This is a genomic window from Citrobacter sp. CFNIH10 (genome assembly GCF_002934585.1).
Classification (GTDB): Bacteria; Pseudomonadota; Gammaproteobacteria; order Enterobacterales; family Enterobacteriaceae; genus Citrobacter_A; species Citrobacter_A amalonaticus.
The window spans coordinates 4,812,260-5,246,201 of record NZ_CP026216.1 but is presented as its reverse complement, the minus strand read 5'-3'; the positions used below and the strand labels follow the sequence as shown (position 1 = coordinate 5,246,201).

The window sequence follows — 433,942 nt, the reverse complement described above, 5'->3', positions numbered from 1 at the left end:
TAAAGTAAATGTATTATTAAATTAAAATGATTTTTCCAACCTATAAAACCGCCAACATTTTCCACGCTAATCCATAGGCCAGAGCACTTAATAGCGTAGGAATGATGATACTGCGCGTTTTATAAAAACTAGCACCCAGTACAGCAAAGCCCACGAGCGTCGGCACGAAGCGACTGGCATCGTGCATGACCTCAGGGGCCGTTGACACAACCAGCAGGGCGCAAATTGATGCAATGCCGATGGTGTCGAGTAAAACGCCGGTTGCACCACGCTTGCCTGGACGGGTATTTCCCATCTTCAGACGCAGCGGTAAATAGCGAAACCCATAATTTACACAGCCGACCAGCAATCCGAGCAGCAGCACCTCATAGCGCATCGGGAACTCCTTGCCAGAAAGCCTGAATTAGCGCGGTCAGACAACCACACACAATCCCCGCCAGAATCGCGGCGGGGATGGAAAACAGCGTCACGCCCGCCAGTGCGCCCGCTAAGGCGGCGGTCACGCACAGGGACTGTTTACGCTGGAATGACGCCAGCAGAAAACTCATAAACAGCGCGGGGAGCATAAAACCGAGCGCCGCTTCGACCGCCGGGAATCCTTTCAATAAACCGCTGCCGGAAAAGGCGCCGAGTACGGTTCCCAGCACCCAGGAGGCCCAGGAGCAAAACGCGATGCCAATCATCCAGTTCTCGCTCCAGCGACGGTTATCCCGCACCAGCTTTGCAGTGGCAGCGGCAAAGACTTCGTCGGTGAGACCAAACGCCCACAGGGCGGTTTTCGGTTTACTGAGTTTCTGGGCGATACGACTGCGCAGGGAAGGACCGTATAAAACATGGCGTACATCCATCGCCATAACGGTCAGGGCGGCAACCCATAATGTGCTGCCTGCGGCGAGCATGGTTGTGATAACGAACTGGCTGGCACCGGCATAAATAATGCAGGAGAAAAACACGCTCTCAACCGGGCTAAACCCGAGACGGGTGGCATTGAGACCAAATGCAAAGGCAACAGGAATATAGCTGATGACGATGGGTAAGCTGTCTTTGAATCCTTCCGCACAGGTAGCCGGAGGGGTATTGGGCAGAGATGCGGGCCTTTCCATAGAGTTTTGCGCGTTATCACCAATGTTAAAATTATCAGGGTTAATAATCTCTATCACCTTAACAGACTGGGGGGCTCCTTAACACCCTCAGGAGCCCAAACGCTTGCCGGGCGCTTAAATTGCAGCGTCTTGTCGGTGAAATCCTCGCCACCAGACCAGCAGGTTCAGTACGGCAACGGTCGTCCCTGCCAGACAAACGCCCAGCCATCCGGCATGCTGCCAGGCCGAGGCGGAGATCAATGACCCTGCTGCCCCGCCGATAAAGTAACTGGTCATATACCCGGCGGTCAGACGGTTTCGGGCCTCCGGATACAAACGGTAAATCACCGTCTGATTAGTGATGTGAACCCCCTGAACGGTAAGATCCAGAACCAGAATCCCCACAATCAGCACCAGTACTGAGGTGTGTCCCAACCAGATAGCGAGCCAGGAAAGCAGCAATAGCAGCAGGCCATAGGTCGTGGTGAGGTGAGAATGTCCTTTATCCGCAAAACCGCCAGCCGGACGCGCGCCGAGTGCACCAGCGGCACCCGCCAGCCCAAACAGGCCAATCATCCCTTCAGAATAGTTAAACGGCGGGGCGGCCAGTAAAAAGGCCATTGACGTCCAGAGAATGCTGAAATTGGCGAAGGTCAGACAGCCCAGCAGTGCACGCGTGCGCAGCAGTTTATCGCGGGTAAACAAACTGAATACCGAACCCAGCAACTGTGGGTAGTTCAGGTGGGTGTCTGACTTCACCTTTGGCAAGCCGCGCCACAGCGCGATAGCCATCAGTGCCATCAATACGGAGGCGACCCAGAAGACAGTGCGCCAACCGCCGAGATTCGCCAGCAGTCCCGCCACGGTTCGCGCCAGCAAAATGCCCAGCAGCAGGCCGCTCATGATGGTCCCGACCACTTTGCCGCGTTTATCCGGCGTGGCAAGCGTCGCCGCCAACGGCACCAGAATCTGTGCAACCACGGAAAAAAGTCCGGTCAGCGCGGTGCCGAGGATCATCATCGACAGCGACTGACTGCTGGCGGTAATAAGCATCCCACCCGCCGCCAACAGCGTCATGGAGACGATCAGCGTCCGGCGTTCAAACATATCGCCAAGCGGAACCAGAAACAGTAAACCGGCGGCGTAGCCAAGCTGAGCGGCGGTGACGATAAACCCCGCTGAACTGGCAGAAAGTGAGAAGTGGCGTGCGATGGTTTCGAGCAGTGGCTGTGCATAATAGTTGCTGGCGACGGCCAGACCGGTAGCCACTGACATGAGAACGATCAGTGCCGGGCTCAGCCCGTGAGAGGTTTTTGTCATTATGTTCGCAATCGTGAGTCAGGTGATGATTTCTTTGGGAATCAATCATAGCGGACATTTATGAATGTTGGGGATTTGTTGCGTGCCGGATTGTGCGATCAGGGGAGGGAACGGAGGGAGCAGGCCGGGAACCGCGTTCCCGGCTATCGTATGCCAGATAAGCGCATCGCGCGCCATCCGGCATTCAGGAGGCAATTACTTCTGCGCCGCCAGCGCGTCGTTCACCCAGCCGTCAAACTGCTGCTGGTGGGCTTTGATCCAGCCGTCAACATGACCCTGAACGTCAGCTTCCGACGCTTTGCCCTCATGCATCATCGCGTTTTGCGCGTTAATGTCCGCCAGCGGCAGTTTCATGATGGCAAACAGTTTCGCCGCCGCCGGGTTTTTCTCTGCCCAGGCCTTGTTGGCAACGATGTGCATGGTGTTTACCGGGAAGCCATAGTTCGCGCCATTCGGCAGTTTAGTATCGATATCTTTCTGTTCGCCCGGCAGTGAGGAGAACGGCACCTGTAACCAGACCACATCTTTACCTGGCTTCATCACGTCGCTCACCCAGTAAGGCGTCCAGGTGTAATACAGAATTGGTTTACCTTCTTTAAAGCGGGTGATGGTATCGGCCATCATCGCTGCATAGTTACCGTGGCTGACGTCGACGGTTTTTTCCAGATCAAACGCTTTGTTCTGGTGGTTAATCACGGCTTCACAGCCCCAGCCTGGTGAGCAGCCCATCATGTCCGCTTTACCGTCGCCGTTGGTGTCGAAGATTTTAGCGATGTTGGGGTCTTTTAACTGGGCGATATTAGTGATTTTGTACTGCTCAGCGGTTTTCTTATCGATCAGGTAACCCTGCGCAGCCCCGGTGACGAATGTGCCTTCGCGGTAAAACTTCTTGTCCCCGCCTGCCGCAGAAAACATATCGTCGTGCAGCGGCTGCCAGTTGACGGCGGTAAAGGTAGCGTCGCCGGAGGCAATAGAGGTGTAACCCACGTTATAGTCGACTTCGCTCGGTTTATTGACGGTGTAACCCAATTTCTCCAGCGCGCGGCTCACCAGCAGCGTCTGAAAGGTTTCTTCGGTGATGGTGCTCTGTACCGGTTGGACGGTAATGCCTTTGCCTGGCAGGTCGGCAGCGAAAGCGCTGGTAGAGACAAGGGTGGCAAACGCTGTGGCAATCATGATTTTCTGTCGCATCGTTGTTCCTTAATTATTGGAGGGACGTGTAGGCCCGGTAAGCGCAGCGCCACCGGGCAACAGGTGAATTACTTAATGAAAGGGCGCGTAACGAGCCCGACAGGACCGGTGGTGTACCAACGACGGTTACCGCGGCTGCGTGAGTCGCGACCCACGGCCTGAGTCAGACGATCCAGAATGATGGCGAGGATCACAATGCCGACCCCGCCGACGGTGGCCAGTCCCATATCGAGACGACCGATACCGCGCAGTACCATCTGGCCCAGACCACCGACGGCAATCATGGAGGCGATCACGACCATCGAGAGCGCAAGCATGAGCGTCTGGTTGACCCCTGCCATAATGGTGGGCATCGCCAGCGGTAACTGAACTTTGAACAGCATCTGACGCGGACTGGCTCCAAATGAACGTGACGCTTCGATCAAATCAGCCGGAACCTGGTTAATCCCAAGGATCGTCAGACGCACAATCGGCGGCAACGCAAAGATGATCGTCACGACCACCCCCGGCACGTTGCCAATACCGAACAGCATCACAATCGGCACCAGATAGACGAACGCTGGTGTTGTCTGCATGGCGTCGAGCAGCGGACGAACGATCTTCGCCGCCCGTGGGCTGCGCGCCAGCCAGATCCCCATTGGCAGGCCGATCAGCACGCAGAACAGCAGGGCGGTCAGCACCAGCGCCAACGTAATCATCGCCTGCGACCAGGCGCCGATAGCGCCAATGGCAATCAGGGAAACAAGTGTTGCAACGCCCATCCCGACGCCGGAAATCTGCCAGGCGATCAGGGCGAAAACGACGAGCGCCACCGGAGCCGGCATCCCCAGCAGCAACTGCTGAAAACCGTTAAGGATGTAATCCACCGGAACACGAATGCCCTGGAAGACGGGACGAAAATGGGTAACCACCCAGTCGATCCCTTCAGTGACCCAACTGTCGAGCGGGATCAGCGTCTTATGGAACGGATCCATAATGTTGAAATGTTCAGGTGCTGGCGCAGGTGCGCTGGTCAGCCAGTCTGCGCTGCCGCTATCGGCAGGCGTCCCGGACGGCGTGCTCCAGGCGTCAGCGGATGGTGCGGCGCTCTCAGCCGCTGGTGCGGTATCCCACGGATTAGATTGATCAGCCATTGTTTGTCCCCTCGCGATCTAAAGCCTGTAGCAGCATGCGTTTTGAAATAATGCCTACATACTGTTGTTCCTCATCGACAACCGGCACCGCGCACGGCGCTTGTCCGACATGAGAGAGCAGCTCGCTAAGTGGGGTTTGTGCATCTACGGCCAGCGGCTCGTCGATTAACGCCCCTTCAATTCCCTGAGCCTGACCTAATGCCGCTTTTAATGAGTCGATGGAGACCACGCCAACAAACTTATTGCCGCGTTCGATGACGTAACCGTATTCCCGATCTTCGTCCTGTAATAATTTCAGGGCTGAACGGGGGCCAAAGCCCGGCGTTTTACGAATCAGTCCCACCGGGCTACGGCGGGCAATATCTTTCGCGCTAAAGACCTGGCTAATATCGACGCCACGGAAGAAGGTACGCACATAATCGTTCGCCGGATTATTCAGAATTTCATCCGGTGTACCGACCTGAACTACTTCGCCATTTTGCATAATGGCAATTCGGTCGCCAATACGCATCGCTTCATCAAGGTCGTGGGAAATAAAGACGACGGTGCGCTGATGTTTCGCCTGCAGTTTCACCAGTTCATCCTGCATCTCGGTACGAATTAAGGGATCGAGCGCAGAGAAGGCTTCATCCATTAATAAGATGTCAGGGTTAATGGCTAATGCTCTGGCGAGACCGACACGCTGACGCATGCCGCCGGAAAGTTCATCCGGGTAGCCGTGCGCATAATTTTCAAGTCCCACCTGGCGCAGGGCATCCAGCGCTTTTTCGCGACGTTCCTCAGCACTTACACCGGCTAATTCCATGCCGAATGCGGTATTGTCCAGAACGGTCATGTGCGGCATCAGCGCAAATGACTGGAAGACCATCGCAATCTTTTTTCTGCGCACCTCGCGGAGTTCGGCATCCGATATTTTGGCGATATCGACGCCGTCGATCAGTACCTGTCCGCGGGTGGGTTCAATCAGGCGATTGAGAAGGCGTACCATTGTGGATTTACCCGAACCGGATAATCCCATGATGACAAATATCTCGCCTTCTTCAATGGCCAGACTGGCGTCTTTAACGCCAAGCGATAGCCCTGTTTTTTCCAGAATTTGTTCTTTCGAAAGTCCTTTTTCAATATATTTGAAGGCGCGCTGTGGATGCTCTCCAAATACTTTATATAGATTTTTCACTTCTAATTTAATTGCCATGCAATAGAAAGATTCCCGTTATTTATATATATCGATATGTTACCTGATAGAAATAGTCACCTTTTTCTACCCTAACATACTGAGAATCTGAGACAACCCTGAATGTGGCATGAGGGGAAATAGTGTGGAAGGCAAATTGCCGGGATTTCCCATGATATAAGGGTTGAGAGCAAACCACGGCCGGTGAATATTTTTTGTAAGGACCACTGGAAAGGCGCCTGAATTTCGAAAATTCAGGCGAATATGACAACAGCTATTGAGTGTAGAACACCCTGAAATAGTTGGGTGAGAAAAACGTGATCTGCTTAAAATATTAACGTAAATATTGTAATGATATTCCCTATATTAATTTGTGTTAAAAATTCCAGTCTTCATCTTCTGTTTCGACGGCTTTACCCATTACGTATGACGATCCTGAGCCAGAGAAAAAGTCGTGGTTTTCGTCGGCATTGGGCGACAGCGCAGCCAGGATTGCTGGATTCACCTCCGCCATTTCCGCCGGGAACAGCGCCTCATAGCCCAGGTTCATCAACGCCTTGTTGGCGTTGTAGCAAAGGAACGCATTGACATCCTCTGCCCAGGCGGTGTCGGCATACAGTTCTTCGGTATAACGGACTTCGTTATCGTACAGTTCCGTCAGCAGCTCGAGGGCAAAATCCTTCAGCTCGTCACGCTCGGATTGAGAGCGTTTTTCCAGTCCTTTCTGGTATTTATAGCCGATGTAATAGCCATGAACCGCTTCGTCACGAATGATTAGCCGGATCAGATCGGCGGTGTTGGTGAGCTTACCGCGGCTGGAGAAATACATCGGCAACCAGAAGCCGGAATAGAACAGGAAGGATTCCAGAAACACACTGGCAATCTTCTTCTTTAAAGGGTCGTCGCTGGCGTAATGCGCGAGGATAATCTGCGCCTTTTGTTGTAACGGCGCATTTTCTTCGCTCCAGGCATAAGCGGCATCGACATCTTTCGTCTGGCACAGCGTAGAGAAGATGGAACTGTAGGAGCGGGCGTGCACCGCTTCCATAAAACTGATGTTCGACAGCACCGCCTCCTCATGCGGTGTCAGGGAATCTGCCATCAGCGACGGGGCTCCGGCGATATTCTGGATGGTGTCGAGCAGCGTCAGGCCGGTAAAGACGCGGATGGTCAGCTGCTGCTCGGCGGCGCTCAGGTTTTGCCACGCTGGAATATCGTTAGACAACGGTACTTTTTCCGGCAACCAGAAGTTGCTGGTCAGGCGGTTCCACACTTCGAGATCTTTGTCGTCCTGAATCTTATTCCAGTTGATGGCGCTCACGCGTGATAATGTCATACCGGTCTCCTTACAATGCGCACGAAACGCAGCCTTCTATTTCTGTACCTTCCAGCGCCAGCTGTCGCAAGCGAATGTAATATAACGACTTAATGCCTTTTCGCCAGGCGTAGATCTGCGCTTTGTTGATATCGCGGGTGGTGGCGGTATCAGGGAAAAACAGCGTCAGCGACAGGCCCTGATCGACGTGTTTAGTGGCTTCGGCGTAGGTATCAATGATTTTCTGTGCGCCGATTTCATACGCGTCCTGATACATATCCAGATTCTCATTGGTCATGAACGGGGCCGGATAGTAGACGCGCCCGGTTTTGCCCTCTTTGCGAATCTCCACTTTCGAGACAATCGGATGAATGCTCGACGTCGCATGATTGATGTAGGAGATCGAGCCGGTCGGTGGCACCGCCTGTAAATTCTGGTTGTAGATGCCATAGCGCATCACTTCGTCGCGCAGATACAGCCACATTTCACGCGTCGGCAGCGTGATGCCGCTACGGGCAAACAGCGTCCGGACTTTCTCGGTTTTCGGCGTCCAGTTCTGCTCCAGATACTGCGTGAAGAACTCGCCGCTGGCGTAGCGCGACTGCGCAAATCCGGCAAAGGTCTGCCCACGCTCGCGTGCCAGCAGCATCGACGTATGCAGTGCATGCCAGGTGATGGTGTAAAAGTAGAGATTGGTGAAATCCAGTCCTTCTGGCGAACCATAGGCGATGCCTTCGCGCGCCAGATAGCCGTGCAGGTTCATCTGTCCCAGTCCGATGGCGTGGGAGGCGGCATTACCGGCGACAATCGACGGGACGCTGTGGATATGGCTCATATCTGACACCGCCGTCAGCCCGCGAATCGCTGTTTCGACCGTCCGGCCAATGTCCGGAGAATCCATGGTGTGGGCAATATTCAGCGAGCCGAGGTTGCAGGAGATGTCATGCCCGGTCTGGGCGTAGTCAAGATTCTCCTCGTAGGTAGAGGCGCTGTTGACCTGCAAAATTTCCGAGCACAGGTTGCTCATATTAATGCGACCCGCAATCGGGTTGGCGCGATTCACCGTATCCTCATACATAATGTAGGGGTAGCCGGATTCAAACTGAATTTCTGCCAGTGTCTGGAAAAAGTCGCGGGCGTTAATGTATTTTTTGCGCACGCGCTCGTCGGCGACCAGTTCGTCGTATCGTTCGCTTATGGCGATATCGCCGAAGGGCTTACCGTAAAGACGCTCGACGTCATACGGTGAAAACAGCGCCATCTGCGCATTCTGTTTGGCCAGGCGGAAAGTGACGTCCGGGATCACTACCCCTAGTGAGAGCGTTTTAATGCGGATCTTTTCGTCGGCGTTTTCGCGTTTAGTATCGAGGAAACGCAGAATATCCGGATGATGCGCATGCAGATAGACCGCCCCCGCCCCCTGACGCGCGCCTAGCTGGTTGGCATAGGAAAAGGCGTCTTCCAGCATCTTCATCACCGGGATCACCCCGGAGGACTGGTTTTCGATGCGCTTGATGGGCGCACCGGCTTCGCGCAGGTTAGAGAGTAAAAACGCCACGCCGCCGCCGCGTTTGGAGAGCTGAAGCGCGGAGTTCACCGCCCGACCGATCGACTCCATGTTATCTTCAATCCGCAGCAGGAAGCAGGAGACCAGTTCGCCGCGCTGCTGTTTACCGCAGTTTAAGAAGGTGGGCGTGGCGGGCTGGAAACGCCCTGAGAGCATCTCATCGGTGAGTTGTGACGCCAGCGCTTCATCCCCCTGCGCAAGTGTGAGCGCAACCATCACCACCCGGTCTTCAAAGTGTTCCAGATAGCGTTTGCCATCAAAGGTTTTCAGCGTGTAGCTGGTGTAAAACTTCCAGGCACCGAGGAAGGTCTGGAAACGAAAACCGCTGGCGTGAGCGCGGGCAAACAGCGACACCACGAAAGCGCGATCGTAGCGTGCCAGAACGCTTTCGTCGTAATACCCTTCGCGTACCAGCGTTTGCAGACGTTCCTCCTGACTGCTAAACGTGACAGAGTAGGGGCCAACATGGGCGGCAAAAAAGGCGTCGACCGCCTGCCGGTCCTTATCGAACTGAATACGGCCTGCTTTATCGTACAGATTCAGCATGGCGTTCAGTGCATGGTAATCCAGCGATTCCTGCGTTACGCGTTCTGCGGTTGTCGTTGCCAAAATTCGCTTACTCCTTTTCGAACGTTGTCGATGTCGGCGGGGGTTCCCATCAGTTCAAAACGATAGAGCCAGGGTACGGCACATTTCTGGGCAATCACTTCCCCTGCGCGACCATACGCCTCGCCGAAGTTACGATTGCCAGAGGCAATGACACCGCGAATTAACGCCCGGTTGTGAGCATCATTTAAAAAGCGGATCACCTGTCGTGGTACTGCGCCGGCCGTGCCGCCTCCACCGTAGGAAGGCACCACCAGAATGTAGGGATCGTCTACCCGGATCCGTTCGCGTTCATTCAGCGGAATGCGAATGGCGGGCAGCCCCAGACGCTGCATAAAACGGTGCGTATTTTCGGAGCTGCTGGAGAAGTAGACGAGCGGGTTCATGCGCTGGCTACCCGAGGCTCTGGATGCAGACGGTTGATCATATCCGGACGAAATCCTGACCAACGGGTTTCGCCGGCAATGACCACCGGCAACTGGCGAAAACCTTGCGCACGCAGGGTCTCGGCCGCGTCGGGCACCAGATCGACGTTCACCATCTCAAATTCAAATCCACGGCTTTCCATCGCCCGTTTAGTGGCGTGGCACTGAACACAGTCATTTCGAGTGTAAATAGTAATGCGCATGATTCGTATTTCCATTTAAAATGAAAGAACGGCGCGATAAGACGCGTCGGTTTGGGTGTGTACTGATAGAGGGAATACTAGATGTAGTTGAAATAAGTTTCAACCATACAAGATATGGGAGTTATCGATTAATTACTCCCCACCGATGAGCCTGGCGGGGAGCGGGAGTTTGTGCTGAAAAATCACCGGATTACATCCGCATGCTAACGGCCAGGCGGTTGAAGCAGTTCATCAGACCGATCGCAAAGGTCAGGTCGCTGATTTCGCGAGCGCTAAAATGCGTAAGCAGCGGCAGATAAACGTCATCTTCAGCATGGGTTCTGGCGATATCGGTCACCGATTCAGCCCACGCCAGCGCCGCTTGTTCCTGCGCGCTGAAATGATGACTCACTCGCCAGCCGGCCAGCGCGTCCAGTTTACTTTGCGTGACACCCGATTTACGCAGCGCCTTGCTGTGCATTTCCAGGCAAAATGCGCAGCCGTTGATCTGCGAAATACGCAGGTAAATCAATTCCATCAGCGTGGTATCCAGCGCGCTGTTTTCCAGTGCCGTTTTCGCTTGTACCAGGGCGTTATAGACTTCAGGGCTGAGTTCATAGTAGGGCTGGCGTAACGTCGTCATGGTGCTTCTCCTCATGTTGATGGCAGGCAATGTAGCACTATAATGGACTGCAAAAGAGAGCCATATTTTTACGAAAAAAGCAGACCATATGCCGCGCTATCAGCAAATTGCCCGTCAGTTAAAAACGGTCATTGAACGTGGGGAACTCCAGCCCGGAGCCAGACTACCGTCCAGTCGTACCTGGTCACAGGAGCTGGGTATTTCGCGCTCGACGGTGGAAAACGCTTATGCGGAGCTGGTGGCACAGGGCTGGCTGGAGCGGCGAGGGCAGGCGGGAACGTTTGTCAGCGCACAGTTGCATCCGGAACAGACGTACAGCGAACCGGTGGTCTTTGCCGGAGAAAGTACCGTTCCTCAGCCCTTCCAGATGGGGCTTCCTGCGTTGGATCTCTTCCCGCGAGACATCTGGGCGCGGGTGATGGGGCGACGACTGCGCACGCAGACGCGTTTTGATCTGGCTCTCGGCGACGTCTGCGGTGAAGCCGTGTTACGCCAGGCAATCGTGGACTATCTGCGCGTGTCGCGCAGTATTGACTGTCTGCCCGAGCAGATTTTTATCACCTCAGGCTATGCGGCGTCGATGACCCTCATCCTGCGCGCGCTGGCCACGCCGGGCGATGGCATGTGGATTGAAGATCCCGGCTTTCCGATGATCCGTCCGGTGATTGAGCAGGAAAATGTCGCGCTGCTGCCGGTTCCGATCGATGACGACGGGTTGAATGTGGCGACCGGGATCCGCGATTATCCGGATGCGCGTTTTGCACTACTCACTCCGGCCCATCAAAGCCCGCTTGGCGTCGCGCTGTCGCTAGCCCGGCGTCATCAACTGCTGGAGTGGGCATCACATACCCAGGCGTGGATTATTGAAGATGATTACGACAGCGAGTTTCGTTATCACGGTAAACCGCTGCCGCCGCTGAAAAGTCTGGATGCGCCACAGCGGGTAATTTACGCCGGTACGTTCAGCAAATCGCTGTTTCCCGCCTTGCGCTGTGCATGGCTGGTGGTGCCAGTAAACCAGGTGAGTCGTTTTCGTCAGCAGGCGGTACGGATGGCCTGTAGCGTGCCGCTGCTCTGGCAGCAAACGCTGGCGGATTTTATCCGTGATGGGCATTTCTGGCGGCATCTGAAAAAAATGCGTCAGCACTATGCGCAGCGAAGGCAATGGACGGAAAGGGCGCTCGGCGAACAGGGATTTCACGTTGTGCCCCAACAGGGCGGGATACAGCTGGTGATTACTGTTGACGGTGACGATATCGCGCCGGTACGCAAAGCCAATGAGGCGGGCCTGGCGGTCCAGGCCCTGAGTCGCTGGCGGTTGAATACATCGGGGATGGGAGGGATTTTGCTGTCGTTCACTAACATCGCTTCGCCTGAAATCGCAAGACAGGTGGCAAAGCGGTTGCGACAGGCCATTCAGTCAGCGCTTTAGTCGAGTTTATGCCAGGCCGGATATACGTAAACGCTATCCGGCACCGGCCTCATCCTTAGCGACGAAGACTCAGCAACGCACCGACGAAGATCCCCACCGCCGCCGCCGTACCGATGCTACACCAGGGTTTATCACGCACAAACGTATCGGCGCAGCCTACGGCGTCACGGGCGGCTTGCTGCACGCGCGTCCGGCCATGCATTTTCGCACGCGTCTCTTTCAGTAGCGCCTGTGCTTTACGCCGTGCGGTATCTGCTTCATCCTTCGCATCGCTGCCCAATGACTTCAGTACGGCTTCCAGACTATCGGCTAATTGATTGACGTCATTATGAATATCCTGCACGCCATCATCTACGTCGTTTCGGTTTGGTCGGTTAAACATATGATCCTCCAGTGATTTCGATGTGACTTTCAGTTTAGTCGATATTTTTAACTTCTGAGACGCCTCACGGCGTTATTGCGCGTTTATGGACTTTTCTGAAAGCGTTGCCAATGCTGAATCAGGTAAGGTAAGCCCGCAGTAAAAGATAACGAGGAAAAAATATGTATTTACGACCTGACGAGGTGGCGCGCGTACTTGAAAAAGTGGGGTTTACCGTTGATGTGGTAACACAGAAAACGTACGGTTATCGACGTGGCGAGAATTATGTCTATGTTAATCGCGAAGCGCGTATGGGACGCACTGCGCTGGTGATTCATCCGACATTAAAAGAGCGCAGTTCTTCGCTGGCTGAACCGGCATCTGAAATTAAAACCTGCGACCATTATCAGCATTTTCCGCTTTATTTAGCCGGGGACACCCACGAACACTACGGCATTCCTCACGGCTTTAGTTCGCGTATTGCGCTTGAGCGTTATTTGAATGGACTGTTTGGCGAGGCGAGTTAATTAAGCGACTGGCACAGCCAGTCGCAAAGTCGTTTCAGGCTTTAACCTGTTGGTAGCGACTCACCTTAAACAGGCGGCGGCAATAATCGAGGAAATAGCCATATACCGCCCCCATCATCATCGATATTACGATATTAGAACTGACTGCGGCGGTAATTTGATGCCAGTCAGCGCCCACCGTCAGCAGAATAGCGACATAAACCGGGGACTGGAAGGTGACATAAGCCAGTACATCCGCCAGGTTTTTCAGCCACCCCGCAGAACCCACTTTACGCGACGCCTTCATAAAGAGATCACGATACATTCCATAGGGCCAGGCGATCAGAATGTTGACCGGAATGGCGACCAGTCGGGACGAAAGTGATTGTTCAAAGGTCATTCCGGAGAGGAAGATCTCGATCAACATGTTCACGACAGAGCAATAAACAACCATCGCGAACGTGTCTGCTACAGCATGACGCAAGCGTGACTGTGGTGAGAACATGCTGATGCTCCTTGTAAAAAAGGGGTAAAATTGCCGTTAAATAAGTTAGTTTTAGTGGTTTGTTGTGGTGTTTTTGCTTGACGCTAGAGTATATTGCTGCATTGTAACTATCAACTAGCGAAATATTTTTATTTTGACGCTTTTTGTCGATAAAATACTCTGTAATCGCCTGATTTTTGTACCGGATAGAGTTTTTGTTGTTTGTGTATTTTAAATCATTAAAAATCAATATGTTATGTTGGTGTTCTGATTGAGGGATTTCCCTGTAAGGCAAAAACCGCATTCTATGTTCGATGAGCCGATATGGAGGTTATTCGTTAGAGAATGAGAAAATGAGCCGGAATATTATTTAGCGTATATTAACGGGAGGTGGTATTTCCTCTGTTATATTCCAGGGGCTGGAAAATGTTCTAACAATATAATAGACTGTGCAGTGTAATAATTTGTTTTTGCGTTAAAGGGTTTTAATTATTATGAATTTGATGTTACAGAACTTAAATAATATTCGTAAATTACGCGCCATGGCTCGCGAATTCTCCATTGACGTTCTTGAAGAAATGCTGGAGAAATTCAGGGTCGTCACTAAAGAAAGACGTGAAGAAGAAGAACAGTTACAGCGTCAGCGCGCTGAACAGCAGCAGAAAATTAATACTTTGCTGGAAATGATGAAGGCCGACGGAATTAGCCCGGAAGAGTTATTCAGCAATGACGCCGCGGCCATACGAGTGGGTAAAAAACGCCAGCCGCGTCCGGCGAAATATCGCTATACCGATCTTAACGGGGAAAGTAAAACCTGGACCGGTCAGGGGCGTACGCCAAAACCGATTGCCCAGGCACTGGCGGCAGGTAAATCGCTGGACGATTTTCTGATCTAATTCTGTAAGCGGTGAGGTGTTCCTCACCGCTTATTTCCCGTGATTATTGAGGACGGCGATTCCACGGCATTTTGTCGAGCAATCGCGCCATGCCGCAAAAACCAGTCAGTCCGGCGAACAGTAACCCCGCGCCTACAAAACCGCTGAGCAGGAAAAAGCCGCTGTTGACGCTATATCCCAACACTACGCCCAGTAAGGCCAGCCCGCCTGCGGCAATTTGTACCTGACGCATCAGCGGAAGCGGCTGTGATTTATCTTCTGCCGTGGGGAAACCCGCCGCTTTCCAGCCGTCAATGCCCCCTTCCAGCAACAAGGCTTCAGCCGGTGCGGCAAGAGCCTGCAAGGTAGCCGCATTGTTTTGCGTTCGTTTTCCGGACTGACAATGGAAAATGACGCATTCACCTCGCAGCCTGGCAGGAAAGCCCCCCTGTTCGAGCGTACTCAGCGGTGCGAGATGGGCCTGCGGAATATGTTCACGCAGATATTCGTCGGCATCGCGAATATCAATCAGTCTGGCGCCTTGCTCAATACGGGCCTTTGCGTCGCGCGGGGAAATCGTCCCGATGGTCATATTCACTCCTTATGGACAATAGACGTTTTTCAATGTGGCAATGAGTGAATTCACCGCTGCATTTTTAATGAAATAGAGGATGCGCTGAGCATCGCGCTGGCTGCCAATCAGCCCTTCTTCGCGCATTTTTGCCAGATGCTGTGAAGTGGCCGAGGGACTTAACCCGGTGGCGCGTGCCAGATCGCCCGCGCTGGTGCCCGGTGAGCCGCAAAGCATACACAGGATCAGCAGTCGCTTAGGGTTGCTCATCGCTTTCAGCAGAGCCGCCGCCTGTTCCGCGCTGGCCTGGAGTTGTTCGAGTTCGCTCATATTTATTTTAGTGTTTTCTAAATTAAGTAAAGTCTAAAATAAAAATGAAGCGACTGCCAGTGTAAAAATCGTAAAAGAGGGTAAAAGCGAGAGTGATAACTGGCGATCTCCGCTAAGCTCGCTACGCTTAGGGATAAAATCCCTTTTTAAACAATGAGTAATTTTTCTTTTTGGAGTGTATATGGGTTTCTGGAGAATTGTATTTACGATCATTCTGCCGCCGCTGGGGGTCCTGTTGGGTAAAGGATTCGGCTGGGCGTTCATTCTTAATATCGTTCTGACCTTACTGGGCTATATTCCGGGTTTAATTCACGCGTTCTGGGTGCAAACCCGTCCTTCATCTCTTTCTTAACCGCCATGATACCGCCCGATAGCGTGACGTTATCGGGCCACACCGGTCGCCGCGCCGTCAGAATTTTAAGCGAAACTTTCTGCTACACTTCCTGAGTGTTTATTGTCAACGATCGAGGTGGATATGGGACTTTTCAACTTTGTAAAAGACGCCGGGGAAAAACTGTGGGATGCAGTAACCGGTAATCACGATAAAGACGATTTAGCAAAAAAGGTGCAGGACCATCTGCATAAAACCGGTATTCCGGATGCTGACAAGGTGAATGTACAAATTGCTGATGGCAAGGCGACGGTGACGGGTGACGGATTAAGTCAGGAAGCGAAAGAAAAAATCCTGATTGCGGTCGGGAATATTTCCGGGATTGCCAGCGTGGAGGATCAGGTTAAAACCGACGCGCCTGCCGCCGAGAGTCAGTTCTACACGGTGAAATCCGGCGATACCCTGAGCGCTATTTCGAAACAGGTTTACGGCAATGCCAACCTGTATAACAAAATTTTTGAGGCGAATAAGCCGATGCTTAAAAGCCCGGATAAAATATATCCCGGCCAGGTGTTGCGTATTCCGGAAGAATAAGCGCCGTCAGGATTTTTGCGCCAGTAGTTTACCGGTCATGGCCTGCTGGATAATAGGTATCGGCGTCAGTAAATGTTGGCGCATGAGTTCACTGGCGCGCGTCGCATCGCGCGCCAGAATTGCCTCCGTTAGCGTCTGATGCTGAATGTGTTTATCCTCCAGCATTTCAACCGACAAGACCGTTTTTCGCAGCCAGATAAACCGATAGCGCGCCGCGAGATCAAACAACCGTTCACGCATTTGCAGCAGATACTGCGAACCGCATCCGGCAACAATAGCGGTATGGTATGCCTGATGGCGTAAATCCCACTCATCCAGCAGGTGTTCGCTGGCGTCGCTGGCCTCTAGCTTGCTGAGCATGTGGGCGCGGGCGAGGATCTCAGCTTCCCATTCGTCACCGCCGCGTTCAATCGCCAGACTTACCAGCATGGCTTCCATATTGGCCCGGGCGTCGAAAATATCGAGCAGTTCCTGCTCTGACATGGACGCCACCCGATACCCTTTTTGATTCACCACCGTGACCAGCCGTTCCGCCACCAGATGAGAAAGCGCCTCCCTGAGCGGCCCAACGCCAAGAGAATAGCGTGAAGTTAATAAACTCATGCGCAGTTTTTCATCAGGTTGATAAACACCACGGATAATATCGTTCTTCAGCCAGCGGTATCCATCTATGGCCGTCGGATGGGAAATGGCGGTCATGGTCTTACTCCTGAATCGTGTTCCCGGCCTGCGCCGGGAAATCATTTAACGGGTATTTTGCAGCGGTGTCTTTTGCCACAATACCAGTTTTTTCCAGCGCGACATAATCGGCACGGTGCAAATAATCCCCAGCCCCAGCAACCCTGTGGAAATCACTTCCAGCTGTTGCGCCGGGCGGAAGAGCATCACAACCAGCACAAAGATGATAAAGCCAATCACCAGCCAGGTCAGCCATGGATAGAGCCACATTTTCAGTTTGATCTCGCCGCCTTCCGCCAGCAGGATTTTGCGCATCCTCAGCTGAGAAACGGCGATAACCAGATATACCAGTAGGGCGATGGCGCCGGAGCTGTCAATCAGGAACTTAAACACTTTTGCCGGGGCATAATAGTTCACGACTACGGTTAAAAACGCCGCGCCTGTCGAGAGTAACACCGCCACCCAGGGGGTTTTGCTGCGATTGATTTTACCCATCATGGCTGGCGCGTCGCCACGGCGGCTCAGGGAGTAGAGCATTCGCGACGCGGTATACAGCGCAGAGTTCAGGCAACTGGTTACCGACAGCAGGATCACACAGTCCATGATCAGTTTGGCATGCGGAATATGCAGCAGTTCCAGCACCGACTGATAGGAACCTACCTCTTTCAGACCCGGCATGTTCCACGGAATCAGGGAGACGACGACAAAGATCGAACACAGATAAAAGATCGAAATACGCCAGATGACCGAGTTAGTGGCGCGGACGATGTGCTTATCCGGCGTGTCGGATTCGGCAGCGGCGATGGTAACAATCTCAGCGCCCATAAAGGAGAACATGGTGATCAGCATGGCGCTTAGCACCGCGCCAAAGCCATTCGGCATAAAGCCGCCGTGATCCCACAAGCGCGAAATACCGCTGACTTCAGCGTAAGGGTAAAAACCGCTGATCGCCGCGGCACCCAGCGCGATAAAGGCGAGGATGGCAATCACTTTGCACAGCGCCAGCCAGAACTCAAATTCACCGTAGTTTTTGACGCTCAGCAAATTACTGCCGGTCAACGCCAGCGTGATGACCAGCGAGAACAGCCAGATCGGGATGCCGGGGACCCAGGAATTGAGGATGATGGCGGCGATATTCGCTTCAAGCGGGATCACCAGCACCCAGAACCACCAGTACAACCAGCCGATGGTGTAGCCTGCCCAGCGTCCGATGGCTTTATCGGCGTACGTGGAAAAGGAACCGGTGTCCGGCGTGGCGACGGCCATTTCGGCCAGCATCCGCATAATCATCACCACCAGTAACCCGGCGAACAGATAGGCCAGCAGGACCGCGGGCCCGGCCTGGGCTATCGCCACACTGGAACCCACAAACAGACTTGCGCCGATAACCCCGGCAATAGACAGCATGGTGACGTGGCGTGATTTCAGCCCGCCCCCTAAATCATGTGATTGCGACAGTTGCCCCATCTTATGACCTCTTTATTGTTATTGAACCGTTTGCCGGATGGCGGCTCCGCCTTATCCGGCCTTCAGAGGAGAGGTTTTCCAGGCCGGACAAGACGCCGAGGCATCTTGTCCGGCAGCGCTACAGGCGTGTTAACCGTGTTTCACCTCATCAAAACACTGGGCGATAATGTCCAGCCCTTGGCGGATTTGCGCCTCTTCAATGGTGAGCGGAACGAGGATGCGCAGCACGTTGTAGTACGGCCCACAGGAGAGCAGGATCAGACCTTTATCGCGGGCGCGCGCGACGATCTCTGCCGTCAGTTTTGCATCCGGCTTGTTGTGGTCGCCGTCTTCAAACAGTTCGATGGCGATCATCGCCCCCAGCCCACGGACATCGCCGATTTCACGATGCGTTTCGGCAATCGCCAGCAGACCGTTGCGCAGGGTTTTGCCGAGTTCGTTGGCTTTTTGCAGCAGATTTTCCTGCTCGAAAATGTTCAGGACCGCCAGCGCGGCGGCGCAGGCAATCGGGTTACCGGCATAGGTGCCGCCCAGTCCACCCGGCGGGATGGCGTCCATGACGTCGGCGCGTCCGGTGACACCCGCCAGCGGGAAGCCCCCGGCAATGGATTTGGCGAAGGTGGTGATGTCCGGTGCCACGCCCATCTGCTCCATCGCAAACAGCGTACCGGTACGCCCCGCACCGCTCTGTACTTCATCGGCAATCAGCATGATCCCGTGTTCGTCGCAAATCGCGCGCAGGCGCTGCATAAAGGCCGGAGAGGCGGCGTAAAAACCGCCTTCGCCCTGTACTGGTTCAATCACGATGGCGGCGATATCTTCCGGCGCGGCATCATTTTTAAAGATGCGGTGAATGCTGGCGATGGCGTCATCATCGCTAATGCCATGCAGGGCGCACGGAAAGAGCGCGCGATAGACGTGACCCGGCATCAGCCCCATTCCGGCAGAGTACGGGTTCACTTTCCCGGTCAGCGACAGGGTGTAGTGAGTGCGACCGTGGTATGCACCGCTAAAGGCGATCGTCCCCGTCCGTTTCGTTGCCGCGCGGGCGATCTTCACCGCGTTTTCTACCGCTTCGGAACCGGTGGTGACCAGCAGGGTCTTCTTGGCGAAGTCGCCCGGCACTTTCTGGTTCATGATTTCGCACAGTTGCAGATACGGCTCATAGGCCAACACCTGGAAGCAGGTGTGGGACAGTTTTTTCAGTTGCGCTTCGACTGCCGAGACGATCTGCGGGTGCAGGTGTCCGGTGTTCAGCACCGCGATGCCGCCAGCAAAATCCAGGAATTCACGGCCTTCCACATCCCAGACCCGGCAGTTTTCCGCGCGCGCGGCAAAGATCGGATGAATTTGTCCTACGCCACGCGGGACGGCATGAGCGCGACGCTGCATTAATTCGTTATTGGTGCTCATCAGGTGTTCTCCAGTTGATTTATTATGAAAGGCCAATGCACAGGTATTTGATTTCTAAGTAATCTTCGATGCCGTATTTGGAACCTTCACGGCCAAGACCGGAGGCTTTGATCCCGCCAAACGGCGCGACTTCGTTCGAGATAATGCCGGTATTAATGCCGACGATGCCGTACTCCAGCGCCTCGCCAACGCGAAAGACGCGGCTCAAATCGCGGGCGTAGAAATAGGCCGCCAGACCAAACTCGGTGTCGTTGGCCTGTCTGATAACGTCGGCTTCATCACTAAAGCGGAACAGCGGAGCCAATGGACCGAAGGTCTCTTCTTTGGCGACCTTTGCGTTGTCTGGCACGTCCACCAGAATGGTGGGCTGGAAGAAATTACCGCCCAGCGCGTGCGGTTTTCCGCCGGTGATGATGCGCGCCCCTTTTTCCAGCGCATCGGCAATATGCTCCTGCACTTTGGCGACCGCTTTCTCATCAATCAGTGGGCCGGTAGTGACGTCGGGTGCCAGACCGTCACCGAGATGCAGTTTTTCCACCGCCTGTTGCAGCTTCTCCGCAAAGCGCTCATAAACGCCGTCCTGCACATACAGACGGTTGGCGCAGACGCAGGTCTGTCCGGCGTTGCGGAACTTGGACGCCAGCGCGCCTTCAACCGCTTTATCGAGGCAGGCATCGTCAAAGACGATAAACGGCGCATTACCGCCCAACTCCAGAGAGACTTTTTTGATGTCTTTGGCGCACTGTTCCATCAACTGACGACCAATCTCCGTCGAACCGGTGAACGACAGTTTGCGCACCAGCGGATTGTGGGTCAGTTCGTTACCGACCGCGCCCGCCGAACCGGTGACAACACTGAATACGCCCGGCGGGATCCCGGCGCGGTTTGCCAGTTCCGCCAGCGCCAGCGCGGAGAACGGCGTCTGGCTGGCGGGTTTAAGCACCATCGTGCAGCCAGCCGCCAGTGCCGGACCGGCTTTGCGGGTGATCATCGCTGACGGGAAGTTCCACGGCGTAATGGCGGCAGTAACGCCAATCGGTTGCTTAATGACGATCAGGCGTTTGTCGGCCTGGTGTCCGGGAATGGTGTCGCCATAAATGCGTTTGCCCTCTTCGGCAAACCACTCAATAAAGGAGGCGGCATAGCTGATTTCCCCTTTGGCTTCTGCCAGCGGCTTGCCCTGTTCCAGGGTCATCAGGCGGGCGAGATCGTCCTGATGCTCCAGCATCAGATTGAACCAGCGACGCAGAATATTCGCCCGCTCTTTGGCGGTGAGGTCGCGCCAGGCGGGCAGCGCGCGGTTAGCGGCCTCAATGGCGTCGCGGGTTTCCGCGCTGCCCATTTTCGGCACGCTGCCCAGCGTCTTGCCGTTGGCCGGGTTGGTCACCGCAATGACTTCGCCGCTATCGGCATCGCGCCACTGGCCGTCGATCAAGGCCTGCTGACGGAACAACGTCGGATCGTTTAGTTGCATGATGGCTTCCTGTCTGAAAAAAGGTTAACGGGTGAAAGCGGCGTGTAAGGTGTCCACGCTACGTGCCGCACGCAGCGTGCGTCCGGGGTTGCTCTGGTTTGCCAGCAGCGTTTGTACCTGGCTGACGATGTGTGCGCCGATAGGCAGCGCTGACGTCGCCGCCGGGGAGGGGGCATTGCAGGTGTGGATCGATCGCGGTGTGGTGACAAACAGAAAATCGTCAATCAGCTTGCCGTCCGGCGAAACGGCCTGAGCGCGGACGCCTGCAGGCCACGGTTGCAGATCGTTTAGCGTCAGGCTCGGGCAGTACTTTTGCACCAGTCGCAGATAGCCACTCTTGCACAGCGAGTTTTTCATTTCGCTTAAACCGGCGCGCAGGTTGTTTTGCAGAACCCGACGAATGCCGGAAGAACCGAGGATCTCCAGCGTATCGCTGAGCGAAAAGTCGCGTTTGCGATAGCCCTCGCGCTTAAACGCCAGCACCGCATTCGGCCCAACCGTGACGCTGCCGTCGATCATGCGGGTGAGATGGACGCCGAGAAACGGCATCGCCGGATCGGGGATCGGGTAGATCAGATGGTTGACGATATGGTTGTGTTCCGCCGCCAGGCGGAAGTACTCGCCACGGAACGGGCAGATGATAAAACCTGGCTCGACGCCGAGCATTTTCACCAGCCGATCGGCCATCAGTCCGGAGCAGGTAATTAGCGTCGACCCTTCACATTCCTGTCCCTGGCGGGTACGCACGACCACGCCCGAGGCGTGCTCTTTCAGAGCGCTGACGTCGGCGTTGTAGATAATTTCGCCGCCTCTGGCCTGGAAGATTTTCGCCATCGCCGCCGTGACCTCCCGGTAGCTGACGATCCCGCTGGACGGCACAAAAATGCCGCCGAGTCCGGTGATGTTTGGTTCGCGCTCGCGCAATTCCTGCGCATTCAGCCACTCGCGTTCTAAGCCATTCGCGGCGGTGCGATCCCACAGGGCGCGCATCCGTTCCATTTCCTGTTCAGAGGTGGCGACCAACATCTTGCCGCAGGTGTCGTAGCGGATGCTGTTTTGATCGCAAAAGGCTTTGGTCGCACGGTTACCGGCGAGACAAAACTGCGCTTTCAGACTGCCGGGAGTGTAATAGACCCCGGCATGGATCACGCCGCTGTTGTGGCCCGTCTGATGACAGGCCGGGCCGGACTCTTTTTCCAGCAGCGCGATGCGAGCGTCCGGATAGACCTCACTTAACTGCATGGCGGTCGACATGCCAATAATGCCGCCGCCAATAATCACAAAATCATACATCCGCTTGTTCCTTCACGCTTACTGATGCGTCTGGTAGTGGTGGGTGGAATAAGCGAAGTAGCCGCGCTGACGCATGAGTTCGCGGCGCAGGTCCGGGTGCGAGGTAAAACGATCGCGTCCGTGTAGCCAGAACAGGTTGTTGATCAACAGGAATTTACCCACCGAAACCGGAACGGACAGGATGCTTTTGCTGGTTTCCAGCGCATCAGACAGCTCGCTCAGCCAGACACCTTCTTCAAAATCTTTTGGCTGCACAAACTGGTCGATGTAGCGCATAACCGGGCGGCCCTGTTGGTCGACGTCAAATACCGGGTGGTACACATCATGACTGACGTTCTTGCTGGGCGGCGCAGCGAAGCGCATCGGACGGCGCGCCAGTGGGTGGCTGAAGTACTCGTCAAGATGTTCCCAGTCGTCAAGATGAAGCAGCAGCGAGTTGCCGCCGGTCATGTTCTGTTCGTCGATTTTCATCATCAGCACGTAATCGGTGATCTCTTCGACGTAGGTGCCGTCGTTATGCAACTCCATTACGCGGTGTGGCTGACGCAGATAGCTGTCTGAGTTATCGACGTTTTTTACCACAAAGCGCGCATAATACTGACCGCTCATGGCATCAAAGTTGGAGCGTCCAACCAGATGGGCCACCGCGGTTGCCAGTTTGACCATATCGTCAGCCTGCGCCACGTTATCGATGCCTTCTGCGTTGATCAGCAACGCGCCCTTTGCGCGATCCAGCAGCGTTTTCAGCAGCAGCGGCTGCAGCTGGTTGTCGCACAGATCGTCAAGGATCTTGCCCACTTTGAAGCGCAGGAACGATTTGTATTCCAGTGCCTGCACCGGCCATTGCGCGACCTGCCGAAGAAAGTGTTCTGTTGTCCGGGCGGAAAAGGTCAGCTCCAGCAGACGTGGGGATTGGGCTGACGGTTTCAGCGTAAATCCGTTGCCAGGCTGGCCTGGATCTTCAACGTTTGGTTTAACGGCAGTCAGTGCATTCATCAGAATCGATCCTCTCAGTAGATGGTCAGGGAGACATGGTGAGGCTCATTTCGTAGCCATAAATTAAAAATATCTACATTTTTAGAAAACGCGCACAAAATGAACTTTTTGTTTCTTTTTTGTGATCAAAAACAACAAATATTTAACATTATTAAATGCAGGGGTAAATGCATGCGTATCGGGAGAAAAGGGCGGAAAAGGTTGAGGAAACCGCCGGTTAGCCTACACTAACGCCGGTTGCGGTGTGTCTGATGAGCGAGGTTCGGGATAAACATGTTGCTTAAAAACCTCTTCCGTCGGGTGAAGTGGGTCAGTTCCGGCCTGTTGGCGCTGATCAAACACGTGGTGCTGACGCTGCTGGTGGTACTGATTATTTTCCTCGGCGTGCGGGTGTATCAGACCGAGAGTGGTCCTGACCTTCATCCCTGGCACACCTGGCACGGGAATGAAATGAGCGCGGCGGCGCTGGATAACACCACCTTTGCGCAGTATCAGGTACGGGAAGCGGCGCTGTTTGCCGATCTACAAAAAAGGGTGGGCGATACGCTGAGCCCGGATGAGCAGACGCCGATCAACCGTTTCTGGTCGGGCAGTCGGGTTGCTCCGGCGCAATTTACCCCCAACTGGAACCGCTCATTCGTGTTGATGCCGCAAGGCAAACCGCGCGGCGTTGCCGTGATGCTCCACGGCCTGACCGACTCGCCCTACAGCCTGAAAGATATCGCCCGGATCTACCAGCAGCAGGGATTTATCGCCGTGGTGCCACGCCTGCCCGGACACGGCACCGCGCCAGGCGCGTTAACGGCGGTCGACTGGGAAGCGTGGCTGGCCGCGACACGTCTGGCGGTGCGTGAAGCAACGAGACTGGCGGGTAACGAGGTGCCGCTGCATCTGGTGGGGTACTCTAACGGCGGCGCGCTGGCGCTGAAATACACGCTGGACAGTCTGGACGACGCCACGCTGCGACGTCCGCGTCAGGTGGTGTTGCTGTCGCCGATGATTGGCGTCACGTCATTCGCCCGTTTTGCCGGGCTGGCGGGGTTACCGGCGCTGTTTCCCGCGTTTGCCAAAGCCGCGTGGCTCAACGTCACGCCAGAATTTAACCCCTTCAAATACAATTCGTTTCCGGTCAATGCGGCGCGGCAGTCTTATCTGTTGACCAAAGCGCTACAGCAGCAAATTGTGCAGGATGCGCAGACTATGCGACTTCACGATCTGCCGCCGGTGCTGACCTTCCAGTCGGTAATGGATTCCACCGTCAGCACCCAGGCGGTAGTGGAGTCGTTGTATCGCTATCTGGGACCAAACGGCAGCGAACTGGTGCTGTTTGATATCAATCAGGCGGCTAACCTGCGCCCTCTGCTGCGGACATCTTCTTATACCGCCGCCGCGACGTTGCTGCCCTCCGTACCGCGAGCTTACCGCACAACGGTGGTCACTAATGCCACGGCAGAAACGCTGGCCGTGGTGGCGCGTGACACCCTCGCCGGAACGCGTGATGTGCAGGTTCAGCCGTTACAGGAGGCCTGGCCGCAGGAGATGTATTCGTTGTCGCATGTGGCGGTGCCCTTTCCACTGACCGATTCGTTGTATGGGGTGAAGCCGGATGTGTTGAATCGCTATGGGCTGAGCATTGGCACGATTGCGCTGCGCGGAGAGACCTCCACGCTGCTGGTGGGGCTGGATACGTTAATGCGTGTCACCTCGAATCCGTTCTTTCCCTATATGAAGGAACGGATTGAGGCGGTTATCGGAAGGAATGTTAAGAATTGAGACTGTTGCCGGATGACAACGCGGCGTGTTTTATGCGGCCTGGGTTGAGGGTAGGCCGGATAAGCGAAGCGCCATCCGGCGAGGCATTACCCGACATCCACCTGCGGTTTGGTGTGGCGCTTACGGAGGATCCGTAACAGCGGCGGGATCACAATGACTGCCACCGCCATCACCAGCAGCACTTTGGTGACGCTACTTTCCCACAGAATCGCCATATTGCCGTTGCTGATCGACAGCGCACGGCGCAGGTTTTGTTCGAGCATTTCGCCCAGCACAAAGCCTAAGATCAGCGGCGACATCGGGAAGTGCATTTTGCGCAGAACGTAGCCCAGCACGCCGAGCGCGACCATCAGCACCAGATCGAAGGTTGTACTGTGTACGGCGTACACCCCGACAGCGGAAACCGCCGCGATAGCCGGTACCAGGAACCACAGTGGGATGGTCAGCATCCGGGTGAACAGGCCGATCAGCGGAATGTTCATCACCAGCAGCATCACGTTGGCAATCAGCAGAGCCGCAATCAATCCCCAGACGATATCCGGTTGTTCGGTAAACATCGCCGGTCCCGGCGTGATGTTGTACAGGGTTAGGGCACCCATCATCACCGCCGTGGTGCCGGAACCCGGCACGCCCAGTGTCAGCATCGGAATAAACGAGCCACAGGCCGACGCGTTATTCGCCGCTTCTGGTGCGGCAACCCCACGAATATCGCCTTTGCCGAAGCTGTCGCTGTTGCCGCTGATTTTTTTCTCGGTCATGTAGGTGATGGCGCTGGCGATGGTGGCACCCGCGCCCGGCAGCACGCCGACGAAGAAGCCAATCACCGACGAGCGCAGCGTCGCGCCGACGCACTGCGCGCCTTCTTTGGCGTTGAACAGCATGCGCCCTGTTTTGCGTACCAGTTTCTGCCCGCTGCTGGTATGTTCCAGCATCAGCAGGATTTCAGAAACCGAGAACAGGCCGATCACCACGACGATAAACTGCACGCCGTCAGAAAGATGCACGCTGTCAAAGGTAAAGCGATACACCCCGGTGTTGGCGTCAACGCCGACGGTCGCCAGTCCCAGACCAATCAGCGCCGCCAGAAACGATTTCAGCGGATTTTGCGCCATCATGCTGCCAAGACAGGCAATCGCAAAAACCATGAGCGCGAAGTACTCTGCCGGACCAAACGCCAGCGACCATTGCGCCAGTAAGGGGGCGAACAGAATGATTCCGCCGATGGCGATCAGTGAGCCAAAGAAGGAACTGACCGCTGAAATAGAGAGCGCGACGCCGCCGCGCCCCTGTTGCGCCATCGGGTAGCCGTCCAGCGCGGTCATAATTGCCGCCGCATCGCCGGGCACGTTGAGCAAAATCGACGAAATGCGTCCGCCGTATTCGCAACCAATGTAAACCGTTGCCAGCAGGATTAGCGCCGATTCCGCTGGCAGATGCAAAGCAAAGGCCAGTGGCAACAGGATCGCCACGCCGTTGATCGGCCCCAGACCCGGCAGCAGACCGACAATGGTGCCGACGAAGCAGCCGATCAGCGCGATCACCAGGTTTTCCGGCGTCATCGCCACCGCAAAACCCTGAGAAAGATATATCCAGGTATCCATCGTTTCTCCGTTAACTCAGCCAGGCGCCGAGCGGTAAGGTGACATCAAGCAGGCGGTCGAAGGCATACCACAGGGCGACGCCGAGGATCGCGCCGGAAATGCCCGCGGCGGGTAATGTGGCGCCAAACAGAATGCCAATCACCAGCGTCAGAATGGCGGTGGCGACAGGGAAGCCCAGCCACTCAAAGCCCCAGGCGTACATCAACAGGACGATCACCATAGTTAACAGTTTTTGCAGGACGTGCCGGCGCGGCCAGTCCACAACATCCGGATGGCGTAACAGGAGTGCCAGCGCGCACAGCGCCATCAGGGCGATAATCCCCAGCGGAAACGGACGCGGGCCGACCGGTTCGTAACTGTATTCACTCTGAATTTGCCAGGCGATAAACAGCCCGGCGATACACAGCAACAGCCAGATACCGGCGAAAATACGATCGCTCATCGGAGCCTCCATCTTTATTTCGCCAGGCCAAAGGCTTTCGCCTGCTCGCGGTAACCGGTCACCTGTTTTTTGACATACTCATCAAGCTGTTGACCCGTCATATTGAATTCGAACAGGCCACGCAGGTCGCGCTGCTTTTTGAACGCGTCGGTCTGCTGGAGTTTTTCAAATGCCTGCACCCACCATTGATACTCGGCATCACTGACTTTCGGGCCGACATAAAAGCCGCGAATGATGGGCCAGACCAGGTCGTAACCCTGCTCTTTGGCGGTAGGCACATTGGCGAGTTGTCCGGGCAGACGGTTTTCAGAGAAGACGGCGAGGACGCGGATTTTATCGCCGCTCAGATAGGGCACCATCTCACTGAGATCGCCGGAAACCACCTGTACATGATTGCCCATCAGTGCGGTGACTGGTTCGCCGCCGCCTTCAAAGGCGACATAGCGCATCTTGTGCGGATCGACGTGAGCCTGTTGCGCCAGTAGCGCCGACTTCATCCAGTCCTGGCTGCCAATAGAGGCCCCGGCGCCAATCACCACGCTGTTGGGATCTTTTTCCATCGCGGTGAGCAGATCTTTCAGTGACTTCCACGGTGAGTCGGCGCGCACGGCGATCATGCCGTAGTCCGTACCGACGCTCGCCAGCCAGCGCACATCATCCACGCCGTAACGACCAAATTTACCCTGCGACAGGTTCAACAGCGAACCGCCGGAGAACGCCACGACCGTCCCCGCTTCGGCGGGCCGTTGCGCGACGATCGCGTTATAGGCGACTGCGCCCACGCCGCCTGGCATGTAGGTCACGCGCATCGGTTTCTCGATAGCGCCGGTTTCCATCATGCTTACCTGAATCAGTTTGCAGGTAAGGTCAAAGCCGCCGCCCGGTTTCGCCGGGGCGATACATTCGGTACGCGACGGCGCTTCTTGCGCCAGGACAGAGGTGCTCATCAGTAAAACGCTTGCAGCAAGGGTACGAACGAACTGTTTTTTCATTATTTATCCTCACGCCGGAGAACCGGATGGTAGGGTTCGGAAGATTATTTTTTGATTATGTGAACCAACATGTAGCGGTTCAGTTGCGTGATTGTTAAAACATTAACCTTTCATTTCCCTTTCAATGCGGCAGAAACTTTACAGGATGTGATATGCGTCTCTTATTGGCGGAAGATAACCGTGAGCTGGCTCACTGGCTGGAAAAAGCGCTGGTGCAGAACGGATTCGCCGTGGACTGTGTGTTCGACGGACTGGCTGCCGACCATCTTCTGCATAGCGAAACCTATGCGCTGGCAGTTCTGGATATCAACATGCCTGGGATCGACGGACTGGAAGTGGTGCAGCGTCTGCGTAAGCGTGCGCAGACGCTGCCGGTGCTGCTGCTGACAGCGCGTAGCGCGGTGGCGGATCGGGTAAAAGGACTCAATGCCGGAGCGGATGATTATCTGCCCAAGCCCTTCGAACTTGAGGAACTGGACGCCCGGCTGCGGGCTTTGCTCCGGCGCAGTGCGGGACAGGTACAGGAGCTTCAGCAACTGGGCGATCTGGCATTCCATGATGAAGGGTATTTCTTGCTTCAGCAGCAACCGCTGGCGCTCACCCCGCGTGAACTGGCGCTATTGACGGTGCTGATGTATCGCAGAACCCGTCCGGTATCGCGCCAGCAGTTGTTCGAACAGGTCTTCAGCCTGAACGATGAGGTCAGCCCCGAAAGTATCGAACTGTACATTCATCGTCTGCGGAAAAAATTACAGGGCAGCAATGTGCGGATCACCACGCTGCGCGGGCTGGGATACGTGCTGGAGTGCGGCAATGAGATGGGTTAAACCCCAGTCGTTATACCTGCAATTGATGCTGTTTCTTGGTCTACCGTTGATTCTGCTGTGGGGACTGTCGGCGTTTAACAGCTACGTCAGCGCCCTGCAGGCGGCAACGCAGGCCTATGACCGCACGCTGCTGTCGTCTGCCCGCACGGTGGCGGAGCGGCTGGTGGTCCGCAATACAACGCTGGAGGTCAATGTTCCGTGGGTGGTGCTGGACAGCTTTGAACTGAACATGAACGACCGGCTGTACTATAAAGTGGTGGATCCGTCGGGGAAGGTGATTTCGGGTTACGACGACCTGCCGGCAATGCCGCCTTCCACCTCTCGCACGCAACTCTACCCTGCGCTGGCCTGGTTTTATCATACGCAATATCAGGGGCAGGCCATTCGCGTGGCGCGCCTGTTGCAGCCGGTAAACGAGGGCGGCATTGTCGGGATGGCGGAGATCTACGTCGCAGAGACGCTACAATCGCGGCGTTACCTGGCAGGACAACTGCTGTTTTCGTCATCGGTAACGCAGGGTTTGTTGGTGCTGCTGACGCTGGTGCTGGTCGGCTGGCTGCTGCGCCGCGTGCTGCGGCCGATGCGTCAGCTCTCCTCACTGATGGTGCGACGTGAACCGGAACTCCTGACACCGTTACCTGAACTGCTGCCCTGGTCGGAGACGCGGTTGCTGATCGTCGCGTTTAACCGCTATCTCGATCGCCTGCGCGCGCTGATCTCCCGGCAGGAACGGTTTAGCGCCGATGCCTCTCATCAACTGAAAACCCCGCTGGCCGTGTTGAAAACGCAGGCCGCCGTAGCGCTTGCCAGCGAACAGCCTCAGCAGTGGCACGAGAGTTTACGGGCGATGAGTACGACGCTGGACAACACCATCCTGCTGACGGAAAGGTTGTTACAGCTTTCGGCGGTGAAGCGAAAAGAGCAGGGGGAGCGGCAGTTTTCACCGGTCAATCTGTTCGAGGTGGTGCAGACGAGCTGTTTCACGCGACTGGCGCAGGCGCGCAGTAAAGGCATCGACCTGGGTTATGAAGGCGTGCTGGAGGCGATATGGATAGACGGTGATGATGTCCTGCTGGGGGAATTGTGCGGTAATTTGCTGGATAACGCCCTGAAATATACCCCGGCGCAAGGGACGGTGACCGCCAGGTTACGTCGGGAAGGTGAGGCCGTGGTGCTGGAGGTCGAAGATAGTGGTCCTGGCATCGAAGATGAACAGATTCATCAGGCAATGCTGCCGTTCCATCGTCTTGAAAATGCCGGAACGGAAGCCGGAGCAGGCATTGGCCTGGCGCTGGTTTCTGATATTGCCCGTTTGCATCGCACCCATCCTCATCTTTCACGCAGCAATACGTTAGGCGGTTTACATGTTCGGGTTCGCTTTTTAGTGGTCGCTCACATCCCGATGAAAACATAAATATTCTTTATAGACAATCAGATAGCCGGAATTACCACATTGAGCCATAAAAGCTTTTAGCAAAAAGTGCTTTTCAAAGGCAGTTTTTACACGCTGGCAAAATGTTAAAAATCTTATTACGCAATATAAAAATCCTGGGTTCCTCTCTATTTCCCCTTTCATGATACGGAAAAATAGAATTTCGTCATCTGTCCTTCCCAGGAATTTATGCTCACTAATTATTATTTTCTGATATTAATGTTCAGGCTAATAGTCCGGGGGCGTATTGACAGCTTTTTAGGCGAGTGTAAAACTGAGCGCAAGAATTACATAAACATTATTAACCAAACAGCAAGCCGCAATGGCTGCCGCCGAACCGATCCCGGGTCGTCACCAGAAGGTCTGAATTTATCGTGTGTTGTCAGTCACCAACTGGCATGAGTGGATGTTTTGTACAGGGACACGCGTTATATATTTGCATAATATTGTTTTTTATTTCTGACGATGGTCTGTGATTCATTAACGCCCTCTCCGGAGAGTAAATCGTGGATCCTGGATGTTCGTTATTTACTCATGCATGGATACTATTGTCGGAGACAATATGTGAAATCATTATAACACCATCAATAGATTATTTAATTTAAGACTGTTCAGAATTCATTTCTGAATAGCCCTCTATTTCCCATTTCCAGGTGAGGGAAGCTTATCGATTCTATGTTGCGTATTAAAAACAATTACACCGCATATAAACATTTTATCAGATTATGAGCATTTTTTATGAACACAAATTATCGCGTTATATGGAATGAAGTTCTGAAGGTATTTCAGGTTTGTTCCGAGTTGGTGAGAGGGAAAAGCCAGTCATCAACCCATTCATCTTTGAAAACAACGTCCTCTTCCGCGCAACAACATCATGCTTTGCAACCGCTTTTTAAACGTAGTGCCCTGTCACTGCTGCTGCTGGCCTCTCTGCCCGCCTATTCGGCCATTATTGATAATGGCGAGGTGGTCAACGTGGCGACGGGATATTCACTGGATTACTACACTTTCATCGGCATGAACGGCGTGGGCACACTGAATATTCTCGCGGGCGGTGTGGTGGCAGGATCGGATGTCTACAAGCTCATTATCGGCGATAACACCCAGGCGAACGGTACGGTGAACGTCGATGGTTCCGGCTCTTCGTTACGTTCAGGAGCGATGACCATTGCCGAGTACGGTGTCGGCACCATGACCATCTCCAACGCTGCGGTGGTGAATACTTCAGGGTTGGGCGTGTTGGGCGGATCAAATGGCAGTCACGGGTCCGCTACGATCCGTTCGGGTGGACTGTGGAATTTAGTGAATCCTTCGGGGGCGCTCCAGGACCTGAATATTGGTTATGGCGGCACAGGAGTGATTAACATTGAAGAGGGCGGTGCGCTGAACGCCGGTATGACAACGATTGGCAGTTTTGAGGCTGGAGTCGGAACCGTCAGCGTTAGCGGTCAGAATTCAACAATGAGCACCGGCGCGCTGCGGGTCGGGGATTATGGTTCGGGAACGCTGAATATCTCTGACTCTGCCATTGTACGCAGTAGCGCCGACAGTATGCTGGGACGTTCGCCTGCGGGTTACGGGCGAGTGAATATCAGTAACGGCGGGGAATGGCGGATCGCCGACGCCAGTGACGTCACCAAAAAACTCAACGTGGGTCATTCCGCGACAGGGATACTGGATATTCAGTCGGGTGGGAAAGTGGTTGCCAGCGCGGTGAGCCTGGCGGCAAATGGCGGCGAGGGGACGGTGAATATCAATGGCGCCGGATCGCGTCTGGATGCGACGTCAGCCACCGTCGGCGCCGTGGGCGACGGTACTCTCAACCTGAGTAACAGCGGCGCGCTTAACCTGAATGGCAAACTGTTCATTGCGCAGAATGCCTCAAGCACCGGCGTAGTGAACATTGGCGCGGCTCAGGGACAGGCCGCCGCCGGAGCGGGCGTGATTTCCGGCGTGACCGGCGTGACGTTTGGCTCGGGTACCGGTTCTCTTGTGCTCAATCACACCACCAACGATCCCTCCACCGCGGGAGGATATCAGCTCGCTATGCCGATTACCGGCCAGGGAACGATTGTTCATCAGGCCGGGCATACCGTACTGACGGGGGATAATACCTACAGCGGGAAGACCCTGGTCAATGGCGGCACGCTCACCTCGGCTCAGCAATCTAGCGCTAACAGAACCGGTCTTGGCAGCAGTGAAGTAACGATTGGCAGCGATGGCACGCTCGAAATTGTCGGTGCCACCGACACCAGCACTAATGACTTTGCCTTCAGCAATGTGTTGAACGGCACGGGGTTGATGTCTGTCAATCTGTACGCTGGGGATGATGTCTTTTCCTTTACGCCTGCTGTCGGCAACAGTTTTCGCGGAGCGGTTGAGTTGCGAAATAGCACATTTGCGCTTTCCGGGAATAACGCTTCGTCATTGGCACAATCGCTGTTAATCAGCAGTGCGGGGAACACCACAACCGTCAGCGGTACGCAGGATCTTACGGGGCTACTTTTTAATGGGGGCACGCTGGCTTTTGACGTTACGCTTCCGGGGTCAACGATCTCCGACAGTCTGGTGTCGGTCAATACCCTGGTTGCCGGCGCAGCGGGGGTAATGTACAACGGACGCGAACACCAGGCAGACGGTACCGGCACGGTGAAAGTAAACCTTGCCGATCCCTGGAACGATACTGGCGCGGCGGCGAATCCAGATACTACCGCAAACCTGCTCCAGCAGGATGACACCGGGATTGGCGTACAGCTGGTGAAAGCGTCGATTGTGCTTGGGTCGGGTGGTTCGCTGACGCTTGCCGATCAAAACGGTGCGCCGATTGCGGGAGATAAAACCCTTCAGATAGCGCAGAACGGGACGACCGTGGCGAACGGGCAGTATGGTTTTCGCCTGACCACCGCACCGGGTAATGGCCTGTATGTAAACTACGGTCTGAAGGCGTTGGATATTCTCTCCGGACAAACGTTGGTGCTGTCGCCGTATGCGGGGGCGACGGGTGCTGGCGCTGATATGTCGGCGACGATCTCCGGCAGCGGCAATCTGGCGGTGAATACGGCTGATGTCGTGTCGCTCTCCAACGGCCTGAACGACTACAGTGGTGCCACGCAGGTACAGGCAGGGACGTTGCGCACCGACGCCGATGGCGCGTTGGGCGAGACCAGCGAATTGCACATCAGTAGTGGAGCGACCGCCGATCTCAATGGTACAACCCAGACGGCGGGTACGTTGACAGGACAGTCAAACTCTACCTTAGCACTAAATGGCGGCTCGCTGACCCTGTCGAACGGCGGGCTTAGCGAGGGAAGTCTGACCGGCAGCGGTGCGCTGAATGTTAACGGCGGCCTGTTAACGATTGATGGTGCTAACGCCGCCCTGACGGCCAAAACGACCATCAGCAGCGGGGCGGAAGTGAGCGTAAATGATGTGCTGGGTGCAGGCAGCGGCGATATCGTCGACGGCGGGACATTGACCCTGAATGGCGTTGTAGGCATGCTGACGAACACCCTCAGCGGAGCGGGCGGCATTGATGTGGCAAACATGTCAGATGTGGTCGTCAGCGGGGATAACAGCGGTTTTAGCGGCCTGTTCAATATCGACGCAGACAACAAACTGACCGTCAGTGAACAGCAGAACCTTGGCACTGCTTCTGTGACGGATAACGGCCTGTTGACGGTAGCGACGGATACGAACTGGACGCTGGACAATGCCATTAGCGGCACAGGCAATCTGACCAAGACCGGTAGCGGCGTGTTGACACTGAAACAGGATTTGACCTCCTGGACGGGCACCACCGATATTCTCGACGGTGAGATTGCGCTGGGTAGCGATGCCGATTCTGCCGTCGATATGGCTAACCAGCAGGTAAATATTCACGATGGCGCTACCCTGTCGGGGTATGGTCGCACCGCCGGGGATGTGGATGTGATGAGCGGCGGGACGATGCAGGTGTCCGGCTTTACAGTCGGCGGCAATCTGACTCACAGCGGCACTGTGATCCTGGGGCGTTCGGGCATGCAGCCGGGTAATCACCTGGATGTGAACGGTAACTACCACGGTAATGACGGTCTGATGGTATTTAACACAGCCCTCGGCGGTGATGATTCCGCCACGGACAAACTGACCGTACATGGCGATACCTCCGGTAACACGCGGGTGGACGTCAATAATGTCGGCGGTATTGGCGCGCAGACCCGCAACGGCATTGAACTGGTGCAAGTGGAGGGCAATTCAGCCGGTCAATTCGCCCTGACCCGTGGCTCCGTGGAGGCCGGTGCGTATGTCTACACGCTGGCGAAGGGAACCGGCGAGGCGGCGAAAAACTGGTATCTGACCAGCAAATGGAATGGTGTGATTGATTCGGACAACCCGCCGGTTGTTGATCCGCGGACGGTGGATGTTCTGCGACCGGAAGCGGGTAGCTATACCAGCAATATTTCTGCTGCGAACACGCTGTTTGCTCACCGTCTGCACGATCGTCTCGGCGAGCCGCAGTACAGCAATGCGCTCCAGGATGAAGGGCTGGCTGGTAGCATGTGGATGCGCCACGTCGGCGGGCATGAACGTTCCACGGCGGGGGACGGCCAACTGAAAACACAGAGCAATCGCTACGTGCTGCAACTGGGTGGCGACATTGCACAGTGGAGTATGGATGGGCTGGACCGCTGGCATCTCGGCGTGATGGGCGGTTACGCCAATGAGCACAGCAACACCCAGAGTAACCGTGCAGGATACGGTTCAGACGGACGTACCAGCGGCTACAGCGCCGGTCTGTACGGAACCTGGTATCAGAATGCCGTGGATAACACCGGGGCGTATGTTGATAGCTGGTTGCTGTACAACTGGTTCGACAACACGGTGGATGCGGACGAGCGTGAGAGCGACAGCTATGACTCTAAAGGGCTGACGGCCTCGCTGGAAGCGGGTTACACCCTGAAAGCCGGTACGTTCAGCGGCAGCCAGGGTTCTCTGAACACCTGGTACATCCAGCCGCAGGCACAGTTCACCTGGATGGGCGTGAAGTCGGATTCGCATACCCGGCATGATGGTACGCGCATTGAAACAGAAGGTGATGGCAACATTCAGACGCGTCTTGGGGTGAAAACGTACCTCAACAGTCATCACAAAATGGATGACGGACAGCAGCGCGAGTTCCAGCCCTATGTCGAAGTGAACTGGATCCACAATACCGAATCCTTCGGCGTGAAGATGGATGGCGTGAAAATCAGCCGTGACGGCGCGCGCAATCTGGGTGAAGTGCGTACCGGGGTGGAAGGTAAACTGAATAACCGTTTAAGCGTCTGGGGGAATGTCGGTGTGCAACTGGGTGATAAAGGCTACAGCGATACCCAGGGCATGCTGGGAGTGAAATACAGCTGGTAAGTTCAGACGGGGAAAAGCAGAAATAAAAAAGCCGCGTAAGCGGCTTTTTTATTGTCATCCCTAAACCACCTCCTAGGGAGGTGGTGATTGCTCCTGTAAGGCTATAGCCTGAAGAATGCCCATGTCGGAATATCTTTGCTTACTCACCACAAGTAAAAGGAAACAAACCGACATGGGACTTTACAGGAGTTCATCACATGTATATTGGCGTTGCAAATACCACATAGTCTGGACGCCCAAGTACCGATTCAGGATCCTGAAAGATAAGTTGGGTAAGGAGCTGTACAGGACGATCTATATCCTCTGTGGAATAAAGGATTGTGAGGTTCTGGAGCTAAATGTTCAGCCCGATCATGTGCATCTGGTCGTCATCATCCCACTGAAGATCTCGATATCAACTCTCATGGGCCATCTAAAAGGACGCAGTGCAATCAGGCTTTATAATCGTTTTCCACATATCAGGAAGAAGCTGTGGGGAAACCATTTTTGGTCCCGAGGCTACTTTGTCGATACGGTGGGAGTGAATGAAGAAATTATCAGACGATATGTGAGGCATCAGGAGAAAACGGAACAAACGCATGAACAGCAAATGGAATTGCTAGGGTAGTCATCGAAAGTTGACAGTAGCCCCCTTTACAGGGGGCATTCTCAAAAGCCACCTTCTCAGAAGGTGGTCTTTTACTCTTTAATGATCAGGGCGAAAGATTTATTCGCTGATTTTCTTCTCTACGCTGGCTGCGCCTTCTTTGGTTTTATTCCAGCCCTGCTCAGCACTTTCTTTCGTGGCGTTCCAGCCTTTTTCAGTACCTTCTTTGGTTTTATGCCAGGTTTCTTGCGAGCCTTCGCTAACTTTGCTGCTGATATTATCCTGTTTACCTTCGGCGCGGTGTTCTGCTTTCAGTTTTTGCTCTTCACCCTGATTCTGCGCCTGGTGTAATTTCTCTTTCGCTGTATTTGCGTTTTCATGTGCGGCAGCGACATCATTATCGGTTGCGTGTGTCGTAGCGGCAAAAACAGGAGAAGCCAGCAGAAGTGCAGATAATGCGATTAGAGTCTTTTTCATCATGTCCTCGCTTTACGTTATAAGTTATTAGCGTGATTAAGCATGGCATCTAAACGAAGCGCTGGCTTTAGGAAAAAACTGTAAGCGGGAAATATCGTTTTTTTTCTATGTGTTACGTCAGGAGCGCGTCATGCTGATTGGCGTTGACGGCGACAAATAAATATCGACATGACTATGGTTATTTATCGTTCTTTCTACCATGCTTTTTAGATTCGTGGCGTTAAGCGAGTCAACGACAAAATAATAACTTTTCTTTCGCCCGGGGCTGACAATGCGTAACACTCTTCTCCCTATTATTGTTTCTGTGTTGCTCTTTATTTTCGGTGTTTCTGTTTTAAATGTGCAGCTCTGGTATTCGGCGAGAGCAGGCAGTCTTTCGGGGGCCCGGTATGTTGCGAGTGATATTGATGTCATTCTTGATGAGGCTACTCACGCGACGTCAACGGCCAGTGATATCACGAGAAAGGGTTGCGATCAGGAAGGGCAGTATCGGTTAGGGACGGAAGCCGCGCTACAGCCTCATCTTCGGACCATTTTAATCTACCGCGAAGGCAAAATATGGTGCTCCTCGCTGCCGGGTAATCGCATGCTACTTTCTTATCTTTCTGAAATACCGGATACAACGCTGCAACTCGCGCCAGCAAATAATGCGGTTAACAGACGACCGGTTTTGTTATATCAGAATCAACTTGCCGGGAGCCGAATTGTCATCACCATCAGCGATCAGCATATTCGTGATTCACTGCGCACGCCGCTGAAAGAGGCGAATTATTCATTAATGGTAGGGAAGGCGATCCTGGGGCTGTCCGGTGATGTGGCGACCGTCAACGATACAGGCCAGGAGTTCGGACAGGTAGGATCCAAACGTTACCCCTTCACAATACGTTATAATTTACCGCCCGTGTTTAGCCTGCAAAGACTCATCAGTCAGGGGATGGGGATGCTGATCTTCATTTTTCTCATGTCTTGTTTTGCCGCGTATGCCCTGATTAAGTATTTAAATAAAAGCACCACACCGGAAGAAGCGCTGCGCAGAGCAATTCTCAAGGGAGAAATCGTGCCTTTTTATCAGCCCGTGGTGAATGGCCGGGAAGGGACGTTACGGGGCGTTGAAGTGCTGGCGAGGTGGAAACATCCGAAAGCCGGATATATTTCCCCGGCGTCATTTATTCCGCTAGCGGAAAAGTCAGGTTTGATTATTCCTCTGACGCAAAGTTTGATGGAACAAGTGGTTACCCATATGAATGCTATCGCCACGAAGTTGCCAGAAGGTTTTCATGTCGGTATTAACTTCAGCGCCTCTCATATTACCGCTCCGACCTTTGTCGACGAGTGTCTGAACTTTAAGGCGCGGTTCAGCCGAAAAGATTTGAATCTGGTGCTCGAAGTGACCGAGCGTGAACCTTTGCATGTCGATGAGCACCTGGTACAGACGCTCAACGTTCTGCACGAAAATGGTTTTGTCATCGCTCTGGATGATTTTGGCACCGGTTATTCCGGACTTTCTTATCTTCATGATCTACACATTGATTACATTAAGATCGATCAAAGCTTTGTGGCGCGAGTCAGCATGGAAGAAGATTCCACCCGGATTCTGGACTGTGTACTGGATCTTGCTCGAAAACTGTCGCTAAGCATTGTGGCGGAGGGCGTGGAAACAAAGGCGCAGGTTGACTATCTGAACCGTAACGATATTACCTTCCAGCAGGGGTACTATTTCTTTAAACCGGTTAACTTCACCGAACTGATAAAAATTATTTTGTCGAAGCCGAAAGTCAAAGTGGTTGTTGAATAAGTGGATTATTTTTTGTGTAAACGTTGCGTGTTTATATTATCCACTTCCAGCATGCCTTTTTGCGGGTCAATAAAATAGCATTTTGTCTTTGACGAATAGGCCAGTGATGCCGTCTCGCATTGCGCCAGATCGCTAAACGCGCCAATCACTTCACTTTTCGTTGTGTTATTGGAAAGGGCGAAAATCAGTGCCAGAACGTACATATTCATTCCTTGAATAAATGGCTCGCGTAGAGCCAATGTTTTATTGACAGGAAGATACTACGTAGGACATGGCGCAAAACAAGTTGAACATGCCTGCAAGTCTGAATCTGGACCAGATCTCGTTTTTTATAAACCAAAGAATTGGCGTGGCTTGTCTGGTGTTCAGGAGGACTCCAGCATATCTCAATGGTGTTAAAGAAAGGCTAAACGCCAGACTATGAAGCCGCCGTAGAACGGTTCAATAAGTGTGTTGCGTCTATCAGTTGAACTCACAGCTCACAGCAGACGCTCACATCAGCTATGGCTAAAAAGACGTATGAGGGGAAGGTGACAGGCTGCGATGAAAGAAAAGCGGGCTGTTGTTTGCGGCCGCATTGAGAGTGGCGAATGAGGCCAGAGAGCAGCAATAAAAAAGCCCGCATCAACGGGCTTTCATGTCACTCTGGAGCCGCGGCTCCTTTGCGTATCCTTTTTTGTCCCCTCACCGTCAGTTACACCCTCAACTGTTCACCCTTTATCTTACTGTATTACTAATCTTTTTCTTTTCAGTGAACAGTAGTGAATAGTTATAAGTAAAAAAACAAACAGTGAGTAAGGTTTTCCTGAGACTTTTCTCTGGCCAGCCGGGTTTTAAGGTCTGTTTATGTCATTTTTGCCACAACGGCAATGAATCGTGTTGTTGTGTCTGGCGCGGCAGAATCTCATCAGATTGAAACGAAGAGGAGACCCGACATGACTCAGACTGCTGTTATTCCCGACTACCTTAAACCCGCAATGGAGTGTCTTGAGACGGCCAGAGAAGCGCATCTCGCCAGTGCCCGATGCATGGATGAAACCACGACGGCCATCAGCCAAGTGAAAGTACAAAAAAAGGAACTGGAGCAGGAAAACGGCAATGATTCCGGCGCATGGCGTAGCGCCTTTCGTGCCGGTGGCGCTGTCATTACCGACGACCTGAAACAGCGCCATATTGCGCGAGTGGCACGGCGGGAACTGGCGCAGGAATGTGACAATATGGCTGAGGTGCTGTCTTTCGAGCTGGACAGCCTTAAAGGCGCGTGTGACCGGACGGCCAGAGCGTATCGTCAGGCACATCACAGCGTCCTCAGCCAGTATGCAGAGCATGAACTTGATGCTGCCCTGCGTGACACCTGTAGCGCGCTGGTCAGGGCAATGAAACTCAACATACTGGTTCTGAATAACCCGCTTGCCAATACCACCGGGCATCAGGGCTATATCAAGCCAGAACAGGCCGTTATGCAGCAGGTGAAAGCGTGGCTTGAACAAGCCGTGAAAGGCTGCAATATCCGTCTGACCGATGAACCGGTGCTGTTTAAAACAGGGCTGTCGGCCTCCACGCTGCAGCATATGGAGCATGACGTTGCGGCCACTCCTGTTCAGCGGAAAGTCTGGCAGGAAAAAATGCGGGAACGTGAAGCCGACCTGAAAGCACGGAGGCTACTGTCATGATGCGCTGCCCTTTCTGCCGCACGGCGGCTCACGTTCGCACCAGCCGCTATATGTCTGAGAGTGTCAAAGAGAGTTACCTGCAGTGCCAGAATGTGCACTGCTCGGCGACATTCAAAACGCATGAGTCCATATTTGAAGTGATACGTTTGCCGGTCGTCGATGAGAAACCCGCGCCGGTGCCGACAGCCCCCGTGGCACCCCGTCGGGTAAAAGGCTGCTACAGCTCGCCGTTCCGCCATTAATCAGGAGAGACAATCCGTGACCACCCTGACCTTACAGCAGGCCTATGACGCCTGCCAGACGAACAAACCGCGTGGCTGAACCGTAAAGCCGAACTGACCGCCGCAGAGCAGGAATATCAGGAATTATTGCTGGATGACAATGCATCAGGCTCCCGCAGACTACAGACGCTGCGTGACCTGATTGACGTAAAAAAATGGGAAGTTAATCAGGCCGCCGGTCGCTACATCTTCTCGCATGAGGAGGTGCAGCGTATCAGCATCCGTAACCGGCTGCATGATTTTATGCAGCAGAACGGCGCAGAGCTGACCGCCGTTCTGGCACCGGAGCTGATGGGGATTAAAAACCAGCCCGCGATGATAAAAAATCGCGCGCTTGACCGTTCAGTCTCTTTCCTGAGAGAAGCTCTTTCCGTCTGGCTGACCGCTGGAAATGACATTAATTATTCTGCACAGGATAAAGATATTTTAACGGCCATCGGATACAGGCCTGACGCGCCTTCGCGGGATGATAATCGTGAAAAATTCACCCCTGTACAGAACATGATTTATACCCGCCGGCGTGCAGAACTGGCCGCACGGTAGCACGCAAAAAAATCCCCGGAAATTCCGCTATTTTTCCCGAAAAAAGCCATGCATCCATAAGGTGCATGGTTTTGCATGCGTTTTCCCACCCCTGTACTCCCTGCCAGCGCCAGTCGCGGCGCGGCCTGAATCTACCTTTGCACCTGCATTAAAAGCGGCCCCTTAAGCAGGCAGGCGTGGCGGGGAGAGCATTGCGCGCCGTGAACAAAACAATAATTATTATCTAGGCATTCAAGTAACAAGTGAAAATCACAAATATCTCTCTCGCTGAGTGTTAAAATCGAAGCAGGGTGTTAAAATTCTTTTGAAGGAATTGGTAAGAATCTAGCCGATACTCTGGGGATAGGGATTTATGCTTGCATCAAAAATTGCACTTTATTTCATGAGAAAAAAGAAAACGTGGCAATATTATTATACTATTAAAAGTTTAGTGTTTGAGGTTTATAAATATCTATATAAACTCAAAAACACAATAACCGAAAAGAGAGAAAATGCGGGCGCAGGGTTTGCATTGCTCAAGTTATCTTTTTTTTCATTGGTAATGCCTATCTTAATTAGCCTGTTTCTCTATTTCTCTCAATCGTTTTTCTCTAATTTCTTTAAGGGGTTATCCTTTAAGGTTGACGGAGGTGGGAACTATGGGACTCTACTTGGAGTTGTAACAAGTATAAGTGGTGTTTTTATTGGTTTGTATTTCTCTGCTATGGTTGCAATAGCTGGTGTAATTTACGCAAACACGGATGATAAGATAAGACGAGTTCTGATAAATGATAGGCTTAGTAATTTCTATTTAAGGTTTTTATCATTATTTACTGTGTTCGGTGTTATACAGCTCTGTCTAAATTGTTTAGGGGTGGCGACTAATCCGTTATCAATAGTATTGATTTTTATAGGTTCGGCAGTAGCTGCTATGTCTTTTATCCCTCTAGGTAAAAGGATGTTTGAATTATTTGATCCGTCAAGGTTGAGTTTATTGGTGATGGAAAAAGTCAATAAATCAATAAATAACGTTGTAGCTGGGAATTCTCTTTGGTATGAGAAAAGTTTTCAAGCGCACGAATATAAACTTGCAAAAGCAAATTTATTAACATTAGTACGCTTAACCGAACTAATAGGGCGTAATCAAATAACTAATGGACATAGGTTTGTTGGTGTGGCTACAGAGTTAGTGGTTTTTTTATATAATTACCGTAAATTGAAAAATAAGATACCTACAAATAGTATTTGGTTTGAGGATATATATGAGTATGAAAAGTTGTACTTTACGCCTGGATTTAAACTTGACGTGAATTTTGCGACGGCGACTCTTGCATCACCTCAAAGTATAAAAAATCATAACTGGTTAGAAAAAACTTGTTTTTCAATTATTGTTGAATGCCTTAATACGAATGTTAAAAATAAGAGGTATGATGAGATCAATGGTACGATGATTGCGATTCAGAATTATTTTGAACAATCATCACTTGATGGAGATATAGAGCTATCGATTGAATTACTGAATGATGTCTATAGGGTTTTCAACGACGCGGAAAATATTAAGCTATTGACCTTAGGTGATGGCGGCTTATCCAAAACGATTGGAGTGTGGGAGTATTTATCTTTATTGCCCATAATGCTATTCTTATCTTATGTTAGATTCGTTGAAAAAATAGACTTGTCCGCGATGAATGATTTAGTGGAGTCAATAAATTGGTTTGATAAAAGAAACATCTACCTACATAAATTCTCGCGTGAATCATTAAAATATTTGGAAGTGGTTAAAGATAAGATAATATTAGAAAAGAAAATAGAAGGTAAGGTAGTAACTTCGTCTCGTCAAATAGCAGAGGATATAATTAATATCGAGTCCTTAAGAGTTCAGGGGGGAATTGAACGGATAATTAACACTCTTACAGGTTTTTATGATGAATCGTTTTGGTTTGTGAATGAAATTAATTTGAATGAAGTAGGGCACGTTGTTTTTTCTAAGAGAGATGAGTTTGTATCAAAAGTTATAAGTAATACTCATGATATTAGCTTGATCAGCAAAAATAATGAAGGTTATTTGGATGGTTGGTTTAATAAGCAGTTAGTTAGTAAAGTTAAAATGTTATCAGTAATGCACGGTAGAGGTAATTTAAAAATAAATAGCAGCATGCCAGACTATAATGGATACAGGTGCTATTGGATAACAAATGAATTAGTCAATGGATTCATCAAAAATGACAATGAGATTGTGAAGTTATTATACCCTTGTGCATTAAAAGAGAGCCTGTCTCAATTTTTATTATTATATGGCTCTGAAGATATTGTAGATCTTGCAGAAACACAAAAGATTATTTTTTCAATTCCTCCCTTCGCAAATTTTATGTTTGTAACAGGAATGGGTATTGTTTTAGCAGAGTTTTTTGAGAACAATGAAATTCTAGAGATAATTAAAAATGAATGGACTTACTACCTTGGTGACGACTCCAAAAAAATCGAGTTTATATATGGGTTAGGGCTAACTCTTGATGATGACACTAACATTAATATGTATGGTTTGAGATTCAACTGGGGAAGGAAATTATATGATTTGTTAGCCAGCATTCCATTGGAATACTCCAGTTCTGGATGTAGTCACTACGCAATACCAGAAGAAATATATATGCATCCTAGTGCATTGGTCAGATTGTATGCAGAGAAAAATAACATGCCATCTTACAATTTATGGGATGTATTCTTCGCAACATTCATGATGACTTCTGCGTATTCTGATAAAACAAAGTTTTCTAGAAATGTTAACACTCTGCTCTCTGACATAGAGGAGCAAGAGAAAAAATACATAGAATATTTTAAAAGTAAGGAGATGTCATGATTTATAATAAAAAGAGATTTATATATGTGAGGAAATTACTATCGGCCATATATAAAAAACATTCAGTGAATGTGAATGAAAATCATTGCCATATGTTTATAAGTGATCTTAAAAGTTTTGTTGCGCCTTACTCTAACTATACTAACTATGGATATTTAGCTATAGAGTTTGTAGGGAGTGAGGAAGATATAACAAAGACAGTAAAACTCTTAGAGGTAATAACCGGCAAAAAATATCGTGAAAGTGCTGGTTTAGTTGGTGATGTAATGCGGAAATTCACATCTGACCTGCTTTATAATAATGGGGTGAAATATTATAAATATTCATTTGATGATGAGTTTTTTTTTCAGAGTATCGATGGGATTAATATTTTTGAGTTTCTGAATGTAGCCGTGATGATTGTTCCTGTTTATAGTAATTTAATTAAAAGGAAGCATGGAAAACACAAGGCTTATGAAAGCATTGAACATGTTCTCAAGTTATCAATACCAAAAGAGTGTGGTGGTGGGATGTCGGTCAGGGACTTTATTGTTAATTTAAGTGCGTGTAAGGATATGCCTCATCATGTAATGGATTTATTTGGTGGGAACTATATACAATATTCAAATGTAAAGAATTTAGAAATATTGAAAATTACTAAGGGTTGGGGGTGGAATATGCGAGGGTTAGGGAGTGATAATTTAAGTGATACATATAAATACTATAGAAAAATAAATTTCATATTGAGTCTTATAAAGCTGAGGGCGTATTTATTGCAGGAGTTGAATTTATTTATTGCATCAATGAATTTAGATGCTGAAATAAAATTAAAGGAACGGTATGAAAGTTCCTTTCTCCAAGATTTAAAACATAAAATTGATAAAGGAACTATATTGAATAGTGAACTTAAAACAATTTTAGGCCCTAATTAGGGCTATTGTTCAGTGATGGGCTATTATATTACCCCACCATTCCATTAGCTCAACGCGTTGCTGAATGTATGTGCTTCGGTTATATGCTCTTCTTATTTCATTTTTATCTATATGTGCAAGAGCAGCTTCTATGACATCTGGATTCATCCCTGCTTCGTTCATTGCAGTACTTGCTATAGAGCGTAGGCCATGTGCAACCAATTTCCCACCATAACCTATTCGCTTAAGTGCAGCATTGGCAGTTTGACTATTCATAGGCTGTTTTGGATTATTTCTGCTGGGAAAAACATGTTCTCGATGTGCACTAATAGGTTTCATCACATTCAGAATTTCTATTGCTTGTGGTGATAAAGGAACAATGTGCTCACGCTTAGCCTTCATCCGCTCTGCAGGAATTGTCCAGAGCTTTGTATCGAGATCGATCTCTGTCCATCGAGCGCCAGATGCCTCCGATGGACGAACTAGGGTCAGGAGCTGCCATTCAATAAGACAACGAGTCGAAACAGAGAGATTCGACATCACTAAAGAGCGCATAAGCATCGGCAATTCTTCTGGCCGTAGCGTGGGCATGTTCTGCTTTTTGGGTTTCTCAAATGCCATTCCAACACCTGATGCCGGATTCGCATCAATCAGTCCTGTATTGACTGCGTAAATCATGATCTCGTTAATGCGCTGGACTAAGCGACGAACCGTCTCTAATGCGCCACGTGCTTTGATTGGCTCCAATGCTTCAACTATCGTTCTGGCCTTAATCTCCTGAACAGGTATTGCACCTATTGCTGGGAATACGTCTTTATCTAGAGAACGCCAAATATCTTTCGCGTAGTTCTCAGTGACGCTTTTGCTCTTAATTTTGAACCAGTTGGCGGCCACAGTTGAGAAAATGCTATCCAGCTCAATCTGACGTTGCTCTGATGCTTGCTCTTGCTGCTGTTGTGGATCCATCCCCTGCGCGAGTGTAGCCAAATGTTGGTCGCGTATCTGGCGAGCTGCTGCAAGTGTAAGGGCAGGGTATGATCCGAGACTCAGATTCGTTCGGATATTACTTACCGGGCGTTGGTATCGGAAGCGCCAGAGCTTTTTACCAGATGTTTTCACGAGTAAGAACAGGCCGTCCCCATCATGCAGGGTGTAGTCTTTTTCGCGGGGTTTCGCTTTGAGAATTTCATTGTTAGTGAGGGGGCGTGTGATGCGCGCCATGTCTGGATCCCTTCCATAATTGGTACACGTTTAATGGGCCATAGTATAGCGTGTACCTAAACGTGTACCAATTTTCTCTGGATTTAGCCGGATGCCCTCGGACAACAACAGACACAAAAAAGCCCGCAGGGCTTGCGCCGTGCGGGCTCTTAGGACTTCATCGGATGACTCTGGTAATCACCGATGGAGAATTTTGGTGGAGCTGGCGGGAGTTGAACCCGCGTCCGAAATTCCTACATCCTCGGTACTACATGCTTAGTCAGTCTTTACATTCGCCTGGCACCTGCGGATTGACACGCCACTACCAGACTAGCCTGATTAGTTTTAACGCTTCAACCCCAGGCAGGGCATCCACGCGATCTCTTTTGGGTTTGACCTCTCTTTGATCCCCGTCTTAAGAGCGGAAGCTAGGGAGAGAGGGCTCAGAGCAGGTTATTAAGCTGCTAAAGCGTAGTTTTCGTCGTTTGCGACTATTTTTTGCGGCTTTTTACGAGGCCAACCGCCCCTCGGCATGCACCTTGGGTTTCGCAAATCCCGTCGAATCCAGAATCAGCCCCAATGTGTTAAGACAAGTATAACAGACTTGTGACAGCCCTTGCCACCCCCAATCATCAGGCATTTACCGCTCGCGCAGCGCTTCTTTGGCTCGGTTGAACGGTTTGATTAAATAGTCGACGATGCTTTTTTCACCTGTTTTTATATCCACTGTCGCGATCATGCCCGGTACGATGGAAAAACGGCGTCCCAGCTTGTTTTGCAGATAGTCCTGATGGGTACGAATGAAAACGCGGTAGTAGAAGATTTCCGGCTTCACTTTGTCCTGAATGGTATCCGGCGAAATGGTTTCGACAACACCTTCCAGTCCGCCGTAAATGGCGTAATCGTAGGCGGTGATTTTCACCAGCGCGCGCTGGCCGGGGTGGACAAAAGCGATGTCGCGCGGCGACAGACGCGTTTCAATCAGCAGATGATCGTCAACCGGTACGATCTCCATCATCTCGCCGTTTGGCGGGATCACGCCGCCGATGGTCGTGACCTGAATGTTCTTCACAATGCCGCGAACCGGTGAGCGAACGGTCAGGCGGGTCACCGAATCTTCGCGTCCCTTAATGATGGCGGAGAGCATTGCCACTTCGGCGTTGGCTTTAGACAGCGCCTCGCGCGCCTGGACGTAATATTGCGAGCGCAAATCCGTGAGCTTCAGACCAATATCGCTTTTTTGCCGTTGCAAACGTAGCACCTCGACGTGGCTGGCGGCGCCGCTTTTTGCCAGCCGCTCGGTGATCGCCAGCTCTTTATTCACCAGCGTCAGCGCCTCTTTGAGCTCAGACTGCGCGTCGGCGAGTTGTGCGCGGCGACTGGTGTAAAGTCGCGTTTCCGAGGCGAGCAGATCCGGCCAGGCGTTCAGTTCGTCAGAGAAAACCAGCGGCTTGTCGCTAACCTCAGCCGTCAGGCGCTGACTGGATGCCAGCGAGGCACGATAGCGGGCGGCGCTTTCGCCGACGTTAGACTCCGAGCGCGTCGGGTCCATTCGCGCCAGTACCTGTCCCGCCTGGACCTGATCGCCTTCATGCACCATCAGTTCGGCGAGGATCCCCCCGTCGAGCGACTGCAATACCTGCTCGCGCGAACTGGGGATTACCTTGCCGGTGCCCGTCGAGACCTCATCAAGAATGCCGAACCACGCCCACACCGCGAGAAGCAGACACAAGATCGCGGTGAGCCAGATGATGCGGCTGGCACCTGAGAATTCTCGCTCGCGGCTGTCGTCGAGCGCGTCGTGGGTCGCGTCAGGCTGACTGGTTTTCATTTTTCCACTCCCGCGTGTTGACCTGCGCGGCCATTCGACTTTGCCCCAGCGCCTGTGCTTTCGGCGCGTCCATCACCAGTTGCCCCTCTTTAAGCACCACCACCCGTTCGACCAGCTCCAGTACCGGTACGCGATGGGTGGCGACGATCAGAGTGCGGTTGCCGAGCCATTGTCCCAGTCGTTGAATAAACTCGCGTTCGGAATGCTCATCCAGCGAGGCGGTGGGCTCATCGAGCAGGACGATATTGGGGGCGCGCAGCAGCATGCGGGCGAGCATGATGGACTGTCGCTGACCGCCGGATAACCCGCTGCCGCCTTCCATAATCGGATGATCGAGCCCTTTCGGCAGCCGTTTCACGAAGTTGGCTGCACCGCAAATCTCCAGCACGGTAAATATCTCGTCGTCGCTGGCGTGCGGGGCGCCGAGCGTCAGGTTCTCGCGCAGGGTGCCAAAAAACAGGCGCGCGTTCTGGCTCAGTAGCCCGACGTTGCGGCGCAAATCGGCCATATCGATGTGCGGCAGGCTGAGGTTATCGAGACGGGCGTCGCCCTCGACCAGATCCACGCCGCCTGCCAGCGCCTGCAAAAGCGTGGATTTGCCCGCGCCGTTGCGCCCGAGCACCGCGATGCGCTCGCCGGCGGCGATCTCCAGTCGGTTAATGCGCAGTGGCACTCGCTGGTCTTCACTGTGATAGCGAAACTGTGCGTTCTCGAACAGATAATGACCGCGAAAGATCTCCTGATGCACCCGCGTTTCGTCACGCTGGGTCTCAGTGGGAAATTCCATAATGCTGTCCAGCCCCTTTTTAGCGGCTTTCACCTGCTGCCAGCGTGCCAGCACGCCGCACAGATTACCCATCGGGGCGATCATTCTTGAGCCAAGCATGGAGGCAGCAACCACCGAGCCGGTCGTCAGCGTGCCTTCAATCACCAGCGGAGCGCCAAACATCACCATTGCCGCATAAACCAGCCCCTGGATGGTCACCCCCCAGTTGATTAGCCCTTGCGACAGTTCGCGGGTGCGCAGTCCGGACTCGGCGGTGATGCGGATATAGCTGTTCCACTGTTGCAGAAACCGGTTCTCCGCCTGCATCAGCTTGATGTCCTCCAGCCCCTGAACGCTTTCGACCAGCACGGCGTTACGCAGCGTGGCCTCGTGCGCTGACTGATTCGCCAGCTCCGCGAGCTTTTTTTGCAACAGTAGACCGGGAAGGATCATCAGCAGCGCGGCGACCGGGGCGATCCAGGCGAGCGGCGGGGCGATGATCGCCAGCACCACGATGAACAGGAAAAAGAAGGGCAGATCCACAATGGTGGAGATCGTGGAAGATGTCACCATCTCGCGGATCTGTTCCAGCTCGCGTAGCTGCGAAATAAAGCTGCCGGTGGAGCGCGGGATCGCGCTATTACGCAGGCGTAGAGCGTGGCTGAACACGCGATCCGACACCCGCATATCGGCGCGCTTACCCAACAGATCCATCACATGACCACGGGCGAGTCGCAGCAGAAAACCAAACAACATGGCGATCAAAACGCCGACGGCAAGGACATACAACGACGGCCACGATTGCGCGGGGATCACCCGGTCATACACCTGCATCGAGAAGACGATCCCGGAAAGCGACAGGATGTTGATCAGCAATGCTGCCAGCATCACCGGGCCGTAAGGACGTAGATCTTTCAGCACCAGGCTTTTCAGCCAGTCGGGTTTGAAACGCGAGATATAGGTATCCACCCGGCGGTCTTTCACGGCGGAAAGCGGACGTAACGCGATAATGAAACGGACCGTCGGCAGCAGGTCGCGCAGGGCGATCCGGTTGCGCTGGAGTTCGCCGTTGATAAAACAGACGTCAAGCTGGTCTTCGCCGTCGAACTGTTCAACCAGTACCAGTTCACCCTCCTGGAGCTGGATCACCACCGGCAGACGCCAGCGGGTGAGCGACTGTTCGCTGGGAGCCAGCGGCTGAAAAGAGAGTCCGGCCTGGCGGGCCAGTTGGCTGAGCGCCTGCGGCATCGGTTTATCCTGGAACCACGGGGCGCTGGCCTGCAACGCGCCGGGAGAACAGGCAATACGATAATGGGTGGCGATATGGCTCATTGCCCGCGCCCAGTTGGCCAGCGCCGGTGCGGTGATGCGCTCGTCGCCAGGAATGTCGGCGTGAGTCATGGCTGAATCTCCACTGACTGAATGGTGCGGTTTTCCAGACCAAAGGCCTGGCGCATCTGACCGGTGTTGTACAGGCAGTTAAGCTGCAGTTGATGCAACTGACTCTCTGTCTGTAACTGTGCGAAGCGCGCCTGATAGACCTCCTGTTCAGCGTTAAGCACATCGAGAAGCGGTCGGGAACCAAGGTCGAGATACTGTTGCTGGTACAGCTCGCGCGTCCGTTCACTCAACGTCTCCTGACGCTTCTGGATCTGCAAGGAGGTCACCAGGTTCATCGCTTCACTGCGATCCGCAAGCAGCTTCTTGCGAACGTCCAGCCGGGTGCGCTGGATGGCTGACTGGGCGGATTCCACCGCGTGGCTGGCGGCGTTGCGCCGGGCGGTTAAGCCGCCGCCCTGATAAATGGGCATCTCCACTTTGACCCACGCCGAATACTGAGTGCGGTCAACGGACTCATGCCCGGCATAATTATCATTGAGATAGTGGCGAACCTCCGGCTCCAGCGAAACCGTCGGCGTCATCTGCGCGTTGGCGTAGTCGAGATTAGCCTGGGCGACGTTGGCCTGCGCCCAGGCGGCAAGAACGGCGGGTACCAGCTTGTCATCCGGCTTTGCCCGTTCGCAACTGCGGCCCAGCTTTTGCGGGAAGTCGTTGCTGATGGTGTTAAGGTTTTTCCAGCCCAGCCAGGTCATGAGCGTCGCCTGCGAGCTCTCAAGATTGGCCTGATACTGTACGAGTTGGGAGCGGGCGCCCTCAATGCGCGCATCGGTCTGCACCACGTCCGACAGCGAGCTGGCGCCTTCATCGTTGCGCTGATTCGCCAGCCTGCCAATGGCGCTCAGGGCATCCAGTTGCTCCTTTGCCACCGCCACCATCTGCTGCCAGGTCTGCACCTGTACAATAGCGGTTGCCGTTTCATGGCTGACGGTATCAATGCTGAGCAGCACGTTGGCCTGCTCCTGCGCCACGCCGGCGTTTTCTGCCCGCACCTGGCTTGCGACTTTTCCAAAGTCATAGAGCATTTGCGACAGTGACAGTACCAGCGACGGGCTGAATCCGCTGTCGGAATAGCTGTTGGTATAGCCGTTATTCATCCCGGCGTTAACCTGCGGATAGTATTTGGCTTTTGCAACATCGACCTGCTGAATTTGGGCATACAGTTTACCGACCACTTCCGCGATCGATGGATGCCAGGTGACGGCGCGATTGACCGCCTGAGAGAGGGTCAGTTCGCCGGGCGCGGCGCTGTCGCCGCTTTGCGGCATCGGGCCATCAAGCGCGGGCAGTTCCTGCCGTTCAACCCACTGCTGCGGGGCGATGCGGGGCATTTCCACGGCAGCGATAGCGGGCGCAGCGCACAGATTGCCCGCCAGCCACCAGAAAGTAAGCTGTCGTTTTCCCATTTTCTTCCCTAATTGAGCGTTGTTTTTTGCCCCGGGCGAGCGTGCGCCCGGGGTCGTTGTGTTGTCGTGCTACTGGCCTTTATCAGGTCACAATATGGTTTTGTTCGATAAGCTCCGTCAGCGTGGTTTGTACATTCTCCAGGGTTACCAGTTGCGTGGAGTGGTAAGTGCTGCCCGCCCCGTCACGGTCAATAGAGAGAGTGGTATTGCCGCCGCTGGTGCTGACGCTGAGATAGTTGCCCAGCGAGGCGGTTTGCCCGTTCCAGCCCACCAGCAAATCGCCGATGTCAATTTTGTCGCCCTGCGCCAGCGAGAAGTTTCTCCATGTGTCAGTCCCGTTGCCGCCCGTGGCATCGCTGGCGTTGAGCAGGTTGTAGATCAGCGTGTCGCCATATACCGATCCCACCAGCATGTCGCTTTGCACGGTACTGCTTACCTGCGGGGCGATATCCACCGTCAGCGTGGCGGTATCGGTATGACCGTGGGTGTCATTGAGCGTGTAAGTGAATGTCTCCTTCGTGGTGATGGACGAGAGCGCCACACCGTTGTTGAGCGTGTAGGTGTACGAACCGTCGGTGCGAATTTGCAGAGAACCGTAGTGGCCCTGAATGGTTGTAGTGGCGCTGGAGTAAGGATCCAGCGTGGCGGTACTGCCGTTGTAACCGGTAATGGTCAGGCGCGTATCGACGGTATTCAATTGGTCCATCGCACCGCCGGAGTCGCTGCCGTCAAAGATATTGCCGCTGACGGTGTGCGTGCCGGAGGTTTCGAAGTTATCCAGATCGACCGTCGTCCCGGTGATTTTCGGCGTAATGGTCGCTGCGCCCGCCAGGGTGTTATTGCCGGTGAAGTTCAGCGTGTAGGTGCCGCCATCCAGCTCCAGCCCGCTCAGATTGACGGTCACGGTGGCGCCGCCGAGCGTGATATTGGCGACCGGCACGGTACCGGAGCGAACGACCACGCCGTTTTCCAGTATTGACCAGCTAATGGTCAGATTGCCCAGCGTCACTAGCGTCGAGACATCAAAGACGATGGACGCGCCTTTCAGAATGGTGCCTGCCGCGACGTCAAAGGTTCCGCTGCCGCTACCGGTTCTGCCAAGTACTCCCCAACTGGCACTCCCGACGGTGGAATCCAGATAACTCGTGGTGTCCTGTACGGACGGGGCCAACAGGGTATCGCTGACATCGTTCACGGCATCCAGCGGACGGGCAGTCGGCTGGATATTGAGCGAGGCGGTATCGGTATCCCCGTTTGGCGCTTTCACCGTGTAGATGAAGCTGTCCGGTGTTTTGGTGCCGTCCGCGCCTACGCCGCTTTTCAGGGTGTAGGTGTAGTTCCCTTTCGCATCAATGGTTAACGTGCCGTAGGTGCCGACAATAGTCGTCGGGCCGGTAGCGGCAACCGCCACACCGTTTACCTGGGTGACCAGCGTGCCGGCGGGGGCGATATCATCGCTCAACACATTGCCCTGGGTGCTGGTGGTCAGGCTGTCAACGCTGTAAACATGATCCTCCAGCACGTTCAGGGTATAGCCGGTTAACGCCGTGACGCCAAATGCCGGGTTCAGCAGGAACAGGTATTCGCCGCCCGGCAGATTCAGCGTCAGCTTGTCGGACTGACCGCCCAGCAGCGGTGCGTTCAGCCAGTTTTTCTCCACTCGCCACTGTTCAAACTTCTGGGTGACGTCGTTGAAGCGATAGATGTACAGATCGAAGCTGGACGCCACCGCCACGCCGCCAATGGAGGATTGCAGCGTCATGGTGCGCGTAGAACCCTGCTCAACGTCGAAAATAATTGGGTTGCTCAGTTTGTCCAGTACGCCCAGATCCAGCACGTTGCCCAGACTGACGTTCACCACCGTAAAGCCGCCCTGCGAGGACGCCCCGTTGTTGATCGCCTCCACATGCGTGTCATAGGGCAGGGTGGCGACGTTATCGACGGCGGTCACGCTGCTGACCGGAGCGTCATTGCCCAGAGTAATCACCAGCTTCGCCGAGGCGCTGTTGCCGCCGCCGTTGATGGTGTAGGTGAAGCTCTCCGTGCGGCCAATCACTGAGGCCGGACTGTTCGGGTTCAGCGCATAGCTGTAGCTACCGTCCTGATTAATCGTCAGCGTGCCGTAGACGCCCTGAATGACGTTACTGCCAGCGTTAAGCGTAAAGACTTGTCCGTTGGCGTTAGTGACTGTGGTGACAAGGGTATCCTGCGGCGCGCTGTCGTTATTCAGCACGTTGCCGGTCTGCGGCGTGGTGGTAGTGATGGTACCGGCACTGGTCTCTTCGACGCTGACGTTCAGTGCGGTGTAAGAGCCGGTTGCCAGCAGCGCGGTGTTATAGGTCAGAACCCGATAAGTACCGCCCTCCAGTCCGGACACGTTCACCGTGACGCCGCTGCTGCCGAGCGTCAGTAAATTGGCAAACTGTGCCTGCGCGGTGTCGATGACCGTGGTCCACGAGTTAGTCGCGGCATCATATTTCTGGATCGCCACCTCCTGCGTATTCAGCAACGAGAGCACAACCCCGGTAGCGCTGGCGTCTATCACCAGACTGGCGCTGCCGCCGTCCTGAATGGTGAACTCCACGGCTGCCGTATCGTTACCTAACACGTTCGCCACGTTGCCCAGCGCGCCAACCAGCAGCAAACCATAGTCGCTCAGTTGCTCGGTTGTGACGGTGGCACTGGAGGTTAACTCCAGATTTTCAACGTTATCGCTGGCCGAGATGGGCAGCGTTGGCGCGGTGACCTGCGTCGGGGTCGAGGCGTTGCCGACGGCGTCCGTGGCGCTGACGCTGATGTTCTCGCCGCTGGTCTGTTTGCGATCGAAGGTATAGGTGTAATTGCCGCTGCTGTTGGCGGTTGTGGTCACCGTTAAGCCCGTGCTAAGCGTGATGCTCACCGTACTGCCCGCTTCAGCGGTGCCGCTGATGCTGGCACCGTCGGCGCTCACGGTGCCCGTTGGCGCGGCCGTGACCGTATCCACCGTGACGGTATAACCGGATGACAGCGTACTGGTGCCGTTGGTGTTAGTGGCTGTGGCGGTGAGGATGTGCGTTCCGTCGGCGATGTTGGCCTGCGGGGTCAGTGACCAGTTACCTTGCGCATCCACGCTGGTGCTGCCAATAGAGACGCCGTCGCTGTACACCGTGATGGTGGAGAACGGCTGACCCGTCCCGTTTAACAACGGTCTGGCGTCATTGGTGGCCTGACCGTTGGCCACCAGGCCGGTGATAGAGCCCACATCGTCCGTCAACGAGGCGATCACCGGGGCACCAGGCAGACCACTGAACGGCGCAATGACGCTGCCGGAGGTCCCGGTATTACCCGCTTTGTCCTGGGCGACTACCTGCAACGTCTCTCCACCGACCTGCGCAGGGGTAATCAGAATGTTAAAGCTGCCAGTGGTGCCGTCCGCAACGCCGGTACCCAGCACCGTGCCATTGCTGCTGGCGATAGTGACCGTGCTGCCGGCCTCTGCCGTACCGGTGACGTGACTGCCGTTGGTGACCACCGCCAGATTGGTCGGCGTGCCGGGCGGCGTGGTATCCACCACGATGGTCGATGTCGCCGACGATGCGCTGACATTGCCCGCGGCGTCGGTGGCTTTGGCGGTAAAGGTATGCGCACCCTCCGTCAGTGCGGTGGTAGGCGTAAAGCTCCACGCGCCGTTGGCATCCGCCTGAATCGGGGTTGGCGTGAGTAACGTTGCGCCGTCATAGAGTGTGATGAATGCGCCCGGCTCGCTGGTGCCACGCAGCTCTGGCAGGGTGTCATTGGTGCTTTGTCCGCTGCCGACGGGACCGATGATATTGCTGACATCATCAAGAATGGTGGTAATCACCGGCGCGGTTGGCGCCAGCGTATCCACCGTGACGGCGAAACTGGCCGCCGGACCGACGTTGCCCGCGGCGTCAGTCGCGGTCACAGCAAGGGTATGCGCGCCGTTAGTCAGGGCGGTGGTTGGTGTGAAGGTCCAGTTGCCGTCCGTACCGACAACGAGGCTGCCAATGACCGTGCCGTTATCGGTAAAGGTTAGCGTGGTGCCAGGCTCTGCCGTGCCGTTAAGCGTTGGGCGAGTGTCATTGGTGCTCTGATTGGGCGACAGATTGCCGGTTTGCGGCGCGCTGTCATCGACCACAGAAGTGATTACCGGTGCCAGCGGTGCGGCGGTATCTATCGTGACGGTGAAACTGGCAGAAGGACCGACGTTACCGGCGGCATCCGTTGCGGTGAAGGTTAACGGATGATTCCCCTGACCCAGATCGCTGGTGGGGGTAAAGGTCCAGCTCCCGTTCGCCTCAACCGTCACGCTGGCGAGGGGAACGCCGTTGTCCGCGATGCTGATTGTGGTCCCCGGTTCACCGGTGCCGGTGAAAACAGGACGCGCATCGTTGGTGGTTTGACCGCTGCTCAGACTGCCGGTGACTGGGCCAACGTCATCCTGCACATTACTGATTATTGGCGCGCCGGGCGAAACGGTATCGACCGTCAGCGTAAAATTCGCTGATGCCGGGCCGGTATTGCCCGCGCTGTCGGTGGCGGTGACCCTCAGCGAGTGGCCCCCCTGGGACAATCCGTCCGGTCGGTAGCTCCAGCTCCCGCCTTCGGTCACGGTGGCGGTGCCAAGCAGAACGTTGCCATCGTAGACGTTAATGGTGCTACCGGGTTCACCGGTTCCGGTCATGATCGGGCGGGTATCATTGGTGCTTTGCCCGCTGGTGAGCGCACCGGTTCCTGGCGTCACGTTATCGGTGACGCTGACGATGGTGGGAGCCGGAGGGGCAACCGTATCGACGACCACAGTAAAGGTAGCGCCAGGGCTGACGTTACCGGCCGCGTCTGTGGCGGTTACGTTGAACGTGTGTGAGCCATTGCCCAGCGCGGTGGTGGGCGTAAAGGTCCATGCGCCTGTACCGTTGGCCTGCACGGTGCCTAGCAGCGTGGTGCCGTCAAAAATGCTGACGGTGCTGTTCGCTTCGGCGGTTCCGGTCAGCGTTGGCCGCGTGTCGTTGGTGCTTTGTCCGTTGTTCAGCGAACCACTATTCGGGGCGACATCATCACTGACGGAACTGATGACAGGAGCCGATGGCGCCTGTGTGTCCACGGTCAGAGTGAACGCGGCGGACGGGCCTTCGTTGCCTGCCGCGTCCGTGGCCGTGACGGTCAGATTGTGTGGGCCGCTGCCTAATGGGGTATCCGGTGAGAGCGACCAGCTTCCATCGGTGCCCACCACCACGCTGCCCACGGCGAGTCCGCCGTCATACAGCGTAACAGTGGCACCCGGCTCCGCCGTTCCCTGGAAGGTTGGCTGAGTATCATTGGTGCTTTGTCCGTTCGCCAGTACGCCGGTTGACGGAGTGGTGTCATCGGTGACGCTTTGAATCACCGGTACCCGTGGCGCGGTGGTATCGACGTTCACCGTGTACGCGGTGGAAGGCGCGCTGACGTTACCCATCGCATCGGTGGCGGTGACGGTAATCGCATGTGAGCCTGTGGCAAGTGTCGGAGAGGTAAAACTCCAGCTACCGTTGGTGACCTGCGTGGTGCCGATTTTCACGCCATTGTCATAGAGGGTAATCGTACTGCCTTCTTCACCGCTGCCGGTAAAGGCGGGTGTGGTGTCATTGGTGCTGCCACCGTTACTGATGACGCCTGTGTGCGGCTCGCTGTTATCCGTGGCGCTGGTAAGGGTTGGCGCTACTGGTGGCGTGGTATCCACCACCACGACAAATGCTTCCGACGCGACGCTGGTATTCCCTGCCGCATCGGTGGCAGTGATGGTCAGATTGTGGCTGCCTTCCCCCAGACCGGTGGGAGGCGTAAAACTCCACGTGCCGTTGACGACCTGTACCTGACCGATTGGCGTATTGCCATCGTAAATCGTGATGGTTTCGCCGTTGGTGCCGCTGCCGCTCAGGGTGGGACGGGTATCGTTGGTCGTCTGCCCGCTGGTCAGTGTTCCCGTACCCGGGGCGACATCATCTGTCACGCTGCCAATCGACGGTTGTGCCGCTGGAGTGAGATCGACGGTGATGTTGACCACGGCTGACGCTTTGCTGCCATCCACAGTATCGATAACCTCGAAGGTGTGCAGGCCATCGGCTAACGTGGCGGTGGATGTCCAGTTCCAGTTGCCGTTCTCGTCAACCGGGACGTTTGACGCGACAACGATGCCGTCGACCAGAATATCGACGGTTGAGTTCGGTGTGGAAACGCCGCGCAGTCCCGGTTGCGTATCGTCAGTGGTTTGTCCGCTCTTCAGATCGCCCTGAATGGTGCCGGTGTCATCGACTATCGCGCTGATGACCGGCAGCCCGGTGCCGGAGCCGGTAAAGTTAGTGGGATCGCTGGTGTTACCGGCGGCATCCTGCGCCGTAGCGGTCAGCGAATTGACGCCTGTTTGCGCTGGCGTGACCTGAATCTGGAACGTGCCGTCCGTTGCCACGCCCGTACCAATCACATTGCCGTCGGTATCGCGGATCGTCACCGTGCTGCCGGTTTCCGCCGTGCCGCTGACCGTCGCGCCATCGGCTGTGATCGTTACCTCCTCCGGGGACGCCGGTTTAGTCAGATCGACGTTCAGCGAGATGGAGGCAGAAGGTGTGCTGACGTTACCCGCCGGATCGGTGGCCGTTGCCGTCAACGTGTAATTGCCTTCGGTGAGCGGCGAATCCGGGGTGATCGTCCAGTTCCCTGCGGCATCGACTTCAGCCGTGCCAATCGCCGTGCTGCCATTCGACAGGGTGATGGTGCTGCCGGGTTCGCCGGTACCGCTAATGGGTAACCCGGGCTGATTGGTGATTGCCGGACTGCCCAGCGAGGTGATAAACGGCGCGTCGGGTGCCTGGGTATCAATGATGATGCCAGTCGCCTCCGACGGCTGACTGGTGTTACCTGCGGCATCTTTTGCCGTCACGCTAAAGTTGTAATGGCCTTCGACCAGGGCGCTATCCGGGGTAAAGCTCCAGACGCCATCAATGACCTCGGCAGTGCCAATCTCCACGCCGTTATTCAGAATGGTGACAATGCTACCCGTCTCGCCCGTCCCACTCAGCGTTGGGGTGGTATCGTTGGTTTGCGCTCCGGCGTTCAACGCCCCGTCATCATCGCTCACAGCCAGCGTTGGCGTGCCAGGCGCCTGGGTATCCACGCGAACAATGCGATCCGGCGAGGTGCTGCTGTTACCGGCGGGATCGGTCGCGGTGATCTTGATGATATGGTCGCCCTGCGCCAGCAGTGGCGACGGGATGCTCCAGTTCCCGGAATTATCAATCACCAGCGATGGCAGCGCGACGCCATCCAGCGTGATAGTGATCGTGTCGCCTGGCGTACCACTTCCGCTCAGCAGCGGTCGCGTATCATCGGTGTACTGACCGTTATCGAGAGTGCCGGTCTGATTGCCGACGCGGTCAGTGACGGTCAGGTTGGGCACGGCGGGTGGGGTGGTATCTACCAGAATGCCGATCGGCGCGGAGGGTTCACTGATATTACCCGCCGGATCGGTGCTGGTGAGGGTAAAAACATGGTCGCCCTCATCAAGGGCATCCGACGTGTAGCTCCAGACGCCGTTAGTCACCGTGACGGTGGTAACCAGATCGCCATTGTCGTAAATGCTGATGATATCGCCATCTGTTCCCGTACCGCTCAGAACCGGCTGGGTTTCCCGGGTCGCCTGACCGTCGGTGAGTGGGCCATTTGCGCCATCCGTCAGCGTCAGCGCCGGAGTGTCGGGGGCGGTGGTATCCACCGTAATGGTTATCGGGGAGGATTTCTCGCTGGTGTTGCCCAGAGGATCGCTGGCGGTGACGCGCAGCGTATGGTCGCCTTCGCCCAGCGCGGGAGTCGGGGTAAAGCTCCAGCTCCCGTTTTCCGCAACTTTTGTCGTGCCAATGATCGCCGTTCCGTCATACACCGTAATGGTGTCTCCGGCGGTGCCGCTTCCACTTAACACCGGTTGCGTGGCGTCGGTCACGTCGTTGTCCGTCAGTTCACCTACGTTGCTGCCAGTGTTGTCAGTCAGGGTCACGATCGGAACGACTGGCGGCGTGGTATCGACGGTAATCGTGATGGGTGCAGAAGGTGTGCTGGTCTGGTTTTCCGCATCGGTCGCGGTGACGGTGAAGGTATGGTCGCCGTCGCCCAGCACCGGTGTGGTGAGCGTCCAGTTGCCGTTGCTGTCCACGGTGGCGGTTCCCGCAAGCGGGGTCCCTCCGTCCAGAATGGTGATGGTTGCGCCGGGTTCACCGGTACCGTTGAAGGTCAACGTGTTGTCGTCCGTGCGCTGGCTATCACTCAGATTGCCTTTCTGCGCGCCGGCATCATCGATAATCGCACTGACGACGGGGGCGTCTGGCGCTGTGATATCCGGGGCCGTAACGTCAGTTGGCTGGCTGGTATTGCTCGCGGCATCGGTGGCGGTGACGCTCAGCGTTTCACCGTTGGCCTGCGGCGGGTTAAGGGGGATCACCAGCGTTCCGCTCTCCGGTACCGGACCGGTTTCCGCCAGCGTATTGCCGTCACTGTCTTTAATCGTAATCGTACTGCCGGGTTCGGCGGTGGCGGTCAGGGTGGTGCCGTCTGTTGAAATAACCGCCGTAGGTGGCTGCGGCGCGGTGGTATCCGGCGCGGTAACGTTGGCTGGCGTGCTGTTCTGATTTGCCGGATCGGTCACTGTGGCAGTAAGCGTTTCACCATTGGTTTGTGGCGTGTCCAGCGTGACGGTGAAATTCCCCTCGCCGTCGGTTTGACCCTGGCCAATCGGGTTACCGTCCGGATCGCGAATCGTCACCGTGCTGCCGGGTTCTGCTGTCCCCGTCACGGTGGTACCATCATCCGAGACGTCCAGGTTTCCGGCGGGCTGCGGCGGGGTCGTGTCCGGGGCGAGGGCGGTCGCCGGAGGACTGGTCAGATTCGCCGGATCCTTGACGATGGCAGTTAAAATTTCTCCGTTGGTTTGTGGTGGGTTCAGTGTGACGGTAAATGAGCCGTCGGGTTGAACCTGTTCAGATCCCAGCGGGGTGTTGTCGCTGCCGTAAATGGTCACCGTTGTGCCTGGCTCGGCGGTACCGGTTACGGTTGTCCCATCGTCAGAAACATCCAGATCACCGGCCGCCTGCGGAGGCGTGATATCAGGAGCGGTTGCGTTGGCTGGCGAGCTGTCATTTCCCGCTTTATCCGTGGCGATGGCGGTCAGAACTTCCCCGTTTACCCGTGGCGGATTGAGCGGGAAGCTGAATTTCCCTTCGCTGTCTGCGGTTACGGTGCCGAGCGTGGTGCCGCTGGCGTCAGCAATGGTGACTTTACTTCCCGCCTCGGCGTTGCCGGTCAGCACGGTTCCGTTTTGCGAGACGAGCAGATCGTCGGGTGCCGCCGGTGGGGTAGTATCCACGGTGACCGCAAATTCTATCGTATTGCCGCTGATGCCGTCCTCTGTGGTCTGCGTGGCCGTGTAGTTGTGCAACCCTTCAGGCACATCTGTCAGATCGAACGTCCACGTGCCATCGTTGGCACTCGCCGTGCCGATCGCGATACCATTTTCATAAATGGTCACGACTGCGCCAGGCAACGCGGTACCTGTAAGGGTGGGGGTGGTGTCCTTGGTAAACTGACCGCTGCCTAACGTCACCGCGATGGGTTGCGTGTCATCAATGATGCCGGTAATGGTGGGGGCATCAGGAAAACCTGAGTCGGAACCGAGAAAGGCGGCTTCGTCACCTTCGTTACCCGCAGCGTCAGAAATATCGGCATACAGCTGTTCGGAATCGGTTTGCGCTGAAGTGAGGCGAACGGTAAACCGGCCAGTGTCATCGACCTGAACCGCGGCCAGGACATTGTGCTGGTTGTCGAAAATCGTGACGACACAACCCGCTTCTGCGATCCCTGAAACCCAGAGCCCATCTTCAGAAATCGCTAACCCGGAGACCTCATCAGGGGCAATCGTGTCGACGGTAAAGGTGAAATCACCGGAGATGGCGCTGGTATTACCGTTTTCGTCCGTCGCGGTCGCGGTCAGTACGTGTTCGCCTTCGGAAAGCGGGAGGTCGGGTTTATAGCTCCAGTTTCCTTGTTCATCGACGATAACGATCCCCATGACCTGCCCATTGTCATAGAGGGTGATGACGGAGCCAGCTTCACCTGTACCGGCAATCATCGGCTGGCTGTCGTTGGTGCTCTGGTTTTCCTGAATCGCCCCCGTAATGGCGGAGACGGCATCTGTTGCGCTGGTAATCACAGGGGCCGTCGGTGGTGTGGAATTTTCCCCGCCCGGAAGGTTCGTGTTGTTATCGCCGCCGCTGTTATTTCCACTTCCGTTATTTCCGCCCGCATCCCCCGGCGTGCCGCCGTTCCCGGAACCATCATCAGGATTACCATTGTCGTTATCATGATGATGACTGCTGCCACCTCCCGAGGATGCGATGGCCACGATTCCACCGGCAGCAACCGCGCCCCCCAGAAGCCATGGCCAGAGTGCTCCGCCTTCGTGAGATTCGCCGGCAGTAATCAGTAAATCGTCAATGGTTGAAATTTGTTCAAAATGCAGACCGTTTTCCGGGTTTTCCACCCACCACAGAGCACCGTGACTGTCTTCCAGCACCAGTTGGCTGGCCCCCTGGTCGTTCGCCACATAGAAATTTTTAACGGTCAGTTTTTCACCGGACGTAAAGGTGATCACCAGATCCTGATTCACACGAGCCAGTTGGCTGATGTCGCTACGCTCTGCGGATAATTTCACAATGGAAGGGGCATTAAGTGTGACTTCAGAGGCTTCAACATTGGTGGAAACGCCCGTCAACCTGGATATAACGGCGAGATGACGCATATGATCACTCCTGATGGCTAGCTCTGTGCATAAATTCGTTAAAACTACCGGGCAGGGAAAAGTACAGACGAGCGATCCCGTTCATCATGTGGATGAATTCTTGCCGGTGATGACAATGTTATGGCCGTGCAGATGATGGTTTCTGTTGCGTTGAATAACCCTTTGTTTTTTTGATCCACTGATACTTTCGTATTAGATGATATAGTCAGAAAGAACTCATTCTGCAAATTAACGTATATTTGCGATTTGTTTAGTGGCGGTAAAATATATACAGTTTTGCACCGATTGGCGACGTGAAACGGTACGGTGCGGAAAGCGAGTGTGATTTATCTCATTGTATTGAAATTAATTTTATGATTTCTGCTAGCCGGATAGGTATTGATTTCTTACATAAATTGTATTGGTATTTTTGACTATTAAAATGTCAAAAAAAATTATTTGAAGTATTAGATTATTGGACTATGTACGTAATATGAATAGGGTTGAAGATATATTCTTATCAGTTTTACGTTTCGGGGAAATAGAAATAATAAAGGAGAGAATATATTTTTGGAGATTCAACAGGTAAATAATGATGACCTACCTCAAATGCGAGGCAGGTCACATAATAACATCGTTAGCGTCCGGCATTTTTCATAATGCGCGCTTTATCCAGTTGCCATTCACGTTCTTTCAGGTCGGAACGTTTGTCGTGCTGTTTCTTACCCTTCGCTACGCCAATTTTGACCTTGCACCAGGCATTCTTCCAGTACAGAGAAAGGGCGACAACAGTGTAGCCTTCACGATTCACGCGACCATACAGGGAATCAAGTTCACGCTGATTCAACAGCAGTTTACGGGTGCGAGTGGGATCGCACACCACGTGCGTGGAGGCCACCGCCATCGGCGTAAAGTTAGCGCCGAACAGGTACGCTTCGCCGTCTTTCAGGATCACATAGCTGTCGCCGATGTTGGCTTTACCGGCGCGCAGGGATTTCACTTCCCACCCTTGCAGAGCGAGTCCCGCTTCGAACTCTTCTTCGATAAAGTATTCGTGTCGCGCGCGCTTGTTGAGCGCGATGGTGGCTGAGCCAGGTTTGTGTGCTTTTTTCTTCGTCATAGTGCCGCTCAGTATAGGTAATCTGGAATCGAAAAACACCCCATTTCATCCTTTGGGGCGCAAGGAGATATCTTAACATGAACGAGGTTGTACCCTGTTGTGGGATAGCGTTTTTTTTACCTTGTGATAAATGGTATTATTTGTTCGATTTTTGTTGATGGAAAGAGCTATGCCGCAGATTAGTCGAACCGCGTTAGTCCCTTACAGTGCGGAACAGATGTATCAGTTAGTGAATGATGTTCAGTCCTATCCCCAGTTTTTACCGGGTTGTACCGGCAGCCGTGTTCTCGAGTCTACGCCAGGACAGATGACGGCCGCAGTGGATGTCTCTAAGGCGGGGATCAGCAAGACGTTCACCACGCGAAATCAGTTAACCAGTAACCAGAGTATCTTGATGCATCTGGTCGACGGTCCGTTCAAAAAATTGATTGGTGGCTGGAAATTTACGCCGCTGAGTACGGATGCCTGCCGCATTGAGTTTCATCTCGATTTCGAGTTTACCAATAAGCTGATCGAGCTGGCGTTTGGCCGTATCTTCAAAGAGCTGGCATCCAATATGGTGCAGGCTTTTACGGTTCGAGCCAAAGAGGTCTACCGTGTCGCCTAAGATTGTCGTTGAGGTGGCCTATGCGCTGCCTGAGAAACAGTACCTGCAACCGGTGACGTTGCAGCCGGGGGCAACGGTCGAAGAGGCTATCCGCGCGTCGGGGCTGCTGGAACTGCGAACCGATATCGACCTGACGAAAAACAAAGTCGGTATTTACAGCCGTCCGGTCAAGCTGGCGGATGTATTACAGGATGGCGATCGGGTAGAAATTTACCGACCACTGATTGCCGATCCGAAAGAGTTGCGCAGACAGCGGGCAGAGAAATCGGCAAAAAAATAGCAGATAACAAAAAAGGTGCTCTGAGAGCACCTTTTTTGTTATCTGAAGACAAGCTTACGGGTTGTTGGTCAACGAAGGCTTGTTATCGATATTGGTCAATACACCGCTGCTGTTGAAGGTTAACGTCAGCGTTTGCTGCGTAACACCTTCATGGCCCGGCTGTTGACGGAACACATAGAACCAGGTGTTGGTGCCAAACGGATCGGACATCATCGGCGTACCCAGCGCATAGGCAACCTGTTGTTGCGTCATGCCCACACGAATTTTGGCTACATCGTTCGCGGTCAGATAGTTCCCCTGGTTGATATCAGGGCGGTAAACCACTCGCTCCAGAGTGGAACAGCCTGCGGTCAACATCAATAATACTGCTGCGGCAGCAGTCAGCGTTTTACAGCGCATAGTGATTTGATTCCTTTTCGGGCCCGAGCAGTACGTGGCTCATATGTAATATGCCGATGATAATAGACCTTTCACCACTTTAAAACCTTTTGCTTACGGGTCCGACGGCGTTTTTGTTGTCTACTCTGACCGTTAAGGTGCAAAAAAGTTTACGCTGCCAGCAGTTCTTTCGCATTTGCTAGGGTGTTGCGCGTTACTTCGCTGCCGCCCAGCAGGCGCGCCAGCTCCTGCAACCGTGCGCGTTTATCCAGTGGTTGCATGTGCGTTTCGGTCATTTCGCCGTCGGTCTCTTTACTGACAAAAAAGTGCTGATGACCGCATCCCGCCACTTGTGGAAGGTGCGTGACGCACATCACTTGTGTTGACTCACCGAGCTGACGCAGCAATTTCCCGACCACTGCGGCTGTTGGACCACTGATGCCGACATCGACTTCATCGAAAATCAGCGCTGGGGTTTCCATCTTACGTGCGGTAATCACCTGAATGGCGAGAGCAATACGCGACAGTTCCCCACCGGAGGCCACTTTGGCAATCGGCTGCATCGGCTGGCCTGGGTTAGTTGTCACTTTAAACTCGACGCGGTCTGCGCCGTCCTGGCTCAGATGGTGCTCATCAAACGCCACGTCGATAGTGAAACGGCCGTGTGGCATAGAGAGTGAGTGCATACTCTCGGTAATGAGGGTACTCAGTTCCTGGGCATAGTGCTGACGTTGCTCATGCAGCGCTTTCGCTGCTTCCAGCGCCTGCTGGCGGTGTTTGTTCACGGCCAGAGTCAACGTTTCCAGCGAGTCGGCCTGATCGTCTAGCTGCTGTTGTTCCTCCAGTAACGACTGGTAATACTGTGGCAGCGCTTCCGGACTGACGTGGTGTTTACGGGCCAGCGAAATTTGCTTCGAGATACGCTGTTCCAGTTCGAACAGGCGATTAGGGTCTAAATCCAGGCGATCGCAATAGTGGCGTAGTTCGTCACTGGCTTCCGTGAGTTGAATCGTTGCCTCTTCCAGCATATCAAGAATGCCCGAGAGCTTACTGTCCATACCGACCAGTTCACTAACCAGTTGCTTTGCGGTATAGAGCTGACTTTGTAAGTTAACGTCTTCACCGTCTGCCATCAGCGACAGCGCATTCTGGCTGGTGGAGAGAAGCTGGCCGCTGTTGGCCAGGCGCTTGTACTCTTCATCAATCTGTTCAAATTCACCCGGCTGCGGGTTAAATTCATTCAGCTCTTTAAGCTGATACTGCAGCAGTTCCGCACGAGCGGCACGTTCCTGACTCAGCTGCTGGTGATGTGCTAAATCACGGCAGCTCTGGTGCCAGAGTTGGTAACGCGCAGCCATATCCTGCACCCGCACGGATTCATTCGCGTAGCCATCAAGCAAGGATTTTTGGTGTTCAGCTTTGGTCAGCAACTGATGCGCGTGCTGGCCATGAATTTGAATGAGCAGTTGTCCCAGTTCGCGAAGCTGAGAGAGGGGAACCGCAGTCCCGTTGATAAAACCACGGGAGCGCCCGTCGCTGCTGATCACGCGGCGAAGTAAACACTCACGTCCTTCTTCAAGCTGGTTTTCTTCCAGCCAGCGCAGGGCGGCAGGGGTATCCTTCAGCGAAAAACGGGCGCACAGGTCAGCACGGCTGGCGCCGGCCCGGACCATGTCGGCTTCAGCACGGCCACCAAGGCACAAGCCGAGCGCATCAATTGCAATAGATTTACCCGCCCCGGTTTCACCGGTGATGACGGTCATTCCGCTCTGAAAATCGATCTCAAGTTCACGAACGATAGCAAAATTGCTGATGGTCAGTTGTGCCAACATAATCGTTTTCCTGTATGAAAAACCATAACTGTAATTACATACAGTATAAACTGGTTTTTTATACAGTAAAGAGGTTGGTGTTAAATTAGAATAATTTTTTTGACCAGCCTAATTTGGTACTTAATGTATTGAAATAACTATAATCTTTAGGGTGGATGAGATTCAGGTGATAGTCACAGCGGCGGATCAGTACATCTTCACCTTCCTGGATCGGCAACGCGATCTGACTGTCACAACTGATTTCGAGATCGTTACGGCGGTGCGAGAAGCGCAACCGAATAGTGCTGCTGCTGTTGATGACCAGCGGGCGCGCAGAAAGGGTGTGCGGGAACATCGGCACCAGCGTGATGGCATCAAGCGACGGGGTCAGAATCGGCCCGCCGGCGGAGAGGGAATAGGCGGTGGAACCGGTAGGCGTTGAGATGATCAGGCCATCGGAACGCTGAGAGAAGGCAAAGCTTTCGTCAATATAGACTTCAAACTCAATCATATGCGCGACTTTGCCGGGATGCAGCACCACTTCGTTAATGGCGGTACTGATACGCTTCTGGCAGTCCTTCTGACACACCTGTGCTTCCAGCAGAAAGCGTTTTTCCGCGACGTAATGACCTTCCAGCACGTCGGCGAGCTGTTGCTGCGCGTTATCGGGGTCAAGGTCAGTCAGAAAGCCGAGATTGCCACGGTTGATACCGATCACTTTGATATCGTATCGCGCCAGCGTTCGCGCCGCACCCAGCATATTGCCATCACCGCCGACAACCACCGCGAGGTCTGCCTGCTGGCCAATCTCCGCCAGGGTGCCAATTTTCACATTCTTCAACTGCAACTCGTGAGCGATTTGTTGCTCAACAATGACCTCATACCCTTTCGTGCATAACCAGCGGTAGAGCATTTCATGTGTCGTGAGTGCCGTGGGGTGACGAGGGTGTCCCACAATGCCGATACACTTGAAATGATTATTCATTTTTTCGAGGTCCTTGTGACGAAGATTGATGACAATGTGAGTGCTTCCCTTGAAACCCTGAATCTGATCCCCATAATAAGCGAAGTTAGCGAGATGAATGCGAAAAAAACGCGGAGAAATTCATGAGTAGTAAAGAACAGAAAACGCCTGAGGGGCAAGCCCCGGAAGAAATTATCATGGATCAGCACGAAGAAGTTGAGGCGGTTGAATCAGACGCTTCTGCTGAGCAGGTGGATCCGCGCGATGAAAAAATTGCGAATCTGGAAGCGCAGCTTACTGAAGCTCAGACCCGTGAACGTGATGCGGTGTTGCGCATAAAAGCGGAAATGGAAAACCTGCGTCGCCGTACCGAACTGGACGTTGAGAAGGCACACAAGTTCGCGCTGGAGAAATTCGTCAATGAACTGCTGCCGGTGATTGATAGCCTGGATCGCGCGCTGGAAGTGGCGGACAAAGCCAATCCGGATATGAAGCCTATGGTGGAAGGGATCGAACTGACCCTGAAATCGATGCTGGATGTGGTGCGCAAGTTTGGCGTTGAAGTGATTGCTGAGACGAACGTTGCGCTGGATCCGAACGTGCATCAGGCGATTGCGATGGTCGAGTCTGAAGACATCGCGCCGGGCAACGTGCTGGGTATTATGCAGAAAGGCTATACGCTAAACGGTCGTACGATCCGCGCGGCGATGGTGACCGTTGCGAAAGCGAAAGGTTAATCTTTCGGCTATTTATATTGCCGGATGGCGCTGATGTTTATCCGGCCTACGGCCCACTGGAAAACCGGCGGGCCGTTTTCATTACTCCGCGACACTCTCCCGCAGCGGTTTCACGGGCAACACTTTGACCTGTTTAATCATATTCTCCTGGACGTCGAGAATATCGATATCATATTGACCGATGCGCACGCGAGTGCCCGCAATCGGGATCTCTTCCAGTGCTTCCAGAATCACGCCATTTACCGTACGCGCGTCGTCTTCCGGCAGATGCCAGTTAAACGCTTTGTTAATTTCCCGCACGTTGGCGCTGCCATCGATAATCACCGAACCGTCATTTTGCGGCGTCACTTCCTCAGCCAGCGTAGGTGACATCGAGGTGGTAAAGTCGCCGACAATCTCTTCAAGAATATCTTCCACCGTGACCAGCCCCTGAATATCGCCATATTCATTGACCACCAGGCCGACTTTCTTTTTATTACGCTGAAATTTGATGAGCTGTGTGCTGAGTGGCGTGCCCTCCGGGACGAAGTAAATCTCATCGGCGGCGCGCAGCATGGTCTCTTTGGTGAACTCTTTCTTTTCCGACATTAACCGCCAGGCTTCGCGAACGCGCAGCATGCTGATAGCGTCATCCAGCGAGTCACGGTACAACACAATACGCCCGTGCGGCGAGTGCGATAGCTGACGCACGATGGACTTCCAGTCGTCATTGATATCAATTCCCATAATTTCACTGCGCGGCACCATGATGTCATCCACGCTGACCTTTTCCAGATCGAGCACTGACAGCAGCATGTCCTGGTTGCGCCGGGAAATTTGCGAGCGGGATTCATTCACGAGGGTTCGTAACTCATCTTTACTCAACGAACCGCTGATGACGATATCGGTTTTAATGCCCATCATGCGCATCAGTAATCGGGTGATGGTGTTGAGCAACCAGACCAACGGCATCATCAGAATCTGTAACGGCGCTAACAGGAAGCTGCTGGGATAGGCCACCTTTTCCGGGTACAGCGCCGCAATGGTTTTTGGCAGAACTTCGGCAAACACCAGCACGACGAAGGTCAGCACGCCGGTGGCGATGGCAACGCCCGCATCGCCATACAAACGCATACCGACAATGGTGCCGATGGCCGAAGCAAGAATATTGACCAGGTTATTACCAATTAGTACCAGGCTTATCAGGCGATCGGGCTTACGCAGCAGCTTTTCAACACGCTTTGCCGGACGGTTCCCTTGTTTGGCAAGGTGGCGTAAGCGATAGCGATTCAGGGTCATCATTCCGGTTTCGGAACCGGAAAAATAAGCGGAGATAACCACCATGACGATCAATGTGACGATCAGCGTGGTGGTGGAGATGTGTTCCAGGGGGCGCCTCCTTTAAGGCTTAGCTGACAAACTGCTGCAATATCCGGCTACCAAAATAAGCCAGCGTCAGGATCCCGGCGCCTGCGACGTTAAACCACACAACACGACGACCGCGCCAGCCTTCATGATAATGTCCCCACAACAGAACAATATAGACAAACCATGCGATGATCGAGAGCACCGCTTTGTCGATATTTTCCATGCTGAACAGATTGTGCATGTAAAACAGGCCGGTACACAGGGTGAGCGTCAGCAGAACCACGCCAATCTGCGTGATGTGGAACATCTTGCGTTCGATGCTCATCAGCGGCGGCATTTCATTATTGAACGCCAGCTTTTTGTTTTTAAGCTGATAGTCGATCCACGCCAGTTGCAGCGCGTACAGTGCGGCGATAATGAGTGTCGCATAAGAGAACAGCGACAACCCGATGTGGACCATCATTCCCGGCGTGGCTTCAAGGTGGGTGATGAACTCGTTCGGCATAAAGGTCGCGAAGGCCAGATTGATCAGCGCGAAGGCATACACCACCGGCAACAGCAGCCAGCCACGGTTGCGCGAGGCGACAATCGTCATCACCGTACAGATCATCAGGCTGACCAGCGAACCGACGTTCAGCAGGCTCAGGTTTTGTCCGCTATCACCACCTGGCAGAATGCGGGCTTCAAGCGCAATGGCGTGACACACCAGCGCGACAACCGCAGAAAGAATGGCCATACGCCGCCAGCCGCTGTTTTTTTGCAGCAGAGCGGGGACGATCAGCGCGAGGCTGACGGAATAGGCGACAAGGGCGAGCAAAGCAAAAACGGGCATAGTGGTGTCGACAGTTGGCCAGTGAGAAAGAGAAGCAGTATAGCGTTACGTGACCGCGGCTCCAACCGTTGCATAACAACAAAGACGGCTTCATGTTATACTGCGACAAAATTCTGTTCATGTGTCGCTTGAGCGACCAACCGTTTCCACCCCAGGCGAGAGACAATGTTTGATAATTTAACCGATCGTTTGTCGCGCACGCTGCGCAATATCAGTGGCCGCGGACGCCTTACTGAAGACAACGTTAAAGAGACGCTGCGCGAAGTGCGCATGGCGCTGCTGGAGGCTGACGTTGCGCTGCCGGTAGTGCGAGAGTTTATCAATCGCGTAAAAGAGAAAGCGGTTGGGCATGAAGTTAACAAGAGCCTGACGCCAGGGCAGGAGTTCGTCAAGATTGTCCGTAACGAACTCGTGGCGGCGATGGGCGAAGAGAACCAGAGCCTGAATCTGGCTGCGCAGCCGCCAGCCGTGGTGCTGATGGCGGGCTTGCAGGGTGCGGGTAAAACCACCAGCGTCGGTAAGCTGGGTAAGTTCCTGCGCGAAAAGCACAAGAAGAAAGTGCTGGTCGTCTCCGCTGACGTATATCGCCCTGCGGCGATCAAACAGCTGGAAACGCTGGCCGAGCAGGTTGGCGTTGATTTCTTCCCGTCGGATGTCGGCCAGAAGCCGGTCGATATCGTTAACGCGGCGCTGAAAGAAGCCAAACTCAAATTCTACGACGTGCTGCTGGTGGATACCGCCGGTCGTCTGCACGTTGATGAAGCGATGATGGACGAAATCAAGCAGGTTCATGCTTCTATCAATCCAGTAGAAACCCTGTTTGTGGTCGATGCGATGACCGGTCAGGATGCGGCGAATACCGCGAAGGCGTTCAATGAAGCGCTGCCGCTGACCGGCGTGGTGCTGACTAAAGTTGATGGTGACGCCCGTGGCGGTGCTGCGCTCTCTATTCGTCACATCACCGGCAAGCCGATCAAATTCCTCGGCGTTGGCGAGAAAACCGAGGCGCTGGAGCCGTTCCATCCGGATCGTATCGCGTCACGTATTCTCGGCATGGGCGACGTGCTGTCGCTGATCGAAGATATCGAAAGCAAAGTTGACCGCGCGCAGGCTGAGAAGCTGGCGACGAAACTGAAAAAGGGCGACGGTTTTGATCTGACCGACTTTCTGGAACAGCTGCGCCAGATGAAAAACATGGGCGGCATGGCGAGCCTGATGGGCAAGCTGCCGGGCATGGGGCAGATCCCGGACAACGTGAAGTCACAGATGGATGACAAAGTGCTGGTGCGCATGGAGGCGATCATCAACTCGATGACCCTGAAAGAGCGCGCGAAGCCGGAAATCATCAAAGGGTCCCGTAAACGCCGTATCGCACAAGGCTGCGGTATGCAGGTGCAGGACGTTAACCGCCTTCTGAAACAGTTCGACGACATGCAGCGCATGATGAAGAAGATGAAGAAGGGCGGAATGGCCAAAATGATGCGCAGTATGAAAGGGATGATGCCGCCAGGATTCCCTGGTCGCTAAAAACAAGGGTATAAGGCTATCTTGTTTGCCATTTTAGTTCCGGGGTGTGCTCGAAATGCTCACGTACTACGTGTACGCTCCGCTTTTTGCGCACACGCCGAAACGAAACTGGCTTCACCGATATACGCCTTCTATCCCTTGCTTACTGTCCAGCATCAAGATGCTGATTGCAATTTCCCCAGAAATCAGTAAAATTTTCGGGCTTTTAATATGACACCGGGCTCCGTTCCTCGATGGGGCCCGGTTGTTTTATTCACACAAGAGGATGTTATGGTAACTATTCGTTTAGCTCGTCACGGCGCTAAAAAGCGTCCGTTCTACCAGGTTGTTGTTACTGACAGCCGTAACGCACGTAACGGTCGCTTCATTGAGCGCGTTGGCTTCTTTAACCCAATCGCTAGCGAAAAAGAAGAAGGCACTCGCCTGGATCTGGATCGCATCGCTCACTGGGTTGGCCAGGGCGCGACCATTTCTGATCGCGTTGCTACGCTGATCAAAGAAGTAAGCAAAGCAGCTTAATCTGTCACGGTGGTCATGATGAGCAAGCAACTCACTGCGCAAGCACCCGTGGACCCGATTGTCTTAGGGAAAATGGGATCGTCTTACGGTATTCGTGGTTGGCTCAGAGTGTTTTCTTCCACTGAAGACGCCGAAAGCATTTTTGACTATCAGCCCTGGTTTATCCAGAAGGCGGGTCAGTGGCAGCAAGTACAGCTGGAAAGCTGGAAGCACCACAATCAGGATCTGATCATCAAGCTGAAAGGCGTTGAAGATCGGGATGCTGCGAATCTGTTGACCAATTGCGAAATTGTCGTGGATTCTACGCAACTGCCAAAACTGGAAGAAGGTGACTACTACTGGAAAGACCTGATGGGCTGCCAGGTAGTGACCACTGAAGGCTACGATCTCGGTAAAGTCGTCGACATGATGGAAACCGGATCGAATGACGTCATCGTCATTAAGGCAAACCTGAAAGATGCGTTTGGTATCAAGGAACGCCTCGTGCCGTTCCTCGATGGGCAGGTTATCAAGAAAGTCGATCTCACTACGCGGACTATCGAAGTAGATTGGGATCCTGGTTTTTAAACCACCGGATAAGCGGTAAATGACGGCGTGATGGGGATTGGCTTGTGTTTATAGGTATCGTTAGCCTGTTTCCAGAAATGTTTCGTGCAATTACCGATTACGGGGTAACTGGCCGGGCTGTTAAAAATGGCCTGCTGAACATCCAGAGCTGGAGTCCTCGTGACTTCACGCATGACCGGCACCGTACCGTGGACGATCGTCCTTACGGCGGCGGACCGGGGATGTTAATGATGGTACAACCCTTACGGGATGCCATTCATGCAGCAAAAAGCGCGGCGGGTGAAGGCGCTAAGGTGATTTATCTGTCACCTCAGGGACGCAAGCTTGATCAAGCAGGCGTCAGCGAACTGGCTACGAATCAAAAGCTGATTCTGGTCTGTGGTCGCTACGAAGGCATAGATGAGCGCGTGATCCAAACCGAAATTGACGAAGAATGGTCAATCGGCGATTACGTTCTCAGCGGTGGCGAGTTACCGGCAATGGTACTGATTGACTCCGTTTCCCGGTTTATTCCGGGGGTTCTGGGCCATGAGGCATCGGCAACGGAAGATTCCTTTGCGGATGGATTGCTGGACTGCCCGCACTATACCCGACCTGAAGTGTTAGAAGAGATGGACGTCCCGGCAGTGTTACTGTCAGGAAACCATGCTGAGATACGTCGCTGGCGCTTGAAACAGTCGCTGGGTCGCACCTGGCTTAGAAGACCTGAACTTCTGGAAAACCTGGCTCTGACTGAAGAGCAAGCAAGGTTGCTGGCGGAGTTCAAAACGGAACACGCGCAACAGCAACATAAACATGATGGGATGGCGTAAGCCCCCGATTATCAGTTTACCCAGGATAAGAGATTAAATTATGAGCAACATTATTAAGCAACTTGAACAAGAGCAGATGAAGCAGGACGTACCTTCCTTCCGTCCGGGTGATACCGTGGAAGTGAAAGTATGGGTTGTTGAAGGTTCCAAAAAACGTCTGCAGGCATTCGAGGGCGTGGTTATCGCTATTCGTAACCGCGGTCTGCACTCTGCATTCACTGTTCGTAAAATTTCCAACGGCGAAGGCGTTGAGCGTGTCTTCCAGACTCACTCTCCGGTTGTTGACAGCATTGCTGTTAAACGTCGTGGTGCCGTTCGTAAAGCTAAACTGTACTACCTGCGTGAGCGTACTGGTAAGGCAGCTCGTATCAAAGAGCGTCTTAACTAAGATATCGCTCAGGCGACATCCTGTTAGAGGGGCTGGCCAGTTGGCTGGCCCTTTTTTATCTCCGTAACACTCACAACGTTAACCTTCAGTTCATAAATCATTTACAATGCCCCTCGTTCTCTGCGGGAGGGACAGTGAATAACGGTAAATTTCGTCAGTCAGGTTTTCAGCGGCACGCGGCATGTCTCGCGTTGTTTGCGATCCTGCTGATTGTCATTGCCCCGCTAATCTCCGTTGCACTGCAAAAAGATCCAATGAGCGCGATGCCGGGTATGCATCATGAGATGAGTTCGATGGCGAAGCACACCGGGCATCACGGTGATTCTCCTTCCATTCCGATACCTGTCGATCACGGCGAAGCCTGTGGCTATTGTGTATTACTGGCTCATGTTCCAGGGCTTATCCTGGCGATGATGATTCTGCTCTGCGGCGTTCTGCTCAGAGTGCAATGTCAACCCACTCGTCCGACGGTAAAACACTGGTATTTCTTCCCCTGGCTGTATCCTGATACGCGCGCGCCGCCGCGCAGGTCCTCACTTTCCTGTTACTGAAAATAAGATTGACGCATAAGCGTCACGATACTCTTTTGCTTTTTCTGAGGAAAAGTATGACAACCTGCACACCGCGCGCGGCATGGATAACCCTGCTGCGACGCCTTCATTTCTATATCGGCCTGTTTGTCGGGCCATTTATCTTTGTTGCCGCACTGACCGGCACGTTGTATGTGGCGACGCCGCAACTGGAAGAGGCCATTTACGCTCAGGCACTTAACGGGACGACGCAGGGAGAGCCGCAATTGCTGGCGGCACAGGTTGCGATCGCGCAGCAGGTGACCGGTGGGCACCTGCGCCTGCACGCCGTCCGCCCTGGACTGGAGCCGGGCGATACAACGCGCGTCATGTTTGCCGACCCTGCGCTGGCGGCTTCTGAACATCGGGCCATTTTTATCGATCCGGTAACCCTGGCCGTGAAAGGCGATATGCCGGTGTACGGCACCAGCGGTATCCTGCCGCTGCGGCAGTGGATTGATTATGCCCACCGTTCGCTATTGTTGGGGGAGGTCGGGCGTCTCTACAGTGAACTGGCGGCATCCTGGATGTGGGTGGCGGCGCTGGGCGGTATTACACTCTGGTCAGTAACGCGACCCCGGCGCCGGTTGAACAATCCGGTTCAAAACCACCGTCGCTTGCACGTTACGCTGGGATGGCTGTTGTTAGTCGGAATGCTGCTGTTTTCAGCAACCGGACTGACCTGGTCGCAGTGGGCAGGCGGCAATGTGGATAAAATGCGCGCCGCGTTTGGCTGGCTGACGCCACAGCTTAACGCTCAACTTCATGGTGCTCGCCCGCTTCATGATGAGCACGCAGGCCACCATGGCGGCAGGGAGATGCCTGCGGCTCAGGTGAATATCCGTCAGTTCGATACCGTATTACAAACTGCGCAGACGGCTGGCCTCAATGCGCTTCGGCTGGAGATTCGCCCGCCGAAGGATGCGCAGCACGGGTGGACGGTAACGGAAATCGATCGCCGCTGGCCTACGCAGGTTGATGCCGTTGCCGTTGACCCGACGACGCTTCAGGTGACTGACCATACCCGATTTGCCGACTTCCCGCTGATGGCGAAGTTGACGCGCTGGGGCGTCGATTTTCATATGGGCATTCTGCTGGGATTGCCGAACCAATTACTGCTCATCGGTTTTGGCGTTGGCCTTTGCCTGATGATCGTGATTGGTTATCGGCTGTGGTGGATTCGCCGTCCTGTGGGCCCATCAGCCAGTCCGGCGCAGACGCTGGTTCAAAGCTGGCTCATGTTGAGCGTTTGGTGGCGTACAGGTGTTGGGTTACTGGCGATGACGCTCGGACTGGCAATGCCGGTGCTGGGGGGGAGTCTGCTGCTGTTTATGCTGGTCGACTGGCTGCGCTGGGTTCACGCGTCACGCGCGGTAATCGTGCAGCCAGCCGACTGAGGACTAAGGCGTGCTGATGACCACGGCGACACGGCGGTTTTCAGCGCGACCTTTCGCCGACTGGTTGCTGGCGATGGGGTATTTTTTCCCTAATCCCTGAGTGGTCAGATTGGTGCGCGGAATCTTCGCACCTTCTGACCACGCGTCCGCCACGACATTGGCGCGCTTGAGTGATAACGCCTTATTGTAGCTGTCCTCGCCATAGTTATCGGTATGCCCATCCATACGCGCATGATTCAGACCGACTGAAGCCAGACGAGCGGCCATCGACTGAATCTGCTGCTGGCTTTCCGCACGCAGTTTGTAGTCATTCTTATCAAACAGGATAGTGTCGGAAAGCCCCAGGGACCAGTCTCCCGCGGATTCAGTAAATCCGTACGATTGCATGGCTGCTATCTGCTCAGGGGTGAATTTGCCCTGTGGAGCCTGACAGCCTGCCAGCAGTAGCGTGGCAAGAATGAATGGGGATAAAAGACGCTTAAGCATGTGTGCATTCCTTTTTTATTTTATCGAGCGCACAGCGCGCTGATGTTTAGCCTGATACATATTACGATCGGCCAGTTCTTGTAATTTCTCGGCGGAAGCGTGCTCCCAGGTCAGCGCGTAACCCATACTCAGTGTCATACTGACTAAATGTCCGTTATGCAGGTCAAAAGGACGATTAAACTCTTGTGACAGCGCGGCGCTGATTCGCTGGACTTCATAGTCTGAATGGACGCCGTAAAGCACGACGGCAAACTCATCTCCGCCGAGGCGATAAGGAATATGGCGGTTGCCGCCAAATTCAGCCAGTCGTCTGGCGACTTCAATCAGCACGCGATCGCCTGCGGCATGTCCCCAGGTATCATTTATAAATTTGAAGTTATCGCCATCAAGAAACAGAAGCGCTGAGCTGCTACGGGCTGAATTGTCGTTCATCAGGGCGCTGATGCTGCTCCGGAACGCCGCCCGGTTTGCCAGCCCGGTCAGCGGATCGTGCAGCGCCGTTCGCAATAATTGTGCATTTTTGGCCTGCAAACGCAGCTGCCACTCTTCCATTTCATCCAGCAGGCTGTTGAAGTCCTGGGCAAAATTGTGGAACTCTTCAATCCGCTCTTCAGAGACGCGGCGGGAGAAGTTACGGTTGGTACGCACATCGTGCACCACCTCGGTGATATTTTGCAGCGCCTCAACCACACCACGGTGCAGGTGACGCGTCAGCAAAATGGCAATACCGGAGGCCAGCAGAATCGACCCGGTAAGTACCGCCAGAGAAAGCCAGATGAAGTGGCTGATTAAGCTGTCGCGTGCGGTAAGTCGAACTTCACCGATAATTTCACCACTGTGCCAGACGGGCTGGGCGACGGGAAAGGGAAAGAGCCAGTGACTAATAAAATCCCCTAGCTTATCGTCGTTCTCCAGCGCGTTGTAGCGCCAGGAGGCAATGACATTCTGATTATTGTCGCGAACCTCAGCGGCGGAAAATTGCCCCTGTTGGCCGAGCGCGGCCAGCGTTTCTGCAGCGGCGGCATCATCGGCGAATACCAGCGCAGCTTCCAGACTATGGGTCATTGTCGCCGCCGTGAGCTCGAGGTTCCTTTGCGCATACTGTTTTAACGTCAGCACCGAGGCCACACATAGCAGCAGCCAGATCAACGTCATGGTCACGATCACGCTGGTGATGTTGATGCGTCGCAACGCTCGCTTAAATGTGGGACGGGGGGTTGGGGAAAGATCCTTATCCATTTTTATTATTCCGTGCGAGCATCAATACATCCGGATTGACTCTTACGCCACTGCGTGACAAGGAATCCAGATTAACGGCGAATCTGACATCATTATTGTTAATAATCAGACAAAAGGTGCTGCCAATAATGCATTCGGCATTCTGTTCTGCAATTAATAACAACGCCTTAGACGGATATTTATTCGCTAATTCAACCTGAGCAGTGGGAGATTCGCTGCCGAAATAAACACCATCACAACGCGCAGTTAATGCTTCTTGTTCGGTGTAAATAATAACAGGTTGATAAGGCAGCGACGTATCACTGCTGTCTCCCAGGACGTTGACGAACCGGGAAGACGAGAAAATACACAGTCTGGGTGGCCCTGAGAGGGCAGGCCAGCGCGTATAGCTGACAATGCCAGAGACCATGGTGCGAACGTTCTTCGCCGCATCAGGGATGTCATTTGCAAAAACTGGCGATCCTGCCAGTAAGAGCACCAGCAGCATCAGGCATCGGTGAGAAGCGGACATAACGATTTCCTCACCAGCATCTTTTATCAGTCATCAAAATACATCCATGTTTTGTTTAAAGCAAAATAACATTATTTTTGCGGAGCGTCATTATACCTTGTAGATTAACGTATACGCCTTAAGCTAAATCTGACTAAATATTAATTCAGACGTATTGAGCCAGCATTTTCATCGGCACCTTGTTGCCATGCTTCACGCAACTGGCTGGCATTTTCTACGGTATCGCAACTGGCAGGGAAGGTTTTCCCCGTTACGCCTCTGGCATAGACAAAATTTTGCTGACAGGTTTTACGCTGACCTTCTGCATAACCGTTGAGGTATTGCGAACGATCCACCTCCGGGTCGTTAAAGCTATCGGCCAGCGTTTCATTATCTTTAACCGCAACGCCGGAAATTGCATCTTCGATACCGGCGTCATACCAGTTGGTACTGGTCCATGTTGGCGCGTGGGTGTAAGGATCGATCTGGCAGCCACTAAGCAGAAAAATGACTGCGATACTGACTCTTCTCGTCATTGCTCGTTCTCCTGTTTTTCAAAGCATAGCGGACCGTACAATAACTGTGTGTAAATTATTATGTACGATATGATGGGCTTTAAATCGAACATATGTCGACTCTGTAACGCAATGTTTACGTATTTTGGATTGATATCTTTACTCGTTGTGTTATCGTTACGTCATCCTCACTGAGGAAAACTATCGCAAACGAGCTAAAACAGGATCGCCATCATGCAAAAAGACGCGCTTAACAACGTACATATTACCGACGAACAGGTTCTGATGACCCCGGAACAACTTAAAGCGGAATTCCCGCTGAGCCTGGCGCAAGAGGCGCAAATCGCCCAGTCCCGCAAAACCATTTCTAACATCATTGCCGGTCGCGATCCGCGTCTGTTAGTGGTGTGCGGTCCGTGCTCCATTCACGATCCTGAAACGGCCCTGGAATATGCTCGTCGATTTAAAGCCCTTGCCGCAGAGGTCAGCGATAGCCTCTATCTGGTGATGCGCGTCTATTTTGAAAAACCCCGTACTACCGTTGGCTGGAAAGGGTTAATTAACGATCCTCATATGGATGGCTCTTTTGACGTTGAAGCAGGTCTGAAAATTGCGCGTCAACTGCTGCTTGAACTGGTCAACATGGGACTGCCGCTGGCGACGGAAGCGCTGGATCCGAACAGCCCGCAGTACCTGGGCGATCTGTTTAGCTGGTCTGCGATTGGCGCGCGAACCACGGAATCGCAAACGCACCGTGAAATGGCATCGGGTCTGTCGATGCCGGTGGGCTTCAAAAACGGCACCGACGGCAGCCTGGCGACGGCGATCAACGCCATGCGCGCGGCGGCGCAATCGCACCGTTTTGTCGGTATTAACCAGGCAGGTCAGGTTGCGCTGTTGCAAACCCAGGGCAACCCGGACGGGCATGTGATCCTGCGCGGCGGCAAAGCGCCTAACTACAGCCCGGCAGATGTCGCCCAGTGCGAAAAAGAGATAGAGCAGGCGGGACTGCGGCCGTCACTGATGGTAGATTGCAGTCATGGTAACTCCAATAAAGATTACCGTCGTCAGCCTGCCGTGGCGGAGTCGGTGGTTGCGCAAATTAAAGATGGCAACCGCTCAATCATCGGCCTGATGATTGAAAGTAATATTCACGAAGGCAACCAGTCCTCCGAGCAACCGCGCAGCGAAATGAAGTACGGCGTGTCCGTTACCGATGCCTGCATTAGTTGGGAAATGACGGACGCGTTACTGCGTGAAATTAACAAAGACTTGAACGGCCAGTTGGCGGCGCGCCAGGCTTAAGAGGTTCGTTATGGTTGCTGAATTGACCGCGTTACGCGATCAAATTGATGAAGTAGACAAGGCGCTGCTGGATTTGCTGGCGCGCCGTCTGGAACTGGTGGCAGAGGTCGGGGAAGTCAAAAGCCGCTTTGGCCTGCCGATTTATGTACCGGAACGCGAAGCCTCAATGCTGGCTTCGCGCCGAGCCGAAGCGGAAGCGCTCGGCGTACCGCCAGATCTGATTGAAGACGTATTGCGTCGAGTGATGCGTGAATCCTATTCCAGTGAGAACGATAAAGGGTTTAAGACGCTGTGTCCTTCGCTGCGCCCGGTGGTGATTGTCGGCGGTGGCGGTCAGATGGGACGGTTGTTCGAGAAAATGCTCACCCTGTCGGGTTATCAGGTGCGGATCCTCGAACAGCATGACTGGGAGCGCGCGCAGGCGATCGTCGCGGATGCCGGCATGGTGATCGTGAGTGTCCCGATCCATCTGACGGAACAGGTGATCGCAAAATTACCGCCGTTGCCCGCCGACTGTATCCTGGTCGATCTGGCGTCGGTGAAAAACGGTCCTTTACAGGCAATGCTGGCGGCGCACGACGGGCCGGTACTCGGTCTGCACCCGATGTTTGGCCCGGACAGCGGCAGCCTGGCAAAGCAGGTGGTGGTCTGGTGCGATGGACGTCATCCGGAAGCTTATCAGTGGTTCCTGGAGCAGATTCAGGTCTGGGGCGCGCGGCTGCACCGTATTAGCGCCGTCGAGCACGATCAGAACATGGCGTTCATTCAGGCGCTTCGTCACTTTGCGACCTTTGCTTATGGTCTACATCTGGCAGAAGAAAACGTGCAGCTTGAACAGTTGCTGGCGCTCTCTTCTCCGATTTATCGCCTTGAACTGGCGATGGTGGGGCGGCTGTTTGCTCAGGACCCACAGCTTTACGCCGATATCATTATGGCGTCGGAGAGCAATCTGGCACTGATTAAGCGCTATTACAAACGTTTTGGCGAAGCGATCAGTTTGCTGGAGCAGGGAGATAAACAGGCGTTTATCGACAGCTTCCGCAAAGTGGAGCACTGGTTCGGTGACTACGCGAAGCGCTTCCAGAGCGAAAGTCGTACGCTGTTACGCCAGGCGAATGACAGTCGACAGTAATGGCAGGATTATGCCGGATAGCGCCGCTAAAGTGCCTTATCCAGCCTATGCAACATAAACAACAGGCCGGACAGGCATACGCCCTCCGGCCTTGTTGCACGTTAGCTCGGATCGACTGGCACCACGTTCTCACTGGGATAGCAACCCAACACCTTCATGGAGCGAGTAATCTCGCCCAACTCCTTGAGCGCCTTCTGCATCTGTGGGGATTCCAGATTGGCCTGGATGTCGAGATAAAACATCTCTTCCCACGGATTGCCGTGTATGGGGCGGGATTCCAGTTTGGTCATGATCAGATTGTGGTTACGCATCACCAGTAGCGCTTCCACCAGCGCGCCCGCCTGTTGTCCTGTCGCCATCAGCAGCGTTGTTTTGGCTGGCACCTGGTCAGAAACATTGATTGCTTTACGCGCCAGCACGATGAAACGCGTGATATTTTGCGTCTGATTCGCCTCGATACGTTCAAGAACCTGTAAGCCATGCAGCACGCCACCGGCTTCGCTTCCGAGCGCAGCAACGTGCGGAGAGTTCGCCTGAGCGACCTTTTCCATTGCGGCGGATGTGCTTTCGGTGTACTCAATTTTCCAGTGCGGATAACGACTGAGGAACTTGCTGCACTGCTGGAACGGCTGCGGGTGGCTGTATACCGTCTCAATGGTGTCGAGGTCCGTGGTACCGGAAACCAGCACGCAGTGATCGATAGTCACCGTCATCTCACCCACAATGGAGAGACTGGTGTGCTGGAGCAGATCGTAGACATCGTTAATTCCACCCGAGCTGGTGTTTTCAATCGGTACAACTGCGTAATCGGCCTGGCCGGTTTCAACCTGATTAAAGATATCGGCAAACTTTGTACAACCGCTCTCAATAAACTGCTCAAAGTGACGGGCAGCGTACTGGCGTGCCGCAAGATGCGAGTAAGAGCCTTTTGGTCCCAGGAACGCCACGCGCGCAGAATGCGGGTTGATCTTATTAAGATGTTGCTGGAGCAGCGCCTGCTGGGTGAGAACGGAGTCTTCGATGATGAGTTGAAAAAGGCGGGTGATGTAGTGCGCATCCAGATGATGGGCTTTGCCAAGCGTAATCAATCTGTCCAGGAGATCGCGTTCGCGGTCGATATCCCGTACCGGGCGATGGGATTCAAGCTTGGCTTTGCCGACTTCAACTGCCAGCCCACGTCGCTCGGCCAGTAACGCCAGTAATTTTGCATCCAGCGCGCTGATTTTATCGCGCAGCGCCAGTAATGGGTTTTCCGATGTCATAGTGTTGCCTTTATTGTTATCAATAAAAAAGGCCCCCCGGTGTGGGAGGCCTTATTGTTCGTCTTCGCATTCTTTTTCACACGACGAAAGCCTCCCATTCAGGGGAAGGTAAAAAAGAATGCGAAGAAGAACGGAGTGTGTTTCATATCAGTTTCCTTAAGTGATGTCAGTAAAGTACCCGTACTGTTTTCACCCTGTCAACAAAAAACGCGCCCGAAGGCGCGTTGGCGATACACTCAATGTAAGGGACTACTCTTCTTCTGCTTCGACGAAGTTGGCGTCTTTTACTGAAGTTGTTGCACGACGGGCTTCGCCTTTGTGCTGCACTTTATTGAGCTGCCGTTCCAGCTTGTTGATCAAATCGTTAATAGCGGTATACATATCTTCGTGTTTTGCGCTGGCGACCAGATGTCCGTTCGGTGTATTGATGGTGGCATCAGCAATGAAACCCTGTGGCTCCTTGGACAGAATGATATGTGGATTAATGAGATGGGTTTGCCATTTTTCAAGTTTGGCGAGACGGTCTGCGACATGTTGGCGAATTGCCGGAGTAATTTCCATTTGTTTACTGGTAATGTTCATTGTCATAAATTTTACCTCTTGTCTTTCCCGTCTTGGTGATTCCAGCATACCGTTCCTAATGTCAAAATGTGTGATTTAAATCACATTATTTTGTCACTTTTTGTCAAGGGTACCTTTTTGTGAGTTATCGCAGGAAGAGGTGATTTTTAACTTGAGGAAAGCCAGAAAGCAGGCCATATTTGATGAGTTGCGTCACGCAAAAGTCATCAGCGCCACGACGCGAAACGGATAAAAAAACGGCAGCTCAGCGCTGCCGTTTTTGCATCTGAAAATCGATCAGGTGTTGCTGCTGTTAGCGGCGATAATCTTCGCCACTTTGTCAGCCTGCGCCGTCATCTGCATTTCGCGATAGGCATTTTCCATCAACGGCAGGGCATCACGCGTTGCCTGCGTATCCGGGAAATCGCGCAGCATACCTTCTACACGGTTAACCACGGCAACCCATGCACCGCGCTGAGTGTAATAATCCGCAACGGAGTACTCATATTTCGCCAGACGATCTTTCAGGAACACCAGACGTTTGGTGGCGTCGGTGGTGTACTGGCTGTTCGGATAACCGCGAACCAGTTTCGAAAAGTCATTGAACGCAGCTCGCGCATGCTGAGGGTCACGGTCGCTACGATCAACACCAAAGAACCCTTGTAACGCGCTGTCATCTAACGCCATATTGGTCAGGCCACGCATATACATGACATAATCAATGTTAGGATGAGTTGGATTCAGGCGGATAAAGCGATCGATGGCAGCCTGAGCAAGCGGCAGATCGGCGTTTTTGTAGTAGGCGTAGATGAGATCTAACTGCACCTGCTGAGAATAAGGACCAAATGGATAGCGGTTATCCAACGCTTCCAATTGCGTTATTGCCTGTTTCCAGTTACCGTCCTGCAGCTTTTGCTGAGCAGTCGCGTAGATTTCATTAGGCGGATTATCGGGCACCTCTTCCTTTGAACCAGAGCAACCCGCCAAAAACAGGCTCAACGTGGCTGCTGCCACCAGATATTTCATGCGCGTCATGACGTTTTGACTTTCCTCAAAATGTTTTACGGGAGATTCTCTGTTCCTGCTCCCGGTTAAGACCAGCTACAATAGCACACTATATTAAACGGCAAAGCCGTAAAACCCAACGTTAAACGAAGAAGCTGTATATGGCACAACGAGTACAACTCACCGCAACGGTATCCGAAAATCAACTCGGTCAACGCTTAGATCAAGCTTTGGCCGAAATGTTCCCTGATTATTCGCGATCGCGCATAAAAGATTGGATTCTTGAACGGCGCGTGCTGGTCAACGGTAAACTTTGCGACAAACCAAAAGAAAAAGTGTTAGGCGGAGAACGGGTAGCCATCGATGCTGAAATCGATGAAGAAATCCGCTTCGAGCCTCAGGATATCCCACTGGATATCGTTTATGAAGATGATGACATCATTGTTATCAACAAGCCACGCGATCTGGTTGTTCATCCTGGCGCGGGCAACCCGGACGGCACGGTTCTGAATGCATTACTGCATTATTATCCGCCAATTGCTGATGTTCCACGCGCAGGTATTGTCCATCGCCTGGATAAAGACACCACCGGGCTGATGGTGGTTGCGAAAACCGTTCCGGCGCAAACGCGGCTGGTGGAAGCGCTGCAACTGCGTGAGATTACCCGTGAATACGAAGCGGTAGCGATCGGTCATATGACGGCTGGCGGCACGGTGGAAGAACCTATCAGCCGTCACCCGACGAAGCGTACTCATATGGCGGTGCATCCGATGGGTAAACCAGCGGTCACGCACTATCGCATCATGGAACACTTCCGTGTGCACACGCGTCTGCGCTTGCGTCTGGAGACCGGACGTACGCACCAGATCCGCGTGCATATGGCGCATATTACCCATCCGCTGGTGGGCGATCAGGTATACGGTGGCCGTCCGCGTCCGCCGAAAGGCGCGTCGGAGGCATTTATCTCGACATTGCGTAAATTCGACCGTCAAGCGCTACATGCCACCATGCTGCGTCTGTATCACCCGATTTCCGGTATCGAAATGGAATGGCATGCGCCGATCCCACAGGATATGGTGGAACTGATTGAGGCGATGCGTGCGGATTTCGAAGAACATAAGGATGACGTGGCCTGGCTATGAGTGAGCTTATTGTCCCGCAGTGGCCTCTGCCGAACGGTGTGGCGGCCTGCAGTTCGACCCGTACCGGTGGTGTGAGTTTGCCGCCGTATGATGCCTTAAACCTGGGCGCCCACTGTGGCGATAACCCGGAGCATGTCGAAGAGAACCGCAGACGCCTGTTTGCTGCGGGCAATCTGCCTTCAAAACCGGTCTGGCTGGAACAGGTGCATGGAAAAGACGTCCTGAAGCTGACCGGCGAGCCTTACGCCTCTAAACGGGCGGATGCGTCATACAGTAATACGCCGGGTACCGTTTGTGCGGTAATGACGGCAGACTGTCTGCCCGTACTCTTTTGTAATCGGGCAGGAACGGAGGTGGCGGCAGCCCATGCGGGCTGGCGTGGATTATGTGAAGGTGTACTGGAAGAGACGGTGGCCTGCTTTGCTGATAAGCCTGAAAATATTCTTGCCTGGTTAGGCCCGGCGATTGGTCCTGCAGCGTTCGAAGTCGGACCTGAGGTGCACGAGGCGTTTATCGCCAAAGAGGCTAATGCGCATGAAGCCTTTGAGCCTCACGGCGAAAAATATCTGGCGAATATTTATCAGCTTGCCCGTCAGCGCCTGGCAAATGTCGGCGTTGAGCAAATTTATGGCGGCGACCGCTGTACTTTTAGTGAAAATGAGACTTTCTTCTCTTATCGTCGCGACAAGACCACGGGGCGTATGGCAAGTTTTATTTGGCTGATATAACCTAAAGAATCAAGACGATCCGGTACGTGTAATTTTCTTTTCACATAATTCAGGTCAATAACCTTGAATAATTGAGGGATGACCTCATTTAATCTCCAGTAGCAAATTTGACCTGTTATGGGAGGAGTTATGCGTCTGGATCGTCTTACTAACAAATTCCAGCTTGCTCTTGCCGATGCCCAGTCGCTCGCACTGGGGCACGACAACCAATTCATCGAACCTCTTCATTTAATGAGCGCCTTGCTGAATCAGGAAGGGGGATCGGTACGTCCTTTATTAACCTCTGCCGGTATTAATGCCGGACAGTTACGCACCGCCATCGATCAGGCGCTGAGTCGTTTACCGCAGGTGGAAGGCACTGGCGGCGACGTCCAGCCCTCTCAGGATCTGATGCGTGTTCTGAATCTTTGCGACAAGCTGGCGCAAAAGCGAGGGGACAACTTTATTTCGTCAGAACTGTTCGTTCTGGCGGCGCTTGAGTCGCGTGGCACACTGCCCGATTTACTGAAATCGGCTGGCGCAACGACCGCGAATATTACTCAGGCAATTGAACAAATGCGTGGAGGTGAAAGCGTGAACGACCAGGGGGCTGAAGACCAACGTCAGGCCTTGAAAAAATACACTGTCGATCTGACTGAGCGTGCCGAGCAGGGCAAACTTGACCCGGTTATCGGCCGTGATGAAGAGATCCGCCGGACCATTCAGGTTCTGCAGCGTCGTACAAAAAACAACCCGGTGTTAATCGGTGAGCCTGGTGTCGGTAAAACGGCGATTGTTGAAGGACTGGCACAGCGAATCATTAATGGTGAAGTCCCTGAAGGGTTAAAAGGCCGTCGCGTACTGGCGCTGGATATGGGCGCGCTGGTGGCAGGGGCAAAATACCGCGGTGAATTTGAAGAACGCTTAAAAGGCGTACTCAACGATCTTGCCAAACAGGAAGGGAATGTCATCCTGTTTATCGACGAATTGCACACCATGGTGGGCGCAGGTAAAGCGGATGGCGCAATGGATGCCGGGAACATGCTGAAACCGGCGCTGGCGCGTGGGGAACTGCACTGCGTAGGGGCGACTACGCTCGACGAGTATCGGCAGTACATCGAAAAAGATGCGGCGCTGGAACGTCGTTTCCAGAAAGTGTTCGTGGCTGAGCCGTCAGTGGAAGATACCATTGCGATACTGCGTGGTCTGAAAGAACGTTATGAACTGCATCACCATGTGCAGATTACTGACCCGGCAATCGTCGCGGCCGCCACGCTGTCTCATCGTTACATTGCCGATCGCCAGTTGCCGGATAAAGCCATCGACCTGATCGATGAAGCGGCATCCAGCATCCGTATGCAGATTGACTCTAAGCCGGAAGAACTGGACAGACTCGACCGCCGCATTATCCAGCTCAAGCTGGAGCAGCAGGCATTAATGAAAGAGTCTGATGAGGCGAGTAAAAAACGCCTCGATATGCTTAACGAAGAGCTGGATGATAAAGAGCGTCAGTACTCTGAATTAGAAGAAGAGTGGAAAGCGGAAAAAGCGTCGCTCTCCGGAACACAAACGATCAAAGCCGAGCTGGAACAGGCGAAGATTGCTATTGAACAGGCGCGTCGTGTTGGCGATCTGGCGCGGATGTCAGAACTGCAATACGGTAAAATTCCTGAGCTGGAAAAACAGCTGGAAGCCGCGACGCAGTCAGAAGGTAAAACCATGCGTCTGTTGCGTAATAAAGTGACGGATGCGGAAATTGCCGAAGTGCTGGCGCGCTGGACCGGTATTCCGGTCGCGAGAATGCTGGAAGGCGAGCGCGAAAAACTGTTGCGTATGGAGCAAGAGTTACATAGCCGTGTGATCGGTCAGAATGAAGCGGTCGAAGCCGTATCGAATGCGATTCGTCGTAGCCGTGCCGGTCTTGCCGATCCAAACCGCCCGATTGGCTCGTTCCTGTTCCTCGGCCCAACCGGGGTCGGTAAAACCGAGCTGTGTAAGGCGCTGGCAAACTTTATGTTTGACAGTGATGATGCGATGGTGCGGATCGACATGTCCGAGTTTATGGAGAAACACTCCGTATCACGTCTGGTGGGTGCGCCTCCGGGATATGTCGGTTATGAAGAGGGTGGCTACCTGACAGAAGCGGTTCGTCGTCGTCCTTATTCCGTTATTCTGCTTGATGAAGTTGAGAAAGCGCATCCTGATGTGTTCAACATTCTTCTGCAGGTACTGGATGATGGTCGTCTGACCGATGGACAGGGGAGAACGGTCGACTTCCGTAATACGGTGGTCATTATGACCTCTAACCTGGGTTCCGATTTGATTCAGGAACGCTTTGGCGATCTCGACTACAGCCATATGAAAGATCTGGTGTTAGGTGTGGTGAGTCACAACTTCCGCCCGGAATTCATCAACCGTATAGATGAGGTTGTGGTATTCCATCCGTTGGGTGAACAACACATCGCGTCTATTGCGCAGATCCAACTGCAGCGTCTGTACAAACGTCTGGAAGAGCGTGGCTATGAAATCCACATCTCTGATGAAGCGCTGAAACTGCTGAGCGCAAATGGTTATGATCCGGTGTATGGGGCGCGTCCGTTGAAACGTGCAATCCAGCAGCAGATCGAAAACCCGCTGGCGCAGCAAATCCTGTCTGGAGAGTTAATTCCAGGCAAAACGATTCGTCTTGAGGTAAACGACGATCGGATTGTCGCAGTACAGTAATTCTTGATGAAATAATTAATGGGCTCTTCGGAGCCCATTTTTGTTTAAAAAACAGGCTAAAATGATGGTTTATAGAGTGGTTTGCCTGGAAAGTGAGCAGTCGATAAGTTTTTTGTATTTTTGACTTGTCAGCCCGAAATAACTCCCTATAATGCGCCTCCACTGACACGGAACAACGGCACACAAGCCGCCGGGTCAGCAGGGTTCTCCGGTGAAAACCAGTGATGAACACCGACAGAGAAAAGCGAAATAAATGCTTGACTCTGAATGAGGAAAACGTAATATACGTGACCTCGCGACAGAGCGCTAAAGCGCGTCGCAACTGCTCTTTAACAATTTATCAGACAATCTGTGTGGGCACTCAGAGTGACATGGATTCTTAACGTCGCAAGACGAAAAATGAATACCAAGTCTCAAAGAGTGAACACGTAATTCATTACGACGTTTAATTCTAGGAGCATCAAACTTAAATTGAAGAGTTTGATCATGGCTCAGATTGAACGCTGGCGGCAGGCCTAACACATGCAAGTCGAACGGTAACAGGAAGCAGCTTGCTGCTTTGCTGACGAGTGGCGGACGGGTGAGTAATGTCTGGGAAACTGCCCGATGGAGGGGGATAACTACTGGAAACGGTAGCTAATACCGCATAATGTCGCAAGACCAAAGAGGGGGACCTTAGGGCCTCTTGCCATCGGATGTGCCCAGATGGGATTAGCTTGTTGGTGAGGTAACGGCTCACCAAGGCGACGATCCCTAGCTGGTCTGAGAGGATGACCAGCCACACTGGAACTGAGACACGGTCCAGACTCCTACGGGAGGCAGCAGTGGGGAATATTGCACAATGGGCGCAAGCCTGATGCAGCCATGCCGCGTGTATGAAGAAGGCCTTCGGGTTGTAAAGTACTTTCAGCGGGGAGGAAGGGGTTAAGGTTAATAACCTTAGCCATTGACGTTACCCGCAGAAGAAGCACCGGCTAACTCCGTGCCAGCAGCCGCGGTAATACGGAGGGTGCAAGCGTTAATCGGAATTACTGGGCGTAAAGCGCACGCAGGCGGTCTGTCAAGTCGGATGTGAAATCCCCGGGCTCAACCTGGGAACTGCATTCGAAACTGGCAGGCTTGAGTCTCGTAGAGGGGGGTAGAATTCCAGGTGTAGCGGTGAAATGCGTAGAGATCTGGAGGAATACCGGTGGCGAAGGCGGCCCCCTGGACGAAGACTGACGCTCAGGTGCGAAAGCGTGGGGAGCAAACAGGATTAGATACCCTGGTAGTCCACGCCGTAAACGATGTCTATTTGGAGGTTGTGCCCTTGAGGTGTGGCTTCCGGAGCTAACGCGTTAAATAGACCGCCTGGGGAGTACGGCCGCAAGGTTAAAACTCAAATGAATTGACGGGGGCCCGCACAAGCGGTGGAGCATGTGGTTTAATTCGATGCAACGCGAAGAACCTTACCTGGTCTTGACATCCACAGAACTTGGCAGAGATGCCTTGGTGCCTTCGGGAACTGTGAGACAGGTGCTGCATGGCTGTCGTCAGCTCGTGTTGTGAAATGTTGGGTTAAGTCCCGCAACGAGCGCAACCCTTATCCTTTGTTGCCAGCGGTCCGGCCGGGAACTCAAAGGAGACTGCCAGTGATAAACTGGAGGAAGGTGGGGATGACGTCAAGTCATCATGGCCCTTACGACCAGGGCTACACACGTGCTACAATGGCATATACAAAGAGAAGCGACCTCGCGAGAGCAAGCGGACCTCATAAAGTATGTCGTAGTCCGGATTGGAGTCTGCAACTCGACTCCATGAAGTCGGAATCGCTAGTAATCGTGGATCAGAATGCCACGGTGAATACGTTCCCGGGCCTTGTACACACCGCCCGTCACACCATGGGAGTGGGTTGCAAAAGAAGTAGGTAGCTTAACCTTCGGGAGGGCGCTTACCACTTTGTGATTCATGACTGGGGTGAAGTCGTAACAAGGTAACCGTAGGGGAACCTGCGGTTGGATCACCTCCTTACCTTAAAGAACCTGCCTTTGTAGTGCCCACACAGATTGTCTGATGAAAAGTAAAAAGCAAGGCGTCTTGCCGAAGCAGACTTCAGTGTCCCCTTCGTCTAGAGGCCCAGGACACCGCCCTTTCACGGCGGTAACAGGGGTTCGAATCCCCTAGGGGACGCCACTTGCTGGTTTGTGTGAGTGAAAGTCGCCGACCTTTGTATCTCAAAACTGACTCAGCGAGTCATGTTTGAGATATTTGCTCTTTAAAAATCTGGATCAAGCTGAAAATTGAAACGACACACATGTTATGTGTGTTCGAGTCTCTCAAATTTTCGCAACACGATGATGAATCGAAAGAAACATCTTCGGGTTGTGAGGTTAAGCGACTAAGCGTACACGGTGGATGCCCTGGCAGTCAGAGGCGATGAAGGACGTGCTAATCTGCGAAAAGCGTCGGTAAGGTGATATGAACCGTTATAACCGGCGATGTCCGAATGGGGAAACCCAGTGCAATTCGTTGCACTATCGTTAACTGAATCCATAGGTTAACGAGGCGAACCGGGGGAACTGAAACATCTAAGTACCCCGAGGAAAAGAAATCAACCGAGATTCCCCCAGTAGCGGCGAGCGAACGGGGAGCAGCCCAGAGCCTGAATCAGCATGTGTGGTAGTGGAACGGTCTGGAAAGGCCGGCGATACAGGGTGACAGCCCCGTACACAAAATTGCATGTGCTGTGAGCTCGATGAGTAGGGCGGGACACGTGGTATCCTGTCTGAATATGGGGGGACCATCCTCCAAGGCTAAATACTCCTGACTGACCGATAGTGAACCAGTACCGTGAGGGAAAGGCGAAAAGAACCCCGGTGAGGGGAGTGAAAAAGAACCTGAAACCGTGTACGTACAAGCAGTGGGAGCCTCTTTAATGGGGTGACTGCGTACCTTTTGTATAATGGGTCAGCGACTTATATTCTGTAGCAAGGTTAACCGAATAGGGGAGCCGAAGGGAAACCGAGTCTTAACTGGGCGTTAAGTTGCAGGGTATAGACCCGAAACCCGGTGATCTAGCCATGGGCAGGTTGAAGGTTGGGTAACACTAACTGGAGGACCGAACCGACTAATGTTGAAAAATTAGCGGATGACTTGTGGCTGGGGGTGAAAGGCCAATCAAACCGGGAGATAGCTGGTTCTCCCCGAAAGCTATTTAGGTAGCGCCTCGTGAATTCATCTCCGGGGGTAGAGCACTGTTTCGGCTAGGGGGCCATCCCGGCTTACCAACCCGATGCAAACTGCGAATACCGGAGAATGTTATCACGGGAGACACACGGCGGGTGCTAACGTCCGTCGTGAAGAGGGAAACAACCCAGACCGCCAGCTAAGGTCCCAAAGTCATGGTTAAGTGGGAAACGATGTGGGAAGGCTCAGACAGCCAGGATGTTGGCTTAGAAGCAGCCATCATTTAAAGAAAGCGTAATAGCTCACTGGTCGAGTCGGCCTGCGCGGAAGATGTAACGGGGCTAAACCATGCACCGAAGCTGCGGCAGCGACACTAAGTGTTGTTGGGTAGGGGAGCGTTCTGTAAGCCTGTGAAGGTGTGCTGTGAGGCATGCTGGAGGTATCAGAAGTGCGAATGCTGACATAAGTAACGATAAAGCGGGTGAAAAGCCCGCTCGCCGGAAGACCAAGGGTTCCTGTCCAACGTTAATCGGGGCAGGGTGAGTCGACCCCTAAGGCGAGGCCGAAAGGCGTAGTCGATGGGAAACAGGTTAATATTCCTGTACCAGGTGTTACTGCGAAGGGGGGACGGAGAAGGCTATGTTGGCCGGGCGACGGTTGTCCCGGTTTAAGCGTGTAGGTGTGTGTTCCAGGTAAATCCGGTTCACTTTAACACTGAGGCGTGATGACGAGGCACTACGGTGCTGAAGCAACAAATGCCCTGCTTCCAGGAAAAGCCTCTAAGCATCAGGTAACATCAGATCGTACCCCAAACCGACACAGGTGGTCAGGTAGAGAATACCAAGGCGCTTGAGAGAACTCGGGTGAAGGAACTAGGCAAAATGGTGCCGTAACTTCGGGAGAAGGCACGCTGATATGTAGGTGAAGCGATTTACTCGTGGAGCTGAAATCAGTCGAAGATACCAGCTGGCTGCAACTGTTTATTAAAAACACAGCACTGTGCAAACACGAAAGTGGACGTATACGGTGTGACGCCTGCCCGGTGCCGGAAGGTTAATTGATGGGGTTATCCGTAAGGAGAAGCTCTTGATCGAAGCCCCGGTAAACGGCGGCCGTAACTATAACGGTCCTAAGGTAGCGAAATTCCTTGTCGGGTAAGTTCCGACCTGCACGAATGGCGTAATGATGGCCAGGCTGTCTCCACCCGAGACTCAGTGAAATTGAACTCGCTGTGAAGATGCAGTGTACCCGCGGCAAGACGGAAAGACCCCGTGAACCTTTACTATAGCTTGACACTGAACACTGGTCCTTGATGTGTAGGATAGGTGGGAGGCTTTGAAGCGCGGACGCCAGTTCGTGTGGAGCCGCCCTTGAAATACCACCCTTTAATGGCTGGTGTTCTAACGTGGGCCCGTAATCCGGGTTGCGGACAGTGTCTGGTGGGTAGTTTGACTGGGGCGGTCTCCTCCTAAAGAGTAACGGAGGAGCACGAAGGTTAGCTAATCCTGGTCGGACATCAGGAGGTTAGTGCAAAGGCATAAGCTAGCTTGACTGCGAGCGTGACGGCGCGAGCAGGTGCGAAAGCAGGTCTTAGTGATCCGGTGGTTCTGAATGGAAGGGCCATCGCTCAACGGATAAAAGGTACTCCGGGGATAACAGGCTGATACCGCCCAAGAGTTCATATCGACGGCGGTGTTTGGCACCTCGATGTCGGCTCATCACATCCTGGGGCTGAAGTAGGTCCCAAGGGTATGGCTGTTCGCCATTTAAAGTGGTACGCGAGCTGGGTTTAGAACGTCGTGAGACAGTTCGGTCCCTATCTGCCGTGGGCGCTGGAGAATTGAGGGGGGCTGCTCCTAGTACGAGAGGACCGGAGTGGACGCATCACTGGTGTTCGGGTTGTCATGCCAATGGCACTGCCCGGTAGCTAAATGCGGAAGAGATAAGTGCTGAAAGCATCTAAGCACGAAACTTGCCCCGAGATGAGTTCTCCCTGACCCTTTAAGGGTCCTGAAGGAACGTTGAAGACGACGACGTTGATAGGCCGGGTGTGTAAGCGCAGCGATGCGTTGAGCTAACCGGTACTAATGAACCGTGAGGCTTAACCTTACAACGCCGAAGCTGTTTTGGCGGATTGAGAAAATTTTCAGCCTGATTACAGATTAGATTAACCGGCGAAAGGCGGGTTAATAAACAGAATTTGCCTGGCGGCTGTAGCGCGGTGGTCCCACCTGACCCCATGCCGAACTCAGAAGTGAAACGCCGTAGCGCCGATGGTAGTGTGGGGTCTCCCCATGCGAGAGTAGGGAACTGCCAGGCATCAATTAAGTGAAGAGCCCATCCTGACGGATGGGCTTTTTTGCGTTTCTGCGCTGCAAATTTGGAGTGTGGCTTTGCCTTATCCGGCCTGCTGTCAGGGCGAGGCTCCGTGGTTAACGGACACGACCGTCCAGAATAGTCGAACCTCTGCGCGCGCCGTCACGATGAATCTCATCAACTGATCCCTGCGCTTACTCCTAAATTCTTTCCCTGCTAATTAAAACCGCGATCGCTGTCACACAATAATATATAACAATTATATAACATTTCTTTTACTAAAAAAGACAGAAAACGCAACCGGATCTTTGGCAGGAGTACAACTTTAATGACTGAAAGCAGTGTAACTGCGAACGGGTCACTGACTGATAGTGATACCCGTCGTCGCATATGGGCAATTGTAGGCGCGTCATCCGGAAATCTGGTTGAATGGTTTGATTTCTATGTCTACTCGTTTTGCTCGCTCTATTTTGCCCACATCTTCTTTCCTTCCGGAAACACGACAACGCAGCTACTACAAACCGCAGGCGTTTTTGCGGCCGGGTTTTTAATGCGTCCGATTGGTGGTTGGCTATTCGGTCGTATAGCCGATAAACATGGTCGTAAAAAATCCATGCTTTTGTCCGTTTGTATGATGTGTCTGGGATCGCTGGTGATCGCTTGCCTGCCAGGTTATGAAACCATTGGAACCTGGGCTCCGGCGCTGTTACTGCTGGCGCGTTTGTTCCAGGGATTATCTGTTGGTGGGGAGTATGGCACCAGCGCAACCTACATGAGTGAAGTTGCTGTCGAGGGCCGTAAGGGGTTTTACGCCTCTTTCCAGTACGTCACACTTATCGGTGGTCAACTGTTGGCGCTGCTGGTTGTGGTTGTCTTACAGCAGACTATGGAAGATTCAGCCCTCAGAGAGTGGGGCTGGCGTATTCCTTTCGCATTAGGCGCAGTACTGGCGATTGTGGCGCTCTGGTTACGTCGTCAACTGGATGAAACATCAAAGCAGGAAACGCGTGCGCTGAAAGAGGCGGGCTCGCTGAAAGGGTTAAGGCGTAACCGTAGAGCGTTCATCATGGTGCTCGGGTTCACCGCGGCGGGATCGCTGTGCTTCTATACCTTCACTACCTATATGCAAAAGTATCTGGTAAACACCGCAGGTATGCATGCCAATGTGGCAAGCGGCATTATGACGGCGGCGCTATTTGTTTATATGCTTGTGCAGCCGCTGTTTGGTGCGTTGTCAGATAAAATTGGCCGACGTACCTCCATGCTGTGTTTCGGCGCGCTGGCAACCCTGTTTACTGTCCCCATTTTGACCGCGCTTCAGAATGTGACTTCGCCGTATGCAGCATTTGGTCTGGTAATGTGCGCGCTGCTGATCGTCAGTTTCTACACCTCGATCAGCGGTATATTGAAAGCTGAAATGTTCCCGGCACAGGTTCGCGCATTAGGAGTGGGGCTTTCTTATGCCGTGGCGAATGCTCTGTTTGGTGGTTCGGCGGAATATGTGGCGCTGTCGCTGAAGTCTGTCGGTATGGAGACGTCGTTCTTCTGGTATGTCACCGTTATGTCGATCGTCGCATTTTTGGTTTCGTTGACGTTGCATCGCAAAGGGAAAGGTCTGCGCCTCTAGTGATGCGCCATTTGCCAGAGGGTATAGCCGGTCGTTGCACCGGCGACATCCCAGGCAAAGTCTTTCCAGCTCCAGCCGCTCCCTGCGGGGCGGCTATCCCAAAGCTCCTTTGACGCCCCCAGACTGACCGAGAACATAAACCCTATCATCGCACTGTGATCGCGGCTGATTCCCTGATGTTGCGCGTACTCATTACCTGCGGCTGAGAGCATCGCGGAAGCAATAAAGTGCTGTGCTTTGTCCTGCCCACTCCAGCTATCCTGCGCCATATGGCTACAGCCTGACAGAATAAAGGCGCTCAGAAGAAAAATAACGCGCACCATGCCCCCATAGAAAAAACCCCGTTCAGGACGGGGTTTCACTTTTACAGAATACGGCTTATCAGCCTGTCGATTCGAATACGACGTAATCGACGGATCAGTTTGCGAACTTTTACCGGGTAATCGGCAATGCTCTGCAAGTCACGATAGTGTTTAACGACCGTGGTATGCGTACGAATTAGCGCCAGCTCTTTCTCGCGCTGTGCAGCCAGCTCTTGCTTAGGATCGTGGATCAGGATTGCATTTTCCAGATCCAGACGCCAGGCGCGCGGGTTGAGGTTGTTCCCGGTCAGCAGCATCCACTTGTCATCGATCCACATCCCTTTGAGATGGTAGGTATTGTCGTCATCTTTCCACAAGCGAACGACCAGTTGATCGGTATTGACGTAATACTGCAAACGACTCAGGAAACGACGCAGGTTAATCTCATAGAGATAGGGCAATGCGCCAATTATCTTAAATGGTTCATTTTCCGGGATATAAAAATCGTTGGCGGTTTTATCCCCCACAATGATCTCAACCTTCTTCCCTTCGCGCAGCAGTTGAATGATGTTGCGAACAAGAATTGCTGGCAGGTTGAAATAGGGGGTGCAAATCGTGAGCTTATGCTCCGCACAGGGCATAAGGTGGAAAATGGTTTTGTTCAGCAGGCTGGATTTCCCCAGACCGACCAATGGCGTCACGGACAGCTGTTCATTATCGGCATCGCCCTGGAAGTGATAAGCCGCGTCACGAAGCTCCTGGCGGTATAAACGAATGTCGTTTTTAATCTCCGGGCTTTTCGGACGCTGGGTATTATCCAGACGATTTACGCCACGACCGTTCATCAGGTTCTGGGTCACCCACTCGAACATGATGTCTGCCATTCTGGCGTTGCGGATTAGCTGATAGCGGTCATAGCGATATTTATCGTGCTGATGCAGATAGACATCGTTAAGACTGGCGCCGCTGTACAGGACGCTATCATCAATGATAAAGCCTTTAAAGTGCAGCACGCCAAGGGCTTCGCGGGTATTGATCGGCACACCGTATACCGGCACATCGACACCCGGATTTTCATGCGCCATTCGGCAATACCAGTCGGCGTTGGTATTGGATGCTGCCGCGCCAATACGTCCACGCTGCGCACGATGCCAGTCGACGAGTACCCGAACATCCAACTCAGGACGCTGCCGTTTCGCCTCGTAAAGCGCGCTAAGAATGCCTTTGCCACCGTCATCCTGTTCCAGATACAGGGCAATAATGCAAATGCGCTGCTTCGCGCTGGCTATCTTTTCCAGCAGGGTCTCCCTGAACCTGGCGGGAGCATAAAAGAAATCGACATCATCAACTGATTGAGAAATCTTAGGTAGTTGGGCAAGGTGTTGTTGATGTTTATTACGCTTAAATTTTGACAACATCACAGTGCATTTCTTCTCTGTTCATTGAAGGGTCCTCTGTGCTATGCAGACGACATAAGCGGGCAATGATAACACCGTCCCCGTTAAAGTGGTCAACATTTCCAGTACCTTACTCACGATTCCTCGGGCGGAGCCAGATCCAGCGACAGCCCGACGATTCCCTCTTCGAGCTGGATATCCACGCTAAACCCAAGCTTACGCGCCAGCGCGACCATGCCACGATTATTTGGCATCGTAATACCATTCAGCCTTCTCAGTCCGTGATCTCGTGTATAGGTAATCAATTTTTCCAGCAATCGACGACCCAATCCTAACCCTTTGAGATCGGAACGAACCAGTACGGCAAATTCCGCATCAACATTATCCGGATCGGAGATCGCTCGCGTCACTCCCAGGATCTCTTCCGTTCGTTCTACGCGCCTCACCGCAACAAACGCCATTTCCCGATCGTAGTCGATTTGCGTCATGTTGGCTAAATCTTCATGAGTAAATTCATTGATCTCGCTGAAATAGCGGTAATAAAGATCTTCTTTGGTGACCTGGGAAATAAACTGCTGAAGCTGGGGTTCATCTTCTGGCAGGATAGGACGGAACAGACATTGCTCGCCATTTTTCATCTCCACCCACTCTTCCAGTTGATGCGGATAGGGGCGAATGGCAAGACGACTTTCGTTATCGCCCTCGAATGGGGCGATATCCAGCGTGACATCCAGGGCGGTAAACTCACCGGCGGAGGCCAGCAGCGGGTGAATATCCAGACGCTGGATCTCCGGGCAGTCGACAATCAGGTTTGAGACCTGAACCAGCAACTGACTTAACCCCGCGACATCCAACGGGCGCAGCGCACTGCGGCCACGGATCTTTTTATTCTTGATCGCCTGAATCACTAAATAACGCGCCAGATTCATGTTTAGCGGCGGTAATGCCACCACGGCCTGCTCTTCAGGCCGCCACTCAACGCCGCCTTCACCCAACATAATCAATGGGCCAAATACGGGATCGTGCTCAACCACCACGCGCAGTTCCTGCGCTCCCGCACGGTTCGCCATACTTTGCACCAGCAGACCGTGGATCCGCGCCTGGGGCCAGGTCATTTTCACACGATCAATAATTGCATTGGCTGCCTGTTGAACTTCGTTTGCCGTACGCAGGTAGAGCATTACGCCCTGAACTTCAGATTTGTGCGGGATGTCCGGTGAACGCAGCTTCAGCGCGACCGGGTAGCCAATCTGTTCTGCAATATGGACGGCCTCGATGCTGTCGCCGGCAATCCAGGTCGGGAGCGTATGTAAGCCATAAGCCTGCAGGATCGGCTGAACCTCATGGGTATCGAGTGAAGTTGCTCCATCGGCAATCGCCTGCTGAAGCAGATCATGCGCCTGGGCCGTGTTGGAGGTCAGATTGCTGGGCAGGGCCGGCGTTTCACGCAGCTGTTTCTGGTTGCGCCGGTATTCGACCATATGCATAAACGCAGTGATCGTCCCTTCCGGAGTACGATAGGTAGGGAGTCCGGCTTCACTGAACAGTCTACGGGCTTCCTGAGAGGAAAACTCGCCACACCAGTTGGTCAATAGCGAGACAAATTTTCCACGCGGGTGGTGCTTAACGGTTCCAATCAGCGTTTGTGCACACTCAGTGGCGGGGGCGGCGGCACTGGGGGAGTGAATCACCATCAGTGCGTCAAAGTCCTGGCTGGCGAGCAGAATGTCCAGCGTTCGGGTGTAATGTTCAATGCTGGCATCATCACGCAGGTCCAGCGGGTTGGCGATCTCGACATGGGCAGGCAGAGCATCGCGCAGTTTCTGGCTGGTCTCTTCACTCAGCATGGCGAGCTTGCCGTTGCGGGACCAAAGTTGATCAAGCGCCAGCGCCGCAGGCGCGGCACCGTTACTGATGATCATCAGCCTGTCACCGCGCAGAGGACGCATATGGCTGAGCGTTTCCACTGCGGAAAAGAGCTCATGGGTATCTTTCACGCGCAGCAGACCGGCGCGTTGAATGGCGGCATCCCAGGCCGGATCCATTCCGGCGCTGGTATGCAATAACCGCTGCGCTGCCGGGCTGCGACCGCTCTTAATCACCAGAATGGGTTTGTTGCGCGCGGCGCTACGGGCGGCGGATACAAAGTGCCGGGCATCGCTGAGATGTTCGAGATAAAGCAAAATAGCGCTGGTTTTGCTGTCACGCGCCAGATAATCCAGCAGCTCATCGACATCAATATCCAGGCTGTCGCCGAGGGCAATGAAATAGGAAAAGCCCATTTCCCGCTGCTGTGCCCAGTCGAGAATGGTATTGGAAACCGCAGCGGACTGAGAAATAAAGGCCAGTTTGCCGCGCTTAATCGGGACCGGCGAGAAGCTGGCATTCAACCCCTGCCAGGGTGCCAGCAGGCCAAGACTGTTAGGGCCGAGCAGACGCATGTTGTAGCGTTGCGCACAGGTCAGCAGTTCTGCATGTTGCGCGCCAGGGGCCGAGAGAATAATGCAGGTTTTACAGCCTTTTTCCCCAAGCGCTTCCAGCAAGGCCAGATTACGGCTGGCATTGGTACACAGCACGGCAAGGTCGGGGGTGAAGGGCAGACTGGCAATATCGGGCCAGGCCAGGACGCCCAGAACGGCTTTCCAGGCTGGGGTTACCGGCAAAACGGGACCGTTAAATCCTCCTGCCAGCAGATTGCGCATCATCAGATATCCCGCCCGATTGGGCTTCATCGATGCCCCGATCACCGCGATCGATTTTGGTCGCAGAAGTGCTTCCAGTCCTCGCTGACTCATACCGGTTTCCCTTACACAGAAGTGACCGAATGATTCTAAACGCTTTCTGCTGATTCTGCTGTGATGCTTCCCTGATGTTGGGTTTTTCCCGCGAGGTAGCGCGTTTTAAAACGGGTAAAGTGCTCGCCGAGGCTGCTTGCTGCATCGGTATCACCGGCCAGATCCAACAGCGCAATGGCGACTTCAGCGGTACAATACTGCCCTTCGGCATGGACTTCACGCAGGTGATAGGCCGACAACCGCGACAGATCCACCGAGATCACGGGGAGAGAGTCGAGATACGGGCTTTTACGGAACATCTTACGCGCTTCCGGCCAGGTGCCGTCGAGCATAATAAACAGCGGAGGCTTACCTGTCGGTGGAGTGGAAATCACCACACGTTCAGCATCGGCATAGGAGGCGGGGAACACTACCATCGGCTGATACGTCGGGTTTTTCACCAGATCCAGCAAGGCCTGCGGTGGTTCTGTCCGCGACCACTGAAACGCGGCAGTATCCGGTAAAATATCGGCGATCAGACGCCCGGTATTGCTCGGTTTCATCGGTTCAGTATCAAACATCACCAGACAAAAACGGCTCGTTGCCTGAGAAGGCGACAGCGTCGCGCACAGGCAAAGTTTCAGCGGCAGCAAGCAGCGCTGGCAGCGACGAATGCGATTGCCTCGGGCGAGAAAAGGGCGAGTGGCGCGCGCCAGACGTTCAGCGCGAAGCGTGAGAACAGCGTTTTCAGTCATAGAGAATACGTTGAAAAACGTCATTGTCGCAGAGGTGAAAACGGGGCACAAGATGCGCCCCGCAGAGTTTACAGTGACTCGTTCAGCCAACTATCAAATGGCGCTTTGGGAACCGCGCCGTTCAGCATGTCGACAACCTGACCGTTTTTGAAGATCATAATGGTGGGAATACTACGGATACCAAAGCGTGCACTGAGCTCTCGTTCCGCTTCCGTGTTGATCTTCACGAAGCGAACTTTGCCGCTGCGTTCTTCGGCAACATCTTCAAAGATCGGGGCGAAGTTACGGCATGGGCCGCACCACGGTGCCCAGAAATCGATTACGACGGGCAGATCGTCTTTGAGCAGTTTATCCAGTGTTTCACCGGTCGCATTGATCACCTCCCCGTCGAACAGGTCGTGACCACAGCGTCCGCATTTTGCCGCATCCTCAACCCGATCGTCGGGAATGCGGTTGATGGCCTGGCAGCTGGTACAAACGGTATTCATAACTAACCTCTGGATGCGTCGGGGTATTGAACGGCAGAGACGCCGGTATGTTTCTAATATGTTACATATTATCGATGAGACTGTTTTAAACGACAATCTGTTTTATTCAATGAGTACAATAGTCATAAGCTTTTAAATGAAATAATGGCTAACCTGGCGCACATCGGGTAATCTGCGCGCTTCGCGCAGCGCTGGTGGAGAAAAGCATGAACGATGAATTGAAAAACAAAAGCGGCAAGGTCAAAGTGATGTATGTCCGCAGTGATGATGATTCTGATAAACGTACCCATAACCCGCGTACCGGGAAAGGTGGCGGGCGTCCAGGAAAATCTCGTGCCGACGGTGGCCGTCGCCCCGCCCGCGATGAAAGAACCCCTCAGAACCGCGATCGCAAGCGTGAAGACTCACCGTGGCGGACCGTGTCCCGCGCGCCGGGTGATGAAACGCCTGAAAAAGCCTATCACGGTGGTATCAGCGGTAAAAGCTTTATCGATCCTGAAGTCTTACGTCGTCAACGTGCAGAAGAGACCCGCGTTTACGGTGAAAATGCCTGTCAGGCCCTGTTCCAGAGTCGTCCGGACGCGATTGTCCGCGCCTGGTTCATTCAGAGCGTCACGCCGCGCTTCAAAGAAGCATTACGCTGGATGGCGGCAAACCGCAAAGCGTACCATGTGGTTGATGAAGCGGAACTGGCGAAAGCTTCAGGTACCGAACATCACGGCGGTGTCTGCTTCCTGATTAAAAAACGTAACGGCACGACGGTGAAACAGTGGGTAAGCCAGGCGGGCGCGCAGGACTGTGTGTTAGCGCTGGAAGCTATTTCTAACCCGCACAACCTCGGTGGCATGATGCGTAGCTGCGCGCACTTCGGTGTGAAAGGCGTAGTGGTGCAGGATGCGGCGCTGCTGGAGTCCGGTGCGGCGATTCGTACCGCAGAAGGCGGTGCCGAACACGTTCAGCCGATTACCGGCGACAGCATCGTTGATGTGTTGGATGATTTCCGTCAGGCGGGTTACACCGTGGTGACAACGTCCAGTGAACGCGGTAAGCCGCTGTTTAAAACTGAACTGCCAGAGAAAATCGTCCTGGTGTTAGGTCAGGACGTTGACGGTTTGCCGGATGCGGCGCGCGATGCCAGCGATCTGTGCGTTAAAATCGACGGTACGGGGAATGTTGAAAGCCTGAACGTCTCGGTGGCAACCGGTGTGCTGCTTGCCGAATGGTGGCGTCAGAACAAAGCCTGATGGAAAAATGCCAGCGATTCGCTGGCATTTTTTTTATTCGCTCTCCGCCGGTAAAACGGGCATCCAGTCAATCGGCTTCTCGCCGCGTTGTTCCAACCACTGATTCGCCAACACAAAATGGTTACAACCAAAAAATCCACGATGCGCCGAGAGCGGTGAAGGATGAGGCGCTTTCAGGACATGATGACGTTTTTGATCAATGATCGCGCCTTTCTTCTGCGCATGAGAGCCCCAGAGCAGAAAAACCACCCCTTCACGATGTTGATTAATCAGGCCGATCACTTTATCGGTGAACGTTTCCCATCCCAGACTGGCATGAGAGTGCGCCTGACCCGCCCGCACGGTTAATACCGTATTAAGCAGCAGAACGCCCTGATGCGCCCAGCTTTCCAGATAACCGTGGGCAGGACGAGTGAAACCGGGGATCGACCCCTCCAGTTCCTTATACATGTTCAGCAGCGAAGGGGGCGTAGCAATACCGGGGCGGACAGAAAACGCCAGACCATGCGCCTGCCCGGGACCGTGGTAGGGATCCTGTCCAAGGATCACGACCTTGACATCACCCAGCTCGGTGAAGCGAAACGCATTGAACACATCTTTTTGCGGCGGATAAACCGTGATCCCGGACTGACGCTCTCCGGCGACGGTATGCAGCGTATTGATAAAGTAGGGCTGCTGTTTCTCTTCAGCCAGCACATCGTGCCAGGTTAATTCAGTGGCCATCTCGCTCTCCTGCGAATTCTCGATCGTCATAGCTTAACTGCTTCTTTCAACGGCGCAAAATTCTCTCCGCGATGATGTGCGCTACGCACTTAATAAAGTTGAAAATTTGTGTAAAAAGTTTATGTCTTCACATGGCGTAAGTTGATGTAAAACAATAAAATCATCTCATCTCCCTATTCTGCATGTGGATTTTATTGATTTAAATCAATGAATCGAGGGTGTTAGGGGGGTATATATACACTCAAGCAACAATGGTTTTACCAATTGGCCGCGAGCCGGCCAACCCTAATCAAATACTTTGCCGGGGAGGCATCACAATGATTACAGGTATCCAGATTACTAAAGCCGCTAATGACGATCTGCTGAATTCCTTCTGGCTGCTGGACAGCGAAAAAGGCGAAGCGCGTTGCATCGCAGCGAAAGCCGGTTTTGCCGAAGATGAAGTGGTAGCGGTCAGCAAACTGGGTGAAATTGAGTACCGCGAAATTCCGATGGAAGTGAAACCGGAAGTTCGTGTGGAAGGTGGCCAGCACCTGAACGTTAACGTTTTGCGTCGTGAAACGCTGGAAGATGCGGTTAAGCATCCGGAAAAATACCCGCAGCTGACTATCCGTGTTTCGGGTTATGCCGTGCGCTTTAACTCACTGACGCCGGAACAGCAGCGCGACGTTATCGCTCGTACCTTTACTGAAAGCCTGTAAGGCTTAACGTTTAAATAAAAACGCCGGGAAATCCCGGCGTTTTTTTACTCTTCATTTGACTCCTGCGGCGTCGTTGCCGCACTCGGCTTACGACGTTTACCAATGTTCCTGGTATCGCGATGGCGTTTCTTCACGCGTGGTTTCTCTTTGTCTTTCTCTTTTTTCTTCTCTTCACGTTTCGCGAGTGCTTTTTTCGACGGTTTGCCCGTCATCTTTTCGCTCGGAGCGCGTGAGGTTGGGCGCAACTCATCAATCACCCTGGATTTCAGCGGTTCTTCAATGTAGCGACCAATTTTCAGCAGCAGCAGGTGATCGTGCGCTTCGACCAGCGAGATTGCGGTGCCCTTGCGACCGGCGCGGCCGGTACGGCCAATGCGGTGCAGATAGGTGTCTCCGCTACGCGGCATGTCGAAGTTAATCACGTGGCTGACGTCAGGAATATCGATCCCGCGTGCGGCAACATCGGTGGCGACCAGCACGTTAACGCGACCGTCAGTAAGACGCTTAATGCCTTCGTTACGCTTGATCTGCGCCATCTCACCTTCGAGATAGCAGTTGTTGATCCCCGCCAGACGCAGCTTTTCAGCCAGTTCGTGCACGCGCTCGCGCTTGCGGACAAACACAATGGTACGGGTGGCGTCGTCTTGCTTCAGCAGGTGCTTCAGCAGTTCGAATTTATGTTCGACGTTATCCGCGCGGTAATACCACTGGTGGATCTTCTTACGTTCGCGGGTGGATGGCGTAGCGGAGACTTCGACTGGCTCTTCCAGCAGACGTTCGGCAAAATCTTTAATCGCATCGCCTTCCAGCGTGGCGGAGAACAGCATCGTCTGTTTGCGCCAGCGCGTTTCCCCGGCGATGTGCTCGATGTCCTGGGCAAAGCCCATATCCAGCATTCGGTCGGCTTCGTCGAGGATCAGCGTTTCGACGGCGCGGCAGTCAAAATTCTCTTCTTTAATATACTGCAGCAGACGCCCGGTGGTGGCGACCACGATATCCTGGTTTTCGCTGAACACTTCGGCGTGGTTCATGTAGGCTACGCCGCCGGTAATTGTCGCGATATCCAGATGGGTGTTTTTGGCCAGTTCACGGGCATGATCGGCGACCTGCATCGCCAGTTCGCGAGTCGGAGTCAGGATCAAAATACGTGGCGGACCGGATTTTTTACGCGGGAAGTCGAGCAGGTGCTGCAACGCTGGCAGCAAATACGCCGCCGTTTTACCGGTGCCTGTCGGCGCAGAACCGAGTACGTCACGGCCTTCGAGTGCAGGCGGAATGGCGGCAGCCTGAATGGCGGTCGGGCGAGTGAAACCTTTTTCCTGGAGGGCATCCAGCAGGCTTTCATCGAGTTCAAGTTCGGAAAAAGTCGTTACAGTCATGTTCTACCTCTGTGTGGGGCGCTGATTATAGACGTTACGGCTGCAATCTTCATCTGTTTGTATGGATATCGCTTCTCAGGTATTGTTTTCACCAGGTGCTGTTGCCGTTTTTCCTGCAAGGTTTTTAATTCATGCCTCAGTCTACATCCGTCCTTCGTCGTAATGGATTTACTTTTAAACAGTTTTTTGTCGCGCACGATCGTTGTGCGATGAAAGTCGGAACAGATGGGATTCTGTTAGGGGCATGGGCACCGGTGGCGGGCGTAAAGCGGATCCTCGATATCGGTACCGGCAGCGGACTGTTGGCGCTGATGCTGGCGCAGCGTACTGATGAAAGCGTCACCGTTGATGCCGTTGAACTGGATAGCGATGCCGCCGCGCAGGCGCAAGAAAACGTTACCCAGTCGCCGTGGGCGGATCGGGTAACGGTGCAGGCGGAAGATGTCCAACATTGGGCGGCACGGCAGACCGTTAAATATGACCTTATCATCAGTAACCCGCCGTATTACGAGCAGGGCGTCGAGTGTGCTACACCGCAGCGGGAACAGGCGCGTTATACCACGATGCTGGATCATTCTGCGCTGTTAGCGACGGCGACGGGGCTGATCACGGAAGAGGGATTCTTGTGTGTTGTGTTGCCGGAAAATATCGGCAATACCTTCACGCAGCAGGCGTTAAATATGGGCTGGCATTTACGGCTACGCACCGACGTTGCTGAAACGGAGGCGCGGTTGCCGCATCGGGTGCTGCTGGCATTCTCCCCTAAGAAGGGGGAATGCTTTAGCGACAGGCTGGTGATTCGCGGGCCGGATCAGCGTTACTCCGAAGGTTATACGGCGCTGACCCAGGCATTTTATCTGTTCATGTGAGCCGTTAACGGCGAGAGCACAGACGGGCCAGATTCCTCCAGCAGTGCCGGATAATCGAGCGTGTAGTGCAGACCGCGGCTCTCTTTGCGCATCATCGCACAGCGCACAATCAGCTCGGCGACCTGAACCAGGTTGCGTAACTCCAGCAAATTATTCGAGACGCGGAAATGGGCGTAATACTCGTCGATCTCCTGTTGTAACATAGTGATACGACGCAGGGCCCGCTCCAGACGTTTGGTGGTGCGCACAATCCCCACGTAGTCCCACATAAACAGCCGCAGCTCATGCCAGTTATGCTGAATCACCACCAGTTCGTCAGGGTTGTCCACGCGACTTTCATCCCAGGCGGGCAGGGCGCTTACGCCACGGGCGTAAGGCATTCGTCTGTCGATATCTTCCGCTGCGGACCAGCCGTACACCAGACACTCCAGCAGCGAGTTTGAGGCCATCCGGTTCGCGCCGTGCAGGCCGGTGTAGCTCACTTCCCCGATCGCATACAGGCCGTCCACATCGGTACGACCAAAGTCGTCAACCATCACGCCGCCGCAGGTGTAGTGTGCTGCTGGCACGATGGGCACTGGTTCTTTGGTCAGGTCGATACCCAGCCCCAGCAGCTTTTCGTAAATCATCGGGAAATGCTGACGCACAAAGGCTTCTGGCTTATGGCTGATATCAAGGAACATACAGTCCGCACCGAGACGCTTCATTTCATGGTCGATAGCGCGGGCGACGATATCGCGCGGCGCCAGTTCCCCTCGCGCGTCAAAGTCTGGCATAAACCGCGTGCCGTCCGGGCGTTTGAGATGAGCACCTTCTCCGCGCAGCGCTTCGGTAAGCAGGAAATTACGTGCCTGGGGATGATACAGCGCGGTAGGGTGGAACTGATTAAATTCGAGATTCGCAACCCGGCATCCCGCACGCCAGGCCATCGCAATACCGTCGCCGGAGGAAATGTCCGGATTCGTTGTATATTGATACACCTTTGATGCGCCGCCGGTCGCCAGCACGACAGACTTCGCGTGACAGGTTTCCACCGCCTCTTTATTCCGGTTCCAGACCCATGCCCCCACGACGCGTCGTGTGCCGGGCAGGCCAATTTTGTCGGAGATGATTAAATCGACGGCATTACTGCGTTCCAGTACCCGGATGTTTGGATGGCTTTGCGCCTTGCTGACCAGCGTGGTTTCCACCTCTTTACCGGTGGCATCAGCGGCATGCAAAATGCGACGATGGCTATGACCACCTTCACGCGTCAGATGGTAACTCTCTTCACCGTTAGGCTGCACCTGGGTATCAAATAGCACCCCCTGATCAATCAACCACTGTACGCAGGGACGGGCGTTGCTGGCGACAAACTCCACCGCATGGCGATCGCAAATACCAGCGCCGGCAATGAGCGTATCTTCCACATGTGAATCAATGCTGTCGGTTTCATCGAAAACGGCGGCAATCCCGCCCTGCGCATAGAAAGTGGAGCCTTCGCTGACGGGACCTTTACTCAGCACGATAACCTGGTGCTTTTCAGCCAGGCGCAGCGCCAGCGAGAGTCCGGCAGCGCCGCTACCAATAATTAACACGTCACAAGAAAGTTCAGGCGTAGTTTTCATGATATTTTGTTTAATGTACTAAACAGTGTTTGGCCAGCATAGCACCAGAATCTGCGATTCAGCACGTTTTATTTTCAGTGTTGTTGTAATGACTAAACAAAACGGTGCGATGTAAAAGGATGTCAGGTGGGGAAACCATTTTGCGCGGCGGGCCGTAAGCATCAGATTAGAGGATGAAATAAAGTGGCCGTTGGGTTACTCTGCAACCGGTTTATGGGCATTTTTAAAGATAGTGCGTTGTTCAGACTCGGTAGACTTATAATGAGAGATAATGACCGTCTACAACATGACAAACAAAAAACAGATGCGTAACGGAACTTTACAAAAACGAGACACTCTAACCTGTTGCTTGCTCATAGTGCAGCTAATGGAGTGGCGTTTCGCGAACGCGTGGAAATTTGGTTTGGGGAGACTTTACCTCGGATGAGCGAGCAGTTAACGGACCAGGTCCTGGTTGAACGGGTCCAGAAGGGAGATCAGAAAGCCTTCAATTTACTGGTAGTACGCTACCAGCATAAAGTGGCGAGTCTGGTTTCCCGTTATGTCCCGTCGGGCGATGTTCCCGATGTGGTGCAAGAATCATTTATTAAAGCCTACCGTGCGCTGGACTCGTTCCGGGGAGATAGTGCTTTTTATACCTGGCTGTATCGCATTGCGGTGAATACAGCGAAGAATTACCTGGTGGCTCAGGGGCGTCGTCCGCCATCAAGCGATGTTGATGCGATTGAAGCAGAAAACTTCGAAAGTGGCGGTGCGCTGAAAGAAATTTCGAACCCTGAGAACTTAATGTTGTCAGAAGAACTGAGACAGATAGTTTTCCGAACTATTGAGTCCCTCCCGGAAGATTTACGTATGGCAATAACCTTGCGGGAGCTGGATGGCCTGAGCTATGAAGAGATAGCCGCTATCATGGATTGTCCGGTGGGTACGGTGCGTTCACGTATCTTCCGAGCGCGGGAAGCTATTGATAATAAAGTTCAACCGCTTATCAGGCGTTGACGATAGCGGATACTGGAAAAGGTATTAGGCATGCAGAAAGAAAAACTTTCCGCTTTAATGGATGGCGAGACGCTGGATAGTGAGTTGCTCAACGAACTGGCTCACGATTCGGATATGCAAAAAACCTGGGAAAGCTATCACCTGATCCGTGATTCAATGCGGGGTGATACACCTGAGGTGCTTCATTTCGATATTTCCGCTCGCGTAATGGCCGCTATTGAAGATGAGCCGGTACGCAATACGGTGCCATTCATTCCAGAGGCCCAGCCTGCGCCGCAGCAATGGCAGAAAATGCCATTCTGGAAAAAAATGCGTCCGTGGGCCGCGCAACTTACCCAAATGGGCGTTGCCGCGTGCGTATCGCTTGCAGTTATCGTTGGTGTCCAGCACTATAATGGACAATCTGAAACGTCCCAGCAGCCTGAAACGCCGGTCTTCAATACTTTGCCGATGATGGGTAAAGCCAGCCCGGTAAGCCTGGGAGTACCTTCTGATGCGACCGCGAATGGTGGGCAGCAGCAGCAGGTACAGGAGCAGCGTCGTCGGATCAACGCCATGTTGCAGGATTACGAACTGCAACGCCGACTGCACTCCGAACAGCTTCAGTTTGAGCAGGCACAGACACAGCAAGCCGCTGTTCAGGTGCCAGGAATTCAAACTTTAGGAACGCAATCGCAGTAATGAAGCAACTTTGGTTTGCCATGTCACTTGTGACGGGTAGCCTGTTCTTCTCTGTCAACGCCTCGGCCAACACTGCGTCCGGGGCGTTGTTGCAGCAGATGAATGTGGCGAGCCAGTCACTCAATTACGAGCTGTCATTCGTCAGCATCACGAAACAAGGCGTTGAGTCTCTGCGTTATCGCCATGCTCGCCTGGAAAATCGTCCGCTTGCGCAGCTGCTGCAAATGGATGGTCCGCGTCGTGAAGTGGTCCAGCGCGGAAATGAAATTAGCTACTTCGAGCCTGGACTCGAACCGTTCACTCTGAACGGTGACTATATCGTCGACTCCCTGCCGTCGCTTATCTATACCGATTTCAAACGTCTTGCTCCCTACTATGATTTTATTGCTGTGGGTCGTACCCGAATTGCCGATCGCCTGTGCGAAGTGATTCGCGTGGTCGCGCGTGATGGCACGCGTTACAGCTATATTGTCTGGATGGATACGGAAACGAAGCTGCCGATGCGGGTCGATCTCCTCGATCGCGATGGCGAAACGTTAGAGCAATTCCGGGTGATTGCCTTCACCGTGAATCAGGATGCCGGTAGCGGCATGCAGACGCTGGCGAAAGCCAGTTTGCCGCCGCTGCTCTCTGTTCCGGCGGGTGAAAAAGCCAAATTCAGCTGGAATCCGACCTGGCTTCCGAAAGGGTTTAGCGAAGTGTCCAGCGGGCGCAGACCGTTGCCAACGATGGACAACATGCCGATTGAATCGCGTCTCTACTCCGACGGTCTGTTTAGCTTCTCTATTAACGTCAATCGGGCGACTCAGGCCAGCACCGACCAGATGCTGCGCACCGGGCGCAGAACGGTCAGCACCAGCGTACGCGACAACGCGGAAATTACCATCGTGGGTGAATTGCCGCCGCAGACAGCGAAGCGCATTGCCGACACCATTAAGTTCGGAGCCGCGCAATGATCAAAGAGTGGGCTACCGTGGTGTCATGGCAAAACGGTGAGGCATTGGTGAGCTGTGATGTGAAAGCGTCCTGCAGCAGCTGCGCTTCACGTTCAGGATGTGGCACCCGCGTGCTGAATAAACTCGGGCCGCAGACCACGCATACCATTGTGGTGGCGAGCGATGTGCCGTTAGAACCTGGGCAGAAAGTGGAGCTGGGGATTGCCGAAGGCAGTCTGTTAGGTTCCGCCATGCTGGTTTATCTGTCGCCGCTGGTGGGGTTATTCCTCATCGCCTCCCTGTTTCAGGTGCTGTTTGGCTCAGATCTCGCGGCGTTAAGCGGCGCGATACTGGGCGGCGTCGGCGGATTCCTGATTGCCCGTGGCTATTCCCGCAAGCTGGCTGAACGCGAAGCCTGGCAACCCGTTATTCTTAATGTTGCTCTCCCATCCAGTACGATTCGCGTTGAAACGCCCTCCACCGAAACGGCACCATGATATTCTTGCCGGATGGCGGTTTCGCCTTATCCGACTTACAAACGGTCAGCAAGTCCAGTAGACCCGATAAGCTTGCGCCATCGGGCATCATGCTTCTCTTACGATGTTTTACATCAGAAAAGCGATGCCGTTTCCAGTTCCCGCTATCCTGACTTTATGAACATTTCCTCGCCTCAGCGTTGTAGTGTAGAATGCGGCGTTTCAGTTAAACAGACGTTAAGCTCAGAACAGCGACTTCTCAAAGCCTGTCCAACCAGGCGTAAGGCACAATAATTACACTATATGAAGAACATACGTAACTTTTCGATCATTGCTCACATCGACCACGGTAAATCGACGCTGTCTGACCGTATTATTCAGATCTGCGGTGGCCTGTCTGACCGTGAAATGGAAGCGCAGGTTCTCGACTCGATGGATCTTGAGCGTGAGCGCGGTATTACTATCAAAGCGCAGAGCGTAACGCTCGATTTCAAATCCGCTGATGGTGAAACATACCAGCTTAACTTCATCGACACCCCAGGCCACGTTGACTTCTCGTATGAAGTTTCTCGTTCGCTTGCCGCTTGTGAAGGCGCACTGCTGGTGGTGGATGCCGGGCAGGGCGTCGAAGCGCAAACCCTGGCAAACTGCTACACCGCGATGGAAATGGATCTCGAAGTGGTGCCGGTCCTCAATAAAATTGACCTGCCAGCCGCCGATCCCGAGCGTGTCGCCGAAGAGATTGAAGACATCGTTGGTATTGATGCGACTGATGCCGTGCGCTGCTCGGCGAAAACTGGCGTGGGCGTGACCGACGTTCTGGAACGTCTGGTGCGTGATATTCCGCCGCCGCAGGGCGATCCGGATGGACCGTTACAGGCGCTGATCATCGACTCCTGGTTCGATAACTATCTCGGCGTTGTCTCGCTGGTGCGTATTAAAAACGGTACCCTGCGTAAAGGCGACAAAATCAAAGTGATGAGTACCGGTCAGACCTATAACGCTGACCGTCTGGGGATCTTCACGCCTAAACAGGTTGATCGTACCGAGCTGAAGTGCGGCGAGGTAGGTTGGCTGGTGTGTGCGATTAAAGACATCCTCGGCGCACCGGTTGGCGATACCCTGACTCAGGCACGTAACCCGGCAGAAAAAGCGCTGCCAGGCTTCAAAAAGGTAAAACCGCAGGTTTATGCGGGCCTGTTCCCGGTCAGCTCTGATGATTACGAGAACTTCCGCGACGCGCTGGGCAAGCTTAGCCTCAACGACGCCTCTCTGTTCTATGAGCCGGAAAGTTCTACTGCGCTGGGCTTCGGCTTCCGCTGTGGCTTCCTTGGTCTGTTACACATGGAGATCATTCAGGAGCGTCTGGAACGTGAATACGATCTCGACCTGATCACCACCGCGCCGACGGTTGTGTATGAAGTCGAAACCACCGCGAAAGAGACGATTTACGTCGACAGCCCGTCCAAGCTGCCACCGCTGAATAACATCTATGAGTTGCGCGAGCCGATCGCGGAATGTCACATGCTGTTGCCTCAGGCATACCTCGGTAACGTGATTACCCTGTGTATTGAGAAGCGTGGCGTGCAGACCAACATGGTTTACCACGGTAACCAGGTGGCGCTGACTTATGAAATCCCGATGGCTGAAGTGGTACTCGACTTCTTTGACCGCCTGAAGTCCACCTCACGCGGTTATGCGTCTCTGGATTACAACTTTAAACGCTTCCAGGCCTCCGACATGGTGCGTGTTGATGTCTTGATCAACAACGAACGTGTCGATGCGCTGGCGCTGATCACTCACCGTGATAACTCGCAGAGCCGTGGTCGTGAGCTGGTGGAGAAGATGAAAGATCTGATCCCACGTCAACAGTTCGATATTGCGATCCAGGCGGCGATCGGGACGCATATCATTGCGCGTTCTACTGTGAAACAGTTGCGTAAAAACGTTCTGGCAAAATGCTATGGCGGCGATATCAGCCGTAAGAAAAAGCTGTTGCAGAAGCAGAAAGAAGGTAAGAAGCGGATGAAGCAGATCGGTAACGTTGAGCTGCCTCAGGAAGCGTTCCTCGCCATTCTGCATGTCGGCAAAGACAGCAAATAATCCTTAAGGAGTTGGCATGGCGAATATGTTTGCCCTGATTCTGGTGATTGCCACATTGGTCACGGGCATTTTATGGTGCGTGGATAAATTTATCTTCGCACCAAAACGTCGGGAGCGTCAGGCGGCGGCACAGGCTGCAGCCGGAGATTCACTGGATAAGGCAACGCTGAAAAAAGTCTCGCCGAAGCCTGGCTGGCTGGAAACTGGCGCTTCGGTTTTCCCGGTGCTGGCTATCGTGCTGGTTGTGCGTTCGTTCATCTATGAACCTTTCCAGATCCCATCAGGTTCGATGATGCCGACGCTGTTGATCGGTGACTTTATTCTGGTGGAGAAATTTGCCTACGGTATTAAAGATCCGATTTACCAGAAAACCCTGATCGAAACGGGTCATCCCAAACGCGGTGATATCGTGGTCTTTAAATACCCGGAAGATCCACGGCTGGATTACATCAAGCGAGCGGTCGGTTTGCCTGGTGATAAAGTGACCTATGATCCGGTCGCGAAAGAAGTGACTATTCAGCCGGGTTGCCGTTCGGGTCAGGCGTGTGAGAACGCCCTGCCGGTCACCTATAGCGATGTTCAGCCGAGCGATTTTGTGCAGACGTTTGCACGTCGTAACGGTGGTGAAGCCACCAGTGGTTTCTTTGAGATCCCGCTGAGTGAAACGAAAGAGAACGGTATTCGTCTGTCCGAGCGTAAAGAGACGCTGGGCGACGTGACGCACCGTATTCTGACCGTGCCGATTGCTCAGGATCAGGTGGGGATGTATTACCAGCAGTCCGGGCAGCCGCTGGCGACCTGGATTGTGCCGCCGGGCCAGTATTTCATGATGGGCGACAACCGCGATAACAGCGCGGACAGCCGTTACTGGGGCTTTGTCCCGGAAGCGAATCTGGTCGGTAAAGCCACTGCCATCTGGATGAGTTTCGACAAACAAGAAGGCGAATGGCCGACTGGCGTTCGTTTAAGCCGCATTGGTGGTATCCACTAATTGCCGCGAATCGTTCACGTTGTCGTCGTTATGACGGCAACGTGAATTATTTCTTCGATAAATCTGCCCAGGCTAACGACATCCCTCGTCGTTGTGTATAGAATATTCCCCCGAAGTTTCAGGTTGGCGCCTCCAGGTCGCCACGGCACACGAAACAGCGTTGGTCCCCCTATATGAGCGTACATAAGCTGCTTAACGCGGCCGGAAGGATGCTACATATATCAGGTCTGTTTCGTGTGCTGAATTGTTGACGCATTTATTTATTGGTATCGCATGAACCCCATCGTAATTAATCGGCTTCAACGGAAGCTGGGCTACACTTTTACTCATCAGGAGTTGTTGCAGCAGGCATTAACCCATCGCAGTGCCAGCAGCAAACATAACGAGCGTTTAGAATTTCTTGGCGACTCAATTTTAAGTTTTGTGATTGCAAATGCGCTGTATCACCGTTTCCCGCGGGTGGACGAGGGTGATATGAGCCGTATGCGCGCGACGCTGGTGCGCGGGAATACGCTGGCTGAATTAGCCCGCGAGTTTGATCTGGGCGAATGTCTGCGCTTAGGGCCTGGCGAACTGAAAAGCGGTGGCTTCCGTCGCGAATCGATTCTGGCCGATACCGTCGAAGCGTTGATTGGCGGGGTTTTCCTTGACAGTGACATTCAGACCGTCGAAAAGCTGATCCTCAACTGGTATCAGACTCGTCTGGACGAAATCAGTCCTGGCGATAAGCAAAAAGATCCGAAAACGCGTTTGCAGGAGTATTTGCAGGGTCGCCATCTGCCGCTGCCGTCTTATCTGGTGGTACAGGTGCGTGGTGAAGCGCACGATCAGGAATTTACTATCCACTGCCAGGTCAGCGGCCTGAGTGAACCGGTGGTTGGCACAGGTTCGAGCCGTCGCAAGGCGGAACAGGCTGCCGCCGAACAGGCGTTGAAAAAACTGGAGCTGGAATGAGCGACGAAAAAACCTATTGCGGATTTATTGCCATCGTCGGTCGTCCGAATGTTGGCAAATCCACGCTGTTGAACAACCTGCTCGGGCAGAAGATTTCGATCACCTCCCGTAAAGCGCAGACCACGCGTCACCGTATTGTCGGGATCCATACCGAAGGGCCCTGGCAGGCGATTTACGTCGATACCCCCGGTCTGCACATGGAAGAAAAACGCGCGATTAACCGTCTGATGAACAAAGCGGCCAGCAGTTCCATTGGTGATGTTGAACTGGTGATCTTTGTGGTGGAAGGCACCCGCTGGACGCCGGATGACGAGATGGTGCTCAATAAACTGCGTGACGGTAAAGCGCCGGTGATTCTGGCCGTCAACAAAGTAGATAACGTGCAGGAAAAAGCCGATCTGCTGCCGCATTTGCAGTTCCTGGCAAGTCAGATGGACTTCCTCGACATCGTACCGATCTCTGCGGAAACCGGGATGAATGTCGACACCGTCGCAGGCATCGTGCGCAAGCATCTGCCTGAAGCGGAGCATCACTTCCCGGAAGATTACATCACCGATCGCTCACAGCGTTTTATGGCTTCTGAAATCATCCGTGAAAAGCTGATGCGTTTCCTTGGCGCTGAACTGCCGTACTCCGTGACTGTGGAAATCGAACGCTTCGTGTCAAACGAGCGCGGCGGTTATGACATCAACGGGCTGATCCTCGTTGAGCGCGAAGGGCAAAAGAAGATGGTTATTGGCAACAAAGGGGCCAAAATCAAGACCATCGGTATTGAAGCGCGTAAAGACATGCAGGAAATGTTCGAAGCTCCGGTTCATCTTGAACTGTGGGTGAAAGTGAAATCCGGCTGGGCCGATGACGAACGCGCGCTGCGCAGTCTCGGTTACGTCGACGATCTCTAAACCTGCGCTCCGAACAGGCGACGAGTATGATGGAGGGCTGGCAGCGCGCATTTGTCCTGCATAGTCGCCCCTGGAGCGAAACCAGCCTGATGCTGGACGTCTTCACGGAAGAGTCGGGTCGCGTGCGTCTTGTTGCTAAAGGCGCACGTTCTAAACGCTCTAATCTGAAAGGTGCCCTTCAACCTTTTACCCCCCTGTTAGTCCGCTTTGGCGGACGTGGCGACGTCAAAACGCTGCGTAGCGCGGAAGCGGTTTCTCTGGCGCTCCCTCTGAGCGGTATCACGCTGTACAGCGGCCTGTACGTCAACGAACTGCTCGCCCGCGTGCTGGAGCACGAAACCCGCTTTTCTGAACTCTTTTTCGATTATCTGCATTGCATTCAGGCACTGGCGGGGGCTACGGGAACGCCGGAACCCGTGCTGCGTCGTTTTGAACTGGCGCTGCTCGGCCACCTCGGGTATGGAGTCGATTTCCTGCACTGTGCGGGCAGCGGTGAGCCGGTGGATGACACCATGACCTACCGCTATCGCGAAGAAAAAGGCTTTATCGCCAGCGTTGTGATTGATAACAGCACCTTTACCGGACGCCATCTGCGGGCGCTGGCAGAACGCGAATTTCCGGATGTTGATACGCTACGTGCGGCGAAACGCTTTACCCGCATAGCGCTGAAGCCGTATCTTGGTGGTAAACCCTTAAAGAGCCGCGAATTATTCCGGCAGTTCATGCCGAAGCGAACATAAAATCACGAGGATTGTCATGGCTGAATTACTGTTAGGCGTCAACATTGACCACATTGCCACGTTACGTAATGCACGCGGTACTGCATATCCGGATCCGGTTCAGGCGGCATTCATTGCCGAGCAGGCGGGTGCTGATGGCATTACCGTCCATTTACGTGAAGATCGCCGTCACATTACCGACCGCGATGTCCGCATTCTGCGCCAGACGCTGGACACGCGTATGAACCTGGAAATGGCGGTGACGGAAGAGATGCTGGCGATTGCCGTGGAAACCAAACCGCATTTTTGCTGCCTGGTGCCGGAAAAGCGCCAGGAAGTGACCACCGAAGGCGGTCTGGATGTGGCCGGACAGCGCGACAAAATGCGTGATGCCTGTAAACGTCTGGCTGACGCCGGGATCCTTGTGTCGCTGTTTATTGACGCCGATGACGCGCAAATCAAAGCGGCTGCTGACGTCGGCGCACCGTACATTGAAATTCATACCGGCTGCTATGCGGATGCGAAAACCGATGCGGAACAGGCGCAGGAACTGGCGCGCATCGCGAAAGCCGCCACCTTCGCCGCAAGCCTGGGGCTGAAAGTCAATGCGGGACACGGCCTGACCTATCACAACGTCAAAGCCATTGCCGCACTGCCGGAAATGCACGAGCTGAATATCGGTCATGCGATTATCGGTCGTGCGGTGATGAGCGGGCTGAAAGACGCCGTCGCGGAAATGAAACGTTTGATGCTGGAAGCGCGCGGCTAATGGCCATTCTTGGATTAGGCACTGATATCGTGGAGATTGCGCGCATTGAAGCGGTGATCTCCCGTTCCGGTGACCGGCTTGCCCGACGAGTGCTCAGCGCTAACGAGTGGGCAATCTGGGAAACGCACCAGCAGCCGGTGCGTTTTCTGGCAAAACGCTTTGCCGTCAAAGAGGCGGCGGCGAAAGCTTTTGGTACCGGTATTCGCAATGGGCTGGCATTTAATCAGTTTGAAGTGTTTAACGACGAACTTGGTAAACCGCGCTTGCGGTTGTGGGGAGAGGCGGTAGCGCTGGCGGAAAAACTAGGCGTTGCGCATATGCACGTAACGCTGGCCGACGAACGTCACTATGCCTGCGCCACGGTCATTATCGAAAGTTAGATTTTATCGGCGTGGTGCATCTGGACAAATTTGTCCCACAGTTGTTCTTCCGTTTCGACATGTGCCGGGTCTTTGAGGATCGTATTGGGGATCGGGCACACCTTCTGGCAGGTGGGCGTGTCGTAATGCCCGACGCACTCGGTGCATTTGTCGCTGTTAATCTCATAGATGCTGTCACCCATCGAAATGGCCTCATTCGGACATTCGGGTTCGCACATATCGCAATTGATGCATTTTTTCGTGATTAACAGGGCCATCAGGAAACTCTCAAAACAACACAAACCGGGCGGGCATTATACGCGCATTCCTTGCTCAGACCAGTTTTTTTACCAGCGCCTCGCTGTGGCGAATACGTTCAGGTGCGTGCTCCAGATCCTGCTGTACCAGCGCCATAAAAAGCAGATCGGTGAGCATCATCTGCGCGTGGGTTGAAGAGATCGCCGCACTGCGGGTGGCCTGTTCTTCCGCGATGGTATACAGGCAGTGGCTGGCGCGCTGTTGAAGCCCATTAGGGGTGAAACCCGTGATCGCCAGGATCTGCCCGCCGACGCGTAAAGTCTCTTCTGCCGCCAGGTTCAGTTCCCGACGTTCGCCGCTGTAGGAAATCGCTAACAGCAGATCGTCCGGCGTCAGCGCTTGAACCGTGGCCAACAGCGCATGCATATCGCGCTCAACAATAGCGTTCAGGCCGATTTTCATCAGCTTCCAGGCAAAATTCTGCGCTACCAGGCCGGAGGCACCAATCCCGGTTAACACGATCCGACGGGCGTTACGCAGCATCGTCACGCTTTCGCTCAGCTTCTCTTCCGTGTTGACATCCAGCGTGGCATGCATCGCCGCCACATTCTCTTTGATCAATTTCTCGCCGACCAGACGCAGGGGATCGTCGCCACGGATCTGGTTATGCACTGGCACCGAATGCGGGTTCGGATTGCTGACCAGCGCTTCGCTGATCGCCAGTTTCAACGCCGGAAATCCCTTATAGCCGAGCTTTTGTGCGAACTTCACCACGCTCGACTGACTGACGCCCGCTTCGGCGGCCAGTTGCTGAGAGCTAAGGTGGCGGGCAGTGTCGGGTTGTATCAGAAGATAGTCCGCGAGTTTTTTATCGCTCTGCGCAAATCCCGGGTAGCGCTGGCGGATGCGAATTAAACAGTTCATGGTCTCTCCTGACGAAAACGTGATGGCGGCGACAAAATGAAATTTCACTCGCCTGCACGAATATTATATTCCATTATTGGTCGTTAATATGAATTAAAAATTCCTGAGGAGCAAACATGAATCTCGGCGCTTTAGTATCAGAAACCCGTAATCCGCAAACAATGGACCTCGACGCGTTATCAACGCTGGATCTGGTTCACCGTTTTAATCAACAGGATACGCTGGTAGCGGAAGCAGTAAAAGCAACATTGCCCGATGTTGCGAGCGCCGTCGATGCCGCGGCTGAAGCGTTAAAATCCGGTGGTCGGATTATCTATATGGGCGCAGGGACCAGTGGGCGACTCGGCGTGCTGGATGCGTCTGAATGCCCACCGACGTTTGGCGTTCCTCATGGTCTGGTGGTGGGGCTAATCGCCGGTGGTCCGGGAGCGTTGCTGAAAGCCGTTGAAGGGGCAGAAGACAACGCGCAGCTCGGTGAAGACGATCTTATTGCCCTGAACCTCGTGCCGCAGGATCTGGTGGTTGGGCTGGCGGCATCAGGGCGTACGCCGTATGTCATCGGTGGACTGAAATATGCCCGCAAAACGGGTTGTACCACGGTTGCTATCTCCTGTAATCCGGACTCGCCGATTGCGCAGGAAGCGGATATTGCGATTTCACCCGTAGTAGGGCCTGAGGCGCTGACAGGCTCAACGCGTCTGAAATCCGGTACCGCGCAAAAGCTGGTGCTCAATATGATCTCCACCGGGGCGATGGTGAAGTTTGGCAAGGTGTACCAGAACCTGATGGTGGATATGAAAGCCACCAATATCAAACTGATGGACCGCGCGTGTCGAATGGTGGTTGAAGCCACAGGCATTGCCCGCGCTGAGGCGGAAACGCTGCTCAGACAGACCGATTTTGACGTGAAACCGGCCATTCTTATGGCGCTGAGTGGTCTCAATGCTGATGCGGCGCGCGAAAAACTGGCCACCCATCAGGGATTCTTACGCGCTGCGTTAGCTGATTCATCGAGGTAACTATGGATAAGATGGCGACCCTTGCCAGCGATATTCTGCTGGGAATAGGCGGAGAACAAAATATTCTGCGTCTGGAAAATTGTATGACGCGCGTCCGGGTGGAAGTGAAAGACGATACGCTGTTGGATATCCCGCATCTGAAACAGCTACCGGGCGTCAGTGGCTACGTGAAGCAGGGGGCGCAGCATCAGATCATCGTCGGACCCGGAAAGGCGGCAAAGGTCGTTGATGCCATGCGAGCGCTGTTGGCGCAGGGGAGTGCGCGCCCGGCAGTCGATGACATTGAGCGCACGAAATCGCAGGCCAAAGCAAAGTACAAAGCGCCGATGAGCGATGCGCTACGCAAGCTGGCGAACGTTTTTATTCCCCTGATCCCGGCGTTTATCGCCTCCGGTTTAATCACCGGCATCATTAACATTCTCAAACGCCCGGATATCGTCGGCGATTTCGCCACCCATTACCCCAACATGCTGGGGCTGATGGGGATATTCGGCAGCGCAGTTTTCGCCATCATGAACATTCTGGTGGGGGTGAATACCGCCAAAGTCTTCGGTGGTTCGCTGGCGATGGGCGGCGTGATGGCGGGCATTCTGTCGAGTCCGCAACTGGCGCAAATTACGCTGTTTGGTGAAGCGCTCCAGCCAGGCCGTGGTGGGGTGATTGCCGTGCTGCTGGTGGTGGCGCTGATGTGCTGGATCGAGCGTAAATTCCGCGATGTGTTACCCGGCTCGCTGGAGCTTATCCTCAATCCGCTACTGACGACCATCATCACCGGCTCGATTGCTATTGTGGCGCTGCAACCGCTGGGCGGCTGGATTTCGGAGTCTATTGCTCACGGCGCGTCCTGGGCTATCGATCGCGGCGGCTTTCTGGTCGGCGCGGTTCTGGCGGGAACCTTCCTGCCACTGGTGCTGACGGGGCTGCATCAGGGGCTGGTGCCGATTCACGTTGAGCTGGTGCAGGCGCATGGCTATAACGCGCTCTTTCCCATTCTGGCGATGGCGGGCGTCGGGCAAGTGGGCGCGGCAATTGCCGTGCTAATGAAAACCCGTAACGCGCGGTTGAAAAAAGTGATTAAGGGGGCGTTACCGGTGGGATTACTCGGTATTGGCGAACCGCTGATTTTTGGCGTCACGCTTCCTCTGGGCAAACCGTTTATTGGTGCCTGTCTTGGTGGCGCAGTAGGCGGAGCGCTGATCAGCTACTGGAAGGTCGCCACCGTCATCACCTTCGGTATTTCCGGATTACCGCTGGCGTTAACGATTGTTGCCGGAAAAGTGATGTTCTATCTGTTAGGCTATTTAGTAGCAGTGATAGCCGGGTTCCTGTTTACCTGGCTGTTAGGATTCAACGATCCCGAGGAGTAAGGTTTGACCAATCACGCGCGTCGTGTCGTTTTTTTTGATTTGGATGGTACGCTACATCAGCAGGATATGTTTGGCAGTTTCCTGCGCTATCTGTTGCGTCGCCAGCCGCTGAATGCGCTGCTCGTGCTGCCGTTGTTGCCCGTGATTGTCGGTGCGTTACTGATTAAAGGACGCGCTGCGCGCTGGCCGATGAGTCTGCTGCTGTGGGGATGTACCTTCGGCCACAGCGAGACCAGTCTACAGGCCAGGCAGGCCGATTTTGTTCGATGGTTCCGACAGAACGTTACGGCGTTTCCTCAGGTCCAGGAGCGTCTGACCACCTATCTGCTCAGCTCCGATGCCGATATCTGGCTCATCACCGGTTCGCCGCAGTCGCTGGTGGAACAGGTCTATGTTGATACGCCGTGGCTGCCGCGCGTGAATTTGATCGCCAGCCAGATGAAGCGGGGGTACGGCGGTTGGGTGCTGACCCTGCGCTGTCTGGGGCATGAAAAAGTCGCACAGCTGGAGCGTAAAATCGGCACGCCGCTGCGCCTTTACAGCGGCTACAGCGACAGCAATCAGGACAACCCGCTGCTCTATTTTTGCCAGCACCGCTGGCGCGTCACGCCTCGTGGAGAACTCCAGCAACTGGAATAGTTGAAAGACGAAGGGTATCGCGACCCTGTATAATGCGCCCGCAATGATTACCGGAGTAACCCCTTTGTCAGATGTTGAATTTAGTCACGAATACTGGATGCGTCATGCGTTAACGCTGGCGAAGCGCGCCTGGGATGAACGTGAAGTCCCGGTCGGTGCCGTATTAGTGCACAACAATCGCGTGATCGGTGAAGGCTGGAACCGCCCGATTGGCCATCACGATCCCACCGCGCACGCAGAGATCATGGCGCTACGTCAGGGCGGCCTCGTCCTGCAAAATTATCGTCTGATTGACGCGACGCTGTATGTGACCCTTGAGCCGTGCGTCATGTGCGCTGGTGCGATGGTACACAGCCGTATCCGCCATGTGGTGTTCGGCGCGCGCGATGCAAAAACCGGCGCTGCCGGTTCGCTGATGGATGTTCTGCATCATCCGGGAATGAACCATCGCGTTGAGGTCACTGAAGGAATATTGCGTGAGGAGTGTGCGACGCTGCTCAGCGATTTCTTCCGCATGCGCCGTCAGGAGATCAAAGCGTTGAAGAAAGCCGCAAGCCAGTAGGCATTGCGGTTCTGTTTACTCTTTGTCCTCTTTCTTCTGCGGTAAACGCAGCAGCGACGGCGAGTGCGTCAGATAACTGGATGACGATTGCGACAGGAAGGCGGCGAGTGGTCGCCGCTGTTTGCCAAATTCCGTTGGTGAGACGACCGGATACTCTTGTGCCAGTTTCATCTCTTCAGCCAGTTGCTTTTCTTTCTCCTGCAAATAGCCCTGCAGGCTTATCTGATATTTACGGATGTTTTCAACGTAGGCGTAGGCCTCATGTCCGCGCGCATAGCCGTAGGTCAGCTTGCTGTAATACTGTTTTTGACTGAGCAACGGCAGACGCTGTTTGACGTCAGCCCAACTGTCCGGGTTTCCCTTCGTTTTGGCTGTCAGCGCACGCGCATCAAGCATATGCGCATAACCCATGTTATAGGCCGCCAGCGCAAACCAGATACGCTCATTCTCGGGTACGGTGTCCGGCACTTTACTCATCATGTCCTGTAAGTAGCGTGCTCCACCGCTGATGCTCTGCTCAGGATCGGTTCTGTCGGTCAGACCGAGACTTTGTGCGGTGTTTTTTGTGAGCATCATCATGCCGCGCACGCCGGTTGGTGATGTGGCCTGCGGATCCCAATGCGATTCCTGCCAGGAGATCGCCGCAAGCAGCTGCCAGCCAATCTCCTGGGCGTGTTTTTCAAACAGCGGTTTCAGGTCGGGGAGCATGGCATCAACCGCGCGCAGAAAGGTGCGGGTATCGACATAGTCAAAATCATCGCCATGCCCCAGATATTTTTCTTCGAGACGCGCCAGGGAGCCGTCCTCATTCATGCCGTTGAAGAAATCGAGCAGGGCGGCAGACAGCGTGTTGTCATCATCCAGCTGACTAAACCAGGTCACCGGCTGTTCGTCGGTGATATCCAGCGCAACAGCAAGTTCGGGATGAACGCGTTGGTAGAGGCTGATGGCGACAGAGTCGGCAATGGTGTAATCCAGCTGTCCGGCAATCACCGCATCCAGCAGTTCCGTTGAGCCTTTTTTCTCATCGATCCGCCAGCTCAGCTCAGGGTATTTTGTCTGTTTCAGCGTTTGCAGATCGTTTGCCACCACGTGTCCCGGCGTGATAGTGAGTTGACTTTCCGTCACGCTGCCCAACGTACGGGGACGATACTGACCCACTTTGTAGACCAGTTGCTGGGATACCGAATAGTAAGTCGGCCCCGGCTGATAGTTTTTCACTCGTTCACTGTTGTAGACCAGCCCGGCCGCCAGCAGGTCGGCGTCACCATTATCCAGATCGTCAAACAGCTGGCTGATGTTCTGGCGGACGGTAATCTTCAGTTTTACACCCAGATAGCTGGCGAACTGCTGCGCCAGCTCGTAATCGAGCCCGTACGGCTTACCGTCGAGTTTCGCCCAGGTGAGTGGCGACTCAATTGTGCTCACGCGCAACTCTCCCCGCGACTGGATCGCGGCGATACGATTATCGGCTTTACCGAACCAGGGGATAGAGGGCCAGAGGGCCGCCGCCAGCAGCAGCGTCAGTATGCCGATGAACAGATAATTAATCTTTAATTTTTTCAATTAGTTAATTCTCTGAACCGTGCGTTGCCTCAGGATGGGAAAAAGAATAGAAAGGCCAGGAGTATTCATCAATGAGCGGCATTTTGCTTAAACTTGCGCCAGTTGGCAACTAATTACAGCCATTGGCAGCATCGTATGACAATAACGGCGGTGGATTTTATTTCGACGCAAACGGTTTCGTCGGCGGCTCAGATTCTTTATAATGACGCCCGTTTCCCCACTTGGGCACACCGAAAGCTTAGCTTAGAAGACGAGAGACTTATGATGGAAATTCTGCGTGGTTCGCCTGCACTGTCCGCATTCCGTATTAACAAACTGCTGGCACGTTTTCAGGCTGCCAACCTCCAGGTAAGCAATATTTACGCCGAGTACGTCCATTTCGCTGACCTGAACGCTCCGTTGAACGAGGATGAGCACGCGCAGCTTGCCCGTCTGCTGAAATACGGTCCCAGCCTGAGCAGCCACACCCCGGAAGGGAAACTGCTGCTGGTGACGCCGCGCCCTGGCACCATCTCCCCCTGGTCTTCCAAAGCGACAGATATCGCCCATAACTGCGGTCTGCAACAAATTGACCGTCTGGAACGCGGCGTCGCTTATTACGTTGAGGCCTCCACGCTAAGCGCTGAGCAGTGGCAGTGGGTTGCCGCTGAACTGCACGATCGAATGATGGAGACGGTGTTCTCTTCGTTAACCGATGCGGAAAAACTGTTTGCTCACCATCAGCCGGCGCCGGTTGCAAGTGTTGATCTGCTGGGTGAAGGCCGTCAGGCGCTGATTGATGCTAACCTGCGTCTCGGTCTGGCGCTGGCGGATGACGAAATTGATTACCTGCAGGACGCGTTTACCCGACTGGGGCGCAACCCGAACGACATCGAACTCTACATGTTTGCGCAGGCGAACTCTGAGCACTGCCGTCACAAGATTTTCAACGCCGACTGGATCATCGATGGCAAGCAACAACCGAAGTCGCTGTTCAAGATGATCAAAAACACCTTTGAAACCACACCGGACCACGTGCTTTCCGCGTATAAAGATAACGCGGCGGTGATGGAAGGGTCTGAAGTGGGGCGTTACTTTGCCGACCACGCGACCGGTCGCTATGACTTCCACCAGGAGCCGGCGCATATCCTGATGAAGGTGGAAACCCATAACCACCCGACGGCGATCTCTCCGTGGCCGGGGGCGGCGACTGGTTCCGGCGGTGAAATCCGTGATGAAGGGGCAACCGGACGCGGCGCGAAGCCAAAAGCGGGTCTGGTAGGCTTCTCCGTTTCTAACCTGCGCATTCCGGGCTTTGAGCAGCCGTGGGAAGAAGACTTCGGCAAGCCAGAGCGTATTGTGACCGCGCTGGATATCATGACTGAAGGCCCGCTGGGCGGCGCGGCGTTTAACAATGAATTTGGTCGTCCTGCGCTGAACGGCTATTTCCGTACTTACGAAGAAAAAGTGAACAGCCACAATGGCGAAGAGCTGCGCGGTTATCACAAGCCGATCATGCTGGCGGGCGGGATTGGTAACATCCGTGCCGATCACGTACAGAAAGGCGAGATCGTCGTCGGGGCGAAGCTGATCGTTCTCGGCGGTCCGGCGATGAATATCGGCCTGGGCGGCGGCGCGGCTTCCTCGATGGCCTCCGGCCAGTCTGACGCGGATCTTGATTTTGCCTCGGTACAGCGTGATAACCCGGAGATGGAACGCCGCTGCCAGGAAGTGATCGACCGCTGCTGGCAGTTGGGTGACGCCAACCCGATCCTGTTTATCCACGACGTTGGCGCCGGCGGTCTGTCGAACGCGATGCCTGAACTGGTTAGTGACGGTGGACGCGGCGGTAAATTCGAACTGCGTGACATCCTCAGCGATGAGCCGGGTATGAGCCCGCTGGAGATCTGGTGTAACGAGTCCCAGGAACGTTACGTGCTGGCTGTGGCGGCGGACCAACTGCCGCTGTTCGACGAGCTGTGTAAGCGCGAGCGCGCGCCGTATGCGGTAATTGGTGAGGCGACCGAAGAACAGCATCTGTCGCTAAACGATCGTCACTTCAACAACCAGCCTATCGATCTGCCGCTTGACGTACTGCTCGGCAAAACGCCGAAGATGACCCGCGACGTTCAGACGCTGAAGGCGAAAGGTGAGGCACTGGATCGTGCTGACATCACCATTGCGGATGCAGTTAAACGCGTTCTGCATCTGCCGACGGTGGCGGAAAAAACCTTCCTGGTCACCATTGGCGACCGTACTGTGACCGGGATGGTGTCTCGCGATCAGATGGTCGGTCCGTGGCAGGTGCCGGTGGCGAACTGCGCGGTGACCACCGCCAGCCTCGACAGCTACTACGGTGAAGCGATGTCGATCGGCGAACGTGCGCCAGTGGCGCTGCTCGACTTCTCCGCTTCTGCCCGTCTGGCGGTCGGGGAAGCATTGACCAATATCGCGGCAACGCAGATTGGCGATATCAAACGCATTAAGCTTTCCGCTAACTGGATGGCCGCAGCCGGTCACCCGGGCGAAGATGCCGGTTTATACGAAGCGGTGAAAGCGGTCGGTGAAGAACTCTGTCCGGCGCTGGGTCTGACGATTCCGGTGGGTAAAGACTCGATGTCGATGAAAACCCGCTGGCAGGAAGGCAACGAACAGCGCGAAATGACCTCGCCGCTGTCGCTGGTGATTTCCGCTTTTGCTCGCGTGGAAGATGTGCGTCATACCATCACCCCGCAGCTTTCTACTGAAGACAACGCGCTGCTGCTGATCGACCTGGGCCGTGGCCACAACGCGCTGGGCGCGACGGCGCTGGCGCAGGTATACCGCCAGCTTGGCGATACGCCGGCAGATGTGCGTGACGTCGCGCAACTGAAGGGCTTCTACGACGCGATGCAGGCGCTGGTGGTGCAACGTAAACTGCTCGCTTATCACGACCGTTCCGATGGCGGCCTGCTGGTGACGCTGGCGGAAATGGCCTTTACCGGTCACTGTGGGGTGCAGGCGGATATCGCCGCACTGGGCGACGATCGTCTGGCGGCGTTGTTCAACGAAGAACTTGGCGCGGTGATTCAGGTTCGCGCAGCGGATCGCGAGGCGGTGGAAGCACTGCTGGCGCAACACGGTCTGGGCGATTGCGTACATTACCTGGGTCAGGCCGTCACGGGCGATCGTTTTGTTATCGAAGCCAACGGTCAGACCGTCTTCAGCGAAAGTCGCACGACGCTTCGCATCTGGTGGGCCGAAACCACCTGGCAAATGCAGCGTCTGCGTGATAACCCGGAGTGTGCCGATCAGGAGCACGATGCGAAAACCAACGATGCCGATCCGGGCCTTAGCGCGAAGCTGACCTTTGATATTAATGACGATATCGCCGCACCGTATATTGCGACCGGTGCGCGTCCGAAAGTGGCGGTACTGCGTGAGCAAGGGGTGAACTCTCACGTCGAAATGGCTGCGGCGTTCCAGCGTGCAGGCTTTGACGCGATTGACGTGCACATGAGCGATCTGCTCGGTGGCCGCACGGGTCTGGGTAACTTCCAGGCGCTGGTGGCCTGCGGCGGCTTCTCTTACGGCGACGTACTGGGCGCGGGTGAGGGCTGGGCGAAATCAATTCTGTTCAACAACCGCGTGCGCGATGAGTTCGAAACCTTCTTCCATCGTCCACAAACGCTGGCGCTGGGTGTGTGTAACGGCTGTCAGATGATGTCGAATCTGCGTGAACTGATCCCGGGCAGTGACCTGTGGCCGCGCTTTGTGCGTAACCATTCGGATCGCTTTGAAGCCCGCTTCAGCCTGGTTGAGGTGACCCAGAGCCCGTCTCTGTTGCTGCAGGGCATGGTCGGGTCAATGATGCCTATCGCCGTCTCGCACGGAGAAGGGCGCGTTGAAGTTCGCGACGCAGCCCATCTGGCGGCGCTGGAAAGCAAAGGTCTGGTCGCACTGCGCTTTGTCGATAACTTTGGCAACGTAACGGAAACCTACCCGGCTAACCCGAACGGCTCGCCGAATGGGATTACCGCTGTCACCACGGAAAGTGGTCGTGTGACGGTGATGATGCCGCATCCGGAACGTGTGTACCGTACCGTCAGCAACTCATGGCACCCGGAAAACTGGGGTGAGGACGGTCCGTGGATGCGTATCTTCCGTAACGCCCGCAAGCAGTTGGGATAAACCTTCTGAAACAGAAAAACCCGGTGAAATAAACACCGGGTTTTTTTACTGAACGGTATCAGTTGTTCGCGGTATCAAACCCAACGTTGATCAGAGCGGTGAGTTCATTGCTGGCAAATAGCCTTGCCCGGTAGCATTCTCCAGGAAACTCCGGATAGCCATCCAGTGAACAGATAAGATCGTAAATCGTTGCAATGAAATTCCCGCTGGCGTCGCTGATAAAGAAAGAACGCGCGTGGTTGGTATAGATAGTGTAGTTGTCATTGTGATCAAAAACCGCCCCCATGAAGTCCGTTACTTGTGGGACACGGGCTGATGCCAATGAAATAGGTTCTGCTGCTTTCGTGATGGTTCTGGCCGTTAAATCAACGGCGTAAAACAGAACACGAGCTTCCAGGGTTTGATACTGCTTTGCAGCGTCTGCATCCGCGTCGATAGGGCGGATAACAGGCTGACCATCAGACGTTATGCAAGAGCGGTTATCAAAGACAGAAAGGACAAACTTCCCTGCGTTGTAATCTGTGAGACTGGAAAATGCGCTATTACTGGTGACTAAAACGGTATGGCCGCCGTTTTCATTATCGCCAATTCCGGTTGTACTGATATTTATAACCGATTGATCTTCAGGGAATTGTGGGTTGAAACCGCCAGTATCGATTGTCCAGAGAATCCGGCCATCTTCTGGCGATACGCCAAAAGTTATCCCGGCTGAACGGGTGTGGACAATAATAGCCTCACTGTTTTCAGAGCCTGCTGGGATCCAGGAGAGTGAGTTAAGATGCGCATCATTGGTTGGGCTATTATTCAGAATCGAGGCGTTATCGAAGGCGCGAGTGTAATTTTTGGCCCAGATCATTTTCCCCGACTGTTCATTGAATTTTAAGATCCAGGCATCCTGTCTCATTGTAGATGTCGAACGATCCGGTATATCGTTACCGATCATATAAAGGTTATTTGCCGAATCCCAGGCTAGATCGTGCGTATTTGCGTAAAGATTGCCATCACTATCGCGTAAATCATATTCAAGGATTTCATTGCCAAGAATATCAATTTTAAAGAAGCGACGGCCATACCAATGTTCGTCCTCGTCGCTACCTATGTAAAAATACCCATCGTGCGTTCTTAACATTTGGTTGCGATAAGGTTGCGCGAAATAACAGCGGAGGTCACCGTTTTGGTCATAACCATCGCAATTGGTTGTCATTAACCAACTGTTTCCCCACACACTGGCAAATTTTGCGGGATCGTTTTGCTCAATGTTAAGATGAAAAATGGTCGCTTCACGATAAATTTGATCGCGTGTGCTAACCTGGATCGTACTGTTGAAAATTTCATTCCCCGCCTGATTTTTGAAAATGACCTGAACCTGGTTGTTATAATTAGCGTAAAGGCCAATCACCGGGATTTTAATTTCTGTCGTGGTATCGTCAATCAACTCGCTTGACGTGAAAGAAAAGTCTACGCTTGTCTGACTTGTCGTCCTTTTTAACACGGTATATGAAAATGTGGCAGGTATGTCCAGTTGAAACTTGAGCCAGGCAGCAAGCTGATTGTTTGCCGGAGCGAGCACTGTTCCAGTATAAATAATTGCCATAGTATCCACCTGATAAAATAAGATTAGTGTTTGACTTCACTTACGCGCATTTCATTGACTTGCTGAGGGTCGATGACGTTGCCTTTTTTCAGGTAATCAATCACCGCATCGGAGAGGTTATATCCGCCGCGGACCTGCTTATTTTTACCGTCGGTAAAAGCCATAAAACCATCACCGCCCGGCGCGAGGAAACTGTTGGTTGCCACGCGATAGGTTTGCGTATCGACAATGTTTTTGCCGTTAAGTGTAAATGTCGTCACGCGCTGGCCGACCGGTTTACGCGGGTCGTAGCGCATTTCAGCGCCTTTCGACATCTGTAATACGCCGTTGCTCAGCGACGCCCCATGCTCCATCAGATTGCGTAATGATTTACCCGTTAAATCCATCACGGTCAGTTCATTAGGGAACGGGAAGGCGCTAATAATATCGCCAAGCGTGAGGGGGCCAGGATTGAGATCGGCGCGTAAACCGCCCGAATTGGTCAGCGCAAGTTGCGCATCAGGCGCGGCGAACAGCATGGCATCGGTAAACAGGTTACCCAGCGATGAGGACTCCCCATAGGCCCGGGTCAGCGCAATCGGCGTTTCACCCACTTTTTGGCTCACGGTTTCCGCGAGCTTTTTGTTCCAGCCATCAATCACCTTCTGCGTGACCGGATCGGGTTTCCATTCATCCGCATAAATTGTTTTCAGTTCAAAGCTTTTAACCGTGTGACGATGGTTTTTTGTGTTGACATCCAGCACCAGTTTACCGATATCAATGCCACCGCTGTCGGTCGAGAGGATGAGGGTATTGCCCACTTTAATTGGTTCTGGCGTGCCAACATGCGCATGGCCAGTAATGAGAAGATCGAGGCCTTTGACCTGTTTTGCGGTCTGAATATCCTTATCCAGCGCACGTCTGACGTCCGCATTGCCGATGCTGGACTGGCGCGCCGGTGTGCCTTCGTGCATTAACGCGACGGTGATATCCACTTTTCCACGCAGCTCATCCAGATAGCGCTGTAGATACTTGACTTCATCACGCGCTTCAATTCCCTGGCGCATGGCTGACGACACCGTATCGTCGAAGGCAAACACACCGTGCAAACCGATGACACCGATTTTGACGCCGTCTTTTTCCACAATAGTGTACGGTTTATTCCAGAAGGGCAGAGTGCTGTTCTTAAAAAAGACGTTACCCAATAAAATAGGGAACGTCGCCTGGCTGAACTGCAAAAGGGTATTATCCCAGCCATGGTCAAATTCATGATTCCCGACAGAGGCCGCATCCACCGACATTGTATTCATTATATCGATAATTGCTTTTCCTTTAGTCAAGCTGCTTATATATGGACCGGTAAAATAATCACCGGCATCAAAATAAAACGTCGCCTTATTTTTAGCTTTTTCCTGTTTAACCAGTGTGGAAATATTAGCAAAACCGCCAATCTCCCGTTTACCTTCAGCAATATACGGCAGTTTATACGGTTCAACGTGGGCGTGGAGATCATTGGTATAGATGACGGTAACATCCTGCGCACAGGCATATCCCGCATATCCAGCGATGAGTAACGAGGCAATCAAGCGTTTTTTCATTGTTTATCCTTAACGTATAAATGAGAGTGCTATTGTCGTTTCCGCTTGCCTGGATTTTGTGAGGCTCCTCACGACAGTAAATCTGAATAACCGCCAGAGTTATTCGACTGACAAAATCAGTTGGTCGAGTGAAATGGAAATCCAGGACAAAATACATCTCAATGTTTGTAAAAGTTGGTCGTGCCCCAATCTCGGCGTGGCGGAAGCGGCTGACTATCTTTATCCCGTTTATCGTCTGGGGTATGCGGCGCTGGAATGCCAGAAATGTGGCAGTCTGCCCCCCTTATTTAATGAGCGTGAATTTAACCACTGGTTTGCACGGTTAATAAAAAATAAACCGGACGCAACCGGAACAGAATGCCCGCACTGCTCTGCCAGCGACGTGATTCGCTATGGGCGAACGCAGGCAGGTCATAGTCGATTCCAGTGTCGTCTTTGTCGGACGGTTTTCACTCCCCGACAGACGAAGCGCTGTTTCGAACGCACCATCGAGCCGTTTCTCTTGCGACTTCAGCAGGGTGATTACGCGGCAGAAACCACGCAATATCGACTGCTGGCGAAAGCGGTTAACTGGTGTGAGCAGCAAGCGCATCATGCTAACCGTGATGTGAAACGCGTTGCGACAAAGGTTCTGGCGTTGCCTTTCCAGGGACAGGCGGCAGAACAGCGGCTGTATGTGGTGATCAGCGCTGATGCCTGTTCTGGTCATATTCTCCAGGTCACAACTAACTACTGTGATGAGGCGGTAGGTGACTCTTTGCTTTATACCGGTTCGGCGAGTCCTGTGCCGCAAATGGCGCATGAGTGCTCGGTGGAGTCCCTTCGCTGGCAGGAAATGCAGTTCATGCAAAGATGTCAGTTTGATGAAATTCACTATGGCAGTGCGCGACTGAAAGGCAACGATCGCGGGTGTATCCTTCGCCCTGCGATCGCGATTCACGGTCATTTCCAGCGGTTGAAACGGCGGTTTCCTACTATCACCGATCACTACCTGGCGCACGAGTGTGTGCTGCGTGGCGCAGCGATTACGGCCTGGTCAGCGGAAGTACAGCGTGGTACGACGAATCTGTGGTTTGTGCTGGAAGATGCCAACCCGCCATCCGGGACAGAGGCGGAGTACAGGCTGACAGGCAGGTGGAACATTGGGTGGTGGAACAATGTCTGGCAGCGGTGGAGTTGCGGCGGAGCGGATAAGATCGTCTGCTCATTAACCGGGCAAAAGCAGGCCGGGAACATTGCTCCGGTTTCTCTGCGCGCCAGCGATGCCTTTGTTCGCTGGCTGTATACGCACCCGTGGTCCTCGGGTCAGTCAGGATTAGGGCCGAAGGTGTTGAGCCGGCATGTCGTGTGCCTTGCGTATCTTTATAATCACTATCGTTAATTTGGTCTGTCGGGAATTCACGACAAATGCGCGCAAGGGGTGTCTCCAAAAAGAGACATATAAATTGTTGATTTTTATGAGGCTAAATCCATTGCGTTTAAGGTGTTGCTAAATGGCGACAGTTTGTATGAAAGTCGTTCACTGCATTAATCGATTAATTATCAATAAAAACCAATTAAATTCAGGGTGTTAATAATTTGTTTTGAATATTGGCATAGTTACTGCATAATAGTAACCAGTGGCTCATTCACCTTCTTATGTCAGCCCCTTCGGGACGTGCTACATAAACTTCGAATGACGCACAACAAGGTGCCTGCCGTCCAACTTCTGATAATAGCGCTGCTTTATCAACCATCGGGCGAAACGTCGAGTTAGGCACCGCCTTATTCCATAACAAAGCCGGGTTCAGCCCGGCTTTGTTGTATCTGGCGTTTCCCTCAGTTAGCATCGTTCTATTCATCTCCTGTGAGAGTAATGCCTTGAAGCGCTGGTCTGTTTTTCCCCGGTCACTACGCCAACTGGTGACGCTGGCATTCCTGCTGATCCTGTTACCGCTGCTGGTCCTCGCCTGGCAGGCGTGGCAAAGCCTGAACGCGCTTAGCGCCCAGGCGGCGCAGACTAACCGTACTACCCTTATCGATGCGCGTCGCAGTGAGGCGATGACCAATGCCGCCCTGGAGATGGAGCGTAGCTATCGTCAGTATTGCGTGCTTGACGATCCGACGCTGGCAAAGGTGTATCAGAGCCAGCGCAAACGCTACAGTGAAATGCTGGACGCCCATGCGGGTGTTCTGCCTGACGATAAGCTGTATCAGGCGTTACGTCAGGATCTGAACGACCTGGCGCAACTGCAATGCCGGAACAGTGGGCCTGAAACCGCCGCGGCCGCGCGACTGGAAGCATTTGCCAACGCCAATACCGAAATGGTGCAAGCGACGCGTACCGTGGTTTTTTCACGCGGGCAGCAGCTACAACAAGAGATTGCCGAGCGTGGACAGTTCTTCGGCTGGCAGGCGCTGGTATTGTTTCTGGTGAGTCTGGCGATGGTGCTGTTGTTCACGCGGATGATTATCGGGCCGGTAAAGGGCATTGAGCGGATGATCAATCGTCTGGGGGAAGGGCGATCGCTGGGCAATACCGTCACCTTTACCGGACCGCGCGAACTGCGTTCCGTTGGGCAGCGGATCATCTGGTTGAGCGAGCGCCTCTCCTGGCTGGAGTCTCAACGCCATCAATTTTTGCGCCATCTCTCCCATGAGCTGAAAACCCCGCTGGCCAGCATGCGTGAAGGCACCGAACTGCTGGCGGACCAGGTGGTGGGGCCACTGACGCCGGAACAAAAAGAGGTGGTTGGCATTCTCGATGACAGTAGCCGTAACCTGCAAAAATTGATTGAACAACTGCTTGATTACAACCGCAAACTGGCGGATAGCGCCATTGAAATGGAAAGCGTGGAGATTGAACCGCTGGTAGATATGGTGGTTTCCGCTCATAGTCTACCGGCTCGCGCTAAAATGATGCATACCGACATTGCGCTGGCGGCCGATCGCTGCCTGGCCGAGCCGATGTTACTGATGAGCGTACTGGATAATCTTTATTCCAATGCGGTGCACTATGGGGCTGAATCCGGTAACATCCGTATTCGCAGCCGCTTACAGGGATCAACCGTGTATATCGATGTTATCAACACCGGAACTCCTATTCCTGAAGCGGAAAGAACTATGATTTTCGAACCTTTTTTCCAGGGAAGTCATCAACGGAAAGGGGCAGTGAAAGGGAGCGGACTGGGGCTAAGTATCGCCAGAGATTGTATCCGCCGTATGCAGGGTGAGCTCTATCTTGTCGATGAACAGGCGCAAGAGGTTTGCTTCCGCATAGAACTGCCGTTATCTGCAACGAAAAACGACTAAATAATGCTAAGCCTGGTGAATATGCCACACGTTTTTTCTCACATTTTCCAACGTCTATTCTCCCGCCAGTTCATCCTGGCGGGAATGCCGTGCCTTGCGCTGATGGGGTGTACGCCGCATGCGGTGAAGCACATCACCGGGGATGCGCCGCAGGATGCCCTCCCGACGTATCAACTGGCGGATTATCTGTCTGTTGAGTGTACTGATATCTGGGCATTGCAGGGGCAATCGACGGATACCAACCCTCTTTACTGGCTGCGCGCCATTGACTGCGCAGATCGCCTGCTACCGGTGCAGTCGCGCAGCGAGGCCCGCTCGCTGAGTGACGACAGCTGGCAAAACGCTTTTAAGCGCGGCATCTTGCTGGCGAATGCCAAAATTACGCCGCTGGAGCGTCGCGAAAACGTCTCGCGACTGGATGCGTTCAGCCCGCAGATCCCGGCGCAGGTGCGCCCGCTTTATCAGGTCTGGCGCGACGGACAGTCGTTACAGCTCCAGCTCGCCGAAGAACGCCAGCGTTACAGCAAACTGCAGCAAACGACCGATGGCGATCTGGATACGCTGCGTCAGCAGCATCAGCACCTTCAGGCACAGCTCGATCTCACCACGCGTAAACTGGAGAACCTGACCGATATTGAGCGCCAGCTTTCCACCCGTAAACCGGCGGGAAATTACAATCCGGATGCGACGCATGGCGGCGACAAGTCTGAGGGACAAGCCCCGGAATCATTACAAGATGAGGTGACCCCATAATGAGTCGTAAACCGGCGCATTTACTGCTCGTGGATGATGATCCAGGCCTGTTAAAACTGCTGGGCATGCGTCTGACCAGTGAAGGCTATAGCGTGGTGACCGCAGAGAGCGGGGCAGAAGGGCTGCGTGTTTTGAACCGTGAAAAAGTGGATCTGGTGATAAGCGATCTGCGGATGGATGAGATGGACGGCATGCAGCTGTTCAGCGAGATCCAGAAGGTGCAGCCGGGAATGCCGGTCATCATTCTTACCGCCCACGGTTCGATTCCGGATGCGGTCGCGGCAACGCAAAAGGGCGTGTTCAGCTTCCTGACTAAACCCGTGGATAAAGATGCGCTGTATCAGGCGATTGACGAGGCGCTTGAGCAGTCGGCACCCGCCACGGATGATAGCTGGCGTGAATCGATTGTTACCCGTAGCCCGCTGATGCTGCGTCTGCTGGAGCAGGCGCGGATGGTGGCACAGTCCGACGTCAGTGTATTGATCAATGGTCAGAGCGGTACCGGGAAAGAGATCTTCGCCCAGGCTATTCACAATGCCAGCCCGCGCAGCAGTAAACCGTTTATTGCCATCAATTGTGGGGCGCTACCGGAACAATTGCTGGAGTCGGAGTTATTCGGCCACTCGCGCGGCGCGTTTACCGGCGCGGTGAGTAACCGCGAGGGGCTGTTTCAGGCGGCGGAAGGCGGGACGCTGTTCCTGGACGAGATTGGCGACATGCCCGCGCCGCTACAGGTCAAACTGCTGCGCGTCTTGCAGGAACGCAAAGTCAGACCGCTTGGCAGCAACCGCGACATCGATATTGATGTGCGTATTATCTCGGCAACCCACCGTGACTTGCCGAAAGCCATGGCGCGCGGCGAGTTTCGTGAAGATTTATACTACCGCCTCAACGTGGTAAGTCTGAAGATCCCGGCGCTGGCGGAGCGGACCGAAGATATTCCGCTGCTGGCAAATCATCTGCTGCGCCAGTCGGCGGAGCGGCATAAGCCTTTTGTGCGGGCGTTTTCGACGGATGCAATGAAGCGGCTAATGACCGCCAGTTGGCCGGGCAACGTGCGTCAACTGGTGAACGTGATTGAACAGTGTGTGGCGCTGACCTCTTCGCCGGTTATCAGCGATGCGCTGGTGGAACAGGCGCTGGAAGGGGAAAATACCGCGCTGCCGACTTTTGTTGAAGCGCGTAACCAGTTTGAACTGAACTATCTGCGCAAGTTGCTGCAAATCACCAAAGGCAATGTGACGCATGCGGCAAGAATGGCGGGCCGTAACCGGACGGAGTTCTACAAACTCCTGTCGCGCCATGAGCTGGATGCAAACGATTTCAAAGAATAACGTTGCGTAATATGTTACGTTTACCCGATTAAAAGACAGGCGACCTTTTCAAGGACTAGCATGAAAAAGATTGATGCGATTATTAAACCCTTCAAGCTCGATGATGTGCGTGAAGCGCTGGCTGAAGTCGGTATTACCGGGATGACCGTCACCGAAGTGAAAGGCTTTGGGCGTCAGAAAGGGCATACCGAGCTGTACCGCGGCGCGGAATACATGGTGGATTTTCTGCCGAAGGTGAAAATTGAAATCGTCGTACCAGACGATATCGTTGAAACCTGCGTGGATACCATTATTCGCACAGCGCAGACGGGCAAAATCGGCGATGGTAAGATCTTCGTCTTTGATGTGGCGCGCGTGGTGCGTATCCGTACCGGTGAAGAAGACGACGCGGCAATTTAAGCCGCGCCGTGCGCATGCCGGATGGTGGCGTAAACGCCTTATCCGGCCCTGCATCCTATAGGCCGGATAAGCACAGCGCCATCAGGCATGACGTCATTACAAGACCTTATGCGGGCCGAAGCATTCGTAATGAATGTTTTCGTTTTTCACACCCAGCTCAACAAGCTGCTTCGCGGCAAACTGCATAAAGCCCACCGGACCGCACAGATAAAACTGCATCGCCGGATCGCTGATTGCGCCTTCCAGTTTGTTCAAATCCATCAGCCCAACGCTATCAAACGTCCCTTTCGCGCGATCGGCTTCGGTTGGCTCACGATACCAGGTATGGGCGCTAAAGCGTGGCAGCGTTTTACCCAGTTCACTCACTTCATCGGCAAACGCATGGACGTCGCCGTTTTCTGCGGCGTGGAACCAGTTGACCTGCGCGGTGTGGTTTGCTTTTGCCAGCGTATCCAGCATTGCCAGCATGGGCGTTTGACCGACGCCAGCAGAGATCAGGGAAACCGGCGTATTCGGGGTGACTGCCATAAAGAAATCGCCAGCCGGTGCGGCCAAATGCACGACATCGCCGATGTTCGCATGGTTATGCAGCCAGTTTGATACCTGACCGCCTTCTTCACGTTTCACGGCAATACGGTAGCTTTTACCATCCGCTTTACGGGTCAGAGAATACTGACGAATCTCCTGATGCGGGAAGCCTTCCGGTTTCAGCCAGACACCAAGATACTGGCCAGGCTGGTATTCGGCCACGGTGCCGCCGTCTACCGGTTCAAGTTCAAAGCTGGTAATCAGTGCGCTGCGCGGGGTTTTCGCTACGATCCGGAACGGACGCGTGCCTTCCCAGCCACCGTTTTTACGGGCGTTTTCACTGTAGATTTGCGCTTCGCGGTTGATAAAGACATTCGCCAACACGCCGTAGGCTTTGCCCCACGCATCCAGCACGTCCTGGCCTGGACTGAACATTTCGTCGAGGGTTGCCAGCAGGTGTGTACCGACAATGTTGTACTGCTCAGGTTTTATCTGAAAGCTGGTGTGCTTTTGGGCGATTTTCTCAACCGCGGGCAGCAGGGCGGGCAGATTCTCAATATTGCTGGCATAAGCGGCAATGGCATTAAACAGGGCTTCACGCTGATCGCCATTACGCTGGTTGCTCATGTTAAAAATTTCTTTGAGTTCAGGGTTATGAGCGAACATGCGATCGTAAAAATGGGCGGTCAGTTTGGGGCCGGTTTCTACCAGCAGGGGAATGGTGGCTTTTACAGTGGCGATGGTTTGGGCGTCAAGCATACGGTCTTCCTTTATGTGAATCTTTAATGATGTATGTCAAATGCATCTTATAAAAAATATCCCTGCTTTGTAAATGGTTCTTTGACGCTTTACGTGTTAAACGTTACAACGTGAAAAATCTGCATCACAAACCTGAAAAGAAATCCGTTGAAATTCGTAAGGTCTTCATTCCGCAAAGCCTTGTGTCCTGTGAAGGTAATCGTTTGCGTAAATTCCTTTGTCAAGACCTGTTATCACAGAATGATTCAGTTATACTGTTGCCCGTTGTCCAACAGGACCGCCTTTTAAGGCCAAAAATTCTATCGTTAGCTGAGTCAGGAGATGCGGATGTTAAAGCGTGAAATGAACATTGCCGATTATGATGCCGAACTGTGGCAGGCTATGGAGCAGGAAAAAGTACGTCAGGAAGAGCACATCGAACTGATCGCCTCCGAAAACTACACCAGTCCGCGTGTCATGCAGGCGCAGGGCTCTCAGCTGACTAACAAATACGCTGAAGGATATCCGGGCAAGCGCTACTACGGCGGCTGCGAATACGTCGATATCGTTGAGCAACTGGCGATTGATCGCGCCAAAGAACTGTTTGGCGCAGACTACGCTAACGTACAGCCGCACTCCGGCTCTCAGGCTAACTTCGCGGTCTACACCGCGCTGCTGCAACCCGGTGATACCGTTCTGGGTATGAACCTGGCGCAAGGCGGCCACCTGACTCACGGCTCTCCGGTGAACTTCTCTGGCAAACTGTACAACATCGTACCTTACGGTATCGATGAGTCCGGTAAAATTGACTACGAAGAGATGGCGCAGCTGGCGCAGACGCACAAACCGAAAATGATCATCGGTGGCTTCTCAGCTTATTCCGGCGTGGTTGACTGGGCAAAAATGCGTGAAATCGCTGACAGCATCGGTGCGTACCTGTTCGTTGATATGGCCCACGTTGCGGGTCTGATTGCCGCAGGCGTTTACCCGAACCCGGTTCCGCATGCACACGTTGTGACCACCACCACCCACAAAACCCTGGCGGGTCCGCGCGGCGGCCTGATCCTGGCGAAAGGCGGTGATGAAGAGCTGTACAAAAAACTGAACTCTGCCGTTTTCCCAAGCGCGCAGGGCGGCCCGTTGATGCACGTGATTGCCGGTAAAGCGGTTGCACTGAAAGAAGCGATGGAGCCAGAGTTCAAAGTCTACCAGCAGCAGGTTGCGAAAAACGCCAAAGCGATGGTGGAAGTGTTCCTGAACCGTGGCTACAAAGTGGTGTCCGGCGGTACTGAAAACCACCTGTTCTTGCTGGATCTGGTGGACAAAAACCTGACCGGTAAAGAAGCTGACGCCGCGCTGGGTCGTGCCAATATCACCGTGAACAAAAACAGCGTGCCGAACGATCCGAAGAGCCCGTTCGTCACTTCCGGTATCCGTATCGGTTCTCCGGCCATTACGCGTCGCGGCTTTAAAGAAGCGGAAGCGAAAGAGCTGGCGGGCTGGATGTGTGATGTGCTTGACAACATCAATGATGAAGCGGTGATTGAGCGCATCAAAGGGAAAGTTCTGGATATCTGCGCACGCTTCCCGGTTTACGCATAATTCCGTTTTGCTGCAAGCAAAAGGCCGCCGATGCGGCCTTTTTCCTTTTTAGCGCCGGTCAATGGAAATCGCGCCCGGCCCCGTCAGCGCCAGCAGCAGAAAACCGCCTGCGATACTGACATTCTTATAGAAGTTAATCATATTCGGTCCCACCGCATCACCGGTCATATTCCAGAAGTGATGACCGATCACGGCGGTACCCAGCGTATAGAAAACGAAAATAACCGCCAGTGGACGCGTGAAAAAGCCCAGCACAATCAGTATCGCTGCCGGAACCTCCATAACAACGGCAATGATCGCAGCAAGCATCGGCGCAGGGGTACCGAGAGACGTCATATATTGTACGGTACCGTCGAACCCTGTCAGTTTAGGAAAGCCAAAAATAATAAACAGAATTGCCAGCGCAATACGGGCAATCAATAAAAACAGATGGCGTGATTCTCCAAAATCAAAATAACGTAACGTGTTCATAGCAGGCTCATTAGCATGAGTAATGTACTTTAAAACTACTACACAACCCCGAGCCTCGCCATTCGCGCCATAAGCTTATATTTCGTTCAGTTGCGACTCCACGTACAGATAGCCAATGCCCATCAGTTGCTGGGCGCGGGTCAGCGTGCCAACGCTAATTTGCGTCGCTTTCGCCCGCGGGTTATCGCCGTGATCGAAAGGGTTAAATCCCGTCTGTTGCCGTAGCGTATTGAGCCAGGATTCACCGAAGGCGCAACTGCGTCCGTACAGCCAGATCTGATTGATATTCAGGATATTAAGAAAGTTATACAGGCTTAAACCAATCGCGCTGGCGGCATGTTCCACCCATGCCTGAATGCGTACATCACCCTTGCGCCAGGCGTCGATCAGTAAATCCGTGGTCAGCGTTTCCGGATCCCTTCCCGGCACTGGCTGCGCCTTCATCCAGACTCTGGCCTGCTTTTTCAGCGCGCTCAGGGAGGCGACGGTTTCCAGACAACCATAACGACCGCAGTCGCAGGCGATCCCGTCGGGGTTAACAATGGTATGCCCAATCTGACCGCTGCCGTACAGGCTGCCGCGCCAGATATTGTCGTGAATGACGAACGATGAGCCAATGCCGTAATCGACGTTAATCACGCAGAAGTCCTCGTTGGCCGCCGGGTTTTGCCACTTTTCCGCCAGCGCCAGCATCACGCAGTCGTTGTCGAGGCGGACCTGTATACCGAGTCGTTCCTCCAGCAGATACTTGATTTCCACCGGCGTTTTCCACGGTGCCTGCGGCATCGTTTTCGACGCACCGGTGATCGGATCCACCTGACCGTGGACGCCCAGCGCGAGGTTGATCGTGGTGTCGGGATAGCGCTGACGCCAGCGCCGCCAGTGGTTGGCTATTGCGGCAAGCAGCGCGTCAGGCGTCGCGGCGTTAATCACCTCATGCTGCCAGTCGCCAACCGCCACCAGACGCGCATCGGCCAGCTGGCTGGTCAGACTGGTCGGGGTGACGTTGATACACAGCGTCCACGCGCCCTGTACCGGCAGATGAAAACTCCCGTTGCTGAGTCCGCGCTGGCTCAGCGTTTCACGGGAGTGGCACAGCCGCCCTTCGTCCAGCAATTCTTCAAGAATGTTACTCACCGCCGGAATCGACAGGCCGGTGAGCTGCGCCAGTTGCGATTTACTGAGCTGCTTTTCGCGCCACAAATGCGACAGGAAGATCTGTTTATTCGCCTGTCTGACCCGGGCGTTATTGAATCCCGAACGCTGCATACACTTAACTCCCTTAACTATATTGCGTGAGCATTGCGCATTTTACCGCCAGTTAACTGCCACACAATAGCCACAAGATGACATTTTACTTTTGTTTATTGAGTGGAGGCAGCATGTACGGTTCTGTTAAGGTCTGGCAGGAAACCCTCTCACTACCGACCTGGACGGTGGGTGAGGAAGATCCGAACCCGATGTTTCTGGAAAAACGGGTTTATCAGGGCTCTTCAGGTGCGGTTTACCCCTACGGCGTGATCGACACCCTGACCGGCAAGCGCGAAATGCGCGATTACCAGGCCGTGTGGATGGAAAACGATTTTATCCGCGTCATGCTGCTGCCCGAACTGGGGGGGCGTATTCACCGTGCGTATGACAAAGTGCAGCAGCGCGATTTTGTCTATTACAACGAAGTGGTGAAGCCTGCGCTGGTTGGCCTGCTGGGGCCGTGGATCTCCGGCGGGATCGAATTTAACTGGCCGCAGCACCATCGCCCCACCACTTTTATGCCGGTAGATTTTACACAGCGGGCAGGGGAACACGGCGAACAAACCGTCTGGATGGGTGAAGTGGAGCCGATGCGCGGTCTGCAGGTGATGACTGGATTCACCCTCTACCCGGATCGCGCGTTGATAGAAATCACCGGTAAAGTCTTCAACGGCAACGCCACGCCACGTCATTTTTTATGGTGGGCGAACCCGGCGGTGAAGGGCGGCGACGATCATCAAAGCGTGTTCCCGCCTGATGTCACGGCGGTGTTCGATCACGGCAAGCGCGATGTCTCCGCTTTTCCGATCGCCACGGGCACCTATTACAAAGTTGACTACTCGGCAGGGGTGGATATCTCCCGCTATAAGAATGTGCCGGTGCCGACTTCGTACATGGCGGAAAAATCGGACTATGATTTTGTCGGTGCCTGGCATCACGGTGAGCGCGGCGGGTTGCTCCATGTTGCCGATCATCACATCTCGCCGGGGAAAAAGCAGTGGAGCTGGGGCTACGGGGATTTTGGCGTGGCCTGGGATCGTAACCTGACCGATGAGAATGGCCCGTACATCGAATTAATGACCGGGGTGTTTACCGACAATCAGCCGGATTTCACCTGGCTTGCACCTTATGAAGAGAAGGTATTCGTCCAGAACTTCCTGCCATACAGTGAATTAGGAATGGTGCAAAACGCCAGTACCGACCTGGCGTTGCGACTGGTGCGTGATGAAAGCCAGCTGTCCGTTGGTGTCTATGCGGTTGCGCCATTGCAGGATGTGCAAGTGACGCTCAGTGCAGACGGCGCGCCTTTCTTCGAAACCACGCTGACGCTGGCACCGGGGAAAAGCTGGCTAACGACGCTTGTCGATTCGGGCTATGCGCGGATCACCATGACGGTCACCCGTCACGACGGTCAGACATTGCTGCAATACGAAGAGCATATTGCTGACGATTTGCCGCTGCCCTCGGCGGCAACGGCCCCGGCACAGCCGGAGGCATTATCTAACACTGATGAACTTTACTTTATCGGTCAGCATCTGGAGCAGTACAACCACGCCAGTCGTTACGCCGGGGATTACTATCGCCGGGCGCTGGAAATAGATCCGCTGGATTACCGCAACAACGTTGCACTGGGGACGCTGGCATTGAACCAGGCTGACTGGGCGCAAGCTGAACGCTGCGCGAAAGCGGCATTAGCGCGGGCGCATCACCTGAACAAAAACCCGCGCGATGGCGAAGCCAGTATGCTGTTAGCCGCTGCGCGGGAGCGCCAGGGCGATTGCCAGCAGGCCTGGGATCATTACTACAAGGCGAGCTGGAGCGGAAACTGTCGCGACGCGGCCTTCTGGGCACTGGCCCGGCTTGCGATGGCGCGTGGCGATCATGCAGATGCACTGGCAAAAGTAACGCAGAGTTTGCGCTTTAACGGCAGCAACAATCTGGCGATGGGACTGAAAGCGCTGGTACTGGCAGAACTGGGGCGCACGTCTGAGGCGCTGAAGTACATCGAGCAGCAGCGTAATGACTATCCGCTTAGCTACGTGCTGCACTATGCCCGCTGGGCGATATGCCGGGATGAACCGTCGAAAACGGCGCTTATCACCATTACCGGTCGCCGAGGTACTAACGCCTGCGAACTGGCAGGATGGCTACTCTCTTTCGGTCAAAAAGCTGCAGCCCGCGAACTGCTGGAACTGCTGGACAGTCAGGAAACGCTGCCGTTGCTGTGGCGGGCGTCGCTGAGCGACCATCCGCAGCCGTTCATCGCCCAGGCGCGTGCTTGCCTGCCTAACCGGGTACGTTTCCCGAATACCCTCGACGAAGTACAGATGCTGCAAACGCTGGAGCATAGTGCTTACGCCCGCTATCTGTTGGGCTGCTTCTGGTACAGCAAACGCCGCTACGAAGAGGCGCTTACCTGCTGGCAATTTACCCTGCAACAGGAGCCTGAATTTGCGCCTGTGCACCGTCTGCTGGGGATTTATGCGTGGAACAAACAGCACGATGCCGCCAGGGCACACCAGTATTTGTCACAGGCCGTGGCGCTGGAACCTGATAACGCCCGCTTCCTGTTTGAACTGGATTACCTCAATAAACTCCTGGCGACGCCTGCTGAACAGCGTCTGCAACAGCTGGAATCGCGTAAGGCGGTGGTGTTCCAGCGTGACGATTTAACCGTGGAGTTGCTCAGCCTGTGGAACGGACTGGGCCACTACGATGATGCCGCGAAGGTGCTTAGCGAGCGCGTATTCCACCCCTGGGAAGGGGGCGAAGGGAAAGCGACCGGGCAGTACCTGCTGAACCAGATGCACCGGGCGCTGGCGGCGATTGGCAAAGAGGAATTCTCCGACGCAGTCAGTCTGCTACAACAGGCGCTGATCTATCCGCATAACCTGGGGGAAGGGCGCTTACCCGGACAAACCGATAACGATATCTGGTATCTGTTGGGCTATTGCGCTCAGCGTCAGGGATATCATGACGAAGCGCATCGTTACTTTGCCCGCGCCACCCGTGGTGGAAGCACGCTGGATGCCGGACGCTACTACAACGATCAGCCCGTGGACTATCTCTTCTGGCAGGGCATGGCGCTGAAACAGTTGGGTGAACGTGACGATGCAGAGCAGCTTTTCCACAGCTTCCTGCAATGGGTGACATCACAACGCGACCACGTGCCGGAGGTGGATTTCTTCGCCGTCTCATTACCGGATCTGGTGGTGCTCGATACGCCGGCGGAGGCAAAGCACCAGCAGCACTGCCTGTTTATTACCGCGTTGGGGCATCTGGGGCTTGGGGATTTATCCGCCTGCCAGCAGGCGCTTGACGTACTTCTGCAACAGAACCCGGCGCATGACAAAGCTCTGCTTGTGCGCCATGTCATCAGACTGGAGTTATTGCACTAACCCTGAACCGGTGGCGGTAACGCCACCGGAAACCTACTGTTCCCTGCGTTTCCCTGAAAGAGGAATCATAATGAATAACGCGCAGACACATTTGAAAATCGGCTACGTCTGGACTATCTGTCTGGTCGCAGCCTGTGGTGGTTTGCTGTTTGGCTACGACTGGGTGGTGATTGGTGGGGCAAAGCCTTTTTATGAAGCGTACTTCTCGATAACCGATCCGGCGCAGTCCGGCTGGGCGATGAGCTCCGCGCTGGTGGGCTGTATTTTTGGCGCGTTGATTTCGGGCTGGTGCGCCGATAAATTTGGCCGAAAAATGCCGCTCATCCTCTCTGCTATTCTGTTCAGCGCCTCGGCATGGGGAACCGCCGTTGCCAGCAACTTCGACATGTTCGTGATTTACCGCATCGTTGGCGGCGTCGGGATTGGCCTTGCGTCAGCGCTCAGTCCGCTGTACATCGCTGAAGTCAGTCCGGCGGAAAAACGCGGACGTTTTGTGGCGGTGAACCAGTTGACCATTGTCATTGGCGTTCTGGCGGCGCAACTGATCAACCTGATGATCGCTGAACCCGTTGCCACAGGGGCGACACAGCAGGCGATTGTTGAGAGCTGGAACGGGCAGATGGGCTGGCGCTGGATGTTTGGCGCAGAACTGGTTCCCGCGTTGGCGTTTTTGGTGCTGATGTTTTTCGTCCCGGAATCCCCACGCTGGCTGGTGAAGGCGGGTAAACCGGAGCGTGCGCGTGCCATGCTGCAACGCATTGGCTCTGCGGAGTACGCAGGACAGACGCTAAAAGAGATCGAACACACGCTGCTCAAAGATAATCACAGAGTCGCATGGTCAACGCTGCTGCAACCGCAGATCAAACCGATCGTGATCATCGGCATGGTGCTGGCGGTCTTCCAGCAGTGGTGCGGGATCAACGTGATCTTTAACTACGCGCAGGAAATTTTCGCCTCTGCCGGTTTCGACATCAACGGTACGCTGAAATCTATCGTTGCCACCGGCATTATCAACCTGGTCTTTACCCTCGCCGCACTGCCGCTGGTGGACAAAATTGGCCGGCGCAAGCTGATGCTGTTCGGCGCATCCGGCCTGACGGTGATTTATGTGTTGATTGCCGGTGCCCACGGGATGGGGATTATGGGCTGGCCGGTGCTGGTTCTGGTGCTGGCGGCCATTGCCATTTATGCCCTGACGCTGGCACCGGTCACCTGGGTGCTGCTGTCTGAAATCTTTCCTAACCGCGTGCGCGGGCTGGCGATGTCGCTGGGTACGCTGGCGCTGTGGATTGCCTGTTTCCTGTTGACCTATACCTTCCCGCTGCTCAATGCCGGGCTGGGTGCCGCCGGGAGTTTCCTGCTCTACGGCGTGATTTGCGCAATGGGATATGTGTATGTGCTGCGTAATGTACCGGAAACCAAAGGCGTAACGCTGGAAGCGCTGGAAGAACAACTGGCGGCGAGACATTTGAAAGCCAGTCCGTCGGCACAGCCAAAAAGCGTGCGCTGATGACCACGCCGCTGACGCTGCATAACGCGCATCTGCGGATGCGCGTGGATCCTCAGGGCGGCGCGCTGTTGTCGCTGTTTTCGTTACAACATCAACAACCGGTTCTACGCGAAAGCGAGGGAAAAACCGCCGGTGATGGCGGGCTGTTTCCGATGCTGCCGGTTGCCAATCGCGTGGCCGGTAACCGCTTCAGCCAGCGCGGAACCGAGGTGCAATTGCCGTTATATGAGGTCGACGACGCGTTTTTCCTGCACGGTGACGGCTGGCTTAAACGCTGGGAAGTGACGGCGGCGACCGATGATAGCTGTTCGCTGCGTCTGCGCAGTCAACTGGCATGTGGCTATGATTATCAGGCGGAACTGCAGTATGTGCTTGACGCGTCAGTATTCAGGGCGTCGCTGACGATCGCTCATCTGGGCAAGCGCCCCATGCTGTACGGCTGCGGTTTCCACCCGTTTTTTGTCTTTGATGCGCGAAGCACCGTGCAGTTTTCTGCCAGCGGTTACTGGCCGGAAGGCGAGCACCATTTGCCGCTGGCCTGGCAGAGTGAACTGCCGACGGAGGCTGATTTTACCAGGGCGCAGTATGGCGCGGATCGCTGGTTAAATGTGGGGTATTCCGGCTGGAGTGGGCAGGCGATCGTTCAACGCAATGTGATGCGCGTCACGATTTCTGCGCAAACTCCCTGGCTTATGCTTTTCAGAATGCCGGGTGAGTCATTTCTTTGTCTGGAACCGCAGACGCATCCGGTGAATGCCCACCACATGCCGGGGCAGCCGGGATTACGGATGTTAGGCTCTGGAGAACAGTGCCGTTTCGCGATGGAGATTCGCGTTGATTAGCGGCAAAACGTTGTTATGTTGCTGTTAATGTTCACTTGCGCCAGCCTGCGTTTATCGCCAGACTATCGCCTCCACACGGGAGGGGATCATGTCTTTGCACTCCACGCGCTGGCTGGCGCTCGGTTACTTCACCTATTTTTTTAGCTACGGGATTTTTCTTCCCTTCTGGAGCGTCTGGCTTAAAGGGCTTGGCCTCACGCCGGAGACCATCGGCCTCTTATTGGGCGCTGGTCTGGTCGCCCGTTTTCTTGGCAGTTTGATCATTGCCCCGCGGGTCAGCGATCCATCACGGCTGATCTCCGCGTTACGCATTCTGGCGCTACTGACGCTGATCTTTGCGCTGGCCTTCTGGGCCGGAACCCATGTCGCCTGGCTGATGGTGGTGATGGTCGGCTTTAACCTCTTCTTCTCGCCGCTGGTGCCGCTCACGGACGCGCTGGCGAATACCTGGCAAAAGCAGATCACCATGGATTATGGACGGGTGCGTCTGTGGGGATCGGTCGCGTTTGTGATTGGTTCGGCGCTAACCGGCAAACTGGTCAGCCTGTTTGATTACCGGGCGATTCTGGCGCTGCTTACGCTGGGTGTCGCCTCAATGTTGCTGGGAATGCTGATTCGACCCAGCGTGTTGCCCAAAGGGGAAAACCGTCACCAGGAGAGCGCTGGCTGGCCCGCCTGGCGTTCGCTGGTCACACAAAGCTGGCGCTTTCTGGCCTGCGTCTGTCTGTTGCAGGGGGCGCATGCCGCCTACTACGGTTTTAGCGCTATTTACTGGCAGGGGGCGGGGTATTCCGCGTCGGCGGTCGGCTATCTCTGGTCGCTCGGCGTGGTGGCAGAAGTGATTATCTTCGCCCTGAGCAATAAGCTGTTCCGCCGCTTTAGCGCCCGCGATCTGTTACTGCTCTCCGCCATCTGTGGTGTGATTCGCTGGGGACTGATGGGCTGGACGACGGCGCTGCCGTGGCTGATTGTGGTGCAGATCCTCCATTGTGGCACCTTTACCGTCTGCCACCTGGCGGCGATGCGTTATATTGCGGCGCGTCAGGGAAGCGAAGTCATTCGTCTGCAGGCGGTCTATTCTGCTGTGGCGATGGGCGGCAGCATTGCCATCATGACCGTGTTTGCTGGCTTCCTGTACCAGAATCTGGGCAACGGCGTCTTCTGGGTGATGGCGCTGGTGGCGTTGCCGGCTATGGTACTGCGGCCAAAAGTGGCCGCTTCAGCCTGATTCCAGCATCTTGCGGATCTGCTGCTGCTGATGTGGCGTTAGCGCCTGATCCGCATGAATCAACGGGGGTGAAAAGAGCGGCAGCAGCGTGGCGTAAGGGGTAACAATCAGCGCCACGCCGCGCGGTGAGCCTTCCTGCTGGAAAGTTCGCATCGGCAATGGCTTGATGTTCAGCGGCAGTAGCGTCAGTTCACGCAGTTGTTGTTCTATCTGCTGCTCCAGTTGCGGATTATCACCGGTCAGTAAGACGACCTGTTTCTCATGCAGGTCATTATCCTGCATCAGCCATGCGCCAAAAATCACCGCCACCAGTCCCGTCTCTTCTTCAGAAAACTCAACGGCATACTCTTCTTCAAACCCGCGTAACGCATCGCGGGTGGTACGCATCAGACGCGGATAGAGGCGGGCGAACTCTTCCGGCAAGGTGTTATCGATGCCAATCGAAAACAGGCAGCGGTTCAGCGCCTGGGACAGATGGATATAGAGCTGATCGTTTAGCCCCTGCTCGTCGTTAAAACGCACCGCGCCCATTTCGCGAAAACGCAGGATCAGGCGGGCGATCGCCAGACGCAACCGCCGGTTCTGCTGATGGTTATCGCGAATCGGGTCCGGGATGCGGACCATCGAAAACAGCAGCGCCATAAACAGCGATTCCGTTAATGGCGCATCCTGCCGGACACGACGCTGCCAGTGACGGCCAATCTCCTGCGCTAACGCGTATTCGGCGCAGGACTGCGCCCAGCGCTGCTGGACGGGATTGAATTCCGGCGAGATCCCCGCATGATGTTGCAACAGACAATATTGCAGATAGAGGCGCAGGAACTGGATGTCCCGGCACTCGAACGGCTTTTGCAGACGACGCGCACAAAGGTTAATCAGCGCATGCAGATTGGTATCGTCATACAGCGTGCGCAGGATCCCCCGCTGTTTTAGCTCAATTTTGAGGGCGGGGGCAAAGTGTTGATTAATGAACGCCGGACACAAACGCAGGCCGCGTCTGAGCCAGTGTAAGAGGCAGAGGCGTTGGTTAAGCGCGGTACCTTCGATCCGGTAGCACCCATTCGGACCAGTGCTAATGCTAAGTCGATGATAGCGTTGGATCTCCAGTCCCGTTTCGACAATATCCTCACGGGCAACAGTATCATCGACACCATTTAGCGCACTGAACATTTCCGCGGTGGCAATCTGCCCCGGCTGGAAAAGCGTCAGCAAAACCTGGCAACGGCGCTGGGGAGCAGAAAGTACAGATGGCGGAGCAAGCGTTGTCATCATCTGTCGGATCTCCCTTAGGTATGTTAGATAAGAATAGCTAAAGTTTTTCCATAGCCATTACGAATGAAATGTTTTGCGTCAGGAATGCAGGGAGAGGTCACAGAATTTTTCACGTGTGTAACCGCGTAAGAGAGTTTAACGCAGCGCTTTATTAGGATTTTCCGCGTTTTTATCTTCAGATTGTGCAGTAAAAAGCCTCGCCAGGGGAGACGAGGCTGAAAGGTTATTAATGGATTAACGATCCTGTCGCAGGGTTAACCCGACATCCCCACCCGGATGCACGGCCAGCAGCGTTTCTCTGGTATAGCCGCTTTCACTCATCAGGCAGGCGCAGGCAGCATCAAAGATCGCAATCACCAGCATGATGGAGGTGGTCGCCAGCATGTTCAGCGGATCCGCCTCGCGCTGGACGCCGGTGGAAATCACCAGCCGGGCGGCCTTTGCAATGGCGGAATTCGCGTTTTCCGTAACGCTGATAATCGGCACGTTGCGCGCCGCAAGGCCTGGCAATAAGCGCGTGAGCTCGTCAGAGTTACCGCCGCGCGAGAGTAAAATCATCCGATCGTCAGCGCGTAAAAAACCGAGATCGCCGTGCGCGGCATCGGTGGCGTTGAGGTAGATCGCCGGGCGCTCAACGCAGGAGAGCATGTGGGCGATTTTACGCGCCGCAATGCCAGAGGTGCCGACGCCGGTGACCACGATTTTTCCCCGACATTCGCGCAATTCCGTCATTAATGCATTCCAGACCGGTTCGCTCAAATGCTGACCCAGACCGGCCAGCGCCTCACTGTAGAGGGTCCAGGTATCGGCGGCCTGTTGCCATGGGCTACTCATGCATCCCCCTGCATCAACTGACGGTACTTCATGTGATCCTGATACATCTCGTGGAACACCTGATATTTACGGTCGTAATACTGCTTAATGCGATTGGTCTGCGGGGTGACCGTTTTACCTATCCGGCTCATGGCCGACATTGCTTCCGGGAAGGTCTCGAACACGCCGGCGGCGATGGTGCCCATCATTGCGCCACCAAGCAGCATCGCTTCGCTCTCTTCCGGAAGTAGCATGGCGCAACCAGTGGCATTGGCATGTTCCTGCACAAAGATAGGGTTCTTGGTGCCGCCGCCGCTGGCCATGATAGTGTCGATGCTGTACCCACTCTGGTTCATGGTTTCAATGATGTGACGCGTACCCAACGCGATGGCCTGAATGGTTGCCAGATAGTGCAGCGCCATGTCTTCCGGCGTGCGGGAAAGCTTCAGCCCACTGATCGCCCCGGTCAGCGTCGGATTGGCGCGCGGTGAACGGTTGCCGTGGAAGTAGGGCAGGATATGAATATCACGGGTCAGGAAGGCGATATTCTCCGGCTCGCCTGCCATTTTACGCAGCAGAGCGTTCAGCACTTCATAAATGGTTTGCCCCTGCGCTTTGGCTTGCGCCAGCAGCGTATCGTAACAAGGGTGCGACTGAATAATGTGGTCGATCAGCGCGCCGGTCGCGGACTGTCCGCCTTCATTGAGCCAGTATTCCGGCAACACGGCGGAATAGTAAGGACCCCAGACGCCGCCAATAAAGCGAGGCTCTTTTGAGATCGCCATGTGCCCGGTAGAGGTTCCACCAATCAGGGCAACGCGACGGTCAAAGTCAGCGACTTCGCCAGAGACACCGCAGGCGCCAAGCGTGCCGAGGGTACCCGCATGGGCATCAATGATCGACACGCTGACGGCAGTGCCTGGAATCAACCCCATTTCACTGGCGGCGCGCTGAGTCAGCCCGTGACCAAGCGGTTCGCCCATCGTTTTCACATAGCGACCAATTTTTGCCGCATCGTGTTCCAGCAGATCTTCCAGTCCGATCTCCCGGAAGTAGCTGGCATCCCACTTGTCTTCATGGCCCATGTAGGTCCATTTGCACACCGTGGAACACAGTGAACGCGTGTCGTCGCCGGTGGCGCGCCAGGTCAGGAAGTCGGGTAAATCAAAATAGTAGCCCGCGTTGGCCCAGGTGTTAGGCATATGTTGTTTCAGCCACAGCAGTTTCGGCGTTTGCATTTCCGGGGAGATGATCCCGCCTACGTAGTCCAGCACCCGATGGTGCATCGCGTTGATGCGCTCGGCCTGGGTGATGGCGCGGTGATCCATCCACACGATGATGTTTTGCTCGCTGCGCCCGGAAGGGCTGATGGTCAGCGGTTTGCCCTCCTTATCCAGCACCACCAGCGAACAGGTGGCGTCAAATCCCAACCCTTTCACCTGAATGGGGTTGATATCGGACTGATTAATGGCATCACGAACCGCGTTGCAGACAGCCTGCCAGATGTTATCGGACGACTGCTCGACGAAATCGGCCTGCGGGCGGTAAATTTCAATCGCGCGAGTGGCCTGGCCGACCATTCTGCCGTTGAGATCAAACACCCCTGCGCGAGCGCTGCCGGTTCCTACATCCACACCAATAAAGTAACTCGCCATAATTTTTCTCCTGAAATCAGGCTCTACGATTCTGTAATGCGATAAAGAGGATGAGTACCGCGCCCCAAAGCGCCATCGTCAGATAGCTACTGATCCCCAGCAAGTTAAAGCCGCTTTCCAGCATTTGCAGCACAATCAGCGCCAGCACCAGGCCGATGATACGGCCAAATCCGCCGTCCGGATTGATGCCGCCCAGCACCGAGGCGAGAATAGTGACCAGCAGATAAGACTCACCGTATCCGGCCTTCGCCGAGTTGAATTTCGCCATCATTAAGATTGCGGCCACCCAGCCGAGCAGGGCGGAAATGACGTAGACGGAAATCTGCACCCGAACGGTATTCACGCCGCTGTAGCGGGTCGCCTGTTCGTTGGACCCCATCAGATAAAGACTACGCCCGAGCGTGGTGTGTTCCAGCAATACCCACAGCAGCACCGCAACCACGATGAACAGCAGCAGAGCCACGGGAATACCTGCGAGGGTGGCGTTGCCGAGGTACTGAATTGCTGCCGGGAAGCCAGAAATCACCGTGCCGTTAGAGAGCAAAATGTTCAGCCCAGAGATCAGCGTCATGGTGCCGAGCGTGGCGAGGATCGGTGACACGCCAACCCAGGCGATCAGCGCGCCGTTCAGTGTCCCTATCGCCACGGCGACCGCTGCACCGGCCAGCAGCGCCAGTGCGAGGAACAACGGGTTGTCCGGATGGCTGACGATGACCGCCGCCATCACCAGCGAACAGGCGTTGGCACCGGCAATAATCGACAGGTTAATGCCGCCCGTCAGCATGGTCATCCCCATTCCCAGCGCCAGCATGCCGAGGATCGGTAACTGTGAGCCGATGGACTGGAAGTTTGCGACGCTGAAAAAGCGAGTGCCCAACAGCGCTGAGAAGACGACGGCGACGACGATAATAATCACGCACTGCAGGCGGATGATGGCATCACCGGGTAATACTCTTGCGAACGCTTTCATCTCAAAGCTCCCTTGCCAGTTTGCGTTTTTCGTTCCACGCGGTGGTGCTGATGCTGACCAGGATAATGATGCCGCTGAAAACGGTGTGCCAGTACGAGGAGACGCTGAGTAGCGTCAGACCGTTTTGCAAAAAGGCCAGCAGAATCACCCCCAGCAGCGTTCCGGTCAATGTGCCCCGACCGCCGCTCATGCTGGTGCCGCCGAGCACCACCGCCGCCAGCACCGTCAGCTCAAAACCGAGCAGCGAGTTTGGCGCTACGGACTGGGTGATCTGCGCCTGCACGACGGCGGCGACGCCGGCCAGAATACCCATGTAGCCGTAGACATAGAAATGCAGTTTCAACAGATTCAGCCCGAGGCGGGAGGCGGCGTCACGGTTACCGCCCATCGCGTAAATCTGGCGACCGAGACGGGTGTAGTTCATCAGGATAGCGGTGAAGACGATCACTGCCGCCAGACACAGTAACGGCAGGGTAATACCGTAGTCATAGCCATCTGCCGCGGTGAACGAGAACCAGTTGATACCGTTCATGAACCAGTCCGGGAAGCCGTACAGCCAGGTGCCTTTGGTGGCGTAAACCAGCAGACCGTAATAGACGTTAAGCGTGGCGATGGTGATGATGATAGCGGGCACGCGCAGCCAGTAGACCAGGAAGCCGTTAATCAGCCCGAGCAATAACCCGACGGCGATGGCGATGGTCAGCGCCAGCAGAAAGTTGCCGCCGTGGGCGATCACCCAGCTTGCCATCGCGTACTGCGCTATCGCCGTCATCGCCGGGAACGAAATATCGATTCCGCCGGAGATCAGCACGACAAACAGCCCGCAGGCGAGAATACCGAGAATGGCGTAGCTGGTGGCGACGTCCGTCAGATTACCGAGTGACAGGAACTCGTCAGTGCTGATGCTCAGCCCAACGGCAAGCGCAATCACCAGCAGGCCCAGCCAGAATTCATGGTGCCCGATTAAACGGGAGAGATGAAAGTTATTCATGGATGACCTCGACCACCTCTGCAATGTCTTCTTCACGACAGCGATGCGGATTAAACTCGGCAACCAGCTTTCCGCGACGCATGACCAGTACGCGGTGGCTGTTGTAATACGCTTCCGGGATCTCATCGCAAATCATCAGCACCGCCATGCCTTGTTCCGCTAGATTGCGGGCGATCTGGTAGATCCCCTCTTTGTTGGCGATATCAACCCCCACCGTTGGGGAGTCCAGGATCAGGATATGCGGTTGGGTCGCCACCCATTTGGCGATGGCGATACGCTGGGCGTTGCCGCCGGAGAGCGTTTTGACCGGCAACTGCGGATCGGAAACCTTAATGTTCAGTTCACGGATCAGATCGGCGACCAGCGTTTTGGCTTTACCGTGATCGAGCAGGCCGCTGCGGGTATGCAGTTTGTCAAAGACCGTGACAATCGTGTTGTCGTAGATCGACTGTTCCATGATCAGCCCCTGGGTCAGGCGATCTTCCGAGACATAGCCGATCCCGTGTCTGATTGCGTCATGGTTGTTGCGCAGTTGAACCGGTTTCCCGTTAATGCGAATTTGCCCGCTGTCCGGATGCGTCATGCCAAACAGACTCAGGCAGAGCTCGGTGCGCCCTGCACCAAGCAGGCCGACAATTGACACGATCTCACCGCTGCGCAGCGACAGGTTGATGTCCTGATATTTTCCTTTGCGGCTCAGGTTGCGCAGTTCCAGCATTGGCTCCTGCTCAACCGGCGGTTTTTCCGGCAGCGGACTGTAGTGGAAGCGTTGACCGGTCATCAGGAATGCCAGTTCATGGCTGTCGAGTTCGCTGGCGGGATACGTCCCCACCAGTTTGCCGTCGCGCATTACGCTGATGCGGTCCGCCACTTCCATCACCTCATCGAGACGGTGGCTGACGAACACCACGCAAATCCCGTCGGCTTTCAGTTCGTTGACCACGCGCAGCAGGCCGTTGACCTCCTGGCGCGTCAGGGAAGCGGTGGGTTCGTCCATAATCACCAGACGCGCGTCGGCGGCAATGGCGCGACAAATCGCGACGAGCTGACGGTCGGCAATGGAGAGTTTTTCCACTTTTTTATCGGGATCGATGCTGACGCCAATCCGCTTCATTGCCGCCAGCGCCTGTTGCTTCATCGTACCGCGCCGCACCCAGATGTCGCCGCCGGGCAGGTAGCGGTTGACGGCAATATTCTCCGCCACGCTGAAGTTAGGAAAGAGGGATAAATCCTGATAGATAACCTGGATGCCGTAATGCGAAGAGAGCTGTGGTGACAACTGGTGAAACAGTTTGCCATCCAGCAGGATCTGCGCTCCTTTTTCCGGCTGATAGACTCCGGAAATCACTTTAATAATGGTGCTTTTACCGCAACCGTTCTGTCCTGCCAGACAGTGAACTTCGCCTTTTTTCAGCGTCAGATTCACATTATCCAGCGCCAGCACGCCCGGGAATTGCTTGCTGATATTCTCAAGAGTGATAAATGCGGTGGTGTCTGTCATGGACAATACCCCTGCGAGCGCCCTGACGGGCGCAGAGTGTTAAGCCTGTTGATAGCGCCGACCAGACGGTCGGCGTTAGGTTTCCCTGGTGGTGGCTGGAGCCTTAGAAACCGAGTGATTGCGCGTTGTCTTTGGTGACTTCGAGGATCTTGTTAAAGCGGATCACTTTCTTCTCCATGTCGACATCGGCTTTCCCTAATCCTTCAATGGTGAGATCTGGCGTGACCTCTTTGCCCTGCAGCAACTGATCTGCCACGGTCACCAGCGCGTAGCCGGCATCTTTTGGATCCCACAGCATCGCTTTTTTGATGTCGCCACGCATCAGATAAGGCGCTGCCTGTGCGGGCATTGCAATCCCCACCACGGCAATTTTATCTTTCGCGCGTTTTTTCTGTACTGCCTGACCGGCACCAATCGGACCCAGCGAACCGAAGCCAATGATGCCCTTCATCTGCGGATAGGTTTTCATCAGGTCCAGCGTCGTGGAGTAGGATTTGTCGATGCTCTCAGCCACCGGCAGACGAGTGGTGACTTCAAACATCTCCGGGTATTTTTCTTTCTGGTACTTGATGGCGTAATCGGCCCAGGCGTTGTGCAACGGCACGGTCAGCGAGCCGACGTAAATGGCATAGCCGCCTTTACCGCCCATATCCTTCGCCAGCTCGTCAACGTTAGCCTGCGCGTACTTCTCGCTGTCGATCGTTTCGATATCCCACTGGCCGATTTGCTGATCTGGCGATTCGTGAGTCAGGACGACAATACCCTTATCGCGCGCTTTTTTAAGCACGGGCTCAAGCACCTTGGCGTCATTAGGTACCACAATGATCGCGTTAACGTTCTTGGCAATGAGATCTTCAATCACTTTTACCTGCTGAGCCGGATCCGGTGTGGAAGGGCCAGTCTGGTAAGCATTCACATCCAGTTTCTTCGCGGCTTCATTCACGCCGGTTTCCATACGGTTAAACCACGGAATACCGGTGACTTTAGCAACCACAGCGATTTCATATTTTTCTGCCGCAAAGGACGGGCCGGACAACATGCATGCAGAAACCAGGGTTGCACTGAGTAATGCGAGTTTGAATTTCATAGTTGTACCTTTTGTAGGGACCGGGGCATGTCACGAACAGGAGGTTATCAACGAAGGGAAGAGGTAATGAATCTCAAGTTTCATAAATGTGATAAATGCCCATTTTTGTTAATTTATGGGTGTTTTATGGTTAAATTATAGTTAATTTGAACGATTGAAATGCTTTTTTGGTTAATTTAGTTGTTAATAATTATCGAAAAATGCTTATTTATTTTTACAATTAATTATCAAATTGGCTATTGCACACAGAAAATAACCGCAGCAGGCGTACCGCCCTCAGCGACGAAATCGCAAATCTGAGAACTGAATCGAGTCCAGAAATCAGCGCCCAACATTCCTCATTTCAATGTTATTCTCACGGACAATCCTGCCACGACGATCGTGACTCGCGTGGCCCGTCCTGTTTTTGTGGGGAGTTGATACCATTCATGATACGCGGCGCTTTGCTGGTATTACTCGCATTTTTGACGTCTACGGTGAGTGCACATCCTCACAGTTTTATTCGTCTGAAAACGGAAGTGATCGGCGATAACGGGACTTTTGTGGCGCTGAAGATGCGCTGGACAATGGATGAACTGACCTCTGCCGATCTGCTTTATGATGCGGGCGACGCTCAACCGGGTTCTGAAATCTGGAAGAAGCTGGCGGCGGAAGTGATGGCGAATGTGCTGGGACAGCATTACTTTACCGAAATGTGGCACAACGGGCGGCGCGTTAAATTTAAGAACCGCCCCACGGAATATAGCATGGAGCGTGTTGAGCATCAGGCCGTGCTCACCTTTGTGCTGCCGCTTGCCGAACCGCAACCATTGAGCGGGCAGCGTTACACCTTCTCGACCTTTGATCCCTCTTATTATGTCGATATGAGCTACGAAGAAGATAACGATGCAACGCTATCGTCGGCGTTGCGTGAGCAATGTGAAATCGCCGTGAACACACCGACGCCGAGCGAAGAATCGCTCAGCTTTGCCCAGTCGCTGGATAAAGAAGACGCGCCTCCGGAGGATATGGAACTGGGGAAACAATTTGCACAGACGGTGACGGTCTCATGTCAGTAATATCCACAACCCGCATTCGCGCACGGCGTTGGCTGTCGCTGTGGCCGCTGGCGCTGTTTTTGCTGATTGCAGCGATCGGTGGTGTCTGGCTGTGGTACGCCTGGCCGCAGGTGATGATCAAAAGTATTGTCTGGCAACGGGAGGTGAATCAGCAGATGAGCGTATTGCTGAAGGCCGTTGCCGCCAGTCCAGCCCAGGCGGGTGGGTCATTGCTGCTGTTTAGCTTTTTATATGGTGTGCTGCACGCACTGGGACCGGGGCATGGAAAGGTCGTGATCACCACCTGGCTGGCGACCCATCCTTCAAAGCTTAAGTCGAGCATCGGGCTGACGCTGGCTTCTTCGTTATTGCAGGGGCTGGTGGCAATCGGGCTGGTCGTGGTCGTGCTCAGCATCCTGCAACTGCCGGCGAGACAGTTACATCTGAGCGGTTTCTGGCTGGAGAAGGGGAGCTATGCGCTGGTGGGGATTCTGGGCGTTTTGCTCTGCTGGCGGGCGCTGAAGAAACTGCATGCGCTGCTGCGCAAACCCAGGTTTATCGCCTTCACGCCACACCATGTGCACCATGAAAACTGTGGTTGCGGGCATCAGCACATGCCGAATCCGGAGCAGATCCACCGCGATGATGACTGGCGCGCGCGGCTAATGATTATTCTGTCGATGGGGATGCGTCCCTGTTCCGGGGCGATCATGGTACTGCTGTTCAGCAAAGTCATCGGCGTCTTTGGCTGGGGAATAGTCTCGGCGCTGGCAATGGCGGCGGGAACGTCGCTGACGATTACCTCTCTGGCGCTGCTGGTGCACAGTTTTCGTACGCTGGCAGTCAGGTTGAGCAGCAATCATGCACCGGTACTATGGCGGCAGGTCGGTTGGTTAACGCTGGCGTTAGCCGGTGGCGCGATATTAGTGGTGGCAGCAGGAGTGATGTGGGTGAGTGCAGTGCCAGTGGGAAGGGGATTAAGACCGTTTTGATTTTGCCGGATGGCGTTAGCGCTTATTTGGCCTACTGTTCGTGTAGGCCCGGTAAGCGTTAGCGCCACCGGGCAGTACTGAGATTAACGCTTCAGCGCGTCGCTCAGTTCGTCACGCATATTCGCCAGCATCGCTTTAACCACGCGCGGGTTACCCGCCACGATGTTGCCGGTCGTTATGTAGTTGTGACCACCGGTAAAGTCGCAGACCAGGGCGCCAGCTTCACGGGCGATCAGTTCACCCGCGGCGAAATCCCACGGACGCAGACCAATTTCGAAATAACCGTCAACGCGCGCAGCGGCAACATAGGCCAGATCCAGCGCAGCAGAACCGGTGCGACGGAAGTCAGCACACTCGGTAAACATTTTGCCGAGGATATTCATGTAAGAGGTGGCGTGCTGTTTGGCTTTGAACGGGAAGCCGGTCGCGATAATAGTGCCGTCCAGGTCACGCGCATTGCTGCCGCGCAGACGGTAACCATTCAGCTGTGCGCCCTGACCGCGGGTTGCGGTGAACAGTTCATTACGCATCGGATCGTAAACCACAGCGACTTCAGTGCGGCCTTTAATACGTACGGCGATGGAAACCGCGAAGTGCGGCAGACGTTTTACGAAGTTGGTGGTGCCATCCAGTGGATCGATAACCCATTGAACATCCTGATCGGTACCTTCATGTTCACCGCTTTCTTCGGTGATGATGGTGTGCTGCGGGTAAGATTTGCGGATCGTTTCGATAATAATCGCTTCAGCGGCTTTATCGACGTTGGTCACGAAATCATTGCTGCCTTTCTGGCTGGTTTCTACTGAGTCAGGCGTTTCGTAGTGTTTGGCAATTACATTACCCGCCTTGCGCGCTGCGCGCACGGCGATGGTCAGCATCGGATGCATCGGTCTCTCTCACTGGATGTTAAAGAACGGGAAAACGGCGCAGAGTATAGCAGCGAGATCGGAATATGTCTTCGATTTATGATAATATGGCTGAATAATCTTTAGCTGAAGAAAGACAATGCTGCAAAATATTCGAATCGTGCTGGTGGAAACGTCTCACACCGGCAATATGGGCTCTGTTGCCCGCGCCATGAAAACAATGGGGTTAACCAACCTGTGGCTGGTTAACCCGCTCGTGAAACCTGACTCCCAGGCCATCGCTCTGGCGGCAGGGGCCAGTGACGTGATCGGCAACGCGCAGATCGTCGATACCCTCGATGAAGCGCTGGCCGGATGCAGCCTGGTGGTCGGGACCAGTGCACGTTCGCGTACGCTGCCGTGGCCGATGCTTGACCCGCGTGAATGCGGTTTAAAAAGCGTAGCGGAAGCGGCAAATACCCCCGTGGCGCTGGTGTTTGGTCGTGAACGCGTTGGGCTGACCAATGACGAACTGCAAAAATGCCATTACCATGTCGCGATTGCGGCGAACCCGGAATACAGTTCGCTGAACCTGGCAATGGCGGTACAGGTCATCGCGTATGAAGTGCGCATGGCCTGGCTGGCGACGCAGCAAAATCCTGATGCGGTCGTGCATGAAGAAGCACCGTACCCGCTGGTAGACGATCTGGAGCGGTTTTACGGTCACCTTGAGCAGACGTTGCTGTCGACGGGGTTTATCCGTGAAAACCATCCGGGACAAGTGATGAACAAGTTGCGCCGTCTGTTTACGCGTGCGCGTCCGGAGAGCCAGGAGCTGAATATTCTGCGTGGAATGCTTGCTTCTATTGAGCAGCAGAATAAAGACAAGTAAGTGCAAGCCATCCGGCAAAGCAAAATGGCACTGAAGGTTAAATACCTGACTAAAACAGTCAAGTAAATAGTTGACTGATTTAGTCGGGAATGTCAGACTTGGCCCTGCTATGCAATACCCCCATTTTACAATAAAAAACCCCGGGCAGGGGCGAGTTTGAGGCTAAGTAAGACATGAGACTGACATCTAAAGGGCGTTATGCCGTGACCGCAATGTTGGACGTTGCGCTCAACTCCGAAGCGGGCCCGGTACCGTTGGCTGATATTTCTGAACGTCAGGGAATTTCCCTTTCTTATCTGGAACAGCTGTTCTCCCGTTTGCGTAAAAATGGTCTGGTGTCCAGTGTACGTGGGCCAGGCGGTGGTTATCTGCTGGGTAAAGATGCCGGCAGTATTGCAGTCGGTGAAGTGATTAGCGCTGTTGACGAGTCGGTAGATGCGACACGTTGTCAGGGCAAAGGCGGTTGTCAGGGCGGCGATAAATGCCTGACCCACGCGCTGTGGCGCGATCTGAGCGACCGTCTGACCGGTTTCCTCAACAACATTACGTTAGGTGAACTGGTGAATAACCAGGAAGTCCTGGATGTGTCTGGTCGCCAGCACAGCCACGACGCTCCACGCACAAATCGTGCACAAGACGCGATTGACGTTAAGTTACGCGCTTAATTTAACCGTCCTGTTTCGGGTTGCATCTGCGTTGGCTGCACATGTTCACCCCGCTTACTTTTGTAAGCTCTCGGGGATTTGCATGTTTACCGCCTTGCTGAAACGCGAAACAGTTAGGTTAACGATAAGAAGATTTTCGAGTCAGGCCGGAGCGTTTGCGCTCCGTTAACACGGTCGTACATCCAGCCGGTTGCCTGACTCCTTGCATTGAAGCGATGTACGGAGTTTATAGAGCAATGAAATTACCGATTTATCTCGACTACTCCGCAACCACGCCGGTGGACCCGCGTGTTGCCGAGAAAATGATGCAGTTCCTGACACTGGACGGAACCTTTGGTAACCCGGCCTCCCGTTCACACCGTTTCGGCTGGCAGGCTGAAGAGGCGGTTGATATCGCCCGTAATCAGATTGCCGATCTGGTGGGTGCCGATCCGCGTGAAATCGTCTTTACTTCCGGTGCGACTGAATCCGACAACCTGGCGATCAAAGGTGCAGCCAACTTTTATCAGAAAAAAGGCAAGCACATTATCACCAGTAAAACCGAGCACAAAGCGGTACTGGATACCTGCCGTCAGTTGGAGCGTGAAGGGTTTGAAGTGACCTACCTGGCGCCGCAGAGCAACGGGATTATCGATCTCAAAGAACTGGAAGCGGCGATGCGTGACGACACCATCCTGGTTTCCATCATGCACGTGAATAACGAAATCGGCGTGGTACAGGATATCGCGACTATCGGCGAAATGTGCCGTGCTCGCGGCATCATCTATCATGTTGACGCCACCCAGAGCGTGGGCAAACTGCCTATCGATCTGAGCCAGTTGAAAGTTGACCTGATGTCCTTCTCCGGTCACAAAATTTATGGCCCGAAAGGGATCGGCGCGCTGTACGTTCGTCGTAAACCGCGTATTCGCATTGAGGCACAGATGCACGGCGGCGGTCACGAGCGTGGCATGCGTTCCGGTACGCTGCCTGTCCACCAGATCGTCGGTATGGGCGAAGCCTATCGCATCGCGAAAGAAGAGATGGAAACCGAGATGGCGCGTCTGCGCGGTCTGCGTAACCGTCTGTGGAACGGCGTGAAAGATATGGAAGAAGTCTACCTGAACGGTGACCTTGAGCAGGGCGCACCAAACATCCTCAACGTCAGCTTTAACTACGTTGAAGGCGAGTCGCTGATCATGGCGCTGAAAGACCTCGCGGTCTCTTCCGGTTCTGCCTGTACCTCTGCGAGCCTCGAGCCTTCCTACGTGCTGCGCGCACTGGGAATGACCGACGAGCTGGCACATAGCTCTATTCGTTTCTCTTTAGGTCGTTTTACTACCGAAGAAGAGATTGATTACACCATCGAACTGGTTCGTAAATCTATCGGCCGTCTGCGTGACCTTTCTCCGCTGTGGGAAATGCACAAGCAGGGCGTGGATCTGAACAGCATCGAATGGTCACATCATTAATCGGTATCGATAAGGAGAATTCATCATGGCTTACAGCGAAAAAGTAATCGATCATTACGAGAATCCACGTAACGTGGGCTCTTTTGACAACAGCGACGAGAACGTGGGTAGCGGCATGGTGGGTGCACCAGCCTGTGGCGACGTGATGAAGTTGCAGATCAAAGTTAACAATGAAGGTATCATTGAAGACGCGCGTTTCAAGACTTACGGCTGCGGTTCCGCTATCGCCTCCAGCTCCCTGGTTACCGAATGGGTGAAAGGGAAATCACTGGACGAAGCACAGGCGATCAAAAATACCGATATTGCCGATGAGCTTGAGCTGCCGCCAGTGAAAATTCACTGTTCTATTCTGGCAGAAGACGCGATCAAAGCCGCCATTGCGGACTACAAAAGCAAACGTGAAGCAAAATAAGAAGAGTTGAGGTTTTATTATGTCGATTACACTTAGCGACAGTGCAGCAGCGCGAGTAAATACCTTCCTGGCGAACCGTGGTAAAGGGTTTGGCCTGCGTCTGGGCGTGAGAACCTCCGGCTGCTCAGGTATGGCGTATGTACTGGAATTTGTTGATGAACCGGCGGCAGAAGACACCGTGTTTGAAGACAAAGGCGTTAAGGTTGTGGTCGACGGAAAAAGCCTGCAATTTCTGGACGGAACGCAGTTAGACTTCGTGAAAGAAGGTCTGAACGAAGGGTTCAAGTTCACAAACCCGAACGTGAAAGACGAGTGTGGTTGCGGCGAAAGCTTCCACGTGTAACGCGCGTCATCCGAAAACCCCGCCGTGGCCTTGCTACGTGTGGGGTTTGTTCTAACAGGCTACCCCTGAGAATGTTATGGACTACTTCACCCTCTTTGGCTTACCGGCCCGTTATCCGCTCGATATTCAGGCGCTGAGCCTTCGTTTTCAGGATCTGCAACGCCAGTATCACCCTGATAAATTTGCCAGCGGTACCCAGGCGGAACAGCTTGCTGCCGTCCAGCAATCCGCCACTATCAACCAGGCCTGGCAAACGCTGCGCCATCCCCTGATGCGCGCAGAATATCTGCTGTCGCTACACGGTTTTGATCTCAGCAACGAGCAGCACACGGTGCGCGATACCGCGTTCCTGATGGAACAACTGGAACTGCGTGAAGAACTCGATGAGATCGAACAGACGAAAGACGAGGCGCGGCTGGAACAGTTTATTCAGCGCGTGAAAAAGATGTTTGATAGCCGCCATCAGTTGATGGTGGAACAACTGGATAGCGAGACGTGGGACGCCGCGGCCGATACCGTGCGTAAACTGCGTTTTCTCGATAAACTGCGAAGCAGTGCAGAACAACTCGAAGAAAAACTGCTCGATTTTTAAACTTCGGAAGCAATTATGGCCTTATTACAAATTAGTGAGCCTGGTCTGAGCGCAGCGCCACACCAGCGTCGTCTGGCTGCGGGTATCGATCTCGGGACCACCAACTCTCTGGTCGCAACCGTGCGTAGCGGTCAGGCGGAAACGCTGGCCGATCACGACGGTCGTCATCTGCTGCCGTCCGTCGTTCACTATCAGCCGCAGGGCCACACGGTCGGCTATGATGCGCGCGCTAATGCCGCGCTGGATACTGCCAATACTATCAGTTCAGTGAAACGCATGATGGGACGTTCACTGGCGGATATTCAGACTCGCTACCCGCATCTGCCATACCGTTTCCAGGCAAGTGAAAATGGCTTGCCGATGATTGAAACGGCGGCGGGTTTGCTAAATCCGGTCCGTGTTTCAGCCGATATCCTGAAAGCGTTGGCGGCGAGAGCCTCTGAGTCGCTTTCCGGCGATTTGGATGGCGTGGTGATTACCGTACCGGCGTACTTTGACGATGCACAGCGTCAGGGGACCAAAGATGCCGCACGCCTGGCGGGCCTCCATGTGCTGCGCCTGCTCAATGAACCGACCGCTGCGGCGATTGCCTACGGTCTGGATTCCGGCAAAGAGGGCGTCATTGCAGTGTATGACCTCGGTGGCGGAACGTTTGATATTTCTATTCTGCGCCTGAGTCGCGGGGTGTTCGAAGTGTTGGCGACAGGCGGGGATTCCGCGCTTGGCGGCGATGACTTCGACCACCTGCTGGCGGATTACATCCGTGAACAGGCGGGAATTGCCGATCGCAGCGATAACCGCGTGCAGCGCGAACTGCTGGATGCCGCCATCGCGGCGAAAATCGCGCTCAGCGATACCGAGTCAGTCACGATTAACGTGGCGGGCTGGCAGGGCGAGATTACCCGCGAACAGTTTAATGAACTCATTTCCGCGCTGGTTAAGCGTACGCTGCTGGCCTGTCGTCGTGCCCTGAAAGATGCCGGCGTTGAGGCGCAAGAGGTGCTGGAAGTGGTGATGGTTGGCGGTTCCACGCGCGTACCGCTGGTGCGTGAACGTGTGGGCGAATTCTTCGGTCGCCCGCCGCTGACGTCAATCGACCCGGATAAAGTGGTGGCGATTGGCGCGGCAATCCAGGCGGATATTCTGGTTGGTAATAAACCGGACAGTGAAATGCTGCTGCTCGACGTGATCCCGCTGTCGCTGGGACTGGAAACGATGGGCGGCCTGGTGGAGAAGGTGATTCCGCGTAACACTACGATTCCGGTGGCGCGCGCGCAGGACTTTACTACCTTCAAAGACGGCCAGACCGCGATGTCTATCCACGTCATGCAGGGTGAACGTGAACTGGTGCAGGACTGCCGTTCGCTGGCGCGCTTTGCCCTGCGTGGTATTCCAGCGCTCCCGGCAGGCGGCGCGCATATTCGCGTGACCTTCCAGGTGGATGCTGACGGTCTGCTGAGCGTCACTGCGATGGAAAAATCCACCGGCGTTGAGGCTTCTATTCAGGTGAAACCGTCCTACGGTCTGACCGACAGCGAAATTGCCTCAATGATTCAGGATTCGATGAGCTTTGCCGAGCAGGACGTAAAAGCCCGTATGCTGGCAGAGCAGAAAGTCGAAGCGGCGCGCGTGCTGGAGAGTTTAACCGGCGCGCTGACCGCTGATGCCGCGCTGCTAAGCGCCGCAGAACGTCAATTGATCGACGATGCCGCCGCGCACCTGAGCGAAGTGGCGCTGGGCGATGATGTTGACGCTATCGAACAAGCCATTAAAAACGTAGACAAACAAACCCAGGAATTTGCCGCTCGCCGTATGGATCAGTCGGTCCGTAGCGCGCTGAAAGGCCATTCCGTGGACGAGGTTTAATATGCCAAAGATTGTTATTTTGCCTCATCAGGATCTCTGTCCGGATGGCGCAGTTCTGGAAGCTAAGACCGGTGAAACCATTCTTGACGTTGCGCTGCGCAACGGTATCGAGATTGAGCACGCCTGCGAAAAATCCTGTGCCTGTACGACCTGCCACTGCATTGTGCGTGAAGGTTTTGACTCCCTGCCGGAAAGCACGGAAGAAGAAGACGACATGCTGGATAAAGCCTGGGGACTGGAGCCGGAGAGCCGTTTAAGCTGTCAGGCTCGCGTAACCGGGGATGATTTGGTAGTCGAAATCCCACGTTACACAATCAATCATGCTCGTGAGCATTAACAGAGGGTAGTATGGGACTGAAGTGGACCGATAGCCGCGAAATCGGTGAAGCGCTGTACGATGCGTTCCCCGATCTCGATCCAAAGACCGTTCGTTTCACCGATCTTCATCAGTGGATCTGCGATCTTGAGGAATTTGATGACGACCCTGACGCATCCAATGAAAAAATTCTGGAGGCGATTCTGCTAGTCTGGTTAGATGAAGCAGAGTAAGTCACATAACGGGCTGCCATGAGGCGGCCCGTTTGCTAATAAGGATAAATAACATGACAGAAGCCATGAAAATTACGCTTTCCACACAACCTGCTGACGCACGCTGGGGTGAAAAAGCCACATACAGTATCAATAACGATGGTATTGCCCTGCACCTTAATGGGAAAGATGACCTGGGTCTTATTCAGCGCGCGGCACGTAAAATCGACGGCCTTGGCATCAAGCATGTGCAACTGGCAGGCGAGGGCTGGAATGCAGACCGCTGCTGGTCATTCTGGCAGGGCTACAAAGCGCCGAAAGGCAGCCGAAAAGTAGAATGGCCAGAGCTGGACGACGTACAGCGTCAGGAGCTGGATAACCGTCTGACCATTATTGACTGGGTGCGTGACACCATTAACGCACCGGCGGAAGAGCTGGGGCCAGAGCAACTGGCGCAGCGTGCCGTTGACCTGCTGTGCAGCGTGGCGTGCGATCACGTCTCTTACCGTATTACCAAAGGCGAAGATCTGCGTGAGCAGAACTATATGGGGCTGCATACTGTGGGGCGCGGCTCTGAACGTCCTCCGGTCCTGCTGGCGCTCGACTACAACCCGACAGGAGATAAAGAAGCCCCGGTTTTTGCTTGCCTGGTCGGGAAAGGGATCACCTTTGATTCCGGCGGTTACAGCATCAAGCAGAGTGCCTTTATGGACTCCATGAAGTCCGACATGGGCGGTGCCGCAACGGTAACCGGCGCGCTGGCGTTTGCGATCACGCGCGGTCTGAACAAACGCGTGAAGCTGTACCTGTGCTGTGCGGATAACCTGATCAGCGGTAACGCGTTCAAGCTGGGCGATATCATCCACTATCGCAACGGTAAAAACGTCGAAGTGATGAATACCGACGCGGAAGGGCGTCTGGTGCTGGCGGATGGCCTGATTGACGCCAGCGCGCAGAAGCCAGAGCTGATCATTGATGCTGCGACGCTGACCGGAGCCGCGAAAACCGCGCTGGGTAACGACTACCACGCGCTGTTCAGCTTCGATGACCAACTGGCGAACCGCCTGCTGGCAAGCGCAGCCGAAGAAAACGAGGCGTTCTGGCGTCTGCCGCTGGCGGAATTCCACCGCAACCAGTTGCCGTCTAATTTTGCCGAGTTGAACAATACCGGCAGCGCGGCGTATCCGGCAGGGGCGAGCACAGCCGCAGGATTCCTGTCGCACTTTGTGGAAAACTACCAGCAGGGTTGGCTGCATATCGACTGCTCGGCGACCTACCGCAAAGCGCCGGTTGAGCAGTGGTCTGCCGGCGCGACCGGTCTGGGTGTGCGCACTATTGCAAATCTACTGACTGCCTGAAAGGTGTTTTTGTAGGCCGGGTAAGCGAAGCGCCACCCGGCATTTTGCCTGGTAGCGACGCAGTGCGTCTTATCAGGCCTGCAACCCATAGATAATTTGTGATCTCTATGTCCGAAACAAAAAATGAATTAGAAACCCTGCTGGAGCAGGCGGCGACTGAACCCGCACACCGTCCGGCATTTTTCCGCACCCTGTTGGAATCCACTGTCTGGGTACCTGGTACTGCGGCAGACGGCGAAGCGATTGTCGAAGACAGCGCGCTCGATCTTCAGCACTGGGAAAAAGAAGATGGCACCACCGTTATCCCTTTTTTCACCTCGCTGGCAGCGTTGCAGCAGGCCGTCGAAGATGAGCAGGCGTTTGTGGTGATGCCAGTACGGACGCTGTTTGAAATGACGCTCGGCGAAACGCTGTTCCTCAACGCCAAATTGCCGACGGGTAAAGAGTTTATGCCTCGCGAAATCAGCCTGCTGATGGGGGAAGAGGGCAATCCACTGAGCACGCAGGAAGTGCTGGAAGGTGGGGAATCGCTGATTCTCTCCGAAGTTGCCGAACCGCCAGCACAGATGATCGATTCGCTCACGACGCTGTTTAAGACCATCAAGCCGGTGAAGCGTGCGTTTCTCTGCTCAATTAAAGAGCGCGCGGACGCTGAGGCTAATCTGCTGATTGGTATTGAGGCCGATGGCGATATTGAGGAGATTATTCAGGCTGCGGGCAGTGTGGCAACTGATACGCTACCGGGCGATGAACCGATCGATATCTGTCAGGTGAAAAAAGGGGAGAAAGGGATCAGCCACTTTATCACCGAACACATCGCGCCGTTCTACGAACGCCGCTGGGGCGGGTTCCTGCGTGATTTCAAACAGAACCGTATTATTTAAGTGAAGGAAAGCCGCCCCGAAAGGCGGCATCCTCGTTTACCTGCCCTGGTCGCTGGTCTTTACGAGAACAGAATTACTGGGGTAACTCTGGTCTGCGTGAAGGCACAACACACCAGAAACAAGAAGCACGATACAGACGTACCGTATCGTCATTGTGCGGTCCATGCAAAGACCGCTTCACGACAGCACCACTGGCGATAATGCCTTGACAGCAAGCACTACGACATGCCTGCGCTAACGGCCATGGGACATCCTTTTCTGAAGCCAGTGCCCGCTTGCGAGGCGGCGAAAAGGGCCGGGAAGAATGATACATCAACTTCCTAATAGTTTCCTGGCTAACTAACTTGACATTATTTTCCTTAAAAGAGAGTATTACCCCACTACGGCATGCCTGCGTTGCTATGGCAACACAGCCAGCTGGAAAGGCCGCGAACCGGACCAGCACAAAAAAACCGCTCAAATGTTTGAGCGGTTTTTTTGTGGGCGAAGCTGACTAAGACATCAGAATTTATTTAGCGTCAGCCGGTTCTACCGGTAAATCGGTACGCGATCCCCATTCACTCCACGCGCCGTCGTACAACGTGACGTCTGGCACGTCCAGCGTCGCAAGCGCCAGCACGACGACGGCTGCCGTCACGCCAGAACCACAACTGGCGATAATCGGACGATCAAAACTGACGCCGTGGCGAAAGAAGATGGCATCCAGTTCGTCGGTTGTTTTCAATTCGCCTTCCTGAACCAGTTCTGTCCACGGCACGTTTAAGGCGCCGGGTATATGACCGCGTCTGAGACCTGGACGCGGCTCGTCGACTTCAGCATTAAAACGTGCTGCCGGGCGGGCATCGACAATCTGTGCGCTTTTCTCATGGCTGGCGAGCAGGACGTCGGTGACGCGCACGACGGCTTCAGAGGTAAACGCTGCATCAAACTCACCTTCCGGGAGTTCGACGTTACCTTCCTGTAGCGGCAACTCATCACGTTGCCAGCCCGCCAGACCACCACCCAGAATGGACACGTTCTCCACGCCAAAGGTGCGCAGCATCCACCACGCGCGCGGGGCGGAGAACAGACTACCCTCGTCATACACGATCAGATGTTTATCCTGATGTACCCCCAGTTCACGCATCGCCACGGCGAAGCTTTCCGGGCGTGGCATCATATGCGGCAGAGGTGAAGTGTGGTCGGAGAGCGCTTCGATATCGAAAAACACCGCACCCGGGATATGTCCCGAGCGATACTCTTGCGCAACGTCGCGGTCTTCCTGTCCTGGCGGCGCCATGCGGGCGTCGATAATTTGAATCTGCGGATCGTCAATATGCTCGGCAAGCCAGTCGGCGGCGACAAAAAAGGCGGTAGTCATGGGGATCTCCATGTTTATCAGGTGTCCGGTAAATTGTCAGGCCTTTGCCGACAGGGGACAAGTAAAAGAGGCTGATTTGTCCGGTGATCCCACATTTCTTAATTAAATTCAGACAAGATGGGAGGGGAAAGAGACTTACACAAAGTGAAATCTCACGCATAATAACGATTCTACGTTGCTAACGGGCCATACTGGCCAGGGATGAAAAATGAAACACATACGCGTAGTCGCCTGCATGCTCATGCTGGCGCTGGCTGGGTGCGACAACAACGATAAAGCTCCGATAGCGGCAAAAAACGACGCTCCCGCCGCACAACCCGCGGCGGAAAAGAAAGCAGAAAAAGATACCGCGCAGTTGCAGAAACTGGCCCGACAAAGCGAGGGCAAAGCGCTGACGCTGCTGGATGTCTCAGAGGTGCAGCTGGACGGCGCATCGACGCTGGTGTTGACCTTTTCCATCCCGTTAGATCCTGAACAGGATTTTGCCCGTCTCGTCCACGTGGTGGATAAAAAAAGCGGCAAAGTCGATGGCGCATGGGAACTGTCGCCGAATCTGAAAGAGCTGCGTTTACGCCACCTGGAACCGAATCGTGACCTGCTGGTGACCATTGAGCGCGATCTCAGGGCGCTGAACAACGCGACCTTCGAAATCAACTATGAGAAAAGCCTCACCACGCGTGATATTCAACCCAGCGTGGGTTTTGCCAGCCGTGGTTCACTGCTGCCGGGGAAAGTGGTGGAAGGGCTGCCCGTGATGGCGCTCAACGTGAACAACGTAGACGTTAACTTTTTCCGCGTGAAACCTGAATCGCTGGCGGCCTTTGTCAGTCAGTGGGAGTACCGGAATTCGATGTCCAACTGGGAGTCCGACAATCTGCTGAAAATGGCGGATTTGGTCTATACCGGTCGCTTTGATCTCAATCCTGCGCGTAACACCCGCGAAAAACTTCTTCTGCCGCTGAGCGAGATTAAGCCGTTGCAGCAGGCGGGTGTCTACGTCGCGGTGATGACCAAAGCCGGGCAGTACGAGTACAGCAACGCCGCAACGTTGTTCACGCTCAGCGACGTCGGCGTATCGGCACATCGCTATCAGAACCGGCTCGATGTGTTTACGCAAAGTCTGGAGAATGGTGCCGCGCAGCAGGGGGTAGATGTCGCTTTGCTGGATGAAAAAGGACAGACCCTGGCGAAAGCGACCAGCGATGCGAAAGGCCATGTACAGCTTGAAAATCACCAGAATGCCGCGCTGTTGCTGGCGCGTAAAGAGGGGCAAACCACGCTGCTGGATCTGAAACTCCCGGCGCTGGATTTAGCAGAGTTCGACATCGCGGGGGATCCCGGCTACAGCAAACAGTTCTTTATGTTTGGCCCGCGCGATCTCTACCGTCCTGGCGAGACGGTGATCCTCAACGGTCTGCTGCGTGACAGCGACGGCAAGACGCTGCCCGATCAGCCAGTGAAACTGGAGGTCGTTAAACCGGACGGCCAGGTGATTCGTACTGTCGTCAGTCAACCGGATAACGGGTTGTATCACTTTACTTATCCGCTGGACAGCGGTGCGCCAACCGGAATGTGGCACATTCGCGCCAACACGGGCGATAACCAAAGCCAGATGTGGGATTTCCACGTTGAAGATTTCATGCCGGAGCGAATGGCGTTAAATCTCACCAGTCAGGAAACGCCTTTGTCGCCGTCTGATAAGGTGACGTTCTCGGTGGCGGGCTACTACCTCTACGGCGCCCCGGCGAATGGCAATGCGCTGCAAGGGCAGCTGTACCTGCGCCCACTGCGTGATGCCGTGCCGTCACTGCCCGGCTTCCAGTTTGGCAATATTGCCGAGGAGAACCTGTCGCGCAGTCTCGATGAAGTCCAACTGACGCTGGATGAAACCGGGCGTGGTGACATCAGCACCAATAGCGAGTGGCGTGAGACCCACTCACCGTTGCAGGTGATATTGCAGGCCAGCCTGCTGGAGTCCGGTGGTCGTCCGGTAACGCGTCGCGCTGAGCAGGCTATCTGGCCGGCCGACACATTACCGGGTATCCGCCCGCAATTTGCGGTGAAAGCGGTGTATGACTACCGCACCGATACCACAGTGAATCAGCCGATTGTCGATGAAGACAGCAACGCCGCTTTTGACATTGTCTATGTCGATGCCCAGGGAGAGAAGAAAGCGGTCTCCGGGTTACAGGTGCGTTTGATTCGTGAGCGTCGCGACTACTACTGGGACTGGCTGGAAAGCGAAGGCTGGCAGTCGCGCTTTGATCAAAAAGATCTGGTGGAAGGTGAGCAGACGCTGGATCTGAAAGCCGATGAAACCGGCAAAGTGACATTCCCGGTCGAATGGGGGGCCTACCGACTGGAAGTGAAAGCGCCAAACGATGCGATCAGTAGCGTCCGTTTTTGGGCAGGTTACAGTTGGCAGGATAACAGTGATGGCAGCGGGGCGGCTCGGCCGGATCGCGTGACATTGAAGCTGGACAAACCGGCCTATCGTCCGGGCGACACCATAAAGCTGCATATTGCAGCACCGGCGGCGGGGAAAGGCTATGCGATGGTAGAATCCAGTGAAGGTCCGCTGTGGTGGCAGGAAATTGATGTCCCGGCGCAGGGGCTGGATCTCTCCATTCCGGTCGATAAATCGTGGAATCGCCACGATCTCTACCTGAGCACGCTGGTGGTGCGTCCGGGAGATAAATCTCGTTCTGCAACGCCGAAACGTGCCGTAGGCTTGCTGCATTTACCGCTGGGAGACGAAAACCGACGTCTGGAGCTGGCGCTGGAAAGTCCGGCTAAAATGCGTCCGAACCAGCCGCTGACCGTGAAGATCAAGGCCAGCAGTAAAAACGGCGAGACGCCAAAACAGGTTAACGTCCTGGTGTCGGCAGTGGATAGCGGCGTGTTGAACATTACCGATTACGTTACGCCGGATCCGTGGCAGGCCTTCTTTGGACAAAAACGCTACGGCGCGGATATTTATGACATTTATGGTCAGGTGATTGAGGGCCAGGGGCGTCTGGCCGCACTGCGCTTTGGCGGTGATGGCGATGAACTGAAGCGCGGCGGTAAACCGCCGGTCAACCATGTAAATATCGTGGCGCAGCAGGCGCAACCGGTCACGCTCAATGAGCAGGGTGAAGGCAGTGTGACGCTACCGATTGGCGATTTTAACGGCGAACTGCGCGTGATGGCGCAGGCGTGGACGGCGGATGACTTTGGCAGCAATGAAAGCAAAACTATTGTCGCCGCCCCGGTCATTGCTGAGCTGAATATGCCGCGCTTTATGGCCGGTGGCGATACCTCGCGACTGGTGCTGGACGTGACCAACCTTACCGATCGACCACAGTCACTGAACGTGACGCTGGCCGCCAGCGGACTGATCGAACTGGTCAGCGACCAGCCAGCGCAGGTCAATCTGGAGCCGGGCGTGCGCACGACCTTGTTTGTTCCTGTTCGTGCAAAAGAAGGATTTGGTGATGGTGAGCTGCAGGCGACGTTAAGTGGATTGAACGTGCCGGGAGAAGACATCGGACCGCAGCAAAAGCAGTGGAAGATTGGCGTACGTCCGGCATTCCCGGCGCAAACGGTCAATAACGGCGTGATGCTGCAACCGGGGGAAAGCTGGACCCTTCCTGAAGAAGAGGTGATGAACTTCTCGCCGGTGACGGTACAGGGCCAACTGTTGTTCAGTGGTAAACCGCCGTTAAATCTGGCGCGCTATATTCGCGAACTGAAGGCGTATCCATACGGCTGTCTGGAACAAACCACCAGTGGCCTGTTCCCGTCGCTTTATACCAATGCCGCGCAGCTACAAGCGCTGGGCATCGCGGGTGATACCGACGAGAAGCGTCGTGCGGCAATCGAAACCGGGATTGCCCGCCTGTTACAAATGCAGCGTGATAACGGTGGTTTCGCGCTGTGGGACAAAAATGGTCCGGAAGAGTACTGGCTGACTGCCTATGCGATGGATTTCCTGGTTCGGGCGGGTGAGCAGGGCTATAGCGTTCCAGCGGCGAGGATCAATCTGGGCAATGCGCGCCTGCTGCGATACCTGCAGGATCCGGGAATGATGTCGATTCGCTACTCCAGCGATACGCAGGCAAGCAAATTTGCCGTGCAGGCTTATGCCGCGCTGGTCCTTGCGCGGCAGCAAAAAGCCCCACTTGGCGCGCTGCGCGAGATCTGGGAACGGCGCAGTCAGGCGGCATCCGGCTTACCGCTGCTGCAATTAGGTATAGCGTTGAAAACGATGGGGGACGCGAAACGGAGTGACGATGCGGTTGCGCTGGCGCTCTCCACCCCGCGTCACGATGAACGTCAGTGGCTGGCTGATTATGGTAGTCCGCTTCGCGATAACGCCCTGATGCTGGCGTTGCTGGAAGAGAATAACCTTAAGCCGGACGTCCAGAACTCGCTGCTGAACACGCTCTCTGAACAAGCGTTTAGTCAGCGCTGGCTGTCAACGCAGGAGAATAATGCGCTGTTCCTGGCAGCCCGTTCGCTGCAGGATCTACCCGGTACCTGGCAGGCGCAGACTTCTCTTGCGGAGCAACCGCTGACGGGCGATAAAGCGCAAACCCGTAATCTGGATGCCGATCAACTTGCGGCGTTGCAGGTGACGAATAACGGTGCTCAACCGATGTGGTTGCGCCTGGACGTAAGCGGCTATCCACAATCGGCTCCGGCACCTGCCAGCAATGTGCTGCAGATTGAGCGTCATATTCTGGGCAGTGACGGGCAGAGCAAATCGCTGGATTCCCTGCGTAGTGGTGAACTTGTTCTGGTCTGGCTGGAAGTGAAAGCCAGTCAGGATGTACCGGATGCGTTGGTGGTGGATCTGCTGCCAGCCGGACTGGAACTGGAAAACCAGAATCTGGCAAACGGTAGCGCCAGCTTGCAGGACAGCGGCAGCGAGGTGCAAAACCTGCTCAATCAAATGCAGCAGGCAGATATTCAGCACGTTGAGTTTCGGGATGACCGCTTTGTTGCCGCCGTGGCAGTGAATAGTGGACAGCCGGTGACGCTGGTCTATCTGGCGCGAGCGGTGACGCCGGGAACCTATCAGGTGCCGATGCCCATGGTAGAATCGATGTATGTTCCACAATGGCGGGCGACCGGTGTAGCCGGGGACATTCTGATTGTTAAGCCGTAAATGGGGCGATTAACCGGCAAACGCGGCGGTTGGCTTTGGCTGACCGCCGCGTCTGTTTTACTCGTTTGCGCCGTCTGGGTGGCAGATAAAATCTGGCCGCTGCCTTTACGTGAGGTCAATCCGGCGCGGGTGGTCGTGGCCCATGACGGAACGCCACTGTGGCGGTTTGCCGACGCGGACGGCATCTGGCGCTATCCGGTAACGCCTGAAGAGGTCTCTCCGCGTTATCTTGAGGCGCTCATTAATTACGAAGACCGCTGGTTCTGGAAACATCCGGGGGTAAACCCTCTCTCCATTCTTCGTGCCGCCTGGCAGGATCTCTCCTCCGGACGGGTGATTTCTGGCGGCAGTACGCTGACCATGCAGGTAGCGCGATTACTCGATCCACATCCCCGCACTTTTGGCGGTAAGTTTCGCCAGCTCTGGCGCGCTCTGCAGCTCGAATGGCATCTCTCAAAACGCGACATCCTGACGCTGTACCTCAATCGTGCGCCGTTTGGCGGCACGTTGCAGGGAATTGGCGCGGCCAGTTGGGCCTATCTCGGAAAACCTCCGTCACAGCTCAATTACTCTGAAGCCGCGTTACTGGCGGTATTACCACAGGCGCCGAGTCGACTGCGCCCTGATCGCTGGCCGGATCGGGCAGAAGCTGCGCGCAACAAAGTGCTTGAGCGGATGGCAATGCAGGGGATTTGGTCGCCGCACCAGGTGGAGGAATCACGTGAAGAGCCGGTCTGGCTGACGCCTCGCCAGATGCCGCAACTGGCACCGCTGTTCTCGCGGATGATGTTGGGTAAAAATCAAGGCGACAAAATTGTCACCACCCTGGATGCCGGGCTGCAACGACAGCTGGAAGAGCTGGCACAAAACTGGAAGGGCAGGCTGCCAGCGCGAAGTTCGCTGGCGATGATCGTCGTCGATCACACTGACATGAGCGTGCGTGGCTGGGTCGGTTCGGTCGATCTGAATGATGCCACGCGTTTCGGTCATGTGGATATGGTCAAGGCGATTCGATCGCCCGGTTCCGTGCTTAAGCCTTTTGTCTATGGGCTGGCGCTGGATGATGGATTAATCCACCCGGCGTCTTTATTGCAGGATGTACCGCGCCGTAGTGGGGATTATCGTCCAGGTAATTTTGACAGCGGTTTTCATGGCCCTGTCAGTATGAGCGAAGCGCTGGTGCGCTCGCTGAATTTACCTGCGGTACAGGTGCTTGAGGCCTACGGTCCGAAGCGTTTTGCCGCACAATTACGCAATAGTGGACTGCTGCTGTACTTGCCTGCGGGCGCGACTCCTAATTTGTCGCTTATCTTGGGGGGCGCAGGCGCGCGGCTTGAGGATATGGTCGCGGCGTACAGCGCTTTTGCTCGCCACGGCAAAGCGGGAAAACTGCGTTTGCAGCCGGGCGATCCCCTTGTCGAACGCAGACTGATGTCGCCCGGTGCGGCGTGGATCATCCGGCGTATTTTGGCCGATGAAGCGCAGCCGCTGCCGGATAGCGCGCTTCCCCGGGTGGCCCCGCTGGCGTGGAAAACGGGCACCAGCTATGGTTATCGCGATGCGTGGGCGATTGGCCTCAATGCTCGCTATGTCATCGGTATCTGGACGGGCAGACCGGACGGTACGCCCGTTGCCGGACAGTTCGGTTATGCCAGTGCAATCCCGCTGCTCAATCAGGTAAACAACCTGCTCTTAGCCCGTGGCGCCTCGCTGCCGGAAGATCCGCGCCCGCAGTCGGTCACCCGTAGCGTTGTGTGCTGGCCTGGCGGGCAGTCTCTTCCCCCTGGTGACAGCAATTGTCGGCGTCGTCTGGCCACCTGGCTGCTGGAAGACGTGCAGCCGCCCACGCTGTTGCTGCCGGAGCAGGAAGGGGTGAGCGGTATTCGTTTCCCGATCTGGCTGGATAAGGCAGGCCGACGCGTTGCCGCTGATTGTCCGCAGGCGCAAGAACAAATGCTGATTGTCTGGCCGTTGCCGCTTGAACCGTGGTTGCCCGCCGCTGAGCGTCGCCGTGCGCGCTTGCCGTTATCCTCAACGGTGTGTCCGCCGCACGGGCAGGATCCCGCATTACCACTGTTGCTGTCTGGCGTGCGTGATGGCGCAATCGTCAGACGTTTACCGGGGGCCACAGAGGCGAGCGTAACGCTTCAGAGCAGCGGCGGCACAGGAGAGCGCTGGTGGTTCCTTAATGGCGAACCGCTACAAGAACGTGGGCGCGGTGTCACGTTACGTCTGCGCGAAAAAGGTGACTATCAGCTACTGGCGATGGATGAGAGCGGGCAGGTTGCGACGGTGAGGTTTACGTTGCAGTAGACCAGGTTGACACTTTTTGTTGCTAATGCTCATCTTATTTTAAAAAAATGTTACCTTCATCCATATGCAATAGCCGGGATGCTCTTTATAATCCGCGCCAGGTAAAACACAACAGAACATCTTTCAGAGGTAATCATGGCTATTGAACGTACTTTTTCCATCATCAAGCCAAACGCGGTGGCAAAAAACGTTATTGGTAATATCTTTGCGCGCTTTGAAGCAGCAGGGTTCAAAATCGTCGGTACCAAAATGCTGCACCTGACCGTTGAACAGGCGCGCGGTTTCTATGCTGAGCATGATGGCAAACCGTTCTTTGACGGTCTGGTCGAGTTCATGACCTCTGGTCCTATCGTGGTGTCCGTGCTGGAAGGCGAAAACGCGGTACAGCGTCACCGCGATCTGCTGGGTGCAACCAACCCGGCTAACGCCCTGGCGGGTACGCTGCGTGCCGACTACGCCGACAGCTTCACTGAAAACGGGACTCACGGTTCGGATTCAGTGGAATCCGCCCAGCGCGAAATCGCCTATTTCTTCGGTGAAGGCGAAGTGTGCGCTCGCACTCGCTGATCCCTTCGGGAATAATTTTCGGTAAATGCCGCGTGCAAACGTGGCATCCTTGCGCCAGACTTTGTACAATGCAACGCCCCGGATGAGCACAGCTTACCGGGGCGTTTCTTTTCAACCTCCCATGGGCCATAACGTGTAACAACGAGGCCGGAAAAAATTATGTCTGAATTAGTTAACACTTCCGAAATCATCACCCCTGCGGTTCCTGCGAAAAATGGCAAAATCAACCTGCTGGATCTGAACCGTCAGCAGATGCGCGAATTCTTTAAAGAGATGGGTGAGAAGCCGTTTCGCGCTGACCAGGTGATGAAATGGATGTACCACTATTGCAGCGACAACTTTGATGAGATGACTGACATCAACAAAGTGCTGCGCAACAAGCTCAAAGAGGTGGCGGAAATCCGCGCACCGGAAGTGGTTGAAGAACAGCGCTCCTCCGATGGCACCATCAAATGGGCAATTGCCGTGGGCGATCAGCGCGTCGAAACGGTGTATATCCCGGAAGATGATCGCGCCACGCTGTGCGTCTCTTCGCAGGTGGGTTGTGCGCTGGAATGTAAATTCTGTTCAACCGCACAGCAGGGTTTTAACCGTAACCTGCGCGTTTCTGAAATTATTGGTCAGGTCTGGCGTGCGGCGAAAATTGTTGGCGCGGCGAAAATCACCGGTCAGCGTCCAATCACCAACGTGGTGATGATGGGGATGGGGGAACCGCTGATCAACCTGACTAACGTTGTGCCAGCCATGGAAATCATGCTTGATGATTTCGGCTTCGGTCTGTCCAAGCGTCGCGTCACGCTGTCGACTTCCGGCGTCGTGCCTGCGCTCGACAAATTAGGTGACATGATTGACGTCGCGCTGGCGATTTCGCTGCACGCGCCGAATGACGACATTCGTGACGAAATTGTACCAATCAACAAAAAGTACAATATCGAAACCTTCCTGGGCGCGGTTCGCCGCTATCTGGAGAAATCCAATGCCAACCAGGGACGCGTCACTATTGAATACGTCATGCTGGATCACGTTAACGATGGCACAGAGCATGCGCATCAACTGGCAGAGTTGCTGAAAGACACGCCTTGTAAAATTAACCTGATCCCATGGAACCCGTTCCCGGGGGCGCCTTATGGACGTAGTTCTAATAGCCGTATTGACCGTTTCTCTAAGGTGCTGATGAGCTACGGCTTTACCACCATTGTGCGTAAAACACGCGGTGATGATATTGACGCTGCCTGCGGACAACTGGCGGGGGATGTGATCGACCGGACTAAACGTACACTACGTAAGCGTATGCAGGGTGAGGCTATCGACGTTAAAACCGTCTGATGCACATTGCGCCAAAGCCGGATTTTTGTGCTGTGGCGCAATGTAATTTGCATGAGGGCCAGGGTTGTACTTGTCCGGTCAATAATAACGGTGCGTTTTTGTCGACTTTAAGGCAGTATGTACGGCGCGACAATAGTTTAGCCCTCAGGCTTAAGCTGTTTTTGTTAAGAGTCAGCAGAGAGGTTTATACTGTTTGACTCAGGTTGACTGAACCGATTTTCGCGGTGTGGGTGGGCATTGTGACTCACCGGCGCCTGAACCCTAATTTTCACCAGCAGCTGTAGCGAATGAATACTGAAGCCACTCACGACCAACATGAAGCACAATCCACCGGCGTTCGCCTACGTAATGCCCGTGAACAACTCGGACTCAGCCAGCAGGCTGTCGCTGAGCGACTTTGCCTGAAGGTATCCACCGTACGCGACATTGAAGACGATAAGGCGCCTGCCGACCTGGCTTCAACGTTCCTGCGCGGATACATTCGCTCTTATGCACGCCTGGTCCATATTCCTGAAGAAGAACTGTTACCGGCTCTGGAGAAACAGGCTCCGGTTCGTGCGGCGAAAGTGGCACCGATGCAGAGCTTCTCATTAGGCAAGCGTCGTAGAAAGCGTGATGGCTGGTTGATGACGTTTACCTGGCTGGTGCTGTTTGTGGTGGTCGGCCTGACGGGCGCATGGTGGTGGCAAAACCACAAAGCGCAGCAGGAAGAGATCTCCACGATGGCCGATCAATCCTCTGCTGAGCTGAACGCCAACAGCGAAAACACACAAAGCGTGCCGCTGGACACCAGCGCGACGGCAACTCAGGACAACACGCCAGCGGCAACCGGTCCGGCGGAGACGGTGCAAACGCCTGCGCCGACGACGGCACCTGCGGTTGACCCGCAGCAGAACGCCGTAGTCGCGCCTTCTCAGGCCAACGTTGATACCGCTACAACCTCTCCTGCGACACCGGCAACGCCGGATGGCGCGGCACCGTTGCCGACCAATCAGGCGGGTGTGGAAGCCGCTGCGGATCCAAACGCGCTGGTGATGAACTTTACCGCCGATTGCTGGCTGGAAGTCAGCGATGCGACAGGTAAAAAGCTGTTCAGCGGAATGCAGCGTAAAGATGGTAATTTAAACCTGACCGGTCAGGCACCTTACAAGCTTAAAATTGGCGCGCCGGCTGCGGTGCAGATCCAGTATCAAGGAAAACCTGTCGATCTGAGCCGTTTTATCAGAACTAACCAGGTTGCGCGTCTGACCCTAAATGCCGAACAATCATCGGCGCAGTAATAGACGGGTAACGCGGGAGATTTTTCATGCATAACCAGGCTCCAATTCAACGTAGAAAATCAACGCGAATTTACGTTGGGAATGTGCCGATTGGCGATGGGGCTCCCATCGCCGTCCAGTCGATGACCAACACGCGGACCACGGACGTGGAAGCGACGGTTAATCAGATCAAAGCGCTGGAACGCGTTGGCGCTGACATTGTTCGAGTCTCCGTACCCACGATGGATGCCGCAGAAGCCTTCAAACTGATCAAGCAACAGGTTTCTGTTCCGCTGGTCGCCGACATTCACTTCGACTACCGTATTGCGCTCAAAGTGGCGGAATACGGCGTTGACTGCCTGCGTATTAATCCAGGCAACATCGGCAATGAAGAGCGTATCCGCATGGTGGTGGATTGCGCGCGCGACAAGAATATCCCGATTCGTATCGGTGTTAACGCCGGATCGCTGGAAAAAGATCTACAGGAAAAGTACGGCGAACCCACGCCGCAGGCCTTGCTGGAATCGGCAATGCGCCATGTGGATCATCTCGATCGTCTGAACTTTGATCAGTTCAAGGTCAGCGTAAAAGCGTCTGATGTTTTCCTCGCCGTTGAATCCTATCGCCTGCTGGCGAAGCAAATCGATCAACCACTGCATTTAGGGATCACCGAAGCCGGTGGTGCGCGCAGTGGTGCGGTGAAATCGGCAATCGGTCTTGGTCTGCTGCTGTCCGAAGGGATTGGCGATACGCTGCGCGTTTCGCTGGCTGCCGATCCGGTGGAAGAGATTAAGGTTGGCTTCGATATCCTGAAGTCTCTGCGCATTCGTGCTCGCGGGATAAACTTCATCGCCTGTCCGACCTGCTCGCGTCAGGAGTTTGACGTGATCGGTACGGTCAACGCCCTGGAGCAGCGTCTGGAAGACATCATTACGCCGATGGACGTTTCCATCATTGGCTGTGTCGTTAACGGACCGGGTGAAGCACTGGTTTCGACGCTGGGCGTGACGGGCGGTAACAAAAAAAGCGGCCTCTATGAAGACGGCGTGCGAAAAGATCGCCTGGATAACAGCGATATGATTGACCAGCTTGAAGCCCGTATCCGCGCCAAAGCGACGATGCTCGACGAAGCGCAGCGGATTAACGTGCAGCAGGTTGAAAAATAATAACGTGATGGGAAGCGGCGTGCTTCCCGTGTATGATTGAACCCGCATGGCTCCCGTATCGCTCGGGGAAGCGCTGAGGGTTCATTTTTATATTCAGAAAGAGAATAAACGTGGCAAAAAACATTCAAGCCATTCGCGGCATGAACGATTATCTGCCTGGCGAGACCGCCATCTGGCAGCGCATTGAAGGCACACTCAAAAACGTGCTCGGCAGCTACGGTTACAGTGAAATCCGCTTGCCGATTGTAGAGCAGACCCCGTTATTCAAACGCGCGATCGGCGAAGTGACCGACGTGGTTGAAAAAGAGATGTACACCTTTGAGGACCGCAATGGCGATAGCCTGACGCTGCGTCCGGAAGGCACGGCGGGCTGTGTACGCGCCGGCATCGAGCATGGTCTCCTGTACAATCAGGAACAGCGCCTGTGGTACATCGGGCCGATGTTCCGCCACGAACGTCCGCAGAAAGGGCGCTATCGTCAGTTTCATCAGTTGGGTGTCGAAGCCTTTGGTCTGCAAGGGCCGGATATTGATGCCGAACTGATTATGCTTACCGCGCGCTGGTGGCGTGCGCTGGGTATCGCTGAACATGTCAATCTTGAGCTGAACTCCATCGGATCGCTGGACGCGCGTGCAAACTACCGCGATGCGCTGGTGGCATTCCTGGAGCAGCATGTTGAGAAACTGGACGAAGACTGCAAACGTCGCATGTACTCCAACCCGCTGCGCGTGCTGGATTCAAAAAATCCGGACGTACAGGCGCTGCTCAACGATGCTCCTCAGCTTGGCGACTATCTGGATGACGATTCCCGCGAACACTTTGCTGGCCTGTGCAAACTGCTGGAAGCCGCAGGGATTGCCTACACTGTCAACCAGCGTCTGGTTCGTGGCCTCGACTACTACAACCGCACCGTGTTTGAGTGGGTCACCAGCAGCCTGGGCTCACAGGGCACCGTCTGTGCGGGCGGTCGTTATGACGGACTGGTTGAGCAACTCGGCGGTCGCGCGACGCCGGGAGTGGGCTTTGCAATGGGCCTGGAACGCCTTGTTTTACTGGTTCAGGCAGTTAATCCGGAATTTAAAGCCGATTCTGTTGTCGATATATACCTGGTCGCTTCAGGTGCGGATACGCAGTCTGCGGCAATGACACTGGCTGAGCGCGTGCGTGATGAAATCCCGGGCGTGAAGCTAATGACAAACCACGGCGGCGGCAACTTTAAGAAACAGTTTGCCCGAGCTGATAAATGGGGTGCCCGCGTTGCACTGGTGCTTGGCGAGTCCGAAGTGGCTGCCGGTACTGTTGTAGTGAAGGATTTGCGCTCCGGTGAGCAAACTGAAGTTGCACAGGATAGCGTTGCAACGCATTTGCGCACGTTAATGGCTTAAGGAGAAGGACTGCGTGGAAATTTACGAGAACGAAAACGATCAGGTTGAGGCGATTAAACGCTTCTTTGCCGAGAACGGCAAAGCCCTGGCTGTTGGGGTTATTTTAGGTGTTGGTGCGCTGGTAGGCTGGCGCTACTGGAACAATCATCAGATTGAGTCCGCACGCTCTGCTTCTCTGTCATATCAAACCGTGGTGAGTTCGCTCAGCGCGGGTAAAGCGGAAGACCTGTCAGCCGCAGAGAAATTTGCTGCCGACAATAAGAACACCTACGGCGCGTTAGCGTCGATGGAACTGGCGCAGCAGTTTGTCGATCAGAATCAACTTGAGAAGGCCGCAGCCCAGCTTCAGCAGGGACTGGCCGCCACGAGTGATGAGAATCTTAACGCAGTGATCACGCTGCGTCTTGCTCGCGTTCAGATTCAACTCAAGCAGGCGGATACGGCGCTGAAAACCCTGGAGAGTGTGAAGGGTGAAGGATGGGCGGCGATTGTTGCCGATCTGCGCGGCGAAGCGCTGCTGAGCAAAGGTGATAAACAAGGTGCGCGTAGTGCGTGGGAAGCGGGCGTGAAAAGTAACGCCTCCCCGGCACTGAGCGAAATGATGCAGATGAAAATCAATAATTTGTCCATCTGAGAGGGACCCGATGCAATTGCGTAAATTACTTCTGCCAGGGCTGCTTTCCGTTACCCTGTTGAGCGGCTGTTCACTGTTTAGTGGCGAAGAAGACGTTGTTAAAATGTCCCCATTACCGGTGGTTGAAAATCAGTTTACCCCGTCTACGGCCTGGAGCACGTCTGTAGGCAATGGTATCGGCGATTTCTATTCCAACCTCCACCCGGCGTATGCCGATAACGTGGTCTACGCAGCCGATCGCGCTGGCGTGGTGAAAGCGTTAAATGCTGATGACGGCAAAGAAGTCTGGTCGGTGAACCTGGGTGAGAAAGATGGCTGGTTCTCGCGTTCGTCAGCGCAGTTGTCTGGCGGCGTAACGGTTGCTGGCGGTCACGTCTATATTGGTAGCGAAAAAGCGCAGGTTTATGCGCTGAACGCAGCGGACGGTACGGTTGCATGGCAAACCAAAGTGGCGGGCGAAGCGCTTTCCCGTCCGGTAGTCAGTGACGGCATGGTGCTGATTCATACCAGCAACGGTCAGTTGCAGGCACTGAACGAAGCCGATGGCGCCATTAAGTGGACCGTGAACCTGGATATGCCTTCGCTGTCACTGCGTGGCGAATCTGCGCCGGCAACCGCCTTTGGTGCGGCCATTGTCGGTGGCGATAACGGCCGCGTGAGCGCCGTACTGATGCAGCAAGGCCAGATGATTTGGCAGCAGCGTATTTCTCAGGCGACCGGTTCTACAGAGATTGACCGTCTGAGCGATGTGGACACCACTCCGGTCATCGTCAATGGCGTCGTTTACGCCCTGGCTTATAATGGTAACCTGACCGCGCTGGATCTGCGCAGTGGCCAGATCATGTGGAAACGTGAACTGGGCTCGGTGAATGACTTTATCGTCGACGGCAACCGTATCTATCTGGTGGATCAGAATGACCGCGTACTGGCGTTGACGACCGATGGCGGCGTTACGCTGTGGACGCAAAGCGATCTGCTGCACCGTCTGCTGACTTCCCCGGCGTTGTATAATGGCAACCTGGTGGTGGGTGACAGCGAAGGGTATCTGCACTGGCTTAACGTCGAAGATGGCCGTTTTGTGGCTCAGCAGAAAGTAGACAGCTCCGGCTTCCTGACTGAACCGGTCTCAGCCGATGGCAAGCTGCTGATCCAGGCCAAAGACGGTACCGTGTATTCCATTACACGTTAATCGTCCTGGTCGTACGCTTTAAAAAACGGCTCCTGGTGCAGGGGCCGTTTTCCTGTTTTTAACAACGGCGCAAAAATCGCGTCTGTTGTCTGATGATTTTTAAAATGAGGCTTTAAACATGGTACCTGTGGTCGCGCTTGTCGGGCGCCCTAACGTCGGAAAATCCACGTTATTTAACCGTCTAACTCGCACCCGAGATGCGCTAGTGGCGGATTTCCCGGGTCTGACTCGTGACCGTAAGTACGGTCGTGCGGAGATTGAAGGCCGTGAGTTTATCTGCATCGATACCGGCGGGATTGATGGCACCGAAGATGGCGTAGAAACCCGTATGGCGGAACAGTCGCTACTGGCAATTGAAGAGGCGGATGTGGTGCTGTTCATGGTGGATGCGCGCGCTGGCCTGATGCCTGCCGATGAAGCGATCGCCCAGCATTTACGCTCTCGTGAAAAACCGACGTTCCTGGTCGCCAACAAAACGGACGGACTCGATCCGGATCAGGCTATCGTTGATTTCTACTCGCTGGGCCTGGGTGAAATCCATCCGATCGCCGCGTCTCATGGTCGTGGCGTGCTCAGTCTGCTGGAACACGTTCTGCTGCCGTGGATGGACGATGCCGCGCCGCAGGAAGAGGTGGACGAAGACGCCGAATACTGGGCACAGTTTGAAGCTGACGAGAACGGTGAAGAAGAGCCTGAAGATGACTTCAATCCGCAGGATCTGCCGATTAAGCTGGCGATTGTCGGTCGTCCGAACGTCGGTAAGTCCACACTGACTAACCGTATTCTGGGTGAAGACCGCGTGGTCGTTTATGATATGCCGGGCACCACGCGTGACAGTATTTATATCCCGATGGAACGTGATGAGCGCGAATACGTGCTGATCGATACCGCCGGGGTACGTAAACGCGGGAAAATCACCGATGCGGTAGAAAAATTCTCCGTTATCAAGACGTTGCAGGCGATAGAGGACGCTAACGTGGTGTTGCTGGTGATTGATGCCCGCGAAGGTATCTCTGACCAGGATTTGTCGCTGCTGGGCTTTATCCTCAATAGTGGGCGCTCACTTGTCATCGTAGTGAACAAGTGGGACGGCCTGACGCAGGAAGTGAAAGAGCAGGTGAAAGAGACGCTGGACTTCCGTCTGGGCTTTATCGATTTTGCGCGTGTGCATTTTATCTCTGCGTTGCATGGCAGCGGTGTCGGCAACCTGTTTGAATCCGTCCGCGAAGCCTATGACAGCTCCACCCGTCGCGTTAGCACGGCGATGCTGACCCGAATCATGACGATGGCGGTTGAAGATCATCAGCCACCGCTGGTCCGTGGTCGTCGCGTGAAACTGAAATATGCTCATGCGGGGGGATATAACCCGCCGATTGTGGTGATTCACGGTAACCAGGTCAAAGACCTGCCGGATTCCTATAAGCGCTACCTGATGAACTACTTCCGTAAATCGCTGGAAGTGATGGGGACGCCGATCCGTATTCAGTTTAAAGAGGGCGAGAACCCGTATGCCAACAAGCGCAATACGCTGACCCCGACTCAGATGCGCAAGCGTAAACGTCTGATTAAGCACATCAAAAAAAGCAAATAATTCATTACGCCCTCTCCCGGCGGGGAGGGCGCCATCAACAGGAATATGAGGAGGAAGTGTGGAACTCATTTGTCCCGTTTGTCAGCATCCGCTCGATCGTCATGGCGATAACGCACATTGTGAAACCTGTCAGACAGACTTTAGCGTAGAAGCGCGTTGCCCGGACTGTCATCAGCCGCTCCAGGTTTTAAAAGCCTGCGGCGCAGTCGATTATTTCTGTCACAACGGTCACGGACTGATTTCGAAAAAACGCGTTGAGTTTGTGCTGTCGCAGGATTAATCGCAGATACAGGCTTCGCCCTTTTGCCAAAGATCGACCAGTGAGGCTGGCGCATCGTTTTCCGGTACCAGTACGATGATGTCGGTAACGCCTGCCTGATTATGCTGTGTCCAGATGATCTGTATGCGAAAGTAGCGCTGGTCGCCGCGACCCGGCGATCCCGTCTGTCCCGGAGGCATACCGACGGTCAGGCTCTGCCGGAGAATGTCGGCCACGCGCTGACGCTGAACAGTCGATAAGGTCGACAGCGCAATTTTGCGCTGCCGTGCCAGTTTGGGCATAAACGCGACGCCACCTTCCCGGGCCAGTTCTACCACGGCGTCATCAGTTAATTCTGGGATCTCCATTCACATCACTCCTGTGGCTTTCCAGGCCGCTTCTATCGCCTTCGCCGTTTCCGCGCCGCTGCGCTTGTCGCCGTGATAAACGGTTAAGCGGGCAAAATCAATGAAGTCTGCATCCTGTGCCAGTTGTCGATCGCAGACCGTATCATACCAGGCATAACCTGCTTTTTCCCATGCGTAGCCGCCGAGTGCGGTGGCTGCCAGATAAAACGCCCGGTTCGGGATGCCAGAGTTAAGATGAACACCGCCATTGTCTTCGCGTGTCTTAATAAAGTCCCGCATATGCGCAGGTTGTGGGTCTTTCCCAAGCAACGGGTCGTCATAGGCTGTGCCCGGTGCTGACATGGAGCGCAATCCCTTTCCATTAATGCCGTCCGCCAGCAATCCTTGCCCGATAAGCCAGTCAGCCTGATCGGCGGTTTGTTTGAGATGATACTGTTTAACCAACGCACCAAATACATCGGAAACCGATTCGTTGAGCGCCCCGGCCTGTTCAAAGTAAATCAACCCTGCTTCTGATTCGGTGATCCCGTGTGCCAGCTCATGAGCCACGACATCAATGGCAATCGTAAATCGATTAAATATCTCACCATCGCCGTCGCCAAAGACCATCTGCTGACCGTTCCAGAACGCATTCTGGTATTCATGCCCGTAATGCACGGTCCCGGTGAGAATTAAGCCTTTGTTATCCAGCGAGTCGCGACGCCAGTTTTTCCAGAAAAAGTCATGCGTGACACCGAGGTAATCATAGGCTTCGTCCACTGCAACATCCCCGTTTGAGGGATGGCCTTCATAGCGCACCTGCGTGCCGGGTAATTCCTGCCTGTTTTTCGCATCGTAGATATCACGTTCAAGTTGACCGGGTTGATTCACATGCGGCGCCGCTGGTTTTCCGGGCATGTGCGCCATCAGGGTTTGTACATGAGTCAGCGTCTGGCGTGCGCACTGTTGCTGCATCGCCGAACCGCTTTCAATAATGCGTTGCAGGATATAGGGCGGGATCACACTGTAAGCATGGGACATAAGGCTCTCCTGAGTCTGGCAATGCCGAAAAAGTAAGCATGTTAAGTGTAAATCATAGAAGCAAACCTGCAGGAAAGTCGGACAAATCAGCGCTGCTGAAAGTGGCGCAACTGACTATCAGGGTTTACGTTTTTAACGACGCATAAGGTGAGGGGAACAATGAATAAACATGTCGCGCTGGGGATGACGGGTTTCTCACTGATTGCTGTGACTTACGGAATGGCGCGATTTTCATGGGGAATCATGCTGCCTGATATCCGTCAGGCGATTCCCTTCACGCCAGAAGTTGCCGGGATAATTGCGGCCTGCAGCTATGTTGCCTACTGTTTATCCTTTTTTTGGCCTCCTTTCTGACGGATCGCTTTGGTCCACGACTCCCGGCCGTTCTGGCGGGGATCTCCGCAGCAATTGGATTAGTTATCCTGGCGTTGGCGTATTCCCCCCTTATTCTGGCGACAGGTCTTTTTATCGCCGGGCTCAGCTCCGGGCTGGCCTCACCGTCCCTTGCCGCAGCGGTGAGTAAGCGAATCTCTGCGGAACGGCAAACCCAGGTAAATACCCTTATCAACGCCGGAACGAGTGGGGGGATCATCCTGTCGGTTCTGGTGTTACGGGTTATGTCGGGCAACTGGCGCCTGGCATGCATCGTCTTTGCAGTCATGGCGCTATTTTGCCTGTTTGCAGTACTGCGTACGTTGCCAAGGGAACGTGCGGAACAACTCCGATCGCCGCCGCGCTGGCGCGTTGTCCTTGCGAAATCGGGGATGTTTCGCCTGCTGGTGATAGCCTTTGTTAGCGGTGTCGCCAGCGCGGCATGGTGGAGTTTTGGCCCCGAATTGCTGCAGCGCCATACCGGGCTGGACAGTGCCATCACCCATATGCTGTGGCTGGTCAGCGGTGGTGCAGGAATTGCCGCTGTATTTACCGGAAGTGCGGCAAAGCGTATCGGTATGCGCGGGGTTTACTGTTGCTCGCTGCTGTTTATGGCGGTTTCGCTAGTGTCCCTGGCGCTAAGCCACGGTTTCGCCTGGTGGCTGTTTCCGGTGGCGGCGTTAAACGGGGCGGGATATGTCATTTTATCCGGTGTGCTGTTGGTGCGGGGCGCCGCGCTGGCGGAGCCTTCACCAGCGGCGGGCGTCAGTCTGGCTTTCCTGATGCTGGCCGTTGGGCAAATTGTTGGCTCAGTGGCATTTGGTCAGCTTTATGGCGCGATTGGCGCGGCGGGGGCACTGGTTTTTTTTTCTGGGCTGTCGGGGGGATTGCTGTTCATTTCACCTGAAGGCGAACGCTAGCCTGATGTCAGGCTTTTTTTCGCGCGCGTTTTTTCACCGGCGTTATGCTTTTGACTTCACTTTCTACCCAGCCGTCTTCCAGCCGGGTCGTCATCACATCACCGGCTTTCACTTGTGTCACTTTTTTCAGCACTTTGCCGTCGGTGGCCGTAGAGACGCTGTAACCACGCGCCAGGGTCGAGAGTGGGCTGACCGCTTCCAGGTGGGTAACTGCGTTGCCAAAGCGTTCCCGCGTGGCGCTCAGACGGGAACGCACATTCTCCGCCAGACGATATTCCAGTTGCTGAATGCGGGTTTGCGCACGATGAATGCGTGGCTGCGGATTTTGCTGGTTCAGGCGTTGCAGCAGACGGGATTGCCGCTGGCTGGTGCGCTTCAACTGGCCGTCGATGGCCACGTTCATACGCTGATGCAACCTCTCCAGTGCCGTCTGCTGACGAGCGAGACGCAACTGCGGATGTTGCTGTTGCAGGCGATGATAAATCTGAGTGAATCGACGACTGCGGTTCGCCAGAAAGTAATCCATCGCCATGCCGAGACGCTGCTGTGCAGACAGGATCTGACGCAGCAACTCCTGCTGATTGCGGCTGACCATTTCAGCGGCGGCCGAAGGCGTCGGCGCACGCAGGTCGGCAATAAAATCGGCAATGGTGACGTCCGTTTCATGGCCGACGGCGCTGACTACCGGAATCGCGCTGGCAAAAATAGCCCGTGCGACACGCTCGTCGTTAAAACTCCATAAATCTTCCAGCGAACCGCCGCCGCGACCGACGATCAGGACATCACACTCCTGGCGCGCATTCGCCAGTTCGATTGCACGGACAATCTGTCCCGGTGCGTCGTCACCCTGGACGGCGGTCGGATAGATGATAACCGGTAAAGAGGGATCGCGACGTTTCAGAACATGGAGAATATCGTGCAGTGCGGCCCCGGTTTTCGAGGTAATCACCCCCACGCAGTGGGCGGGAGAGGGAAGTGACTGCTTATGCTGCTGATCAAAAAGCCCTTCAGCCTGCAGTTTAGCTTTTAACTGTTCATACTTTTGCTGGAGCAGACCTTCACCGGCAGGCTGCATGCTTTCGACGATAATCTGATAGTCGCCGCGCGGCTCGTACAGGGTGATATTGGCGCGAACCAAAACCTGCTGGCCGTGCTGGGGGCGAAAGGTCACCCGACGATTACTGTTGCGGAACATGGCACAGCGAACCTGTGCCGTGTCATCTTTTAGCGTGAAGTACCAGTGCCCCGATGACGGCTGTGAGAAATTGGAAATCTCGCCGCTGATCCAGACCTGTCCCATTTCCTGTTCTAACAGCAGACGAACCGTCTGATTAAGGCGGCTAACAGTAAAAATTGCGGAGGTCTGAGAGGATAACATGTGAGCGGGATCAAATTCTAAATCAGCAGGTTATTCAATCGATAGTAACCCGCCTGAGCAGGAGCGCAAGCATTATTTGCAAAAAAGTGTGGATGCAACCGATTACGCTCTGTATAATGCCACGGCAATATTTATCCACCCCCAGGTTAGAGATATTGCCCATGCTACGTATTGCTAAAGAAGCTTTGACGTTTGACGACGTCCTCCTCGTTCCCGCTCATTCCACCGTTCTGCCGAATACTGCTGACCTCAGCACGCAGTTGACGAAAACGATTCGTCTGAACATTCCTATGCTCTCCGCAGCGATGGATACCGTGACTGAAGCGCGCCTCGCGATTGCACTGGCACAGGAAGGTGGCATTGGTTTTATCCACAAAAACATGTCGATTGAGCGTCAGGCAGAAGAAGTCCGCCGCGTGAAAAAACATGAATCTGGCGTAGTAACTGACCCGCAAACCGTTCTGCCGACGACTACCCTGCGTGAAGTGAAAGAACTGACTGAACGCAATGGCTTTGCAGGTTATCCTGTCGTGACCGAAGACAATGAGCTGGTTGGGATCATCACCGGTCGTGACGTGCGTTTTGTCACCGATTTGAGCCAACCGGTCAGCGTTTACATGACGCCGAAAGAGCGTCTGGTCACCGTTCGCGAAGGCGAAGCGCGTGACGTCGTGCTGGCAAAAATGCACGAGAAACGCGTTGAGAAAGCGCTGGTTGTTGATGACAGCTTCCATCTGCTCGGCATGATCACCGTAAAAGATTTCCAGAAAGCTGAACGTAAGCCGAACTCCTGTAAAGATGAGCATGGCCGTCTGCGCGTTGGCGCTGCGGTTGGCGCAGGCGCTGGCAACGAAGAGCGTGTTGATGCGCTGGTCGCGGCAGGTGTTGACGTGCTGCTGATTGATTCTTCTCACGGCCATTCTGAAGGTGTTTTACAGCGCATTCGTGAAACCCGTGCGAAATACCCGGATCTGCAAATCATTGGCGGTAACGTGGCGACCGGCGCGGGGGCTCGTGCCCTGGCGGAAGCGGGCGTGAGCGCGGTGAAAGTGGGTATTGGCCCTGGTTCCATCTGTACCACTCGTATCGTGACTGGCGTGGGTGTTCCGCAGATCACCGCAGTGTCTGATGCTGTTGAAGCGCTGGAAGGGATGGGGATTCCCGTTATCGCTGACGGCGGTATCCGTTTCTCTGGCGATATCGCCAAAGCTATCGCGGCTGGTGCAAGCGCGGTGATGGTGGGTTCCATGCTGGCGGGCACGGAAGAATCCCCGGGTGAAATCGAACTTTACCAGGGCCGTTCCTACAAATCCTACCGCGGCATGGGCTCTCTGGGCGCAATGTCCAAAGGCTCTTCTGACCGTTACTTCCAGAGCGATAACGCCGCAGACAAACTGGTGCCGGAAGGTATCGAAGGCCGCGTTGCCTATAAAGGCCGCCTGAAAGAGATTATTCACCAGCAGATGGGCGGCCTGCGCTCCTGTATGGGGCTGACCGGCTGTGGTACTATCGACGAATTGCGTACTAAAGCGGAATTCGTACGTATCAGTGGTGCGGGTATTCAGGAAAGCCACGTTCACGACGTGACCATCACCAAAGAGTCCCCGAATTACCGTATGGGCTCCTGATAAGTTTCCGCGCCCGGTTTTAACCGGGCGTTTTGTTATTGTTTCACTTGCCTCGGAATTAGCGTCAATGACAGACAATATTCACAAGCATCGCATTCTCATCCTTGATTTCGGATCGCAGTACACACAACTGGTTGCACGTCGCGTACGTGAACTGGGCGTTTACTGTGAACTGTGGGCGTGGGATGTAACTGAAGCACAGATTCGCGAGTTTAATCCTAGCGGTATCATTCTTTCCGGTGGCCCGGAAAGCACCACGGAAGACAACAGCCCACGTGCACCGCAATACGTTTTCGAAGCCGGCGTTCCGGTCTTCGGCGTGTGCTACGGCATGCAGACGATGGCGATGCAGTTGGGCGGTCATGTTGAAGGGTCGACTGAGCGTGAATTCGGCTACGCGCAGGTTGAAGTTGTAACCGACAGCGCGCTGGTTCGCGGTATCGAAGACTCCCTGACCGCTGACGGCAAACCGCTGTTGGATGTGTGGATGAGCCACGGCGATAAAGTGACGGCAATTCCGTCCGACTTCGTCACCGTTGCCAGCACCGAAAGCTGCCCGTTTGCCATTATGGCGAACGAAGAAAAACGCTTCTACGGCGTTCAGTTCCACCCGGAAGTGACCCATACCCGTCAGGGGATGCGTATGCTGGAGCGTTTTGTCCGCGATATCTGCCAGTGTGAAGCGTTGTGGACGCCGGCAAAAATCATCGACGACGCCGTTGAGCGTATCCGCCAGCAGGTTGGCGATGACAAAGTGATCCTCGGCCTTTCCGGTGGCGTGGACTCTTCCGTCACGGCGATGCTGCTGCACCGTGCGATCGGTAAAAACCTGACCTGTGTCTTCGTCGATAATGGTCTGCTGCGTCTGAATGAAGCCGGGCAGGTGATGGATATGTTCGGTGATCACTTTGGTCTGAACATTGTTCATGTTCCGGCTGAAGATCGTTTCCTGACCGCGCTGAAAGGCGAGAACGATCCGGAAGCGAAACGTAAGATCATTGGCCGCGTTTTTGTTGAAGTCTTCGACGAAGAAGCGCTGAAGCTGGAAGATGTGAAATGGCTGGCGCAGGGCACCATCTATCCTGACGTTATCGAATCTGCCGCTTCTGCGACCGGTAAAGCGCATGTCATCAAATCTCACCATAACGTAGGTGGTCTGCCTAAAGAGATGAAGATGGGTCTGGTTGAGCCGCTGAAAGAGCTGTTCAAAGACGAAGTGCGTAAAATTGGTCTGGAACTGGGCCTGCCGTACGATATGCTCTACCGTCACCCGTTCCCGGGACCAGGTCTGGGCGTGCGCGTGCTGGGTGAAGTGAAGAAAGAATATTGCGACCTGCTGCGTCGTGCGGACGCTATCTTCATTGAAGAACTGCACAAAGCCGACCTGTACAACAAAGTGAGTCAGGCGTTCACCGTGTTCCTGCCGGTTCGCTCTGTTGGCGTGATGGGCGATGGCCGTAAATACGACTGGGTGGTTTCTCTGCGTGCGGTTGAAACCATCGACTTCATGACCGCGCATTGGGCACACCTGCCGTATGACTTCCTGGGCCGTGTGTCTAACCGCATCATCAACGAAGTGAACGGCATTTCCCGCGTCGTGTATGACATCAGCGGTAAGCCGCCAGCTACGATCGAGTGGGAATAATATCCCCACACGTCACTGACGGATAATCGACAAAACCCTCTGTTTAGACAGGGGGTTTTTGTTTTATTTGGGCGTATAAAAGACCAAATGGCGTCTGTCTGAAATAACAGGATTAACGTTGAGCAGGCGTTTCGACAGACAGAGTAGACTGTTGCGCGTCTTTTTTGTCCTGATGATGATGCCAGGCGCCGATAGAAGAGTAGACAAAACGTCCAAAAAAGAAGATAAAGCTGATAAGCAATACGATACGGGTCATGCGACTGTTAAATCGATGTCGTTTTCGCATACTGGTTGCCTGACTCACAAAAGGTTCCTTAAGGGATGCCCATACGGGCGATAGATACATTAAGGCACACTGTGTCAGGCGGGTCAATTCTTGATTATGTAAAATTGCGTCAGTTGAACCATATCTCGTTGTTATGAAGAATAATGATATTATTTACATTAATAATATGAGAATGATAACACCGTGAAATAAAGGTAATAATTGATTAATGGGGACGGAATTATTTGATATACGTCAAAAATAACTTCCCGTTGATAACTAAAATCTGTGCGACATGTATGGTGAGTTTTTCATCTTAATTTTGACGTCAGGTGGGATGCCTGTCTGATTCACCCCTTAAGGATCCAGGGGTTCCGCTGAGCGTCTATGCGACTGAATAAAACTTATATTGCAATCAGAGATAAGTGGTGGGGACTGCCTCTGATTTTGCCTTCCCTGTTTTTACCGCTCGTGAGCCATACGAATACCTATGCGCATGTGGCCACCGGGGATGTCATCCTTTTCTACTTACCGTTATCACTCATGATGAGCCTGATGATTTTTTTCGGTTGGGCGGCATTACCCGGTATTGTTCTGGCGGTTTTTATTCGCAAATATCCGCAGGTAGGTCTGGCGGAAACATTGCCTGTTATTGCGCATTTTCTTATTGCTGTCGTGCTCAGCTGGGGCGGTTACCGTGTTTTTACGCCCCGACGTAACAACATCTCGCATGGTGACGCGCAGCTGGTCTTCCCCCGCATTTTTTGGCAAGTTTTTTGCCCCGCAACGCTATTTCTGGTGCTTTTCCAGTTCGCAGCCTTTGTGGGGTTGTATGAAAGCAAGTTGAGCTTAATGGGGGGAACACCATTTAACATCAACGCATTAATAAACTACCAGGGTATTCTGGTGGGCAATTTGATTGGTGTACCGCTCTTCTACTTTATTATTCGCGTTATTCGTAACCCGCTACATTTACGCGGCTATTATTCGCAATTAAAGTTACAGTTTGATGCCAAGGCCTCGCAAAAAGAGATCATTATTTGGTTGCTGGTATTGTCCGCTTTAATGTCTTTGCTTTGTATGCCACTGAATGAAAATAGTTCCATATTCAGCACGAACTATACTATGTCGTTATTACTCCCGGTTATGTTATGGGGAGCGATGCGTTATGGCTATCGATTCATATCACTGCTATGGGCGCCAGTTTTAATTATTGCGATCCATAATTACAGAAGCTATACGCCCTATTATTCAGGTTACGATGTACAACTGGCGATTACCTCTTCCAGTTTCCTGGTTTTTTCTTTTATTGTGAATTACATGGCGGTGCTGGCGACGCGTCAGCGGATTGTGAGCAGTCGTGCCCGACGGCTTGCGTTTCTTGATCCGGTTGTCCATCTTCCCAATCTTCGTGCGCTCAACCGCGCGCTGAGAAATACGCCCTGGTCTGCGTTGTGCTTTCTGCGCGTTCCTGAACTCGAGTTTCTCGTGAAAAATTACGGAATAATGCTGCGTATCCAGTACAAGCAACAGCTCTCCCACTGGATTGCCGAAAAGTTGGGTCCTGATGAGCATGTTTACCAAATGTCCGGGCCTGACCTGCTGCTACGCTTAAATACAGAGTCACATCAGCAACGCATTGACGATCTGGATGAGCATATCAAGATGTTCCGGTTTGTCTGGGATGGCATGACGTTCCAGCCACAGGTGGGGATGAGCTATTGCTATGTGCGTTCCCCGGTAAATCACATTTACCTGTTGCTGGGGGAGTTGAGCACGACGGCTGAGCTGTCCATCATGACCAACACGCCGGAAAATTTAGAGCGTAGTGGTGCGATGAACATGCAGCGTAATCTGCGAGACAAAGTCGCAATGATGAACAGGTTACAGCATGCGCTGGAGCATGACCGTTTTTGTCTGATGGCGCAGCCAATCGAAGGGCTTCGCGGCGATGTTTATCATGAGATTTTACTGCGATTGCTGGATGATGACGGTGGCATGATCAACCCTGATGCCTTCCTGCCCGTCGCGCATGAGTTTGGTCTCTCCTCGAGAATTGATCTCTGGGTTATCGAACACACGTTACGCTTTATGGCGGAGAATCGTGCGCAGATGCCTGCCCGTCGCTTTGCGCTTAACCTGTCGGCGTCCTCGGTCTGTCGGGCCAGGTTTGCGCAGGATATCAGCAAACTGCTGAGCAAATACCAGATCGAAGCCTGGCAATTGATATTTGAAGTGACAGAAAGTCAGGCGCTGATGAATGCCGGACAGGCGGAGGCAACGCTGCAAAATCTGCAACAACTGGGCTGCCAAATCGCTATTGATGACTTCGGTACGGGTTACGCCAGTTATGCAAGGCTGAAAAACGTTAACGCCAATATTCTGAAGATTGACGGTAGTTTCATCCGCAATATCGTTTCGAATAGCCTCGACTATCAGATTGTGGCCTCAATCTGTCATCTGGCGCGTATGAAGAAAATGCAGGTGGTCGCTGAATTTGTCGAAAGCGAGGAGATTCGCCATGCCGCGATCTCTCTGGGGATTGACTATATGCAGGGATATTTAATCGGTGTGCCGCAGCCGTTAAGCGACACGCTGAAAGAGCAGGTGCCAGTGACTGGCACCTGAGTGTGCTTCACGCGGCGATTTCCGGTGAGCGTTCTTCTTCAATTTTCAGACGCCAGCCGGTCACCGCTTCCCAGTATTGCTGTTCTTTTTCCAGATCGAGCAAAACCAGCGCGTTCTGGCTGAACCAGTCGTGAGGGAAACGCAGGGTCCAGTGGTTGTCATCGGTGATGAGCGTCAGCGTAGGCGGTGTGGTCGTGGCCTGGCGCTGGTTGTTCAGCAGTACGCCAAGACGCAATAGCTGAATGAGCGGCAGGAACTGCTTCTTCTTAAACAGCGTAAAACGGGGGAGATCGTCCAGCTTCACCGCCTTACGATGGTAGCGAACCAGCGTGGCCATCATGGTTTGCTGCTCCTGATTAAAACCAGGCAAATCGCTGTTTTGCAGGATATACGCCGAGTGACGGTGCAGGCCGCTGTGATTAATGTTCAGTCCAACCTCATGCAACATCGCTGCCCATTTCAGCAACGCTTCAAGCTGCGGATGCGCCAGCTTCGGCTGCTGCGTTTGCCATTGGTCATACATCTGCATCGTGGTTTCCAGCACGCGTCGCGCCTGTTCGCTGTCGATATTGTACTGATTCGCCAGGCTGCTGGCGGTGCGACTGCGGACATCCTGATGGCGGAAGCGACCTTCCATTTCGTACAGCACGCCTTCGCGCAGCGCACCATCGGAAAGGCGTAACTCGCGGATCGCCAGCGCATCAAAGACACCGCATAAAATCGCCAGACCTGGAACAAAGACCGCTTTTCGCTCTTCAGATAACCCCGGCAGGCTTAGCGACTCGAAACTGCGGTGTTGCAGCAGTTCGGTTACCAGTCGGTCCAGACGTTCTGGGGTGATGAACCCGTCTTTCTCGCCCATTTCTAAGAGCACTTCGTGCGCGGCTTTGATGGTGCCAGAGGCCCCCAGCGCAACGTTCCAGCCCTGAATACGGAATTGCCAGGTCAGGGTTTCAAGCTTCTGCGCCGCCGCCATTCTGGCACGCTGGAAGTTTTCCTTGCTGATGACGCCGCCGGGGAAATAGATCTGGGCAAAACTGACGCAACCCATACGACGGCTTTCAACCAGCTTCGGTTCGAAGTTTTCCCCAATGACCAGCTCCGTCGAGCCGCCGCCAATGTCGATGACCAGCTTGCGGCCTTTTTCCGGTTGCGTATGTTCTACGCCCATAAAGATCAGACGCGCTTCTTCATTGCCGGAAATGATCTCGATCGGATAGGGGATAACCTTTTCCGCTCGTTTGAGAAAATCGGTGGCGTTTTGCGCCTGACGAAGCGTATGGGTACCGACAATACACACGCTGGAGGGGGCGAACCCCTGAAGACGTTCAGCAAACAGTGACAGGCAGCTTAGCCCGCGCTCCATTGCCTCTTCGCTCAGCATGTTGTCTTCGCCGAGACCATCCGCCAGATGCACGCGCTGTTTCAGGCGACCGATAATCTGCATGGCGCCATCCACCACACGGGCAATCACCATGTGAAAACTGTTTGAACCGAGGTCGACCGCCGCAAACTCCTGCGGTCGTGGGGTCTTATCATGTATTGGCATAGCGTTAGTCAGATTGCTCGAGTGATTTGATATAGTCGTAAATAGCCAGTTGCGACTGCACTTTGCGGCGGTTTCCACGCGGCACGTAGCGATTACTCAGTTCTTTATCGATGTAGCGGGCTTTTACCGTATCGCTGAACAGGATGTCAATAATATCCAGCACCCGCTGCTTCAGGCGCGGATCAAGCAGCGGCGTCGCCACCTCAATGCGGTAGTCGATATTACGCGTCATCCAGTCGGCGGAAGAGAGATAGACCTGCTTATCGCCGCCGTTTTCGAAGATATACACCCGGTCATGCTCAAGATAACGGTCCACAATACTGATGACGCGGATATTATCGCTGATACCTTCCAGATTCGGAATAAGCGAGCACATACCACGAATCAACAGATTGACCGGTACACCTGAGCTGGAGGCGGCATACAGCCGATCGACCAGCCCTTTGTCCACCAGGTTATTCAGTTTCAGTGTGATGCCGGAGGGGAGTCCCTGTTGAGCGTTGGCGATTTCACGATCGATCATCTCATACAGCAGGCGGCGCGAGTTTTGCGGCGAGACCAGCAGATAATCAAACGTCACCGGGCGATACGGGTTCTCGATAAAATTGAACACCCGACGGACTTCGTTAGTGATCCGCGCGTCGGCGGTCAACAGCGAATAGTCGGTATACAGACGCGCGGTTTTTTCGTTGAAATTACCGGTGCCGATATGGGCGTAACGCACCACCTCTTCGCCTTCTTTGCGCGAAATCAGGAACAGCTTGGCGTGAATTTTTAAGCCTGGCGCGGAGAAGATGACATGCACGCCCGCTTCCGTCAGGCGTTTCGCCCAGTGAATGTTGGCCTCTTCATCAAATCGTGCCTGTAACTCCACCACAACGGTCACTTTTTTACCGTTATGGGCGGCGTGGATCATTGAGTCGATGATCCGCGAGTCTTTTGCCACGCGGTAGATGTTGATTTTGATTGCCAGCACGCTCGGGTCAAACGAGGCCTGGCGCAGCAGTTCCAGAACGTGCTCAAAGGTGTGATACGGATAGTAAAGCAACACATCGCGTTCACGAATGGCGTCAAATCCGTTACGGAACTTCTCTTTATCAAACCAGATATGGCGTAAGCGCGGCAGCGGCTTATTCACCAGATTGGCTTTGCCGACATTAGGGAAGTTAATGAAATCTTTGAAGTTGTGATAACGCCCGCCGGGAACGATAGAGTCATAGCGTGAAATCGTCAGCTTCTCGCGCAGCACTTCGACCAGTGCATTAGGCATGTCGCGCTGATAAACAAAACGCACCGGCTCGGCGGTCAAACGCTGTTTCAGGCTGGAGGACATCAGCTCCATCAGGCTGGATTCCATCTCGTGCACCAGATCGTACTCGGCGTCACGGGTCATCTTCATGGAATAGGCATTCAGTGCGTCATAATCAAAGAAGCCCTTAAAGATGTCGTCCAGACAGTAGCGCAGAATGTTATCCAGCAGGATCATTGGTTTACGGCGACGCGGGGCTTCCGGCGGCAGATTCACAAAGCGTGGAACCTTGTCAGACGGAATTTCCAGCAGCGCATAGCGAATGGTGTCGCCGCGAATAATTTCGACTGCCAGATAGGTGTAGTCATCCTTCAGGAACTGTACCAGATCCGTTTCGCGGTTAATTAAAATAGGGGTGATGTGCTGGCGCAGATACTGTTTGAAATAGTGGCGCAGCCAGCTTTGCTGATTGACTGACAGTTGACGCTCGTTGATCAGGAAGATCTGATTACGCGCCATCTCCAGCAGCAGTTCGTTATACAGGCCATCGAATTCCTGGTCGGCTTTCAGTACGCGGGACTGGATTTTGCCTAACAGGTGGCGAGAATGTGAATTTGAACCCTGTTCTTCGCTGATGATGATGCGACGTTTGAGCTCTGCGAAGCGAACTTTGTAGAATTCATCCAGGTTATTGGAATAGATGCCTAAGAAACGCATCCGTTCAATTAGCGGGTTTGATTTATCCGCGGCTTCCTGGAGCACACGTTCGTTGAACGCTAACCAGCTGAGCTCTTTCTCGATATAAAGCTTTTCCTGACCCATTAATACTTATACTCCGTTTTATTCACGGGACACTGCCTGATTATTATGGCGAGCATTGCGCTCAGATGTCCAACTGTGCCAGAAAAATATGACAATAAACCGTCTGATCGCAAAGGGGAAGGGGGACTGGAGGTCTGAAGAGAAGCGCTGGCCGGATAAGGGATGACATCCGTTATCCGGCACCGTTTTTACTCGTCGGCAGCGTAGCCCTGTGGCGGCAGGCGAACACCGTCCAGCCAGGCGGCGTTATCGCGCATTTTCAGCCGTCCGTCCACAAACCAACTGACGACCAGCGGGTAAATGGCGTGTTCCTGAACCTGAACGCGGGCGGTGATTTCATCTTCGTCATCGCCCTCAAAAACCGGAACTTTGGACTGCAAAATGACCGGTCCGCCGTCGAGCTCGTCAGTGACAAAGTGGACCGAGGTGCCGTGTTCCTCATCGCCGTTTTCCAGCGCCTGACGGTGGGTGTGCAAACCGGGATATTTGGGCAACAGGGAAGGGTGAATATTCAGCAGTCGACCGTTGTAGTGCGCGACGAACGCCGGGCTCAGAATGCGCATAAAACCGGCCAGCACCACCACGTCAGGCGCATACGCGTCGATCTCAAGGATCAGCTCGCGGTCAAATGCTTCACGGCTGGAAAACTGATCCGCCGTCAGCGTATGGGCCGGGATTGCCGCTTTTCTGGCACGCTCAAGGCCGAACGCGTCGGCCTTGTTGCTGAATACTGCCCGCAGGGTGCCGTTGATTTTCTTCTCTTTGCAGGCATCAATAATCGCCTGCAAATTGCTTCCGTTACCGGAAATAAGCACCACAATATTCATTATTCAATAACCACGCGCTGCGCGGAATCGGAAGCCTTGATGACGCCGAGCTTCCAGGCTTTTTCACCTTTTGCCTTCAGCAGGGTAAGGGCGTTGTCTACTTCTGCCGCCGGAAGAGCAATGACCATGCCGACGCCGCAGTTAAAGGTACGATACATTTCATGCTGGCTGACGTTGCCGGCGCTTTGCAGCCAGTTAAAAACAGCTGGCCACTGCCAGGAGGATTCATCGATCACCGCCTGCGTGTTGTCCGGCAGTACGCGCGGAATGTTTTCCCAGAAGCCGCCGCCGGTCAGGTGCGCGATAGCGTGCACATCAACCTTTTCAATCAATTCCAGAATCGATTTCACGTAGATGCGGGTCGGCGCCAGCAGGTGGTCGGCCAACGGTTTGCCTTCCAGAACCGTCGTTTCTGGATCGCAGCCGCTGACTTCAACAATTTTACGTACCAGTGAGTAACCGTTGGAGTGCGGACCGCTGGAACCCAGTGCAATCAACACATCGCCATCGGCCACTTTGGAACCGTCAATGATGTCTGATTTTTCGACCACGCCGACGCAGAAACCCGCGACGTCATAATCTTCACCGTGATACATCCCCGGCATTTCAGCGGTTTCCCCGCCGACCAGCGCGCAGCCGGATTGCAGGCAGCCTTCGGCGATACCGTTAATCACGCTGGCTGCGGTATCCACATCCAGTTTGCCAGTGGCGTAGTAGTCGAGGAAAAACAGCGGCTCAGCACCCTGAACGACCAGGTCGTTGACGCACATCGCCACGAGATCAATGCCGATGGTATCGTGACGCTTCAGATCCATCGCCAGACGCAGTTTTGTCCCGACGCCATCAGTACCGGAAACCAGCACTGGTTCACGATATTTTTGCGGCAATGCGCACAGCGCACCGAAGCCACCCAAACCACCCATCACTTCCGGGCGGCGAGTTTTCTTCACTACGCCTTTGATTCGATCCACCAGAGCATTACCCGCGTCAATATCAACACCGGCATCTTTATAGCTAAGAGAGGTTTTATCGGTCACTGCCTGGTTCCCCACGTTTTCTTACGGTAAAAGTAAAATTCGGCGCAATTCTAGCAGGGAAAGCAAACGTTTGCGAGCCTGTGTTGCATCCGTTTTTATCTGTCGAGATTTGCTGCATTTTCTCCGCGGCGCGGTGTTTTTATGACCTGAACCACGAAAATGAAACCGGGTTCAGTTTCACCCTTGAAAGCAGTGCCGGGATTGCTCAGTATCATACTGAAACCGGTTTCTGTTTTGTCATAGCAAATTAACGAGGGAAACTATGTCTGGATTTAACGCGAATTTCATGTGGGGCGGGGCGGTCGCCGCTCATCAGCTTGAGGGCGGCTGGCAGGAAGGCGGAAAAGGGATCAGCGTTGCTGACGTCATGACGGCGGGCGCTCATGGCGTGGCGCGAGAAATTACCGATGGCGTGCTGCCCGGCAAAAACTACCCTAACCACGAGGCGATCGATTTTTATCATCGCTACAAAGAAGACATTAAGCTTTTCGCTGAAATGGGCTTTAAATGTTTCCGGACGTCCATTGCCTGGACGCGCATTTTCCCACTTGGGGATGAAACGCAGCCAAACGAGGCGGGACTGCAATTTTACGACGATCTGTTTGATGAATGCCTGAAGTATGGCATTGAACCGGTAATTACCCTGTCGCATTTCGAGATGCCCTACCATCTGGTGACGGAGTATGGCGGCTGGCGCAACCGGAAGCTGATCGACTTTTTTGTCCGCTTTGCGAAGGTCGTCTTTACCCGCTATCAGGGCAAAGTGAAGTATTGGATGACCTTCAATGAGATCAACAACCAGGCCAATTACCATGAGGATTTTGCACCGTTCACGAACTCCGGCCTGAAGTATCAGCCAGGTGAAGATCGTGAACCGGTAATGTACCAGGCGGCGCACTATGAACTGGTGGCCAGTGCGCTGGCGGTGAAGGCGGCACGAGAAATTAACCCGGCATTGCAGATCGGCTGCATGATCGCCATGTGCCCCATCTACCCACTGACCTGTGCGCCAAACGACATGATGATGGCGATGAACGCCATGCACCGTCGCTACTGGTTTACCGATGTGCATGTGCGGGGGAAATATCCGCAGCATATTCTCAACTATTTTACGCGCCGCGAGTTTGACCTCGATATCACGGAAGAAGACCGTGTTGCTCTGTCCGAAGGCTGCGTCGACTACATCGGTTTTAGCTATTACATGTCGTTTGTCACCAAAGCGACAGACGATAACCCGCAACTCGATTATGACGAGAGCAAAAGTCTGGTCTCCAATCCCTACGTACAGAAATCGGACTGGGGCTGGCAGATTGATCCGGTGGGATTGCGCTATTCGCTGAACTGGTTCTGGGATCACTACCAGTTGCCGTTGTTTATCGTTGAGAACGGGTTTGGTGCGATTGATGTTCAGTTGCCTGACGGCACCGTGGATGACAGCTACCGTATCGAGTATATGGCGGCACATCTTCGTGAAATGAAAAAAGCGGTGGAAGAGGATGGCGTGGATCTCATGGGGTACACGCCGTGGGGATGTATCGATCTGGTTTCTGCGGGAACGGGAGAGATGAAAAAACGCTACGGGTTTATCTACGTTGATAAAAATAATGACGGTAGTGGGACGCTGGCGCGCAGTCGTAAGAAATCTTTCGCCTGGTATCAGCAGGTGATAAAAAGTAACGGTGAATCCCTCTGATTTCAGCCACTTGATACTTGGCCCCGCACAGAATGCGGGGCGTGTTTTATACTCATCACCCAAACGTATACTACTTTGCTTGATCCAGGTCATGCATACGTTATGTTGCGCCAGAGAGGAAAAGCGGTATAATCCGGCGATTTTTTTTGTGGTTGCCACTCGTCTGAGGAAAGGAGAAGAGTATGAAGATCGTGGAAGTCAAACACCCACTCGTCAAACACAAGCTGGGTCTGATGCGTGAGAACGATATCAGCACCAAACGCTTTCGTGAACTCGCCTCGGAAGTAGGCAGTCTGCTGACCTACGAAGCGACTGCGGGCCTGGAAACCGAAAAAGTAACCATTGAAGGCTGGAATGGTCCGGTCGAAGTGGATCAAATCAAAGGCAAAAAAATTACCGTTGTACCTATCCTGCGTGCCGGTCTGGGCATGATGGAAGGCGTGCTGGAAAACGTACCCAGCGCACGTATCAGCGTGGTCGGCATGTACCGCAACGAAGAAACGCTTGAGCCGGTCCCGTATTTCCAGAAGCTGGTATCCAATATCGACGAGCGCATGGCGCTGATCGTCGACCCGATGCTGGCAACCGGGGGTTCTGTTATCGCCACTATCGATCTGCTGAAAAAAGCGGGCTGCAGCAGCATCAAAGTGCTGGTGCTGGTGGCGGCCCCGGAAGGGATCGCCGCGCTGGAAAAAGCGCATCCGGATGTGGAACTCTACACCGCGTCGATCGACCAGGGCCTGAACGAGCACGGATACATTATTCCGGGGCTGGGTGATGCCGGCGATAAGATTTTTGGTACGAAGTAAGTGAATAACTGATAAATAGCCGACTTTAAGAGTCGGCTTTTTTTTGAATAAAACAACTCAACGATTCATAACAAACACACTCAGAGGAAAACACTATGACGCGCCGTGCTATCGGGGTGAGTGAAAGACCGCCACTTTTACAGACAATCCCGCTTAGTTTGCAACACCTGTTCGCCATGTTTGGCGCAACCGTGCTGGTGCCAGTTCTGTTTCATATCAACCCGGCTACCGTTCTGTTGTTCAACGGGATCGGGACCTTGCTGTATCTCTTTATCTGTAAAGGAAAAATTCCTGCCTATTTAGGTTCAAGCTTCGCGTTTATCTCACCGGTTCTGCTGCTGTTGCCGTTGGGATACGAAGTGGCGCTGGGCGGCTTCATCATGTGTGGTGTGCTGTTCTGCCTGGTTTCTTTCATTGTCAAGAAAGCGGGAACCGGCTGGCTGGACGTGATGTTTCCTCCTGCGGCAATGGGCGCAATCGTTGCCGTCATCGGTCTTGAACTGGCAGGCGTGGCCGCTGGTATGGCTGGATTGCTGCCTGCGGAAGGACAATCTGCGGATTCGAAGACCATCATTATCTCGATGGTGACGCTGGCGGTGACCGTGTTTGGCTCGGTGCTGTTTCGTGGTTTCCTTGCGATTATCCCGATCCTGATTGGGGTACTGGCAGGTTATGCACTGTCATTTGCGATGGGCGTGGTTGATACCACACCGATTGCCGAGGCGCACTGGTTTGCGCTGCCGACCTTCTACACGCCGTGCTTTGAGTGGTTCGCCATTCTGACTATTCTGCCTGCGGCGCTGGTGGTGATTGCCGAACACGTCGGTCACCTCGTGGTCACGGCGAATATCGTCAAAAAAGATCTGGTTAGCGACCCGGGCCTGCATCGCTCGATGTTTGCCAACGGTTTGTCGACGGTGATTTCTGGCTTCTTTGGCTCCACGCCCAACACCACCTACGGTGAGAACATTGGTGTAATGGCAATCACCCGTGTTTACAGTACCTGGGTAATTGGCGGCGCGGCGATTTTCGCGATTCTGCTGTCCTGCGTCGGTAAACTGGCGGCGGCGATCCAGATCATTCCGCTACCGGTGATGGGTGGGGTGTCATTGCTGCTGTACGGGGTGATCGGGGCATCCGGTATTCGCGTGCTGATTGAATCGAAAGTGGATTACAACAAAGCGCAGAACCTGATCCTGACCTCTGTCATTCTGATCATTGGCGTCAGCGGCGCGAAAGTGCACATTGGCGCGGCGGAGCTGAAAGGAATGGCGCTGGCGACGATCGTTGGGATCGGTCTGAGCCTGATCTTCAAGCTGATTTCTGTCCTGCGCCCGGAAGAAGTGGTGCTGGACGCGGAAGATGCGGATACGCCGAAGCCGTAAAATGGGATCCGGGCAGTGATGCTGCCCGGTTCTAACGCGACGGAATTCTGTGGTAAACTCATCACGATTTTAATGAAATCTGGGTTGAGGTCTCTCTGAACACACCGGCACAGCTCTCTTTGCCACTTTATCTGCCTGACGACGAAACGTTTGCAAGTTTCTGGCCGGGAGATAACGCCTCTTTACTGGCCGCACTGCAAAACGTGCTGCGCCAGGAGCATAGCGGATACATCTATCTCTGGTCGCGTGAAGGCGCCGGCCGCAGCCATTTGCTGCATGCTGCCTGTGCTGAATTATCGCAGCGTGGTGATGCCGTTGGCTATGTGCCGCTGGACAAGCGCACCTGGTTTGTACCGGAAGTGCTCGACGGGATGGAACACCTGTCGTTAGTCTGTATCGACAATATTGAATGTGTCGCGGGTGATGAAGAGTGGGAGATGGCGATTTTTGATCTCTACAACCGCATTCTGGAATCCGGAAAAACGCGGTTACTGATCACCGGCGATCGTCCTCCACGGCAGTTAAAGCTGGGGTTGCCCGATCTGGCCTCGCGTCTGGATTGGGGGCAAATCTACAAGCTGCAACCGCTGTCGGATGAAGATAAGCTGCAGGCGCTACAGCTACGCGCCCGACTGCGCGGATTTGAACTCCCGGAAGACGTGGGGCGCTTCTTGCTCAAACGGCTCGACAGAGAAATGCGCACGCTGTTTATGACGCTCGATCAGCTTGATCACGCCTCCATCTCCGCGCAGCGCAAATTGACCATTCCGTTCGTGAAAGAAATTCTGAAGCTCTAGCCGAAATACAAGATTACGCATCGCAGTCGGTCTGATAAGCGTAGCACCATCGGGCAGAACGGTACGGATGCCGGAGGGCGACGTCGCCTTATCCGGCCTGATTACCCAAACAAACGCCCTCACTCAGAGGGGGAATCCTCAACTGCCAGATCGTTAAGTAAATGCTGCATCAGCAGTGGAATCGGTCTGCCCGATGCCACGCTTCTTCCCCCTTCGCGCCACAACGCCGTACCGCTGACGTCGAGATGCGCCCATGGAATCGTCGCCGGACAAAAATGATGAAGCAACCAGGCCGCCGATGCGCTGATTGCCGCGTTGTTAGTCGGCGTATTGCACAGATCGGCAATCGCGCTCTCCGTTTGTTTTTTCAGGTGAGCGTCCAATGGCAGCGACCAGACTCTATCTCCGCTCTGTTCACCGGCAACGGTTAACGCCGCACGCAGTGCGCTATCCTGAGTCATCAACCCACTCAGCTCATAGCCCAGCGCTTTCACCACGGCGCCGGTCAGCGTTGCTAAATCAATAATATAGCGAGTCTCTTTGTGGCGCTGGCTGGCCCAGGCAATGGCGTCAGCAAGTACCAGTCGTCCTTCGGCGTCGGTGTTGTTGATCTCCACCGTCATCCCGTTACAGGCGCGTGCTACGTTACCCGGTTGCATGGCGTCGGGACCAATGGCGTTTTCCGCCAGCGCCAGTACGCCCATGACTCGAACCGGCAGCGCCAGCCGGGCAATACTCAGCATCAGCCCAAGCACGTTGGCTGCGCCGCACATGTCGTACTTCATGGTGTACATGCCCGCGCCTTCTTTCAGCCACAAACCGCCGGTGTCGAAAGTGATGCCTTTCCCGACATAGCTGCGCACCGGGCCGCTGCTGACGCCGTCGTAATGAATCGCCAGCAGGCGGGGCGGGCGGCTGGAGCCTTTCCCCACGGCGTGCAGCAAGCCAAGGCCTTGCGCTACGATGGCCTGTTCGTCCAGCACTTCGCAGCGCAGGTCAGGGTAAGCCGCGCATAGACGTTGGGCCTCTTCGACAACGAACTGCGGCGTACACTGCTCGGATGGCATATCCGCCAGGCGGCGGGCGGCGACCATGCCGTTGGCAATGGCCTGCTGCCGACGGAAAATTTTCTCTAACGCTTCCTGCTGTTCGGGTAAACAAAGCGCCGTTATGTGGTCGAGTCTTATCGTCGCGTTGTCTGTAGTTTTCAGTTGCAGGTCGTCAAGGCGATGTACCTGATTGAACAGAAAACGCAGAACCTGAAGCAGCACGGTTTCGTGTATTTCGCGAACATCAATGATCACGTGAGAACTGACCGGAGTGGTGAACAGTGGACGTAATGCGTTCAGCAAACCGTCGGTCAGGTTGTCCTGCCACAGTGCTGATGGAATGAGGGTGATGCGTTTGTAAGGGGCGCAGCCAAAACAGGTATCCGCCATGTTACCCGTGGCACGCATTTCGTTTATCAGCGCGGTGTCTGGTAACTGTTGGCTTGTGGGACGGGCAATCAGGTGCGCGTTGGGTTGCGCCTCTGAAAGGGACTGAATCAACTGATATGTCATCATTATTCTTCCTCTATTGGCGCACGGATCCGTGCCGCATAGGCCTGCATCCACGCCTCATCGACTGGCTGGTAATACGTCTTTTCGTGCCGACGTTCCGCGAGATAGACGGTGAGTGGATGACTGGCGGTGGCAACGGTAAACGAGAAGGTTTTGATATTGGTCGCCGCGCCAAATTCTCCCCGGTGATTCATACACACGACGGATAAATCGCCCACCCTGCCAAAGCGGGACATCAGGTTGTCCTCCAGTTCAAAAACCACGGAGTCCGCAGCCTGCTGCGGCGTCATGCCCTGTGCCATACGGCGAACGATTTCGTAGCTGGTGCACCCCTTCATCAGGTCTTCGCCAACGCCAGTGGCGGTCGCGGCGCCGATTTGACTGTCGCAGTAGAAGCCGGAACCAATAATCGGGGAATCTCCCAGACGACCGCGTTTTTTCATAAACAGACCGCTGGTAGAGGTCGCCACGCTCATCGAACCTTGTGTGTCCAGTCCGATAATGCCGACGGTATCATGGCCGTCATAAGGACTCAGTCCCTTATCCAGCGTCTCGCGGCAGCGTTTGCGATAGTGTTGGATGGCACGGTCGGTAAGCATGGTTTTTTCTGCAAACCCCTGGCTTAACGCCCATTCTCGGGCACCCTGGCCGACAAGCAGGCTGTTATACCGTTGACGACTCAGGGCGTGCGCAACGCGTACCGGATTGGCGATATCCACGAGATTGCCCACGGCGCCGAACGCCAGCGTGTCGCCATCCATGAATGCGGCATCCAGTTCCACCTCACCCTTTTCGGTTGGCAGTCCGCCGTAGCCAACGGACTTGTATAATGGGAAGTCCTCAACTGCGGCAACGGCATCGACTACCGCACTGGCCGCTGTTTGGCCTGCAGCCAGCGCGGAAGCGGACTCAGTAACGCCTTCAAGCGCCATTCGCCAGGTGGCGATAATTCCCCACATGTTTTACTCCTGTTTAACGGGTGTACTCTCGTTTTGTGCCAGCGTGGTGACTTCCGCCGCGCGGTACTGTTTATCGACAATGCGCATAAATGGCAGATAGAGCATTGCGCCAATCAGTAAATTGATGATCTGCATGACGCTACCGCTGAGATGGCCTGTGACGATAAAACCACTGATAACCGGCGGCAGCGTCCATGGAATAAACACGCCCGTCGTGACGGCAACAGCGCCAATTTTCATTGCGACGTACTGGATGGTGACTAACACCAGAGGCACCAGGTTGAACGGTATTAGCATGATGGGGTTCATGATGACCGGCAGACCGAACAGAATGGGTTCGTTGATATTGAAAATCGATGCGCCAGCCCCCAGTCGGGCCACTTCCCGCATGTTTTTACTGCGGGCAAAAATCAGCATTGCGATAACCAGCGATAAGGTTGCGCCAGCGCCCCCCATCCAGATCATGTCAAAAAACTGCTCGGTGATAATATGCGGTGGCGTAACGCCCGCCTGAATGGCGGCGATGTTATCCGTCTGGTTCTCCATCCACAGTGGCCGGATAATGCCGTTGATCATTGAGCCAGAGTTAATCCCTACCGACCATAAAATCGTGATGCTGAAAACCGTCATCAGCGCGCCAAAATAGGAGGTGCCATAGTGACGAACCGGCGTCGCAACCACTTCATAGATAAAGCGGTGAATTGTCTGGTAGTGGGTATTTTCAAACAGGATGCGAATAATCAGCACCAGGATCATTACCAACAGGGCGGGGATCAGCGCGGCAAATGATTCCTGCACAGCAGGCGGAACCCCTTCGGGCATCTTGATAACCAGTTTTTTGCGTTTCAGCCAGCAGAACAATTCCGTCCACAGCAACGAGCCAATCATTGCCACAAATAGCCCTTTAGTGCCGATCCATTCTACTGGTATCACGGTGATGCCGCCGTTATCCGCAACTTTGATAAACGGGGTGAGGATCAGGAAGCAGACCAGCGCCAGGATGCCGCAGGAGATACGGTCTTCACCGTAATGTTCCGCCAGACGGTAGGCAACCAGGAAACTGATGAACAGTGACATCGTTGAGAACACCGCGTTAAACGGGATCTCGATAATACTGCTCCAGCTTTCACCAAACGCGCCAGACATAAATTGCTGATAGGTCTGGTTCGGAAAGGAGGAAATAACCAGCAGAATGGAGCCGACGATAATGAACGGCATAAAGGAAACATAGGCGCCGCGGATCGCGCCCAGGTGACGCTGCTGCGCCGTTTTGGCCGCAAGCGGCATCAGTTTTGCTTCAAGAAATCCCAGAACATTGTTCATTGTGAACTCCGTACAAGATCGGATGAGAGTATTTATGGTATGCCAGAGGATTATCAGGGAAGCTCCGCAGTCGAAAGGTGAATCTGGTCACAATGTGTTCGCCTTATAAATATAAATCTCATATCATTAGTTATCTCTTTGGAAAAGGATTTGGCGATGGAAATAAAACTGCATGCCAATGCCACCACGACACCGCGCATCCGTCGTTATCTGCAGCAGTCGGATAAAAGCGACAGAGCGCTGGCCGCTGAGCTGGGGATTTCCGTCACCACGGTCAGGCGCTGGCGACAACGTGAGCAGACTGCCGATCGGCAAACTACGCCGAAAGTGATACACAAAGCGATGAGACAAGAGCAGATTGCGCTGATTAACGGACTGCGGGATGCGACCGGCGCGCCGTTAGATGAGCTTTTGTTACTGGTCAATGAAGGGCTGGGCATTCACGTTTCCCGTGCGACGCTAAATCGTTATCTTAAACCTGCAAGGTTGATGCGTCAGGGGACACCTTTGCAGGGGAAAAAGGCACTGAAGGCCGGGCATTTCCCTCATGTGCTTGAGGTGCATCACCTCCCGCTTTCACTGCATATGGAGGATAGCGGGGAGCATCATGTGCTCTGGGCTCGTGAACCGGTGAGCGGCTGGTGCTACGCGCGACTGTATGCCGGGATTTCGCCGCATCTGGTCATGAAATGGCTGGATGCGCTGCTGACAGCCTGTCCGGCTGATATACAATCTATTGAGACATTCTTTTCTGACACCCATCTTGATGGGCTGGAACAGGGGTTGATAGCTCGAGGGATGACGCACAACATAAACCATAACGTGCAGAATGCGATTCAGGTTAACCTTCCGCTGGTGGCGATTGTGCCGCGGGTAAAGGACGTATCCGCCAGTCAACTGCTGGCAGAGATTTGCGAAAGTTATAATACCGGCAAGGCGCAGAAAAAACTGGGGGAGATGACGCCGCAGGCTTTTCTCGAAGCACTACGGCGGGAGTGATTAGCCGATGATTTCCAGCACGTGTTCCGGTGGACGGCCAATACGCGCCTGGCCGTTCGCCACCACAATTGGACGTTCCATCAGTTTCGGGTGTTCCACCATCGCCTGAATCAATTCATCTTCACTCAGACTGCTGTCAGCCAGGTTGAGCGACGCGTAGAGATCCTCTTTTCGGCGCATCAGTTCCCGGGCGCTTTCCATGCCCAGCATCTTCAACAACTGACGCAGCGTTGCGGCATCGGCAGGCGTTTCCAGGTAAAGCACCACTTCTGGCTCCACACCGTGCGATTGCAGCAGGTTCAGCGTTTCGCGGCTCTTGGAGCAGCGCGGGTTATGGTAGATTTTTACGGCCTTTGACATGGAGAATCCTTTTTACATTTTCGTGTACGGCTTAAAGCGTTCCTGCAACTGGCGCAGTTGGTCGATGCGCGCATCGTAACGAGCCTGTTGTTGGCTGCCCAGCTTCACTTGCGAACTGGCGCTGCTCAGTAACGAGATGGCCTGATCGAGACGGCCCGCCAACGCATACCCTTCCGCACGCGCGGCCAGTTCCTGATCGCGGTTATACAGCGCGGCTTCCGCCTGCGCCAACAGATCCCAGCCGTTGGCGTCGTCCTTGTTATTAAAGGTATAACGGTTAAGGATGGTTGCCGCTTCTTGTGGCTGACCGCCCTGTAGCAGGGCGTTCGCAAGGTTAAGTTGCAAAACCGGGTTGACTCGCAAATCACGCGCTTTTTTCAGTCGGGCAATCGCGTCACTGGTTTTCTTTTGTCCGAGGTCGATGTCGGTGGCCAGATCCAGATACCAGGCGTTATTGGGCTCAGCGGACAGCAGCGGTTGCAGCGCTTTGCGAGCCTCGTCGTATTTATTGGCTTTCATCGCCTGTAACGCACGGCCATACTGCGCTGCGCGCTGCTGTCGGACGTTACCTTTTGCCCACTCGTCGAGCATGTCGCTGGTCAGTTGGTTTCGCCCGGAGTTATACATCCCCAGAGTTCGCACTTTCGCCAGATAGAAATCTTCAGAGGATTGCACCACCACCGGACGCATCTGGTTTGCGCGATTGCGGGTATCTGAAAGACGACTTTCCGGCAGGGGGTGGGTCAGCAAAATTTCAGGCGGACGCGAGGAGTAACGCGCCTGGTCGAGCAGTTTTTCCAGGAAGGTCGGCATCGCCTGCGGATCGAATCCAGAACGTTGTAAAACCTGAATGCCGATACGGTCTGCTTCCTGTTCATTTTGCTGCGTGAAGCTAATCATCCCTTGACGCGATCCCGCCAGCGTGCCGGTGAGCGCGGCCATCCCGGCCTGAGGGCTCGCCATCGCCAATAGAATGGAGCCTAACGCGCCAACCCAGGTCAGCGGCGCGCTGCGTTTCTGATCTTCCATGGCGCGCGCAAGGTGGCGCTGGGTGACGTGCGAGATTTCGTGCGCCATAACTGAGGCGAGCTGACTTTCGTTATCGGAATAGCGAAACAGGGCAGAGTGCAGCACGACGTTACCGCCAAAAAAAGCAAAGGCGTTGATTTCGTCATTGTTAATCAAAAAGAAATGGAAGGGCGTCTTGACCGAATCGGCGTGTGAAACCAGACGCATACCCAACCCATTAATGTACTGAACCAGCAGCGGATCGTTAATCAGCGGCGCGCTGCCACGCAGCTGGCGTACATAATAATCGCCCATCTGCATTTCCTGGCCGATGGAAAGCGTACTTGCCGCCGAGGTTCCCATGTCTGGCAAGCTGTCCGCGGAGTTTGCGAACGCGGGAGCCACCTGACTCAGGGTCAGCGCGGCAATGAGGGTAGCAACCAGGTTCTTCTTAAACTGCCTGAACATAACCTCTGTCCTGTTTTCTTTGAGATAGTCATTTGACCGATGCCGGGTCGTATCGTTCCGTGTCTGCCGACACAGGCAGTGTAACGGCGAAATTTGTCGATGAATACCCTGCACAAATGACTTTTCAGTTTCCAGAATCAGCAATAAAAAGCGAAGTCTTTTTTGTGACATTTCGATACAATTCGGGATCGCAATCCCGCTATTGAGGTTCAGGGAAGGTTTTATGCTCGAAATGTTGATGCAATGGTATCGCCGTCGCTTTAGCGACCCCGAGGCGATTGCCTTGCTGGTTATTCTGGTTGCCGGGTTTGGCATTCTTTTCTTTTTTAGCGGATTACTGGCACCGCTGCTGGTTGCCATTGTGCTGGCGTACCTGCTGGAATGGCCAACGGTGCGCCTCGAAGCCATCGGCTGCTCGCGCCGCTGGGCGACCTCTCTCGTGCTGATCGTATTTGTCGGCATTTTGCTGTTGATGGCCTTTGTGGTGATGCCGGTGGCATGGCAACAGGGGATCTTACTGATTCGCGACATGCCAGGCATGTTGAACAAACTGTCGGATTTTGCCGCCACGCTGCCGCGTCGTTATCCAGCCTTAATGGATGCGGGCATCATCGATGCGATGGCGGAAAATATGCGCACCCGCATGCTGACGATGGGCGATTCGGTAGTGAAATATTCGCTGGCCTCTTTGGTCGGACTGCTGACTCTGGCGGTCTATCTGGTGCTAGTGCCGCTGATGGTGTTCTTCCTCGTCAAAGATAAAGAGCAAATGCTGAACGCCGTGCGTCGTGTGCTGCCGCGTAATCGCGGGCTGGCGGGGCAGGTCTGGAAGGAGATGAACCAGCAAATCACTAACTACATCCGCGGCAAGGTGCTGGAGATGGTGGTGGTGGGCGTGGCGACCTGGCTGGGCTTCCTGATGTTTGGCCTCAACTACTCACTGCTACTGGCCGTGCTGGTGGGGTTCTCGGTACTCATTCCCTATATTGGCGCTTTTGTAGTCACTATTCCTGTGGTAGGCGTTGCGCTGTTCCAGTTCGGTCTGGGGACCGAGTTCTGGAGTTGTTTCGCCGTCTATTTGATTATCCAGGCGCTGGACGGCAACCTGCTGGTGCCGGTGCTGTTTTCTGAAGCAGTCAATTTGCATCCGCTGGTGATTATCCTGTCAGTGGTGATCTTTGGCGGCCTGTGGGGATTCTGGGGCGTGTTCTTCGCCATTCCGCTGGCGACGTTAATCAAGGCCGTTGTCCATGCCTGGCCGGATGCGCAGGTCGTTGACGAGTCCTGATGCGTTTATGTAACAGGGAAGTGGTGAACTGTGTGTTAGTCGATGCGCTCTGAGCGAAAGGCAAAAAGGTAGCGCGAGATAAAAAGGCGAGTGTAAAAAAGGACGCTTAAACAGACAGCCGATTACCCGGCCTACACACGGTAGGCCGGACAGGGCGTCAGCCGTCATCCGGCAGCGTGAAAGTCAGGCGTTTTCTTTCAGCCAGTTCAGCACCACATCGTGGTGATTACTGGTTTTGAAATCATCGAAAACGTGTTCAATCTTACCGTCAGCGTCAATCAAGAAGCTGATGCGATGGATCCCATCATAGGTTTTCCCCATAAAGGATTTCTCGCCCCAGACGCCAAACTGCTCGCAGACCTGATGATCCTCGTCGGACAGCAGGGTAAAGTTAAGCAGCTCTTTTTCGGCAAAACGGGAAAGCTTTTCAGGCTTGTCAGTGCTGATGCCCAGCACGTCTACACCTGCTTTTTTCAGCTCATCCATGTTATCTCGCAGGCCACAGGCCTGAACGGTACAGCCTGGCGTCATGGCTTTCGGATAGAAATAGACCAGCACACGCTGTCCCTGGAAGTCGGTCAAATTTACTTGTTCTCCGTCTTGATCCGGCAAGCTAAATTTCGGTGCGATGTCACCGGCTTTCAGTGGATTCATTACTTAACTCCATCCTGTTCATCATGTTGTGAATAATTAACAACGTTAATACTGCCTTGTGCATTGAGTTCTGTACATAGTGCTTTAAAGGCCTGTTCAATATTTGCGGCATCATCCGATGCCGGACTGTGGGCGGTAATCTGGATGTATAACTGCGCCGCCTTATCATTTTCAGCAGGTTGCGTGCGCGAAACCAGTTCCGCAATGTTCATTCGATGGTTATCAAACAGGGCTGTAAATCGTTCAATTAAATGTGGCGAATCCGGTACATCAACCTGAACCCATACCGTTGCCGGCATTGGCGGACGGGGATGCGCCGTCGTACGCTTCATCACAATCAGTAAATCCAGCTCTGCACCTTTCAACGGCAGGGTCGATTCGATCAGGGTGATGGCATTCCAGGTACCCGACAGCAGCATGATAAACGTAAACTCATCGCCCAACATGGCCAGGCGACTGTCTTCGATATTACAGCCGCAACTGCTGACATGGCGGGTGATCGTGTTCACAATTCCAGGGCGATCGGCACCCAGCGCAGTAATAACCAGGTAATGTTGCGATGAAGGTGTCAAACCTGTTCTTCCTTTGAGAGGTGGGGTAATCATAAGGAAAGCATAAAAAAAACCTGCATACAACAATCAGAAGGGCTCTCGTCGCTTGCTTTTATTGTCGTACCAAACGTAACATTGAGACACTTGTTTGCACAGAGGATGGCCCATGTTCACGGGAAGTATTGTCGCGCTTGTTACACCGATGGATGAAAAAGGTAATGTCTGCCGGTCAAGCCTGAAAAAACTGATTGATTATCATGTCGCCAGTGGCACCTCGGCGATCGTTTCTGTTGGCACTACCGGTGAGTCCGCTACGCTGAGTCATGATGAACATGGCGATGTGGTGATGATGACGCTGGAGCTGGCTGATGGGCGTATCCCGGTGATTGCCGGTACGGGCGCGAACGCGACCGCAGAAGCCATTAGTCTGACGCAGCGTTTCAATGACAGCGGAATTGTCGGCTGCCTGACGGTAACGCCTTACTACAACCGTCCGACTCAGGAAGGTTTGTTCCAGCATTTCAAAGCCATCGCGGAACATACTGACCTGCCCCAAATTCTGTATAATGTGCCATCCCGTACCGGTTGCGATATGCTGCCGGAAACCGTTGGTCGTCTGGCGGAATTAAAAAATATTGTCGCAATTAAAGAGGCGACAGGGAACTTAAGTCGGGTTCACCAGATCAAAGAGCTGGTTTCCGATGATTTTCTGCTGCTCAGCGGCGATGACGCGACCGCGATGGACTTTATGCAGTTAGGCGGTCATGGCGTGATCTCCGTGACGTCTAACGTTGCGGCGCGTGATATGGCGGAAATGTGCAAACTGGCGGCGGAAGGGCGTTTTGCCGAGGCGCGTACCATTAATCAGCGTCTGATGCCGTTACATAACAAACTGTTTGTCGAACCCAACCCAATCCCAGTGAAATGGGCATGTAAGGCGTTGGGCCTTGTGGCGACCGATACGCTGCGCTTGCCGATGACACCCATCACAGACAATGGTCGTGAAATTGTCAAAGCGGCGCTCAAGCATGCCGGTTTGCTGTAAAGTTTAGGGAGATTTGATGGCTTACTCAGTACAAAAGTCGCGCCTGGCCAGGGTTGCGGGTGTTTCGCTTGTTTTGCTGCTCGCGGCCTGTAGTTCTGACTCGCGCTACAAGCGCCAGGTGAGTGGTGATGAATCCTATCTGGAAGCCGCACCGCTTGCTGAACTTCATGCGCCTGCCGGTATGATTCTGCCGGTGACCACGAGCGACTACAACATTCCGGTCACCAACGGCAGCGGTGCCGTTGGGAAAGCGTTGGATATCCGTCCGCCAGCACAGCCGCTGGCGCTGGTTTCCGGTGCCCGGACCCAGTTTGCGGGCGATACCGCCACGCTGCTGGTGGAAAACGGGCGTGGAAATACGCTGTGGCCGCAGGTGGTCAGCGTGATTCAGTCTAAAAACTACACGATTGAAAAACGTGATGATGCCAGCCAGACGCTGACAACCGGTTGGGTTGACTGGAACCGTCTGGACGAAGACGAGCAGTACCGTGGCCGTTATCAAATCTCGGTTAAACCGCAGGGCTATCAGCAGGCGGTGATGGTGAAACTGGTCAACCTTGAGCAGGCCGGTAAGCCTGTGGCGGATGCCGCTTCACTGCAGCGTTATAGCACTGAGATGATGAACGTGATTTCTGCGGGCCTTGATAAGACCGCGACTGACGCCGCGAATGCTGCACAGAACCGTTCTGCCGCCACGATGGATGTGCAGAGCGCCGCGGATGACACCGGTTTACCGATGCTGGTGGTGCGTGGCCCATTCAACGTCGTCTGGCAGCGCCTCCCGGCAGCACTGGAGAAAGTCGGCATGAAAGTGACCGACAGTACCCGTTCGCAGGGGAGTATGGCTGTTACCTACAAACCGCTGTCCGATAGTGGCTGGCAGGAGCTGGGCGCTCGCGATCCAGGGCTCTCTTCCGGTGACTACAAACTGCAGGTCGGTGATTTAGACAACCGCAGCAGCTTGCAGTTTATCGATCCGAAGGGGCATACCCTGACGCAGAGCCAGAACGACGCGCTGGTTGCTATCTTCCAGGCAGCGTTTAGCAAGTAAAAAAACAGGGCTGGAGAAATCCGGCCCTTTTTATTTCCGTGCTACGCAAACGTGTGCGTGGCATAATATTCCCCGTTTTGAATACAAATGATCACACCCAGGAGTAATGAAGATGCAAAAGCAAGCTGAGTTGTATCGTGGTAAAGCGAAGACCGTATACAGCACGGAAAACCCGGACCTGTTGGTGCTCGAATTCCGCAATGATACGTCAGCAGGGGATGGCGCGCGCATTGAGCAGTTTGATCGTAAAGGTATGGTGAATAACAAGTTCAACTATTTCATCATGACCAAACTGGCCGAAGCGGGTATCCCGACGCAGATGGAGCGACTGCTCTCTGATACCGAATGTCTGGTGAAAAAGCTGGATATGGTGCCGGTCGAGTGCGTGGTGCGTAACCGTGCGGCAGGCTCTCTGGTTAAACGTCTGGGTATTGAAGAGGGCATCGAACTGAATCCGCCGTTATTCGACCTGTTCCTGAAAAACGATGCAATGCATGACCCAATGGTCAACGATTCCTACTGCGAAACCTTTGGTTGGGTGAGCAAAGAGAATCTGGCACGAATGAAAGAGCTGACCTATAAAGCGAACGATGTGCTGAAAAAAATGTTCGATGACGCAGGACTGATCCTCGTCGACTTCAAACTGGAGTTCGGTCTGTACAAAGGCGAAGTGGTGCTCGGCGATGAATTCTCTCCGGACGGTAGCCGTCTGTGGGACAAAGAGACCCTCGAGAAAATGGACAAAGACCGTTTCCGTCAGAGCCTGGGTGGTCTGATTGAAGCCTATGAAACCGTGGCGCGTCGTCTGGGTGTGAATCTCGACTAACTTACCTTTCGGGTCGGGGATGCTCTCCGACCCGCTCTTCGCACTTCAATCTTGTTTTCCTGTGGTAATCTTCCGCTGAACCGCCTACGATCATCATCATAACGAATAGAATGTTGAGGTAAGTATGCGCTGGCAAGGGCGTCGTGAAAGTGACAATGTGGAAGACAGGCGCAGCAGCTCAGGCGGTGGTCCCTCTCTGGGCGGGCCAGGATTTCGTCTGCCGAGCGGCAAAGGCGGAATTATTCTGCTCATCGTCGTGCTGGTTGCCGGGTATTACGGCGTCGATTTAACCGGACTGATGACGGGACAACCGGTCTCTCAGCAGCAGTCTCAGCGTTCCATCAGCCCGAATGAAGATGAAGCGGCAAAATTTACCTCGGTGATTCTGGCAACGACAGAAGACTCCTGGGGACAGCAGTTTGAAAAAATGGGGCGTACCTATCAACCGCCAAAGCTCGTGATGTACCGTGGTGCAACGCGAACTGGCTGCGGTACCGGACAATCCATCATGGGGCCGTTTTATTGCCCGGCGGATAGCACGGTCTATATCGATCTCTCCTTCTACGATGACATGAAAGACAAACTGGGCGCGGACGGTGATTTCGCTCAGGGGTATGTGATTGCTCACGAAGTCGGTCATCACGTCCAGAAACTGCTTGGCATCGAGCCGAAAGTGCGTCAGATGCAGCAGAACGCCTCGCAGGCGGAAATCAACCAACTCTCTGTCCGTATGGAACTACAGGCGGACTGCTTTGCCGGTGTCTGGGGCAACAGCATGCAGCAGCAGGGCGTACTGGAGTCCGGCGATCTGGAAGAAGCATTGAATGCCGCCGAAGCGATTGGCGACGATCGTCTCCAGCAGCAAAGTCAGGGGCGCGTCGTTCCGGACAGCTTCACCCACGGGACGTCAGAGCAGCGCTATCGCTGGTTTAAGCGCGGTTTCGATAGTGGCAATCCGGCGCAATGTAATACCTTTGGTAAAGGTTTTTAACTTCTGAGGCAGGGATGTCTGGTTACACCGCGCTGAATGCGTTAACCGCGCAAATGACCCGGGAGGGGATTCGCCGCCTGCTGGTGCTGAGCGGCGAGGCGTCCTGGTGTCATGAACAAGTACAGCACCTGCGCGACACGTTGCCCGGCGACTGGCTATGGGTTTCCCCTGATGCCGCCGCCGAACCCAGTTGCACGCCGCTGGCGCTGCAAACGTTACTGGGACGTGAATTCCACCATGCCGTTTTCGATGCTCTGGCCGGGTTTGATGCGGCGGCTTTTGCTGCCTTAAGCGGAACGCTGCGCGCGGGCAGTTGGCTGGTGTTACTCACGCCGCCACTGGCGCGCTGGCATCTCTGTCCTGATAATGATTCGCTGCGCTGGAGCGACTGCGCGCAACCTATTGCGACTCCCCATTTTATCCACCGCATTCGTCGCCTCATCGCGGCGGATGAACAGACGCTGTGCTGGCAACAGTCGCAGCCGTTTTGCGTACCGTATTTTTCAGAACGTCCTCACTGGCAGTCCGCAACCGGTGCGCCGCTGCCGGAACAGGCCGCTATTCTGACGCAACTGCTCCGGATGCCCGAAGGGATCGCCACGGTGACCGCCGCGCGTGGACGTGGGAAATCGGCGCTGGCCGGTCAGTTGATTTCACGTATTACGGGCAACGCCCTTGTGACGGCACCGGCGAAAGCGGCAACGGACGTGCTGGCGCAATTTGCCGGTGACCGTTTCCGCTTTATGGCGCCAGATGCGCTGCTGAGTGCGGAGGTTGATGCCGACTGGCTGGTGGTGGATGAGGCGGCGGCGATCCCTGCGCCGCTCCTTCAGCGTCTGGTTTCCCGTTTTCCGCGCGCCCTACTGACAACGACCGTACAGGGCTACGAAGGCACCGGACGCGGCTTTTTGTTAAAATTTTGCGCCCGCTTCCCGGAACGACAGCGTTATGAACTTCAGCAACCCGTCCGCTGGGCGCAGGGATGTCCGCTGGAGAAATGGGTTAGCGACGCGCTGGTTTTTGATGATGACGATTTTGCGACTACCCCGCAGGGCTGCATGGTGATTAGGCCTTTCGAACAGGACGCCTGGCAGACGCATCCGGAAATGCCTCTGGCGGTCTATCGGCTGCTTTCCGGGGCGCATTATCGTACCTCTCCGCTGGATCTACGCCGAATGATGGATGCGCCGGGGCAGCATTTTTTCCACGCCACCTGTGACAGGGAAATCGTCGGGGCACTCTGGCTGGTTGAGGAAGGCGGTCTTGCTCCCGAACTCAGCCAGGCGGTCTGGGCGGGATTTCGGCGACCGCGGGGGAATCTCGTCGCGCAGTCGCTGGCGGCACACGGTGGCGATCCGCTGGCGGCTACCCTGACCGGTCGTCGAATCAGTCGCATTGCCGTCCATCCGGGACGTCAGCGTGAGGGGATTGGACAACAGCTGATCGCGCAGGCTCATACGGCACACTGTGACTATCTTTCCGTGAGCTTTGGCTATACGCCGGAGCTGTGGCGCTTCTGGCAGCGCTGTGGTTTTATCCTGGTGCGGGTAGGCAACCACAAGGAGGCCAGTAGCGGCTGCTATACCGCAATGGCGCTCTTACCGCTAAGCGCGGCAGGCAGGCGCCTGACCGAATATGAGCACCACCGTTTGCGTCGCGATGCGGATATTCTTGCGCGGTGGAATGGGGAGGCGATCCCGGTTGAACCGCTGAAAGCGACTACGCTTAATGAAGATGACTGGCAGATGCTGGCAGGGTTTGCTTTCGCGCACCGTCCGTTGTTGACCTCTCTCGGTGGTCTGAACCGCCTGCTGTCGACCAGCGCGTTGCCGCTACCGGCGCTGCGGGGCAGCCTGCAAGCACACCTCAGCGATGCGGAACTCTGTGTGACATTGCGCCTTTCAGGGCGCAAAGCACTGCTGAAGCGTCAGCGGGAAGAGGCGGCGCAGGCGTTAGCCGGGCTGGATCCCGCACGGACTGAGCATGACCGTAATCGCATTCTGCAATGGCAATTTTTTCACTAACTCCTTCAATTTTCTGGCATGGTCATTGCGATTGAGCAGCGTAGAATTAACGACATCAGTTAAGGAGATCGCCATGAAACATGACCATTTTGTTGTTCAAAGTCCGGCCCAACCTGCTCAACAGCTGTTGCTGCTGTTTCATGGCGTGGGTGATAACCCCGTTGCGATGGGAGAGATTGGTTCGTGGTTTGCCCCTCTCTTCCCGGACGCGCTGGTGGTCAGTATCGGCGGCGTTGAGCCGAGCGGACCGGCATCCGGGCGGCAGTGGTTTTCCGTGCAAGGGGTGACGGAAGAGAACCGTCAGGCACGGATTGACGCTATCATGCCGGTGTTTATCGAAACCGTACGTTACTGGCAAAAACAGAGTGGCGTAGTGGCAAATGCCACGGCGCTGATTGGTTTCTCGCAGGGCGCGATTATGGCGCTGGAGAGCATCAAAGCCGAGCCTGGGCTGGCCTCGCGGGTGATTGCGTTTAACGGACGCTACGCCAGCCTGCCGGAAACGGCATCGACCGCCACCACGATTCATCTGATTCACGGTGGGGAAGACCGGGTCATTGAGCTTTCGCATGCGGTAGCCGCCCAGGATGCGCTGTTAAGCGCAGGCGGGGATGTCACGCTGGATATTGTGGAAGACCTCGGTCACGCGATTGACGACCGTAGCATGCAGTTTGCACTCGACCATTTGCGCTATACCGTGCCGAAGCACTACTTTGATGAAGCGCTCAGCGGCGGTACGCCGAACGATGATGACGTAATTGAGATGATCTAAAAGACAAAGCCGGAATGGGGAAACCCCTTCCGGCTCTGGTTTATTTCTTCGGTTGGTCTTTCTTCGGCCAATCGTCGTCGTCATCCCACTTATCGTTAAAATCACGATGCGGGGGAAGTTCCGGTTTATTCGCGAGGAATTTTTTGTGGTCGACGCGTTTGAGATCCTTGATCACATTCAGCAGCACACCTACCAAAAACACCAGCACCAGAATCCACCAATATTTTGCCAGCCAGTCCATGCGCGTTACCTCTTGCAGGAACCTCGTCAGGCGACGAGTTGTTCCATTATACGTTGATACATACGGGCAAGCAGTTGCAGGTCGGCGGCGTTCACACATTCATTAATTTTATGAATCGTGGCATTCACCGGACCGAGCTCTACGACCTGCGCCCCCATACGAGCGATAAACCGTCCATCGGACGTACCGCCCGTGGTCAGTAACTGCGGTTTAATTTCATTATAGTGCTCGATGGCGTTCACGACTGCATCCACCAGTTTCCCGCGATCGGTCAGGAACGGCTGGCCAGAGAGCCACCAGTCAACGGTATAGCGCAACTGATGTTTCTCGAGCAGCGCGTGCACCCGCGCTTTGATCATCTCGTCAGTCAGTTCGGTACTGAAACGGAAGTTGAACTGCACAAACAGTTCACCGGGGATGACGTTATTGCTACCGGTACCCGCCTGGACGTTGGCAATCTGCATGCTGGTGGCCGGGAAAAACTCATTGCCCTGATCCCACTCAATATTCACCAGTTCATTGAGCATCGGCGCGGCGCGATGTACCGGGTTATCCGCCAGGTGTGGATAGGCGACGTGACCCTGCACACCGTGGATAGTCAGGTTACAGGTGAGCGATCCGCGACGGCCGTTTTTCACCACGTCACCCACGACTTCGGTACTTGAGGGTTCGCCGACCAGACAGTAATCCAGGCGCTCATTTCGCGCCATCAGCGCCTCAACCACCTTAACGGTGCCGTTTTTCGCGCTGGCCTCTTCATCGGAGGTGATCAGGAACGCCAGGCGCCCTTTGTGGTTCGGGTGCTGAGCGACAAAACGCTCTGCCGCCACCACCATGGCCGCCAGCGAACCTTTCATATCCGCCGCGCCGCGGCCGAACAACATCCCGTCGCGGATGGTTGGCTCGAAAGGTGGGTTGATCCAGCGATCGGCATCGCCCGCCGGCACGACGTCGGTGTGACCGGCAAACGCCAGCGTCTCACCTTGTCCGCGCCATGCCCAAAAATTCTGTGTATCCGCAAAATCCATGCGCTCAACGGTAAAACCGATCGCGCGCAGGCGTTCAATCATCAACGCCTGACATCCGGCATCATCCGGGCTCAGGGAAGGGCGGCGAATAAGCTGTTGTGTCAGCTCAATAACCGGGCACGACATAGACTACACCTCGTCAAAAAACTGCTGATAACTGGATTCACTAAAACCCAGCAGCATAGGCTTCCCGGGCGCACAGAGCAATGGGCGTTTGATGATTGCCGGCATTTCAGTCATTAATGCGGCGGCGGACGCGGCATCCGTGATGTGACTGCGTGTGGTTTCATCCAGTTTTCGCCACGTCGTCCCACGGGTGTTGAGAAGCGGTTCCCACCCTAATTCATTGATAAATGAAGTGAGAAGTGTGCTGTCCAGACCATCGACACGGTAATCATGAAAACGGTAGTCAATGCCGCGCGCTTCCAACCAGCGGCGGGCCTTTTTAATGGTGTCGCAATTTTTAATACCGTAGAGGGTAATCATGTGCATCCTTATTAACGTAAACTGATTATATAATCATCAATATCGTTACGTCCGATAATACATCTTGTCATTTAATCGTGATCGGTAAATATAACATTGTTGAAGTAATGTGAATAATAATTCCTGAATTTGTTGGAATTTTCTTCTTAATCAAAATTCGGAATTTTCTCCGACGCAGTCACTTGTTTTTAATCGAAATTGAAGAAGTACCAGATAAGGTATGATTGTTGCGAATTATTGCAGTAAGTCACATAAAATTTATGGTGACCGCGCCATAGTAATCACATCAACCACACCCCGGAGGATGTAATCACAGCAATCGGTTAATTTGTCTTCACCAGATGAGAATGTTTTTGTAGAATACCCATAATAAGAAGCAGAGGTTGTTATGATTGAACGCGAACTGGGGAACTGGAAAGATTTTATCGAAGTTATGCTTCGCAAATAAATTTCTGGAAGGATGACCAAATAACAGAACATACCGTGTGAGATTCATCACACAGAAAGGGCGACCCGTTGGCAGGTCGCCTTTTTTTGTCTGTTATTCCGGACGCGGCTTCAGTGGGAAGCGGCGACGCACCAGCACGAAAAACAGCGGCACGAAGTAGATTGCCAGCACCGTTGCCGAGATCATCCCGCCCATGACGCCCGTCCCGACGGCGTGTTGACCGCCGGAGCCTGCGCCGCTGCTGATCGTCATCGGCAGTACGCCAAAGATAAACGCCAGTGAGGTCATCAGGATCGGACGTAAGCGCTGTCGACATGCATGTAGCGTCGCATCCAGTAGATCGTGTCCTTTCTCATTCATCTCATTGGCAAATTCAACGATCAAAATGGCGTTTTTCGCCGAAAGCCCAATGACCGTCAACAGCCCGACCTGGAAATAGACATCGTTTTCCAGGCCACGCATCCAGGTCGCAAGCAGCGCGCCGATGACCCCCAACGGCACCACCAGCATCACTGAGAACGGTACTGACCAGCTTTCATACAGCGCAGCCAGGCACAGGAATACCACCAACAGTGAAATGGCATACAGGGCCGGAGCCTGCGCTCCGGAGAGTCGCTCCTGGTAAGACATGGCGGTCCATTCCAGTCCAAATCCGGTCGGCAACTGACGCACCAGCGACTCCATCACATCCATCGCTGTCCCGGTACTCACTCCTGGTGCGGCTTCACCGACAATTTCGACGGCGGAATAGCCGTTGTAGCGCTCCAGACGTGGAGAACCCGTCTCCCAGCGAGAGGTGGCGAAGGCGGAGAAAGGCACCATACCGCCGCTGTTATTGCGCACGTACCACAGGTTGATGTCGTCTGGCAGCATACGGTATTTCGCTGCCGCCTGGACGTAGACCTTCTTGACGCGGCCACGGTCCATAAAGTCGTTGACGTAGCTCGATCCCCATGCGGTCTGCAACGTATCGTTGATGTCGTCAATGGATACACCCAGCGCCTGCGCTTTGCGTTGGTCGACATCAATTTGCAACTGAGGACTGTCGTCCAGACCGTTGTGTCGTACACGAGTCAGGGCGCTATCCTGCGACGCCAGGCGAAGCAGTTGGTCACGCGCGGCCATTAAGGCGTCATGACCGGCGCCGGCGTGATCTTGTAGTTCCATATCAAAACCTGCGGAACTGCCGAGACCGCTGATGGCAGGCGGACTGCTGGCGAACACGCGCGCCTCTTTGATTTTGTTAAACGCCTTCGTCGCACGTTCGATAATGGCAAACGAGGTGCCAGTCGTCGGGTCGCGTTCGCTCCAGTCTTTCAGGCGTACAAACATACGCGCCACGTTCTGACCGTTGCCCCCTGGGCCGGAACCGACCGTCGCAAAGACGGACTGGACGGTATCCTTTTCCTGGGTGAAATAATATTTCTCGACTTCCTGTACCACTTTTAAGGTTTGTTGCTGCGTCGAGCCGCTTGGCAACTGAACCGAGGTGATAAACATGCCGCGATCTTCCAGTGGCAGGAACGAGGTCGGCAGACGCAGGAACAGAACCACCATCGCGCCAAGCAGCAGCACATAAATCAGGAGCCAGCGCAGGCTGCGATGCAGAATTTTGGCAACGCCTTTTTCGTAGCGTTCGGCGTTACGGTTGAAGGTACGGTTAAACCAGCCGAAGAAACCGGTTTGCCCGTGATGCTCGCCTTTATGCAATGGTTTAAGCAAAGTGGCGCACAGGGCAGGGGTAAGGATCATCGCCACCAGAACGGAAAGCACCATGGCCGCCACAATGGTAATGGAGAACTGACGGTAGATTGCCCCGGTGGTTCCGCCAAAAAAGGCCATCGGTACGAAGACGGCTGACAGCACCATCGCGATACCGACCAGCGCACCCTGAATTTGTCCCATTGATTTTCGCGTCGCCTCGCGCGGCGTGAGGCCTTCCTCACTCATAATACGCTCGACGTTTTCCACAACCACGATGGCGTCATCCACCAGCAGGCCGATTGCCAGTACCATCGCAAACATCGTCAGGGTATTGATGCTGTAGCCGAAGGCATAGAGCACCGAAAACGTCCCCATCAGTACCACCGGTACGGCAATGGTGGGGATCAGCGTGGCGCGGAAATTTTGCAGGAACAGGTACATCACGAGGAACACCAGCGCGATGGCTTCCAGCAGTGTTTTCACCACGTCTTCAATCGAGGCTTTAACGAAGGAGGTGGTTTCATAGGCCACCTTGTACTCAAGACCATGTGGGAAGTATTGCGCCAGTTCATCCAGACGCTTAATGACCTGGGTCGCGGTGGCCATTTCGTTGGCCCCCGACGCCAGTTTCACTCCAAGACCGGATGCCGCATTGCCATTGAAGCGGCTGAGATAGTCATACTTCTCAGCCCCCATTTCGACGGTGGCGACATCGCCCAGGGTTACTTCTGAGCCATCCTGATTGACACGTAACGTAATGGCGCGAAACTGTTCCGGCGTTTGCAGCAGCGACTGGGCGTTAATGGTGGCATTCAGCGCCTGGGTATCAATGGAAGGGGTTCCGCCAAGCTGTCCGACGGCGATCTGCGCGTTCTGCGACTCAATGGCGTCGGTGACATCTTTCGCCGTCATCTGGAAGCTGTTGAGCTTTGCCGGATCCAGCCAGATGCGCATGGAATATTGCGAGCCGTAGGCATCGATGTCGCCGACGCCGCTCACCCGGCTGAGCGGATCCTGAATATTACTGGCTACGTAGTCCGCGATATCCTGCTTATCCATCGACCCGTCGGTGGAGACAAAAGCAATCGTCAGGATGTTGGTATCCCCGGTCTTACGGACCGTGACACCCTGGTTCTGTACCGCCTGCGGCAGTTTACGCATCGCCGACTGTAACTGGTTCTGGACCTGTTGTACGGCTTCATCCGGATCGGTGCCCGCCACGAAGCTCAGCGTAACCGACGCTTGTCCGGTGCCGCTGCTTTGCGATGACATGTACATCAGATTATCGAGGCCGGTCATGTTCTGCTCAATGACCTGGGTGACGGTGTTTTCCAGCGTTTGGGCGGAAGCGCCAGGATAGTTTGCCGTGATGCGCACGTTTGGCGGCGCCAGATCAGGATATTGCTCCACCGGCAAAGAGAAAATCGCCAGGGTACCTGTCAGACACAACAGAATAGCCAGCACCCAGGCAAATATGGGGCGATCGATAAAGAAATTCGCCATCAGAAAGAGGACCTCATTATTCTACATATCTTTATAGGTATGACTTGCTTCACTGTATCGGGAAGGTACGAGCCAAACGTGGAGAAAAAAAGGAGATAATGTAAATTATCATGCCTGATTACAGTGTTTGTCAGCTTCCCACATGCTCACGTCCGGTTTTGTGAGATTTTATGCCAGATGACTCGCATCCTCTTCTGATTCTGTCGAGCGAAAGCTAATGCTCACTAACGTCCCACCGCCGGAAGGCTGCGAAAAACTTAACGTGCCGCCAAGACGTTCCGCGCGCTCGCGCATAATGTTCAGGCCGTAATGCCCCGCCGGTTCTTTAGGTTCGCCAATGCCCACGCCGTTATCGCGAATATACACCGTGTGATTGCCATCCGGCGCTGTCACACAGCTAACGGCAATCTCACTGGCACTGGCGTGCTTCATCGCGTTGAGCACCGCTTCCCGGATAATCTGTAACAGATGGACCTGCATCTGCGCATCGAGCGCCAGCGTCGGCAACCGGCAGTCCAGAGTGAGTTTAGCGGCAGTTTGCCCTTGTAGCGCTTCGAGCATTTCATGCAGTGCGGAAGGTAAATCAGCCTGTTGCAGGGTCAGACGGAAGGTGGTCAGCAGTTCACGCAACTGACGATAGGCGTCGTTCAGCGCCCGCGAGAAGTCATCCATAATGGCCTGCGCCGGGGCGTTATCCTCAGGAATGGCGCGTTTGAGCAGCGTCAACTGAATGCGCAGATACGAGAGCACCTGCGCCAGAGAGTCATGCAGTTCACGGGCAATAGTGGCGCGTTCTTCCATCAGCAACAGTTGCTGGAAGTGTTTCTGCGCATGGTTGAAGTACAGGCCGCGCCCCAGCATTGTCGATACGCTGTTTAACAGCGGGAGCGCGCTGGCGACATGCTGACTTTGCCAGTGCAGCTCGCCGTAGACCGTCTCCTGCATGGTCACCGGCAGGATTTGCATCGGCAGGTCGGCCTGTTTTTCACCTTCACTGATACGCCAGTTTTCGCCGACGGTAAGCTCCAGAAATAGTGCCGCTTCATTATCACGGACAATCTGCAAAATATGGCGGAAGCAGTGCACATCAATCTGACTGGTATTTAGCGCCTGAGAACACTGGTACAGCACTTCCAGACGTCGCTTGGCTTCATGGAGATCGTGGGTCTTTTCTTCGACCTTCGCTTCCAGCGAGCGGTACAGCTTATGCAACTCGCTCGACATCTGATTAAAGGTCTTCGCCAGTAGCCCCAGTTCGTTGGGAAGGTGCGTATCCAGCGGCGGCGAATCAAACTGACCGTGTTCGATGCGCTGGCTGGCCATTACCAGTTGGTTCAGTGGGCGCACAACCTGATGACGAATACGGCGCAGGGTGAAAAAGACGAGGGTAAAAATCCCGATACCGCCCGCCAGCGAGATCCCCACCACCAGCATCACTTTGCGCTCGGCATAGTGCTGCAAGGCCAGCACGAAGAGATCGATCTTATCGACGTAGGCGTTAATGTTGTTCTGATACCACTGCAGATCCCCATCAATCAGGCGGGCATTCATCTCCAGCCAGTTGGCATGCAGTTGCGCGTAGCGACCTTTCACCGCCTGAGGCACATACCAGGCATTCAGATTGCTTAACGCCGATGAGTTGAGGGCTTGCTGAAAGAGCAGACGATGGGCGTTTAATTGCGGGCTGTGGCTTTGCAGATCGTACCCCAGACGATAGCTCTGCATACGTAATGAACCCGCCACGTTAATGGCTTCGGCATCCCGCAGGCTGCTGGCCAGCGTCAGTAACGCAACGCCGGTTGAGAGAATCGAGAGCAGGACAATGTAAAAAAAGGCCCGGGCCAGGCTGGCCGAGACGGGGCGTTTGACGATCACACGCGTAATTTCCTTTAAAAGTGCTTACGGTAAAAATCTCTCGCAGATCTGAAACGTAATTTCACTCTGGCTGAAATAAATTGATCTGCCACAGGTTCTGTAGAAATAGTTGTGCTTCCTGGGCAAATGAACATTGCCGACGTGTGGTCAGTCGGTTAATAACAACACTTATATAAAGAATAAGGTTTTTACAACCAAAAAAGAAGGTCGCCATGAACCGTTTTATTATGGCCAACAGCCAACAGTGCCTGGGATGCCATGCCTGTGAAGTCGCTTGCGTTTTGGCCCACAATGAAGAGCAACACGTCCTTAGCCAACGTCACTACCAGCCCCGGATCACGGTTATCAGGCATCAGCATCAGCGAAGTGCAGTGACCTGCCACCATTGCGAAGATGCGCCCTGCGCCCGCAGTTGTCCGAATGGAGCGATAAGCCACGTCAACGACAGCGTGCAGGTCAATCAGCAAAAGTGTATCGGCTGTAAATCCTGCGTGGTGGCCTGCCCGTTTGGCACCATGCAAATCGTCCTGACCCCCGTCGCCAACGATCAGGTCAAAGCCACAGCACATAAATGCGACCTCTGTCAGGGGCGGGAAAAGGGGCCGGCCTGCGTGGAGAACTGTCCTGCGGACGCACTGCAACTGGTGACGGAAGGGTCGTTAACCCGGCTGGCGAAAGCGCGACGTTTACGTACTGCCCGGCAGGAGAATCAGCCGTGGCATGCCGATGCCACAGCGACCGCTTTCCCCGCAATGAGCAAAATTGAGCAAATGCACGCGACGCCGGCGCGCGGTGAGCCGGATAAACTGGCTATCGACGCGCGAAAAGTCAGCTTTGATGAAATCTATCTGCCGTTTCGCACGGCTCAGGCGGAGCGGGAGGCCTCACGCTGCCTGAAGTGTGGTGAACACAGCATTTGCGAATGGACCTGCCCGCTACATAACCACATCCCTCAGTGGATTGAACTGGTGAAAGCCGGAAATATTGATGCGGCAGTGGAGTTGTCTCACCAGACGAATTGTCTGCCGGAAATCACCGGGCGCGTTTGTCCACAAGACCGACTGTGCGAGGGCGCCTGTACGGTGCGCGACGAGCACGGCGCGGTGACGATCGGCAACATTGAACGCTACATTTCTGACCGTGCGCTGGGTAACGGCTGGCGGCCGGATCTGAGTCATGTCCAGAAGGTCGATAAGCGTGTGGCGATTATTGGCGCCGGTCCGGCAGGGCTTGCCTGCGCCGACGTGCTGGCGCGTCACGGTGTCAGCGCCACGGTTTTTGATCGTCATCCTGAAATCGGCGGACTGCTGACCTTTGGCATCCCGGCCTTCAAACTGGATAAATCACTGCTGGCGCGTCGTCGGGAAATTTTTAGCGCGATGGGGATCCATTTTGAGCTGAACTGCGAAGTGGGCAGGGATGTGAAAATGGAGGCGCTGCTCGAGGATTACGATGCCGTATTTGTCGGCGTGGGAACCTATCGTTCGATGAAGGCCGACCTGCCTAACGAAGAGGCTCCGGGCGTCTATGACGCGCTGCCATTCCTGATCGCCAATACTAAACAGGTGATGGGACTGGACGAATGTCCTGAAGAGCCGTACATCAACACCGCCGGACTTAACGTGGTGGTGTTGGGCGGTGGCGACACGGCGATGGACTGTGTCCGTACCGCGCTGCGTCATGGCGCAAGCCAGGTCACCTGCGCCTATCGCCGTGACGAAGCCAACATGCCGGGTTCGAAGAAAGAAGTGAAAAACGCGCGTGAGGAAGGGGCGAAGTTCGAGTTCAACGTGCAGCCGGTCGATCTGGAACTGAGCGCGGACGGGCGCGTTTGCGGCATTCGTTTTCTGCGTACGCAATTGGGTGAGCCGGATGCCCAGGGACGCCGCCGTCCGGTGCCGATTGCTGGCAGTGAATTTGTGATGCCGGCAGATGCTGTGATCATGGCGTTTGGTTTCCATCCGCACGGGATGCCGTGGCTGGAGAGCCATGGAGTGCAAGTGGACAGCTGGGGGCGCATCGCGGCAAACGTGGAGAGTGCATACCGTTACCAGACCACTAACCCGAAAATTTTTGCCGGCGGCGATGCCGTACGCGGCGCCGATCTGGTGGTCACCGCAATGGCGGAAGGACGCCATGCGGCGCAGGGGATCATCGACTGGCTGGGGCGGTAAACGTTCGATTATCCCGTAGGCCGGATAAGGCGTAGCCGACATCCGGCTTGATAGCGCTGCGCTTATCAGGTCTACAATTCACCTCTGTCCGGCATAAATCAGCCTTATCTTACACAGACAAATCCGGCTTCACGGCGTAGTATAATTTCTCTTCTTACGCTGTGGAGTCGATATGTCGCAAAAAATCACCCTCGTTAAAGACAAAGTCCTTTCTGATAACTATTTCATCCTGCGCAATATTACCTACGATCTGACCCGCTCGAACGGCGATGTCATCCGCCACAAACGTGAAGTGTACGATCGCGGCAATGGGGCAACGATCCTGCTGTATAACGCAGAGAAAAAGACGGTGGTGCTGATTCGTCAGTTCCGCGTAGCGACGTGGGTGAACGGTAACGAAAGCGGGCAGTTGATTGAAACCTGCGCCGGGTTACTGGACAACGACGAGCCGGAAGCCTGCATTCGCAAAGAGGCCATTGAAGAGACAGGCTATGAAGTGGGTGAGGTGCGCAAGCTCTTTGAGCTGTACATGTCTCCCGGCGGTGTGACGGAGCTGATTCACTTTTTTATCGCCGAATACAGCGAAAGCCAGCGTGCTAACGCGGGGGGTGGTGTCGAAGATGAAGACATCGACGTGCTGGAATTACCGTTTACTCAGGCGCTGGAGATGATTAAAACCGGTGAAATACGAGACGGTAAGACCGTGTTATTGCTCAACTATTTGCAATCTTCCCATTTAATGGATTGATAAATAAGGTTTATATTTCTTTACGAATGATTGAATCTATCCGACAAATCCGATTGAGCATGGTTAACAGCACAACGAAGATACGACCTGTGTTGTTCGTTTGACTTCTGGGGTTATTACCGTCCATGCGCTATCGCGTTATTTTCCTTTTCCTGCTCGGCCTGATTCCGGCCCGCTTGCTGTGGGCCGCGCCCGCGCAACAGGCCTTTTCTGACTGGCAGGTAACCTGTAATAACCAGAATTTTTGTGTCGCGCGTAACACCGGTGAACATGGCGGGCTGGTGATGACGCTGAGCCGCAGTGCCGGGGCGCATACCGATGCCGTCTTGCGCCTCGATCTTGGCGGATTGACCGCGCCCACCAACGAAGCGGATATCGCGCCACGCCTGTTGCTGGATGGCAAACCGTTGGCGCTGAGCCCAGATCACTGGAGAATGACGCCGTGGCACCTGATGACAGACGACCCGGCGACTATCGCTGAATTTCTGCTGACGATTCAGGACGGGAAGGCGATTACCCTGCAAAAGGGCAATCAAACCATTTCGCTGGCCGGGCTGAAAGCGGCGCTGTTGTTCATCGACGCGCAGCAGAAGCGGGTGGGCAGCGAAACGGCGTGGATTGAAAAAGGGGACGATCCTCCACTGAGCGTGCCACCGGCACCGGCGCTGAAAGGCGTAGCCGTCGTTAACCCAACACCCACACCGCTCTCCCTCGACGAACGCAACGACCTTCTTGATTACGGCAACTGGCGAATAAACGGCATTAAGTGTTCACTCGATCCTTCACGCCGTGAGGTGCGGGTGACCGCCCTTACCGATGACAAAGCCCTGTTGATGATCGCCTGCGAAGCCGGAGCGTACAACACCATCGATCTGGCGTGGATCGTGTCGCGGAAAAAACCACTGGCCTCACACGCCGTACGCCTACGTTTACCGTTTAACAGCGGCGCGGAAAGTAATGACATGGAGTTAATGAACGCCGTGTTTGATGAGAAGTCGCGTGAACTGGTTACCCTGGCAAAAGGGCGGGGATTAACGGACTGCGGCATCCAGACTCGCTGGCGTTTTGACGGTCAGCGTTTTCGTCTGGTGCGTTATGCCGAAGAGCCGAGCTGTGATGGCTGGCATGGGCCAGATGCCTGGCCCACGCTGTGGATCACGCGTTGATTTTTTATCGGATGACGACGCAGTCGTCATCCGGCGTTGCAGACATCAGGCGTTCAAAACCTTGTGTGCTTTCTCCACAATGTTCTCCACCGTAAAGCCGAAGTAAGGGAACAGCTTCTCTGCTGGCGCGGATTCACCGTAGCCGGTCATCCCGACAATCGCCCCTTTTAAGCCCACATATTTGTACCAGTAATCGGCAATACCGGCTTCGACCGCGACGCGCGCGCTGACGTTCGATGGCAGCACCGACTCGCGGTATGCCTCGTCCTGGGCATCGAAAATATCCGTTGAGGGCAGCGATACCACGCGGACGTTACGCCCTTCGCCGGTCAGTTTCTCCGCGGCCTGCAGGGTAATCTCCATTTCTGACCCGGTGGCAATCAGAATGATATCCGGTTTGCCGCCGCTGTCTTTCAGCACGTAGCCACCGCGGGCGATCGCTTTCACCTGCTCCGGCGTGCGTTCAACCTGTGCCAGGTTTTGTCGTGACAGGATCAGCGCCGTGGGACCATCATGGCGCTCGACCGCCAGCTTCCAGCCCACTGCAGCTTCAACCTGATCGCACGGACGCCAGGTGCTGAAATTGGGCGTCAGACGCAGGCTGGCCAGTTGTTCCACAGCCTGGTGGGTCGGACCATCTTCCCCCAGACCGATGGAGTCATGGGTATACACCATGATTTGTCGCGCTTTCATCAGTGCCGCCATGCGCGCGGCATTACGCGCATATTCAACGAACATCAGGAAGGTGGCGGTATAGGGCACGAATCCGCCGTGATGGGCGATGCCGTTGGCGATGGCGGTCATACCAAATTCACGCACGCCATAGTGAATGTAATTGCCCGCCAGATCCTCTTTCAGTGAGGTGGAACCTTTCCAGATCGTCAGGTTGCTCGGCGCCAGATCCGCCGAACCGCCTAACAGCTCCGGCAGAAGTGGGCCGTAGACGTTGAGAGTATTTTGCGATGCCTTGCGGGTGGCGATTTTGGCGGGGGTCGCCTGTAACTCGTTGATGTATTTCTGTGTGGTTTTTTCCCACGACTCTGGCAGACCGCCGGTCATGCGGCGCGTGAACTCTGCGGCCAGTTGCGGGTGCGCTTTCTGGTAAGCGGCGAATTTTTCGTTCCAGTGCTGTTGCGCTTTCTCGCCTTTTTCGCGGGCGTCCCAGGCGCGATAAATCTCTTTCGGGATCTCAAATGCCGGATGGTGCCAGCCGAGTTTTTGGCGGGTCAGCGCCACTTCTTCTTCGCCCAGCGCCGCGCCGTGGGATTCCTCTTTCCCTGCTTTGTTCGGTGAGCCAAAGCCGATCACCGTGCGGCAGATAATCAGCGACGGTTTGTCCTTCACGCTCTGCGCTTCCTGAATCGCTCTCTTCACCGCTTCCGGGTCGTGGCCATCAATCTCGTGGACGACATGCCAGTGGTAGGCCTCAAAGCGTTTGGCGGTATCATCGGTAAACCAGCCGTCGGTTTCACCATCAATGGAGATACCGTTGTGATCGTAAAAACCGATCAGCTTGCCCAGCCCCAGCGTTCCCGCCAGCGAACAGACCTCATGCGAAATGCCTTCCATCAGGCAGCCGTCACCCATAAACACATACGTGAAGTGATCGACAATCTCGTGGTCCGGCTGGTTAAACTGTGCCGCCAGCGTGCGTTCGGCAATGGCTAAACCGACGGCGTTCGCCAGCCCCTGGCCCAGCGGCCCGGTGGTGGTTTCCACGCCTGGCGTATAGCCGATTTCCGGGTGGCCTGGCGTTCTGGAATGCAACTGGCGGAAGTTTTTCAACTCTTCAAGCGGCAGGTCATAGCCTGACAGATGCAGCAGGCTATAGAGCAGCATAGAAGCGTGACCGTTCGAAAGAATAAAACGATCGCGATCGTACCAGGTTGGATCGGTCGGGTTGTGCTTAAGAAAATCGTTCCACAGCACTTCGGCGATATCCGCCATTCCCATCGGCGCGCCGGGGTGACCGGAATTGGCTTTCTGAACAGCGTCCATACTGAGCGCACGAATGGCATTGGCAAGGTCTTTACGGGACATAGAACACTCCGTGGCAAGGTTTAGAGTTTGGCCGCAAGCAGGTCTTCCAGTTTGCGTTGGTCAACGGCGAACAGACGGATACCGTCAGAGAGTTTCTCTACCGCCATCGCATCCTGGTTATGCTCCCAGCGGAATTCAGCTTCGCTCATGGGGGCGGGACGATGGAAGGTTTGCGAAGACGGCACCAGCTTGCGCACGACCGGTTCTTCTTTTTCCTGTAATTCTTTCAGGAGATTGGGGGCAATCGTCAGGCGATCGCAGCCGGCCAGCGCGAGGATCTGCTCAGTGCGGCGAAAACTGGCGCCCATGACGATGGTGTCATAACGATGCTGTTTGAAGTAATCGTAGATATTGCGCACCGACTTCACGCCGGGATCTTGCTCGACAACGTACGGGTCCATGGGGCTGCGCGCCTGGTACCAGTCGTAAATGCGACCAACGAACGGGGAGATCAAAAAGACGCCCGCTTCGGCGCAGGCGCGGGCCTGAGCAAAGGAAAACAGCAGCGTCAGGTTGCAGTTAATTCCCTCTTTCTCTAACGCTTCTGCCGCGCGAATGCCTTCCCATGTGGAGGCCAGTTTGATCAGTATGCGGGATTTATCGATCCCCTGCTGCTGGTACAAATCCACCAGGTGGCGGGCCTTGTCGATACTCTTTTGTTGATCGAAGGAGAGGCGGGCATCCACTTCGGTCGACACGCGTCCCGGAATGCTTTTAAGAATTTCCGCACCAAAATTGACCGCCAGTTTGTCGCAGGCTTCGGCAACCTGCTGTTCCTGGGTTTTACCCCGCTGCTTTCCCCAGCGGATCGCATCGTCAATCAGATGCGCGTAGTGCGCCAGGCCAGCGGCTTTCAGCAGCAGGGAAGGGTTGGTGGTGGCATCCTGGGGTTGGTAATGACGAATAGACTCAATATCGCCGCTGTCGGCCACGACAGTGGTGAATTGTTTGATGCCGTCTAACTGGTTCATAGGAAATACTCCTTGAAAAGTAACGTGTTAGGTGAGTGCTTAAAATCACACTTCTGAGAAATTCATGATGTGCACCACAAAAAAGCATAGCAGACAGGCATGGTATTGCTGGCTTAAGCAGGTAACATGGTTGTTATGAGTTGATTACGAAATCTTTATTTAAGTCGTGATAGTTTGGGGACCTTCAAAGTTTGCGTCCCGCAGTGCGGTGATAATGTGCGACGCACCTGGCTGCGCGTGACTTTTTTGAACGATACGTGAAAGGAACAACAAGATGGATGACCAGTTAAAGCAAAGCGCCCTTGATTTCCACGAATTCCCGGTACCTGGTAAAATCCAGGTTTCTCCGACCAAGCCCCTTGCCACGCAGCGCGATCTGGCGCTGGCCTACTCGCCGGGCGTCGCGGCACCTTGTCTTGAAATCGAAAAAGACCCGCTGGCTGCGTATAAATACACCGCGCGTGGCAACCTGGTTGCCGTTATCTCTAACGGGACGGCGGTGCTGGGCTTAGGCAATATCGGTGCGCTGGCCGGTAAACCGGTCATGGAAGGCAAAGGCGTTCTGTTTAAGAAATTCGCCGGTATTGATGTGTTCGATATCGAAGTCGATGAGCTCGATCCGGACAAATTTATTAACGTCGTTGCCGCGCTGGAACCGACGTTCGGCGGGATCAACCTGGAAGACATCAAAGCGCCGGAGTGTTTCTACATCGAACAGAAACTGCGCGAACGCATGAATATTCCGGTGTTCCATGACGATCAGCACGGCACCGCGATCATCAGTACCGCCGCCATTCTTAACGGCCTGCGGGTGGTAGAGAAAAATATCTCCGACGTGCGGATGGTGGTATCCGGCGCGGGCGCGGCGGCGATCGCTTGTATGAACCTGCTGGTGGCGCTGGGAATGCAGAAGCACAACATTGTGGTCTGCGACTCCAAGGGCGTTATCTACAAAGGTCGCGAGCCGAATATGGCTGAAACCAAAGCGGCCTACGCGGTAGATGATGACGGCAAACGGACGCTGGATGACGTTATTGACGGCGCGGATATTTTCCTTGGGTGTTCAGGCCCGAAAGTGCTGACCCAGGAGATGGTCAAGAAAATGGCCCGCGCGCCGATGATTCTGGCGCTGGCTAACCCGGAACCAGAAATTCTGCCGCCGTTGGCAAAAGCGGTGCGTCCGGACGCCATCATCTGTACCGGCCGTTCCGACTACCCGAACCAGGTCAACAACGTCCTGTGCTTCCCGTTCATTTTCCGTGGCGCACTGGACGTTGGCGCGACGGCAATCAACGAAGAGATGAAGCTGGCTGCGGTCCATGCCATTGCCGAACTGGCGCATGCCGAGCAAAGCGAAGTCGTGGCCTCGGCCTATGGCGACCAGGATCTGAGCTTCGGCCCGGAATACATCATTCCAAAACCGTTCGACCCGCGTCTGATCGTTAAAATTGCGCCAGCGGTTGCCAAAGCAGCAATGGATTCCGGCGTGGCAATGCGTCCCATTGCCGACTTTGACGCTTATGTCGACAAGCTGACGGAATTTGTCTACAAAACTAACCTGTTCATGAAGCCGATTTTCTCGCAGGCACGCAAAGCACCGAAGCGTGTCGTGTTGCCGGAAGGGGAAGAGGCGCGTGTGCTGCACGCAACGCAAGAACTGATCACGCTGGGTCTGGCGAAGCCGATCCTGATCGGCCGTCCGGGCGTAATCGAAATGCGCATTCAAAAACTGGGGCTGCAGATCAAAGCAGGCGTCGATTTTGAGATCGTCAACAATGAATCCGATCCGCGCTTTAAAGAGTACTGGAGCGAGTACTACCAGATCATGAAGCGTCGAGGCATTACCCAGGAGCAGGCGCAGCGTGCGGTGATCGCCAACACCACGGTGATTGGGGCGATCATGGTACAGCGCGGTGAAGCGGATGCGATGATCTGCGGCACTATCGGTGATTACCATGAACACTTCAGCGTGGTGAAAGCGGTGTTTGGCTACCGTGAAGGCGTCCATACCGCCGGGGCGATGAACGCGTTACTGCTGCCGAGCGGCAACACCTTTATTGCCGATACCTACGTCAATGACGATCCTGAGCCGGAAGAGCTGGCGGAAATCGCCGTGATGGCGGCGGAAACCGTGCGTCGCTTTGGTATCGAACCGAAAGTGGCGCTGCTGTCGCATTCTAACTTTGGTTCGTCCAACTGTCCGTCTGCCGGCAAAATGCGTGCCGCGCTGGAGATTATCAAAGCACGTGCGCCTGACCTGATGATTGACGGTGAAATGCATGGTGATGCCGCGCTGGTGGAAAGCATTCGTAATGACCGGATGCCGGACAGCCCGCTGAAAGGCTCGGCCAATATTCTGGTGATGCCGAATATGGAAGCGGCGCGTATTAGTTACAACCTGCTGCGTGTTTCCAGTTCGGAAGGGGTCACTGTTGGGCCGGTACTGATGGGGGTCTCGAAACCCGTTCACGTATTAACGCCGATCGCCTCTGTTCGTCGAATTGTTAATATGGTCGCGCTGGCGGTGGTTGAAGCACAAACACAGCCGCTGTAATTCATTGTCATGATGATTTAAGTCCCGTCCTTACCCTGACTGACTCAGGGTAAGAACGTTCTTTATGTATCCTGTCCACATTGTTATTAAGCAGATCGTCACCGGTGCGCTATCTGTTCCTTTCTCGTTGCCTCCAGATTAAAACGCCATTAAATTCCTTGCGCTGGATGAATGAAATCGAAATAATGTTCTCTCGCATAAATTCTGGTTGCTGAAAATGTCTTTGAAATCAATTTTAAGAGGGTTTTTTTATCGTTTTTATGATTATCAGTCTTCTTATATTGATAATTCAAATATAAAGCTAGCGGTTATTCATATCCCTGACCAAATCGGGGATGCGATGTCAATTTTTCCGGTAATACGTGCGCTGGAATCGAATAACGTAGAACATGTGTTAATTGTATCGTCAACGATTAATCAGTCAGTATTTGAGGCACTTTCGATGCGACAGACAAAATTGACCGTAATAAGCATGACGATGCAGGACTTTGCCACGTTGAATGAAATAAAAGCGGTCGCCAGAAAAATAAGACGGGAATATGGAGTTCCCGATATCTGCATCGAAGCCATGCGCCGGAAGAACCTGAAAACAATGGTGTTCATCAATGGATTAAGGGCAAAAACGAATCTTCAGGCGGCTGGATTAATGATGAAGTGTTATTCCCCGGTGTGTAAAATTGCTTCAAGAATGGATCAGGTCCTTCGTGCTCCAGTGCCAATGACCTGGGCAATTTTGATGAGGGAAGCGGGATTCCCTGCGGTAAGGGCTGCTTTCGAACTCCCACTCAGCGAAGTGGTGTTAACAGAGGTTCGCCGTGAGACCTCGACGTTAGGGCGGTATATCGCCCTGAATTTAGAAGGCAGTGCGCAGGAACGCTCGTTCTCACACGCAGTTGCCGAAAAGCTCATCGCGATTATCAAACAAGAGATTGAACTGCCGATTATCATTGTCCATGGGCCGAAGGGGATCGATAATGCAGTATCATTAACGCAGTCGTGTGAAAATGTGCATCGACTGTCTTTATCGCCATCCATAATGCGTTCCGCTGCGGTTATCAACGGAGCCTTTCTGGCCATTACGCCAGATACGTCCATATTACATATGACAAGTGCATACAATATTCCTGTCATTGCGGTTTATGCCGACTATAAAACACGTTGGCCGGCAATGCAGGATATTTCAGAAACGATAGTGGTCGGCAAAGAGATTGACCATATCAATCTGGATGAATTTAACGTTGCGATAAAGCGTGTTATCGCGCGGATTCAAAATTGCTCATAAGAGCATAAACTTTGGGATCTATTTTTTGGATTGGCCTTAGAACATCTTCATAAAGATTCTATCCCCCCATCAACCCAATTGGGTCCTGCGTGATATACCTTCCCTGTAACGGGTCGTAGTACCGGTGCCGGTTATAGTACAGCCCTGTCTCCTCGTCATACTGCTGTCCCGGCAGACGAATAAGCTGTTCCAGGTTATACGGGTTATCTTCCCGCAGCACATTTCCCCATTCGTCAAACTCTGCGCGCCACGCAACCCGTCCGTTAATGTCAATCAGCACCAGCGGCAGCCCCCGGTGGTCGCAGTGGTACAGGTGGATTTTTCTCTCCGGTATATATTCCGGTTCTATTCGGGTTAAGAGATACACCCTAGTAAAATATTCGAATATATGCACAGTAGATTATTTTGTGTGTATTACATTTAACACCTGACCATCTTTTTTCGCTATTAGTATTGTAAAATTCCCCCCTAACGTCTCCGGTTTTTTTCCCTCTATCTTCCAATAAGCATTGTCATCTGTGATACTATATGGCTTTTGAAATTCCGCCTTTTCTTTTCCATATATATATTTAACATAAACATATGATAGTTCCAAAGCCATTTCACGGCTATTTACTAAAAAATCCATTGAATTTTCTCTTCCAAATGCTGAGTGTGATATTGCAAACAATATCAAAGCAAGTGATATAAATGAGTTCTTCACGGTTTACACCTACCGAATATCACAAGTTGTGGGTAAAGCATTAGATTCAGAATATATAATATTTTCACCGTCCGAATCCATTTTTCCAAAACGCCCTTCTGGTGTACCTAAATACCCATTAAGGGCATGTTTTTTAGAATAGTTAATGTCCGCAGGAGAAAATTCTTCGTTTTTATAGTGCCGATTATATGCACCATGAGTATGATAGGCTCCCGTGGATGCTGAACCAGCAGGACATTGGCTACTCAGTGAGTTAGAACTGGAATCCGTACCCTCCTTAGGTTTCGTGGAAAAATATTCCCCTTTATTATCCTTACATATCATACCTGCATATTCCCTATTATTTACTATTGATAATCCATTTATTTTCTTTAGTGCTTCAAAAGCAGCGGTTTCTTGATTATCAAATTTCTCTGGCCCGATAAAAGGTGAAAACAACTGACATATTCCTTCTGTACATGCTCCCGACTTTGCTTCACTCCACGCAGATAATCCTAATGGATCTATTTTGGACAAAGGATTCAGCGGATACGTGTAAGGATTCCATCCCCCCATCAACCCAATAGGATCCTGAGTGATATATCTTCCCTGCTCAGGGTCGTAATACCGGTGCCGGTTATAGTACAACCCCGTCTCTTTATCCCACTGCTGCCCCGGCAGACGGATGAGCTGTTCCAGGTTATACGGGTTATCTTCCCGCAGGATATTCCCCCATTCATCAAACTCTGCGCGCCATGCAATGGCCCCGTTAACGTCAATCAGTGCCAGCGGCAGGCCCCGGTGGTCGCAGTGGTACAGGTGGATTTTGCGTTCCGGCGTGTATTCCGGCTCCATCTGATTTTTCATCTGCTCCGGCGTCAGGCCGCACTGTGCCAGCCACGTCCGGCTGGCTTCGCTGAGTTCCCCGCGCCGTAGATCTGCTTCCAGATTATCCACCATCGCCACCAGTTCCGGCGGGAAGGTCACGTTTGCTTCCTGCTGAAATTTCTCCGCCAGCGTGCGGCGGGTGGCTCTGGTCAGCTCTCCGGTTGCCGTTTCAATACGGATGAGCGGCGTGAAGCTTCCCGGCAGGTATACCGTCTGAATGCGGGTTTTGTCTGTCTGCGTGGTCGTCAGCCGGTCGCCATCCTGGCCGTACCACACGGTTTCCTGCAGTGCCGGCTGTGAACACGAGCCATCGTGATATACCGTACATGCCCACACCCGTTTGCTGACGCGGCGCCCGGCGGGTCGTAAAGATAGCGGCTTTCCGTCAGCACGTTGCCCTGTTGCATCCGGCGGTAGTGCGTCAGGCGGTGCTGGTTATCATAGCGGTAATGATGCACGACGCTGCCGTGCGGGCGTATCCGGCGCTCGTCTTTCTCTGTCAGCCTGCCGTGTTCGTCATAATGGTAAAAATTCTCCACATCCTGGCTGATGCGGTTATCCGGGAAGCGTTCCGGCAGCATCGGGTATTTATCCCGCTGCGCTGTCCGGTTGCCCGCCGGGTCGGTGAACGTCCACTGCGCCAGGTCGTGGTGGGGCGACTGAATGTGTGTGCCGAGGAGCCTCCCGGCGTCGCCGTACTGATAATCCCGCTGCTCATGCTGCCCGCTGATGCGGACAAGCTGTCCGCCGCTGTTCCAGGTGTAGTCGCGGTTAAGCTGAAGAATGCTGAGGTGATGGCGCTGTAGCTGACCGCCTGGGGTGTATGCCGTGGTCAGGTCGTATTCGCCGAAGTGGCGCTGTCTCTCCCGGTGCAGGCGGTCGCGGGTAAACTCAACAAGCGGCGTGTCGCCGGGCTTCATGCCGGCCAGATACCCGCTGCCATACGTGAGCCACGCCACCGGGGGAAGGGCGTCCGGTGTCACGCGGTCCGGCAGTCCCTTATCGCTGTAATCGTGCCGGGTGGCGTGCTGCCACAGCAGCTCTCCCGTTTCGGGATGCTGCACCGTCTGGCGTTCAAGGTTCATCCGTCCCTGTTTATCGTACTCATACTGCACGGCGACGCGGTGGCCGTCGCTGAGATGGCTGACTTCGGTCAGCCAGCCGTGCTCGTTGTAGGTCCACTGTTCCGCCGGCTCATCATTGACGGTGCGGTGCGTCAGGCGGTCTGACGCATCGTAATGCCACAGGGTGATGAGGCTTTCGTCCTCACTGCGGATAAGCTGCCCGGTAATACCGTACTGATAACGCTGTGTTCTGCCGTCAAAGCCCGTTTCCTGCACCAGCCTGTCCAGCACATCATAAGTGAAAGTGGTGTGGCTGCCGTTTTCGTTGGTCAGTTGCGTCACACGACCTGCGGCATCGTAGGTCATCTGCCGGGTCAGGCTGCCAGTGGTGGTGCTCACCGGGTGTCCTGCGGCATCATACTGCGTCTCCGTGCGTACGCCGTCCGGGCCAGTGACCGCCATCAGGTCGCCCGCGATGCTGTACTCATAGCGGGTTTCGTGGCCCTGTGCATTTTTCTGGCTGACCAGTCTGCCCCGGTCATCGTAAGCACGGTACTGGCTGAGGCCTTCTTCCTGATGAAGGGCAGTGACCTGCCCGAAGCGGCCGTATTCATAACGGGTCTGGTAGCCTGAGCAGTCGGTGAAGGTGAGCAACTGCCCGTAGCGGCTCAAAGTGAATACTGCGCCCGCCGTTGTCGTTGAGTATCAGTTCTTCATCGCGGATTTGTAAGCGGATATCGAAGGGCGCTTTCCAGCCGGGGCCGAAAATGCCCGACGGTGCAGGCGTTTTCGTCCGGTAGCTGTTGTAAGTCCTCGAGAGCACAAACGGCAACGGGCCGGGCAGGGCGATATCGGTTTCGCCGGGCAGGACTTTGGCACCGAGAAGGGGATTGACCGGCGGGCCGTAGGTGATGCCGCCAGGGCAGACCGAGCAGGCCACGCCTGTTGGCGCACCAATCATCACGCCCGCCGAGCCCTGAACAATGCTACCGCCCGTCTGCGTCATGTCGCCCTGACGCGCCGCTGGTTTTCCGCTCATGCTCAGTCCCTTTTGTTGTCATTCCCGCGATGGATACACAATAAATTTCTGAAGCAGAAAATAAAGTTTCACGTTTAAAGAAAAGATAAAACTAAGAATTTATTTAGATAAGTTAAAGGATCGTTCTTTTTGATTGCGGCGGCCAAAAGAATGTTCTGCCATTTCGGCAGTGAGACTTCCAAAAATACGACCCCATTATTAGTGATCCACTTCACCTTTTAAATCATCTTGCCGAATTTTGTTATTTACCCTGACAAAAAATTGCTACGATAAGCCCAGTCTTAACACAGGCGGTGAGCAATGGATAAAGAACGCATCATTCAGGAATTTGTGCCGGGCAAACAGGTCACGCTGGCGCATCTCATTGCGCATCCAGGTGAAGAACTGGCGAAAAAGATCGGCGTTCCCGAAGCAGGTGCCATTGGCATTATGACCCTGACGCCGGGTGAAACGGCCATGATTGCCGGCGATCTGGCGATGAAGGCGGCTGACGTACACATCGGTTTTCTCGACAGATTCAGCGGCGCGCTGGTGATCTACGGCTCGGTTGGCGCGGTAGAAGAGGCCTTATTGCAAACGGTCAGCGGGCTGGGTCGGTTATTACATTTCACGCTCTGCGACCTGACGAAAAGCTAATTTTGAGGTGCTCATGAAACGTATTGCGTTTGTTGGCACTGTCGGCGCGGGAAAAACAACGCTTTTTAATGCATTACAGGGAAATTATTCCCTCGCCAGAAAAACCCAGGTCGTGGAATTTAATGAAAATGGCGATATCGATACGCCGGGGGAATATTTTAGTCATCCCCGCTGGTATCACGCCTTAATTACCACGCTGCAGGATGTAGATACGTTGATTTATGTCCATGCGGCCAATGACAAAGAAAGTCGCTTACCTGCCGGGCTGTTAGATATCGGTGCCAGTAAACGACACATCGCCGTGATCAGCAAAACGGATATGCCGGATGCCGACGTAACCGCAACGCGGGAATTACTGCGCGGAATTGGGTTTCAGGAGCCGATTTTCGAGCTCAACAGCCATGACCCGCAAAGCGTGCAGCACCTGGTGGACTATCTGACTGAGCTCAGCCAAAAGGAGGAAGGGGCAGGTGAAAACACTTATCACAGCTAACGATATACGTGCGGCGCACGCACGAGGCGAACAAGAGATGTCGGTGGTGCTGCGCGCCAGCATCATCACCCCGGAAGCCCGTGAAGTCGCGGAGTTACTGGGCATCACGATTGTGGAGCGCGAGGGATCCGCGCCAACGGCAGCGTGCAGTGTGGACGAGGCCAAATCTGAAACCCAGCGCATTCGTGAAACTATCATCGCGCAACTACCAGAAGGGCAGTTTACCGAAAGCCTGGTTTCACAGCTGATGGACAAGGTGCTGAAGGAAAAACAGTCGCTGGAGCAGGGTGAGATGCAACCGGGTTTTCACTCGGTGACCGGCAAAGGCGGCATCAAAGTGATCGACGGCAGCAGCGTTAAGTTTGGCCGCTTCGATGGCGCGCAGCCACACTGCGTAGGCCTGACCGATCTCGTCACCGAGCAGGACGGCAGCAGTATGGCCGCCGGGTTCATGCAGTGGGATAACGCATTCTTCCCATGGACGCTGAACTACGACGAAATCGACATGGTGCTCGACGGTGAATTGCATGTGCGCCATGAAGGCGAAACGATGATCGCTAAAGCCGGGGACGTCATGTTCATCCCGAAAGGCTCGAGCATTGAATTTGGCACGCCGACGACCGTGCGCTTCCTGTACGTTGCGTGGCCTGCGAACTGGCAATCGGTATGAAAGATTTCATCACCGAAGCATGGCTCAGAGCGAACCATACGCTCAGCGAAGGGGCGGAAATCCATCTCCCCGCTGACGCTCGCCTGACGCCCTCTGCCCGCGAACTGTTGGAAGGCCGTCATCTGCGCATCAAGTTTCTGGATGAGCAGGGCAGTCTGTTTGTCGACGACGAGCAACAGCAGCCGCAGCCGGTGCACGGGTTAACCAGTAGCGATACGCATCCCCAGGCCTGCTGTGAACTGTGTCGCCAGCCGGTGGCGAAAAAGCCTGACACCTTGACCCACCTGACGGCGGACAAAATGGTCGCCAAAAGCGATCCGCGTCTGGGCTTTCGCGCCGCGCTGGACAGCACCATCGCGCTGGCGGTGTGGCTGCAAATCGAACTGACGGAGCCGTGGCAGCCCTGGCTTGCGGATATTCGTTCGCGGCTGGGCAACATTATGCGCGCCGATGCGATGGATGAACCCCTGGCGGCACAGTCCATCGTTGGGCTGAACGAGGATGACCTGCATCGTCTTTCCCATCAACCGTTGCGTTATCTGGAGCACGATCATCTGGTACCTGAAGCCAGTCATGGTCGTGAGTCCGCGCTGCTGAATCTGCTACGTACCAAAATTCGCGAGACGGAAACGATCGCCGCCCAGGTCTTTATCACCCGCGGATTTGACGTCCTGCGCCCGGATATTTTGCAGGCGCTGAACCGTCTCTCCAGCGCGGTCTACGTGATGATGATTCTGTGTGTCACCAAACACCCACTCACCGTCAACCAGATCCAACAGCGACTGGGAGGTGAACAATGATCATTGAACGCGCCCGTGAACGGGCTCAGCAGTCGCCGGCCCGGGTGGTCTTTCCGGATGCGTTAGACGAACGCGTGCTGAAAGCGGCGCATTACCTGCAACAGCACGGTCTGGCGCACCCCATTCTGGTGGCCAGTCCGTTCGCACTGCGCCAGTTTGCCCTTACGCATCGAGTGGCGCTGGACGGTATTCAGGTTATCGACCCGTACAGCAATCTGGCGATGCGTGAAGCGTTCGCCCAGCGCTGGCTCGCCCGGTCTGGAGAGAAAACGCCGCCGGATGCCCTTGAGAAACTCAATGACCCGCTGATGTTTGCTGCGGCGATGGTAAGCGCAGGCCAGGCGGATGTCTGTATCGCTGGCAACCTTTCATCCACAGCTAACGTGCTGCGTGCGGGCTTACGCATTATTGGCCTGCAGCCGGGATGTAAAACGCTGTCGTCCATTTTCCTGATGCTGCCGCAGTACGTCGGACCCGCGTTAGGGTTTGCCGACTGCAGCGTGGTGCCGCAGCCGACGGCGGCGCAACTGGCAGATATCGCGATCGCCAGCGCCGACACCTGGCGCGCCATCACCGGTGAAGAACCGCGTGTGGCGATGCTGTCATTCTCCAGTCAGGGGAGCGCCCGTCATCCCTGTGTGGCGAACGTGCAGCAGGCTACGGAGATTGTTCGCGAACGTGCGCCCACGCTACTGGTGGATGGCGAATTGCAGTTTGACGCCGCCTTTGTGCCGGAGGTCGCTGCGCAAAAAGCGCCCGCCAGCCCTTTGCGCGGTAACGCCAACGTGATGGTTTTTCCGTCACTGGAGGCCGGCAATATTGGTTACAAAATCGCCCAGCGTCTGGGAGGGTATCGTGCCGTCGGGCCGCTGATTCAGGGGCTTGCCGCACCGCTTCATGACCTTTCGCGAGGCTGTAGCGTACAGGAAATTATCGAACTGGCGTTGGTGGCAGCCATGCCGCGCCAGACTGACGTGAGACGCGAACGTGACTCACAAACCCTGGTTGTATAAATGGTCCCGTTCTGGACCCCATGAGAGGAAAACACAATGGAAGCTTTAGGAATGATTGAAACCCGGGGCCTGGTTGCACTGATTGAGGCCTCTGATGCGATGGTAAAAGCCGCACGCGTGAAGCTGGTTGGTGTGAAACAGATTGGCGGCGGTCTGGTGACTGCGATGGTTCGTGGCGATGTCGCGGCCTGCAAAGCAGCAACAGATGCCGGTGCCGCAGCGGCACAGCGTATCGGCGAACTGGTCTCCGTTCACGTGATTCCGCGTCCGCATGGCGATCTGGAAGAAGTCTTCCCGATCAGCTTCAAAGGCGACAGCAACATCTAAGCAGGACTGGGGGCCGGATGGCGCTGCGCTTATCCGGCCTACAGGATCGCAGCACAACGTAACCCACGGAGGCGGGTATGAAACTGGCAGTCGTCACAGGACAAATCGTTTGTACCGTACGCCATCAGGGACTGGCACACGACAAATTGCTGATGGTGGAGATGATCGATGCCCAGGGAAATCCCGACGGGCAGTGTGCCGTCGCCATTGACAGCATCGGGGCGGGAACCGGGGAGTGGGTGCTGCTGGTTAGCGGCAGTTCTGCTCGCCAGGCGCATCGCAGCGAAGCGTCCCCTGTCGATCTGTGCGTGATTGGTATCGTCGATGAAGTGGTGGCTGGCGGTCAGGTGATATTCCACAAATAGGACTGAACATCATGAATCAACAGGATATTGAACAGGTGGTGAAAGCGGTACTGCTGAAAATGAAAGACAGCAGTCAACCTGCGACCGCCGTTCATGAAATGGGCGTCTTTGCCTCCCTGGATGATGCGGTGGCGGCAGCAAAAGTCGCTCAGCAGGGGCTGAAGAGCGTGGCGATGCGCCAGCTTGCCATTCACGCCATCCGTGAAGCGGGCGAAAAGCATGCCAAAGAATTAGCGGAACTTGCCGTCGCAGAGACCGGCATGGGACGCGTCGACGATAAATTTGCCAAAAATGTGGCACAGGCTCGCGGGACGCCGGGCGTGGAGTGCTTATCGCCGCAGGTACTCACCGGCGATAACGGCCTGACGCTGATCGAAAATGCGCCGTGGGGCGTCGTCGCCTCAGTGACGCCATCTACTAACCCGGCGGCGACGGTGATTAATAACGCCATCAGCCTGATTGCCGCGGGTAACAGCGTCGTGTTCGCTCCCCATCCGGCGGCGAAAGGCGTTTCACAACGCGCTATCACACTACTTAACCAGGCGGTGGTGGCGGCAGGTGGCCCGGAAAACCTGCTGGTGACCGTAGCGAACCCGGATATTGAAACTGCGCAGCGGTTGTTTAAGTACCCAGGCATTGGTCTGCTGGTCGTCACCGGCGGCGAAGCGGTGGTCGACGCTGCCCGCAAACACACCAATAAACGTCTGATTGCCGCCGGTGCCGGTAATCCGCCGGTGGTCGTCGATGAGACGGCGGATCTGGCGCGGGCTGCACAATCCATCGTCAAAGGCGCTTCTTTCGATAACAACATCATTTGCGCGGATGAAAAGGTACTGATTGTCGTCGATAGCGTGGCGGATGAGCTGATGCGCCTGATGGAAGGCCAGCAGGCAGTGAAACTGAGCGCCGCACAGGCCGAACAGCTCCAGCCGGTGCTGCTGAAAAATATCGATGAACGCGGCAAAGGCACTGTCAGTCGTGACTGGGTTGGACGCGACGCGGCAAAAATCGCCGCCGCCATTGGCCTGCAAGTTCCGCCGCAAACCCGTCTGCTGTTTGTTGAAACGTCAGCCACGCATCCTTTTGCCGTCACGGAACTGATGATGCCGGTTCTGCCGGTGGTGCGGGTGGCAAATGTCGACGAGGCGATTGCGCTGGCGGTGCAGCTGGAAGGCGGCTGCCACCATACCGCTGCGATGCACTCACGCAACATCGACAACATGAACCGGATGGCGAACGCCATTGATACCAGCATCTTTGTCAAGAATGGACCGTGCATTGCCGGGCTGGGGCTGGGCGGTGAAGGCTGGACCACCATGACCATCACCACGCCAACCGGGGAAGGGGTGACCAGCGCGCGTACGTTTGTGCGTCTGCGTCGCTGTGTATTGGTGGATGCGTTTCGAATTGTATAAGGGATGAATGATGGCGCACGACGAAGAAAATTGGCTCACGCCAAGACTGCAAAAAGCCGCTGACCTGTGTAATCAGGCGCCTGCGACGAGCGATTCCGCGCTGTGGCTGGGTGTTGATCTTGGCACCTGCGACGTGGTGTCGATGGTTGTCGACGGTGACGGACAGCCGGTCGCGGTGTGTCTTGACTGGGCTGACGTCGTGCGCGACGGCATCGTCTGGGATTTCTTTGGTGCGGTCACTATTGTGCGCCGCCATCTCGATACGCTCGAACAACAGCTCGGTAGCCGGTTTACCCACGCGGCGACGTCGTTCCCGCCGGGCACCGACCCGCGCATTTCCATCAACGTGCTGGAATCTGCCGGGCTGGAGGTCAGCCATGTGCTGGATGAACCAACCGCGGTCGCCGATCTGCTGCAACTGGATAACGCCGGTGTCGTGGATATCGGTGGCGGCACGACCGGGATCGCCATCGTCAAACAGGGCAAAGTGACGTACTCGGCGGATGAAGCGACGGGCGGCCACCACATTTCGCTGACGCTGGCCGGCAACCGGCGCATCGACCTGGAAGAGGCCGAGCAGGTCAAGCGCAGCAACGCGCAGGAGATTTGGCCGGTGGTGAAACCGGTCTACGAAAAAATGGCGGAGATCGTTGCTCGTCATATCGAAGGACAAGAAATAGCCGATTTATGGCTGGCGGGCGGCTCTTGTATGCAACCGGGCGTAGAGGCGTTGTTTCGCCAGCGCTTTCCTGAACTCCAGGTACATCTGCCCCGGCATAGCCTGTTTATGACACCGCTGGCGATCGCCAACAGCGGGAGAGAGAAAGCGGAGGGAATCTATGCAAGCTGAATTGCAGACGGCGCTCTTTCAGGCATTCGATACCCTGAATCTGCAACGCATGAAAACGTTCAGCGTACCGCCGGTCACGCTGTGCGGGCTCGGGGCGCTCAGTTCCTGCGGACAGGAAGCGCAATCGCGAGGCTTAAGCCATCTGTTCGTGATGGTCGACAGTTTCCTGCATCAGGCGGGGATGACCGCGTCGTTAGAGCGCAGTCTGGCGATGAAAGGCGTGGCGATGACGGTCTGGCCGTGTCCGATGGGTGAGCCGTGCATCACCGACGTCTGCGCAGCGGTCGCCCAATTGCGCGAGTCAAAATGCGACGGCGTTGTTGCCTTTGGCGGCGGTTCGGTGCTGGATGCGGCAAAAGCTGTCGCCCTGCTGGTGACGAATCCACATCAGACGCTGGCCCAGATGACGGAATACAGCAGCTTACGCCCGCGACTGCCGTTGATTGCTGTCCCCACCACCGCCGGAACCGGATCGGAAACCACGAACGTAACGGTGATTATCGACGCGGCGACTGGACGCAAGCAGGTGCTGGCACATGCGACGCTGATGCCGGACGTGGCAATCCTTGATGCCGCGCTGACTGAAGGCGTACCGCCTCATGTGACGGCAATGACCGGGATTGATGCGCTGACGCACGCGGTTGAGGCATACAGCGCGCTGAATGCCTCGCCGTTTACCGACAGCCTGGCGATTGGCGCAATTGCAATGATTGGCAAATCGCTGCCGAAAGCGGTGGGCTACGGTCACGACCTCGCCGCACGGGAGAGCATGCTGCTGGCCTCCTGCATGGCAGGAATGGCGTTTTCCAGCGCCGGGCTGGGGCTGTGTCATGCGATGGCGCATCAGCCTGGCGCCACATTGCACATTCCGCACGGCCAGGCGAACGCCATGCTGCTGCCAACGGTGATGGGCTTTAACCGTATGGTGTGTCGCGAACGCTTTAGCCATATCGGACGCGCCTTGACCAATAAGAAAGCAGACGATCGCGACGCTATCGCCGCCGTCAGCGAACTGATTGCGGAGGTGGGCCTGAACAAACGGCTCGCTGATGTCGGCGCAAAACCAGAACACTACAGCGTCTGGGCGCAAGCCGCGCTGGAGGATATTTGTATACGCAGCAACCCACGCACCGCCACGCAGAGCAACATTATCGAGTTGTACGCGGCGGCACAATAAAAGCATACCAGGACGTAGGCCAGATAAGGCGTTCGCGCCGCCATCCGGCAAAACGCGGCATCATTGCCTGATGGCGCTGTGCTTATCCGGTCTACGAAAAACCTGGCAAATGGAGATAAGGGTATGGGAATTAACGAAATCATCATGTACATCATGATGTTCTTTATGCTGATTGCCGCCGTGGACAGGATCCTGTCGCAGTTCGGCGGGTCGGCGCGTTTCCTCGGGAAGTTCGGCAAAAGTATTGAGGGATCCGGCGGTCAGTTCGAAGAAGGGTTTATGGCGATGGGCGCTCTGGGACTGGCGATGGTCGGTATGACCGCGCTGGCGCCGGTGTTAGCCAAACTGCTCGGGCCGGTGATTATTCCGCTGTATGAAATGCTTGGCGCGAACCCATCCATGTTCGCCGGAACGCTGCTGGCGTGCGATATGGGCGGCTTCTTCCTTGCCAAAGAGCTGGCGGGTGGCGACGTCGCGGCGTGGCTCTACTCGGGGTTGATTCTGGGGGCAATGATGGGGCCCACCATCGTGTTCTCTATCCCCGTTGCGCTGGGCATTATTGAGCCGTCTGATCGCCGTTATCTGGCGCTTGGCGTGCTGGCAGGCATTGTCACGATCCCTATCGGCTGTATTGCCGGTGGTCTGGTCGCGATGTATTCGGGCGTTGAGATCAACGGACAACCGGTCGAGTTCACCTTCGCGCTGATCCTGATGAACATGATCCCGGTGATTATCGTCGCCGTGCTGGTGGCGCTGGGATTGAAATTCATCCCGGAAAAAATGATCAACGGCTTCCAGATCTTCGCCAAATTTCTCGTTGCGCTGATCACCATTGGTCTCGCCGCGGCAGTCATCAAGTTCCTGCTGGGCTGGGAGCTGATCCCCGGTCTCGACCCCATCTTTATGGCACCTGGCGACACCCCCGGTGAAGTGATGCGCGCCATTGAAGTGATCGGTTCTATCTCCTGCGTGCTGCTCGGGGCGTATCCGATGGTGCTGTTACTGACCCGTTGGTTTGAGAAACCGCTGATGCGCGTCGGAAGCCTGTTGAAAATCAACAATATGGCAGCTGGCGGCATGGTGGCGACACTGGCGAATAACATCCCGATGTTCGGCATGATGAAGCAGATGGATACCCGCGGCAAAGTGATCAACTGCGCCTTCGCCGTCTCCGCAGCCTTCGCGCTGGGTGACCACTTAGGCTTCGCGGCGGCCAACATGAACGCCATGATCTTCCCGATGATTGTCGGCAAATTGATTGGCGGTGTTACGGCGATTGGCGTGGCCATGATGCTGGTGCCAAAAGATGAAAACGTTCCGGCAGAAACGGAAGTGGAGGCGCAATCGTGAACACGCGCCAGCTATTGAGCGTCGGTATCGATATCGGCACCACGACCACGCAGGTGATCTTCTCGCGCCTGGAACTGGTTAACCGTGCGGCAGTGTCGCAGGTGCCCCGTTACGAATTCATCAAACGCGACATTAGCTGGCAAAGCCCGGTCTTCTTTACCCCCGTCGATAAGCAGGGCGGGTTACGGGAGGACGACCTTAAAGCGCTGATCCTCGCGCAGTATCAGGCGGCGGGGATCGCGCCGGAATCGGTTGATTCAGGAGCCATCATCATCACCGGCGAGAGCGCGAAAACCCGCAACGCGCGCCCGGCGGTGATGACACTCTCCCAGTCGCTCGGTGACTTTGTGGTTGCCAGTGCCGGACCGCATCTGGAATCGGTGATTGCCGGTCACGGCGCCGGGGCGCAAACCCTGTCTGAACAGCGGATGTGCCGGGTGCTGAACATCGACATCGGCGGCGGCACTTCGAACTATGCGCTGTTTGATGCCGGAAAGGTGAGCGGCACCGCCTGTCTGAACGTCGGCGGGCGTCTGCTGGAGACCGACGGTCAAGGGCGCGTCGTACATGCCCATCAACCCGGTCAGAAGATTGTCGATGAGGTATTCGGGGTGGGTACCGATGCCCGTTCACTGACCGTCGCGCAGTTAGGGCAGGTGGCGCAGCGGATGGCGAGTCTGATCGTAGAAGTGATCGACGGCGCGTTGTCGCCGCTGGCGCAAACGCTGATGCAAACCGGGTTACTGCCAGCGGACGCGAAGCCGGAGGTCATCACCCTGTCCGGCGGCGTGGGAGAGTGCTATCGCAATCTGCCTGCCGATCCGTTCTGCTTTTCTGATATTGGGCCGCTGCTGGCGACGGCGCTGCATGAGCATCCGCGTCTGCGTGCGATGAACGTGCAGTTTCCGGCGCAGACCGTGCGCGCTACGGTGATTGGCGCAGGGGCGCACACGCTGTCGCTCTCGGGCAGCACCATCTGGCTGGAAGGGGTTCAGTTGCCGCTGCGCAATCTGCCGGTGGCGATCCCGATGGATGACGCCGATCTGGTTGGCGCGTGGCAACAAGCGCTGACGCAGCTCGATCTGGATCCACAGACTGACGCATACGTACTGGCGCTTCCCGCCTCGCTACCGGTGCGTTACGCCGCATTACTTACGGTCATCGACGCGCTGCTGGCCTTCATCGCGCGTTACCCGAATCCGCATCCCCTGCTGGTGGTGGCCGAGCAGGACTTTGGTAAAGCGCTGGGCATGCTGTTGCGCCCACAGTTACAGCAACTCCCGCTGGCGGTCATTGACGAAGTGATTGTCCGGGCGGGCGACTATATCGACATTGGTACGCCTTTGTTTGGCGGATCGGTTGTGCCGGTGACGGTGAAATCACTCGCATTTCCTTCCTGAGGGAACGACTTATGAAACTAAAGACCACATTGTTCGGCAATGTTTATCAGTTTAAGGATGTAAAAGAGGTGCTGGCAAAAGCCAACGAACTGCGTTCGGGGGATGTGCTGGCCGGCGTCGCGGCGCAAAGCTCGCAGGAGCGTGTCGCGGCGAAACAGGTGTTGTCGGAAATGACGGTGGCGGATATTCGCAATAACCCGGTGATTTCCTATGAAGAGGATTGCGTCACACGCCTGATTCAGGACGATGTCAACGAAACGGCCTACAACCGCATTAAGAACTGGAGCATCAGCGAGCTGCGTGAGCATGTGCTGAGCGATGACACCTCGGTTGATGATATTGCCTTTACGCGTAAAGGACTGACCTCGGAAGTGGTGGCGGCAGTGGCGAAGATCTGCTCTAACGCCGATCTGATCTACGGCGGCAAGAAAATGCCGGTGATCAAAAAGGCCAACACCACGATCGGTATTCCGGGCACCTTCAGCTGTCGTCTGCAGCCGAACGATACCCGTGATGATGTGCAGAGTATTGCCGCGCAAATCTACGAAGGGCTCTCTTTTGGTGCCGGCGATGCGGTGATTGGCGTCAACCCGGTGACCGACGATGTGGAGAACTTAAGCCGCGTACTGGACACGGTTTATGGGGTGATCGACAAGTTCAACATCCCGACCCAGGGTTGTGTGCTGGCGCACGTTACCACGCAGATTGAAGCGATCCGTCGCGGTGCGCCGGGTGGACTGATCTTCCAGAGTATCTGCGGCAGTGAAAAGGGCTTAAAAGAGTTCGGCGTAGAGCTGGCAATGTTGGACGAAGCGCGTGCGGTAGGGGCGGAGTTTAACCGGATCGCCGGAGAAAACTGCCTGTATTTCGAAACCGGACAGGGCTCGGCGCTTTCCGCCGGGGCGAACTTCGGGGCGGACCAGGTAACGATGGAAGCACGTAACTACGGCCTGGCGCGTCACTACGATCCATTCCTGGTGAACACCGTGGTGGGCTTTATCGGGCCGGAGTATCTCTACAATGACCGCCAGATTATTCGTGCCGGTCTGGAAGATCACTTTATGGGCAAGCTGAGCGGCATCTCGATGGGCTGTGACTGCTGCTACACCAACCATGCCGATGCCGATCAGAACCTCAACGAAAACCTGATGATTCTGCTCGCCACCGCGGGCTGTAACTACATCATGGGTATGCCGCTTGGCGACGACATCATGCTCAACTACCAGACCACCGCCTTCCACGATACGGCGACCGTACGCCAGTTGCTGAATCTGCGTCCGTCGCCGGAGTTTGAACGCTGGCTGGAAACGATGGGCATTATGGCAAACGGTCGCCTGACCAAACGGGCGGGCGATCCGTCACTGTTCTTCTGATGACGCGGGGATGACAAACAATGGATCAAAAACAGATTGAAGAAATTGTACGCAGCGTAATGGCGTCAATGGGACAGACACAGCCGCAGACCGCCGCCCCGTCGCAGTCCTGCGACAAACCTCAGTGTGCGGCACCGTCGACTACAGAGAGCTGCGCGCTGGATCTGGGCTCCGCTGAAGCAAAAGCCTGGATTGGCGTGGAGAACCCGCATCGCGCAGAGGTGCTGACCGAACTGCGGCGCAGTACCGCAGCGCGCGTTTGCACCGGGCGTGCCGGTCCGCGTCCACGCACTCAGGCGCTGCTGCGTTTTCTCGCCGACCACTCACGCTCAAAAGACACCGTACTGAAAGAGGTGCCGGAAGAGTGGGTGAAAGCGCAGGGACTGCTGGAAGTGCGTTCGGAAATCAGCGACAAAAATCTCTACCTGACGCGCCCGGATATGGGCCGCCGTTTGAGTCAGGAAGCCATAGAGGCGCTGAAATCGCAGTGCGTCGCAAATCCGGATGTTCAGGTGGTGGTGTCTGACGGCCTGTCTACCGATGCGATCACCGCGAACTATGAAGAGATCCTGCCCCCGCTGCTGTCCGGTCTGAAGCAGGCCGGACTGAAGGTCGGGACACCGTTCTTTGTCCGCTATGGCCGCGTGAAGATTGAAGACCAGATCGGCGAGATCCTCGGAGCGAAAGTGGTGATTCTGCTGGTCGGTGAACGTCCAGGACTGGGGCAGTCGGAGAGTCTCTCCTGCTACGCGGTCTATTCACCGCGCGTGGCGACGACGGTGGAGGCCGACCGTACCTGTATTTCCAACATCCACCAGGGCGGTACGCCGCCGGTAGAAGCCGCTGCTGTCATCGTGGATTTGGCCAAACGCATGCTGGAGCAGAAAGCGTCCGGCATCAACATGACCCGTTAAGGAGGCATCATGCCAGCATTAGATTTGATTCGACCGTCGGTCAGCGCGATGCGCGTGATTGCTTCCGTGAACGACGGGTTTGCACGCGAACTTAAATTACCGTCGCATATACGTAGCCTCGGTCTCATCACGGCAGATTCTGATGACGTGACGTATATTGCCGCAGACGAAGCGACAAAACAGGCGATGGTTGAAGTGGTGTATGGCCGTTCGCTGTACGCCGGGGCGGCCCATGGGCCATCGCCGACAGCCGGTGAAGTGTTGATTATGTTGGGCGGTCCAAACCCGGCGGAAGTGCGCGCCGGGCTGGATGCGATGGTGGCGCATATCGAAGGCGGCGCGGCGTTCCAGTGGGCGAACGATGCGGAAAACACCGCGTTCCTGGCGCATGTGGTATCGCGTACCGGCTCTTATCTGTCGTCAACGGCAGGGATCGCGCTGGGCGATCCGCTGGCTTATCTGGTGGCACCGCCGCTGGAAGCAACGTATGGCATTGATGCGGCAATGAAATCCGCCGATGTTCAACTGGTGACCTACGTGCCGCCTCCATCAGAAACTAACTACTCGGCGGCGTTTTTGACCGGTAGCCAGGCTGCCTGTAAAGCTGCCTGTAATGCCTTTGCCGATGCGGTTCTGGACATCGCCCGTAATCCTGTTCAGCGCGCGTAACGGAGGTCATCAATGATCAATGCACTGGGGTTACTGGAAGTGGAGGGCATGGTTGCCGCCGTGGACGCGTCGGATGCCATGCTGAAGGCGGCTAATGTCAACCTGCTGAGTCATGAAGTGCTTGACCCGGGCAAAGTGACGCTGGTGGTGGAAGGCGATCTGGCGGCGTGTCGTGCGGCGCTGGATGCCGGAAGCGCCGCAGCACAGCGGACAGGCCGCGTCATCAGCCGCAAAGAAATTGGTCGGCCAGAAGACGACACCCAGTGGCTGATCGGCGGATTTAAGCGCGCGTCGAAATCCCCTGAGCAGAAGATAGCGCCGAAGCCTGAAGCACCTGTACGGTCTGAATACGCCGACGCGCTGCTGGCGCAGCTCGCTACAGCGCGTCAGGGAATGACGGCAGGAGAGGTCGCCGCGCACTTTGGCTGGCCGCTTGAAGAGGCCAGAAACGCACTGGAACAGCTCTTCACTGACGGGGCGTTGCGTAAACGCAGTAGTCGCTATCGCTTAAAAAATTAACCTGTCGGAGGGCCGGGCGTCTTACCAGGCGTCCGGCATAAAAGATCATGAAAAAGACCCGTTCAGCCAGTTTGCACCATCTTTATCATGAAGCGTTACCCGAAGACGTTAAACTCACGCCAAAGGTGGAAGTGGACAACGTTCACCAGCGGCGGACCACGGATGTTTATGAGCACGCCCTGACCATCACTGCCTGGCAGCAGATTTACGATCAACTGCATCCGGGGAAGTTTCATGGTGAATTCACGGAAATCTTGCTCGATGACATTCAGGTTTTTCGCGAATACACCGGACTGGCGCTGCGTCAGTCATGCCTGGTGTGGCCGAATTCGTTCTGGTTTGGCATTCCGGCCACGCGGGGCGAGCAGGGATTTATTGGCGCACAGTGTCTCGGCAGCGCCGAGATTGCGACCCGCCCGGGCGGTACGGAGTTCGAGCTGAGCACGCCGGATGATTACACGATTCTCGGGGTAGTGATTTCAGAGGATGTGATTTCCCGTCAGGCACAGTTTTTACATAATCCGGAAAGGGTGCTGCATATGCTGCGCAACCAGTCGGCGCTGGAGGTCAAAGAGCAGCACAAGGCGGCGCTGTGGGGCTTTGTCCAGCAGGCGCTGGCGACTTTTAGCGAGAACCCGGAGAATCTTCATCAACCCGCAGTGCGTAAGGTGCTGGGGGATAATCTGTTGTTGGCGATGGGCATGATGCTGGAGGACGCGCATCCTATCAACTCGGCGGAGAGTATCAGCCACCAGGGCTACCGCAAACTGCTCTCCCGGGCGCGTGAGTATGTGCTGGAAAATATGTCGGAGCCGCTGACGGTACTCGACCTCTGCAACCAGCTTCACGTCAGCCGTCGTACGTTGCAGAATGCATTTCACGCCATTTTGGGGATTGGACCGAATGCGTGGCTGAAAAGGATCCGCCTGAATGCGGTGCGACGGGAATTAATCAGCCCGTGGTCGCAGAGTACCACGGTCAAGGATGCGGCAATGCAGTGGGGGTTCTGGCATTTAGGGCAGTTCGCCACCGACTACCAGCAATTGTTTGCCGAGAAGCCGTCGCTGACGTTGCACCAGCGTATGCGCCAGTGGATGTGATGAACGCAGGCTGCAATGGATTGTAGGCCTGGTAAGGCGTAAGCCGCCATCAGGCAATTACACCCACTCACGCACCTGAATAAAATCGCTGAGAGCGGCCTCCGGGCTGCCAGCGTCCGGCTGCCAGTCGTATTCCCAACGCACCAGCGGCGGCATCGACATCAGGATGGATTCTGTGCGCCCGCCGGTCTGAAGCCCAAACAGGGTGCCACGATCCCACACCAGATTAAACTCCACGTAACGACCGCGACGATAGAGCTGGAAGTTACGCTCACGTTCACCCCAGCTCATCGCCTTGCGGCGCTCAACGATCGGCAGATACGCCTCGGTATAGCCTTCGCCGACGGCCTGCATGAAGGCGAAACAGTGGTCAAAATCCGGTGTGTTCAGATCGTCAAAAAACAGCCCGCCGATGCCACGCTGCTCGTTGCGATGTTTGAGGAAGAAATAGTCATCGCACCACTTTTTGTAACGTGGATAGACATCGTCGCCAAACGGCTGACACAGATCGCGCGCGGTGCGATGCCAGTGAATGGCGTCTTCTTCAAAGCCGTAGTAGGGCGTTAAGTCAAAACCGCCGCCAAACCACCAGACCGGGTCGGCACCCGGCTTTTCGGCAATAAAAAAACGCACGTTGGCATGGCTGGTGGGAATATAAGGGTTAAGCGGGTGCACGACCAGCGACACGCCCATCGCTTCAAAACTGCGTCCTGCCAGTTCCGGGCGATGGGCCGTGGCCGATGCTGGCATGGCGTCACCGTGTACGTGAGAAAAATTGACGCCAGCCTGTTCGAAGATGCCGCCGTTACGCAGCACCCGACTCCGTCCGCCGCCGCCCGCGTCACGCTGCCAGCTATCTTCGACAAACTCCGCGCCGTCAATGGCGGTGAGCTGCTGGCAAATGGCATCCTGCAAGTTCAGCAGGAACTGTTTTACGCGTAGAGCATCGGGTTTCATGATTACCGTTTCTTCGAATGGGCTTTCTGATTATCAAACCAATGGAAATAGCTGATCACACCATTAGCGATGGCGGTGGCGATCTTCTGACGAAATGCCGTGGTGCCCAGCAGTCGCTCCTCTTCCGGATTGGTGATGAACGAGGTTTCAACCAGTACCGACGGGATTGACGGTGATTTTAGCACCACAAACGCCGCCTGTTCCGTATTCCGGCTGTGCAGTTTATGTACCGGTTTGATCTTCCTGAGAATATGTGACCCCAGCGTCAGGCTGTTTTTGATGGTATCCGTCTGTACCAGGTCAAAGAGCACCTGTTGCAACAGGTGATCCTTGTCGGTCGTTTTCTTACCGGCGACTTCGTCGGCGCGGTTTTCGCGGTCGGAAAGGTATTTCGCCATGGCGCTACTGGCCCCGCGATTGGAGAGGGCAAACACCGACGCGCCCGCCGCACTGGGATTGGTAAAGCCGTCCGCGTGGATTGACATAAACAGATCCGCGCCGTGCTTGTGGGCGATTTCGACGCGGTCGTACAGGGGAATAAAGGTATCGCCCGAACGCGTTAGGCGGCAGTCGATCCCCTGGCTGCGCAAAATGGAACGCACATTTTTCGCAATCGCCAGCACAACATGCTTTTCTTTGGAGCCGTTGCGGCCAATGGCACCGGTGTCGATACCGCCGTGGCCCGGGTCCAGCACGACAATGCGCTTGCCACCTGATTTTTTCGTGGCAGGCTGACTGTGACCATTGCTGGTTTTCAGTGGGGCTTCTTTGGCTGTGGCGTTCGCCATCCCTGTTAATGTCAGCGCCGCCAGTCCGGCTTTCAGCACCTGACGGCGCGATGTGAGAGTTTTTAGCGGTTTAAAAGTGCTCATACGGCCTGAGTTGTAAAAAAAAGAGTCCTGATGTTATATCGTATCGCGTAATCCGTTACGACGCTTGATGTTGAGAATTGTTTTACTTTTCATTTCAATACGTGACAATCCGCTATTATGCCATTTTTTCCGCCGTTTCGCGTCAGATATTGGCTAAATGGGGCGTTCGCGCCATAATCGGAGTTTTAACCTTGAAAAGGGCCTCAATACCATGGAGATACGCGTTTTTCGCCAGGAAGATTTCGAAGAGGTGATCACCCTCTGGGAGCGCTGCGATTTGTTGCGTCCGTGGAATGACCCGGAAATGGATATCGAGCGGAAGGTGAACCATGACGTTAGCCTGTTTCTCGTTGCGGAAGTAAACGGGGAAGTGGTGGGGACGGTGATGGGCGGCTACGACGGTCATCGCGGATCGGCCTATTATCTTGGCGTGCACCCGGAATTTCGCGGTCGCGGCATCGCCAATGCGCTGCTTAACCGGCTTGAGAAAAAACTCATTGCGCGCGGTTGCCCGAAGATTCAGATCATGGTGCGTGAAGATAACGATGTGGTGTTGGGGATGTATGAGCGACTCGGCTATGAGCATGCCGACGTGCTGTGTCTCGGAAAACGCCTGATCGAAGATGAAGAATATTGAGTTTCATCCTGCAGATTACGACGGCCACGGCCATTTGCGTCTGCCCTTTTTGTTCTGGCTTGTGCTGCTGCTTCAGGCGCGGACCTGGGTGCTGTTTGTGATCGCCGGTTCTTCTCGCGAGCAGGGTACTGCGCTGCTGAATCTGTTTTATCCCGATCACGACAACTTTTGGCTGGGGCTGCTACCCGGCATTCCTGCCGTGCTTGCATTTTTACTGAGCGGGCGACGTTACACTTTTCCGCGTTTATGGCAGGCATTGCGACTGCTATTGATTGTTGCGCAGGTGGTGCTGCTCTGTTGGCAGCCCGTTCTCTGGTGCAATGGCGATCCTGTCAATGGCGCGGGTCTGGCGCTGGTGATGGCGGATATCGTGGCGCTTTTGTGGCTATTGACCAACCGACGGATGCGCGCCTGTTTTACTCTGGAGAAAGAATAACGGAACTTTTTAGTGAAGCCGGACTCCAGGTAACGTTGATCATTAATGAAAGGAAGTGAGATGAAATCGCTGCGTGTAGTGTTATGTGCTATGCCGCTGGTGCTGACCGGCTGTTCGACGCTGTCGTCGGTAAACTGGTCTGCCGCCAATCCGTGGAACTGGTTTGGTTCATCGACAGAAGTAACCGAACAGGGCGTTGGCGCACTCACGGCATCGACGCCGCTAAATGAACAGGCCATTGCCGATGCGCTGGACGGCGACTATCGCCTGCGCAGTGGCATGAAGACCGAGAATGGCAATGTGGTGCGCTTTTTCGAAGCCATGAACGGCGACAAGGTGGCGATGGTCATTCACGGCGAGCAGGGAAACATCAGCCGCATTGATGTCCTGGATAGCGGGATTCCTTCCAGCGCGGGCGTTGAAATTGGCACACCGTTTAGCGACCTCTACAGCAAAGCGTTCGGCAATTGTCAGCCTGCCAGCCACGCTGAGCAGAGCGCAGTAGAATGTAAAGCCGAAGGCAGTCAACACATCAGCTATCTCTTTACCGGTGAATGGAAGGGGCCTGAAGGGTTAATGCCGCCGGACGATACGCTGAAAGCGTGGAAAGTGAGCAAAATTATCTGGCGTCGTTAATTTGCGTCTGAACAAACCCTCGAACGTAAAAACAGGGTAAAATAACGCCCATCAATGCCACGATTGCGTGGCATTCTCATTTTTCAGGAGGAATGATGTCTCAGGTTCAGAGTGGCATTTTGCCAGAGCATTGCCGTGCGGCGATTTGGATTGAAGCGAATGTAAAAGGCGACGTTGATGCCCTGCGTGGTGCCAGCAAAGCGTTCGCCGATAAACTGGCGACCTTCCAGGCGACATTCCCGGATGCCCATCTGGGTGCGGTCGTGGCCTTCGGCAACAACACCTGGCGCGCCCTGAGCGGCGGAGTGGGGGCTGAAGAGCTGAAAGACTTTATCCCTTACGGTAAAGGGCTGGCCCCGGCGACCCAGTACGATGTGCTGATCCACATTCTTTCTCTGCGTCACGATGTGAACTTCTCTGTCGCTCAGGCGGCGATGGAAGCCTTCGGCGATTGCATTGAGGTCCAGGAAGAGATCCACGGTTTCCGTTGGGTGGAAGAGCGTGATCTCAGCGGCTTTGTCGACGGTACGGAAAACCCGGCAGGGGAAGAGACGCGCCGCGAAGTGGCGGTCATCAAAGACGGCGTGGATGCGGGTGGCAGCTACGTCTTTGTTCAGCGCTGGGAACACAATCTGAAGCAGCTCAACCGCATGAGTATTCACGATCAGGAGATGATGATCGGGCGTACCAAAGAAGCCAACGAAGAGATCGATGGCGACGATCGCCCGGTAACGTCGCACCTGAGCCGTGTAGATCTGAAAGAAGACGGCAAAGGGCTGAAAATTGTTCGCCAGAGCCTGCCATACGGCACCGTCAGCGGTACTCATGGTCTCTATTTCTGCGCCTACTGTGCGCGTCTGCATAACATTGAACAGCAACTGCTGAGCATGTTTGGCGACACCGACGGAAAACGTGACGCCATGCTGCGCTTCACCAAACCGGTGACCGGCGGGTATTACTTTGCGCCGTCGCTGGACCGTTTGCTGGCACTGTAATTTTCCGCTTACGCACGTCGCTACGATCAGCATAAAAATAGTGTCCCCGCCCCGGCGGGGATGATTTTTATCTAAGATTTACCTTAATTAGTGAGCTGTTCCTCAGCACGTATCCTTTTTTCCTGTATTTTCAATGTTAATGGAGTGTGAGACTTCATATTCACAAGGAGAGCATTGAAATGGGTAAACTCACGGGCAAAACAGCATTGATTACGGGCGCATCACAGGGCATTGGCGAAGGCATCGCCAAAGTGTTTGCCCGGCATGGGGCGAACTTAATCTTGCTGGATATCTCCGATGAGATTGAAAAGCTGGCGGATGAACTCGGTGGCCGCGGGCATCGCTGTACGGCTGTGATTGCGGATGTGACCAATCCCGCCTCCGTGGCGGCGGCGTTGAAGAAAGCGAAAGAGGTGGAAGGCCGCATCGACATTCTGGTCAACAATGCAGGCGTCTGCCGTCTGGGCAGCTTCCTCGACATGAGCGACGAAGATCGCGACTTCCACATTGATGTGAATATCAAAGGCGTCTGGAACGTGACCAAAGCGGTCCTGCCGGAGATGATTAAGCGTAAAGACGGACGCATCGTGATGATGTCCTCGGTCACTGGCGATATGGTCGCCGATCCGGGCGAAACGGCCTATGCGTTGTCGAAGGCGGCGATTGTCGGGCTGACCAAATCGCTGGCGGTGGAGTACGCCCAGTCGGGGATTCGCGTGAATGCGATTTGCCCGGGCTACGTGCGTACCCCGATGGCGGAAAGCATTGCGCAGCAGTCTAACCCGGACGATCCGGAAGCAGTGCTGACCGAAATGGCGAAGGCGATCCCGCTGCGTCGACTGGCCTGCCCGCTGGAAGTGGGTGAACTGGCCGCCTTCCTGGCGTCGGATGAGTCCAGCTATCTCACGGGCACGCAAAACGTGATTGACGGCGGCAGCACGTTGCCGGAGACCGTCAGCGTCGGAATCTGACGACCGCACAACCCCTTCTGACCATCAGGAGGGGTTTCTCTTATTCCCTTTTCAACTTTCAAATCAGTAAACGGTATATAAAACCGTTACTCCTTTCACACTCGTTATAAATATTATGGCTATTAGAAAGTCATCAAATTTATAAGGGTGCGCAATGGCCGTTAACTTACTGAAAAAAAGATATCTGACGCTGGTGGCGTCGTTGTTACTGGTCGGTCAGGCGCAGGCGACGGAGCTATTGAACAGCTCGTACGACGTCTCCCGCGAACTGTTTGCTGCCCTTAACCCGCCGTTTGAACAGCAGTGGGCGAAAGATAACGGCGGCGATAAGCTGACGATTAAGCAGTCGCACGCGGGCTCCTCAAAGCAGGCGCTGGCAATTTTACAGGGATTGAAAGCCGACGTGGTGACCTACAACCAGGTGACCGATGTGCAGATCCTGCATGACAAAGGCAAGCTGATTCCGGCTGACTGGCAAAGCCGTCTGCCGAACAACAGCTCACCGTTTTACTCCACGATGGGATTCCTGGTACGTAAAGGCAACCCGAAGAACATTCGCGACTGGAACGACCTTGTCCGTTCTGATGTGAAGCTGATCTTCCCGAACCCGAAAACCTCCGGTAACGCCCGTTACACCTATCTGGCTGCCTGGGGCGCCGCCGATAACGCGGACGGCGGCGATAAAGCCAAAACCGAACAGTTCATGACCCAGTTCCTGAAAAACGTCGAAGTGTTTGATACCGGCGGTCGCGGTGCGACCACGACGTTTGCTGAGCGCGGACTGGGCGATGTGCTGATTAGCTTTGAGTCCGAAGTGAATAACATTCGCAAACAGTATGAAGCGCAGGATTTTGAAGTGGTTATCCCGAAAACCAATATTCTGGCTGAGTTCCCGGTTGCCTGGGTGGATAAAAATGTGCAGGCCAACGGCACCGAGAAAGCGGCGAAAGCCTATCTGAACTGGCTGTACAGCCCGCAGGCGCAAACCATCATCACGGACTACTACTACCGCGTGAACAACCCGGAGGTGATGGACAAGCTGAAAGATAAATTCCCACAGACCGAACTGTTCCGCGTGGAAGAGAAATTTGGCTCCTGGCCTGAGGTGATGAAAACCCATTTCACCAGCGGTGGTGAACTGGACAAACTGCTGGCGGCGGGGCGTAAGTAATGTTTGCAGTCTCCTCCCGACGCGTATTGCCTGGCTTTACTTTAAGCCTGGGCACCAGCCTGCTGTTCGTTTGCCTGATTTTGCTGCTGCCGCTCAGTGCGTTAGTGATGCAACTGGCACAGATGAGCTGGGCGCAATACTGGGATGTGATTACCAATCCGCAGGTGGTTGCTGCCTATAAAGTGACGCTACTGTCGGCGTTTGTGGCGTCGATTTTTAACGGTGTGTTTGGCCTGCTGATGGCGTGGATTTTAACCCGCTATCGTTTCCTGGGGCGCACGTTGCTGGATGCGTTGATGGACCTGCCGTTTGCGCTGCCGACGGCAGTTGCCGGTCTGACGCTGGCTTCGCTGTTTTCCGTTAACGGTTTCTACGGCGAATGGCTGGCAAAATTTGATATCAAGGTGACATACACCTGGCTTGGCATTGCGGTGGCGATGGCGTTCACCAGTATTCCGTTCGTGGTGCGTACCGTGCAACCGGTACTCGAAGAGTTAGGCCCGGAATATGAAGAAGCGGCGGAAACCCTGGGCGCCACGCGGCTGCAAAGCTTTCGCAAGGTGGTCCTGCCGGAACTGTCACCTGCGCTGGTGGCCGGTGTCGCGCTGTCGTTTACCCGCAGCCTTGGCGAGTTCGGCGCAGTGATTTTCATCGCGGGCAACATCGCCTGGAAAACGGAAGTCACCTCGCTGATGATTTTTATTCGTTTGCAGGAGTTTGATTACCCTGCCGCCAGCGCGGTTGCCTCGGTGATCCTCGCGGCATCGTTATTGCTGCTGTTTTCAATTAACACCCTGCAAAGTCGCTTTGGCCGACGTGTGGTAGGTCACTAATGGCGGAAGTTACTCAATTGAAGCGTTATGACGCCCCCCGCATCAACTGGGGAAAATGGTTTCTGATTGGCACCGGCATGCTGGTGTCGGTGTTCATCCTGTTGGTGCCGATGATCACCATTTTCGTCCAGGCGTTCAGCAAAGGGGTGATGCCCGTGCTACAGAATCTGGCCGATCCGGATATGCTGCATGCCATCTGGCTGACGGTGTTGATCGCCCTGATTGCGGTGCCGGTGAACCTGGTGTTTGGCGTTCTGCTGGCCTGGCTGGTGACCCGTTTTAACTTTCCGGGCCGCCAGTTGCTGCTGACGCTGCTGGATATTCCTTTTGCCGTCTCGCCGGTGGTGGCGGGGCTGGTGTATCTGCTGTTTTACGGTTCCAACGGCCCGTTGGGCGGCTGGCTGGACGAGCATAATCTGCAAATTATGTTCTCCTGGCCGGGGATGGTGCTGGTGACCATCTTCGTCACCTGTCCGTTTGTGGTACGTGAACTGGTGCCGGTGATGCTCAGTCAGGGCAGTCAGGAAGATGAGGCGGCGATTTTGCTGGGCGCATCCGGCTGGCAGATGTTCCGTCGCGTGACGCTGCCGAACATTCGCTGGGCGCTGCTGTATGGCATGGTGCTGACTAACGCCCGTGCGATTGGCGAGTTTGGCGCGGTGTCGGTGGTTTCCGGCTCAATTCGCGGCGAAACCCTGTCGCTGCCGTTACAGATTGAATTACTGGAGCAGGACTACAACAGCGTCGGTTCTTTTACCGCTGCGGCGCTATTGACGCTGATGGCGATTATTACCCTGTTTTTGAAGAGCATGTTGCAATGGCGCCTGGAGAATCAGGAAAAACGCGCGCAACAGGAGGAAAATCATGAGCATTGAGATTGCCAATATTAAGAAGTCTTTTGGTCGCACCCAGGTGCTGAACGATATCTCACTGGATATTCCTTCAGGTCAGATGGTTGCCTTGCTGGGGCCGTCCGGTTCCGGTAAAACCACACTGCTGCGCATTATTGCCGGGCTGGAACACCAGTCCAGCGGACATATTCGCTTCCATGGTACCGACGTCAGCCGCCTGCATGCGCGCGATCGTAAGGTGGGATTTGTCTTTCAGCACTACGCGCTGTTCCGCCATATGACGGTGTTCGACAACATCGCCTTTGGCCTGAGCGTCCTGCCGCGTCGTGAGCGTCCCAATGCGGCGGCGATTAAAGCCAAAGTGACAACACTGCTGGAGATGGTGCAACTGGCACACCTGGCGGATCGCTTCCCGGCGCAGCTTTCAGGTGGGCAAAAACAACGTGTCGCGCTGGCCCGCGCGTTAGCGGTTGAACCACAAATTCTGCTGCTGGATGAGCCGTTTGGTGCCCTTGATGCGCAGGTGCGTAAAGAGCTGCGCCGATGGCTGCGTCAACTGCATGAAGAGCTGAAATTCACCAGCGTCTTTGTCACGCACGATCAGGAAGAGGCCACTGAAGTGGCGGACCGCGTGGTGGTAATGAGCCAGGGGAATATTGAACAGGCCGATGCGCCGGATCAGGTCTGGCGTGAACCGGCGACCCGCTTTGTACTGGAATTTATGGGTGAAGTGAACCGCCTGCAAGGCACCATTCGTGGTGGGCAGTTCCACGTTGGCGCACACCGCTGGCCGCTGGGCTATACGCCTGCGTATCAGGGGCCGGTCGATCTGTTCCTGCGTCCATGGGAAGTCGATATCAGCCGCCGTACCAGTCTGGATTCGCCGTTGCCTGTTCAGGTTATTGAAGCCAGCCCGAAAGGTCATTACACCCAATTGGTCGTGCAGCCGCTCGGGTGGTATCACGACCCGTTGACCGTGGTCATGCAAGGGGACGATGCTCCGGTACGCGGCGAGCGTCTGTTTGTAGGCCTGCAAAATGCACGCTTGTATAACGGCAATCAGCGTATTGAACGTCATGATGATGTTGTTTTCGCAGAAATAGCGTAATCTCAGAGCGTTTTTTATGTAGGCCGGATAAGGCAGTTATGCTGCCTCCGGCAATACACATTTGCCTGATGGCGCTGGGTTTATCAGGTCTGGGTTGTGGACTGAAATTGTGAACACATTAGAACAAACTATTGGCAACACGCCGCTGGTGAAGCTGCAGCGGTTGACGCCGGATAATGGCACTGAAATTTGGGTCAAACTGGAAGGCAATAACCCGGCGGGGTCGGTGAAAGATCGTGCTGCGTTATCGATGATTGTTGAAGCGGAAAAACGCGGGGAGATTACGCCTGGTGATGTATTAATTGAGGCTACCAGCGGGAACACTGGCATTGCGCTGGCGATGATTGCGGCCCTGAAAGGCTATCGTATGAAGCTACTGATGCCGGACAACATGAGCCAGGAACGCCGCGCCGCGATGCGCGCCTACGGTGCTGAGCTGATTCTGGTGACCAAAGAGCAGGGGATGGAAGGGGCGCGCGATTTAGCGCTGGAGATGGCTCAGCGCGGCGAAGGCAAGCTGCTGGACCAGTTCAATAACCCTGATAACCCGTACGCGCATTACACCACTACGGGGCCGGAAATCTGGCGGCAAACGTCCGGACGTCTCACCCATTTTGTTTCCAGCATGGGGACGACCGGTACTATCACCGGGGTTTCTCGTTTTCTGCGCGAGCAGGCCCGCGCGGTCACTATTGTGGGTCTGCAACCGGAAGAGGGCAGCAGCATTCCGGGGATTCGCCGTTGGCCAGCGGAATACATGCCGGGCATTTTTAATGCTCAGCTTGTCGATCAGGTCGTCGATATTCACCAGCGAGACGCGGAGAACACTATGCGTGAACTGGCGGTACGTGAAGGGATCTTCTGTGGCGTCAGCTCTGGCGGCGCGGTCGCCGGTGCGATACGGATTGCGAAAGCCAATCCGGGCGCGGTGGTAGTGGCGATTATTTGCGATCGCGGCGATCGTTATCTCTCTACCGGCGTGTTTGGCGAAGAGCACTTCAGCCAGGGCGCGGGGATTTAACCCCATTGCCCGGCGATGACCGGGCATGCGGATTAACCCTGACGTTTTTTCACCAGCAGATCCAGGAACTGCCAGAGTTTTTCATTCATTTCCTTATAATCCCATTCGCGCATTTCCGCCTTCGAGCGAATAAAGCGCTTCCCTTTGGCTTCCGCCAGCTCTTGCTCAGAATGTTGAATCAGTCCTTCCACCGCCTCGGCAGTAAATTCCATATGGCACTGGAAGCCGTAGACAAAGTTGCCGTATTGCACGATCTGTCGTGGACAGCCGATGCTTGTGGCAAGCACCGTGGCCTGATCGGTAAGCCCTGGCATGTCGTTATGCCAGTGGCCGACCGTCAGCGGAGAGCCGAAGTGGACAAGCAACGGATGCTGTTTTCCTGCTTCGGTCAGCGTAATGGGATAGTGACCAATCTCTTTTTCCGGACTCTGGCAGACCCTGGCTCCCAGCGCTTCGCCAATCAACTGTGAACCCAGACAGATCCCGACCACGATCCGACCCGCCGAGATAGCCTGGTTGATCAGGTGTTGTTCAGCCTTAGAGTCAAAATAAGGGCACTCTGCTAGCGTGGTGCGCGGTGACTGCGGGCCGCCAAACACGACCAGCATATCAAAGCCATCGGCGTTGGCCGGAACCGGTTCGCTGTCATAGACGCGGGTCCAGGTGATGTGATGACCGCGCGTTTCAGCCCACGGCAAATAAGCGCCTGCCGATTCAAATGATTCGTGAATAATAAAATGGACGTGCACGGATACTCTCCTGTTATTGGCTCAGCGCCTGATGAAGATGGCCGGCCAGGCGGTTGATGTCGTTGTCATTGAGTGTGGAAAGGGTGATACGCAGACCCTGTGCGGGCGTGTTAACGCCGAAAGCGTCGCCTTCACGCACCAGCCAACCGGATTTCGCCAGCGCGAATGCAACGTTTTGGCTGGCTTCGGCAAGGGATAGCCACAGGTTCAGACCATCGCCGGGGAAAATATTGTTGATGCCTTGTGCGTGCAGCGCCTGCGCCAGTTTGCGCTGCTGATCGGCGTAAAACTGGCGGGATTCGGCGAGCGTTTGCTGCCAGACGGGGTCTGCCAGACAGGTGTAAACCAGATCCTGCAAAATGTGGCTGACCCACTGACTGCCGGCGTTTAGACGCAGGCGTAATTTTGCTGACGTCGCGGGATCGCTGGCGACAATGGCAAGACGCAGGTCTGGCCCCAGCGTTTTCGACATTGAGCGAACGATCGACCAGTGGAGTGTTTCTGCCGCAATCACCGGATGCCACGCGCAGGCGGAAAGCAGGGCAAAGTGGTCGTCAACAATCACCAGTACCTGTGGGTATCGTGCGAGGATGGCCTGTAATGCGCCAGCGCGTGCGGCGCTTAAACTGCATCCCGTCGGGTTGTGCGCCCGAGGTGTAACGATCACTGCCCTGGCGCCTTTACTCAGCGCCTGTTCGAGCCCCTCTGGTCGCATCCCTTCACTGTCGACGCGCACCGGGCTGGCGCTGAATCCGGCGTATCGCAGCATATTGATACTGCTTAAAAAGCAAGGGTCTTCAACCACCACGCTATCGCCGGGCAGCAGATGGGCGCTCAGCAGGCGTTCAATGGCGTCAATTGCGCCGCTGGTGATATCAATTTCACCCGCAGCGGGAACGGCATCCTGCATCCACTGCGTGGCCCAGCGCTTTAGCTCCGGGGAAACCGGCGTGTCACCGTACAGGCGGTGGTCGTGATGACATTTTGCAAAGTAACGGCTCAGGTCCGGCAGGCGAGTCGGGTCAGGATTTCCGCTGGAGAGATCGTGAAGCGGCGTGTGGGGGTCGCCGCCTTCGCGTGCGATGGGCGTCGAGGCGCTTTTAATTACGGTGCCATTGCGGCCACGACTTTGCGCCAGTCCGGATGTCACCAGGCGTTTGTAGGCCGCTGCAACAGTATTGCGATTTACATTGAGTTGCGCAGCCAGTTCCCGTACCGGCGGCAATGTTTCACCTGCAGACAACACGCCGCTGGTGACGTGCTGCCGTATACTGTCAAAGATTTCGCTGGCGGTTTTTCCGTCGATCATTATTGACCTATGACAAAATGAATTTTAGCATATGACGATAATAGTGAGGCACCCGCCCGCTGTCCAGTGAGAGGAGAAGTTAATGGAGCAGGAGAGTGATATTCAGTCAGTGCTCTTCGACGATAAGCATCGGGCGTTGCAGACCGATATTGTCGCCGTTCAGTCACAGGTGGTGTATGGCAGCGTCGGCAATAGCATCGCTGTGCCAGCCATCAAAGCAAAGGGTTTGCGGGTGACGGCGGTGCCTACCGTCCTGTTCAGTAATACTCCGCACTATGACACGTTCTACGGGGGCGTTATTCCGGCCGACTGGTTCCGCGGTTATTTGCTGGCGTTAAGCGAGCGTGATGCGCTGCGCGAGTTAAAGGCTGTGACCACCGGTTATATGGGCAGCGCAGAACAAATCGTGCTGCTGGCGCAATGGTTGCAAAACGTTCGTCAAACGCATCCTGACATTCCTGTTCTGGTCGATCCGGTGATTGGCGATACCGACAGCGGAATGTATGTGAAAGCCGAGATACCGGATGCCTATCGACATCACCTGCTGCCGCTGGCGCAGGGGCTGACGCCGAATGTCTTCGAACTGGAGATGCTCAGCGATATGCCGTGCCGCACCCTGGAGGAGGCTGTTATCGCGGCGAGATCGCTGCTGACCGACACGCTGAAGTGGATTGTCATCACCAGCGCGCCAGGACAGGACAGTGAAACCATCAATGTGGCGGTGGTCACGGCCCAAACGCTGGATGTGATTGAGCACCCGCGGGTAGAAACCGATCTGAAAGGGACCGGCGATCTGTTCTGTGCCGAGTTGATTAGCGGCATTGTGTTGGGGAAATCGTTGACGCAGGCAACGCAACAGGCCGCGGAACGCGTACTGGCGGTGATGACCTGGACGCAGCAATGCGGATGTGACGAACTGATACTGCCTCCGGCAGGGGAGGCGCGATGAAGAGTTATCGGTTAGTGGTTCGTCAGCAGGGACGTATCGTGGGACATTTTGAAACCAGCGGGCTGAATGCGCTGGAAGATATCTGCGTGGCGCGCGCGATGTTTGGCATCACGGGCGGCTATCAATGTGAACTGTTGGTTTCTGATTCAGAAAAGCGGATGCTGGAGAGCGGGCCGGAAGGGATGAAAATCCTGATGCGTGAAAAGTGTTATCGCCCGGTGACCTCACCATTGTAACCGCGAACTGATGCCGGATGGCGGCGTATGCGCCATCAGGCGGGTTTTGCCATCCGGTAGATAAAAAAATGGCGCCAGAAGGCGCCATTTTTCTCTGCGGCAAGAATTATTTCTTGATACGGATAACCGGGGTTTCACCCACAGTCACGCTACCGGACAGTTTGATCAGTTCTTTGATTTCGTCCATGTTGGAGATAACAACCGGAGTCAGGGTTGACTTGGCTTTTTCTTCCAGCAGCGGCAGATCGAATTCAATTACCGGGTCACCCACTTTCACACGCTGGCCTTCTTCAGCGATACGCTTGAAGCCTTCGCCTTTCAGCTCAACGGTGTCGATACCGAAGTGAACAAACAGTTCGATACCGCTATCGGATTCGATAGAGAACGCATGGTTGGTCTCAAAGATTTTGCCGATGGTACCGTCAACCGGTGCAACCATCTTATTACCGGTTGGTTTGATAGCGATGCCATCACCCACGATTTTTTCAGCAAAAACGACATCCGGTACGTCTTCGATGTTGACGATCTCGCCAGAGAGCGGTGCAACAATCTCAATAGTTCCGGTGTCTTTCTTATCATCAGAAACCAGAGACTTCAGTTTATCGAACAAACCCATGATCTTCTCCTAAGCAGTAAATTGGGCCGCATCTCGTGGATTAGCAGATTGTTTTTTCTTCAATGAACTTGTTAACCAGCGTCATTAACTCGTCCGTTGTCGGTTGAGCAAGAGCCTGCTCTGCTAACACCTTCGCATCTTCGAAGTTCGTGTTACGGATAATCTTCTTAATGCGCGGGATAGAAATGGCGCTCATAGAGAATTCGTCCAGACCCATCCCCAGCAACAGAAGTGTAGCACGTTCGTCGCCTGCAAGCTCACCACACATGCCAGTCCATTTACCTTCAGCATGAGAAGCATCAATAACTTGCTTGATCAATGTGAGGACAGATGGCGACATTGGCTGGTAGAGATGTGAAATCATATCATTACCACGGTCAACTGCCAGAGTGTACTGCGTTAAATCATTGGTGCCGATACTAAAGAAATCAACTTCTTTGGCTAAATGACGAGCAATCGTTGCCGCAGCCGGTGTTTCCACCATCACGCCAATCTCAATGGTCTCGTCAAAAGCTTTACCTTCGTCACGCAGTTCCTGTTTGTAGATTTCGATCTCTTTACGCAGTGCGCGAACTTCTTCAACAGAGATGATCATCGGGAACATAATGCGCAGTTTGCCGAAAGCAGACGCGCGCAGGATAGCGCGAACCTGATCGCGCAGGATCTCTTTACGATCCATCGCGATACGCACGGCACGCCAGCCCAGGAACGGGTTTTCTTCTTTCGGGAAGTTCATGTACGGCAGCTCTTTGTCGCCGCCGATGTCCATGGTACGCACGATCACCGCCTGAGAGCCACACGCTTCAGCCACGGCTTTGTAAGCTGCAAACTGTTCTTCTTCAGTTGGCAGCGCGTCGCGATCCATAAACAGGAATTCAGTACGGTACAGACCCACACCTTCCGCACCGTTGCGCTCTGCGCCTTCGACGTCACGCACGGTACCGATGTTGGCGCACACTTCAACCTGATGGCCATCCAGGGTGATGGCAGGCAGATCTTTCAGTTTAGCCAGTTCCGCTTTTTCAGTGGCAACTTGCTCCTGAACGGCGCGCAGTTTTTCAATTTCTTCGTTGGTCGGGTTGACGTAAACCTGGTTGTTTACGGCATCCAGAATCAGATAGTCGTCGTTTTTCACCTGAGAGGTGACGCTACCGGTACCCACGATGGCTGGCAGTTCCAGAGAACGCGCCATGATAGAGGTGTGGGAAGTGCGGCCGCCCACGTCGGTAATGAAACCCAGCACCTTTTTCAGGTTCAACTGTGCGGTTTCTGACGGGGTCAGGTCAGCGGCAACCAGAATGACTTCATCCTGAATTGCGCTCAGGTCAATAATTGCCAGCCCGAGGATGTTGCGCAGCAGGCGCTTACCGATGTCACGTACGTCAGCCGCACGTTCTTTCAGGTATTCATCATCCAGTTCTTCCAGGGCAGTGGCCTGACCTTCGATAACTTCATGCGCAGCCGCGTCAGCCGTCATGTGTTTATCTTTAATCAGGGCTATGATTTCCTGCTCCAGCTCCTCATCTTCGAGCAGCATAATATGCCCTTCGAAAATGGCTTCTTTTTCTTCACCGAACGTTTCACCAGCTTTCGTTTTGATCGCTTCTAACTGTGCAGATGCCTTGGCACGACCGCTCAGAAAACGTTCAACTTCCTGATCAACCTTGTCGGCAGAAATTTTTTTCCGGTCAATGACGATTTCGTCTTCTTTCAGCAAAAGTGCTTTGCCGAAAGCGATACCCGGGGATGCTAAAATGCCTGAAATCATAACCCTACCTTACTTGTGACTGATTTTTAAAAGAACCCGGAAAAACTTATTCCAGTTCCGCCATCAGCTTGACCAGATGTTCTACGGCTTTCTGCTCGTCTTCACCTTCTGCAGAGATGGTCACGACGGTACCCTGAGTCAGACCCAGAGTTTGCAGTTTAAACAGGCTTTTCGCGCTGGCGCTTTTGCCGTTGGAAGTCACAGTAATCTCAGAAGTGAAGCCTTTCGCTTCTTTAACAAACTGAGCAGCAGGGCGGGTGTGCAGACCGTTCGGAGCGGTAATGGTAACTTCTTGCTGGAACATTGTATTTCCCCAACTTATAGGTTTAGTGTTGTGGAACTAAAGTCTAGCCTGGCGGTTTGACTTTAGCCTGTATTGTTAGCGCCGGCGTAAACGGGCGCGACACACCAGGTGTTTTACGCCATCCGTTGCTGTCAACCTCTGGCCGCTGACGTTTCGCTCGTCATTAAACATTATGCCGCTAAATCAATACTTGAACCAAATCATAAAATCGATTCAGCTAGCAGTTTTCCTGTAACGATTAATTTCGCGCTTCAAAATAATTAATCAGGTTAAATACCAGACCTGGCGGGGTGAAGCAATGGCAGGGGGGGTGAAAGTTTGAAGCAGGCCACAAAAAAGCACCTGAAAAGGTGCTTTTTTACGCGTTTTTAACATGCTGGCATTACTGTTGCAATTCTTTCTCTGTGAAGAGATCGGCAAACAGTGCAGTGCTCAAATAACGCTCACCCGATGACGGTAGGATAACCACAATATTCTTATTGGTAAAGGTTTCATCTTCCTGAAGCTTAAGCGCGGCAGCCACTGCGGCTCCGGAGGAGATACCGGCAAGAATGCCTTCCTCTTCCATTAGGCGGCGGGCGGTGGAGATCGCCTCTTCGTTGGTGATGGCGACCACTTTGTCGATCAGTTTCAGATCCAGGTTACCCGGAATGAAACCGGCACCGATACCCTGAATTTTGTGCGGACCTGGCTTCAGCTCTTCGCCTGCCAGCGCCTGAGCGATGACCGGGGAATCCGTTGGCTCAACGGCAACGGTAATCAGGTCGGTTTTGCCTTTGGTGCCTTTAATATAGCGGGTGACGCCGGTTAGCGTCCCGCCAGTCCCCACGCCGGAGATGAAAACGTCAACCTGGCCGTCGGTATCTTCCCAGATTTCCGGACCGGTGGTTTTTTCGTGAATTTCTGGGTTTGCCGGGTTGCTGAACTGCTGAAGCAACAGATATTTCGCCGGATCGCTGGCGACAATCTCTTCTGCTTTCTGAATGGCGCCTTTCATGCCTTTTGCGCCTTCGGTCAGCACCAGGTTGGCACCCAGCGCTTTCAGCAGTTTACGACGTTCGATACTCATGGTTTCCGGCATGGTCAGCGTCAGTTTGTAACCACGTGCCGCCGCGACATAGGCCAGTGCGATACCCGTGTTGCCGCTGGTGGGTTCAACCAGCTCGACGCCCGGTTTCAGCACGCCGCGTTTTTCAGCATCCCAAATCATATTGGCACCGATACGGCATTTCACGCTGAAGCTCGGGTTACGTGATTCCACCTTCGCCAGAATGCGTCCGTTACCGATACGGTTCAGTCGAACCAGCGGCGTATGACCGATAGTCAGCGAGTTGTCTTCAAAAATCTTACTCATGGCCTGTCCTTAACTGTATGAAATTGGGATACCTTCCCAGCATACCCTTCAGACGAATATGGGGAAGTAAGGATTTCGCATATCTATATGCTATGAAGAAATAATGGGTATCAGTATGGAATAAGAGGCGTTATAAACAACCTCTTATTTACACAAACTTTCGTTATTTCCATAACGCGTGCTTAGCACGATAGCAATCCACCCACATCGCCGTGGCGCCACAGACTGCCACTGGCATGATGAAGAGATTAAGAACCGGGATCAGGGTAAACAGGCTGGTGAGCGCACCAAACTGCATATTGGTGACCTTACGGCTGCGCAGAGCAATGCGCATCTCTTTAAACGGCACTTTATGGTTGTCAAAAGGGTAATCGCAATACTGAATGGCCAGCATCCAGGCGCTGAACAGGAACCACAGTACGGGGGCGACGGTTTGCCCGATGCCGGGAATAAAGTAAAGGATCAGCAGTACGATGGCGCGTGGCAGATACCAGGCCAGCTTTTGCCATTCGCGTTTCATAATCCGCGGCACATCTTTCATGATCCCCAGAATGCCCGTGTCCGGCGGCGTTGCGCCGGTGAGCCGCGCTTCCAGTTGCTCCGCCAGCAGCCCGTTAAACGGCGCGGCAATCCAGTTGGCCAGGGTCGAGAAAAAATAGCCAAACACCAGCAGCACAGAGATGACCGCGACAGGCCACAGCAGATAGCTCAGCCATTGCAGCCAGTCCGGGACGTGACTCATAAGCGACGGGATCCAGACATCCAGCTGTGTGAACAGCCACCAGAACGCACTGCCCATTAGCAGGATGTTGACCAGTAGCGGTAAAATGACATAGCGACGGATCCCTGGTTGCGAAACCAGTTTCCATCCCTGAGCAAAGTAGTAAAAACCGCTGCGTGGCGCAGTGACAGATGATGACACCATAGTCAGGACATGCTCCTTTTCGTATAAGTCCTAAGCGAACACGGGTATCTTACCGGGTTATCGCACACAGAACAGTTCGGAAATGTTCGAAAAAACAGCAAAAAGCACGATTTCGTTCATCTTTATGCTGTGAAAGCTAAGAGTACACTTGCACTTGACGTAATCGGCAAATACTCTTAGTGAGTAAATGTTTGCCGTGGTGGCAAGGTGTTAGAACAACAGAGAATATAATGATGCAGGATTTGCGTCTGATATTAATCATTGTTGGCGCGATCGCCATAATCGCTTTACTGGTACATGGTTTCTGGACCAGCCGTAAAGAACGATCTTCTATGTTCCGCGATCGTCCACTGAAACGCATGAAATCAAAACGCGACGACGACTCGTATGACGATGATGTCGAAGCAGACGAAGGCGTGGGTGAAGTTCGTGTTCACCGCGTGAATCATGCCCCTGGCAACCCGCAGGAGCATGAAGCTCCTCGCCAGTCGCCGCAACACCAGTACCAGCCGCCTTATGCGTCGGCACAACCGCGTCAGCCGGTTCAGCCATCGTCTGAAGTGCCGGTACAGCCGCAGCATGCCCAGCGTCCGCCGCAGCAGCCGGTACACCAGCCACAGCCTGCGCCGCAGCAATCCGCTCAGCCGCAGCCAGTGCATCAGCCTGCGCCACAGCAACCTGTGCATCAGCCGCAGCCGGTTCAACAACAGCCCGTCGCGCCGCAGATTCAGCCCGTTCAGCCGACTGCACCGCAGCCGTCGCCACAGGCTTTCCAGCCTGCAGAACCCGTGGTCGAGCCACAGCCTGAGCCCGTCGTTGAAGAAGCGCCAGCCCCGGAAAAGCCTCAGCGTAAAGAAGCGGTGATCATCATGAACGTCGCCGCCCATCATGGCAGCGAGCTTAACGGTGAAGTGCTGCTCAACAGCATTCAGCAGGCCGGATTCAAGTTTGGCGACATGAATATTTTCCATCGTCATCTGAGTCCGGATGGCAGCGGCCCGGCGTTATTCAGCCTGGCGAATATGGTTAACCCGGGTACGTTTGATCCAGAAATGGTCGACTTCACCACGCCGGGCGTGACCATCTTTATGCAGGTGCCGTCTTACGGCGATGAACTGCAGAACTTCAAACTGATGCTGCAATCCGCACAGCATATTGCCGATGAAGTCGGTGGTGTGGTGCTCGACGATCAGCGTCGGATGATGACGCCGCAAAAATTGCGCGAGTATCAGGACCGTATCCGCGAAGTGAAAGACGCGAACGCCTGATACACTCAAGGCACGACAACTTCCTTTCTGAACCCCCGCCTGTCGGGGGTTTTTTATCATTGATGGTGCGATATGGAATCAATCGAACAACAACTGACCGAACTGCGAACCACGCTTCGCCATCATGAGTATCTTTACCATGTGATGGATGCGCCGGAAATCCCCGATGCAGAATATGACCGCCTGATGCGCGAGCTGCGTGAACTGGAAGCGCAACACCCGGAGCTGATTACTCCGGACTCTCCGACCCAGCGCGTGGGTGCTGCGCCGCTGGCGTCTTTCAGCCAGATTCGTCATGAAGTGCCGATGTTGTCGCTGGACAACGTCTTTGATGAGGAGAGTTTCCTGGCGTTTAACAAGCGCGTGCAGGACCGTCTTAAGAGCAGTGACAAGCTGACCTGGTGCTGTGAGCTGAAACTGGACGGTCTGGCGGTCAGCATTCTCTATGAAAACGGGGTGCTGGTGAGTGCCGCAACTCGCGGTGATGGTACGACCGGTGAGGACATTACCTCAAACGTGCGGACTATTCGCGCCATTCCGCTGAAACTCCACGGCGATAACATTCCGACGCGTCTGGAAGTGCGAGGCGAAGTTTTCCTGCCGCAGGCGGGTTTTGAAAAGATCAATGAAGATGCTCGCCGCACGGGCGGAAAGCTGTTTGCTAACCCGCGAAATGCGGCAGCGGGCTCGCTGCGCCAGCTCGATCCGCGTATCACCGCGAAGCGACCACTCACTTTCTTCTGCTATGGCGTTGGCGTGCTGGAAGGCGGCGAACTGCCTGATACTCATCTGGGGCGTCTGCTGCAATTCAAAGCATGGGGGTTGCCGGTCAGCGATCGCGTGACGCTGTGTGACTCGCCGGAAGCGGTGCTGGCGTTTTACCACAAGGTGGAAGAGGATCGTCCGACGCTGGGTTTCGACATCGATGGGGTGGTGATTAAGGTCAACTCGATGGCGCTACAGGAGCAACTGGGTTTCGTCGCACGTGCGCCGCGCTGGGCGGTGGCCTTTAAATTCCCGGCGCAGGAACAGATGACCTTTGTTCGTGACGTGGAGTTCCAGGTCGGACGCACCGGAGCAATTACTCCCGTTGCGCGTCTTGAACCGGTACAGGTCGCGGGTGTGCTGGTGAGTAACGCCACGCTGCATAATGCCGATGAAATCGAACGTCTTGGCCTGCGCATTGGCGATAAGGTGGTAATTCGCCGTGCTGGCGATGTTATTCCGCAGGTGGTCAACGTGGTGCTTTCCGAACGTCCGGACGACACGCGTCCAGTAGCATTTCCGACGCATTGCCCGGTATGCGGTTCAGACGTTGAGCGCGTGGAAGGTGAAGCGGTTGCTCGCTGTACCGGCGGTTTGATTTGCGGCGCGCAGCGTAAAGAATCGCTCAAGCATTTCGTATCTCGTCGGGCGATGGACGTGGATGGGATGGGCGACAAAATTATCGACCAACTGGTCGAGAAAGAGTATGTCCACACGCCGGCGGACCTGTTTCGGCTGACAGCCGGGAAACTGACCGGTCTCGACCGAATGGGGCCGAAGTCGGCGCAAAACGTGGTGGAGGCGCTGGAAAAATCGAAATCGACCACCTTTGCGCGCTTCCTGTATGCACTCGGTATTCGGGAAGTTGGAGAGGCCACGGCCGCTGGTCTGGCCGCTTACTTCGGGACTCTGGAAGCGCTGGAAGCGGCGTCTATTGACGAGCTGCAAAAAGTCCCCGATGTGGGCATTGTGGTCGCCACCCATGTGTTCAATTTCTTTGCTGAAGAGAGCAATCGCGAAGTCATCGGGCAACTGCTGGCGGAAGGCATTCACTGGCCTGCACCGGTGGTGATCAATGCGGAAGAGATTGACAGTCCATTTGCCGGGAAAACGGTAGTGCTGACGGGAAGCCTGAGCCAGATGTCGCGCGATGATGCTAAAGCGCGGCTGGTGGAGCTCGGTGCGAAAGTGGCGGGCAGCGTCTCGAAGAAGACCGATCTGGTTATTGCTGGCGAAGCGGCCGGTTCCAAGCTGGCAAAAGCGCAGGAGCTGGGGATTGCAGTGATTGACGAAGCGGAAATGCTCCGCCTGCTGGGTGTCTGAGATGGAGAAAGAGCAGCTCGTTGAGATTGCCAACACGGTGATGCCGTTTGGTAAATACAAAGGGCGTCGGCTGATCGATGTGCCGGAAGAGTATCTGCTGTGGTTTGCCCGCAAGGATGAGTTTCCGGCGGGTAAACTGGGCGAGCTGATGCAAATTACGCTGCTAATCAAAACCGAAGGGCTGAGCCAGCTGGTTCAGCCCCTGAAGCGCCCGCTTTAAGCTTTGGCGGCGCGGCTGTCCTGCTGCGCCTGTAACTGTTCGGTCTGGCGCTTATAGCGGCGCGCCAGTACCGCACAGACCATCAACTGAATCTGGTGGAAGATCATCAGCGGCAGCACCATCATCCCAATGACGGACGTCGGGAAAAGGATGTTGGCCATGGGGACGCCGTTTGCCAGACTCTTTTTCGACCCGCAGAAAACAATCGTGATTTCGTCGGCTTTGTTGAAGCCGCATTTGCGCGCCACAACGATGTTTACAGCAATCACGATGGCGAGCAACACGATGCTGACCACGACGATAAACAGCAGCGATCCCCAGCCCACTTTGTGCCAGATCCCGTTCACGACGGCTTCGCTGAAAGCGGAATAAACCACCAGCAAAATTGACGTTTGATCGGTCTTCGCAATCCATTTTTTATTTCGTGCGACCCACTTGCCGATCCACGGGCGGGAAAGGTGCCCGAGCACAAACGGCAACAGCAGTTGCAGCATGATTTTCCCGACCTGCTCCAGACTGCCTTCTGCGCCATGAATATTCATCACCAGACCAACCAACAGCGGGGAGAGGAAAATCCCCAGCAGGCTGGAGGCCGAGGCTGAGCAGACCGCCGCCGCAACGTTACCGCCCGCCAGCGAGGTAAAGGCAATCGCCGACTGTACCGTAGCGGGCAAAATGCACAGATACAGAAAGCCGGTGTACAGCATCGGATCAACGTTGACCGGCGCCCACCAGGCAAACAATACGCCGAGCACCGGGAACAGAATGAAGGTGCTGCACATAACCCACAGGTGTAACCGCCAGTGGCTGCCGCCCGCGATAATGGCTTCGCGTGAGAGCTTTGCCCCGTGCATAAAGAACAGGAGCGCGATGGCCGCGGTGGTGATGCCTTCAACAACAGGCACAAAATCTCCCTCAGCGGGGAAAAATGAGGCCAGCAGGACGACCGTAATCAGGGTCAGCGTAAACGGATCGAGGATACGAAAAATATTCATAAATACTCCAAGAATTCGGTGTCCTTATTTTGCGTTTTTCATTTTGAGAAATAAAATTGATTTATTGCATCTATATATGAATCGAATCGATGAATTATTCACTGCGTCAACTTCGGGTGTTTGTCACTGTAGCCCAGGAAAAAAGTTTTAGCCGTGCAGGCGAGTGCATTGGCCTGAGTCAGTCGGCAGTGAGCCACAGTATTAAAGAGCTAGAGCGCCAGACGGGCGTTAAACTGCTGGATCGCACGACGCGAGAAGTGGTGCTGACGGACGCCGGTCAACAACTGGCGGGTCGTCTGGAGCGACTGCTGGATGAGCTACACATCACGCTGCGTGAAGCGGGTAGGGTGGGCACGCAACTCACCGGGACGGTCCGCGTGGCGGCAAGCCAGACGATCTCCGCCCATCTCATTCCGCAGTGCATTGCGCAAAGTAACTTGCGCTATCCGGCGATCGATTTTGTCCTGCACGATCGACCGCAGCAGTGGGTACTGGAGAGTATCCGCCAGGGAGAAGTGGATTTTGGTATTGTGATTGATCCGGGGGCGGTGAGCGATCTGCAATGTGAAGCTGTGCTCTCCGAGCCTTTTCTCCTGCTTTGCCATGAGTCACACCCGCTGGCGACACGGGAATGGGTGAACTGGCAGGATCTCCGGGAGGAACGGCTGGTCTTACAGGATTATGCATCGGGTAGCCGGCCGCTCATTGACGCGGCGCTTGCGCACTTTGCGATAGAGGCCAATATTGTGCAGGAGATTGGTCATCCGGCGACGCTGTTTCCGATGGTAGAAGCAGGAATAGGTATTAGCATTTTGCCTGCGCTGGCGTTACCGCTGCCGCAGGGGAGCCACTTGCAGGTGAAGCGACTGACGCCGGTGGTGGAGCGGCAACTGATGCTGGCGCGTCGCAAGAATCGCTCGCTGTCGACAGCCGCCCAGGCGCTGTGGGAGGTCGTTCGCACCCAGGCGAATGCATTAACAAATTTACGTGCGCAGGATCCGCTTTATCAGATATAAACATCAATCTGATGGTCGTCGGAAGGATGATTAACGCCTTGCGCGTTTACCTGGGCTTGTTCCTGCTTTTGCTGAGCTTCTTCGGCCTGCTGGTGCTGTAACTGCGCCAGTTGTGCCTGCAACACTTTGATCTGTGTCTGGAGCATTTCTTGTTGTTTTTTCTTCTCTTCCGCGCTGCCAGTGCTATCCGGCACCTCTTTGAGCTTCTGCGTCAGTTGGGTGATTTTCTCCACAATCTGGGCGATCTGCGCGGCGGTACTGTTACCTGAAGCGGTTTTTGCGCTACTCCCGCCGCTTTGAACGGAAGGGGTTGAGACGTTGATGGTGGTCATCGTGGTTTCCTTTTGCCATTAAACCTACGATATCGGCATAGAAAGACAGACCTTCAGTGCATCCTCCTATTTCTGGCAGGGACAATTAGCCTTCATACGCGCTTGCCGGGCCCAGGATTGATATACATTTGCTATCGATCATCCGGGAAAACTGTATTGGTAATCGATTGCGTACTCTCGCTATAACCATTACCTCCCTCACTCAATGAGTGACTAGCTGATTATAAGGACATCTCATGACCGACTCCCACTTTTCCCAGAATCCCTGGAACAGCGCTGATATTATCCGCGGCTATAAACCTGACTTCACGCCGCGCGTCGCTTTTATCCTTGGATCGGGTTTAGGCGCGCTGGCTGAGCAGATAGAAGATGCGGTGGCGATCTCTTACGAGAAGCTGCCTGGGTTCCCGGTGAGTACCGTTCACGGGCATGCCGGTGAGTTAGTGCTCGGTCATCTGGCCGGGGTTCCGGTCGCCTGTATGAAAGGACGGGGGCACTTCTACGAGGGGCGCGGCATGACCGTGATGACCGACGCTATTCGCACAATGAAGCTACTGGGTTGCGAACTGCTGTTCTGCACCAATGCGGCGGGGTCTCTGCGTCCGGAAGTGGGGCCAGGGAGTCTGGTGGCGCTGAGTGACCATATCAACACCATGCCAGGAACGCCGATGGTTGGGCCGAACGATGAACGCTTTGGTGAGCGTTTCTTCTCGCTGGCGAATGCCTATGATGCCGATTATCGTGCGATTTTACAGACCGTAGCTGCCGACGAGGGTTTTACGCTGAGTGAAGGCGTATTTGTTTCTTATCCGGGACCTAACTTTGAGACGGCCGCAGAGATTCGCATGATGCAAATTATCGGCGGCGATGTGGTGGGGATGTCGGTGGTACCTGAAGTTATCACCGCCCGCCACTGCGGACTGAAAGTGGTTGCCGTGTCGGCGATCACCAATCTGGCGGAAGGGCTGGGGGATGTGAAACTCTCGCACGCGCAAACCCTGGCGGCGGCTGAACTTTCACGTCAGAACTTTATCGACCTGATTTGCGGGTTCCTGCGTAAACTGGCCTGAAACCGATAATAATAATGACCCCGCCAGCAGGCGGGGTTCGTACTCTACGGCAAGGAAGAAAAAAATGGGTATTGCGTCCCGATTAAAGATCATGTCGTTTATGCAATATTTTATCTGGGGAAGCTGGCTGGTCACCCTGGGTTCATACATGATTAACACCCTTCATTTTACCGGTGCCAACGTGGGTATGGTGTACAGCTCAAAAGGGCTGGCGGCGATTATTATGCCCGGCATTATGGGGATTATTGCGGACAAATGGCTGCGGGCAGAGCGTGCTTATATGCTTTGTCATCTGCTCTGTGCGGGCGCGCTGCTCTACGCGACGACGGTGACCGATCCGGACACCATGTTCTGGGTGATGTTGATCAACGCAATGGCCTTCATGCCGACGATTTCGCTTTCCAACAGTGTCTCATATTCCTGTCTGGCGCAATCAGGGCAGGATCCGGTGACGGCATTTCCGCCTATTCGCGTTTTTGGCACGATTGGTTTTATCGTTGCGATGTGGACCGTCAGTCTGATGGGGCTGGAGCTGAGCAGTGCGCAGCTGTACATTGCGTCTGGCGCATCGCTGCTGCTGGCTGCCTACGCACTCACGCTGCCGAAAATTCCGGTCGCCGAGAAGAAAGCGAGCGCGTCGTTTGCCAGTAAGCTGGGGCTGGATGCGTTTGTGCTGTTTAAAAATCCGCGGATGGCGATTTTCTTTCTGTTTGCCATGATGCTGGGTGCAGTGCTGCAAATTACCAACGTTTTTGGTAACCCCTTCCTGCACGACTTTGCCCGCGATCCGCAGTTTGCCGACAGTTTTGTGGTGAAATACCCGTCCATCTTACTCTCTGTCTCGCAGATGGCGGAAGTCGGCTTTATTCTGACTATCCCGTTCTTCCTCAAACGCTTTGGCATCAAAACGGTCATGCTGATGAGCATGCTGGCGTGGACATTGCGCTTTGGCTTCTTTGCCTTTGGAGACCCGTCTCCACTCGGATTTGTTCTGCTGCTGATGTCGATGATCGTCTACGGTTGCGCATTCGATTTCTTCAACATTTCGGGCTCGGTCTTCGTTGAACAGGAAGTGGATTCGAAAATTCGTGCCAGTGCGCAGGGGCTGTTTATGACGATGGTCAATGGCGTCGGCGCGTGGGTTGGCTCCATCCTGAGCGGTATGGCGGTGGATTACTTCTCAGTGGATGGCGTGAAGGACTGGCAAACTATCTGGCTGGTCTTTGCGGCGTATGCCCTGGCGCTGGCGGTGATTTTTGCGCTGTGCTTTAAGTACAAGCATGAACCTGAAAAGCAGGCACAGCCCTCGCTGGCCCGTTAATCCCCCTTTGCGGCGGGCATATGTTGCCCGTCGTTCCTGTTCTGCGACGCAATGTGGTAATTTGGCGCATCAGTCCTCTCCTCAGGAGCGCATTACCCATGGAACGCACGCCTCGTATCGATCTCAAGTTACTGCGTTATTTTCTTGCTGTCGCCGAAGAGTTACATTTTGGACGCGCCGCCGCTCGTCTGAATATGTCGCAGCCTCCATTGAGTATTCATATTAAAGAGCTGGAACAGGAGCTCGGCACGCTGCTGTTTATCCGCCATTCGCGCAGCGTAGCGTTGACCCATGCAGGGATAATCCTGATGGAAGAGTCACGACGTCTGCTTTCCAGCGCCAGCCAGGTGTTAGCACGCGTCGAACAGATCGGGCGCGGTGAGGCAGGGCGGATCGAACTGGGCGTGATCGGCACGGCGATGTGGGGAAAAATGCGCCCGGTAATGCGGCGATTCCTGAAGGACAATCCTAACGTTGAGGTGCTGTTTCGTGAAAATATGCCAGCGATGCAGATGGCCATGCTGGAGCGACGTGAACTGGATGCCGGTGTCTGGCGAATGGCGGTTGAGCCAGCGCCTGGGTTTACCAGCCTGCGATTGCATGAATCCTCTTTTCTGGTGGCGATGCCGGAAGGTCATCCACTGACTGTGCGGGAGGCTGTACCATTAGAAGCCCTGCGTAACGAATATTTCGTCACCATGCCTTCCATTCACACTGACTGGGCATTCCTGCAACGCGTTTGCCAGAGTGCGGGGTTCTCTCCGATGATCATACGTGAAGTGATGGAACCGCAAACGGTACTGGCGATGATCAGTATGGGAATTGGCATTACGCTGATTGCCGACAGCTACGCGCAGATGAACTGGCCGGGTGTGGTGTTCCGTCCATTAGAAGAGCGTATTCCGGCTGATTTGTACATTGTGTATGACCAGCAACAGGCGACACCCGCACTGGAACACATGATTAATGCCTTAACGGCGTAACGGGTACATCGCGTACTTTTTTGCTTCAACGTACCCGAACCGACCCCCGTTGTGGTACCTGGACGTCTGCCAGTGGATCAATCATTGTATAGCATCACCAATTGATCCTATGCGGTTGATGGTGACGCTGGGAATATATGTTTGAACCAATTGCCGCAAGGATTATTCACAATTTCGGTAAATGAAAATGTAGCAATGTATATGCGGTAGGTGAAATTTAAATTTGTTCTTTTTTATTGAATTTTTCCGTTCGGGGCGTATGCTGAAGTAAAATAAATGGAGGTTGTAATGTGCGAAAGGATATTAAGAAACGCTTCTTTTGATCATGAAGGCACTATTCTGAGAGACTGTCAGGAACTATTCACAGAGCCAGAGTTATCTTCTGGGGCTGATCCTGTATTATTCAGATCGTTAACCTCCGGAGAGTTAAAGCTGGCGCAAACTCTATTTAAGAATATCATCAACTACGACAGAGTAAAAATATATTGCGACCACAATCATTCAAGGTATCAATCTAAAGTAATAACCAATACCAGAAATGGTGAGATTCTTTTGAGTATAAACGAGTATAAATCTGATTTTTCAGCCGATTATACAAACTACCATGATTCTGTAAAATATCCTCATTTGTTTATATTTGCCATTTCTTTTGTCTGGCAATATTATCGGCATGACTCTTCTTTTCATGATAATACCTATGCATCAACACGCTGGGATTCATATCATCTTGATGAGCCTCATTTTATTTTTTACTCTATGGAACAACAGGCGGCAATGATTGCTGATTACTGGTTGCTGAAGAAACATGATTTTATGGAGTATAAAAAATTAAGCAGCTATAAAAAATATGAACAATTTAATTTTAATATAAGAAAAGAGTTATTGGGTAAATACCAATCTATTTTATGGGCGCATATTCAAACTAGGGAATCTTTCTGGTAATTTAATAGGCATTTTGTTGGAGTTATTACCTTTCTCGTATACATCCTTACTAAAACGTTCGAAAAACACCCTTATAGTTTTATTACTTTTCCACGCTTGCCACCGTCATCAATAAAATACGTTCCTAAACGCAATTTATCACTATCATCCTTTCTCATTAGAGTAAACTCCTCTACTAATGAATAATGTGTATAGGTTGAGCGATAAGTAAGCACCACCACATTAGCATTAATAACATTACTGGATATTAAATCAGACTTTATGAAATCGCCTAAGATTTGTTTTTTTCTTCTCATCAACATAAAAAATCTTCTTTGCTTGTAATTTTCGGGCAATCATTAGCTCCATTTGCATACATATTGGAGGAATCATTTTTATTATATAAACTTTGAAAGTAAACAACCTCTTGTTGAGCCTCGTTTCTTACCTCCGCATCACTCTGTATAAAAGAATGCGTTACAAGTCTCCCTATAAATGCGACAAGTACAGCAAAAAAGAACGCTACCGCAATCAATATGCATTTCTTGCTCTTCATTTAATTACCCCAACAATTCTGACTCGCATCGAGAAATTTGAGAACACGTTAACTTCCCACCAAAAATACCTAACCCAGGACCAGTGCTGAGTGCTCCTGAATAATTGCCAGCCGAATCCTTTGTTCCTGAACCAGAAAATTTACCCAATAATCTTCCTGAATGTATAATCCCTTTCGACTTGGTTTCTCCAGGAAATATACCACCACCAGAAATAGTCCCTGATATTGATAGCCCACCAGCAATTCCTACTCCGCTGTGCTCACAAAGAATATAGTACGCACAAATGTCACTATTTCCTGATGCCCTATTATTTGTCCCAATTGATATTTCAGTAGCAAAACTTCCTCCGCTAAATGTATCCAAAGAACCGCCAATATCAACTGAAAGAGAACAAGTTGGTGGTAAATATGTTGGCCCATTAGCTACGTCTATTGAAGCAGCAGAATTATCGTAAGACATTTGACCTTCCGATGCGGCATTGGCAGCGGAATCTGCCCATCAAGGTAGAAACAGACTTTAATATCATCACTATTATCATAATATTGAACGCCACTCGACATTCTTGAAAAATTAATTGCCTGACCCCATTCCCCCCCTCTTGTTAAGGATATCTACATTCTGTTTGAGATTTATAGGTATCATCCTCGATCGGAGAGGAACGATATTTTTGGCTATACCCTGCGGCCATTTTTTTTGCTTCGATGAGTTCTTCATTACTCATTTTTTTGGTAAGAAAATCAAGTTCATATTGAGTACTTAAAGAACCATTAATATACGCAACATAATACCATGCGTAGGCTTTTTTATAATCTATCGGCGCTTCTCCATTATTTTCAGTATAAAATGACCCAAGATTAATCTGTGCCTGGACATACCCCTGGCATGATGAAGCTTCGACCAGAGGTAAAACTTTATCCCGATCTTTCGAATGGAGTCCTAATCCTTTGCCATAAAAAGCCCCCAGTGAATTTCTTGCACTCATAGAACCAAGAGCAACAGCTTTAAGATACCATTTCTCAGCATCAATATTATTTTTTTCAACCCCTAAACCGTTAGCATAAATTTGCCCCAGGTTGTTCATTGCATTGGTATCATTTTTTTCTACAGCCTTTAATAGCCATTTTTTTGCTTCTGGATAATTTTTTTGTACGTTGGGGTTTGCGAGATACAGTGTGCCAAGATTCACTTGGGCCTTTGTCATGCCTTGCTCAGCTGCTTTTTTATACCACTTTATCGCTTGTTGGGGATCACTTAAAGTGCCCCAACCATTCTCATAGTAAAGGCCAAGGTTAAATTGTGCCTGTGCATAACCTTGCATCGCCGCCTTATTATACCAGTAGAGCGCTTTTGCGTAATTTTGACTTATACCATCACCATTTCCATAAGCAACTCCCAAATCTGTTTGAGCCTCCATATTTCCACTTTTTGCTAACTTGGTTAGATATGATATATCAACCGCCCTTTTTCTTTCTTTTAGATTCAAGTTTTTATTTAAGTAATGAAAACAAGAAATAATTAGTAAGAATGTTAGGGTTAATGTGATTTTTATTATCAATTTGTTTTTTTCATGTTACTGTGACACCTTTATAAGTAAGATGAATGAGTTTTCACTATATTATAATAAATAATGACTATTGTTTTTGTTCATAGGATAAAAGTGTATCAATAAGATAATCTGATACCTTATTTTGAAACTTGCTGCTTCCTTTATTTATAATGCTTTTCCCGCAGATCAACGCTAAATTCTTTGGATTTCTTTCACCATCTTTTATCATAGAATTAGCCACGTTTTCGATACATGCTGAACCTTTTTCTGCTACGGTCGCCACTCCGAAACTCATACCAGCCATAGCAATGACGGCTGAACCTTCTGATATCCCGAGTACATATTCAGATAGCGGATTGTAGGCATTATGCATTGTTTCCATGTTATGTATCACTCCCGCTGCATCACCCGGTGACAGATGGGTTACAGCTGAACTTGCCTGCTGGCAATAATTGCTAAACCCATTACCAAAATCTCCTATCCCGTTTAAACCTAAAGGATCTCTATATGCGACAGGATTTAACGGATATTGATACAGATTCCACGCGCCTTCCAACCCTATCGGATCCTGCGTGATATACCTTCCCTGTAACGGGTCGTAGTACCGGTGCCGGTTATAGTACAGTCCGGTCTCTTTATCCCATTGCTGTCCCGGCAGGCGGATGAGCTGTTGCAGATTCTCCGGGTTATCTTTTAGCAATAGGTTCCCACGCTCATCAAATTCTGCGAACGAATGATTAGCTGCACTTCCCTATAGGCGCAGTGGAGTTTTTTACTAACTTAACTCTGCCAGGCCAATTTGAACAATCAGCCTGGACTTTCTTTATCCTCATTTCTTACTTTTCGAATGTCGAAGTTTTCTTACTATTAGTGTGCATCCTCCTCCAATCCCACCTAAAGCAGCGCCAGTTGATATGCCTTCAAGAAGCAAAATATAGTCATTTGGTCCTACGCCTGAAAGTAAAAAAGTATACATAACACCTAAAGCTACGACTAATGAAGAATGAAATATACTTTTTTTTTGTATTAAATGGCCAGCAATGCAACCACACCAAAATAACATGGAGTAAGCTATTGCATTTGAAATTTTTATTAGCCAGATGTTTTGGAAAGAATCATTAAAAATATACCACATAATAATTCTAAAAGAGTTCCTCATAAATGCAATTAGATTTATACATATGATATAAGAAAGTGTCAATCCTATTCGTGATGGCAATTCAGAAATCTTGTTTATATATTTATTCATTATGGTTTTACTCAGTCTCTCCGCATAATTTATTCCCTAACTCTGGGGTCGCAACTGTATCCATGAAGCATTCATAACCATTTTTTGAACCGCACGTTAATGCCCTTGAATGAGCTTTTACGAGATTCTCAATGCAATCTGCAGCGGTGTTTACAGGAGCTGATTTACTTCCAATATTTTCGCTAGGGTCAGGTATCCCTTTCCCTGCTTCAATTTCATTCAACGGAAACAAACCGGTTTGAAAAACTTTTGCAGCAACAGACTTTGTGTTATCAAATTGATCCTTACACATTGCATACACATTTATATAATTAGTCCCGAGATGATTACTTCCTTTAACCACATTCCATTCGGAAAATTCCCATTCGGATATAGGTTTTGCAATTGGACCTTCGGCTTCACCTGCTGCATGATTATAAGCCTCTTTCATACCTGGCTGGCTGAGCCAATTGCCTAATCCATCCCAGCCAGATAACCCTAAAGGATCTATTATTTGTATCGGATCCAGCGGATATTGATACAAATTCCAACCTCCCATTAATCCAATCGGATCCTGCGTGATATACCTTCCCTGTAACGGGTCGTAGTACCGGTGCCGGTTATAGTACAGCCCTGTCTCCTCGTCATACTGCTGCCCCGGCAGACGGATGAGCTGTTCCAGGTTATACGGGTTATCTTCCCGCAGGATATTCCCCCATTCATCAAACTCTGCGCGCCACGCAATGGCCCCGTTAACGTCAATCAGTGCCAGCGGCAGGCCCCGGTGGTCGCAGTGGTACAGGTGGATTTTTCTTACCGGTATATATATCGGCTCCAGCTGATTTTTCATCTGCTCCGGCGTCAGGCCGCACTGTGCCAGCCACGTCCGGCTGGCTTCGCTGAGTTCCCCGCGCCGTAGATCTGCTTCCAGATTATCCACCATCGCCACCAGTTCCGGCGGGAAGGTCACGTTTGCTTCCTGCTGAAATTTCTCGGCCAGCGTGCGGCGGGTGGCTCTGGTCAGTTCTCCGGTTGCCGTTTCAATACGGATGAGCGGCGTGAAGCTTCCCGGCAGGTACACCGTCTGGATGCGGGTTTTGTCCGTCTGCGTGGTGGTCAGCCGGTCGCCATCCCAGGCGTACCACACGGTTTCCTGCAGTGCCGGCTGTGAACACGAGCCATCGTGAAATACCGTACATGCCCACACCCGTTTGCTGACGCGGCGGCCCGGCGGGTCGTAAAGATAGCGGCTTTCCGTCAGCACGTTGCCCTGTTGCATCCGGCGGTAGTGCGTCAGCCGGTGCTGGTTATCATAGCGGTAATGATGCACGACGCTGCCGTGCGGGCGTATCCGGCGCTCGTCTTTCTCTGTCAGCCTGCCGTGTTCGTCATAATGGTAAAAATTCTCCACATCCTGGGTGATGCGGTTATCCCGGAAATGGTCCGGCAGCATCGGGTATCTATCCCGTTGCGCTGTCCGGTTGCCCGCCGGGTCGGTGAACGTCCACTGCGCCAGGTCGTGGTGGGGCGATGTGATATGTGTACCGAGGAGCCTCCCGGCGTCGCCGTACTGATAATCCCGCTGCTCATGCTGCCCGCGGATGCGGACCAGCTGTCCGCCGCTGTTCCAGGTGTAGTCGCGGTTAAGCTGAAGAATGCTGAGGTGATGGCTCTGTAGCTGACCGCCTGGGGTGTATGCCGTGGTCAGGTCGTATTCGCCGAAGCGGCGCTGCGTCTCCCGGTGCAGGCGGTCGCGGGTGAAGTCGATAAGCGGCGTGTCGCCGGGCTTCATGCCGGCCAGATACCCGCTGCCGTAGGTCAGCCACGCCACCGGGGGAAGGGCGTCCGGTGTCACGCGGTCCGGCAGTCCCTTATCGCTGTAATCGTGCCGGGTTTCGTGCTGCCACAGCAGCTCTCCCGTTTCGGGATGCTGCACCGTCTGGCGTTCAAGGTTCATCCGTCCCTGTTTATCGTACTCATACTGCACGGCGACGCGGTGGCCGTCGCTGAGATGGCTGACTTCGGCCAGCCAGCCACGCTCGTTGTACTGCCAGCGTTCTGCCTCTTCGTCATTCACCGTTCGGTATGTCAGGCGGTCTGACGCATCGTAATGCCAGAGGGTGACAAGGCTTTCGTCCTCACTGCGGATAAGCTGCCCGGTAATACCGTACTGATAACGCTGCGTCCTGCCGTCAAAGCCCGTTTCCTGCACCAGCCTGTCCAGCACATCATAAGCGAAGGTGGTGTGGCTGCCGTTTTCGTTGGTCAGTTGCGTCACACGGCCTGCGGCGTCGTATGCCATCTGCCGGGTCAGGCCGCCAGTGGTGGTGCTCACCGGGTGTCCAGCGGCATCATACTCTGTGGTCTGCCTGCTGCCGTCCGGGTGGAGCACGACCATCAGGTCGCCCGCGATGCTGTACTCATAGCGGGTTTCGTGGCCCTGTGCATTTTTCTGGCTGACCAGTCTGCCCCGGTCATCGTAAGCACGGTACTGGCTGAGGCCTTCTTCCTGATGAAGGGCAGTGACCTGACCGAAGCGGTCATATTCGTAACGGGTCTGGTAGCCGGAGCAGTCGGTGAAGGTGAGCAACTGCCCGTAGCGGCTCCACGTCATCTGTTTCCGGCTGCCGGTGGCGTCTTCGCTGGCAGACGGGTATTCGCTGTGCGGGTTGTCATAAAACCAGCGGGTGGTGCTGCCGTCGCGCAGGGTGTCGGCGATGAGTCTGCCCTGAATGTCGTATTCCTGCCGGCTTTGCAGGCCGTTCGGGTATACGGTGTCCGTCAACTGGCGCTGGCTGTTGTAATAAAATTCAGTACGCCTGCCGTCTGGCGCGATGATTTCTTTTAACTGGCCGGAGCCGGGACTCAGGCGGTATTCCGTCTTGCGGCCCGCCGCATCGGTCTGTGCAATAAGTCTCCCTGCCGGGTCGTATTCACTGTGAATGGCGCTGCCATCGGAGCGTTCCTGTCTGACCACCCGCTTCAGCCCGCCTTCGCCTTCGGTGTGCAGCACCTCACGACGGTTCAGACTATCGGTGATAATGACGCGGTTCTGTTCATACGAGTAGGTATAGCTTAAGCCTTCCGGGTTACGCTGTTCCGTTACCCGCCCGGCGATGTCATAGCGATAGCGTATCTCTGGTCTGCCCGCATAACGGTGTGCCACCATGCGTCCCGGATGCGGCGGGTCATACGTAAAATGGCGTACTGCCGTGCCGCTGCGGTCGTATACCGTTGCCAGTTCGCCACGCGGGGAATAGTCGTATCGCGCCAGCGGCGCGGCGGGCAGAGTGTCCGGGTATTCCGGGTCGTGGATCAGCCATACTTCTGCCAGACGAAGGCCGTTGTCCGTGCCGTACGCGGTGGCGGGCAGAGCATCCGGGAAGGGAAGGGGTTTTGTGCCACTGGCGGTTACCTGCTTCCGGTACTGTGCTGCCCGCTGCGCCTGCGTGGTCAGCACCAGCCGGAAGCGGCGGCCTGCACCGTCCGTCACGGCGCTGATTTCCCCGGCTGCATCACCGGTAGCGGCACGATGGAAGACCATTCTCCGCCCTAAATTGTCCACCAGAGCCGTCAGCGTCCGGTACGGCGGCAGCGGGGCAGGTAAGGGTTCCTCCGCTCCCGGTACGCGCGCAGACCAGCCCAGGATCCACCACGGTCCCTGAACGCTGTTGGTTGCCAGATACACGTGTGGACTGGTGCGAATGTCTTCCGGCAGGGCCTGCCACAGCACATGCAGTACATTGCTTTCATGCAGCGCCGGCACGCCGCCCCGCGCCAGCCAGAGCGATTCGCTGCGGCTGAAGGCCGTTTCACCGGGAAACAGCGGCTCAAAGTGGATGCTTCTGCCGCCGTTATCGTTAATTATCAGTTCGTTATCGTGGATTTGTAAGCGGATATCGAAGGGCGCTTTCCAGCCGGGGCCAAAAATACCCACCGGTGCAGGCGTTTTCGTCCGGTAGCTGTTGTAAGTCCTCGAGAGCACAAACGGTAACGGACCGGGCAGGGCGAAATCGGTTTCGCCGGGCAGCACCTTTGCACCCAGCAACGGGTTGACTGGATTACCGGAAGTCATGCCCCCAGGGCAGACCGAACAGGCCACACCGGTGGGGGCGCCAATCATCACACCCGCAGAGCCCTGGATTATCGGGCCACCCTTCATGGTGCCGTCGCCCTGACGCGCCGCCGGTTTTCCGCTCATAGACAAATCCTTCTGATAATGCTGAATTTACTGTTATCGTTTTACATAAACGCAAATGCGCAGCCGTTGACTCAGTACTTACGCATATCCGGCGGCTGACTGCTGCTTTCTTCCGGCACCTTCGGCGGGTCTTCCGCTGCGCCGCAGTTCCAGTTAATCATCAGCGCGTCGCCACTGAGTGTTTGCACGCCCTGAAGATTAATAGCCGTGCCGTTAAGGAAGATTTTGCCGTCCTGCGTCAGCACCAGGCGCGCCTGTCCACAACGCAACTCCAGATGTTCTCCGGCAGAGTACACCGCCACCTTTCCGGCGCTTTCTGTCCGGGTTTTGCCTACCGTGAAGCTGACGTTTTCCCCCACGCTGACGTCATACCCTTTGCCAACCAGCAGGGATTTCTGAATACCGACCTGTGAGGACTGCATCAGCGCCACCGAGGTGTTCATCACTCCACCCACCGTAGTCTGGTATGCCACCCCCACGCTCAGGGCGCGGACAATCCCCACTGTTTCCGCCTGATTCATGCCCACGGTGACACTCTGATTCTGGCCCACGGTCTCTTTCTGGTTCTGCACCACTGTCTGTATCTGGTTTTGCTTCACGGTGATAAGCTGATTACCGCCGATCGTTTCCCGGTGGTTTGCCGTCACGTCAGTGGTGCGGTTATTCAGTACATCGGTGTCCATGTCTTTCTGCGCATGGATATACACCTGCTCCTGCCCGGTCGCATCCTCAAAACGCAGTTCATTAAACCCGCCGCCCTTATAGGTTTTTGAGCGAATGGTCATCTGTGTTTTCGTGCCGGGCAGGCTGCCGGGGGAGCGGTTATCGTCGTGATAGGTACGCCCCATAATGATGGGCTGGTCGGGGTCGCCATTGAGGAAGTCCACGATGACCTCCTGGCCCACGCGCGGAATGGCCAGATTGCCGAACCCGGCACCCGCCCACGCCTGCGACACCCGTATCCAGCAGGAACTATCCTCATTGCTTTTATGATAACGGTCCCAGTGAAAGCGCACCCGCACACGACCATGCTCATCGCAGAAGATTTCTTCGCCCGACGGCCCAGTGACAATGGCACTTTGTGGACCATCCACTTTTGGCTTTATCAACGGCTGCGGTCGCCAGGTTCTGTCGGCGGGGATCACTTCAAACTGATTATTCAGCGTGGTGCCCATACCCTGTCCGCCTTTCATCGCCTGTGGCTGTTTTCCCGTCAGAACGCTGCTGACAACCTGCCACTTTTGGTTAAGCGTGTTTACCGGATGCCCGGTAAGTGTGAAGGTTGTGCCCGGCCACAGTAGGGGAGAGTTGCTGATACAGGCGGCGGTTTCCGCATTGTTACGCCAGCCCTCTATCTGGTAGCGGGCGAAATCCTGCCCGTGTTGTTCATCCTTAAAACGCCCCGGCCAGTCAAAGACTTCATACTGCTTCCTCTGTCCGTTCAGATTTTCACCAGAATGTCCGTAATACCCGGGCCACTTCGGCATTTTAAAGGTGTAGTCCTGAGTTTCTACGGAATAGGGGCGGATTTGAGCCTGGTAACTGAAGGTACTGACACTCGGAATGGTAATTTCTAATGAACAGTTTGGATTGAATGGCAGTTCACCGGCATCGGATAATCCGGCAACGTTATCGCATAGCGTCAGTGTCTGCGCCGGGCTGTCAGCAGCAAAACGATCAAAAAAGAAAATACCTTCCTCTGACCACAGCCTGGTAAGAAACGTAAGGTCCGTCTCACCATACTGAACGCAGAATTCTCGCGCCGGGTGGTCTTCATAAAACCAGGGCTTCCAGTCAGTAATGCCGTTCTCCTCCAACAAGGTGGCGGAAATGGTCTGAATGTCCTGTTGCTGGAAGATGCGAAAATTCTGGCGCAGACCGCTGCGCCAGAGGGGAGGAGTGATGGTTAGGCTGTAGCACATCTGCCAGCCGTTGTACTCTTTCATCCCAAACCGGGTAACGATACCGCTGACATAGCGCTGAGGCGTATTGCCCTGCCAGATAGTCAGGGTGGCATTTTTCTCCAGTAGCTTTTCTGCGGTCTCTCCGAAAGAATCGCTGGCAACATCAATATCCAGCACAAACGGAAATGAGTGGCGCTGCCTTAACACAAAATTCACCACGGCGAAGGTTTTTTGCCCCAGCCCGTCCACGTCCAGCGTAAAACGCAGTCCTTTCAAAGACACAACGACCTCCCCTGATGCAGATAAAAGTATCCTGCGGGAACCGATAGTGCGGCGGAGGATAAAGCGAACCTGACGACACAATACCGAACAGAATAATAACTACTGTTATTGTATGAAACGGAATACTCTCTTTCGGGGCTGTTTTTTTTGATGGATATCAATGGAATGGACAGACGGGGAAAGTATTTTCCCGAAACGGGCTATATTTTGCGCTATTTATTTTTATTCTGAATTTATATTATTTTTAATATTTACAGCGTGCTTGATTTGGCATGAAATTCCCCAGACTCGGTACAGGCTCGAATCTGACAAACAGTACATAGCAAAAAGGCGCCTTTAGGGCGCCTTTTTACATTGGTGGGTCGTGCAGGATTCGAACCTGCGACCAATTGATTAAAAGTCAACTGCTCTACCAACTGAGCTAACGACCCGAAGTGGTGGGTGATGACGGGATCGAACCGCCGACCCCCTCCTTGTAAGGGAGGTGCTCTCCCAGCTGAGCTAATCACCCACTTCGGTACTTCACAATAAGAAATTTAGCTGGCGAGAAAGTGGTGGGTGATGACGGGATCGAACCGCCGACCCCCTCCTTGTAAGGGAGGTGCTCTCCCAGCTGAGCTAATCACCCACTTCTCAATTTCTTATCGACACGGCGGAGACTACATAAAGTAGTTGGTGGGTGATGACGGGATCGAACCGCCGACCCCCTCCTTGTAAGGGAGGTGCTCTCCCAGCTGAGCTAATCACCCCCGCTGTGTGGAGTCGCATTATAGGGAGAGTTGAAAATGAGTCAACGCATTTTCTAAAGAAATTGTTTGTTCGTCGTAATTTTAAGCAAAACGATCGTGAAACGGTCTCTGGCGCATGATTTCTAAACAAAAAGGGTTCTGTACGGCGTTTACCCGGTAACAACATTGAGGATTTACTTCACAGTGATAGAATATCGGCCATTCCATTTTTCCCGGATTTGCCGGTTGTCGGCATCTTTATAAACGTAAGGCCATTTCATGAAAATCAAAACTCGCTTCGCGCCAAGCCCGACAGGCTATCTGCACGTTGGTGGTGCGCGTACTGCTCTCTATTCCTGGCTTTTTGCACGTAATCACGGCGGTGAGTTTGTGCTGCGTATTGAAGACACCGATCTCGAACGTTCCACGCCGGAAGCTATCGAAGCCATTATGGACGGTATGAACTGGCTGAGCCTGGAATGGGACGAAGGTCCGTACTTCCAGACTAAACGTTTCGATCGTTATAACGCAGTGATTGATGAGATGCTCGAAGCGGGCACGGCCTATAAATGCTACTGCTCCAAAGAGCGCCTGGACGCACTGCGTGAAGAGCAGATGGCGAAGGGTGAAAAGCCGCGCTACGACGGTCGTTGCCGTCATGGTCATGAACATCACGCAGATGATGAGCCTTGCGTTGTCCGTTTTGCCAACCCGCAGGACGGCTCTGTCATTTTTGACGACCAGATCCGTGGCCCGATCGAATTCAGTAATCAGGAGCTGGACGATCTGATCATCCGCCGCACCGACGGTTCCCCGACCTATAACTTTTGTGTAGTGGTGGACGACTGGGATATGGAGATCACCCACGTCATTCGTGGTGAAGACCATATCAACAATACCCCGCGCCAGATCAACATTCTGAAAGCGCTGAACGCGCCGGTGCCGGTGTACGCCCACGTCTCTATGATCAACGGCGACGACGGTAAAAAACTGTCCAAACGTCACGGCGCGGTGAGTGTGATGCAGTATCGTGATGACGGCTATCTGCCGGAAGCGCTGCTGAACTACCTGGTGCGTTTGGGCTGGTCCAGCGGCGATCAGGAGATCTTCACCCGTGAAGAGATGATCAAGCTGTTCTCCCTTGGAGCGGTCAGCAAATCTGCCAGTGCGTTCAACACGGAAAAACTGCAGTGGCTGAACCATCACTACATTAACTCGCTGGCGCCGGAGTATGTGGCAACGCATCTGCAGTGGCACATCGAGCAGGAAAACATCGATACCCGTAACGGCCCGGAGTTGGCTGAACTGGTGAAACTGCTGGGCGAGCGTTGCAAAACACTGAAAGAGATGGCGCAGAGCTGCCGTTACTTCTACGAAGATTTTGCCGAGTTTGATGCCGATGCCGCGAAGAAACACCTGCGTCCGGTGGCGCGTCAGCCGCTGGAAGTGGTGCGTGACAAACTGGCAGCCATTACCGAGTGGACGGCTGAAAACGTGCATCACGCGATTCAGGCTACTGCTGATGAGCTGGAAGTGGGGATGGGTAAAGTCGGTATGCCGTTACGTGTGGCGGTAACCGGTGCGGGTCAGTCTCCTGGCTTAGACGTAACGGTGCACGCGATTGGAAAAACTCGCAGCATTGAGCGCATCAATAAAGCTCTGGCTTTTATTGCGGAGCGTGAAGCGCAACAGTAAGCGATCGCCGCATTAATGAAACGGCAGGGGAGACTCTGCCGTTTTTCTTTGCATTACTCAGAATCGTTCAGACCCAGGCGTGTAAGGAAACCACGGATACCTTCACGTGAAAGGAATAGCGCTAACTTTTCCTGTTCCGCAGCGGACATATTTTCCACGGCATCAATAATTTGCCTATAGGCATGACTGCGTACGACGGGATTGTACTCGGCCAGCGGCTCTTCAGCCTGATAAAATGCAGAATGGTTACGAAACGCCGGGATGTTCAAAATAAACTCCCGCACGCGTGTATCGATATGAACGAGTCTTGCCCGACCACCTTTAACACCTGGAAATTTTTCCGTTTCCCATTTTTGTTCACGTATCCAACGATTCACGGTTTGCTTAGCGACACCGAGGCAATCTGCCAGTTCTTCGGTGGTCATTTTGCTGCGTAATCTTTTCATATTATTTGCTGTCGCGGATCCCTAAGCGTTGTAATAAACCGGTAATCCCTTCCCGCAGTAGCAAAGAGGTAAAGTGTTTTTGTTCGGCAGGCGTCATCTCTTTCACCAGCTTGATCAGGAGTGCTTCCAACGAGGCATCGCCAGGGGGTGAGAAGGTGTCAGACAATCCTTCCGCTGAGCGTTCTGCGCTGCGGATATATTCACGAACCTGTTCGTTAACATGCACCAGTCGCGCTTTACCGCCCTGAACGCCTGGTTTTGGTGATGTCGCCCAACCTTCTTTTCGCACCCATTTATTAATAGTCTGTCGGCTGTAACCCGTCAGATTCGCGAGTTCTTCTGGCGTCATCCGTTCCTTGAACATAACGATTCCCTGAATAGTCGTGTGGTTAATTAGTGGTTCATTTTATAGCACCATTTTAGTGGAAACCGTGACGTGTTTAACTACTGAATGCGAGTTGTTGCGCATTGTTCTTCATTTGTCTGCTTTTTCAGCGATTAGAATCGGCGCTTTCAATTTGCCGTTGACACATGCGAAGGGAATTCATATGATGCCGCCCGTCAACTCGACAAGCTTTACGTAATGGGGCTATAGCTCAGCTGGGAGAGCGCTTGCATGGCATGCAAGAGGTCAGCGGTTCGATCCCGCTTAGCTCCACCAAAAATTGAACCCAACAATTTTGGTACGTAAACGCATCGTGGGGCTATAGCTCAGCTGGGAGAGCGCTTGCATGGCATGCAAGAGGTCAGCGGTTCGATCCCGCTTAGCTCCACCAAATTCAGAACCCTCGCTGCAAAGCGGGGGTTTTTTTATCTCTGCGCGCCTTTCATTTTTGTAATACAGTTTCTATTAAGGCAGAATTTGTGCTCACAAATTCGGTGGATTTATCTGGCGGGTATAGGTTTGCTTCGCGGTGCGAATAAACTTATCATTTATGTGACAAATAGTTCGTTCCGTGAGAGCAGTTAATTCATGCCACCCAAGCATAACCTGATAAATAATATAAGAATATTCGCTCTTGCGATCGTGCTCTCCATCGCAGCCATCCAGTTTTCACGTTTGATTTCCCCGCGGACCATAGTGGACTCCAGCGATATCTATCTTTCGTGGCTACCGCTGTGCGTTCTGCTGTCGATGCTGCTGCTGTTTGGTCGACGCGCTGTTCTGCCCATTGTGCTGGCGTTATACCTGACCAATCACTGGAATCTTCATCTGCCGTTTGCGCAAGGTATCGTGTTGCTCTTTTGTCAGATGTTTGCCGTACTAGGAACGAGCGCGCTTGTTCGCTGGCATATTGGACCGCGCTGGCGTTACGGCTTGCCCGATCGCAATATCTGGCGCAGGGTGATTTGGTTTGGCTTTGTGGCTCCTGTCGGGATGAAGATCAGCATGTATCTCGCCGGGCATTATCTCGACTTCCCGGTCGCGGTGTCGACATTCTTTGGTGCTGCGGCAGCCATCTTCACGATTGTCGATATTCTGAGTCTGATCTCGGCGGCGCTGATCTTCACCTTGCTGTTTTATTATCCGCTACGGATGATTGTGAATCCACGGTATGCCCGAACGTTCTGGCGCAGAGACATTGCCCCGTGTTTCGATAAAGAAAAGCGCTTATTTACCGTCAGTTGGCTGGCCTGTATTTCGGCCCTTCTTGTCATTATGTGTTCTCCCCTGGAGAGCGGATACATTGCAGGGTATCTGGTGCCGGTCTTCTTCATTATTTTTACCACCGGCGTGGGTAAACTCACCTATCCGTTTATTAATCTAAGCTGGGCGATTAGCACGCTGTTCTTGTTGACCTATAACCGCAATTTCTTACAAGGCGTGGGGTCGGAGTATTCGCTGGCGTTTATCCTGTCGGTTCTTGTTTCGTTCAGTATCTGCCTGATGTATATGATGCGCATCTTTCAGCGCAGTGAATGGCTTAATCGCCGCTGGCATATGCAAGCGCTTACCGACCCCTTAACTCGTTTACCGAATCTGCGTGCGCTGGAGCAGTTCCTGAAAAAAGAGTCAGGGCAGAGCGTCTGCTGTCTGCGACTGGAGAATCTGGAGTTTCTGAGCCGTCACTACGGCATGTTAATGCGCGTGCACAGCAAACGCACGGTGCACCGTATGCTGCAACCGTTGATGCTTGAGAATGAAAAAATCTTTCAGTTGCCGGGGAGTGAATTATTACTGGTGCTTAACGGGCCGGAAATGGACGCCCGTCTGCAACATATGCTCGACCTGTTGAACAGTCGTAAAATTTACTGGAACAACACCGGGCTGGACATGGGCTACGGCGCATCCTGGGGACAATGGGATGGGAAGCAGGAGACGCTGCAACCGCTGTTGGGTCAGTTAAGCTGGCTGGCGGAACAATCCTGCGCCAATCACCGGGTACTGGCGCTGACGCATAGCCAGGAAGTCGCGACGGGCCAGACGACCGAACGGGTGCTGCTGCTCAATAAAATTCGTAAAGCGCTCGATAACGGCGATCTCCTGCTTTATGCGCAGCCTATCCGCGACGCTCACGGCAAAGGGTACGACGAGATTCTTGCGCGGCTGAAAAGCGATGAAGGTATCATGACGCCGGATCAGTTCATCCCGCTGATCGCGCAATTTAACCTCAGCGCCCGTTTTGATTTGCAGGTGGTGGAAGCCTTGCTGAACTGGCTATCTGCGCATCCTTCTGGCGAGGCGGGACCGCTTTTCTCGGTGAATCTCATGCCGCTGACCCTGCTGCAAAAAGAGACGGCGCCGCGCATTATTCGCCTGTTCACCCGCTATGGTATCGCCCCGGAAACGGTGATCATTGAGATCACCGAAGAGCAGGCATTTTCCAATTCGGAAACCAGCATGCAGAACCTTGAACAGTTGCATAAATTCGGCTTCCGGATTGCGATTGACGATTTTGGTACCGGGTATGCCAATTACGAGCGCCTGAAGCGTTTGCAGGCTGACATCATCAAAATCGACGGCGTGTTTGTAAAAGATATTCTGACAGATTCACTGGACGCGATGATTGTGAAGTCGATAACCGATCTGGCAAAGGCGAAGTCGTTAAGCGTAGTGGCGGAATACGTGGAAACACCTGCGCAGCGGGAGCTGCTGTTAAGCCTGGGCGTGAACTACCTGCAAGGGTATCTGATTGGACGACCGAGGCCGTTAGGGGAATCACAGGTATAAAAAAACGGGGATGCGCTCCCCGTTTTTTGTGTCAGTGCTGTCTTACAGAACCAGTGCGGCGATAGAGGCAGACAAGACGCTCACCAGCGTAGAGCCGTAAACCAGTTTCAGACCGAAACGGGATACGACGTTACCTTGCTCTTCGTTCAGGCCTTTAATCGCGCCTGCGATGATACCGATAGAAGAGAAGTTGGCGAAGGAGACCAGGAATACAGAAAGGATACCTTCCGCGCGTGGAGAGAGCGTGGCGGCGATTTTCTGCAGATCCATCATTGCAACGAATTCGTTGGAAACCAGTTTGGTCGCCATGATACTGCCTACCTGCAACGCTTCGCTGGACGGCACACCCATCACCCAGGCAATCGGGTAGAAAATGTAGCCCAGGATGCCCTGGAAGGAGATGCTGTAGCCGAACCAACCGGTGACGGTGGCGAACAGGGCGTTCAGCGCGGCGATCAGGGCGATAAAGCCGATCAGCATGGCGGCAACGATAATCGCAACTTTAAAGCCCGCCAGAATGTATTCACCCAGCATTTCGAAGAAGCTCTGGCCTTCGTGCAGGTTGGACATCTGGATGTTTTCTTCGCTGGCATCAACGCGGTACGGGTTGATCAGCGACAGCACGATAAAGGTGCTGAACATGTTCAGAACCAGCGCCGCAACCACGTATTTAGGTTCCAGCATGGTCATGTACGCACCGACGATAGACATGGAAACGGTGGACATTGCTGTCGCGGCCATGGTGTACATACGGTTGCGGGACATTTTGCCGAGAATATCTTTATACGCGATAAAGTTCTCAGACTGACCGAGGATCAGCGAGCTGACGGCGTTGAAGGATTCCAGTTTGCCCATGCCGTTGACTTTGGATAACAGGAAACCAATGGCACGGATGATAATCGGCAACACGCGAATATGTTGCAGAATACCGATCAACGCTGAAATGAAGACGATAGGGCAGAGAACTTTCAGGAAGAAGAAGGCCAACCCTTTATCGTTCATGCTACCAAAGACGAAGTTCGTCCCTTCATTGGCGAATCCGAGCAGTTTTTCAAACATTTCGGAGAAGCCTCTCACGAAGCCGAGGCCGACGTCAGAGTTCAGGAAGAACCACGCCAGTAACACTTCGATAACAAGCAGTTGAACGACATAACGAATGCGAATTTTTTTACGGTCACTGCTTACCAGCAATGCGAGGATCGCAACAACGGCAAGTGCCAGGACAAAATGAAGGACGCGGTCCATATTTGCTCCAAATATGAGGCAGGTTAAGTTTTCGTGCACATTCTATGCAACGTGTACAAAGAAAACGAGATCTAACACACACTATAATCAGGACCTGTGACGAGATTCAAAAATAGTGATCCGGCATACACTTCTGTTATGTCTAATGCGAAAGTAAATAGTTAAGTTATTGTGCTAATATAATAACAATTATTAAACATGCCACGCGCATTCCTGTACCCACACTTTTATCGTTCCCGCCTATTAGAGAAATCAAGGTTACCTTTTTTACATGCACTTGATAACCATTCTCATCAGGCATACTATAAAACATAGCAAAGGCTATGTTTCCGAGGCAGAAGATGACAAACGATCGCGTTGAGAGTAGCAGTGGAAGAGCAGCGCGCAAGTTAAGGCTCACATTAATGGGACCTGCGTTTGTCGCGGCTATCGGCTATATCGACCCGGGCAATTTTGCGACCAACATTCAGGCCGGTGCCAGCTTTGGTTATAAACTGTTGTGGGTCGTGGTCTGGGCAAACCTGATGGCGATGCTGATTCAGGTCTTGTCTGCGAAACTGGGTATTGCGACGGGTAAAAATCTGGCTGAACAAATTCGCGATCACTATCCGCGGCCGGTAGTCTGGTTCTATTGGGTGCAGGCGGAGATTATCGCGATGGCGACCGATCTCGCGGAATTCATCGGGGCGGCGATAGGATTCAAACTGATCCTCGGCGTTTCGTTATTGCAGGGGGCGGTGCTGACCGGGATCGCCACCTTTCTGATCCTGATGCTCCAGCGGCGTGGACAAAAACCGCTGGAAAAAGTGATCGGCGGCCTGCTGCTGTTTGTCGCCATGGCTTATATCGTTGAACTGATCTTTTCCCAGCCCAACTTTGCACAGTTGAGTAAAGGCATGATAATCCCTGACTTGCCCAACTCAGAAGCGGTATTTCTGGCCGCCGGGGTGCTGGGCGCTACCATCATGCCACATGTAATCTACCTGCACTCTTCGTTAACACAGCACCTGCATGGCGGCACGCGTCAGCAGCGCTATGCGGCGACAAAATGGGATGTAGCTATCGCCATGACCATTGCGGGGTTCGTCAATCTGGCGATGATGGCGACTGCCGCCGCCGCGTTTCACTTCAGTGGTCACACCGGTGTTGCCGATCTGGATCAGGCTTATCTGACGCTGGAGCCGTTATTATGTCACGCGGCGGCAACGGTCTTCGGACTGAGCCTGGTGGCGGCGGGGTTGTCGTCAACGGTGGTTGGTACGCTGGCGGGGCAGGTCGTGATGCAGGGGTTTGTCCGCTTTCATATCCCCTTATGGGTGCGTCGTACCATCACCATGATGCCGTCCTTTATCGTGATTCTGATTGGCCTTGATCCGACGCGGATTCTGGTGATGAGCCAGGTGCTGTTAAGCTTTGGTATTGCACTGGCGCTGGTGCCGCTGCTGATATTTACCAGCGACAGCAAACTGATGGGCGATCTGGTGAATACCCGCTGGGTTAAACAGACTGGCTGGATGATTGTGGTGCTGGTGGTGGCGTTGAACCTGTGGTTGCTGGTCGGCACGGTGCTGGGGTTGTGATCTAACCCGCCGTGACACGCAACAGGTCACGGTTTTAGTCCTGGATTTCCGTTATCCTGCATCTTGCATTATCCACTGGCGAGCGTTCATGAATCACTTTGATCTCTCTTTCCTGAAGTATTTACAGGATAACAGCCCGCTGTCGATTGACGAGGCGGTTCAGCGTTTCGGTAAGACTCTCTCCACGCTAAAACGCACCATGAAAGAGCTCAATGAACTCTTGCCGGAAGACGTCCAGCTCCATCAGGATAATCAGTTTATTACAACCCGGATTGGCTATAGCGAATACCGGCAATTTTTAGCGCGTATACGTTTTAATCGCTATATCACTACGTCGGAAGAGCGTGTGAGGGATCTCCTCGTGGCGCTCTGTTTGCATGATGTGGTGAATAAAAACGAGTACTACAAAAAGTTTTATGTCAGCGCGGGGACGGTCAAAAATGATAATCCCGTGATGTTGCGTCTGGCGCAAGAACACGCCCTGACGGTACAAAGCATCCCACGTACCGGGTCGCGGCTTGTCGGCGATGAGTTCTCGTTGCGCCTGGCGGTGTGCATGTTAATACTCAAAACCGTTGAGATTGGTAAACACCACCAGTTGATAGCCCATCAGGCGAATGAGCCCGTCAGTCGTTCGATTGCCGATCAGTTTCTGAGTGAATGTGCTTCGGAGATTACCCAGGCTGCACGTTGCTATGAAGACGTTATCCGGCCGATTAACACGCTGGGTTACAACGGTCGGAAATACCTGCTGGTGTATTTGAGCCTCGCGTTACATCGTATCCGCCGAGGGCATGTAATCAAAGAGAGTACGACGACGCCGTTTTTGACGACGTTCCCTTTTGAGGCCATGACCAATCCGCAGGAAAACCGCTGTCTGGATCTCCTGATTGCTTCGCTGACGTTTACGTATCGCCCTTTCACCTTATATGACGCCAGCCTGGTGGCGCATGTGAAACGGACCTGTGAACGTTTAGCCGCTAGCCTGAACAACACCATTCACAATCAGCATGCCTGGTTTGCCGAGGTTTATCACTTTATCTATGCCGCCATCATCCAGAATAAATTTCATCTCTGGTTTGATGATAAAAAACTGCATAACGTCCAGAATCGTTACCCTGAACTCTGGGACGACGTTCAGTCTGCGGTGAGCGAGATTGAAAAAGGCTGGCAAACGACGTTTTCCGCCATTCATCTGGCGACACTGGTGTTGATCACGAAAAAATATGAGCTTAAAAACCGGGTAGTGAGTGAGCCGAAAAAGCGGGTCATTATTGTGACGAACTCTTCGGAAAGTAAGGTCGGGTATTTCAAAGAGGTCCTGTCCTCACGTTTTCATATCGATATCCCGGTATGTATTAATATCAATGAGATTGAACAGCTCCAGTCACGTGAGTTTGATCTGCTGATCACCTTTACCAATAAGATCTCAAGCCATTTGCGGTATGCCGGACTGGATTACGTCAAAGTTAACTTCTGGCTAACGCAGGATGACTTCCAGTTGCTTCGTGAGCGGGGACTTGCCTCCGCGCGCAAAAAAATACCGGCTGAGCAGTTTGTTCAGCAGGTACAGGGTATGAGTCCCGAGGCGCTCAGGGATTTCCTCGAACGCCATTATGGTGATGTGTTTATTTAGCCAGCGGTTGTAAGACGCCGCGACACCAGACGGCTTCAAGATCTAACGCCTCATCAAGGACCAGAATATCGGCATCTTTTCCGGGCGTCAGGCTGCCCTTACGCTGTTCAACACCGGCGAGAATCGCCGGATTCAGGCAGGCAATCTGCGCTACGGAAACCCAACTATTCTCCAGACGACCAACCACATTTTTCACTGAATCCAGAAAGCTCATCTCCAGTGTGCAGACGTCCGCCCAGTCATCAGGCGAGACCGTGCGGATATTGCCGTGGCGATCGGTAATTTCCAGAAGATGATGGCGAATACGAAACGTCTCCTGACGCAGGTAATGGTGAAATTCAAACCCTTCCGGGAAATCCACATATCCCAGACAGTCGCTGACCATGACCAGACGACGATCTTTTTTCAGACGATAGAGAATATCGAACACTTCCGGGCGCAGAGTGATGCCGCTTTGTTTTGCCACTTCGGCGAAGGTGTCCTGGTGGTACATCAGCGCGCCGACAACGCCTGGCTCACGATGATGTAATCCGCGCATGGCGCTGAAGGCGTGGGTAAAGTGGCATAGCCCTGCTTCAATCGCCCGGGTGGTTTCGTCAAACGTCGCATCGGTATGCCCTGCGGATACCGTGACGCCAGCCTGGTGCAAATGACGGATCAGCGGCAGCGCATCCGGTAACTCTGGCGCCAGCGTCATTAAGCGAATATGCCCCCGTGCAGCCTGCTGATAGCGTTCAAAGCCCTCAATGCTGGGAGTCTGAATAGACTCCTTGCGCTGCATCCCGCTGTATTTGGCATTGATAAACGGTCCTTCCATGTGAATGCCGACGGCTTCAGCCCCGTCTTCCGCTTTCGCGTGCGCAATCCAGTCGGCGGCCGTGGTCAGACTCTCCAGTAAGAACGCCTCCGGCTGGGTGGCGGACGTAGCAAGCCACGCGGTGACCCCGGCATTGACCAGATCCCGGCTCATCGCCTGTAAAGAGTGACGCTCCCCCTTCCAGGCAAACGAACCTCTTCCCCAACCGTGGACGTGGATATCGACAAAACCCGGCATCAGCATCGCATGTTGGTAATCAACCACCTGGCCGCGAGGAGAATTATCCAGGCCAACAATCTGTCCCTGTTTGATATGCAGATAACCGCGTTGTATCCCGTCGGGTGTGATGATTCGGTCGCTTGCCAGAGAGAGCAGGGGGTCAGACATCCTCTTTCTCCCATACGCGTGCTGCCGTTTCGGCGGCGATCTCCGCACACAAACCGAGGTAGTGGGCGGGATCGAGCAGGGCGTCGATTTCTGTATCGCTAAAATGCTGGCGAATCAGGGGGTCGGCGCGCAGCACGTCGGCATAGGGCAATCCCTCGTGGGTGCTGCGCATCGCCAACTGGTACACGCGCTCGTGCGCCGCGTCTTTGCCTAACCGCTCCACCAGTTGCATCATGATTTTTTCGCTATTGATCAAGCCATGGGTTAAGTGGACGTTCTGGCGCATACGTTCAGGATTAATCACCAGCGTACGGGTCAACTCTTCCGCGCGCATCACGATCTCCGCCATCAACTCCATGCTTTCCTGAATATTTCCGTCGAAGATAAAGTAGGCTGAACTGTCTGCTTCAAATGGGCGAGGGCTGACATACAGGCAGGAAGTGAGCACGGAATACAATTTTTGCGCGTTGGCGATAATCCCTTTAGCCAGTTTGGGGTTCACTTTTTGCGGCATAGTGCTGCTGCCAACCGTTCCTTTGGTAAACGCTTCAGAGACTTCAGCGAACTCTTCGCTGGAAGTCTGATACACCTCTTCGGCGATTTTATGCAGCGTGGTGGCGAGCAGGCACAAATTGCTGATGTATTCCGTGCGATAAACGCGGGAGTTACGCGAAGGGATCGCCATGGAGTGCATTCCCAACCGTTGTGCGACGCGATCCTGCACCCGACGTCCAGTTTCGCCAGTGGCGTGAAACGCCCCCACAGCCCCCCCCATCATCACCGTGAAAACGCGTTTTTCTGCTTCCTGCATGCGCTGTTGGGCGCTCAACAGTTCGTCAATCCATACGGCAGCTTTATAGCCCCAGGTCACCGGTAAGGCATGCTTACCGTGGGTGCGACCTGGCATCAGGGTGGCCTGATGATCGGATGCCATTTTCGCCAGGTTGCGCAGAATATCGTTCACAAAGCCCTGCATGATGTCATCGAACTGCTTTGCCAGGTAAAGCTGTGCGGTTTGCTGGATATTCTGGGTGGTGACGCCATAGTGCACATACTTCCCGCTTTCGCTGTCGCAGGCTTTGACCAGTACTTTGATCACCGGGACAAAGCCGTGGCCTATCTCGCGGAGCAGGCGTTCCATTTCTGTCAGGTCGATTTTATCGACGCGACAGTTGGCGGCAATATTTTCTGCCGCACGGGTGGGAATCATCCCGTATTCAGCCTGTGACAGCGCCAGGGCAGCTTCGACATCCAGCCAGGACTGGACCCGCGCAGGTTGAGCGAGCAGCGTTTTCATTCCCCGATCGTCGATGGTTTTACTTTTTGAATCATACAATGCGCGCATTCCTGTCTCCTTAAGCTTATTTCGCGCCGACAAGGCGGTCATCTACCGCATTGCGGACAAATTCGACGTGTGGGCCAAAGACCACGTGGACATGGTTACTGGAGGGAATAAAGGTACCCAGCGATCCCGATTCTTTCAGCACGGTCATGTCCATTTTTTTCTGATCCTTCACATCGACACGCAAACGCGACACACAGTTTTCAACATGTTTAATGTTGTCGGATCCGCCTAGCCCCTGAATAACCAGTTCAGCGACCTTGTCGTACTCTTTATTATTCAGCAAGGTACTGTCTGACGTTTCACTTTCGCGTCCCGGCGTTTTTATATCAAAGCGAGCGATCGCGAAGCGGAAAACGGCGTAGAAAACGACAAAGTTAATGGCGCCAAGAAGCAGTAAATTTACCCAGTGCGTCTGTTCATACATCAGACCAAAAATACCGAAGTCGAAGATCGTGCCGCGAATATAGCCGATGGACACGTCCAGCATTTGCAGTGGAATAGTCAGCAAACCGCAAAGTATGGCGTAAACAATAAAGAGCTGTGGAGCAATAAACAGGAAGGAAAACTCCAGCGGTTCGGTGATATTCCCCAGCATGGCGGTGAGCACCACGGTCAGAATCATCCCTTTGGCAAATTTCTTATTCTTAAAATAGGCCATGTGATACATCGCCAGCCCAATCGCTGGCACGCGGAACAGCGTGGTGAGCATTTGCGACGACGCCAGATAACTGGTGAGCGTCGGCATATATTCCTTCCAGGCAGGATGGGAAGGGCCAAGCTCAAACAGGATCTTATTAATCGCAGGCAAAATGCCGACGTACGTTTGTCCGTCAATGAGATAGGTACCCCCAGCCGCGGTAAAGCGGACGGTCGAACTCAGGACATGGTGTAAACCAAATGGAATTAACAGACGGTTGAGCGTCATGTAAATCCCGGCACCGATATTAGGGGCCATCATAATGGTTGAAATGGCGCGCATACCGGCAGTAAACAGATCCCAGATAAAAGGGATAATTAACCCCACGGGAATCGAAAAGGCGATAGCCAGAATCGCTACGGATTTCTTACCGCTGAAAAAAGCAAAGGCGAGAGGAAGTTGCAATCGGTAAAACCGGTCGGTGACTTTGGCCGCCAGTAGCCCGGCAATAATGCCGCCAAGCGCTTCGATTTTCAGCGTCTGAATACCGAGTACCATTCCTTGCCCAACGAGCGCCAGCTCATCTTTTGCCAGTGTACCCGCCAGTTTGAGGTGAACATGCATGGCGATAAGTAGCGTCAGATAGGCCACCACGGAGGCAAAAACCGCAATCCCTTTCTCTTTTTTGGACATGCCGTACGCCACACCCATCGCGAATAATAACGGGATATTGTTGAATACGACGCTACTGATTAATCCCAGTGAAGAAAGAATGGCTTTAAATATATCGTTCCCGAGAAACGGGAGTTTTTCTATCATATAGCTCTGGCCTAACGCAGAGCTAATTCCCATGACCATCCCCACGGGCGCCAGTACGGCAATCGGCAATAACAGCGATCGACCGAATGTCTGAATTTCATTCTTAAAATTAGCATTCATAAGTTAATCCTGACGTGAATTCTCATGAGGATAAGATACGTTCAGGATATTTTTGCTCAAGGGCAAATGGTGCAGGATAAAAAGCGCAGGATTTGACCATAAAAAAGAGCCCGAAGGCTCTTTTTTTTAATGATGGTGACCGTGGCCTTTTTTCCCGCGCCCGCGATGGTCGTCGCGATCGCGCCAGCCTTCCCGGTATCCGCGCTCGTAAGCATTACGCTTATCCCAGCCACGGTGATAGCCATTGTCATGTCGCCACCAGCGATTTTTACGCCATTCATAATTGCGATGCCAGTAGTCACGGTCACGCCAGTGTCCGCCGTCCCAGTAGTTACCGTAATTATCGCGATCGCCAATTTGTAATTTTATCGATGGCAACAGGGTGATTTCGCCCGCGTTTGCGGCAAGCGGTGTAAAAGCCAGTAGGGCTGCCGCCAGAATCAGTGACCTGAACATTCTTTATCTCCTTCACGATCGAAGCCGTAGTCGGCCTGTTAACGTAATATTACGGGGCCGTAAAGCCCCATTTCATCGCCTTAACTCTTAAATCATGAATGAGAGCACGAATTGCTAAAAACGCTGCTCACGCTTACTGTTCAGAATGTTGTCGATATCGGCGCATTCCTGGTCAGTGAAATGACGATTGGCCAGCATGCCGACCGCATCCTCAATCTGCGAGGTTTTACTGGCACCAATCAGGACCGAGGTGATGTTATCGTCGCGCAGTACCCATGCAAGCGCCATCTGCGATAATTTTTGTCCGCGCTTTTCAGCCAGTGCATTGAGCTGGCGAACGGTTTCCAGCTTTCCGGCGGTAAGCTGATCAGCATTCAGAAAACGGCTTCCGCTTGCCGCTCTGGAATCAGCCGGGATCCCGTTCAGATAGCGATCGGTGAGCTGTCCACCCGCCAGCGGGGAAAAGGCAATGCTGCCCACCCCTTTTTCCTGCAACATCGTCAGCAGTTCCTCCTCCACCCCGCGTTCAAACATCGAATATTTAGGCTGATGGATCAGGCATGGCGTGCCCAAATCATTGAGGATATCGATAGCTTCACGAGCGCGATCGGCCGGGTAATTGGAAATCCCGACATACAGCGCTTTCCCCTGGCGTACGAGGTGATCGAGCGCTTGCATTGTCTCCCGCAGGGGCGTTTCAGGATCGGGACGGTGGTGGTAGAAAATATCTACGTACTCCAGCCCCATTCGCTTCAGGCTTTGATCAAGACTGGCAATCAGATACTTGCGGGATCCCCAGTCGCCGTAAGGGCCGTCCCACATGGTATATCCCGCTTTGGTGGAGATAATGAGCTCATCGCGCCACGGTAAAAAATCTTCCTGCAGGATGCGGCCAAAGTTGCATTCCGCTGAACCCGGCGGGGGACCGTAGTTATTGGCGAGGTCGAAGTGGGTAATCCCCAGATCAAATGCGCGCTGAAGCAGTGCCCGGCTGTTTTCCACCAGGGTGGTATCGCCGAAGTTATGCCACAGGCCAAGCGAAATGGCGGGTAGCTTCAGGCCGCTCTGACCGCAACGGCGAAATGCCATTCTCTGATAGCGATTTTCATCAGGCTGGTAAACCATTGTCTTCCCTCGCAGTGAATTCAGCTCCCCAGTGTATACGTTTACACTGGTGATTTTTCAATGACATTTTCACTCCGGAAACTGTAAATCCTGCTTTCCACCCTCATCGCCGCCTCTTTCTGGACAGCCCCGACGCTTCTTCAATACTCAACATGAGGTTACCGTCAGAAGGAAAGCTGTCATGCAAACCCCTTACACCGTTGCGGATTACCTGCTCGACAGAATTGCCGGGTGCGGCATCGGGCATCTGTTTGGCGTGCCGGGTGATTACAATTTGCAGTTTCTTGACCATGTGATCGACCATCCACATGTGCGCTGGGTCGGGTGTGCCAACGAGCTTAACGCTGCCTATGCGGCGGACGGTTATGCCAGGGTCGCCGGGTCCGGAGCGCTGCTGACTACCTTTGGAGTCGGGGAACTCAGTGCGATGAATGGCCTGGCGGGCAGCTATGCGGAATATGTCCCCGTTCTGCATATTGTTGGCGCCCCATGTAGCGGCGCGCAGCGTCGGGGAGAACTGATGCACCACACGCTGGGCGACGGCGATTTCCAACACTTCTACCGGATGAGCCAGTCCCTGTGTGCGGCCAGCGCTGTGTTGGATGCGCAAAACGCCTGTCATGAAATTGACCGTGTACTGAGTACGATGTTGACCGCCCATCGCCCGGGTTACCTGATGCTGCCTGCTGACGTGGCGAAACGTCCCGCGTTGCCTCCTTCAGCGGAACTGATCCTCTCTGCACCGGAATCGCAGGGGAGCGTGGTGACGGCATTTCGCTATCATGCCCGACAAAAGCTGATCAACAGTCCCCGCGTGGCGCTGCTGGCCGATTTTCTCGCCCACCGTTTTGGTCTACAACCGGTCCTGCAACGCTGGATGGCCGAGACGCCTATCGCCCACGCCACGCTGTTGATGGGAAAAGGACTTTTCGATGAACAACAGCCGGGATTTGTCGGCACCTATAGCGCGGGGGCCAGCAGTGACGACGTCCGTCAGGCGATAGAAGAGGCGGATACGACGATTTGTGTGGGTACCCGATTCGTCGATACGCTAACGGCTGGCTTCACCCAGCAACTGGCGCTGGAACGCACAATTGAGGTGCAGCCGCAGGCATCGCGGGTGGGAGGCATCTGGTTCAGTGGACTGTCTATGGAGCAGGCGGTTACCACGTTACGTGAGCTATGCCTGGAACTCTCCATTGCGCCGCCGCCCGTTAAACCTGCGACCGTACAGCTGCACATCGAACGAGGTCCACTGACCCAGGAGAACTTCTGGCATACCGTGCAGCAGGCGCTGGCACCCGGCGATCTGATCCTGGCCGATCAGGGAACGGCGGCATTTGGGGCCGCGTCCCTGTTGTTGCCTACGGGGGCGGAACTGATTGTCCAACCGCTCTGGGGATCGATAGGCTATTCGCTGCCCGCCGCGTTTGGCGCGCAAACGGCGGCGCCTGAGCGTCGGGTTATCCTGATAACCGGCGACGGCGCGGCGCAACTGACCATCCAGGAAATCGGCTCCATGTTGCGCGACGGGCAAACGCCGGTAATTCTGGTACTCAACAACGACGGCTACACCGTCGAGCGAGCTATCCACGGGGAGAAACAACGGTACAACGATATTGCTTCCTGGAACTGGACGCAGATCCCTCGGGCATTCAGCCTTGCGGATCAGGCTGAATGCTGGCGGGTGACTCAGGCCATCCAGCTCGAGGAAGTTCTGGCCCGGCTGGCACGTCCACAACGGCTCTCGCTGATTGAGGTCGTGCTGCCAAAAGCCGATTTACCCGTGCTGTTACGTAAGGTCACTCAGGCGCTGGAGTCGCGTAACAGCGGGTGACTATTTGTCCTCCCGGTTGGCGACCATCATGGGTTTGCCCGCCAGCAACAGCCAGGCCGGAAGCATCACAATACACAGAAGCGGCAGCAGGGTGGTATCCGGTACCACCACAGCAGCCATAAACAGGCTAAGCCAGCCGTCACGGGTGACGACCAGCACCAGGCCAAGAATAGCGCAGGAGACGGTAATCGCGGCCGGAACGGCTTCAACGTGGGCGTGCAGCATCAAACCTAATGCCACGCCGATAAACACGGCCGGGAAGATCCGCCCGCCGCGAAAACCACTGGCCGCAGCAATGACCAGCGCAGCGAGCTTTATCACCGCGAGCATGAAGAAATCCGTGGTACCGAGCGTCTGACTGAACGCCATTTGCTGCATTTCATCCAGACCTTTAAACAGCGTCAGTGGTCCACCCATCACGCCGAGTAACCCTAACAGGAAACCTCCAACGCCGAGGATCAGCACCGGATTCTTCAGGCGATGCAGTAAAGCGTGCAGCCGGGGTAAGCACCAGACCGCCACCATCCCCGCGGCAATAGCAATCGCCGCCACCACGGCTCCGGAGAAAATGTCCACGATGCGCATCTGGGTGTAATGGGCGATCGGGAGCGAGAAATGCGGGTGAAAAAACAGGCTGGTGGTCAATGAACCTGCCGCCGCCGCCATTAACGGCGCAAAGAGGCGATCCCACAAAGGGGTATCGTTAGAGCCACTCAGGGTTTGCGAGAAAATCAGCGCGGCGGCGACCGGCGTGCCAAACAGGGCGCCGATGGTGCCGGCCGAGGCCAGAATGGTCCAGTCGAGGGCGCCAATCCGTGGGAAAAACCGACGTCCCAGCGCAACGGCTAGCGCGATGTTAACGGCCATAATCGGATGTTCGGGACCAAGGCTGACGCCACCCGCCAGACCCAGCACCAGTGCGATGATTAGGCCTGGCAATGCAACAGGAGAAATTGGCGCACCGATCAGCGGTTCGGTGGCCGGATCAGGGCCAGCGTGCCCGGTGCTGTAACGAATCACCAGCCCCACCAGAACCCCGGTTAACGTCAGGGTGAGCATGATCCAGAGCGGGGAATCGGCGGCAATCCCCACACTTCCCGGCAGACGTTGCCAGAGTATGCTCTGTAAGATGGAAGCAAACTTCATGACCACAATCAGGACTAAACTGGATGCAACCCCCAGAATCAGCGCGGGGATCGACAATAACAACATGGTTCTGGCTCGCGGATGGAGCATGTTTTTTTCCTTAATACCGTGTCTTACATTCAGTTTGCCGCGTCAGCCAGATGGCATCGCTGCAAATGGTGCTGAAACGATAAAGTTATTGTGTGACCTGGATCGATATTTTCAGGGGACTCGCTTTTCTGAGATTGTTGTTATGCCCCCGTATATTTACAGTGTGGCAAAGACTTATTTTGACTTTAGCGGAGCAGTAGAAGAATGACAAAGTATGCTTTAGTAGGTGATGTCGGCGGCACCAACGCTCGTCTTGCTCTGTGTGATATCGACAGTGGTGACATCTCGCAGGCTAAAACCTATTCCGGTCTGGACTATCCCAGTCTGGAAGCTGTCGTGCGTGTTTACCTCGATGAGCACAAGGTGAAAGTGGACGCTGGCTGTATCGCGATCGCCTGTCCGATTACGGGTGACTGGGTGGCTATGACCAACCATACCTGGGCGTTTTCTATTGCGGAGATGAAAAAAAATCTCGGTTTCAGTCATCTGGAAATCATTAATGATTTCACTGCGGTGTCGATGGCGATCCCGATGCTGAAAAAAGAGCATTTGATCCAGTTTGGCGGCGCGGAACCGGTTGAAGGTAAACCTATCGCAGTGTATGGCGCGGGCACCGGTCTGGGGGTATCGCATCTGGTTCATGTTGATAAACGCTGGGTTAGTCTGCCGGGCGAGGGTGGTCATGTCGACTTCGCGCCGAACAGCGAAGAAGAGGCGATCATCCTGGAGGTCCTGCGCGCTGAGATTGGTCACGTCTCTGCAGAACGCGTGCTTTCTGGTCCGGGTCTGGTAAATTTGTATCGTGCAATCGTCAAATCTGACGGACGTCTGCCAGAAAATCTGCAGCCAAAGGATATTACCGAACGTGCGCTGGCCGACAGCTGCACGGACTGTCGCCGCGCGCTGTCGCTGTTCTGTGTGATTATGGGGCGCTTTGGCGGCGATCTGGCGTTAACGCTGGGCACCTTTGGCGGCGTCTACATTGCCGGTGGTATCGTGCCGCGCTTCCTGGAGTTCTTCAAAGCCTCGGGGTTCCGTGGCGGTTTTGAAGATAAAGGTCGCTTTAAGGCCTACGTTCAGGATATTCCGGTGTATCTGATTGTTCACGATAACCCCGGTCTGCTCGGTTCCGGCGCGCATTTGCGCCAGACGTTAGGCCAGATTCTGTAAGTCTCGTTCCACAGGAAAACCGCGTGTCCCACGCGGTTTTTTGGTCTCTGCTCTCTGCGTCGCACGGGTTCACAGTTTATGACCAGGCGGCATCCGTAACCCTGTCCGAGCATAACGAGACCCGTAAACCACGTCCACCAACTGGTATCGTCGCAAAAATTGCAGGTATAATCTCAGACATCATTCCACAGGTTTATAAGTAAAGATGACGAAACTTACCTTACAAGAGCAGATGCTAAAAGCGGGTTTAGTAACCAGCAAAAAAATGGCGAAAGTCCAGAGAACGGCTAAAAAATCACGCGTGCAGGCTCGTGAGGCAAGAGAGGCAGTTGAAGAGAATAAAAAGGCACAGCTTGAGCGTGACAAGCTGCTCAGTGAGCAGCAAAAGCAGGCGACGCTGGCGAAAGAATTTAAAGCCCAGGTAAAGCAACTGATTGAAATGAATCGTATCACTGTCGCAAAAGGCGACATTGGCTTTAACTTCACCGATAACAATCTCATCAAGAAAATCTACGTCGATAAACTGACCCAGACGCAGTTGATTAACGGACGTCTGGCGATTGCGCGTTTGTTTACCGATAACAGCGCCGAGAGCGAATACGCGATTATCCCGGCCAGCGTCGCCGATAAAATTGCGCAGCGTGACGCAACCAGCATCGTATTGCACAGCGCGTTGAGTCAGGAAGAGCAGGATGAAGACGATCCGTATGCTGATTTTAAAGTGCCTGATGATCTGATGTGGTAAGTCGTATTCAGAACGGCGCGGCGTGATGCACGTTGATGCGCTCCCCGCTAATGGGGTGAGTAAAGCGTAATTCGCTGGCGTGTAGCATCAGCCGTGCGGTTTGTTCTGTACCGGGCAGCAGGCGACCGCCATACAGGTCGCAACCCAGAATAGGGTGCCCCAACAGCTGGCAGTGAATACGTAGCTGATGCGTACGTCCGGTCTCCGGCGTGAGCTGGACCCGCGTCAACGGCAGTATAGTTCCGTCGTCCTGCGGTTGGTTAATACGTGCGACGACCTGATAACGTGACCGCGCGGGTTTGCCATTGACCGGGCTAATTGACATCAGCGGGAACCGTGCCGGATCGTTGGCTATCGGCGCATCAATCACTCCTTCGTCAGCGTTCAGATGGCCGCAGAGCAATGCGCTGTAGACTTTACTGACGGTGCGCTGGCTGAACTGGTGGCAGAGGGCGGCATTGACGGCCTTATTACGCGCCACGACCATCAGTCCGGACGTGCCGAAATCCAGACGGTGGACCAGCGTGCAGCCAGGATATTGCTGAACCAGCCGATAGTGTACCGAATTGAGATTTTGTGGATTTTTCCCTGAAAGACTGAGCAGCCCGCTGGGTTTATTGATCAACAGCAGGTGATCGTCCTGATAGAGCGTCTCTATCTCGTCGTTGCACGGTGGGGCAATAAAGGTATCAATAATCGTAGACATCAGGCTGCCCGACGGGAAAGTGGGTGCGGATGATAACCCATTTTCAGCCGACCGGCGAATGACGGCGGCTTTACTTTCTCTCGCGTCGCTAAAATTAATCATCCAGACTTAAGCCAAAGACGTGGCCTGCGCAGGCAATGTGCTTTACACTGCGCGCTGCAAAAAATTGAGTGGATTAACCAGACGGTAATGGCGATGAACGGAACAATCACAACGTGGTTTAAAGATAAAGGTTTTGGATTTATCAAAGATGAGAACGGCGATAATCGCTATTTTCATGTGATTAAGGTTGCCAACCCTGAGCTTCTCAAGAAAGATGCGGCGGTAACCTTTGAGCCCACCACCAACAACAAAGGTCTTTCTGCGTATGCGGTGAAGGTCGTGCCGGACAGCAAATATATCTATATCGCGGGCGAGCGTCTTAAGCTCACCTCGATTAAGTCCTTCGTGGTATTCAGTGAAGAGATCCCGGCCGACACGCCGATTGATAAAGAAAATGCAGTGCTCTCTGTCGGGCTACTGATGAGCAACATCCGACCGAAAACTACGGCGACACCGGGTGAAATGCGCACGGTAAAAAAACTGGCGATCACCACTTTCCAGGGCACGACATTAATCTTCTCGGAAGATGAGATTGATATCGAGTCCACGGTTAAAATGCTCAAAGTTTGATTATTGTGCTGCCGCGCAGCAGCACAGTTCAGCCGATTACAGATGCATTAACTGGCGGAATTCTTTCACCTTACTGCGGCTTACGGGAATTTCAAATTCCAGATCCTTGAGCCGCAGAATATAGGTATTGTTGAACCACGGCTCGATCTCGCGAATCTTGTTCAGGTTGACGCAGAACGAGCGGTGACAGCGGAAAAAATGCGAAGGCGGCAGTTTGTTGCAGAACTCGGTGATGTTGATGGGCATCACGTACGATTCCCGCCGCGTATAAACAAACGTCATTTTCTCATGCGCTTCGGCATAATAGATATCGTTGATCGGGGTAACGATGATCCGCTCATCTTTAATTAGATTGATGGTGTCATTTTCACGCGCCACGGGCCCAACCCCAGCAGCGCCAGACTGTTGCTGCTGCCAGGCCGCCTCCAGTTTTTGCAGCATTCCGACAATTCGCGATTCCTGATACGGCTTGAGAATATAGTCAAACGCTTCCAGTTCGAACGCTTCAACCGCATGTTCTTTCCACGCGGTAATAAACACAATAAACGGCTTATGGGCGAACTGGCTGATATTTTGCGCCAGCAGAACGCCGTCCAGAGACGGAATATTGATATCAAGAAAAATGGCGTCAACGCGCTGATGCTGCAAAAACTTCAGCACATCCAGACCGTCGTCAAACGTCCCGACAATCTCCATCTGGCTATGTTCTTTAATCAGCCAACTGAGTTCCTGTTGGGCGAGGAATTCATCTTCAACGATGATGACTTTCACAGTGTTACTCCGGCTTAAAGCAATAACGTGGCGGGCGTAGCCGTTGCCGAACGCTGGTTGGGGACATAAAAGGCGATTTCGGTGCCTGGTTCCAGGCGGCGTATATGCAGGCCTTCACCAAATAACAGCTTAACGCGATGATGGACATTAAGCAGGCCAATTTTATTGCCCGGCATTTCGTTGGACTCCACGCGCTCGATCACTTTCGGATCGATACCGTGGCCGGTATCCCTTACCGCAATGCGCACCCGGTTGCCGCACTCGGCGACGCTAATCGTTACCACGCCTTTCCCTTTGCAGGGCTGAATGCCGTGGACGATGGCGTTCTCCACTAACGGTTGTATCAGCAGGCTGGGAATGGTGCAGTTGACCTCTTCATCAATATCATAAATCACGGTCAGCTTGTCGCCAAAACGGGCCTGTTCAATGGCAATGTAATCCTTGATTTGATACAGCTCTTTTTTGATGTCGATCTGCTCGTCGTCCTTTAACTCAATGTTATAGCGCAGATAACGCGACAAATTAAAAATGAGCTGACGGGCAGTGTCCGGATTAAGTCGAATCGACGACGAAATCGCGTTCAGGGCGTTAAACAGGAAATGAGGATTAATTTTGCTTTGCAGCGCACGTAGCTCTGCCTTATTTGCCATTTCCCGCAATTGCTCGGTGCGGGAGACTTCGAGCTGGGTTGAGATAATTTGCGACAGACCCACCGCCATCTCCTGCAATGATGAGGTGATTTGATGGGCGTGACAATAGTAAATTTTTAGCGTACCGGTCACCACGCCTTTTTCCCATAATGGAATGACCAGCATGGAGTGGATCTCCGGCGTGCGGTGCGCTTCATCATTGTTTTTAATAATGATTTCACCATGATTGATCGCCTGCTGAGTGGTCGGACTGACGAAGTCATCGTGGTTGCGGTAATTTGCTTCCCCGACGCCGACGTAGGCCAGCACATGCTGGGTATTGGTAATGGCGACCGCATCGGCGTGGATATCGTGACGAATGATGTCGCAGATCTGGCGCAGCGATTCGCTGTTGACCTTGCGAAACAGGGGCAGGGTTTTATTGGCGATATCCAGCGCCAGCTTGGCTTGCCGCGCGGCGCTCGCTTCTTTTTCCCCCTCAACGCTCTGAACCAGCAGCACGATAAACCCGATACAGACGCTACCGAGGATCATCGGAATACCGATTTTCGAGACAATATCCAGCCCCAGTTCAGTGGTTGGTGCCCAGAGGACCACCAGGATCATCGTCAGCGTTTCGCAAAGCATGCCGCCTAAAATTCCGGCGCGCCAGTGTTGGGCTTTGGGGATCCTGCGGTTAATCCAGCCCGCGAGGCAGCCCGCCAGAATACTGGTAATAAAGCAGGGGATTGCCGTCACGCCGCCAATGTCGATCAGGTAACGGTGCGTTCCTGCGATCACCCCCGTAATAATGCCGACCCACGGACCAAACAGGATGCCGCCGGACATTACGGCAATGATCCGCACGTTCACCAGCGATCCTTCTACCGGTACACCAGACCAGGTACTGAACAACGCGAACATCGAAAAAATCGCGGTGACAGCAAGCAATTCCTTTGGCGTATGGGCAGACTTATGCAGCAGCTCGCGAAACAGGCGGATGCGGATGAGAAAGAACAGGCAAAATAGCATCAGCGCTGCGCGGTCAAACACGGCCAGCAGCATGGTAAATATTTCGTGCACGGGGGGACTCTTGCCAAAGGATTAAAGCCCTATGATAGGTAACCTCAGGGTGGATGACCAGCCTGCTGAGATCTTGCGGCTAATGAGGAAAAACCATAATTTTAAAAGGGGATTGATGGTTGATTGGTGTATTTACAATACATCTCATAAAACGCCCGCTTTCATGGTTATCATCATGGCAACAAAATGTTACTGGAAGGTAATATTGAGCAGTGTCGAAAACCTGTTATTTCCCCTTTTAAAATTGTTATTCCTCATTTGGTGAACGAAAAAATATTTTCCTTTCCCTCTCGACAGAAGGATTTTAATCAGGCTATTTTCTAAACGTGCCACCATCGTGGCAGCGTCGCTCGGACGGTCCGGGCGCTAACGTGAATCTGAGGAAATTATGGCTGACTCTCGCCCTGAACGTCGCTTTACGCGTATTGATCGTCTTCCCCCTTACGTTTTTAACATCACCGCTGAACTGAAGATGGCTGCGCGTCGGCGCGGCGAAGATATTATCGACTTCAGCATGGGGAACCCGGACGGCGCGACGCCGCCTCATATCGTCGAAAAACTGTGTACCGTGGCGCAGCGCCCGGATACGCACGGTTATTCAACTTCTCGCGGTATTCCGCGTCTGCGTCGGGCCATCTCCCGGTGGTATCAGGAACGTTATGATGTCGATATCGACCCGGAATCCGAAGCGATTGTCACCATCGGCTCAAAAGAGGGGCTGGCGCATCTGATGCTGGCCACGCTCGATCACGGTGATACGGTGCTGGTGCCGAACCCCAGTTATCCCATTCATATTTACGGTGCGGTGATCGCCGGCGCGCAGGTCCGTTCTGTTCCGCTGGTGGAAGGTATCGATTTCTTCAACGAGCTGGAACGTGCGATTCGCGAAAGTTATCCAAAGCCGAAGATGATGATCCTCGGCTTCCCGTCTAACCCGACGGCACAGTGCGTTGAGTTAGAATTTTTTGAGAAAGTGGTCGCGCTGGCGAAGCGTTACGATGTGCTGGTGGTGCACGATCTGGCTTATGCCGACATCGTTTACGACGGCTGGAAAGCGCCGTCCATCATGCAGGTGCCTGGCGCTCGCGACGTGGCGGTGGAGTTTTTCACCCTGTCGAAAAGCTACAACATGGCCGGCTGGCGTATTGGCTTTATGGTCGGTAACAAAACGCTGGTCAACGCGCTGGCGCGGATTAAGAGCTATCACGATTACGGGACGTTTACCCCGTTGCAGGTTGCGGCGATTGCGGCGCTGGAAGGCGATCAGCAGTGCGTACGGGATATCGCCGAGCAGTATAAGCGTCGCCGTGACGTGCTGGTGAAAGGCCTGCATGAGGCCGGATGGATGGTCGAAATGCCGAAGGCTTCGATGTACGTATGGGCGAAGATCCCGGAACAGTATGCCGGCATGGGGTCGCTGGACTTCGCGAAGAAACTACTGAACGACGCCAAAGTATGTGTATCGCCAGGCATTGGTTTTGGTGATTACGGCGATACCCATGTCCGCTTCGCGCTGATTGAGAACCGCGATCGCATTCGTCAGGCGATCAGAGGGATTAAATCAATGTTCCGCGCCGATGGCTTGCTGCCAGCCGGGACGAAATCACCCTCTGAGACACTTGAGTAAAACCCAGTCCTTCCAAACGCAAACAGGAGCCATCGGCTCCTGTTTTTTTGCTGCATTGTTGTCTTTAGATCATCAGAGCAAACGTACCGGCCCAAACGATGACCATAAAAGAAATGCCCATAAAGAAATATTTCACTTTCATCTCTCCGCGCAATAACTGATACGCCTGAATGAATTTCATCTCATCTGATTATAGAGAGCTGATACCGGTAAAAACGAAACCCAGAATATTCCTCATTTCGTTTACGGCACCACCTCAGAATTCTGTGCGTTGATTGCTCCAGACGGCGCTAATGTACGCCTAAAAATGAGGCGAGACAAGAGGGATTTTTTTATTTACTTTTAGTAACTTACAACTGTCGTGATTCGGCGACAGTATAATTGCAGACGGTAATAAATCACATTTGAGCGACGCGATTGACGACCTGAAAAACGAGGATAAAAACCATAACATAATCAAGGTTATTGGCGAGTGACAGGCAATAAAAAAGGCCTTGCGGCCTTTTTTAAATGTAGAGTGAGGTTTCACCCATTGGACGGGTTTTAAAGCGGCGATGGATCCAGAGATACTGTTCGGGCGCGCGCATGATCTCTTTCTCGATAATCTTGTTCATATAGGCAGCAGCCTGATTTTCATCCGCCGGGTAGCCTTGCATCTCTGGTGAGATATACAGACGGTAGCCGCAATTACCGGCTTTTCTGACCATCGTTACGGTGAGCATCGCGGAACCTGACAGGCGCGACAACACATAGGTACCATTAGTGGTCGCTACGTTTTTAACGGCGAAGAACGGCGCGAAAGAACTGCCTTTCGGGCCGTAATCCTGGTCGGGAGCAAACCAGACGGCTTCCCCTTTTTTCAGGGCACCGACGATACCGCGCAGATTGTTTCTGCCGATCATCGCTTTATTCGAACGCATCCGTCCACGTGTCTGTACCCATTCCATCAGCGGATTGTTGTGTGGACGATAGGTTGCCATCATCGGCTGGCAAAGCCCCATTACCCGGCCACCCAGTTCCAGTGACATAAAGTGAACGCCAACGACCATCACGCCGCGGTTTTGCACCTGCGCGCGCTGTAGGTTTTCCAGTCCCTCAACATCAAACCATTTACGCACGCGACGGTCAGGCCAGAACCAGGCCATACCGGTTTCCAGCAGCGCCATCCCGAGAGAACGGAAATTCTCTTCAATCATCTTTTCTCTCTGTTCCGGAGAATAAGACGGGAAGCAGAGCTCAAGATTTTTGCGGGCAATAGACTCGCGACGTTTCAGTAAGGGGCGCGCCAGTGTGCCCGTCCGGGTGCCGAGAAAGCACAGAACAGGGTAGGGCAGTTGCACCAATAACCAGAGCACACCGAGGCCAAACCAGGTGAGCCAGTAACGCGGATGCAGAAACGCGCGGGAAAATTTGCATGTTGGGAACATAAACACCTTCTATAGATACCCATTTTTGTATCGCAGAAGATGAATTCTCCAACGCGGTACACTCAATGTCTTAGGCCATCATGTACGACAATGGTTCCTGCTAAGAGTGTAAAACTGCGTCAGGATAAAACCACGAGGGGCATGAATGCTGGACGTATAATGTACCATCAGGGGATTAATGTCAGCCACAAATAATTAATCAAGAAGCGTAAATATTTGCATGGCGTATAAAGGATAATGGCGTGTTTTTTAATTATTTGTTTTTAATAAGGTTAGAAAAGCACAATGCGGAATATTCGTATAATTAGACTTGTTATAAAAAAGTTGTGAAATTTGCTGGTGGTGGCGCTTTAGTTTATGATGAAAAGTATAAGGAGAGTAAGGATTTAGGTTTGGAGTTCACGCAAAAAGGAGGTACAGCGATGATCTTTTTTTTAGCCTTTCTGCTCGCGAGTATGCTGGGTGTCAGCGGGTATATCGCGCAGGTTTTAGGTTGGATATCAGCCATTAGCGCGCTTCTTGGCATGGTCGTTCTGGCAGTGCTGATATACTACACCACGATGTGGTTGACTGCGGGTGATGAAATGGTCACAGGATTGTTTCTTTTTCTTTCACCTGCCTGCGGCCTGATCATTCGTTTTATGGTGGGTTACGGTAAGCGTTAATTTGCACGGCAATAAATCATTATTATTGATGATTGCCATTTTTATATTGGGTTGTCGCGTCCTGTGGGAAAGTGCCAGCCAACTGGCACTTTCGTTGTCAGCCCCCCCGAAACGACCCGGTTAATCCTCTGTTCTTCCGTTCGTGCCTTATTCGGCGACTGACCACTCCTGTGGATAGCGTGCGGGAACGAAACGCACTGTGAGCGCCATCAGTCCGGCGATACAGAGGGCATGGAACGTCCAGTCAAGCCAGTAATTGCCGCTCAGACTGCGCAAGAGACCAGAGAGCCAGGGAGAGAGGCCAGCAATAATAAAACCAATCCCCTGCATGAAAGCGACTATTTTACCGGAGATTACCGGATGTCGGGCATGGTCGAGCGCCAGCACCAGACATAAAGGAAACGCGCCGCCCAGGCCGATACCGCACACCACCGCCCAGAGAATCGGCAATTGCGCAGGCCAGAGGATAAAACCACAAAAGCCGAGCATCTGTAGTGCCAGCGTGAAAAGCAGCAATTTACGGCGTTCCTGATGATGCGCGAGCATAGGCAGTATGAGCGCTCCCGCCGTTTGACCGACGGTCATCAGCGCCAGCAGCGTGCCGCTGAACTGCGCACTTTTGCCCAGTTGAATATAGTACGGCGGCAGCCAGGCAATCAGACTGCCGTAACCGCCATTGATCACGCCAAAATAAAGCCCCAGCGTCCAGGCACGCGGGTTGAGGACGACGCGCACGGCGGCACCTTTCGGGTGAGTGATCGGCATCTCTGCGGAGCGGCGTTGTGCTAGCCAGCCAACCAGAGCAATCAGCGCGGGCAAGGCCCACCATGCCAGCGAGCGATGCCAGAGTTCGCTGTGTTGCGCGATCCACGGCGTCAGCGCCGCCCCGAGTCCCCCGCCCCCCATCAATGCGGCCGACCAGAGTCCCATCACCTGCGGCATGCGGCGATGAAAAAGACGCTTAATCACCGTGGGCATCACCACCTGAATGATCCCGATACCAATGCCGCCCAGCAGAGCGCTGCTGAGCAGCACAACGCTGTGCGGCGCCAGTTCACGAAGCAACGCGCCGGTCATCACCATCAACAAACTCAAGGCGACACTGATATGCTCGCTGATATGGCGATTGATCCACCCGCCAGCCAGCGCCAACGCGCCCATGGCGATCATCGGTAGCGCCGTGAGCAGCGACGCCACGGCAAAGCTCATGCCGCTGGCAGCGCGCAGCTGTGGCAGAAGCGGGCCGACAGAAGTCAGCAGCGGACGCATGTTCAGGCCTATCAGCACCAGAACCAGCAGCATCAGGCCAACGCGGGGAGTTTTGTTCATGACTGTTTTTCAGCCCAGCGTTGATACACCGCCAGACCGTTAGGCTGCGGAAGATGATGAACGGGCAGGGTTTGCTGCTCGAGAGGCTGCTGTAGTTGCTGATAAATGGCAGCCGTAGAAAGACGGAACGTTTCGCCGTCGCCATTGCTGTTGGCGAACCAGACCTCTTTCACCCCGGTGAGATACATCGCGCTAAGGCACATTGGGCACGGTTGTCCGCTGGCGTAAACCACGCATTCGCGGAGCGCTGCACTGCCTGAATGGGCAGCAATCGCCCGAATGGCATTGAGTTCCGCATGTCCGGTGGGATCATCATCCAGGTGCAGCGTATTGACGGCTTCGGCGATCGCGACGCCGTTGCGGACAATGACCGCGCCAAACGGGCGTCCACCCTGTTCAACGTTACGGGCCGCCAGGGCCAACGCCTGTTGCAGATAGTTATCATGTGCAGACATGCTTTACTCCTGTGAGCAAATAAAAGAAGAACGATACGCCTGCGCGTACCGTTCTGATGGATTAAAAAGGCTTCGTTGGCAAGTACTTACCATCCAGAGTAATCACGGCGCGCTCGCCACCTTCTGGATCCGCCACTTTTTTTACATCCAGCCTGAAATTTATGGCGCTGATAATGCCGTCGCCAAATTTTTCGTGGACCAGCGCTTTTAGCGTGGTGCCGTAAACCTGCAACATCTCATAGAAGCGGTACATCGTCGGGTCTGTCGGTACGCGATCGTCAATACTGCCGCGCAGGGGAATGGTCTGTAACAACAGGACTGCATCGCTGTCGAGGGCCAGCTTCTCGCCGATGAGGCGCGCAGCATCGGCCGGGAGGGCATGTTGACCGAGCAGCGCGGCGGTGACAAAGGCTTCGGATAAGCCGGTACCGTCCGCAAGCTGGGCAAATGTGAGATCCTTTTTGGCTTTGCTCAGCAGGATCTGGTCAGCCAGGACCAGGCGAATATCACGGTTAATTTGCGACTGAATCATGATGAATCCTCATTGATACGTTAAAAAATAGCTCAGGCTGCGGATGGCTGGCGGTAAGGCATCGCGCAGGTGTCTGGGTTTTTCGCCAAAGAGACGAACTGTCTGCTGGCACCGTCGTAAGCGGCAATCTCTGCACTTTCGATGTCGTAAACCCAGCCGTGTAGCGCGATGCGCCCCTCTTCGAGCGCGAGGCGCACGGAGGGATGGGTCTGGATGTTGGCGAGTTGCGCGATGACGTTTTCACGCACCATTGAGGCCGTTTTCTCAGCCAAAGAGGTGTGCATTCGTGACTCGTTAACGACGCGAGCGGAGTCCGCATAACGCAACCAGTGGTTGACGGCAGGCATATGATCCAGGCAGTGACAGCCGGCAATGGCGGTCATCGCACCGCAGTCTGAGTGTCCGCAGATCACAATGTCGCTGACGCGAAGCGCAGAGACGGCGTATTCCACCGAGGCGGTTACCCCGCCGGGCTCCGGCCCGTATGATGGCACAATATTTCCGGCGTTGCGGATCACGAACAGATCGCCAGGCTCGCGCTGCGTGACCAGTTCGGGAACCAGGCGGCTGTCCGAACAGGAGATGAATAACGCCCGGGGATTTTGCTGGGTGGCAAGGCGTCTGAACAATTCCGCGCGTTCAGGAAAGACCTTGCGCTGAAACTTCAGGAAGCCATCAATAATCTCTTTCACGAATAATCCTCTGTCTCGCTATGCGATGGACACAGGCTACGCACTTCATGTCATAAGATAAAAGACTCATTTATAATGGAGGCTATTGGAAAATCTTATAGGTAATGGCGATGCTGGATCGACACACTCACTATTTTCTTGCCGTCGCGGAACATCACGGATTCACTCGTGCAGCGGCGGCGCTGCACGTTTCGCAACCGGCGCTATCGCAGCAAATCAGGCAACTGGAGGAGGCGCTGGGCGTTCAGTTGTTCGATCGTAGCGGGCGTTTGACCCGGTTGACCGATGCGGGAGAGGTTTATTTGCGCTATGCGCGTAGCGCGCTACAGGCGCTGGAAGAGGGCAAACGTGCCATTCATGATGTGGAGGATCTGAGCCGGGGGGCCCTGCGCGTCGCGGTGACGCCTACCTTTACCGCCTGGTTTATCGGCCCGTTACTGGCCAAATTCTATACCCGCTATCCTAATGTGACTTTACAGTTGCAGGAGCTCTCGCAGGACAACATCGAAGAGAGGCTGGTCAACGATAAACTGGATGTTGGCATTGCTTTTGATGAGATTAACTCTGCGGATATCGATGCACAGCCGTTGCTGACTGAAAACCTGGCCCTGGTTGTGGCAAATCATCATCCGCTGGCGGCACAGGCATCGGTGGATTTAAGCGTGCTCAATAATGAAAAGTTGATTTTATTGAGCGCGGAGTTTGCTACCCGGGAACAGATTGATCGTTACTGTCGTCAGGCTGGACTGCAACCGCAGATCCACATAGAGGTTAATTCCATCAGCGCGGTGCTGGAACTGGTGCGGCGCACGGGATTATCCACGCTATTGCCTGCGCCTATCGCGTTGCAAAGCAACGATCTGCGGGCCATTTCACTGACGCCACAACTGCTCGAACGCACGGCCGTATTATTGCAGCGCAAAGGCGCCTGGCAAAGCGCCGCCGCCAGGGCGTTTGTCGCGATGGCGCAAGAAGGCGTTAAGACGGTGAAAGTGACACGCTAAGCGGCGTTTCGGCGAGGTAAGCCGCGGAGCAGATTGTGATTGCATAAGGAAAGTAGTTTGGGTATTTTTATGCAGTAAATGTGCATAAAAATAACAGGAGAAGGGAATGTTCAGTCAGTGGATAAAAGCAGGATGTTTGATGATGGCGTTGACCGGGGCCGCTTTTGCAGCACAAGAAACCTACGTGGTCGGCGCGGGTGGCACCTATCGCCCATTTGAATTTGAAAACAGCCAGAAACAACTGGAAGGCTTTGATATCGATATTATTAAAGCCATTGCTAAAGCAGAAAATTTTGATGTCAAACTGGTCAACACGCCGTGGGAAGGTATCTTTGCGACGCTGGGTTCCGGGGATCGCGACATCATTATCTCGGGGATCACCATCACGGATAAACGTAAGCAGATGGTGGATTTTTCTCTTCCTTATTTCCCGGCGGAGCAGTCCATTGTCGTTCCGGCTGATTCAAAAGTGAGTTCTCTGGACTCGCTGAAAACGGAAAAGGTTGGCGTCGTTAACTCCAGCACCGGCGACATTGTGGTTTCTGGCGTTCTCGGGAAAAACAGCACCGCAATTAAGCGTTTCGACAACACGCCGTTAATGCTGCAGGAATTGTTTGAAGATGGCGTCAGCGCGGCGGTTGGCGATGTTGGCGTGGTGAAATACTACATCAAGCAGCATCCGGAAAAACAGTTCAAGCTTGTGCCGGATGCCAAGTTTGAGCGCCAGTATTTTGGTATTGCGGTCGCCAAAGGGAATACCGAATTACAGCAAAAGATTAACGCGGGATTGAAGAAAATCATCGCTGACGGTACCTACGATAAAATTTATAAAACCTGGTTTGACAGTGAAGTCCCGACGCTTCCGTCAGAGTAATTTGCATTATTAATTTATTTTTTAGGCTGACACGCGGTCTGTGTCAGCTTTTTTGCAGGGGAAAACCATGACGGGATTTCGTTGGGAAATCATCCAGGAGTATGCGCCATTATTTATGGAAGGCGCGTGGATGACCATAAAATGCACCATCATCTGTGTCTGTCTTGGCACACTCTGGGGGCTGACGCTGGGGCTGGGCCGCATGGCGAAAGCCGAGCACGGTTTCTGGAAATACGCACTCCGCTATTTTGTTCAATATCCCGTTCGTTTCTACGTCAGCGCCTTTCGCGGAACGCCACTGTTTGTTCAGATCATGGTCGTCCATTTTGCGCTGGTACCGCTGTTCATCAATCCCCGTGACGGAATTCTGGTCACCAGCGGGCTGATGAGCGCCGATTTTGCCCGCGAATTGCGCTCGGGCTACGGGGCTTTCTTATCCTGTATTGTGGCGATCACGCTGAATGCCGGGGCTTATGTTTCTGAGATCTTCCGCGCGGGGATCCAGTCGATTGACCCCGGTCAGATGGAGGCCTCGCGAGCGCTGGGGATGCCGTGGTGGAAAACCATGCGCAAAGTCATTCTGCCTCAGGCTTTTCGCCGTATTCTTCCACCGCTGGGCAATAACGCCATTGCGATTGTCAAAGATTCCTCACTCGCCTCGGCGATCGGTCTTGCCGATTTGGCCTACGCGGCGCGTACGGTTTCAGGCGCTTACGCCACCTACTGGGAACCCTACCTGACCATTTCACTGGTGTACTGGGTACTCACCTTCCTGCTGGCGCAGCTGGTTAACCGTCTGGAAAAAAGGTTTGGTAAAAGTGATCCACATTAAAAATTTACATAAACATTTTGGTGACAACCACGTTCTGCGCGGGATTGACTGTGATATCAAACCGCAGGAAGTGGTGTGCATCATTGGCCCGTCAGGGTCCGGGAAAAGCACCTTTTTACGCTGTATGAATGCGCTTGAGACAGTCACCGAAGGCGAAGTGATGGTGAATGGTTTTGCCGTTCACGATCGCAAAACCGATCTCAATAAAATGCGCGAAAGCGTGGGGATGGTGTTCCAGCGTTTTAATCTGTTTCCGCACATGACGGTGCTGGACAACCTGATGATGGCACCGCAAATGTTGTTGGGGCTCTCGCGTCGCGATGCGACCAGCCGGGCAGAAATGTTGCTGGAAAAGGTCGGATTAAGCGATAAACGCGACGCCTGGCCTTCACGCCTGTCGGGCGGTCAACAGCAACGTGTGGCGATTGCCCGCGCGCTGGCAATGAACCCCTCGATCATGTTGTTCGATGAGCCAACCTCGGCGCTGGATCCAGAGTTAGTGGGGGATGTGCTGGAGGTTATGAAGAATCTGGCCAATGAAGGCATGACCATGGCGATTGTCACTCACGAAATGGGGTTCGCCCGTGAAGTGGCGGATCGGGTCATCTTCATCGATCACGGTATTATCCAGGAAGAGGGATCGCCTGACGTGCTTTTTACATCGCCAGCGAATCCGCGAACGGCTGAATTTTTAAGTAAGGTTCTTTGATATTAGAGGCCAGATCGGTATTTCCCGATCTGGCCAATTACGTCAAAATCCGATCTGCTCTTTTATCGTTTTGCTACTGCCGTTTGTTTTTACTGGCGCGATGCCCGCATCACGCGATTGCACGGAGGCATACATCTGGCTGGCGCCAATAATCTGATGATTACCTGCTTTCAATACAAAACGGAATTGATCGTTTGTACTCTTACTCAATTCAAACCAACCGGCCATCATTATCGCCTTTTTGAAAAGAGAGGAATTACCGGACCGTATTGAGCATCGTTTAGTGATAATTTATCAGGCACTATTCGAAGGGAACTGTAAAGTCTCAAACTAGTCGCGATGCAGAAGGAGAGAAATGAAACAGATCAATGTGCGTCTCGCAAAGCTCAGAAGTCGGTTTCCGCCGCCGGTCATTTTGTTAATCTTTGTGGTCGGGGATTGTTTGACCGCAAATCCGCGTTTTACCTTTGGCCTGGTCACCCAGGTGCTGAGTCTGGCGATTGCTGCAGTCAGTCTTGGCATCATTCTGACGACCGCGTGGCACATGCATGTGAGTCGCACCACCCTCAATCCACTACAGGCGGATAAAACAACGACGCTGGTTACGCACGGATGTTATGCCTGGAGTCGAAATCCTATTTATCTTGGACTGATCGGTGTGCAATTTGCCGTTGCGCTCTGGTTGGGCAGTCTGCCTGGCATGATTGCCGTGCCGCTCTTTATGCTGGCGGTGGCCCGGTTGCATATCGATTTTGAAGAGTTCGAGTTACATAAGCGTTTTGGTGCACAGTGGGAGCACTACACTAAACAGGTTCGCCGCTGGCTATAAAGGCAGGATGTCGACTATCCGCAGACCGCGTCAACAAATGCGATGGCATCAGCGACAGCATGGCGCGCCTGCCACGCAAGGTATCCGGGGCTGTCTGCGTCACAAAAGCCGTGCTGTGCATCGTACATATGACATTGCACCAGGGGCAATGTTTCCAGCTTCTGTTGTAGCGCCGTAGGGTCGAATGACGGCTCATGGCGAGCCATGATCATCAGCGCAGGGCAGTGCGGTAACTCATCGCTGTACTGGCGAATGCGAGAGCCATAATGACAAATAACCCCGTCACACAAGCCGCTTCCTGCGACCCGCCATGCGAGCGTTGCCCCGGTGCTGTAGCCGATGACAATCAATTTGCGATGTTGCGCACGCAGTGTGGTAAGCAACGTTAAGATGGGTTGTGGATCAAAACCAACGTGGATTGAAAAATAGCGATACGCCTCATCCTGCTGAGCATAGCTGTACGGCGCGTCATGCGGAAAAAGTGCGGGAACGTAGACGTCGAAACCACGCGCCCGCCACATTTCCCTGGTGCGATGTATATGCGCATTGATGCCGTAGATTTCATGCAGGATCACGACGGCATCTGACCGTTGGGTTGGCATCGGTGGTTTAGTCGTCTGCTTTGTGTGCCCAGGCAGGCATGGATGTCAGATAACGGATTGCGCGCTTACGTGACTCCTCAGGGCCCACTTTTTGCCAGGAATCCAGAAATCCTGCCAGACCGGAAACGGCGTCATCCCAGGGCTTCAGATTGCCTTCGGCATCGCTGCAATAGGCACAGTATTTATCGCTCGCCCCTTTGGCATCGGGTGCGGAAAGTGGCATTCCGCAGGCATGGCAAAACTGTTCTTGCTGTGACATTTCACGCTCCTTGTATCCTGTGGTTGATGAATGAATATACGGTTATTTTTCGAGAAGAATCCGATGCCAGATCAAATAACCCTGATAGTAGTGTCACAAATATTGATTTGATTTATGTATTGAGAGGCCAGGGGTCTGTTAGTCTTGCTGGCCTATCGGTAACTCAAGGGATTGTTGTGCTGGAAATCTTTTCTTAACCCACTGAAAAATATCTTCAAATATTTTTCGCATAGCAAAATTCATGGTTCGTCCAGGACGAATCCGTTTTTGTATGGGTTAAAAAAGGGTCAACATGCACGTCACATGGACTGTCAGTCCCGTGGGATATCAGCGCATTGCGAAGCGCTGTCCTGCCTGCAATATCAAACGCGATTTCATCCCTTCCGGGGCTTTCAGAATGAATTCGCAAAAGAAGCTGCTTGATGTCTGGAGCATCTATAAGTGCCTTCATTGCGATTATACCTGGAATATCAATCTGTTCTCTCGACTCCCTGTCAGCCGTATTGACCGCGATCTTTTTGCGCGGATCGTTGGCAATGACGCAAGCGCGATCCTGCTTTTCGCTCACGATCGCCAGGTTTTGAAGCGAAATAATGCTGAGCTTTCCGGTAGCCCGGAGTTTGCTGTTCGCGAACAGTGGCGGATGACGCTTGCCCGGCATCAACAGGTGAAGGTCACTATCCGCTTAACGACCGCCTTTCAGGTCAGTCTGTTGTCGGTGATGAAAAAGCAGTTACGACTCAGTACGGGGGAGGTCGCGCGACGGATTGCAGAAGGGAAGATTCGCGGCATTACGCTGCGTGAGCTAAAAAATCGCAAAATTCATGATATGGCGTATGAGTTTTGGATGAGCCCCGACGCGTTCTTCGCGACCCGAAAAATACACATCGGAGTGAAACGCTAAACCAGACGACGCCAGCCAGTATGGCGGGCGTCACCGTCCAACGAGTCAATCCTGCGAGGGATATCGCGTTTCCGTGATGAGGTCTTTTTATTTTACGGACAATTTCTCCTGAAATATCAATCTTCAAGTGAGATAAATTCTTCGCAAAAAGGCGTATAGGGACGCAGATTCGCGTAATTCCGCGAGAAGCGAAGTCTGCGGTCAATATTTTTGACCAGCCTGTTTGTGGAATCTTCATTCAGGAGTTTACACACGTGCCGTGTATCCAGACGTAATATTTTGCACGCCTCCAGCGTTGGACAGAAATTCATGGAATGGAACGTGATCTGTTTTTCACTTCTCGCCACCACAGGCATTTCATCAACTGTGGTGTGAAATCGACTTACCAGCAAGCGATGGGCCGCTTCTAACAGATTGCTGTGTTCAGCACGCAGTATCGCGCTATTCTCACAGAACCAGGCCGTTCGACGCGCAATGGAATCGGCATTCAGCGCCCTAAGATCGTCATCGGTCGCCGAACGTAGTCTATTGATTTCATTTCGAACATCCGCGCGATAAAGAGTTGCGCATTCTCGCTGAAGAATACCTTTATGTACGGTAATATCCATTCCTGCTTTATCAAACGCTTCAGTACAGAGGAATAAAATCCGTCGCCGCCCCTGGGCCAGCGCATCCTGAATAGAGTATCCAAAGGCTATCTCTTTGATACCTGACCACGCAATGGCGAAGGCACACATCGGACAAGGTTCACTGGTTGAGAGAAGAAGACAACCGGATAAATCTTTGCCGATCTTTTTCCCGGCGAGTTTAATGGCATTAATTTCCGCGTGCGATGTCGGGTCTGATTCTGTTTCCTCACCATCATGCGCAGAGGCAATGATTTCCCCATCCTTGATGATGACTGCGCCAAAACCTTTATTTCCTTCACGCAGACTTTCTTCCGCTTCACGAATGGCGTGGCGCATATAGGATTCAAGTTGAATAATATCATCCATAAGTTATTTATTCCGTGGCGTATTTTTATGAATTATTACACCGCCGTTATTCCGCTGGCAAGGAACAATAACAGAATTTACTGCCACACAAAAAAGCGTTATTTACGTAAGGTTTGGTGACTCATTATTTATTTGAAAAGAGATTTCTGCATAAACGCGCCGATCCCCTGTGCGATGCCGCCGAATAAAAACATCAGTATTCCCGGAACGACTGACGCCGTGCCAAACGGCTGCGCGTTTTTTCGCAACCGTCTTTTTTTGCAAAACACAATTAATGCGTTCTTATTACAAAAATAGTTTCTATTCGCATCTTATCTATTCTTGCGGTCGCTGTAATTCCATACTTTTTATCTGGTTATCTGTGAATGCTTTCACAACATCCATTCAGTCATAAGCCTAGCCTCATAAGTAGCTATTTGTACTCAGTTTGCCTTACGTAAACTTATTATTAAGGAATGGCATATGTCGCAACGAGACTACCTTGATGAACTGATTCCTGGCTTCACGCCCTTGTTGGCTATCAAAGAAGCTTCCCGCTGTTTGTTGTGTCACGACGCACCGTGCAGCCAGTCCTGTCCGGCGGAAACAGACCCGGGGAAATTTATCCGCTCTGTTTATTTCCGTAACTTTAAGGGCGCGGCCGAAACCATTAGAGAAAATAACGCGCTTGGCGCCGTCTGCGCCCGGGTATGTCCCACGGAAAAACTCTGCCAGCGCGGCTGTTCCCGTTCCGGAATTGATAAACCTATCGATATTGCCCGTTTGCAACGGTTTGTCACCGACTTTGAACGACAAACGCAGATGCAGATTTATCAGCCAGGCCGTAAAGATAAGGGCAACGTCGCCATCGTGGGGGCGGGCCCAGCCGGGTTGCAGGCCAGTGTCACGTTGTGCAATCTGGGCTATGACGTCACTGTGTTCGAAAAAACGGCTCAACCCGGCGGTTGGTTGCGCCACGGCATTCCTGAATTCCGTCTGCCGCAATCGGTGCTGGACGCTGAAATTGCGCGTATTACGGAAATGGGGGTGACAATCCGCTGTGGCTGCGAGATTGGCAACACTGTCACGCTGGAGGCGCTCAAAGCTGAATATCGCGCTGTCCTGCTGACGGTCGGCCTGTCAAAAGGCATGTCGCTGCCGTTGTTTAATGACGCGGGGACGGCAGAAATCGCCGTCGACTTTTTAAAACGCGCGCGTGGCAAGGCGGGTGGCATATCCGTGCCGCAAAGCGCGCTGGTGATTGGCGGCGGCGATGTCGCCATGGACGTGGCCAGTACGCTCAAAATTCTCGGCTGTGAATCGGTTACCTGCGTGGCGCGTGAAGAGCTTGCGGAGTTCCCGGCCAGTGAAAAAGAGTTCACCACCACCCAGGCGCTGGGCGTCTCTATCATTGATGGCTTTACGCCAACGGCAGTTGACGGAAATAAGGTCACCTTCAGGCACGTGCGCCTGCCTGGCGAGCTATCTCTGACCGCAGAAAAAATTATCCTCGCCGTCGGTCAGCATGCCGGGCTGGAAGCCTTCTCCGGCATTCGGGTACAACGCAATACCGTCGACACTCAACATTACCAGACTGCAGTTCCGGGACTGTTCGCCGCTGGCGATATCGTCCAGGGAGATAAAACCGTGGTGTATGCCGTTAAAACCGGGAAAGAAGCCGCTCAAGCCATTCATCACTATTTAGAGGAGGCGTCATCATGCTAACCAAAGATCTCTCTATTACCTTCTGCGGCGTGAAGTTTCCCAATCCGTTCTGCCTCTCTTCTTCCCCGGTCGGCAATTGCTATGAGATGTGCGCTAAAGCCTACGATAGCGGCTGGGGCGGCATCGTTTTTAAAACCATCGGTTTCTTTATCGCCAACGAAGTTTCTCCCCGCTTCGACCATCTGATTAAAGAAGACACCGGGTTTATCGGCTTTAAAAACATGGAGCAGATTGCTGAGCACCCGCTGGCAGAAAATCTTGCGGCGATTCGTCGGCTCAAACAAGATTACCCGGATAAGGTGCTGATCGCCTCGATCATGGGGGAAAATGAGCAGCAGTGGCAGGATCTGGCGCGTCTGGTCGAAGAGGCTGGCGCGGATATGATTGAATGCAACTTCTCCTGTCCGCAGATGACCTCTCACGCCATGGGGAGCGATGTGGGGCAAAGTCCTGAACTGGTGGAGAAATATTGCCAGGCGGTGAAACGCGGCTCTTCTATGCCGATGCTCGCTAAAATGACGCCCAATATCGGCGATATGTGCGAGGTTGCGCTGGCGGCGAAACGCGGTGGTGCCGATGGTATTGCCGCCATCAACACAGTCAAGTCAATTACCAATATTGACCTCAAGCGTAAATTGGGTCTGCCAGTCGTCAATGGCAAATCCAGTATTTCGGGCTATTCAGGTAAAGCGGTGAAACCGATTGCCTTGCGCTTCATTCAGCAGCTACGCACCCATCCTGAGCTGAAAGATTTTCCGATTAGCGGTATCGGTGGAATTGAAACCTGGGAAGATGCTGCCGAGTTCTTGCTGCTGGGCGCCGCAACACTTCAGGTGACAACCGGCATCATGCAGTACGGTTATCGCATTGTTGAAGATATGATCAGCGGCTTGTCGCACTATCTTAACGATCAGGGTTTCGACTCGCTGGATGAGATGGTGGGGCTGGCAAATGCCAATATCGTTCCGGCAGAAGATCTCGACCGCAGTTATATCGTTTACCCGCATATTAATCAGGAAAAATGCGTCGGCTGCGGTCGTTGCTACATTTCCTGCTTCGACGGTGGTCATCAGGCGATGGAGTGGAACGAACAGACGCGGACCCCGCACTACAATACCGAAAAATGCGTCGGCTGCCTGCTGTGCGGCCATGTTTGCCCGGTCGCGTGTATCAGCCTCGGAGAGGTAGTATTCAAACCCGGCGAAAAAGCGCATTCGGTCACCCTTTAACGCCCGGACGTTTTCCGGCTCACCACGGTGGGCCGGATGGTGTCCCCTGCAGGAATCGAACCTGCAACTAGCCCTTAGGAGGGGCTCGTTATATCCATTTAACTAAGGGGACTTTGAACTAACTGATTTTTAAGTGTTCTTCTTGTGTTGAATGTTATCCTATCAGTCCGCACCCCATCAAGCATTTCATTCCTTTTATTTCGTAACCTTTCGCATGTTTCCGCATAGGAAATCACTTCGTTCACTTGCCATTGCGTACAGATTGAGTACAGAATGCTGAAGTTCAGTGTGTACAGGATACTAAGCCGTGGCCCTCAGTGATACCAAACTTCGCAGCATAAATGCCAAGCCTTACAACGGCGCACCCGAAGTCACAGATGGTGACGGTCTGAGTGTGCGTATCACCCCAACCGGAACGATTACGTTTCAGTATCGTTACCGCTGGAACGGTAAGCCTGTCCGCCTTTCTGTTGGCCGATACCCTGCAATGCCTCTCAAAGAGGCTCGCGTGATAGTCGGTGAGATGCGCGAATTGTACATCAAGGGACTGAACCCTAAAAATTATTTTGCCAAGGAAGATGGCGAGCTAACGTTAAAGGAGTGTCTGGATCAGTGGTGGACGAAATATGTTGAGACTCTCAAGCCTAACACCCAGACGCTGTACAAGTCAGTTGTGTACAACACCATGTACACAGAATTCCCGGATGCACCGGTAGTCAACATTCCCGTTTCATCCTGGGTCAGGTTCTTCGATAAGCAGGAAAAGAAGAACGGCAAGAAAGCCAGGGTATTACTTCTCCAGCTTCGATCCGTGATGAACTGGTGCATCAGTCGTCAACTGATTCCCTCATGTGACGTATTGAAACTCAGCGTTAAAACCATTGGGAAAAAGCCCGATGTGGGTAGCCGGGTTCTTACATATACCGAGCTTGCAAAAGTCTGGCTGGCGCTGGAGAACAACAAGATTGTTTCCTCCAACAAAGTTCTGCACCAGTTACTGCTGCTATGGGGTGCCCGTTTGTCTGAATTGCGCCTTTCAACTGCCAGCGAGTTTAATATGGATGATCTCATCTGGACCACACCAGGAGAGCATTCCAAGATGGGAAACGTTATCCGGCGGCCTGTATTCGACCAGGTGAAACCATACGTGGAAAAGTTACTCAATTCCGGCAGGGATATTCTTTTCCCCGGTCAGGAACTGGACAAGGCGATAGATCGCTCGTCAGCCAATCTATACATGAAAAAATTAAGGGATAAAATTGATATTCCGGAGTGGCGAACACACGACTTCAGGCGCTCGCTGGTGACAAACTTATCGGGGGAAGGGGTGATGCCCCACGTCCTTGAAAAGATGTTGGGGCATGAGCTGGGGGGAGTGATGGCGGTTTATAACAAACATGACTGGCTGGTGGAGCAGAAAGATGCGTATGAACTGTATGCTGATAAGATATTCTGGCATGTCAAACAGCTCGGTTGACGCCACCCTCATCTATCCATTTCATTACAGCTTTTCTGCTGTATCTGGAAGGGTAGGTAAGTACCGGGTTAGGGAATCCATGTTCTTTTCGTAAACGCCAGATTGCTGTTTTTTTCTTTTTGAGCAGGTCAAACACTTCCTGCTCTTCCATAAAATCGGTAGTAGTCATAATTTACCTCTTCTATTAATTCATTCAGCAGGAATTAATTTTTGCCAGATGGCTGATACATATTTTGCCTGGTGACGGGCATCGGCCAGTGCGTTATGCATGTCACCATCGAATGGCATGTCTTGCTTGGGATCAAATCCTATCCCGCGAACGAGGGTTACGATTGTTCGTACGTCATGATCATTCCAGAATTTCCACGGACAGATGTGGCCAGCGCGCTCATATGCACCTCGTAAAATGACGTTATCGAATGTTGCACCGTTTCCCCAGACCTTCATATATTTCGGGTTGTCGGCGTGCTGAAGAATAAAATGGTTCAATTCAGAAAGTGCATCGGCGATCGGCATTACATCATCAATGCAAATTGCCGCCCGCGCTTCTGCACTTTGTTTCATCCACCAAATAATAGTATCGCCATCAGGAACTGCGCCTGACTTCATTGCACTTTCGAGGCTGACAACTGCATAGAACTCAGGACCCAATTCACGAGATTGAGGATCAAAGAAAACAGCACCAATTGAAACGATCGGGGCATTTGGTTTATTACCCATTGTTTCGAGGTCGATCATTAAATTGTTCACGTTATAAAGTCTCCTGTTTTGGTACTGCTTTAATCATCGCCGCCCAGCACAACTCAGCCCGACGCGCTGCCTTTCTGCATCCGCTCAATGCTTTGTATTCAGCCCACTCTTTTTCATCGCTGAAATGTGGATCTGGCTCAGACTCGAAGCCGTTAATAACCATGTCCTCTGTCGGAACGATCGGTACCATCACGTAACCTGGTGGTGCAAAGTACCGAACTTCTACCGTTCTGTCAGGATCGGATGCATAGTCAATGCCAATTACCGGATAGTTGCCAGCCTTACGCCGCTCATTATCCAGGTCTGTTTGCAACTGAATCACCCAGCGGGCGAGCTCACCTTTTTCGCCGGATTCAAGCCGTAAATCATCTAAACGATATTTATCAATCATTGCTGTTATCCTCGCAGCAGTGGTGCCGCCCCTCTGGGTCAGTAGATACATGTCCACAGATATCGCACTCAATTTCATCTGGTGGCAACTCATCACGATTGCTTACAGGTTGGCTACCTTGAAGCATGGCACCGCGGCAGACATCAGGAGGAGTAAACCCGATAACCTGATCGCCCTCGGTCACTAGGCGAATTAACATGGCCAGGTTATCGACCAGCTCGTATTCAACCTTGTTCCAGTCCCCACGCCCTTCCGTGTAGTGGATAACCTCTTTAATAACCTCTCCGCTTTCTTCTGCAACTTTATTGAGCACGTAGTTTGGCTGAGGAAATTTGCGCATTGCTTTATCAGCACGCAATCGCGCTGCTGAAACGAGCGATGAGAAGTAATCCTGCGGTGCTGGTAGGGCGTCGTAGACTTCAATGACGCCGTTATCGATGGGCCACTCACCATCCTTGATATAATCCGTTGTTCCGTCCACCTGCTGATTGGCAATGTGGAAGGCTCCAATCGGCTTAGCGGTCAGCGATGCCAGCGCGATTTCAGCAAGAACCAGATCCTTTTCTGCGTTCTCAACGCCCTGAAAATCCTCGGCTTGTGATTTTCTCTCCCGCGCCCATTCGATTAACTGCTCTTTGGTGAACTCTCTGGTTATTGTGTTCATGCTGCTTGCTCCCGTTTGATCCCCATGCGCTGGCATGCGGTCTTGAAAATTTCTGCGTCTTTCTCGATGCCGATGAACTTACGCTCTGATTGCTGACAGGCCACTCCGGCGGTACCGCTTCCCATAGTGAAATCCAGCACCGTATCACCGGGATTGCTGTAGGTTTCGATCAGGTACTTAACCAGCGCCAACGGCTTTTGGGTCGGATGGTAGTTTCCTGCCTGTTTGTCGCTCGAGAAAAATTGGACATCACGCGGATAGCGGCTGGTTGAATCGTACTTCGTCAGCGTCAGCGCCTTTCCGTAGCATTCAGAATTAACGGTCTTTCGCCTGGAGGTTTTTCGCTCGTGGCCATGCGTAAATTGCGGGTTATAAGTCGGCTGGCAACGATAAAAGACCTCGATGTTTTCATGCGCACGCAGCGGTTGCTTTTTGGCATTCAGAAAGCCGGTAGCATTCCCCTTTTCCCATATCCACTCTGTTCTCCAGTGCTGTAAGTTGCTGGCAATCAGTACGCTGGTAAATGGCTGTGCAGAAAACAGAACGATGGCGACCGCCGGCTTAGTGATCCGGTAGAGCTCCCGCCACATCCACTGCAGGTCTAACACTGAATCCCATCGGCACTGCGTGGTTCCGTATGGAATGTCAGCACATACCAGGTCGACGGTACCGCTGGAGAGTCGCGGGAAAACATCGAAGCAATCTGCGTTGTGCAGGGAGATCATTGGGCGGCCTCCCGGCGTACTGCCAGTAAAAGCTGGTTAAACATCAGTGTCAGAGGATTACTGCAGCCGAATGGCAGATCGTTGACGCGGTATGTTGGTGCACCACCACGAACGCCAGTTTTTACGATGTGGCCAGTGGTGTAGAGTTGCGATAGTGCGCCGGCCACGACAGGTGTCCTTCTGTGCAGCGCTTTAGCAATATCGCTGCTGGTGGTATTGGGATGAGCCTGGACGTATTCGAATACGGTCATTGCACATTACCTTCACGTTGCTGATCCAGCCGAGCCAGTGACTCGGTTAACGCTGCATAGGTTGCTTCCAGTCGTGTTGCGACCTCTTTCATAAGCCGCCCATGCTTTGCTGGTAGTTCCGGTACGGAGGCATGCGCCTCCGCAACGAGCTCTTTAACTTTCAGGCGGCGCATTGGCGCAGCTCCATCAGTTCATTGAACCGGTTAATGAACAGGCCGAAGGCCTGGCCGGGGCGCAAAGGATGAATTTCAAATAAATCCGTTGGTGGAATACCTTCCAGAATCGGCCATATGGAACCGTCGTCGATATCCAGATCCCGGCGCTCGGTCGCGAGCATGGTCAGGTCGGCATATTTAACGAGGTATGTCTCGTCAAGCGGCAGGCCGAATTTCAGGCGGATCAGTTGATCAGTGCGCGTCTCGATCCGGCGGTAATCTGGCAACAACGCTTTCAGCGGGGCAGGGATGTCCAGGCAGTATGCCTCTGCGGCGTCATGCATCAGCGCTTCAAAGGCGAACTCTGGCGCCACGAGCTGACTGCACATAACGGAATGCTGCGCCACGCTATAAAATTCCGACAGGTGCCCCGCGAAGCGGCAGATATTGGAAAGCGCCCCGGCGATGTCTTCGATATCAATATCGTCAATGGTGGAGTTGATATAATCGAACTTCTTACCGGAAAGAGTCTGGATAAAACTCATCGTTAGTTCTCCTTAATTGGTGCGCTGCACCGCACGATTTTTGGTTGCACGAATCCCTCGCCATAAGGCGAATAAAAGTTTTGGTTTCGTTTCAATAAATGCCCCATCCAGAGGCACTTAGTGCAACGGGCGACTGCCATCGCCAGTTAGTTTCTCCACAAAACAGACAAGAGCACCTGCGGCTGCAACCGCCCGGGTGGATTGGGTTATGAGCCCGTCGCCCGGTGATGCCCTTGTCTGTTTTGTAAAAAAGGGCGGTACCGAGGTAGAACATTATCTTCGTCCCCCTTTTGTCAGGTTGAAGACCCTGGTACCGCCAAGACTACTCACAGCTTTCTTACTTCCTGGTACCACGCTGGCTACGTGATTGGGTTGTGGCGCCAGATGCTTATCTTCTGGTTACCTCTAAGGGCTGCACTTCACCACAACTGCAAGCGCACTCCGCCGTTTCACACCTGTCACCCATAACTGGTAAGTGAAGGAGTGCGCTTGCATGTTGTGCCCTGAAAAGGCTGGCGGTTGCCGGAAATACACGGGAAAACGCCGGGCCGCCAGAACAGGGATGTGTTTCTTATTGCTTTGGCCTGCTTTTATCCACATCAGGCGTGGTGGTATCCTTATTGGTGCCCATACCAAGCAAGGAAAACAGATGCTTAAGTCAACACTTATTGCTAAATGCCTTACTCGTTGCGGAATGCTTCCTGATATCGCAACCGGTGAAGCTGCTGTACGTGATATTTTTGAAGAGTATTTCCCACGTCACAGCTTTGAAAAATGGAACACTCATCTTGATGATGATGTCATTCAGCATTACCTCGAGGCATCGCGAGGAGCTGGGACCATCAAGGTTAATTTTTTTATTGAGGATCTCTGGGATTACTGATCGTCATCGAACCAAAAGTTTTGAAATCTGGATGTAAAATCGTTTTCCCGGAGGCGTTGGCTTCGCATTCCAGCTTTTCCGGGTCCATCAAAGCTTTAGTCACTGCTTCCATAAAACTTATGTAATCTGCAGCGACAGCGGTTTCAGTTTTAATTGCAGTAAGCAATGCACCGTTCACCCGAATCTCAATCATTCGTCCTGGCTTGCTCTTTTGCATAACCACCTCATTAATCATCTAAATCACAGTTGCGAATCATCCGGTCATTCATACGCCACCGGCGGCTACTTCGTGGGCATCCTGCCTGTTCGCTGTTGATGAGTAAAATCTAACTTAACTTAGTATTTTGGTCAAGAAAAAACACCAAACTTTAATTAGCTTGGTGCTTAGGTGGGATTAGCTATTTTTAAAGTTCGTATTGAACGCCTTTGACGACACCGATGATCAGGCAGTTACCATTTATTGGGATGTTGGGATAGCGTGGATTTAGAGGGACTAAAAATTTTTGTGGGCCATCAATAACGAGTTTCTTTACTGTCGCTTCATTGGTTCCATCTATTCTGGCCACAACAATTTTGCCATGAAGTGGCTCGGCATCGGGATCTACAATCACAGTTGCGCCTTCAGGAATAGTGGGAAGTCCGTTAGGGTTTGTCATCGAATCCCCTTTAACTTCCAGCGCGAACGAGCTATCGCCAACTCTTAAGGACGTCTCTACCCACTTATCCACTTCATTGAAAACTTCAGCGACCTTACATTCTGTGAATTGACCAGCTTGAACCCATGAAATTATAGGGACCCTGCGCATTTTTGTAATGAGGTTACCCTCAAACTCAGTGCCATATAGAATGTAATCAATTGATGTATTGAAAAATTTTGCAAGTTTTGACAGTGATTCCCCACCTGGTACATTTATATCTTTTTCCCAATACCCAACCGCAACATCACTCACTCCGCAGAACTTCCCAAGCTCTTTCTGGGATGTTCTGGTTATCAGTCTGAGGGACTTAATACGCTGTCCAACCGTTTCCATTGAAGCACCATTCACAAATAAAGGACTAAGGAATCTTAGTTTTTATTGACCAAAGATGGATTGATAATTAATATCTAATCAAACTTAGCTAAGGAGGTATCATGACAACTGACGATATTGAAAATTACTTTGGCAATGCTGAAAGAGTTGCTGATTTTTTCGGCATTACCAGTGAAGCCGTTTACCAATGGCGCAATAGGCCTGGGCGCCTCATTCCGAAAGGCCGGGCAGCTGAAGCGGCATACCGCACTGGTGGTGGCTTAGTTTTTCACCCTGAGCTTTATGAAAAAAAATAGACCGCAAATTGATTTTAAGTAACCACAGAATCAAGGGGTTAACCGTGGGTAAAGAACCTGAATGGAAAATAGAAAAACAGCCAGCCTGGCTGGTGGCCGCTATCAGGAAGACGATCGCAGCGCTCCCTGGTGGATACGCCGAAGCGGCAGAAATCTTGGACGAAACGCAGAACTCGCTTTTTAACCGCCTTCGTGCTGGTGGAGATCAAATATTCCCTATGGGCTGGGCAATGGTACTTCAGAGCGCCGCTGGCGTGAGTTACATAGCTGATGCGTTTTCTCGTCAAACAGATAACGGGATCCACATCCCAGGTGCAGCACCAGAGATAGAGAACGAGGAGATAGGTTTAAAGCTGGCTGAGCTGGTGGGCAGACTCGGGGATCTGGTCAATGCATACCGTTGGTATATCGACGACGGCGTTGTTGATAAGGGCGAGTGGCAGAGCCTTAACGACATCGCATATCAGTTCAGGGTGACTCTGATGACCTTCCTGAATTTGATTTCCCGTGTTTACTGCCTGCCAGAAAAGAGTGACGCCCGCGAGTGTGCAGCTCCGGGCGCCGTGGCGTGTCGTATCAGTGGAGAAACTAACGCATGAACAGTTTAACGGTAAATAACCGCATACCGCAACTACGTGCTTTCCCGGTACCGGGTTACATCATGTTTCGGTATGAGCGCATGGTATCAGGCCGCTGGGTTCCCTGTAACCACAGTCGGGCGATGGCAATTGTGGGGGTATGGCGCCGTAGAGGGGGATCCTTATGCAAGAACTTAACCGATGGTTCAAAGACCACTACGGTATCCCAGTTCGAGTTATCCGATGGGAACCGGAAACTCACCGCGTTATCTACCTGCGCAAAGGCTATGAGCATGAATGCTTCAGCCCGCTCGAACAGTTCCAGCGCAAGTTTACTGAGATAAAGGACGATCATGAGCCAGATATTTGAAATCGTTCAGTCGCTGTCGGGCCAGCGCAACGCAATAACAATCCCGGTCCCTTACCTTGATTTTTTTTCCGGTGATCAGCAGGCGCATGCTTTGGGGGCAGTTCTCAACCAGTTGGTCTTCTGGTCCGGGAAATCAGACCTGAAGGATGGCTGGTTCTACAAAGAGCACAGTGAGTTAGCTGCGGAAATTCGTGGAGTCAGTGAAGACCAGGTACAGCGGTTGGTAAACAAGATTTGCACTCGCTGGTTACCTGGAATTGTTGATAAAGCGCAAAAGCAAGTAAACGGTACGAAAAAGACGCACTACCGTATCGACGGGGATGCATTAATCGAGGCTTTATTCCCTACAACACTGGATTCCGCAGAATCGCGGAACGGGAAACGCGAAGTCGCGGAACCTATTCCGCAGAATCACGGAACCGAAAACGCAGAATCGCGGAACCATAACCGCGAAGTCGCGGAACCTATTCTCTATACAGATCATTACTCAGATCACCACAAACAGATCATAAAACCTTCTTGTCCGGTTGCGTTGCAACCAGACCCTGAAGTTGCGATCACTGATAACGCCATTCTGGTTTTAACCCATTTGAACCAGGTCAGCGGTTCCCGTTATCAGAAATCAAAAACCTCGCTGGAAAACATTCGTGCTCGTCTGCGTGAAGGTTACAGCGTTGCTGACCTGCAACTGGTTATCGACCTGAAACACGAGCACTGGAACGGCAACGATGAGCAGTACCAGTACATGCGCCCTGAAACACTGTTTGGCCCGAAAAAATTTGAGGGGTATCTGCAAAGCGGGATCCGCTGGGACAAGAAGGGGCGTCCGCCTCGTGAATGCTGGGGCGAAAAGAAACATGACCCAATGAAGGTCGGTCCGGTTGATACCAAAATTCCAGAGGGGTTCAGGGGATAATGACAAACAAATATTGCCAGGCGTTGGCGGAACTGCGTAGCAAACCAGCCCACGAACTGAAAGAGGTTGGCGATCAATGGCGTACTCCGGATCTGTTGTTTTGGGGGATTAACGCAATATTTGGGCCGTTGGTTCTGGATCTGTTTGCTGACGACGATAACGCGAAGTGCCCGGTCTGGTACACAGCCGAAGATAACGCGCTGATGCAGGATTGGTCGGAAATGCTGGAGTCAATCGGCGGGGCCGCATTCGGTAATCCACCCTATAGCCGCTCTCAATACCACGAAAAGCAGGCGATCACCGGCATGACCCACATCATGGATCACACAATGGAGATGCGTGAAAAGGGTGGGCGTTACGTGTTCCTCATTAAAGCGGCGACAAGTGAAACATGGTGGCCTGAAGATGCCGATCACATCATGTTTATTCGCGGTCGCATTGGTTTCGATCTCCCTGTGTGGTTTGTTCCTGCTGACGATAAGCAGAAACCCACTGGTGCTTTCTTTGCTGGCGCCATTGCAATCTTCGATAAGTCATGGCGCGGCGAGCGTTTCAGCTACATCAGCCGTACCGATCTGGAGGAAAAAGGGAAGGCGTTTATGTCGCTGGTTACATTTGCCGCTGGTAAGGCCCAGCAGACAGAAACAGTAAGGCCTGTTACGCCGCTGACGTTGCCAGAAGTCGAATCGCGTATCTGGCCTCTCGAGGTTGGTCTGGTGTTTAACCAAGTGGATGGCGTTGACGCCCTGACTGAGTCACAGCAGAACAAGCTGAAAGGCAATATCAATCAGCTATGGCTTGAACGTATGCCCACCAGCGAGATCATTGCCGTTGCCGCTGGTCTTGCCAGTAGCATGCAGGGGGTGACCCATGCGTGAGATTATCGTTGATAACTTTGCTGGTGGTGGCGGCGCGTCAACCGGTATTGAAATGGCGATTGGTCGTAGTGTTGATATCGCGATCAACCATGACGAGAACGCGATCGCGATGCACAAGACGAACCACCCGGACACACTTCACTACTGCGAATCCGTATTTGAAGTGGATCCGCGCGCGGCGACGGGGGGCTTACCGGTTGCCCTGGCATGGTTCAGTCCTGATTGTCGCCATTTTTCGAAAGCCAAAGGTGCGAAGCCAGTAGAAAAAGCGATTCGTGGTCTTGCATGGGTTGTTCTGCGCTGGGCACTTGATGTTAAACCCCGAGTGATGAAGCTGGAGAACGTCGAAGAGTTCAGAACGTGGGGACCGCTTCTCGCCGGTGAAATGCGCCCGGATCCTGCCCGTGCTGGTGAAACTTTCGAAGCATTCATCGGCATGCTGACTACCGGCATCCCGACGGATCATCCGGCGCTGGCGGAGTGCTGCGAATTTCTGGGCATTCCTCCTGACAGTGAAGATGCCGTGCGGCTGGTTGACGGTCTTGGCTATGTTGTCGAATATCGCGAATTGCGAGCGTGTGACCTCGGCGCACCGACCATCAGAAAACGCTTCTTCATGGTTATGCGCTGTGACGGTAAACCGATTGTGTGGCCGGAACCAACACACGGTGATCCGAAGTCACCGGCGGTTCAGGCTGGCAAGCTGGCGCCGTGGCGCACCGCTGCGGAGTGTATCGACTGGACCATTCCTGCGCTGTCGATCTTCGACCGTAAAAAGCCCCTGGCAGTGAATACGCTCAAGCGCATAGCGCGCGGTATTCAGCGTTTCGTTATCGACAGCGCGTCGCCGTTTATCGTGAAGTGCAACCATACCAGCACCAAAACGCATTACGACTGCTTCCGTGGCCAGTCGCTGGAAGAACCACTGCAGACAATCACCAAAACCCACGGCTACGCAGTCGCGGTACCGCACCTGACGAAATTCAGAACAGGCGCGACAGGGCAGGATGTCACACAACCAGTCCCGACAATCACCGCCGGCGCGTCACGGCGCCCGGGCGGGAATGGTCATGCTCTCGGCATCGTTGAGGCCGCGCTTACACCGTTCCTTGCTGGTAACGGCGGCAGTGAGTACCAGGCAAAGCCGCGCCCGCTGGATAAACCCACTCACACCATCCTGAAACAGTCTCGTGCCTGTCTGGTTGCGCCGGTCATCGCTCGCCAGTTTGGCGCCAGCATCGGTCACCGTGCAGACGAACCGAGCGCGACGATTACGGCGGGCGGCGGCGGTCATTCACAACTGGTTTCTGCTTTCCTCGCGAAGCACTACGGCGGCAACTATACGGGACCGGGCGTCGGGCTGGATGAACCAGTCCACTCGGTGACGACGGTCGATCATCATGCGGTGGTTGCTTCCCATCTGGTAAAACTGCGCGGCACCTGTCGCGATGGTCAGCCCACAAGTGAACCAATGCCGACAGTTACGGCCGGCGGCCTGCATGTCGGGGAAGTCAAAACCACTCTGGCGGTTGACGACTACGACGAACACCGCGCACAGCAGGCGCTGGCGTTTTTGCGTGAATACTGCGGCGAGGAATGCACCGGGATGGTCGACATCGATGGGATAACGTACCGCATCGTCGATATCGGTATGCGCATGCTTCAGCCGCACGAACTCTATCGCGCACAGGGCTTCCCTGACTGGTACATCATCGATCAGGATTATCGCGGCAAGCGCTACGCCAAAGATAAACAAGTGGCCCGCTGCGGCAATGCAGTCCCGCCACCGTTCGCTGAAGCGCTGGTGCGCGCAAATTTGCCTGAGTTATGTGTGAGCAAGGAGGAACAAGCAGCATGATGAACTTAACGGCTCGACAGCAGCATGTACTGGATACCCTGATCAGCTTTCAACGCGAGCATGGTTATCCTCCAACCAATACAGAACTTTCGGCGCTGCTGGGATGCAGCTCCCCAAATGCCGCTGCGGATCATCTGCGGGCACTGGAGAGGAAAGGAGCTATCACCCTGACGCGTGGCGTTTCGCGGGGAATAGCCATCAACGATCTGGAGAACGTTGCTGATGCTGATTCCCTGCTGCATGCACTTGTGAATGGTGAGGATGGTGCGAAGGACCATGCAATCGCCTATCTCAAAAACAAGGGGATCCGGGTATGAAGCTGGTGCTGCCGTTTCCTCCGAGTGTGAACACGTACTGGCGCGCCCCGAATAAGGGGCCGCTGGCAGGGCGCCACCTGATAAGTGCCAAAGGTCGCCAGTTCCAGTCGTCAGCATGTGCGGCAATCATTGAACAACTGCGCATGCTCCCTAAGCCGTCATCGTCACCGGCGGCTGTCGAAATAATCCTGTTCCCGCCTGACAACCGGATCCGGGATCTGGATAACTACAACAAAGCGCTGTTTGACGCTCTTACCCACGCGGGTATCTGGGAGGACGACAGCCAGGTGAAAAGAATGCTGGTGGAGTGGGGGCCAGTAGTGAAAGGGGGAAGAGTAGAGATCTCGATCAAGAAATTTGAGGAAAAAATATCATCTTGCTAGAGCAAAACATGGGTAATTCAGGGTATGGTTATCCGGTGCAAGCGAAACGGGAGTGCAGTCCCCTTCGCACTAAAACAGTGGAGAAAATATGACTAACCAGGTTATGGGCCTTGCTACGCCCAAAGGTAGCGCTACATCTGTTGTTTCTGTTAATAATTCCGCAGTACCGGTGATTACTTATCGCAATCAGCGAGTGGTAACTACTGATTCCCTTGCTGCTGGGTATAGCACCACCACGCAAAACATCACGAATAACTTCAATCGCAACAAAAACCGGTTTATTGAGGGTAAACACTACTTCAGGGTTGAGGGTGAAGAAGTCGAAAATTTGCGCAACTCTTTAAGCTATGTGCAAATTTCGCCGAAAACTCGCAGCTTGTACCTCTGGACTGAACGCGGCGCATCACACCACGCGAAAATGCTTGAGACAGAGCAGGCGTGGGATTTCTTTGAGCAACTCGAAGATCATTACTTTGGCATGCGCGAAGTTTATGGCGTTACGTTACCCGATATCTCAGACCCAATAAAGCTTGCCCGTGCATGGGCTGATGCCATGGAAGCAAAGCAACAGGCTGAGGCTATTACTCACCAGCAGGCTGAATACATTGAACACCTCGAGAGTCTCTTCACCGACGGGCTTTCTCCGGTACAGTTCTGCAAACGACTCAACGGTGTTAATACCAGTAAGATTAGTGCCTGGCTGGTCTCTGCAAACTGGCTCTATGATGACAATCCGGAAGGGCGCAGCGCTCAATGGCGTGTCCGTTCTTACGCTCGCGATAAATACCTTACTGAGAAAAGCACGAAAGTTTCACCAAACTCTGCAGTCAGCTTTACCACCTATCAACCCGTTCTTCTAAGGGACGGAGCGGTCTGGCTGTACAAAAATTACCTGAAAGGAAAGCTTCCGATGAAGGTGACCTGGAACGGTAAGTTTACCCACGATAAAGAGTTGGCTGGAGGGGCTGTTCATGGGTAATCAGTCAAAACCAGGGATTTATGGCACATCATCAATTCATAAGGCTAAAAAAACACAGCATGGCGGTTTCAGCCTCAGTCAGGAGCAGTTTCTTGCCCTTAAAGAAACAAAAGATTGGATTGATTTACATCCTGATGCCGTGAGGTATATCGACGGTGAGTGTTACTTATCCCGAGAACTGTCACTTCTCTACCTCCACTTGTGTGGGAACAAGAAAATAAAAAAAGAGTTCCGAAAATCGACGTTTGCTAGAAGTGGAGTGAGATGTTGAGAGCACTGCTAACACCTGAAATAGCTCCCCGCATGGGGGTTGTGCTTTTCCGTCCTGGTGCAGACCTGATGCAGCTATTTATGCGCGGTCGGGTTTTACTCGAGCCAGAACCTGAAAGCATGGCCTCTTATGCGACTGGTTTTGTGCCGGCAGCGGTTCAGCCACTGGCAGACGATCCGGTAATGAGCGAGATATTCGAGGATCATCGCGTTATACAGCGCGCTGGTGGCTTGTCTTCGCTTGATGGCTGGTTAAACAAAAAGTTCGAATGCCAGTGGCCCCATTCAACATGGCACGACAAGAATTTCACGATCATGCGGCATAAGCCCGGAAGCATCCGGTTGTGCTGGCACTGCGACCACACCCTCGCTGGACAATACACGGAACAGCTTGCAGGTATAGCCAGCAAAAACCTGGTATCCTGGATCATGTCAGTCATCCGTACGGATTTAGGTTTTCCAGAGTCGCATGTACTGACCCTCCCGGAGTTGTGCTGGTGGATGGTCAGAAATGATCTGGGCGATGTTATTCCTGAAAGTGTTGCGCATAAGGCGCTGAGACTGCCGGCTGAAGAACCGAAATCGATCATGCGAGAAAGCGATATTGTGCCTTCGTTACCGGCCACCAGCATTGTGCAGGAGAAGGTGAAGAAGGTACTGACGCTCAGGATTGATCCGGAATCGCCGGAAAGCTTCATGCTACGTCCGAAGCGGAGACGCTGGGAAAATGAGAAATACACACGATGGGTGAAGGCCCAGCCGTGCGCCTGCTGTGGTAAGCAGGCAGATGATCCGCACCACCTGATAGGTCACGGTCAGGGCGGCATGGGGACAAAAGCGCATGACCTCTGGGTGTTGCCTTTGTGCAGAAAGCATCACGACGAGTTACATGCGGATACCGTGGCATTCGAAGAGAAATACGGCTCGCAGCTGGAGTTGATATTTCGTTTTATCGATCGCGCGCTTGCAATTGGTGTGCTGGCGTAAGTGGAGAACACGTATGAACCTTGAATCATTACCAAAATTTTACTCACCAAAAGCACCGAAACTAAATGATGAAACGCCGGGAACCAGCTCTGAGGCGTTAACAATAACTGATGTGATGGCTGCGCAGGGCATGGTGCAGTCAATGGCACCACTTGGGTTTAATTTGTTTCTGGCAAAGATGGGAATACAGGATCCAACACCTGCACTGGAGGGGCTGTTTAACTACGCCATGGCAATGAAAAATCCGGTATTACAAAAACTAAGTGAGAAGTCCCGTCTTGAAATTCTTCCTGTACTGGTGAAGTTTGCATATGAGGACTATTCCCGTTCGGCGGCAAGTAAATCAGTTTGCCCACATTGCAATGGTGAAGGGGTGTTACGTTCAATGTGTGATGTTGTAAAACATCCAGGCGTAAAAGGTGTAGAGCCTATGATCCGCCATGAGGAAGTCGAAGAAGTTTGCCAGCACTGTAACGGTAAGGGAACTGTCTCGACAGCATGCAGAGGATGTAAGGGGAAGGGAACTGTACTTGATGAGAAGCGCACGAAACTCCACGGCGTGCCGGTAATGAAAGTATGCGGTCGCTGTAATGGCAATCGTTACAGCAGGCTGCCAACAACGATCGCCCGGGCACAGGTGCAAAAGGTCATTCCAGATTTGACGAATTACACCTGGTACAGCGGTTATGGTGAAGTGATCAATAAGCTGATCACTAAATGCTGGCAGGAAGAGGCATTCGCAGAGCTACAATTACGAAAAGTGACACGATAGCCACATTTTTAATAATTTTCGCTGCAAGATGCTTGCAATATTCAAAAAATGTGGTTAGCATTTTCTTAACGATGGGCATTGAATGTCTAACGTTTATAAACCCGCTCAGGCGGGTTTTTTGTTGGTGCGTTTTCATATGTAAACAAACACATTCCACTTTGCCTTCCTCTTGATTACTCGTAACTTGCTGTTTATGAATACAGTGGTTGATCCACGGTTTTCGTGAAAATGCAAGAAACTTCCGAAATTGACAAAAAATCAATACAAAATTGGTTGCAAATAACTCAGGTTAAGATCATATTTAGCGTAGAAGTAAAGCAATCTTAACCTCCTTTTTGGAGGTTTTTTCGTATCTGGCTACCGGCGTGATCTACATATAGTGCTATCTGTGAAAATTTGCACTATATGTAGTAAAGAAGAGGATGCAGCTATGACAGCGGCAGAACTTTATACAACATTTGATATCAAACCCGCAGAATATAACCCAAAAGAGTCACCTTTTGAGTTTGCAAGAAGAGTGATTAAATCGCATCCAACTTTGGTTGAGCAAACAGGCGTGAGTTATTCATCAGGAACCAACAATAGTTGGGGAAATGATGATAAAACAAATAATTACGTAATGTATAGCTACTAAATAATAAATTATGCCAAATTGGAATGAAGTACTGGGTGAGATGACACTTCTCAGCCAGAGCAGCCCTTTTGATGTCGTAAGAAAAAAATACATTTCTGAGATGTCAGAGCACACAGGGCGAAATGTTATCGCTTATTACTCTGGCTTTTTACAAAAAAATACGCAATCAATCAGTCACTTAATTTCAATGACTGATGATGACAAAAATGGTTTCATGTCGGCGATAAACGGTATGGATACCGACAGAGGTTTGGACCTTTTGATTCACACCCCGGGCGGTGAGATCGCGGCCCTTGAGTCTTTGGGGCAGTATCTCAGGTCAAAGTTTGGCACAAACATCCGGGCTTTTGTTCCGATGATAGCTATGTCAGCTGGAACGATGCTGGCATGCTGTGCTAAAGAGATTTTCATGGGTAGGCAGTCAAATATTGGTCCGTTTGACCCTCAAATGGGTGGTATACCAGCGCATGGAATTCTCGAAGAGGTTGAAAAAGCCAAGCAGGAAATACTAGCCAACCCAGGAAGCGTTGCGTTCTGGCAGTTTAACCTTCAAAAATTGCATCCAACTTTTATTGGTGACTGTGAGAAGGCCATTCAATGGGCATCTGAGATTGTATCTGCGTGGTTAGTTTCTGGTATGTTCCATGGTGAAGCTGACGCAAAAGAGAAAGCTGATTCGATTTGCCGTCAATTGAATAATCACTCAACAACTTACGCCCACTCGCGTCATATTCACATAGATAAAGCTCGGGATATTGGATTAAAAATTTCTTCCCTGGAAGATGATCAAAAGTTGCAAGATCTTGTATTGACGATTCATCATAGTTTTATGCATACATTTGGTAGCAGTAACGCTGCAAAAATCATTGAAAATCACAATGGTAGTTCTATGGTTTGGAATTCACCAAACGCGTAAAACTATCATAATCTGATTAAAAACCTCGCTTCGGCGGGGTTTTTTCATTTCTGGCTCCGGGAATCACTCTCCACTTTCACTTTTCATAAGCGCCCGGAAGCCTGATCCCTTTCAATCACACACAGCGCCATCCGAACTCTCGGAGGTGAGGCCTATGAAAATGCCATACAAACAAGATTTCATCGCTGCGCTACTTGCCGCTAAGGAGCAGGGTATTGGTGCAATGCTGGCTTTTATTATGGCGTACCTACGTGGTCGCTATAACGGTGGCGCCAAGATGAAGACGCTAATTGATGCGCTGATGTGCGCGATGATCGCCTGGTTTATTCGTGACCTGCTCGACTTCTCCGGATTGAGTAGCAACCTCGCATACATTGCCAGCGTCTTTATTGGGTACATCGGCACCGATTCGATCGGCAACCTGATTAAAAAATTCGCAGCCAAAAAGGCGGGAGTTGACGATGCAAACCAGTCCTGACGGCATTGCGCTGATAAAAAAATTCGAAGGTTGCCGGCTGTCCGCCTATCCAGATCCGGGAACAGGCGGCGCACCGTGGACGATTGGCTACGGCTGGACCTACCCGGTAGATGGCAAGCCAGTAAAGCCTGGAATGACTATCGACCAGACCACTGCTGATCGGCTGCTGAAAACGGGGCTGGTGAGTTATGAAAACGATGTGCTGAAACTGGTCAGAGTGAAACTGACACAAGGCCAGTTTGATGCGCTGGTATCGTTCGCTTACAACGTTGGCTCGCGTGCGCTATCAACATCCACGCTGTTGAAGAAATTGAACGCTGGCGATATCAAAGGCGCTGCAGATGAGTTTCTGCGCTGGAATAAAGCTGGTGGAAAAGTTATGCCGGGGCTCACGAATCGCCGCAAGGCTGAGCGTGATGTGTTCCTGTCATGATGGGCATCCTGGAGAAATACTGGAAACCGCTGGTGATGATGTTGCTGGTGGCCGTCGCATTCATTGCCGGAAATGTCTGGAGTGATCGGGGCTGGGAAAAAAAGTGGGCAGAGCGTGACGGCGCAGAGGCTTCACATACAGCAAACGCGCAGACTGCCGCCAGGATGATTGAACAAGGGCGCATTATTGCCCGAGATGAGGCTGTTAAAGATGCACAAGCGAATGCCGCCAAAGCTGCTGCCACTGCTGCTGGCCTGTCTGCCACTGTTAACCAGCTGCGCACCGAAGCAACAAGACTTGCCACTCGCCTGGACGCCGCAAAGCACACCGCAGATCTTGCCGCTGCCGTCAGAAGCAAAACAGCCCGTTCCGACGCCGGAATGCTCGCCGACATGCTCGGAGATATTGCAGCAGAAGCTAAACGTTATGCTGCAATCGCTGACGAACGCTACCGCGCCGGAATGACGTGTGAGCGGATTCACGACTCGGTGAGAGAGTCAAACAACAAACCTATAGCCTCGCAATAGCGGGGCTTTTTTATACCAGCAGTAAACCGCGCATCGCAGCGCATGACAATCCCGAGTCTTTCAGAAAGCTGAGCCTGAGAACTGCCGTATATGGTGGCGACCATCTCGGGGCGGCTTTTCTGTGCGAACAGGCTCATCTTTCTAAAAGGTAAAAACGCTATGAATAATCCGTCAGTTATTCCGGCCTTCGACTTCCGCGAAATGGTGCAAGCCAAAAACGGAGAGGTCGTCACCACTTCCAGAAAAGTTGCCAAGTACTTCGGCAAGCGACACGGCGATGTGCTCAGGAAAATCGAGCAGGTTAAGTCCGATTGCTCGAGTGAGTTTGGCCAACGCAATTTTGCGTCGGCTGATTATATCGATGAGCAGGGTAAGGTTCGCCCGATGTACAGCCTGACAAGAGATGGCTGGATCATGGTTGTGATGGGATTCACTGGGAGAGCTGCTGCAGCAATCAAAGAGAGTTATATCTCAGCATTCAACTGGATGTCCGAACAACTTAGCCGACGCATGGAGATGGGCGAAGAAATGCAGCACCGCTATGCCATCAAAGAAACACGCTCGAAGCTGAAAGGCACGATCGGCAGTCGTTTAATGAACGAACGCAAGAAGGAAAAGCGCGTCCTGGCACTGGAGCATGAGCACATCATGCAGGTGACGCAGCCAGAATTGTTGATTGGCTGATCGCGACATTACAGCAGGCATTCAATGAGTGCCTGCGATAATGCTATACGTTTGGGGAGTGAATATGCCACCGCGCACACCGAAGGCTTGTCGCGTTCGCGGCTGTCGGAACACCACAACAGACCCGTCTGGCTACTGTGAAAATCACAAAGGTGAAGGCTGGAAGTCCTACAAGCCAGGTCAATCACGGCAGCAGCGTGGATACGGAACAAAGTGGGAAGTCATCCGGGAGCGGATACTTAAGCGCGACAAAGGGCTGTGTCAGAACCATCTACGGCAGGCGATAGTGAAGCAGGCGTCCTGCGTGGACCACATCAAGGCGAAGGCCCACGGCGGTACTGATGAAGACAGCAACCTTGAAAGCCTGTGCTGGTCGTGCCACGCCGCGAAGACCGCGCGTGAGCGGCTCAAGTGAGAATTAATGTCATTATTAGCTGGGTAGGGGGAGGTCAAATCTCTGCGACCGAGTGCCTTCCGGACTGCCCGCCTCCTCGAATTTTTATACCCGCGAAAAATGAAATTTAACCAGGAGTATCGCTTATGGCTGGAACGGCGGGGCGTTCCGGGCGTCGTCCCAAGCCAACGGCGCGCAAGGAACTGGCCGGTAACCCCGGCAAGCGAGCCCTGAATAAAGATGAACCGGTGTTCACACCAATTAAGGGCGTGGCGCCTCCAGAGTGGTTTGCAGAAGATGATGGTATGCCTATGGCATCTGTCATGTGGGAATTGACCACGAAGGAGTTATGCGGGCAGGGGCTTTTATGCGTTACCGATCTGGCCGTACTTGAGCGCTGGTGCGTTGCCTATGAATTCTGGCGGCGCGCCGTAAAGAATATCGCCAGGGATGGTCTTTCCATCACCGGGGCGATGGGCGGAAAGATAAAGAACCCTGAACTTACCGCCAAAAAAGAACAGGAATCGGAGATGAGTTCTACCGGTTCTATGCTGGGTCTCGATCCCAGCAGCCGCCAGCGCCTTATCGGGCTCGCCGGACAGAAGAAAACCAGCAACCCCTTCCTGAAGATGATTAACTCATGAGTCGGAAATCGTACCCTAACGTCAACGCCGCGAATCAATACGCCCGCAACGTTGTGCGGGGAAAGATACCCGCGTGCCAGTTTGTGCTTCAGGCCTGCCAGCGCCACATCGACGACATGGTTCAGGAGAAAAGCCGCAAATTCCGGTACCGCTTTGATAAGGACATGGCGGAGAAGGCCGCGAAGTTTATTCAATTGCTGCCGCATACCAAGGGCGAATGGGCATTCAAACGGATGCCAATCACCCTCGAACCATGGCAACTTTTCATTGTCTGCTGTGCCTTTGGATGGGTGCAAAAAGGTTCAAAGTTGCGCCGCTTTCGAGAGGTCTACACTGAGATCCCCCGCAAAAACGGTAAGTCGGCAATCTCCGCAGGCGTGGCGCTGTTCTGTTTCACCTGTGATAACGAGTTCGGCGCGGAGGTGTATTCCGGCGCCACGACTGAAAAACAGGCGTGGGAAGTGTTCCGTCCTGCGCGGCTGATGTGCAAGCGGACTCCGCTGCTCGTTGAAGCGTTCGGCATCGAGGTGAATGCCTCCAACCTGAACCGGCCTGAGGACGGTGCACGGTTCGAACCGCTGATTGGCAACCCGGGCGACGGTGCGTCGCCGCACTGCGCCATCGTCGACGAATACCACGAACACCAGACCGATTCGCTCTATACCACCATGCTGACCGGAATGGGCGCGCGTCGCCAGCCGCTGATGTGGGCGATCACCACCGCCGGTTACAACATTGAAGGTCCGTGCTACGACAAACGCCGCGAAGTGATCGAGATGCTTAACGGCTCGGTACCCAACGAGGAGCTGTTCGGCATCATCTACACGGTTGATGAAGGCGACGACTGGACGGATCCGAAGGTGTTGGAGAAGGCGAACCCGAATATGGGCGTCTCGGTGTACCGCGATTTTCTTCTCAGTCAGCAGCAGCGCGCGATTAACAATGCCCGGCAGGCGGGCGTTTTTAAAACCAAGCATCTGAATATCTGGGTGGCGGCGCGGGCGGCTTTCTATAACCTTGTGTCCTGGCAGAACTGCGAAGACAAAACGCTTACGCTCGAGCATTTCGAAGGGCAGCCCTGTGTGCTGGCATTCGACCTTGCACGCAAACTGGATATGAACAGCATGGCGAGGCTGTTCACCCGCGAGATTGATGGCAAAACGCATTATTACAGTGTGGCGCCACGCTTCTGGGTACCGTATGACACGGTTTACAGCGTGGAGAAAAACGAGGATCGCCGCACTGCTGAACGCTTTCAGAAATGGGTGGAGATGGGTTACCTCACCGTCACTGATGGCGCGGAGGTGGATTACCGCTACATCCTGGAGGAGGCCAAAGCAGCGAACAAACTGAACCCGGTCACCGAGTCACCGATTGATCCCTACGGCGCAACCGGGCTTTCTCATGACCTGGCGGATGAGCAGCTTAATCCCATTACCATCATTCAGAACTACACCAACATGTCAGACCCGATGAAAGAGCTTGAAGCGGCGATCGAGTCCGGCAGGTTTCATCATGACGGCAACCCCATCATGAGCTGGTGTATTGCCAACGTGGTGGGGAAAAACATCCCCGGCAATGACGATGTGGTGAAACCCATCAAAGAGCAGAACGAAAACAAAATTGACGGCGCAGTAGCGCTGATTATGGCAATTGGACGGGTCATGCTTAAAGAGCCTGGCGATTTCCTCTCCTCACTGGATCCAGACGAAGACCTCTTAATTCTATGAAATCACTCGTTACTGATGTTATCGGGCTGACCGGATACGGGCTGCTCACGGCGGGGTTTTATCTGCAGTTTGGGCTGGCACCCGCCCTGATGTTCTCCGGCGGTCTGTTGCTGGTGGCGGCACTGGCAATGGCCAGAAGGGGGAAACGTGTTGCTTGATGCCCTGTTCAGAAGTGAATCACTGGAGAATCCGGCTACACCGATTAGCGGTGATCTGGTCGATACGGACGGAATTTTTAAATCTGATATGTACGTCAGCCCTGAGACTGCCATGAAACTGGCGGCGGTTTACGCCTGTATCTACGTCCTGTCGTCAAATCTCGCGCAGATGCCGCTCCATGTTATGCGAAAACACAACGGCAAAGTTGAGCCTGCGCGCGATCACCCGGCGTTTTATCTCATTCACGATGAGCCCAATATCTGGCAGACCAGCTACAAATGGCGCGAGCTGAAACAGCGGCACATCCTCGGCTGGGGAAATGGGTATTCGTGGGTAAAGCGTAACCGGCGCGGCGAAGTTGTCGGCCTTGAAAGTTGTATGCCGTGGGAAACAACCCTGCTGAAAACCGGCGGGCGCTATACCTACGGCCTTTACAACGAAGAGGGCGCCTTCGCCATCAGCCCGGATGACATGATCCATATCCGGGCGCTGGGCAATAACCAGAAAATGGGGCTCAGCCCAATCATGCAGCACGCCGAAACCATTGGCATGGGGATGAGCGGGCAGAAGTATACCGAAAGCTTTTTCAGCGGTAATGCTCGCCCTGCGGGTATTGTTTCAGTCAAAACCCCGCTTCAAAAAGAAAGCTGGACCTGGCTGAAAGATGCCTGGCAGAAGGCAGCGCTGGCCCTGAGAAGCCAGGAGAATAAAACCATGCTGCTGCCCGCTGATCTCGATTATAGAGCGCTAACGGTTTCACCGGTCGATGCCCAGATCATCGACATGACCAAACTGAACCGCTCCATGATTGCCGGTATTTTCAATGTGCCGGCACACATGATTAACGATCTGGAAAAAGCCACGTTCTCCAACATCACCCAGCAGGCCATTCAGTTTGTCCGCTACACCATGATGCCCTGGGTGACTAACTGGGAGCAGGAGCTTAACCGGCGGCTTTTCACTCGGGCTGAACTGGCAGCAGGCTTCTACACGCGTTTTAACCTGACAGGTCTCCTGCGTGGTACGCCACAGGAGCGGGCGCAGTTCTATCACTTCGCCATCACTGACGGCTGGATGAGTCGCAACGAAGCGCGCGCGTTTGAAGACATGAATCCAGTTGATGGACTGGACGAGATGCTGGTCAGCGTTAACGCCGCAAATCCCGCGAAAGACTTTACTACCGACCCCAAAAGTGAGGAGCAACCCAATGGATGATCGCGAAGTCCGCTGTTACAGCGGTGAGGTTCGGGCGGAGCAACACAGTGAGCAACCGACACACATTATCGGTTATGGCTCAGTGTTCAACAGCCGTTCTGAGCCGTTATGGGGATTCCGTGAAATCATCAAGCCCGGCGCGTTTGACGACGTGCTGAATGATGATGTACGCGGGCTGTTTAACCATGACCCTAATTTTATTCTGGGGCGCAGCGCGGCCGGTACGCTTTCACTGTCCGTTGATGATAAAGGGTTGCGCTATGACATCACCGCACCTGAAACCCAGACCATCCGGGATCTGGTTCTCGCCCCGATGTTCCGTGGCGATATCAGTCAGTCGTCTTTCGCATTCCGCGTGGCCCGCGACGGCGAGCACTGGTACGAAGACGACGAAGGTATTGTCATCCGCGAAATCTCCCTTTTTTCCCGGCTGTTTGATGTGAGCCCGGTGACTTATCCGGCCTATCAGGAAGCCGATTCCGGTGTCCGATCCATGAAAGCCTGGCAGGAGGCGCGCGACAGTGGCGCGCTGGCGCAAGCCATTAATCAACGAATGGCGCGTGAGCGCCTGCTGAACCTTCTTAACGCGTAAGGAAAAAACATGAAACTGCACGAACTGAAGCAAAAACGTAACACCATCGCTACTGATATGCGTGCGCTGCACGAAAAAATTGGTGATGCGACCTGGACTGATGAGCAGCGTACTCAGTGGAACGCCGCAAAGTCTGAACTGGATGCACTTGATGAACAAATCGGGCGTCTGGAGGAACTTCGTCGCCTCGATCAGGCACACGTTGAAGATCATGAGGATGAGCAACGTCGGCAGCAACGTAACAATACACCGGAAGAGCAAAGTGCTGAGCGTCGCGCCGCGGCGTTTGATAAGTTCCTGCGTCACGACTTCAGCGAACTGTCCGCTGAAGAGCGTCAGGCAGTTAAAGAGCTGCGGGCCCAGGGTACGACGCCGGACGCTAAAGGTGGTTACACCGTACCGACGCAGATGTTGAATAAAATCGTCGACTCGATGAAAGCCTATGGTGGAATCGCCAGCGTGGCGCAGATCCTCAATACTTCGAATGGTCAGGATATTACCTGGTCGACCTCCGACGGTACTGCGGAAGAAGGCGAACTCCTGGGTGAAAACACCGAAGCATCTGAAGAGGATGTAAGTTTCGGCACTGCGATTCTGGGCGCTAAAAAGTTGTCGTCCAAAATCATCCGTGTATCCAATGAGCTATTACAGGATAGTGGTGTTGATATCGAAGCGTACCTGGCTGCGCGTATTGGTCAGCGAATTGGGCGCGGTGAAGCCAAATATCTTGTTCAGGGAACCGGCGCAGGTACACCGGTACAGCCTAAAGGCCTGGTCGCGTCGGTCACCGGTACTGTAAATACTGCTGCTGCCGCAACATTCACCTGGCAGGAAATGAACAAGCTGAAACATGCTATTGATCCGGCTTACCGTGGTGGCCCTAAATACCGCTGGGCATTTAATGATTCGACCCTTCAGGTGATTGAAGAAATGGTAGATGGTCAGAATCGCCCACTGTGGTTACCGGATGTCGCAGGCGGCACCCCGGCAACGATCCTGAATATCCCGTATGTTATTGACCAGGCTATTGATGGTATTGCTGCGGGTAAGAAATTCGCGTTTCTCGGTGACTTCGACCGCTTCATTATTCGTCGTATCACCTATATGACGCTGAAGCGCCTGGTTGAACGTTATGCTGAGTGCGATCAAACAGCATTCCTGGCATTTCACCGTTTTGACTGCGTCCTTGAAGACGTGGCAGCCATCAAAGCGCTGGTGGGCAAGCCGGCATAACCGAAAACCTGATGTAACCAGTACCGCGAAAGCGGTTTTTTTATGCCCGCCGTCTGGCGGGCATGGAGATATCTATGCTGCTGACACTCCCAGAAATCAAGGCGCAGCTGCGGCTGGATGAAGATTTTACTGATGAGGATCCTTTTCTCGAACTGCTTGGTAGCGCGGTGCAGGCGCGAACAGAATCATTTTTGAACCGTAAACTATACGAGAAAGATGAAGCCATTCCGGAGGAAGATACAGAAGGACTGGTTCTGACTGATGATGTAAAACTGGGAATGCTCCTGCTGTTAACTCATTACTATGAAAACCGGTCTTCGGTCAGTGAAGTTGAAAAGAGCGAAATGCCGTTGGCGTATAACTGGTTGGTTGGGCCATACAGGTTTATTCCGCTATGAAGCTACGACAAGCGCAGACCAGCGCAACTTATCTGCTGCCAGACCCCGGGGAACTTGATAAACGGGTGCTTATCCGTCAGCGGGTTGACTCACCTTCTGATGACCTTGGCACAATGCCGGTTTACCCCATTTCGTATAAAGCGTGGGCGAAGGTGGTACAGACCAGCGCGACCACATACCAGGAGACAGCCCAGACGGATAATGCCATCACTCACTACATCACTTTGCGTTATCGCCGGGGGATTACCAGCGATTTTGAGGTGGTGCAGGGGGATGAGGTTTATCGCGTTAAGCGGGTTCGGGACCTGAACAGCAAGCGGCGGTTCCTGTTGCTTGAATGCACTGTACTGGGCGCGGAGCCAGCATCAACCGGAGGGAGCAGTAATGGCACAACCCTTTTTACACGTTGATTTTCAGCAACCAAAAGAAATGCGCTTCAACCGCGCGCGGGTGCGGAGGGCGTTTGTCCATATCGGGCAGAGGCACATGCGTGATGCGCGCCGGCTGGTAATGCGTCGTGGGCGATCAGAAGGTGGTGAAAACCCCGGTTACCAGACTGGTCGACTGGCGAAATCCATCGGCTATATGGTGCCAAAAGCAAGCGGGAGTCGCCCGGGGTTCATGACCCGTATTGCACCAAACCAGCGAAACGGGCAGGGAAACAGACTGATCACCGGTGACTTTTACCCGGCATTCCTTTTCTACGGTGTTCGTGGCGGTGCACGTCGTCAGCGTAGTCATCATCGTGGAGCGTCTGGCGGTAGCGGCTGGCGTCTTGCTCCGCGTAATAACTTCATGGTTGAGACACTGCAAAAAAACAGTCCGTGGACGCGGTACTACCTTGCCCGTGAGTTGCGTCAGTCACTTAAGCCGGAGAAACGCCGCTAATGAAACTCTCACCCATCATTGCAACACTACGGGCAAACTGCCCCATTTTTGAGAACCGTGTAGCCGGTGCTGCTCAGTTTAAAGATCTGCCTGAAATCGGAAAAATGCGACTCCCGGCGGCATATGTTGTTCCTGGTGATGATTCCCCAGGAGAGCAAAAAAGCCAGACAGATTACTGGCAGGATCTTACCGAGAGTTTCTCGGTGATTGTTTTTGTCAGTAATGGCCGGGATGAGCGGGGGCAGTTCGCATCATACGATGTGGTCCACGACATCCGGCAGATGTTGTTCAAAGCACTTCTCGGATGGAATCCGGAGGAGCGCGGAAACCCTGTCACCTATGCCGGTGGAACATTGCTGGATGTGAATCGCCACGAACTCAGCTATCAGTTCGATTTCACTGTTGAGAATGAGCTGACTGAGGATGATACACGTCAACAGGATGAGCTTAATAGCCTTGATGAATTCAGAACGCTTTCCATTGATGTGGACTTTATTGATCCGGGGAGTGGTCCTGATGGCGATATTGAGCTTCACACTGAAATAAATCTTCCTTCCTGAGAGGCCATATGTTTGTAAAACCCGCAAAAGGGCGGTCAGTTCCTGACCCTGCCCGAGGCGACCTTTTGCCCTCTGAAGGGCGAAATGTTGAAGAGAATAACTACTGGCTGCGGCGCGAAGCGGCTGGTGATATCCGGCGCGTTAATAAAAAGGTGAAAGCCAATGACGATTAGTATGAACACCATCCCATCGAGCACGCTGGTACCGCTGTTTTATGCGGAAATGGATAGCTCGGCGGCGAATACCACCCAGGATTCCGGTCCTGCTCTTTTGATCGGCTACGCCAATGCGGACGCGACGATTGAGAAGGAAAGTCTGATCCTGATGCCTTCTAAAGATTATGCGCGTCAGATTTGCGGTCCGGGTAGCCAGCTAGCCCGCATGGTTACCGCATACCGCGAAACCGACCCGTTTGGCGAGTTGTACATTATTGCGGTACCGGAAGCCACAGGTGCTGCCGCGACTGTAACGATTACAGTGACAGGCGCCGCGACGGAAACCGGTACAGTGAATCTTTATATCGGACGTACCCGTGTGCAGGCTGCAGTAATCAATGGGGATGATGTTGCCGCCGTTGCTACTGCGATCAGTGCAGCAATCAATGCCAATGTCGACCTTCCGTTTACCTCTGCTGCGGCTGCTGGCGTGGTCACACTGACCGCTCGCCATAAAGGTTTGTGCGGTAATGAAATTCCGGTATCTCTGAATTATTACGGTTTTGGTGGTGGTGAGGTGCTTCCGGCAGGTATTCAGATTGCAGTGGCGTCAGGTACGGCAGGAACTGGTGCACCGGTGCTTACTGGAACGATCGCGGCGATGGCCGATGAACCGTTTGACTATATCGGTCATCCTTTCAATGATGCGGCTTCAATGAACACGCTGTCGAACGAAATGAACGATACCAGCGGTCGCTGGAGTTATGCCCGCCAGTTGTATGGTCATGTGTACACAGCCAAACTGGGTACGCTTTCCGAGCTGGTTACCGCCGGAGATATGTTCAATCTTCAGCATATTACCCTGTCCGGTTACGAGAAGGAGACTCAGACGCCTGCAGATGAACTGGCGGCAAGTCGCACCGCTCGTGCTGCGGTATTCATCCGGAATGATCCGGCACGACCGACACAGACCGGGGAACTGGTTGGAATGTTGCCAGCCCCGAAGGGCAAGCGCTTTACCATGACAGAGCAGCAGTCTCTTCTGTCGCATGGTGTCGCTACCGCATATGTTGAAAGCGGCATTCTGCGCGTTCAGCGCGACGTCACCACGTATAAGAAAAACGCGTACGGCTCTGCGGATAACAGTTATCTTGACAGTGAAACCCTGCATACCAGCGCATACGTTCTGCGCCGCCTCAAGTCAGTGATTACCAGTAAATACGGCCGTCATAAACTGGCGAACGACGGTACCCGTTTTGGCCCCGGTCAGGCAATTGTGACGCCGTCGGTCATCAAAGGTGAGTTACTGGCAACGTATCGCCAACTGGAACGTGCGGGTATCGTTGAAAATTATGAGCTCTTCAAGAAGTACCTGATTGTTGAGCGTGATGCTAATGATCCGAACCGCCTGAACACGCTGTTCCCACCTGATTATGTCAACCAGTTGCGCGTCTTCGCAGTGGTTAACCAGTTCCGTCTTCAGTATCCAGAGGAGTCCGCATAATGGCGAAGATTGGTGGTACCTGTTATTTCAAAGTAGACGGTCAGCAGCTATCAATGACCGGCGGCATTGAGGTGCCGATGAACACGAAGGTCAATGATGATGTCATTGGGCTGGATGGTTCCGTGGATCGCAAAGAAACGCACCGCGCACCTTATGTTAAGGGTACTTACAAGGTACCGAAGGATTTTCCCGTCAGCAAAATTACAACAGCAGATCAAATGACTATTACCGCCGAACTGGCGAACGGTCAGGTCTATGTTTTGTCGTCCGCCTGGCTGCATGGAGAAGCAAACCATAATGCTGAAGAAGGCACGGTAGACCTTGAATTTCACGGTGAAGAAGGAGATTACCAGTAATGCAGGAACTTGAACTAGGTCACCCGATCACTGCACACGGCGAAACGCTCAGTGTCCTGGAGTTTAACGAGCCGACGGGGAAAGATGTCCGCGAGTTGGGTTATCCCTATCAGATGAACCAGGACGAGTCGATCAAACTCCAGGCGCACATCATCGCGAAATATATTGTCCGGCTGGCAAATGTGCCGCTAAGCACCGTTGACCAGATGTCTCCTGGTGATCTAAATGCTGCTGGTTGGCTGGTGGCTGGTTTTTTCCTCCAGGGCTGACGGCGGAATATCTCACTGATCGCTATTTTGACTGCGCCAGTTACTGGCGCATTAACCCTTTTGAATTACTGAACAAGCCAATCAGTGAGATCCCTTTACTGGTCAGCCAGGCAAACAGGATAGAAGAGGAGAAGAGGATCAATGGCTGAGTTTGAACTAAAAGCGCTGATCACCGGTGTCGATAAGCTTTCTCCTGCGCTTTCTCGGATGCAAAAAAACATCCGTAGTTTTAAACGCCAGGCAGAGGCAAGTTCGAAAGGCGGGCTTGGGATGGCCGCAGGGCTTGCTGCTGGGCTAACACTGTCGCTGAAAACGTACGCCGATCAGGAAAACGCGGCTACGGGCCTTAAGGTTGCCATGATGCAGGCGAATGGGGAGGTCGGGAAAAGCTTCAAAAGCATCAATAAATTGGCAGTCGGACTGGGTAACCAGTTGCCTGGTACAACGGCAGACTTTCAGAACATGATGCAGATGCTGGTGCGCCAGGGTATTCCCGCTGAAAACATCCTCGGTGGTGTAGGTAAAGCCACGGCTTACCTGGCTGTTCAGTTGAAGAAAACACCGGAGGCTGCGGCTGAGTTCGCGGCAAAGATGCAGGATGCAACCGGCACAGCCTCAGATGACATGATGGGGTTATTCGATACGATCCAGAAAGCCTTTTACCTGGGCGTTGACGATACCAATATGCTGTCGTTTTTTACAAAAACCAGCTCCGTGCTGCAGATGGTAAATAAGGATGGGCTTAAAGCAGCGCAAGGTCTGGCGCCGATCAGCGTAATGATGGATCAGATGGGCATGAAGGGCGAGTCTGCAGGTAACGCCGTGCGCAAAGTTATTCAGGCAGGCCTCAGTGTCAAAAAGGTCAATGATGTAAATAAGGTGCTGGCGCGTCAGAAGCTTGGTATTAACCTGGACTTTACTGACGGTAAAGGCAGTTTTGGCGGGCTGGACAATTTATTCCAGCAATTAGCCAAGCTCAAAAGCCTGTCAGACGTGAAGCGTACCGGGGTAATGAAAGCTTTGTTCGGCGATGATGCTGAAACACTACAGGTAGTTAACGCGCTGATCGACAAAGGCAAGGATGGGTACGATCAGGTTCAACAAAAAATGAACCGCCAGGCCAACCTGAATAGCCGTGTTCAGGCCCAACTTGGAACATTAACCAACCTCTGGGAGGCAATGACCGGCACAGCCACCAACGGTCTCGCAGCAATGGGTAGCGCGTTTTCTGGTGATGCGAAAAGAATAACAATATGGCTTGGGGATCTTGGTGAGCGCTTCACGAAGTTTGCCGATGAGAATCCGCGAGTTATAAGGGGGGCATTTGGGCTGGCTGCCGGATTGACTGTCTTAAAACTGGGGTTTATGGGAGTGGGAGGTGCTATCGGTATCGTGAGCCGGGTATTATCCATGTCTCCAATCGGTATGATCGCTACTGGCATTGCCATGGCTGCTGGTTTAATTATTTCTAACTGGGATGTCATTGGGCCATATTTTAAAAAGCTATGGGATACGGTTGGTCCTTATTTTGAAACTGGATGGGGAATACTCAAAAAGGTATTCGACTGGTCCCCGCTTGGGCTCATTATTAACAACTGGGGACCTATAGTTAAATGGTTTCAGGACATGTGGGACAAACTCAAGCCTATTATCGAGTGGTTTACTGATGGTGCCAGTGATACGGTCGCTGCCGCAAACGCCGCGCAGTGGGGAGCCGGTGGTTACGGCGCGTATGGTACAGGGGTGGCTAGTTCAGGATATAACCCTTATCAGATCAAGCAGGGAACGGCGACTCAACCGAAAGGATCCATCACCGTTGAATTCAAAGGTGCTCCACAAGGAATGAGTGTTACTGATAGCCGTTCCTCAGGTATAGATGTTAACCATGATGTAGGTTACACAAGGATAGGTAGGACTGGAATGGGAGGGTAAACCTCCCATTGTTTTTAATTGATGAACCTTGCGAAATTTCCCTCTGAATCATATTCCGCTTTGGCGACATTTTTAACCATTCCCCCTAATTGGTTTTTGCCACGGAACTGCATGATCATGACGTAATCATCTTTACGACGTATAACGTTAGTTTCGATACATTCAAAACTATCCGGATCATTCATTGATTCTTTCACGCGATCTTTCATATCAAGTGGGCAACCATCCACTGAGCGCGTGAGCTTTGCCATAACAAGCTCCTCTTTAGTTTTTTCTTTTTCCGGGGGAGTCATAACAAACGCTGCGATTATCAGTGGTGCGAAGAATCCAAAAACAGCACCGAGAAGAGCAGCCATTATTTTTCTGGGCTTGGTCTTTTCTTTTTTATAAGCCCACCGTCCTATGAAAACGGCTAGCAACAAACCCAGTATTAACGGCAACAACATTTCCATTTATACCTCTCCTTAAAGGTAAATGTTCTCTGGCGCTTCGAAAGAAGCGTCTGAAACAGAGTAGCTTATAACAAATCATATTGGTGCAGACAATGGCGTGGAAAGACAGACTGGTTGAAGCGTCGTTTCGCGGCGTTCCGTTCAAGGTAGAAGATGAAGGGGCCCCGGTAGGACGTCGGGTTGAAACGCATGAATACCCAAACCGCGATAAACCTTATAGCGAGGACTTAGGAAGGGTAACGCTGCGTCCTGGCATCACCGCCTATGTGATCGGAGATGACTGCTTTGATCAACGTGACAGACTTATTGAGGCACTGAACAAACCGGGACCGGGTACGCTGGTACATCCGACCTATGGGGAAATCAGTGTCTGTGTTGACGGAGAGATTAATGTCAGCACCGCAAGCAGTGAAGGGCGCATGGTGCGCTTCGATCTGCGGTTCGTTGAGGCCGGGGAACTTTCATATCCAACGGCTGGCACTGCAACGGCAAATACACTGGTTTCATCCTGCTCAGCATTAGATGACTGTATCAGCGATAGCTTTGATCAGTTTGGTATGGATGGCATGCCAGACTTTGTTCAGGGCGGTGTATTAGATGATGCAAAGAGTATGCTCGGTTTTGTATCAGATAAAATGGCGATGGTTGATTCTGGTATTTCTTCTGCTGCCCGATTATTGCAGGGCGATATTTCTGTGTTATTGCCTCCGCCATCATCAGGTAAGGGGTTCATTGAACAACTTCAGACGATGTGGCGCGCCGGCAATCGCCTGACAGGTAATGCCAGCGATCTTTACACCATGATTAAAAATTTCTCAGGTATCACATTGGGGAGTGATCTTGCTCCCCGTGGCGTCTGGAAAACTGACAGCACGACGACGAAAAACAGAACGCAACAGAGCAATTATGTTGCCAGTGCGATCCGCACGACTGCAATCAGTGAAGCCGCGTACACGGTGACAAGTTTACCTGCATCGGTAACGCCAGCGCGTGATGCCACACAGGAAACAACTGGCTGGCCGGTTGTATCGCATCCGGCATTGAATAATGCCCAGGAAGAAACGGTTTCTGTCGATTTGCCAACATGGGATGAGTTAGTCGATGTACGTGACACACTGAATGATGCCATTGACAAAGAGCTATCCCGCATCACTGATGATCGTCTTTTTCTGGCGCTCCGCAGAGTGAAATCTGATCTCAATAACGATATTAAAACCCGGTTAACTCAGGCGTCAAAGACCGTCATAAGAACACCGGATGAGGTTACACCCGCGCTGGTTCTGGCTGCCACATGGTTTGATAATGCGGATCGCGAGTCAGATATCGTAAAGCGTAACGCTGTGGCACATCCTGGCTTCGTTCCAGTGTCTCCGTTGAGGGTTCCTGTACGATGAACGATAACGTAACGCTACGTGTTAACGGACGGGAATGGGGTGGCTGGACATCTGTTCGCATAGGCGCAGGTATTGAGCGCATCGCGCGCGACTTCAGCGTTGAAATTACCCGCGAGTGGCCTGGTGGTGAAGGTTCTAACTCGTTGCAGCCAAAAGTAAAAAACGGTGACAAGGTAGAAGTCCTCATCGGTGATGATCTGGTCATTACTGGCTGGGTGGAGGCGACGCCGGTTCGCTATGACGCGAGGTCAATCAGCACCGGGATCAGCGGTCGCAGTCTGACGGCCGACCTTATTGACTGTTCCGCAGAACCAACCCAGTTCAACGGGCAATCGCTTGTTCAGGTTGCCGCTGCACTGGCGAAACCATTTGGCATATCTGTCGTGGATTCGGGGGCCCCTGCTGCGGCAATACCGGGCGTTCAGCCAGATCACGGTGAGACGGTCATTGAGGTTCTCAATAAAATGCTTGGTCAGCAACAGGCGCTGGCATACGACGATCCGAAAGGGCGTCTGGTTATTGGCGTTCCGGGTTCCACGCGGGCGCATACTGCCCTGGTGTTGGGGCAAAACGTTATTTCCTGTGATACCGAAAAAAGTATCCGCGACCGCTTTTCAACTTATCAGGTCTCCGGCCAGCGTGCCGGGAATGATAATGATTTTGGGGCAGCAACCACTACGGCTCTGAGGTCAAAAACTGCTGATGCAGGAATAGGGCGTTATCGTCCGATGGTTGTGCAGCAGACAGGACAATCGACAGGCGCAAGCTGTATTGCCCGCGCTGAGTTTGAAGCCAGACAACGTGCTGCACGTACCGACGAAACCACTTATGTGGTCTGGGGCTGGCGACAGGGTGACGGCTCGCTCTGGCAACCGAATCAGCGTGTCATCGTTTTTGACCCTGTATGCGGATTCAATAACCGCGAATTGCTCATTTCTGAAGTGTCATTCACCAAAGACAATAACGGCACATTAGCGGAACTTCGTGTCGGGCCGCCGGATGCTTATCTTCCTGAACCGGAAGATGAGAAGCAGAAACGTACTAAAAAACGAAAAGCCAAAGAGGACCCGTTCTGATGGGCGTAATGCAAAGCCTGCAGAGGCAGGTGCTTTGTCTGATTGGTCGCGCAGTCGTAAAAAGTATTGATGCTGCCAGTAAATGCCAGATGGTGGATGTTGAACTTATCGGTGCCCAGACGAAAGCGGGTATAGAACATCTTGAGCCTTACGGGTTTACTTCTCACGCGAAACCGGGAGCTGAAGGCGTGGTTCTGTTTCCTGATGGTGACAGATCACACGGCATTGTGATTGCGGTTGCTGATCGCCGGTACCGGCTTCGCGGACTGAAAGAGGGTGAAGTCGCCCTGTATGACGATCTCGGACAGAAGGTTCACCTCACACGTTCTGGAATTGTTGTTGACGGCGGCGGGAATCTAATCCGGTTTGTTAATGCCCCAAAAGCCCGTTTTGAAATGGATATCGAGGCAACGGGACATATTAAGGATCTGTGTGATTCCGGCGGGCTGACGATGTCAGCGATGCGGATTGTCTATAACGGTCATAAACACAGAGAAAACGGGCAGGGTAACAACACTGATACCCCGGCCAGTCAGATGGGGGAATGATGGAACTGTGGCTTACGGTAAATGGTAAGCGGGTTAGCGTCAGTTCGTCGCTGAATCCGCTGGTAAGGGCTGTGGTTATTTCACTTTTTACACATCGTCGTGCTGATCCTGATGACAATGCTGATGTCCCTATGGGCTGGTGGGGCGATACATGGCCCGTTGTTGCCAATGATCGTTACGGCTCAAAACTATGGCTTTTACAACGCAGCAAATTGACCAATGCCCTGGTGAATAAGGTGCGAATTTATCTGCGTGATGCACTCCAGTGGATGATTGATGATGGGGTGGTATCACGTATCGACATTGATATTCAGCGAACCGGTATTAACGAACTCGGTAATCAAATTGTTCTCTGGCGCCGGGACGGGCCGGTTACCATTTCCTTTAATGATTTATGGAGCGTAATCACTCATGGCGGACAGTGAATTCCAGCGGCCAACACTGGCTGAAAATATCAGCATGATACGCACCGATCTCTTTGCCCGTCTGGATATCAATGATGAACTTCGCCGGATGGATGAGGATGTCAGGGCTAAAGTCTATGCCGGGGCATTACATACGGTTTACGGGTATATCGATTATCTGGCAATGAATATGCTGCCAGATCTATGTGATGAGGGATGGCTTGCCCGTCATGCTGCCATGAAGCGGTGTCCGAGAAAGGCCGCAACAGCAGCGGCTGGTTTCATGCGATGGGAGGGCGTGGCTGACAATCTGACAGTCAAAGCCGGGGCCATCATTCAGCGTGATGATTTTGTTCAGTACACAGCGACGTCCGATGCTAAAAGTGCTGGTGGAGTATTACGGCTACCCATAATTTGTAATGTTAATGGCACTACAGGAAATGCGGACGATGGCACTTCGCTGTCTCTTGTCACTCCGGTTAATGGGCTTCCATCTGGCGGGATGGCTGACACGCTGGCGGGTGGTGTTGATGTAGAGGATGTTGAAGAGTGGCGATCGAGAGTTCTTGAGCGCTACTACTGGACACCACAGGGTGGCGCAGATGGTGATTATATTGTCTGGGCTAAAGAGGTTCCCGGGATCACCCGAGCCTGGACTTACCGCCACTGGATGGGGACAGGCACTGTTGGTGTGATGGTCGCAAGTAGTGACCTGATCAATCCGATACTTGATGACGTAACTGTAGCTGCCGCGCAGGCGCATATAGAACCACTGGCCCCTGTGGCGGGTTCTGATTTGTATGTTTTCAAAGCGACACCTAAAACCATCGATTTCACTATTGATCTGAATCCGGACAATGCTGAAACACGAGCTGCAGTAGTGGCTGAACTTCGTTCTTTTCTCCTTCGTGATGGTTATCCTGATGGGGTTCTCGAGTTGTCGCGTATCAATGAAGCCATCTCAATTGCTGCAGGTGAGCACAGCCACAAACTGATTGCGCCGGCGGCTGATACGCCGATCGCGAAGAATGAACTGGCCGTTCTGGGAGGCGTAACGTGGCAGTGAATGAAGATGATTATATTCACCTGCTCGCCGCGCTTCTTCCTCCAGGGCCAGCCTGGACAGTTGATGATGCGGCGATAAAGGGGACCGCCCCCTCATTACTCAGAGTGCATCGGCGCGCTGATTCACTGATGCTGGAGATCGATCCACGAACAACCACAGAACTGATAAACCGCTGGGAAAAATGCTGTGGCTTACCTGATGAATGTATTCCATCCGGAACGCAGACAATACGTCAGCGCCAACAACGGCTTGATGCAAAAGTTAACCTGGCTGGTGGGATTAACGAGGCATTTTATCTGGCGCAACTTGTTGCTCTTGGAAAACCTGGTGCGACTATAACGCGATACGATAAAAGCACATTTACCTGCACTTCAAAATGTACGGATGGGGTGTATTCCACGGACTGGCGGTATTACTGGCAGGTCAATATGCCGTCATCAACAGAAACAACCTGGATGACCTGCAACGATCCCTGTGATTCATCGATCAGAATATGGGGCGACACAGTTGTTGAGTGTGTCCTCAATAAGCTTTGCCCTTCTCATACCTACGTAATTTTCAAATATCCGGAGTAACCCATGCACCGTATAGATACAGTAACTGCGCAGAAAGATAAATTCGGCGCGGGTAAGAACGGCTTTACCCGAGGGAACCCCCAGACAGGAACCCCGGCAACCGATCTTAGCGATGATTATTTTGACATGCTTCAGGAAGAACTCTGTGCGGTGGTAGAAGAATCCGGCGAGGAACTGGATAAAGGGAAACACAATCAGTTACTAACTGCACTTCGTGCATTACTTTTAAGTCGTTCAAATCCATTCGGTGACATTGCATCGGATGGTCCTGACGCTATTGCAACGGCTCTCACAAACCTTGGTTTGGGAACGGCAGCAAAACGAGATGTTGGTACAGGGGAAAATCAGATACCGGATATGTCCAGCTTTGGTGCTGGCTCAGGATGGAGCCAATTACCAAACGGGAAACTATTGCAGTGGGGGACTTACACTGGCTCTGCAACAACAGGGACCATAAATTTTCCGGTTCCTTTCCCCATTTCAGTAGGGCGAGTAATTATGTCTCTATCAGGGACCAGTGCTGATGCGGGATCTATTGCCTACGTTCTCCAGGACGATAACTCGTTATCAAAAACATCGTTTTTCTTTCGTCGTGCGGGTGCACAGGTACGATTTAACTGGTTCTGCATAGGTGAATAAAATGAATAAATATAAATGGTCAGCAAAATATAACGCGTTTTCCCGATTGAAATGCTCCCTGCTTATCAATCGTCATGGGATGACCTTAGTGATTTAATTGATATTGATGATACTGTTGAGGCTGAATTTAACGGGGTGTCGCCTGTAGGAAAAGTGCGGGGAGTGGTTGATGGTATGCCTGCATGGGTTGATGTCCCGCTCCCAACATATGAGGAAAAAATAGCGGACGCAGAAAAAATGAAGTTGAGTCTGAAGGCTAACGCAGATTCTGAAATTGCCTGGCGGCAGGATGCTGTTGACGCCGGTATCGCGACGGATGAGGAAACAGTCGCGCTGGCTGACTGGAAGAAATATCGGGTTCTGCTGATGCGCGTAGATACAGCAAAACCCGTCTGGCCTACGCTTCCGGGGGAACAGGCCAGTTAATATCTGGCGCGCTGGTCGTATCTATAGCGTTAACCGCGTCGATATAATCCAGCACAATATTCAGTTTTGTCGCTTCCGCGTCTGTCAGCGTTCTGCCCACCTGCAATTTTAGCTGGATAGTGCTGACAGACTGCATTGCAGTGTCAACGAGTTGTTGACGTGTTTCCTCTGCTTCTGCAACCATCTCAGCCTGCGATTTAGCCGGTACGTCTCCCCACGCGGGCATCCCATCATCACCGGCAATCCTCACTTTCCCGTCTGGCGGCAGCCCTGTGAATTCAACAAATGTTGCTGCGTCAACCTCTACGGCATCCGTTGGCCAGGTTCCCGCTCGCTCGTAAACTTCCTTCTTATCGCCATCAACAAATCCATTTTCAGATGCGCTGTAAAAATAATTGTTCATATCAATACCCTATAGCCAAAAAACGTCCGCCGATTGTCGAAATGCTACTGCGAGCAGTGAACGACCCTCGCACACCGGATGTAATGTAAGTGCCGAATGCTGCAACAGACGTAGTTGCATTTCCGGGCGTGTGTGCTGAAACGGCAAAAACGTTGAGAATTGCATTCGGATAGATAATCGGTAGTGTTACGGTCACTTCGTTTGCACTCGTTGTAATTATTCCCCACTGCAAAATTAATCCGTTAGGTAAATATGTATAACCGGATCCTGACGCAAGGAATGCAAAGCTATTCATATCTGGGATCTGATTTGCGCCGGTGCCGACATCCCGTTTTGCCGCTTCTCCCAATTGAACGTTTAAGAGGCCTTAGAGCCTCATTAATTTGCCGATAAAATCACCACCACCATATGTGAAAGAGTGATTAAAAAATATGCAAATTGGATATGTGAGGGTATCAACAAATGAACAAAATACTGATCTGCAGAGAGAGGCGCTTGAACGGTCAGGATGTGAGCAGATTTTTGAGGAAAAAATGAGCGGTACTGTTGCTAACAGACCTGCACTGAAAAAACTCCTGCGCACCCTTAAAGAGGGGGATACGTTGGTGGTCTGGAAATTGGATCGGTTAGGGCGGAGCATGCGAAATCTTGTGCTGCTGGTCGATGAGTTGCGACAACGCGGTATCCATTTCCGGAGCCTGACGGACAGCATTGATACTTCCAGCCCGATGGGGAGGTTTATTTTCCACATCATGTCTGCGCTGGCAGAGATGGAGCGAGAACTTATCGTCGAAAGGACACTTGCCGGCTTGGCAGCCGCGCGCGCGAAAGGAAGGGTCGGAGGCCGGCGCCCTAAGTTGTCGACGGAACAGTGGGCACAAGCCGGGAGATTGATTGCCGCTGGAGAGCCGCGAAGACGTGTGGTTATAATTTACGATGTTGGCATGTCGACGCTATATAAAAAGTTTCCGGCGGGTGGTAGGTAAAATACCGCCGCCCGTCGTATGCAAGAACGTGCGGCGGTAAGCTGGCGTTCGTTCGATATTGCGAGTATTGAATGATTGCCAGCCGCTGCTGATTCTAAATATGCTATATGACAAAACAATGCTCTTATTCTGAAACAAGCCACATATCAGATTCTTCAAACATTTCTTCCAGCATGCGGTTCAGCCGTTCTTTCTCAGTTTTGGTGCAGTCGCTGTTTAAGGCGTTAGCCTGCATTGGCTTCACCCTCACCTCAGCATCGGGAAAAATCCGGTGCACCCGCTTCGTCAATTCTGCCAGAATGATGTTACTTGCACCTGGTAACCCGGCAACGTTTCTCTTGTCATAAACCAGCTCAACAAACATTTTTACCTTCGCCCTTTACTGGTTGGATATACAGTATATATACTGTGTTTTTATCCAGTGTCAATAGTAGATAGAGGTAACTATGGGCTTCCCTTCTCCGGCAGCGGACTACGTTGAGCGCCACATATCGCTAGACGAGAAATTTATTGAGCATCCATCAGCTACATACTTCATGAGAGCAGGGCAGACATACTGGAGAGAAGGCATTTTGAACGGTGCATTGTTAGTCGTTGATAGTTCACTTACGCCATGTGATGGTTCTCTTCTCGTCTGCAACATAGAGAATGAGCTAAGGATAAAGCGTTATCATTTACACCCCAGACCTCACCTGGTGAACCTGGAGAACGGTAAGCGCGAAGAGATACCAGACGCAGTGGGGGATTACAATGTGACTTCGCCAGTATTTGGGGTGATCACTTACATCATCAACGATGCTCGCTCTGGTGAGTTTGATGATTGTCCGGTAATGTGAAAGCTTAAGATATTGTGTACATCTTTGGGTACATAATGCATTTAATTTTTATGTATAAAATCATTATATTCAATTGCTTATGAATTTTAATAACCTTATCCATTTAACTAAGGGGACGAGGCGGCACGAGTATACCGGTTTTTGTTTGCCCCGGTAAGAGAGTGACCGCCTGACTGTTCAAACCGTCGCCATTCAGGACTGTTTTTCCTCCTTTTTCTGCGCATTGTCTCTTTTTTGTGCCGCGATTCTGGCTTCTTCTTTGCGGGCGTTGCTCATATCGTTGCGGATCTGCGCGTGGCTCATCAGGGCAAAGATAAAAGTACCGCCGCAAATGTTTCCGGCAAGCGTGGGTAAGGCAAACGGCCAGAGGAAATCGCTCCAGTGCAGCGTGCCGTTAAATACAAGATAGAGAATTTCGACCGACCCGACGACGATGTGGGTGGTATCGCCCAACGCAATCAGCCACGTCATCAGGATGATCACCACAATTTTCGCTGCACCCGCCGCCGGGAACATCCAGACCATGGTGGCAATCAGCCAGCCGGAAATAATGGCATTGGCAAACATCTCCGTAGGTGAATTTTTCATCACGTCCATGCCGATCTTCACGAACGCATCGCGGGTCTCTTCGTTGAAAATGGGCATGTATTCAAAGGCCCACGCCGCGACGCCGGTGCCCAGCACGTTCCCCAGCAGTACGATACCCCACAGTCGCATCAACAGGCCCGCGTTACTGAGCGTCGGATTCTGCATGACGGGCAGCACGGCGGTGACGGTGTTTTCAGTGAACAACTGCTGACGAGCCATGATGACGATGATAAAGCCAAAGGTATAGCCGAGATTCTCCAGCAAGAAACTGCCGGGTACCCCCTCCAGTTCAACGTGGAAGATCCCTTTTGCCAGCAGCGAAGCCCCCATCGAAAGCCCGGCGGCGATGGCAGACCACAGCAATGCCATCGCGTCCCGTTCCAGCTCTTTCTCCCCGTCCTGACGAATATGCTCATGAATCGCCATCGCCCGCGAGGGGAGGCGATCCTCATCCAGTTCTATCTTCTTCCCATTCTGTTTTTCTTCACTTTCGACGGCAAGTTCGTCGCTATGTTTATCTAATTTGTCGTTTTCATGATCGACCATCATTCGTCTCCGGTATGAGCACTGACACGTTAAAGCGTAGCGGTTTTTAGCCTGCCCCCGTCAGGACATGTTCTGAAAACGCAAAAATGGTAACGTTTGTTTTTCTTCATCCCGCTAAAATAGAAGCGCGACGATTCTGGTGTGACCAGGCTATGATCAAATCAACAAGTTCGGTGATATAGACATCGTTTGACGTACTGTTACAATCGCTCACACCTTTACAGGCGGATACGATAGCGTTCCGTCATGGATGGCAATCAGCGATAGCCATAATTAACAGGGAGACATTTATGAAGCTTCGCCTGTCGGCGCTTGCGCTGGGAACCACACTGCTGGTGGGGTGTGCGAGTTCCGGCACAGAACAGCAGGGGCGTTCAGACCCGCTTGAAGGGTTCAACCGCACCATGTACAACTTCAACTTTAATGTGTTGGATCCGTATATCGTTCGACCGGTGGCCGTCGCATGGCGTGATTATGTTCCGCAGCCTGCCCGTAATGGTCTGAGCAACTTCACTGGCAACCTGGAAGAGCCGGCGGTGATGGTGAACTATTTCCTGCAGGGCGATCCGTATCAGGGGATGGTGCATTTCACCCGCTTCTTCCTCAACACGATCCTGGGGATGGGGGGCTTTATTGACGTCGCCGGTATGGCGAACCCGAAACTGCAGCGTGTTGAACCGCATCGCTTCGGCAGCACTTTAGGTCACTATGGCGTAGGTTACGGTCCTTACGTGCACTTACCGTTCTATGGTAGCTGGACGATCCGTGATGATGGCGGCGATATGGCGGATACGTTATATCCGGTGCTCTCCTGGCTGACCTGGCCGATGTCTATCGGTAAATGGACGGTTGAAGGGATTGAAACCCGTGCCCAGTTGCTGGATTCCGATGGTCTGCTGCGTCAGTCTTCCGATCCCTATATTATGGTTCGTGAAGCTTACTTCCAGCGTCATGATTTTATCGCTGATGGCGGCAAGCTCAAGCCGCAGGAAAACCCGAACGCGCAGGCGATTCAGGATGAACTCAAAGAGATCGATTCCGAGTAAGCCAGATTGAGCAAATAAAAAGGTGAGCTAAAAAGCTCACCTTTTTTACATCTGCAAGAAATCAGAATGCGTAGTTGAAGTTGGTACCGAACAGCCAGGCTTTACCTTCAGACTCGAACTGGTACGGACCTTCGTTAATCTTAACGCTCTGACCGTGCATGTAAGAGACACCAACGTCCACAGACGCATCTTTATTGAAGGCGTAGGTGGTACCGGCGCTCAGCCAGAAGCGGTCTTGATCCGGAATCGAGATAGAGCGGTTTTGTGATGGAACCGGGCTATCATCGAAGGCGATACCGGTACGGAACGTCCAGTTATCATCGTAGTAGTAGGTGGTTCCCAGTGCGATGCGGTAAGCGTCTTTAAAGCCTTCATGTTTCTGGAACAGCGTATCACCACTGGTGGATTTCGCTTTCAGCTCCTGGAACTGACTCCAGCTGGTATAGGCCAGGCTGTAGTGGATAGCCCACTGCGGCGCTACGCGGTTATAACCGGACACTTCCCACATTTCTGGCAGGTTAAGCGTCAGGTAACCTGACTGAGTGGCGCCGCCGGTAGCGGTCGGGATACCCAGGTTGTAGTTGTTGATCGCCGGAGGCAGATCGCTGCTGTAATTACCTTTAAAGTCAATTTTGACTTCAGAACGGTAGGTCAACGCGTAGCGGTTGTTTTTATCCAGTTCATACAGGATCCCGGCGTTCCAGCCGAAGCCCCATTGGTTACCATTCAGATGAGCAATTTTGGTATCGCTTGGGATGCCATTTGCGGTGGCAGCCAGTTGCTGACCCTGCGGCGTTTGTCCGGCAGGAGAGTTCATCACCTGACCGGCGACCAGTTGCCCCAGATCACCGGCGAAGCGTTCGATTTTCGCACGCGCATAAACGGCGTTCAGACCAAGACCGAAGCTCCAGGCGTCGTCTAAGCGATAGGCGCCGCTTAAGTTGAGGTTCATGGTTTCGAGGTCGGTGGTACCGCCAACAGAACCGCCTGCGTAGGTATCGTTGAACTCTGTTGCCAGACCGTAGTTAGAGGTAATTGATGCCCCCCAACCGAACTGATCGTTAATTGGCGCAACAAAGTGTGCGTTTGGCACCCATGCCGTTGGCGCGATGTTATCGGCATCAAGGCTACGGCCAGACGGAGAGCGTCCGCTGATGTTGACGTCCGGATCGATATAGACCGCACCCGCAGAGAACGTCGGGCGATCGAACATTGTGATCAGCGCTGGGTTACGGCTGACGTTACCTGCATCGTCTGCGATAGCGCCTTCACCCGAATAGGCCCGGCCGAGGCCAGAGGAAGAAAATTCGTTTAACTGAAAGCCTGCAGACCAGGCCTGGGTGGAGATAATTGCCACTGCGACTGCGAGAGCAGACTTTGTTAACAGGGTTTTCTGGCTCATGACCATAACCTCAATTGATTTATTTTTATACAAACTATGTTACATGGTGTAACAGGAGCGCGAAGTGTAGGGTCTGTGGTACAACATAGAAATCAGACCAGTGGCGTGAGTATAGGTCTGACCAGCTGAAATGTTGCAAGTATGTTTATAACTTTTTTCAATTGTGATCTTAAAAACGCGATCCAGCTGGCAAAATTGACGGTTTGCGCACTCACCCTTTTAGGTGAAATTTGTTTTAGATCATTTTTAATTGTGATTTCGGTCACTTATCGCATTTCGCACAATTAACAACTGGAGAGGTGAATGTGGGGGGCGTAAAATATCCCCATCGTTTATCTGGCACCCTGGGTGCGAAATACAGAGGAAATCTACAATGAGTAAATGCAGTGCTGATGAAACCCCGGTTTGCTGCTGTATGGATGTTGGTACCATCATGGACAACTCCGATTGCACCGCATCATACAGCCGCGTGTTCGCTAACCGCGCAGAGGCTGAAGAGACGCTGGCGGCGCTGACCGAAAAAGCCCGTAGCGTGGAATCTGAACCGTGCAAAATCACCTCGACCTTCACCGAAGAGTCTGACGGCGTGCGTCTGGATATCGATTTTGTCTTCGCCTGCGAAGCCGAAACCCTGATTTTCCAGCTGGGTCTGCGTTAATCCCGCCTCGTTGTTTCTGATGCCCCGGTGAGTTTTCCCCGGGGCATTTTCGTTTCAGGCAGTGATTATTCACTGTGTCGTAGCTCTCACTTTCTTTGCGCTCCGCTTGGCTAAATGTAAAAAATTGGTTAAGACTATGATCAGGTCAGACCACTTATTTATTTTTTACAGGGGAGTGTTATGAGTCAGGCATTACCGCTGGTCACCCGTCAGGGCGATCGCATCGCCATCGTGAGCGGATTACGTACGCCTTTTGCCCGTCAGGCGACCGCATATCATGGCATTCCCGCCGTCGATCTCGGCAAAATGGTGGTTGGCGAACTGCTTGCACGCAGTGAAATCCCTGCTGATGTGATTGAACAACTGGTTTTTGGCCAGGTGGTACAGATGCCGGAAGCGCCGAACATCGCGCGTGAAATTGTGCTCGGGACCGGGATGAATGTGCATACCGATGCCTACAGCGTCAGTCGTGCCTGTGCAACCAGTTTTCAGGCAGTGGCTAACGTCGCAGAAAGCCTGATGGCCGGCACCATTCGTGCGGGTATCGCTGGCGGGGCTGATTCATCTTCGGTGCTGCCCATTGGCGTCAGCAAAAAACTGGCGCGGGTGCTGGTCGATGTCAACAAAGCCCGCACGATGGGGCAGCGTCTGAAACTCTTTTCCCGTCTGCGCTTGCGCGATCTGATGCCCGTCCCGCCTGCTGTGGCGGAATACTCAACCGCTCTGCGAATGGGCGATACCGCTGAGCAGATGGCGAAAACCTACGGGATTACCCGTGAACAACAGGATGCCCTGGCGCATCGCTCTCATCAGCGGGCTGCCCTGGCGTGGGCAGAAGGTAAGCTCGCCGATGAAGTCATGACCACTTACACACCGCCTTTTAAAGAGCCCCTGTCTGAAGATAACAATATTCGCGGCAACTCCACGCTGGCAGATTACGCCAGACTGCGTCCGGCATTTGACCGCAAACATGGCAGCGTTACGGCGGCAAACAGCACTCCGCTGACCGATGGCGCGGCGGCAGTCATCCTGATGACGGAATCTCGAGCGAAAGAGTTGGGGCTGGTTCCGCTCGGCTATCTGCGCAGCTACGCGTTTACCGCGATCGATGTCTGGCAGGATATGCTGCTGGGTCCGGCCTGGTCTACGCCGCTGGCGCTGGAACGTGCGGGCATCACAATGGCCGATCTGACGCTTTTCGATATGCACGAAGCCTTTGCCGCGCAGACGCTTGCCAATCTCCAGTTACTTGGCAGTGAGCGTTTTGCCCGCGACGTGCTCGGTCGAAGCCATGCCACTGGCGAAGTGGATGACAGCAAATTTAACGTACTTGGCGGTTCAATTGCCTTTGGACATCCATTTGCCGCGACGGGCGCGAGGATGATCACGCAAACGCTGCACGAATTACGTCGTCGTGGTGGCGGCTTTGGCCTGGTCACCGCCTGCGCAGCGGGTGGGCTGGGTGCGGCAATGGTTCTGGAGGCGGAATAATGGAAATGACATCGGCTTTTACGCTTAACGTGCGTCTGGACAACGTCGCGGTCATCTCTGTTGATGTCCCCGGAGAAAAGATGAATACCCTTAAGGCGGAGTTTGCCACGCAGGTACGCATCATTCTTAAACAGATTCGCGAGAACAAGGCGATTCGCGGCGTCGTCATTATTTCTGCAAAAGCGGACAATTTTATTGCCGGGGCGGATATCAATATGATTGGCCGCTGCAAAAGCGCCCAGGAAGCAGAAACGCTGGCGCGACAGGGGCAGCAACTGATGGCCGAGATTAACGCGCTGCCGATTCCGGTGGTGGCCGCCATTCACGGCGCTTGCCTGGGTGGCGGACTTGAACTGGCGCTGGCCTGTCATACTCGCGTTTGCACGGACGATGCAAAAACCGTACTCGGTTTACCGGAAGTGCAACTCGGGCTGCTGCCGGGGTCGGGCGGTACCCAACGGCTACCCCGACGGGTGGGTGTTAGTACGGCGCTGGATATGATCCTCACTGGTAAGCAACTTCGCGCGAAGCAGGCGCTGAAAGCGGGGCTGGTGGATGAGGTAGTCCCGCAGACGATCCTGCTGGATGCTGCCGTGGAATGGGCGAAAAAAGATCGTCCCGTTCACCGCGCTTTACCGGTTCGTGAACGTATTCTGGCGGGCCCGCTCGGACGGGCGTTGCTGTTCCGCATGGTTAGCAAGAAAACAGAACAGAAAACCCAGGGAAATTACCCGGCGACAGAACGTATTTTACAGGTGATTGAAACCGGACTGGCACAGGGGAGTAGCAGCGGCTATGACGCGGAGGCGCGCGCGTTTGGCGAGCTGGCGATGACGCCGCAATCGCAGGCGTTACGCAATATCTTTTTTGCCAGTACGGACGTGAAAAAGGATCCGGGCAGCGAGGTGCCGCCAGGGCCGCTTAACAGCGTCGGCGTATTAGGTGGTGGACTGATGGGCGGCGGTATTGCGTACGTCACAGCCTGTAAAGGTGGCTTGCCAGTTCGTATCAAAGACATAAATACCAAAGGAATCAATCACGCGCTGAAATACAGCTGGGATCAGCTTGAAACGAAGGTACGTCGTCGGCATATCAAAGCCAGTGAACGTGACAAACAGCTGGCGCTAATATCGGGTTCGACCGACTATCGCGGCTTTTCCCATCGCGACCTGGTGATTGAAGCGGTATTTGAAGATCTGTCGTTAAAACAACAGATGGTGGCGGAAGTTGAGCAGAATTGCGCATCCCACACCATTTTTGCCTCCAACACGTCATCTTTACCGATTAGCGATATTGCGGCCAAAGCGGCCAGGCCTGAGCAGGTGATTGGTCTGCACTTCTTTAGCCCGGTAGAAAAAATGCCGCTGGTGGAGGTGATTCCGCATGCTATGACGTCGGGGCAAACCATCGCCACTACGGTTAAGCTGGCGAAAAAACAGGGCAAAACGCCAATTGTGGTGCGTGATAAGGCTGGGTTCTACGTAAACCGCATTCTTGCGCCGTATATCAATGAAGCGATTCGCCTGCTGACCGAAGGTGAGCGGGTCGAGCAGATCGACAGCGCACTGGTAAAGTTTGGTTTTCCGGTTGGGCCAATCCAACTTTTGGATGAGGTCGGAATCGACACAGGCACTAAAATTATACCGATACTGGAAGCCGCTTATGGCGAGCGTTTTAGCGCCCCTGCAAATGTTGTTTCATCAATTTTGAATGACGATCGCAAAGGTAGAAAAAATGGTCGGGGTTTCTATCTTTATGGGGCGAAAGGGCGTAAAAGCAAAAAACAGGTCGACCCTACAATTTATACGCTTATAGGCGCTCAGGGGCAGAGCCGGCTCTCCGCTTCGCAGATTGCGGAACGCTGCGTCATGTTAATGCTCAATGAGGCGGCGCGCTGCTTCGATGAGCAGGTGATCCGTAGCGCGCGCGATGGTGACATTGGCGCAGTGTTTGGTATTGGTTTTCCTCCGTTTCTCGGTGGCCCGTTCCGTTATATGGATTCTCTCGGGGCGGGTGAAGTGGTTGCGGTATTGCAACGTCTGGCTTCGCTGTATGGTCCGCGGTTCACGCCGTGCGATACGTTGTTACAGATGGCGGAGCGGGGTGAAAGTTTCTGGAAAGCAGATGAAACTGACCTGAAAGAACAAGGTCAAATGTAAGGTATATCCGCACTGAATGGCTGTGGGTTGGTTAAATTGTAAACACAGATTGACTATACTTACGCCATTGAGGTAAAACACAGCGTTTCATTCAGTGAACGGATAAGGCACAATGCCGGCCACTGCATTACAGCAACCCTGAGGGGTTTTGGCTGGGGTGCGTGTGATTCTGGTTAACAAAAGCGGTGCAATATGCAAGTTTTTATCATGCGTCACGGCGACGCGGCCCTCGATGCCGCCAGTGATTCGGTTCGTCCCTTAACCCCCTGCGGTTGTGACGAATCACGCCTTATGGCGAACTGGCTGAAAGGTCAAAAAGTGGATATCGAACGTGTTCTGGTGAGCCCGTTCCTGCGAGCCGAACAAACGTTGGATGTGGTAGGGGGATGCATGAACCTGCCACGCGACGTGGATGTTTTGCCGGAGTTGACTCCCTGCGGCGATGTCGGTCTGGTCAGCGCCTATTTGCAGGCTCTGGCCAATGAAGGCGTAGCCACCGCGCTGGTAATCTCCCACCTTCCGTTAGTGGGTTATCTGGTGTCCGAGCTGTGTCCAGGCGAAACGCCGCCGATGTTTACCACCTCCGCGATTGCCAGTGTGACGCTGGATGAAAGCGGAAAAGGGGTGTTCAACTGGCAGATGAGCCCGTGCAACCTCAAAATGGCGAAAGCGATTTAACCGCTGTATTCTCTGTAAAGAACCGCTGATGCGGCTCTTCAGACTGCTGACAAAGAAGAAAAAACGTGGTTTTTCCTTCTTTGTGGTTATCAGCCGAAAATCAATAAATTGATTTTCTTGGTTTTTTAATGAGGTGCTCTCTGCTTGTCGGGGGGCCGGAATCAGGTTTATCACTACGCTAAAGAGCCGCTGATGCGGCTCTTGTTGTTTCTGTGCTCAGGGCAGTTCCGGCGGCGCCCACTCTTCCACTTCGATTAACACCAGCAGCGCGGCATCGCCGCCGTACTCTTTCGGTGCCTGATGGAAGGCCATGACGTGCGGATGCTGCGCCAGCCACAGCGGCGTCTGTTGTTTCAGCACATGTTTGCCGTGACCGTGCATCACGCAGGCGCAAAACACATGTTCCCGGCGGCAGGCGGCAATCAGCGCGCCCAGTTCCTGCTTTGCCTGAAGCTGCGTCAGACCGTGTAAATCGAGAAACAGCTCCGGAGAGTAATCGCCACGGCGCATTTTCTTCAGCTCGAAATGGCTCACGTCAGGACGGACATATTTGATCGGGCCTTCCGTATTCAGCAGCGGCTGAAACTCATCAGAGAAATAATGGCTGGCATCGGCCTGCTCCGAAAGCAGCCGCTTAACCGGCACCTCGGTGATCTTTTTACGCAGCGGGCGATGAACAATGGTGTCCTGTTTAATCTGACGGGTGCCGGTCATCAGCTGCCGGAACAGCGCCTGGTCCTCCTCGCTCAGCGATGTTTTCTTTTTCATTCTGTGATCTCATCTTTTTTTATTGTCCGTTAGTTTACCCGACTCGATGCGGATGCGAATGCTCAAAACGCAATTTTCACCCGCAACCCCTGCGTGATTGCTGATTTATCGCCGTCTTCATGGCAAACTAGCCGCCGAAATTAATGCGAGCATGCCCTGGAGGAACAGGTGGATAAAATTTTCGTTGATGAAGCAGTGAGTGATCTGCATACCATTCAGGACATGTTGCGCTGGGCGGTCAGCCGTTTTAGCGCGGCGAATATCTGGTACGGTCACGGTACCGATAACCCGTGGGATGAAGCCGTGCAACTGGTGTTGCCATCGCTGTATCTGCCGCTTGATATTCCAGAAGATATGCGTACCGCGCGCCTGACCTCCAGCGAACGCCACCGTATTGTTGAGCGCGTAATCCGCCGTGTGAACGAACGTATTCCGGTGGCCTATCTGACCAACAAAGCCTGGTTCTGCGGCCATGAGTTTTATGTTGATGAGCGCGTGCTGGTGCCGCGTTCTCCAATTGGTGAGTTGATCAACAACCGCTTTGCGGGGCTGGTCAGTGAGCCGCCTCAGCTAATCCTTGATATGTGTACCGGTAGCGGCTGTATTGCGATTGCCTGCGCCTATGCCTTCCCGGAAGCGGAAGTGGATGCGGTAGATATCTCGGCGGACGCGCTGGCCGTGACCGAACACAACATTGAAGAGCACGGTCTGATCCATCATGTCACGCCGATTCGTTCCGATCTGTTCCGTGATCTGCCGAAGGTTCAGTACGATCTGATCGTAACCAACCCGCCGTACGTTGATGCGGAAGATATGTCCGATCTGCCTAATGAATATCGTCATGAGCCGGAACTGGGTCTGGCGTCCGGCACTGACGGCCTGAAACTCACCCGTCGCATTCTGGGCAACGCGCCGGATTACCTGTCTGATAACGGCATTCTGATTTGTGAAGTCGGTAACAGCATGGTACATCTGATGGAACAATATCCGGATGTGCCGTTCACCTGGCTGGAATTTGACAATGGCGGCGATGGCGTCTTTATGCTGACCAAAGCCGAGTTGATTGCTGCCCGCGAGCACTTCAGCCTCTATAAAGATTAAACCACAACGACAACAACGAGACCGCAATGGCAGGAAATACAATTGGACAACTCTTTCGTGTAACCACCTTCGGCGAATCGCACGGGCTGGCGCTCGGTTGTATCGTCGACGGTGTGCCGCCAGGCATTCCGCTGACAGAAGCTGACCTGCAGCACGATCTCGACAGACGTCGCCCTGGCACGTCGCGTTACACGACGCAGCGTCGCGAACCGGATCAGGTGAAAATCCTCTCCGGCGTGTTTGAAGGCGTAACGACGGGGACCAGCATAGGTCTGCTGATTGAAAACACCGATCAGCGCTCGCAGGACTACAGCGCTATTAAGGACGTGTTTCGTCCGGGACACGCAGACTACACTTACGAACAAAAATATGGCCTGCGCGATTATCGTGGCGGCGGGCGTTCTTCCGCGCGAGAAACCGCGATGCGCGTGGCGGCAGGTGCCATTGCTAAAAAATATCTCGCTGAAAAATTTGGCGTAACCATTCAGGGCTGTTTGACCCAGATGGGCGACATTCCGCTGGCAATCAAAGACTGGTCGCAGGTCGAGCAAAACCCGTTCTTCTGTCCTGACCCTGATAAAATTGAAGCGTTGGACGAGCTGATGCGCGCGCTGAAAAAAGAGGGCGATTCCATTGGCGCGAAAGTGACCGTGGTCGCCAGCGGTGTGCCGGCAGGCCTGGGTGAACCCGTCTTTGACCGACTTGATGCCGATATCGCCCACGCGCTGATGAGCATCAATGCGGTGAAAGGCGTCGAAATTGGTGACGGCTTTGAGGTCGTGGCGCTACGCGGCAGTCAGAATCGTGATGAAATCACCAAAGACGGCTTCCAGAGCAATCACGCCGGCGGTATTCTGGGCGGGATCAGTAGCGGCCAGCAAATCGTGGCCCACATGGCGCTGAAACCGACGTCCAGTATTACCGTTCCGGGTCGCACAATTAACCGTTTTGGCGAAGAGGTGGAGATGATCACGAAAGGTCGTCACGATCCGTGCGTGGGGATCCGTGCGGTACCCATCGCGGAAGCGATGCTGGCGATCGTGCTGATGGATCACCTGTTACGTCAACGGGCGCAAAATGCGGATGTCAAAACGGATATTCCACGCTGGTAAGAGATGAAAAAAACCGCGATAGCACTGCTGGCTCTGTTTGCCAGCGCGGCCAGTCTGGCGGCGACGCCGTGGCAGAAAATTACCCAGCCCGTGCCGGGCAGCGCACAGTCAATTGGTGGTTTCTCGAACGGCTGCATTGTGGGGGCGGACACGCTTCCCGTGCAGTCGGATCACTATCAGGTGATGCGCACCGATCAGCGCCGCTATTTTGGCCATCCCGATCTGGTGATGTTTATCCAGCGACTGAGTACGCAGGTGAGCAATCTGGGGTTGGGAACGGTGCTGATTGGCGATATGGGAATGCCCGCCGGTGGTCGATTTAACGGCGGACATGCCAGCCATCAGACCGGTCTGGATGTAGACATTTTCCTGCAGTTGCCAAAAACACGCTGGACTCAGGCGCAACTGTTGCGTCCCCAGGCGCTGGATTTGGTTGCCCGTGACGGTAAACATGTTGTGCCTTCGCTCTGGAAATCGGAAATCTCCAGCCTGATTAAGCTGGCGGCGAAAGATAACGACGTCACGCGTATTTTTGTGAATCCTGCCATAAAACAACAGCTCTGCCTGGATGCCGGTACCGATCGCGACTGGTTACGTAAAGTGCGACCCTGGTTCCAGCATCGTGCGCATATGCATGTCCGATTACGTTGCCCTGCCGACAGCCTTGAGTGCGAAGATCAACCTTTGCCTCCTCCGGGCGACGGTTGCGGCGCTGAGCTACAAAGTTGGTTTGAACCGCCAAAACCTGGAACAACAAAGCCTGAGAAGAAGACACCGCCTCCGTTGCCGCCTTCCTGCCAGGCGCTTCTGGATGAGCATGTACTCTAATGGATAATTTTGCGGACCTGTTTATGGTCTCTCCGCTGCTGTTGCTGGTGCTGTTTTTTGTGGCAATGTTGGCTGGATTTATCGACTCACTGGCGGGCGGCGGCGGCCTGTTGACCATCCCCGCGCTGATGGCGGCAGGGATGTCTCCCGCGCAGGCGCTGGCAACCAATAAACTGCAGGCCTGCGGCGGTTCGATTTCATCTTCAATTTATTTTATTCGCCGTAAAGTGGTGAACCTCGCCGAGCAAAAACTCAATATCGCGATGACGTTTATTGGTTCGATGAGCGGCGCACTGCTGGTGCAGCATGTGCAGTCAGGCGTGTTGCGACAGATCCTGCCTGTTCTGGTGATCTGCATTGGTCTCTACTTTTTGCTGATGCCGAAAGTGGGCGAGGAAGACAGACAGCGTCGCCTGTACGGTCTGCCGTTTGCCCTGGTGGCCGGTGGCTGCGTAGGCTTCTACGATGGTTTTTTTGGCCCGGCGGCAGGTTCATTTTACGCGCTGTCGTTTGTCATGCTGTGCGGCTATAACCTTGCTAAATCGACGGCTCACGCCAAGGTGCTGAATGCCACCTCCAATATTGGCGGCCTGCTGCTGTTTGTCATCGGCGGGAAAGTGATTTGGGCCACCGGATTTGTCATGCTGATCGGGCAATTTCTCGGGGCGCGGATGGGCTCCCGACTGGTACTGAGCAAAGGACAAAAGCTGATTCGGCCCATGATCGTCATTGTCTCGGCGGTGATGAGCATGAAACTTCTTTATGATAACCATGGACAGGAGATTCTCCACTGGCTGGGGATGAATTAATGAACAGTACGCACCGCTACGAACAATTGATTGAGATTTTTAACGGCTGCTTTGCCGATGATTTTAATACCCGTCTGATTAAAGGCGACGACGAACCGATCTATCTTCCTGCTGATACGGAGATCCCGTATCACCGGATTGTTTTTGCGCATGGCTTTTACGCCAGCGCATTGCATGAGATTTCGCACTGGTGCATTGCCGGAAAAGCGCGCCGCGAGCTGGTGGATTTCGGCTACTGGTATTGTCCGGACGGTCGCGATGCGGTGACACAGGGGCAGTTTGAAGATGTGGAAGTGAAACCGCAGGCATTCGACTGGTTGTTTTGCGTGGCGGCGGGATATCCGTTTAACGTCAGTTGCGACAACCTGGAAGGCGATTTTGAACCGGACCGCGTGGTGTTTCAGCGTCGGGTTCATGCACAGGTGATGACGTATCTGGAGGAGGGCATTCCCGAACGTCCGGCGCGCTTCATCAAAGCATTACAGAATTATTATCACACGCCTGAACTTACGGCGGAACAATTCCCGTGGCCAGAAGCGCTCAACTGAAGCCAGTGCCACGTTACAATGAGGAAAGAAGATGATCGCGGAGTTTGAATCACGCATTCTGGCATTAATCGACGACATGGTAGAGCATGCAAGCGATGATGAGCTGTTTGCCAGTGGATATTTGCGTGGCCACCTGACGTTAGCCGTCGCAGAACTGGAAGGTACTGATGACCATTCTGCTCAGGCCGTCTATGCCAACGTCACCCGCAGCCTGGAAAACGCTATCGGTGCCGGTGAGTTGTCGCCGCGCGATCAGGCGTTAGTCAAAGAGATGTGGGACGCGCTGTATCAGAAGGTGGCGCATCAAGGCGTTTAATAATGACTCAACAGAGGGTCAATTAGACATCTAAGCGAAAGTGTCTCATTGTGGGTCCGATAGTGAATTCTTTATTGGACCCAAATTCTGGCAGGTCGCAAAAAAACAAATCTATTTAAATATATTGCATTATATTATCTCATGTGTAATTTAATTTAAATTAATCAGAAACGCCTCAAAAAAAGAAGAAAAAACGCACTATATAATTCCCACAAATTCAAACCAATCGTTTTGATGAATTGTAATCTGACAATTCAATCCCCTTCGCTATATAAATATAATCTTAAAAAAAAATCATAGGGTTATATTTTAGAAATCCAAAGTTCATAATGTTTCCAGCTTGAGCCATATACGAATTCAGGCTGCAGACTGTGTATACGCGCGACTAGCTATCAGGGTTGTTAGCTACTAAATGTATCATAATAGGGACTAAGAAAATGAATGAGCTACTCATCAAAGCTTATGTTAAGGGGTTAAATGGAGCCGGACGTGTCCATAACTACTTTAAAGATGAGCGAGGCGTGACAGCTGTAGAATATGCAATTGTACTTGCTGGCGTTGCAGCCGTAGTCGCAGTGATCTTCGGTAAAGATGGTACAGTACAGACGTTGTTAGAAAGTATTTTCAAAACGGTATCGCAACAGGTTTTGGATTCTATCACTTCATAATCAGCGTTGAGATAATGCGGGCAGGGAATATTCTGCCCGTACAGTTTAATAAAATAAGTATAAATAAATGGTGTGAAAACATCATTTTTTATGTGTAAGCAAAATATGGTAATCCCTTTGTAGACTTCGCAATCAGCAAAGTCCGTGCGGTAGCTATGTCCAAAATAAATGTATATCATGCACGCATTCCCCATTATACATTTACTTCTATTATAGTACTTAACTCTTATATTCAATATTATTCATAATATGCGAACAATGATGGTATCATAAATCATAGTTTGCGCATATAAATTATGACGTCACACTCATTAGCCTGATAACGTTGAGGATATCAATGAGCAAAAAATACTCATTAATAATTAATATTGCCATGATCGTTATTGGTATCATTGGTATGCTGTTTTATTATATGGCGAGCAAGAAACCCTTGGACAAGCCCCGTCAGGTGCAGAAAGTTGTACAAACAAAAGTTATCGAAGCACCAACGGAAAGTATTACCGTCGCCGTTGCGAAGAAAAATCTGCAAAAAGGGACGCGATTAACCTCTGGGGATTTTCAACTCGAAACCCTCAAGATAAAAGAGGGGGGGAATGAAAAAAGTACACTTTCAGTGGGCGATATTGATAACTGGATGCTGAAAAGTGATATTTCAGAAGGCGCAAAAATTCCCCAGGCAATTTTAGTTAAGCCAGGTAGCGAAGAATATATAAAAATGTCAGCAAAACCTGGAAGTATAGTCTACGGATTCTCTATTAAAAAAAATGATAGCTATCTCTTCAACAATGCGCAAGCTGGCGGCGGAGTAGATATTTATCTGGCCTATAATTTGAGAGTAACAAAAGACGAATCCGGAGAGATAAAGACCGCGCCAGTTACAGATGCAACGGATCATATTAATGGTCGGCATTTTAAAATGTTAATGAAAAATAAGAAGATACTGTCCATTCAAACAGTTACATCGAAAGTTAAAGCAGTAGTAAATGAACAAAACCCCATGATAAATGAAGGATATGTTTTAGTGGAGCTTACGCCTGCAGAAGTGATAATGCTAAAAGGTTTAGAGGATGCGAAACTGTATATTTTCCCTACGAGTGAAAATATTGCTGAATTTGATCCTGCTCATTCTGTCTTAGTGGGGGATGAAGGTCAGTGGCCGATTGATAATAGAAATATTTTATCGACAGCGGTTCAAAGTGCGACAACGATTCAAAATGACAGTGAGTTTATAAGAGAGTTTCGCGGTGAGAATAGTGCTAACAGTTCGATAAATAGCAAATAGCGCTAAAAGTATTAATAATACGGATGCTTAAAAATAAGGATAGATTTATGTCGAAAACAGCAAAAGTGCTCGTTTTATTTTGTTTATGTCCATTATTACTATCGTCTGCCTTTGGAGAAGATTTAACACTGAAGGAAGGGCAAGCAAAAAATATTTCATCGCAGCAGAAAATAGAGACTGTTTTCATCTCAAACCCAGAAGTTGCAGATTACAAAGTCATTGATAATAAAAAAATTGTCCTGTTCGCCAAGCAACCAGGTGTGGCTGATCTAACGATTTACGGAGTGAAAGGTAAAGTATTAAAAAAAATCAGCGTTGCCGTTGATGAAATCGGAAGCTCCCTGGCCCAAAAGGTGAATAAAAAATACCCTGGCACCAAAATTAGCATTGAGCGCTACATGAGTAAAGATAAGGCAACTTATATTATTCAGGGTGAAGTGGCGACAGAAGAATTAAGAGATGAGATCTATAACACTGTTGGTAGTCTTGTTGGCAGTGATAAAAAAGAAGAAGACGTCACATGGAATGAAAATTCGCAAGGCGGCGGCACGGGCGGCACCAAGATCGACCATTTAAGTAAAAAAAGATGGGACAATATCATCGATCGCATGACTGTACTATCATCGCCGCAACAGGTTAATGTGAAGTTAACCGTTGTTGAAGTGACTAAGCAATTCACCGATGCGTTGGGCATTGAATGGAGCAGCTTAACACTTGACAGTATCATCAACGGTGGGAGTACAGCAAACAGCGCGGGAGTCTTCAGCTTAATAGGCTTTAAAGGCGGATTTGATGCAGGAAACATTAGTACTGTTATCAACGCCGTCAAAAACGACAGCATTGCGAAAGTGTTAGCACAACCGAATTTAACCGTTCTCTCAGGAGAGTATGCCAGCTTTTTGGTAGGAGGGGAGATTCCAATTGTTGTCGACAGTGGTGGCAACAGTACGGCATCTGTGGAGTATAAGGAATACGGCATACGTCTTAATATTGGCGCAAAGGTGAATCGCACTGATAAAATACGTCTTTTCATATCTAACGAATTAAGTAATGTTACAGGGAGCTACACTTACAACTCCTATGCTATCCCGACCATTAACACCAGAAGAACACAATCCACAATAGAATTAGCCGATGGAGATAGTTTTGTCATCGGTGGATTACTGACTGAAACTGACCGAGAGTCTTTATCTAAAGTGCCGTATGCCGGCGATATCCCAATCCTTGGGGCTTTTGCCCGAAGCTCACAGACTGAAAGAGAGAAGAGTGAGCTGGTCGTATTCGCAACTGTAAAATTAGTAAAACCATTTTCAGCAGAAAATAGCTATAAAATCCCCACTCCCCAATACCATAAAACTTCAGTAGACAAACTTTTCTTCAATGTCGGCGTTGCTGATGAACATACTAATAGACTAGAAGAAGACGCAAGAAGTTTCATTTCACGCGGTGGATTTATCCGATAAGGAACGGGAGGGGAAATGCTGGATCTTACTAAAATTAACAAAAGAAATATTGAAAATAAAAATAACAATTCCACCATTGGAACTGTTGCTGTCATCTCATCACGTAGTCATGTTTCTGCTGGGGTAATGACCCAAATACGCGTGAACGGCTGCCATGACATTATCCAGGTAAATAAATTTTTCAATGATATTATCGATGATAAAGAATTAACATCGTCAGAGTATCTCATCGTTGATATTGAAGATTTTAACGATGTAGACGCTATACAGCAAAAGATAAAATATCTCTTTCCAGCTGCAACGAAAAAAATATTTATTGGTGATGTTGATTCAATTACCTTCAGCAATGAGATGAAGCGAATTGGGGCTGTATATTTGCATCTTGATTCACAAATTACATTGCTCGGTGTAACATTGAAGAATTTTGAAACTGATGTTACAAGTGTGAGCTATACACAACGCATCAGTATCCTGGGCTGCAAAGGGGGAAGTGGAACTTCTTTTGTCGCATACCAGTTTTTTAGATCAATTTGTGGATTAAGTCATTTACCTGTATTGCTTGTTCAGGGGCATACAGGCACACCCGATCTTGATCTCATATCAGATACCGCTCTACAACATGACGGTGTAATATCCTATATTGACGCAAATCGCGGAATGAAGATTGCTACTGATGAAGAGCAATGGCAGTTTGATTCGGACGAATACAAAAATTATAATATTGTTGTTTTTGACCATAACGTTACAACACAGGTGAGAGATAAACTTGCCTACATTGTCCCTGGTTCCGATTTTATCTTTATTGTTGTAACCAGAGAACTCTCATCAGTACGCAATGCCCGTCTTATCATTGATGAATTAGAAAGAACAACCACCACGTCAGACAATCAGAAGAAAAATTCAAAAAACATTATCATTCTGAATGAAAATCATCATTCAAGGCCGAATGAGTTGAATAAGGAAGATATAGAAAATTACCTGGGTAAGAAAATTGACATTGTACACCCTTACATTAAAGATGTAAAAAAGACTGATAACAAATCAGAACTTTATTTCTTTACGGCCAAAATGTTGGGTAAAAATATGAAAGGTGAGAAACCTGATGGCAATAAGAAAGGTCTATCACTATTTTCAATATTTAATAAGAAGAAAAATAATTAATGACCAGGTTATCATCGTGGCTATCCCTCGTCAAGGCACTATATTAATCATGGGCCTTATATGAATAAATCAATTTCCTTTATCTATTTCAGACAAGAAGTACTTAAAAACATAGATCTGGAACAAATTGAAAGTATCAAAGAAAACCGTGCGGAACTCATTAACGAAGTTAATACGGTTATTCGTAATGTTATTAATAACAATCGCACAGAGAATTATCTCTCTGCACCGGAGCGACAGGAGCTGTGTGAGTTAGTTGTTGATGAAATTACTGGCTATGGTCCATTGCGCGAGTTAATGGAAGATGAGTCAATTAGCGATATATTGGTCAACGGCCCGGATCGTATCTTTGTAGAACGTAAAGGTCGCCTGGAACTCTCTGATAAGCAGTTCATCAATAATGAGCAGTTAACAGATATTGCCCGACGTCTGGTGGGTAAAGTAGGAAGGCGAATTGATGACGCGCAACCGCTTGTGGATGCGCGTATGCCTGATGGTAGCCGACTCAACGTAGTTATTTCTCCAATATCTATTGATGGCACTTCAATGTCCATTCGTAAATTTGGTAAGGGAAATATAACTCTGGGAGAGCTAATCAAATATGGCAGTATGAATGAAATGATGGCCAATTTCCTGGTAATTGCAAGTCGCTGTAGAGTCAATATCATTGTCTCCGGGGGGACAGGCTCGGGTAAAACAACTCTACTAAATGCGATGTCCCAATATGTTGACGAAACTGAACGTGTCTTGACACTTGAAGATGCAGCGGAACTTCGTTTACAACAAGCACATGTATTAAGACTAGAAACGCGATTGGCAGGTTCAGAAAACCAAGGGCAAATCACGATGCGAAATTTGGTTATCAACTCACTTCGTATGCGCCCGGATCGTATTATTATTGGGGAATGCCGCGGGCCAGAAGCCTTCGAAATGCTGCAGGCAATGAACACCGGACATGATGGTTCTATGTCAACGCTGCATGCAAATAACCCGCGTGATGCATTAGCTCGTCTTGAGAGCATGGTAATGATGGCCAATTCAGCATTACCCCTAGTAGCAATACGGAGAAATATTTCAACTGCTGTGAATATCATTGTTCAAGCTTCACGTCTTCCCGATGGGTCCAGAAAAGTAATAAATATATCCGAAGTCATGGGGATGGAAGGTGAGAATATTATTTTACAGGATATCTTTTCTTATGCTGCTAATCCTGAAAGAGATAATAATGGTATGATCACGGGGACGTTTACATGTAACGGTCTTTTGCAGCGGTCAGCAGTTTATCGGCAAGCTTTAATTCATGGTTATCTTGATCCGTTACGGCAACTATTTGGGAATAAAGTCTCATGATAATGGCAATGATTTTTATTGTTATCTCTATTTGTGGTGTTCTTCAAATATATTTATCGCTAAAAAAAACGAAAGAAATAAAAGGAAAAATACTCTCAACGAACATCATTGCCAGCCAGGAAGTAGCAAATAAAAAACAACCATTCAAAGATTCAATGGCAGGAGTTTTTATTTTTATTGAAAAGCTTCATGCTAATCTAATTGGAAAAAAAAACGAGCACATTTTTAAGCATGTAGCGATAATACTGGTGGCATGTGCCGCAGCATTATATGTAAACATGGAATATCTAAATTTCAGCAATGTCGTAATAACAAATATAACGTTACTTGCTACCATCTATATTTTGTATATGCGACAAGTAAAAAAGTACCGGCGAGAGTTTGAGAGGGATTTCTCCGAGGCACTCAATATAATTAATAGCGCGGTACGAGTAGGGCGCCCGGTATTGCAGGGCTTTGAAGAATGCTCGCGGGTGATAGACAGCGATTTCGGAAGAGAGTTCAAACGTATTCTCATGCGACTGGATATCGGAGATGATCCTGAGCGCATATTTATGGATTCTTACGAAAAATTTCCCTATAGTGAATATTTTTCATTCGTTATTACGGTACTTATAAATATGAAAGGCGGAGGGCAAGTTAGCGAAGTGATGTCTCGCCTGACAATGTTAATCTCAGCAAGTAAGACGCTGGACAGAAAAAAAATCGCAATGACTGCTGAGGCAAGAATGTCGGTTAAAGTACTTGTCATTATTCCTGTCTTTTTTTTCTTTTTCTTGAAATTTGTGGCACCAGATAACTTTGAAATTCTTATTGGAACAGATGCAGGGAAATATATTCTTTATTACGCATTAACAAGTATATTAATAGGGCTATTTATCGTTTGGTCTATGATGAATAAGGTTGGGTGAAATGATATATATTATTTCTTTTATTGTTTTTCTGACTGGAATGAGAAGTATATTACTCCTTATTTATCGCAAGCAGCGAGCTAATAAAGTTAAGAAGTTAATCAATTTTTCTAAAGTAGATAGTAATAAAAAGAATATATTAACATATGGAACAAATTTGATAGAGACGCAACTGGATAAAACATTCAAGAAAAATAGTAAACTTGTTTCAATTTCATCTGAGTTAGATAAGAATGTTAAAGTTAAGGCGTTTTTATTTTTTGTGATAGCTTCACCAGTGCTCATAGCGAATTATATGGGATGGATGAAGCTTGATAATCAGATGCTAATGATTGCACTGTTAGCTATACTCGGAGTGATTGTTATCGTACCTTCGAGAGTGCAAACAGCTATTTCTCAGCGGCGATTTAGAAGAATATCTAATGACATTCCTTACTGTATAGATCTTTTAGCCGTATGCATCCAGTCAGGTATGACAGTCGAAGCTTCGCTTGCTTATATTTCTCATAAGATGGAAGTGATCAATAAAGATCTGTCTTCGTTGCTTATCCGCACTGTTTTGAGAGCTGATGTTAGTGGCATTAACGCTGCACTTGAACAACTTTCAGGTGAAGTGGTTAATGAAGAAGTAAGAATGATGTGTTCAGCATTATTGCAGAGCACAAAATTTGGCTCGTCGATATATGCTGTACTTATAGATTTATCTAAAGAAATTAGACAGATGCAATTACTTGCAATGGAAGAAAAAGTTGCAGCACTTTCTGCAAAGATGACATTCCCAATGATTGCTTTTATTCTCTTTCCCCTGATCGCAATTGTTGCCGGTCCGGGCCTGATTAAGATGACTTCGACATGGTAAAAAGATTATTACCCCTATTAATGCTTGCTGTGCTATCTGGCTGTACAGGTGGACCTACGAATGCATCTGATGAAGAACAAAAGGAATATATCCTAACTCAACTGAATGATTATCAAGGGCTTATTGAGATATACAGAAATAAACTCAGTGTTAAAGATAATGATGATGAACGATACTATCTATCACAGCTATATAATAAAATTGGCGACTATAGCTCATCAAATATTTATCTGGCACCATTGGTAGAAAAAAAAGGAAGTAAAGAATATTTACTGCTTAAGACACAGAATCTGCTTGAGTTAGGAAAGGAAAATGAAGCCCAGGCCATTCTAAATGAAATGCTTGCACATGATGACTCAAACGGGGAATTATGGAATTTACAGGGTATTTTACTGGCTCAAACAGGAGACTATCTTAAGGCAACGTTATCTTTTGAAAAAGCAAGAGGGCTTTTTTATGATGAAGAGGTCGTCGTCAATAATCTGGCCATGATGGCTATTCTGCAAGGAGATTATATTACGGCAAGAAATTATCTTCTCCCTCTGTATTCCAGGAAAGAATATAAACCACAAACTGCGTATAACCTAGCCTATGCTCTGGTAAAATCCGATGATTACGAGAGTGCGAAAAAAATTATTATTGATGATAAACTCTCAACATCACAACCTGATGCGCTAATTGCATCTTTGGCAAAATTATCACCGCGAGAACATTTTAAAATAGAAGGACAAAAAAACGCTGTTGCAGTGACTGCAAGCACAAGCGTTGGCCTTAATCAAAATAAGCCCCTGACAATACCTGTATCGGATATGCAGAATAATATAAAATCTGATGATTCCTCTCAACTGGTGAACAGTGGAATATCCCAGAATTGTACATTTGATAAAAGTATATCTGATGCTGTCCTTCCTTTTGCTGGAGAAATACCACATGCTAAATTAATAGCCAATGTGACATCTGCCAGTATTTCGGGTGGAGATAGAATTGCTCTTTATTCTGCCTACCCACTTAATTATAGTGTGATGCCAAAACGTTATGACAATATAGTCGAAATAGAGATATTTAACGCTCAGCCTATGAAACGTATTTATGATTCGCTCCTCGCAAATATACAAAAACGGCAGAATATTAAAAAAATAGAAATCATGAATAATGGCAATGGGAATTCGAAACTGCAAATAGTAACTAACAAATGTATTACAACTAAAAATGTTTCACGTTTATCAGTTAACGGTCAATATAAAGAGAAAATAATAGTTGATATTAACTATTAGCATATTGCTTACTTAATCTACTCGCTTATGCTTGCGAGGCTGTAGATTGTCTGTCCTGGATATTTAAGAGTTAATAGTCATAGTGCACTCTTTTACTGTCAATATTATTGGGGTAAAGAGTGAATGGAGCGAGTATGGAACATAAAATTAATAATTTGCTTGATACCTTATCTGGGATTGATGGAGTTCTGGGCGTTGCTTTAATAGATAACACAATTAAAGAAATCGTACACAGCAAAAATATCAATGATAGGTTTGGTTTTTTGAGTACAGGTATGAGTGATATTATCAGGGCGAATATAAAATTCAGTAAACTCTCTGCGCAACAAAAGACTATGGAAGATATATTAATTACCTATAGTGATGATATATTTCTTTTAAAACAAGTTCCTGAAGCAGCAAAATATTTTATTTTTATTCGTATTGCGCGTGATGCAAATATTGCATTAACTCGCCTGCGATTAAATGAAAAATTTTCTAATTTGTCTGTGCAATAATCTTTAAAAGTTATTGTTGCATACAGTCCAGGTAATTTGCTTTATCGGAAAGCAAATTGGTGTTGAAAAATTTACGATGGTTAATGACGATGGATAAAATTATGTTACCGTTTGGTATGAATGACGTTGAGTCTGACCCCTCCGAGCCAGAATTAGAAGCGCATGATCAATCCGATTCAATGGAACAGCAAAGTGATACAGATGTTAATACTATATCTGATTTGTTGATCAATGAATTAAAAGCCGAGCTTGAACGCTTCTCTGAAGGGAATGCAGTATTAAAAAATTTGCTCATATCTACAGCAGATGGCTTTGAAATTGCCTCTCTTCTCACGCCAGGCTATGAACTCCATATTCGAAAAGTATCAGCATTAACCAGTTCCCTGCTGGGGATCAGCTCTGCGATGTTAACTGAAGTGGGGGGCGGTGAGCAAAATGCCGTTTTTATGGAGAGCGACCAAAACATGATTCTTTTTAATCGCATCCCGGCCGCACAGAAGATGTTATGTTTGATGGCAATAACATCAAAAGATGAGTCAATAGGTCAAATTTTCTGGCGTGTAAGGCAGCTTTCGGAAAATATAATTGAGATTTGTAATAAACATTTATAAACACGGTGAGGTAATGTAATGAATAGTTCGTTTAGCTTTGAAGCCGCAGTAGGCTTGTGCGCTTCTGATTTTATCAGCGGTTTTATTTCAGCGAAGCCTGTCATTGAATCGCGTGAGAATATTACGGTAAATCGAATTTCACAGCTTCATGAGATGGTATCACAGATCAGAAAAGACCTTTTAGATAAAATGTCTGATGAACCTGTCGAGAGAATAGATTATTGCCTAAAGAAGGCTATTCATCTTACTCGTGCTGATATTACCTGTGGTGTTATTGCAATTGAACCGATTCTTTGCGATCGTGACACGCTGATCCGTGACACAATTAGTAACTATTTCAGTATGATATGGTCTCTTTTCGAAAAACACGACATTCGACTCATTAAGAATGAAAGCATTACAGTTTGTCACCAACAAATTTCTTCAGCAGAAGTAGCTATTAAACATCAGGATGTGGTTATTCCTGTGTATCACAAAATGAAGAGGGCTAAGAAGAAAAAGGGTAAAAGGTGATTTCTCTTTTTTATCTTGTCTGAAAACAAATTGTCATGGTATGAACTAATGATCTTATTGCAGAGAGGTTTGATAGTATTAATTGCCATTCAATTGATATATTGCTGTTATACGGACATTTTTGAGAGGAAAATTAGAAATAAAGTGGTTTTTACTATTTTGCTTCTCTCGCTTCTTCTCTCATTCGTCGTACAAGATATTAATATAAAAATTCCTCTCTCTATTATGATTGTTGGTTTTTTCATAAATCTTTTAGGGGTAATAGGTGCCGGGGATATAAAACTAATCGCATCTTTATCTTTTAGCATTCCAGCCAGTCAATTTATTGACTTTGCAGTTTTTGTCAGTTTACCCGGCGTATTTTGTGCGCTTTCAATCTTATTGTTCACTCGATGTGTACTACATCATAATGAAACCTCTGTCCCATTTGGTGTTGCGATTACTATTGGTTATATCATGACCATGTGGAGGTTTGTTTATTAAAATGTCAAGACTCAGAAGATTATTTGCAGAGGAAGATGGTGCTGCAGCAATCGAATTTGCATTTGTTATCGTACCATTCATTGTTTCTATTCTTTTTATAATGGAGTTGTGCCGTGTAATTTTTATCATGGCTTCTCTGGACGCTCTCCTGGCAAATAGTGGGAATGCGTCAGCAAATATACAGGATCCCTCAAATCCGGATTTGGTACATGAGTATTTTCAAAATGCAATCAATGAAAGTGCCAACGGGTGGGCTTTATTGACTTTAGGTAAAGAGGTTGAAATAAAGACTGAAATAGCTTCATGTGGTTATGACCACAATGAAAAGGAACCATTTGTTAATTGTAGTGAACTGAGTAACACGAAAAATCCAATTTCCATATATAAAATTGAAGTTCCCTATGAACCGCTATTTTTTGTGTTCCCTGTTGATATTATGCAGGAAAAAATGACTCGCCGAATTGTCTATATACAAGAGGCCAATATTGACAGAAGCTTTAAGGATGGTTATTAACGGGAGCGATGTTTGCGCTTTGTGAATCAGTGAACTATTTAGCAAATAATAAACGCTTGCATTAATAATTCTTCTGGTGCAGAAGGTGCGAAAATACTTAGAGCAAGTTTTCATACGTATCATGATAACAATAAATAAAAACAGTTTTACCTATAAATTAGACATAGTCACTCTTGTTAAGTGAATCCTCTATATACAGGATGTTGCGATGAAACGTTACGGTTTATGGAAAAGATTATATTCTGAGAAAGGAACCTCAAGCATCGAGTTTGCTTTTTATTTACTGATTTTCGCTTTGATGTGCGGATTCCTGATTGATATGAGTTTTTCACTCATTAAAAAAAGCCATATGGAGCGCGTTAATTATTCATTAACAATGATTTTTCGTGAGCGAAACGGTCTGTTTGGTGGCGGTAACGCTTCCGATATTAGCAAAAGCGATCTGGATACCTTAAAAGCAACGCTGGACGAGATGTTGCGCCAAAAAGATGGTTCCGTCGAGCCCTATCAGCTCGGTATACAAATTCTACAGCCTATAGCCCAACAATGTAGTATTCAAAGTAGTATTCAAAGTAGTCGCCTAAATAATTGCCCAAGCTCGCATCCCGTTAAACCAGACGGGCCACTTTCAAGATATACATCAACCTCTTTTAATACCATGTTCATTGAGGGTTGTGATGTTACACGTAAGTATTCCCGTCGTGAGGATCTTGCGAAGCTTTCGGTCTGGGGTCATCGCCCGGATAGATCTCCTGACGCTGATCAAGATTGGTTTCCGGTTTATGAAGTGATTTTGTGTGTTCCCGGAGCAGAAAGTTATTTTAATCGAGCTTTGGGCATCTTTAATAAGGACCTCGGTAGTCTTTATATTCGAAATGTCGCGCTGCCGCGGTAAACAAAGCTATCATTTCTGCTGGTAACTCAGGTAGATATAAAATGAAATATTTAATCAAACGATTTTTGTTATTCATTATTTGCAGGGAAGGCGCTGTAACAATAAGTTATGCGCTTATGTTGCCTACGCTTATCGGTTTCTTTTCATTAGCAATTGATGGGGCTCGATTTATCACTGAGCGGTCTCGTTTATCAGATGCTATTAATCAGGGCGTCTATTCAATTGCGATGTCATATGACAGTGACGATAAAAATGCAGATACTGAAAAAACAGTAATGTATTTATCTTATTATCTCCCTGGTGAGGAAATAGACAAAAACAAAGTCTATATAAATGTTGATAAAGAAAAGGATAAAAATGGTAAGGTGGTGTCGACAGATTTTTCCTTAGATTCTGATATCATCACCCATCCGTTACTTTCTTTATACAAAGAGGGTTATAGTGGTTTTCATTCGAACATAACTTTGCATGGCGAGCGGTCGTCGGGTCATATCCGCAAATCACTTGAAGATCTTTCCGTCCCTGCAGATTATACGTTTGTACTCGACTTTTCAGGTTCTATGAATAGTAGTTCAGCAGAGAGAGGCTACACTCGTATTGAATTATTAAAAAAAGTGTTTACCGATCTTGGTAACCGAATATTCGATAATGACAATGGTAGTACGATTGGTATTGTACCGTTCTCTACGGGAATTCCTGCCGTATTAGACAAGACGAATTACGCAAGTACGACAAGTAAAGAGGTTGGGTGTACTTATATTGGAAAGCTTCAGGATAAGTATTCAGGGTTAGACTGGAGTTTTTGGTATAACAAACAACCACCGGAACGCACGACAGGTAATACCTTTATAAACAATACAGACGCCTATCTTAATAGTTATTATAAGGATGTAATCGCGAAAGCCAATGGTTATACGACAACCTCTGCGGAGACATGGTTAATTGATGAGGGGTATTGTAGAAAAGATAGTGGCAAGTTAACCTGTGATGCAGACCCTAGTTCTGATATTCATAACCCAGATAATTATGAGGAATTTACCAATAACTTTAATAAGTTTAATTTGCTAACAGCATCAGTAAGTAAATATAATTCTATCGCTAATATTGAAACAATGGATTACGAAGGTACTGTTGCAGACGATTATCTATTTACTGATGATAATGTTGTGACTTTTATTAATTATCTTAATGGTCCCTCTCAGTATTCTTCCGATCATGTTATTCCTTTTGAGTCTCTTTGCGCCTACGCTACTTCGGGGACCCATGATCATGCAAATGTCGCTAAATTTATCAGAACCATCGAAAAGCCCAATTACTATCTGGTGGAACTTACAGATAACCGTTCCATAATAGACAATTTTAACAACATGGGACCTCCAGGTGGGGGGACGGATAGTATTAGTGGATTATTAAGAGCTGTACCACTCAGCACCAAAGGCAAAAATGACGTTAAAATGATATTTGTCATCTCTGATGGTGAGGATGATACCTATTCAAAGAAAAATAGAAAGACACTAATGGATACATATCATCTCTGTGATGTAATCAGAAACGGTCTTAAAAAATATCCTGCTGGAACGACGACGACAGATGTGGAAATATATTATATCTCTTTAATAAGTAATGGTTCTGATTTAGACTGGCAAAACTCTTGTGTCGGTCCTGGACACGCTTTTATAGCAACTAATTACGATGCGCTTTATGATGTCATTGCCGGAGCGATGGCAAGAGAAACGACCCGCTATGTAAACCCGGATGAATAGTCAAAATTCCCGTAGTGCAAATAAACGTCGCTACATTTTTCTCTATTTTCTGAAAGGGTTTGAGAATGTTTGACTTGCCCGCTATTACGGCACAATGCGGTGCGGAAGTGTACACTGAGGCTATACATCGAATTATCAGCGTTGAGTCTTCTTTTAACCCTTATGCCATAGGCGTGGTGGGGGGAAGACTGGCTCGTCAGCCTGTAAATAAGGAAGAGGCTATTGTTACTGCTCGCTATCTTGCTAACGCTGGTTGGAATTTTTCAATGGGGCTGGCGCAGATAAACCGGTATAATTTGTCCAGATATGCCCTTGATTATGAAACTGTATTTGAACCATGTTCAAACCTCCGCGCTGCGGCTTCTATTTATCAGGAATGTTACGATCGCGCGTTAAAAGTATCTGATGCGGAAACCGCCCGGCTGAAAGCGTTCTCCTGTTACTACAGTGGTAACTTTAGTCGGGGTTTCATTGCAGATGCTGGAGGAAGTTCCAGCTATGTGCAACGGATTGCAAATGTGAAGATGGATAATCAGGCAATCAATAACGTGCTGCCTATAACTGTGTTAGGGAACGGAGGTAAGGATAGCCATACTGCTTCGAGCCAACACAAAGGAACACGAGGTAAGTCGAATAAGAATACTGTTGATTCACGACGTATGCGAAGCCTTAATTCTCATCATGATGCAGCTCAGGGAATTAAACAGCTTAGAGGTGATTAATGGGTAATGCGTGGATTTCAGAACAATTTTTAATTCTTTTTTGAGAAAATCAGTAACTCTTGCCTGGATTGTATCTTACCTATTCAATCTACTCATCATTTAAATGGAAGTATATTATTACAAGCATGTTTTAGTTCTATTGTTTGCCATTTTTTTTTAGTCTGATGAATATTATGCGTATGACCTTTTGGAAGGGCGGTTTATATTCATGTGTCGATGGTGCATTATAATGCTGGCAATTTTTTCTGGTTATTTCCTTTTTTATGCTTATAATGTATTTCATACGGTGAGCCTCTGAATGTTGCAAAAACACACTAATTTGCTATCTGGTGTTTTTATATATGAATGAATTAAAAATAGTGTTCGTGGGTCCAACAGGGGCTGGTAAAACGACAGCCATAAATGCAGTTAGTGAAATATCTGTTGTGAGCACGGAGGTTATGCGTTCCTCATTAGATACAGAGTCTTTGAATAGTCAGCTGGTTCCAAAGAAGACAGTCACTGTTGGCATTGATTATGGTGAGTTTAGCTTTAACAATGATACCCGTGTGAGACTCTATGGTGTCCCTGGTCAGATGAGGTTCGAGTTTCTCTGGGAGTTTATGAGTAAAGGATCAAGAGGCACTGTAATACTTTTTGATATTACCAGCAAGACATTTACAGATGAAATTAATTTTTTCATCAATAGGTTTCGTGATGTGTTGTTGACCAGTAAATGTATTGTAGGAATTAGTAAGTATAGTGAGTCTTATTCCGATAGAGTCATTGAAATATTAGATTTAATTAATGATTCAAATGTTCCTGTTATTGCTGTTGATATCAGGAATAAGGAGGATGTACTGAAGTTATTGGCGTTGTTGATCGAGTAGTTTTATTGGAATTAATCTATTTTTTTATAAAGGACTTATCATGAGTAATATTTCTGAATCATTAAATTCGCTGATGCAGGTTTCTGGTGCGATCGTCGCTTCTGTTGTTGACTCTAATAGCGGTATGATGCTAGGTCAGGCTGGCTCAGGCATTAACCTGGAACTGGCTTCTGCAGGTAACACCGAAGTAGTGCGTGCAAAAATGAAAACGATGGAAACCCTTAAGCTCAACGATAAAATTGATGATATTCTGATTACATTAGGTAAACAGTATCATATTATTTGCCCTATTGATAAGAATCCAGGGCTTTTTATCTATTTTGTTCTTGATAAGGCGAAAGCTAACTTAGCCCTGGCTCGTCACCATGTAAAAGAAGTTGAGTCCCAGTTAGTTGTATGATTATTGATTGAGTAAAGAGTTTTGTCATTGTCATACTATGTCAATGACTGTAGGCTCAACAAATTCATTAATACCCTACCGGCATTTTGCTTGTAGGGTATTTTATTGTTTTATGTTTATAAAAACATTCATTATGAATAATATACTTATGGGAAACAGTTGATAAATAATTTTCTATGACGTCAGCATTTCTAATGCCTGAGATTTAAAAGGATGCGGTTTATTATGGAAATGGGGAATGAGAGTTGGTCTTTTTTAGCAGCATTGCTTTATTTGTCTGCTTTCTTTTTTTTCTTTAAAAGCCACAGTCGAGGTATCGCCGGCTCGATCATTGCTACCTGTTTTATCCTTATTACAATAATTTTTAGTTTATTGACAGGGTGCTATTTACTCGCTAACTGGTTTACGGGTATAGGTTTTGATGATTCTGTTTTCTACCATCTTCGATTCGGAGTCGAAGGGGGAGATTTTAGTGATTTTTACTTTTTAATATTTTACTTCTTATTGTCGCAAGCTTTTTTTGCAGTTCTTATTATTATCTATTTTAGGTCTTTTTTAAAAAGCAAAAATACCAAATTCAAAATTGTGCCGGTGGTTGAAGGCATGATAATGGTGTTATGCGCATTCTTTTGTACTCCTGCGACCTCAAATTTAATTTCGTATTCGTTGACATCGCAATCATCAGGTGATTTTTCTGATTATTTTATAAAGCCGCAAGTCATATCATCGACTCAAAAGCCTAAGAATATCATTTATTTTTATCTGGAGAGTCTGGAAGGGAATTATATGGATGAAAGTCTTTTCCCTGGATTACTTCCTGAGTTGCATAAAATTGAAAAGGATAGCGTTACATTCACTAACATTGGTCAAACTATTGGTAGCAGTTGGACAATGGCCGGAATGGTTTCCAGTCAATGTGGTTTGCCGTTATTATCTGTGTTCACCAATGATAATTTCCAGATGAATAATTTTATGCCCAATGCTGTATGTTTAGGGGATATTTTAAAATCGAAAGGCTATCACCTGGAGTTTATGGGCGGAGCCGAAACTGAATTCGCAGGAAAAGGGCAGTTTTATAAGGATCATGGTTTTTCTGATGTGAAAGGTAGGAAAGAGTTTATTGATCAACATGTAGCCAAAGATTACATAAACAACTGGGGGCTGTATGATGATACCCTTTACGAACAATTACTGACGCGTGTTGCTTCTTTGCGACAGACCCTGGCACCCTGGGGACTCTTTTCAATCAATATCGGAACCCATCAGCCGGAAGGGTATCTGGCACACGAATGCGCGACTATGAAGTATGGTGATGGTAATGATCATCTGCTGAATGCGGCGCATTGTACCGATTTCCTTATTGGTAAAGTGTATCAGTCCTTGAAGAAGAAAGGTCTTCTGGATGATACGTTACTGGTTTTTGGTTCAGATCATCTCGCTCCAGTAATGGTAAAGACACTAGAGACGTTGAAGAAGAAGGAGCGCCATAATTTATTGATGATCACTGGCGCGGGTATCAAACCAACTCAAAATCCTCGTCATGGTACAACTCTTGATGTTTCTCCGACCATTCTCAATTATCTGAACTATGGTTCTCACCCTGTAGGGCTTGGCCGTGATTTAAATGGCAATATGGCGACGCTCGCGGAAAATTTCTCGGGGCAAATGTTCCTGGACAGAAAACTGCTTTCCTGGCGAACGACTATTGATATGGCATTCTGGGGTTACCCTGATATTAATGGCAGCGTTGAAATTGATTCCCACAAAAAGCAAGTTAAGGTAGGCGATAAGTCATTTAAGATCCCTTCTCTTATCCGTTACACGAAAACCGGTAAAATAGAAGATGTTGTCTTTAGCAGCGATAATATCATCTCTGTCGGGAATAACAGCTATCTTCCCGCATTTTTCCTTGTGAACCTTATTAGCAACAATCAAATGTTTTTGTGGACAGATACTTGTCGTGAGTTATCAACACTGAATCCTGAGTTGCGTAGTTTTGGCAATCAGTATTGCTATTACAATGGTTCTCTGGCTTCCGTTCATTCGACATCAGGTCTTATTTCTAAAACACCCATGGCAGTTAAGGTCAATCTGAATGAAGATAATGCTTATTCTTCCTCACGAGCGAATGATTTACGTAATGCGTTGAAGGATAAAAATCTAATGGTCTGGACAGAGACGCTGTTAAAATCTGAAAAAACACATAGTTTTCCGCCTGTTAATATCATGTCTGCCGGACATCATTCACTTATTCAGCCTTCAATACTTGCTAACCGCTTTCTGGAAGGCGATGGTTTGTTTTTGACCCGTTTTACCTATACAAATCTCCCTTCGGTGGGGGTTACCATCTACCCGGAAGTCATTGGAAAACTGGCGGTTTGCGATAAAAAACAGGGGGGAATCTCCCTTTCCCGGATGATTAAAGATGCCTCGCCTGCAAAAGGAAAAACGAATCTGTTTTATGCCATTATGGGTAATGTTGATCCGGAGTGTTCAAAAGGGGTTGCTAACCGCATTGATCTCGATTTGCCTCAGTTCGCTGCATTGACTGCGGAGAAGCCTTATATCGCTATTCTTGATGATAATCTGAGGCCTCTTACTGAGAACGCTGGTCGTCCTGATCAGTCTATAGCCATACAGGTCAAGTTTAATGATGATGAATAACCGCACGAGTCCGCGTAATGCTTGAGCCGTTTACCGCGTCAAGCTACATGATACGCCTGCGTTGACTGCTTTAAGACGAGACGTATTGATACCTTCTACGCGATATGGTCTGTTCTCGTTGGGTTTAGCTCATCATGCCGGAACTGATTTGATGGGCTACTCAACAGGCCGACCTTTCAGGAGTTTACGGATCCACAGTCGATTCGGGTTCAGTGCAGCCAGTGTCAATTTGTCGAGGGGAAGAGGTTCACTGCTCATTTGGGAAGCCAGAATTTCAGCTGCAAGTGGCCCAGAACAAAGTCCGCGAGCACCCAGGGCACCAATCATATACAGGTCCGGATAATATGGGGCTAAAACGGCATCTTTAGTCTGTTCATTGAGTGTTGCATAGCATGAAAGCGTCGACGCGTAGTCCGGAACGCTTCCCACCATCGGTAAATGATCGCGGGTGGCACAACGCACGCCGCAGCGAGCATCTTTGCCGCTCACATCGACTTCTTTAGCCCAGTCTACTGCCGGGAAGCAGTCAATCAGGCGCTGCCTATTTTGCCGCTGATCGTCTTCCCGATACTGCGTCTCTTCGCTGCCGCGATGGTAGCTGGCGCCGATACAGTGTTGTTGATTCGTCGGATTTTGCGGCGTCAGATAACCGTCATAGCACAGCACCTGACGGATCCCGGAAAGCGCTGGCGTCGTCGGAATATGACTGACCTGGCCGGCGACAGCGTAGACGGGTAACGGCTGCGTTTGGGCAAAATGGTTAATCTGATGACCATTGGCCAGCACTACCGCGGCATGTTCTGCGTGACTGCCGTGCGTAAAGTGCAGATCCCAGCCGGAAGCTGAACGGTGAAGAGCTGCCAGAGAGTGTTGGTAATGGCAGCGTAGCCCCTGCTTTTCCGCGAGTTTCAGCACGGCAGCGGTCAGTTGCGCCGGGCACAGCCAACCGCCTTGCGGATAGGTTATGCCACCGCACCCAGTGTCTACCCCGGTAAGTTTTTGTGCCTGGGTAATATCCACCGCACTTGCCAGCGCAGACGGCAATGCCAGCGACAGCATTTGTTGGATCTTGTGCTGGCTCTTGTCGTCATAGCCAAACTGCGTGACGCCACACCAGTCATGATCAAATTCTACGGGCAGGGCGTCATACAAGCGACGGGCAAAGGTAAATGCCGCCGGGAAGAAAAGGGTGAGCGCCGTGTCGTGCTTGCTGAGCAGGGGATAAAGTGCTCCCTGACGGTTGCCGGATGCGCCCAGGGCGGGGGCGTCATCGGCACAATAGAGTGTCACTTGCCAGCCCCGGCGTAACAACGAAAGCGAAAGCAGTGCACTGGCGATCCCGCCGCCAATGATTGCGACGTCACGTTTTTCGCTTCCCTGACGAGCAAACCACGGCGTTGAGGACGGGATTTTCAGCGTCTGTTCCATGGTTCCGCGCAGCATTTCGCGCTTGCGGCCAAAACCTTTGCATTTCTGCATAGTAAAGCCGGCATCCTGCAAACCACGACGAACAAATCCCGCAGATGTAAAGGTTGCCAGCGTACCGCCAGGACGAGCCAGACGCGCCATGGCGTTAAACAGATTTTGCGTCCACATGTCCGGATTTTTGGCCGGGGCGAAGCCGTCGAGAAACCAGGCGTCAACTTTTTGATTCAGGCTGTCGTCGAGTTGATCGGTGAGTTCATTAATATCGCCAAACCAGAGGTCGAGCGTGACGCGTCCTTCTTCCAGCAGCAGGCGGTGGCAACCCGCCAGCGGCAACGGCCACTGGGCCTGAAGTGGCCCGGCAAATTCGGCCAACTCCGGCCAGTGCTGATGCGCCGCTGTGAGATCGTCACGACTCAACGGAAATTTTTCAAAACTGATGAAATGTAATCTTTGTAGCGTAGCATCGGGCTGAGTGGCGCGAAATGCGGCGAACGCCTGCCAGAGCGTGAGAAAGTTCAGACCCGTGCCGAAGCCGCTCTCAGCCACCACAAACAACGGGCGAGGATGTTCCACAAAGCGTTCAGCGATCCGGTTGCCTCCGAGGAAGACATAGCGCGTCTCTTCCAGACCGTTGTCGTTGGAAAAGTAGACGTCGTCAAAATCTCGGGAAACAGGTGTACCCTCAGCGTTGAATTCGAGGTTGGCGGGTTGTATAGCGTATTGTTTCACGTAAGTTACTCGTCTGACAGGCAGTGTCACGATCTTAGCGATGTGTGCCAGGCGGCGCAAATTTCAGTATAAATTGGCTGATCGGACTTGTTCGGCGTACAAGTGTACGCTATTGTGCCAATCGAAACTTACTATAGTGCGACTGACAGAGGTATTGAATGAAACGTGCAGTGATTACTGGCTTGGGCATTGTTTCCAGCATCGGTAATAACCAGCAGGAAGTCCTGGCATCTCTGCGTGAAGGACGTTCAGGGATCACTTTTTCTGAAGAGTTTAAAGATGCGGGAATGCGCAGCCACGTATGGGGTAACGTCAAACTGGACACCACTGGTTTGATCGACCGTAAAGTGGTGCGTTTCATGAACGATGCCTCTATTTATGCCTATCTCTCCATGCGTGAAGCTATCGCAGACGCTGGTCTGAGCGAAGAGGTTTATCAGAATAACCCGCGCGTTGGCCTGATTGCAGGTTCCGGTGGATCGTCTAAAGCGCAGGTTTTCGGTGCTGACGCCATGCGCAGCCCGCGTGGTCTGAAAGCAGTTGGCCCGTATGTGGTCACCAAAGCGATGGGCTCTGCCGTTTCGGCCTGCCTCGCTACACCGTTTAAAATCCACGGCGTAAACTATTCGATTAGCTCGGCCTGCGCGACGTCTTCTCACTGCATCGGCAATGCGGTTGAACAAATTCAACTGGGTAAACAGGACATCGTATTTGCGGGCGGCGGCGAAGAGCTGGGCTGGGAAATGGCCTGTGAGTTCGACGCGATGGGCGCACTGTCCACCAAATATAACGATCAGCCTGCTAAAGCTTCCCGTACCTATGACGCGCACCGTGATGGTTTTGTTATCGCGGGTGGCGGCGGTATGGTGGTGGTTGAAGAACTGGAACACGCCCTGGCGCGTGGCGCGCATATCTACGCGGAAATCGTGGGCTACGGCGCGACCTCTGATGGCGCGGATATGGTGGCTCCGTCCGGCGAAGGCGCAGTGCGCTGCATGCAGATGGCGATGCACGGTGTAGATACGCCGATCGACTATCTGAACTCCCACGGTACTTCAACGCCGGTGGGCGACGTGAAAGAGCTGGGCGCGATTCGCGAAGTGTTTGGCGATAAGAGTCCTGCGATCTCTGCAACCAAAGCGATGACAGGTCACTCTCTTGGCGCCGCGGGCGTACAGGAAGCAATTTACTCTCTGTTGATGCTGGAGCATGGTTTTATTGCACCGAGCATCAATATCGAAGAGATGGACGAGCAGGCTGCAGGCCTGAACATCGTGACCGAAACTGTCGATTGCGAACTAAACACCGTTATGTCTAACAGCTTCGGTTTCGGCGGTACTAACGCCACGCTGGTGATGCGTAAGCTGAAAGCGTAAGACAATTATTGACGGAAAAGGGAGCCATAAGGCTCCCTTTTTACTTTTTAAGCGGTTCGTATTCCGGCGCAATTTCTGCTGACCACGCCCTGGCACGGGCAATGGCACCGGCGCTGTAAATGGGATGTTCAAACTGGTTTCCGACATCCCTGACACGATAGATTTTCCAGTGTTTTTCTTCCCAACGCGTATAGACCTCCAGTTGAACGGGCGCTATGTTGGCGGGTCCACCCAGTTTGACATCCACTTTTTCGCCGCCGAGGAAGGGACGTGCTTGTCCAACCTGTAACAGTGGGATCCACTCAGGGGCATAATCCTGCACATACATAAAGTAGTCTGAGTCGACGATGTCTTGCTCATAATAGCTATCGATCAACGTCAGGCGATCGATAACCTCTTTAGTAACATAACGTTGCATTACCCCGCGGGTATCGTGAGGCTTATCTGGTGCATCGATAAATGCCGCCATCCACGCGAGATAGAATTGTTTAACGTCTTCTGTGCTGTCGTGCCGGGGCGTGGAGCAACTGCAAAGCAGCAGGACAAGTGCTAAAAAAGAGAAGGCTCTCATCGCTATTTCCTGTAGATGATATAGGCCGGTTTTGCCGCCCGGTAACCAGGGCCTGCCCACATGTCGCGTTGTCTGAAATCTGAGTACCACTCTGAACCGTCGTAAATCGCCATATGACCGCTGGGGTTTCCACCGGAATAGGGTTGAATCACGATGACATCACCCGCCTGAGGAGACTCATAGGCACCAATCGGGACAAAACCGGCGTTTTTTAGCATTGGGCCATAATCTTTGGCGTGGTTAGTGTTGCCAAGTAAGACGCCTCCCGCCAGGATCGCTTTACGGGTAAATTCTGCGCAGCGGCTTTGTGAATGCGCGCCTGCATGAGATTTTGCATAACTCACGGCGGCTGTTTTATCCCAACTCATAATAACCTCTGTTAGTGATACGCGTAATAAATTACGAGAAGCATTAACAATATCTATTCGGTCAGGCGTAACTTTTAATGCTATTTTTATCCGTAAGGTTTTTTTATTTATTAGTCATTCTCGCGGGTGATTAAATATATCTGAAATATACGCTCATATTATTTTTTAAGGCACTCGGCAGCAGATTCTGTCGGCAGGTTGATATAGCGGGTTGGCCAAATTTTTTCTGGCGTGGTTTCCAGCGCGTTAGCGATAATTTGTTCGGCGCGAGGCCAGCTACGAGTAAAGACGTTACGCAGCGAGTCTGGTGATAAACCTGCTGCGCGTGAAAGTTCCCTGAGTGTTATTCCCTTTTTTTCGAGTGCGCTTTTAATATCTGCACGATGCCAGTCTTGGCTTTTTTCTCTCATTCTGTAATCCTACGAAGATGTGTTATCGGCGCCGATATTTTTTACGGTTTTAAATGACTGTGACAAAAGAAGGTGTTTTTCTTTTGTCGGATTATTTTCCCACAATAACCCTGAAATTTCGCGCAAAAAAGAAAATTTATTATTATTTCATTGGGGAAAGGAACGAAACGATGTCTAAAGAATGGCTCACGGTACAGGAATGTATTGGTCTGCCGGGTTTTCCCGGTAGCGTTCCCGCTGTTCGTAGTCGACTCAACATCCTGAGTACGGGTAAAGAAGGCGTTAAGCGCAAACGCAGAAAATCGAAGGCATGGGAATACCATATTTCGATTCTCCCCGTGTATGTTCGTCCTTATGTTGCAGACAGCGACCCGGAATCTGTGCGAAACGATGCCTCGGCCTGGGAAGCGGAACCGAAAGAGATTTGGGATATGATGTTCAGACTCCTGACGCCTGAACAGCAGCAGCAGGTGACTTATCTGTTTGGCACGAAAGGGATTGGAGCGGTCCTTCCTTCGCTTTTCGACAATAATCCCCCGTACTGAGCACACGGTACGGTTTGCGGTTGACAACATTAGTCACTCGCAGGCAGACTTCAGGCCCATCATTATCTTCCGGATAATGCGTAAGCGTTTGACGTTATCCAACGCACCTTAATCCTGACGGTCAGGTGGAGGGGGCGTGGCGTTTCCTCGCCTTACTCTGCATTCTGGAGTAACGCATGACAGCAGTAACCCATAAAGAAAAAACATCTGCAGCGAACACATCGCTTTTTCGTATCGCGTTTGCGGTCTTTTTGACCTACATGACGGTCGGCCTGCCGCTACCCGTCATTCCACTTTTTGTTCATCATGAACTGGGCTATGGCAATACGATGGTCGGTATCGCCGTGGGGATTCAGTTTCTCGCAACCGTCTTAACGCGCGGCTATGCCGGGCGACTCGCCGATCAGTACGGCGCCAAGCGTTCTGCGCTGCAGGGCATGTTTGCCTGCGCGCTGGCGGGCGGCGCGTGGCTACTGGCAGCACTCTTACCCGTTTCTGTACCGTTCAAATTCGCGTTATTAATCGTCGGACGGCTGATCCTCGGCTTTGGGGAAAGCCAGTTACTGACTGGAACCCTGACCTGGGGGCTGGGTCTGGTGGGGCCGGCACGTTCCGGTAAAGTGATGTCGTGGAACGGGATGGCAATTTACGGTGCGCTGGCGGCAGGGGCGCCGCTGGGTCTGCTGATCCACAGCCATTTTGGGTTTGCGGGTCTTGCGGGCACGACAATGGTGTTACCGCTGCTGGCATGGGCATTTAACGGAACGGTGCGTAAAGTACCGGCACATGCGGGCGAGCGTCCCTCACTGTGGAGCGTAGTAGGGCTTATCTGGAAAGCGGGTCTGGGCCTCGCGCTGCAAGGCGTGGGATTTGCCGTGATCGGCACCTTTATCTCTCTCTATTTTGCCAGCCACGGTTGGGCGATGGCGGGCTTTACGCTGACTGCGTTTGGCGGAGCCTTTGTGATCATGCGCGTGCTGTTTGGCTGGATGCCGGACCGCTTTGGCGGGGTCAGGGTGGCTATCGCTTCTCTGCTGATCGAGACCGTTGGGCTGGTCTTGCTCTGGCTGGCGCCGACGGCCTGGTTTGCGCTGCTCGGTGCGGCATTAACCGGAGCGGGGTGTTCGCTGATCTTCCCGGCGCTCGGCGTTGAAGTGGTGAAACGCGTACCGTCACAGGTCCGCGGGACCGCGCTGGGGGGGTATGCCGCATTTCAGGATATCTCTTACGCGGTCACTGGTCCGCTGGCGGGGTTGCTTGCCACGTCCTGTGGCTATCCATCCGTGTTTCTTGCCGGTGCGATTTCAGCGGTGCTGGGGATTGTGGTGACGCTACTGTCGTTTCGCCGGCGCTAGATGACCAGCCAGAAAATCAATAACGCGACCAGCAGGGCGATAAACAGCAGTCCTGGACGCGCGGTGAACGAGCGCAGCGTATCGATAACCGGTGTAAACGGACTATAAATCGGTTGAATGTGGCGGGGATCGTTTAATTCCCGATCGCGCTCGACGCGGCGCAGGAAGATCTGATTCAGGAGATCCTGCACTTGCGCGGTGGTCAGCACCGTCTGAGGTTGAATTTGCCAGGTCTGCTGGGCGTAATCTTTCAGGTTGAGCAGTTCATCGGCTTCCAGCGGTTGCTTGAGCGCCGCCTGTAGCGATTGCAGGGTAGGGGCGTGTTGCAGACTCAGGGTTTGACGCGCCTGCAGCCAGGTCGCCAGATGGGTGAACTGTTTTGCCGGGATCAGCTCACCGCTTTTCACGCCAGAAAGTTCCAGCATTGATTGCCAGATCAGCTTGCTGGATTCCCCCGTTGCGGCGGCCAGTTTGGTAACCAGTTGATTTAACGTATTGTGTTCGGCTGGCAGTAGCGGGCGATCGGTCGCCGGGCGCTGCTGCGGCTGCGGGATCGACAACTGTCCCTGCTGTAAAAGCGTTAGCACGTTCTTAAGCTGTTCCGGTTTGAGTTGACTGAGCGCCGTTTGTCCGTACTGCTGACGAATAAAATCGCTGACCGCCTGGCGGTTATTTCCCTGAGTCAGTAATTCTGTCAACTGTGAAAGCACCTGGCGGTTGGCATGATTTTGTTGGGCCACACCGAGGCGCTGGTTGAGATTTTGTTCCGCCGCAGGGAAATGGCGCGACAGCAGTGGAGTATCGCTTTTTACGCCGAGATCGTGCTTCATACCTGCCCACACTTCCGCACTTTGCTGTTGCGTCAGTGAAATCAGGCGTGTTATCAGGCGTTCCAGTACGGTCCGCTGTTGCGTGGAGAGCGGTTGTTCGCCCGCCGTGGAAACCGCAGGTTGCCCTTCACCGGGAGGGCGTGCGGGAGTACCGGAAATGGGTTGCATCATCACTTATCCTTAAACCATCAATCTTAGCAAAGTATGCCTGGCGGCCAGATTATGGCACACTTGCCCGGTTAACTCTCGTTCTCAAACAGGTACGACAGACGTGAAAATTCTCGTTGATGAAAATATGCCTTATGCCCGCGAATTGTTTAGTCGTCTGGGTGAGGTCAAAGCGGTTCCCGGACGTCCCATCCCTGTCGCTGAGCTGGATGATGCCGATGCGTTAATGGTGCGTTCGGTCACCAAAGTGAACGCGTCGCTGCTGGAAGGGAAAGCCATCAAGTTTGTGGGTACCGCAACTGCGGGTACCGACCATGTGGATGAGGACTGGCTCAGGCAGGCGGGCATCGGATTTTCAGCGGCACCAGGCTGTAACGCCATTGCGGTGGTGGAATATGTGTTCTCCGCGCTACTGATGCTGGCAGAACGTGACGGATTCGCGCTGCGCGATCGTACAGTCGGGATTGTCGGTGTAGGTAACGTCGGTGGACGCCTGCAGGCGCGACTGGAAGCGCTGGGGATCCGCACGCTGTTATGCGATCCACCCCGTGCGGATCGCGGGGACGAGGGCGACTTCCGCTCGCTTGATGAACTGGTTCAGGAAGCGGATGTCCTGACATTCCACACGCCGCTGTTTAAAGAAGGGCCTTACAAAACGCTGCATCTGGCCGATGATGCGCTGATTTCTCGTCTGAAACCGGGCTCTATTCTGATTAATGCCTGTCGTGGCGCCGTGGTGGATAACGCCGCGTTGCTGGCGCGTCTTAACGCCGGACAGGATCTGAGTGTGGTTCTGGATGTCTGGGAAGGCGAGCCGGATCTGAATGTCGACCTGTTGAACACGATCGATATCGGCACCGCGCACATTGCGGGCTACACGCTGGAAGGCAAAGCGCGCGGCACCACGCAGGTCTTTGAAGCATATAGCGCATTTATCGGTCATGAGCAGCGTGTCGCGCTGGATACCTTGCTGCCGGCCCCGGAATTTGGCCGTATTACGCTGCATGGTCCGTTGGATCAGCCGACGCTGAAAAGACTGGTGCATTTGGTGTATGATGTGCGCCGCGACGATGCGCCGCTGCGCAACGTTGCCGGAATACCGGGTGAATTTGATAAACTGCGCAAAAATTACCTCGAGCGTCGTGAATGGTCCTCACTGTATGTGATGTGCGACGACGCAGATGCGGCGGCGTTACTGTGTAAACTGGGTTTTAACGCAGTTCATCACCCGACACGTTAATGTCTTCTTAATGCCCCCTGACGAATAATCGGCAGGGAGGCTTATGCTTTTCTGGAGTAAACCACCATGTCTGAAGGCTGGAATATTGCCGTCCTCGGCGCGACGGGCGCCGTTGGCGAAGCGTTGCTTGAAACCCTGGCTGAACGTCAGTTCCCGGTAGGGGAAATTTTTGCGCTGGCACGTAATGAAAGCGCAGGCGAACATCTGCGCTTTGGTGGTAAGTCAGTGATTGTGCAGGATGCGGCCGAATTTGACTGGACGCAGGCGCAACTGGCCTTTTTCGTTGCTGGCGTTGAGGCCACGGCAGCCTGGGTTGAAGAGGCGACAAACGCGGGCTGTCTGGTCATTGATTCCAGCGGTCTGTTCGCGCTTGAACCCGACGTTCCGCTGGTGGTGCCGGAAGTGAACCCGTTCGTGCTGGCGGACTATCGCAATCGCAATGTGATCGCCGTGCCGAACAGCCTGACCAGCCAACTGCTGGCCGCGTTGAAACCGCTTATCGATCAGGGTGGGCTTTCTCGCATCACCGTAACCAGTCTGCTTTCGGCATCTGCGCAGGGTAAAAAAGCGGTCGATGCACTGGCCGGACAAAGCGCGAAACTGCTGAACGGGATCCCCATCGATGAAGATGATTTCTTTGGTCGCCAACTGGCGTTCAACATGTTGCCGTTGTTGCCGGATCGCGAAGGCAGCGTGCGTGAAGAGCGGCGGATCGTCGATGAAGTACGCAAAATCATGCAGGATGATGGATTGTTGATCTCGGCAAACTGCGTACAGTCACCGGTGTTTTACGGTCACGCGCAGATGGTGGCATTTGAAGCGCTGCGTCCACTGGCTGCCGAAGAGGCGCGTGATGCCTTTTCCCGTGGCGAAGACATTGTACTGTCAGAAGAGAGTGAATTTCCGACCCAGGTGGGCGACGCTTCAGGCAGCGCGCATCTGTCTGTGGGCTGCGTGCGTAACGATTACGGCATGCCGGAACAGGTTCAGTTCTGGTCCGTGGCGGATAACGTCCGCTTTGGCGGCGCGCTGATGGCGGTGAAAATTGCGGAAAAACTGGTGCAGGAGTACCTGTACTGATGTCTGACCAGCAACAACTGCCGGTGTATAAAATTGCGCTGGGCATCGAGTATGACGGCAGCAAATATTATGGCTGGCAGCGTCAGAATGAAGTCCGCAGTGTGCAGGAAAAGCTGGAAAAGGCGCTTTCACTGGTCGCCAATGAGCCGATTAACGTCTTTTGCGCCGGGCGCACCGATGCCGGTGTGCACGGCACCGGACAGGTTGTGCATTTTGAAACCACCGCGCTGCGTAAAGATGCGGCCTGGACATTGGGTGTAAATGCGAATTTGCCTGGTGACATTGCGGTGCGATGGGTGAAAGCTGTACCGGAAGATTTTCACGCGCGATTCAGCGCCACGGCTCGCCGATATCGTTACATCATCTACAATCACCGGTTACGTCCGGCGGTGTTAGGCAAAGGGGTGACGCATTATTACGAGCCGCTGGACGCCGAACGCATGCATCGTGCGGCGCAGTGTCTGATTGGCGAGAATGACTTTACGTCGTTTCGCGCCGTCCAGTGCCAGTCGCGCACGCCGTGGCGCAACGTGATGCATATTAATGTGTCGCGCCATGGGGCGTATGTGGTGGTCGATATCAAAGCGAATGCTTTTGTACATCATATGGTCAGGAACATTGTTGGCAGCCTGATGGAAGTTGGCGCCCACAACCAGCCGGAGAGCTGGATAGCAGAGTTGTTAGCGGCAAAGGACAGAACGCTCGCAGCGGCAACGGCGAAGGCCGAAGGACTTTATCTGGTTGCGGTGGACTACCCTGACCGGTTTGACCTTCCTAAACCGCCTATGGGCCCGCTCTTTCTGGCGGACTAATTCGAGTCGTATAAAGGCACAACTATGGACCTGATTTACTTTCTCATCGATTTTATCCTGCACATTGATGTGCACCTGGCGGAACTGGTCGCAGAGTACGGCGTCTGGGTTTACGCAATTTTGTTCCTGATTTTGTTCTGTGAAACCGGACTGGTGGTCACGCCGTTCCTGCCAGGGGACTCCCTGCTGTTTGTGGCGGGAGCGCTGGCGTCGCTGGGCACCAACGATCTCAATGTGCACCTGATGGTGGTGTTGATGCTGATTGCCGCGATTGTCGGGGATGCGGTGAACTACACTATTGGTCGCCTGTTCGGCGAGAAGTTATTCAGTAACCCGGACTCGAAGATTTTCCGCCGTAGCTATCTGGACAAAACACACCAGTTTTACGAAAAACACGGTGGAAAAACCATCATTCTCGCCCGCTTTGTGCCGATTGTCAGAACATTTGCACCGTTTGTGGCGGGAATGGGACATATGTCGTATCGTCATTTTGCGGCGTATAACGTGATAGGGGCGCTGTTGTGGGTTCTGCTCTTTACCTATGCCGGTTACTTCTTCGGCACCATTCCGATGATTCAGAACAACCTTAAGTTGCTGATCGTCGGGATTATTGTGGTATCGATCCTGCCGGGCGTGGTGGAAATTGTTCGCCATAAACGCGCAGCGTCACGTGTAACAAAATAGAAACTAACTCAGCGGTTCGACCACTTTTTTGTCCAAAGTTTCGGGCTGTTATGTTTTAATGTGCAACATTCATGGTCTGTTGGGGGCAAAAATGACATTATGCGCCCCCACGGCAAAACTGGAACACACCAGGTTCAGGCAGAAAGGTCATAAATGAGCTGGATTGAACGAATTAAAAGCAACATTACTCCCACCCGCAAGGCAAGCATTCCTGAAGGGGTGTGGACTAAGTGTGATAGCTGCGGTCAGGTTTTATACCGTGCTGAGCTGGAACGTAATCTTGAGGTCTGTCCGAAGTGTGACCATCACATGCGTATGTCGGCGCGTAACCGCCTGCATAGCCTGTTAGATGAAGGAACGCTGGTGGAGCTGGGTAGCGAACTCGAGCCGAAAGACGTGCTGAAGTTCCGTGACTCCAAGAAATACAAAGACCGTCTGGCGTCCGCGCAAAAGGAAACCGGCGAGAAAGATTCGCTGGTCGTGATGAAGGGTACGCTTCACGGCATGCCGGTTGTGGCAGCGGCATTTGAGTTTGCTTTCATGGGCGGCTCGATGGGTTCTGTGGTCGGCGCACGTTTTGTCCGTGCCGTTGAACAGGCGCTGGAAGATAACTGCCCGCTGGTATGCTTCTCCGCCTCCGGCGGTGCGCGTATGCAGGAAGCGCTGATGTCGCTGATGCAGATGGCGAAAACCTCTGCGGCGCTGGCAAAAATGCAGGAGCGCGGTCTGCCGTACATCTCCGTGCTGACTGACCCAACAATGGGCGGCGTTTCTGCAAGCTTCGCGATGCTCGGCGATCTCAACATTGCTGAACCGAAAGCGCTGATCGGCTTCGCGGGTCCGCGCGTTATCGAGCAAACCGTACGTGAGAAACTGCCGCCGGGATTCCAGCGCAGTGAGTTTCTGATCGAAAAAGGCGCTATCGATATGATCATCCGCCGTCCGGAGATGCGCCTGAAACTGGCGAGCATTCTGGCGAAGCTGATGAATCTGCCGGCGCCAAATCCGGATACCCCGCGTGAAGGCGTAGTGGTGCCGCCGGTGCCGGATCAGGAACCCGAGGCCTGATAACTGAAAAGGGCAGGGCCACAGGCGCTGCCCTTTTGCTTTTCTCAACGTAACGATTTCACGGGCATCATGAATAACAAACGTATTCCTAAAGCCACGTCGCCCCTGGCCTCGTGGCTTTCTTATCTGGAAAACCTCCACGCGAAAACGATCGATCTGGGCCTTGAGCGCGTAAGCCAGGTGGCTGCGCGACTGGGCGTACTGAAGCCTGCGCCGTTTGTCTTCACCGTGGCTGGCACTAATGGCAAAGGCACGACCTGCCGGACGCTGGAGTCGGTATTGACGGCGGCGGGATATAACGTCGGGGTATACAGTTCGCCACATCTGGTGCGTTACACCGAACGTGTGCGTGTACGTGGCAATGAACTGCCCGAATCGGCTCACACCGAATCCTTTGCCGAGATCGAAGCGGCGCGTGGGGACATCTCGCTGACCTATTTCGAATACGGCACTTTGTCTGCATTGTGGCTGTTTAAGCAGGCACAACTGGATGTGGTGATCCTGGAAGTTGGGCTGGGTGGACGACTCGACGCGACGAATATCGTCGATGCCGATGTTGGCGTAGTCACCAGCATCGCGCTGGATCATACCGACTGGCTGGGGCCGGATCGTGAGAGCATTGGCCGTGAAAAGGCCGGTATTTTCCGTGCGGGAAAACCGGCGATTGTCGGCGAACCCGAAATGCCCTATACCATCGCCGATGTCGCACTGGAGAAAGGCGCGCGGTTACAGCGTCGTGGCGAGGACTGGCAGTTTACGGTAACGGAGACGGGCTGGTCCTTTAGCGATCGCCACGGTAGCCTGGTGGATTTACCGCTGCCACAGGTGCCTCAACCTAATGCGGCGACTGCGCTGGCGGCACTGCGCGCCAGCGGCCTGAACGTCAGTGAGCAGGCGATTCGCGACGGGATTGCCCGGGCGATTCTACCAGGACGTTTCCAGATTGTGAGCGAGTCGCCGCGCGTCATTCTTGATGTCGCGCATAATCCTCATGCGGCGGAATATCTCACCGGACGGCTGAAAATGTTGCCGAAAAAGGGGCGCGTTCTTGCCGTTATCGGTATGCTACATGATAAGGATATTGCGGGAACGTTGGCCTGGTTGAAAAGCGTGGTCGACGACTGGTATTGTGCTCCGCTGGAAGGCCCCCGGGGCGCAACGGCAGAACAACTGCTGGAACATCTCGGTAAAGGCAGTGTCTATGACAGTGTCGCGCTGGCATGGCATGCGGCGCTGGCAGACGCGAGACCAGAAGATACCGTACTGGTGTGCGGTTCATTTCACACGGTTGCACATGTCATGGAAGTGATGGACGCGGGGAGAATCGGTGGCGAGTAAGTTTCAGAATCGTTTAGTCGGCACGATCGTGCTGGTCGCGCTGGGCGTCATTGTGTTGCCCGGGCTGCTCGACGGGCAGAAAAAACATTATCAGGATGAATTCGCGGCGATCCCGCTGGTCCCGAAACCGGGCGATCGCGATGAGCCGGATATGATGCCAGCGGCAACGCAGGCTTTGCCGACTCAGCCGCCAGAAGGGGCGGCGGAAGAGGTACGGGCAGGCGATGCGGCGGCACCGTCGTTGGATCCGTCACGCTATGCATCAGCGAATAATCCTGAGCTTGATTCGACGCCAGCGCCGGTAGAGCAGCCCAAACCAAAACCGGTTGAAAAGCCGAAGCCGCAACCGAAGCCGCCTGTAGAGGCAACGCCTGCTCCGGTTCCCGCTCCTGCGCCAAAACCGGCGGCAGAAGAGAAACCGGCGCCAACGGGTAAAGCCTACGTTGTGCAGTTAGGGGCGCTGAAAAATGCCGATAAGGTCAATGAGATCGTGGGTAAACTTCGTGCCGCAGGTTTCCGGGTATATACTTCTCCGTCAACGCCAGTACAGGGTAAAATAACCCGTATTCTCGTGGGGCCGGATGCATCACGCGACAAGCTGAAAGGCTCGCTCGGCGAGCTACAGCAAATCTCCGGATTAAGCGGAGTGGTGATGGGGTACAGCCCGAACTAAGTGAGGGTTGCCTGATGACAGCGCTCGGCGTCTTATCAGGCTTCCAATCTTGTTGTATGTCGGCCGGATAAGGCGTTTACACCGCCATCCGGCAGTGCCCGAAGAGGCATAAAACGGTATGGCGTTGAAGTTTTTTTCAGCGCCATTTTTATTTACGCGCGGGAAGGAAATCCCTACGCAAACGTTTTCTTTTTCTGTTAGAATGCGCCCCGAACAGGACGACAGGGCGTAAAATCGTGGGACACATATGGTCTGGATTGATTACGCCATTATCGCGGTGATTGGTTTTTCCTGTCTGGTTAGCCTGATCCGTGGCTTTGTTCGTGAAGCGTTATCGTTGGTGACATGGGGTTGTGCTTTCTTTGTCGCCAGCCATTACTACACTTACCTGTCTGTCTGGTTTTCGGGCTTTGAAGACGAACTGGTTCGAAACGGGATTGCCATCGCGGTGCTGTTTATCGCGACGCTGATCGTCGGCGCCATTGTGAACTACGTGGTAGGGCAACTGGTTGAGAAAACCGGTCTGTCAGGTACCGACCGGGTTCTGGGGGTCTGTTTCGGGGCTCTGCGCGGCGTGTTGATTGTGGCTGCTATTCTGTTCTTTCTCGACACCTTTACCGGCCTGTCGAAAGGTGAGGACTGGAGTAAGTCACAGCTGATCCCGGAGTTCAGTTTCATCATCAGATGGTTCTTTGACTATCTGCAAAGCTCGTCAAGTTTCTTGCCCAGAGCATAAGCGTTGGGTTGTAGCTTAACGAGGAAAAAGACGTATGTGCGGTATTGTCGGTATCGCCGGTGTTATGCCGGTTAACCAGTCGATTTATGACGCCTTAACAGTGCTTCAGCATCGTGGTCAGGATGCCGCTGGCATTATCACCATCGATGCAAATAACTGCTTCCGTTTGCGTAAGGCAAACGGTCTGGTGAGTGATGTTTTTGAAGCTCGCCACATGCAGCGTATGCAGGGCAACATGGGCATCGGTCATGTGCGTTATCCAACGGCTGGCAGCTCCAGCGCCTCTGAAGCTCAACCTTTCTACGTCAACTCCCCGTATGGCATCACGCTTGCCCACAATGGCAACCTGACCAATGCCCACGAACTGCGTAAAAAGCTGTTTGAGGAGAAGCGCCGTCACATCAATACCACCTCAGATTCTGAGATCCTGCTCAATATCTTCGCCAGTGAACTGGATAACTTCCGTCACTACCCGCTGGAAGCAGACAACATTTTTGCCGCGATTGCCGCGACCAACCGCCAGATCCGCGGCGCGTATGCCTGTGTGGCGATGATTATTGGTCACGGTATGGTTGCCTTCCGTGACCCGAACGGTATCCGTCCGCTGGTGTTGGGTAAACGTGATGTCGGCGACGGTCGCACCGAATATATGGTGGCGTCTGAAAGCGTCGCGCTGGATACCCTGGGCTTTGAATTCCTGCGTGACGTTGCGTCGGGCGAAGCGGTTTATATCACGGAGAAAGGGCAGCTATTCACCCGTCAGTGTGCCGAAAACCCGGTCAGCAATCCGTGCCTGTTCGAGTATGTTTACTTCGCGCGTCCGGATTCCTTCATCGACAAGATTTCCGTTTACAGCGCCCGTGTGAACATGGGTACCAAGCTTGGCGAAAAAATTGCTCGTGAGTGGGAGGATTTGGATATCGACGTGGTCATCCCGATTCCAGAAACCTCCTGCGATATCGCGCTGGAAATTGCGCGTATTCTCGGCAAGCCGTACCGTCAGGGGTTTGTGAAAAACCGCTACGTTGGTCGTACCTTTATCATGCCGGGACAGCAGCTGCGCCGTAAGTCCGTACGCCGCAAACTGAACGCCAACCGCGCGGAGTTCCGCGATAAAAATGTTCTGCTGGTGGATGACTCCATTGTGCGCGGCACCACCTCAGAGCAGATTATTGAGATGGCACGTGAAGCCGGGGCGAAAAAGGTCTATCTGGCCTCTGCGGCACCAGAGATTCGCTTCCCGAACGTGTACGGCATCGATATGCCTACTGCAAACGAACTGATTGCGCATGGTCGTGAAGTGGATGAGATTCGCCAGATCATCGGCGCAGACGGTCTTATCTTCCAGGACCTGGACGATCTGATCGACGCGGTCCGTACCGAAAACCCGGATATCCAGCAGTTTGAATGTTCCGTGTTTAACGGCGTATACGTTACGAAGGATGTAGATCAGCAGTATCTCGATTTTCTCGATTCCCTGCGTAATGACGATGCCAAAGCAGTTCAGTTGCAGAACGAAGTTGAAAACCTCGAGATGCACAACGAAGGGTAATCTCTGACCTGCCAGGGGGCGAATCCCGCCCCCTGACTTGCAACTCCCCATAAAATCCTGCAAAGTCAGCCCAGAAGTCAGACAGGGCGATAAATCATGAAGCGACTCATTATTGGTATTTCGGGTGCCAGCGGCGCCATTTACGGCGTGCGGCTGCTCCAGGTGTTGCGCGATGTACCGGATGTTGAAACGCATCTGATCATGAGCCAGGCCGCCCGCCAGACGCTTTCTCTCGAGACTGACTTATCGCTGCGTGATGTTCAGGCGCTCGCGAGCGTGACGCACGATGCGCGCGATATTGCCGCCAGCATCTCCTCCGGCTCTTTTCAGACCGCCGGAATGGTCATTCTGCCGTGCTCAATTAAAACGCTTTCTGGCATTGTCCATAGCTATACCGATGGCCTGTTGACCCGCGCGGCAGACGTGGTGTTAAAAGAGCGCCGCCCACTGGTGCTGTGCGTTCGGGAAACGCCGCTCCATCTGGGGCATTTGCGCTTAATGACCCAGGCAGCGGAAATTGGTGCGGTCATTATGCCACCGGTTCCGGCGTTTTATCATCGTCCACAGACGCTGGATGATGTGATAAATCAGACAGTTAATCGCGTCCTCGATCAGTTTGATATCGCCCTTCCGCAGGACCTTTTTACCCGTTGGCAGGGTGCATAATATTGCCCCGTCGGCGGGCCTTTTTGCATCAATTGCCCTGAAACAGGGCAATTTTGTAACCGCGATCATATCCTCAACATTTAATTCGCTAAATCCATCTGAAACGCTGCGGTTCATCCGTCAGACCTGCTATCTTCAACATCAGGACAATATTGCAACGTTTTATTAACATATTTAACGTCGAATATCCCGAGCGGCGCGAAAATGGCATAAGACCTGCATGAAAAAGCCTGCAAACGCACAACACAACGTAAAACATAATAAAGTCATTCCACTTGAGGGTTATGTATGAAGAAGTCAATTCTCGCTCTGTCATTGCTGATTGGTCTATCTGCTACTGCATCCAGCTATGCAGCGCTGCCGCAAACGGTGCGCATTGGCACGGATACCACCTACGCTCCGTTCTCTTCAAAAGATGCCAAAGGCGACTTCATCGGCTTTGATATCGATTTGGGCAATGAGATGTGTAAGCGTATGCAGGTCAAATGTACCTGGGTCGCCAGTGATTTCGATGCACTGATCCCGTCGCTCAAAGCGAAGAAAATTGATGCCATTATCTCTTCGCTCTCCATAACCGATAAGCGCCAGCAGGAAATTGCCTTCTCCGACAAACTGTACGCGGCGGATTCGCGTCTGATCGCGGCGAAAGGCTCCCCGATTCAGCCAACGCTTGACGCGCTTAAAGGTAAGCACGTTGGCGTGTTACAAGGCTCCACTCAGGAAGCCTATGCCAATGACACCTGGCGTAGCAAAGGCGTGGATGTGGTGGCCTACGCAAACCAGGATTTGATTTACTCTGACCTGACGGCGGGCCGTCTTGATGCGGCATTGCAGGACGAAGTTGCCGCCAGTGAAGGTTTCCTCAAACAGCCTGCGGGCAAAGACTTTGCTTTTGCCGGCCCTTCCGTGAAGGATAAAAAGTACTTCGGCGACGGTACAGGCGTCGGTTTACGTAAAGACGATACGGAACTGAAAGCTGCCTTTGATAAGGCGCTGGCCGATCTGCGTCAGGATGGCACTTACGACAAGATGGCGAAAAAGTATTTTGACTTTAACGTCTACGGCGACTGATACCTGAATACGGGGGACCTGACTGCACCGTTTGGGTTAGCCATAGCGGTGCGTGACGGGTTGAATGCACCATTATGGTGCAATTATGGCGGGTGAACAGAGCGGAAGTGCATATTTAAGCGCTTTTCATGCAAAATAAACCGGGGACAGGGCAGAATGTTTTGCCTTGTCGACCCGATTAATGGCACGATAACTGCACCTGGTCCTGTAAACATCCCCTATAAAAGACAGTCTGTTGAGGATAGTTATGAAAAAACTGGTGTTATCTCTTTCTCTGGTCCTGGCTTTCTCCAGTGCTACCGCAGCCTTTGCCGCCATTCCACAAAAAGTTCGTATTGGTACCGATCCAACCTACGCCCCGTTTGAGTCGAAGAATGCGCAGGGTGAATTGGTGGGTTTTGATATCGATCTGGCGAAAGAGCTGTGCAAACGTATTAATACGCAATGTACCTTCGTTGAGAACCCGCTGGATGCGCTGATCCCGTCGTTAAAAGCGAAGAAAATCGACGCTATCATGTCCTCGCTTTCGATTACTGAAAAGCGTCAGCAGGAAATCGCCTTCACTGACAAACTTTATGCAGCTGACTCGCGTCTGGTCGTGGCCAAGTCATCAGACATTCAGCCGACCGTTGAGTCGCTGAAAGGCAAACGCGTCGGTGTGCTGCAGGGCACCACTCAGGAGACGTTTGGTAACGAACACTGGGCGCCAAAAGGCATTGAGATTGTGTCGTATCAGGGGCAGGACAATATTTACTCTGACCTGACTGCGGGGCGTATTGATGCTGCATTCCAGGACGAAGTTGCCGCAAGCGAAGGCTTCCTGAAACAACCCGTTGGCAAAGATTACAAATTCGGCGGCCCGTCTGTGAAAGACGAAAAACTGTTTGGTGTAGGGACCGGCATGGGTCTGCGCAAAGAGGATAACGAACTGCGTGAAGCCCTGAACAAAGCGTTTGCAGAAATGCGCGCTGACGGAACTTACGAGAAGCTGGCGAAGAAATACTTTGATTTTGATGTTTATGGCGGTTAATCCCCGCAGGTGCAGATAAAGCCCAGGACGTGATGATGAACCGGTTTTATGCCTGATAGCACTGCGCTTATCCGGCCTACAGGTGATTGCTGTAGGCCGGATAAGGCTACGCCGCCATTCGGCATAACAGGTAGCACCATCACGTCAAAAGAGGCTTCTAACTCGCCACTCACGACAGGACAGGCAGCATGTTGTACGGGTTTTCAGGTGTTATTTTACAGGGCGCAATTGTCACGCTGGAACTGGCTCTCAGTTCCGTGGTGCTGGCCGTTCTGATCGGGCTCGTCGGTGCGGGGGCTAA

The 433,942-nt window shown here is 53.0% G+C and carries 409 protein-coding genes, 8 tRNA genes, 3 rRNA genes, 1 other RNA gene, 6 pseudogenes and 1 other annotated feature (1 of these 428 only partly in view); of the genes and pseudogenes, 262 read left to right on the top strand and 165 right to left on the bottom strand.

The genetic code is table 11. The annotated features are described in order from the left end of the window. Positions 1-40: 40 nt before the first annotated feature. The 11 genes from ygaH to C2U53_RS29655 form a co-directional block, all read right to left on the bottom strand. Positions 41-376: an L-valine transporter subunit YgaH gene (ygaH, locus tag C2U53_RS29710; protein WP_042326037.1), complete on the bottom strand. Its 336-nt coding sequence runs from the start codon at positions 374-376 to the stop codon at positions 41-43. Beyond that, a complete protein-coding gene (locus tag C2U53_RS29705; protein WP_043001836.1) occupies positions 366-1,103 on the bottom strand; it encodes an AzlC family ABC transporter permease in 738 nt (245 codons plus the stop codon). The genes ygaH and C2U53_RS29705 overlap by 11 nt, the downstream gene beginning before the upstream one ends. 114 nt (positions 1,104-1,217) lie before the next feature. Further along, on the bottom strand, positions 1,218-2,402 hold the full coding sequence (locus C2U53_RS29700) for an MFS transporter (protein ID WP_104446869.1): 1,185 nt from the start codon (positions 2,400-2,402) through the stop codon (positions 1,218-1,220). Between the two features lie 195 nt (positions 2,403-2,597). Continuing rightward, complete coding sequence (gene proX, locus C2U53_RS29695) at positions 2,598-3,593, bottom strand: glycine betaine/L-proline ABC transporter substrate-binding protein ProX (RefSeq protein ID WP_042999627.1); 996 nt, start codon at positions 3,591-3,593, stop codon at positions 2,598-2,600. Positions 3,594-3,661: 68 nt separating this feature from the next. Beyond that, positions 3,662-4,726 (bottom strand): glycine betaine/L-proline ABC transporter permease ProW, encoded by a 1,065-nt coding sequence (gene proW, locus C2U53_RS29690; RefSeq protein ID WP_104446868.1) that lies wholly within the window; start codon positions 4,724-4,726, stop codon positions 3,662-3,664. Beyond that, the gene (gene proV, locus C2U53_RS29685; RefSeq protein ID WP_042999629.1) at positions 4,719-5,921 is read right to left on the bottom strand and encodes a glycine betaine/L-proline ABC transporter ATP-binding protein ProV; all 1,203 of its coding nucleotides are present in this window, start codon (positions 5,919-5,921) and stop codon (positions 4,719-4,721) included. Before proV ends, proW begins: the two co-directional genes overlap by 8 nt. A gap of 355 nt (positions 5,922-6,276) precedes the next feature. Next, a complete protein-coding gene (nrdF, locus tag C2U53_RS29675; protein WP_104446867.1) occupies positions 6,277-7,236 on the bottom strand; it encodes a class 1b ribonucleoside-diphosphate reductase subunit beta in 960 nt (319 codons plus the stop codon). Between the two features lie 10 nt (positions 7,237-7,246). Further along, positions 7,247-9,391: a class 1b ribonucleoside-diphosphate reductase subunit alpha gene (nrdE, locus tag C2U53_RS29670; protein ID WP_104446866.1), complete on the bottom strand. Its 2,145-nt coding sequence runs from the start codon at positions 9,389-9,391 to the stop codon at positions 7,247-7,249. Next, positions 9,364-9,774 carry a class Ib ribonucleoside-diphosphate reductase assembly flavoprotein NrdI gene (gene nrdI / locus C2U53_RS29665; RefSeq protein WP_042999632.1) on the bottom strand — a complete coding sequence of 137 codons (411 nt, stop codon included), beginning with the start codon at positions 9,772-9,774 and terminating at the stop codon, positions 9,364-9,366. The genes nrdE and nrdI overlap by 28 nt, the downstream gene beginning before the upstream one ends. Continuing rightward, positions 9,771-10,016 carry a glutaredoxin-like protein NrdH gene (nrdH, locus tag C2U53_RS29660; protein ID WP_042999633.1) on the bottom strand — a complete coding sequence of 82 codons (246 nt, stop codon included), beginning with the start codon at positions 10,014-10,016 and terminating at the stop codon, positions 9,771-9,773. Before nrdH ends, nrdI begins: the two co-directional genes overlap by 4 nt. A gap of 190 nt (positions 10,017-10,206) precedes the next feature. Then, positions 10,207-10,638: a carboxymuconolactone decarboxylase family protein gene (locus C2U53_RS29655; protein WP_044255114.1), complete on the bottom strand. Its 432-nt coding sequence runs from the start codon at positions 10,636-10,638 to the stop codon at positions 10,207-10,209. Positions 10,639-10,726: 88 nt separating this feature from the next. On the opposite strand from C2U53_RS29655, the gene C2U53_RS29650 reads away from it, so the two are divergent. Beyond that, a complete protein-coding gene (locus tag C2U53_RS29650) occupies positions 10,727-12,070 on the top strand; it encodes a PLP-dependent aminotransferase family protein (protein ID WP_104446865.1) in 1,344 nt (447 codons plus the stop codon). 55 nt (positions 12,071-12,125) lie between these two features. Here C2U53_RS29650 and C2U53_RS29645 read toward each other — a convergent pair whose 3' ends face one another. Beyond that, positions 12,126-12,452, bottom strand: a complete 327-nt coding sequence (locus tag C2U53_RS29645) for a DUF883 domain-containing protein (protein ID WP_042999636.1) — start codon at positions 12,450-12,452, stop codon at positions 12,126-12,128. 161 nt (positions 12,453-12,613) lie between these two features. On the opposite strand from C2U53_RS29645, the gene C2U53_RS29640 reads away from it, so the two are divergent. Beyond that, the gene (locus C2U53_RS29640; RefSeq protein ID WP_042999637.1) at positions 12,614-12,958 is read left to right on the top strand and encodes a DUF2002 family protein; all 345 of its coding nucleotides are present in this window, start codon (positions 12,614-12,616) and stop codon (positions 12,956-12,958) included. Between the two features lie 34 nt (positions 12,959-12,992). Here the strand turns inward: C2U53_RS29640 and alaE are convergent, their stop codons facing one another. Next, positions 12,993-13,442: an L-alanine exporter AlaE gene (gene alaE, locus C2U53_RS29635; RefSeq protein ID WP_042999638.1), complete on the bottom strand. Its 450-nt coding sequence runs from the start codon at positions 13,440-13,442 to the stop codon at positions 12,993-12,995. Between the two features lie 473 nt (positions 13,443-13,915). On the opposite strand from alaE, the gene stpA reads away from it, so the two are divergent. Then, complete coding sequence (stpA, locus tag C2U53_RS29630; protein WP_104446864.1) at positions 13,916-14,317, top strand: DNA-binding protein StpA; 402 nt, start codon at positions 13,916-13,918, stop codon at positions 14,315-14,317. A 43-nt stretch (positions 14,318-14,360) separates the two neighbouring features. Here the strand turns inward: stpA and C2U53_RS29625 are convergent, their stop codons facing one another. Both C2U53_RS29625 and C2U53_RS29620 read right to left on the bottom strand, forming a co-directional pair. Further along, positions 14,361-14,888 carry a rhodanese family protein gene (locus tag C2U53_RS29625; protein WP_044255122.1) on the bottom strand — a complete coding sequence of 176 codons (528 nt, stop codon included), beginning with the start codon at positions 14,886-14,888 and terminating at the stop codon, positions 14,361-14,363. Positions 14,889-14,897: 9 nt separating this feature from the next. Further along, a complete protein-coding gene (locus C2U53_RS29620; RefSeq protein ID WP_042999641.1) occupies positions 14,898-15,197 on the bottom strand; it encodes a helix-turn-helix transcriptional regulator in 300 nt (99 codons plus the stop codon). A gap of 181 nt (positions 15,198-15,378) precedes the next feature. Here C2U53_RS29620 and C2U53_RS29615 point away from each other — a divergent pair, with 181 nt between their 5' ends. Together C2U53_RS29615 and lysM are read left to right on the top strand one after the other, a co-directional pair. Beyond that, positions 15,379-15,549, top strand: coding sequence for a YqaE/Pmp3 family membrane protein (locus tag C2U53_RS29615; RefSeq protein WP_042999642.1), 171 nt, complete (start codon positions 15,379-15,381; stop codon positions 15,547-15,549). 123 nt (positions 15,550-15,672) lie between these two features. After that, positions 15,673-16,122, top strand: a complete 450-nt coding sequence (gene lysM / locus C2U53_RS29610) for a peptidoglycan-binding protein LysM (protein WP_042999643.1) — start codon at positions 15,673-15,675, stop codon at positions 16,120-16,122. Between the two features lie 6 nt (positions 16,123-16,128). Here lysM and csiR read toward each other — a convergent pair whose 3' ends face one another. From csiR to glaH, 6 genes are all read right to left on the bottom strand, one after another. Beyond that, positions 16,129-16,821, bottom strand: coding sequence for a DNA-binding transcriptional regulator CsiR (csiR, locus tag C2U53_RS29605; protein ID WP_042999644.1), 693 nt, complete (start codon positions 16,819-16,821; stop codon positions 16,129-16,131). Positions 16,822-16,866: 45 nt separating this feature from the next. Then, complete coding sequence (gene gabP, locus C2U53_RS29600; RefSeq protein WP_042999645.1) at positions 16,867-18,267, bottom strand: GABA permease; 1,401 nt, start codon at positions 18,265-18,267, stop codon at positions 16,867-16,869. 129 nt (positions 18,268-18,396) lie between these two features. Further along, positions 18,397-19,680, bottom strand: a complete 1,284-nt coding sequence (gene gabT, locus C2U53_RS29595; protein WP_104446863.1) for a 4-aminobutyrate--2-oxoglutarate transaminase — start codon at positions 19,678-19,680, stop codon at positions 18,397-18,399. Positions 19,681-19,702: 22 nt separating this feature from the next. Then, entirely contained in the window at positions 19,703-21,154 is a 1,452-nt protein-coding gene (gene gabD, locus C2U53_RS29590; protein ID WP_042999647.1) for an NADP-dependent succinate-semialdehyde dehydrogenase, read from the bottom strand. Positions 21,155-21,178: 24 nt separating this feature from the next. Beyond that, entirely contained in the window at positions 21,179-22,447 is a 1,269-nt protein-coding gene (gene lhgO / locus C2U53_RS29585) for an L-2-hydroxyglutarate oxidase (protein WP_061069697.1), read from the bottom strand. An 18-nt stretch (positions 22,448-22,465) separates the two neighbouring features. Then, positions 22,466-23,443 (bottom strand): glutarate dioxygenase GlaH, encoded by a 978-nt coding sequence (gene glaH / locus C2U53_RS29580; protein WP_044327457.1) that lies wholly within the window; start codon positions 23,441-23,443, stop codon positions 22,466-22,468. Positions 23,444-23,716: 273 nt separating this feature from the next. Between glaH and C2U53_RS29575 the strand changes: the two genes are divergently transcribed. Then, positions 23,717-25,216, top strand: coding sequence for a carboxylesterase (locus C2U53_RS29575; protein WP_104446862.1), 1,500 nt, complete (start codon positions 23,717-23,719; stop codon positions 25,214-25,216). An 86-nt stretch (positions 25,217-25,302) separates the two neighbouring features. Here C2U53_RS29575 and C2U53_RS29570 read toward each other — a convergent pair whose 3' ends face one another. Genes C2U53_RS29570 through C2U53_RS29560 form a run of 3 tightly spaced genes read right to left on the bottom strand, consistent with a single transcriptional unit; the run spans position 25,303 to position 28,251 of the window. Beyond that, positions 25,303-26,817 (bottom strand): tripartite tricarboxylate transporter permease, encoded by a 1,515-nt coding sequence (locus C2U53_RS29570; RefSeq protein ID WP_042999650.1) that lies wholly within the window; start codon positions 26,815-26,817, stop codon positions 25,303-25,305. Positions 26,818-26,827: 10 nt separating this feature from the next. Next, the gene (locus tag C2U53_RS29565) at positions 26,828-27,259 is read right to left on the bottom strand and encodes a tripartite tricarboxylate transporter TctB family protein (protein WP_042999651.1); all 432 of its coding nucleotides are present in this window, start codon (positions 27,257-27,259) and stop codon (positions 26,828-26,830) included. A gap of 14 nt (positions 27,260-27,273) precedes the next feature. Then, positions 27,274-28,251 (bottom strand): tripartite tricarboxylate transporter substrate binding protein, encoded by a 978-nt coding sequence (locus C2U53_RS29560; RefSeq protein ID WP_054176932.1) that lies wholly within the window; start codon positions 28,249-28,251, stop codon positions 27,274-27,276. A gap of 152 nt (positions 28,252-28,403) precedes the next feature. Between C2U53_RS29560 and tctD the strand changes: the two genes are divergently transcribed. The 4 genes from tctD (at position 28,404) to tnpA (ending at position 36,502) form a co-directional block, all read left to right on the top strand. Then, on the top strand, positions 28,404-29,078 hold the full coding sequence (gene tctD, locus C2U53_RS29555) for a transcriptional regulator TctD (protein WP_044266571.1): 675 nt from the start codon (positions 28,404-28,406) through the stop codon (positions 29,076-29,078). After that, on the top strand, positions 29,065-30,492 hold the full coding sequence (locus C2U53_RS29550; RefSeq protein ID WP_104446861.1) for a sensor histidine kinase: 1,428 nt from the start codon (positions 29,065-29,067) through the stop codon (positions 30,490-30,492). The genes tctD and C2U53_RS29550 overlap by 14 nt, the downstream gene beginning before the upstream one ends. Before the next feature lie 756 nt (positions 30,493-31,248). After that, a complete protein-coding gene (locus C2U53_RS29545) occupies positions 31,249-35,895 on the top strand; it encodes an autotransporter outer membrane beta-barrel domain-containing protein (protein ID WP_104446860.1) in 4,647 nt (1,548 codons plus the stop codon). Positions 35,896-36,067: 172 nt separating this feature from the next. Continuing rightward, entirely contained in the window at positions 36,068-36,502 is a 435-nt protein-coding gene (tnpA, locus tag C2U53_RS29540; protein WP_043000127.1) for an IS200/IS605 family transposase, read from the top strand. A 99-nt stretch (positions 36,503-36,601) separates the two neighbouring features. On the opposite strand, the gene C2U53_RS29535 is transcribed toward tnpA, so the two are convergent. Next, a complete protein-coding gene (locus C2U53_RS29535) occupies positions 36,602-36,958 on the bottom strand; it encodes a hypothetical protein (protein ID WP_042999656.1) in 357 nt (118 codons plus the stop codon). A gap of 271 nt (positions 36,959-37,229) precedes the next feature. Between C2U53_RS29535 and C2U53_RS29530 the strand changes: the two genes are divergently transcribed. Further along, positions 37,230-38,753, top strand: a complete 1,524-nt coding sequence (locus C2U53_RS29530) for a cyclic diguanylate phosphodiesterase (protein ID WP_104446859.1) — start codon at positions 37,230-37,232, stop codon at positions 38,751-38,753. Positions 38,754-38,758: 5 nt separating this feature from the next. On the opposite strand, the gene C2U53_RS29525 is transcribed toward C2U53_RS29530, so the two are convergent. Next, complete coding sequence (locus C2U53_RS29525; protein WP_044329145.1) at positions 38,759-38,956, bottom strand: hypothetical protein; 198 nt, start codon at positions 38,954-38,956, stop codon at positions 38,759-38,761. A gap of 732 nt (positions 38,957-39,688) precedes the next feature. On the opposite strand from C2U53_RS29525, the gene C2U53_RS29520 reads away from it, so the two are divergent. The 5 genes and pseudogenes from C2U53_RS29520 (at position 39,689) to C2U53_RS29500 (ending at position 44,997) form a co-directional block, all read left to right on the top strand. Next, the gene (locus C2U53_RS29520; protein WP_104446858.1) at positions 39,689-40,426 is read left to right on the top strand and encodes a glycoprotein 3; all 738 of its coding nucleotides are present in this window, start codon (positions 39,689-39,691) and stop codon (positions 40,424-40,426) included. Further along, the gene (locus tag C2U53_RS29515; protein WP_104446857.1) at positions 40,423-40,668 is read left to right on the top strand and encodes an ogr/Delta-like zinc finger family protein; all 246 of its coding nucleotides are present in this window, start codon (positions 40,423-40,425) and stop codon (positions 40,666-40,668) included. The genes C2U53_RS29520 and C2U53_RS29515 overlap by 4 nt, the downstream gene beginning before the upstream one ends. 16 nt (positions 40,669-40,684) lie before the next feature. Next, a pseudogene (locus C2U53_RS29510) lies at positions 40,685-41,250 on the top strand (phage polarity suppression protein). A 352-nt stretch (positions 41,251-41,602) separates the two neighbouring features. Further along, entirely contained in the window at positions 41,603-44,086 is a 2,484-nt protein-coding gene (locus C2U53_RS29505) for a hypothetical protein (protein ID WP_104446855.1), read from the top strand. Next, positions 44,083-44,997: a hypothetical protein gene (locus tag C2U53_RS29500; RefSeq protein ID WP_104446854.1), complete on the top strand. Its 915-nt coding sequence runs from the start codon at positions 44,083-44,085 to the stop codon at positions 44,995-44,997. Before C2U53_RS29505 ends, C2U53_RS29500 begins: the two co-directional genes overlap by 4 nt. Positions 44,998-45,006: 9 nt before the next feature. Here the strand turns inward: C2U53_RS29500 and C2U53_RS29495 are convergent, their stop codons facing one another. The 7 genes from C2U53_RS29495 to smpB form a co-directional block, all read right to left on the bottom strand. Next, the gene (locus C2U53_RS29495) at positions 45,007-46,197 is read right to left on the bottom strand and encodes an integrase domain-containing protein (RefSeq protein ID WP_104446853.1); all 1,191 of its coding nucleotides are present in this window, start codon (positions 46,195-46,197) and stop codon (positions 45,007-45,009) included. 194 nt (positions 46,198-46,391) lie between these two features. Then, positions 46,392-46,754: a transfer-messenger RNA gene (gene ssrA / locus C2U53_RS29490) on the bottom strand. Positions 46,755-46,816: 62 nt separating this feature from the next. Then, a complete protein-coding gene (locus tag C2U53_RS29485; protein WP_104446852.1) occupies positions 46,817-48,007 on the bottom strand; it encodes an HlyD family efflux transporter periplasmic adaptor subunit in 1,191 nt (396 codons plus the stop codon). Then, complete coding sequence (locus C2U53_RS29480) at positions 47,988-50,174, bottom strand: type I secretion system permease/ATPase (protein ID WP_104446851.1); 2,187 nt, start codon at positions 50,172-50,174, stop codon at positions 47,988-47,990. Before C2U53_RS29480 ends, C2U53_RS29485 begins: the two co-directional genes overlap by 20 nt. Continuing rightward, entirely contained in the window at positions 50,171-51,577 is a 1,407-nt protein-coding gene (locus C2U53_RS29475) for a TolC family outer membrane protein (RefSeq protein ID WP_104446850.1), read from the bottom strand. Before C2U53_RS29475 ends, C2U53_RS29480 begins: the two co-directional genes overlap by 4 nt. Positions 51,578-51,659: 82 nt before the next feature. After that, complete coding sequence (locus tag C2U53_RS29470; protein ID WP_104446849.1) at positions 51,660-62,396, bottom strand: BapA/Bap/LapF family large adhesin; 10,737 nt, start codon at positions 62,394-62,396, stop codon at positions 51,660-51,662. A gap of 616 nt (positions 62,397-63,012) precedes the next feature. Beyond that, on the bottom strand, positions 63,013-63,495 hold the full coding sequence (gene smpB, locus C2U53_RS29465) for an SsrA-binding protein SmpB (RefSeq protein WP_042325938.1): 483 nt from the start codon (positions 63,493-63,495) through the stop codon (positions 63,013-63,015). A gap of 130 nt (positions 63,496-63,625) precedes the next feature. Between smpB and C2U53_RS29460 the strand changes: the two genes are divergently transcribed. Both C2U53_RS29460 and C2U53_RS29455 read left to right on the top strand, forming a co-directional pair. Continuing rightward, positions 63,626-64,102 (top strand): type II toxin-antitoxin system RatA family toxin, encoded by a 477-nt coding sequence (locus tag C2U53_RS29460; RefSeq protein WP_042999680.1) that lies wholly within the window; start codon positions 63,626-63,628, stop codon positions 64,100-64,102. Next, positions 64,092-64,382 carry an RnfH family protein gene (locus C2U53_RS29455; protein WP_042999681.1) on the top strand — a complete coding sequence of 97 codons (291 nt, stop codon included), beginning with the start codon at positions 64,092-64,094 and terminating at the stop codon, positions 64,380-64,382. Before C2U53_RS29460 ends, C2U53_RS29455 begins: the two co-directional genes overlap by 11 nt. Positions 64,383-64,436: 54 nt before the next feature. On the opposite strand, the gene bamE is transcribed toward C2U53_RS29455, so the two are convergent. From bamE to nadK, 3 genes are all read right to left on the bottom strand, one after another. Further along, on the bottom strand, positions 64,437-64,781 hold the full coding sequence (gene bamE, locus C2U53_RS29450) for an outer membrane protein assembly factor BamE (RefSeq protein ID WP_044255202.1): 345 nt from the start codon (positions 64,779-64,781) through the stop codon (positions 64,437-64,439). A 149-nt stretch (positions 64,782-64,930) separates the two neighbouring features. Beyond that, on the bottom strand, positions 64,931-66,592 hold the full coding sequence (gene recN, locus C2U53_RS29445) for a DNA repair protein RecN (protein ID WP_044326706.1): 1,662 nt from the start codon (positions 66,590-66,592) through the stop codon (positions 64,931-64,933). An 85-nt stretch (positions 66,593-66,677) separates the two neighbouring features. After that, a complete protein-coding gene (gene nadK, locus C2U53_RS29440; protein WP_042325929.1) occupies positions 66,678-67,556 on the bottom strand; it encodes an NAD(+) kinase in 879 nt (292 codons plus the stop codon). A gap of 122 nt (positions 67,557-67,678) precedes the next feature. Between nadK and grpE the strand changes: the two genes are divergently transcribed. Then, positions 67,679-68,272, top strand: coding sequence for a nucleotide exchange factor GrpE (grpE, locus tag C2U53_RS29430; protein WP_042999685.1), 594 nt, complete (start codon positions 67,679-67,681; stop codon positions 68,270-68,272). 81 nt (positions 68,273-68,353) lie between these two features. Here the strand turns inward: grpE and C2U53_RS29425 are convergent, their stop codons facing one another. Then, entirely contained in the window at positions 68,354-69,640 is a 1,287-nt protein-coding gene (locus tag C2U53_RS29425) for an HlyC/CorC family transporter (RefSeq protein ID WP_042999686.1), read from the bottom strand. Positions 69,641-69,659: 19 nt separating this feature from the next. After that, positions 69,660-70,451 (bottom strand): inner membrane protein YpjD, encoded by a 792-nt coding sequence (locus C2U53_RS29420; protein ID WP_042999687.1) that lies wholly within the window; start codon positions 70,449-70,451, stop codon positions 69,660-69,662. Positions 70,452-70,616: 165 nt separating this feature from the next. On the opposite strand from C2U53_RS29420, the gene ffh reads away from it, so the two are divergent. The 7 genes from ffh to C2U53_RS29385 all read left to right on the top strand — a co-directional run bounded on the left by ffh (position 70,617) and on the right by C2U53_RS29385 (position 76,230). Beyond that, positions 70,617-71,978, top strand: coding sequence for a signal recognition particle protein (gene ffh / locus C2U53_RS29415; protein WP_042325920.1), 1,362 nt, complete (start codon positions 70,617-70,619; stop codon positions 71,976-71,978). Positions 71,979-72,248: 270 nt separating this feature from the next. After that, positions 72,249-72,497 carry a 30S ribosomal protein S16 gene (gene rpsP / locus C2U53_RS29410; protein WP_042325918.1) on the top strand — a complete coding sequence of 83 codons (249 nt, stop codon included), beginning with the start codon at positions 72,249-72,251 and terminating at the stop codon, positions 72,495-72,497. Between the two features lie 18 nt (positions 72,498-72,515). Then, positions 72,516-73,064, top strand: coding sequence for a ribosome maturation factor RimM (gene rimM, locus C2U53_RS29405; protein WP_042325915.1), 549 nt, complete (start codon positions 72,516-72,518; stop codon positions 73,062-73,064). 44 nt (positions 73,065-73,108) lie between these two features. Beyond that, positions 73,109-73,876 carry a tRNA (guanosine(37)-N1)-methyltransferase TrmD gene (trmD, locus tag C2U53_RS29400; protein WP_042999689.1) on the top strand — a complete coding sequence of 256 codons (768 nt, stop codon included), beginning with the start codon at positions 73,109-73,111 and terminating at the stop codon, positions 73,874-73,876. Between the two features lie 40 nt (positions 73,877-73,916). Next, positions 73,917-74,264, top strand: a complete 348-nt coding sequence (gene rplS / locus C2U53_RS29395; protein ID WP_012134695.1) for a 50S ribosomal protein L19 — start codon at positions 73,917-73,919, stop codon at positions 74,262-74,264. A gap of 134 nt (positions 74,265-74,398) precedes the next feature. Continuing rightward, on the top strand, positions 74,399-74,815 hold the full coding sequence (locus C2U53_RS29390) for a DUF2946 domain-containing protein (RefSeq protein ID WP_042999690.1): 417 nt from the start codon (positions 74,399-74,401) through the stop codon (positions 74,813-74,815). A gap of 56 nt (positions 74,816-74,871) precedes the next feature. After that, positions 74,872-76,230, top strand: coding sequence for a PepSY domain-containing protein (locus C2U53_RS29385; RefSeq protein WP_104446848.1), 1,359 nt, complete (start codon positions 74,872-74,874; stop codon positions 76,228-76,230). Positions 76,231-76,233: 3 nt separating this feature from the next. Here the strand turns inward: C2U53_RS29385 and C2U53_RS29380 are convergent, their stop codons facing one another. The 4 genes from C2U53_RS29380 to C2U53_RS29365 all read right to left on the bottom strand — a co-directional run bounded on the left by C2U53_RS29380 (position 76,234) and on the right by C2U53_RS29365 (position 78,981). Further along, the gene (locus tag C2U53_RS29380; protein WP_104446847.1) at positions 76,234-76,716 is read right to left on the bottom strand and encodes an OmpA family protein; all 483 of its coding nucleotides are present in this window, start codon (positions 76,714-76,716) and stop codon (positions 76,234-76,236) included. A 15-nt stretch (positions 76,717-76,731) separates the two neighbouring features. After that, on the bottom strand, positions 76,732-77,955 hold the full coding sequence (gene dgcN, locus C2U53_RS29375) for a diguanylate cyclase DgcN (RefSeq protein WP_044255213.1): 1,224 nt from the start codon (positions 77,953-77,955) through the stop codon (positions 76,732-76,734). Further along, positions 77,948-78,466, bottom strand: coding sequence for a YfiR family protein (locus C2U53_RS29370; protein WP_044255216.1), 519 nt, complete (start codon positions 78,464-78,466; stop codon positions 77,948-77,950). Before C2U53_RS29370 ends, dgcN begins: the two co-directional genes overlap by 8 nt. A gap of 140 nt (positions 78,467-78,606) precedes the next feature. Beyond that, complete coding sequence (locus tag C2U53_RS29365; RefSeq protein ID WP_042999695.1) at positions 78,607-78,981, bottom strand: DUF2799 domain-containing protein; 375 nt, start codon at positions 78,979-78,981, stop codon at positions 78,607-78,609. Positions 78,982-79,194: 213 nt separating this feature from the next. Here C2U53_RS29365 and aroF point away from each other — a divergent pair, with 213 nt between their 5' ends. Then, complete coding sequence (aroF, locus tag C2U53_RS29360; RefSeq protein WP_104446846.1) at positions 79,195-80,265, top strand: 3-deoxy-7-phosphoheptulonate synthase AroF; 1,071 nt, start codon at positions 79,195-79,197, stop codon at positions 80,263-80,265. A gap of 10 nt (positions 80,266-80,275) precedes the next feature. Then, on the top strand, positions 80,276-81,397 hold the full coding sequence (tyrA, locus tag C2U53_RS29355) for a bifunctional chorismate mutase/prephenate dehydrogenase (RefSeq protein WP_042999697.1): 1,122 nt from the start codon (positions 80,276-80,278) through the stop codon (positions 81,395-81,397). 101 nt (positions 81,398-81,498) lie between these two features. Here tyrA and pheA read toward each other — a convergent pair whose 3' ends face one another. The 4 genes from pheA to bamD all read right to left on the bottom strand — a co-directional run bounded on the left by pheA (position 81,499) and on the right by bamD (position 84,255). Then, a complete protein-coding gene (gene pheA / locus C2U53_RS29350) occupies positions 81,499-82,659 on the bottom strand; it encodes a bifunctional chorismate mutase/prephenate dehydratase (protein WP_042999698.1) in 1,161 nt (386 codons plus the stop codon). Between the two features lie 22 nt (positions 82,660-82,681). Further along, positions 82,682-82,806 (bottom strand) — a sequence feature (Phe leader region). After that, positions 82,758-82,805: a pheA operon leader peptide PheL gene (gene pheL, locus C2U53_RS29345; RefSeq protein ID WP_001386991.1), complete on the bottom strand. Its 48-nt coding sequence runs from the start codon at positions 82,803-82,805 to the stop codon at positions 82,758-82,760. (Overlaps the previous feature by 48 nt.) A gap of 102 nt (positions 82,807-82,908) precedes the next feature. Continuing rightward, the gene (gene raiA / locus C2U53_RS29340; RefSeq protein ID WP_003031244.1) at positions 82,909-83,247 is read right to left on the bottom strand and encodes a ribosome-associated translation inhibitor RaiA; all 339 of its coding nucleotides are present in this window, start codon (positions 83,245-83,247) and stop codon (positions 82,909-82,911) included. A gap of 270 nt (positions 83,248-83,517) precedes the next feature. Next, a complete protein-coding gene (gene bamD / locus C2U53_RS29335; protein WP_044255229.1) occupies positions 83,518-84,255 on the bottom strand; it encodes an outer membrane protein assembly factor BamD in 738 nt (245 codons plus the stop codon). Between the two features lie 131 nt (positions 84,256-84,386). On the opposite strand from bamD, the gene rluD reads away from it, so the two are divergent. From rluD to C2U53_RS29290, 8 genes are all read left to right on the top strand, one after another. Next, on the top strand, positions 84,387-85,367 hold the full coding sequence (gene rluD, locus C2U53_RS29325; RefSeq protein WP_104446845.1) for a 23S rRNA pseudouridine(1911/1915/1917) synthase RluD: 981 nt from the start codon (positions 84,387-84,389) through the stop codon (positions 85,365-85,367). Continuing rightward, a complete protein-coding gene (gene yfiH, locus C2U53_RS29320) occupies positions 85,364-86,095 on the top strand; it encodes a purine nucleoside phosphorylase YfiH (protein WP_044328069.1) in 732 nt (243 codons plus the stop codon). The genes rluD and yfiH overlap by 4 nt, the downstream gene beginning before the upstream one ends. A gap of 129 nt (positions 86,096-86,224) precedes the next feature. Next, entirely contained in the window at positions 86,225-88,798 is a 2,574-nt protein-coding gene (gene clpB / locus C2U53_RS29315; RefSeq protein WP_044255236.1) for an ATP-dependent chaperone ClpB, read from the top strand. A gap of 468 nt (positions 88,799-89,266) precedes the next feature. Further along, positions 89,267-90,808: ribosomal RNA gene (locus C2U53_RS29310) — 16S ribosomal RNA — on the top strand. Between the two features lie 86 nt (positions 90,809-90,894). After that, a tRNA-Glu gene (locus C2U53_RS29305) sits at positions 90,895-90,970 on the top strand. A 195-nt stretch (positions 90,971-91,165) separates the two neighbouring features. Then, positions 91,166-94,072 (top strand): 23S ribosomal RNA (locus C2U53_RS29300). 94 nt (positions 94,073-94,166) lie between these two features. Next, positions 94,167-94,282 (top strand): 5S ribosomal RNA (gene rrf, locus C2U53_RS29295). The 16S, 23S and 5S rRNA genes sit together here with 1 tRNA gene alongside, the layout of an rRNA operon. A gap of 325 nt (positions 94,283-94,607) precedes the next feature. After that, positions 94,608-95,906, top strand: a complete 1,299-nt coding sequence (locus tag C2U53_RS29290; protein ID WP_104446844.1) for an MFS transporter — start codon at positions 94,608-94,610, stop codon at positions 95,904-95,906. Here C2U53_RS29290 and C2U53_RS29285 read toward each other — a convergent pair. From C2U53_RS29285 to trxC, 5 genes are all read right to left on the bottom strand, one after another. Further along, a complete protein-coding gene (locus C2U53_RS29285) occupies positions 95,903-96,229 on the bottom strand; it encodes a YfiM family lipoprotein (RefSeq protein ID WP_072011114.1) in 327 nt (108 codons plus the stop codon). The two genes, C2U53_RS29290 and C2U53_RS29285, sit on opposite strands and share 4 nt — an antisense overlap. Before the next feature lie 41 nt (positions 96,230-96,270). Beyond that, complete coding sequence (gene pssA, locus C2U53_RS29280; RefSeq protein WP_044253171.1) at positions 96,271-97,626, bottom strand: CDP-diacylglycerol--serine O-phosphatidyltransferase; 1,356 nt, start codon at positions 97,624-97,626, stop codon at positions 96,271-96,273. A gap of 113 nt (positions 97,627-97,739) precedes the next feature. Then, a complete protein-coding gene (pat, locus tag C2U53_RS29275; protein ID WP_104446843.1) occupies positions 97,740-100,400 on the bottom strand; it encodes a protein lysine acetyltransferase in 2,661 nt (886 codons plus the stop codon). A gap of 35 nt (positions 100,401-100,435) precedes the next feature. Next, the gene (tapT, locus tag C2U53_RS29270; protein WP_042999706.1) at positions 100,436-101,134 is read right to left on the bottom strand and encodes a tRNA-uridine aminocarboxypropyltransferase; all 699 of its coding nucleotides are present in this window, start codon (positions 101,132-101,134) and stop codon (positions 100,436-100,438) included. Between the two features lie 68 nt (positions 101,135-101,202). Continuing rightward, positions 101,203-101,622, bottom strand: coding sequence for a thioredoxin TrxC (gene trxC / locus C2U53_RS29265; protein WP_042999707.1), 420 nt, complete (start codon positions 101,620-101,622; stop codon positions 101,203-101,205). Positions 101,623-101,828: 206 nt separating this feature from the next. Between trxC and C2U53_RS29260 the strand changes: the two genes are divergently transcribed. Then, the gene (locus C2U53_RS29260) at positions 101,829-102,866 is read left to right on the top strand and encodes a tRNA/rRNA methyltransferase (RefSeq protein WP_104446842.1); all 1,038 of its coding nucleotides are present in this window, start codon (positions 101,829-101,831) and stop codon (positions 102,864-102,866) included. Between the two features lie 33 nt (positions 102,867-102,899). On the opposite strand, the gene ung is transcribed toward C2U53_RS29260, so the two are convergent. Next, positions 102,900-103,589 (bottom strand): uracil-DNA glycosylase, encoded by a 690-nt coding sequence (ung, locus tag C2U53_RS29255; protein WP_042999709.1) that lies wholly within the window; start codon positions 103,587-103,589, stop codon positions 102,900-102,902. A gap of 317 nt (positions 103,590-103,906) precedes the next feature. Between ung and grcA the strand changes: the two genes are divergently transcribed. Further along, positions 103,907-104,290 carry an autonomous glycyl radical cofactor GrcA gene (grcA, locus tag C2U53_RS29250; RefSeq protein WP_044253162.1) on the top strand — a complete coding sequence of 128 codons (384 nt, stop codon included), beginning with the start codon at positions 103,907-103,909 and terminating at the stop codon, positions 104,288-104,290. Between the two features lie 44 nt (positions 104,291-104,334). On the opposite strand, the gene srmB is transcribed toward grcA, so the two are convergent. Beyond that, positions 104,335-105,669, bottom strand: a complete 1,335-nt coding sequence (gene srmB / locus C2U53_RS29245; protein WP_044326604.1) for an ATP-dependent RNA helicase SrmB — start codon at positions 105,667-105,669, stop codon at positions 104,335-104,337. A gap of 131 nt (positions 105,670-105,800) precedes the next feature. Here srmB and trmN point away from each other — a divergent pair, with 131 nt between their 5' ends. Beyond that, positions 105,801-106,538: a tRNA(1)(Val) (adenine(37)-N(6))-methyltransferase TrmN gene (trmN, locus tag C2U53_RS29240; RefSeq protein WP_044253159.1), complete on the top strand. Its 738-nt coding sequence runs from the start codon at positions 105,801-105,803 to the stop codon at positions 106,536-106,538. Here trmN and nadB read toward each other — a convergent pair. Then, positions 106,523-108,145, bottom strand: a complete 1,623-nt coding sequence (gene nadB / locus C2U53_RS29235) for an L-aspartate oxidase (protein ID WP_044253156.1) — start codon at positions 108,143-108,145, stop codon at positions 106,523-106,525. The two genes, trmN and nadB, sit on opposite strands and share 16 nt — an antisense overlap. Before the next feature lie 261 nt (positions 108,146-108,406). On the opposite strand from nadB, the pseudogene rseD reads away from it, so the two are divergent. The 12 genes and pseudogenes from rseD (at position 108,407) to acpS (ending at position 118,054) form a co-directional block, all read left to right on the top strand. Continuing rightward, positions 108,407-108,572: pseudogene (rseD, locus tag C2U53_RS30075) on the top strand (rpoE leader peptide RseD). Continuing rightward, positions 108,569-109,144, top strand: coding sequence for an RNA polymerase sigma factor RpoE (gene rpoE / locus C2U53_RS29225; protein ID WP_000003307.1), 576 nt, complete (start codon positions 108,569-108,571; stop codon positions 109,142-109,144). Before rseD ends, rpoE begins: the two are co-directional and overlap by 4 nt. Before the next feature lie 30 nt (positions 109,145-109,174). Beyond that, on the top strand, positions 109,175-109,825 hold the full coding sequence (gene rseA, locus C2U53_RS29220) for an anti-sigma-E factor RseA (protein ID WP_042999714.1): 651 nt from the start codon (positions 109,175-109,177) through the stop codon (positions 109,823-109,825). After that, positions 109,825-110,781 (top strand): sigma-E factor regulatory protein RseB, encoded by a 957-nt coding sequence (gene rseB, locus C2U53_RS29215; RefSeq protein WP_042999715.1) that lies wholly within the window; start codon positions 109,825-109,827, stop codon positions 110,779-110,781. The genes rseA and rseB overlap by 1 nt, the downstream gene beginning before the upstream one ends. Further along, positions 110,778-111,257, top strand: coding sequence for a SoxR-reducing system protein RseC (rseC, locus tag C2U53_RS29210; protein WP_044253150.1), 480 nt, complete (start codon positions 110,778-110,780; stop codon positions 111,255-111,257). Before rseB ends, rseC begins: the two co-directional genes overlap by 4 nt. Positions 111,258-111,539: 282 nt before the next feature. Continuing rightward, positions 111,540-113,339, top strand: a complete 1,800-nt coding sequence (gene lepA, locus C2U53_RS29205) for a translation elongation factor 4 (RefSeq protein WP_042999780.1) — start codon at positions 111,540-111,542, stop codon at positions 113,337-113,339. Positions 113,340-113,355: 16 nt separating this feature from the next. Continuing rightward, positions 113,356-114,330, top strand: coding sequence for a signal peptidase I (gene lepB, locus C2U53_RS29200; protein WP_044253147.1), 975 nt, complete (start codon positions 113,356-113,358; stop codon positions 114,328-114,330). A 273-nt stretch (positions 114,331-114,603) separates the two neighbouring features. Further along, positions 114,604-115,284, top strand: coding sequence for a ribonuclease III (rnc, locus tag C2U53_RS29195; RefSeq protein WP_042291512.1), 681 nt, complete (start codon positions 114,604-114,606; stop codon positions 115,282-115,284). Further along, on the top strand, positions 115,281-116,186 hold the full coding sequence (gene era, locus C2U53_RS29190; RefSeq protein WP_042999782.1) for a GTPase Era: 906 nt from the start codon (positions 115,281-115,283) through the stop codon (positions 116,184-116,186). The genes rnc and era overlap by 4 nt, the downstream gene beginning before the upstream one ends. Positions 116,187-116,215: 29 nt before the next feature. After that, positions 116,216-116,926, top strand: a complete 711-nt coding sequence (gene recO / locus C2U53_RS29185) for a DNA repair protein RecO (RefSeq protein ID WP_043001853.1) — start codon at positions 116,216-116,218, stop codon at positions 116,924-116,926. A 16-nt stretch (positions 116,927-116,942) separates the two neighbouring features. Then, the gene (gene pdxJ / locus C2U53_RS29180) at positions 116,943-117,674 is read left to right on the top strand and encodes a pyridoxine 5'-phosphate synthase (protein WP_042999783.1); all 732 of its coding nucleotides are present in this window, start codon (positions 116,943-116,945) and stop codon (positions 117,672-117,674) included. After that, positions 117,674-118,054: a holo-ACP synthase gene (gene acpS / locus C2U53_RS29175; protein WP_099433240.1), complete on the top strand. Its 381-nt coding sequence runs from the start codon at positions 117,674-117,676 to the stop codon at positions 118,052-118,054. The genes pdxJ and acpS overlap by 1 nt, the downstream gene beginning before the upstream one ends. Here the strand turns inward: acpS and C2U53_RS29170 are convergent. Both C2U53_RS29170 and C2U53_RS29165 read right to left on the bottom strand, forming a co-directional pair. After that, positions 118,051-118,311 carry a YfhL family 4Fe-4S dicluster ferredoxin gene (locus C2U53_RS29170; RefSeq protein ID WP_042999785.1) on the bottom strand — a complete coding sequence of 87 codons (261 nt, stop codon included), beginning with the start codon at positions 118,309-118,311 and terminating at the stop codon, positions 118,051-118,053. The two genes, acpS and C2U53_RS29170, sit on opposite strands and share 4 nt — an antisense overlap. Before the next feature lie 55 nt (positions 118,312-118,366). Further along, positions 118,367-119,215 carry a MurR/RpiR family transcriptional regulator gene (locus C2U53_RS29165; RefSeq protein ID WP_042999786.1) on the bottom strand — a complete coding sequence of 283 codons (849 nt, stop codon included), beginning with the start codon at positions 119,213-119,215 and terminating at the stop codon, positions 118,367-118,369. Between the two features lie 116 nt (positions 119,216-119,331). On the opposite strand from C2U53_RS29165, the gene murQ reads away from it, so the two are divergent. From murQ to tadA, 4 genes are read left to right on the top strand one after another with little or no spacing between them, the layout of a single operon-like run. Beyond that, the gene (gene murQ / locus C2U53_RS29160; protein WP_104446841.1) at positions 119,332-120,234 is read left to right on the top strand and encodes an N-acetylmuramic acid 6-phosphate etherase; all 903 of its coding nucleotides are present in this window, start codon (positions 119,332-119,334) and stop codon (positions 120,232-120,234) included. 2 nt (positions 120,235-120,236) lie between these two features. Beyond that, positions 120,237-121,601, top strand: coding sequence for a PTS transporter subunit EIIC (locus C2U53_RS29155; protein WP_042999788.1), 1,365 nt, complete (start codon positions 120,237-120,239; stop codon positions 121,599-121,601). A 3-nt stretch (positions 121,602-121,604) separates the two neighbouring features. Then, entirely contained in the window at positions 121,605-122,240 is a 636-nt protein-coding gene (gene yfhb / locus C2U53_RS29150) for a phosphatidylglycerophosphatase C (RefSeq protein WP_044326601.1), read from the top strand. 43 nt (positions 122,241-122,283) lie between these two features. Next, positions 122,284-122,802 carry a tRNA adenosine(34) deaminase TadA gene (gene tadA / locus C2U53_RS29145; RefSeq protein WP_072011051.1) on the top strand — a complete coding sequence of 173 codons (519 nt, stop codon included), beginning with the start codon at positions 122,284-122,286 and terminating at the stop codon, positions 122,800-122,802. 15 nt (positions 122,803-122,817) lie between these two features. On the opposite strand, the gene mltF is transcribed toward tadA, so the two are convergent. Then, entirely contained in the window at positions 122,818-124,368 is a 1,551-nt protein-coding gene (gene mltF, locus C2U53_RS29140; protein WP_044253141.1) for a membrane-bound lytic murein transglycosylase MltF, read from the bottom strand. A gap of 261 nt (positions 124,369-124,629) precedes the next feature. Between mltF and purL the strand changes: the two genes are divergently transcribed. Then, positions 124,630-128,517: a phosphoribosylformylglycinamidine synthase gene (gene purL, locus C2U53_RS29135; RefSeq protein WP_044253138.1), complete on the top strand. Its 3,888-nt coding sequence runs from the start codon at positions 124,630-124,632 to the stop codon at positions 128,515-128,517. Between the two features lie 58 nt (positions 128,518-128,575). On the opposite strand, the gene C2U53_RS29130 is transcribed toward purL, so the two are convergent. Together C2U53_RS29130 and C2U53_RS29125 are read right to left on the bottom strand one after the other, a co-directional pair. Next, on the bottom strand, positions 128,576-130,111 hold the full coding sequence (locus C2U53_RS29130) for an aryl-sulfate sulfotransferase N-terminal domain-containing protein (protein ID WP_104446840.1): 1,536 nt from the start codon (positions 130,109-130,111) through the stop codon (positions 128,576-128,578). A 23-nt stretch (positions 130,112-130,134) separates the two neighbouring features. Then, a complete protein-coding gene (locus C2U53_RS29125; RefSeq protein WP_042999794.1) occupies positions 130,135-131,688 on the bottom strand; it encodes a bifunctional UDP-sugar hydrolase/5'-nucleotidase in 1,554 nt (517 codons plus the stop codon). A 133-nt stretch (positions 131,689-131,821) separates the two neighbouring features. On the opposite strand from C2U53_RS29125, the gene C2U53_RS29120 reads away from it, so the two are divergent. The 5 genes from C2U53_RS29120 (at position 131,822) to glnB (ending at position 137,465) form a co-directional block, all read left to right on the top strand. Continuing rightward, positions 131,822-133,069 (top strand): IS1 family transposase, encoded by a 1,248-nt coding sequence (locus C2U53_RS29120; protein ID WP_104446839.1) that lies wholly within the window; start codon positions 131,822-131,824, stop codon positions 133,067-133,069. A 479-nt stretch (positions 133,070-133,548) separates the two neighbouring features. Further along, positions 133,549-134,979, top strand: coding sequence for a two component system sensor histidine kinase QseE/GlrK (gene qseE, locus C2U53_RS29115; protein ID WP_042999796.1), 1,431 nt, complete (start codon positions 133,549-133,551; stop codon positions 134,977-134,979). A gap of 21 nt (positions 134,980-135,000) precedes the next feature. Continuing rightward, positions 135,001-135,732 carry a two-component system QseEF-associated lipoprotein QseG gene (gene qseG, locus C2U53_RS29110; protein WP_104446838.1) on the top strand — a complete coding sequence of 244 codons (732 nt, stop codon included), beginning with the start codon at positions 135,001-135,003 and terminating at the stop codon, positions 135,730-135,732. Further along, the gene (gene glrR / locus C2U53_RS29105; RefSeq protein WP_086512879.1) at positions 135,732-137,066 is read left to right on the top strand and encodes a two-component system response regulator GlrR; all 1,335 of its coding nucleotides are present in this window, start codon (positions 135,732-135,734) and stop codon (positions 137,064-137,066) included. The genes qseG and glrR overlap by 1 nt, the downstream gene beginning before the upstream one ends. A gap of 60 nt (positions 137,067-137,126) precedes the next feature. Beyond that, positions 137,127-137,465: a nitrogen regulatory protein P-II gene (glnB, locus tag C2U53_RS29100; RefSeq protein ID WP_012906673.1), complete on the top strand. Its 339-nt coding sequence runs from the start codon at positions 137,127-137,129 to the stop codon at positions 137,463-137,465. A gap of 96 nt (positions 137,466-137,561) precedes the next feature. Here glnB and hmpA read toward each other — a convergent pair whose 3' ends face one another. Then, entirely contained in the window at positions 137,562-138,752 is a 1,191-nt protein-coding gene (gene hmpA / locus C2U53_RS29095; protein WP_104446837.1) for an NO-inducible flavohemoprotein, read from the bottom strand. 327 nt (positions 138,753-139,079) lie between these two features. Between hmpA and glyA the strand changes: the two genes are divergently transcribed. Further along, a complete protein-coding gene (gene glyA / locus C2U53_RS29085) occupies positions 139,080-140,333 on the top strand; it encodes a serine hydroxymethyltransferase (protein ID WP_042999800.1) in 1,254 nt (417 codons plus the stop codon). Between the two features lie 48 nt (positions 140,334-140,381). Here the strand turns inward: glyA and C2U53_RS29080 are convergent, their stop codons facing one another. Both C2U53_RS29080 and C2U53_RS29075 read right to left on the bottom strand, forming a co-directional pair. Further along, entirely contained in the window at positions 140,382-140,804 is a 423-nt protein-coding gene (locus C2U53_RS29080; RefSeq protein ID WP_042999801.1) for a DoxX family protein, read from the bottom strand. A 75-nt stretch (positions 140,805-140,879) separates the two neighbouring features. Then, the gene (locus C2U53_RS29075; RefSeq protein WP_042999802.1) at positions 140,880-142,073 is read right to left on the bottom strand and encodes an ROK family transcriptional regulator; all 1,194 of its coding nucleotides are present in this window, start codon (positions 142,071-142,073) and stop codon (positions 140,880-140,882) included. Between the two features lie 113 nt (positions 142,074-142,186). Between C2U53_RS29075 and C2U53_RS29070 the strand changes: the two genes are divergently transcribed. The 4 genes from C2U53_RS29070 (at position 142,187) to C2U53_RS29055 (ending at position 149,033) form a co-directional block, all read left to right on the top strand. Then, positions 142,187-145,453 carry a DUF5107 domain-containing protein gene (locus C2U53_RS29070; protein WP_042999803.1) on the top strand — a complete coding sequence of 1,089 codons (3,267 nt, stop codon included), beginning with the start codon at positions 142,187-142,189 and terminating at the stop codon, positions 145,451-145,453. A gap of 70 nt (positions 145,454-145,523) precedes the next feature. After that, positions 145,524-146,963, top strand: coding sequence for a sugar porter family MFS transporter (locus C2U53_RS29065; protein ID WP_104446836.1), 1,440 nt, complete (start codon positions 145,524-145,526; stop codon positions 146,961-146,963). Then, on the top strand, positions 146,963-147,805 hold the full coding sequence (locus tag C2U53_RS29060) for an aldose 1-epimerase (RefSeq protein ID WP_042999805.1): 843 nt from the start codon (positions 146,963-146,965) through the stop codon (positions 147,803-147,805). The genes C2U53_RS29065 and C2U53_RS29060 overlap by 1 nt, the downstream gene beginning before the upstream one ends. An 88-nt stretch (positions 147,806-147,893) precedes the next feature. Next, a complete protein-coding gene (locus C2U53_RS29055) occupies positions 147,894-149,033 on the top strand; it encodes a 3-phenylpropionate MFS transporter (protein ID WP_042999806.1) in 1,140 nt (379 codons plus the stop codon). Here the strand turns inward: C2U53_RS29055 and csiE are convergent. The 7 genes from csiE to C2U53_RS29020 all read right to left on the bottom strand — a co-directional run bounded on the left by csiE (position 149,025) and on the right by C2U53_RS29020 (position 157,322). Further along, the gene (gene csiE, locus C2U53_RS29050) at positions 149,025-150,305 is read right to left on the bottom strand and encodes a stationary phase inducible protein CsiE (RefSeq protein WP_042999807.1); all 1,281 of its coding nucleotides are present in this window, start codon (positions 150,303-150,305) and stop codon (positions 149,025-149,027) included. The genes C2U53_RS29055 and csiE overlap by 9 nt on opposite strands. 234 nt (positions 150,306-150,539) lie before the next feature. Further along, positions 150,540-151,139, bottom strand: coding sequence for an SIS domain-containing protein (locus tag C2U53_RS29045; RefSeq protein WP_042999808.1), 600 nt, complete (start codon positions 151,137-151,139; stop codon positions 150,540-150,542). Continuing rightward, a complete protein-coding gene (locus C2U53_RS29040) occupies positions 151,136-152,773 on the bottom strand; it encodes an FGGY-family carbohydrate kinase (protein WP_042999809.1) in 1,638 nt (545 codons plus the stop codon). Before C2U53_RS29040 ends, C2U53_RS29045 begins: the two co-directional genes overlap by 4 nt. 16 nt (positions 152,774-152,789) lie before the next feature. After that, complete coding sequence (locus C2U53_RS29035; protein WP_042999810.1) at positions 152,790-153,743, bottom strand: ABC transporter permease; 954 nt, start codon at positions 153,741-153,743, stop codon at positions 152,790-152,792. Between the two features lies 1 nt (position 153,744). Then, positions 153,745-154,734: an ABC transporter permease gene (locus C2U53_RS29030; RefSeq protein WP_042999811.1), complete on the bottom strand. Its 990-nt coding sequence runs from the start codon at positions 154,732-154,734 to the stop codon at positions 153,745-153,747. After that, on the bottom strand, positions 154,727-156,235 hold the full coding sequence (locus C2U53_RS29025; protein WP_042999812.1) for a sugar ABC transporter ATP-binding protein: 1,509 nt from the start codon (positions 156,233-156,235) through the stop codon (positions 154,727-154,729). The genes C2U53_RS29030 and C2U53_RS29025 overlap by 8 nt, the downstream gene beginning before the upstream one ends. A gap of 103 nt (positions 156,236-156,338) precedes the next feature. Continuing rightward, positions 156,339-157,322 carry an autoinducer 2 ABC transporter substrate-binding protein gene (locus tag C2U53_RS29020; protein WP_042999813.1) on the bottom strand — a complete coding sequence of 328 codons (984 nt, stop codon included), beginning with the start codon at positions 157,320-157,322 and terminating at the stop codon, positions 156,339-156,341. Positions 157,323-157,750: 428 nt separating this feature from the next. Here C2U53_RS29020 and C2U53_RS29015 point away from each other — a divergent pair, with 428 nt between their 5' ends. Together C2U53_RS29015 and C2U53_RS29010 are read left to right on the top strand one after the other, a co-directional pair. Continuing rightward, positions 157,751-158,380 (top strand): DUF1007 family protein, encoded by a 630-nt coding sequence (locus tag C2U53_RS29015; RefSeq protein WP_042999814.1) that lies wholly within the window; start codon positions 157,751-157,753, stop codon positions 158,378-158,380. Beyond that, positions 158,371-159,351, top strand: a complete 981-nt coding sequence (locus tag C2U53_RS29010) for a nickel/cobalt transporter (protein WP_042999815.1) — start codon at positions 158,371-158,373, stop codon at positions 159,349-159,351. Before C2U53_RS29015 ends, C2U53_RS29010 begins: the two co-directional genes overlap by 10 nt. 83 nt (positions 159,352-159,434) lie before the next feature. On the opposite strand, the gene suhB is transcribed toward C2U53_RS29010, so the two are convergent. Continuing rightward, on the bottom strand, positions 159,435-160,238 hold the full coding sequence (suhB, locus tag C2U53_RS29005; protein WP_104446835.1) for an inositol-1-monophosphatase: 804 nt from the start codon (positions 160,236-160,238) through the stop codon (positions 159,435-159,437). Positions 160,239-160,356: 118 nt separating this feature from the next. Between suhB and trmJ the strand changes: the two genes are divergently transcribed. The 11 genes from trmJ to sseB all read left to right on the top strand — a co-directional run bounded on the left by trmJ (position 160,357) and on the right by sseB (position 169,187). Continuing rightward, positions 160,357-161,088: a tRNA (cytosine(32)/uridine(32)-2'-O)-methyltransferase TrmJ gene (gene trmJ / locus C2U53_RS29000; RefSeq protein WP_042999817.1), complete on the top strand. Its 732-nt coding sequence runs from the start codon at positions 160,357-160,359 to the stop codon at positions 161,086-161,088. Between the two features lie 173 nt (positions 161,089-161,261). After that, a complete protein-coding gene (gene iscR, locus C2U53_RS28995; RefSeq protein ID WP_042317591.1) occupies positions 161,262-161,753 on the top strand; it encodes a Fe-S cluster assembly transcriptional regulator IscR in 492 nt (163 codons plus the stop codon). Between the two features lie 236 nt (positions 161,754-161,989). After that, the gene (gene iscS / locus C2U53_RS28990; RefSeq protein WP_042999818.1) at positions 161,990-163,204 is read left to right on the top strand and encodes a cysteine desulfurase; all 1,215 of its coding nucleotides are present in this window, start codon (positions 161,990-161,992) and stop codon (positions 163,202-163,204) included. Between the two features lie 25 nt (positions 163,205-163,229). Then, positions 163,230-163,616 (top strand): Fe-S cluster assembly scaffold IscU, encoded by a 387-nt coding sequence (iscU, locus tag C2U53_RS28985; RefSeq protein ID WP_002913991.1) that lies wholly within the window; start codon positions 163,230-163,232, stop codon positions 163,614-163,616. A 19-nt stretch (positions 163,617-163,635) separates the two neighbouring features. Then, positions 163,636-163,959 (top strand): iron-sulfur cluster assembly protein IscA, encoded by a 324-nt coding sequence (gene iscA, locus C2U53_RS28980; RefSeq protein WP_003037681.1) that lies wholly within the window; start codon positions 163,636-163,638, stop codon positions 163,957-163,959. Between the two features lie 76 nt (positions 163,960-164,035). Continuing rightward, positions 164,036-164,551: a co-chaperone HscB gene (gene hscB, locus C2U53_RS28975; protein ID WP_042999820.1), complete on the top strand. Its 516-nt coding sequence runs from the start codon at positions 164,036-164,038 to the stop codon at positions 164,549-164,551. A gap of 15 nt (positions 164,552-164,566) precedes the next feature. After that, complete coding sequence (gene hscA, locus C2U53_RS28970; RefSeq protein WP_044253086.1) at positions 164,567-166,417, top strand: Fe-S protein assembly chaperone HscA; 1,851 nt, start codon at positions 164,567-164,569, stop codon at positions 166,415-166,417. Between the two features lies 1 nt (position 166,418). Beyond that, a complete protein-coding gene (gene fdx / locus C2U53_RS28965; RefSeq protein ID WP_042999822.1) occupies positions 166,419-166,754 on the top strand; it encodes an ISC system 2Fe-2S type ferredoxin in 336 nt (111 codons plus the stop codon). An 11-nt stretch (positions 166,755-166,765) separates the two neighbouring features. Further along, on the top strand, positions 166,766-166,966 hold the full coding sequence (iscX, locus tag C2U53_RS28960; RefSeq protein ID WP_042999823.1) for a Fe-S cluster assembly protein IscX: 201 nt from the start codon (positions 166,766-166,768) through the stop codon (positions 166,964-166,966). Between the two features lie 53 nt (positions 166,967-167,019). After that, a complete protein-coding gene (gene pepB, locus C2U53_RS28955; RefSeq protein WP_058586952.1) occupies positions 167,020-168,303 on the top strand; it encodes an aminopeptidase PepB in 1,284 nt (427 codons plus the stop codon). Positions 168,304-168,410: 107 nt separating this feature from the next. Next, positions 168,411-169,187, top strand: a complete 777-nt coding sequence (gene sseB / locus C2U53_RS28950; RefSeq protein WP_054176541.1) for an enhanced serine sensitivity protein SseB — start codon at positions 168,411-168,413, stop codon at positions 169,185-169,187. Positions 169,188-169,223: 36 nt separating this feature from the next. Here the strand turns inward: sseB and timP are convergent, their stop codons facing one another. Both timP and sseA read right to left on the bottom strand, forming a co-directional pair. Further along, on the bottom strand, positions 169,224-169,340 hold the full coding sequence (gene timP / locus C2U53_RS30840; protein ID WP_369862412.1) for a small toxic inner membrane protein TimP: 117 nt from the start codon (positions 169,338-169,340) through the stop codon (positions 169,224-169,226). Between the two features lie 355 nt (positions 169,341-169,695). Further along, the gene (gene sseA, locus C2U53_RS28945; protein WP_044264898.1) at positions 169,696-170,547 is read right to left on the bottom strand and encodes a 3-mercaptopyruvate sulfurtransferase; all 852 of its coding nucleotides are present in this window, start codon (positions 170,545-170,547) and stop codon (positions 169,696-169,698) included. Between the two features lie 208 nt (positions 170,548-170,755). Here sseA and C2U53_RS28940 point away from each other — a divergent pair, with 208 nt between their 5' ends. The 11 genes from C2U53_RS28940 (at position 170,756) to C2U53_RS28885 (ending at position 187,409) form a co-directional block, all read left to right on the top strand. Beyond that, positions 170,756-175,699 (top strand): alpha-2-macroglobulin, encoded by a 4,944-nt coding sequence (locus tag C2U53_RS28940; RefSeq protein ID WP_104446834.1) that lies wholly within the window; start codon positions 170,756-170,758, stop codon positions 175,697-175,699. Beyond that, a complete protein-coding gene (gene pbpC / locus C2U53_RS28935; protein WP_042999828.1) occupies positions 175,700-178,012 on the top strand; it encodes a peptidoglycan glycosyltransferase PbpC in 2,313 nt (770 codons plus the stop codon). 135 nt (positions 178,013-178,147) lie between these two features. Continuing rightward, a complete protein-coding gene (ndk, locus tag C2U53_RS28930; protein WP_042999829.1) occupies positions 178,148-178,579 on the top strand; it encodes a nucleoside-diphosphate kinase in 432 nt (143 codons plus the stop codon). A 159-nt stretch (positions 178,580-178,738) separates the two neighbouring features. Then, the gene (locus tag C2U53_RS28925) at positions 178,739-179,905 is read left to right on the top strand and encodes a bifunctional tRNA (adenosine(37)-C2)-methyltransferase TrmG/ribosomal RNA large subunit methyltransferase RlmN (RefSeq protein WP_104446833.1); all 1,167 of its coding nucleotides are present in this window, start codon (positions 178,739-178,741) and stop codon (positions 179,903-179,905) included. A gap of 287 nt (positions 179,906-180,192) precedes the next feature. Beyond that, positions 180,193-181,185 (top strand): cytoskeleton protein RodZ, encoded by a 993-nt coding sequence (gene rodZ / locus C2U53_RS28915; RefSeq protein ID WP_042999831.1) that lies wholly within the window; start codon positions 180,193-180,195, stop codon positions 181,183-181,185. A 26-nt stretch (positions 181,186-181,211) separates the two neighbouring features. Further along, positions 181,212-182,330, top strand: coding sequence for a flavodoxin-dependent (E)-4-hydroxy-3-methylbut-2-enyl-diphosphate synthase (gene ispG / locus C2U53_RS28910; protein ID WP_042999832.1), 1,119 nt, complete (start codon positions 181,212-181,214; stop codon positions 182,328-182,330). A 110-nt stretch (positions 182,331-182,440) separates the two neighbouring features. Beyond that, positions 182,441-183,715: a histidine--tRNA ligase gene (gene hisS, locus C2U53_RS28905; protein ID WP_042999833.1), complete on the top strand. Its 1,275-nt coding sequence runs from the start codon at positions 182,441-182,443 to the stop codon at positions 183,713-183,715. 13 nt (positions 183,716-183,728) lie between these two features. Beyond that, complete coding sequence (locus C2U53_RS28900) at positions 183,729-184,349, top strand: YfgM family protein (protein WP_042999834.1); 621 nt, start codon at positions 183,729-183,731, stop codon at positions 184,347-184,349. 10 nt (positions 184,350-184,359) lie between these two features. Then, positions 184,360-185,538, top strand: a complete 1,179-nt coding sequence (gene bamB, locus C2U53_RS28895) for an outer membrane protein assembly factor BamB (RefSeq protein WP_042999835.1) — start codon at positions 184,360-184,362, stop codon at positions 185,536-185,538. A gap of 118 nt (positions 185,539-185,656) precedes the next feature. Then, positions 185,657-187,129 (top strand): ribosome biogenesis GTPase Der, encoded by a 1,473-nt coding sequence (der, locus tag C2U53_RS28890; RefSeq protein ID WP_042999836.1) that lies wholly within the window; start codon positions 185,657-185,659, stop codon positions 187,127-187,129. Between the two features lie 58 nt (positions 187,130-187,187). Then, the gene (locus C2U53_RS28885; protein WP_042999837.1) at positions 187,188-187,409 is read left to right on the top strand and encodes a zinc ribbon domain-containing protein; all 222 of its coding nucleotides are present in this window, start codon (positions 187,188-187,190) and stop codon (positions 187,407-187,409) included. Here C2U53_RS28885 and C2U53_RS28880 read toward each other — a convergent pair. Together C2U53_RS28880 and C2U53_RS28875 are read right to left on the bottom strand one after the other, a co-directional pair. Further along, the gene (locus tag C2U53_RS28880) at positions 187,406-187,756 is read right to left on the bottom strand and encodes a protealysin inhibitor emfourin (RefSeq protein ID WP_042999838.1); all 351 of its coding nucleotides are present in this window, start codon (positions 187,754-187,756) and stop codon (positions 187,406-187,408) included. The genes C2U53_RS28885 and C2U53_RS28880 overlap by 4 nt on opposite strands. Then, complete coding sequence (locus tag C2U53_RS28875) at positions 187,757-188,776, bottom strand: M4 family metallopeptidase (protein WP_042999839.1); 1,020 nt, start codon at positions 188,774-188,776, stop codon at positions 187,757-187,759. It abuts the gene before it with no gap. A 159-nt stretch (positions 188,777-188,935) separates the two neighbouring features. On the opposite strand from C2U53_RS28875, the gene C2U53_RS30835 reads away from it, so the two are divergent. Together C2U53_RS30835 and C2U53_RS28870 are read left to right on the top strand one after the other, a co-directional pair. After that, positions 188,936-189,130, top strand: a complete 195-nt coding sequence (locus C2U53_RS30835; RefSeq protein WP_371415053.1) for a hypothetical protein — start codon at positions 188,936-188,938, stop codon at positions 189,128-189,130. Next, entirely contained in the window at positions 189,115-190,068 is a 954-nt protein-coding gene (locus C2U53_RS28870; RefSeq protein ID WP_371415052.1) for an MFS transporter, read from the top strand. The genes C2U53_RS30835 and C2U53_RS28870 overlap by 16 nt, the downstream gene beginning before the upstream one ends. A gap of 7 nt (positions 190,069-190,075) precedes the next feature. Here C2U53_RS28870 and xseA read toward each other — a convergent pair whose 3' ends face one another. Continuing rightward, positions 190,076-191,446: an exodeoxyribonuclease VII large subunit gene (gene xseA / locus C2U53_RS28865; protein WP_042999841.1), complete on the bottom strand. Its 1,371-nt coding sequence runs from the start codon at positions 191,444-191,446 to the stop codon at positions 190,076-190,078. A 161-nt stretch (positions 191,447-191,607) separates the two neighbouring features. Here xseA and guaB point away from each other — a divergent pair, with 161 nt between their 5' ends. Continuing rightward, positions 191,608-193,074: an IMP dehydrogenase gene (gene guaB / locus C2U53_RS28860; RefSeq protein WP_042999842.1), complete on the top strand. Its 1,467-nt coding sequence runs from the start codon at positions 191,608-191,610 to the stop codon at positions 193,072-193,074. A gap of 67 nt (positions 193,075-193,141) precedes the next feature. Continuing rightward, complete coding sequence (gene guaA / locus C2U53_RS28855; protein ID WP_044264876.1) at positions 193,142-194,719, top strand: glutamine-hydrolyzing GMP synthase; 1,578 nt, start codon at positions 193,142-193,144, stop codon at positions 194,717-194,719. A 112-nt stretch (positions 194,720-194,831) separates the two neighbouring features. Here the strand turns inward: guaA and C2U53_RS28850 are convergent, their stop codons facing one another. Beyond that, positions 194,832-195,023 (bottom strand): YfgG family protein, encoded by a 192-nt coding sequence (locus C2U53_RS28850; protein WP_042999844.1) that lies wholly within the window; start codon positions 195,021-195,023, stop codon positions 194,832-194,834. Positions 195,024-195,371: 348 nt separating this feature from the next. Between C2U53_RS28850 and C2U53_RS28845 the strand changes: the two genes are divergently transcribed. Beyond that, positions 195,372-197,612: a sensor domain-containing phosphodiesterase gene (locus C2U53_RS28845; protein WP_042999845.1), complete on the top strand. Its 2,241-nt coding sequence runs from the start codon at positions 195,372-195,374 to the stop codon at positions 197,610-197,612. 7 nt (positions 197,613-197,619) lie between these two features. On the opposite strand, the gene ppx is transcribed toward C2U53_RS28845, so the two are convergent. The 4 genes from ppx to purM form a co-directional block, all read right to left on the bottom strand. After that, positions 197,620-199,161, bottom strand: coding sequence for an exopolyphosphatase (ppx, locus tag C2U53_RS28840; RefSeq protein WP_042999846.1), 1,542 nt, complete (start codon positions 199,159-199,161; stop codon positions 197,620-197,622). A gap of 4 nt (positions 199,162-199,165) precedes the next feature. Then, on the bottom strand, positions 199,166-201,232 hold the full coding sequence (ppk1, locus tag C2U53_RS28835; RefSeq protein ID WP_042999847.1) for a polyphosphate kinase 1: 2,067 nt from the start codon (positions 201,230-201,232) through the stop codon (positions 199,166-199,168). 188 nt (positions 201,233-201,420) lie between these two features. Continuing rightward, positions 201,421-202,062, bottom strand: a complete 642-nt coding sequence (gene purN, locus C2U53_RS28830) for a phosphoribosylglycinamide formyltransferase (RefSeq protein ID WP_044328044.1) — start codon at positions 202,060-202,062, stop codon at positions 201,421-201,423. Continuing rightward, positions 202,059-203,096 carry a phosphoribosylformylglycinamidine cyclo-ligase gene (purM, locus tag C2U53_RS28825; RefSeq protein WP_044256983.1) on the bottom strand — a complete coding sequence of 346 codons (1,038 nt, stop codon included), beginning with the start codon at positions 203,094-203,096 and terminating at the stop codon, positions 202,059-202,061. The genes purN and purM overlap by 4 nt, the downstream gene beginning before the upstream one ends. A gap of 262 nt (positions 203,097-203,358) precedes the next feature. Here purM and C2U53_RS28820 point away from each other — a divergent pair, with 262 nt between their 5' ends. The 4 genes from C2U53_RS28820 (at position 203,359) to C2U53_RS28805 (ending at position 207,780) form a co-directional block, all read left to right on the top strand. Then, positions 203,359-204,789, top strand: coding sequence for a 6-phospho-beta-glucosidase (locus C2U53_RS28820; RefSeq protein ID WP_042999849.1), 1,431 nt, complete (start codon positions 203,359-203,361; stop codon positions 204,787-204,789). Between the two features lie 182 nt (positions 204,790-204,971). Then, the gene (gene upp, locus C2U53_RS28815) at positions 204,972-205,598 is read left to right on the top strand and encodes a uracil phosphoribosyltransferase (protein WP_003037929.1); all 627 of its coding nucleotides are present in this window, start codon (positions 204,972-204,974) and stop codon (positions 205,596-205,598) included. Positions 205,599-205,693: 95 nt separating this feature from the next. Next, on the top strand, positions 205,694-206,983 hold the full coding sequence (uraA, locus tag C2U53_RS28810; RefSeq protein WP_104446832.1) for a uracil permease: 1,290 nt from the start codon (positions 205,694-205,696) through the stop codon (positions 206,981-206,983). A gap of 95 nt (positions 206,984-207,078) precedes the next feature. Next, positions 207,079-207,780 (top strand): DnaA inactivator Hda, encoded by a 702-nt coding sequence (locus C2U53_RS28805; protein WP_061069784.1) that lies wholly within the window; start codon positions 207,079-207,081, stop codon positions 207,778-207,780. A gap of 119 nt (positions 207,781-207,899) precedes the next feature. Here C2U53_RS28805 and C2U53_RS28800 read toward each other — a convergent pair whose 3' ends face one another. From C2U53_RS28800 to celB, 3 genes are read right to left on the bottom strand one after another with little or no spacing between them, the layout of a single operon-like run. Next, the gene (locus tag C2U53_RS28800; protein WP_104446831.1) at positions 207,900-209,345 is read right to left on the bottom strand and encodes a M17 family metallopeptidase; all 1,446 of its coding nucleotides are present in this window, start codon (positions 209,343-209,345) and stop codon (positions 207,900-207,902) included. Next, the gene (locus C2U53_RS28795) at positions 209,345-210,301 is read right to left on the bottom strand and encodes a N(4)-(beta-N-acetylglucosaminyl)-L-asparaginase (RefSeq protein WP_042999853.1); all 957 of its coding nucleotides are present in this window, start codon (positions 210,299-210,301) and stop codon (positions 209,345-209,347) included. Before C2U53_RS28795 ends, C2U53_RS28800 begins: the two co-directional genes overlap by 1 nt. A 3-nt stretch (positions 210,302-210,304) precedes the next feature. Then, positions 210,305-211,624: a PTS cellobiose transporter subunit IIC gene (gene celB, locus C2U53_RS28790; protein ID WP_042999854.1), complete on the bottom strand. Its 1,320-nt coding sequence runs from the start codon at positions 211,622-211,624 to the stop codon at positions 210,305-210,307. 156 nt (positions 211,625-211,780) lie between these two features. Between celB and C2U53_RS28785 the strand changes: the two genes are divergently transcribed. Next, positions 211,781-212,623 carry a helix-turn-helix domain-containing protein gene (locus C2U53_RS28785; protein ID WP_104446830.1) on the top strand — a complete coding sequence of 281 codons (843 nt, stop codon included), beginning with the start codon at positions 211,781-211,783 and terminating at the stop codon, positions 212,621-212,623. On the opposite strand, the gene arsC is transcribed toward C2U53_RS28785, so the two are convergent. Together arsC and bepA are read right to left on the bottom strand one after the other, a co-directional pair. Next, the gene (gene arsC / locus C2U53_RS28780; protein WP_042999856.1) at positions 212,624-212,983 is read right to left on the bottom strand and encodes an arsenate reductase (glutaredoxin); all 360 of its coding nucleotides are present in this window, start codon (positions 212,981-212,983) and stop codon (positions 212,624-212,626) included. It lies immediately after the preceding gene. A gap of 12 nt (positions 212,984-212,995) precedes the next feature. Beyond that, on the bottom strand, positions 212,996-214,459 hold the full coding sequence (gene bepA / locus C2U53_RS28775) for a beta-barrel assembly-enhancing protease (protein ID WP_104446829.1): 1,464 nt from the start codon (positions 214,457-214,459) through the stop codon (positions 212,996-212,998). A gap of 223 nt (positions 214,460-214,682) precedes the next feature. Between bepA and C2U53_RS28765 the strand changes: the two genes are divergently transcribed. Continuing rightward, a complete protein-coding gene (locus tag C2U53_RS28765; RefSeq protein WP_042999858.1) occupies positions 214,683-215,747 on the top strand; it encodes an AI-2E family transporter in 1,065 nt (354 codons plus the stop codon). Between the two features lie 183 nt (positions 215,748-215,930). On the opposite strand, the gene bcp is transcribed toward C2U53_RS28765, so the two are convergent. Together bcp and C2U53_RS28755 are read right to left on the bottom strand one after the other, a co-directional pair. Continuing rightward, positions 215,931-216,401, bottom strand: coding sequence for a thioredoxin-dependent thiol peroxidase (bcp, locus tag C2U53_RS28760; RefSeq protein WP_042999859.1), 471 nt, complete (start codon positions 216,399-216,401; stop codon positions 215,931-215,933). Continuing rightward, positions 216,401-216,973, bottom strand: a complete 573-nt coding sequence (locus C2U53_RS28755; protein ID WP_042999860.1) for a glycine cleavage system transcriptional repressor — start codon at positions 216,971-216,973, stop codon at positions 216,401-216,403. Before C2U53_RS28755 ends, bcp begins: the two co-directional genes overlap by 1 nt. Positions 216,974-217,118: 145 nt before the next feature. Here C2U53_RS28755 and dapA point away from each other — a divergent pair, with 145 nt between their 5' ends. The 6 genes from dapA to ypfH all read left to right on the top strand — a co-directional run bounded on the left by dapA (position 217,119) and on the right by ypfH (position 223,661). Then, the gene (gene dapA, locus C2U53_RS28750; protein WP_042999861.1) at positions 217,119-217,997 is read left to right on the top strand and encodes a 4-hydroxy-tetrahydrodipicolinate synthase; all 879 of its coding nucleotides are present in this window, start codon (positions 217,119-217,121) and stop codon (positions 217,995-217,997) included. 16 nt (positions 217,998-218,013) lie between these two features. Next, positions 218,014-219,048 carry an outer membrane protein assembly factor BamC gene (gene bamC / locus C2U53_RS28745; protein WP_042999862.1) on the top strand — a complete coding sequence of 345 codons (1,035 nt, stop codon included), beginning with the start codon at positions 218,014-218,016 and terminating at the stop codon, positions 219,046-219,048. A gap of 112 nt (positions 219,049-219,160) precedes the next feature. After that, a complete protein-coding gene (gene purC / locus C2U53_RS28740) occupies positions 219,161-219,874 on the top strand; it encodes a phosphoribosylaminoimidazolesuccinocarboxamide synthase (RefSeq protein WP_042999863.1) in 714 nt (237 codons plus the stop codon). A gap of 124 nt (positions 219,875-219,998) precedes the next feature. Further along, on the top strand, positions 219,999-220,865 hold the full coding sequence (locus C2U53_RS28735; RefSeq protein ID WP_042999864.1) for a neutral zinc metallopeptidase: 867 nt from the start codon (positions 219,999-220,001) through the stop codon (positions 220,863-220,865). 14 nt (positions 220,866-220,879) lie between these two features. Further along, positions 220,880-222,889: a tRNA(Met) cytidine acetyltransferase TmcA gene (locus C2U53_RS28730; RefSeq protein WP_104446828.1), complete on the top strand. Its 2,010-nt coding sequence runs from the start codon at positions 220,880-220,882 to the stop codon at positions 222,887-222,889. Between the two features lie 73 nt (positions 222,890-222,962). Continuing rightward, positions 222,963-223,661 carry an esterase gene (gene ypfH / locus C2U53_RS28725; protein ID WP_042999866.1) on the top strand — a complete coding sequence of 233 codons (699 nt, stop codon included), beginning with the start codon at positions 222,963-222,965 and terminating at the stop codon, positions 223,659-223,661. 40 nt (positions 223,662-223,701) lie between these two features. On the opposite strand, the gene C2U53_RS28720 is transcribed toward ypfH, so the two are convergent. From C2U53_RS28720 to C2U53_RS28710, 3 genes are read right to left on the bottom strand one after another with little or no spacing between them, the layout of a single operon-like run. Further along, on the bottom strand, positions 223,702-223,902 hold the full coding sequence (locus tag C2U53_RS28720) for a YpfN family protein (RefSeq protein ID WP_012906607.1): 201 nt from the start codon (positions 223,900-223,902) through the stop codon (positions 223,702-223,704). Between the two features lie 26 nt (positions 223,903-223,928). After that, complete coding sequence (gene dapE, locus C2U53_RS28715) at positions 223,929-225,056, bottom strand: succinyl-diaminopimelate desuccinylase (RefSeq protein WP_042999867.1); 1,128 nt, start codon at positions 225,054-225,056, stop codon at positions 223,929-223,931. 3 nt (positions 225,057-225,059) lie between these two features. Next, positions 225,060-225,416: an ArsC family reductase gene (locus C2U53_RS28710; RefSeq protein ID WP_042999868.1), complete on the bottom strand. Its 357-nt coding sequence runs from the start codon at positions 225,414-225,416 to the stop codon at positions 225,060-225,062. A gap of 388 nt (positions 225,417-225,804) precedes the next feature. On the opposite strand from C2U53_RS28710, the gene ypfM reads away from it, so the two are divergent. Next, positions 225,805-225,864: a protein YpfM gene (gene ypfM / locus C2U53_RS28705; RefSeq protein ID WP_001386977.1), complete on the top strand. Its 60-nt coding sequence runs from the start codon at positions 225,805-225,807 to the stop codon at positions 225,862-225,864. 93 nt (positions 225,865-225,957) lie between these two features. On the opposite strand, the gene acrD is transcribed toward ypfM, so the two are convergent. Both acrD and narQ read right to left on the bottom strand, forming a co-directional pair. Beyond that, positions 225,958-229,071 carry a multidrug efflux RND transporter permease AcrD gene (acrD, locus tag C2U53_RS28700; RefSeq protein WP_054176573.1) on the bottom strand — a complete coding sequence of 1,038 codons (3,114 nt, stop codon included), beginning with the start codon at positions 229,069-229,071 and terminating at the stop codon, positions 225,958-225,960. Positions 229,072-229,239: 168 nt separating this feature from the next. After that, positions 229,240-230,946, bottom strand: coding sequence for a nitrate/nitrite two-component system sensor histidine kinase NarQ (narQ, locus tag C2U53_RS28695; protein WP_104446827.1), 1,707 nt, complete (start codon positions 230,944-230,946; stop codon positions 229,240-229,242). A 212-nt stretch (positions 230,947-231,158) separates the two neighbouring features. On the opposite strand from narQ, the gene aegA reads away from it, so the two are divergent. The 3 genes from aegA to C2U53_RS28675 all read left to right on the top strand — a co-directional run bounded on the left by aegA (position 231,159) and on the right by C2U53_RS28675 (position 235,034). Continuing rightward, positions 231,159-233,120 carry a formate-dependent uric acid utilization protein AegA gene (gene aegA, locus C2U53_RS28685; RefSeq protein ID WP_042999871.1) on the top strand — a complete coding sequence of 654 codons (1,962 nt, stop codon included), beginning with the start codon at positions 231,159-231,161 and terminating at the stop codon, positions 233,118-233,120. Positions 233,121-233,292: 172 nt separating this feature from the next. After that, positions 233,293-233,868: a GDP-mannose pyrophosphatase NudK gene (gene nudK / locus C2U53_RS28680; RefSeq protein ID WP_044256903.1), complete on the top strand. Its 576-nt coding sequence runs from the start codon at positions 233,293-233,295 to the stop codon at positions 233,866-233,868. Positions 233,869-233,993: 125 nt separating this feature from the next. Further along, entirely contained in the window at positions 233,994-235,034 is a 1,041-nt protein-coding gene (locus C2U53_RS28675) for a DUF1176 domain-containing protein (protein ID WP_042999873.1), read from the top strand. A 45-nt stretch (positions 235,035-235,079) separates the two neighbouring features. Here the strand turns inward: C2U53_RS28675 and tkt are convergent, their stop codons facing one another. Together tkt and tal are read right to left on the bottom strand one after the other, a co-directional pair. Further along, positions 235,080-237,074 (bottom strand): transketolase, encoded by a 1,995-nt coding sequence (gene tkt / locus C2U53_RS28670; protein WP_090050519.1) that lies wholly within the window; start codon positions 237,072-237,074, stop codon positions 235,080-235,082. A gap of 20 nt (positions 237,075-237,094) precedes the next feature. Further along, positions 237,095-238,045 carry a transaldolase gene (gene tal / locus C2U53_RS28665; RefSeq protein ID WP_044256900.1) on the bottom strand — a complete coding sequence of 317 codons (951 nt, stop codon included), beginning with the start codon at positions 238,043-238,045 and terminating at the stop codon, positions 237,095-237,097. A gap of 274 nt (positions 238,046-238,319) precedes the next feature. Between tal and maeB the strand changes: the two genes are divergently transcribed. Further along, on the top strand, positions 238,320-240,599 hold the full coding sequence (maeB, locus tag C2U53_RS28655) for an NADP-dependent oxaloacetate-decarboxylating malate dehydrogenase (protein ID WP_042999876.1): 2,280 nt from the start codon (positions 238,320-238,322) through the stop codon (positions 240,597-240,599). A gap of 217 nt (positions 240,600-240,816) precedes the next feature. Next, positions 240,817-241,881, top strand: a complete 1,065-nt coding sequence (locus C2U53_RS28650; protein ID WP_104446826.1) for a glycosyltransferase family 9 protein — start codon at positions 240,817-240,819, stop codon at positions 241,879-241,881. Here the strand turns inward: C2U53_RS28650 and C2U53_RS28645 are convergent. The 4 genes and pseudogenes from C2U53_RS28645 to C2U53_RS28635 form a co-directional block, all read right to left on the bottom strand. Beyond that, a pseudogene (locus C2U53_RS28645) lies at positions 241,853-242,224 on the bottom strand (RHS repeat-associated core domain-containing protein); the annotation flags it as partial. The gene C2U53_RS28650 and the pseudogene C2U53_RS28645 sit on opposite strands and share 29 nt — an antisense overlap. A 57-nt stretch (positions 242,225-242,281) precedes the next feature. Beyond that, positions 242,282-242,584, bottom strand: a complete 303-nt coding sequence (locus C2U53_RS28640) for an NTF2 fold immunity protein (protein WP_042999877.1) — start codon at positions 242,582-242,584, stop codon at positions 242,282-242,284. Between the two features lie 9 nt (positions 242,585-242,593). Continuing rightward, positions 242,594-242,914, bottom strand: a pseudogene (locus C2U53_RS30830) (DUF4329 domain-containing protein); the annotation flags it as partial. 159 nt (positions 242,915-243,073) lie between these two features. Further along, positions 243,074-245,554: pseudogene (locus C2U53_RS28635) on the bottom strand (RHS repeat-associated core domain-containing protein); the annotation flags it as partial. A gap of 300 nt (positions 245,555-245,854) precedes the next feature. On the opposite strand from C2U53_RS28635, the gene eutS reads away from it, so the two are divergent. From eutS to eutR, 17 genes are all read left to right on the top strand, one after another. Beyond that, complete coding sequence (gene eutS, locus C2U53_RS28630; RefSeq protein WP_042999878.1) at positions 245,855-246,190, top strand: ethanolamine utilization microcompartment protein EutS; 336 nt, start codon at positions 245,855-245,857, stop codon at positions 246,188-246,190. Positions 246,191-246,203: 13 nt separating this feature from the next. After that, positions 246,204-246,683 (top strand): ethanolamine utilization acetate kinase EutP, encoded by a 480-nt coding sequence (eutP, locus tag C2U53_RS28625; protein ID WP_104446825.1) that lies wholly within the window; start codon positions 246,204-246,206, stop codon positions 246,681-246,683. Beyond that, positions 246,661-247,353, top strand: a complete 693-nt coding sequence (eutQ, locus tag C2U53_RS28620; protein ID WP_044268329.1) for an ethanolamine utilization acetate kinase EutQ — start codon at positions 246,661-246,663, stop codon at positions 247,351-247,353. Before eutP ends, eutQ begins: the two co-directional genes overlap by 23 nt. Continuing rightward, positions 247,350-248,153: an ethanolamine utilization cob(I)yrinic acid a,c-diamide adenosyltransferase EutT gene (gene eutT / locus C2U53_RS28615; RefSeq protein WP_104446824.1), complete on the top strand. Its 804-nt coding sequence runs from the start codon at positions 247,350-247,352 to the stop codon at positions 248,151-248,153. Before eutQ ends, eutT begins: the two co-directional genes overlap by 4 nt. Beyond that, positions 248,150-249,166, top strand: a complete 1,017-nt coding sequence (gene pta, locus C2U53_RS28610) for a phosphate acetyltransferase (protein ID WP_104446823.1) — start codon at positions 248,150-248,152, stop codon at positions 249,164-249,166. The genes eutT and pta overlap by 4 nt, the downstream gene beginning before the upstream one ends. 36 nt (positions 249,167-249,202) lie before the next feature. Next, on the top strand, positions 249,203-249,493 hold the full coding sequence (gene eutM / locus C2U53_RS28605) for an ethanolamine utilization microcompartment protein EutM (RefSeq protein WP_000387720.1): 291 nt from the start codon (positions 249,203-249,205) through the stop codon (positions 249,491-249,493). 77 nt (positions 249,494-249,570) lie between these two features. After that, the gene (gene eutN, locus C2U53_RS28600) at positions 249,571-249,858 is read left to right on the top strand and encodes an ethanolamine utilization microcompartment protein EutN (RefSeq protein ID WP_042317652.1); all 288 of its coding nucleotides are present in this window, start codon (positions 249,571-249,573) and stop codon (positions 249,856-249,858) included. Positions 249,859-249,869: 11 nt separating this feature from the next. After that, entirely contained in the window at positions 249,870-251,273 is a 1,404-nt protein-coding gene (locus C2U53_RS28595) for an aldehyde dehydrogenase family protein (protein ID WP_042999883.1), read from the top strand. Positions 251,274-251,283: 10 nt separating this feature from the next. After that, positions 251,284-252,123 carry an ethanolamine utilization protein EutJ gene (gene eutJ, locus C2U53_RS28590; RefSeq protein ID WP_104446822.1) on the top strand — a complete coding sequence of 280 codons (840 nt, stop codon included), beginning with the start codon at positions 251,284-251,286 and terminating at the stop codon, positions 252,121-252,123. Then, positions 252,113-253,300, top strand: coding sequence for an ethanolamine utilization ethanol dehydrogenase EutG (eutG, locus tag C2U53_RS28585; RefSeq protein ID WP_042999885.1), 1,188 nt, complete (start codon positions 252,113-252,115; stop codon positions 253,298-253,300). The genes eutJ and eutG overlap by 11 nt, the downstream gene beginning before the upstream one ends. 123 nt (positions 253,301-253,423) lie before the next feature. Beyond that, positions 253,424-254,650 (top strand): ethanolamine utilization protein EutH, encoded by a 1,227-nt coding sequence (eutH, locus tag C2U53_RS28580; protein ID WP_042999886.1) that lies wholly within the window; start codon positions 253,424-253,426, stop codon positions 254,648-254,650. Beyond that, entirely contained in the window at positions 254,647-256,050 is a 1,404-nt protein-coding gene (eutA, locus tag C2U53_RS28575; RefSeq protein WP_044258361.1) for an ethanolamine ammonia-lyase reactivating factor EutA, read from the top strand. Before eutH ends, eutA begins: the two co-directional genes overlap by 4 nt. Positions 256,051-256,061: 11 nt before the next feature. Then, positions 256,062-257,423, top strand: a complete 1,362-nt coding sequence (gene eutB, locus C2U53_RS28570) for an ethanolamine ammonia-lyase subunit alpha (RefSeq protein ID WP_042999888.1) — start codon at positions 256,062-256,064, stop codon at positions 257,421-257,423. 20 nt (positions 257,424-257,443) lie between these two features. Continuing rightward, positions 257,444-258,337 (top strand): ethanolamine ammonia-lyase subunit EutC, encoded by an 894-nt coding sequence (eutC, locus tag C2U53_RS28565; RefSeq protein WP_042999889.1) that lies wholly within the window; start codon positions 257,444-257,446, stop codon positions 258,335-258,337. A gap of 9 nt (positions 258,338-258,346) precedes the next feature. Further along, positions 258,347-259,006, top strand: coding sequence for an ethanolamine utilization microcompartment protein EutL (gene eutL / locus C2U53_RS28560; protein ID WP_042999890.1), 660 nt, complete (start codon positions 258,347-258,349; stop codon positions 259,004-259,006). Between the two features lie 12 nt (positions 259,007-259,018). Continuing rightward, a complete protein-coding gene (gene eutK, locus C2U53_RS28555) occupies positions 259,019-259,525 on the top strand; it encodes an ethanolamine utilization microcompartment protein EutK (RefSeq protein WP_044258365.1) in 507 nt (168 codons plus the stop codon). Between the two features lie 47 nt (positions 259,526-259,572). After that, positions 259,573-260,625, top strand: coding sequence for an HTH-type transcriptional regulator EutR (eutR, locus tag C2U53_RS28550; RefSeq protein ID WP_042999892.1), 1,053 nt, complete (start codon positions 259,573-259,575; stop codon positions 260,623-260,625). 57 nt (positions 260,626-260,682) lie between these two features. Here the strand turns inward: eutR and hemF are convergent, their stop codons facing one another. Both hemF and amiA read right to left on the bottom strand, forming a co-directional pair. Beyond that, entirely contained in the window at positions 260,683-261,582 is a 900-nt protein-coding gene (gene hemF, locus C2U53_RS28545) for an oxygen-dependent coproporphyrinogen oxidase (protein ID WP_058586934.1), read from the bottom strand. 2 nt (positions 261,583-261,584) lie between these two features. Next, entirely contained in the window at positions 261,585-262,454 is an 870-nt protein-coding gene (gene amiA, locus C2U53_RS28540; protein ID WP_042999894.1) for an N-acetylmuramoyl-L-alanine amidase AmiA, read from the bottom strand. Positions 262,455-262,665: 211 nt separating this feature from the next. Between amiA and C2U53_RS28535 the strand changes: the two genes are divergently transcribed. The 10 genes from C2U53_RS28535 to cysM all read left to right on the top strand — a co-directional run bounded on the left by C2U53_RS28535 (position 262,666) and on the right by cysM (position 271,113). Further along, positions 262,666-263,091 carry a GNAT family acetyltransferase gene (locus C2U53_RS28535; RefSeq protein WP_043001859.1) on the top strand — a complete coding sequence of 142 codons (426 nt, stop codon included), beginning with the start codon at positions 262,666-262,668 and terminating at the stop codon, positions 263,089-263,091. Then, entirely contained in the window at positions 263,078-263,527 is a 450-nt protein-coding gene (locus C2U53_RS28530) for a DUF2919 domain-containing protein (RefSeq protein ID WP_042999895.1), read from the top strand. Before C2U53_RS28535 ends, C2U53_RS28530 begins: the two co-directional genes overlap by 14 nt. A 60-nt stretch (positions 263,528-263,587) precedes the next feature. Next, entirely contained in the window at positions 263,588-264,163 is a 576-nt protein-coding gene (locus C2U53_RS28525; protein WP_044258372.1) for an RpoE-regulated lipoprotein, read from the top strand. Between the two features lie 95 nt (positions 264,164-264,258). Beyond that, positions 264,259-265,158, top strand: coding sequence for a Dyp-type peroxidase (locus C2U53_RS28520; protein WP_104446821.1), 900 nt, complete (start codon positions 264,259-264,261; stop codon positions 265,156-265,158). A gap of 179 nt (positions 265,159-265,337) precedes the next feature. After that, on the top strand, positions 265,338-266,129 hold the full coding sequence (gene ucpA / locus C2U53_RS28515) for an SDR family oxidoreductase UcpA (RefSeq protein ID WP_104446820.1): 792 nt from the start codon (positions 265,338-265,340) through the stop codon (positions 266,127-266,129). Positions 266,130-266,283: 154 nt separating this feature from the next. Next, positions 266,284-267,300: a thiosulfate/sulfate ABC transporter substrate-binding protein CysP gene (gene cysP / locus C2U53_RS28510; RefSeq protein ID WP_104446819.1), complete on the top strand. Its 1,017-nt coding sequence runs from the start codon at positions 266,284-266,286 to the stop codon at positions 267,298-267,300. Then, positions 267,300-268,133 carry a sulfate/thiosulfate ABC transporter permease CysT gene (cysT, locus tag C2U53_RS28505; RefSeq protein WP_104446818.1) on the top strand — a complete coding sequence of 278 codons (834 nt, stop codon included), beginning with the start codon at positions 267,300-267,302 and terminating at the stop codon, positions 268,131-268,133. Before cysP ends, cysT begins: the two co-directional genes overlap by 1 nt. Next, positions 268,133-269,008: a sulfate/thiosulfate ABC transporter permease CysW gene (cysW, locus tag C2U53_RS28500; RefSeq protein ID WP_104446817.1), complete on the top strand. Its 876-nt coding sequence runs from the start codon at positions 268,133-268,135 to the stop codon at positions 269,006-269,008. Before cysT ends, cysW begins: the two co-directional genes overlap by 1 nt. Then, positions 268,998-270,092: a sulfate/thiosulfate ABC transporter ATP-binding protein CysA gene (cysA, locus tag C2U53_RS28495; protein ID WP_044258378.1), complete on the top strand. Its 1,095-nt coding sequence runs from the start codon at positions 268,998-269,000 to the stop codon at positions 270,090-270,092. The genes cysW and cysA overlap by 11 nt, the downstream gene beginning before the upstream one ends. A gap of 109 nt (positions 270,093-270,201) precedes the next feature. Then, positions 270,202-271,113 (top strand): cysteine synthase CysM, encoded by a 912-nt coding sequence (gene cysM, locus C2U53_RS28490; RefSeq protein ID WP_043001860.1) that lies wholly within the window; start codon positions 270,202-270,204, stop codon positions 271,111-271,113. 32 nt (positions 271,114-271,145) lie between these two features. On the opposite strand, the gene C2U53_RS28485 is transcribed toward cysM, so the two are convergent. Both C2U53_RS28485 and ptsJ read right to left on the bottom strand, forming a co-directional pair. Continuing rightward, positions 271,146-271,862, bottom strand: coding sequence for a type 1 glutamine amidotransferase (locus tag C2U53_RS28485; protein ID WP_104446816.1), 717 nt, complete (start codon positions 271,860-271,862; stop codon positions 271,146-271,148). A 13-nt stretch (positions 271,863-271,875) separates the two neighbouring features. Next, positions 271,876-273,171, bottom strand: coding sequence for a transcriptional regulator PtsJ (gene ptsJ / locus C2U53_RS28480; RefSeq protein ID WP_104446815.1), 1,296 nt, complete (start codon positions 273,169-273,171; stop codon positions 271,876-271,878). Positions 273,172-273,253: 82 nt separating this feature from the next. Between ptsJ and pdxK the strand changes: the two genes are divergently transcribed. Then, a complete protein-coding gene (gene pdxK, locus C2U53_RS28475) occupies positions 273,254-274,120 on the top strand; it encodes a pyridoxine/pyridoxal/pyridoxamine kinase (RefSeq protein WP_044258381.1) in 867 nt (288 codons plus the stop codon). Continuing rightward, positions 274,117-274,356, top strand: coding sequence for a hypothetical protein (locus tag C2U53_RS28470; RefSeq protein WP_042999906.1), 240 nt, complete (start codon positions 274,117-274,119; stop codon positions 274,354-274,356). Before pdxK ends, C2U53_RS28470 begins: the two co-directional genes overlap by 4 nt. Positions 274,357-274,462: 106 nt before the next feature. On the opposite strand, the gene crr is transcribed toward C2U53_RS28470, so the two are convergent. The 5 genes from crr to cysZ all read right to left on the bottom strand — a co-directional run bounded on the left by crr (position 274,463) and on the right by cysZ (position 279,323). Then, positions 274,463-274,972 (bottom strand): PTS glucose transporter subunit IIA, encoded by a 510-nt coding sequence (crr, locus tag C2U53_RS28465; RefSeq protein WP_000522253.1) that lies wholly within the window; start codon positions 274,970-274,972, stop codon positions 274,463-274,465. Between the two features lie 40 nt (positions 274,973-275,012). After that, positions 275,013-276,740 carry a phosphoenolpyruvate-protein phosphotransferase PtsI gene (ptsI, locus tag C2U53_RS28460; protein ID WP_042999907.1) on the bottom strand — a complete coding sequence of 576 codons (1,728 nt, stop codon included), beginning with the start codon at positions 276,738-276,740 and terminating at the stop codon, positions 275,013-275,015. A gap of 46 nt (positions 276,741-276,786) precedes the next feature. Then, positions 276,787-277,044 carry a phosphocarrier protein Hpr gene (gene ptsH / locus C2U53_RS28455; protein WP_000487600.1) on the bottom strand — a complete coding sequence of 86 codons (258 nt, stop codon included), beginning with the start codon at positions 277,042-277,044 and terminating at the stop codon, positions 276,787-276,789. 382 nt (positions 277,045-277,426) lie between these two features. Next, entirely contained in the window at positions 277,427-278,398 is a 972-nt protein-coding gene (gene cysK / locus C2U53_RS28445) for a cysteine synthase A (protein WP_042999909.1), read from the bottom strand. Between the two features lie 163 nt (positions 278,399-278,561). Continuing rightward, positions 278,562-279,323, bottom strand: coding sequence for a sulfate transporter CysZ (gene cysZ / locus C2U53_RS28440; RefSeq protein ID WP_042999910.1), 762 nt, complete (start codon positions 279,321-279,323; stop codon positions 278,562-278,564). A 230-nt stretch (positions 279,324-279,553) separates the two neighbouring features. On the opposite strand from cysZ, the gene zipA reads away from it, so the two are divergent. The 3 genes from zipA to C2U53_RS28425 all read left to right on the top strand — a co-directional run bounded on the left by zipA (position 279,554) and on the right by C2U53_RS28425 (position 282,899). Then, a complete protein-coding gene (zipA, locus tag C2U53_RS28435; protein WP_044268289.1) occupies positions 279,554-280,591 on the top strand; it encodes a cell division protein ZipA in 1,038 nt (345 codons plus the stop codon). A 72-nt stretch (positions 280,592-280,663) separates the two neighbouring features. Further along, a complete protein-coding gene (gene ligA, locus C2U53_RS28430) occupies positions 280,664-282,679 on the top strand; it encodes an NAD-dependent DNA ligase LigA (protein WP_042999912.1) in 2,016 nt (671 codons plus the stop codon). A gap of 1 nt (position 282,680) precedes the next feature. Next, positions 282,681-282,899 (top strand): DUF3820 family protein, encoded by a 219-nt coding sequence (locus C2U53_RS28425; protein ID WP_042317684.1) that lies wholly within the window; start codon positions 282,681-282,683, stop codon positions 282,897-282,899. Here the strand turns inward: C2U53_RS28425 and C2U53_RS28420 are convergent. Then, positions 282,896-283,894: a bile acid:sodium symporter family protein gene (locus C2U53_RS28420; RefSeq protein WP_044268280.1), complete on the bottom strand. Its 999-nt coding sequence runs from the start codon at positions 283,892-283,894 to the stop codon at positions 282,896-282,898. The genes C2U53_RS28425 and C2U53_RS28420 overlap by 4 nt on opposite strands. A gap of 89 nt (positions 283,895-283,983) precedes the next feature. On the opposite strand from C2U53_RS28420, the gene C2U53_RS28415 reads away from it, so the two are divergent. Then, complete coding sequence (locus tag C2U53_RS28415; RefSeq protein WP_042999914.1) at positions 283,984-284,910, top strand: LysR family transcriptional regulator; 927 nt, start codon at positions 283,984-283,986, stop codon at positions 284,908-284,910. Here the strand turns inward: C2U53_RS28415 and C2U53_RS28410 are convergent. Then, positions 284,901-285,242, bottom strand: a complete 342-nt coding sequence (locus tag C2U53_RS28410; protein ID WP_042999915.1) for a FlxA-like family protein — start codon at positions 285,240-285,242, stop codon at positions 284,901-284,903. The genes C2U53_RS28415 and C2U53_RS28410 overlap by 10 nt on opposite strands. 236 nt (positions 285,243-285,478) lie before the next feature. On the opposite strand from C2U53_RS28410, the gene xapA reads away from it, so the two are divergent. The 4 genes from xapA to C2U53_RS30555 all read left to right on the top strand — a co-directional run bounded on the left by xapA (position 285,479) and on the right by C2U53_RS30555 (position 289,558). Beyond that, positions 285,479-286,312, top strand: a complete 834-nt coding sequence (xapA, locus tag C2U53_RS28405; protein WP_042999916.1) for a xanthosine phosphorylase — start codon at positions 285,479-285,481, stop codon at positions 286,310-286,312. A gap of 64 nt (positions 286,313-286,376) precedes the next feature. Then, entirely contained in the window at positions 286,377-287,633 is a 1,257-nt protein-coding gene (locus C2U53_RS28400) for a nucleoside permease (protein ID WP_046402134.1), read from the top strand. Between the two features lie 98 nt (positions 287,634-287,731). Continuing rightward, positions 287,732-288,616 (top strand): LysR family transcriptional regulator, encoded by an 885-nt coding sequence (locus C2U53_RS28395; protein WP_104446814.1) that lies wholly within the window; start codon positions 287,732-287,734, stop codon positions 288,614-288,616. A gap of 276 nt (positions 288,617-288,892) precedes the next feature. Further along, complete coding sequence (locus C2U53_RS30555) at positions 288,893-289,558, top strand: hypothetical protein (RefSeq protein WP_246876149.1); 666 nt, start codon at positions 288,893-288,895, stop codon at positions 289,556-289,558. A 71-nt stretch (positions 289,559-289,629) separates the two neighbouring features. Here the strand turns inward: C2U53_RS30555 and C2U53_RS28385 are convergent, their stop codons facing one another. The 12 genes and pseudogenes from C2U53_RS28385 to C2U53_RS28335 form a co-directional block, all read right to left on the bottom strand. Further along, entirely contained in the window at positions 289,630-289,860 is a 231-nt protein-coding gene (locus C2U53_RS28385) for a hypothetical protein (RefSeq protein WP_051642321.1), read from the bottom strand. After that, positions 289,854-290,093 carry a hypothetical protein gene (locus C2U53_RS28380; RefSeq protein ID WP_051642322.1) on the bottom strand — a complete coding sequence of 80 codons (240 nt, stop codon included), beginning with the start codon at positions 290,091-290,093 and terminating at the stop codon, positions 289,854-289,856. Before C2U53_RS28380 ends, C2U53_RS28385 begins: the two co-directional genes overlap by 7 nt. Positions 290,094-290,097: 4 nt before the next feature. Continuing rightward, positions 290,098-290,553: a hypothetical protein gene (locus C2U53_RS30070; protein ID WP_072031716.1), complete on the bottom strand. Its 456-nt coding sequence runs from the start codon at positions 290,551-290,553 to the stop codon at positions 290,098-290,100. 142 nt (positions 290,554-290,695) lie between these two features. Next, positions 290,696-291,649, bottom strand: a complete 954-nt coding sequence (locus tag C2U53_RS28375; RefSeq protein WP_172740609.1) for a tetratricopeptide repeat protein — start codon at positions 291,647-291,649, stop codon at positions 290,696-290,698. Positions 291,650-291,725: 76 nt separating this feature from the next. Further along, positions 291,726-292,370 (bottom strand): annotated as a pseudogene (locus C2U53_RS28370) (RHS repeat-associated core domain-containing protein); the annotation flags it as partial. A 99-nt stretch (positions 292,371-292,469) separates the two neighbouring features. Then, complete coding sequence (locus C2U53_RS28365; protein WP_082010100.1) at positions 292,470-292,889, bottom strand: hypothetical protein; 420 nt, start codon at positions 292,887-292,889, stop codon at positions 292,470-292,472. A 7-nt stretch (positions 292,890-292,896) separates the two neighbouring features. After that, positions 292,897-297,069, bottom strand: coding sequence for an RHS element core protein (locus C2U53_RS28360; RefSeq protein ID WP_104446812.1), 4,173 nt, complete (start codon positions 297,067-297,069; stop codon positions 292,897-292,899). Between the two features lie 71 nt (positions 297,070-297,140). Continuing rightward, positions 297,141-299,255 carry a type VI secretion system Vgr family protein gene (locus C2U53_RS28355; protein ID WP_104446811.1) on the bottom strand — a complete coding sequence of 705 codons (2,115 nt, stop codon included), beginning with the start codon at positions 299,253-299,255 and terminating at the stop codon, positions 297,141-297,143. A 355-nt stretch (positions 299,256-299,610) separates the two neighbouring features. Continuing rightward, positions 299,611-299,686 (bottom strand) — tRNA-Lys (locus C2U53_RS28350). Positions 299,687-299,690: 4 nt separating this feature from the next. Continuing rightward, positions 299,691-299,766, bottom strand: a tRNA-Val gene (locus tag C2U53_RS28345). Positions 299,767-299,807: 41 nt separating this feature from the next. Next, positions 299,808-299,883: transfer RNA gene (locus C2U53_RS28340), tRNA-Val, on the bottom strand. Positions 299,884-299,928: 45 nt separating this feature from the next. Beyond that, positions 299,929-300,004 (bottom strand) — tRNA-Val (locus tag C2U53_RS28335). Positions 300,005-300,262: 258 nt separating this feature from the next. Between C2U53_RS28335 and gltX the strand changes: the two genes are divergently transcribed. Continuing rightward, positions 300,263-301,678, top strand: coding sequence for a glutamate--tRNA ligase (gene gltX, locus C2U53_RS28330; protein ID WP_044258398.1), 1,416 nt, complete (start codon positions 300,263-300,265; stop codon positions 301,676-301,678). Between the two features lie 53 nt (positions 301,679-301,731). Here gltX and C2U53_RS28325 read toward each other — a convergent pair whose 3' ends face one another. Both C2U53_RS28325 and C2U53_RS28320 read right to left on the bottom strand, forming a co-directional pair. Continuing rightward, positions 301,732-302,124 (bottom strand): YfeC-like transcriptional regulator, encoded by a 393-nt coding sequence (locus tag C2U53_RS28325; RefSeq protein WP_042999922.1) that lies wholly within the window; start codon positions 302,122-302,124, stop codon positions 301,732-301,734. A 1-nt stretch (position 302,125) separates the two neighbouring features. After that, on the bottom strand, positions 302,126-302,488 hold the full coding sequence (locus C2U53_RS28320) for a YfeC-like transcriptional regulator (protein WP_042999923.1): 363 nt from the start codon (positions 302,486-302,488) through the stop codon (positions 302,126-302,128). 221 nt (positions 302,489-302,709) lie between these two features. Between C2U53_RS28320 and C2U53_RS28315 the strand changes: the two genes are divergently transcribed. The 3 genes from C2U53_RS28315 (at position 302,710) to C2U53_RS28305 (ending at position 305,296) form a co-directional block, all read left to right on the top strand. Beyond that, positions 302,710-302,785, top strand: a tRNA-Ala gene (locus C2U53_RS28315). 39 nt (positions 302,786-302,824) lie between these two features. Continuing rightward, a tRNA-Ala gene (locus C2U53_RS28310) sits at positions 302,825-302,900 on the top strand. A gap of 197 nt (positions 302,901-303,097) precedes the next feature. Further along, positions 303,098-305,296: a sensor domain-containing phosphodiesterase gene (locus tag C2U53_RS28305; RefSeq protein ID WP_042999924.1), complete on the top strand. Its 2,199-nt coding sequence runs from the start codon at positions 303,098-303,100 to the stop codon at positions 305,294-305,296. Between the two features lie 42 nt (positions 305,297-305,338). Here C2U53_RS28305 and nupC read toward each other — a convergent pair whose 3' ends face one another. Continuing rightward, on the bottom strand, positions 305,339-306,541 hold the full coding sequence (gene nupC / locus C2U53_RS28300) for a nucleoside permease NupC (RefSeq protein ID WP_042999925.1): 1,203 nt from the start codon (positions 306,539-306,541) through the stop codon (positions 305,339-305,341). A gap of 341 nt (positions 306,542-306,882) precedes the next feature. On the opposite strand from nupC, the gene C2U53_RS28290 reads away from it, so the two are divergent. Both C2U53_RS28290 and C2U53_RS28285 read left to right on the top strand, forming a co-directional pair. Further along, complete coding sequence (locus tag C2U53_RS28290; protein WP_104446810.1) at positions 306,883-308,121, top strand: Nramp family divalent metal transporter; 1,239 nt, start codon at positions 306,883-306,885, stop codon at positions 308,119-308,121. 88 nt (positions 308,122-308,209) lie between these two features. After that, entirely contained in the window at positions 308,210-309,757 is a 1,548-nt protein-coding gene (locus tag C2U53_RS28285) for a hypothetical protein (RefSeq protein WP_054175929.1), read from the top strand. Here C2U53_RS28285 and nagA read toward each other — a convergent pair. The 5 genes from nagA to mgrA all read right to left on the bottom strand — a co-directional run bounded on the left by nagA (position 309,750) and on the right by mgrA (position 315,463). Next, the gene (gene nagA / locus C2U53_RS28280; RefSeq protein ID WP_104446809.1) at positions 309,750-310,961 is read right to left on the bottom strand and encodes an N-acetylglucosamine-6-phosphate deacetylase; all 1,212 of its coding nucleotides are present in this window, start codon (positions 310,959-310,961) and stop codon (positions 309,750-309,752) included. The genes C2U53_RS28285 and nagA overlap by 8 nt on opposite strands. Then, positions 310,954-312,306 carry an adenylosuccinate lyase family protein gene (locus C2U53_RS28275; protein ID WP_042999929.1) on the bottom strand — a complete coding sequence of 451 codons (1,353 nt, stop codon included), beginning with the start codon at positions 312,304-312,306 and terminating at the stop codon, positions 310,954-310,956. Before C2U53_RS28275 ends, nagA begins: the two co-directional genes overlap by 8 nt. A gap of 16 nt (positions 312,307-312,322) precedes the next feature. After that, positions 312,323-313,882, bottom strand: coding sequence for a PTS transporter subunit EIIC (locus C2U53_RS28270; protein WP_042999930.1), 1,560 nt, complete (start codon positions 313,880-313,882; stop codon positions 312,323-312,325). A 126-nt stretch (positions 313,883-314,008) separates the two neighbouring features. Next, positions 314,009-314,338 (bottom strand): DUF2502 domain-containing protein YpeC, encoded by a 330-nt coding sequence (ypeC, locus tag C2U53_RS28265; RefSeq protein ID WP_042999931.1) that lies wholly within the window; start codon positions 314,336-314,338, stop codon positions 314,009-314,011. A 114-nt stretch (positions 314,339-314,452) separates the two neighbouring features. Then, positions 314,453-315,463 (bottom strand): L-glyceraldehyde 3-phosphate reductase, encoded by a 1,011-nt coding sequence (mgrA, locus tag C2U53_RS28260; protein WP_099434034.1) that lies wholly within the window; start codon positions 315,461-315,463, stop codon positions 314,453-314,455. Between the two features lie 181 nt (positions 315,464-315,644). Here mgrA and C2U53_RS28255 point away from each other — a divergent pair, with 181 nt between their 5' ends. Beyond that, positions 315,645-317,300 (top strand): alpha-keto acid decarboxylase family protein, encoded by a 1,656-nt coding sequence (locus tag C2U53_RS28255; RefSeq protein WP_044258410.1) that lies wholly within the window; start codon positions 315,645-315,647, stop codon positions 317,298-317,300. Here C2U53_RS28255 and C2U53_RS28250 read toward each other — a convergent pair whose 3' ends face one another. Further along, complete coding sequence (locus C2U53_RS28250; RefSeq protein WP_044258412.1) at positions 317,301-318,536, bottom strand: ion channel protein; 1,236 nt, start codon at positions 318,534-318,536, stop codon at positions 317,301-317,303. A gap of 204 nt (positions 318,537-318,740) precedes the next feature. Here C2U53_RS28250 and glk point away from each other — a divergent pair, with 204 nt between their 5' ends. Both glk and C2U53_RS28230 read left to right on the top strand, forming a co-directional pair. Beyond that, a complete protein-coding gene (gene glk, locus C2U53_RS28240; RefSeq protein WP_042999936.1) occupies positions 318,741-319,706 on the top strand; it encodes a glucokinase in 966 nt (321 codons plus the stop codon). A gap of 205 nt (positions 319,707-319,911) precedes the next feature. After that, positions 319,912-320,451: a DUF2058 domain-containing protein gene (locus tag C2U53_RS28230; protein ID WP_099434033.1), complete on the top strand. Its 540-nt coding sequence runs from the start codon at positions 319,912-319,914 to the stop codon at positions 320,449-320,451. A gap of 7 nt (positions 320,452-320,458) precedes the next feature. Here the strand turns inward: C2U53_RS28230 and C2U53_RS28225 are convergent, their stop codons facing one another. Beyond that, complete coding sequence (locus C2U53_RS28225) at positions 320,459-321,157, bottom strand: RluA family pseudouridine synthase (protein WP_104446808.1); 699 nt, start codon at positions 321,155-321,157, stop codon at positions 320,459-320,461. A 189-nt stretch (positions 321,158-321,346) separates the two neighbouring features. Here C2U53_RS28225 and C2U53_RS28220 point away from each other — a divergent pair, with 189 nt between their 5' ends. Further along, positions 321,347-321,829, top strand: coding sequence for a cold-shock protein (locus C2U53_RS28220; RefSeq protein ID WP_042999939.1), 483 nt, complete (start codon positions 321,347-321,349; stop codon positions 321,827-321,829). Positions 321,830-321,865: 36 nt separating this feature from the next. On the opposite strand, the gene C2U53_RS28215 is transcribed toward C2U53_RS28220, so the two are convergent. Both C2U53_RS28215 and C2U53_RS28210 read right to left on the bottom strand, forming a co-directional pair. Further along, positions 321,866-322,600: a LytTR family DNA-binding domain-containing protein gene (locus tag C2U53_RS28215; RefSeq protein ID WP_042999940.1), complete on the bottom strand. Its 735-nt coding sequence runs from the start codon at positions 322,598-322,600 to the stop codon at positions 321,866-321,868. Between the two features lie 14 nt (positions 322,601-322,614). Further along, positions 322,615-324,312 (bottom strand): sensor histidine kinase, encoded by a 1,698-nt coding sequence (locus tag C2U53_RS28210; RefSeq protein WP_104446807.1) that lies wholly within the window; start codon positions 324,310-324,312, stop codon positions 322,615-322,617. Positions 324,313-324,700: 388 nt separating this feature from the next. Here C2U53_RS28210 and alaC point away from each other — a divergent pair, with 388 nt between their 5' ends. Beyond that, on the top strand, positions 324,701-325,939 hold the full coding sequence (gene alaC, locus C2U53_RS28205; RefSeq protein ID WP_042999942.1) for an alanine transaminase: 1,239 nt from the start codon (positions 324,701-324,703) through the stop codon (positions 325,937-325,939). Positions 325,940-326,003: 64 nt separating this feature from the next. Here alaC and ypdK read toward each other — a convergent pair whose 3' ends face one another. Further along, positions 326,004-326,075, bottom strand: a complete 72-nt coding sequence (ypdK, locus tag C2U53_RS28200) for a membrane protein YpdK (protein ID WP_010723117.1) — start codon at positions 326,073-326,075, stop codon at positions 326,004-326,006. A 370-nt stretch (positions 326,076-326,445) separates the two neighbouring features. Further along, the gene (lpxP, locus tag C2U53_RS28190; protein ID WP_104446806.1) at positions 326,446-327,366 is read right to left on the bottom strand and encodes a kdo(2)-lipid IV(A) palmitoleoyltransferase; all 921 of its coding nucleotides are present in this window, start codon (positions 327,364-327,366) and stop codon (positions 326,446-326,448) included. A 422-nt stretch (positions 327,367-327,788) separates the two neighbouring features. On the opposite strand from lpxP, the gene C2U53_RS28185 reads away from it, so the two are divergent. Further along, positions 327,789-328,031 (top strand): DUF2545 family protein, encoded by a 243-nt coding sequence (locus C2U53_RS28185; protein WP_042999944.1) that lies wholly within the window; start codon positions 327,789-327,791, stop codon positions 328,029-328,031. Between the two features lie 147 nt (positions 328,032-328,178). Here the strand turns inward: C2U53_RS28185 and C2U53_RS28180 are convergent, their stop codons facing one another. From C2U53_RS28180 to C2U53_RS28165, 4 genes are all read right to left on the bottom strand, one after another. Next, positions 328,179-329,360 carry a cyanate transporter gene (locus C2U53_RS28180; RefSeq protein WP_104446805.1) on the bottom strand — a complete coding sequence of 394 codons (1,182 nt, stop codon included), beginning with the start codon at positions 329,358-329,360 and terminating at the stop codon, positions 328,179-328,181. Then, entirely contained in the window at positions 329,357-329,815 is a 459-nt protein-coding gene (locus C2U53_RS28175; RefSeq protein ID WP_042999946.1) for a nucleoside deaminase, read from the bottom strand. The genes C2U53_RS28180 and C2U53_RS28175 overlap by 4 nt, the downstream gene beginning before the upstream one ends. A 61-nt stretch (positions 329,816-329,876) precedes the next feature. Next, the gene (cynS, locus tag C2U53_RS28170; protein ID WP_044258425.1) at positions 329,877-330,347 is read right to left on the bottom strand and encodes a cyanase; all 471 of its coding nucleotides are present in this window, start codon (positions 330,345-330,347) and stop codon (positions 329,877-329,879) included. Between the two features lie 32 nt (positions 330,348-330,379). Then, the gene (locus tag C2U53_RS28165; protein WP_042999948.1) at positions 330,380-331,039 is read right to left on the bottom strand and encodes a carbonic anhydrase; all 660 of its coding nucleotides are present in this window, start codon (positions 331,037-331,039) and stop codon (positions 330,380-330,382) included. A gap of 110 nt (positions 331,040-331,149) precedes the next feature. On the opposite strand from C2U53_RS28165, the gene cynR reads away from it, so the two are divergent. The 4 genes from cynR to C2U53_RS28145 all read left to right on the top strand — a co-directional run bounded on the left by cynR (position 331,150) and on the right by C2U53_RS28145 (position 334,458). Further along, positions 331,150-332,043, top strand: a complete 894-nt coding sequence (gene cynR / locus C2U53_RS28160; RefSeq protein ID WP_099434039.1) for a transcriptional regulator CynR — start codon at positions 331,150-331,152, stop codon at positions 332,041-332,043. Between the two features lie 106 nt (positions 332,044-332,149). Continuing rightward, on the top strand, positions 332,150-332,917 hold the full coding sequence (locus C2U53_RS28155) for a basic amino acid ABC transporter substrate-binding protein (protein ID WP_042317722.1): 768 nt from the start codon (positions 332,150-332,152) through the stop codon (positions 332,915-332,917). Between the two features lie 67 nt (positions 332,918-332,984). After that, positions 332,985-333,749, top strand: a complete 765-nt coding sequence (locus tag C2U53_RS28150; RefSeq protein ID WP_042999949.1) for an amino acid ABC transporter permease — start codon at positions 332,985-332,987, stop codon at positions 333,747-333,749. Beyond that, positions 333,736-334,458 (top strand): amino acid ABC transporter ATP-binding protein, encoded by a 723-nt coding sequence (locus tag C2U53_RS28145; RefSeq protein ID WP_043001868.1) that lies wholly within the window; start codon positions 333,736-333,738, stop codon positions 334,456-334,458. Before C2U53_RS28150 ends, C2U53_RS28145 begins: the two co-directional genes overlap by 14 nt. Before the next feature lie 42 nt (positions 334,459-334,500). Here C2U53_RS28145 and C2U53_RS28140 read toward each other — a convergent pair whose 3' ends face one another. After that, on the bottom strand, positions 334,501-334,686 hold the full coding sequence (locus tag C2U53_RS28140) for a YegP family protein (protein ID WP_042999950.1): 186 nt from the start codon (positions 334,684-334,686) through the stop codon (positions 334,501-334,503). Between the two features lie 127 nt (positions 334,687-334,813). Here C2U53_RS28140 and C2U53_RS28135 point away from each other — a divergent pair, with 127 nt between their 5' ends. Beyond that, a complete protein-coding gene (locus C2U53_RS28135; protein ID WP_233591181.1) occupies positions 334,814-335,287 on the top strand; it encodes an isoprenylcysteine carboxylmethyltransferase family protein in 474 nt (157 codons plus the stop codon). Positions 335,288-335,301: 14 nt separating this feature from the next. Here the strand turns inward: C2U53_RS28135 and C2U53_RS28130 are convergent, their stop codons facing one another. Next, positions 335,302-335,889, bottom strand: coding sequence for a dienelactone hydrolase family protein (locus C2U53_RS28130; protein WP_044258427.1), 588 nt, complete (start codon positions 335,887-335,889; stop codon positions 335,302-335,304). 7 nt (positions 335,890-335,896) lie between these two features. Then, positions 335,897-336,148 (bottom strand): zinc ribbon domain-containing protein, encoded by a 252-nt coding sequence (locus tag C2U53_RS28125; RefSeq protein ID WP_042999953.1) that lies wholly within the window; start codon positions 336,146-336,148, stop codon positions 335,897-335,899. Between the two features lie 292 nt (positions 336,149-336,440). Here C2U53_RS28125 and C2U53_RS28120 point away from each other — a divergent pair, with 292 nt between their 5' ends. Further along, positions 336,441-337,052 (top strand): DUF1062 domain-containing protein, encoded by a 612-nt coding sequence (locus tag C2U53_RS28120; protein WP_104446804.1) that lies wholly within the window; start codon positions 336,441-336,443, stop codon positions 337,050-337,052. 116 nt (positions 337,053-337,168) lie between these two features. Here the strand turns inward: C2U53_RS28120 and C2U53_RS28115 are convergent, their stop codons facing one another. After that, positions 337,169-338,047: a nucleoside deaminase gene (locus tag C2U53_RS28115; RefSeq protein ID WP_044258443.1), complete on the bottom strand. Its 879-nt coding sequence runs from the start codon at positions 338,045-338,047 to the stop codon at positions 337,169-337,171. 462 nt (positions 338,048-338,509) lie between these two features. On the opposite strand from C2U53_RS28115, the gene C2U53_RS28110 reads away from it, so the two are divergent. Continuing rightward, complete coding sequence (locus tag C2U53_RS28110; protein WP_104446803.1) at positions 338,510-339,751, top strand: NAD(P)-dependent oxidoreductase; 1,242 nt, start codon at positions 338,510-338,512, stop codon at positions 339,749-339,751. After that, the gene (preA, locus tag C2U53_RS28105) at positions 339,745-340,980 is read left to right on the top strand and encodes an NAD-dependent dihydropyrimidine dehydrogenase subunit PreA (protein WP_104446802.1); all 1,236 of its coding nucleotides are present in this window, start codon (positions 339,745-339,747) and stop codon (positions 340,978-340,980) included. Before C2U53_RS28110 ends, preA begins: the two co-directional genes overlap by 7 nt. A gap of 37 nt (positions 340,981-341,017) precedes the next feature. Here preA and C2U53_RS28100 read toward each other — a convergent pair. Next, a tRNA-Arg gene (locus tag C2U53_RS28100) sits at positions 341,018-341,092 on the bottom strand. A gap of 195 nt (positions 341,093-341,287) precedes the next feature. On the opposite strand from C2U53_RS28100, the gene C2U53_RS28095 reads away from it, so the two are divergent. Continuing rightward, positions 341,288-342,457: a site-specific integrase gene (locus C2U53_RS28095; protein ID WP_104446801.1), complete on the top strand. Its 1,170-nt coding sequence runs from the start codon at positions 341,288-341,290 to the stop codon at positions 342,455-342,457. Here C2U53_RS28095 and C2U53_RS28090 read toward each other — a convergent pair. The 7 genes from C2U53_RS28090 to C2U53_RS28055 all read right to left on the bottom strand — a co-directional run bounded on the left by C2U53_RS28090 (position 342,441) and on the right by C2U53_RS28055 (position 345,938). Further along, positions 342,441-342,626 carry a hypothetical protein gene (locus C2U53_RS28090; protein WP_099531370.1) on the bottom strand — a complete coding sequence of 62 codons (186 nt, stop codon included), beginning with the start codon at positions 342,624-342,626 and terminating at the stop codon, positions 342,441-342,443. The two genes, C2U53_RS28095 and C2U53_RS28090, sit on opposite strands and share 17 nt — an antisense overlap. A gap of 20 nt (positions 342,627-342,646) precedes the next feature. Beyond that, the gene (locus C2U53_RS28085; protein WP_104446800.1) at positions 342,647-343,207 is read right to left on the bottom strand and encodes a 3'-5' exonuclease; all 561 of its coding nucleotides are present in this window, start codon (positions 343,205-343,207) and stop codon (positions 342,647-342,649) included. A gap of 1 nt (position 343,208) precedes the next feature. Further along, complete coding sequence (locus tag C2U53_RS30550) at positions 343,209-343,598, bottom strand: hypothetical protein (protein WP_246876148.1); 390 nt, start codon at positions 343,596-343,598, stop codon at positions 343,209-343,211. Further along, positions 343,591-344,262: a hypothetical protein gene (locus C2U53_RS30545; RefSeq protein WP_246876147.1), complete on the bottom strand. Its 672-nt coding sequence runs from the start codon at positions 344,260-344,262 to the stop codon at positions 343,591-343,593. Before C2U53_RS30545 ends, C2U53_RS30550 begins: the two co-directional genes overlap by 8 nt. Continuing rightward, positions 344,259-344,987, bottom strand: coding sequence for a site-specific DNA-methyltransferase (locus tag C2U53_RS28065; RefSeq protein WP_104446799.1), 729 nt, complete (start codon positions 344,985-344,987; stop codon positions 344,259-344,261). The genes C2U53_RS30545 and C2U53_RS28065 overlap by 4 nt, the downstream gene beginning before the upstream one ends. Further along, a complete protein-coding gene (locus C2U53_RS28060; protein WP_044256271.1) occupies positions 344,984-345,238 on the bottom strand; it encodes a hypothetical protein in 255 nt (84 codons plus the stop codon). Before C2U53_RS28060 ends, C2U53_RS28065 begins: the two co-directional genes overlap by 4 nt. Positions 345,239-345,398: 160 nt before the next feature. Further along, the gene (locus C2U53_RS28055) at positions 345,399-345,938 is read right to left on the bottom strand and encodes a hypothetical protein (protein ID WP_104446798.1); all 540 of its coding nucleotides are present in this window, start codon (positions 345,936-345,938) and stop codon (positions 345,399-345,401) included. A 493-nt stretch (positions 345,939-346,431) separates the two neighbouring features. Here C2U53_RS28055 and C2U53_RS30825 point away from each other — a divergent pair, with 493 nt between their 5' ends. Then, positions 346,432-346,821, top strand: a complete 390-nt coding sequence (locus tag C2U53_RS30825; RefSeq protein ID WP_371415051.1) for a hypothetical protein — start codon at positions 346,432-346,434, stop codon at positions 346,819-346,821. On the opposite strand, the gene C2U53_RS28040 is transcribed toward C2U53_RS30825, so the two are convergent. After that, the gene (locus tag C2U53_RS28040) at positions 346,796-347,038 is read right to left on the bottom strand and encodes a hypothetical protein (RefSeq protein ID WP_246876146.1); all 243 of its coding nucleotides are present in this window, start codon (positions 347,036-347,038) and stop codon (positions 346,796-346,798) included. The two genes, C2U53_RS30825 and C2U53_RS28040, sit on opposite strands and share 26 nt — an antisense overlap. A 187-nt stretch (positions 347,039-347,225) precedes the next feature. Further along, positions 347,226-347,852 (bottom strand): LexA family transcriptional regulator, encoded by a 627-nt coding sequence (locus tag C2U53_RS28035; protein WP_104446796.1) that lies wholly within the window; start codon positions 347,850-347,852, stop codon positions 347,226-347,228. A 101-nt stretch (positions 347,853-347,953) separates the two neighbouring features. Here C2U53_RS28035 and C2U53_RS28030 point away from each other — a divergent pair, with 101 nt between their 5' ends. From C2U53_RS28030 to C2U53_RS27865, 34 genes are all read left to right on the top strand, one after another. Further along, positions 347,954-348,148, top strand: coding sequence for a Cro/CI family transcriptional regulator (locus tag C2U53_RS28030; RefSeq protein WP_104446795.1), 195 nt, complete (start codon positions 347,954-347,956; stop codon positions 348,146-348,148). Between the two features lie 44 nt (positions 348,149-348,192). After that, positions 348,193-348,747, top strand: a complete 555-nt coding sequence (locus C2U53_RS28025) for a YmfL family putative regulatory protein (protein ID WP_104446794.1) — start codon at positions 348,193-348,195, stop codon at positions 348,745-348,747. A gap of 163 nt (positions 348,748-348,910) precedes the next feature. Continuing rightward, positions 348,911-349,096 carry a DUF4222 domain-containing protein gene (locus C2U53_RS28020; RefSeq protein ID WP_104446793.1) on the top strand — a complete coding sequence of 62 codons (186 nt, stop codon included), beginning with the start codon at positions 348,911-348,913 and terminating at the stop codon, positions 349,094-349,096. Then, positions 349,080-350,012, top strand: coding sequence for a conserved phage C-terminal domain-containing protein (locus tag C2U53_RS28015; protein ID WP_104446792.1), 933 nt, complete (start codon positions 349,080-349,082; stop codon positions 350,010-350,012). The genes C2U53_RS28020 and C2U53_RS28015 overlap by 17 nt, the downstream gene beginning before the upstream one ends. Further along, on the top strand, positions 350,012-350,890 hold the full coding sequence (locus tag C2U53_RS28010; protein ID WP_104446791.1) for a phage N-6-adenine-methyltransferase: 879 nt from the start codon (positions 350,012-350,014) through the stop codon (positions 350,888-350,890). Before C2U53_RS28015 ends, C2U53_RS28010 begins: the two co-directional genes overlap by 1 nt. After that, complete coding sequence (locus tag C2U53_RS28005; RefSeq protein WP_104446790.1) at positions 350,883-352,748, top strand: DNA cytosine methyltransferase; 1,866 nt, start codon at positions 350,883-350,885, stop codon at positions 352,746-352,748. The genes C2U53_RS28010 and C2U53_RS28005 overlap by 8 nt, the downstream gene beginning before the upstream one ends. Continuing rightward, positions 352,745-353,065: a LexA family protein gene (locus C2U53_RS28000; RefSeq protein ID WP_371415050.1), complete on the top strand. Its 321-nt coding sequence runs from the start codon at positions 352,745-352,747 to the stop codon at positions 353,063-353,065. The genes C2U53_RS28005 and C2U53_RS28000 overlap by 4 nt, the downstream gene beginning before the upstream one ends. Then, complete coding sequence (locus tag C2U53_RS27995; protein ID WP_044256254.1) at positions 353,062-353,448, top strand: RusA family crossover junction endodeoxyribonuclease; 387 nt, start codon at positions 353,062-353,064, stop codon at positions 353,446-353,448. The genes C2U53_RS28000 and C2U53_RS27995 overlap by 4 nt, the downstream gene beginning before the upstream one ends. Before the next feature lie 88 nt (positions 353,449-353,536). Next, positions 353,537-354,427, top strand: a complete 891-nt coding sequence (locus C2U53_RS27990) for an ORF6N domain-containing protein (protein WP_246876145.1) — start codon at positions 353,537-353,539, stop codon at positions 354,425-354,427. Continuing rightward, positions 354,420-354,698, top strand: a complete 279-nt coding sequence (locus C2U53_RS27985; protein ID WP_104446788.1) for a hypothetical protein — start codon at positions 354,420-354,422, stop codon at positions 354,696-354,698. Before C2U53_RS27990 ends, C2U53_RS27985 begins: the two co-directional genes overlap by 8 nt. Further along, positions 354,695-355,684: a DUF968 domain-containing protein gene (locus C2U53_RS27980; protein WP_104446928.1), complete on the top strand. Its 990-nt coding sequence runs from the start codon at positions 354,695-354,697 to the stop codon at positions 355,682-355,684. The genes C2U53_RS27985 and C2U53_RS27980 overlap by 4 nt, the downstream gene beginning before the upstream one ends. 13 nt (positions 355,685-355,697) lie before the next feature. Beyond that, positions 355,698-356,456: an antitermination protein gene (locus C2U53_RS27975; protein WP_104446787.1), complete on the top strand. Its 759-nt coding sequence runs from the start codon at positions 355,698-355,700 to the stop codon at positions 356,454-356,456. A 430-nt stretch (positions 356,457-356,886) separates the two neighbouring features. After that, a complete protein-coding gene (locus tag C2U53_RS30065; protein ID WP_172740608.1) occupies positions 356,887-357,090 on the top strand; it encodes a hypothetical protein in 204 nt (67 codons plus the stop codon). Between the two features lie 10 nt (positions 357,091-357,100). Further along, a complete protein-coding gene (locus tag C2U53_RS27970) occupies positions 357,101-358,006 on the top strand; it encodes a serine protease (protein ID WP_104446786.1) in 906 nt (301 codons plus the stop codon). Between the two features lie 154 nt (positions 358,007-358,160). Further along, on the top strand, positions 358,161-358,484 hold the full coding sequence (locus C2U53_RS27965) for a phage holin, lambda family (RefSeq protein WP_046401839.1): 324 nt from the start codon (positions 358,161-358,163) through the stop codon (positions 358,482-358,484). Further along, positions 358,468-358,917, top strand: coding sequence for a lysozyme (locus tag C2U53_RS27960; protein WP_104446785.1), 450 nt, complete (start codon positions 358,468-358,470; stop codon positions 358,915-358,917). Before C2U53_RS27965 ends, C2U53_RS27960 begins: the two co-directional genes overlap by 17 nt. Then, positions 358,914-359,444 carry a DUF2514 domain-containing protein gene (locus C2U53_RS27955; protein WP_104446784.1) on the top strand — a complete coding sequence of 177 codons (531 nt, stop codon included), beginning with the start codon at positions 358,914-358,916 and terminating at the stop codon, positions 359,442-359,444. Before C2U53_RS27960 ends, C2U53_RS27955 begins: the two co-directional genes overlap by 4 nt. 159 nt (positions 359,445-359,603) lie before the next feature. Continuing rightward, positions 359,604-360,128 (top strand): Rha family transcriptional regulator, encoded by a 525-nt coding sequence (locus C2U53_RS27945; RefSeq protein ID WP_104446782.1) that lies wholly within the window; start codon positions 359,604-359,606, stop codon positions 360,126-360,128. 64 nt (positions 360,129-360,192) lie between these two features. Beyond that, positions 360,193-360,543, top strand: a complete 351-nt coding sequence (locus tag C2U53_RS27940; protein WP_016239647.1) for an HNH endonuclease — start codon at positions 360,193-360,195, stop codon at positions 360,541-360,543. Between the two features lie 125 nt (positions 360,544-360,668). After that, a complete protein-coding gene (locus tag C2U53_RS27935; protein ID WP_104446781.1) occupies positions 360,669-361,166 on the top strand; it encodes a phage terminase small subunit P27 family in 498 nt (165 codons plus the stop codon). Further along, positions 361,163-362,896, top strand: coding sequence for a terminase large subunit (locus C2U53_RS27930; RefSeq protein WP_104446780.1), 1,734 nt, complete (start codon positions 361,163-361,165; stop codon positions 362,894-362,896). The genes C2U53_RS27935 and C2U53_RS27930 overlap by 4 nt, the downstream gene beginning before the upstream one ends. Further along, the gene (locus C2U53_RS30060; RefSeq protein WP_172740607.1) at positions 362,893-363,054 is read left to right on the top strand and encodes a hypothetical protein; all 162 of its coding nucleotides are present in this window, start codon (positions 362,893-362,895) and stop codon (positions 363,052-363,054) included. The genes C2U53_RS27930 and C2U53_RS30060 overlap by 4 nt, the downstream gene beginning before the upstream one ends. Then, positions 363,044-364,270, top strand: a complete 1,227-nt coding sequence (locus C2U53_RS27925) for a phage portal protein (RefSeq protein ID WP_172740606.1) — start codon at positions 363,044-363,046, stop codon at positions 364,268-364,270. Before C2U53_RS30060 ends, C2U53_RS27925 begins: the two co-directional genes overlap by 11 nt. After that, positions 364,263-364,862: an HK97 family phage prohead protease gene (locus C2U53_RS27920; RefSeq protein ID WP_086512935.1), complete on the top strand. Its 600-nt coding sequence runs from the start codon at positions 364,263-364,265 to the stop codon at positions 364,860-364,862. The genes C2U53_RS27925 and C2U53_RS27920 overlap by 8 nt, the downstream gene beginning before the upstream one ends. Before the next feature lie 9 nt (positions 364,863-364,871). Then, complete coding sequence (locus tag C2U53_RS27915; RefSeq protein ID WP_104446779.1) at positions 364,872-366,095, top strand: phage major capsid protein; 1,224 nt, start codon at positions 364,872-364,874, stop codon at positions 366,093-366,095. Positions 366,096-366,169: 74 nt separating this feature from the next. Beyond that, positions 366,170-366,493, top strand: a complete 324-nt coding sequence (locus tag C2U53_RS27910) for a head-tail connector protein (protein ID WP_104446778.1) — start codon at positions 366,170-366,172, stop codon at positions 366,491-366,493. Continuing rightward, a complete protein-coding gene (locus tag C2U53_RS27905; RefSeq protein ID WP_086512938.1) occupies positions 366,490-366,903 on the top strand; it encodes a phage head closure protein in 414 nt (137 codons plus the stop codon). The genes C2U53_RS27910 and C2U53_RS27905 overlap by 4 nt, the downstream gene beginning before the upstream one ends. Next, positions 366,878-367,381, top strand: a complete 504-nt coding sequence (locus tag C2U53_RS27900; RefSeq protein WP_104446777.1) for a hypothetical protein — start codon at positions 366,878-366,880, stop codon at positions 367,379-367,381. Before C2U53_RS27905 ends, C2U53_RS27900 begins: the two co-directional genes overlap by 26 nt. Beyond that, positions 367,381-367,941 (top strand): hypothetical protein, encoded by a 561-nt coding sequence (locus C2U53_RS27895; RefSeq protein WP_104446776.1) that lies wholly within the window; start codon positions 367,381-367,383, stop codon positions 367,939-367,941. The genes C2U53_RS27900 and C2U53_RS27895 overlap by 1 nt, the downstream gene beginning before the upstream one ends. A gap of 8 nt (positions 367,942-367,949) precedes the next feature. After that, positions 367,950-368,114, top strand: coding sequence for a DUF2635 domain-containing protein (locus C2U53_RS27890; RefSeq protein ID WP_086512940.1), 165 nt, complete (start codon positions 367,950-367,952; stop codon positions 368,112-368,114). Then, a complete protein-coding gene (locus C2U53_RS27885) occupies positions 368,104-369,600 on the top strand; it encodes a phage tail sheath subtilisin-like domain-containing protein (protein ID WP_104446775.1) in 1,497 nt (498 codons plus the stop codon). Before C2U53_RS27890 ends, C2U53_RS27885 begins: the two co-directional genes overlap by 11 nt. Further along, positions 369,600-369,956 (top strand): phage tail tube protein, encoded by a 357-nt coding sequence (locus C2U53_RS27880; RefSeq protein ID WP_046401748.1) that lies wholly within the window; start codon positions 369,600-369,602, stop codon positions 369,954-369,956. Before C2U53_RS27885 ends, C2U53_RS27880 begins: the two co-directional genes overlap by 1 nt. Then, positions 369,956-370,225: a phage tail assembly protein gene (locus tag C2U53_RS27875; RefSeq protein WP_058588179.1), complete on the top strand. Its 270-nt coding sequence runs from the start codon at positions 369,956-369,958 to the stop codon at positions 370,223-370,225. Before C2U53_RS27880 ends, C2U53_RS27875 begins: the two co-directional genes overlap by 1 nt. Before the next feature lie 141 nt (positions 370,226-370,366). After that, entirely contained in the window at positions 370,367-372,157 is a 1,791-nt protein-coding gene (locus tag C2U53_RS27865; protein WP_104446774.1) for a phage tail tape measure protein, read from the top strand. A gap of 14 nt (positions 372,158-372,171) precedes the next feature. Here C2U53_RS27865 and C2U53_RS27860 read toward each other — a convergent pair whose 3' ends face one another. Then, on the bottom strand, positions 372,172-372,609 hold the full coding sequence (locus tag C2U53_RS27860; protein ID WP_086512943.1) for a hypothetical protein: 438 nt from the start codon (positions 372,607-372,609) through the stop codon (positions 372,172-372,174). Between the two features lie 92 nt (positions 372,610-372,701). Here C2U53_RS27860 and C2U53_RS27855 point away from each other — a divergent pair, with 92 nt between their 5' ends. The 8 genes from C2U53_RS27855 to C2U53_RS27820 are packed head-to-tail and all read left to right on the top strand — an operon-like array spanning position 372,702 to position 378,737. Then, a complete protein-coding gene (locus tag C2U53_RS27855; RefSeq protein WP_046401751.1) occupies positions 372,702-374,003 on the top strand; it encodes a DNA circularization protein in 1,302 nt (433 codons plus the stop codon). Then, on the top strand, positions 374,000-375,079 hold the full coding sequence (locus tag C2U53_RS27850; protein ID WP_046401752.1) for a phage baseplate assembly protein: 1,080 nt from the start codon (positions 374,000-374,002) through the stop codon (positions 375,077-375,079). The genes C2U53_RS27855 and C2U53_RS27850 overlap by 4 nt, the downstream gene beginning before the upstream one ends. Then, positions 375,079-375,627 (top strand): phage baseplate assembly protein V, encoded by a 549-nt coding sequence (locus tag C2U53_RS27845; protein WP_104446773.1) that lies wholly within the window; start codon positions 375,079-375,081, stop codon positions 375,625-375,627. The genes C2U53_RS27850 and C2U53_RS27845 overlap by 1 nt, the downstream gene beginning before the upstream one ends. Beyond that, positions 375,627-376,052 carry a phage GP46 family protein gene (locus tag C2U53_RS27840; protein ID WP_046401754.1) on the top strand — a complete coding sequence of 142 codons (426 nt, stop codon included), beginning with the start codon at positions 375,627-375,629 and terminating at the stop codon, positions 376,050-376,052. The genes C2U53_RS27845 and C2U53_RS27840 overlap by 1 nt, the downstream gene beginning before the upstream one ends. Beyond that, positions 376,039-377,097 carry a baseplate J/gp47 family protein gene (locus C2U53_RS27835; RefSeq protein ID WP_104446772.1) on the top strand — a complete coding sequence of 353 codons (1,059 nt, stop codon included), beginning with the start codon at positions 376,039-376,041 and terminating at the stop codon, positions 377,095-377,097. The genes C2U53_RS27840 and C2U53_RS27835 overlap by 14 nt, the downstream gene beginning before the upstream one ends. Then, positions 377,088-377,672, top strand: a complete 585-nt coding sequence (locus C2U53_RS27830) for a YmfQ family protein (protein ID WP_104446771.1) — start codon at positions 377,088-377,090, stop codon at positions 377,670-377,672. Before C2U53_RS27835 ends, C2U53_RS27830 begins: the two co-directional genes overlap by 10 nt. A gap of 3 nt (positions 377,673-377,675) precedes the next feature. Further along, entirely contained in the window at positions 377,676-378,311 is a 636-nt protein-coding gene (locus C2U53_RS27825) for a hypothetical protein (protein ID WP_246876144.1), read from the top strand. A gap of 51 nt (positions 378,312-378,362) precedes the next feature. Further along, positions 378,363-378,737, top strand: coding sequence for a tail fiber assembly protein (locus tag C2U53_RS27820; protein ID WP_104446527.1), 375 nt, complete (start codon positions 378,363-378,365; stop codon positions 378,735-378,737). Here the strand turns inward: C2U53_RS27820 and C2U53_RS27815 are convergent. Together C2U53_RS27815 and C2U53_RS30820 are read right to left on the bottom strand one after the other, a co-directional pair. Beyond that, a complete protein-coding gene (locus C2U53_RS27815; protein WP_104446528.1) occupies positions 378,709-379,140 on the bottom strand; it encodes a tail fiber assembly protein in 432 nt (143 codons plus the stop codon). The two genes, C2U53_RS27820 and C2U53_RS27815, sit on opposite strands and share 29 nt — an antisense overlap. A gap of 1 nt (position 379,141) precedes the next feature. Next, a complete protein-coding gene (locus tag C2U53_RS30820) occupies positions 379,142-379,435 on the bottom strand; it encodes a hypothetical protein (RefSeq protein ID WP_371415049.1) in 294 nt (97 codons plus the stop codon). Between the two features lie 136 nt (positions 379,436-379,571). Here C2U53_RS30820 and C2U53_RS27805 point away from each other — a divergent pair, with 136 nt between their 5' ends. Next, the gene (locus tag C2U53_RS27805; protein ID WP_104446769.1) at positions 379,572-380,126 is read left to right on the top strand and encodes a recombinase family protein; all 555 of its coding nucleotides are present in this window, start codon (positions 379,572-379,574) and stop codon (positions 380,124-380,126) included. Positions 380,127-380,250: 124 nt separating this feature from the next. On the opposite strand, the gene C2U53_RS27800 is transcribed toward C2U53_RS27805, so the two are convergent. Further along, positions 380,251-380,490 carry a DinI family protein gene (locus C2U53_RS27800; RefSeq protein ID WP_104446768.1) on the bottom strand — a complete coding sequence of 80 codons (240 nt, stop codon included), beginning with the start codon at positions 380,488-380,490 and terminating at the stop codon, positions 380,251-380,253. A gap of 82 nt (positions 380,491-380,572) precedes the next feature. Between C2U53_RS27800 and C2U53_RS27795 the strand changes: the two genes are divergently transcribed. Continuing rightward, positions 380,573-380,962: a S24 family peptidase gene (locus C2U53_RS27795; RefSeq protein ID WP_104446767.1), complete on the top strand. Its 390-nt coding sequence runs from the start codon at positions 380,573-380,575 to the stop codon at positions 380,960-380,962. A 192-nt stretch (positions 380,963-381,154) separates the two neighbouring features. On the opposite strand, the gene C2U53_RS27790 is transcribed toward C2U53_RS27795, so the two are convergent. Then, positions 381,155-382,096, bottom strand: a complete 942-nt coding sequence (locus tag C2U53_RS27790; RefSeq protein WP_054176038.1) for a formate/nitrite transporter family protein — start codon at positions 382,094-382,096, stop codon at positions 381,155-381,157. A 290-nt stretch (positions 382,097-382,386) separates the two neighbouring features. On the opposite strand from C2U53_RS27790, the gene mlaA reads away from it, so the two are divergent. Further along, positions 382,387-383,142, top strand: coding sequence for a phospholipid-binding lipoprotein MlaA (mlaA, locus tag C2U53_RS27785; RefSeq protein ID WP_044258452.1), 756 nt, complete (start codon positions 382,387-382,389; stop codon positions 383,140-383,142). Between the two features lie 61 nt (positions 383,143-383,203). On the opposite strand, the gene fadL is transcribed toward mlaA, so the two are convergent. Next, positions 383,204-384,544 (bottom strand): long-chain fatty acid transporter FadL, encoded by a 1,341-nt coding sequence (fadL, locus tag C2U53_RS27780; RefSeq protein ID WP_042999959.1) that lies wholly within the window; start codon positions 384,542-384,544, stop codon positions 383,204-383,206. A gap of 373 nt (positions 384,545-384,917) precedes the next feature. Here fadL and C2U53_RS27770 point away from each other — a divergent pair, with 373 nt between their 5' ends. The 4 genes from C2U53_RS27770 (at position 384,918) to sixA (ending at position 389,530) form a co-directional block, all read left to right on the top strand. Further along, positions 384,918-385,202 (top strand): YfcZ/YiiS family protein, encoded by a 285-nt coding sequence (locus tag C2U53_RS27770; RefSeq protein WP_042317736.1) that lies wholly within the window; start codon positions 384,918-384,920, stop codon positions 385,200-385,202. 180 nt (positions 385,203-385,382) lie between these two features. Further along, on the top strand, positions 385,383-386,693 hold the full coding sequence (fadI, locus tag C2U53_RS27765) for an acetyl-CoA C-acyltransferase FadI (RefSeq protein ID WP_104446766.1): 1,311 nt from the start codon (positions 385,383-385,385) through the stop codon (positions 386,691-386,693). Continuing rightward, positions 386,693-388,852, top strand: a complete 2,160-nt coding sequence (gene fadJ, locus C2U53_RS27760) for a fatty acid oxidation complex subunit alpha FadJ (protein WP_104446765.1) — start codon at positions 386,693-386,695, stop codon at positions 388,850-388,852. The genes fadI and fadJ overlap by 1 nt, the downstream gene beginning before the upstream one ends. A gap of 192 nt (positions 388,853-389,044) precedes the next feature. Then, positions 389,045-389,530 (top strand): phosphohistidine phosphatase SixA, encoded by a 486-nt coding sequence (sixA, locus tag C2U53_RS27755; protein ID WP_042999962.1) that lies wholly within the window; start codon positions 389,045-389,047, stop codon positions 389,528-389,530. 216 nt (positions 389,531-389,746) lie between these two features. Here sixA and smrB read toward each other — a convergent pair whose 3' ends face one another. Further along, on the bottom strand, positions 389,747-390,298 hold the full coding sequence (smrB, locus tag C2U53_RS27750) for an endonuclease SmrB (RefSeq protein WP_044327348.1): 552 nt from the start codon (positions 390,296-390,298) through the stop codon (positions 389,747-389,749). Positions 390,299-390,466: 168 nt separating this feature from the next. Here smrB and prmB point away from each other — a divergent pair, with 168 nt between their 5' ends. The 25 genes from prmB to C2U53_RS27625 all read left to right on the top strand — a co-directional run bounded on the left by prmB (position 390,467) and on the right by C2U53_RS27625 (position 413,911). After that, positions 390,467-391,399: a 50S ribosomal protein L3 N(5)-glutamine methyltransferase gene (prmB, locus tag C2U53_RS27745; RefSeq protein WP_042999964.1), complete on the top strand. Its 933-nt coding sequence runs from the start codon at positions 390,467-390,469 to the stop codon at positions 391,397-391,399. 26 nt (positions 391,400-391,425) lie between these two features. Continuing rightward, positions 391,426-392,511: a chorismate synthase gene (gene aroC, locus C2U53_RS27740; protein WP_042999965.1), complete on the top strand. Its 1,086-nt coding sequence runs from the start codon at positions 391,426-391,428 to the stop codon at positions 392,509-392,511. A gap of 3 nt (positions 392,512-392,514) precedes the next feature. Continuing rightward, positions 392,515-393,339 (top strand): penicillin-insensitive murein endopeptidase, encoded by an 825-nt coding sequence (gene mepA, locus C2U53_RS27735; protein WP_042999966.1) that lies wholly within the window; start codon positions 392,515-392,517, stop codon positions 393,337-393,339. Beyond that, positions 393,339-394,148, top strand: coding sequence for a sulfite exporter TauE/SafE family protein (locus tag C2U53_RS27730; RefSeq protein ID WP_042999967.1), 810 nt, complete (start codon positions 393,339-393,341; stop codon positions 394,146-394,148). The genes mepA and C2U53_RS27730 overlap by 1 nt, the downstream gene beginning before the upstream one ends. Further along, the gene (locus C2U53_RS27725; RefSeq protein WP_044258458.1) at positions 394,148-394,696 is read left to right on the top strand and encodes an elongation factor P hydroxylase; all 549 of its coding nucleotides are present in this window, start codon (positions 394,148-394,150) and stop codon (positions 394,694-394,696) included. The genes C2U53_RS27730 and C2U53_RS27725 overlap by 1 nt, the downstream gene beginning before the upstream one ends. Before the next feature lie 31 nt (positions 394,697-394,727). Continuing rightward, the gene (locus C2U53_RS27720) at positions 394,728-395,012 is read left to right on the top strand and encodes a YfcL family protein (RefSeq protein ID WP_042999969.1); all 285 of its coding nucleotides are present in this window, start codon (positions 394,728-394,730) and stop codon (positions 395,010-395,012) included. Positions 395,013-395,449: 437 nt separating this feature from the next. Beyond that, positions 395,450-395,680, top strand: coding sequence for a Flp family type IVb pilin (locus C2U53_RS27715; protein WP_042999970.1), 231 nt, complete (start codon positions 395,450-395,452; stop codon positions 395,678-395,680). Between the two features lie 337 nt (positions 395,681-396,017). Then, positions 396,018-396,962 carry a hypothetical protein gene (locus C2U53_RS27710; protein WP_042999971.1) on the top strand — a complete coding sequence of 315 codons (945 nt, stop codon included), beginning with the start codon at positions 396,018-396,020 and terminating at the stop codon, positions 396,960-396,962. A gap of 47 nt (positions 396,963-397,009) precedes the next feature. Continuing rightward, positions 397,010-398,425: a type II and III secretion system protein family protein gene (locus C2U53_RS27705; RefSeq protein ID WP_042999972.1), complete on the top strand. Its 1,416-nt coding sequence runs from the start codon at positions 397,010-397,012 to the stop codon at positions 398,423-398,425. A gap of 15 nt (positions 398,426-398,440) precedes the next feature. Next, complete coding sequence (locus tag C2U53_RS27700; RefSeq protein WP_044258464.1) at positions 398,441-399,586, top strand: hypothetical protein; 1,146 nt, start codon at positions 398,441-398,443, stop codon at positions 399,584-399,586. A 60-nt stretch (positions 399,587-399,646) separates the two neighbouring features. Next, a complete protein-coding gene (locus tag C2U53_RS27695) occupies positions 399,647-400,936 on the top strand; it encodes a CpaF family protein (protein WP_042999974.1) in 1,290 nt (429 codons plus the stop codon). Between the two features lie 8 nt (positions 400,937-400,944). Beyond that, positions 400,945-401,847 carry a type II secretion system F family protein gene (locus C2U53_RS27690; protein ID WP_172740605.1) on the top strand — a complete coding sequence of 301 codons (903 nt, stop codon included), beginning with the start codon at positions 400,945-400,947 and terminating at the stop codon, positions 401,845-401,847. A 1-nt stretch (position 401,848) separates the two neighbouring features. Beyond that, positions 401,849-402,706: a type II secretion system F family protein gene (locus C2U53_RS27685; protein ID WP_104446764.1), complete on the top strand. Its 858-nt coding sequence runs from the start codon at positions 401,849-401,851 to the stop codon at positions 402,704-402,706. Then, on the top strand, positions 402,700-403,980 hold the full coding sequence (locus tag C2U53_RS27680; RefSeq protein WP_104446763.1) for a M48 family metallopeptidase: 1,281 nt from the start codon (positions 402,700-402,702) through the stop codon (positions 403,978-403,980). The genes C2U53_RS27685 and C2U53_RS27680 overlap by 7 nt, the downstream gene beginning before the upstream one ends. A 134-nt stretch (positions 403,981-404,114) precedes the next feature. Then, positions 404,115-404,477 carry a hypothetical protein gene (locus tag C2U53_RS27675; RefSeq protein WP_042999976.1) on the top strand — a complete coding sequence of 121 codons (363 nt, stop codon included), beginning with the start codon at positions 404,115-404,117 and terminating at the stop codon, positions 404,475-404,477. 89 nt (positions 404,478-404,566) lie between these two features. Next, a complete protein-coding gene (locus C2U53_RS27670) occupies positions 404,567-405,088 on the top strand; it encodes a hypothetical protein (protein ID WP_143089773.1) in 522 nt (173 codons plus the stop codon). A gap of 18 nt (positions 405,089-405,106) precedes the next feature. Next, entirely contained in the window at positions 405,107-405,601 is a 495-nt protein-coding gene (locus C2U53_RS27665; RefSeq protein ID WP_104446762.1) for a hypothetical protein, read from the top strand. 48 nt (positions 405,602-405,649) lie between these two features. Beyond that, positions 405,650-406,084: a prepilin peptidase gene (locus C2U53_RS27660; protein ID WP_044258468.1), complete on the top strand. Its 435-nt coding sequence runs from the start codon at positions 405,650-405,652 to the stop codon at positions 406,082-406,084. 1 nt (position 406,085) lies between these two features. Beyond that, entirely contained in the window at positions 406,086-406,598 is a 513-nt protein-coding gene (locus C2U53_RS27655; protein ID WP_104446761.1) for a TadE/TadG family type IV pilus assembly protein, read from the top strand. 208 nt (positions 406,599-406,806) lie between these two features. Further along, positions 406,807-407,493, top strand: coding sequence for a tight adherence pilus pseudopilin TadF (gene tadF / locus C2U53_RS27650; RefSeq protein WP_099434007.1), 687 nt, complete (start codon positions 406,807-406,809; stop codon positions 407,491-407,493). A gap of 41 nt (positions 407,494-407,534) precedes the next feature. Further along, positions 407,535-409,256, top strand: coding sequence for a VWA domain-containing protein (locus tag C2U53_RS27645; RefSeq protein WP_104446760.1), 1,722 nt, complete (start codon positions 407,535-407,537; stop codon positions 409,254-409,256). Positions 409,257-409,321: 65 nt separating this feature from the next. Then, entirely contained in the window at positions 409,322-409,978 is a 657-nt protein-coding gene (locus C2U53_RS27640) for a lytic transglycosylase domain-containing protein (protein ID WP_099434005.1), read from the top strand. 341 nt (positions 409,979-410,319) lie between these two features. Continuing rightward, entirely contained in the window at positions 410,320-410,847 is a 528-nt protein-coding gene (locus C2U53_RS27635) for an ATP/GTP-binding protein (protein WP_042999984.1), read from the top strand. Positions 410,848-410,887: 40 nt separating this feature from the next. Further along, on the top strand, positions 410,888-411,247 hold the full coding sequence (locus C2U53_RS27630) for a hypothetical protein (protein WP_042999985.1): 360 nt from the start codon (positions 410,888-410,890) through the stop codon (positions 411,245-411,247). A gap of 225 nt (positions 411,248-411,472) precedes the next feature. After that, positions 411,473-413,911: a sulfatase-like hydrolase/transferase gene (locus tag C2U53_RS27625; RefSeq protein ID WP_172740604.1), complete on the top strand. Its 2,439-nt coding sequence runs from the start codon at positions 411,473-411,475 to the stop codon at positions 413,909-413,911. A 156-nt stretch (positions 413,912-414,067) separates the two neighbouring features. Here C2U53_RS27625 and mnmC read toward each other — a convergent pair whose 3' ends face one another. After that, a complete protein-coding gene (gene mnmC, locus C2U53_RS27620; protein WP_042999987.1) occupies positions 414,068-416,068 on the bottom strand; it encodes a bifunctional tRNA (5-methylaminomethyl-2-thiouridine)(34)-methyltransferase MnmD/FAD-dependent 5-carboxymethylaminomethyl-2-thiouridine(34) oxidoreductase MnmC in 2,001 nt (666 codons plus the stop codon). A 158-nt stretch (positions 416,069-416,226) separates the two neighbouring features. Here mnmC and fabB point away from each other — a divergent pair, with 158 nt between their 5' ends. Then, complete coding sequence (gene fabB / locus C2U53_RS27615) at positions 416,227-417,444, top strand: beta-ketoacyl-ACP synthase I (protein ID WP_044258478.1); 1,218 nt, start codon at positions 416,227-416,229, stop codon at positions 417,442-417,444. A gap of 40 nt (positions 417,445-417,484) precedes the next feature. On the opposite strand, the gene C2U53_RS27610 is transcribed toward fabB, so the two are convergent. The 3 genes from C2U53_RS27610 to C2U53_RS27600 form a co-directional block, all read right to left on the bottom strand. Beyond that, complete coding sequence (locus tag C2U53_RS27610) at positions 417,485-418,015, bottom strand: YbjP/YqhG family protein (RefSeq protein WP_042999989.1); 531 nt, start codon at positions 418,013-418,015, stop codon at positions 417,485-417,487. Positions 418,016-418,017: 2 nt separating this feature from the next. After that, entirely contained in the window at positions 418,018-418,383 is a 366-nt protein-coding gene (locus C2U53_RS27605) for a hypothetical protein (RefSeq protein ID WP_044258479.1), read from the bottom strand. Positions 418,384-418,541: 158 nt separating this feature from the next. Next, entirely contained in the window at positions 418,542-418,793 is a 252-nt protein-coding gene (locus tag C2U53_RS27600) for a helix-turn-helix domain-containing protein (RefSeq protein ID WP_044266272.1), read from the bottom strand. A gap of 170 nt (positions 418,794-418,963) precedes the next feature. Here C2U53_RS27600 and C2U53_RS27595 point away from each other — a divergent pair, with 170 nt between their 5' ends. Both C2U53_RS27595 and C2U53_RS27590 read left to right on the top strand, forming a co-directional pair. After that, the gene (locus tag C2U53_RS27595; protein WP_061069825.1) at positions 418,964-419,338 is read left to right on the top strand and encodes a DNA-binding protein; all 375 of its coding nucleotides are present in this window, start codon (positions 418,964-418,966) and stop codon (positions 419,336-419,338) included. A 176-nt stretch (positions 419,339-419,514) separates the two neighbouring features. Then, positions 419,515-420,693, top strand: coding sequence for an MFS transporter (locus C2U53_RS27590; protein WP_104446758.1), 1,179 nt, complete (start codon positions 419,515-419,517; stop codon positions 420,691-420,693). On the opposite strand, the gene flk is transcribed toward C2U53_RS27590, so the two are convergent. After that, positions 420,690-421,691, bottom strand: a complete 1,002-nt coding sequence (gene flk, locus C2U53_RS27585; protein WP_043001872.1) for a flagella biosynthesis regulator Flk — start codon at positions 421,689-421,691, stop codon at positions 420,690-420,692. The two genes, C2U53_RS27590 and flk, sit on opposite strands and share 4 nt — an antisense overlap. A gap of 103 nt (positions 421,692-421,794) precedes the next feature. On the opposite strand from flk, the gene pdxB reads away from it, so the two are divergent. The 13 genes from pdxB to C2U53_RS27520 all read left to right on the top strand — a co-directional run. Next, positions 421,795-422,931, top strand: coding sequence for a 4-phosphoerythronate dehydrogenase PdxB (gene pdxB, locus C2U53_RS27580; protein WP_090049621.1), 1,137 nt, complete (start codon positions 421,795-421,797; stop codon positions 422,929-422,931). Positions 422,932-422,997: 66 nt separating this feature from the next. Then, on the top strand, positions 422,998-424,011 hold the full coding sequence (locus C2U53_RS27575) for an aspartate-semialdehyde dehydrogenase (RefSeq protein WP_042999992.1): 1,014 nt from the start codon (positions 422,998-423,000) through the stop codon (positions 424,009-424,011). Continuing rightward, a complete protein-coding gene (gene truA / locus C2U53_RS27570) occupies positions 424,011-424,823 on the top strand; it encodes a tRNA pseudouridine(38-40) synthase TruA (protein ID WP_044258491.1) in 813 nt (270 codons plus the stop codon). Before C2U53_RS27575 ends, truA begins: the two co-directional genes overlap by 1 nt. Positions 424,824-424,847: 24 nt before the next feature. Then, positions 424,848-425,507: a DedA family protein gene (locus tag C2U53_RS27565; RefSeq protein ID WP_042999994.1), complete on the top strand. Its 660-nt coding sequence runs from the start codon at positions 424,848-424,850 to the stop codon at positions 425,505-425,507. Positions 425,508-425,660: 153 nt separating this feature from the next. Further along, on the top strand, positions 425,661-426,575 hold the full coding sequence (gene accD / locus C2U53_RS27560) for an acetyl-CoA carboxylase, carboxyltransferase subunit beta (RefSeq protein ID WP_104446757.1): 915 nt from the start codon (positions 425,661-425,663) through the stop codon (positions 426,573-426,575). A gap of 69 nt (positions 426,576-426,644) precedes the next feature. After that, entirely contained in the window at positions 426,645-427,913 is a 1,269-nt protein-coding gene (gene folC, locus C2U53_RS27555) for a bifunctional tetrahydrofolate synthase/dihydrofolate synthase (RefSeq protein ID WP_044327710.1), read from the top strand. Further along, on the top strand, positions 427,903-428,586 hold the full coding sequence (gene dedD / locus C2U53_RS27550) for a cell division protein DedD (protein WP_042999997.1): 684 nt from the start codon (positions 427,903-427,905) through the stop codon (positions 428,584-428,586). Before folC ends, dedD begins: the two co-directional genes overlap by 11 nt. A 247-nt stretch (positions 428,587-428,833) precedes the next feature. Next, positions 428,834-429,322, top strand: coding sequence for a colicin V production protein (cvpA, locus tag C2U53_RS27545; protein WP_046483084.1), 489 nt, complete (start codon positions 428,834-428,836; stop codon positions 429,320-429,322). A gap of 34 nt (positions 429,323-429,356) precedes the next feature. Further along, on the top strand, positions 429,357-430,874 hold the full coding sequence (gene purF, locus C2U53_RS27540) for an amidophosphoribosyltransferase (RefSeq protein ID WP_042999999.1): 1,518 nt from the start codon (positions 429,357-429,359) through the stop codon (positions 430,872-430,874). Positions 430,875-430,970: 96 nt separating this feature from the next. Continuing rightward, positions 430,971-431,540: a UbiX family flavin prenyltransferase gene (locus C2U53_RS27535; protein WP_044258495.1), complete on the top strand. Its 570-nt coding sequence runs from the start codon at positions 430,971-430,973 to the stop codon at positions 431,538-431,540. Between the two features lie 288 nt (positions 431,541-431,828). Further along, on the top strand, positions 431,829-432,611 hold the full coding sequence (argT, locus tag C2U53_RS27530; protein ID WP_043000001.1) for a lysine/arginine/ornithine ABC transporter substrate-binding protein ArgT: 783 nt from the start codon (positions 431,829-431,831) through the stop codon (positions 432,609-432,611). A 247-nt stretch (positions 432,612-432,858) separates the two neighbouring features. After that, positions 432,859-433,641: a histidine ABC transporter substrate-binding protein HisJ gene (hisJ, locus tag C2U53_RS27525; RefSeq protein WP_044258497.1), complete on the top strand. Its 783-nt coding sequence runs from the start codon at positions 432,859-432,861 to the stop codon at positions 433,639-433,641. 188 nt (positions 433,642-433,829) lie between these two features. Next, on the top strand, positions 433,830-433,942 hold the 5' end (the start) of the coding sequence (locus tag C2U53_RS27520) for a histidine ABC transporter permease HisQ (RefSeq protein WP_043000003.1). The gene runs 574 nt beyond the window's last position; 113 of the gene's 687 nt are visible here — the first part of the coding sequence; it begins with the start codon at positions 433,830-433,832; the stop codon falls past the right edge of the window.

What these genes read in the sequence shown, in the direction of transcription:
- C2U53_RS30555 (WP_246876149.1), top strand. Translation starts at nt 288,893, where the DNA reads ATGGAGGTTGTAATGTGCGAAAGGATATTAAGAAACGCTTCTTTTGAT.
- C2U53_RS28880 (WP_042999838.1), bottom strand. Translation starts at nt 187,756, where the DNA reads ATGGAGATCCCAGAATTAACTGATGACGCCGTGGTAGAACTGGCCCGG.
- C2U53_RS27965 (WP_046401839.1), top strand. Translation starts at nt 358,161, where the DNA reads ATGAAAATGCCATACAAACAAGATTTCATCGCTGCGCTACTTGCCGCT.
- C2U53_RS28520 (WP_104446821.1), top strand. Translation starts at nt 264,259, where the DNA reads ATGTCTCAGGTTCAGAGTGGCATTTTGCCAGAGCATTGCCGTGCGGCG.
- eutK (WP_044258365.1), top strand. Translation starts at nt 259,019, where the DNA reads ATGATCAATGCACTGGGGTTACTGGAAGTGGAGGGCATGGTTGCCGCC.
- purL (WP_044253138.1), top strand. Translation starts at nt 124,630, where the DNA reads ATGATGGAAATTCTGCGTGGTTCGCCTGCACTGTCCGCATTCCGTATT.
- C2U53_RS27655 (WP_104446761.1), top strand. Translation starts at nt 406,086, where the DNA reads ATGTCAAGACTCAGAAGATTATTTGCAGAGGAAGATGGTGCTGCAGCA.
- C2U53_RS27985 (WP_104446788.1), top strand. Translation starts at nt 354,420, where the DNA reads ATGGGTAATCAGTCAAAACCAGGGATTTATGGCACATCATCAATTCAT.
- rodZ (WP_042999831.1), top strand. Translation starts at nt 180,193, where the DNA reads ATGAATACTGAAGCCACTCACGACCAACATGAAGCACAATCCACCGGC.
- C2U53_RS27690 (WP_172740605.1), top strand. Translation starts at nt 400,945, where the DNA reads ATGATTTTTATTGTTATCTCTATTTGTGGTGTTCTTCAAATATATTTA.
- C2U53_RS27625 (WP_172740604.1), top strand. Translation starts at nt 411,473, where the DNA reads ATGGAAATGGGGAATGAGAGTTGGTCTTTTTTAGCAGCATTGCTTTAT.
- C2U53_RS27930 (WP_104446780.1), top strand. Translation starts at nt 361,163, where the DNA reads ATGAGTCGGAAATCGTACCCTAACGTCAACGCCGCGAATCAATACGCC.
- hisJ (WP_044258497.1), top strand. Translation starts at nt 432,859, where the DNA reads ATGAAAAAACTGGTGTTATCTCTTTCTCTGGTCCTGGCTTTCTCCAGT.
- C2U53_RS29475 (WP_104446850.1), bottom strand. Translation starts at nt 51,577, where the DNA reads ATGGGAAAACGACAGCTTACTTTCTGGTGGCTGGCGGGCAATCTGTGC.
- C2U53_RS29495 (WP_104446853.1), bottom strand. Translation starts at nt 46,197, where the DNA reads ATGGCGCGCATCACACGCCCCCTCACTAACAATGAAATTCTCAAAGCG.
- recN (WP_044326706.1), bottom strand. Translation starts at nt 66,592, where the DNA reads ATGTTGGCACAACTGACCATCAGCAATTTTGCTATCGTTCGTGAACTT.
- hemF (WP_058586934.1), bottom strand. Translation starts at nt 261,582, where the DNA reads ATGAAACCCGATGCTCTACGCGTAAAACAGTTCCTGCTGAACTTGCAG.
- acpS (WP_099433240.1), top strand. Translation starts at nt 117,674, where the DNA reads ATGGCCATTCTTGGATTAGGCACTGATATCGTGGAGATTGCGCGCATT.
- nrdF (WP_104446867.1), bottom strand. Translation starts at nt 7,236, where the DNA reads ATGACATTATCACGCGTGAGCGCCATCAACTGGAATAAGATTCAGGAC.
- C2U53_RS28730 (WP_104446828.1), top strand. Translation starts at nt 220,880, where the DNA reads ATGTCTGGTTACACCGCGCTGAATGCGTTAACCGCGCAAATGACCCGG.
- C2U53_RS27640 (WP_099434005.1), top strand. Translation starts at nt 409,322, where the DNA reads ATGTTTGACTTGCCCGCTATTACGGCACAATGCGGTGCGGAAGTGTAC.
- C2U53_RS28785 (WP_104446830.1), top strand. Translation starts at nt 211,781, where the DNA reads ATGGAAATAAAACTGCATGCCAATGCCACCACGACACCGCGCATCCGT.
- glrR (WP_086512879.1), top strand. Translation starts at nt 135,732, where the DNA reads ATGAGTCGTAAACCGGCGCATTTACTGCTCGTGGATGATGATCCAGGC.
- C2U53_RS29290 (WP_104446844.1), top strand. Translation starts at nt 94,608, where the DNA reads ATGACTGAAAGCAGTGTAACTGCGAACGGGTCACTGACTGATAGTGAT.
- C2U53_RS29705 (WP_043001836.1), bottom strand. Translation starts at nt 1,103, where the DNA reads ATGGAAAGGCCCGCATCTCTGCCCAATACCCCTCCGGCTACCTGTGCG.
- C2U53_RS27665 (WP_104446762.1), top strand. Translation starts at nt 405,107, where the DNA reads ATGAATAGTTCGTTTAGCTTTGAAGCCGCAGTAGGCTTGTGCGCTTCT.
- hscB (WP_042999820.1), top strand. Translation starts at nt 164,036, where the DNA reads ATGGACTACTTCACCCTCTTTGGCTTACCGGCCCGTTATCCGCTCGAT.
- pheA (WP_042999698.1), bottom strand. Translation starts at nt 82,659, where the DNA reads ATGACATCGGAAAACCCATTACTGGCGCTGCGCGATAAAATCAGCGCG.
- C2U53_RS29010 (WP_042999815.1), top strand. Translation starts at nt 158,371, where the DNA reads ATGTCAGTAATATCCACAACCCGCATTCGCGCACGGCGTTGGCTGTCG.
- C2U53_RS30060 (WP_172740607.1), top strand. Translation starts at nt 362,893, where the DNA reads ATGAAATCACTCGTTACTGATGTTATCGGGCTGACCGGATACGGGCTG.
- C2U53_RS29500 (WP_104446854.1), top strand. Translation starts at nt 44,083, where the DNA reads ATGATTTATAATAAAAAGAGATTTATATATGTGAGGAAATTACTATCG.
- C2U53_RS28130 (WP_044258427.1), bottom strand. Translation starts at nt 335,889, where the DNA reads ATGCCAACCCAACGGTCAGATGCCGTCGTGATCCTGCATGAAATCTAC.
- pat (WP_104446843.1), bottom strand. Translation starts at nt 100,400, where the DNA reads ATGAGTCAGCGAGGACTGGAAGCACTTCTGCGACCAAAATCGATCGCG.
- C2U53_RS29460 (WP_042999680.1), top strand. Translation starts at nt 63,626, where the DNA reads ATGGTATTATTTGTTCGATTTTTGTTGATGGAAAGAGCTATGCCGCAG.
- csiR (WP_042999644.1), bottom strand. Translation starts at nt 16,821, where the DNA reads ATGACCGCCATTTCCCATCCGACGGCCATAGATGGATACCGCTGGCTG.
- C2U53_RS27935 (WP_104446781.1), top strand. Translation starts at nt 360,669, where the DNA reads ATGGCTGGAACGGCGGGGCGTTCCGGGCGTCGTCCCAAGCCAACGGCG.
- C2U53_RS28010 (WP_104446791.1), top strand. Translation starts at nt 350,012, where the DNA reads ATGACAAACAAATATTGCCAGGCGTTGGCGGAACTGCGTAGCAAACCA.
- rseA (WP_042999714.1), top strand. Translation starts at nt 109,175, where the DNA reads ATGCAGAAAGAAAAACTTTCCGCTTTAATGGATGGCGAGACGCTGGAT.
- C2U53_RS29650 (WP_104446865.1), top strand. Translation starts at nt 10,727, where the DNA reads ATGCCGCGCTATCAGCAAATTGCCCGTCAGTTAAAAACGGTCATTGAA.
- glyA (WP_042999800.1), top strand. Translation starts at nt 139,080, where the DNA reads ATGTTAAAGCGTGAAATGAACATTGCCGATTATGATGCCGAACTGTGG.
- C2U53_RS30070 (WP_072031716.1), bottom strand. Translation starts at nt 290,553, where the DNA reads ATGTCTTACGATAATTCTGCTGCTTCAATAGACGTAGCTAATGGGCCA.
- C2U53_RS27845 (WP_104446773.1), top strand. Translation starts at nt 375,079, where the DNA reads ATGGGCGTAATGCAAAGCCTGCAGAGGCAGGTGCTTTGTCTGATTGGT.
- C2U53_RS28820 (WP_042999849.1), top strand. Translation starts at nt 203,359, where the DNA reads ATGTCTGGATTTAACGCGAATTTCATGTGGGGCGGGGCGGTCGCCGCT.
- eutN (WP_042317652.1), top strand. Translation starts at nt 249,571, where the DNA reads ATGAAACTGGCAGTCGTCACAGGACAAATCGTTTGTACCGTACGCCAT.
- cysZ (WP_042999910.1), bottom strand. Translation starts at nt 279,323, where the DNA reads ATGGTGTCATCATCTGTCACTGCGCCACGCAGCGGTTTTTACTACTTT.
- ppk1 (WP_042999847.1), bottom strand. Translation starts at nt 201,232, where the DNA reads ATGGGTCAGGAAAAGCTTTATATCGAGAAAGAGCTCAGCTGGTTAGCG.
- C2U53_RS28360 (WP_104446812.1), bottom strand. Translation starts at nt 297,069, where the DNA reads ATGAGCGGAAAACCGGCGGCGCGTCAGGGCGACGGCACCATGAAGGGT.
- aroC (WP_042999965.1), top strand. Translation starts at nt 391,426, where the DNA reads ATGGCAGGAAATACAATTGGACAACTCTTTCGTGTAACCACCTTCGGC.
- eutB (WP_042999888.1), top strand. Translation starts at nt 256,062, where the DNA reads ATGAAACTAAAGACCACATTGTTCGGCAATGTTTATCAGTTTAAGGAT.
- C2U53_RS27825 (WP_246876144.1), top strand. Translation starts at nt 377,676, where the DNA reads ATGCACCGTATAGATACAGTAACTGCGCAGAAAGATAAATTCGGCGCG.
- C2U53_RS28185 (WP_042999944.1), top strand. Translation starts at nt 327,789, where the DNA reads ATGATCTTTTTTTTAGCCTTTCTGCTCGCGAGTATGCTGGGTGTCAGC.
- fdx (WP_042999822.1), top strand. Translation starts at nt 166,419, where the DNA reads ATGCCAAAGATTGTTATTTTGCCTCATCAGGATCTCTGTCCGGATGGC.
- C2U53_RS28040 (WP_246876146.1), bottom strand. Translation starts at nt 347,038, where the DNA reads ATGCAAAAGAGCAAGCCAGGACGAATGATTGAGATTCGGGTGAACGGT.
- tkt (WP_090050519.1), bottom strand. Translation starts at nt 237,074, where the DNA reads ATGTCCCGTAAAGACCTTGCCAATGCCATTCGTGCGCTCAGTATGGAC.
- iscA (WP_003037681.1), top strand. Translation starts at nt 163,636, where the DNA reads ATGTCGATTACACTTAGCGACAGTGCAGCAGCGCGAGTAAATACCTTC.
- guaA (WP_044264876.1), top strand. Translation starts at nt 193,142, where the DNA reads ATGACAGACAATATTCACAAGCATCGCATTCTCATCCTTGATTTCGGA.
- acrD (WP_054176573.1), bottom strand. Translation starts at nt 229,071, where the DNA reads ATGGCGAATTTCTTTATCGATCGCCCCATATTTGCCTGGGTGCTGGCT.
- C2U53_RS29285 (WP_072011114.1), bottom strand. Translation starts at nt 96,229, where the DNA reads ATGGTGCGCGTTATTTTTCTTCTGAGCGCCTTTATTCTGTCAGGCTGT.
- C2U53_RS27990 (WP_246876145.1), top strand. Translation starts at nt 353,537, where the DNA reads ATGACTAACCAGGTTATGGGCCTTGCTACGCCCAAAGGTAGCGCTACA.
- fadL (WP_042999959.1), bottom strand. Translation starts at nt 384,544, where the DNA reads ATGAGCCAGAAAACCCTGTTAACAAAGTCTGCTCTCGCAGTCGCAGTG.
- C2U53_RS28180 (WP_104446805.1), bottom strand. Translation starts at nt 329,360, where the DNA reads ATGAACAAAACTCCCCGCGTTGGCCTGATGCTGCTGGTTCTGGTGCTG.
- C2U53_RS28710 (WP_042999868.1), bottom strand. Translation starts at nt 225,416, where the DNA reads ATGATTACCCTCTACGGTATTAAAAATTGCGACACCATTAAAAAGGCC.
- hscA (WP_044253086.1), top strand. Translation starts at nt 164,567, where the DNA reads ATGGCCTTATTACAAATTAGTGAGCCTGGTCTGAGCGCAGCGCCACAC.
- C2U53_RS29530 (WP_104446859.1), top strand. Translation starts at nt 37,230, where the DNA reads ATGCGTAACACTCTTCTCCCTATTATTGTTTCTGTGTTGCTCTTTATT.
- lepA (WP_042999780.1), top strand. Translation starts at nt 111,540, where the DNA reads ATGAAGAACATACGTAACTTTTCGATCATTGCTCACATCGACCACGGT.
- C2U53_RS29260 (WP_104446842.1), top strand. Translation starts at nt 101,829, where the DNA reads ATGAACGATGAATTGAAAAACAAAAGCGGCAAGGTCAAAGTGATGTAT.
- C2U53_RS27670 (WP_143089773.1), top strand. Translation starts at nt 404,567, where the DNA reads ATGGATAAAATTATGTTACCGTTTGGTATGAATGACGTTGAGTCTGAC.
- C2U53_RS27875 (WP_058588179.1), top strand. Translation starts at nt 369,956, where the DNA reads ATGCAGGAACTTGAACTAGGTCACCCGATCACTGCACACGGCGAAACG.
- C2U53_RS28255 (WP_044258410.1), top strand. Translation starts at nt 315,645, where the DNA reads ATGCAAACCCCTTACACCGTTGCGGATTACCTGCTCGACAGAATTGCC.
- C2U53_RS28410 (WP_042999915.1), bottom strand. Translation starts at nt 285,242, where the DNA reads ATGACCACCATCAACGTCTCAACCCCTTCCGTTCAAAGCGGCGGGAGT.
- C2U53_RS27635 (WP_042999984.1), top strand. Translation starts at nt 410,320, where the DNA reads ATGAATGAATTAAAAATAGTGTTCGTGGGTCCAACAGGGGCTGGTAAA.
- C2U53_RS28395 (WP_104446814.1), top strand. Translation starts at nt 287,732, where the DNA reads ATGGAACGCACGCCTCGTATCGATCTCAAGTTACTGCGTTATTTTCTT.
- cysT (WP_104446818.1), top strand. Translation starts at nt 267,300, where the DNA reads ATGTTTGCAGTCTCCTCCCGACGCGTATTGCCTGGCTTTACTTTAAGC.
- C2U53_RS29365 (WP_042999695.1), bottom strand. Translation starts at nt 78,981, where the DNA reads ATGACGAGAAGAGTCAGTATCGCAGTCATTTTTCTGCTTAGTGGCTGC.
- C2U53_RS29620 (WP_042999641.1), bottom strand. Translation starts at nt 15,197, where the DNA reads ATGAGCGAACTCGAACAACTCCAGGCCAGCGCGGAACAGGCGGCGGCT.
- C2U53_RS27840 (WP_046401754.1), top strand. Translation starts at nt 375,627, where the DNA reads ATGGAACTGTGGCTTACGGTAAATGGTAAGCGGGTTAGCGTCAGTTCG.
- C2U53_RS27630 (WP_042999985.1), top strand. Translation starts at nt 410,888, where the DNA reads ATGAGTAATATTTCTGAATCATTAAATTCGCTGATGCAGGTTTCTGGT.
- qseG (WP_104446838.1), top strand. Translation starts at nt 135,001, where the DNA reads ATGCCACACGTTTTTTCTCACATTTTCCAACGTCTATTCTCCCGCCAG.
- eutJ (WP_104446822.1), top strand. Translation starts at nt 251,284, where the DNA reads ATGGCGCACGACGAAGAAAATTGGCTCACGCCAAGACTGCAAAAAGCC.
- aroF (WP_104446846.1), top strand. Translation starts at nt 79,195, where the DNA reads ATGCAAAAAGACGCGCTTAACAACGTACATATTACCGACGAACAGGTT.
- cysP (WP_104446819.1), top strand. Translation starts at nt 266,284, where the DNA reads ATGGCCGTTAACTTACTGAAAAAAAGATATCTGACGCTGGTGGCGTCG.
- crr (WP_000522253.1), bottom strand. Translation starts at nt 274,972, where the DNA reads ATGGGTTTGTTCGATAAACTGAAGTCTCTGGTTTCTGATGATAAGAAA.
- C2U53_RS29520 (WP_104446858.1), top strand. Translation starts at nt 39,689, where the DNA reads ATGACTCAGACTGCTGTTATTCCCGACTACCTTAAACCCGCAATGGAG.
- C2U53_RS28135 (WP_233591181.1), top strand. Translation starts at nt 334,814, where the DNA reads ATGAAACAGATCAATGTGCGTCTCGCAAAGCTCAGAAGTCGGTTTCCG.
- cysW (WP_104446817.1), top strand. Translation starts at nt 268,133, where the DNA reads ATGGCGGAAGTTACTCAATTGAAGCGTTATGACGCCCCCCGCATCAAC.
- C2U53_RS29485 (WP_104446852.1), bottom strand. Translation starts at nt 48,007, where the DNA reads ATGAAAACCAGTCAGCCTGACGCGACCCACGACGCGCTCGACGACAGC.
- cynR (WP_099434039.1), top strand. Translation starts at nt 331,150, where the DNA reads ATGCTGGATCGACACACTCACTATTTTCTTGCCGTCGCGGAACATCAC.
- bamC (WP_042999862.1), top strand. Translation starts at nt 218,014, where the DNA reads ATGGCTTACTCAGTACAAAAGTCGCGCCTGGCCAGGGTTGCGGGTGTT.
- xapA (WP_042999916.1), top strand. Translation starts at nt 285,479, where the DNA reads ATGACCGACTCCCACTTTTCCCAGAATCCCTGGAACAGCGCTGATATT.
- C2U53_RS28055 (WP_104446798.1), bottom strand. Translation starts at nt 345,938, where the DNA reads ATGAGTTTTATCCAGACTCTTTCCGGTAAGAAGTTCGATTATATCAAC.
- aegA (WP_042999871.1), top strand. Translation starts at nt 231,159, where the DNA reads ATGAACCGTTTTATTATGGCCAACAGCCAACAGTGCCTGGGATGCCAT.
- pdxK (WP_044258381.1), top strand. Translation starts at nt 273,254, where the DNA reads ATGGAGCAGGAGAGTGATATTCAGTCAGTGCTCTTCGACGATAAGCAT.
- murQ (WP_104446841.1), top strand. Translation starts at nt 119,332, where the DNA reads ATGAATCTCGGCGCTTTAGTATCAGAAACCCGTAATCCGCAAACAATG.
- C2U53_RS27565 (WP_042999994.1), top strand. Translation starts at nt 424,848, where the DNA reads ATGGACCTGATTTACTTTCTCATCGATTTTATCCTGCACATTGATGTG.
- smpB (WP_042325938.1), bottom strand. Translation starts at nt 63,495, where the DNA reads ATGACGAAGAAAAAAGCACACAAACCTGGCTCAGCCACCATCGCGCTC.
- C2U53_RS29125 (WP_042999794.1), bottom strand. Translation starts at nt 131,688, where the DNA reads ATGAAAAAACGCTTGATTGCCTCGTTACTCATCGCTGGATATGCGGGA.
- C2U53_RS27790 (WP_054176038.1), bottom strand. Translation starts at nt 382,096, where the DNA reads ATGGTCGATCATGAAAACGACAAATTAGATAAACATAGCGACGAACTT.
- C2U53_RS27705 (WP_042999972.1), top strand. Translation starts at nt 397,010, where the DNA reads ATGTCGAAAACAGCAAAAGTGCTCGTTTTATTTTGTTTATGTCCATTA.
- C2U53_RS29565 (WP_042999651.1), bottom strand. Translation starts at nt 27,259, where the DNA reads ATGAGCGATCGTATTTTCGCCGGTATCTGGCTGTTGCTGTGTATCGCC.
- iscS (WP_042999818.1), top strand. Translation starts at nt 161,990, where the DNA reads ATGAAATTACCGATTTATCTCGACTACTCCGCAACCACGCCGGTGGAC.
- nadB (WP_044253156.1), bottom strand. Translation starts at nt 108,145, where the DNA reads ATGAAAACTACGCCTGAACTTTCTTGTGACGTGTTAATTATTGGTAGC.
- pta (WP_104446823.1), top strand. Translation starts at nt 248,150, where the DNA reads ATGATCATTGAACGCGCCCGTGAACGGGCTCAGCAGTCGCCGGCCCGG.
- C2U53_RS29165 (WP_042999786.1), bottom strand. Translation starts at nt 119,215, where the DNA reads ATGAACTGTTTAATTCGCATCCGCCAGCGCTACCCGGGATTTGCGCAG.
- C2U53_RS28325 (WP_042999922.1), bottom strand. Translation starts at nt 302,124, where the DNA reads ATGAAAAGATTACGCAGCAAAATGACCACCGAAGAACTGGCAGATTGC.
- C2U53_RS28155 (WP_042317722.1), top strand. Translation starts at nt 332,150, where the DNA reads ATGTTCAGTCAGTGGATAAAAGCAGGATGTTTGATGATGGCGTTGACC.
- C2U53_RS27865 (WP_104446774.1), top strand. Translation starts at nt 370,367, where the DNA reads ATGGCTGAGTTTGAACTAAAAGCGCTGATCACCGGTGTCGATAAGCTT.
- C2U53_RS27710 (WP_042999971.1), top strand. Translation starts at nt 396,018, where the DNA reads ATGAGCAAAAAATACTCATTAATAATTAATATTGCCATGATCGTTATT.
- C2U53_RS29470 (WP_104446849.1), bottom strand. Translation starts at nt 62,396, where the DNA reads ATGCGTCATCTCGCCGTTATATCCAGGTTGACGGGCGTTTCCACCAAT.
- sseB (WP_054176541.1), top strand. Translation starts at nt 168,411, where the DNA reads ATGTCCGAAACAAAAAATGAATTAGAAACCCTGCTGGAGCAGGCGGCG.
- eutS (WP_042999878.1), top strand. Translation starts at nt 245,855, where the DNA reads ATGGATAAAGAACGCATCATTCAGGAATTTGTGCCGGGCAAACAGGTC.
- C2U53_RS28125 (WP_042999953.1), bottom strand. Translation starts at nt 336,148, where the DNA reads ATGTCACAGCAAGAACAGTTTTGCCATGCCTGCGGAATGCCACTTTCC.
- rnc (WP_042291512.1), top strand. Translation starts at nt 114,604, where the DNA reads ATGAACCCCATCGTAATTAATCGGCTTCAACGGAAGCTGGGCTACACT.
- C2U53_RS28115 (WP_044258443.1), bottom strand. Translation starts at nt 338,047, where the DNA reads ATGGATGATATTATTCAACTTGAATCCTATATGCGCCACGCCATTCGT.
- nadK (WP_042325929.1), bottom strand. Translation starts at nt 67,556, where the DNA reads ATGAATAATCATTTCAAGTGTATCGGCATTGTGGGACACCCTCGTCAC.
- tal (WP_044256900.1), bottom strand. Translation starts at nt 238,045, where the DNA reads ATGAACCAGTTAGACGGCATCAAACAATTCACCACTGTCGTGGCCGAC.
- C2U53_RS27600 (WP_044266272.1), bottom strand. Translation starts at nt 418,793, where the DNA reads ATGAGAGAAAAAAGCCAAGACTGGCATCGTGCAGATATTAAAAGCGCA.
- C2U53_RS29575 (WP_104446862.1), top strand. Translation starts at nt 23,717, where the DNA reads ATGTTGCTTAAAAACCTCTTCCGTCGGGTGAAGTGGGTCAGTTCCGGC.
- proV (WP_042999629.1), bottom strand. Translation starts at nt 5,921, where the DNA reads ATGGCAATTAAATTAGAAGTGAAAAATCTATATAAAGTATTTGGAGAG.
- C2U53_RS28795 (WP_042999853.1), bottom strand. Translation starts at nt 210,301, where the DNA reads ATGTGGGGAATTATCGCCACCTGGCGAATGGCGCTTGAAGGCGTTACT.
- C2U53_RS28400 (WP_046402134.1), top strand. Translation starts at nt 286,377, where the DNA reads ATGGGTATTGCGTCCCGATTAAAGATCATGTCGTTTATGCAATATTTT.
- C2U53_RS29015 (WP_042999814.1), top strand. Translation starts at nt 157,751, where the DNA reads ATGATACGCGGCGCTTTGCTGGTATTACTCGCATTTTTGACGTCTACG.
- ispG (WP_042999832.1), top strand. Translation starts at nt 181,212, where the DNA reads ATGCATAACCAGGCTCCAATTCAACGTAGAAAATCAACGCGAATTTAC.
- bcp (WP_042999859.1), bottom strand. Translation starts at nt 216,401, where the DNA reads ATGAATCCACTGAAAGCCGGTGACATCGCACCGAAATTTAGCTTGCCG.
- rluD (WP_104446845.1), top strand. Translation starts at nt 84,387, where the DNA reads ATGGCACAACGAGTACAACTCACCGCAACGGTATCCGAAAATCAACTC.
- C2U53_RS29040 (WP_042999809.1), bottom strand. Translation starts at nt 152,773, where the DNA reads ATGGCGAGTTACTTTATTGGTGTGGATGTAGGAACCGGCAGCGCTCGC.
- C2U53_RS29545 (WP_104446860.1), top strand. Translation starts at nt 31,249, where the DNA reads ATGAACACAAATTATCGCGTTATATGGAATGAAGTTCTGAAGGTATTT.
- gabT (WP_104446863.1), bottom strand. Translation starts at nt 19,680, where the DNA reads ATGAGCACCAATAACGAATTAATGCAGCGTCGCGCTCATGCCGTCCCG.
- C2U53_RS28090 (WP_099531370.1), bottom strand. Translation starts at nt 342,626, where the DNA reads ATGACTACTACCGATTTTATGGAAGAGCAGGAAGTGTTTGACCTGCTC.
- C2U53_RS28420 (WP_044268280.1), bottom strand. Translation starts at nt 283,894, where the DNA reads ATGAATATTTTTCGTATCCTCGATCCGTTTACGCTGACCCTGATTACG.
- C2U53_RS28020 (WP_104446793.1), top strand. Translation starts at nt 348,911, where the DNA reads ATGCAAGAACTTAACCGATGGTTCAAAGACCACTACGGTATCCCAGTT.
- bamB (WP_042999835.1), top strand. Translation starts at nt 184,360, where the DNA reads ATGCAATTGCGTAAATTACTTCTGCCAGGGCTGCTTTCCGTTACCCTG.
- C2U53_RS28110 (WP_104446803.1), top strand. Translation starts at nt 338,510, where the DNA reads ATGTCGCAACGAGACTACCTTGATGAACTGATTCCTGGCTTCACGCCC.
- cynS (WP_044258425.1), bottom strand. Translation starts at nt 330,347, where the DNA reads ATGATTCAGTCGCAAATTAACCGTGATATTCGCCTGGTCCTGGCTGAC.
- arsC (WP_042999856.1), bottom strand. Translation starts at nt 212,983, where the DNA reads ATGTCAAAGGCCGTAAAAATCTACCATAACCCGCGCTGCTCCAAGAGC.
- C2U53_RS28220 (WP_042999939.1), top strand. Translation starts at nt 321,347, where the DNA reads ATGGCGATGAACGGAACAATCACAACGTGGTTTAAAGATAAAGGTTTT.
- C2U53_RS27970 (WP_104446786.1), top strand. Translation starts at nt 357,101, where the DNA reads ATGCCAAATTGGAATGAAGTACTGGGTGAGATGACACTTCTCAGCCAG.
- C2U53_RS28065 (WP_104446799.1), bottom strand. Translation starts at nt 344,987, where the DNA reads ATGATCTCCCTGCACAACGCAGATTGCTTCGATGTTTTCCCGCGACTC.
- C2U53_RS27590 (WP_104446758.1), top strand. Translation starts at nt 419,515, where the DNA reads ATGACAGCAGTAACCCATAAAGAAAAAACATCTGCAGCGAACACATCG.
- C2U53_RS29570 (WP_042999650.1), bottom strand. Translation starts at nt 26,817, where the DNA reads ATGGATACCTGGATATATCTTTCTCAGGGTTTTGCGGTGGCGATGACG.
- C2U53_RS27725 (WP_044258458.1), top strand. Translation starts at nt 394,148, where the DNA reads ATGAACAGTACGCACCGCTACGAACAATTGATTGAGATTTTTAACGGC.
- purF (WP_042999999.1), top strand. Translation starts at nt 429,357, where the DNA reads ATGTGCGGTATTGTCGGTATCGCCGGTGTTATGCCGGTTAACCAGTCG.
- C2U53_RS28225 (WP_104446808.1), bottom strand. Translation starts at nt 321,157, where the DNA reads ATGTCTACGATTATTGATACCTTTATTGCCCCACCGTGCAACGACGAG.
- C2U53_RS29525 (WP_044329145.1), bottom strand. Translation starts at nt 38,956, where the DNA reads ATGTACGTTCTGGCACTGATTTTCGCCCTTTCCAATAACACAACGAAA.
- C2U53_RS28735 (WP_042999864.1), top strand. Translation starts at nt 219,999, where the DNA reads ATGCGCTGGCAAGGGCGTCGTGAAAGTGACAATGTGGAAGACAGGCGC.
- purC (WP_042999863.1), top strand. Translation starts at nt 219,161, where the DNA reads ATGCAAAAGCAAGCTGAGTTGTATCGTGGTAAAGCGAAGACCGTATAC.
- C2U53_RS30825 (WP_371415051.1), top strand. Translation starts at nt 346,432, where the DNA reads ATGTTGTGCCCTGAAAAGGCTGGCGGTTGCCGGAAATACACGGGAAAA.
- C2U53_RS28875 (WP_042999839.1), bottom strand. Translation starts at nt 188,776, where the DNA reads ATGTCCCATGCTTACAGTGTGATCCCGCCCTATATCCTGCAACGCATT.
- mepA (WP_042999966.1), top strand. Translation starts at nt 392,515, where the DNA reads ATGAAAAAAACCGCGATAGCACTGCTGGCTCTGTTTGCCAGCGCGGCC.
- C2U53_RS27995 (WP_044256254.1), top strand. Translation starts at nt 353,062, where the DNA reads ATGAAGCTGGTGCTGCCGTTTCCTCCGAGTGTGAACACGTACTGGCGC.
- maeB (WP_042999876.1), top strand. Translation starts at nt 238,320, where the DNA reads ATGGATGACCAGTTAAAGCAAAGCGCCCTTGATTTCCACGAATTCCCG.
- C2U53_RS28525 (WP_044258372.1), top strand. Translation starts at nt 263,588, where the DNA reads ATGAAATCGCTGCGTGTAGTGTTATGTGCTATGCCGCTGGTGCTGACC.
- tadA (WP_072011051.1), top strand. Translation starts at nt 122,284, where the DNA reads ATGATTACCGGAGTAACCCCTTTGTCAGATGTTGAATTTAGTCACGAA.
- C2U53_RS30550 (WP_246876148.1), bottom strand. Translation starts at nt 343,598, where the DNA reads ATGATTGATAAATATCGTTTAGATGATTTACGGCTTGAATCCGGCGAA.
- C2U53_RS29030 (WP_042999811.1), bottom strand. Translation starts at nt 154,734, where the DNA reads ATGAATAACTTTCATCTCTCCCGTTTAATCGGGCACCATGAATTCTGG.
- C2U53_RS28230 (WP_099434033.1), top strand. Translation starts at nt 319,912, where the DNA reads ATGACGAAACTTACCTTACAAGAGCAGATGCTAAAAGCGGGTTTAGTA.
- C2U53_RS27850 (WP_046401752.1), top strand. Translation starts at nt 374,000, where the DNA reads ATGAACGATAACGTAACGCTACGTGTTAACGGACGGGAATGGGGTGGC.
- gabP (WP_042999645.1), bottom strand. Translation starts at nt 18,267, where the DNA reads ATGGGGCAACTGTCGCAATCACATGATTTAGGGGGCGGGCTGAAATCA.
- C2U53_RS27700 (WP_044258464.1), top strand. Translation starts at nt 398,441, where the DNA reads ATGCTGGATCTTACTAAAATTAACAAAAGAAATATTGAAAATAAAAAT.
- guaB (WP_042999842.1), top strand. Translation starts at nt 191,608, where the DNA reads ATGCTACGTATTGCTAAAGAAGCTTTGACGTTTGACGACGTCCTCCTC.
- rpoE (WP_000003307.1), top strand. Translation starts at nt 108,569, where the DNA reads ATGAGCGAGCAGTTAACGGACCAGGTCCTGGTTGAACGGGTCCAGAAG.
- sseA (WP_044264898.1), bottom strand. Translation starts at nt 170,547, where the DNA reads ATGACTACCGCCTTTTTTGTCGCCGCCGACTGGCTTGCCGAGCATATT.
- dgcN (WP_044255213.1), bottom strand. Translation starts at nt 77,955, where the DNA reads ATGGATAAGGATCTTTCCCCAACCCCCCGTCCCACATTTAAGCGAGCG.
- glk (WP_042999936.1), top strand. Translation starts at nt 318,741, where the DNA reads ATGACAAAGTATGCTTTAGTAGGTGATGTCGGCGGCACCAACGCTCGT.
- C2U53_RS28275 (WP_042999929.1), bottom strand. Translation starts at nt 312,306, where the DNA reads ATGCGCGCATTGTATGATTCAAAAAGTAAAACCATCGACGATCGGGGA.
- dapA (WP_042999861.1), top strand. Translation starts at nt 217,119, where the DNA reads ATGTTCACGGGAAGTATTGTCGCGCTTGTTACACCGATGGATGAAAAA.
- tapT (WP_042999706.1), bottom strand. Translation starts at nt 101,134, where the DNA reads ATGACTGAAAACGCTGTTCTCACGCTTCGCGCTGAACGTCTGGCGCGC.
- hmpA (WP_104446837.1), bottom strand. Translation starts at nt 138,752, where the DNA reads ATGCTTGACGCCCAAACCATCGCCACTGTAAAAGCCACCATTCCCCTG.
- uraA (WP_104446832.1), top strand. Translation starts at nt 205,694, where the DNA reads ATGACGCGCCGTGCTATCGGGGTGAGTGAAAGACCGCCACTTTTACAG.
- C2U53_RS30820 (WP_371415049.1), bottom strand. Translation starts at nt 379,435, where the DNA reads ATGAATAGCTTTGCATTCCTTGCGTCAGGATCCGGTTATACATATTTA.
- raiA (WP_003031244.1), bottom strand. Translation starts at nt 83,247, where the DNA reads ATGACAATGAACATTACCAGTAAACAAATGGAAATTACTCCGGCAATT.
- grpE (WP_042999685.1), top strand. Translation starts at nt 67,679, where the DNA reads ATGAGTAGTAAAGAACAGAAAACGCCTGAGGGGCAAGCCCCGGAAGAA.
- rseB (WP_042999715.1), top strand. Translation starts at nt 109,825, where the DNA reads ATGAAGCAACTTTGGTTTGCCATGTCACTTGTGACGGGTAGCCTGTTC.
- C2U53_RS27685 (WP_104446764.1), top strand. Translation starts at nt 401,849, where the DNA reads ATGATATATATTATTTCTTTTATTGTTTTTCTGACTGGAATGAGAAGT.
- C2U53_RS30545 (WP_246876147.1), bottom strand. Translation starts at nt 344,262, where the DNA reads ATGAACACAATAACCAGAGAGTTCACCAAAGAGCAGTTAATCGAATGG.
- alaE (WP_042999638.1), bottom strand. Translation starts at nt 13,442, where the DNA reads ATGTTCTCACCACAGTCACGCTTGCGTCATGCTGTAGCAGACACGTTC.
- ygaH (WP_042326037.1), bottom strand. Translation starts at nt 376, where the DNA reads ATGCGCTATGAGGTGCTGCTGCTCGGATTGCTGGTCGGCTGTGTAAAT.
- C2U53_RS28270 (WP_042999930.1), bottom strand. Translation starts at nt 313,882, where the DNA reads ATGAATGCTAATTTTAAGAATGAAATTCAGACATTCGGTCGATCGCTG.
- C2U53_RS29380 (WP_104446847.1), bottom strand. Translation starts at nt 76,716, where the DNA reads ATGCTTAAGCGTCTTTTATCCCCATTCATTCTTGCCACGCTACTGCTG.
- fabB (WP_044258478.1), top strand. Translation starts at nt 416,227, where the DNA reads ATGAAACGTGCAGTGATTACTGGCTTGGGCATTGTTTCCAGCATCGGT.
- C2U53_RS27885 (WP_104446775.1), top strand. Translation starts at nt 368,104, where the DNA reads ATGACGATTAGTATGAACACCATCCCATCGAGCACGCTGGTACCGCTG.
- C2U53_RS27960 (WP_104446785.1), top strand. Translation starts at nt 358,468, where the DNA reads ATGCAAACCAGTCCTGACGGCATTGCGCTGATAAAAAAATTCGAAGGT.
- ypeC (WP_042999931.1), bottom strand. Translation starts at nt 314,338, where the DNA reads ATGTTCAGGTCACTGATTCTGGCGGCAGCCCTACTGGCTTTTACACCG.
- C2U53_RS27890 (WP_086512940.1), top strand. Translation starts at nt 367,950, where the DNA reads ATGTTTGTAAAACCCGCAAAAGGGCGGTCAGTTCCTGACCCTGCCCGA.
- zipA (WP_044268289.1), top strand. Translation starts at nt 279,554, where the DNA reads ATGATGCAGGATTTGCGTCTGATATTAATCATTGTTGGCGCGATCGCC.
- C2U53_RS29505 (WP_104446855.1), top strand. Translation starts at nt 41,603, where the DNA reads ATGCTTGCATCAAAAATTGCACTTTATTTCATGAGAAAAAAGAAAACG.
- C2U53_RS29480 (WP_104446851.1), bottom strand. Translation starts at nt 50,174, where the DNA reads ATGACTCACGCCGACATTCCTGGCGACGAGCGCATCACCGCACCGGCG.
- celB (WP_042999854.1), bottom strand. Translation starts at nt 211,624, where the DNA reads ATGAACAATGTTCTGGGATTTCTTGAAGCAAAACTGATGCCGCTTGCG.
- pepB (WP_058586952.1), top strand. Translation starts at nt 167,020, where the DNA reads ATGACAGAAGCCATGAAAATTACGCTTTCCACACAACCTGCTGACGCA.
- C2U53_RS27660 (WP_044258468.1), top strand. Translation starts at nt 405,650, where the DNA reads ATGATCTTATTGCAGAGAGGTTTGATAGTATTAATTGCCATTCAATTG.
- era (WP_042999782.1), top strand. Translation starts at nt 115,281, where the DNA reads ATGAGCGACGAAAAAACCTATTGCGGATTTATTGCCATCGTCGGTCGT.
- accD (WP_104446757.1), top strand. Translation starts at nt 425,661, where the DNA reads ATGAGCTGGATTGAACGAATTAAAAGCAACATTACTCCCACCCGCAAG.
- proX (WP_042999627.1), bottom strand. Translation starts at nt 3,593, where the DNA reads ATGCGACAGAAAATCATGATTGCCACAGCGTTTGCCACCCTTGTCTCT.
- C2U53_RS29130 (WP_104446840.1), bottom strand. Translation starts at nt 130,111, where the DNA reads ATGGCAATTATTTATACTGGAACAGTGCTCGCTCCGGCAAACAATCAG.
- C2U53_RS29045 (WP_042999808.1), bottom strand. Translation starts at nt 151,139, where the DNA reads ATGAGTAGCCCATGGCAACAGGCCGCCGATACCTGGACCCTCTACAGT.
- fadI (WP_104446766.1), top strand. Translation starts at nt 385,383, where the DNA reads ATGAGTCAGGCATTACCGCTGGTCACCCGTCAGGGCGATCGCATCGCC.
- alaC (WP_042999942.1), top strand. Translation starts at nt 324,701, where the DNA reads ATGGCTGACTCTCGCCCTGAACGTCGCTTTACGCGTATTGATCGTCTT.
- C2U53_RS27815 (WP_104446528.1), bottom strand. Translation starts at nt 379,140, where the DNA reads ATGAACAATTATTTTTACAGCGCATCTGAAAATGGATTTGTTGATGGC.
- C2U53_RS27910 (WP_104446778.1), top strand. Translation starts at nt 366,170, where the DNA reads ATGCTGCTGACACTCCCAGAAATCAAGGCGCAGCTGCGGCTGGATGAA.
- cysK (WP_042999909.1), bottom strand. Translation starts at nt 278,398, where the DNA reads ATGAGTAAGATTTTTGAAGACAACTCGCTGACTATCGGTCATACGCCG.
- cvpA (WP_046483084.1), top strand. Translation starts at nt 428,834, where the DNA reads ATGGTCTGGATTGATTACGCCATTATCGCGGTGATTGGTTTTTCCTGT.
- C2U53_RS28250 (WP_044258412.1), bottom strand. Translation starts at nt 318,536, where the DNA reads ATGCTCCATCCGCGAGCCAGAACCATGTTGTTATTGTCGATCCCCGCG.
- csiE (WP_042999807.1), bottom strand. Translation starts at nt 150,305, where the DNA reads ATGATGACAACGCTTGCTCCGCCATCTGTACTTTCTGCTCCCCAGCGC.
- C2U53_RS27645 (WP_104446760.1), top strand. Translation starts at nt 407,535, where the DNA reads ATGAAATATTTAATCAAACGATTTTTGTTATTCATTATTTGCAGGGAA.
- C2U53_RS28385 (WP_051642321.1), bottom strand. Translation starts at nt 289,860, where the DNA reads ATGTTGATGAGAAGAAAAAAACAAATCTTAGGCGATTTCATAAAGTCT.
- flk (WP_043001872.1), bottom strand. Translation starts at nt 421,691, where the DNA reads ATGCAACCCATTTCCGGTACTCCCGCACGCCCTCCCGGTGAAGGGCAA.
- ligA (WP_042999912.1), top strand. Translation starts at nt 280,664, where the DNA reads ATGGAATCAATCGAACAACAACTGACCGAACTGCGAACCACGCTTCGC.
- C2U53_RS28290 (WP_104446810.1), top strand. Translation starts at nt 306,883, where the DNA reads ATGACAAACGATCGCGTTGAGAGTAGCAGTGGAAGAGCAGCGCGCAAG.
- C2U53_RS27820 (WP_104446527.1), top strand. Translation starts at nt 378,363, where the DNA reads ATGCTCCCTGCTTATCAATCGTCATGGGATGACCTTAGTGATTTAATT.
- C2U53_RS27900 (WP_104446777.1), top strand. Translation starts at nt 366,878, where the DNA reads ATGGCACAACCCTTTTTACACGTTGATTTTCAGCAACCAAAAGAAATG.
- C2U53_RS29025 (WP_042999812.1), bottom strand. Translation starts at nt 156,235, where the DNA reads ATGACAGACACCACCGCATTTATCACTCTTGAGAATATCAGCAAGCAA.
- C2U53_RS28535 (WP_043001859.1), top strand. Translation starts at nt 262,666, where the DNA reads ATGGAGATACGCGTTTTTCGCCAGGAAGATTTCGAAGAGGTGATCACC.
- tnpA (WP_043000127.1), top strand. Translation starts at nt 36,068, where the DNA reads ATGGGACTTTACAGGAGTTCATCACATGTATATTGGCGTTGCAAATAC.
- C2U53_RS28595 (WP_042999883.1), top strand. Translation starts at nt 249,870, where the DNA reads ATGAATCAACAGGATATTGAACAGGTGGTGAAAGCGGTACTGCTGAAA.
- ffh (WP_042325920.1), top strand. Translation starts at nt 70,617, where the DNA reads ATGTTTGATAATTTAACCGATCGTTTGTCGCGCACGCTGCGCAATATC.
- C2U53_RS28320 (WP_042999923.1), bottom strand. Translation starts at nt 302,488, where the DNA reads ATGTTCAAGGAACGGATGACGCCAGAAGAACTCGCGAATCTGACGGGT.
- tctD (WP_044266571.1), top strand. Translation starts at nt 28,404, where the DNA reads ATGCGTCTCTTATTGGCGGAAGATAACCGTGAGCTGGCTCACTGGCTG.
- glnB (WP_012906673.1), top strand. Translation starts at nt 137,127, where the DNA reads ATGAAAAAGATTGATGCGATTATTAAACCCTTCAAGCTCGATGATGTG.
- glaH (WP_044327457.1), bottom strand. Translation starts at nt 23,443, where the DNA reads ATGAATGCACTGACTGCCGTTAAACCAAACGTTGAAGATCCAGGCCAG.
- C2U53_RS27955 (WP_104446784.1), top strand. Translation starts at nt 358,914, where the DNA reads ATGATGGGCATCCTGGAGAAATACTGGAAACCGCTGGTGATGATGTTG.
- C2U53_RS28940 (WP_104446834.1), top strand. Translation starts at nt 170,756, where the DNA reads ATGAAACACATACGCGTAGTCGCCTGCATGCTCATGCTGGCGCTGGCT.
- C2U53_RS28415 (WP_042999914.1), top strand. Translation starts at nt 283,984, where the DNA reads ATGAATTATTCACTGCGTCAACTTCGGGTGTTTGTCACTGTAGCCCAG.
- C2U53_RS28005 (WP_104446790.1), top strand. Translation starts at nt 350,883, where the DNA reads ATGCGTGAGATTATCGTTGATAACTTTGCTGGTGGTGGCGGCGCGTCA.
- C2U53_RS28675 (WP_042999873.1), top strand. Translation starts at nt 233,994, where the DNA reads ATGCGCTATCGCGTTATTTTCCTTTTCCTGCTCGGCCTGATTCCGGCC.
- iscR (WP_042317591.1), top strand. Translation starts at nt 161,262, where the DNA reads ATGAGACTGACATCTAAAGGGCGTTATGCCGTGACCGCAATGTTGGAC.
- C2U53_RS28765 (WP_042999858.1), top strand. Translation starts at nt 214,683, where the DNA reads ATGCTCGAAATGTTGATGCAATGGTATCGCCGTCGCTTTAGCGACCCC.
- C2U53_RS29535 (WP_042999656.1), bottom strand. Translation starts at nt 36,958, where the DNA reads ATGAAAAAGACTCTAATCGCATTATCTGCACTTCTGCTGGCTTCTCCT.
- gltX (WP_044258398.1), top strand. Translation starts at nt 300,263, where the DNA reads ATGAAAATCAAAACTCGCTTCGCGCCAAGCCCGACAGGCTATCTGCAC.
- C2U53_RS29070 (WP_042999803.1), top strand. Translation starts at nt 142,187, where the DNA reads ATGTACGGTTCTGTTAAGGTCTGGCAGGAAACCCTCTCACTACCGACC.
- C2U53_RS27835 (WP_104446772.1), top strand. Translation starts at nt 376,039, where the DNA reads ATGGCGGACAGTGAATTCCAGCGGCCAACACTGGCTGAAAATATCAGC.
- eutH (WP_042999886.1), top strand. Translation starts at nt 253,424, where the DNA reads ATGGGAATTAACGAAATCATCATGTACATCATGATGTTCTTTATGCTG.
- C2U53_RS27535 (WP_044258495.1), top strand. Translation starts at nt 430,971, where the DNA reads ATGAAGCGACTCATTATTGGTATTTCGGGTGCCAGCGGCGCCATTTAC.
- eutR (WP_042999892.1), top strand. Translation starts at nt 259,573, where the DNA reads ATGAAAAAGACCCGTTCAGCCAGTTTGCACCATCTTTATCATGAAGCG.
- tyrA (WP_042999697.1), top strand. Translation starts at nt 80,276, where the DNA reads ATGGTTGCTGAATTGACCGCGTTACGCGATCAAATTGATGAAGTAGAC.
- C2U53_RS27795 (WP_104446767.1), top strand. Translation starts at nt 380,573, where the DNA reads ATGGGCTTCCCTTCTCCGGCAGCGGACTACGTTGAGCGCCACATATCG.
- C2U53_RS28120 (WP_104446804.1), top strand. Translation starts at nt 336,441, where the DNA reads ATGCACGTCACATGGACTGTCAGTCCCGTGGGATATCAGCGCATTGCG.
- C2U53_RS29020 (WP_042999813.1), bottom strand. Translation starts at nt 157,322, where the DNA reads ATGAAATTCAAACTCGCATTACTCAGTGCAACCCTGGTTTCTGCATGC.
- iscU (WP_002913991.1), top strand. Translation starts at nt 163,230, where the DNA reads ATGGCTTACAGCGAAAAAGTAATCGATCATTACGAGAATCCACGTAAC.
- ptsI (WP_042999907.1), bottom strand. Translation starts at nt 276,740, where the DNA reads ATGATTTCAGGCATTTTAGCATCCCCGGGTATCGCTTTCGGCAAAGCA.
- C2U53_RS29385 (WP_104446848.1), top strand. Translation starts at nt 74,872, where the DNA reads ATGACAACCTGCACACCGCGCGCGGCATGGATAACCCTGCTGCGACGC.
- C2U53_RS27730 (WP_042999967.1), top strand. Translation starts at nt 393,339, where the DNA reads ATGGATAATTTTGCGGACCTGTTTATGGTCTCTCCGCTGCTGTTGCTG.
- preA (WP_104446802.1), top strand. Translation starts at nt 339,745, where the DNA reads ATGCTAACCAAAGATCTCTCTATTACCTTCTGCGGCGTGAAGTTTCCC.
- trxC (WP_042999707.1), bottom strand. Translation starts at nt 101,622, where the DNA reads ATGAATACCGTTTGTACCAGCTGCCAGGCCATCAACCGCATTCCCGAC.
- C2U53_RS29645 (WP_042999636.1), bottom strand. Translation starts at nt 12,452, where the DNA reads ATGTTTAACCGACCAAACCGAAACGACGTAGATGATGGCGTGCAGGAT.
- C2U53_RS27695 (WP_042999974.1), top strand. Translation starts at nt 399,647, where the DNA reads ATGAATAAATCAATTTCCTTTATCTATTTCAGACAAGAAGTACTTAAA.
- C2U53_RS28425 (WP_042317684.1), top strand. Translation starts at nt 282,681, where the DNA reads ATGGAGAAAGAGCAGCTCGTTGAGATTGCCAACACGGTGATGCCGTTT.
- C2U53_RS28285 (WP_054175929.1), top strand. Translation starts at nt 308,210, where the DNA reads ATGAATCACTTTGATCTCTCTTTCCTGAAGTATTTACAGGATAACAGC.
- suhB (WP_104446835.1), bottom strand. Translation starts at nt 160,238, where the DNA reads ATGCATCCGATGCTGACCATCGCCGTGCGCGCAGCGCGCAAGGCGGGT.
- C2U53_RS28140 (WP_042999950.1), bottom strand. Translation starts at nt 334,686, where the DNA reads ATGGCCGGTTGGTTTGAATTGAGTAAGAGTACAAACGATCAATTCCGT.
- C2U53_RS27895 (WP_104446776.1), top strand. Translation starts at nt 367,381, where the DNA reads ATGAAACTCTCACCCATCATTGCAACACTACGGGCAAACTGCCCCATT.
- dapE (WP_042999867.1), bottom strand. Translation starts at nt 225,056, where the DNA reads ATGTCGTGCCCGGTTATTGAGCTGACACAACAGCTTATTCGCCGCCCT.
- nrdH (WP_042999633.1), bottom strand. Translation starts at nt 10,016, where the DNA reads ATGCGCATTACTATTTACACTCGAAATGACTGTGTTCAGTGCCACGCC.
- C2U53_RS29060 (WP_042999805.1), top strand. Translation starts at nt 146,963, where the DNA reads ATGACCACGCCGCTGACGCTGCATAACGCGCATCTGCGGATGCGCGTG.
- C2U53_RS27905 (WP_086512938.1), top strand. Translation starts at nt 366,490, where the DNA reads ATGAAGCTACGACAAGCGCAGACCAGCGCAACTTATCTGCTGCCAGAC.
- C2U53_RS29615 (WP_042999642.1), top strand. Translation starts at nt 15,379, where the DNA reads ATGGGTTTCTGGAGAATTGTATTTACGATCATTCTGCCGCCGCTGGGG.
- C2U53_RS27860 (WP_086512943.1), bottom strand. Translation starts at nt 372,609, where the DNA reads ATGGAAATGTTGTTGCCGTTAATACTGGGTTTGTTGCTAGCCGTTTTC.
- C2U53_RS29155 (WP_042999788.1), top strand. Translation starts at nt 120,237, where the DNA reads ATGGATAAGATGGCGACCCTTGCCAGCGATATTCTGCTGGGAATAGGC.
- C2U53_RS28650 (WP_104446826.1), top strand. Translation starts at nt 240,817, where the DNA reads ATGTCTTTGAAATCAATTTTAAGAGGGTTTTTTTATCGTTTTTATGAT.
- srmB (WP_044326604.1), bottom strand. Translation starts at nt 105,669, where the DNA reads ATGACTGTAACGACTTTTTCCGAACTTGAACTCGATGAAAGCCTGCTG.
- C2U53_RS29055 (WP_042999806.1), top strand. Translation starts at nt 147,894, where the DNA reads ATGTCTTTGCACTCCACGCGCTGGCTGGCGCTCGGTTACTTCACCTAT.
- eutC (WP_042999889.1), top strand. Translation starts at nt 257,444, where the DNA reads ATGGATCAAAAACAGATTGAAGAAATTGTACGCAGCGTAATGGCGTCA.
- C2U53_RS28530 (WP_042999895.1), top strand. Translation starts at nt 263,078, where the DNA reads ATGAAGAATATTGAGTTTCATCCTGCAGATTACGACGGCCACGGCCAT.
- eutG (WP_042999885.1), top strand. Translation starts at nt 252,113, where the DNA reads ATGCAAGCTGAATTGCAGACGGCGCTCTTTCAGGCATTCGATACCCTG.
- ypfH (WP_042999866.1), top strand. Translation starts at nt 222,963, where the DNA reads ATGAAACATGACCATTTTGTTGTTCAAAGTCCGGCCCAACCTGCTCAA.
- folC (WP_044327710.1), top strand. Translation starts at nt 426,645, where the DNA reads ATGAATAACAAACGTATTCCTAAAGCCACGTCGCCCCTGGCCTCGTGG.
- bepA (WP_104446829.1), bottom strand. Translation starts at nt 214,459, where the DNA reads ATGTTCAGGCAGTTTAAGAAGAACCTGGTTGCTACCCTCATTGCCGCG.
- C2U53_RS27805 (WP_104446769.1), top strand. Translation starts at nt 379,572, where the DNA reads ATGCAAATTGGATATGTGAGGGTATCAACAAATGAACAAAATACTGAT.
- C2U53_RS28175 (WP_042999946.1), bottom strand. Translation starts at nt 329,815, where the DNA reads ATGTCTGCACATGATAACTATCTGCAACAGGCGTTGGCCCTGGCGGCC.
- C2U53_RS27920 (WP_086512935.1), top strand. Translation starts at nt 364,263, where the DNA reads ATGGATGATCGCGAAGTCCGCTGTTACAGCGGTGAGGTTCGGGCGGAG.
- C2U53_RS29655 (WP_044255114.1), bottom strand. Translation starts at nt 10,638, where the DNA reads ATGACGACGTTACGCCAGCCCTACTATGAACTCAGCCCTGAAGTCTAT.
- pbpC (WP_042999828.1), top strand. Translation starts at nt 175,700, where the DNA reads ATGGGGCGATTAACCGGCAAACGCGGCGGTTGGCTTTGGCTGACCGCC.
- der (WP_042999836.1), top strand. Translation starts at nt 185,657, where the DNA reads ATGGTACCTGTGGTCGCGCTTGTCGGGCGCCCTAACGTCGGAAAATCC.
- C2U53_RS29640 (WP_042999637.1), top strand. Translation starts at nt 12,614, where the DNA reads ATGTATTTACGACCTGACGAGGTGGCGCGCGTACTTGAAAAAGTGGGG.
- C2U53_RS28030 (WP_104446795.1), top strand. Translation starts at nt 347,954, where the DNA reads ATGACAACTGACGATATTGAAAATTACTTTGGCAATGCTGAAAGAGTT.
- C2U53_RS29075 (WP_042999802.1), bottom strand. Translation starts at nt 142,073, where the DNA reads ATGCAGCGTTCGGGATTCAATAACGCCCGGGTCAGACAGGCGAATAAA.
- C2U53_RS27945 (WP_104446782.1), top strand. Translation starts at nt 359,604, where the DNA reads ATGAATAATCCGTCAGTTATTCCGGCCTTCGACTTCCGCGAAATGGTG.
- iscX (WP_042999823.1), top strand. Translation starts at nt 166,766, where the DNA reads ATGGGACTGAAGTGGACCGATAGCCGCGAAATCGGTGAAGCGCTGTAC.
- C2U53_RS27880 (WP_046401748.1), top strand. Translation starts at nt 369,600, where the DNA reads ATGGCGAAGATTGGTGGTACCTGTTATTTCAAAGTAGACGGTCAGCAG.
- lhgO (WP_061069697.1), bottom strand. Translation starts at nt 22,447, where the DNA reads ATGTATGATTTTGTGATTATTGGCGGCGGCATTATTGGCATGTCGACC.
- C2U53_RS27855 (WP_046401751.1), top strand. Translation starts at nt 372,702, where the DNA reads ATGGCGTGGAAAGACAGACTGGTTGAAGCGTCGTTTCGCGGCGTTCCG.
- C2U53_RS28800 (WP_104446831.1), bottom strand. Translation starts at nt 209,345, where the DNA reads ATGATGACATATCAGTTGATTCAGTCCCTTTCAGAGGCGCAACCCAAC.
- C2U53_RS28925 (WP_104446833.1), top strand. Translation starts at nt 178,739, where the DNA reads ATGTCTGAATTAGTTAACACTTCCGAAATCATCACCCCTGCGGTTCCT.
- C2U53_RS27675 (WP_042999976.1), top strand. Translation starts at nt 404,115, where the DNA reads ATGGAACATAAAATTAATAATTTGCTTGATACCTTATCTGGGATTGAT.
- proW (WP_104446868.1), bottom strand. Translation starts at nt 4,726, where the DNA reads ATGGCTGATCAATCTAATCCGTGGGATACCGCACCAGCGGCTGAGAGC.
- ptsH (WP_000487600.1), bottom strand. Translation starts at nt 277,044, where the DNA reads ATGTTCCAGCAAGAAGTTACCATTACCGCTCCGAACGGTCTGCACACC.
- C2U53_RS28060 (WP_044256271.1), bottom strand. Translation starts at nt 345,238, where the DNA reads ATGACCGTATTCGAATACGTCCAGGCTCATCCCAATACCACCAGCAGC.
- lysM (WP_042999643.1), top strand. Translation starts at nt 15,673, where the DNA reads ATGGGACTTTTCAACTTTGTAAAAGACGCCGGGGAAAAACTGTGGGAT.
- C2U53_RS28720 (WP_012906607.1), bottom strand. Translation starts at nt 223,902, where the DNA reads ATGGACTGGCTGGCAAAATATTGGTGGATTCTGGTGCTGGTGTTTTTG.
- nupC (WP_042999925.1), bottom strand. Translation starts at nt 306,541, where the DNA reads ATGGACCGCGTCCTTCATTTTGTCCTGGCACTTGCCGTTGTTGCGATC.
- C2U53_RS28305 (WP_042999924.1), top strand. Translation starts at nt 303,098, where the DNA reads ATGCCACCCAAGCATAACCTGATAAATAATATAAGAATATTCGCTCTT.
- trmN (WP_044253159.1), top strand. Translation starts at nt 105,801, where the DNA reads ATGCCTCAGTCTACATCCGTCCTTCGTCGTAATGGATTTACTTTTAAA.
- C2U53_RS29515 (WP_104446857.1), top strand. Translation starts at nt 40,423, where the DNA reads ATGATGCGCTGCCCTTTCTGCCGCACGGCGGCTCACGTTCGCACCAGC.
- nrdI (WP_042999632.1), bottom strand. Translation starts at nt 9,774, where the DNA reads ATGAACCCGCTCGTCTACTTCTCCAGCAGCTCCGAAAATACGCACCGT.
- C2U53_RS27940 (WP_016239647.1), top strand. Translation starts at nt 360,193, where the DNA reads ATGCCACCGCGCACACCGAAGGCTTGTCGCGTTCGCGGCTGTCGGAAC.
- rpsP (WP_042325918.1), top strand. Translation starts at nt 72,249, where the DNA reads ATGGTAACTATTCGTTTAGCTCGTCACGGCGCTAAAAAGCGTCCGTTC.
- C2U53_RS28470 (WP_042999906.1), top strand. Translation starts at nt 274,117, where the DNA reads ATGAAGAGTTATCGGTTAGTGGTTCGTCAGCAGGGACGTATCGTGGGA.
- C2U53_RS27975 (WP_104446787.1), top strand. Translation starts at nt 355,698, where the DNA reads ATGAACCTTGAATCATTACCAAAATTTTACTCACCAAAAGCACCGAAA.
- trmJ (WP_042999817.1), top strand. Translation starts at nt 160,357, where the DNA reads ATGCTGCAAAATATTCGAATCGTGCTGGTGGAAACGTCTCACACCGGC.
- eutP (WP_104446825.1), top strand. Translation starts at nt 246,204, where the DNA reads ATGAAACGTATTGCGTTTGTTGGCACTGTCGGCGCGGGAAAAACAACG.
- sixA (WP_042999962.1), top strand. Translation starts at nt 389,045, where the DNA reads ATGCAAGTTTTTATCATGCGTCACGGCGACGCGGCCCTCGATGCCGCC.
- stpA (WP_104446864.1), top strand. Translation starts at nt 13,916, where the DNA reads ATGAATTTGATGTTACAGAACTTAAATAATATTCGTAAATTACGCGCC.
- C2U53_RS29080 (WP_042999801.1), bottom strand. Translation starts at nt 140,804, where the DNA reads ATGAACACGTTACGTTATTTTGATTTTGGAGAATCACGCCATCTGTTT.
- C2U53_RS29560 (WP_054176932.1), bottom strand. Translation starts at nt 28,251, where the DNA reads ATGAAAAAACAGTTCGTTCGTACCCTTGCTGCAAGCGTTTTACTGATG.
- bamD (WP_044255229.1), bottom strand. Translation starts at nt 84,255, where the DNA reads ATGACGCGCATGAAATATCTGGTGGCAGCAGCCACGTTGAGCCTGTTT.
- eutM (WP_000387720.1), top strand. Translation starts at nt 249,203, where the DNA reads ATGGAAGCTTTAGGAATGATTGAAACCCGGGGCCTGGTTGCACTGATT.
- timP (WP_369862412.1), bottom strand. Translation starts at nt 169,340, where the DNA reads ATGACGATACGGTACGTCTGTATCGTGCTTCTTGTTTCTGGTGTGTTG.
- C2U53_RS30065 (WP_172740608.1), top strand. Translation starts at nt 356,887, where the DNA reads ATGACAGCGGCAGAACTTTATACAACATTTGATATCAAACCCGCAGAA.
- truA (WP_044258491.1), top strand. Translation starts at nt 424,011, where the DNA reads ATGTCTGACCAGCAACAACTGCCGGTGTATAAAATTGCGCTGGGCATC.
- rseC (WP_044253150.1), top strand. Translation starts at nt 110,778, where the DNA reads ATGATCAAAGAGTGGGCTACCGTGGTGTCATGGCAAAACGGTGAGGCA.
- C2U53_RS30835 (WP_371415053.1), top strand. Translation starts at nt 188,936, where the DNA reads ATGAATAAACATGTCGCGCTGGGGATGACGGGTTTCTCACTGATTGCT.
- C2U53_RS29170 (WP_042999785.1), bottom strand. Translation starts at nt 118,311, where the DNA reads ATGGCCCTGTTAATCACGAAAAAATGCATCAATTGCGATATGTGCGAA.
- C2U53_RS29625 (WP_044255122.1), bottom strand. Translation starts at nt 14,888, where the DNA reads ATGACCATCGGGACGATTTCCCCGCGCGACGCAAAGGCCCGTATTGAG.
- amiA (WP_042999894.1), bottom strand. Translation starts at nt 262,454, where the DNA reads ATGAGCACTTTTAAACCGCTAAAAACTCTCACATCGCGCCGTCAGGTG.
- C2U53_RS27605 (WP_044258479.1), bottom strand. Translation starts at nt 418,383, where the DNA reads ATGAGTTGGGATAAAACAGCCGCCGTGAGTTATGCAAAATCTCATGCA.
- C2U53_RS29550 (WP_104446861.1), top strand. Translation starts at nt 29,065, where the DNA reads ATGAGATGGGTTAAACCCCAGTCGTTATACCTGCAATTGATGCTGTTT.
- ndk (WP_042999829.1), top strand. Translation starts at nt 178,148, where the DNA reads ATGGCTATTGAACGTACTTTTTCCATCATCAAGCCAAACGCGGTGGCA.
- fadJ (WP_104446765.1), top strand. Translation starts at nt 386,693, where the DNA reads ATGGAAATGACATCGGCTTTTACGCTTAACGTGCGTCTGGACAACGTC.
- nudK (WP_044256903.1), top strand. Translation starts at nt 233,293, where the DNA reads ATGTCGCAAAAAATCACCCTCGTTAAAGACAAAGTCCTTTCTGATAAC.
- yfiH (WP_044328069.1), top strand. Translation starts at nt 85,364, where the DNA reads ATGAGTGAGCTTATTGTCCCGCAGTGGCCTCTGCCGAACGGTGTGGCG.
- clpB (WP_044255236.1), top strand. Translation starts at nt 86,225, where the DNA reads ATGCGTCTGGATCGTCTTACTAACAAATTCCAGCTTGCTCTTGCCGAT.
- eutL (WP_042999890.1), top strand. Translation starts at nt 258,347, where the DNA reads ATGCCAGCATTAGATTTGATTCGACCGTCGGTCAGCGCGATGCGCGTG.
- rimM (WP_042325915.1), top strand. Translation starts at nt 72,516, where the DNA reads ATGAGCAAGCAACTCACTGCGCAAGCACCCGTGGACCCGATTGTCTTA.
- C2U53_RS28365 (WP_082010100.1), bottom strand. Translation starts at nt 292,889, where the DNA reads ATGAATAAATATATAAACAAGATTTCTGAATTGCCATCACGAATAGGA.
- C2U53_RS28380 (WP_051642322.1), bottom strand. Translation starts at nt 290,093, where the DNA reads ATGAAGAGCAAGAAATGCATATTGATTGCGGTAGCGTTCTTTTTTGCT.
- lpxP (WP_104446806.1), bottom strand. Translation starts at nt 327,366, where the DNA reads ATGTTCCCAACATGCAAATTTTCCCGCGCGTTTCTGCATCCGCGTTAC.
- C2U53_RS29120 (WP_104446839.1), top strand. Translation starts at nt 131,822, where the DNA reads ATGGAAATCCAGGACAAAATACATCTCAATGTTTGTAAAAGTTGGTCG.
- mlaA (WP_044258452.1), top strand. Translation starts at nt 382,387, where the DNA reads ATGAAGCTTCGCCTGTCGGCGCTTGCGCTGGGAACCACACTGCTGGTG.
- C2U53_RS29420 (WP_042999687.1), bottom strand. Translation starts at nt 70,451, where the DNA reads ATGCCCGTTTTTGCTTTGCTCGCCCTTGTCGCCTATTCCGTCAGCCTC.
- grcA (WP_044253162.1), top strand. Translation starts at nt 103,907, where the DNA reads ATGATTACAGGTATCCAGATTACTAAAGCCGCTAATGACGATCTGCTG.
- C2U53_RS28035 (WP_104446796.1), bottom strand. Translation starts at nt 347,852, where the DNA reads ATGGAAACGGTTGGACAGCGTATTAAGTCCCTCAGACTGATAACCAGA.
- C2U53_RS27715 (WP_042999970.1), top strand. Translation starts at nt 395,450, where the DNA reads ATGAATGAGCTACTCATCAAAGCTTATGTTAAGGGGTTAAATGGAGCC.
- xseA (WP_042999841.1), bottom strand. Translation starts at nt 191,446, where the DNA reads ATGTTATCCTCTCAGACCTCCGCAATTTTTACTGTTAGCCGCCTTAAT.
- C2U53_RS27595 (WP_061069825.1), top strand. Translation starts at nt 418,964, where the DNA reads ATGTCTAAAGAATGGCTCACGGTACAGGAATGTATTGGTCTGCCGGGT.
- C2U53_RS27770 (WP_042317736.1), top strand. Translation starts at nt 384,918, where the DNA reads ATGAGTAAATGCAGTGCTGATGAAACCCCGGTTTGCTGCTGTATGGAT.
- C2U53_RS28150 (WP_042999949.1), top strand. Translation starts at nt 332,985, where the DNA reads ATGACGGGATTTCGTTGGGAAATCATCCAGGAGTATGCGCCATTATTT.
- recO (WP_043001853.1), top strand. Translation starts at nt 116,216, where the DNA reads ATGGAGGGCTGGCAGCGCGCATTTGTCCTGCATAGTCGCCCCTGGAGC.
- C2U53_RS29035 (WP_042999810.1), bottom strand. Translation starts at nt 153,743, where the DNA reads ATGAAAGCGTTCGCAAGAGTATTACCCGGTGATGCCATCATCCGCCTG.
- cysA (WP_044258378.1), top strand. Translation starts at nt 268,998, where the DNA reads ATGAGCATTGAGATTGCCAATATTAAGAAGTCTTTTGGTCGCACCCAG.
- ppx (WP_042999846.1), bottom strand. Translation starts at nt 199,161, where the DNA reads ATGCCAATACATGATAAGACCCCACGACCGCAGGAGTTTGCGGCGGTC.
- C2U53_RS29370 (WP_044255216.1), bottom strand. Translation starts at nt 78,466, where the DNA reads ATGTCCGCTTCTCACCGATGCCTGATGCTGCTGGTGCTCTTACTGGCA.
- C2U53_RS29065 (WP_104446836.1), top strand. Translation starts at nt 145,524, where the DNA reads ATGAATAACGCGCAGACACATTTGAAAATCGGCTACGTCTGGACTATC.
- C2U53_RS27680 (WP_104446763.1), top strand. Translation starts at nt 402,700, where the DNA reads ATGGTAAAAAGATTATTACCCCTATTAATGCTTGCTGTGCTATCTGGC.
- argT (WP_043000001.1), top strand. Translation starts at nt 431,829, where the DNA reads ATGAAGAAGTCAATTCTCGCTCTGTCATTGCTGATTGGTCTATCTGCT.
- smrB (WP_044327348.1), bottom strand. Translation starts at nt 390,298, where the DNA reads ATGAAAAAGAAAACATCGCTGAGCGAGGAGGACCAGGCGCTGTTCCGG.
- upp (WP_003037929.1), top strand. Translation starts at nt 204,972, where the DNA reads ATGAAGATCGTGGAAGTCAAACACCCACTCGTCAAACACAAGCTGGGT.
- rplS (WP_012134695.1), top strand. Translation starts at nt 73,917, where the DNA reads ATGAGCAACATTATTAAGCAACTTGAACAAGAGCAGATGAAGCAGGAC.
- eutT (WP_104446824.1), top strand. Translation starts at nt 247,350, where the DNA reads ATGAAAGATTTCATCACCGAAGCATGGCTCAGAGCGAACCATACGCTC.
- C2U53_RS27720 (WP_042999969.1), top strand. Translation starts at nt 394,728, where the DNA reads ATGATCGCGGAGTTTGAATCACGCATTCTGGCATTAATCGACGACATG.
- ung (WP_042999709.1), bottom strand. Translation starts at nt 103,589, where the DNA reads ATGGCCACTGAATTAACCTGGCACGATGTGCTGGCTGAAGAGAAACAG.
- pdxJ (WP_042999783.1), top strand. Translation starts at nt 116,943, where the DNA reads ATGGCTGAATTACTGTTAGGCGTCAACATTGACCACATTGCCACGTTA.
- gabD (WP_042999647.1), bottom strand. Translation starts at nt 21,154, where the DNA reads ATGCAACTAAACGATCCGACGTTGTTCCGTCAGCAGGCCTTGATCGAC.
- mgrA (WP_099434034.1), bottom strand. Translation starts at nt 315,463, where the DNA reads ATGGTTTACCAGCCTGATGAAAATCGCTATCAGAGAATGGCATTTCGC.
- C2U53_RS27915 (WP_104446779.1), top strand. Translation starts at nt 364,872, where the DNA reads ATGAAACTGCACGAACTGAAGCAAAAACGTAACACCATCGCTACTGAT.
- bamE (WP_044255202.1), bottom strand. Translation starts at nt 64,781, where the DNA reads ATGCGCTGTAAAACGCTGACTGCTGCCGCAGCAGTATTATTGATGTTG.
- tadF (WP_099434007.1), top strand. Translation starts at nt 406,807, where the DNA reads ATGAAACGTTACGGTTTATGGAAAAGATTATATTCTGAGAAAGGAACC.
- C2U53_RS27800 (WP_104446768.1), bottom strand. Translation starts at nt 380,490, where the DNA reads ATGTTTGTTGAGCTGGTTTATGACAAGAGAAACGTTGCCGGGTTACCA.
- C2U53_RS28845 (WP_042999845.1), top strand. Translation starts at nt 195,372, where the DNA reads ATGCGACTGAATAAAACTTATATTGCAATCAGAGATAAGTGGTGGGGA.
- ucpA (WP_104446820.1), top strand. Translation starts at nt 265,338, where the DNA reads ATGGGTAAACTCACGGGCAAAACAGCATTGATTACGGGCGCATCACAG.
- C2U53_RS27610 (WP_042999989.1), bottom strand. Translation starts at nt 418,015, where the DNA reads ATGAGAGCCTTCTCTTTTTTAGCACTTGTCCTGCTGCTTTGCAGTTGC.
- ptsJ (WP_104446815.1), bottom strand. Translation starts at nt 273,171, where the DNA reads ATGATCGACGGAAAAACCGCCAGCGAAATCTTTGACAGTATACGGCAG.
- C2U53_RS27575 (WP_042999992.1), top strand. Translation starts at nt 422,998, where the DNA reads ATGTCTGAAGGCTGGAATATTGCCGTCCTCGGCGCGACGGGCGCCGTT.
- nagA (WP_104446809.1), bottom strand. Translation starts at nt 310,961, where the DNA reads ATGTCTGACCCCCTGCTCTCTCTGGCAAGCGACCGAATCATCACACCC.
- C2U53_RS28000 (WP_371415050.1), top strand. Translation starts at nt 352,745, where the DNA reads ATGATGAACTTAACGGCTCGACAGCAGCATGTACTGGATACCCTGATC.
- C2U53_RS28015 (WP_104446792.1), top strand. Translation starts at nt 349,080, where the DNA reads ATGAGCCAGATATTTGAAATCGTTCAGTCGCTGTCGGGCCAGCGCAAC.
- lepB (WP_044253147.1), top strand. Translation starts at nt 113,356, where the DNA reads ATGGCGAATATGTTTGCCCTGATTCTGGTGATTGCCACATTGGTCACG.
- C2U53_RS29700 (WP_104446869.1), bottom strand. Translation starts at nt 2,402, where the DNA reads ATGACAAAAACCTCTCACGGGCTGAGCCCGGCACTGATCGTTCTCATG.
- pssA (WP_044253171.1), bottom strand. Translation starts at nt 97,626, where the DNA reads ATGTTGTCAAAATTTAAGCGTAATAAACATCAACAACACCTTGCCCAA.